Below are 461,373 nucleotides of genomic sequence, written 5' to 3' on the forward strand. Positions count from 1 at the left end.
GTTGCTGTTGGTGCAGCCGGAGCGGCCAACGCCTTCAGCGCTGATGATGGCGGCGATCAGTGCAATCCAGCAGGTGACCCAGGAGCACATTCAGTTGCTCAGCCGTTTCCGTTTTGGTAACCAGCCTGCCGTTCGCAGGTTGCAATAATCACGGCAGTTTTGTGGGGGAGGGTGCAGAGGGGCATTGCCCCTCTGGTGTTCGTCGATCAAACGTCTGCGAGTGATTTTTGCCCAATCGGGGTGCCCGAATAACCGGCTACCTTGCGCAATACCCGATCGGTACCGTCACGCGGACTGCCGGAAGCGTCTGGATGATCGTCGAACCAGTTCCCCTTCGGATAGCGGTACATCAAATCGACCATGAGACGCCGCTCGGCAATCAGCCAAACACCATCGCGGCGTTCAAATCGATCAAAATAGCGGGCCCATAATTTAACCGTATCGCCATTCCAGTGATGGCGTTCTGAAGCGGCGTGGTCAGCCTGCAGATAGGTTTCAACGAACGCAATCTCGGGGCCATCGAATTCGACCAGGCTATTTCCGAGGAAATGCTGAGTGCGGTTAAACCGTGGCATTTCGTCTGTCAGGAACTGAAAGAATCCCTCGGCACCGCCGACATGAAGGCTTTCTGGAAAGTGGATGTAGGCGTCTTTATGGAAGGCACCACGCACCAGTGACATGTCAATCCGATCGAGGCCACGGCAATAGCGCAGCAGGACATCGTGAATTTCGGTGCGCGCGGCAAGTTCTTCGAGCGTCATAGCTATCTCCTGTACTCATTGTTGTTAGAGGTGCAACGGTGCTTTCGCTGGAACAATCGGAAGCTGAATAAAACCCTGGCGATCCGGCCCGGTGTAGACCGTGTTTCGTGCGCCGTCGTGGTAGGCGCTGTCATATCCGTGCCGGGGACCGTGATCGACACCGTCGAAAGGCTGGATATCCACGCGCAGGCGGTAGCCCTTGCGGATCAACGCTGTGTTGGGAATTATCTCGATTTCCACCATCACCACTTCATCGTTTACGAGCGGTGCATGGTCGGCTTTGAGGTGCGTGTGCTTGACCGTGTACTCGGTGGTACGCGATTCATCCACTTGGCGATGCGACGCCTTCAACCAGCCCTTGGCCAAGGGATAGTTGGGCACGTTCATGCCCATTGTGGTCGGGCCAGCGTAGTCGACTTCCAGGCCGTTTTCATCGAGTACACGCAGGCTCACGAAAATGTCCATGTCCTCGCTGGTGGAAGACACCCACAGCCGCGCTTTGCCATACCCCGCGAACACCATGTCTTCCGTCACGGGGTCACTGATGAACGAAATGCCGGTTTTCCATATTTCTAGCACTGAAGGGGGTTTGACGGGAAGAAAGCACGGCGGGATGCCCGTGCGCAGCGTCAAGGGGATTTGCGCGGAGTAATCGGCCTGCCTGCTGACGACCGGAGGGGCCAACGACAGACGTAGAAAGTCATCGCGGTGCTCGTCGCCTTGCCAGTCTGATGGAGCGGCGTCGAAGAACCATTGCGGATAGTTCGTTCTTGCGATCGGCCATTCGTATTCTTCCTGAATGTAGGAAGCGCCATTGCCACTTCGAATCTCAAGACGTACCGGCGGGGTGTCCATGATGCCGTTGTCGATGCCTTTCAACCAATGGTCAAAAAACGCCCGATGATCGGCGATCGCGGTTCGCGAATAGGCTTTGGTGAACCAATCTTCCCAGAAGTCGATCTTCTTCGACGCCGTATTCGTAGCCAGATAAGCCTCGCTGCTGCCGAGCTGATGGAAGTGCGCCATGTGCGTCGTGCAGGCGATGGCCCATAGCGGCACGCTCACTTTGCTCATGTCCGGGTTCACCAGAATCGTCGAGCGTGGGCCGAATGCCTTGGCGGTATCCGAGTCCTTGAACGGGGCGTCCTTGAGCATGCCGATAAAGTCGACTGCATTGGGCTCGCCACACACTGCGGCCAACACGCCGGCCTTGTACCAGTGGCTGAAGAACTCCTCGTTAAGAATGCCGCCGGTATAGGCGACCTCATCGTACAGATCAACATCGGTGCCGATGGCGATCATTGCTTTCAGATGCTGCGGCTCAAGGCTTGCCGCTGCGTGCTGGCTCATCGCGTAGTACGACATGCCCCACAGCCCGACATTGCCGTTTGACCAGTTCTGCACTCCAGCCCAATCAATCGCATCGCGAAAGGCTTCGGCGGTCTCTATACCAAATGGCGCGAGTGTTCCCGGATTTTGTCCGGAGCCAGGGCCGTCAACTCGCACTAGCACATAGTCATGCGGAACCCAATCCACTGTATTGGCCGTTTCGTGATTCTCAAAAACTTGCCCTTCGGGGTTGCCGTGAAAATAGCGCTCCTCCATCTCCTCGTGGGCCACAAAATCGACATCGTCCGCAATCGAGTGATGATAGAACGCCCGACCATAAGGGCCGCAGTTCATGATGACCGGGAACTGCCCCGGCTTGGCTGGACGGAACACGTCCGCGTACACGTGCAGGCCGTTTTGCAATGGGATCCTGACGTCTTTGAAACGCAGAATACCCAGAATATTTCGCCGCACTTCATTGCGTGCCGTCGCCGCATGACTGAGCTGGCGCGGTGTGCGATCGGTAAACAGGCCGGCTGCCGACAGCTCGGCAAGCAAAGATGCGATCACGGGATCTTGTTCAAACTCAAGAACCGGGTTCAGCGCGAGGCCGGCAAAGGAAATATCGTGGCGGAAATTGAGGCGATACTTGCCGATGATTTCGTGTGCTGCAGGGTCAATGCAGATGCCGCCGTCCAGGTTTCCTTCGCGGTCAAGCGAGCAGAGCAAGCGTGCAATGTTTGTCAACCCGGCATCGAGCAACTTGTTAATGTTGCCGTCCACGCGGCTGACGATATCTGCCATATTGATGCGGGGTGCGCCGAGTGCAGAACCGATCGACGTGTTACCAACCAGGAAGGCAATCCGCTCGCCCTTGCGGTAGTGGAACTCACCGTTTTCGTTCGTCAGCCCACTGAGGGTAGAAGTCTGATATTTGAGACCCGTAACCGGACCGGAAAACAGGCCTGTTTGCACCATGCGATCATCCTGCCCGCTATTGTCAGCGGGCAGCGGTAGAGCGGGAGTAAACGTCTGCAGGGTATCGCTCATGAAGAGGTCCTCTTGTAGTGCAGATCTTGGTTTTGCGCAGTACAGCGGCGCGAGTGTAGGTCTTCTTACCGATTAACTCAACACTTGTTGAGTTAATCGGTATAGCCTGTATCCCGCCACACGAAACAAAGAAAAATGACCAGGCACAGGGAAATATCGACGCCATGAAAACCGCAATAGAACGCACCTCAGCGGATACCCGAGAAATCAAGACGGGGCGGCGTCCGGGCTCGGGTAACAGCCGCCAAACGGTGCTTGAGGCCGCACGCACGCGTTTCGCCAGCGACGGTTTCGGTGCAACCACGATGCGGCGTGTGGCCGCCGATGCCGGCGTTGACGTGTCCATGGTCATGCAGTTTTTTCGCTCAAAAGACGAGCTTTTTGCAGCGGTCATGAACATCCCGGAATCGGCGTTGGAGAAGCTGAGCGCCGTTTTCGAAGGCACTGACGAGCATCTCGGAGAGCGTGTCGTTCGCGCGTTTCTCCAGGCGTGGGAGGGCGCGCCAGAGGAGTCGGAACCGCTCATGGCGATGCTCAGGAATGGGATGGTGAACGAACAGGCGCGTCATCAACTACGCGACTACATTGAGTCGAGGTTGATCGCCGGCGGAAACGAATCGCTTGGGCAGGATGCTCGTCTGCGAGCAGGCCTAGCGTTGTCCATGCTCGTGGGGATTGTTACCGGGCGACAAATCATCGGCGTGCCGATTCTTGCCGCAACAAATCGGGAGACGTTAGTGGCGGTGGTCGCCCCGGCTATTCAGCACATGCTACTGCCAACCAATAAGTGCGCAACAGCCGACTGATCGGCGGCAACAAGCCTTTGGTCGTTGTGCCCACCTCATCCGTTAGGTGGACACCACCGATGCCACACTCAAGGCGGCAATAGCGAGTTGCTTACCGCCTGATCAGCTACGGAACGACCGGCAGTTGCAGGTAGCTCGGGTACTCCGGCCCGGTGTAGATGCGGTTCACGGCGTCGACGTGATAGCTCTTGTCATAGGCACGAACCGGTACGCCTGCCGGCGCATAGGGCTGGATATCCACCAGCAGGCGGTATCCTTTGCGGATCATCGCGGTGCTCGGGTTGAGGCCGATTTCGACCGGTACAATTTCCCCGCGCAGCAGCGGCGCGCAGTCCGGCTCCAGATGGGTGTGCACCGGCCAGTATTCGGTAGTGCGTTCGATATCTAGCGTGCGGCGAGAGACTTTCAACAAGCCATGCCCGACCGGATGGATGTGCACCGGATCCACCGGAAGCACCACAGATTCGTAACGAATTTCACGGTCTTGCTCATCGAGAACGCGCAGCGAGACAAACACATCCATGTCTTCGCTGGTTGATTCCACCCACAGACCGACCTTCATGTAGCCGGCGAGGGTCATGTCTTCGCCCATCGGCTCGCTGACAAACGAGATGCCTGTCGACCAGCGTGGCGTGCCGTCACTCGAGCCTGCCGGCGCCAGGGTTGGCGTGCCCAGATCCAGATGCGCGTCGTACTCGGCGCGGCATTGCTCGGTTGGCAGCGATTCGGTAATGCGCAGCACGTTGGGACGACGACCATCGTTTTGCCAGTCTGAAGGGCGGGCATCGAGGTACCAGCGGCGGTATTCGGTTCGCGCAATTGGCCACTCGTTTTCATGCAGGACGAAATGCGCACCGTTGCCGGTTCGAACCTGCACCCGCACCGGTGCTTCTTCCATCACGCCGTTGTCGATGCCCTTGAGCCAATAATCGAAGTAGCGCATGTGTTCGGCTATCGATTTGTTGCTGTAGGAGTCAGGGAACCATGCATCGGCAAAATCGAATTTCCGCGCTTGGGCGGCGGTGGAGCGAATGTATGTTTCGCTGCTGCCGAGTTGGTGAATGATCGCGCCGACCTGCGGGCCGACGATCCAGACCGGTGCGGTGGCTTTGCTCATGTCCGGACGCATGAAGATGCTGCCGCGCGGACCATAGGCGTTGATGTCGTTGAACGGCGTCGCCAGCACACGGGCCATCCAGTCTGTTTCCGGGCGCTCACTACAGTGGTTGTTGCCGGACCAGATCTTCCACCACCAGTTCCAGAACCCGGAGCCGAAGATGCCGCCGCCGTACAAGGCTTCGTTGTAAATGTCGGCATCGGTTCCTTGCGCGATCATCGCCTTGAGGTGCGAAGGCTGCAGGCTGGCCACGCTGTGTTGGGCCATGGCCAGGTACGACATACCCCACAAACCGACGTTGCCGTTGGACCAAGGTTGGGTGCCTGCCCATTCGATCGCGTCGTAATAGTCTTCGGCTTCCTGAACGCTAAAGGGAGCTTGCAGGCCCGGGCTTTTGCACACGCCGCGCGCATCGACGCGGATGCACACGTAGCCTTCCGGCACCCAGACCGACGTGTCGACGGTCTCGTGGTTTTCATACTGGGCACCCTCCGGATTGCCGGAAAAATAGCGATCCTCCATCTGCTCCTTGTGCAGGACGTCCGCCTCGTTGCAAATGCAGTCGTGATAAAAGCTCTTGCCGTAAAAACCCTTGCTCATCACGATCGGGTATTCGCCCGGATCCGCCGGACGGAAGACGTCGGCGCATACGTAAGAGCCGTCGCGCAACGGAATACGCACGTCAGTCATCTTGATGATGCCGCGAATATTGCGGCGTAATTCGTTACGGCTGGTGGCGGCATCGCACAGAGTGCGCGGTGTCTTGTCGGTGAAGACACCGGGCGTGGCGTTCAGCGTTTCGAGGATCTGCAGTAGGATCGGATCGTTGGCAAAATCGACGACGCCCCCTTGGCCCATTGGCATCACGGGCGGGCTAAAATTGATCGGCATCGTGCCAACCAGCTCATGCACCACAGGTGCAATTTTTACGCCCGACTCGATGTTGCCTTGGTGATCCAGGGTATGGACGAAACGGGCGAGGTTGGTGACAGACGGATCGAGCAGCTTGTCGATCTTGCCGTCGACACGATTGGCCAGTTGCGCCAGGTTAAGGCGCGCCGCGGCCTGTATGGCGCCCAAAACGAAACCGCCGACCCTAAAGCTGATGGCTTCGCCAGCACGGTAGTGAAATTCGCCATTGTCGGAGGTCATGCCGGAGAGCGTGGGGGTCTGGTATATCAGTCCGGCGATCGGGCCGGCGAAAATACCTGTCAAAACGGGGCTCAGAGCAGCTGCAGGAGACAGACTCATGCTTGATTCCTTATTGTTCTTGATTATGGGATCGATTCCAGTAAGGTACGGCGATCGAAAAATTAATTCAACACTCGTTGATATTGGCGATGTTTCGTAATAATTTGGATATGACTATGAAGAAAGAAACCACTCCTGCGACGCGTCGTGGGCGTCGGCCAGGTCCCAATAGCACGCGGCATCTAGTGCTCGAAGCAGCGCGTGCGCGTTTTGCCAGCGACGGTTTTGCCGGCACGACTATCCGTCTGATCGCCGCTGACTCGGGGGTCGATGTGGCTCAAGTGATGCAGTTTTTCCGCTCCAAGGACGAACTCTTCGCTGCCGTGATGGCAATCCCGGCGTCTGCTCTGGAGCGTTTCGACGCGCTCTATGAAGGGCCGGACGAACACCTGGGCGAGCGGGTCGTGCGCGCTTTTCTTACGGCGTGGGAGGGCATCCCCGAAGAATCGGAACCATTGATGGCCACGCTGCGTGGCGCGTTCGTTAATGACCATGCACGGGATCAGTTACGCGCCTTCATTCAATCGCGATTGCTGGGTGGTTCTCACGAGCATCTCGAACCTGAAGCCAAGCTGCGATCCGGCCTCGCGGCTTCCTTGCTTGTAGGGATGGTGGTCAGCCGACGCATCATTGGGGTACCGATGATGGTTGCCGCAGAATCTGAAGAACTGGTGAGGATCATCGGCCCTGCCATACAAAAGATTCTGGTGCCCGACAGCTGATTGACTCAGCGCGGCGCGGAAGCGCCACAACGATCTACCCATGCATTGGAGGAGGGGAACACATGGCCAACTTTTCCGCCGCCAGTTTCAAGACAGTTCACCTCGGAATATTGCTTGGGCAGACTGCCGCGCTGAAAGATCGGCTGCTTGATCGGCATCTGATGCCTCTAGGCATCACCGCTGCACAACTCAAAGTGCTGAGGATTGTTGGTCGCGGCGATGACACGGCGGTAGCTCTGTGCCGGCATCTGTCCATTCACAGTGCCTCGACGACGCGAATGCTTGATCGTCTTGAACGAAAAGGATTGATCGTTCGCATTCAGGACGGTCAGGATCGACGCCAGGTGCGTCTGATGCTGACCGATAAAGGCGAAACATTGAGATCGATGTTCCCGCCGATGGAGGCCGCCGCCATGAATGAATTCACTGAGTGCCTCACAGTGGAGGAACTGGAGTGTTTGGAGAGTCTTTTGGAAAAAGTGGTGGGAGTTAAATCGGCACATACTTCTTAAGGGGGGAGTATCGAATTTTACTTGAAGGGCCTGGATTGAGCAGGGGCAAAGTCCTAACGCACATGAACAGCACGTTCTCCGGAAGGATCACTTTTGCGGATGACTTCTAATTCGACAAAATAGATGCTTAGTTACGTTTTTGTCATTATCGCAATTAAATTCTACAAACAGACGGCAAGTGCATGTCCCGCAACGACATCATGAGCGGTGAGTGCTCAAGCATCTGTGCTGGAGAACAGCTTTAGGCTACCAATCGAAGGGCCGAGTCGTGGGCGCGATGTTTCATGAGGATCACGCCCTTGGACGGGCCTATCGTACTCGAGGTGTAACAGATAAACGCAGTGTCGGTGGGATTCGACGGAATAGTCGCCGTGGCACCGTCTTCGATCATGAGAGCGTCCCATTCGATCGACTTCATACCAGCGACATTCTCATGGGCCCCACAAATCACGATCGTTTCGAGCAAACCTCGTTGACCCAGAGCGAGGTCAGCAAAGTGGGCGGCTTGGGCTGCAGTGGTAATGACTAGGCGCGATTCAACATCGCAAGTGACATAAGGCAGCATGTCGCCGCTGTAGGCGCTATTGATCGGCACGCAGACCGCATTGATCAGGCTGAGGGCAAACCAAGAAAAACGAACTCGGCCGAGTTGTCCAGCATCAACATCACCGGTGCCTGTGGCGTCACGCCCAGTGCAAGCAGTCAACGAGCGACTGACGGGTTTCTGCTTTAAGTTTCCTGGATGGAGTAGGTTCTTCCGTCAACGTGCAGAAAAGGCTTGTGATTATGCTGTCGGCGACATGGGTCAGCAGTTTTGAAAGGATGCGTTCTTCGGGGGAATATGGAAACTCATGGTTTCTGACTCGGTTCATGGCTCGAGGCCTCGTGATAGCGACAGTGATTCTGCGTTTGGAGTCACTGGGAGCGAGCCACCGTAGAACGCCGGTAGGCGCGAGCTCGCATCGCAGCCATAATCAGAATGCATGACAAGGTCGGACATGCAGCAGGAATGCCTGGTTTGTCGAGGGGGATTTAGCGTCGGGCTCTGCCAGACCATACAGTCCAGCGCCGAGTCATCCTGGCGTTGCGTTCGGTATACTAGCCCCCGGGGCGAAACAAGCCGAGATCCAAAGCTGGCTCGAACAATCGCTGCAGCAGCGTGGCAGGGTCTAACTGCCGAGCATCTGCACCATCAGGTCAACAAAACTACGCAGTTTGGGCGTCAGGCGACGTTCGCCGGGAAACAATAGATGGACTGGCAACGCCGGCCCTTCGTATTCCGGGAACAGCTGCACCAGGCGGCCGCTGCTCAGGTCTTCGGCCAACATCATCCTGGCGCCCAGGATGATGCCGATACCTTCCTGTGCAGCAGCCAACTGTGCGCGACTGTCATTGACCTGAAAGCGGTTATGTACTTGAGCGATGTGCTGGTTATCGCCGGCCATGAAAGGCCACTCTTTGACCGACGGACGTGCCGCATAAGTAAACCCCAGACAGTTATGGTCGGCCAGTGCCTCGGGTGTGGCGGGCGTGCCGCAACGCGCCAGATAAGCGGGCGCGGCGCAGGCAATCAGATGATAGGGTTGCAGGCGTCGCGACATCATGCTGGAGTCCGCCAGGGTTCCTATGCGGATCACCGCTTCGTAACCTTCCTCGATCACGTCCACCAAACGATCATTGAGCGTCAGATCCACCTGAACGTCTGGGTAGGCTTCCAAATATCGGCTGATCACCGGCATCAGGCTGTAGGTCCCGAACGTGACGGGTGCGTTGATGCGCAGTCGGCCGCGAGGTGCGGCGGCTTGCACATGGGCAATGGCATCGGCTGCGTCCACTTCCGCCAGCACGATCTTGCACCGCTCATAATATTGCTTGCCCAGTTCGGTCAGGCTTTGGCGACGGGTCGTACGATTGAGCAGACGCGTGCCCAGACGTTCCTCAATCGAGTTGACGTATTTGCCAACCATCTGAGCGGAGATATTCAGCGCCGCCCCTGCAGCAGCGAACGAACCCAAGTCTGCGGCTTTCACGAACACCGTCATTGCCTGCAAGCGATCCATAACTTGCCTTTATGATTAGAAACCACAGGTTTCGATACCTCATGCTGAGGGGTAATTTATCCTTTGGCAAGCGTGCAATAGCATGATGGCTCATTTCATTCGGAAGTTTTGCGTGAACTCTTTCGTAGTCGCATTAATGGGCATCGGCCCGCTCGGTTTGTGGACAGCGGCTGCGTTGGCCACCGATCCTGCATTCACTGATGTACACATTCGCCTGGGTAATACACGGGGGCAGCCGCCGCACTGGGTGCCACCGGTGGTGCAATGGGCGTCTGACCAGGGACGGTTGAGCTGGTACGCCTTTAGTGCGCACACGTTCGCCCGGGGGGGCGGACGCTATCGTGCACAGCGCTATTCCGAAATACCCCGAGTGGCTGAGCCAATTGCCGATCATCCAGAGCAATGCCGTTTCTGCGGCATTAGCCTGCGGCGCCCGATTGATTTGCGCCGACAACCTCTACGCCTACGAGGCGCCGATATCCGGACCCTTGACCGAACAGACTAGTGAAATACCTCCGAGCAAAAAAGTCAGTTGCGTAAGGACGTCCTCGACATGATGCGTATCGCCCAACGTGAGCAAGCTCTGCAATGGGCTACGGTGCAGGGATCGCAGTATCTCGGACCGGGGGCGAGCCGGCAGAGCGTATTTGGTGAGCGGTTTATCGGGCCTACATTGCATAACAAGTCAGTGCGCTTTATGGGCAACCCGCATTTGCCTCACGCGTGGGCCTATGCCCCGGACTTTGGTCGAGCCTTGGCATTGCTGGCTTTGACCGACCGCACTGACCTGCTGGATCGATCCTGGATTTTGCCCCATGTTTCCGATTTGCCGGCATTGGAATTGGCTGCGGCGCTGTTCGATGAGATGGAACGCCAGGATGTTCTACCGGCCAATTGCCCCCGCAAAGCGTCGGCCGTGCCGACTTGGCTGTTGAAAGTGATGGGCTGGCTTAACCCGGTGGTGAAGGCTCGTGAAGAAATACTCTAACAATTCAACATGCCGTTTCGTGCCAGTGGAGCGCAGCTCACTGCTACCATCGGTTTGAACGCGACGCCTATCGAGACCGCCGTCCCGGAGACGGTGGCGTTCTGGAAGGCTAACCGTACACTCTGTCACGAGCGCTAATTACTGCGCCCTTGTGTTCAACGACACATTCGCACCTGCAGTTGGGTGAACTGTAAGCTGGATTCACCGCTAGAACGGAAAAAGGCGGCCATCAGGCCGCCCAAAAAATTCACGCGCAACCCAGGCCGCGACTGCCAGCGGGATGCAGTACGACGGTCGCGAAAATGGAAGCAGAGGGCCTTAGACCTTTGTATTGAATGACTGAGCGAATCAGGTCGGCCGAATTTCGAGGATTTGTTCTATCAGCCACGCCAGCGCCGGTTCCTATCGACGTTGTGCGAGATAGACGAACTCAAGAAGAAACGAGCTGACGTTGAACGGCAGCTCAAACAACCGCAGAGGTAACAGTGCCGCAAAGTTTAGGGCCAATGCGGTCGGCAGAACAATACTCGAGTAGGTGTTGGCGACAAGGTGCGCGGCCTGCAAACAATTAGGTGTTGTGTAGACAATCTGCCGTGCAGGGCCCTGTTTGCCCAGCCATTGATCGATCACCCCGCGTGTTTGTCCACCGCTCATCCATAGGTGACGAAGCGCTAGAAAATGCTCCAGCGCCAACACGTTGGTGACCTGAGGATGCCCTTTGCGCACGGCGACTCGCAGTGTTTCGTTGTGCCAGGCGAGCCGGTTGTAGCGCTATACGAAGGCACTAACGGTATTCAGGCGCTCGATTTCGTTCGGCGCTAAGTGGTGGGTGATGGTGTTGCGGAGCTTGAAGCCTTGATCGATGAGCTTGCGGTGCATGTCGAAGCGGCGGCCTCACGGGCATCGCTCAAAGAAATGTCTGACGTCGTGCAACAACGAGTTGTCGAATGGCGTGCGCTGGGGGAAGGAGTTGTCGCAAGGTAACAGCGGGATGTGCAGAAAATCGGCGTGATATCTGTGGATTTGCAGGCTACTCAGGCTACGTGCTGCTCGGCGGTCTGTGGCTGCATGCCGTAGTGCGCGCTAACACAGCGTTGACCGAGGGCGCCGCCGAGTCTGCGTTCTATCGTGCCAAGCCGCAATCGTCCGATTTTTATTTGCGTAGCGTACTGCCGAGAGCCGGCGGTCACCGTGAGAGCTTATTGGGCGGTGCTGATTGCCTGATGGCAGTGGATGAGGGAGATTTCGCGTTCTGATGGCCGAGCAAATTGCACCTGCGTTATTTCATCGGCGGTGTCGGCCACTGCCAGCACGATTTCCATAGAATTGAGTACGGGTCATCCAATTAGAAATCAAGGGTTTCGACAGTCAGCGCAAAAGCGCGATTTATCCACTGGAAACGGTGTAATAGCATGGTTGTTTCTCTACTTGGGCGCTACTTATGAAACCTTCTGTTTTTGCGTTGATGGGCTCTGGCCCTCTCGGTTTGTGGACCGCTGCAGCATTGGCCACGGATTGCGCTGCGGTTCACGTGCAAATCCGCATGGGCAATACGCGCGGTAAACCACCCGCCTGGGTACCGCCGGCGGTAAAAGCGGCCTTCGACCAAGGACGTTTGAGCTGGCACGCTTTCGACGCGCTGAATGCCGACAGCGTGCTTGAGTTCACTGCGGGAGCGCACGCTATTGTGCACAGCGCAATTCCCGATTATCACGAGTGGCTGGCCAAGTTGCCGGTCATTCAGCGCAATGCCATCGCTGCGGCGTTGGCTAGCAAGGCGAGATTGATCTGTGCAGACAATCTTTATGCATACGCAGCGCCAGTGTCTGGCCCACTGACAGAGCAGAGCGAGGAGATACCGCCGAGTAAAAAAGGTCAGTTGCGTAAAGACATGCTCAACCTTATGCGCTCTGCGCAGCAGGAGCATGGTTTGCAGTGGGCAACGGTGCAAGGCTCCCAATATTTTGGTCCGGGTGCGGGGAGGCAAAGCGTATTCGGTTCGTGGTTCATCGATCCGGTATTACAGAACAAACCCGTACGTTTCGTTGGCAATCCGACGTTATGCCATGCGTGGGCCTTCGCTCCGGACTTCGGTCGAGCGTTGGCACTGCTGGCGTTGACCGACCGTCATGAGTTACTTGATCGCTCCTGGATTTTGCCCCATGTCACTGATTTGGCGGCAATGGATTTGGCATCGGCACTGTTCAATGAGTTGGACAAACAGAATTTCCTGCCCCCTGACGCGACGCGCAAGACAATTGCGGTGCCCGCATGGCTTCTGGAGGTACTAGGGTGGTTCAACCCGGTGGTCAAGGCGCGTGAAGAAATGCTCTATCAATTCAACATGCCGTTCCAGGCAAGCGGGGCGCAGTTTACAAAGGCGACCGGCATTGTGGCGACGCCTCTGAATATAGCGCTTGAACAGACGGTGGCGTTTTGGAAGTCAACCAAAGTGTAGAGGAATGTTTCTCTGTCACTCACCAGATACCAATGCCGATATTTCGTCACTGGAGATGCCTGGCCTCTGCCTCGCAAGTTCTTTAGTATGGCGATATGCCAAAACATTCCGAAAACAATCCAGCGCTTGAAGCACCGGTGTCGATGAAGGCGTTGGTATCTTTTGTTCCTTTGCAGAGCTGGATCAAAGCCTCCGCCCGCTGTGGTTTTTCGATCAACTCAGTGTTGGCGCAAGTCGGTATCGAGTTGAACAGCGGCAGTTCCAATCAAGTGACTATCACGCTTGAGCAATCCAGGCAGTTGATTGATGCCTGCGTTCAAAGGGCGAAGGATGAGCACTTTCCATTTATCTTTGGCGAAGTTTTTTCCTTCGACGCGGTCCCGGAAATCGAGACCTTCGTTGCCACCGGTTCCAGCTTGCGCGACGCGGTGAGAGTGTTCGACTGGGTGCGTGAACTGATGAGCCAGGCATTGCGGGTCACGCTGCATGAGTCAGGCGATCATGCGCAGTTGCGCATTCACATGGGTCGCAGTTCCGGCCTGCCAGGTCCAACGATGTACTTCACTGAGGCCTGGCTGGCCTCGGTGTTCAAATTGACTAACTCCTTACTCGGATCGGGGCAGGTAGCGCGCGTCATGGTACGTCATTCTTCACCCGCCCACGTTGCAGCCTACACGCGTTTCTTTGGCTGCGAGGTACTGTTCGACCAGCCGGTGGACGCTATTGTCTTTCGCCGCGAGCTGCTTGATCGTCCCCTGCATGGCGGTTTTCCTGAGCTACATCGACAGGCTGAAGCACGCATCGCGCAGCGTATGTCCCAACTAGCCCTGCGCAGTGGGCTGGCTGGGCAGCTGGAGCGTCTGTTTCTGGACCGCCCCGTGTTGCTCACTCAGGGTGTTGACGAAAGTGCGGCACTGCTGGGGTTACATGTACGAACGCTACAACGGCGTCTGCAGGAAGAGCATCAGAACTTCGCGGAGTTGCAGGCACGCCTGCGCTATCGGATGGCGTGTTTACTGCTACGTGAAACCCATCTTGATTTGGAAGTTATCAGCGAACGGCTCGGTTTCTCTGAGCGTCGTGCGTTTACACGAGCCTTTACACGTTGGGCCGGGCAATCGCCCAGCGCCTATCGCCTTGATCGGCAAGCGCCTATTCCAGGTTGAATCGTAAGTATATTGCCCCTCTCCGCGGGTTTCCTGCGCTGTCGTCTAAAGTCCCCTGCGCGTCGCCAAATGTCCTAGTGAGTCCCTTTTTCGGACTCTATCTTCGAGACACGTTCTTGCGCGCCTTGTCGGCGACGGAAAGAACGTGCCTTGCAAGCGTTTCCAGCGAATCAGGAGAGCCGAATGACAACAACAATACGGCCCGGAATTTTTCCACCGAGCATATTAGCAATAGCCATAGCACTGGGCCTTAGCGCGCCCACTTATGCAGTCAACTTTGACATCGGAGAAATCGAAGGTCAGATCGACTCTTCTCTTTCTGTGGGTACCAGTTGGGGCACTGCAAAAATCGATCAGGATTTGGTGGGCATCAATAACGGTGGGCGGGGTTTTTCGGCCACGGGCGATGACGGCCGCTTGAATTTCAAACGTGGGAAAACCTTCTCGAAAATCTTCAAGGGCATCCACGACCTTGAGCTGAAATACGGCGACACCGGTGTCTTCGTGCGAGGCAAATACTGGTACGACTTTCAACTCAAGGATGAGGACACAGAGTTCAAAAATATCGACGACCACAATCGCAAGGAAGCGGCGAAGTCGTCTGGCGCACAGATTCTCGACGCCTTTGTCTACCACAACTATTCGATCGGTGATGAGCCCGGCAGTGTGCGGGTAGGTAAGCAGGTCGTCAGTTGGGGAGAAAGTACCTTTATCGGTAACTCGATCAACAGCATCAATCCTATTGACGTATCAGCGTTTCGCCGTCCTGGTGCGGAAATCAAGGAAGGTCTGATTCCGGTCAACATGATCTACCTGTCACAGGCAGTCAGCGAAGACTTTAGCGTGGAAGGGTTCTACCAACTTGAGTGGGATCAAACCGTTACTGATAACTGTGGGACCTTCTTCGCGACCACCGATGTGGCAGCCGATGGCTGTACGGGCAATAACCGCGTCGGCAGCCCCAGCGTTGCACCCCTTCAGCCAATAGCCGCAGCAAACGGGATCGGTTTCGACGTCAACAGTGAGGGGGTTTCGATACCCCGTGGCGGCGATCGTGATGCACGTGATTCTGGCCAGTATGGGCTTGCATTGCGCTGGCAGACGGATGCAGTGGATTACGGCTTTTACATGATGAATTACCACAGCCGTACACCGTTTGTTTCCACCCAGACGGCTACAGGAATCGTCGATCGTGCTGGCGCTGTTGCCGGCGGTGTATGTACCAGTCAGGGCTTGCCTGCGAACTGTTTGGGGAATCCGGCAGTGCCTGCGGCTACGCGCGCGGCCTTGGCCAGTGCCACTTCCGGGCTATTGCAAAGCGCTGCGTTGGGCAATGGTCAATATTTTCTGGAGTACCCGGAAGACATCAAGCTCTACGGCGTCAGTTTCTCCACAACGTTGCCCACCGGCACTGCCTGGTCGGGTGAATTCAGTTATAGGCCCAACGCACCGCTGCAGTTGAACAGTGTGGATGGCGCGCGGGCGTTGCTCAACCCGCTATCGGGCGGAACGGCATCGCCTATAGCGTCCACTGAAGGTGCCTACAACAAAGGCTATAACCGCAAAGAAATATCTCAGCTGCAAACCACCTTCACCCATTTCTTTGATCAAGTGATGGGTGCCGAACGCCTGACGGTAGTGGGAGAGGTGGGCTACGCCCATGTCGGCGGGCTGGAAAGTACGCACAACCTTCGCTACGGCCGTGATGTTGTATTCGGCATACCCGATGATCCTGTGCAGAACGCCGAGTATGGCAACAAGGGATTTGTGACCCGCGATTCATGGGGTTACCGCGTGCGTGGGGTGTGGGATTACAACAACGTCTTTGCCGGCGTAAACCTGCGCCCGAACGTATCCTGGTCGCACGACGTCGATGGCTATGGGCCTAACGGCTTGTTCAATGAGGGCGCCAAGGCCATCAGTGTGGGCGTCGATGCCGAATACAAAAACACGTATACCGCGAGCCTCGGGTACACCGATTTTTTTGGCGGTGATTACAACTCACTGACCGATCGCGACTTTCTCGCGCTCAGCGTGGGCGTGAATTTCTAAGAGATACATCTCTCGTCATGTCAGCCATGGACGGCTCGCAACGACGCGACTCTGCCAATAAGGAACATGAACATGCATACAACAATAAAATGGTTCGGCGCCTTGAGTTTTTCCCTGCTTGCCAGCGGTGTGTTCGCGGCGGTTTCGCCATCTGAAGCGGCAAAACTCGGCACAAGCCTGACGCCGCTCGGAGCAGAAAAAGCCGGCAATGCCGATGGCAGTATTCCCGGCTGGACAGGTGGTTTGCCGATCAATGCGGCGCCACTGTCACAGGGTGGTTTTGTCGGCAATCCATACGCAAGTGACAAACCGCTGTTTACCATCACCGGTCAAAATTTTTCACAGTACAAAGATAAGCTGACGCCGGGCCAGTTAGCCATGTTTCAGCGCTATCCGCAAAGCTATCAGTTACCGGTTTACACGACCCGCCGTAGCGCCGCGCTACCCGAAAAAATCTACGCGGCAGCCAAGATCAGCGCGCTCAAAACCACGCTGGTGGAGGGCGGGGCAGGCCTGAACAACTTCGCCGAAAGCCGTTACTACGCCTTCCCGATCCCACAAAACGGCCTGGAAGTGATCTGGAACCATATCACTCGCTATCGTGGCGGCACCTTGAAGCGCAGCATAGTTCAGGCCACGCCACAAACCGATGGAAGCTATGCGCTCGTCAACTTCGAAGATCAGGTGGCAATGCCCGACGCCATGCCGGACCTGGATCCGGCCGCAGCGGCCAACATTCTGTATTTCTACAAGCAGCAAGTGACGGCGCCTGCGCGTCTGGCTGGGAACGTATCGTTGGTGCACGAAACGATCAACCAGGTTACCGAGCCACGCATGGCCTGGATCTACAACGCAGGGCAGCGCCGTGTACGCCGTGCACCGCAAATTTCCTACGACGGTCCGGGAACGGCGGCGGACGGTCTGCGCACCTCTGACAACCTCGACATGTTCAACGGCGCGCCTGACCGTTATGACTGGAAGTTGATCGGCAAACGCGAAATATATATTCCCTACAACAACTTTCATCTGGCATCGCCCCAGGTCAAATACGCAGACATTCTCAAAGCCGGTCATATTAATCAGAGCCTGACCCGCTATGAGCTGCACCGGGTATGGGAAGTGGAGGCGACGCTGAAACCGACCGAACGCAACATCTACGCTAAACGTCGCTTTTACCTCGATGAAGACACTTGGCAGATTTCCGAATCGGAACTGTATGACGGTCGCGGTCAACTTTGGCGAGTAGGCGAGGCGCAATCGTTTAGTCAATACGATAAGCAGTTGCCGAGCTACGCGCTGGAAGCCTTGTACGACGTGATTGCCGGGCGTTACATCGCCATTGGCATGGCGAATGAAGAGAAGACCACCACTCAAGTGGGTCTCAAGCTCTCGGCCAGTGACTTCACACCTACCGCCTTGCGTAATGCCGGCGTTCGCTGATCCCATCTTACCGTCGCGCCACCATGAAAGTGGCACGACACCTCTATGTACGGAGAGTCACCATGAAGTTATCCGTTCCTGGAGCCCGCGCACTTGTGCAAGCGGCCATGGAAGCTGTGGGGCATACGGCCAACGAAGCAGCAGTAATCGGCGAACACTTGATCGACTGCGAACTGCGTGGTTTGTCCTATGGCGGGTTGCCGAGAGCGCTTTCGATCATCGAGCGCATCCGTTCTAGCACCCAATCGAGTCGACCGATGCAAGTCCGACGAGAGTCTCCCGTATCGGCTTCAATTGACGGCGGCGATCAGGTCGGCTATCTGGTCGCACAGCGGGCCACCGATCTGGCCATTGCCAAAGCCAAGGCCACCGGCATTGCAGTCGTAGGGGCAAACGAGACCTGGTACACCGGGATGTTTTCCTACTATCTGGAGCAGGTCACCAAGGCCGGTTTTGCCGGGATGATTGCCGGGAGTGGAGGGCACATCGTTGCGCCCGCAGGAGGCACTGAAAAGCGCTTCGGTACCAATCCTATTGCTTTCGGTTTTCCCTCGAACGGCGCCCCCATTATCTGGGATATCGGCACGTCAAGCATCATGCTGGCCGAGGTGTTGTTGAGCATGCGTCTAGGCCAGCCGTTGGCCGAGGGGCGCGCCTACGATGAGCAAGGAACACCGACAAACGACCCTGCAGCGGCATTGGGCGGCGCCTTTACCGTGTGGGGCGGGCATAAAGGCTCGGGATTGGCGTTGGTCGTGCAGTTATTGGGAATGATGTGTGGAGCAGCCGCGGCGCCTCAAGGTTTGCGCGACTGTGGGTTCTTCATGGTGGTGATCGACCCCGAGCTGCTGACCTCACTGGAAGACTACAAGCAACGCATATCGGACTACGCCGACAGCCTGCGCGCCACACGTCCGCTTGATCCGAATCTGCCTGTGCGGGTGCCTTTCGAACGTTCCGACGCGGAACGGGCAAAGCGCCTTGCTGCGAACGTGATTGAAGTCGCAGATCCCGTGTACGCCCAACTGCTGGAAATCACCGCTCGCTGAGCCGGTATTCGTGAGTAAAGACCGATGCTTTGCCATCGGTTTTTTTGACATGACCGTCCGCAAAACCAGCCGTAAAAATCGCTCGAGAGCTGTCGTCAGAAGTCCCCTGCACGTCGTTTTGAGTCCTATTTACGAGGGCCGCCGCTGCCTATAGTCCTTCATACGTGCTGTTCATTTGGCAGCGATTTTCGGGGCGATACAAAGTCCCTCTCTTGATAAAACCTAGTGCAGGTTAAGAGGCAATTATGGTCAAGATCTTTACAGTGGATAGCCCTTTTGCGCCCGGCATGCCTGGTGTTCCGACATTGGCGCAACAAGCGCAAAAATGGGAAAGCTCCCAGGCCATCGATTATGTGCTGTGCGGTTATTCATCGCTGTGGCCGCATAATTTCATCACGTCTTCATACCTGTTTTCTCTGACCAAAAAGGTAAAACTAATCGTCGCCCATCGCCCCGGTGTTATGCACCCAGCGGCCGCCGCCCGGGTTTTCGGAACCATGGATTTTCTGGCTGGTGGTGGTCGTCTCGCGATCAATTTCGTCACCGGTTCCTCACCTAAGGATGTACACCGGGAAGGTGATTACGCCGACAAAGAAACCCGTTACGAACGCGCCAGCGACTATGTGTCGATGATGAAGCGCGCCTGGAGTGAAGCGCAGTCTTTCGATTACGAGGGGCCGTTTTATAAAGCCGAAGGTGTGCGCCAGCTGATGAAGCCCATCAGCGGACACGTACCGGTATTCATGGGCGGCGATAGCGATGAAGCGGTGGCTTTTGGTGCTCAGCATGCGGACACCTACATGCTGTGGGGTGAGCCCTTGGCGGGCACTCAGGAACGAATCGACCGGATTAAAAAAGCTGCCGAGCAGTATGACCGTAGCCCGGAGTTCTCCCTGAGCCTGCGTTTGTTCATTGCCGATACCGATGAGCAAGCCTGGGAACTGGCGCGCGCTGCCGAGGACACCATCCTGAAAGCGCAAGGCACCAATCGTTTCGCACGATCAGCCAGTACTGATCAATCGGCTGGCAAATTGCGGCAAATGGCGATTGCTGATGAAGAGTTGCACGATGACTGCTTCTGGACCGGTCTGGTCAAGCTATTGGGCGGCTTTGCCAATTCCGCAGCACTGGTCGGCACACCTGATCGCGTCATAGCTGCGCTGAAAAAATACCGGGCCTTGGGCGTGGACGCATTTCTGATCACCGGAGGGGTAGATGGCTTCTGGGAACCCTCGCTTGAAGAATTTCTAGTTCGTGTGAAGCAGGAACTTTAATATGGGACGCGTGCATATTCGAGATGTTTCGCCCCGACTGACCTTTCAATTTCAGGCTGCGAGTACTCAGGAGAAGGTTGACCTGGTTGACCGTTTGATTGATTGCGGTGTTCCGGCGATCGAGGTGTCATCTTTTGTGCATCCGAAGATGGTTCCAGGCCTGGCGGATGCCGAGCAGGTTTTTTCCCGAGTAAAACGTCCGGCAGGGGTGTCGCTTGAGTGCTGCGTTGGTAACGTTACCGGGCTTAAGCGAGCGATAGATTCAGGTGCCCACGCAGCCTGGTTTTTGCTGGCGGCCGACGAGGCTTTTGCGAAGGCGAATATCGGTCGCAACATTGAAGACTCTCTACTTGAACTGGAGAGGATGCGAGAAGTAGCGGCGCGGGCAGATATTCGTCTGGGCACCTACCTGATCGCAGTGTTCGGTGGGCCCGTCGGGTTGCCGCGTGGGCCGGAACAAGTCAGCTCATTGGCTGCACGACTGACGGCAATGGGTATCGATGAGTGGATTCTTGCTGACTCTTGTGGTTATGCCGCACCGCCGCAAGTTCGCAATATGGTGCAGTTCGCCTCGAGTCACACTGCTGTGGAAAAACTGCGGGTCCAAGTGCACGATAGCCGCGGCATGGGCCTGGCTAACATTGCCGAGCTGATTGCATTGGGCGTGAAAAATATTGATACGTCACTGGCCGGCTCTGGAGGGCATCCGGCAGCACCCGGCGCGTCAGTGGGAGGAGTCTGTACGGAAGACGCGGTGCAGATGCTTGATTTGATGGGCGTCGACTCCGGCATTGACTTGAGCGCATTGATTGCGACCGCCAACTGGCTAAACGATCTGCTGGGTGGCCGGGAAAAGGGCTTCACCCGAAAAGTTGGCAAGGTGCCTGCCAGCGCCTTGGAACTGAAGGCTTTCAAAGAAGCGCAAAGCTCGTTCAGTTGGAACCGCGACTAAAGCGGGCTATTCGCCGGTATAAAAAACGTGTGCACGCAGCTGGTCAATTCGTTGATCCGCTGTAAACAGATCAATAATAAAAGACGGTAATCAACATGAATCGACACGACTTACAGGATCTTGGTGGCGGCACTATGGGTGGTCTCATAGCTGCCCGCGCAGCCTATGCCCCGGACAATGTCGCATTGGTGTTCAATGGTGAAGAAACCACCTACAGCGAGCTCGACCAACGCGCGACGGAGGCCGGAGCGGGGTTGATGGGGCTCGGAGTAGCGAAAGGCGATGTGTTGGCTATTTTCATGACCAATCGTCCGGAATACCTCTTCGCCTGTTATGGCGCCTCTCGCGCAGGTAGCGTTCAGGTTCCAGTCAACACTGCCTACAAGGGCCCGTTTCTGAAGTACACCCTTGAGCACTCTGCCGCGACCATTCTGATTACTGAAGCGCGTCTGGGCGACTTGCTGTTGACCATGGGCGAGTTGCCTGCCGGGCTGCGCACCATCATTTATGTCGATGGTGTCCCTGCCAATATTCCGTCTGGCGATGTGCAAGTGTTTTCTTGGGAAGAGATGTTGGCCAAGGGCAGCAACGCCCCGCAATTTCCGACTCTGTTACCCAGCGATGCGTGCGCCATTGGTTTTACTTCCGGCACCACAGGTAAGAGCAAAGGCGTAGTAGCGCCGCACTTGCAAGGGGTGGTCATGGCCCGTGAAAGTGCTCAAGCCTTTGAGCTGACGCCGCGTGATCGCCTCTATACCTGCATGCCGTTGTTCCATGGGATGGCTCAGATCACCACCTGCGCCGCCGCCATTTACGCTGGTGCGGCGATCATTCTGTCGCCACGTTTCAGCGTGAGCAACCTGTGGGATGAGGTGCGTGCCTCCGGCGCTACTCAATTCAATGCGTTGGGTTCGATGTTGCACATGTTGCTCTCGGCCGCACCTTCGTCGCTGGATCGCGAGCATAAGGTCACTCGGGTTTTTGCCGCGCCGGCGCCGGCAGATGTACTGTATCGTTTCGAGTCGCGTTTCAACTTGCACGTCCTCGAAGGCTATGGACAGACCGAAATCAAGAACGTCATCTACAACCCTCTCCGGGGACGCAGAATCGGTTCGATGGGCAAGCCGACAGCTTCTTCGATCATTGAAATCCATGATGACTCCGGCCGCACGCTTCCTGCTGGCGAGATTGGCGAAATCGTCTACCGGCCGCGCATGCCCAACATCATGCTCAAGGAATATCTAGGTAATCCGCAGGCAACACTGGAAAGCATGCGTGACCTGTGGTGGCACACAGGCGACATGGGATCGATGGATGACGATGGATTTATCTATTTCCACGATCGCAAGTCGGACGCACTGCGTCGGAGGGGTGAAAACATCTCTTCCCAGGAACTCGAGGTAGCAGTCACAACCTTTGCCAGCATTCACGAAGCAGCTGCTGTTGCCGTGCGTTCCGAAGTGGGGGAGAGCGAAGTGATGGTGGTGTTCGAAAGTGCCGGTAGCGAAGACTTCGACTTTGCTGCGCTGTTTAAACACTGTGTCGAGCACTTGCCGCGCTTCATGGTGCCGCGTTATTACCGCCGTATGCCGGTGATGCCGCGTACGCCTACCGGCAAAGTGCGCAAAGTTGCTCTCCGCGATGAAGGGCTGACCGGTGATACCTGGGACCACGTTGCACACGGTTTCGAAGTGCCGCGCTAACGCCTGACCTTGTGATATCGCGAACACGCCTGGCGGCGAATTTTTCGACCGCCACGGCGTACTTCGCCCCCGGAAAAATCTCTGCAAGCGAGGCAGACTTATGAAAATCTCCAGTGCGCCTTTCGAAGGCCGCGAATTGCGCGATGTCTTCGGTACCTTTGTCACCGGCGTAACAGTTGTCACCACCCGTGACGCGGACGGCATCGCGCATGGTGTTACCGCCAACTCGTTCAATACCGTATCGCTGGAGCCGCCTCTGGTTTTGTGGAGTCAAGTGTTGACGGCGAAGAGCTTTGGCGCTTTTCGCGACAGTCCCAGGTTTACCGTAAATATCCTTGCAGACGACCAGATCGGCATTTCCAATAATTTTGCCAAATCGCGCGAAGACAAGTTCGAAGGGATCGTGCACCAGAGCGGACTGGGGGATGTGCCCATTCTCGATGGCGTATCCGCTTATCTGGAATGTGTTCAAGTGGCGGCTTACCCGAGCGGCGACCACATGCTCTACATCGGTCGTGTCGAGCGCATGGGCCACGGCAATCGTCGGCCCTTGGCGTTCAGTGCCGGACGTTACATGGTGGCCCACTCCTGCGATCTTGAGGCCAGTTACTTTCAGCCCAATGAATTGCAGCCTGTGGCCATGGAGGCGATCAACGTTGTTCGGGCGGCGATGCCCGAGCTGACGGAGCTATTGGGCGGACATACCCTATGCCTGTCGGTATGGGGCAATCATGGTCCTACCGCGTTGCACTGGGAACCTTCCAGCCATGCGGTGAGTGATCAACTCATCAGCGGTCTGGTGATGCCGATCACGCGATCAGCGACCGGCCTTGCCTTTGCTGCGTTTTTACCTGAGTCGGTCACAAAGGCCTTTATCGAGGAAGACCTGCGGCAATTTTCGATTCCAGGCGAAGACCTCGCGAGCCGCCGCCAGCGGTTTGCAGATGACGCCGCGCAAGTGATCGAGCACGGTTTGGCCCGTATGGTCGGAAACGCGCCTTCGTTGTTGCACAAAATCCCCGTGCACACTTTCAGTGTTCCCCTGCGCGATACCTCTGGCCGAATGATCATGGCATTGACGTTAGCCGCCAGCGCAACACGGCTGAGTTCTGACTGGCTAGGTGAAGTGCCGAAAGCGTTGATCGCTGCCGCCAATAACCTGTCTCAACAACTGGGTTTTCAAAACAATTAAATGCCATCGGGTGTTAGAACAATAAAAAGGACATTCCCATGCACGAGACAACTCAAGCCAAAAACGCCTGGCGCATTCTGTTTCTACTGTTTGTAGTCAACTTGTTCAATTATTTCGATCGCACGATTCCGGCAATCATCGTCGAGCCTTTGCGATTGGCTTGGGACTTGAGCGACTTTCAACTGGGGCTGGTCGGTACTGCTTTTACAGTGGTGTATGCGCTGGCGGGCCTGCCGCTGGGACGCATGGCCGACAACGGATCCCGGCGCACAATCATGGGTTGGGGTCTGGCCGTGTGGAGTGCGCTCACCGCTGCGACGGGACTGGCCAGCGGTTTCTGGAGCTTTCTGTTGATACGCATGGGTGTCGGCGTGGGGGAGGCCAGTTATCTACCGGCAGCCAGTTCGCTGATCGGTGATCTGTTTCCCAGCCAGCGACGCGGTCGCGCGATGGGTTTTTTTATGCTTGGATTGCCTATGGGGCTACTACTGGCCTTCTTCACAGTTGGGGCGATGGTGCAGGCATTCGACAGCTGGCGCGCGCCCTTTTTTATCGCAGCAATTCCTGGGCTGGTTCTGGCGATCTGCTTGTTCTTTATCCGTGAACCAGCACGCGGCGCGGCGGATAACGCAGCAGTGGATCTGCCGCCGGTATCTCGTCCGTTACGCAAAATTCTAGCAATTGTAAGTTTCCGTTGGCTGGTATTGGCGGGCCTGACGTTCAACTTTGCCACCTATGCCTGCTCCTCCTTCATGGTGCCGATGCTGCAGCGTTACTTTGAGCTACCGCTGGAAAGCGCGGCGGTGGCGACCGGAATTATCGTTGGCGTAACTGGCATGGTGGGTTTGACCTTCGGCGGCGTGCTGGCTGACTACATCCATCATCGGTGGCAGAAGGGCCGCTTGCTGTTTGCGGCCTTTAGCATGCTTGTGGCGGCGATTTTCTGCAGTGCGGCACTGTTTTTGGGGCGCATCGAGGTGGGATTGTTTGTGGTGCTGTTCAGCGTGGGATGGTTGTTTTCCTATAGCTTTTTTACCTGCGCGCTCACTGCTGTTCAAGATGTCATCGAACCGCGTCTGCGCGCGACAGCCATGGCGCTGTTCTTCGCTGCGCTTTATCTGTTGGGTGGCGGCCTCGGCCCGATCGCAGTGGGCCTGCTATCTGATCACTTCGCGCAGCTAGCAATGCTTGCCGCCGGCGTGAGCGTCATGAACGAGACATTCAAAGCGCAGGGCCTACACGACGCGATGCTGCTTATTCCCGCAGCTTTATTGGTGACCCTGTTGGCGCTGCTGATGGCTTCGCGTTTTTACGTCGCGGATACAAACGTCATGCGCATAAATTTACGCAATCTTGGCGAGCGCCCAACCGATTCCATCGAGGCTGATTCGACATCTACTTCAGCTGCTTGCTGTAGAGAAGCTCGATGACGGACTTGCTGCTTAACGAACTGGAAATGCACTTCCAGCTTTACGAGCTGCTCGAAACCCAGGCGTTGCTGCACCGGCCTCGTCCTTCGTCAGGCACCTAGAAATTATCATGGCTGATCACTATGTGATGTGATGGGCTTCCAGGTCGTGGATGCTCGGCGAGCCAACACCAGCAACGCTCAAGATGTTGCCCGCATGATTCGTGAGCGAGTCGGGGATCACCCGGTGTATCTGACGTTTGATATCGATTGCCTGGACCCGGCATTTGCACCCGGTACCGGCACTCCGGTATGTGGAGGATTGTCTACGTTCCATGCCTTCGAGATCTTGCGCGGCCTACGCGGGATCAATGTGATAGGCATGGACGTGGTCGAGGTGGCCCCAGCTTATGATCATGCTGAAATCACGGCGCTGGCGGCGGCGCTCGCCATGGAAATGATCTGCCTCTATGCGGCTCGACATAAATTATGAGCTGACAGGAGACACCTCAACAGCGATGAAGAGCCTTTCACTTTTCCGCCTAGCGAACGTCGAGAGATGACATCGCCTAGATACTAAGCCGCAATACCACTTGTAAATAGTTGAGACGGGTAGCTTGCATTGAGCCCGCTCAACCAGCTTATGGGAATGGCTGCAAGGCAAGTGAGGTTTGCAATTACAGCCGCTGGTTGATGCACTGCGCGATGCCGTACTGATGTACGGCGTCGTTCACGCGGACGAAACCGGTACAAATGCTGACGCCTGGCACAAAGAAAACGCATCGTGCTTACGTCTGGGCCTATTCCACCAGCCAGTTCTCCGTAACCGTCCGGCCAAGTCATCTACCCAGCCCCGAAATGCCAAGACATGGTGTGCACCAAAATTTGAGTGGGCACCAGTTCTAGCTTTTTAAGCAGGTATTTCATGCAGCCAACACGCTGTTCTATTCCAAACTCTTCAAGGCCCGGGTCATTCAAGAGTGCGCGCAACCTGGCGCTTCGATTGCCAGCGTCGTCCTCAGCCATAGTCTCAACGCAAACCTCGTCCACAAATGGATTCGGGTACAAGCGCAGAAAAGCACGGCGCGGCAACCTGCATTTATTCCGTTAACGGCCCGGGCACGCTGACCGAGCTCGGTAACATCGCCTTCGCACAGGCCCGCGACCAGATGCATGTGACCCACCTGAGGGTTGACCTGTAGACACTTCGTGAAAGGCTATAAAGATCGGCTTAGAATTACTGGACACCGAATGGAAAACTGCCAGTCAAACCGAGACTTACAATTTTAGATGCGTTCTCATGCAGGAAAAAGCCAAACCAAGAAATTACAATAGTATTCTCCCTGGCTACAGTGCTTGTGAATGCGAAAAGCATCGACGAGCGAAGTCCTGACCCAGGTGTCACGAGTCGAGGCTATCGGCAAATGCATCTCGCATTCGTTGTTAGCGCGTCCGGCCAACAACGCACCCTCTACGGTTTGAAGCCTTGAGCCGATCGGCGGGATGCCTCCCGCAGTCTTGGCTCAGTTGATACTTCGTGGCGCAAGCTTTGGTCAGCGCAGGGCCAGCGCTGATAAAAAGCCCTATCAACTCACGTTGATGGAATCGGTTGCGAGTGATCTCTCGGATTGGTATTTTTTAGCGCCTCCAAGCGCTCACCTAGCAGATTCCAGGCAGTGGCCATTTCGTCGGCGTAGCTGTGGCGCTGGTAAATTCGCTTCATTTTGTTGTCTTCAGTGTGGTTCAAGCAGCGCTCAGCTACCTCGGGCAGTATGCCTAGGGCGGTCATCAGTGTTGCACCTGTACGGCGAAGATCGTGGGGCGTCCATTTACCGCCTGGCAGTAGAAGGGCCTGAGCTTTAGCGCTACGCCGGCTCATGGTTCCTTGTTCGGGCTGACGTTGGCGGTCGCCGAGTTGTTTGGTCACAGTCTTAGAGCTAACCGGACCGCTGTTATCTGTGTTGGGGTAGCACCAGGTCGATTTGCCGTTGACCTGTTGGACGCGCTTAAATTGCTCTATCAGGAACCCGGAAAGGCTAATCACGTGTGGCTTACCATTTTTGCTATTTTCTCCAGGGATTAGCCAGGTTTTCTGCTCGAGGTCGATGTCCTCCCACTTGCTGCTCAGCAACTCACCGATACGACAGCAGCTTGAGAGGGCAATCCAGATAGCGGCTTCGGTGGTGACCAATAAGCCCGCCTGTGGCGCTTTTTGGTAGAGAAGACGTATTTCGTCATCATTCAAGACCCGATCACGCTCCACATCTTTACCACCAATTTTGGCCTTGCGAATGCCTGCACTGGGATCGTGCTCGATGAGGTCCCTATCCACAGCAAACCGAAACATTTGACGCACGAGAGAGAACGCGATTTTTGCCGCACGGTTAACACCCCGAGACAGCATTGCATCGGTTACTTCAGTGATGTGACCCTTTTTCACGTCTGCTACTGCGATGCTGCCAAGCAGAGGCAGTACGTCTTTTTCGAACATTCGGCGCACCTCGGCGCCGCCATCCTTACGATTGATGAGGTCGATTTTCGCCCAGTGCTCAAATAGTTCAGTCACACTCTTGCGCGCGGCATGGCGTGCCAGCTCCGTTGCGGCAGTCGCTTTCTCAGCGTCCAGTTTTGCCAGTCTGGCGTCACGCTCAGCGATGCGTGCTGCCTCTATGGACTCAAGGTGTTCACGAATATTTTTGATGCCTGTCTTGTGTAGGCTTGCCAGCTCCATTGCTCTCTGTCGTGCGTCCGACAGCGTCATGGTCGCGTCATCGTCCCCTGGCCCGTAGGTGCCAATTGGCAAGGCGTATCGCTTGCCTGCTTCGCTTGAATATTGGAAATAGAAAAGGCGATCCCCTGCGGGGGTGATTCGAGCCAGCAGTGAGCCATGACCCCAAATGGCTACCTCACTCATCCATTTATGAGTTTGGCCAGGCTTTGCCTTCATCGCCTTATCTGTGAGATTGGCCACGGCTAGTATCCTTGGTAGTGAATTGGTAGTGAATTGAGATGAGCTTTGAGCGGATGCTAACGGATACCGATATAGAAAATACCCAGTCTTTACAGGGGTTGGTGATGGCCTTCGGATTTTGCAGGACACTGCTGGACTGCAATTCACCTTTATGGGGTGCTAGGGGTCGAGTGTTCGAATCACTCCGTCCCGACCATACAATTCAAAGGGTCGCGAGATTTTATCTCGCGGCCCTTTTTTGTTGCCCGAGTTTATTCAGTGTCGGTCTTTACATGGTCAATAATAAGCTGAGCCAGTATCCGCACAGGTTCGGTAAAGCTTTGGCGAGACCGGTGTACCAGCCCGATATCACGATGAAAGGTGTGTTGTCCGAGGTCGAGTACTCTTACAGCCTCTGGCCATTCCTGATGTATTGCTGTCTGCGGTACCAGCGCTACACCAACGCCATTTTCCACCAGCTTGATGATCGCCTCGAGTTCATCCAGTTCGCAGACTTCACGCAAAGTGAAATGCATCTGGCGCAGGAAGCGATCCACCTGCCGTCCCCCAAATGATGATCGGTCATACCGAATAAACGGTTGGCTGGAAAGTAGTTCTGACCAGTCTTCTCCGGGTACTTCACGCGGAACGATCAGTCGGTAAGGTTCAAGTGCCAGCGTTGTCCAGCGCAGATCGCTCTGGAGCGAGAAGGGTGGGCGGATGATTGCGGCCATGTCGATCTCGCCGGCATCCACGAGGTTCACCAACTCCATCGATAGCCCCGGAATTACGCGTGTTCTACATTGCGGGCATTGCTGGTGAAACTTGGCAAGCGCATCTGGAAGATAGGATCGCTGTACGGAAGCGATTGCACCGATGTTTACCAAAACGTTCGCAGGTAGTCCGACCGTGGTGGTGCCCAGATTGTCGTAAAGCCGAAGCAGCTCTTGCGCTTGCAGGAGTATTTGATGGCCCATCCTGTTCAGGTGGGCTGAGCGTCCCTTCCTGTCGAATATTTCAAAGCCGAGCTCGGCCTCCAGACGCTGGATCTGGGCGCTCACGGCTGCTTGGGTGAGGCCGATTTTATTCCCGGCAGCGGCAAACGTACCTTCCCGTGCAACGGCGATGAGTGTTTTGAGTTCTTTGATCATTCATAAATATTAATTGTGTTTCTAAGAAATTTATATTGATTTTTTTGTTTTGTAACGCGCCCTACGATGAGCCTGTCCCACGACACACCGTCCGTTACCAACAAAAAACTGTATTGGAGTTCTGATGAGCCTCTCGCCTTTCCACCTCGCAATCCCCGTTTATAACCTCGCTGGTGCACGCACATTTTATGGCGAAGTGTTCGGCCTGGAAGAAGGTCGGTCCAGCAATCAGTGGGTGGATTTCAACTTTTATGGCCACCAACTGGTTATTCACGAACACCCCAAAACCGCTTCCCAGGAAAGCGTCCATAGCAACCCGGTGGACGGCCACGACGTACCTGTTCCGCACTTCGGCATCATCTTGGGCTGGGAAGAATGGGAGGCGCTGGCCGAGCGCTTGAAGTCTTTTGGCACAGAGTTTGTGATCGAACCCTACATTCGCTTCAAAGGGCAGGTCGGCGAGCAAGCCACCATGTTCTTGTTTGACCCTTGTGGCAATGCCCTTGAATTCAAGGCGTTCAAGGATATGAGCCAGCTCTTCGCAAAATAAGAAAGTTGGCACAACAGTGTTGTGCCATTTGAACTCAAGTGAGCTGGAAGCTCATGAATCTAGCAACTGCCAATTAATGCAGTCCTTTCATTCCAACAAGAAGGCTAGACATGAAACGTATTCCCTTGGTGTGGCAAATCATTGCCGGGCTGTTGCTTGGCGTGCTCGTCGGTTGGTATTTCAATACGCATCCGCAGTATCAATCGTGGGTCAGTGCAGAAATCCTGAAACCACTTGGCGATATCTTCATCAAGATGATGAAAATGGTGGTTGTGCCGATCGTGTTCTGTTGCATGATCCTGGGCATTGCAGGAGGCGGAGATAACAAGTCATTTGGGCGTATGGGCATCAAGTCGCTGGGGTATTTCTTTGCGATCACCGGCCTGGCGATTGTGCTGGGTCTGTGTTTCGCAAACATCTTCGAGCCTGGTACGGGGACCGATATTTCGGGCATCACGCACAGCTCCGCATCCATCACGATGGAACCTTCGAAGGGCGCCCTCATCATTGTGCAGAACATTGTCCCCGACAATATTTTCGTTGCGATGTCGGAGGCGAAGCTGCTGTCGGTACTGTTCTTCGCTGTCCTGTTCGGCATGGCCCTGAACGCGTTACCTAGAGATAAAAGCGCGCCAGTGGTTGCGGTGGTTCAAGGTATTTCCGATGCGATGTTTAAAGTCGTCTCAATCGTCATGGCGTACGCCCCCATAGGTGTATTCGGCATGATCGGCGCTACTGTTGCGACCTTTGGTTTTGCCTCGCTATTGCCCTTGCTCAAGCTGATTGGAGTGGTTTACCTGGCCCTGATTGTCTTTGCCTTGGTGGTGCTCGGCGGGATCTGCTATCTGATCGGCGAGAACATTTTCAAGTTGATCAAGTATTTCCGAAATGAGCTGATTCTCGCGTTCTCGAGTGCCGCATCGGCAGCCGTCATGCCTCAGCTGATGAGCAAACTGGAAAGCTATGGTGTACCGCGTCGGATCGTCAGTTTTGTGGTGCCGGTGGGGTATGCGTTCAATCTGGACGGTGCATCGATTTTCCTGGGCGTTGCGACGATTTTTGTCGCTCAACTTTATGGAATTGATCTATCACTGTCTCAGCAAATCTTGCTGGTGGTGACGATGGTGCTGACCTCCAAAGGTGCAGCCGGGGTGCCTGGATTCGCCATCATTATCTTGTCAGCGACCTTGGCCTCCGCCGGTCTTCCATTGGAAGGGGTCGCACTTATCGCGGGGATCTTCAGGATTATCGATAGCGGAACCACCACGCTGAACGTGCTGGGTAATGCCATTGCACCTTTGGTTATCGCCAAGTGGGAGAGGGCGGTGCTTGAGCCTTCACGAGGCAATCAGGTCGCGCAAAAAGCGTAGCAATCCACGAGAAGGAAGCGCAAAGGTCAACCGTGCTCATCGGGCGCGGGCGAGAGTTACTAGACGACCGGTCTAGTTTTGTGTAGGCTGCCTTCCCTATGAAGAAACCTATGCAAGATATGCGACAGCACATCATCGATGTGGCCAAGTCGCTGATGACCAACAAGGGTTATACCGCCGTGGGGTTGTCGGAAGTGCTGACAACCGCTGGCGTACCCAAAGGGTCGTTCTATCACTACTTCCGCTCGAAAGAAGAATTCGGCCAGGCGCTGCTCGAAGAGTATTTTCAGGAGTACATCGGGCGCGTCGATATCGTGATGGCCGCAGAGGGAACCGGCGCCGAGCGGCTGCTGGGCTATCTGCACTACTGGGCAAAGACACAAGCGTTCGATCATCCCGAGGAGAAATGCCTGGTGGTGAAGCTGGGCGCTGAAGTCTGCGACTTGTCGGAAGACATGCGTACGGTGCTGGAAGAAGGCACCGCGCTGATCATTCAGCGGATCATGCGTTGCGTCGAGCAGGGCATGGCCGATGGTTCCATTTCGCAGACGCAGGACGCGGTTACCTTAGCCGAATCGCTGTATCAGCTATGGCTTGGCGCCTCGCTGTTGGTCAAGGTCAAGAAAACCACGGCCCCCTTTGAAACCGCGCTGATCACAAGTAAACGCCTGCTCAGCTAGGGGCGTTTTTTTTGATCAGGTTACTAGACGACCGGTCTAATATTTGAGGTATTTAGCATGATTGATAACAGTCATAACACCGACCTTTTTTCGCCCACGCAAATGGGCGCCTTGCAACTGGCCAACCGTATAGTCATGGCTCCACTGACACGCAGCCGGATGGCAGACGATGGAGTGCCGAATGAACTGCACGCCACCTATTACGCCCAGCGAGCAGGCGCAGGCTTGATCATCGCCGAGGCCACGAACATTTCTGCCCAGGGCCGCGGTTATGCGATGACGCCGGGAATCTGGTCGGAAGAACAGGTCGCCGGCTGGAAAAAGGTCACAGACGCAGTGCACGCGGCAGGCGGCAAAATCGTCAGTCAGCTGTGGCACGTCGGCCGATTTTCCAGCGTCGAGTTACAGCCAAACGGCGAGGCACCTGTGGCTCCCTCGGCAATCAAGGCCGAAGGCACTACCTACACCAACAATGGCATGGTCGAAGTGTCCATGCCTCGGGCACTTGAGACTTCGGAGATCCCGGGGATCATCCAGCAATACAGGCACGCGGCCCACAATGCCAAGCGCGCCGGTTTTGATGGAGTAGAAGTCCATTCTGCCAACAGCTATTTGCTCGACCAGTTCTTGCGCGATTCCACCAACCAGCGCGCTGACCAGTACGGCGGCTCCATCGAGAACCGGTCGCGGCTGACGCTTGAAGTCACCGAAGCCGTGGTAGCCATCTGGGGAAGTGACCGAGTCGGGATCCGCCTTTCGCCGGTGACACCTGACGCAGGCAATACTCCCCCTGACAGCAACGTCATGGCGACCTACGGCTACCTGATTCAGCAGTTGAACAGGTTCAATCTCGCCTATCTGCACTTCGTCGAAGGCGCCACCGCCACTTCTCGCACCGTTCCAGAAGGGGTGGATCTGGACGCGCTGAGTGCGCAGTTCGAAGGGTCGTTCATTGGTAACAACAATTATGACCTGGAGATGGCGCTGGAACGCCGGGCGCAAGGCCGGATCGACGCGGTAGCGTTTGGGCGTTTGTTCATCGCCAATCCAGACCTGGTAGAGCGCCTGCGCCGTGGTGCCGAACTGACCATCGCGCCCCGTGAGAGTTACTACGGCGGAGGTGCCAAGGGCTACACCGACTGGCCAACAGCCAACTCTAACTAACAAAAGGTCCCCTCGCGTCAGCTCGGCGCGGGGAGGCTTCGTCGCGGCAGTATCTCGCCGCACAGGAGGTACTCAAGTATGAATTATCTGCAAAACAAGGTTGCCATCGTCACGGGTGCATCTTCCGGTATTGGCGCCGCCACCACTCGTGCACTCGCCGCACACGGCGTGCGCGTGGTAGCGGCAGCACTCGATCGGGGAGGGCTGGAAGCGTTTGTTGCCGAACTGCGTGAGTCAGGCAGCGACGTGGTTGCTTTCACCACAGACGTTACCCACCTGGATCAAACCAAAGCTCTCGCGAAGTTTGCGCAAGACACCTACGGCGCCGTGGACATTTTGGTCAACAACGCCGGCCTGATGCTCTTTTCCAACTGGGTCGATCTGGCCGTGCAGGATTGGGGAAAGATGATCGATGTGAACATCAAGGGTTACCTCAACGCCACTGCCGCGGTACTGCCGTTCATGCTGGAACAGAAGTCCGGGCAGATTCTCAACATGGACTCTGTTGCAGGTCATCAGGTCGGGCCGGCGGCGGGTGTCTATAGCGCTACCAAGTTTTTCGTCCAGGCCATGACCGAATCCATGCGCAAGGAGTTGGGCGTCCAGCATGGCATCCGCGTCAACACCGTCAGTCCCGGCGTGATCAACACCGGCTGGGCCGACAAGGTCAGCGATCCTCAAGGGCGCAAGGCTGCTCAGGAGCTGAACCGGATTGCCATTGCGCCTGACGATATCGCCCGTGCTGTGATTTACGCCCTCAACCAGCCGGAAAACGTCACCGTCAACGATCTGATCATCTCGCCGACACGCCAGGATTGGTGATCGTTGGTTGGCCATGCTGCGCCCATCCAGACCTGATGGGTAATCGGAAAATCGTTCAATCAGGAGTCCATCATGAGCAATCCAACTTACGTCCAGGAATACAACGCGATCGTCGAAGTGCTTAGCCAATACAACGAAGGCGGTGCCAAGGCTGACAGTGCCTTGATGAAGCCCGCGTTCAACGAGCAGGCCACGATGTTTGGGGTCGATGGCGACAAGCTTGTCGGCGGCGCGATCCAGAATCTGTACGACGTCATCGACAACGTGTTCCGCCCCTCTCCCGAAGCCAAAGCCGCGATCGTTCGCATCGACATCGTGGACACTGCCGCCAGTGCTCGCGTCGATACCGACAACGTTTCGGGATTTCGTTTCACCGACTTCTTCAATCTGCTGAAGGTAGAAGGCAAGTGGACGATCGTCAGCAAGATTTACCACACCCACCCCAGCGCGTGATCCCTCGATCGCCTCTGGCGAGGTGTGTTGTACCTCGCCCTTAATGGAAGGACAGAACCATGTCGAAGAACATCAAGGCTGTACCGACTTCCGAGTACAACGCTGTCATCGCTACCGCCAATCAATACGTTGAAGGTCTGCGTGTGGGCAGTGCAGAAGGCGTTGCGCAAGCGTTCCATAAAGACGCTGTGATGTACGGTTTTACAAACGGTGAGCTGCTCGGTGGCCCGATCAAAAATCTGTTTGATTTCGTTCAGAAGAACGGCAGCGCCCCAGGAATTGCCACTCGGCTCGACGTACTGGCGATCACCCCCACGACCGCCGTTGTGCGTGTCGATATGGAAAAAGATGCGATCGGTGCCGACTACAATGACTACCTGACCCTGATCAAAATCGACGGCACCTGGAAGGTCATCGCCAAGGTTTATCACCAGTTCGAAGGTTAAGCATTCCCCGATCCCGGTTGAATCAACGCCGGGATCGGAGCTTGTTCATTGGCACAGCCCCATAACTCATTCCCCAAACCCAATAATAGCCTTGGTTTCCAGATACTCCTCAAACCCCTGCACGCCATACTCCCGACCATTACCTGAGCGCTTGTAGCCACCAAACGGCGCCATCGGATTCCACGCCGGGTAGTTCAGGTGCACTTGCCCCGCACGAATACGCGACGCCACGGCACGTGCCTGCGTCAAGTCGTGGCCCTGAACGTGGGCGCCCAGGCCGTATACCGTGTCGTTGGCGATGGCGACGGCTTCATCTACCGTCTCATACGCAATGATGCACAGCACCGGGCCGAAGATTTCTTCCTGGGCAATGCGCATGGCGCTATTCACTTCGGAGAAAACCGTGGGGCGGGTATAGAACCCATTGTCAAAACCCAGCACACGCCCAGGCCCACCGCACACCAGTTTCGCACCCTCGTCGAGGCCTGCCTGGATCATCGCCTGGACGCGATTGAACTGGGCTTCGTTGGCGATGGGGCCCAATTGCGTTTCTTCCGATTGCGGGTCGCCAACGATGAGCGCATTCGCGGTCGCCGCCGCCAGGGCTTCGACCTCGGCCAAGCGGTTTTTTGGCACGATCATGCGGGTCGGCGCGCTGCACGATTGCCCGACGTTGCGAAACGCGGACATCACCCCCAGTGGTACGGCCTTGGCGAAGTCGGCATCGGGCAGCAGCACATTCGGAGACTTGCCCCCCAGTTCCTGGGTGACGCGTTTCACCGTTGGGGCTGCCGCTTGGGCAACCAGCGCGCCTGCGCGGTTGGAGCCGGTGATTGAGATCATGTCGATATCCGGATGTGCCGCCATGGCTGCGCCGACCTGGGCACCGCTTCCATTGACCAGGTTGAACACCCCAGGCGGCAGCCCTGCGTCATGCACCAGTTGTGCGAACAGCAGGGCACTCAGCGGCGACAGTTCGCTGGGTTTCAAGACCACGGTGCAACCGGCAGCGATGGCCGGGGCGACTTTGGCGGTGATCTGATACAACGGCCAGTTCCACGGCGTGATAAGACCGCAGACGCCTATGGGTTCGCGCTGGATGGCGGTACCGCCTTCCACCGTCTGGAAGCGATAGCGGGTGAGCAAGTCACGGGCGACCCGGACGTGCTCTGCCGCCAACGGCACCTGCATCGCCCGAGCGAAGCCGATGGCGGCGCCCATTTCCAGGGAGAGCGCCTGTGCAAGTTGCTCTTTGCGCTCAAGGATAAGTTCGTGGATTTTCCCAAGCACCAGCGCCCTGGACGCCGCGGGCGTTGCAGACCAACCGGCAAACGCCGCACGTGCTGCCGCGACGGCCCGATCCACATCCTCGGCAGACCCGCTTGCGACCTGTGCAACCACCTCCTCAGTGGCCGGATTCACCACCGGCAAACTGGCCGCAATGACCGGGGAAACCCAGCACCCGTCGATATAAAACTGCTCAGACGGTTGCGTAACAATGCTGTGGCTGTTCGACGCGTATTTGGTCATTCAACTGGCTCCCTGGAGCGGTAATGGGCGGTGCGAACAGCAAGGTCCGGTGTCTCGCTAAGCTAGCAAAAGGTCTCAGCCCAAAGATGCCGTTATTCAACGCTGCAAGGGATAATCTGCTGAATCTGGCAGGCTGGCTTTGCGACCTAGCCGATTGCTTGCGTCACCAGCGCAAACTGGGTGATGCCGCCGCTTGATTGCGGGGGCTGCCCGAGTACCATTCGCGGCGCTTTGTCGACGCATGGCAGCCCCAGGCTCTCCAGCCAGTCGGCCAAACCACAGGCGGTGGGAATGTCGAAGCGCACGAACTGACCCGGGATCAACCGCAGCAGGTGAGTGATCAACTGTCGGGCCTGTTCCTGATTGTGTGCAACGACAGGACCAATGATATGGCCACGACCAAATCGGCGGAGCAGGGCACAACCGTTGAGTTGCCCTTCGACCTCAATGCCAACCACGTGCTCGGCAGTGGGCAGCAGGTCGTTGAGTACCTCGGTGCGGTCCAGGCCGCTGCCGGCATTGGCCAGTTTGATCACCGTCGGGTAATCAGCCAGGCTCAATACGCGACAGTGGGCATGCCGGGTCAAGGGCATTGGTGCCGGAGCTTGCGGTACGCCCTGATGTTGCTGAATGTGCGCAAAGTCGACGAAGCCCAGGCTGGTGTACAGCGGTGCTCCTGACTCGGTTGCATTGAGGATTGGCGTACGCGGGGCCGTAGCGTCCAGGCACAGGTTCATCAGCTGGCGCCCGATGCCTTTGCCCTGGTGTTGCTCGCTCACAATCACCAGGCCGATGGAGGAATAAGCCCCCTGATGGCAGGCGAACGCCACGCCCACTAATTTACCGTCATGTTCAGCGACAAAGCCTTCGGACGTGCGTTGCACCATCGCCCAATCTTCCTCGCGGTGAGGCCATTTCAGGTGCACGGACAGCGCGTGGGCGGCGGGCATGTCGGCGGCGGTGGCTGTGCGATAAACGTAAGCGTGGCTCATATCAGTTTTCCTGTAGTGGGGGCGTTTGCAGGCACCGTAGAGGGTTGGGTAAACCGCCGGATATCGAAGGGGCTGATCAAGGTGCTGGTACTGCCGGTGCTGATCAGCTCGGCCATTACATCCCCCACGCCGGGGCCAAGCTGGAAGCCGTGGCCACAGAAACCGAAAGCATAAAACAAGCCGTCTACGCTACCGCTCGGGCCCATCACCGGTAGGGAGTCCGGTGTGTAGCTCTCGATACCGCTCCACACGCGGATGATGTTCAGCTTTTCGGCCCCCGGTAACAGTCGCCGCATTTGGCGCATCTGGTTGAGCAGGCTCTCGGGTTTGAAAAACGCCCGTCGGTTGATCATGTCCGGCTTACAGCGGTTGCCGCCGCCGATGATGATGTTGCCGCGCGGGATCTGGCGGAAGTAGATCACCTCTTCCTTGATTTTGGTGAACACACCGATCACGGTCGGCAATGTGTAGGGCACCGGTTCGGTGACTGACATCTGCGGGCCGTTGGGCTCCAGCGGCACCGGCTCACCAAAGCGCTCGGACAAGCGGGCAGCCCAGGCACCGGCGGTAATCAACAGTTGCTCGGCGACGAACAACTGCCCATCGGTGGTGGTGACATGGAATAAACCATTGACCTTTTCCACGTCGGCGACTTCGGTCTTTTCCTCGATCTGTGCCCCGAGACGCCGGGCTGCACGGGCAAACGCCGGCGCGGCGAGGCGCGGGTTGGCGTGACCATCGTGAGGGGCATAGGAGCCGCCCTTCACGTCCGGGCCGAGGAAACCAAAGCGCCGGTGCAGCTCGGCGCCACGATAGATTTTCAAGTCCAGTTGCGCGGCTTCCGGCGCGGCGGCGTAGGCCTCAAGTTCAGCGATTTCATCTTCGCGATAGCACACGCGCATGTGGCCACTGGGGATGAACTCCAGGTCGTCATCGATCAGCTCGGGCAGGCGTTTCCACAACGCCCAGGAACGATTGGCCAGCTCCAGTTGCCCCAGGTAGCGGCCCTGGCGGCGCACGTTGCCGAAGTTCACACCGCTGGCGTACTGACCGATCTGGTCGCGTTCCAGCAGCGTGACCGAGCAGCCGCGCCGCCGCAGGAAAAACGCCGACGAGGCGCCCATGATGCCGCCACCGATAATCAGCACCTGGCTTTTCGAACCGGATTGATTACCAGCCATGGAGGCGGCTCCAGGTGTGTACGTCGCCTTTGGCGTCCACGGCGTGATAGTCCGGGAACTGCGCGCCAGTGGCGCAGGCATGGTTGGGAAGGATGCGCAGCCGGCTACCGATGGGGAAGCGTGTAGCAACGTCGTCACTGGCGGTGGTGCCCAGGGTGACGATGCCATGTTCCTGGTTGGCGCCCGTGAGCAGCGCACCGTCGATCCAGTCTCCGGCTTCGGTACACACTTGGCCATAACCGAAGTCCTGGCGCTGGCGCTGTGTGCCACGGTCACGGCTCATGGCCATCCAGCCGGCGTCGGTGATGATCCAGCCTTTGTCCGGCTGATGGCCGATCACCGTGGTCAGTACGCTGAGTGCCAACTCGTCGGCCTGGCACACGCCAATGTTGCGCATCACCAGGTCAAAAAACACATACACGCCCGCCCGTACTTCGGTGACCCCGTCCAGGTTCAGGGCCGAGAGGGCCGTGGGGGTTGAGCCGATGCTGACCTCGGAGCACGCCAGCCCGGTTTCGCGAATGTTGTGGGCGGCGCGTACACAGAGGGCACGTTCCTGTTCGGCCAGCGCTTGCAGGGCTTCAAGGGTGTCCAGCTCGTAACTGGAACCCGCGTGGGTCATCACCCCCCGCAGGCGCATACCGCCGTCGTTGAGGATGTGCGCCACGTCAATCAGCACAGGGTCTTGCGCGGCCAGGCCTGAGCGATGGCCGTCGCAATCGATTTCGATCCATACGTCGAAGTGTTCGTCATGTTGCTGCGCGAACGCGACGAGGGCGCTGGCGCCTGAGACGCTGTCGGTGAGCAGGCTCAAGTTGCAGCCTTTGCGCCGCAGCGCCAGGGCCTGAGGCAGCTTGCCCGGTGCGATGGCGACGGCGTAGAACACATCGCTGATGCCTGCGGCGAAACAATGCTCGGCTTCTTTGAGGGTGGAAACCGTGACGCCGCTGGCGCCTGCGTCAATCTGTGCCTGGATCACCGGCAAGCACTTGCTGGTTTTGATGTGCGGGCGCAAACGTACGCCAAGGGTGCCCATGCGCTGTTGCATACGCTGGATGTTGTGCTGCATTCGCGTAAGGTCGATGAGCGCGGCAGGCGTGTCTAGGGTGGCAATCTGCATGGACATGGCGGGACTCAAGTGGCTGGGTACACCCTGAACTCTACTCAGCTGTCCTTAAGTTGTGGTTCAATCATGGCTAATCAATCATTAAGTAAAATTGAATGATTTCCATCGAAGACTTGCGGTTGGCCGTCACCCTTGCGCGCTCTGAATCACTGAGCGCTGCGGCCAGAGCCCTGAACGTCACCCCGCCGGCGCTCTCCATGCGCCTGCGAAAGCTGGAGACGTTCCTGGGGCTGACCCTGGCCAATCGCGATGCCCGACGCCTCAGCCTTACGGCAGATGGCGAGCGGTTCTCGCGGGAAAGTGCGCTGCTGCTGGAGCAGCTTGAAGCACTGCCGGAGTCTTTCAGGCAACAGGATGAAACGCTGGTGGGCACCTTGAGGTTGGCGGCGCCATTTGGCTATGGTCGGCAGCGAGTCGCACCGCTGTTGGCACGTTTTGCCCGAATTCACCCACAGCTGTGCCTGCACCTGGATTTACGCGAGACCCCCTGGCCTGATCGTCATGACAGCGATGCGGTGATTCACATCGGCCATCTCAATGACAGCCTGTGGACAGCGCGGCCGCTCACGCCAAACGAGCGCTGGTTATGCGCGAGCCCAGCCTATCTGCAAGCGCACGGTGTGCCTTCATCACCGGATGAACTGGTGTCCCATCGCTGCATTTGCATTCGTGAAAATGATGAAGACGTCACGCTCTGGCACCTGCGTAAAGGGCAGGGTCGCAAGACGCTGCGCGTGGAGCCGGCGTTGCTGAGCAACGATGGCAGCGTTGCCCGGCGATGGGCCGAGCAAGGCTTGGGGTTGGTGCTGCGTTCGCAGTGGGATGTCAGCGACGCCGTTGCCAGCGGCAGCCTGGTGCGCGTGTTGGCAGACTGGAGTTTTGACAGTGCGCCGATCATCCTCCTGGTGCCGTCGCGCAAGCTTCGCAGCCCGCGCGTCCAAGCATTGGTGGCGTTTATGGAGGAGGCGCTTAAAGCCTGATTTGCGCCTTATTTCACGGCGTAGACCTTGCGTACATACACCGTGCTGTTCCAGGCACACGGCGCTCCTTTGGCCACGAATACCGTGTCGCCACGGTTGACCGTCACCGCAATTCCCTCGTCGTCTTGCAGCGTGACGCTGCCTTCGAGCAGGTGCATCAATTCATGCAGTTTGTGCGGGCGGCCGTGGCGGGCGTAGGGCGTCGAGTCCCAGATGCCGATGCGCAGCTCAGTGACCTCATCATCGAACAGGTTGAACGCGCGGCACTGCGGGGTAGGGCCGATCAGGATCTGTGGCTCGGGCGCGGCGGAGGGATTGAGCAGGGTATGCGGGGCAAGCAAGGTCAGGCCCGGGCGCGCCGGAGCATCGGCTTGGTCGACGGCGCAGAACGCCCATTGGCTGCCTGCGCTCGTCTGCACCGTAAGGCGTGTGCCACGACCGATCACGGCGCTGCTGCCGACCCCCAGCTCCAGTGTCTGGTCTGCGCTGCCGAGCACCACATGGCCTGCGTTCACCACCAGTGTTTCGCTGTGGGGGAAGTCTTCGATCACGGCTTCGCCGCTAAAGGTCACCAGCCCTGCGGACACGCCATCATCGCCCAGCCAGGCGAGTTGGCGGGTGTCGCCGAAGGGGTCCAGCGCGCTCAAGGCGCCGGTATTGAAAGACGTGGCAACGCGGCTGCCGTCGGCGCGAGCCAACAGCAGGATACGGGGAGATGACATGGGGAATGCTCCGGGAGGAAAGTCAGCCGATCGCCTGGGTGATCAGGGCAAAGGGGTGTACGCCGTGGCTGGCCCGGGGCGGCGTGCCCAGAGCCATCTGCGCGACGGTGTCGATGTTCTTCAGCCCGGCGTGTTCGAGCCAGTCGCTGAGGCCGCAGGCGACGGGAATGTCGATGCGGACAAAGGCATCCGGCACCTGGGCCAGCAGTACCGCGATCAAGTGCTTGGCCTGATCGATGTTTTCGGCAACCACCGGGCCAATGCAGCGCCCACGACCAAACAGCCGCAGCAGGGCGAAGCCGCGTAGTTGGCCGTCGCGCTCGATGCCCACCGCGTGTTCCACCTGCAGGTCGCGCAGTACTTCGCGGCGGTCCAGGCCACTGGCGGCTTTGGCCAGCGCGAGCAGGCTGGGGTGGTCGTCGGCGTGCAGGGCGCGGCAGGTTTCGCCATCGGCCAGTCCCGGCAGGGCGGGTACTAATGCCTGGCCCTGATGCTGCTGCACCCGCCCAAATTCGACGAACCCCTGGCTGGTATACAGCGGGGCGCCGGCGAGGGTGGCGTTGAGGACCGGCGTGCGCGCATCGCACGCGGCGAGGGCTTTTTCCATCAAGCGACGGCCGATGCCCTGGCCCTGGTAGTCATTGCTGACGATCACCAGGCCGATGGTGGCGTAGTCGCCCTGGGGGCAGGTGAAGGCGCTGCCGATCAGGCGCTCGCCATCCATCACCACGAAACCGTCGCTGACACGTTGCAACATGGCCCAGTCTTCCAGGCGGTGAGGCCATTTGAGTTGCACCGACAAGGCATGGGCGGCCGGCAAATCGGCCGCGGTCATCGGGCGGTATACATAAGCAGGGTGTGGCAGGGCGGACATGGCGAGCCTCCATAGAGCGTTTTGTGCAGCACGAGGCTGCTTGTATCCCACCTGTTTTAGAGGCTGGCAAGTGGGTCGGGAATATTCGGTAGATTCCTTGGGCAGTGTGTTGCGCGGCCACAGTTACTACTTAATTGGGGTGGGGGTGCAGCAGCAAATGCCAAGGAGCTTTTCCGGGTACATCTTCCTTGCGCGGTCACGGCAATGTACGCAATCCCGGCCAGCCACACTTTCTGCCGCCTCCACCCCCGTCCTTAAGCCTTTCTGCCCCTGAAAGCCCCCATAAAGCGCACAAACACAGGCCCTGCCCAAGCCTGGCGCGCACCGCAAAGTCTGCTGAGCCCGGCCACCAAAACGGTGGTTTGTATTGAGTGAAGGTCTTTTTAGACGGCATATGCTGATTTCACAGTGGTGTAATGAACCTGTGCTGCAACGAGGCGTACGCGCCGCCAGGGCAGTGAACGCTTGTCACACTCAACGAACTTCAGGACCGCACTCCATGAGCTTTCTTCGTCCCAAATTCATTACGTTCGACTGCTACGGTACGCTGACCAACTTTCATATGGGCACCATGACCCGCGAGCTCTTCGCCGATCGCATCAGCCCTGGGCAGATGGACCAGTTCGTCAAGGACTTCTCCGCCTACCGCCTCGACCAGGTCATGGGCGACTGGCGCCCCTACGACGAAATTCTCAAGACCGCCCTGGCCCGTACCTGCAAGCGCTGGGGCATCGAGTATCGCGAGGAAGGCCAGCTGTATTACGACGCCGTGCCGACCTGGGGCCCCCACGCGGACGTGCCGGCCGGTCTGTCGAAGATTGCCGACAAGATTCCCTTGGTGATCTTCTCCAACGCCAGCGACAGTCAGATCATGTCCAACGTCGACAAGCTCGGCGCGCCGTTCCACAAAGTATTCACTGCCGAACAGGCCCAGGCCTACAAGCCGCGCCTGGCCGCCTTCGAATTCATGCTCGATAACCTGGGTTGCGGCCCGGACGACATCTTGCATGTGTCTTCCAGCTTCCGTTATGACCTGATGCCGGCCCATGACATGAAGATCAAAAACAAGGCGTTTGTTGCCCGTGGCCACGAAGTGCCAGGCAATGCGTTTTACGGTTACCAGCAGATCACCGATATCGGTGGGCTGCCAGCGTTGGTCGGTCTGTAACAGCACACCAAGGGGTAAAGCATGGGCAGTGAATCCTATTGGCTAGACACCGCACCGGCATTTACCGGTGCCCATCCGGGCGGCTTGCCCAAGCAGGTCGATGTTGCAGTGGTCGGCGGTGGGTTCACTGGCCTTGCGGCGGCGCGGGCGTTGGCGCTCAAGGGCGCCAGCGTAGTGGTATTGGACGCCGGGCGAGTGATCGGGGAAGCCTCGGGCCGCAACGGTGGGCAGTGCAACACCGGGGTGGCTCAGGACTATGCCGGTTTGCACGCCAGCCTCGGCGCCGATAAGGCCCGCGCTTATTACCAGGCCTATGAAAGTGCGGTGCACTCCGTGGTTTCGCTGGTCGAGCAGGAAAAGATCGCCTGCGACCTGGTGCGCAACGGCAAGCTCAAGCTGGCGGCCAAGCCCCTGCATTACGAAGGCCTGGCCCGCACTTGTGAGCTGATCCGCCGGGAGGTGGACGCCGACGTCGAATTGCTCACCGCCGAGCAGACCCACGCCGAAGTCAACTCGGCGCAGTTCCACGGCGGCTTGCTGCAACGCAACGGCGTGCAGATGCATGTGGGGCGCTTTGGTGTGGGGTTGGCCGAAGCGGCCGCGCGGCACGGCGCGATGATTTACGAGCACACCGAGGTCAAGGACTGGAAGGCCCAGGCCGGCGGTTATCAGGTCAACACCGCCAAGGGGTCGCTGCACGCCGGGCAAGTGTTGCTGGCCACCGGCGCCTGCCAGCATGGTGACCTCGGCTGGTACCGCCGGCGCATTGTGCCGGTGGGCAGTTTTGTCATCGCCACCGAGGTCTTGCCCCAAGCGCTGATCGATCAGTTGCTGCCGCTGCGCCGCGCCTATGTGACCAGTCGCATGATCGGCAACTACTTTCGCCTGACGCCGGACAACCGCCTGCTGTTTGGCGGGCGTGCACGGTTTGCCATGTCTGACAGCGTCTCCGACGCCAAGAGCGGCAAGGTGCTGCAAGCGGCGATGCTGAATATGTTCCCGCAGTTGGCGCACGTGAAGATCGACTACTGCTGGGGCGGCCTGGTGGACATGACGTCCGACCGCCTGCCCCGCGCCGGCCAGCATGGCGGCGTGTTCCATTCCATGGGCTACAGCGGCCATGGCGTGCAGATGTCGGTGCACATGGGCCAGGTCATGGCCGACGTCATGGCGGGCAACACGGCGGCCAACCCGTGGCGTGAACTGGAGTGGCCGGCGATTCCCGGGCATTTCGGCAAACCCTGGTTCCTGCCGTTCGTGGGCGCCTATTACCGTTTCCAGGACTACTTGCACTGAGTTGCCGTTGTTGCGTCACCGTCGTTTGCGTTTCCAGGACGCTCCGGACATCCGTGAGCACTCGATTCTCCCGATTATCGACAGGTAGCCTTGCTATGACTGACAACAAAAACACACCCGAGCTCATTTCCGGCCAGGAAAGCCTGCGGGTGTTCGAAAGTCTCAACCGCGGCATGTCACGCCGTAACGCTTTGCAAATGCTGGGCGTTGCCGGTGTGGCCGCAGCCGGTGCGGGCAGCCTGTTCGGCAGTGCCGGCAAGTTGTTCGCCGATGAAGCTGCCGTTGAGGGCAAAGGCAAACCCGGTGGCAAGATCCGTGTCGCCGGCATGTCCAGCTCCACCGCCGACACGCTCGACCCGGCCAAGGGCGCGCTGTCCACCGACTATGCACGCCACTACATGTTCTACAACGGCCTGACCCGTTTCGATAAGCACCTGGTGCCGCAACTGGAACTGGCTGAACGCATCGACAATACCGACGCCACGGTGTGGACCATCACCCTGCGCAAAGACGTGACCTTTCACAATGGCAAGTCCCTGACGGCCGCCGACGTGGTGTTCTCCCTGAATCGCCACAAAGACCCGCTGACCGGCTCCAAAGTCATGCCGCTGATGGAGCAGTTCGCCGAGATCAAGGCCAGCGGGCCGAACGAGGTGCAAATTCGCCTTAGCGCGCCCAACGCCGAGTTGCCGTCGATCCTCGCCGTGTCGCACTTGCTGATCGTTCCCGAGGGCACCACCGACTTCAACAAAGGCATCGGCACCGGCCCGTTCACTGTCGGTGAGTTCAAACCGGGTGTGCGCTCGATTGCCGTGCGCAACAAGAACTACTGGAAACCGGGCTTGCCGTACCTCGACGAGATCGAGTTCATTGCCATCGCCGACGAGCCATCGCGGGTCAACGCGCTGCTGTCGGGCGACGTGCACATGATCAACGAGGTCAACCCGCGCTCCACCACGCGCATTGCCGCGAGTGCCAAACACCGGGTCGTGGATGCGCCGTCGGGCAACTACACTGACTTGATCATTCGCCAGGACCAGTTACCCGGCAAAAGCCCGGAATTCACCCAGGCCATGAAGCTGCTGCTCGACCGTGAGCAGGTCAAGTCTGCGGTGTTCCGGGGATTTGCCGTGGTCGGTAACGACCACCCGATCGCGCCGGGTTCACGTTACTTCAACGCCGATCTGCCGCAGACGGTCTACGACCCGGAAAAAGCCAGGTTCCTGCTGAAGAAAGCCGGCATGGAAAGCATCACCATGCCCGTCATGGCGTCGCCTGCCGCCACCGGTTCGGTGGACATCGCCGTGCTGTTGCAGCAATCGGCGAAACAGGCCGGGCTCAAGCTGGATGTGAACCGCCTGCCGAGCGACGGCTACTGGTCCAACCACTGGATGAAGCACCCGTTGAGCTTCGGCAACATCAACCCGCGGCCGAATGCCGACGTGATGTTCTCGCAGTTCTTCCAGTCCAAGGCGCCGTGGAACGAGTCCGGCTGGCAGAACGATCAGTTCGACCAGCTGTTGATGCTGGCCCGTGGCGAAACCGATGACGCCAAGCGCGCCAAAATGTATGGCGACATGCAGACCCTGGTGCACGACCACTGCGGTATCGGTGTACCGGTATTTATCAGCAACATCGACGGTGTCGACCAGCGCATCAAAGGCTACGGCACCAACCCGCTGGGCGGTTTCATGGGCTACATGTTTGCCGAGCAGGTGTGGTTGGACGCGTGAGGAGGGCAGTGCGATGAATAGCAATACACTGTGGTTGATCGCCCGGCGTTTCGGCGCCGGGGCCGTGACCTTGTTGATCGTGTCCATGGTCGTGTTCGCGATCACGGCCGTGCTGCCGGGAGACGCGGCGCAGCAATCCCTCGGCCAGTTCGCGACCCCCGAGCAGGTGGCGGCACTGCGCCTCAAGCTGGGGCTGGACCAGCCCGGTGTGTTGCGTTACCTGCACTGGTTGATGAGCCTGCTCACCGGCGACCTGGGCGTGTCGGTGTCCAACGCCATGCCGGTGGGGGAACTGATGGCGGGCCGGGTGCCCAACACCCTGATGCTGGCGGGCGCTACGGCGCTGGTCTCGGTGCCGGTGGCACTGGTACTGGGGATTGGCTCGGCGATGGGCCGGGGCGGGCGCATCGACAGCTGCCTGAGCTTTATTACCCTGGCGATGGTCGCGGTGCCGGAGTTTCTGGTGGCAACCCTGGCGGTGCTGATTTTCGCGGTGAATCTCGGCTGGTTGTCGGCGCTGTCTTACGCCAGCGACATCACCTCGCCGCTGCAATTCATGCGCACCTATGCCTTACCGGTGATGACGCTGTGCTGCGTGATCGTCGCGCAGATGGCGCGCATGACCCGCGCCGCCGTGATCGATCAACTCGACAGCCCCTACGTGGAAATGGCCCGACTCAAGGGCGTCAGCCCGATTCGCATTGTGCTGCGCCATGCCTTGCCCAATGCCATCGGGCCGATTGCCAATGCCATCGCCCTGAGCCTGTCCTACCTGTTGGGTGGGGTGGTGATCGTCGAAACCATCTTCAATTATCCCGGCATTGCCAGCTTGATGGTCGATGCCGTGACCAACCGTGACATGGCGCTGGTGCAGGCGTGCACCATGTTGTTCTGCGCGGCCTACCTGGCGTTGGTGCTGATCGCCGACTTGTGCGCAATCCTGTCCAATCCGAGGCTGAGAAACCAATGAACCCGATCATTGCGAAATCCAAGCCTGTGTCCTCCGCGCTGGCCCTCGCCAAGGTTTCCAGCGGCCCGTCCTGGCTGGGGCTGGTGGGCGCCGTGGTGTGCGTCGCCTGGTTGCTGGTGGCGCTGTTTGGCCCCTGGCTGGCGCCACACCCGGTGGGTGAAGTGGTGTCCGACAACATCTTCGAAGGCTTCAGCCTCACCCATCCGTTCGGCACCGATTACCTGGGCCGCGACATGCTCAGCCGGGTATTGGTGGGCGCGCGATTCACCGTTGGGCTGGCGCTGGTGGCGGCGTTGTTGGCCAGCACCTTCGGCACCGGGTGTGCGCTGCTCTCCGTGGTCTCGCCCAAGTGGCTGGACGAGATCATCAGCCGCATCATGGATGCCTTTATCTCGATCCCAAGCAAAATGCTTGCGCTGATCATGGTCTCGGCGTTTGGCTCGTCAGTGACGCTGCTGATCTGCACGGCGGTTATCAGTTACATCCCGGGCTCGTTCCGCGTTGCCCGCAGCATGGCGGTCAATATCGAGGCCCTGGAGTACGTGCAGGTTGCGCGCACTCGCGGCGAAGGCCGGTTGTACGTGGCGTGCATGGAAATCCTGCCGAATATGCTCAACCCGGTATTGACCGACCTGGGCCTGCGGTTCGGCTACATCGTGCTGTTGCTCAGCGGCATGAGTTTTCTCGGCCTCGGCGTGCAACCGCCAGACGCCGACCTCGGCTCGCTGGTGCGCGAAAACATCGGCGGCCTCAATCAGGGCGCGCTGGCCATCATCATTCCGGCGCTGGCCATTGGCACACTGACCATCGGTGTGAATCTGCTGATCGACTACCTGTCATCACGCCGTAGTCGACGCACGGGAGGCCATTGAAATGACCCAATTGATTCGCGTCGAAGACCTGCGCGTAGTGGCCTGCGGTGAGCACGGCGAGGTAGAAATCGTCAAAGGCGTGAGCTTTGCCCTGGAAAAAGGCGAAGTGCTGGCGTTGATCGGTGAGTCCGGCTCGGGCAAGACCACCATCGCCCTGGCCTTGCTCGGGTATGCACGGCGCGGCTGTCGTTTGTCGGGCGGGGTGGTGCAGGTCGGTGAACACGACATGCTCGCCTTGAGCGAAAAACAGCTGCAGGGCCTGCGCGGCAATCGCGTGTCCTATATCGCCCAAAGCGCCGCAGCGGCTTTCAACCCGGCCAAGAAACTCATCGACCAAGTGGTGGAAGGCGCATTGATCCATGGCCTGGGCACCCGGGTCGAGCTGGAAGCCAAGGCCATCGGCTTGTTCCGCGACCTGGCCCTGCCCAATCCCGAACGCATTGGCCGGCGCTACCCGCACCAAGTCTCCGGCGGGCAACTGCAGCGGGTGATGGCAGCGATGGCGCTGATCAGCGACCCGGTGCTGGTGGTGCTCGACGAGCCGACCACGGCGCTGGACGTGACCACCCAGATCGACGTGCTGCGCGCCTTCAAACGGGTGGTGCGTGAGCGCGGCGCCACGGCCGTTTACGTGTCCCATGACTTGGCGGTGGTCGCGCAAATGGCCGACCAGATCGTAGTGCTCAATGGCGGGCAGATTCTCGAGCAAAGCGCCACGGCGCCGCTGCTCAAGGCGCCGACCCACGAGTACACCCGCAGCCTGCTGGCTGCTGCGCGGCCAGACACCACCATTCGCCCGCCCAGCGGGATTGCCGAAGACCTGCCACTGCTGACCATCAGCGGCCTCACCGCCGGTTACGGCAATAAAAACATGCACGGCATGCCGTCGATTCGGGTGCTCGAAGACATCGATCTCACGGTGCGCCGTGGCCAGGCTATCGGCGTGATCGGCGAGTCGGGCTCCGGAAAGTCCACGTTGGCGCGGGTGGTGGCCGGGCTGTTGACCCCGGCCCTCGGCGGCCTGACCTTCGACGGGCAACCCTTGGGCGGCAGCCTCGCCGAGCGAAGCCCGGAGCAGTTTCGCCGTATCCAGATGGTGTTCCAGAACGCCGACACTGCGCTCAACCCGATGCACAGCGTGGCGGCCATCCTCAGCCGTCCGCTGAAGATGTATTTCGGCCTCAAGGGCGCTGCCTTGACGGCGCGCGTCGGTGAGTTGCTGGACCTGGTGCGCCTGCCGCGCTCCCTCGCCGAACGTCGTCCCAACGAGCTGTCCGGCGGGCAAAAGCAGCGGGTCAACCTGGCCCGCGCGCTGGCGGCCAAGCCCGACCTGATCCTGTGCGATGAAGTCACCTCGGCCCTCGACACGGTGGTGGGCGCGGCGATCCTCGAACTGCTGCGCGACCTGCGCCAGCAACTGGGGGTGTCGTACCTGTTTATCAGCCATGACATCTCCACCGTGCGTGCGTTGTGCGATGACATTGTGGTGATGTACAGCGGCCACAAGGTGCAGGCCGGCAGCCGTCAGTCGTTTGCCGAGCCACCGTTTCACCCTTACACCGACCTGCTGATTCACTCGGTGCCCGAGTTGCGTCAGGGCTGGCTGGAAACCTGCGACACCGCGTGCGAAACGCTGCCAGTGATCGGCGAACGGGCCAATGTGCCGGAACTGTGCACCTTCCTCAATCGCTGCCCGGTACGCGTCGACGGCCTGTGCAACCGTACTGCGCCGAGTCGCCGAGCCCTCGACAACGGCGGTGAAATCCTTTGCCACCACGACAGCGCCCAGTTGCTGAATACCCAGCGGGGCGTCACCACCACCAGCTTGGGAGCCTATGCATGAAGGGGCGTTTTGTGAGGTTGGCCGAACAGGGCCGGCCGACGGTCAGCCTGACCGTGGATGGTGCAGTCATCGAGGCCTTGCAGGGCGACACCCTGATGGTCGCGCTGTTGACCCAGGGCAACGCGCTGCGCCAGTCGGAATTCGACAGCGGGCGCCGCGCCGGTTTCTGCCTGATGGGCGCGTGCCAGGACTGCTGGGTATGGACCCGCAGCGGCGAACGCCTGCGTGCCTGCTCCAATGAAGTCCGTGACGGGCTGGACATCGTTACCACACAACCGGAGGCGACATGGCCACTGCACGGGTAGTTATTGTGGGCGCGGGGCCGGCGGGCGTGCGCTGCGCCGAAACCTTGCTGGCGGCCGGGATCAAGCCGATCCTGATTGATGAAAACCGCCGCGACGGGGGGCAGATCTACCGCCGTCAGCCCGACGGGTTCACCCGGGACTACACCACCCTGTACGGCAGCGAAGCCGCAAAGGCCCAGCACCTGCACCAGAGTTTTGATCGCCTGCGCGGCGCCATTGACTACCGCCCCGACACCCTGGTGTGGAACCTGACGCCCGGGCAACTGTGTTGTGTGAGCCAGGGGCGCCACAGCACCGTGGATTACGATGCGCTGATCCTCTGCACCGGCGCCACTGACCGCTTGATGCCCATCGAGGGCTGGCAACTGGCGGGCACCTACAGCCTGGGCGGGGCGCAGATCGCTTTGAAAAACCAGGCCGTGTCCATCGGCCATCGCGTGGTGTTCATGGGCAGCGGGCCGTTGCTGTATCTGGTCGCCAGCCAATACGTCAAGGTCGGCGCCGAAGTGGCTGCGGTGCTCGATACGTCTCCCTTTAGCCTGCGCCTGAAGGCCCTGCCCAAACTGCTGGCGCGGCCGGGCTTGCTGTTTACCGGGATCAAGCTGCTGGCCCAACTGTACCGCGCCAAGGTGGCGGTGCACTTGGGGATCAAGCCGCTGCAAGTCATGGGCGACGCGGCCAATGGTGTGATGGGCGTGCGGTTCACCACGGGCAGTGGGCGGGTGGCTACGGTGCAGGCCGATGCCGTTGCGCTGGGCTATCACCTGCGACCGGAAACCCAGTTGGGCGACCTGGCTGGCTGCACCATGGCGTTCGACCACGCCTCCAGCCAATGGTGGTTGGCCACCGACGACGCCGGACGCACCTCGGTGAAAGGCGTGTATGCGGCCGGTGACGGTTCGAAGATTCGCGGCGCGGATGCCGCCGAACACGCCGGGCGCCTGGTGGCGTTGGCGCTGCTCGAAGATCTGCAGCAACCGGTGAACGCCGCGCTGCGTGATGAGCAACAGCAGGCCTTGGCGGTGATGGATCAGTTTCGCCTTGGCCTGGCCCAGGCGTTCCCCTGGCCCAGCGAACAGGCCAAGGCCCTGCCGGACAGCGCCATCGTGTGCCGCTGCGAGATGATCAGCGCCGGCGAGTTGCGCCGCACGGTGAAAGAGAAGGGCGCCTGCGAGGTCAATCGCGCCAAGGCGTTCAGCCGCGTGGGCATGGGCCGTTGCCAGGGGCGTTATTGCTCCCAGGCCGGGGCTGAAGTGATCGCCGCCGCTGCGGGCGTGCAGGTCCAGGAGGTCGGTCGCCAGCGCGGCCAGGCGCCGGTCAAACCCTTGTCGATGCTGATTACCGAGGAGGTATCGCCATGAGCGTTCAAAAAGCCGATGTGGTGATTGTCGGCGGTGGTGTGATGGGCTCGGCGACCGCGTTTTTTCTGCGTCGTCGCGGGCATTCAGTGATCCTGCTGGAGCGCGACCAGATCGGCCAGTACGCCAGTGGCGTGAACTTTGGCAATGTGCGGCGGCAAGGGCGCTTCCTTGGTCAACTGGCCCTGGCCAACCGCTCCTGGGCGCTGTGGAAGCGCCTGCCGGAACTGATCGATGACGACCTGGAGTTCATCCCCAGCGGCCACATGCGCGTGTGTTACCGCGAAGATGAAATCGCCGAGCTGGAAGCCTATGCGGCCGCGCCGGAAGCTGAACAGCTGGACCTGAAGATTTATCGCGGTGCCGAGCTGCATCGACGTTTCGGCTTCCTCGGCCCCGACGTCAAGGGCGGCTCCTATGCGCCTCACGATGGCCACGCCAACCCGCGTCTGGCCGCGCCGGCGTTTGCTCGCGCCGCGCGGCGCCTGGGGGCGCAGATCGAAGAGCGCACTGAAGTCGCCGAGGTGCAGAAGGTCGGCGCCGACTTTCAGATCACCACCACCGATGGGCGCCAGTTCCACGCCGCGCAACTCTTGATCACCGCCGGCGCCTGGGGCCAGAAACTCTCGGCGCAGTTCGGCGAACCGGTACCGCTGGAGACCCACGGCCCGCAAATGGCGGTGACTGAGCCGGTGCCCTATGCGCTGCCGACGGTTATCGGCGTGTACACCAAAATTCCTGAAGAAGTGATCTACTTCCGCCAGATTCCCCGGGGCAATATCGTCATCGGCGGCGGTTACCGCAGCAAGCCAGACATGCTCAACCGCCGCGCCTATGTGGAACCGCGCAGCATCCTCAACCAGGTCAGCCAGATGCGCCGCCTGCTGCCGGGCGTGGGTAACCTGAATATCATCCGCGTGTGGAGTGGCATCGAAGGCTACCTGCCAGACTCGCTGCCGGTGATGGGCGCCAGTGGCACCGTCGACGGCCTGTTTTATGCGTTCGGTTTTTGCGGCCACGGCTTCCAGCTCGGCCCGGGCGTCGGTGATGTGATGGCCGAACTGCTGAGCACCGGGAGCACCAGTACCCCGATCGAACCGTTTTCCATCACCCGCTTCGCCCCACCTGCCAAGCAACGGAGCCAGGCCTCATGAAACCCCGCGTTCTCGAGATTCTCAAACACCTGATGGCCTTCGACACCGTGTCGTCGGAGTCCAACCTGGCCCTGATCGACTACGTACGCGACCTGCTGCTGACCAAAGGCATCGAGTCGCTGATCGTCAAAGACCAGAGCGGCAAGAAGGCCAACCTGTTCGCCAGCACCGGGCCCAAGGAGCAGCCCGGTGTCTTGTTGTCCGGGCACACCGACGTGGTGCCGGCGGCGGGGCAGGCCTGGACCTTTCCCGCCTTCGCCGCCACCGTGCAGGATGGGCGTATCTATGGGCGCGGCAGTTGCGACATGAAGGGCTTTATCGCCCTGGCCATCGACGCGATGCTGGATGCCGCCGACCACAGCCTGAACCGCCCGCTGCAACTGGCGCTGTCCCATGACGAAGAGATCGGTTGCGTCGGTGTGCGCCGCTTGCTCGACGTGCTGCACCTGGCGCCGGTGCGGCCGTTTCTGTGCGTGATCGGAGAGCCGACCAATATGCAGTTTGTGCTGGGCCACAAGGGCAAGGGCTCTTACCGCACGTATTGCCGGGGCCAGGAGGCCCATTCGTCCCTGGCGCCACGCTCGGTCAATGCGATTCATGTGGCGTGCGACTTTATCGCTGCCCTGCGCGAGAGCCAGCAGCAACTGCAACACCACGGCGCACAGGACAGCGACTACGACGTGCCCTACAGCACCGTGCATGTGGGGCAGATCGTCGGCGGCAAGGCGCTGAATATCGTGCCTAACCTGTGCACCCTGGATTTTGAAGTACGCAACCTGCCGGCCGACGATCTGGACCAGTTCCTGGAGCAGATGCGCGAGCGCGCTGAAGTGATCGTGCGCGAGGCACAGAAGTTGTCCAGCGTGGCGGCCATCGAGATCGAAACGATCAACGTCTATCCCGGCCTCGATACCCATCCCAGCGTCGAGGCGGTGCGCTTTCTCAAGCAATTCGCCGCGCCAGGCACCGGCACCTCCAAGGTCTCGTTCGGCACCGAGGGCGGCCTGTTCAAGCAGCGCCTGGACGTACCGGTGGTGGTGTGCGGCCCAGGCTCCATCGAGCAGGCGCACAAGCCCGACGAGTTTATCGAGATCAGCCAAATGGACGCCGGCGAGCGCTTCTTGCAAGGACTGCTGGGTTCACTCAGGGCCTAGCAGAGCCTGCCGTCCTGGGGTGAATTTCAGCACGGCACGCTGCTTTAATCGCGCTTTCGGCATCCTCGTTTGCGGCACCTCCCTAGACTGGAGCGTGTCTCGGATCAGGACTCGACCATGCTCAAGAATCGCTTGCAAGACCCCAGCCTGCTGGCTGAACTCGCCTATGTGGATGGCCAGTGGATCGCTGCTGACAGTGGCGCCACCCTGGACATCCGCGACCCCGCTACCGGCCACTTGCTCGCTCAAGTTCCGGCGATGGACGGGGTGGATACCCGCCGCGCCATTGAAGCCGCCGAACGTGCCTGGCCCGCCTGGCGTGCACGCCCGGCCGCCGAGCGTGCGGCGCTGCTGGAGCGCTGGTACCAGGCGATGATCGACAACCTTGATGACCTGGCGCTGATCATGACCCGCGAACAGGGCAAGCCGCTGAACGAAGCCCGCGGCGAAGTGCGCTACGGTGCCGGTTTCGTCAAATGGTTCGCCGAGGAAGCCCGCCGGGTCTACGGCGAAACCATGCCCGCGCCCAGTGGCGACCGCCGCCTGCTGACCCTCAAGCAACCCGTGGGCGTGTGCGCCGCCATTACCCCGTGGAATTTCCCCAACGCGATGATCACCCGCAAATGTGCGCCTGCGCTGGCCGCCGGGTGCCCGATCATCGTCAAACCGTCGGACCTCACGCCACTGTCGGCCTTGGCCCTGGCGGTGCTGGCCGAGCGCGTCGGCATTCCGGCCGGGGTGTTCAATGTGATCACCGGCTTGCCCGCCGGTATTGGTGAGGAGCTGACCGGCAACCCGGCGGTGCGCAAGATTTCCTTCACCGGCTCCACCGCTGTCGGACGCCTGTTGATGCGCCAGAGCGCCGAGCACATCAAGCGCCTGAGCCTGGAACTGGGGGGCAATGCGCCCTTTATCGTGTTCGACGACGCCGACCTGGAACAGGCGGTGGCCGGGGTGATGCTCAGCAAGTTTCGCAACGCCGGGCAAACCTGCGTGTGCGCCAACCGCATCCTGGTACAGGCCGGTATCTACGCGCGTTTCGCCGCACGGCTGGTGGAAGAGGTGGGCAAGCTCAAGGTCGGCAACGGCCTGGAAGACGGCGTGACCATCGGCCCATTGATCAACCCCGCGGCGGTGAACAAGGTCGCACGGCATATTGTCGATGCCCTGAGCCAGGGCGCGAAGTTGCTGTGTGGCGCGACCCCCACGGGTGACAGCCAGTTCGTGCAGCCCACGGTGCTGGGTGACACCCACGCCGGCATGTTGCTGGCCAATGAAGAAACCTTCGGCCCGGTGGCACCGCTGATGCGCTTTACGGATGAAGCCGAGGCGCTGGCCCTGGCCAATGCCACGCCGTATGGCCTGGGCGCCTACTATTTCACCCAGGACCTGCAGCGCTCGTGGCGTTTTGGCGAAGCTTTGGAGTTCGGCATGGTTGGGCTCAACACCGGGATTATCTCGATGGAAGTCGCGCCGTTTGGCGGCATCAAGCAATCGGGCCTGGGGCGCGAGGGCAGCAAGTACGGCCTGGACGAATACCTTGAAGTCAAAGCCTTCCATATCGGCGGCTTGAACTGAATTTTTGCGAGGCACGCACCATGAGCAAGGCATTCAGAATCGCTGCGATTGCCGGCGATGGCATTGGCAAGGAAGTGTTGCCCGAAGGGCTGCGGGTACTGGAACAGGCCGCCAGGATCTGGGACCTGAACCTGAGCATCGAAGTGCTCGACTGGGCCCACTGCGATTACTACCTGGAACACGGGCAGATGATGCCCGAGGACTGGTTCGAGCGGCTTAAGGGGTTTGATGCGATCTACTTTGGCGCCGTGGGGTGGCCGGACAAAGTCCCGGACCATGTTTCCCTGTGGGGTTCGTTGCTCAAGTTTCGCCGCGACTTCGACCAGTACGTGAACATCCGCCCGGTGCGGCTGTTTCCCGGGGTGCCGTGCCCACTGGCCGGGCGCGAGCCTGGGGACATCGACTTTGTGGTGATTCGCGAGAACACCGAGGGCGAATACTCCTCGGTGGGCGGCAAGATGTTCGAGGGCACCGAACATGAGTTCGTGCTGCAGGAGTCGGTATTCACCCGGCGCGGCGTCGACCGCATCCTCAAGTTTGCCTTCGACCTGGCCCAGTCCCGCCCGCGCAAGAAGCTCACGGCGGCGACCAAGTCCAACGGCATTTCCATCAGCATGCCCTACTGGGATGAGCGCACCGCATTGATGGCGGCCAACTACCCCGAAGTGAGTTGGGACAAGCAGCACATCGACATCCTGTGCGCGCGGTTTGTGCTGCAACCGGACCGGTTTGATGTGGTGGTGGCGTCGAACCTGTTCGGCGACATCCTCTCCGACCTCGGGCCGGCGTGCGCCGGGACGATAGGCATTGCGCCGTCGGCCAACCTCGACCCCGAGCGGCGCTTTCCGTCATTGTTCGAGCCGGTGCACGGCTCGGCGCCGGATATTTACGGGCAGAACATTGCGAATCCCATAGCGATGATCTGGTCGGGGGCGTTGATGCTGGATTTCCTTGGCAACGGCGATGAGCGGTATCGAGCGGCCCATGACGGAATCTTGCAGGCGATTGAGTCGGTGATTGCCGAGGGCGTGGTGACGCCGGATCTGGGCGGGAAGGGCTCAACTCAGGATGTCGGGTTGGCGATTGCCCAAAGGCTCCCGATCTAAAGCGCGCACGGTCAAAAAAAGTGGGAGCCAGTGGTTCAGTTGAAATATCTTTGGCTGACACCCCGCACTCGGCTGATCTGGCGCCGGTGCACGGTGTCGCAGAGTTTGAACAGTTTTGTGCGGTAGCTGGAGGAGCGCGGCCTGGCACTCACACTGTAGCAGCTGCCGAGCCCCGGCGAGGCTGCGATGAGGTCGGCACAGGCGACATTGATGTTGCCTGACCCACCGCTATCGCGGCCTCTCTAAGGCTCGACGGCTCCCACATTTTGGTCTTTGTCAGCCGCCAAATTGCAGGGTGCCAGCTTGGCCATCTGCGCGCCGGCGCCTAGTTGCATCAGTTACACAGGTTTTCTGTGGGAGCTGTCGAGCTTAAGCGAGGCTGCGATGACGTCGGCACAATCGACATTGAAGTTGCCTGACCCACCGCCATCGCGGCCTCGCTAAGGCTCGACGGCTCCCACATTTGATCTTTGTCAGCCGCCAAATTGCAGGGTGCCAGCTTGGCCATCAGTGCGTCGGTGCCTAATTGCATCAGTTACACAGGTTTTCTGTGGGAGCTGTCGAGCTTTAGCGAGGCTGCGATGACGTCGGCACAATCGACATTGATGTTGCCTGACCCACCGCTATCGCGGCCTCGCTAAAGCTCGACGGCTCCCACATTTGATCTTTGTCAGCCGCCAAATTGCAGGGTGCCAGCTAGGCCATCTGCACGCTGGCGCCTAATTGCATCAGTTACACAGGTTTTCTGTGGGAGCTGTCGAGCTTTAGCGAGGCTGCGATGACGTCGGCACAATCGACATTGATGTTGCCTGACCCACCGCTATCGCGGCCTCGCTAAAGCTCGACGGCTCCCACATTTGATCTTTGTCAGCCGCCAAATTGCAGGGTGCCAGCTAGGCCATCTGCACGCTGGCGCCTAATTGCATCAGTTACACAGGTTTTCTGTGGGAGCTGTCGAGCTTTAGCGAGGCTGCGATGAGGTCGGCACAGGCGACATTGAAGTTGCCTGACCCACCGCTATCGCGGCCTCGCTAAAGCTCGACGGCTCCCACATTTGATCTTTGTCAGCCGCCAAATTGCAGGGTGCCAGCTTGGCCATCAGCGCGCCGGCGCCTGATTGCATCGGTTACACAGGTTTTCTGTGGGAGCTGTCGAGCTTAAGCGAGGCTGCGATGACGTCGGCACAGTCGACATTGATGGTGGCTGACCCACCGCCATCGCGGCTTCGAAGGCTCGACGGCTCCCACATCAAGTCAGGTGCTCCCACATTTGGATCTCCATGCATCAATAACCCTTGCACCGATCCACCTCACCCAGCATCGGCTCGCCGCGCTCATACCGCCGGATATTCTCCAGCAACACCCCAAACGCACTCGCCGGTTGGGTCATCGCCGCGATATGTGGCGTCAGCATAATCTGCGGGTGATCCCAGAATGGATGGTCCGCCGGCGCGGGTTCCTCCTGCAGTACATCCAGCACTGCACCGCTCAGTTGCCCACTGCCCAATGCCTCCAGCAAGTCTTCCTCCACCAGGTGCCTGCCACGCCCCATGTTGATCAGCGCCGCCCCACGCGGTAACTGCGCAAACAGCTGGCGGTCGAGAATGCCTTGGGTCTGCTCGGTCAACGGCAGCACACACAACAGAATGTCGCACTGGCTGAGGAACGTCGGCAGTTGGTGTTCACCGGCGTAGCAGTCCACGCCTGCCAACTGATAAGCACTGCGGGCCCAGCCCGACAGCGCAAACCCCAACGGCGCCAACGTCGCCAGAATCTGCTGGGCCTGGGTGCCCAGGCCCATCACGCCGACCCTGCGATTCACGGCCGGTTGTAACAGGTGCGCCTGCCAGCAGCGCGCCACTTGCTGCTGGCGATAGCGCAACATATCGCGGTGCAGGCTCAGCACCGCCCAACTGGCGTATTCGCACATGCCGCGGGTGATGCCGGGGTCTAGCAGGCGCACCACGGGCAGGTCGGGCGGCAGGCGGGAGAGGTCCAGTTGGTCGACCCCGGCCGACAAGGCAAACAGCACTTTCAGGTTGGGCAGTACTTGCTTGAGGTTGTCGGGCGCCTGCCAGGCGGCCAGGTAGTCCACCTCTTCGGCATTACCGATGTCGGGCCAGGCGCGCCATTCGATCTGCGGCGCGTGTTCGGCGAACAGTGCCTGCCAATGTTGGCCGCGCACCGGGTCAGCTTTGTAGAGCAAGGCCATGGGCATTTCCTGCAGGGTTCGGGTAGCCCTCATCATCCCCCAAGCCCGGCGCAGGATCTGTTGAAAGGTGGGGGCAAAACAGTCGATCCGAATTTCTCACGGGCCAAGTTCGGCGTAGTTGGTTGCCCGCAAGCCTTACTCTGAACCGCATCGCAACCACTTTCCGGTTGCTGCATTCACGATGGGAACTGCCATGAATAGCAAAGTCGACGAAACCCCTCATTTGCTGCGTCAGCGCGATCAATTCGTGCCCCGTGGCCTGGTGACCGCGCACCCCCTGGTGATCGACCGTGCCCAGGGCGCCGAGTTGTGGGACGTGGATGGCAAGCGTTACCTGGATTTCGTCGGCGGGATCGGCGTGCTGAACATCGGGCATAACCATCCCAAAGTGGTGGCTGCGGTGCAGGCCCAGTTGCAGAAGGTCTCCCACGCCTGCTTCCAGGTGGTTGCCTACCAGCCTTACCTCGACCTGGCACAGCGGCTGTGTGAAATGGTCGGCGGACAGGAAGCCTATAAGGCTGCGTTTTTCACCTCCGGCGCCGAGGCCGTGGAAAATGCGGTGAAGATTGCCCGTGCCCACACCAATCGTTCGGCGGTGATCGCTTTTCGGGGCGGCTTCCATGGTCGAACCTTGCTTGGCACCACACTCACCGGCATGAGCCAACCCTACAAACAGAACTTCGGGCCGTTTGCACCGGAGGTGTTCCACACGCCGTATCCGAATGCTTATCGCGGGGTGACCAGCGAGATGGCACTCAAAGCCCTGGATGAACTGCTGGCGACCCAAGTGGCGCCGGAGAGGATCGCGGCAATCATCATTGAGCCGGTGCAGGGCGACGGCGGCTTCCTCACGGCGCCTGCGGAGTTTCTCCAGGCGCTGCGTGCGTTGGCTGACAAGCACGGCATTGTGTTGATCCTGGATGAGATCCAGACCGGTTTCGGCCGTACCGGTACCTGGTTCGGCTTCCAACACGCCGGCATCCAGCCTGACCTGGTCACCGTGGCCAAGAGCCTGGCCGGCGGCTTGCCTTTGTCCGGTGTGGTCGGCAAGGCGCACATCATGGATGCGCCGTTGCCCGGCGGCCTGGGCGGCACCTACGGCGGCAATGCGTTGGCGTGCGCGGCGGCACTGGCGGTGATCAGCGCGTTCGAGCAGGAGCAATTGCTCGAACGCGGCCAACGGCTGGGCGAACGCCTGCGCCAGGGCCTGCTCGGTTTGCAGGCGCGCTACCCGCGTATCGGCGATGTGCGCGGCACCGGCTTCATGTTGGCAATCGAACTGATCCAGGATGACCCGGCGCGCACCCCGGACGCCGACCTCAACCAACGGCTGATCGATGAAGCCCGCGCCGGCGGGTTGCTGGTGATCAAATGCGGCGTGCATCGCAACGTATTGCGCTTTCTCGCGCCGTTGGTGACGACCGAGGCCCAGGTCGACGAAGCCTTGCAGATACTCGACGGCGCCTTGGCACGGGTCTTGAACTGAGCCTGTGCTTGTTCAGGGTGAACCGCATCATTGGAGACTTGACCCCACATGGGACTGACAGATTATCGAGCGTTGCTGATCGATTGCGATGAAGTGCTGGTGGACCGCGACTCGGGTGTGTTGGCCGCCTTGCAGCCGCTGCTCGACAGCCGTGGCGGGCACCCGTCCAGGGAGCAAGTGCTGGCCGAGTACAACACGGTGGTCGCCAATCTCTACCCGCGCTTCGCCGAGTTGGGCTTCAGTGGCGTGCTGTGTTTCGCCCATCGCCAACTCGCCGAGCGCTGGGGGCTCCACGCCAGTTGGGAGGAGGGCATGAGCTTTGCCCGCAGCGCCGGCAGTTGGGCGCTGTTCGAGGATGCGCCGGGGGCTATGCTGTACCTGCGCAAGTTCTATCGGCTACTGGTGCGTGGCGACCGTGACGCGGAGGACCGTGGCGTGTTGTGTGAGCGGCTGGGTATTGCACCGGAAGATTTCATTTCCCTGGCCGATGACCTGCAATGGCTCAGCGAACAAGCGGAGGATGTGCAGCCCGTGCTGCATGTGACACGACCGTCGGTCGCGGCGCACGGGGTGTTCGACCGCTGCCTGATCGGCCGCCAACGGCCCCGGCAGCCTTCGCCGTGCGCGGCGGAGTACTGCATCAGCAGCATGGCGGATCTGGTGGCTCAGCATCAGCTGTCTTTACGGCGCTGATTTTGCTAGAAGATTGTCTTACAAACGGCAGTCAAGAGGTACGTAATGGAAGGGCAAGTGAAGCTGGACCGGATCGATATCAGTATTCTGGTTGAACTGCAAAAGGACGGCCGGATGACCAATGTCAGCCTCGCCGACGCCGTGGGCCTGTCTGCCAGCCCGTGTTTGCAACGGGTCAAGCGGTTGGAGTCGGCGGGGTATATTTCCAGCTACAAGGCGCACTTGAACCTGGCCAAGATTACCGATTCGGTCACGGTGTTCACCGAGATCACCCTCAGCGACCATAAGCGTGAAGACTTCGCCAAGTTCGAATCCAATATCCGCCTGGTAGACGAAGTGCTCGAATGCCACCTGATCAGCGGTGGTTACGACTACCTGGTGCGCTTCATGACCCGCAGCATCCAGCATTACCAGGAAGTGGTGGAGAGCCTGCTGGACAAGAACATTGGTATCTCCAAGTACTTCAGCTATATCGTCATCAAGTCGCCGGTGCTCAAGGACGGCGTGCCCCTGCGTAAATTGCTGCGCCACTGAAGTCGCCTGCCGCGTGCAGGTCGACTACAGAGACCTGTCGGTATTAGCTCGGCAACTGAGTTCCGAACAGCCATACGGATCCTGCACATAGCAGCGTCATGAGGCAGAAACCTGCGATCAACCAGCGTCGCTCAATAATAAAGGCACGCTGGTCCGATAGAAGCTCGTCGCGCGCCTTCGTCATTGTCTTTAGCTCATTGGCAGCATTGTTAAGCGCGACGGTGTGCGCATCGCGTTGCCTGGTCACTTCGAGCAATTTCGTTGCTGTATCTGCAGTGCTTTGCTGGGCTTGCCCCAGGGCAGCTTCAGCGGTGCTCACCTTCTGATCGAGGTGGATATTTTGCTGTTTGAGTGCTTCCATTCTTTTGAACTGTTCCTGGATCATCGACTCCAGAAATGCCTTCGAACTCGGGTTGCTCAGCACGACGCCCTGCAAGTAGCCGTTCGGACTTTCCAGTATCTTCTTGATGCGTTGACGGTGTGCATCTTCGCGTTCATCAGTCGTGTCCTCTTCCGGGGTCATGTACTCGAAAAGCTTGGGAATACTGACCTCCACTAGCGGAATATCGAGCGCTCTCAGCTCGCTCTGCTTGATGGCGTCCACCGCGTGAGTGTTATGGATTTCCAAGTACAGTTTGCCGTCCCACTTGGTGCCCAGCCAATGCTCTGCCTGGAACTCCAGATAGATATCCACATAGCGATTTCCATTGGCGGTAACCACTAACTTTTCCGGTTCGATATGGCTGATGGTGATCGGGATTTGATGGACTTTCTTTGCCTTGCCGCTTGTGGGGAAAGCGAGGTTCAAGGTCATTGTGGTGACGGTGAGTAGCGCCTCTTTGAACAAGAGGTGATTCAGCGACTCCCCCTCGCCATGGCCGCCGGCACCGTCGCCGATATAGGAGAAGTAGCAGCTGTTTCCCTTCATGACATGTTTGACCGGAACGCGCTTTCCGGGCCGATGGGTGCTGAAGAAACGGTCGGGTGTAGGTTGTCCATTGAACAGTGTCAGGCGCTGATGGGCGACTTGTCTTGCGGTGACCATGTGCTCCGGGCCGGCTTCATAGGGTGAGGTGAACGCGCGTGTTTTTGCCATAAATTGTCAGTCCTTCCATGGGTGATCGTACTGCCGCATGATTCACAATATTTTACTGTTGAGCACTTCGAGAGGTTCATCAATAAAATAAGGTCTTTGGATGTACGGATTTTGCATCACGCTCTAGTCTGCCGCCATCGGTAACTGGATTAAATCAGTCCATTCTCTAGTCCAGTGTCACGACGGTTACGCCGGCTGTCTCGAAGCGATCCATGTTCATCAACGCATCGATGGACTGCTCCAGGCTGATGGTTTTACCCACGAGTTTTTCCGGGGCCAGTTTTCCGCTGGTGATCATCTGGATCATCGCGTCATAACGATGGGCTTGCATGCCGTGGCTACCGTAGATCTCAAGCTCGTGCGCGATGACCTTGCTCATGGGGATTGCCGGCGTGGCGTGGTCGGCGAGCATCAGCCCCACCTGGACGTGTTTGCCTCGACGGCGCAGGTTGTTGATGGAGTTGAAGCACGTGGTGGGATGGCCCAATGCATCCAGCGATACGTGGGCGCCACCCTGGGTGATTTCCAGCACGGCTTCGGTGACGTCCGCAACGCCTTGTGCGTTCACGGTTGCAACGGCGCCGAGCGCGCGTGCCAACTCGAGTTTTTCCTGCGAGATATCGATGGCGATGACGTTCGCGCCGAGAGCCTGGGCGATCATCACGGCGGACAGGCCCACGCCTCCGCAGCCATGCACCGCGACCCACTGTCCAGCGCTGACTTTGCCTTGGTCAACAACCGCGCGGAATGACGTGGCGAAGCGGCAGCCCAGGCTCGCAGCAGTCGCGAAGTCCATGCTCTGCGGGAGTTCGACGAGGTTCAGGTCGGCCTGGTGGATACCGACGTACTCGGCAAAAGAACCCCAATGAGTGAAGCCCGGTTGAAACTGGGTAGTGCAGACTTGCTGGTTACCGCTGTTGCACTCGGGACACGCGCCACAACCACCTACGAAGGGCACCGTCACACGGTCGCCGACCTTCCACCGAGTGACGTCCCTGCCAACCTCCGCCACGATGCCGGCAAGCTCATGCCCGGGAACATGCGGCAGTTGAATGTCCGGATCATGCCCCTTCCAACCGTGCCAGTCGCTGCGGCAAACGCCCGTGCCGCGCACCTGTATGACCACGCCGTGACGCTCTGGCGTCGGGTCTTCGACGTTCATCAGGCGCGGCGGTTGGGAAAAGGCTTCGTAGACAACTGCTTTCATGAAAGTCACCTCTACTTGGATAGACACTGCGCTGTATTCGATTGACCTCGTGTGCGGGGCGGCTCGAATCAGTGCTGATCCATTATGTGCAAGTGCGTTGAAATTGCCTTTCAGATTGCGGTTGATAGTGTGCGGCGAATGAAATTAATCTCCATGAGCCGACCCCTAATTGAAAGGATCAACCATGCTCGAGCGTTTGGATAAGGTGGACATTGCAATATCAGAGCGACTGCAGCGAGATGGGCGACTGTCGAATGTCAAATTGGCGGAGCAACTTTCCCTCAGCGAAGCGTCCTGTTGGCGCAAACAAAAGCGCCTCGAGGAGTGCGGGGTGATTGAGGGGTACCAAGCCATCCTGAATCGTAGAAAACTGGGGCTGGGGGTGATGGCTTTTGTTCAGATTTCCTGCAGTGACCACAGTGAAGAAGCCACGGAAAAGTTTGAAAAAATCATCGCGTCAGCGCCTCAGGTACTCAGTTGTCACAATACAACGGGCGAGGCGGATTTTTTGCTTCAGGTCGTCGCCAGAGACTTGGACAGCTACAGCAAGTTCGTTGAAAAGGTGCTGAGAAAGCTCCCGGGCGTATTGAGCATCCGCTCGAACCTGTCGCTGCGGGAAATGAAGACCACGCATCGTTTTCCGGTGGCCGAGCTTCTGAGTATCTGAGGGCCTGCAACGCGCTCTTCGGTGATGGGCTCGGCGGCCAAGGTTACGACTAACCCCAGCCGCCGATGCTTGATCAGTGCAGGCTTAGTAGCGCATTTCCACCGCCACATAAGCCCCGATCCCATCCCCCGGATACAACGACGCCGTATCCTGCCCCTTCGCGTCATACAGCGGCTGCACCGCCGTCACGTACTTCTGATTGGTCAGGTTCTTCACATCCAGCGACACCTTCCAGTCCTTGCTCGGCGTTTCATACCCCACGTTCGCCCCGAAGATGGTGTAGGAGGGCGCATAGAAGCTGTTGGCATAGTCCACCGCCGTACGCGAAGCCGATTGCACATTCACCCCGGTATAGAAGCCCGCCGGGTGCTGATACTGCACCTCGCCCTGATAGATATGCTTCGGAATCCCCGGCAACTGGTTGTCGCCGAAGGTCGGGTCGTGCCGGTAGTAGAAGTCGTTGTAGGTATACACCTGGCGCAGGGTGACTTTTTCACCCGAGGTGTTTTCCCACAGGCGCGTATTCAGGCCGGCCTCGATGCCTTGGTGGATCGTCGGTGTGGCGTTGAATGCACCGGTGATTGCAGCTGCGGTGGATGTCGCCGGAATGATCTGCACGTTGAGCAATTCATTTTTCACCCACGAACGGTAGAGCGCCAGGCTGCCGTCGAAGATGCCCGATGAACCCTTGATCCCGACTTCCACGGTATTGGCTTTCTGCTCAACCAGCGGCCGTACGTACGGCGAGGTCGGCCCGGAGCCGGAGTATTCCCACGACGCCGGTGGGTCGACGGAGCGGCTGACGTTGGCGAACACTTGCAGTTGCGGGGTGAACTCGTAACGCACGCCGATTCGCGGTGCCAGGCTCCAGTTGTCGTAGGTCACATCGCTCGGGTACGTGGTGGTGTTGGCCACCAGGGCTTCTTTGACGTCGGCATGGCGGCGTACGTTGATCGCCGAGACGCCACTGGTCAGCCACAGGCCGTCCACCAGTTCCAGGTCGTTGCCCACGGAGAACACGTGATCGAACGATGAGCTGTAGTCGACGAACTTGCGGGTCTGTTTGTTGGCGAAGGTGGAGTCGACCTGGCCCTTGAGGTGTTCGGTGGAGGTGAAGGCCAGGCTGGAGCGGCTCTCGTGGCCGAACAGGGTGTCGCGGCGGTCGTAGTTGATCACCGCGCTCAGGTCATGCCAGTCCCAGTAGCTGGGGTTGCTCGGGCTGTTCGGGCTGTTGTTGTGGGCGTACTGGTAGTAGACGAAACCCACCGACAGGGTGGCGTCGTCCTCAAAGGTGTAGGTGGTCTTGCTGCCCAGCCATACGCTGCCGGGGCGACCGCTGCCGGCGCCGCTGCTTTCGGCGGTGGCACTGGCGCGGTCGGAGTGGTGCTTCACCGCATCCAGGGTGGTGGCGCTCGGGTCGTTGTGGAACTCGTCGCGGTAACGCAGCATCACCCGGGTTTCGAGTTGCGGGCTGAAGCGGTAGCCAAAGTTGGCCACTACGCCCTGGCTTTTCGACAGGCTGTAATCGCGGTAGCCGTCGCTGCGGTAGTTGTCGGCATTCAGGTAGTAATCGAACGCGCCCTCGACGCCGCCGACGCTCAGGCTTTGTTTGTTGTAGCCGTAGCTCCCGGTTTCCGCGCGCACCCGCAGCCCGGGCGCGGTGTAGCCAGTCTGGTTGACGAAGTTGATGGCGCCGCCAAGGCTCAGCGCGCCGTACTGGAAGGCATTGGCACCGCGCAGGATTTCGGTGTAGTTCACCCCCGAGCCGTTGAGGAACTCATAGGGTGTGCCGCCCGGGCCGGTGATCGGCAGGCCGTCGAACAGGAACTTGATGCCCTCACGGAAATAGCCCGGCGAGGTGTTGGCCCCCGAGCCACGAATCGAGATCTTGGCCGCGTCATTGCCACCGGTGGACTGCACGAATACGCCCGGCTGATAGGCGAGGGTGTCCTGCAAGGTGGCGGTGCGCCCCTTGGCCACCTGTTCGCTGTCGACCACGCTGGTGCCGCCGGGCACCTCGGACAACTGACTCTTTGCCGCCTCAACGGGCGTGATTTTTTGTGCCTCTACCGTCACGGTCTTTAGCCGTGTACCGGTTGTCGGTGTGACCTCATCCTCTGCCTGTGCGCTGGCGGAAAAGACCAGGGCCGAGCCCAGTCCCAACATCGCCAGCCAAGTTGCTTGCCGCACGGCAAGTGTCAACTTTTGCAACTCTCCCCGAAAGATTGGATCCATTAAGCGTGTTCCTTGTGAATAGATAAAGATAGCCCCAGCTTTCTATTCGAATAGTCATGCCTGTTTTGCTCTGAGCAGTTTTTATGCCAACGCTATTTGCCAAGGATTACGAGCGCTTAGTGGGAGGTAAGTGTTCTGCGGGGTACTTTGTTTTGAATCAGTGTTTGATTTTCAACAGTCAACTTTATTGGCCGGATTTACGGCAACTGTCGCGAACGCAACAGTTGATAAGCAGTGTGTAAGGCAGCCAACAACTCAAGGTCGTATAACGGGTATAACCATATAAGTGTTTGGCAGGGTTGCGCCCGTTTTGTAAGGGTTTCGCGCTTGTTTTGTTGTCAGGATGGCGTTTCTTAAAGACTGGCATGCTCACTGCATTACACCCTGCAGTTGCAAGCTTTCGGTGTTCATCGAGTTCCTCTAAGGACGCGTCATTGACAACTATATTTAAACTGTCGGCGGTTATTTCTCTGTCCCTGGCGATCAATGCCTGTTCACCGGCTGCGGCACCACAACATAAAACTTCGGCGGCCGATGGCGCCGTCACTAATGGTGTGGTGACTTATTCGGCGACGGACTTCTATGAGCCGTCACCTGGTCGCAGCGGTGGAACTTTGCGAGTATCCGCCGCCTCCGACGCCGGTAGTTTCGATGTTCACGCCTTATCCAACGGCAACATCCAATGGATGGGCCGAATTCTCTACGATTGCCTGGTGTATCAGGACGAGCAGGGCAATATCAGCCCATGGCTGGCCCGCTCCTGGGACATCTCCGAGGACGGCAAGACCTACACCTTTCACCTGCGCGATGACGTGACCTTCAGCGACGGCGAGAAATTCAACGCCCAGGCGCTGCAAACCAACCTGGAACACATGCGCGATCCGGCCACCAAGTCCCCGCTCGCTGCGGCCTACATCGCGCCATACCTGGGTGGCAAGGTCATCGATGACTACACCTTCGAAGCCCACTTGCGCGAACCCTACACGCCATTCCTGGATGTGCTGGCGCAGTCCTGGCTGAGCATGATCTCGCCAAAACAGATCCGCGAAGCGCCCAAGACCATCGCTGAACATCCCATCGGCAGCGGCCCGTTCCTGTTGCAGAGCTACACCCGTGACCAGGGCGCGGTGTTCATCAAGCGCTCCGGCTACAACTGGGCGCCACCGGTGACGCGGCACAAGGGTGAGGCCTACCTGGACCGTATCGAGTTGAGCTACGTCCCCGAAGCCATGATCCGCTTGACGGCGCTGGAGTCCGGCCAGTCGGATTTCGCCCTCGACGCTCCGGCCCAGAACGCCGCCGCCATCCGCGCCAACCCGGACCTGGTGATGCGCAGCCGGATTCGCAAAGGCAACCCGAGCCGCAGCATGACCTTCAACGTTGAACAGCCACCGTTTGACGATGTACGCGTGCGCCGCGCAGTCGCCAAGGCCATCGACCGCGAAGGGTTGGCATGGATTTCAGGTTTCGGCGAATACATCGCCAAGGCGGATTTTCTGGCGGCCAACACCCGGTTTTATCAACCCAACAACGACGCCCTGGCCTACGACGTCAAAGCCGCCAATGCGCTGCTGGACGAAGCCGGCTGGACCGGGCGCGACGCCCAGGGTTATCGAACCAAGGACGGGCAGCGCCTCAAGGCAACGATGCTGTCCTATGACAACCCGGCGTTTCCCGCCAGCGTCTCGGTGGCGATCCAGGCCGACCTGAAAAAAGTCGGCTTCGAGATGCCCATCGAAATGCTGCCGCTGACCCGGGTGACCGAGAAACGCTACGCCGGGAAGTTCCAGGCGCTGGCCGGCGGTTACTGGCACACCAACACGCCCGACGGCCTGTTCGTGCTCTATCACAGCCAAGCCATCAGCACCGACAAGATCATCGGCCAGAACGTCGGGCGCTTCCGCGATGCCGAGCTGGATCGGGTACTCAGCGCCGCTCGCCAATCCCGCGATCCGGTGGAGTTGCAGGCGCTCTACGGCGAAGCGCAAAAGCGCCTGACCGAAACCGTTCCCGCGGTGCCTTCGGTGGAAAGCCAGGTGCTCACCGCGTATGGCCGGCAAGTCCAGGGCGTGATCTTCGATACCTCCCACAACGTACCGTTCTTCACCAGCATCTGGCTGGACCGGGGGCAACCATGAGCCTGTTCAAATCCATCGCCTGGCGGCTGCTGGCGGGCATCGGTGTGCTGTGGGGCGCGGCGACGCTGACCTTTCTCGCCGTCAACTTCAGCGGCGGTGACACGGCACTGGCGATCCTTGGCGGTCCGGATTCGATGCCCACACCGGAACTGTTGGCCCGGGTGCGTGCCGAATACGGCCTGGACCAGCCCCTGATCGTGCAATACGGCCATTACCTGGTCCGCCTGGCCCATGGTGACCTCGGCGAGTCCTACCGCCTGCGCATCCCGGTGCAGCAGGCGATTGCCGAGCAGATCGGCGCCACCATTCAACTGTCCCTGAGCGCGGCGCTGCTGGCGGTGGTGTTGGCCCTGGTGTGCGCGATCCTCACCGCCAACCGTTCGCGTTGGGTGCGCTCAGTCGTTTCCGGCAGCGAGCTGGTGCTGTCGTCGGCGCCTTCGTTTGTGATCGGCATGCTGCTGTTACTGGTGTTTTCGTTTCATTGGCATTGGTTGCCGCCGTCCGGTTCCGTGGGCTGGCGTTCGTTGATCCTGCCCTCTGTTGCGCTGGCCTTGCCGGTGGCTGCGGTGCTGACCCAACTGCTGCGCCAGTCCCTGGAAGACACCCTCGAACAACCCTTTATCGCCATGGCCCGCGCACGCGGCCTGTCCGAAACCGCCGTGCGCCTGCGCCATGCCTTGCGTCACGCGCTGGTGCCGTTGGTGACCCTGGCCGGGTTCATATTCGCCAGCCTGCTGGGCGGCGCGGTGGTGGTGGAATTGCTGTTTGCACGCCAGGGCATCGGGCGCTTGATGCTCGATGCCACCAGCAACAAAGACGTGCCGATGGTGCTGGGGGTGACCCTGCTCGCGGCCACGGTGTACGTGCTGGTGAACCTGGCCGTCGACTTGATCAACCGCTGGATTGACCCCCGGGCCAATCAAGCGTGAGTGTCTTTGAAGAAGGAAAAACCATGAGTGCTTCGATCCCCGCTGCAGTGAGTTATGCCGACTTGCACCAGCGTTTCGCCGACGTATTTGCACGGATAGCCGACACCGCCGTCGCCCGCGAGCAGCAACGCGAGCTGGCCCATGACGCGGTAGCGTGGCTGCGGGAGGCCGGCTTCGGTGCCCTGCGCGTGCCCCTGGCCCAGGGCGGCCTGGGTGCGAGTTTGCCGCAGTTGTTTCGCCTGTTGATCGAACTGGGGGGGGCTGATTCAAACCTGCCGCAGATCGTGCGCGCGCATTTCGGTTTCGTCGAAGGCCGGCTTTCCAGCCGCGACAGCGAGTCCCAGGATTACTGGTTCGCCAAAGTCGTCGACGGCGAACTGTGGGGCGCCGCCATGGCCGAGCGCACCGACACCACCCGCAACTCGGTGACGCTCAGCGCAGTCGACTCCGGCTGGCAACTGGACGGTGAGAAGTACTACTGCACCGGCACGCTGTACGCCAACTGGATCGCCGCCGTCGCCCTGGATGGCGAGGATTTTGTCAGCCTGGCGGTACGTACCGACGCGCCGGGTGTCACCGTCGAGGATGACTGGGATGGCTTTGGCCAGCGCCTCACCGGCAGCGGCACCACGCGCTTCAAGGCGGTCGACGTACCGGCGCAGCACATCGTGCGGCGCTTCAAGAAAGACGAGCTGCGCGCCGAGTCCTACCTGAGCGCGTTCTACCAGCTGTTCCACCTGGCGACCCTGGCCGGCATCGCCAATGCGGTACTGCGCGATGCCACCGAATTCGTCAAAGGCCGCACCCGCGCGTTTGGCGTGCCGGGGCAATCGAGCCCCAAGGATGATCCGCTGGTGCAGCGGGTGATCGGCCGCCTGTCGAGCCTGGCCTATGCCGCCCGCACCCAGGTGCTGGCTGTCGCCGAGGTGCTGCAAGAGGTGCACGAAGCGGAGCAGGGCGGCTACGCCAACGAACAGCATTACACCGAGGCTGAGATCCGCGCCTTTCAGGCCCAACAGATCGTGCTGGAACAAGTGCTGGAAGCCACCACGCTGCTGTTCGAAGTCGGCGGCGCCTCCGCCACCAGTGAGTCGCGACGTTTCGACCGGCATTGGCGCAATGCGCGAACCCTGGCCTCCCACAACCCGGCGATTTTTCGCGAACGCGCCCTGGGCAATTACTACCTCAACGACGTCACCCCGAATGCCGCCTGGCGCAGCCTGCAAGCCGCCGACGCCGAGCAGCAGGCTGCCCGCGACGAAGCGAGTGCGGTATGAGCCCTCAACCCTTGAATAAAAAAGGATCACCCATGCGTTACCGCCAATTGGGCAACAGCGACATCCAAGTCAGCGTGCTGGGTCTAGGCACCATGACCTGGGGCCATCAGAACACCGAAACCGATGCCCATCAGCAGATTGATTTGGCGCTGGCCGAAGGCATCAACTTCATCGACACCGCCGAGATGTACCCCACGCCCACCAAGGCTGAAACCTGGCGCACCACCGAGCGTTACATCGGCAGTTGGTTGGCGGCCAGTGGTCGCCGGGACGAGGTGATCCTGGCGAGCAAAATCGCCGGCCCGGCCCGTGACCCCAGCAGCCAGCAACACATCCGCGACGGCCTCAGCCACCACGACCGGCGCAACATCGTCGAAGCCCTGGACGGCAGCCTCAAACGCCTGAACACCGACTACCTCGACCTCTACCAACTGCACTGGCCGGACCGCACCACCAACATCTTCGGCCAGCGCGAATACCCGTATCGGGAAGACACCCAAAGCGTCGCCATCGAGGAAACCCTGGCGGTGCTGGCCGATCAGGTGAAGGCCGGCAAGGTGCGTCACATCGGGGTTTCCAACGAAACCCCGTGGGGCGTGGCCGAGTTTCTCAAGCAAAGCGAACGCCTCGGCCTGCCGCGGATTGCCAGCGTGCAAAACCCCTACAGCCTGCTTAATCGCCTGTACGAGGGCGGCCTCTCGGAGTTCACCCACCGCGAAGGTGTTGGCCTGCTGGCGTACTCGCCGCTGGCCTTCGGTGCGCTCACCGGCAAATACCTGGGCGGCGCACGTCCCGAGGGTTCGCGACTGTCAGCGGTGTACCGCACCTTCAACCGCTACGACAGCGCCTCGGCCCAGGAAGCCATTACCGGCTACGTGGAAGTTGCCCGGCAACACGGCCTCACCCCGGCCCAGTTGGCCCTGGCCTTCATCATCGACAAACCCTTCGTCACCAGCGCGCTCACCGGGCAAACCAGCCTGGCGCAATTGCGCGACAACCTAGGCGCGCTGGACGTGAGCCTCAGTGACGAGATCAAGGCGCAGGTCCAGGCCATCCACCAGCGCATTCCCAACCCTGCGCCCTAGAACGAGGAGCCTGGCATGACGCAAACCATTGAAACGTTGAGCGGCATTCGCCCGTTGCGTCTTGCCGGGCTGACCCGGCTGCGGCCGGGCCTATTGCTCGCCGGGGTTTTTGTTGCCCTGCTGCTGTTGGCCGCCGTTGTTCCGCAATGGCTGGCGCCCTATGACCCGCTGGAAGCGTCGGCGCGCCTGGCGTTCCAGGCGCCGAGCAACGTGTATTGGCTGGGCACCGATGAGAACGGGCGCGACGTGCTCAGCCGGTTGATTTATGGCGTGCGCTCGTCGCTGTTCATGGGCATCGCCGCTACGGCGCTGGGACTGGCCTGGGGCACCTTGCTCGGGTTGATCGCCGGCCTTGGCCCGCGCTGGCTGGATGGTGCCCTGATGCGCGGTATCGACGTGTTGCTGTCGTTTCCCGACCTGTTGCTGGCGCTGGTGATCATCACGTTTTTCGGCCAGGGCACGGCCAACCTGATACTCGCGATTGGCATCGCTGGCGTGCCGCGTTATGCGCGGCTGGTGCGGGCGCAAACCCTGAATGTGCGTAATGCCGGCTACGTCGAATCCGCCGTCACCCTCGGCCAATCCCATCTGGCGGTCGTGCTGCGGCACATTCTGCCGAATGCCTTCAAGCCGGTGCTGATCCTCGCCACCATCGGCGTCGGCGGCGCGATCACCGCCGGCGCCGCCTTGAGTTTTCTCGGCTTCGGCGCACCGCCGCCCGCGCCGGAGTGGGGCGGCATGATGTCCATCGGGCGCAGCTTCCTGGCCAACGCGCCGTGGCTGGTGGCCTGGCCCGCCCTGATCATCACCCTGACCGTTGTCTCCATCAGTGCCATCGGCCGCGAACTGTTGCGCCGCAGCGAAGGAAAGCCCCTATGACGATGAACATCCATACCCTCGGCCCGCTGGTCGACATCCGCGACCTGACAGTACGTTTCGGCCAGGCCGAGCCGGTGTTGCACGGCGTCAGTCTGCAGTTGCATCGCGGTGAATGCCTGGCGCTGGTGGGGGAATCGGGCTCCGGCAAAAGCGTCACCGCCCGCACCCTGGCCGGCCTTACGGGCAAGGACGCTCATGTCCAGGCCGCCAAGCTGGCCTTCCAGGGCGTCGACCTGCGCCAGCTCAACGAACGGGCCTGGCAGCAACTGCGCGGTGCGAGCATCGGCTTTGTGATGCAGGATGCCCTCGGCGCGCTGGACCCACTGCGCCGCGTCGGTGCCGAGATCGAAGAACCGTTGCACCTGCACACCACGTTGGGTCTGGAAGCCCGCCGCCTGCGGGTGCTGGAGCTGCTGCGGGATGTCGGCGTGCCGGAACCGGAACTGCGCGCCAGCCAATACCCGTGGCAGCTCTCCGGCGGTTTGCGCCAGCGTGCGCTGATCGCCTCGGCCATTGCCTGCAACCCACGGCTGATCATTGCCGATGAACCCACCACTGCACTGGATGCAACGGTGCAGGCCCAGGTCATCGCGCTGCTGGAAAGCCTGCGCGGCGAAGACAATGCGCTGCTGATGGTCAGCCATGACCTGTCGGTGGTCTCGCGCCTGGCCGACCGGGTGGCCGTAATGCGCCACGGCGTGATCGTGGAGGAGGGCAGCACCGAGCAGGTCCTGCAAGACCCGCGTCATCCGTATACACAACTGCTGCTACAGGCGGCCAAGGCCGTGCACTTCCAGCCCACACGGCGGTTGCTCACGGCGGTCGAACCCGAGCCTGCGCCCCAGGGCGAAGTACTGCTGGAAGCGCGTGATCTGTCCAAAACCTTTGTCGGCCCCGACGGCAAAACCCGCACGGTGCTGAACCAGGTGTCGTTGCAACTGCGTCGCGGCGAAACCCTGGGAGTGGTGGGCGAATCGGGCTGCGGCAAGACCACCTTGACCCGCCTGATACTCGGCCTGGAAACCGCCGACGCAGGCGAAGTGTGGATCAAGGGCCAGCGCTGGTCCGACCTCGACACCCGGCAAAAACGCGAAGCCCGGCGTGCGGTGCAAGTGGTGTTCCAGGACCCCCTCAGCTCCTTCGACCCGCGCTACACCGTGCAGCGTGTGTTGTTCGAAGCGCTGGTGGTGGCCGGCGTACCGCGTCACGCACGGCGCGACCGCGCGCTGGCACTGCTGGAACTGGTGCGCCTCGATGCCAGCGCCTTGTCCCGCCGGCCCATCGAACTCTCCGGCGGCCAACGCCAACGCATTGCGATTGCCCGGGCGTTGGCTTCCGAGCCCCAAATCCTTATCTGCGATGAACCGGTCTCGGCGCTGGACGTGTCGGTACAGGCACAGATTCTGGAGCTGCTCGACGACCTCAAGCGCCGCCTCGGCCTGGCCTGCCTGTTCATCTCCCACGACCTGGGGGTGATCAACCACGTCAGCGAACGCGTGCTGGTGATGAAGGCCGGCGAAGTGGTGGAGTCCGGCTCGGTACGCGCCGTGTTCGACCGCCCGGCCCACGCCTATACCCGCGCGCTGATCGACGCGATCCCGACCCTTGAAACCGACTACACGCCAGTCCCGTTCTACCTGAACGTAGCGATCTGACGTATTGGAAAACGTATCTACGAAAGGAGTGCTCCAGGTGCCCAAGCAACTGCACGTGAATTTGTTTGAGATGAACTGCGTCAGTCACATCGTCCATGGTTTGTGGGTGCACCCGGACAACAACCGGCACCGCTTCAACGACCTCGACTACTGGACCGAGCTGGCGCAGTTGCTGGAATACGGCACCTTTGACGGTGTGTTCCTGGCCGATGTGATCGGCACCTACGACCGTTTTCGCGATGGCCCTGAAACCTCGTTGCGTGAAGGCATGCAGATCCCCAGCAACGACCCGCTGCTGGTGATTCCGGCGATGGCCGGGGTGACCAGGAACCTCGGTTTTGGCGCGACCTTTTCCACCACCTACGAACCGCCGTTCGCCTTCGCCCGCCGTATGAGTACCCTCGATCACCTGACCAAGGGGCGCGTGGGCTGGAACATCGTCACCTCGTACCTGCCGAACGCGGCGCGCAACTTCGGGCACGACACTGAGGTGGTCCATGATCACCGCTACGAGATCGCCGATGAATACCTCGCCGTGCTGTACAAGCTTTGGGAAGGCTCGTGGGACGACGACGCGGTGATTGTCGACCGCGAGCGCCGGATCTACACCGATCCGGACAAGGTGCGCTATATCAATCACGTGGGGGAGCATTTCAAGGTTGCCGGTCCGCACTTGTGCCAGCCTTCGCGGCAACGTACGCCGGTGTTATTTCAGGCCACCGGGTCACCGGCGGGCATCGAGTTTGCCGGGCGGCATGCTGAAGTGGTGTTTACCGGCGGCAATGATGCGCCGGCGGTGCGGGCGAATATCCAGGCGATGCGGCAGAAGGCGGTTGAGCATGATCGCGATCCGGCGGGGTTGAAGTTTATTGTGATGGCTGGGGTGATCGTTGGGCGTACCGATGAGGAGGTCAGTGCCAAGCTCGACAGTTATCGCAAGCTGGTGAGTGTTGAGGCGTCGCTGGCTCATGGGCAGTCGGCGATCGATTTGACGGCGTATCCGCGGGATACCTTGATCAGTGATCTGGTGAGTCGGCAGGTCAAGGGGTGGGAGAGTTTGAGCCGGTATAGGTTGGATTCCACGGTGGGCGCGGTGTTGGCCCAGCTTGGCGGCTTCAACCGTGAGAGGTTTTTCGTTGCCGGTACACCTACGGTGGTGGCGGATGCGATTGAGAAATGGCTGGATGAGGATGGGATCGACGGGATTAACCTGAGGCAGTATTTGTCGTTTGAAACGGCGCGGGATTTTATTGAATTGGTGGTGCCGGAGTTGCGTCGTCGGGGGCGGTTTCGTGAGCGGTACAACGAGGGGGAGACGCTGCGGGAGCGGTTGTTTGGGGCTGGGCGGGCTCGGTTGCCGGGGGACCATTTTGGCGCGCGTTATCGGGATCCGGCGGCGTTGCTGAAGCCGGCGTTGCCGTTGCGGTTTCCGGCGTGAGTGGTGTGCCTGAGGGGGGTCTGTATTTCAGGGCTGCCAGGGTGGAAGATGCGCCGCGGTTGGCGCACATCCATTTGCAGACTTGGCAGGCTGCGTACCGGGAGATTTTGTCCGAGCGTTTTCTTGCTGAACTGAACAGCGGCGTGTCACAGCGCACGGCGTTTCTGGCCCAGGCCATCGGTGTTGGCACCTTGTCGGTGTGGGTGGTGGAGTTGGACGGGGAGCTCGTGGCGTGGGCGTCGTTTGGTAGCAGTCGGGATGTGGATGCATCGTCGATTACCGGGGAATTGCGGGCGCTCAATCTGTTGCCCGGCATTTGGGGGCAGGGGATTGGCACGCAGCTTTGGGGGCGGGTTCGGGAGCAGTTGATCGAGGCCGGTTTTATCAGTGCGACCGTTTGGGTGGTGCAGGGGAATCGGCGCGCTCTGGGTTTCTATCGGGCGCTTGGGTTTGTGGCTGAACCGCAGACTGAAAAGACCGTGGTGGAACATGATGAGCCGTTGCCGTTGGTGCGATATCGGGTGCCTTTGGTGGGTTCTGTGGAATGAGGGTTGAGTACATATCCGTTGCTGCGGTAACGGCTGCTTATGGTTCCGCTCTTACAGCGGCTCACTTTGGAAAAGCCCCAAAGTAAGCAAAGGGCTCTGCCCCGCCTGTCGGCACCTCGCCTAGGCTCGGCGTTCCCTCACTCCGGCATTGCTCCGCGGGCCGCCGCGACGGGCCATCCATGGCCCGGCGCGGCTAAACCGGCGTCCTGCCGGTTTACCCGCTCCGCAATACCTGCGTTCGGCCTCGGGCTTATTGGGGCAGTCAGATCAAAATCAAAAGCAAAAGCACAGCGGCCTCCCGGCCGGCTTGAGTGTTGAAGAGCAAAAGCAAAAACCAGAGCGAAAACAGAGCTGCTTTTCTGTGGGAGCGGGCTTGCTCGCGAAAAACCTGAGGGCGCCGCGTTCATTCAGAATGCCCGCGTCATCGTTAACGACCTTCGCGAGCAAGCCCGCTCCCACATTTTTGACCGTGCCCGCTTTAGCTTTTGATTTTGCTCTTCAACACTCAAGCCGGCCGGGAGGCCGCTGTGCTTTTGATCTGCTTTTGATCTTGATCTTAGGCGCCCCGTTAAACCACGCTGGCCGAACGCAGGCTTTGGAGCGTGGGTAACCTGGCAGGACGCCAGGTTAGCCGTCCTGGGCCAGGGATGGCCCATGACGGCGGCCCACGGTCCAAAGCCGGAGTGAGGGCACTCCGAGCCTAGGCGAGGAGCCGAGTGGTGGGGCAAGAGCGTTTTGCTTACTTTTGCGCTCTTCAAAAGTGAGCCGCTGTAAGAGCGGAACCATAAGTGGCCGTTACCGCAGCAACGGATATGTACTCAAACCTCACGCCCCCAAGGCCAGCTGTTGCCTGACCAACACCTCCCACACACATTGTCGTTTTCACCCATCCCCCCAACCACCAACACCCCCTGTTTACAGGCCCAAAAACCCGGCATGCCTTGTGCAATGACCCAGTTCCCGGACTTCAGGCCTCTCCAATCATGCAAGAACCCGCCCCTTACCCGCGACGATCAACCCCGTTGCTCCTCATCGGCACCGCCACACTCTGCAGCCTGCTGCTCGGCTGCGGCCAAAGCAGCTCAACCGTCACGCGCAGTGACCAACCGGTAAAGGGCGGCACCCTGGTCTACGCCACCGACCGCGAACCCACCTGCCTCGACCCCCACGTGGCCGGCGACATGCCCCAGGTGTTCGTCGCCCAGCAATACCTCGACTCCCTGGTCTCAATGGACACCGACGGCCGCATCGGCCCCTGGCTCGCCAAGACCTGGGAAGTCTCCCCCGATGGCCTGACCTACACCTTCCACCTGCGCAACGATGTGCACTTCACCGACGGCACTCCGTTCAACGCCGCCGCCGTCAAGGCCAACCTCGACCACATGGCCAACCCCAAGACCCAATCCAGCACCGCAGGCGGCTACATTCGCCAATACCGCAGCACCGACGTGCTCGACGAATACACCGCAGTGGTGCACCTGGCCACGCCTTACGCCGCGTTCCTGGAAGTGTTGGCCCAAGGCTTCCTCGGCATCGAGTCCCCCACCGCACTGCTGCGCTCCCGCGACGTGAACTGCGAAAGCCCGGTCGGCAGCGGCCCGTTCAAGGTCGTGCGCTGGGACCGCCAAAGCCAGGTCGAACTGGTGCGCAACCCCGACTACAACTGGGCCCCACCCACCGCCAAACACCAAGGCCCGGCCTGGCTCGACCGGATCGTCTGGAAGTTCATCCAGGAACCGTCCGTACGCTTCGCCTCGTTGCAGGCCGGCGAGGTCGACGTGATCGAAGCCTTGCCTCCCGAATCCCATGAGGCCGCTCGACGCAATCCGGACCTGACCCTGGTGATCGCCCAACGCCCCGGCAACCCCACCAACGGCACGCTGAACATCACCCGTGCGCCGTTCGATGACGTGCGGGTGCGCGAAGCCTTTGTGCGCAGCTCCGACATCGAGGGTGCGTTGAAGAGTGTGTACTTCAACGAATTCCCCCGCGCCGGCGGCCCCTTGAGCCCGGCCACGCGCTTCTACAGCCCGGAGTTCCAGCACGCCCAGGATTACGACCCGGCCCGTGCCGCGCAGTTGCTCGACCAGGCCGGCTGGACCCAGCGCGACAGCGAGGGCTACCGCACCAAGGACGGCAAGCGCCTGCAAGTCCACGTGGTGATGGGCAACCGCACGCCACCGTCGGAATACACCTTGTGGGAGCAGGTGCAGGCTACCACCCGGCAGGTCGGCTTCGAGCTGATCGTCGACCAGATGAGTGACGTGCAGGCCACCAAACGCCAGGCCGACTGGGACTACGACATTCGCCTCGGCTACTGGAACACCAACACCGCGGACGTACTGCGGATCATCTTTGGCAGCGAGTTCATCCGTCCGGCAGGCGTCGGGGGTTACCACCAGAACACCGCAGGCTTCAGTGATCCAGCCTTCGACACGTTGATCCAGCAGGCCCTCACCACCCAGGACAGCGAGCAGCGCCGGGCCCTGTATTACCAGGCGCAGAAAATCGCTTCCAGCCAGTACCTGCAACTGACCACCTACCCGCAAAGCACGCGGCTGGGTATCTACAAGACCACCCAGGGCGTGCGGCTGGAGCCGTCGCTGGCGGTGACTTATCTCTATGACGCATGGGTGAACAAATGAGCAGTCCATCACTTGCCAACCCACGCCACGAGCGCCTGGCCCGGCTCGGCAAACGTGCGCTGTGGCGCCTTGCCGGCGGTGTGCTGGTGCTGTGGGCGGTGGCCACGCTGACTTTCTTTGCCTTGCGCCTGATGCCGGGTGATCCGGTGCTGGCGATCCTCGGCGGCCCGAGTGGCAATCCCACTGCTGAAACCATCGCTGAAGCCACCCGCGAATACGGCCTCGACAAGCCTCTGGCGGTGCAATATGCGCTGTACCTCGGGCGGCTGGTGCAAGGTGACTTGGGGGTTTCCTATTCCCAGCATCTGCCGGTAACCCGGGTCCTCGCGGAGCAATCCTGGCCGACTCTTGAGCTGACCCTGACCTCTCTCGCGCTGGCCTGGGTTCTGGTGCTGGCGCTGACGGTATTGACGGCCGGGCGCCGACGCTGGGTTGCCAGCCTGGCCTCGCTAGCCGAAACCCTGGCCGCCGCGTTACCGCATTTCTGGCTGGGGATTCTGTTGCTGGCGGTGTTTGCGTTCGGCCTGCGGCTGTTCCCGCCGGCGGGCAGTGATGGCTGGCGCACCCTGGTGTTGCCGTCGTTCGCCCTGGCGATTCCGCTGGCCGGGTTTATCGCCCAGGTCACCCGCGAATCCCTGGACCTGACCCTCGACCAACCCTTCATCCTGACCGCCCGAACCCGGGGCTTGAGTGACTTCAACGTGCGCTTCAAGCATGCGTTGCGCCATGCCGTATTGCCGGGCATCTCGCTGTCGGGCTGGGCCATCGGCGCGCTGATCAGCGGCGCGGTGGTGATCGAAGTGATCTTTTCCCGCAAGGGCCTCGGCCGCCAGTTGTACCAGGCGGTGCAGGCACAGGACCTGCCGCTGACCATCGGCATCAGCCTGGTGGTCGCCGCCGGTTACGTGCTCGCCAATATTCTGGTCGACCTGCTGTACCTGTGGGTCGATCCTCGCCAACAGGAGCTTCCAGCATGAGCGGCCTGACCCTGGAAACACCGCTGCCCGCGCTGCGGATTCAGCGCACCACCCGCACCCTGCGCCTCGGCCCGCTGTTGGCGATTACCTTTTTGCTGCTGGTGATTGTCGCGGCGCTGGTGCCGCAGTTGTTTGCCTACAGCGACCCGCTGGCCATCGTGCCCCGCGATGCGTTTCATTCGCCGAGCCTGGCCCACTGGTTCGGCACCGATCAGTCGGGACGGGATATTTTTTCGCGGGTGATCTACGGCACTCGCCAGTCGTTGTTTATCGGCCTGGCAGCCACGGCGATTGCCATGAGCATCGCCATCGTTCTCGGTCTGCTGGGCGGCCTTGGCGGCGCGCGAATGGACCGTGGCGTGGGTTGGTTGCTGGAAGTGCTGTTTGCGTTTCCGAGCCTGATCCTGGCGCTGCTGTTCGTGGCGATCTTCGGCAGCGGCATCGGCCCGCTGATCGTCGCCACCGGGCTTGGCAGTGCGCCGGGTTACGCACGCATGGTTCGTGGCCAGGTGCTGGCGGTGCGTAACGCGGGCTACATTGAAGCTGCACGGGCCCTCGGGTATCCGCCGCTGCGCATCATCCTGCGCCAGTTGCTGCCGAACGCCATGCGTCCGCTGATCGTGACCCTGACCATGGGCGTGGGCCAGGCGATTGTCTGGGCCTCGGCCCTGAGCTTTCTCGGCCTGGGCGCCCGCCCGCCGGCGCCGGAGTGGGGGACCATGTTGTCCATGGGCCGCGACTTTATCGCCAACGCCTGGTGGCTGACGTTCTTCCCCGGCCTGTTCATCGTCCTCACCACCCTGTCGACCACGGTCACTGGCCGTTACCTGCAACAACGCCTGGAGGGCCGTCTTTCATGAGCGACCAGAAACGCTTGATCGTTGAAGGCCTGTCCATCGAGTTTGCCGGGCAGTCTGTCGTACGCAATTTGTCTTTCACCCTGGAGCCGGGCAAGACCCTGGCGCTGGTGGGCGAATCCGGTTCCGGCAAAAGCGTCACCGCCCGTAGCCTGATCGGCCTGGCCGGCGCGGGCGCCAAGGTCACGGCGCGCACCTTGAGTTATGACAGCGTGGATTTGCTCAGTCTGTCGGAGCGTGGCTGGCGCCGTTTGCGTGGCAATGGCATCGGTTTTGTATTGCAGGACGCACTGGTGTCCCTCGACCCGTTGCGGCCGGTGGGCAAGGAGATTCTCGAGGTGCTCGAGACCCATCGCTGGGGCGACCGTCGCAGCCGTGGCGAACGGGTCATCGAGCTGCTGGACCTGGTGGGCGTACCCGAACCGCAACTGCGTGCCCGCCAGCGTCCCGATCAACTCTCCGGCGGCCTGCGCCAGCGTGCGCTGATTGCCAGTGCACTCGCGTTGAACCCCGGTCTGGTGATCGCCGATGAACCGACCACCGCGCTGGATGCCACGGTGCAGGCGCAGATCCTGCAGGTATTGCAGCAGATCAAGGCCCGTGGCGATTCGCTGCTGATCATCAGCCATGACCTGGCGGTGGTTGCGCAATTGGCCGATGAGGTGCTGGTGCTGCGCCACGGTGAAGTGGTGGAGCAGGGCCCGATGGATCAGGTGCTGCTCAATCCCCGCCACGCCTACACACGCTCGCTGCTGGATGCGGTGCCCGCCGAACATGCCCGTGGCACACGCTTGTCGCCGGAGCGCAGCAACGCTGTGGCGCAACCACGGCCGGGCGCGGATTCGCCGGTGCTGCTCAAGGCTTCCGGCCTGGGCAAACGGTATGTCGGCCCCGATCAACAGTCACGCCAGGTAGTGGACGGCGTCAGCTTCGAGCTGCGCGCCGGCCGTACGTTGGGCATCGTTGGTGAATCCGGCTCGGGCAAAACCACGGTGGCGCGTATCGCCCTCGGGCTGCTGCAACCGGATGCCGGCGAGGTGCGTTTTCTCGACCAGCCATGGGCCGCGGCAGGCACCGAACGGGTCGAGGAGAAGACCCGACGCCTGCATCGCCGCGACATCAGCGTGATCTACCAAGACCCGCTGAGTTCGTTCGACCCGCGCTGGACGGTCGGGCAGATTCTCGGTGATGCACTGGACGTCGCCGGTATCGCTCTCGAGCAACAGGCGGCGCGAGTGGCGCAGTTGCTCGACCAGGTACGCCTGGCACCGCAGTTGGCCGAGCGCCGGCCGCTGCAACTGTCGGGCGGGCAGCGCCAGCGCGTGGCGATTGCCCGGGCAATTGCCAGCAACCCCAAGGTGATTATCTGTGACGAGCCGGTGTCCGCGCTGGATGTGTCGGTGCAGGCCCAGGTCCTGGATTTACTGGCCGACCTGCAAGCCTCGCTGGGCCTGGCCTACCTGTTTATCTCCCACGACCTCGGAGTGATTCGCCACGTCAGCGACGAGGTGCTGGTGATGCGCCACGGCCAGGTGGTGGAAAGCGCCAGCGTCGAGACGTTGTTCGAATCCCCTCAACACGAATACACCCAACGCCTGTTGGGCGCAGTGCCGCGCCTGCCCGGCAGCGGTACGCAGCTGGTGGTGCCGGCCCTGGAGCCGGAAAACCCCGGCTGGCTGTTTGATGAATCGCGCCTGTGGAAAATCGCCATCTAGACCTGAATCAAGGAAGTGCCATGAGCAAGTTGTCTGCTGTACCCACGCCGCCGGTTGTGACGGTGGCCGAATTGAACGCGCGTGCCGACCGCATCCTGCCGCAGATTGCCGCCGGCGCTGCGCAACGTGAGCGTGATCGCCAGCTGCCGTATGAAGCCGTGGCGCAGATCGCCAAGGCCGGGTTGTTTACCGTGCGGATTCCCAAGCGGTTTGGCGGCGCCGGTGGTTCGGTCAAGGACGTGATTGCCTTGCTGATTCGCATCGCTTCGGCCGACTCCAACGTGGCCCAGGCCCTGCGCCCCGGTTTCGGGTTTGTCGAAGGCCTGCTGGCCTCCCGCGCCGAAGGGGCGGAGGAGGAGCGCGAGCGTTGGTTCGAGCGTTACCTGCAAGGCGCCGTGATCGGCAATGCCGGCTGGGAAGTCGGCGGCGCCAACGGTTCCATCAGCGCGCGCATCGTGCGTGACGGCGAGCACTTTCGCGCTTCCGGCAGCAAGTACTACAGCACCGGTTCGTTGTATGCCGATTGGGTCAGCGCCGTGGCCCTGGACGAGAATGACCAGCCCGTCTCCTTCATCTTGCCCCGCGACCGCCAGGGCCTGGAGTTGCTGGATGATTTCGACGCCATGGGCCAGCGCCTGACGGCCAGCGGCACCACCCATCTGCATGATGTGCAGGTGTTGGCCAGCGAGATCCGCACCCGCACCGTCGAGGAGGGCAAGCGCACGATTGTCACGCCGTTCCTGCAAGTATTCCTCGCGGCGGTGCAGGCCGGTATTGCGCGCAATGCGCTGAATGATGCGGTGAGCTTTGCCAAGGAACATGCACGGCCGATCAAGCACAGCAGCGCCACGCGCTCGGTGGATGATCCGTATGTGGAACTGAGTGTGGGCGACGTCTCGGCCCGGGCCTTTACCGCCGAAGCGGTGGTGCTGCACGCGGCGCAATCCATCGACCGCGCCTGGGCTGCGGATCTTGATGCGGTCGCCGTCGACCAGGCGGCCGTGGATGTGGCCCAGGCGCAATACATCGCGGCGGAATCGGCACTCAAGGCCGCCGAGTTGGTGTTCGACGTCGGTGGCGCGTCCACCACCGGCCGTGCCCATAACCTGGACCGGCACTGGCGCAACGCGCGCACCGTGGCCAACCACAACCCCCGGCACTGGAAAGCTGCGGCCGTGGGCGCCTGGCAACTCAAGGGCACGCCGCCTCCGACCTCGGGGCTGTTTTGAACAAAGCACTCAACCGTAACGTTTCACACGTCGTGGGCGAGGTGGCTGGCGGTCATTCTCGCCGGGTGCCGATGATCATCGGCTGTGCGCTGTTCATGGAACTGATCGACGCCACGGCAGTGCTCACGGCGCTGCCGCAGATGGCCCAGGATTTCGGCGAACCGAGCGTGCGCATGAACCTGGTGGTGTCGCTGTACCTGCTGGCGGTGGCGCTGTTCGTGCCGGTCAGCGGTTGGGCGGCCGACCGGTTCGGGCCGCGTCGGGTATTTATCAGTGCGATCGTGCTGTTCACTTTGGCGTCGGTGGCCTGTGCCTGCTCGGGCTCGTTGCTGCAGTTGTCCCTGGCGCGTTTGGCCCAGGGCGCGGCGGGCGCCATGATGGTGCCGGTGGGGCAGGTGATCCTGCTGCGCTGGTCGGCGCGGGAAAACCTGCTGCGTGCCATGTCGTACCTGACGGTGGCGGCGCTGGTGGGGCCGCTGCTGGGGCCACCGTTGGGCGGGCTGCTGGTGACGGTGTTGTCGTGGCACTGGATCTTCCTGATCAACCTGCCGATCGGCGTGCTCGGGGTGATGCTGGTGCTGCGCTACATCCCGGATTATTCCGGGGCACCCGGCCAGCCACTGGACGTTCCCGGCCTGTTGCTCAGCGGTGTGGCGCTGGGCGGGCTGGTGTTCGGTTTCGAGGTGCTCGGCCACGGCCTGTTGCCGCGCCAGTGGGCGTTGCTGCTGATCGGCGGCGGGTTGTTGAGTGCCTGGCTGTACGTCCGGCATGCGCGGCGGACGGCGCACCCGTTGATCGATTTTTCATTGTTGAAAATACCGACCTTCGCCGTGAGCTTCTGGGGCGGCAACCTGATGCGCATCGGCAGCGCGTCACAGCCGTTTTTGCTGGTGCTGCTGTTTCAGCTGTGTTTTGGGCTTAACCCGTTGCAGGCCGGGCTGCTGAGCGTGGCCGGTGGTGTGGGCGCGTTCCTGATGAAGATGCTGGCGGTACGGATTGTCAGCCGCTTCGGCTTCCGGCGCACCTTGATCAGCAATGCCGTGCTCACCGGTGCAACCCTCCTGGCGTGCAGCCTGTTCGAGGTGTCAACGCCTTACTGGATTGTGGTACTGGTGTTGTTTGGCAGCGGGATCATTCGCTCGCTGCAATTCAGCACTTTGGGGGCATTGACCTATGCCGACGTGCCGCCGGAGCAATCCAGCCGTGCCAGCAGCCTGTCGGCGATGACCATTCAACTGACCTTGAGTTTGTCGGTGGGTATCGCAGCGGGACTGCTCGGTTTGATCATGGCCGTGCGTGGGCATGCCACGGTCGAGCAGAGTGATATCGCCTGGATCATGGCGTGTGCCGGATTGCTGTGTGGATTATCGGGGCTGGTTTATCGCAAGCTGTCGCCGCAGGCGGGCTCGGCGATTTATGCAAAACGCGCAGAGGGTATTGGATGATTCGTGCAGCACGTATCGAGGACGCGGGTGACATTGCCTGGGTGCATATTCGCAGTTGGCAACAGGCTTATCGTGAGCTGATGCCTGCGGATTACCTGGCTTCGCTGGAGGCAACGCAGCCTAGGCGCGAAGCTTTTTGGCGCCAGTCGATCGAGCAGGGAAACGAAGCCGTATTTGTCGCGCAGGTCGATGGGCGTGTGGTGGGCTGGATTGTCGTTAGCCCGAGCCGTGATGAGGATGCCAATCCAGGTGAAACCGGTGAAGTGCAGGCGCTGTATGTGCTGGCCGAGCACTGGGGAACCGGAGTGGGCAGGGCGCTGTGGCTCAGAGGCTTGGAGCATCTCGCCAGCCTGGGCCTGGAGACGGCGACGTTGTGGGTGCTCGCCGGAAACCACCGGGCAATACGCTTTTACCGAAACGCTGGATGGATAGCGCAGCCCGAATCAAGCCGCACCCTTACTCGGGGCGGTCGTGAGCTGGAGGAAGTTCGCTACCAATCGCAAAAGTGACGCTGAACCTGTGGCGAGGGAGCTTGCTCCCGCTGGGCTGCGCAGCGGCCCCAAAATCCTGGGAGCGCTTCGCACTCCAGCGGGAGCAAGCTCCCTCGCCACAGGGGAATGTTTGTCTGTTTCATGGGGCACAGTTGCTGCCCACTTTTTGCCTGAAAGCTGCGCGGCCACAGGCGTCATTCAGGAATGTCATTGGCCATGAGCTCGTCTTTTTCATTGTTTCGCACCTGGAATGTCCAACACTTGCCGTCGACGCCGGCGGCTTTTGTGCGGCATTTCATCGGGCATTTCAAAGGCTGGTACCTGGCGATCCTGCTGCTGCAGATTGCCGCCGTGGTGTGCTCGATCCTGATTCCCTGGGGCCTTGGGCAAATCACCCGCACCGTCAGCAATGGGCTGGAGGCGGAGCGTGCGTTCGAGGTGCTGCGCTGGCCGTTGACGCTGTTCGCCATACTGCTTGTGTGCGAGGTGTTATTTACCCGCGCGGCGGCGGGCTGCCATATCCACGTGTTGCCGTTGCAGCGGCGTACGGTAACCCACGTGGTATTCGCCTACCTGCAACAGCATTCCCACCGTTTTATCAGCAACGAATTCGCCGGCGCCCTGGCGCACCGGGTGTCCGAGGTGACCCTTGGGGTGAACCAGACCCTGAGCATCCTGCTGTTCGACCTGATCCCGCTGCTGGTGACGCTGAGCCTGGCCACGGCCCTGCTATGGACCGCTTCGCCGCTGCTGGCGCTGTTCATGGCCGGCTGGTCGGTGGTGTTCATCGCCATCTGTTACCTGCTTGCACGACGCAGTCATCCGCTGGCCCAGCAGTATTCGGCAGCGCGCAGCACCAGCACCGGCAAAGTGGTGGACGCCGTGTCCAACCTGGCCAATATCCGCCTGTTTGCGCGGCATGCGTTCGAACACAGTTACCTAGGCACCTTCCTCGACAAGGAAGTGACGGCGGCTTATCGCTCCCTCGGCTACATGGAGCGCATCCGCTGGTTCCAGACCAGCTGTGGCGTGGTGCTCAAGCTGGGCCTGTTGCTGCTCGCCCTGTACTTGTGGCGCAGTCACCGCATCGATATTGCGGCGTTTGTGATGTCCACCAGCCTGTCGTTGTTGATCATCAGTGACGTGGGCAATCTGTCGCGACGCTTTCTCGAATTCTTCGAAGCCACCGGCAATATCGCCAACGGTGTGCTCACCTTGATTCGCCCCCATGAAGTCATCGACCAGCCCGGTGCCAAGGCGCTACAGGTCAAGCGCGGCGATATCGAGTTTCGCGACGTGGGCTTCAGCTACAGCGCCGGCCGGCCGATTTTCGAGCACCTGAATATCGTGATTCCCGCCGGCCAGAAAGTCGGCCTGGTGGGCGCCTCGGGTTCCGGCAAGTCAACGTTGCTGAGCCTGCTGCTACGCCTTTACGACGTGCAGCAAGGCCAGGTGTTGGTGGACGGCAAGGACGTGCGCGACGTCACCCAGCATTCGCTGCACCAGCAGATCGGCCTGATTCCCCAGGAGCCCGGCCTGTTCCACCGCAGCATTCGCGAAAATATTCATTACGGCCGCCTGGATGCCTCGATGGATGAAGTCGCCGAGGCGATCCACCGCGCCGGCGCCAGTGAGTTTATCGACAGCATGGAGCACGGCTACGAGTCGCTGGTGGGCGAGCGTGGGGTCAAGTTGTCCGGCGGCCAGCGCCAGCGCATTGCGATCGCCCGGGTGTTGCTGAAAAACGCGCCGATCCTGGTGATGGACGAAGCCACTTCCAGCCTGGACTCAATCACCGAGCGCTTTATCCAGGACAAGCTCGACGAAATAATGGAAGACAAGACCGTGCTGGTGGTGGCGCATCGGCTGTCCACCGTGGCCCATCTGGACCGGATCCTGGTGTTCGACAATGGGCGGGTGATCGAGGACGGCAGCCACGAACAGCTGCTGCGTCAGGGCGGGCAATATGCGCGGCTGTGGAGTCGCCAGTTCAGCGATGCGCTGGATGAAGTCGCGCTGTGATCAGGCGGCGTACCGGGTACGCCGCGCAGTGCAGGTCAGATCGACAGGTGCAGCACCCGCTCGTCCTCGGCACCGGCCAGCGGGCGGCGCTTGTTGACCTTCAGCTCACCCAGGTTGATCAGCAAGGTACGGGTCACGTTGCGGCTCAGCCCCAGCAACTCGGCGGTGTGCACTTGGTTGTGGTGGCACAGCCGGTAGGCGGCAGTGAGCAGGCTGCGCTCGACCTGTTCGTGGAGGTTGTCGATCTGTTCTTCGAACAGGCGCTGGAAGGCCAGGTCGAGCAGGTCATGGGCCGTTGTGCTGTCTTCCTGGCGTTCGATACGCAGGTTGGACATGCGCAGGTCATCGGCCTGGATCACGCCGTCGCGGCAGATCAGCAGGGTGTGGTGGATGACATTCTCCAGCTCGCGAATATTCCCCGGCCAACTGTAGGTGGCCAGCCGTTGCTCGGCGTCCTTGCTCAGGATGACCTCGCCATACCCCAGGCGGCGGGTGTAGGTGTCGATGAAATACTGCACCAGCGGCAGGATATCGCCGGGGCGATCCCGCAGCGGGCTGAGTTCCAGGTTGACCACGTTCAGGCGGTAGAACAGGTCCTCGCGAAAATGCCCGGCATTGATGGCTTTTTCCAGTTGCACGTTGGTGGCCGCCAACACCCGCACATTGATCGGAATGCTTTTGCGCGAACCCAGGCGGACCACTTCACGTTCCTGTAATACCCGCAGCAGCTTGACCTGGATCGACATCGGCAGGTCGCCGATTTCATCGAGGAACAGCGTGCCGCCATTGGCTTCTTCAAACCAGCCGGCCTTGGCGCTGAGGGCGCCGGTGAACGCGCCTTTCTCGTGGCCGAACAGCTCGGCTTCCACCAATGACTCGGAGAACGCACCGCAATTCACCGCCACGAACGGCTGTGCCTTGCGGCCACTGAGGTTGTGGATATGCCGTGCTACCAGCTCTTTGCCGGTGCCGGTTTCGCCGATGATCAGCACGCTGGCTTCGCTCGGGGCGACTTGTTGCACATGCTTGAGCAAGGCTTTGGACCGGGGGTCTTCAAACACCTGCGCGGTGGCGCGGATGGAGGTGGCAAGGGCGGGCGAGGGCGGTAGGGTCAGCAGTTGCATGGCAGTCTCTACGAATAAAACGTCGGGATGGGCGGGGTACCGTTCAGTGCCCACTCGCCCAGTTCATGAAGCTTGTAGTCCAGCGGGTCATGCAGGCTCTGGGTGCGCAAGTTACGCCAGTGCCTGTCGAGGGCCACCGAGGCGTTGGTCGCCCGTGCGCCGGTGACCTCGAAGACCTTGCTACACAGCTCCAGGCCGTTGCGGCTGGCGGCGACTTTGGCGGTGGCGATGGCAATCGCCGCTGTGCCGCGTTCCTCGCGGGTCAGCGCGGAACCCTTGGCCCATGCCGCGTCCAATACCTCACCTGCGCGCTCCACCAACAGGCGCGTACTTTGCAGGGCCACCCAGAAATCGCCGTAGTGGCCGAGGATGTAGGGATCCTGGGTGGTGTGGCTGGCGCTGGAGCGGAACCACGGGCGGGCTTCTTCGAGGGTGTATTGGCGTGCCTCTTCGAATGCACCCTCGGCGATGCCGAGGAAGATATTCGCGAAATGCAGTTGCGCAATCAGCGGGCGCAGGCAGGCGAACGGCGTGCTCAACGGCCCCGGGTCCAGCAGCAGGTCGGATTCCTCCACACGCACGCGCTTGAAGGTCACGCTGCCGCTGTCAGTCTGGCGCTGGCCCATGTTGTTCCAGTCGTTGTGCAGGATGATCCCGCTGCGGGCGCTGGGAATCGCCGCGATCAGCAACTTGCCGCCGGCGGTTTCATCGATGGCCGAGGCGATCAGCATCTCCGAGTCGTTGGCGCCGGAGCAGAAGTTCTTCTGCCCCGAAAATTCCCGCCAGCCACTGTGGCGCTTGACCACCGTGCGGGTGTCCAGGGGGTTCAGGGTGTTGCCCCAGAACCAGTTGTTGCTGGCCGTCAGGCTGAACCAGGTTTGCCATTGTGCGGGCGTGGCGAACAACCGGACGGTGGCGAGCATCAGGTGATGAAAGCCGAATACGTGGGCGATGGAGCTGTCGACCCGGGCGAATTCGCGCACCACTTCGAAGGTTTTCGACCAGTTGGCGTCCAGCCCGCCGAATTGCCCGGGAATGCTCAGGGACAACAGGCCGCTGCTGCGCAGCTTGTCGCGTTCGGCTTTGGGTGTGCCGCCGCTGGCATCGCGGTCGACGGCGGTGCGGGCGAATTCGCTCGCCAGGTCACGGGCAATCTCCAGCGGCGTCCTGCGGGTGCAGAGTAAGTTGACCGTCACGCGTGAATACCTCGTTGCTTAATAGTCGAGCGTGTTTGAGTGGGTTTATTCAACTGTTGATAGAGCAAGAGCCATACCAAGTAAAAACACGCGGGAAACTTGCGGTTCCGTGTTTACGGGCTGGGCCGACTATTATCAAAAGCACAACTTTTGTTGCGCAGGTGTTGGGATTCGGACAGTTGTGCCAAGGCCCGCGTGGCCTGGTGCCGGTTATGCTTTTATCGGTTAAGCATATAAGTAATTTGTCTTTTTAACGGTTGTTGGGAATCGAACATTTCGCCAGCAAAGTGTTGCGCCTGTGCCGATTAAATACGGTTGTGGTCCCGGGTTTGTTGATGTTTTGACGTGGCACGAACCCTGCAAAGTTGGATTCAGAGCGCGACTATACAAATAGATGCTCCAACTAATTAGAGACCCCAGGAGTATTTAATCCATGCGGCAACTGTTTGAACCACGCGCTCGTCGTTTTGAGTCACTGGCCACCGCGTCCAGCCTTGGTGTGCTGTTGATGCTGATACACGGCGCGGCCTTTGCGGCCCAGGCCGACCCGACCCTGGCCACGGTGGTGGTCACCGGCGCCGAGGCTACCGAAGCGCAAAAAGCCGAAAAGCAGCTGGCCAAGGTGCCCGGCAAAACCGCGGTGATCGACAACCGCAAGATCGAGCAGGGCCGGGCGGCGAATGCCGAGGACGTGCTGGCGTTGCAACCGGGAGTATTCGCCCAAGCCACCAGCGGCTCGGGCGCCAACAAGATTTCGATCCGTGGCTCGGGCCTCAACACCTTCTATCAAGGCTATGTGCTGGGGATCAAATTCCTCTACGACGGCCTGCCGTTGACCGGCCCGGGCGGTACCCAGGAAGACATGCTGGACATGGCCTCCGTGGACCACACCGAAGTGCTCTACGGCGCCAACGCCTTCCGTTATTCGGCCTTGTCATTGGGCGGCGCGATCAACTTCGTGAGCAAGACCGGCCGCACCGATCCGGGCAATTACGCCCGCTTCGAAGCCGGCAGCTTCGGCTACCGCAAGCAGCAACTGAGCACCGGTGGTGTAGAGGGGGACAACGACTACTACGTCAGCATCCAGCACAACGAGCGGGATGGTTATCAGGACAACACGCCGAACAAAGGGCAGGGGATCGTCGCCAACTTCGGCCACGTGTTCAGCCCGCAACTGGAGACGCGCTTCTACATTCGCTACAAGGAAGAAACCCTGAGCCAGGGCAACACCCTGACCAAATACCAGCTCAAGCACGACCCTACGAGCAACCTCGTGCCCATCGGGCGCAAGAAGGACGGCTCGACCCTGCTGGGCAGCACCACCACCTACACCTTCGACGACAATGCCAAGCTCGAAGTCGGCCTGGGCTACAACGACTACCCGCTGGACAACGGCTGGCGTTACTCGCCAACCCCCCAGGAATGGCGCTCCCAGGACGTCAACCTGACCCTGCGCTACCTGCGCACCGCCGACACCTTCTTCGGCCTGCGCAGCGACAGCAGCGTGACCTTCAGCAATACGCTGGCGTACCTGGCCGATGTGAAATCCCACAGCAAGGCCACCGGCATCACCCAGCAGAAAACCAACTACACCGGCTCCCGGGACACGGTGTTTTCTCTTGGCAACGAACTGCAACTGAACGACCGTACGTGGCTGTCCACCGGGCTGTCGCTGATTGATATCAAGCGCAAGGCGCAGATCGAATACACCACCGGCACCAATACCAGCGCGTTCCCCAGTGGCGTCGAATACGACGAGACCGACGTCGCCCCGCGCATCGGCCTGCGCTACCAGCTGACTCCGGAATTCGAAGTGTTCGGCAACGTCAGCCGCTCCGTAGATCCGCCGGTCACTTGGCAGCTGGGCAGCACCGGCACACCCTACATCCGCGATGTGCGCCCGCAAAAAGCCAACACCGTGGAGTTTGGTATTCGCGGCGGCCACGGCATTTTCGACGGCAGCCTGACGGTCTACCGGTCGTGGGTGCAGAAAGAACTGTTGTCGGTGGTGGTGCGCCAGGCAACCGCCACCCAGGACCAGTTGGTGGCCACCTCCAACGGCAGCGCAACCATTCACCAGGGCATCGAAGCCGGCTTGAATGCGCAACTGTGGGACGGCGGCAATGGCGACACCGTGACCTTGCGCCAGGCCTACACCTTCAACGACTTCCACTACCGCAATGATGGGGTGTTCGGCGACAACCAGTTGCCGGGCTTGCCGCGTCAGGTCTACCAGGCGGAGCTGGAGTATCGCCAGGGCAGCGGTTTCTACGCGCAGCTCAACGCCAGGGCGGCGTCCAGCTATTACGTCGATTTTGCCAACTCCCTGAGTGCGCCGTCCTATACGTTGTGGGGCGCCAAGGTGGGCTACGAGGCCCCGAGCAAGAAGTGGGAGGTGTTCGTCGACGCGCGCAACCTGACCAACAAACGCTACGCCACGGCCACCAACACCGCGTACGACGCCAAGGGCCAGGACTCGGCCAACTTCTATGTGGGGGATGCGTTCAACGTGACCACGGGGGTTGCGTTTCACTTCTGACCGCAGCACAACGACCTGAAAAGCAAAGCAAATCCAGTGTGGGAGCTGTCGAGCTTTAGCGAGGCTGCGATGGCATCACCTCGGTGTACCTGACGTACCGAGGTGCCTGCATCGCAGGCAAGCCAGCTCCCACACTGGATTTTGTAGTGGCTGGAGATTTAGTTCTGCGGCCGCTGCTTGGTCGAATCCAGCTCGGCCTTTTTGCCGGTGCTGATCTCGGTGATCAGCGCCGACTTGGCGATTGCAAAGTCAAAGGTGTCTTGCATCTTGGCGATCGCATCGGTTGCCGTGCCGTTCAGCCCACCATTGGCTGCCCAGTCGAAGTTCCACACCCCGGACAGGTTATCGGCACCCGCCACGTCATGGGTTTCGATCGCGGTGAACACGTCGGGATGGCGTTCCATGTACTGGGCCGCAGCGCTCACATCGGCGGGGACCTTGCCCGAAGCATTGCTGGCCAACTGTGAAAGCTCTTGCTTGGTAATTGCCGACTTGCCCGACTGGCGCATGTAATCGGCGATCACCTTGCTCGACTTGGAAATATTCAACTTGTCGTCAAATACCGACGTCGAGGCTTTTTGAGTGGTCGGTCCGCCACCGGCGGGTGTTACGGTAGTAGACATCGGCGCTGCTCCCTCAATGAATTGGATGACATCGAAGCCGACGTTAGCATGGGCAATTGGCCATTTATCGCCGGTTTCACAACAATTCGCAGCGGCCGGAAAATTTCACAGCGTTTCGCACAGGGAAGGGATGGTGTTCAGGACGAATCAAGGGCAAAGCCGGTTTGCCGGTTTTTTCATCAGCCGCAATTTTTCACTTTTATGGCTGGGCCAGGCGCTCTCGTCCTTCGGCGAGTTCGTGCTGGAGAGCACGATCATCGTCTGGCTGGTGACCGATCTGTTCCGCGACAGCGCCTTTCTACCCAGCGCCGTGGGCCTGGCGGTGGCGGCCTCGGCGATCCCGCGGGTGCTGGTGGCGCCATTGGCGGGTGCCTGGGTCGACCGCCTGACCCCGCTCTACGTGATGATCAGCGCAGACGCTATCCGGGTGATCAACTTCCTGATCTTTATCCTGATCTATTCGCTGTCCGGCCTCGATCAGATGCAAGTGTTCGCCGGCGTGCTGCTGTTGCTGGTGATGAACAGCAGCGCCGCGCAGTTCTTCAACCCGGCCCGGCAGGCGGTCATGCACGTGATCATTCCCGCTGAGCGGCGGGTGGAAGCGTCGGCCAAGACGATGTTTTCCCTCACGGGCATTTCGGTACTTTCCGCTTCCGTGGGCCCGGCGCTGTTTGTATGGGTGGGGCCGATCTGGGCGTTGCTGATCAATGTGCTGGCGTTCAGCTGTTCAGCGCTATGTATCCTGGCCACCCGAGGGCTGGGTACAGCGTTGCCGGTAGAGCGCAGTTCATTTTGGCGCGGATTGTTCGACGGGCTGCGGTTTTCCTGGGGGCATCCGGCAATTCGCACCCTGCTGACCGGCGTGGCGTTGTACGGGGTTTCCCTGGGCATCAATAGCGTCGTTTTGTCGTTGTATGCCTTCAAGACCCTGGGCCTGAGCCCGCGTGAATATGGCCTGGTGCTCGCCGCGTTCCCGGTCGGCGGGCTGGTGGCGGCCTTTCTCGTTCGGCCGCTGTTGAAGGCCTTGAGCATTCGACGCGCGTTCACCGTGGCGCTGTTGTGCCTGGGGTTGAGCTACCTGGGCTATGCGTTGCATCCGCCGTTTTACCTGGCCTGGGTGCTGATGTTCTGCTGCGGGCTGTGCTTTTCGGTGTTTGCCATGGTGCAGGGGCCGATGCTGCAAGAGGCCGTGCCGGCAGGCTATATGGGCCGAGTCTCCGCGACCGTGACGCCGGTGCTGGCCATTGCTTCGCTGACCGGCACCCTGGTGTGTTCCCAGACGCTCAACCTCGTGCAAGGCGTGGATGTGTACGGCCGCTACATCGTTATCGCGGCGGGCTTGCTGCTGATCGGAGGTGGATTGATGCTGCTCGGTCAGCGTGCCGGCAAACATCAAGTCGCCCGCTCAAAGTGACTCGCCCGCATCCAGCTTCGCCAGCAGCCTCTGGCCCCGGTTCCACAGCGCGTCCTGCTTGGATTCAGGCATCCGGTCGAGATTCTTGTAGAGCATGGCCATGCGCTGATTGCCCCGCAGCAGGTCGCCGTGGCGCATCAGAAAGTGCCAGTAAAGCGCATTGAACGGGCAGGCATTGTCAGCGGTACTTTCGGTGACTTTGTAGGCACAGTCGCGGCAGTAGTCCGACATGCGCTTTATATATTGGCCGCTGGCGCAATAAGGTTTGGAACCCAGGTAGCCACCGTCGGCATGCATGACCATGCCCAGGGTGTTGGGCAGCTCGACCCAGTCGAAAGCGTCCATGTAGATCGCCAGGTACCACTCGCATATCTGGCTGGGCACGATGCCGGCCAGCAGGGCGAAGTTGCCGGTGACCATCAGCCGCTGGATGTGATGGGCGTAGGCATGTTTCAGGCTTTGGCCGATCGCCTGGCGCATGCAGTTCATTTGCGTCTCGCCCGTCCAGTAGAACTCCGGCAGCGGGCGGGTGTTGCCGAATGAATTGCCAGCGGCGTAGTCCGGCATCTTCAGCCAGTACACGCCGCGTACGTATTCACGCCAGCCAATCAGTTGGCGGATAAACCCTTCGGCGGCATTCAGCCCGATGCTGCCCGACCAATAGGCTGCCTCCACGTCGCTGCACAGTTGGCGCAGGTCCAGCAGGCCGATGTTCAGCGCCGCGCTGATGCGGGCATGAAACAGGAAGGGCTCGTCGCTGGCCATGGCGTCCTGGTAGTCGCCGAACCCGGCCAGGCCGTAATCCAGAAAGTAACCCCACAACGCCTGAGCGTCGGCGTGGGTTACCGGGTAATCGAAGGTGTCCAGTTCGCCGTAGTGGCTGCTGAAGTGTTGACCCACCAGCGCCAGCACGTCCTGGGTGATGGAGTCTGAACTGAAGCGCGCCGGGTAGGGCGCTTTGGTGCCCTTGGGCAGCGCCTTGCGGTTGTCTGCATCAAAGTTCCAGGCGCCGCCGACCGGCGTGCCGTCACCGTTGAGCAATAGTCCGCTCTTGCGGCGCATCTCCCGGTAGAAGAACTCCATGCGCAGTTGTTTTTTGCCGCTGGCCCAAGCGGCGAACCCGTCACGGCTGCACAGAAATCGGTTGTCGGCATGCCACTGGATCGGCAAACCGCAGTCTTTCAGGGATTGCTCCAGGCGCCAGTCGCCGCATTCGGTCAGATGCAGTTCCCTTGGCTGCATCAGCGACTGCCAGCGCTTCAACTCACCCGGTACCGAGCCGGTGTTTTGCGGGTCATCAAGGGCGACGTACTGCACCCGAATACCGCGTTGCTGCAACGCTTCGGCAAAGTGGCGCATGGCGCTGAAGATCAGGACGATTTTTTGCGGATGGTGGGGTACATGGCTGGCTTCCTCCATGACCTCGACCATCAAGACGGCGTCGTGCTGGCTGTCCAGCCCGGCCAGTGAGGCCAGGTCAAACGACAACTGATCGCCCAGCACCAGGCGCAGGTTTCTAACGGCCTTGGTCACCAGGGCGCTTCCAGGGAAAATGGCGTTCGCAGTGCCTCAATGGGCCCTTCACGCCGGCCGCACATTTCATCATGTACGCACTGATGCACCAGGGTGCAGGGGAATGCAGGGACTGATTGCAATACGTCACGCAGGTGGTTGACGGAGCGAAAGTGCAGGGGCTTTGCCGCGGCGTCCAGCAACGTGAACTGGCCGTGGTCCAGCCGGACGCGCGCCAGATAGAAACCGCCCTCCAGGGAGAGCAGTTCCATTTCACGTACATCGCCTTGGATGGCCAGTTGGGTCAGGGTTTGCAGGTTCATGATTCGCTCCTTGCCGGTCAGGGTTGCGAAGACTGGCGACGGAAGAACAGCGTCACCTGGCCCACTTCGACGCCCAGCTTGGACATGCTGGAGCGATTGATCAGCGTGTCTTCGTCCATCAGGTACATCCAGTCGTCGAGGCTCACTTCGTAGACGGAGCCGTCCACCGGCAGGCTCAGGATGTAGCGCCAGCGCAGTGCGTTGCCGGCCACTTCGCCCTTGGCTTCACCGACCACGTCGTCGGCGCGGCCGCGCCAGTGGTTCGGGCCGTCGGGGGTCAGGGTCCAGACGCGCCGTTGGCGAGTGCCGTCGCTGTAGAGAAAGCGTTCGTCGAGAATCAGGTTCTCGCCTTCGCGGTGGCTGGCGATATTCACTTCGAAACGCTTGGCGACTTCACCTGAGCGCTTTTCGAATATTCCCCAGGCCTTGACTGGTTTGCTGAAGAAACGCACCAGGTCCAGTTGGGGTTGCTGGTCGGCATAGTGTTTTACATCGACGCTGCCACAACTGCTCAGGCTGAGCACAAGGGCCAGCGAAACCAATAGACGGGTCATTGCGGTTCTCCCTGAGAGGGCTTGATACAGATGAAGCCTCGATAGCTGATACTTGTACAAAATAATAAATTTGTACAGGTATTTAGAGGGGGATCTGAACGTTGTTGCCCACGTTCCTGATCGACGGCTGGGTAAGACCGTCGGGCCGAAGCGGCACTGTGTACCTGGCCATTGCCGATGTGGAAGGCAGCCTTCGGGCGTGGGCTGAGTACATATCCGTTATTTAGGTAACGGCCACTTAGGGTTCCGCTCTTACAGCGGGTCACTTTTGGCAAACGTCCGGAATGCCGGCCCAGCCAAAAGTAACCAAAAGGTCTTTGCCCCACCACTCGGTGCCTCGCCTAGGCTCGGCATGCCCGCACTCCGGCCCGGTTCCGCGGGCCGCCGCGACGGGCCATCCATGGCCCGGCGCGGCTAAATCGGCTTCCCTGCCGATTTACCCGCTCCACCGTGCCTACTTGCGGCCATCGTGGTTGACGGGGCCTGCAGATCAAGATCACAAGCAGATCAAAAGCAAGAGCACAGCGGCCTACCGGCCGGCTTGAGTGTTAGAAGCAGAGGCAAGATCCAGAGCGAAAGCAGAGCTGCTTTTCTGTGGGAGCGGGCTTGCTCGCGAAAAACCTGAGACCGCCGCGTTCATCCAGAATGCCAGCGTCATCGTTAACGACCTTCGCGAGCAAGCCCGCTCCCACATTTGGACCGTGCCCGCTTTAGCTTCTGATTTCGCTGTTGCTGTTGCTGTTGCTTCACCACACTCAAGCCGGCCTGTAGGCCGCTGTGCCCTTGATCTGCTTTTGATCTTGATCTTAGGCGCCCCGTTAAACCACGCTGGCCGAACGTAGGCAGTACGGAGCGGGTAAACCGGCAGGACGCCGGTTTAGCCGCGACGGGGCAGGGACGCCCCGTCGCGGCGGCCCGCTTCGTGCTGCCGGAGTGCGGGCACACCGAGCCCAAGCGAGGTGCCGAGTGGTGGGGCAAGAGCGTTTTGCTTACTTTTGCGCTTTTCAAAAGTGAGCCGCTGTAAGAGCGGAACCCATACAAGCCATCACCCAAATAACGGATATGTCCCCACCTAGCATCCTCCCCCAGCGGCAAAGCCCCGACAGGCACCCCGCATGCCGGTCAGTAGCGAATCATCACCGACTTGAGCTCGGTGTAGTCCTCGATAAAAGCCCCGCCAAACTCCCGCCCCACCCCCGAAGACTTGTTGCCGCCGAACGGCACCGCCGGGTCGAGCATCGTGTGCATGTTCACCCACACCGTCCCCGCGTTGATCGCCGGCAGCATGCGCAGGGCCTTGCTCAAATCGTTGGTCCAGAGGCTGGCGCTCAGGCCGTAAGGCGTGTTGTTCATCAACTCCAGCAGTTCTTCCTCAGTGTCGTAGGGAAAAAACGTGGCGATCGGGCCGAAAGTTTCTTCGTTGAGCAGGGTGTCGTTGATCGTGTTGGCGAGAATCACCGTCGGCTCCACGTAGCAACCGGGCCCGTCGATCAGCTTGCCGCCATGGACAATCGTATTGTTCTCGGCCCGCGCCGTGGCGAAAAACCCTTCGAGTTTCTGTTGGTGCTGACGGTTAGTCACCGGGCCGAACTCTGTGCGCTCATCCAGCGGCGAACCGATGTTCAACTGGCCCAGGCGCTGCGCCAGCTTGTCCATGATCGGCTCGATCTGCGAGCGATGGGCGAAGAAGCGTTCGGCGGCAGCGCAGATTTGCCCGGAGTGCAGGAACCCGGCTTCGATGATGCCGTTGACCGCCTTGTCGAGGTCCACATCCCGCAAAAACCCGGCCGAGTTTTTACCGCCCAGTTCCAGGGTCGCCCGGGTCAACCCCGCGCCCATGGCACTGCGGCCCACCGCAATGCCGGTGGGCACCGAGCCGGTGAACGAAACCTTGTCGGTGTCCGGATGCTCCACCAGGCCTTTGCCCACAAGGCCGCCACCGGTCAATACGTTCAGTACGCCCGCCGGCAGGCCGACGTCGATGGCGAGTTCGGCGATGCGCAGGATGGTCAGCGGGGTGAACTCGCTGGGCTTGATGATGATGCTGCAACCGGTCACCAGCGCCGAGGCGAGTTTCCAGATGGCGATCATGGTCGAGAAATTCCACGGCACGATGCCCACCACCACGCCCACCGGTTCCCGCAGGGTGAAGGCGGTGTAGCGTTCGCCGGCGAAGGAGGGCAGTGACGGGGTGATGGTCTGGCCGCTGATCTTGGTGGCCCAACCGGCGTAGTAACGCAGGAAATGCGCGGCCTGGTCGACCTCAAAGGCCCGGGAAATCTGGATGATCTTGCCCGACTGGCAGGTTTCGATCTGTGCCAGTTCTTCGCGGTGTTGCTCCAGCAGGTCGGCGAGTTTCAGCAGCACATTGCCGCGAATGGCTGGCGCGACCTGGGACCACTGCCGGAAGCCACGTCGGGCTGATTCCACGGCCGCGTCAATATCGGCAAGGTCGGCATCGGCGACGCGGGCGATCACTTCGCCGGTGGCCGGGTTGATCACCTCCAGGGTCTGGCTGGAGTGGCTTTGGATGTAGCCGCCGTCGATAAACAAGGCATGGTTTCGACGGAGGAAGGCTTGGACTTCAGGCAGCAGCGCAATATCGCTCATGGGAATTTCCTGCTCGCAAAAGCCCGAGGTTAACCAGCGCCGCTAGGCCAGGCTTGTCTGTGCCTGCCGGGCGATATGTCTGTGGCTGCCAGGCCTGTGGAAAGTGCAATCTTGGCTGTGGAAGGTGCATTTTCCGGTGTGATCGCCGGCTCCATACTGGCCCCACATCCAGCGTCGTTCGTTGATTTGGAACGCCAGCCGGACATCCAATAATAAGCAGGGCCGTCCATGAAAAAGCCAAACCCGCTCCTCGAAGACCTCAAGGCGATTCTGCCGATCATCGCTGCCAATGCCTTCCAGGCCGAGCAGGAGCGCAAGGTTCCCGACGAGAACATTGCGCTGCTCAAGAGCATCGGCATGCACCGTGCCTTTCAACCCAAACCCTTTGGCGGCATGGAAATCTCCCTGCCGCAGTTTGCCGACTGCATCGCCTTGCTCGCCGGCGCCTGTGCCAGCACCGCCTGGGCCATGAGCCTGTTGTGCACCCACAGCCATCAACTGGCGCTGTTTTCCGCCAAGCTGCAGCAGGAAGTCTGGGGCGATAACCCGAACGCCACGGCCAGTAGCAGCATCGCGCCGTTTGGCCGCACTGAAGAAGTTGAAGGTGGCGTGCTGTTCAGCGGTGAAATGGGCTGGAGCAGCGGTTGCGATCACGCCCAGTGGGCGATTGTCGGTTTCCGCCGCAAAAACGCCGAAGGCACCCAGGATTACTGCTTTGCGGTGCTGCCGCGCAGCGACTATCAGATTCGTGATGACTGGTTCGCCGCCGGCATGAAGGGCAGCGGCACCAAGACCCTGATCATCGACAACGTGCGGGTGCCCGAACACCGCATCCAGAAAGCCAAGGACATGATGGAAGGCAAGTCCGCCGGCTTCGGTTTGTACCCCGACAGCAAGATTTTCTACTCGCCGTACCGGCCGTATTTCGCCAGCGGTTTCTCCACCGTCAGCCTGGGCGTGGCCGAGCGCATGCTTGAGGTGTTCCGCGAGAAAACCAAGACCCGCGTACGTGCCTACACCGGCGCGGCGGTGGGTGCCGCGACTCCGGCGTTGATGCGCCTGGCCGAGTCGACGCACCAGGTGGCCGCCGCCCGGGCGTTCCTGGAAAAGACCTGGCAGGAACACGCCGAACACAGCGAACAGCACCGTTACCCGAGCCGCGAGACCCTGGCGTTCTGGCGTACCAACCAAGCGTACGCCACCAAGATGTGCATCCAGGCGGTGGACCGTTTGTTCGAGGCCGCCGGTGGCAACGCGTGGTTCGAGCACAACGAAATGCAGCGGTTGTTCCGCGATTCCCATATGACCGGCGCCCATGCGTACACCGATTACGACGTGTGCGCGCAGATTCTGGGGCGTGAGCTGATGGGGCTTGAGCCTGATCCGAGCATGATTTGAAGCCTCGTGGCGGCCCCTCCGCAGGAGCGAGCTTGCTCGCGAAAAAACCGAGAGCGCCGCGCCCCTCCAGGCAACCCACGTCATCGTTAACGACCTTCGCGAGCAAGCTCGCTCCTACAGGGAGCAGCTCGATAATAAGTAATCCGGGAGTCTTGTATGTCTGAGCACAGCGCTACGATCTTCGATCCACGGGCCTTTCGCCGGGCCCTGGGCAACTTTGCCACCGGTGTCACGGTGGTCACCGCCGCTGATGCCAGCGGGCGCAAAGTGGGTGTCACCGCCAACAGCTTCAACTCGGTCTCCCTGGACCCGCCGCTGGTGCTGTGGAGCATCGACAAGCGTTCCAACAGCCATGAGGTGTTCGAGCAGGCCAGCCATTTTGCGGTCAACGTGCTGGCGGCCGACCAGATCCACCTGTCGAACAATTTTGCCCGGCCCAAGGACGATCGCTTCGCCGAAATCGAATTCGAATCGGGCGAAGGCGGCTCGCCGGTCTTCGCCGATTGCTCGGCGCGGTTTCACTGCGAGAAATACCAGCAGGTGGACGGTGGCGATCACTGGATCATGATCGGCAAGGTGGTGGCGTTTGATGATTTTGGGCGTTCGCCGCTGCTCTATCACCAAGGGGCGTATGCGCGGATCGAGGAGCGGCAGCCGTAGGGCGAACGCCTCTATCGAGGGCTGATGCAAATTTAATGTGGGAGCGGGCTTGCTCGCGAATGCTGAGTGTCAGCCAATACATCTGGTGACCGACCCACCGCTTTCGCGAGCAAGCCCGCTCCCACATGTGATCTCGGTAGCTCATTGCATCTGTGTTAGAACGGCACGGCCACCGTGACTTGGCTATAGACATTGGTGCCGTTGCCACCCACCTGGTTGCCGCCGTTGCTCTCATCCTTGTTGGGCTTGTACAGCCCCAGCAGCGGCGTGACGATCAGGTGTTCGTTCACCGCCCACTCCGCGTACAGGTCCAGTTCGCGCCCATCGAGGTTGAGCATGCCGCCCTTGCTCAACGTCTTGTAATCGAAGAACAGCGCGCCGACGGTCACGCTGTCCAGCGGCTTGACCTTCAACGCCACGTGCTGCACCTCAGTATTGGTATTGAACGGCCCCGAATAATTGCCGGCCACTTCGCCCTGCACCCAAGTGCCGTAGCCACGGTTGAAACCCGCGAACATCGCATCCCAGTTTTTTGAATAGCGGCTGTAGCGGTAGGTCAGGTCCGGCGACCATGGCAGCGCGGCGAAGGTATAGCCGCCCTCGGTGTACCAGGCCTTTTCCGGGCCGGCGTCCTTGTCCTGCCAGGCGTACTCAAAGGAAAAGTGTGCGTTCTCGATCCCTGCATTGCCGGCACCCCGCAGGCTGTAGAGGTTCATCCCGGCGCGCTGTTTTTGCAGGTCATTGGCGTAACGGTCGTCGACGCTGATGCCATGGATATAGGTCAACCCCACGGTGCCGGGTGCGGCGGTGTAGTCCAGGGTGCCGGCGGCCATTTCGGTGTTGGCCTGGGCGCGGTTGTCGGACTTGATCCACATCACGCTGCCATGCACGCCGTCCTTGCCCCCCAGGCGTAACACGGCGGTTTGATCGAAGGCATGGCGCGCGGCGATGTAGTAGGCGCCGCCCCGGTTGAACTTGCCGTCGTCCACGCCCTTGCCCAGGTTCGGGCCGTCGTCATTGATGATGAAACCGTCGCCGAGCATGATGATCTGGCGGCCGAACGACAGGTCCACACCATCCTTGCCCAGCGCCGGAAACAGCTCCCCCGAGCGCCAACCAGCGAAGGCTTCGTCGAACTTGGTGGTGCGCTCGCTGCCGGTGGTCACGCCGGACGCATCGCCATCACCCCAGGTGCCGGAGCTGACCAGGTTAGCCGTGCCATACACGCTGCCCAGGGCGCCGAAGCGCTGGTCAACGCTCAAGCCATACTTGATGAAGCCCTCACGCCAGGTGGAACCGCCGGTGGTGCCGTCATAGTTTTTGCGGCTGTTGAACATCCCGTACACCGCGAGGAAGTTGCCGGTGACCTTGGTGTCGTCATCGGCGTACAGCTCGAACGCCCGGGCCGATGACTCGATGATCATCAGCGCAATGCCCAGGCTCACGGCCCTGTACAGCCGACGGGTTTTTTGTGTGTGCTCCATTGTTATAGTCCCCAGCAGGTTGAGTTGAGGGCGCATTAGTGCGAGCGGGGGTGGGCCAAGTCTTTCCTCTGCGTGCCAGGTAATTGACCCTGGCCGCCAGCGGCGGGACAGTGGCAGGCAGCAACAAAACCGGCGGCAGCCAGGAGCAAGACGATCAGCCAGGGCGGGGCGCAGAGTGCCAATACTTCTAAAAATCCGCTTCTTGAGGATCTGCACCATGTCGATCAACGACCGGCTCACCGAACACTTGAAACGCGGCACGGTGGGCTTTCCCACGGCGCTGGCGAGCACCATTGGCCTGATCATGGCCAGCCCGGTGATCCTCACCGCAACCATGGGGTTTGGCATCGGCGGCAGCGCCTTTGCGGTGGCGATGTTGATCGCGGTGGTGATGATGCTGGCCCAGGCGACCACCTTCGCCGAGGCCGCCTCGATCCTGCCCACCACCGGCTCGGTCTACGACTACATCAACTGCGGCATGGGCCGGTTCTTTGCGATCACCGGCACCTTGTCGGCGTACTTGATCGTGCATGTGTTTGCCGGCACCGCTGAGACGATCCTGTCCGGGGTGATGGCGCTGGTGAACTTTGAGCACCTCAACACCCTGGCGGAATCTGCCGGCGGCTCATGGTTGCTGGGGGTGGGTTTCGTGATTGTGTTCGGGGTGCTGAATGCGTTTGGTGTCAGCGCGTTCGGCCGCGCCGAGATCATCCTCACCTTTGGCATGTGGACCACCCTGATGGTGTTTGGCGTGCTGGGCCTGATCGCGGCTCCGGCGGTGCAGTTGGACGGCTGGTTCGGTGAATCCCTGGTGGGCACCGACCTGATCACCATCCTGTCGCTGGTGGGCATGGCGATGTTCATGTTTGTCGGCTGCGAGTTCGTCACGCCGCTGGCGCCGGACCTGCGCAACTCGGCCAAGGTGATGCCCAAGGCCATGGTGCTGGGGTTGCTGGGGGTGGCCACCTGCATGTTCATCTACGGCGCGGCAATGAAGCGCCAGGTGGAGAACGTATTGATCGACGCGGCGGGCGGGGTGCACCTGCTGGATACGCCGATGGCGATCCCGAAATTCGCCGAGCAGGTGATGGGCAGCATCGGCCCGATGTGGTTGGGCATCGGCTTTCTGTTTGCCGGTGCTGCGACCATCAACACCCTGATGGCCGGTGTACCGCGGATCCTGTACGGCATGGCGGTCGACGGCGCGTTGCCCAAGGTCTTCACCTACCTGCACCCGCGCTTCAAGACACCGCTGCTGTGCATCCTGGTGGCGATGCTGATTCCGTGCCTGCACGCGCTGTACCTGGGGGGCAACACCGACAACATCATGCACCTGGTATTGGCCGCCGTGTGTGCCTGGAGTTTTGCTTATCTGCTGGTGACGTTGTCGGTGGTGATTCTGCGGGTTCGCCGGCCTGATCTGCCTCGTGCCTACCGTTCGCCGTTCTTTCCGCTGCCGCAGATTCTGTCGAGCATCGGCATCCTGCTGGGCATGTGGTTTATCACGCCGCCCGGGATGAACCCTGCTGACATCTACATTCCCTTCGGCGTGATGCTCGGTTGCACGGCGGCGTACGCGCTGTTCTGGACCCTGGTCGTGCAGAAGGTCAATCCATTCAAGCCCGCCTCGGTGGAAGAGGTGTTGGCCAAGGAGTTCGCCCATGAATCGGGTCAGCCGCACAACGGGTATATCAGCCATGCTGCAAAAACTGTCTGAGCTGTTCAGCGCCCGGCGCGCTCCGTCGGGTTATCGGCCGGGGGTGACCCTGGAACATCTGCGGCGCAACCTTGGCCTCGCCGGTTATGAGGTGTGCGGCCCGACGAAGGCCCGGGTTGCCCTGGACGAACTCGGGTTGCAACTGGAGATCGTCGAGCGCACCGAATCGCAACTATTGATGCACCTGGTCATGACCGAATTCGTATTGCGCATTCCTGCTTCGCAGCAGGGCACGGCGAGCTTCGAACTGCACCACACCGGGGCCGTTCGACGCACTGGAATCCGCTGTCGGCAGCGCTCGGGAAACAAGGAAGTTTTAGGCGTTCTGCAAACCGAGTTGCAGGAGGGCAGTGCGTTGTATCGCGCCTTGATGCCGCTGGACTTCAAGCGCCTGCGCATCGACCTGGTGGATCACCAGTGGTGCGTGCGGCTTGAGCATATGGGCGGCAGCGAGGTGGTCAACCGCATGCCGGCGTTCCGGCGCTATATCGCCCTGAGCAGCATTCAACGTGCCTGGCTGCTGGACGCCTTCAGCGGTTTCCAGCACGCATTACAGGCCCACTGACCGCAGGATTTGGCATCAATAGTGCAAACACCTTGGCAGACACGTACTTGTTGCGCGCATATAGATAACATGTTAACTATTGCCCGACAAAAACAAAAAGCCAAGGTGGAAACAACCATGAGCATGCAACAGATTGGGCAAGACGGGCTGGACCTCTGGACCCGGGATCTGCGCGCGGTTTGCGGTCACTTCGACACAGAACTGGCCTTCAACCGCTCGCTGTTCATCGGCAGCATCAGCACCTTTTCCCGCGGCGGCTTGCCCCTGGCCAACCTGCGCACCAACGCCGGCCTGATCAAACGCCCCAAAGCCCGCGCCGACCACGATGACGACCAGAACTGTTTCCTGGTCAGCCAGCGCAGCGGCTACTGCCAGATCACCCAAAATGGCCAGAGCGTGCAACTCGCCCCCGGCGAATTATTATTGATGGACTCGGTGGGCTCCATCGACATCACCCCGTTCGGGCTGATCGAACATGCGTCCCTGTCCTTGTCCCGTGCAGAGGTGTGCAAACAGTTCGGCAACCAGCCCAAGACCTTCGGCAAAATCTCCTCAAGCAAAGCCTGCGGGCGCATGTTGCATGTGCTGATGGACCAACTGTGCAAAGACGCGTTGAACGGCGAAGGCGCGGTCGGCGAGGGGCAGGCGTTGCAGTCGGCGTTTGTCTCGCTGCTGGGGTCGGCGTTTGAGCAAGAAGATGATGAGCGGGACGATTGTGGCGGGTTGCAGGGCAGCAATTTGCGCAGCTATGTGCAGAAGGTGATTGATGAATCGTTGACCCAGCCAGGATTGAGCCCGGTGGGGTTGGCGAGTCGGTTGAACATCTCGGTGCGGCATTTGTATCGGTTGTTTGAAGAGCAGGATGACAGTGTGTGCCGGTATATCCAGCGGGCGCGGTTGAAGCGTAGTGCGGATGATCTGACCAACCCGTTCTTGCGCAGTGAGTCGATTACGTCGATTGCGTATAAGTGGGGATTTACGGATTCGGCGCACTTTAGTCGGTCGTTCAAGAAGCAGTTTGAAGTGTCGCCGAAGGATTTTCGGGCTGGGCGGTTGCAGCAGGTGGGGTGAGTGGGCTGGGAGGAGTCTTGATTTAATCGGTCGTGCTGGCGACGAGAACACTCAACGTTTGCTTACGTGGGTTCCAGATGCTGAGGCACCAAATGCCCCACCACTCAAGCCCATTGTCGAAAAAGTCGGACCAAGGCTGCCAGCCAGGGGTTGCATCTTGATTACTAAACCATTGCAATTCGTAGCCGTCGACCCAGTTAATTACAATAACATCGTCTTGAGGCTCTAGGCCTAAAACTTCCAGCCATTCAGAAAAAAGGCCTTGAGCTTCAGAATTACCACCTTTGAAATTCGTTCCATAGGGCGGGTTGCAGAACGCACCGTAGAGGTTTAGGCGGCCATATTTATTCTCCTCTGTCATTACCAAATTTTCTACTTGGTCGATAGTCAGAGGTGTCGCTAAAGCTCTTTCCACATCCCAATCTCTTACACCCTGAGGGTTGTACTCTTTTGGTAGGTACTCTCCTTTTTGGCCGTAGTCCCAATTCTCAAGATAAGCAGTGAGGTAGTACCCCATTCCTAGTATGGCCTGACGATGTACGCCCTCGTCGATTGGAATATTTGTGGTGGTTTTAAATACAAGGAAATCAAACTGAACATCCGCGTCATCCATTCGTTCGCGTAGTGAGGTTGAGGTCTTGTGTTTAGTTACTTCTAATTGGAAAGCTATTTTCATTGTGAATGCTTTTGGCTTTTTTTGCGGAGGTCAGTATGTTTGGTGTTGGTCTACGGATTGCGTTTGATACCTGATCAAGCACTCAAGTAAGACTTTCATAAAGTGGCGTTGGTCAGAGATTTCATCATCAAAGTAGGTATCGAATAGATAAAAAACTGAGTCGAAAGTGTCGTTTATGTCTAAGTAATGTCTTAGTGTGCTAATAAACCAATCTTGGTCTTCTTTTGTATAGGAAATAAATTCTGGCTTCGTCAGAGCATCGAAAAGTTTTGACAGCTCCTTTGCGTCATTTATGTTTTTTGAAACGATAAGTTCCTCTCGCTCTGAGTCTCTTGTGTTTTCAATGTTGTATGTGAAAAGTAAACCTCTAATTATATGAAGGTTTGGTGGGTTTTTCATTTTTAGAACTCCGTGAATGCAGTGATTGGGTTGCCGTTTTTGTCGATGACTACTATCGCCTTGGTTTGTTTTCCATATTCTAAACTGTCTTTTTTATACCCTTCGCCGATTACTTTTCCCATGTCAATAGGAGGCATTGCACCAGCTTTACTTTTCAATTTGAAGATTGCCATAGCTCTGTTGATTGCGTTTAATTGATCTCTGTGACTACTAAATCGTGTGGCGGCACTTGGTATGTGAGGAGTTCCGATTTTTTTACCTTTGGCATAGGTTTCAATTACGCCCGTAGTCGGATTTTTAGCAGTCATTACCCGCTCCAGCTGAGAAGCTAGAGTCGTCTGCGCCCCGTGTTTTTCTAGAAAATGCGCTCCCGGCGTTGCTTGTTCAAGTTCATAAAGGCGGCGGTAAGCGTTCGCTTCCCCAAGCTCATCAATTCGTGCGCGTCGTTCGGCCTGTGTCAGACGAGGTGCAGCAGGCTGACCTTCATTGACCGTGGCGTTTTCGGTCGGATCTCCAACCTCGATATCCGGTTTACAACCGTTCGCACCCGGGCAGGTACTTAAGCCTAACGGATCCACCCATCCCGTCGGGTTGGGCACGTACTGGTATCCGTTCAGCCCACCCGCCAGCTTCACCGGGTCGGGCGTCAGATAGCGGCCAATGTCCGGATTGTAGTAGCGATGGCGGTTGTAGTGCAGCCCGCTTTCCGGGTCGAAGTATTGGCCCTGGAAGCGCAGCGGGTTGGTGATGGTGTTGACGTCCAGCTTGGCGATTTGGCCGTAGGCGCGGTAGTGCGCGGACCAGACGATTTCGCCGTCGGATGCGGCGAGTTCCTGTGGGGTGCCGAGGTGGTCGAGTTGGTAGTGGAAGGGTTTTACGTCTTCCGGGCCGTAGCCTTTGAGCAGCGCTAACGGGCGGAAGCTGTTGGGTTCGTAGAGGTAGCTCTGGTGGTGATCGGCGCTGTGTTCGGCGATCAGCTTGTCGCCTTGCCAGAAAAATTCGGTGGTCTGGCCTTTTAAGGTTTTGGCGATACGCCGTCCAAACGGGTCGTAGCGATATGCGGCCTCGGTACCGTCCGGCTGGGTAACGCTGATCAGTCGGTGCTGGCTGTCGTAGCGGTATTCAGTGACCAGTTGCTGAGCCCGACCCCGGCGTTCGCGCAGGAGGTTGCCGAAGGCGTCGTAGTCGTAATGACGGTCGCCTTGCATTAACAGGCGATTGCCTTTGACGATGCTAGGGCCGACGCGGTCTTGCATCAGCAGGTTGCCCGCCGGGTCGTGGACGAAGCGTTCCTGCAGGTCTTGCTCGTGGTTGGCGCGGGTCAGGCGGTCGAGTGGGTCGTAGTGGTAGTCGTGCTGGCCTTTGCGGGTGTCGAGGATGCGGGTCAGGTTGCCGCGTTTGTCGTAGTCGTATTGGCGGCGCTGGTGGCGTTGTTCCTGCTGGGTGATGGCGTGGGCGTGCAGGCGGCCCTGGTCGTCGTAGTGGTAGTGGCTGAGGAGTTGGCCTTGCTGGCGTTGGTGCTCGCGGCCGGATTTGAACAGGTGTGAGGTGAGCGGATTGCCATTTAGCTCGATGGTGGCGAGGTCGCCGCCTTTGTCGTGGTGGAAGGCGAGGCGGTTGTTGTCGGGCAGTCGCAGGTAGTTGAGTTGCCCGCATTCGTCGTAGCCATAGCGCAACGTGCCCCAGCCTTGGTGTTCGGCGGTGAGGCGGTTTTGCAGGTCGTATTCGTAGTGCAGCGGCCAGTGGCCGTCGTCGACGCTGAGAAGGTTGCCGAGGCGGTCGTAGGTGTAATCGACAATGTTGCGGTCGGGCAGGGTTTTTCTTACGAGGCGACCGGCGCTGTCTCGCTGATAACCGGTAATTAACTGACTGCCATCGTCACCGTATTCGGTCTTTTCCAGCAGGTGCCCGGCGAGATCATAAACGTAGGCAGTGCGGCGACCATCAAACCCGGTTTCCTGCTGGATCAGGCCATTGGCGTGATAGTCGAGCCGATAGGTTTCCCCAACCTCGTTTTCAATCTCGGTGAGTAACAGCCGGACATTGTCATAACGGTATTTGAGCTGCGTGCCGTCCGGATTAATCCGACGGCTGATCAGGTGCAGACCATCGGCATACTCATAGCGCGTAACCCGACCCAGCTCGTCGCGCTCGGCAGTGATTTTTCCGTACGGGTTGTAGCTGAATTCGCGAGTGCCACCGCCCGGCTGAATCACCTTCAGCAAGCGACCCACGGCGTCCCACTGATACTGGGTCAGCGCGCCATGCTCATCCTCGCAGGCAACCTGCCGCCCCAGGTCGTCATAGCGATAACGACGCACACCGCCATTCGCCAGCTTCTCCTCGGTGAGCTGGCTACGCTCGTCCCAGATCAACCGATGGCTGCTGTTATCCGGATACCAGACGCCGGCGAGCTTTCCGTGTTTGGTGTAGGTGTATTCGGTGTAATTGCCATCCGGATCAGTCTTGCGGGTGATATCGCCCTGATCGTTGCGCTGGTATTTCCACACCGCCTCACCACGGCGTACAACCCGTACGAACCCGTTGTCATGCTCGTAGGACGTGGGTGCATCGTCACCGGGAAACAGCGCAATCAACCGACCGGCTTCGTCGTACTGATACGCCGTCACCGCTCCCAGCGGGTCCTGCTCGACCGTCAGCCGGCCTTTTTCATCGTAGGATTTGAAGTGCTGCGCGCCGTCCGGATCGATCCGCTGCACCAGCCGTGCGCTCTGGTCGTGGACGTAGACTTCCTGGCTGCCATCGGCGTTGTGCACGGTGACAGTGCCGTTGTCGTCCCACACATACCGCGTGTCCATCTGCGAAAAGCTGGCCCAGTGCCGGACACACCTTGCAGCCTTGCCAGTCCGTTCCCACTCCCAGAAGAAACTCGCCCCACCGGCCAGTTCCCGCTCCAGGATCACCTGTTGATCGTCGTACCGATAACGCTCGCTTTCGCCGACAGCGTTGGTCGCTTCGATCAACCGCCAGGCATCGTCGTACTTGTAGGCAACAACGTTCTGCTCGGTTATCCAGCCAAGTTCCCGCTGCACCTGATAGTCGACCGCGACGATATGCCCGCGGTCATACCGCAGCAGCAATCCCTGGCCAACGTGGTTATCGATCCGCTGAATCCGCCCGGAATAGTCGCGGGCAATGCGTAGCCGGTTGTCGTACGCATCGCTGATCGACGTCAGCACACCGTTGCGGAAGTGGTAGAAAAGCGACGCCTGAGCCAGCACCAGTTCATCGGGTAAGGAGCCCAGATAAATCGCCGCTTCCGCCAGGCTATTGGTGATGGCTGGCCGCGCAGCAGAGGGCAGGGGAAAGGTGGTGCTGCGGTTCTCGTGATCGGTCCAAATCACCGACTCGCCAACCACGCAAAGCCGCTGAGCCAGCGAATGACTCCAGCCAAACCCCAACCCGCAATCCACTTCCACGGCACTACTGCGATACAACCGCGTCCAGGCAAACGGCAGCACACCCTCCAACGAGCCGTCAGTGAGAGTCAGCAGCTCCTCACCGGTAACCATCGAAACCGGGCAGCCATCGGTACAGGTATTCGCCGAACAAACCGAAGCATCCCCATTGGGGTTTTTCGCAGAAGCAGGCACATCATCCACAGGCTCCTGCTTCACTAGCGCTGTTCGCGCCGTCTTGGGCTCCCGCACCATCGGTGCCGGATTCGAAATCTCCTCCACGCCAACCTTCAACGGCACCGCCGCAGCCTTCACCGGCACGGCATGACTCTGAAGCGATAACGGCTTAAGCACCTCCGCATGCCCATCCAGCGGGGCCGTACCCCCCAGCTTGGCAATCTGCTCCAACCACTCCCGTGCCTGCTCGGACTTGACCTTGCCCAGCACCTGCGCCCCCAGGCGTACCGCCACACCCATACCACCGGTAGCCCATAGCAACAGCAGGTTGAGCAGCACCTCGGTGGTGATTTCCCCGAGTAACTCAAGCATGTAATGCGGCGGCAGCATGCGCATCCAACTGACCATTGCGGACAGGTAGATGAACAGCAGTGGCTCATCGCTGAGGATCAACAACCCTTTGGCAATCGCCTCATTACTGAGCTTCAGCAGCGCTTCAAGCTCGGCCTGGGAGAGGTACTGCAGCAGCTTTTCGCTGTTGGGCCTGATATCTGCCAGCCACTGGTACAGTTGCGCAATACCGTCCCACAGACCGTAAAGCACGTTGCCAAACCCTTGCGCGTACGCCTGTTGCAGCGAGGTGTAGCGATCGACAAAGTCGGCCTTGGAATAGCTCTCCCATATCGGCTTGAACGTGCTCGTCCACTCGCCACGCAAGCGGCCTTCCAGCGAGCTGATCTCGGACTGATAGGAGGCATACAGCGCCTTGACGTGGTCCTTGGAAACGTTGGGGTAAAAGCTGACCCGGTACTGCCGGTCTACGGTGCACTCGGTGATTTCGAGAATGCCGCTGGGGCCGATGGTTTTATGGATGGGGTCGCCGAGGGGGCCACCGTCTTGCGCGACTTCCTGCAGCATCACCGGCGTATTGCCGATGGGCACGAACCGCGTGCTCTGGAACATATGCACCAGCTTCAACGACGCGTTGGCTTTGCAGGTCGCGACGGTGCTGCTGGGATAAAGAGAACGGGTGATGGGCGCAACCAGCGCAACTTCATCCCCCACCTTGAACACCTGCTCGACATCCAGCGCCGAAAAGCTCCAGAAGCTCTCGGCCCATGCGTCGTAGGTGTTCAGGCAGTGCGTGAAGTCGTTGAGAACCGCATCGACGTCGCGCGTCTTCGGGTCCATCGCCGCCACGACCAGAAAGCCTATGGCGGGAATCAAGAGACAGCCCCATCGGGCAGGGCATTAATCGGAAAAAACATCGGCGTTCCCTCGCACTGTGTGATCAGGCGAGGGACTTTGCAGCGGTTATCAAGGCGGGGGAGTAGAGGTTGTCTGGCCGTTCGGTAGGACGTTTCGTTAAACCTCCGGCAAGGTCGAGCCGCCGTCCACCACCAGCGTTTGCCCGGTGATGTAACCCGCCAGGTCCGATGCCAGGAACAGCATCGCCCCGGCAATATCCGCTGGCGCACCCAACCGTCCCAGCGGCACCCTGCTGGCGATCTGTGCGTTCACCTGGTCATCCCCCAGATTGCCCATGGCAGGCGTGGCGATCATGCCGGGTTCCACCCCGTTGACTCGCACATTCAGAGCGGCCAGCTCCAGCGCGGCATTGCGAATGAACCCGTTGACCCCGGCCTTCGACGCCGCATAGTGGCTCAAACCCGGAAATGCCACCCTCGGCCCAGTGACTGACGATGTGACCAGCACGCAGCCCCGACCCTGGCGACGGAACATCGGCAACGCCGCCTGGGTCAGCCAGAACAACGCCGAGAGATTGACCGCCAAGGTGCGGTCGAGCATCGCCGGAGTGATTTCGGCAAAGGGCGTCAGCGGAAAATACCCGGCGTTATGCACCAGAATATCCAGCCGCCCCCAACCTTGTTCCACCCCGGTAATCAGCGCGAAAACCGCAGCCGCATCCGCCAGATCCACAGTCACCGCTTCCACCTGGCAGCCGCGCCCGCACAGCTCCCGCGCGAGTGCCTGGGCCAGTTGCAGATCGGCGATCATCACCCGCGCACCTCGCAGCGCAAAGGCTTCGACGATGGCCCGACCGATGCCCTGGGCGCCACCCGTCACCAATACGCTGCGCCCGCTGAAATCCAGGTCTTCATCCATGATTCAGCTCCATATGCGCATAGGCCAATGTCGGCACATCAACGATGCTCGAACCACCGTCCGCCACCAGCGCCGCACCCGTAATGATCGACGCTTCACTGGACGCCAGGAAGCGGCACACCCTGGCGATTTCTTCAGCGCTGGCGGGGCGTCGCAACGGCACGTCGGCGCACACCCGGTCGTAGGCGTGTTGCAGTGTCTCGCCATGAAAATCCATCAACGGCTGCATTTCTTCATCCGCCATCGGCGTGCGCACCCAGCCCGGGCATACCGCATTTACCCGCACCCCGCGCGGGCCGTAATCCCGGGCCAGCGAACGGTTGAGCCCAAGCAATGCATGTTTGGCTGTGGTGTAGCCGCACACTTCGGGCCCGGCGGCCAGTGAGGCAATCGAACCCATCAGCACGATGTTCCCGCCACTCTCCAGCAGCAGCGGCAAACACGCCCGAGCACTGTAGAAAGCGCTGTCGAGGTTGCTGCGCAGCGCCGCTTCCCAGGTCTGCGGGCTGGTGTTGGTGGCGCTGCCCACGCCATGGCCGCCCGCGCAGGCCAGCAGCACGTCGATCCGCCCGAAGCGCTGGCGAATCTGCTCCACAAAGCCCGCCCACGTGTCAGGGCAGGCCGCATCACCCACCAGGACCAAACCTCCGGTTTCCCCCACGACCTGCTCCAGCGGCTCGCGACGACGGCCGATCAGCACCACATGTGCACCCTCGGCGGCGTACAGCCGGGCGCACGCTGCACCGATGCCCGTGCCGGCCCCGGTGATCACAATCGTGCGCGGCTCAGTCATCGGGATGCTCCGTGCGGTTGAGTACCTGGCAGTAGGAGCTGATGGGAAAGTTCGACAGCTCATCGAAAGCCGCCCCGGCATAGCCGAAGATCTTGCCGTCGCTGCGATGCTGTTGCAGGTCGATCAGCACCAGGCCGAGGGTGGGGATGATTTTTTCGCGCCAGACGAACAGGTACAGCTGGTCGGCGATCTTGTAGTAATGGCAGCGGTCTGTGTCGCACAGGCCTTGCTCGACGCCCTTGAGGCATTGCCAAGCGTAGAACTGGTCATTGAGGTAGATGTGCTCGTAGACCTCGCTGGGGCTGTAGCGGTACTGGTTGCGCAGGCCGGTCAGTTCGGTGGTGGGCGCGTGGGGGCACTGGCCGGCTTGCCAGGGGCGGTCGAGGCTGCCGTGGAGGAATTCCACTTCCACTGAAGTCAGCGGTTTGCCGGCCAGGGCGCGGCTGTAAAGGCCTTCGCGGGTTTGTTCCTGGGTGGGCATGCGCCCGAGCACGGCGGTGAACGAGGCGCTGGCGGTGTCGAGCACCAGGCTGACCGACCAGGCTTGGGCGCCTTCGCGCTTGATGAAATCCACCAGGTACAAGCCGGGGCGCACTGAGGTCGCGCGGTAGGTTGCGCTGCCGCTGGAGTGATCGTCGGCCGCGACCCAGGACAGATTGTCGCGCTCGAAGCGATGCTCGATCTGCCAGCCATTGGCGAAGTACAGCGTAAAGGTCTTGCCGCTCAGGTCCGCCAGGTTCGGCAGGATGAACGCCTCGGTGGCGAAGCCGTCGGCCAGGGCGCCCACGGTGATCCAGTCAGAAGGTGTGGTCATTTGCGATGCTCCGGTTGGGTGGATGAACACCACGGATCATCGCGCCCGGGAGCAGGCCCGGGTATCAACCGGATGGTTGAGGCGGGCTACAGAAACAGGCTGCCCACCAGCTCGGTGCGGCTGCTGACGCCGGTCTTGCGAAACAGGTTGATCAGGTGGGTCTTGATGGTGGGCAGGCCGACTTCCAGCTCCCGGGCCAGCTGTTTGTTGCTGGCACCCTGGCGCAACAACAGGGCGATCTGGCGCTCCTTGGGCGTGAGGTTGGCCAGTGCATCTTCAGCGGGTTGCATATTGGCCACGGCCAGTTGCAGCAAGGTTTGCAGTGCATTCAGCTGGGCCAGTTGCTCGCCGGTGAAGGCGCCCTGGTCGGCGGTGCGCAGCAACGAAATCGCCGCCTGGGGTTGCCCGGCACGCTGGGCGAGGATTTCCACCACATCCACCACGCCATACCGCCGCAGAAAATCCCCATAGCGCCGAGTATCCCGCACCGGCTGGCGGGCCATGGCAAAACCCAGCGGCACCACCGCCAAGCCACTGGACAGGCAGTTGCGCGGTTGCAACGGGTCGAATTGGCGATAGTTGTCCAGGTAGTCGCGGTGCATCTCGCTGCTCATGCCGTGCAACTGGAAATCCCGGGCTTGCAGGTGGCGGTCGACGCAATAGAAGGCGGCCTGGCTGACCGGAATCAAGCGGGTGAAAGCCTGCAGGCACTGGCCGGCGACTTCGTGGGCGGGGAGGGCGTGCATGGTAGGTCACCTGCGCCAAAAGGCTGCCGACGGGTGCCGGCAGCCGGGACCAATCACACCACGGCGAAGTAGTGTTTGACGAAACTTTCGCTGACCACTTCCCACAGCACGGGAGTGCCCTTGGTCACGAACCAGCTGTCGCCGGCCTGGTAGCGGGTGCTCTGGCCGGTGGATTCATCGGTGAGTACCACCTCGCCGGTGACCACGGTGGCCTGTTCGGCGAAGGGATAGACCATGCGGAACTTGCCCTGGGTGGTGCCGAAATAGGCGCTGCTGACCGGGTCGGTGGGGGCGCCGAAGGTCATTTTGCCGAAGGCCCGGACTTCGCCTTCGAGGATGGTCGAGCCGAGGTCGGCGACGGTGCCCCAGGCGTCGAGTTCGGATAGCTGGATGTCTTTCTTGAGGGTAACGAGGGTCATGGCAGTTGCTCCTGATGAGAAAAAATTAGCGACCAACTGTAGGAGCGAGCTTGCTCGCGAAGGTCGTCAACGATGACGTTGGCGTCCTGGATGAACGCGGCGCCCTTGGGTTTTTCGCGAGCAAGCTCGCTCCTACAGGTGTCAGGTGTCAGGTGACAGGTGACAGGTGACAGGTGTCAGGTGTCAGGTGTTGGGTGTTGGGTGTGGGGCTTTAGCGGCGGCCGTTCCAGTAACCGGAGAGCTGGTGCCAGGACTTGCCGGCGGTGAGCAGCAGCGGGCGGATCGCGTCTTTGCCGATGATGGTCGGGCGGTGGATCGAGCTGACCAGGTCATACCGCGCCGAGCCCTCGCTCATGCCCTCGGCCAGCACCTTGCAGATGATGTGGCTCGGCGTCACGCCGAAGCCTGAATAGCCCTGCACATAGAACGCGTTGCTGCGCCCGGGCAGGGTGCCGATCTGCGGGAACAGGTTCGGGCTGCAGGCCATCGGGCCGCCCCAGGCCAGGTCGATCTTCACGTCCTTGAGGTACGGGAAGATCTTCAGCATCAGGTTGCGGTTCCAGGCTTTCAAATCACCGGGAATGTGCTCCACCAACGGTGTGGCGGCGCCGAACAGCAGGCGGTTTTCGTTGGTGACGCGGTAGTAATCGATCACCGGGCGAATGTCGCTGTAGGCCCCGCGAATCGGGCTGATACGGTTGATCAGTTCTTCGGACAACGGCTCGGTCATCATCTGGAACGCGTAGGTGTTGATGGTCGAGCGGTGCAGTTCCGGCTCCAGTTTGTTGAGGAAACTGTCGCAGGCCCACAGCAGCTTGCTGGCCTTGACCGAACCGCGACCGGTGCGCACGGTGATGCGTTCGCCGTAGCTGACTTCCAATGCCGGGCTGTTCTCGAAAATCTGCACGCCGTGACCGGCCAGGGCCTTGGCCTCGCCCAGCAGCAGGTTCAACGAGTGCACATGCCCGCCGCCCATGTGCAGCAGGGCGCTGCTGTAGGCGTCGGAGCCGATGATCTGCTTCACGTCGGAACCGCCAAGGAAGCGGATCTCGTGTTGGGTGTTGATGGACTTGAAGTCCTTCTCCCAGGCGCGCAGGGTCTTTTCCTGGCGGGCGTTGAAGCCCATGTAGCCGTAGCCATGGCAGAAGTCGGCATCGATGTCGTACTTGGCGATGCGGTTCTTGATGATGTCGGCGCCCAGGTCGCTGATCTCGAAGATCTGGCGCAGGCCGTCTTCACCCACGTCCTTCTTGATTTTCTCCAGGTCGTGGCCGATGCCGGCCATGATCTGCCCGCCGTTGCGTCCGGTGCCGCCGAAACCCAGGTAACGCGCTTCCAGCACGACGATGTTGGTGATGCCTTTTTCGGCGAGTTCCAGGGCGGTGTTGATCCCGGAAAAGCCACCGCCGATGATCACCACGTCGGCGTCCACATCCTGTTCCAGGGTGGCGAAGCTGAGGTTGTATTTCTTGGTCGCCGTGTAATAGGTCGGCGTTTCGATATTGATCATTGCGCTGCCTGACAGTGAAGAGCTAATGAGTGTATTAAGGGCGTTGGCGCTCTGGATGTCTTGATTCTGTGTGCCGGGCTTTTTGATCCTGCGCGCCAGAGCCTTCGCCGGCTTCACAAGTTATAGCGTGAGGCGGGAAGGAGAGTGTTAGAGTTTCGTTAAAACATTAACTAAATCTATCGTGACCCTGAGCCTATGTTGAAACCCAGACAATCCCTGACCTTGACCCTGTTGCAGGCCCGCGAAGCGGCCATGAGTTTTTTCCGGCCTTCGCTGAATGAGCATGGGCTGACCGAGCAGCAGTGGCGAGTTATTCGAATTCTCAGCCAGCATGACGAGCTGGAGATTTACCAACTGGCGGAACTGGCGTGCATTCTCAAACCGAGCATGACCGGCGTGCTGGTGCGCATGGAGGCGGCGGGGATGGTGCATCGGCGCAAGGCCGAGCAGGATCAGCGGCGGGTGCTGGTGACGCTGGCGGAGAAGGGCAAGGCCAGTTTCGAGTCGATGAGCCAGTGTATGGAAGAGAACTACCGACGCTTGCAAGAGCAGTTTGGGGAGGAGAAGTTGCAGGTGTTGTTGGGGTTGCTGGATGAGTTGAAAACTATCAAACGCTGACACACCGCCGATCCAAATGTGGCCCTCAGGTACACCGCGTAGCAGCTGTCGAGCCCCAGCGAGGCTGCGTTCGCGGTGTACCTGACACACCGCAGACGCAGCCTCGCTGGGGCTCGACAGCTGCTACGGAGGAAGTCAGTACACGCCGCCGGTAATGGCCGGTGCTGCGGTGTCTTTGAACTTGGCAGCCAACCCCTGCAACCCGCGCATCAGCACCGTCGTATCCACCCCGACGGCCACAAACGCCGCCCCCAACTCGATGTACCGCCGAGCCAATTTCTCATCCGCACTCAGGATCCCCGCCGCCTTGCCAGCCTTTTGAATCCGCCCAATCGCGTCCTCAATCGCCGCCTGCACCTCGGGATGCCCGGGATTCCCCCGATGCCCCATGGCCGCACTCAAATCCGCCGGCCCGATAAACACCCCGTCCACCCCTTCAACCGCAGCGATCAGGTCGAGGTTGTCCAGGCCTTCACGGTTCTCGATCTGCACCAGCAGGCACATCTGCGCATCCGCTTCATCCAGATAACCCGGAATGCTGTTCCAGCGCGACGCCCGTGCCAGCGCGCTGCCAACACCCCGCACGCCAAACGGCGGGTAGCGTACGGCCCGCACTAACTGCTGAGCCTGTTCAGCCGTCTCCACCATCGGCACCAACAGCGTCTGCACGCCAATATCCAGCACCTGCTTGATCAGCGCGGTATCGCCGATTACCGGGCGAATCACCGGCTGGCCGTCGTAAGGCGCAACGGCCTGCAACTGGCCAAGCATGCCGCGCAGGTCATTGGGTGCGTGCTCGCCGTCGATCAGCAGCCAGTCGAACCCGGCATTCGCCGCCAGTTCGGCGCAATAGGCGTCAGCCAAACCGAGCCACAGGCCGATCTGGGTTTCGCCACGTTGCAGGCGCTGCTTGAAGCGGTTGATGGGCATGTCCATGAAACAGTCCTCCAGTAGTCAGACAAAGCGGCAGGAGATGGAGCCGAGCATGTCGTAGTCGACATGGAAGGTATCGCCCGGATTCGCCGCCACCGGGCGGGTGAAGGAGCCACCAAGGATGATCTGGCCGGGTTGCAAGGTCACGTCGTACGGCGCCAGTTTGTTCGCCAGCCACGCCACGCCCTTGGCCGGGTGGTTGAGCACGGCAGCCGACACCCCGGACTCTTCGATCACCCCGTTGCGGTACAACACCGCCGGCACCTTGCGCAGGTCGATCTCGGTGGGGCGCACGGCGCGGCCGCCCATCACCACGCCGGCGTTGGCGGCGTTGTCGGAAATAGTGTCGAACACCTTGCGCGTGGCGTTGGTGTGCGGGTCGATCTGCTGGATGCGGGCGTCGATGATTTCCAGGGCCGGGATCACCCATTCAGTGGCGTCCAGCACATCGAAGATCGTGCAGTTCGGCCCCTTGAGCGGTTTGCCGAGGATGAACGCCAGCTCCACTTCCACCCTTGGCACGATGAAGCGCTCGAACGGAATATCGGTGCCTTCGTCGAAGAACATGTCATCGAGCAGGGCGCCGTAATCCGGCTCGGTGATGTTCGACGACACCTGCATCGCCCGGGAGGTGAGGCCGATCTTGTGCCCGACCAGCTTGCGCCCGTCCTTGATTTTCTGGGCCACCCAGGCGCGCTGGATGGCATAGGCATCGTCAATAGTGATGTTCGGGTGTTCCAGGGAAAACTGGCGCACCTGTTCACGGGAACGCTCAGCCTGGTCGAGGCGGGCGGCGGCTTGCTGGATGTGGGCTTGATCAAGCATGACGAAATCTCTACTGGGGATTGACGATGGCAGCGTGGGTGCGCAGCACCAGCAGGCCGCCGAGGGCGATAAGCAGCGCCAGCACATACAGGGCCAGGCTCGCGCTTTGGGTGGTGTCGCGCATCCAGCCGATCAGGTACGGCGCGAGGAACGAAGCAATGCTGCCGAACGAGCTGATCAACGCGATGCCGGCCGCCTGGGTGCTGTTGGACAGGAACGCCGGCGGCAGTTGCCAGAACATCGGCAACGCGGCGCTGGCGCCCATGCCGGCGAGGATCAGGCCGCCAAGGACGAGGGTTGGGTTGGTGGGCGAGAGCCCGGCCACTGCGATACCGATGGCCGACATCAGCAACGGCACGCACAGGTGCCAGCGGCGCTCGCGGTTGCGGTCGGATGAGCGTCCGCAGCCGATCATGAAGAAACACCCGGCCAGGTACGGCACGGCGCTCAGCAGGCCCACCTGGCTGTCGCGGCCGATACCGGCACCGTGAATCAGGGTGGGCATCCAGAACGCCAGGGTATTCACCGCCAGCATCACCGCAAAGTACACCGCCACCAGCAGCCACACCTGCGGGTCACGCACGATGCCGCCGAAGGAGGTGATGGATTTGCGCTGTTCTTCACTGCTCAGTTGTTCGCGCAGCTGCTGCTTTTGCGCCGGTTCCAGCCACTTCACGGTTTCGAAGCTGTCGGGCAGGTACTTCAGAACCACCAGACCGAGCAGTACCACCGGCGCGCCTTCAATCAGAAACATCCACTGCCAGCCCCGCAGCCCGCCGAAATCATGGAAATGCTCCAGGATTGCACCGGACAACGGCCCGCCGACCACACCGGCCATGGGCACGGCAATCGCAAACAGCGCGGTGACTTGCGCCCGGCGCCGTGCCGGGTACCAGCGGTTGAGAAACACCAGGATCCCCGGGAAGAAGCCGGCCTCGGCCACCCCCAGCAAAAAGCGCAGCACGTAGAAGCCGGTGGAGCTTTCGATCCACAGCATGCTGGTGGACAGCACGCCCCACACCACCATCAGGCAGGCGATCCAGCGCCGCGGCCCGACCCGGTCCAGGGCCATGTTGCTCGGTACCCCGAACAGCGCGTAGGCGATGAAAAACAGGCCGGCACCGAGGCCGTACACCGTGTCGCTGAAATGCAGGTCGGTACTCATCTGCATCTTGGCGAAGCCGATGTTGATCCGGTCCAGATGGGCAAACAGGTAGCAGATCAGCAGCAACGGCATCAGTCGCCAGGTGACGATGCTGTGGGTGCGCTGATGTTCGATCAGGGTGGTGCTGTCGGCGGTATTGGCTGTGCTCATGATGTTGTTCTTTTTTGTTTGAGTGCCATGGGCGGAAAGGTGGGCTGTGGTCAGCCCGCCTGGTTCTTCAGGAATGCGTGCACGTTGTTCTGCTTGAAATTCAGCTCGGGGTGCAACTCGATCATCTCGAACGACAACGCCAGCAGCCGTTGGGATTGCAGCTCGGCGAAGTGTTCGGTGATGACGTTGAACAGGGCTTCGGCCACCGTCTTGCGGGTTTCCAGGTCGCGTCCGTGGCCGACCTTGAGGGTCATGTGGACGAAGGCGTAGTCATGCTTGCCGTCAGCCATGCGCCAGGTGTCCAGGCGCACCCCGCGACTGCGAATGCCCCCCAGGGGAAACACACCGCTGTCCCCCAGCACGGCGTGAACCTGCTCGAACAGGGCCGGCAGGTTGGCGTGCTGCTCGAGGTTGTCGGTGTATTCGGCGATGAAGTGCGGCATGTGCGGCTCCCGGATCAGAGGGGAAAAATGGCATTGATCTGGCCGGTGCCCGAGCTGCCGAATGGCTGGGTGATGATCTCGGCCGGCTGGTTGTAGTCCGGCCCGCCCAGCAGTCCCAGGAGCATCGCGGTGTCGTGCATCTTGCCTTCGCCGAAGCAGTGCTCGGCGTAGTCCGGGAGCATTGCGCAGAACTCCTTGAAGCGGCCTTGCTTCCACATATCCACCACGTGCAGGTCCATCTGCTTGTCGAATTCACGGGTCCAGTTGTGGATATTGGCTTCGGCTTCGCGGTCGTCCGAGAAACGGTGGGAGAGGGAACCCGAGGCCAGCACCAGGACTTTGCGGTCGCTCTTCTCGATGGCGCGGCGCACGGCGGCGCCAAACGCGAAGCTGTCTTCCAGGCGGTGCCAGGCGCACCAGGCGGCTATGGAGATCACGTCGAACTTCTGCTCGTCCGGCACGCCCATGTGCATGTAGCGCATCGGCACCAGGGTGCCGTATTCCAGCTCCAGGCTCGGGATGTTGTGGGCCATGGTGCGCACGCCGGCCAGGTTGGCCTCGGCGGCGATCAGTTCGCCCAGCTCCGGGCAGCCCGGGTACTCGTACTCCATGTTCTTGATGAAGTGCGGCAGCTCGTTGCTGGTGTAGGTGCCCTTGAAATGCTCGCCACAGTTGACGTGATAGCCGCTGTTGACCAGCCAGTGCACGTCGAACACCACGGCGGTGTCGGCCCCCAGCTCACGGGCGCGCCGCCCGATTTCCTTGTGCCCGGCAATCGCCGCTTCGCGGCAACCGTGGTGCTTGCCGGGCAGTTCCGACAGGTACATCGAGGGGACGTGGCAGATCTTCGCTGCCAGAACCACTTCGCCCATGATCATTCTCCTGAGTATTTATTCTTTTGTAGGAGCGAGCTTGCTCGCGAAAAACATCAACGATAACGCAGCACTTCTGTGAGCCCGCGGCGCCTGCGGGTTCTTCGCGAGCAAGCTCGCTCCTACAGGGAGCGTTGTTATATCCGGGTTACACACCCCAGCGCGGGATGTGGTGACTGCCCATGGAAATGCACACGTTCTTGATTTCGGCGAACACTTCGAAGCTGTATTGGCCGCCTTCACGGCCGGTGCCGGAACCTTTTACCCCGCCGAATGGCTGGCGCAAGTCCCGCACGTTCTGGCTGTTGATGAACACCATGCCGGCTTCGATGCCGTAGGCCAGACGATGCGCCTTGCCTATGTCCTGGGTCCAGATGTACGACGCCAGGCCGTACTCGGTATCGTTGGCCAGTTGCAGCGCTTCGGCTTCGTCCTTGAACGGAATCAGGCACACCACCGGGCCGAAGATCTCTTCCTGGGCGATGCGCATCTGGTTGTTCACATCGGCAAACACCGTGGGCTGGATAAACTGCCCGCGGCTCAAGTGCGCCGGCAGGTTGGCCGGGCGCTCCAGGCCGCCGGCCAGCAGGGTGGCGCCTTCCTCGAGGCCAATCTTGATGTAGCCGGTGACCTTGTCATAGTGGGCCTGGGTGATCATCGAGCCGACCTGGGTTTTCGGGTCCTGCGGGTCGCCAACGATCAGGCGCTTGGCGCGGGCGGCAAACTCGGCGACGAACTGCGGGTACACGCTCTCCTGAATGAAGATCCGGCTGCCGGCGGTGCAGCGTTCACCGTTGAGCGAGAAGATGGTGAACAACGCCGCGTCGAGGGCGCGTTCCAGGTCGGCGTCTTCAAAGATCAGCACCGGCGACTTGCCGCCCAGTTCCATGGAGTACTTTTTCAACCCGGCGGTCTGCATGATTTTCTTGCCGGTGGCGGTACCGCCGGTGAAGGAAATCGCCCGTACGTCCGGGTGGCGCACCAACGCATCACCGGCGGTGGCGCCATAGCCCTGGATCACGTTCAGCACGCCTTTGGGAATCCCGGCTTCGACCGCCAGGCGTCCCAGTTCATTGGCCGTCAGCGGCGACAGCTCGGACATTTTCAGCACCGCGGTATTGCCCAGCGCCAGGCACGGCGCAGTCTTCCAGGTGGCGGTCATGAACGGCACGTTCCACGGCGACACCAATGCGCACACACCCACCGGCTGGTATAGCGTGTAGTTGAGCATCTGGTCGTCCACTGGGTAACTGTGGCCGTCCATGCGGGTACAGACTTCGGCGAAGAAATCGAAGTTGTGGGAGGCGCGTGGAATCAGCACGTTCCTGGTCTGGTGGATCGGCAGGCCAGTGTCGAGGGTTTCCAGCTCGGCCAGGTGCGGCACGTTCTGTTCTATCAGCTCACCGAGCTTGCGCATCAAGCGGGCACGTTCCTTGGCCGGTGTTCCCGCCCACTTCGGAAAGGCTTCCTTGGCGGCCGCTACCGCCTGCGCCACTTCCTCGGCGCCGCCGCTGGCAACTTCACCGATGGCTTCGCCGGTGGCCGGGTTGTAGTTGATGAAGGTGTCTTTGCTTTCGACCTCACGGCCGTTGATCCAGTGTTTGATCATGTTGCTCAAGCCTCTTTCCGGACGGAGAAGAATTCCGCCTCGCTGACAATTCGATTAACCAGGCGACCAACGCCTTCCACTTCTACGACCACTTCATCTCCCGGCACCACATCGGCCAGGCCTTCCGGGGTGCCGGTGGCGATCATGTCGCCGGGCTGCAGGGTCATGAAGCTGGACAGGTATTCGATCAAATACGGGATGTCGAAAATCATGTCTTTCGTGCTGCCTTCCTGGCGCAGCTCACCGTTGATCCAGGTGCGCAGCTTCAGGTTGCTCGGGTCTGGCACGTCGGCGACGTCGACTATCCATGGGCCCACCGGCGTGGTGGCGTCGCGGTTTTTCACCCGCAGGTTGGGGCGGTAGTAGTTTTCCAGGTAGTCGCGGATCGCGTAGTCGTTGCACACCGTGTAGCCGGCCAGATACTCCAGGGCGTTCTCGCGCTTGACGTTGCGCGCCGGTTTGCCGATGACCGCCACCAGTTCGCACTCGTAGTGCATGTAGGCGACGTTGTCCGGGCGCCAGGTCACCTGGTTGTGGCCGGTGTAGGTGCCGGGGGACTTGATGAACGCCAGCGGTTCGGTCGGTGGCTTGAAGGCCAGTTCGGCGGCGTGGTCGGCGTAGTTCAGGCCCAGGGCAAACATGCTCCCGTTGGCCGGTGGCAGCCATTCGACCTGGTCTTCAGCCAGCAGGCGACCGTCGGCCAGGCGCACGGCGTTCTCAGCGTCGACCTGTACCGAATGGACTTCACCTTCAAAGCGAATACGCGCGTGTTTCATGACAGCTCCTCTGCCTTGATGTGGTTGACCAGGCGGCCCAGGCCGCTGATCTCGACTTCAACCGTGTCGCCGGGTTGCACATCCACACGGCCTTCGGGCGTGCCAGTGATCAGCACATCGCCCTCGTGCAGGGTCATGAACTCGCTGATCTCGGCGATCAACTGCGGGAGGCTGCGCACGAAGTTGGCGGTGGAGTTTTGCTGGCGCAGTTCACCGTTGACGAACAGCTTCACGCTCAGTTGGTGCGGGTTGGCAACTTGGTCGCGGGCCACCAGTTCCGGGCCCAATGCGCAGAAACCGTCCCGGCATTTGGCTTTCACCGCAGGGCGGTAGTAGCTGTCTTCCGGCAGGCTGAACTCATTGATGATGGTGTAGCCGGCCACATGCTCCAGGGCGTTTTCGACGCTGACACGGCTGGCGTTCTTGCCAATCACTACCCCGAGAGCCGGGCCCGGTTGCAGGCGTTCACCTTGAGGGTGCAGCACTACGCCGTCGTGGCCGTTGCGGGTGTTGGGCGTCTTGATGAACAGCACAGGCTTCACCGGTGGTTTCTGGTAAGGCGCTTGTTCGAATTCGGCGAGACGTTGGTTCAGCAACCCCTGGTAGTTCAGCGCAACGCCGAACAGGGTGCCGTTCGCAACATCATGCAGGGCACGGCTCATGCTTTTCTCCTGGCAGTGGCGGGGCAGATTCGGGCCTGCTCCGTGGGATGTTCGTTAACCTGTTAACGTTATAATTAAGATGTTAACTATCGTCAAGCGTGGCAATATTTCAGGGCACTCAAAACAACAAAGAGAATGCAGTGATGAGCGATCGTCAGCCGATCCCCAACATCAACATCGGGCAGGTCTACGACCAGCGTTACAGCGATGCCGAGGTGCACTACGACCGGCTCGGCAACCTGGCGGGATTTTTTGGTCGCAACATGCCGGTGCATCGTCATGACCGGTTTTTCCAGGTGCATTACGTCAAGACCGGCGCGGTGCGGGTCTATCTGGACGACCAGCAGTACCTCGAATCCGGGCCGATGTTTTTCCTCACGCCGCCGACGGTGGCGCATTCCTTCGTCACCGAAGCGGACGCCGACGGCCATGTGCTGACCGTGCGCCAGCAACTGGTGTGGGCCTTGATTGACGCCGACCCAAGCCTGGCCCCCGGCGCACAATTGCCGGCGGCCTGTGTAGCGTTGGCGCGGCTGGCGCCGGAGTTTCATCCTGAGGTACGCCGCCTGGAATTCCTGTTCGACGAGCTGTGCAGCGAGATCAACGCCCAGGCCAGCGGGCGCGGTTCGGCGCTGGACAGCCTGACGCGGCTGATCATGATCAGCCTGCTGCGGCTCTGCGCCAATTCCCTGGAGGCTCGGCCGGCACGTCACGAAGACCTGCGAATCTTCCACCGCTTCAACGAACTGATCGAAGACCACTACCTGCAACACTGGCCGCTGTCGCGTTATGCCGACGGTATCGGCGTCACTGAAGCGCGACTCAACGAGGTGTGCCGGCGGATCGCCGACCTGCCGTCGAAACGCCTGATCCTCGAACGGCTGATGCAGGAAGCCCGGCGCCTGCTGCTGTTCACCGGCAGCTCGGCGAATGAAATCTGCTACCAGTTGGGGTTCAAGGACCCGGCGTATTTCAGCCGGTTCTTCCAGCGCTACGCGCAAATGACGCCGGGGGAGTACCGCCAGCGTCAATCGGGGTTGCGTTGAGGCGCCCGGCGTTACCACAGGGCCACGGTGTAGCCGATGATCACCCGGCTTTCGTCGATATCGCTGGTCAGGCCGTTGCTTGAACGCAGGGTGGCGTTGCGCAGCCGCACGTTGACGTTCTTCAGCGGGCCGCTTTGCACGGTGTAGACCAGGTCGGTGTCGCGCTCCCATTCCCGGCCGTTGCGCACCGTGGCGGTTTGCGCGTGGCTGCCGTCGACGTAGCGGGTCATGAAGGTCAGGCCGGGCAGGCCGAGGGCGGCGAAGTTGTAGTCGTAGCGCGCCTGCCATGCATCGGTGTTGGCCTTGGTGAAGATATTGATGGTCACCAGGTTGACCGAGTACGGGTCTTGCCCCGGGAAGGCAAAGTCGCCGTCGCCGGAAAGGTTTTGATAGCCCAGGCCGAATTTGTGCGCGCCTACCGACAGGCTGAACATGCCGTTGAAAAAGCGGTTGTCGATCCGCCCGCCGTCGACCCGGGTAGGGCTGCGCAGCAGTGCGCTGCCTTGCTCGCGGGTGTCGAAGTAGCGCAGGTCGGTGCGCAGGTTCACGCCCTGGGCCAGCGGAAGGTCATGCACCAGGCCGATAAAGTTCTGGCGGTAGATGTCCTGCATCTGCGCGTAGTAATAGGTCGCCGCCAGGTGCGGATTGATTGCGTAGGTGCCGCCTGCCATGTCCAGGTGGCTGCTGGTGACGCCGCCGTAGCTCATGGATTCGTTGTTGGAGGAGTCCCGCAGGTTCTGCTTTTCCAGGCGGCCGACGTTCAACGTCAGGCCGTCGATGTCCTGGGAGGTCAACAGTTCACCGTTGTAGGTCGACGGCAGCAGCCGGGTGTCGTTGTAGGCGGCCACCGGTAAAACCGGTTGCAGGGTGCCGAGCTTGAGCACGGTTTTCGACAGGCGCAGCTTGGCGGTCAGGCCGAGTTCGCTGTAGCTGTCGGCCGGCTCGCCGCTGGCGCCAGACGGCAGCAACCCGGTGCCACGGCGGTCGCGGCTGGAATCGAGTTTCAAGCCCATTTCACCCAAGGCATCCACGCCAAAACCGACGACACCTTCGGTGTAGCCCGACTCCAGGCGCAACACAAAACCTTGGGCCCATTCGTCCGCTTTGTTCTGCGGCGCGTTGGCCTGGCGAAAGTCGCGGTTCATGTAGAAATTGCGCAGGTCCAGGCTGGCTTTGCTGTCCTGGATGAAGTCGGCGTGGGCGACCAGAGGGGTAAACGCGGCGCACAGGCCAGCGCTTGCCGCCGTGCGAAAGAGGCACGAATGCATGGGGGCGTTCCTTTTGTTGTTTTTGTTGGTATGCGCCCTCTGCTAGGTCAGGGGTGGCATATTGTTAACATGTTATCTATAGGCTGAATAGCGGGATTAGCAGGTTTTTTAAAAATCGTTTCTAAATTAATGATTTGTTCCATGCCTCGGGTTGCATGCACACGGTACCGACTCTAAGCTTCGACGCTTCGACCTCTGATACGCGTGAACCATGCCCACCCCTAGACCGTCCCTTACGCTCACCTTGCTCCAGGCCCGCGAAGCGACCATGGCGTTCTTCCGGCCATTGCTCAATGAACATGACCTGACCGAACAGCAATGGCGGGTGATCCGCATCCTGCGTCAGCAGGGCGAACTCGAAAGCCATCAACTGGCGCACCTCGCGTGCATCCTCAAGCCGAGCATGACCGGCGTGCTGGGCCGGCTGGAGCGTGACGGCATCGTGCGCCGGCGCAAATCCGCCGAAGACCAGCGCCGGGTGTTCGTCGCCCTGACCGAACAGGGCCAGCAGTGTTTTGTCGACATGAGCGCCGGGATGGAAAGCAACTACCAGAAGATTCAGGAGCAGTTCGGCGAGGAATCCCTGGAGCAGTTGATGGAGCTGCTCCAAAAGCTGAAAGGCATCAAACCGTAATCCTCAAAAAATAGTGGCTGAAGCCTGTCCCTTTTTTTCACGTGGCTGGTCATTCCAGGTAAGTGAACAAAATCGAGAGCTTCTTCCAATGCCCGCAATCCGCCCGCTGCTGAATTTCAGCCTGATGCTGAGCCTGAGTGCCAGCCCGTTGTTCGTCCCCATCAGTTATGCCGAAGACAGCGCGTCCCGGCGCAGCTACCAGGTGCCGGCCGGCAGCCTGAGCGCCGCGCTGACCCGTTTCGCCGGCCTGGCCGGGGTCAACCTCTCGGTAGGCCCGGCGCTGGTCAGCGGCCGTAACAGCAGCGGGTTGTCCGGCGAATACGGCGTCGAAGAAGGGTTTGCCCGCTTGCTGCAAGGCTCGGGCCTGCAACTGCAACCCATGGGCGAGCAGGCCTACATGCTGACCCCGATTCCGGAAGGCGGCAGCCTGCAACTGGCACCCACCTCGATTCTTGGCACCGTCGGCGATGCCGGCAGCGAGTCATTCGCCGGGGGCCAGGTGGCACGCCGTGGCTCCCAAGGCCTGCTGGGCTCACGGGAGTTCATGGAAACCCCGTTCAGCATGACCACCTACACCAGCGAGGCGGTCAAGAACCAGCAGGCGCGCACCCTCGGCGACCTGATCGCCAGCGACCCCTCGGTGCGCGCCACCAACCCGGCGGGCGGGCGCTATGAGCAATTCACCATTCGCGGCTTCAGCCTGTTCAACAGCGATGTCGCCTACAACGGTCTCTACGGTGTGCTGCCGACCTACACCATCGACATGGAGATGGCCGAGCGCGTCGACATCGTCAAAGGCCCCAGCCAATTGATCAACGGCATCTCGCCGCGGGGCAGCGTCGGCGGCGGGATCAACGTGGTGCCCAAGCGCGCTACCGACAAGCCCATCACCTCGTTTACCGGCAGTTGGGCCTCCGACAGCCAGGCGGGCGGAGCCGTGGATATAGGCCGGCGTTTTGGTGAAGACAATAAATTCGGCCTGCGTTTCAACGGCGTGAAGCAGTCCGGCGACACCGCCTGGGACGACCAGAGTGTCGATCGCGAAATGGCCGTACTGGGCCTGGATTTTCGCGGTGAACGCCTGCGACTCTCCACCGACATCGGCCGCACCGAGCGCGACACCGACGCCCCCCAGGAGCGTGTGCAAGTTGGCCCCAACGCCAAGGTGCCGAGTGCCAACGACGTTCGCCACAACTACGCGCAACCCTGGAGCAAGGCGAGCACCAACGACACCTTCGGCACGGTCAACGGTGAGTTCGACCTCAGTGACAACGTGATGCTCTATGGCGGCGTCGGCGCGCGCAAAAGCAACCACGACTTCCTGCGCCATGCGGTATCGGTGAGCAACAACGCCGGTGACTTCAGCGTGCAGCCCCGCGACTTCACCCGCGACGAAAACGTGCGTACCGCCACGGCGGGCGTGCGCAACTGGTTTCATACCGGCCCGGTCAGCCATGAGGTCAACCTGGCGGCCAGCTACTTCTACATGGACTTTGAAAACGGCGGCGCGCGCTATGCGCCAGGTTCGAGCAATCTCTACAATCCGGTAGAAACACCTGCGCCAAGCCGGCCAACGCGATTTGACTCGAAGGTCTACACCGAAAACCGCTTCAGCGGCGTGGCGTTGTCCGACACCCTGGGCTTCTTCGATGACCGGTTGCTGCTGACCCTCGGTGCGCGCTGGCAGCGGGTCAAGGTGGACGACTGGACCGATAACGTCAAAGGCGACACCGCCTACGACGAGGAAAAAATCTCACCGTCGGGCGGCATCCTGTTCAAGGCCACCGACAAGCTCTCGCTGTACGCCAACTACATGGAAGGCCTGAGCCAAGGCAAGATCGCGCCGTCGACCTCGATCAACGAGGATGAAATCTTCCCGCCCTTTATCAGCCGCCAGGTTGAAGTCGGTGCCAAGTACGACGCGGGGGCGTTCGCGGTCACCGCTGCGGTGTTCCGGATCAAGCAGCCAGCCTACGAGACCAACGCCACCACGCGGGTCTTCGGCCCCAACGGCAAGCGCCAGAACGACGGTGTCGAACTCAGCGTGTTCGGCGAACCGCTCAAGGGCTTCCGCCTGCTGGGCGGAGTGATGTACATCGACAGCGAATTGACCAACACCACCAACGGCACCTTCGACGGCAACCGCGCGCCGGCCACGCCGAAGTACAACGTCAACCTCGGCGCCGAGTGGGATGTGCCGACCCTTGAAGGCCTGACCCTGACCAGCCGCGGGATCTATTCCAGCTCGCAGTACCTGGACCAGTCCAACGTCAAGGAAATCGACGCCTGGACCCGTCTTGATGTTGGCGCACGCTACGCCTTCAAGGTCGACGACAAGCACATCACCCTGCGGGCCAATGTCGAGAACGTGGCCAATCGGCGCTACTGGAGTTCGGCCGGTGCCTCGGATGACAGCGAGCCGGGTTTGACCTTGTCGACGCCGCGTACGTATCTGCTGTCGGCGACCGTCGATTTCTAGCCGCTATCGCGCCACAGGGAAGTGGCACTCTTGCGTAGTTCAAAATTAAACGACGGAAAGTTCAATGATTAGTGCTATTGCAAAGGGCTGGCTATTTGCGATCGTGAACTAAGTGTAAATATGTTAGTCGATGTGTTTAACAAGATTTTATGAATTATGGCGAACTAATGGCCTTGGTCGGTAGTTCTAAAAGGCCATGATTTGCTACGGCTGTCCTGCACATCGCTTGTGTGCAGGGTCTTGATCTTGTTCAAGGCGCCGCTGGGACTAGTTGTTGTTTCTGCACCCTTGAAACAGCCTCTTCAACTAGTTGTTCAGAATGGTGCAGATGTCTCAACCGATACCGTCCACGCCCATCGATGCTTGCCGAATGCAGATTCCGGATACCGAACAGGTGTGCGCATGGCTGATGCAGCAGGCCGGTTTGAAAACCGTCGACCTGGAACGCGCCCGACGGTTATCCCAGGAATCCGACGACCCTGAACTGCTCGGCTTGCTGACGCGTCTGGGGCTGGTTTCCGAAGTGGAGCTGGCGCGGGCCTGGGCGGATTTGCTTGGCGCTCCGTTGCTGCTGGCGGACGCCGCACCGCCCGTGCTCGATCCGCTGCCGGCGCTGACCGAACGCTTCATGCGTCATTACCAGGTGGTGCCGGTGGGCTGGAGCCACGGCGGCGTGCGTGTGCTGGCGGCCTACCCGGCGCTGTTGTACCCGTTCCAGGCCATGGCGTATGCGTGCGGCGTGCCGGTGTGGCTGGCGGTCGGGCCGCGCAATGAAGTCGAAACCCTGATCGAGCGTTACTACGGCCAGGGCCGTTCGGCCATGGGCACCCTGATCGAAAACCTTGACGAGCAGGGCGGCGCCCTGGAAGACATCGAACACCTCAAGGACATGGCGTCCGAGGCGCCGGTGATTCGTCTGGTCAACCTGATCCTGCAGCGGGCCGTTGAGCACCGCGCCTCGGACATCCATATCGAGCCCTTCGAAAACCAGCTCAAGGTGCGCTACCGCATCGACGGTGTGCTGCATGAAGCCGAAGCGCCACCATCGAGCTCCTCGGCGGCCGTGATTTCCCGGGTCAAGATCATGGCGCGCCTGGACATCGCCGAGCGCCGCCTGCCGCAGGACGGCCGGATCATGTTGCGCATCCAGGGCAAGGAGCTGGATCTGCGGGTGTCCACGGTGCCCACCAGTTTTGGCGAGTCGGTGGTGATGCGCCTGCTGGACCGCCAGACCGTGCAGTTCGATTTCCAGAGCCTGGGTTTCGACGGCCAACGCCTGGAAACTTTCCTTGAAGTGCTCGAGCGGCCCCACGGCATCCTGCTGGTCACCGGGCCCACCGGCTCGGGTAAAACCACCACGCTCTATACCGCGCTGTCGCGGCTTAATACCGCCGAGCGCAAGATCATCACCGTCGAAGACCCGGTGGAATACCAACTGGAAGGCATCAACCAGATCCAGGTCAAGCCGGCCATCGGGCTGGACTTCGCCGGGGCGCTGCGCTCCATCGTGCGCCAGGACCCGGACGTGATCATGATCGGTGAAATCCGCGACCTCGAAACCTGCCGCATCGCCATCCAGTCGTCCTTGACCGGCCACCTGGTGCTCTCGACCCTGCACACCAACAGCGCGGCGGCGAGTATCACGCGCCTGCTGGACATGGGCGTAGAGAGCTACCTGATCGCCTCGACCGTCAATGGCATCCTCGCGCAACGCCTGGTGCGCCGCCTCGACCCGGCGACCCGCGAGGCGTTCGAAGCCCCGCCGGAACTGATCGAGGAACACGGCCTCGACCGCTTCACCCACCAGCGCCCGATCCTGCTGTACCGGCCCCGCGCCGACGCTCCGGGCGGCGGTTACCACGGCCGCAGTGCAATCACCGAATTGCTGGTGATGAATGACGAACTGCGCAGCTTGTTGATGCGCCAGGCCGACGCCGCGACCCTCGAACAAGCCGCCCGCCGTGGTGGCTTGCGCACCCTGCATGAAGAAGGTCTGCGCCAGGCGGTGGCCGGTGTCACGTCCCTTGAAGAAGTGCTGCGCGTCACCCGTGGAGAGGGCGCGTGAGCCTGTTCAAATACCGCGCCCTCGACAGTCAGGGCGTCGCGCAGAACGGCACCCTCGAAGCCAAGGACCAGGCCGCCGCCGTCGCTGCGCTGCACAAGCGTGGGCTGCTGTTGTTGCAGATTGATCCCGCCAGCGCCCAAGGGCTGCGCAACGCCTTCGGGCGCGGCCATTTGAATGGCGCGGCGCTGGTCAGTTTTACCCAGCAACTGGCCACGCTGCTCGGCGCGGGGCAACCGCTGGAACGCTCGCTGGGCATCCTGCTCAAGCAACCCGGCCAGCCGCAAACCCGCGCGTTGATCGAGCGCATCCGCGAGCACGTCAAGGCCGGTAAACCCTTGTCGGCGGCACTGGAGGAGGAGGGCAGCCAGTTTTCGCCGCTGTACCTGAGCATGGTCCGTGCCGGTGAGGCGGGCGGCGCGCTGGAGAACACCCTGCGCCAACTCAGTGACTACCTGGAGCGCAGCCAGTTATTGAGGGGCGAAGTGATCAATGCCTTGATCTATCCCGCCTTCCTGGTGGTGGGCGTGCTCGGCTCCCTGGCGCTGTTGCTGGCCTACGTGGTGCCGCAGTTCGTGCCGATCTTCCAGGATCTGGGCGTGCCGATCCCGCTGATCACCGAAGTAATTCTGGGCCTTGGCCAATTTCTCGGCGCCTATGGCCTGGCGGTGCTCGCCGGGTTGATCGTGACGGTCTGGGCCCTGGCGGCACGCCTGCGCAACCCTCGACACCGTGAAGCATACGACCGGCGCGTCCTCGGCATCCGCCTTATCGGCCCGCTGTTGCAGCGGGTCGAAGCCGCACGCCTGGCACGCACCCTTGGCACCTTGCTGAGCAACGGCGTGGCGCTGCTGCAAGCGCTGGTGATCGCCCGCCAGGTCTGCACCAACCGTGCCTTGCAGGCACAAGTCGCGCAGGCCGCCGAGTCGGTGAAAGGCGGCGGCACCCTGGCCAGTGCGTTTGGCAGCCAGCCGCTGCTGCCGGACCTGGCCCTGCAAATGATTGAAGTTGGCGAACAGGCCGGTGAACTGGACAGCATGCTGCTCAAGGTCGCCGACGTGTTCGACGTCGAAGCCAAGCGCGGCATCGACCGCCTGCTCGCCGCCCTGGTGCCGTCCCTGACCGTGGTCATGGCAGTGCTGGTGGCGGTGATCATGCTGGCGATCATGCTGCCGCTGATGAGCCTGACCAGCAACATATGAAAACCCGAGGAAGCAAACCGATGCGCCATACCCGTTTCAAATCCGCCCGCCGCCAAGGCGGTTTCACCTTGCTGGAAATGCTCGCGGTGATCGTGTTGCTGGGCATCGTCGCCACCATCGTGGTGCGCCAGGTAGGTGGCAACGTCGACAAGGGCAAATACGGTGCAGGCAAGGCGCAACTGGCCAGCCTGAGCATGAAGATCGAAAGCTACGGCCTGGATGTGGGGTCGCCGCCCAAGAGTTTGCAGCAACTGGTCGAGAAGTCCGGCAACGCCGCCGGCTGGGCCGGGCCGTACGCCAAACCCTCAGACCTCAAGGATCCGTTCGGCCATGCCTTCGGCTATCGCTTCCCCGGCGAACATGGCGCCTTCGACCTGATTTTCTACGGTCAGGATGGCCAGCCCGGCGGCGAAGGCTACAGCGCTGACTTGGGCAACTGGGAATAATGCAGGCCCTCCAACGCGGCTTTACCCTGCTGGAGATGCTGGTGGTCATTGTGTTGATCAGCATCGCGGCCGGGTTGGTGGGATTTGGCCTGCAACAAGGCCTGCGGGTTGCCAAAGAGCGTCAGGCCGTCGGGCAGATGGTCGATGCCCTGCGCAGCACGCGGGCGCGGGCGATTGTCAGCGGCACCTCGGCCAGGACCGTATTCGACCTGGCCCAACTGAGTTTCCAGGCGCCGGGGCGACCGCTCAGGCACTGGCCGGCCGACCTGCAAGTGACCCTGCACACCGCCGAGCAAGCAGGCGCTGCGGTGGAGTTTTACCCTGACGGCAGTTCCACCGGCGGCAACCTGTTGTTGGCCAATGGCTCGCGGCGTTGGCGCATCGATATTGGCTGGCTGACTGGCAGCGTGCAGTCCAAGGCGTTGCCATGAATCGCCAGTCGGGTTTCACCTTGCTGGAAATGCTTGCTGCACTGACCCTCATGGCGATCTGCAGCACGGTGTTGCTGGTCGCGTTCGGCCAGAGCGCGCGCTCGTTGTTGCAGGTGGCTCACAGCGACCGCCTGACCCATGCGGCGGTCAGCGTGCTGGACCAGGAAGCGTCGGGACCTCTGGCCAATGGTGTGCGCCAGGGCGAGCTCGACGGTATTGCCTGGCAACTGCGCGTCGCCCAGCAGCCCACCCGCATCGGTCAGCCATACTTGTTTCGCCTTGATCTCACCGTCAGCGAAGGTCCGCGCCACGCCCATTTCAGTACCTTGAAACTGCGCGCCGGCCGCGACGGGAGCCTCCAGTGAAGCAGCAGCGGGGCTTCACTTTGCTCGAAATCATGATCGTGATCAGCCTGCTGGGTGTGTTGTTGGCCCTGGTGGGTGGCGCGCTTCTGGGAGCCAATCGTGCGGTGCTCAAGGCGCAGCGCTACACGGTCAGCCTGGATGAAATGCGCGCCGCGCAGCAGTTTCTGCGGACAGCCATCAGCGAGGCGCTGCCCCTGGACGTCACCGAGGACGACAGCCAGACCGACGGTTTTTTCGCCGGCAGCCCACAGCGCATGCAGTTTGTCGCGACCCTGCCGGGTGTACTCGGTGGCGGGATTCAGCGCTTCACCTTGCAATTGACCGGCCCCGAAGCACAGCGCGACTTGCAGGTGGCGTTCGCACGGTTTGAGTCCGAGGCGCAGGTCAGTGTCCCGGCGTCGCGCAGTGAGCCACAGGTGTTGTTGAACAATATCGAAGACTTGCAATTCAGCTATCGCGGTGTGTCGCCCAAAGGCCAGGCCACCGGCTGGATCGCCGAGTGGCCGTGGACCAAGCGCTTGCCCGCTGCGGTGCGGATTGCTGCCCGCGTCAACGGGCCGGTGCCCTGGGTCACTCAGGTGGTTGCGTTGCGCCTGAACCTGTCGGGCGGGGGCCCGGAATGATCCGGCATCAGCGCGGCGTCGCGCTGTTGCTGGTGCTGTGGGTACTGGCATTGCTCAGCCTGCTGCTGGGCGGCCTGGCCGGTTGGGTGCAACTGGAAACGCGCCAGGCCCTGTGGCATCGCCAGCACACCCAGGCGTTGCTGGCGGCGGAGGCGGGCGTGGCGTTGGCCATGCAGGCTCTGGCCGACCCGTTGCAGCGCAAACAATGGATTGCCGACGGCCGCGAAATGCCCTTGGTGTTTGATGACGCGCAGCTGCTCGTGAGCCTGCACAGCGAGCGCGGCAAGCTGTATTTGAACAGCGCCGAGGCGGCCGACTTTGTCCGCCTGGCCCTGGCTTGCGGCGCCACCCAGGCCCAGGCCAGCCGGCTCGCCAGTGACCTGGAAGTACGGCGCAACGAAGGCCTGCCGCCGTTCCGTGTGGTGGAAGAACTGCGGCAATTGCCCGGCATGACCCAGGTGCTGTACAGCCGGCTGGTCCCGGAAATCAGCTTGTGGAGTGGCCTGGACCGGCCCGATCCTGCTTTCGCCAGCCCATTGATGCGCCAGGCGTTGAACCTGCCCCGGCAGAGCGCGACGGGCGCCGACCCCGGTGATGTGCTGGTGATCGACAGTCACGCACAACGGCCCGGCGGCTATCACGCCCGGTTGCAAGCCACGGTGTTATTGAGCCCCGCGCAAGGCAGCGCCCAACCTTATCGAGTCCTACGTTGGCAAGAATGAATGAACACTTATCCGCGCGACTGCATCTGCTGATGGAGCCTGTCTCCCAACGCTGGCGCGGCAGCCTGCTGCAACTGGGCTGGCGGCTGTGGCTCAAGGAGCTGCATGGCTGCCTGCCGGACTGGTTGTCGCTGCATGACATCCCCGAGCATGTCTACCGCTGGCCGTTGACGGCGCCCGTGGAACAGCTCACCGGCGAGGCGCGTCGGGTGCTGGTACTGCCACCCTCGGCAGTGCTGGTGCAAACCGTGCAATTGCCCCCGGCCGCCGCGCGTAACCTGGCGACGGTGGTGGGTTATGAGCTGGACCGTTTTACCCCGTTCGATGCCGCCCAGCTGTACTTCGTCGTGCGCCAGGAGCGCCGTACACCCACGCACTTGCAGGTCACACTGGTGGCGATCCTGCGCGAGCGCCTTGACCGGATGCTTGATGAATGCGCGGCCCTCGGCTTGCAGCCCCATGCCGTGGATGTGGCCGACGGGGTCGGGCTGATGGGTATCGACCTGCTGCCGGCGCCATTGCGTCCGCGCCAGCGCCCGGCCGGGAAGGGTTTGCAACGCAGCTTGCCGTGGCTGTGCGGCGCCTTGCTGATTGCCGCGATGCTGCTGTGGCTCAACGACCGCCAGCGGGTGCTCGACGTGATGCATGCGCAGGTGCAGCAGCAAAAAGCCCAGGTTGCCGAGATCCAGAGCCTGCGCCAGCAACTGCTCAACACCCGTGGCGCCGCGCAATACCTGATTCGCCGCAAATCGGCACAACCGCCGTTGGCCGCGCTGCTGAATGAGCTGACCGCGTGCCTGCCCGCCGACACCTGGATCGACCAGTTGGAAGTCAACAACGGCGCCGACGTTTCCTTCTCAGGACAGAGCGCCAAGGCCAGCGCCTTGATCACCCGGATCAAGGCCTGTCACAGCCTGGAAAACGCCCAGTTCGAAGGGGTGATCCAGCCCGATGCGCAAACCGGCAAGGATCAGTTTTCCCTGCGTGCCCACTTGCACCAGGAGGCCGCCGATGCGCCGACCACTGACACCCCGTGAACGTCGCGGCGCGGCCTTGCTGGTCCTGGCGCTGGTGCTCGGCAGCGGTTACTGGCTGCTGATCGACAGCTGGTTTGCCGGGCCGTTGCGCGCCATGGGCGAGCAAGCCGAACAGCTGCGCGAACAACAGCAACGCTATGCCGGCCTGTTGCACCAGGGCGCCGCCTTGCGCGAGCAACTGGAGCAAGCCCGCCAGGACCCGGCCAGCAGCACCAGCCTGTTGCCGGGAGATGACCCCAGCGCCGTGGCGGCGGACCTGATGCAACGCATCGCCGACCTGATCAGCAGCCGCGCCAGCCTCGGCGGCGGTTGCAGCCTGACCCAGCGCATGCCCATCACCCCGGAGCAGGACGACACCGAGCCCTATCGCCAGGTGCAAGTCAGCCTGACCCTCAACTGCGCCATCGAACCCCTGACCGCGATCCTGCATGAACTGGAGTACCAGCGACCGTTCCTGTTCGTGGATGAAATGAGCATCCGCCGGGCCCCGAATGCTCCCACCAGCGGCGGTGCCGGAAAGCTGGTGGTGCACCTGTTGGTGCGCGGTTATCTGCAACCGGCAGCCGCTACGCAGGCCCGGCGATGATCAATTCATTGCGCCCGCTGGAGTGGGGATTGCTCGGTGTAGCCGGGCTGCTGGGCCTGCTGATGGTGGGCATCTTGAGCAGCATCGGCGATGCGCCGCAGTGGCTGGATGAGCCTGCCTCCGCCGCGCGCGCCAATGCTTCGGCCAAGGTTCACGTGGCCCCGAGTGCGACCCTGGAAAGCCTCGCCGGCACCTGGCAGGCGCCGCTGTTCAGCCCCGACCGCAGCCCCGATGCCGCCGTGGGCCAGGCCGAGATTTCCAGCCTGTCGAGCCTGAAGCTGACCGGCGTGCTGCTCGAAGGCGACCTGCGCGTAGCGTTGCTCAAGCCCGCGGAAGGCCTGCCACTCAAAGTCCATCAAGGCCAGACCCTGCCCAACGGTTGGCGCCTGGAACACCTGACACCGCTGCACGCCCGTTTTGTGCTGGACAGCCGCACGCAAACCCTGAGCCTCAGCGTTCCGCGTTTGCCGCCGCCGTCCACCACGCCGCCGATTTCCCTTCCTCACGAGCCCGCCCCTTGATCGATACTTGCCCTGGCGCCTTGCGCACCACCGTGTTTTGCCTGGCCACCGCCGTCTCCCTGGGCGGCTGTGGGTCATTCCCCGATCACCTCGACCCGGACGATGCCTTGCTCCACGAGGCGATGCAGGGCACCGGTTCGCAACGGCCGCCCGTGGACCCGGCCAGCGAGTCGCCTGCGGTCGACAGTCGCCAACCCCAGGCGCCCACGCCGCCCCAGCGCCAGTTGATTCGCGGCAACCAGCAGTTCGTGCGTCAGCCCGCCCCGGCGCCGGTGGTCAAGGATGAAGCCAGTGGCGACATCGTGTTCAACTTCGCCGACCAGCCGATTGAAGCGGTGATCAACAGCGTCATGGGCGACCTGTTGCACGAGAACTACAGCATCGCCCAGGGCGTGAAAGGCAACGTGAGCTTTTCCACCTCAAAACCGGTGAACAAGCAGCAGGCGTTGTCGATCCTCGAAACCCTGCTGTCCTGGACCGATAACGCGATGATCCGCCAGGGCCAGCGCTACGTGATCCTGCCGGCCAACCAGGCGGTAGCGGGCAAGCTGGTGCCGGAGATGAGCGTGTCGCAACCCTCCAGCGGGCTCTCGGCGCGGCTGTTTCCGTTGCGCTATATCTCGGCCACGGAAATGCAGAAACTGCTCAAACCGTTCGCCCGGGAAAACGCGTTCCTGCTGGTGGACCCGGCGCGCAATGTGCTGAGCCTGGCCGGTACGCCGGATGAGTTGGCCAACTACCAGGACACCATCGACACCTTCGACGTCGATTGGCTCAAAGGCATGTCGGTCGGGGTGTTCGGTTTGCAGCGGGCCTCGGTCGCGGAGTTGATGCCCGAGCTGCAAAAGATGTTCGGCCCCGAAAGCGGCATGCCCCTGGCGGGCATGGTGCGCTTCTTGCCGATCGAGCGGACCAATTCGGTGGTGGCGATCTCGTCCCAGCCGCAGTACCTCAGCGAAGTCGGTGACTGGATTCATACGATCGACGAAGGCGGCGGCAACGAGCCGCAAATGTACGTCTATGACGTGCGCAACATGAAGGCCACAGACCTCGCCAAGTACCTGCGGCAGATCTACGGCACCGGCGCGATCAAGGACGATACGCCGGCCAAGGTGGCGCCGGGTTTGCGCACGGCGACCTTGTCCTCACTCAACACCAGCGGCGGCACCTCGGGTGGCCTGAACAACAGCGGCAATAGCGCGGGCATCAGCAACAACCAGCAGGCCGGCGACGACGAGGATCAGGCCCCGAGCGCCAACGAAGACAGTGAAAGCGCAGAGCAGGGCACCGCCGACGGTACTGCCGCCAAAAGCCTCGACGCCGGTACCCGGATCACCGCGCAAAAAAGCAGTAACCAGTTGCTGGTACGCACCCGACCGGTGCAGTGGAAGGAGATCGAATCGGCGATCAAGCGCCTCGACAACCCGCCGCTGCAAGTGCAGATCGAGACGCGCATCCTCGAAGTCAAACTCACCGGCGAACTGGACCTCGGGGTGCAATGGTACCTGGGCCGCCTGGCGGGCAATTCCACCAGCACCACGGTGGCCAATACTCCTGGCAGCCAGGGCGCGCTGGGCGGTGGCGGGGTGGGATTGGGCGCGGATTCGCTGTTCTATTCCTTCGTCAGCTCCAACCTGCAAGTGGCCTTGCATGCCCTGGAAACCAATGGCCGCACCCAGGTGCTGTCGGCGCCGTCGCTGGTGGTGATGAACAACCAGCCGGCGCAGATCCAGGTGGGCGACAACATCCCCATCAGCCAGACCACGGTCAACACCGGCAATTCCGACAGCACCTTGAGCAGCGTCGAATACGTGCAGACCGGGGTGATCCTCGACGTGGTGCCGCGCATCAACCCGGGCGGCCTGGTGTACATGGACATCCAGCAACAGGTCAGCGACGCCGAGAACCAGACCACCAACAGCAGCGACACGCCCAACAACCCGCGTATCTCCACACGCTCGGTGTCCACCCAGGTGGCGGTGCAAAGCGGCCAGACCGTGTTGCTCGGCGGGCTGATCAAGCAGGACAACGCCGAGAGTGTCAGCGCCGTGCCGTACCTGGGGAAAATCCCCGGGCTGCGCTGGTTGTTTGGTAACACCAGCAAGTCCAAGGATCGCACCGAACTGATCGTGCTGATCACACCGAGGGTGATTACAAGCAGCGGCCAGGCGCGGCAGGTGACGGATGACTATCGCCAGCAGATGCAGCTGTTGCGGCCGGCGAACTGAAGGACGTGTCAGCCCTTGCGTTGCAGGGTGTGATAGCCCAGCGCTGCCCGGGCTTCGCGCAGCGATTTGCCTTCATTGAGCAACGCCCGAATGCGCGCTTCCACCGCCTCGATCGAGCGCGCGCGCGCCGCTACTTCATAGGCCCGCTCACGCGGCACGATCACCACGCCATTGGCATCGGCGACCACGATATCCCGGGCGCACACCCGGGCCTGGCCGATGGACACCGGCTGGTTTACCGCTTCCACTTCAACCCGGTCCTTGCCGGTGCGCATGAACCGGCCCTTGGTGAACAGCGGGTAGCCGTCGCCCAGCGCCTTGCTCACGTCGCGGCAAACACCATCGATCACGGTCGCGGCGATCCGCTGGCTGCCGGCGTATTGGGTCATGATGTCGCCCCATACGGTGCAGTCGGTACGCCCGTCGTTGTCGATCACCACCACATCGCCTTCGGCCACGTCATCGATAAAGTCGCCTACGGTGCCCGGCGGAGTGCTGGCGCTGACGTAGCGCACGGTGAAGGCCGGGCCGACCACCACCTGGCGATAGTTGTCCAGGGGCATGATCCCCAGGCACTGGCCGGGCCGGCCGAGTTTGTCCAGGGCGTCGGACACGCCCGGGGTGTCCAGGCCTGCAAACAGGGCAACCAGTTCTTGGTCTTGGGGCGACATGGGTAACTCCTCGTGGTGGTGACAAATCAGGTCGGTTGGCTGGAGGCCGGGCGCGGCTCGGCAATGGTCAGCAAGACGATGAAGCTGATGAACGAGCCGATCGCCAGCCAGGCGAACACGTAGTTCCAGCCGTAGTTGTCCAGCAGCAGGCCGGTGATGAAGGGCGTGGCGGCGGCGCCCAACTGGCCGATCATGTTCACGATGGCGTTGGAGATCGGGAAGGTCTTCTTGGTGGTCAGGCCCATCGGGTAGACCATGTAGGAAGAGAAACCGAGGCTCAGCACCACGCCGGTCAGCATCAGCAGCAAGCCGTAGGGCAGGGGCTCGGCCGGTGAATTGATCAGCAGGTACATCATCAGCGAGGTGCCGACGGCCGACAGCAACATGCCCGGCTTACGGCGCCCGCCCATCAGGCGGTCGGAGCACCAGCCGCCCAGCAGGTTGCCCAGCACTGCGCCGACCCAAGGGGCCGCCGAGACCAGGCCCATGTTCATGATCGAGAACTGCTTGACGGTCATCAGGTAGGTGGGAATCCACGCCAGCAACACGCTGGAGACGCCGAGCTGGAAGCAGTAGCTGGTGGCGCAACCCCAGATGTTCCAGGACTTGAACACCTGGCGGTTGGTTTCCAGGGGCTTTTCATCGCGGGTGCGGATCACCCGGTCGAGCTTCTCAACCCAGGCCGGCGTCTTGTGTAAGCGGGCGGTCTGGCTGACTGCCGTGTCTTCGACGATGTACTGCAGTTCGGCCGGGTTGACGAAGCGGCTGCGGGACGGATGGTCAGTGACCAGGAAGTACCAGACCACCGCCAGCACGATGCCCGGGATCGCAAAGAAGTAGAAAATCTCGCGCCAGCCCCATACCGAAATGATCACGGCGCACAGTGGCGGCACGATCACCGGTCCGAACTTCACGGCCGACAGAAAGATCCCCGACGCGGTGCCTTTTTCCCGTGCCGGAAACCAGTTGTTGATGGTGGTGGTCATGCTGATGGGCAGCGGGCCTTCGGCGATGCCCAGGCCCAGGCGATAGAGTTTCAGCGCCAGCAGTGAGCTGGCGGTGCCCACCAGCCCGGTCAACAGCGAGGTCAGCACCATGGCACCCGGCAGGATCCGGCTGACGCCAAAGCGTCCGAAGGCAAAGCCCGAAGGCAGTTGGGCCAACGCATAAGCCAGCAGGAACAGGCTGACCAGGCCGCCGGCCTGGGCGTTGCTCATTTCAAATTCCTGGCGAATAAACGGCAGCGCCACACCGAGGTTGGCCCGGTCGGCGGCGGCCACGGTGTAGATCAGGAAAATCAGCGCCGCAACCACCCAGCGGTATTGGCTGCGCACAGCGGGTTTTATGACTTCAGGCATAGACATAGGGGCGGACCTTGTTGTTGTGAGTGTTGTCCTGTTCGGCCTTAATCTTAAGAAGGGCCGAACGCCACCATTAGCGATATTTATCTATGTGAATTCATCACTTTTTTTCTTCGGTCAGCAGGTGGCTGCAGAAGTTGCGGATTGCCTCGCATGCCTGGCGCTGCTGGCGGATCATCCGCTGGCGAGCCGCACGTGGATCAGTTTGTCGAGTCTGGCTAGCGGGCCGGTTTTGAGTACATATCCGTTTCTGCGGTCACGGCTACTTAGGGTTCCGCTCTTACAGCGGGTCACTTTTGGCAAACGCCCGGAATGCCGGCCCAGCCAAAAGTAACCAAAAGGTCTTTGCCCCACCACTCGGTGCCTCGTTTAGGCTCGGCATGCCCGCACTCCGGCCCGGTTCCGCGGGCCGCCGCGACGGGCCATCCATGGCCCGGCGCGGCTAAATCGGCTTCCCTGCCGATTTACCCGCTCCACCGTGCCTACTTGCGGCCATCGTGGTTGACGGGGCCCGCAGATCAAAATCACAAGCAGATCAAAAGCCAGAGCACAGCGGCCTACCGGCCGGCTTGAGTGTGAGAAGCAGAGGCAAGATCCAGAGCGAAAGCAGGGCTGCTTTTCTGTGGGAGCGGGCTTGCTCGCGAAAAACCTGAGAACGCCGCGTTCATCCAGAATACCCACGTCATCGTTAACGACCTTCGCGAGCAAGCCCGCTCCCACATTTGGACCGTGCCCGCTTTAGCTTCTGATTTCGCTGTTGCTGTTGCTTCACCACACTCAAGCCGGCCGGTAGGCCGCTGTGCCCTTGATCTGCTTGTGATCTTGATCTTAGGCGCCCCGTTAAACCACGCTGGCCGAACGCAGGCAGTACGGAGCGGGTAAACCGGCAGGACGCCGGTTTAGCCGCGACGGGGCAGGGACGCCCCGTCGCGGCGGCCCGCTTCGTGCTGCCGGAGTGCGGGCACACCGAGCCCAAGCGAGGTGCCGAGTGGTGGGGCAAGAGCGTTTTGCTTACTTTTGCGCTTTTCAAAAGTGAGCCGCTGTAAGAGCGGAACCAATAGCGGCCGTTACCGAAGAAACGGATATGTACCCGACCCGATCAGAAATCCTGCCCCATAACATTACCCGCACCCCAGAACACTCAAGTGCATACCGAATAACGGTCGCCTACCGATGCTGAAACCGGGGCAACGAAGCAATCCGCATCTTCGGCTCCTGCAACCTGGCAAGGTCACTGGCAATCTGCGCCCGCCAAAAGTGCGCCCCGGCCAACTGCGCATCCACCCATGCCTGGCGCAGCAACACCTTGGCCTTGTCCACCGACCCATACTGAGCCTGACGCAAGATCAACTGCGCCTTGATCCGCAACATCTGCGGCACGAACCAGTGCTCATGCCGCCCCAGCGCCAATTGCAAGGTGTCTTCCAACACCTCCAGCGCCAGCTTCTCCAGCCCCAGCCGCGCCAGGCCCAAGGCGTATTCGCAGCGCAGCAAACTATACAGCTGGCTGTCTCCCTGCCCACTCAAGTGATGCAACGCCTCACCCAACAGCGGCACACCTTCCTCAGGCGAGCCCTGGCGAATCAGCAAAATACTCTCGAAACACAACCGAAACTGGCGCCAGATATGCAGGTCTTGTTGGGTGGTGCTGCTCTGCAGCAAGCCCAGGTAATAACGCACCTTGGGCAGGTTGGACGCCAACAGCGCCAGGGGAATCGCCCCCAGGCACAGGGTGTACCAGAGGGTCGCGGGGTGATCGAGGGTGATGGCTTCATCGACGCAACTGCCGATCAGGCGCAGCGCCGGATCAACATCGCCTTCCAGCAACTGCACCTTCGCCTTGAGGCAGCGAGCGGCGATGCGCTGGTCGAAATGCACGTCGATAATGTGCGAGCGCGGCGCCGACGGTGAACCCAGCGCCTCGTCGATATTCTGCCGGGCACCGGCCAGGTCGCCCATGTGAAACAACGCCACCGCGCGCATGCGTTTACCCAGCAGCTGTTGGTTGCCGCTGTTGCTCAGGCTGATGTAGCGCTCGGCCAGTTCCAGCGCTTCGGCGTACTGGTTGCAGCCGCAGCGGTCACTCCACAGGCCCCACAGCGCCCGCAGTTTGTGCTCGGCATCGCCCAGGTCGCGGGCGTCTTCGCGCACTTGGCGCCAGGCTTCGCGCATCGGCCCGCCGGTGCCGTAGGTGAGCATCAGCACGCTGGCCAAGGCCGTTTGCAATAGCATGCGCTGGCGCAGCGGCAGCGGGGTGGTGTCGGCGCTGGCCAGGCCTTTGTCGACCCAGGTACGGCACTCGCTGACCAGCGACAGGCGCAGCCACAACGGCACGCCGCCCAGGGTCAGTTCGATGCCGGTGGGCAGGTCGCCCGAGGCTGAAAAAGCCCACTCCAGTGCGGCGCGGATGGTGTTGATTTCCGGGCCGTAGAGGCCAACCCAGGTCTCGGGAGAAAGGCTGTCGAGGGTCTGCCCGGCTTCCTGCAAAACCCCGAGGGCATACCGTGCATGACGCCGGCGGGTGGCGTCGGCTTCGCCGTGTTCGTTGAGTTTCTCCAAAGCGTAGGCGCGGGTGGTTTCCAGCAGGCGGTAGCGCTTGAGCAACTGCGATTCACCGGCGATCAGCAGCGACTTGTCCATCAGGCTTTCCAGCAAGGGCAGGGCATTGCGGGCGTCGAGGGTGCTGCTGGCGGTCATGGCCTTGACCGCGTCCAGGGTGAAGGAACCGGTGAACACCGCCAGTTGACGCAACATGGCCTGCTCGTCGCCGGTGAGCATCGAGTAGGTCCAGTCCAGGGTTGCGCTCAGTGAACGATGGCGGGCGAGGGCGGTGCGCCGGCCGGTCATTTGCAGGCGGAAACTGCCGTCGAGCAAACCCACCAGGTCCTGGATGCCGAAGGTGCGCACCCGCGCCGCCGCGATTTCGATGGCCAGGGCGTTACTGTCGAGCTTGCGGCAGATGGCGCTGGCAGCGGCGACATCGGAGTCCTTGAACACGAAGCTCGGGTCGAGGGCCTTGACCCGTTCGATGAACAACGCGATGCCGGACCACGTCATGGCTTGCTCGGCACTCAAGCTTAAGTCTTCGTCCGGCACCAGCAGCGGTGCGAGGTCGTGCACCCGTTCGCCTTCGGCCCGCAGCGGTTCGCGGCTGGTGGTCAGCACGCAACACTGGGGCGCGCAGCGCAGCAGCACTTCGACGGCGTCGGCGGTGGCTTGCAGCACGTGCTCGCAGTTGTCGAGCACCAGCAGCAACGGGCTGTTGGCGAGCATCGAGGCCACGCTTTGCAAGGGGTCGTCACTCACGCTTTGAATGCCCAGCGCGTTGGCGAGCATGCCGGCCACCCATTGGCCGCTGGTGGCGGGGGCCAGGTCGACGAAGCACATGCCCTGGTGAAAGCGGCCCTGCAGCAGTTGCGCCACGGCCAGGGCGACGGTGGTCTTGCCGATGCCGCCGGGGCCGGTGATGGTCACGAAGCGCTGGCTTAGAAGCTGGTCAGCGAGGCTCAGGATCAGTTGTTCGCGGCCAATCACCGTGGTGGGCGCCGGTTGCAGGTTCGGTGCCTCTACGGTCGGGGCGGGCAGCAGGGCCTGGGTCATAGCGCCTTCACTCACCGCCTGCATCGTCACCGGCGCGACAAACCGGTAACCACGGCCCGGCACGGTGACGATATAGCTGAAGTTGCCGTCATCCCCCAGCGCCCGGCGCAGCGCAACGATCTGTGCGCGCAGGTTGCATTCCTCCACCACCACCTTGGGCCAGGCGAAGGAGATCAGTTCGGACTTTTCCAGCAACTCGCCAGCCCGGCTGGCGAGAGCGATCAGCAAGTACAAGGCGCGGCTGCCGAGGGTCACCGGCTCGCCGTTGCGCAGCAATACATGCTGGCGCGCCAACAAGAGAAAGGGGCCAAAACCGATTGCGTTCTCGGTGTGGTCCGGGGCCTGGGGGACGAGGTCCGTGAAGGACACTGCGGGGTATTTGCTCGAACTCATCAATTTGTCCTTTTTTGTAGTCGGGCTTGTTATTGGCGATCAGGCCATTCGCCCTTTTGGGTGCTTACGTGCGGCAGCAGGCTTGGAGAGTTGAAGTCGATCAAAAAGGTGAGAATTGCCGCCCTCCTTTGGGGCATGGACATTGTTATAGGGCGCGGCGCCGTTGGGTTTCAGGCGATGAGACTGTTTCAATTCAGAAACATTTTATTACTAGAAAACCTGATGTAGCAGAATGTATGCCAGTTGGCATGTAACGAAGATGACAACAACCGTATGAAATTTATGGGGATTTCTGAGGTCGTCGGAGGCGGTCGGAGAGGACTGTTCGGAAAGGCGAATATTTCTAATTGTGTCGTTCGGGATGCCGAATAAAACGGCGGTGGCTGTGGCGAGCGGGCTTGCCCCGCGTTGGGGCGCGAAGCGGCCCTGAAATCGACTGTCTTGGTTTGTCTGTAGATGCGCGGTGATCCCTTATTGGGGCTGCTTCGCAGCCCAACGCGGGGCAAGCCCGCTCGCCACAATTTTGGCTGTGTATCAGACTGTGTATCAGCACCCATCTGATACAGCGGCATGATTAGCAGGAGGGAACGCGACACAGACGGGATACACGCCTGGCTTTAAATCTGTCTGCCAGATGGCGCAAGTGGTCACGCACCGCACAAGCGCCCTGGCCACATTCAGTCAAGCCAGGAGATTCAACCATGAAGCGCCACTACGCGGCCCTTGCTGCCACCCTCGCACTGTCCCTCGGTGCCTTCGCCGCCACCGCCCATGCCGAGGATGCCAAGCCTCAGGAAAAATGCTTCGGCGTGTCCCTTGCCGGTGCCAACGATTGCGCCGCCGGTGCCGGGACTTCCTGCGCCGGTACCGCCAAGGCGGATTACCAGGGCAACGCCTGGGTGCTGGTGGACAAAGGCACCTGCACCCAGATCAAAACCCCCAAAGGCTTCGGCAGCCTGACGGAACAACCATGATTGCCCTGGCCCCTGCGGTGCTCAAGCGTGTGCTGCCTGAGGCGCTGCTGTTGCTGGTGGCTCGCGTGGGTATCGCTTCGGTGTTTTTCCTCTCGGGCCGCACCAAGGTGACCGGTTTTCTGCAACTCAAGCCGTCGACCTACACCTTGTTTCGCTCGGAATACGCCTTGCCGCTGGTGCCGCCGGATTGGGCGGCACACTTGGCGACCTACGCCGAGCATCTGTTCCCGCTGTTGCTGGTGCTGGGCCTGCTGACCCGCCCGGCGGCCGCCGCGCTGTTGGGCATGACCCTGGTGATCGAGGTGTTCGTGTACCCCGATGCCTGGCCGACCCACCTGACCTGGGCCGGGCTGTTGTTGCCGCTGCTGGCGTATGGCGGCGGGGCCTGGTCACTGGACCGCGTGTTGTCCGGCCAACGCCGTTAACCCTTTCACAACAATGATCAGGCCCCAAGGCCTGTGGAGAGTCGCATGCGTATTCTTTCTTCCCTGGCGATCGCCATGGCACTCGCTACACCGTTAGTGGCCTCGGCCGCCGATGCAGCCAAGCCCCAGCCGGGCACCGGTAAAAGCGTGGTGATCGTGCCCGGTTCCTTCGTCGACGGCTCCGGCTGGCGAGTGGTGCACGACATCCTGATTCACAAGGGCTACAAGGTCACCGTGGTGCATCAGGGCCATGAAAGCCTCGCCGCCGACGTGGCCGAGGCCCGCGAAGTGCTGGAACAGCAAGTCGGCCCGGTGGTGCTGGTGGGTCACAGTTCCGGCGGCGGGGTGATCTCGATTGCCGGTGACCGCGACAAGGTCAAGTCGATGGTCTATGTCTCCGCCCTGCAACCGGAAGTCGGCGAAAACATGAGCCAACTGCTGTCTTCGATGCCGGCGCCGAGCAATGACGTCAAGCAGACCCGCGACGGGCACCTGTTCTTTGATCGCACCAAATTCAATGCCGACTTTGCTGCCGACCTGACCACCAACCGCACCGACTTCATGGCCGCCTCCCAGGTGCCGGCCACCACTGCGCTGTTCGGCGGCACCGTGTGGGCTGCGGCCTGGCACAAGAAACCGACCTACGCCGTGGTGTCCACCGAAGACCGTGCCCTGAACCCCGATCTGCAGCGCTGGATGTACAAGCGCGCCGGCTCGAAAGTCACTGAAATCAAGGCCAGCCACTCGGTGTACATCTCCCAGCCCGAGGCTGTGGCGAAGGTCATCGAAGACGCTGCATCCGTCATCAAATAAACCCCACCCTGAGGAGTAATACCCATGAGCACGTCCATTAAATCCCGTTTGAGCCTTGCCACTGCTGCCGCCCTGATCGCCATGGCGTCCGCCTCTTTCGCCGCTGCCGCCAGCGCCGCCGACCAACCGGAACAGCCGGGTCGCTGCTACGGCGTGAACAACTGCAAAGGCGAAAGCCTGTGCGCCACGGCCAAGAACGATTGCAAGGGCCTCAACAGCTGCAAGGGCGAGGGCGTTGTCGTCAAGACCCCGTCCGAGTGCTTGAAGCTGGGCGGCACCACTACTGAACCGAAGTAAGACCGTTAACGATGACGCGGGGTGCCTGGCACTCCGCGTTGTTCTCGGTTTTTTCGCGAGCAAGCTCGCTCCTACAGTTTTTTAACGGAGACCACGTGATGCCGACACCCAACCCGCGTTTCCCGGGCTACGGCCTGGGGCTGCGCAAGGAGCACTACAGCGAGTTCCTGGCGAGCCCGGTGGCGGTGGATTTCGTTGAAGTGATCTCCGAGAATTTCATGGTCGCGGGCGGCCAGCCCCGGCATATCCTGCGCCAGATTCGTGAGCGGTACCCGGTGGCGCTGCATGGGGTGTCGATGTCGATCGGCACGGCCGAGGGCCTTGATCGCGATTACTTGAAGCGCCTCAAGTCGCTGGTGAACGAGATCGAACCGCTGTTTGTGTCCGACCACCTGAGCTGGTCCCGCAGTGGAGGCTTCAACTCCCATGACTTGCTGCCGGTGCCTTATACCGATGAGGCACTGGACCGGGTATGCGCCAATATCGACATGGCCCAGGACGTGTTGGGCCGCGCGATGCTGTTTGAAAACCCGTCCAGCTACCTGGCCTTTGATGGCGCAACCATGAGCGAGTGGGAATTCATTGCCGCCATGTCCCGGCGCACCGGCTGCGAGCTGCTGCTGGACGTCAATAATGTGTTTGTCAGTGCCAGCAACCATGGCTTCGATGCCCTGGCATTTCTCGACGGGATTCCGGCCGAGCGGGTGCGGCAGATTCACCTGGCCGGCCACAGTCAGGGCCACGATTTGCTGATCGACAGCCATGACAGCCCGGTGTGTGACGGCGTCTGGGATTTGTATGCCAAGGCTGTTGCGTTGCTCGGCCCGGTCGCGACGATGATCGAGCGCGATGACGAGATTCCGCCCTTGGCAGAGCTGCTGGAGGAACTGTCCATAGCCCGCATGCTGGGTGCTTTCGAGGCCTACAAGCGTGCGCAGGTGCGCTCATGAATCTCGCGCAATGGCAGCAGGCGTTTCACACCTGGCTGGTGAGTGCCTCGCAGGAGTCGGCCCAGTTGCTGGGTAACAAGGCCGCAGGCCTGGCGGTTTACCAGAACAACTACCGCGCGCAGTTGGTGGGTTGCCTGGAGCAGGCATTTCCCAACCTGCGACGCTGGCTGGGGGATGAGGCGTTTCTGGCCGCGTGCATCAGCCATATCGACCGGTATCCGCCCCATGCCTGGACCCTGGACGTCTATCCCGAGGGCTTTCACCTGACCCTGGGTGAACGGTTCCCCAACAATCCCGACGTGCATGAACTGGCCTGGATCGAGTCGTCGCTCAACGAGGCATTTGTCGCCGCCGATGCCAGCCCGTTGCCCATGGATGTGCTGGCGGCGGTGGATTGGGACACGGCACGCCTGCAACTCACGCCGTCGCTGCGTTGCCACGGGCTGAGCACCAACGCCGAGGCGATCTGGTCGGCGTTATGGCAGCAAACCCCGGCGCCCGAGGCGGTGATGCTGGCCGAGGCCGGTGGGTTGCTGGTGTGGCGTCGGCAGTTCACCTCGCGCTTGCGGCAAGTCGAGGCTTTGGAGTTCCAGGCGTTGGTTCACCTGCAAGGCGACGGCAGTTTTGCCGGGCTGTGCGAGTTTCTGGTGGAGCGCCTGGGGGAAGAGGAGGGCGTGGCGCAAGCCGGTGAGTGGCTGGCCGGCTGGATCGGCAGCGAGTTGATTGTGGGGGTCGTTGACGACCTTCCTGTGGCGTATTTTTCGGAGCTATAAACCCATGTCTTTTTTCAATCGCCGTCGCTTTCTGATTTCCAGCGCCATTGCCTCGGTCGCGCTGTCACTGCCGGTATTGGCGGCGCCTGCGCTCTGGACGATCCGCCAGGTCAGCACCGACCTGTTAGACATCGAGAAGCGTCTTTCCTGGAAAGAGGAACCTTCTGACATTATTCACCGATAGCAAATCTTTACTCTCTGGCCTTTCGCAAAGTCCAGGGATGAAAAGGCATGACCTCCAGCGCATCATCGTTACCCTTTTTCGACCACAGCCGCCACAAGCTCACCGTCCGCGACGTTGATGCAGTGCTCGACGTTCTTGCCTTCGAGGGCACCGAGGGCCTGAGCGAACTGTTCAACTACCGTGTGGAGTTCACCTGCATCGACGGTGACATCGCCGCTGAAACAATGCTCGGTCAAAACGCCACGTTCAGCTTGTACGGCGCACCGCAAAAACCACCGATGCGCCGCTACATCCCGCCTGTTACCAGCCCATTACGCACGCTGCATGGCGTGGTCACCGGCTTCAAACGCCTGTCTGGCTCTGCTGATGAAGCCCGCTATGAAATCACCCTGGAACCGCACTTTGCCCTGCTGGGTCGAGGCCAACAATTTCGTATCTACCAACACCAGTCAGTCCCTCAAATCGTCGAAAGCATTTTGCGCAGCCGCCACGACTTTGAAGGCCAGGACTTCTTCTTCAACCTGGTACGCGAATACCCCAAACGCGAACAGGTCATGCAATACGGCGAAAGCGACTTGGCCTTCATCTGCCGCCTGCTGGCCGATGTAGGGATCTGGTACCGCTTCACCCGCGACGAACGCCTGAACATCGACGTGGTGGAATTCCACGACGACCAACGCCACTACCAATTTAATGTCGAGCTTGCCTACCGGCCACAATCCGGCCTCAGCAGCACCGGCCAAGACGGCGCGTGGAACCTGCAATCCAGCCATCAAGTGGTGGAGCAGCGCGTCAATATCCGCACCTACCATCACCGCGTGGCCAACGCCCACTTGAACGGCGAGATCGACCAAACCCATGGCGCCCGCGGCACCTATGGCGAGGCGTATCACTACGCTGAGCCCTACACAGAAATGGGCGACCGCTACGCCCATGACGAAGACCTGCTAAGTGAAAGCGGCTATTTTTACGCCCGCTTGCGCCACGAGCGTTACCTCAACGGCCAGACCCAACTCAGCGGCGTCAGCAGCAGTGCCACCTTGGCTCCCGGCCAGGTACTCAAAATCTCCGGCGGCGCCCCGCAGGCCTTTGCCCCCGGCGCGGTGATCACGCAACTGACCACCCGCGCCGCCCGCGACCGCAGTTTCGACGTCACCTTCAAGGCCATTCCCTACTCGGAAACCGTGTGCTTTCGCCCACAGCTGAAAGACAAACCGCAAATCGCCGGCACCGTCCCGGCCCGGGTCACCAGCCCGCAGGCCAACGACCCTTACGCCGAAATCGACCTGGAAGGGCGCTACTGCGTGAACTTCCTGTTCGACCGCGACACCTGGAAACCCGGCCAGGAAAGTATGTGGCTGCGCCTGGCCCGCCCGTACGCTGGCGACACCCATGGCCTGCACCTGCCGCTGATTGCCGGTACCGAAGTGGCCATCGCGTTTGAACAAGGCGACCCGGACCGTCCCTACATCGCTCACGCCTTGCACGACAGCCAACACGTGGATCACGTGACCTTGCGCAACTACAAACGCAACGTGCTGCGCACACCGTCGAACAACAAGTTGCGCATGGACGACACGCGGGGGCAGGAGCACGTAAAGCTCAGTACTGAGCACAGTGGTAAGAGCCAGTTAAATCTTGGGCATTTGGTGGATGCCCAGCGCCAGCCACGAGGTCAGGGCGCGGAGTTGCGCACCGATGGTCATGCCGCCATCCGCGCTGGCAGCGGCATCTTCATCAGTGCTGACGTACAGCCTAAAGCTCAGGGACAAATGCTTGAAATGAGCGCGGCGCTGGCTCGGTTGCAGCAGGCTGGTGATCAATTGGACTGGTTGTCGGTGGATGCTCAGGCCGCCAACGCCGACCCAGCGGATGTGCAGGCGCAAATCAATCTGCTCAAGCAAGGTCTTGAGCAACTCCAGTCATCAGTATTACTGCTCAGCGCTCCCGACGGCATCTGCGCCACCAGCGGTAAACACCTGCAATTGGCCGCGCAAAATAACCTGATGATCAACGCCGGAGCCGAGGCGGATATCAGCGTGATCAAGCGCTTGTTCATTGGCGTGGGGCAGGGGGTAAGTCTGTTTGTGCGCAAGCTGGGCATCAAGCTGATCGCCAATCAGGGGCCGGTAAAGGTCCAGGCACAAAACGACACGCTGGAACTGATGGCCCGTCATGGCTTATCGATCATCAGCACCGAAGACGAAATTCGCATCGTCGCGAAGAAGAAAATCACCCTCAATGCCGGTGGCAGCTACATCACGCTCGATCAGAGCAGCATCGAGTCAGGGACTGTGGGGGATCACTACATCAAGGCAGCGCACTTCGACTTCCTGGGGCCGGCCAGCCTGATGGCCGCTCATCCGGAGTATCCACAGAGCCTGTCCAAACAACCGCTGCGGATCAGTGTGCCGCAAGCCCCCAATACGCCCGGTAAAGGCTGGGCAGGCATGCCCTACACGTTGTACGCCGACGGTGCAGTGTTAAAGCAGGACGTGCTGGATACATCCGGGCAGGTGCTGATCGACCACGAGGTTGTGACCCAGCAGTACCGAATCGTGATGGCCAATGGCGTTAGCTTCCAAATACCTGTGCCCACCGATTACCGAAATGCCGAGCAAGCGCACCTGGCCAATGGCGGCATGCATAACCACCTCTCGCAAACCGACACTGAGGTGAGTCAACCCACATCCCACACGGACCATCGCGCCCTGTACGCCTCCGTGCTGAGCTCAATCAGTGACCAGGCAGAGAAAACTTCATGAAAGAACCCGACATCGTTACCCCCGTCGCCCTGCAATGCACCAATCAGGTGACCTGCACCTCTCCCTGGTACGTGCAGAACACTGAATACCCTCCAGCGATGGCTACCTATCAACCGCTGATCAACGGCGAAGAAGCCTTTAAGGCCGTGCATTTGGCTATCGCAAAAGCCACTAAAACCATCGATATCATTTGTTGGGGTTTTCAACCGTCGATGTTCTTCATCCGCGACGGCAGTGCGCCGTGCATCGGTGAATTGCTAATGACCAAAGCCCAGGAAGGGGTCGAGGTTCGGGTGCTGGGCTGGGAGTCGCCGTTTAATATTGCCGGTAAGGCAGGGGAAGCCAACCTTCCAGGTAAAGGCCCGTACCGGATCGCCAATCGGGCTCTTCAACCCTCTACTGATGATCAATATGCTTATGACCGGCAATGGTTCTCCCGATGTGCTTTTGACGATCACCTGGCGCCTGCAATCCGAGTAGCGCGCAACATTCCGGTCTTTGTCGGCCGTGGCTTCAGCGTGTATGAGCGGGCCGAAATTACCCATCAAGCCAAATACAAAAGCCTTGATCCGCAACTCAGCATCGGCACGTTGGGCGCACTGGCTATTGGTGCGACGCATCATCAGAAAACCGTACTGGTCGACTATGAACAGACGGATCGCGCCGTCGGTTTTGTCATGGGCCACAACATGCTCGATGAATACTGGGATACGGACGACCACACGGCGCTTAACCGTTCCGGGGGCAACAAGCCCGCACCCAATTGTGGGCCGCGTGGCGAGACTCCACGGCAAGACATTTCAAGTCAGGTCAGCGGACCGATTCTGGAGCACCTGCACCATAACTTCGCTACCGCCTGGCGCAAGGAAACCGGTGAGGATCTCCTCGCATCGCGCAAGGCGATGGTGGTGGGACCACAACTGCAATGCACCCCTGGCGTCACCCGCCAACTGGCCCAAATCCTGCGCACCCAGCCACAAGACCGCAAGCGCGATATCGAAAAGGTTTACCTGAAGGCGGTCAACAACGCGACCCAATTTATCTACATCGAGAACCAGTACTTTCGTTGGCCACCCTTGGCAGAGGCCATCAATAAAGCGGCGGCGGATCAGACCCGCGAAGGGCGTGATCCTGGCTTACATGGCAACTTGCACCTGTTTGTGATCACCAATGCCCGCCCAGATGGAGTAGGCCCGGGAAGCTTGAACACCCAGCGCATGCTCGGAAGCCTTGGGCGCGGCGACACTATTCCTGAAATCACCAAGTTACAGCGCATTGAACAGGCTAAAGCCCAAGCAGGCGCCCAAACACCGACCTTGGCTGAACTCCTCGAACAAAGGGCCTTGGTTACGTTCACCCTCCTGACCGACGCGCTGGGCGGCGGCGAGATGAGCGATAAAGCCCGAGAAGCCAAGCGCGAAACCACTTGGAATAATGAATATCGGCAGGCCGTGCTCAACGACCAAATAAAGGAGATTGAGACAAGCACGTTAATCCCTGAGCCGCGCCCGGGGCTGAAAATCCACGTGTGCTCGTTGGTAGCACCTGATTCGCCTGCGGGAAAGCCGTGGATGCCGGTGTATATCCATTCCAAGTTGATGATCGTCAACGACGTATTCACCACCCACGGCTCGGCGAACATCAACACCCGCAGCATGCAGGTGGACAGCGAGCTGAATATTGCACATGAGTGGGCGAGTGTGACCCAGGCGTTGCGGCGGAGGTTGTGGGATCTACATACGGCGGGGAAGGGGATGCAGGATGATCCGGAGGAGGCGTTTGATGCTTGGGCGGGCATCATCAAAAAAAACAAAGTTCGCCAGGCAGATAAGAAAGCAGGAGTGCCATGGGCTCCTCTTATCGAATTTTATTACGACGCAAGGACCGTGAAGGACCTTGATTGATGCGGCGACTCCTATTGCTGACAACCCTGCTGCTGGCCGCCTGTGATAACCACAGCGCCCCTACTCACCCGACTCAGGACATTCCTATGAATCCAATCACAGAGGCCAAGAAAAACCTGACCTTTACCTGCGTACACGAAGCCATCCCCGAGCCCTCAGCCGAAGCCGATGTGCTATTTCAGTACGCCCGCTGGTTGCAGAAGAACAATCTGCTCAAGCAGGAAAAAAGCGCCGACGTCGAGACAGAACGCCTGTACCGGGTTGCGTCCGAGAATGGCCATTACAAGGCCAATATCAACCTGCAAAACGGCGCCATGCGCGGCCGCTTCATGCTTCGTGGCGAGGAATACCTGCGCCTGAGCCAGCAACTGATCGACGCGAACGTGGCGACGGGGTACTTCTTTATCGGCCTTTTGCTGAAAAGCGGTTCGGCCGGACTGAAGCAAGATACGGCTATGTCGCTGCGCTATTTTCGCAAGGCGGCTGATCAGGGCAGCGCTCAAGCTCAGTACAATGTGGCGGACATACTGGCGCCGAGCGACATTGCGCCAGGAGTTGCCAGGCAAATGCGCCGCTGCGCAGCAGAGCAGGGACAGGGGGATGCGGCTTCCGATCTGGGTGTCAGTCTTCAAGAACTGGGCCAGTATCAGAGCGCACTTGAGGCGTTCCAGTTGGGAGTGGCTGCCGGAGATGAGACGTCGGCATCTTTTTTGAATAAAGGCTTCCTTGGCCCTCCTGCCACCGATGAACTCTACTACCTCGCCCAACAGGAAGACCTTGAACGCGCTGAGCGCTATGAAACCATTTGGCGTGTACTTGCAAGATACTCCTACGCCGACCCGAAGGTCCCCGAGATCAACGAAATCCTCCCCTTGCCCCCCGCCAAACTGCCCGCCTGGGATGGAAAACTCCAATGGCTGGAAGCCCGCCTCGCCAACGTCCCGCCAGAAAAGCCCAGCGAGGCGTTGATCCACCAACTGGCCAAGGCTAAAACCCTTGACCCGGCCACCGGACGTCCAGTGCCAGGCTCACCTGGATTTATTCAAGCGACCTCTCCAATGCCAACCTGCTATAGCGGCCAGGCTTGCCCGCAAACCGGATACTGGGAGGTCGCTCATCACTCGGCACGGTACTACTCAGTTGTCGGCGGTGAAACCATCCGCCGGTTTGAGCGAGGTGAAATCATGCCCACACCAGTGATGCAAACACGCAACGAGCGTTTGCTGCTTCCCGACAAAATTACGGTTCGTGAGGAGCGGGTGAAATGGCGGTTGTTCGGTGAAGCTTAAATACGTTTTCCCTAGAAATTGCTGTGGCTGCTGACTTTGGAGGGGCGCTCGACTCCCGCTATGTGAAGTGCTGTTCATTCCCAGCATGAAAATTCAGTCAGCCGCGCATTTTTCCGCTGAAAAAAAAGGCCGCTGCCCGTAATCTACAGGCCTTTGCCACGTGTGCGGATTGTCCATGTCTTCAGTAGCTGATGGGTTGCCCAGTGATAAACGTCTCGCGGCGGTTGTCGCCATTTCCCTGGGGATCGGCATGGCGACCCTCGACACGGCCATCGTCAACACCGCGTTGCCGACCCTGGCCGAAGGCATTGGCACCGACTCCGCCTCGGTAATCTGGGTGGTCAACGCCTACCAGTTGGCGACCATCGCTGCGGTGCTGCCCTTTGCTTCCCTGAGTGATGTGGTCGGCCACCGCCGGGTGTTCCTCGGCGGCTTGCTGGTGTTTGTGGTGGCGTCCCTGTTCTGCGGGCTGGCCTGGTCGCTGCCGACGCTGACCGCCGCCCGGGTGGTGCAGGGCCTGGGCGCGGCGGCAATCATGAGCGTGAACATTGCGCTGTTGCGGCATATCTACCCGGCAAAAATACTCGGCCGGGGGCTGGGGTATAACTCGCTGGTGGTGGGGCTGGCCTTTACCCTGGGGCCCACGGCGGCGTCGGCGATTCTGTCGGTGGCCACCTGGCACTGGTTGTACCTGATCAACCTGCCCCTGGGCGCATTGGCCTTGTGGCTGGGGGGGCGTGCGATTCCGGTGATCCCGATCACCGGGCATGCCTTCGACCGGCTCGCGGCGATTCTCTGTGCCGGGCTGTTCGCCCTGCTGGTGCTGGGCCTGGGCTCGGCGGTGCACGGTGCGCAGGCGGTGTTGACCCTGGGGCTGATCGCCGTGGCGCTGCTGTGCGGGCTGTTGCTGATCCGCCGTCAGGCCGGGCACCCGGCGCCGATGCTGGCGGTGGACCTGTTCAAACGCCCGCTGTTCACCTTGTCGGCCCTCACCGCGATTTGCGCGTTCAGCGCCCAGGGTCTGGCGTTCGTGTCGCTGCCATTCCTGTTGCAAACAGTGCTGGGTCACAGCCAGGTGGCCACCGGCTTCCTGATGACCCCGTGGCCGGCGGTGGTGGCAGTGATGGCGCTGATTGCCGGGCGCCTGGCGGACCGTATCTCCCTGGCGTTGCTGTGCGGCATCGGCCTGGTGATGTTGAGTGCGGGCATGGCCTCGTTGGCAACCCTGGGCAACGACGCTTCGACCTTCGACATCGGCTGGCGCATGGCCCTGTGCGGCGCCGGGTTCGGTTTCTTCCAGTCCCCCAATCTCAAGGCGATCATGACCAGCGCGCCCATCGCCCGCAGTGGCGGTGCCAGCGGGATTGTCGCCACGTCGCGGCTGATGGGGCAGACACTCGGCGCTTCATTGGTGGCGTTGTGCTTCCACTTGTCCCTGAGCAGCGGCCCGCAGTACGCGTTGTGGCTGGGGTGCGGGTTTGCATTGGTGGGCGCGGTGGCCAGCGGGTTGCGCCTGATGCAGGACGGCGCCAAGGTTTAAGTATTTGGGCCTTGTAAACCATTGAGGTAGGCGGCTACCGTGGCCGTCTAAATAATTCTGAATGTTTCAGCCTTTATGTCTGATCTGGCCCAACGCAGTGCTGATTCCCACTCCCGCCGTGCCGCGCTGACCCTTGGCCTGTGCCTGCCCAGTGACGTGTTGCTGTACCTGGTACTGCCGATGGAGTCCCAGGCGTTTGGTATCACCCTGGCCCAGGCCGGGGTGCTGCTGGCGGCCAACCGTCTGGTGCGGATCTTCGGCTACAAGCATGTTCTGAATTTCTATGCCCGCAACGGTGATCGGCTGACGTGCTCCATCGCCGCCGGCGCTGCGGCGGTGTGTGCCCTTGGCAACTCGATGCTGTCCGGCTTTGCGGCCTTGCTCGGGCTGCGGCTGGTCTGGGGGCTGTGTTTTGCGGCGTTGAACCTTTCCACTCAGGTATTGGCCACCTCTGAACCGTTGGGTGCGGCGCGGCGGGCGGGGCGGTCGCGGGCGTTGATTGCCCTGGGGCCGATGCTGGCTTTGCCGTTGGGTGGGTGGCTGACGTTACAGGTGGGGCCACGGCCGATCTTCTGGATTCTGGCGGTATGTTGCCTGGTCGGGTTGTGGATGGCGCGGGGGTTGCCGACTGCGGGTCACAATTTGCATGGCACGCCGGGGCGGCGGTTCAAGTTGCCTGACAGTGTGGCGACCTGGTCGTTTATCGAAGGGGTGGCGCTGGATGGGCTGTTTATCTTTGGTCTGTCGATTCAGGCGCAGAAGATGTTGGGTGGGAATGCGGTATTGATTGCCGGTGGGTTGATGGCGCTGCGATATGTTTCGGAGTTGCTTCTGAGTCCGCTAGGGGGGCGCTTCGCTCAGCAGTTTGGTGCTACTTCGATGTTGTTGCTGTTTTCCTTTCTTAGTGCGTTGGCGTTGGGGGCGTTTGGTAGTCACTGGGTGATTGTGGGGGCGGCGGCGGTGTTGGTGTTGCGGGCGTTGCAGTTGCCGCTGGTGACGACGTTGGTGGCGGAGCGTAATCCGGGGGCGATGCGGGTTTCTGCGTTGGCGTCGAATGCGGTTTGGCGGGATGTGGGGGCGGGGCTTGGGCCTTTGCTGGCGGGTTTGTTGTTGCCGGTGGCGTCGGCGCCTTGGGTGTTTGGCGTGGCGGGGGCGGCGATTGCGGTCAGTGCGGTGTTTTGTTGGCGGGCGAGGGGTTTAGCTTGATGGGCTGGTTGAGGGGGAGCGTGGTACATATCCGTTTCTTCGGTAACGGCTGCTTAGGGTTCCGCGGGGGTGTCAGAAATTTTGTGTTCGGGCATACCATGAGCAAGAGGTGCATGTATGCCAACCAAAAAGAAACCACCGCTGCGTGAACTACCAAAAATCCCGAAAGAGCTGCTCGAGCAGTTCGCTGACGGCATGATGACCGCCGAGGCCATCGAAGACGCCTCAGCGGCTTTCAAGAAGGCTCTGATCGAGCGAGCCTTGAATGCCGAGCTCGGCCATCACCTGGGCTATCCGCCGGGCGCGCAGCGCCCAGAGGATGAAACCAACCAGCGTAATGGCAAAAGCGGCAAGACGGTTCTCACGGGCGATGGGCCGCTCCGGCTGGATATTCCGCGTGACCGGGACGGCAGTTTTTCGCCCATTCTGATCCCCAAGCACGAACGCCGTTACACCGGTTTCGATGACAAGATCATCGCTATGTACGCCCGCGGCATGACGGTCAGAGAGATCCGCGCGTTTCTCTCCGAGCAGTACGGTACGGACGTTTCGCCTGATTTCATCAGCTCGGTGACCGACGAGGTCATGGCTGAGATCGGCGCATGGCAACAGAGGCCCTTGGAGCCGATGTATCCGGTTATTTTCTTCGATGCCCTGCGGGTCAAAATCCGCGAAGAAGGACTGGTGCGTAATAAGGCGATCTACTTGGCACTGGGTGTTCTGCCTGACGGCACACGGGATATTCTCGGCATTTGGATCGAAAATACCGAGGGCGCCAAGTTCTGGATGAAGGTGTTCAACGACCTCAAAACACGCGGTATTGAAGATGTACTGATCGCCGTGACAGATGGACTCAAAGGCATGCCAGAAGCCCTTGGCGCTGTCTTTCCAGCGACGACACTGCAAACCTGCATTGTTCATCTGATCCGTAACAGCCTTGATTACGCAGCGTGGGATAAGCGTCGCGAACTGGCCAAGGCGCTCAAGCCGATCTACCAGGCGGTCACCGCCGAAGCGGCTGAACAGGCGCTGGACGCGTTTGAAACCGGGCCCTGGGGCAAGCAATACCCGACGGTAGTGGCTGCTTGGCGAAGGGCCTGGGATCGAGTCATTCCATTTTTCGTCTTCCCGCCAGCAATCCGAAAAGTGATCTACACCACCAACGCCATCGAGAGCATCAACGCTCAGCTACGAAAGATCATCAAGACTCGCGGCCACTTCCCGACCGACGATGCGGCAACCAAACTGATCTGGCTCGGGCTGCGAAATATCACTGCAAACTGGGGCTCGGCGGCCCATGACTGGAAAAGTGCGATGAATCAATTTGCGATTCTGTACGGAGATCGATTTATCAGGCCAACCTGGTAAAAGCACGGCCTGCCTGACGGCAGGCCGTTACCGGCCCGCACACAAAAAAACTGACAGTCCCGGTTCCGCTCTTACAGCGGGTCACTTTTGGCAAACGCCCGGAATGCCGGCCCAGCCAAAAGTAACCAAAAGGTCTTTGCCCCACCACTCGGTGCCTCGCCTGGGCTCGGCATGCCCGCACTCCGGCCCGGTTCCGCGGGCCGCCGCGACGGGCCATCCATGGCCCGGCGCGGCTAAATCGGCTTCCCTGCCGATTTACCCGCTCCACCGTGCCTGCTTGCGGCCATCGTGGTTGACGGGGCCCGCAGATCAAGATCACAAGCAGATCAAAAGCAAGAGCACAGCGGCCTACAGGCCGGCTTGAGTGGTAAAAGCAAAGGCAAAAACCAGAGCGAAAACAGATCTGCTTTTCTGTAGGAGCGAGCTTGCTCGCGAAAAACCTGAGGTCGCCGCGATCATCCAGGATGCCCGCGTCATCGTTAACGACCTTCGCGAGCAAGCCCGCTCCCACATTTGGACCGTGCCCGCTTTAGCTTTTGATTTGGCTGTTGCTGTTGCTTCACCACACTCAAGCCGGCCTGTAGGCCGCTGTGCCCTTGATCTGCTTTTGATCTTGATCTTAGGCGCCCCGTTAAACCACGCTGGCCGAACGTAGGCAGTACGGAGCGGGTAAACCGGCAGGACGCCGGTTTAGCCGCGACGGGGCAGGGACGCCCCGTCGCGGCGGCCCGCTTCGTGCTGCCGGAGCTGAGGGCACACCGAGCCTAGGCGAGGTGCCGAGTGGTGGGGCAAGAGCGTTTTGCTTACTTTTGCGCTGTTCAAAAGTGAGCCGCTGTAAGAGCGGAACCATAGGCGGCCGTTACCGCAGCAACGGATATGCACCCACAATCAGCGAGCCTTAACAGCCTCAACCCACCCCGGATCCAACCGCGTCTGGTCAGGCTCAATCCCCAACCCCCGCATCCTCTCCAGGTGCTCATCAACCTCCCGCACCAACTGCGCCTGAGAGCTCGAATTGGCGTCCAACTCGTGCATCTGCATCAACCCAAGGTGATAAAACCGCAGCAACTTGATCGCCACCGGATCATTCACTTTCACCCCGTCAGTCACCTTGTGCATCACGTTCGTCACACTCATCAAACTGCGCTTGAGCTGCCACCCATACACCGCCGGCGCCAGCCACGCCTGGCTCCAGAACGGCCCCCGCACCAGCCCCACGGTGATCAACACCCCGGCAAACACCCCACCCACGTTAAAGCGAAAGTTATCCCCGCCAGGCTCACCAAACACCATCACCGCCAGGCTGGAAAGCACCATCGCCAACACCACAAACAGCCCCGCTACAATCAGCGTGCTGCGGCGGGTCTGCTGGCGAAAGGTAATCGGGTCGCAGGGTTTGAGCTCAAACATCCGGGTGCAGTCTCCATGGGCAGAGTAGGGGTATCGCATCGGCTGGCATCTTCTCATGCTTCGCCCGTCGGAGTGACGGTAATCAGGTTGAACGATGGCACACAGCAATTTCTCTAAACCTCGTAGGCAACCGACCCCCAAGCGAGGTGAACCATGACCCGGTACCAGCAACAGCCGCCCGGCACACCCAACCCCGACCGCACCCCCGGCGAAGAGGAGCGTGACAACGACGCCCTGCGCCCCAACGACCCCGTCGAGCGGCAAGACGACGAAGAGCGGGTCGAAGAAGACCTGGAAAACCTGCACGACAAGGCCCGCCCGCTGTAAACCCGGCGCGCCAAGGAGATAGTCATGACTAATAGTACAAGCGGCCCGCATTCATCAGAGCATTCCAGCGGCAAGGATGACTTGGGTTTCGATCCCGATTCCCCGGACGTCGCCGACCCGCAGGTCGACCCGGTAGGCCCTGCGATTGCACCGTTGGACAAGCCTGAAAAAACCGGCAAGAAGCCGGCCTATGATCCATTGGGTGATCTGAAACCGTGAAATGAGCCCCGCCATCGAGCGGGGCTTTTTTCATCAGCCAAGCCGTTTCGGGGCTACCCAGGTCACCTCGGTGATGCCGAACTTCTCCGCCCAGGGCCGAGTGGTTTTTTTCACCCGCTCGTGGCCCGGTCGGCCTATCCGCCCCACGTGGGCAATGTCGGCGTCAACGGCCGCCCAATGCCACGCTTCGGCGTTGTTCATGACCTCGGCACGCACCACAAAGGTTTTCGGTTCGCCGTGTAGCAAGTAGTGGATGGTGTAGATCATTGCGGTACTCATGATGCCTCCCTGTCTTGTAGTGAATGGATATAAAACAGTTCAGAAAGGTTCAGAAAGTTTCTGCATCTGAGGGCTTGCATTTGATTCAAATCACAATTGGCAAACAACCACCTTCAAGGTATTAGTGATGCTTTCGCCACCGACTCAAGGATTGCGTCATGCCTGAGCTGACCAACAGCCGTCTGTACCTGCAACGCCTGGGCTACGACACACCGCCGCCGCCGACCCTGCAAACCCTGCAGGATTTGCAACTGCGCCATGTCAGTACCTTCGCCTTTGAGAGTCTGTCGACCTTGCTCCATTCACCTGTGCCCATCGATTTACCCAGTGTCGAGCACAAAGTCCTGTTCGATGGGCGCGGTGGTTATTGCTACGAGCTGAACCAGATGTTCCTGGCCTTGTTGCAGGAACTGGGCTTCGACGCGCGGGGCATCACGGGTCGCGTGGTGATGGGCGGGCCGCCCGACGCGCTGACGGGGCGCACCCATCGCCTGAGCCTGGTGACCCTGGACGGCATGCGTTACATCAGCGATGTCGGCTTTGGTGGCATGGTGCCCACCAGCCCGTTGCAACTGGACACCGATGCCACCCAGGCCACGGCCCATGAACCCTATCGCCTGAGCCTGAACGAGGGCAGCTACACCTTGTGGGCGCAGGTCGCCGGTGAGTGGCGCGGCTTGTATGTGTTCGACCTGCAGTTGCAGTCGCGCATCGACTACGAAATCGGCAACTGGTACGTCTCCACCCACCCGGACTCGCCGTTCTTCGGCCAGCTGAAAGTCGCACTGATCGGCCCGGGATTTCGCCGCACCCTGAACAATGGCCAGTACGCGGTTCACTACCTGGACCGGCCCAGCGAGAAGCGCGCCATCGAGGATGTGGACGAGCTGCTGACGCTGCTGCAAGCCAGCTTTGGCATTCGCCTGCCGGAGCATCCACAGTTGCGGCCAATTCTCGGTCGTTTGCTGGTCCCCGTCCAAGAAGCTTGAGATAGAGCCATCGCTGAACCGTTTTACCTCGAAAAAAGGTGGAAAATAATTCGAACCTTTCGTCAAAGCGAGGGTTCGAAGCGTTTCCTGAATAATTTGCCACCTACAATGGAGACGTAAAACGATGTCCAAACTATTCGGAAAATTCCTCAAGAATTCCTCGGTCCTGGCCCTGATTGCAGCACCTGGTGTGGTGTTCGCCGCAGCGCCGACTGACCCGATTTCCACTTTCGGTATCCTCGGCAGCTACAACGACTTCAAACTCGAAGGCGGTAGCCAGAGCGACAAGGACCACATGCCTGAAGCCGGCCTGTTCTACAACTTCGGCAACAAGCTGACGGCTGAATCGGGCTTTATCTACCAAGCCGGTATCGAGGCCAAGTACGGCGAGAAGAGCGACAACAAGCTCAAGGAAGGCCAGGCCGACCTCGACCTCGGCTGGCGTGCCGCGCTGGACGCACGCAACTTCGTCGACGTGCTGGTGGGTGGCGGCTACAGCTGGACCCGCTACGAGCCGGACTCGGGCGACTACGACATGAAACTCACCAACAAATCGCCATTCGCCAAGGCGGCCCTGGGCTACAACCACCAGTTCGACGACATGACCATGCGTGTTGAACTGGGTGCCCGTCATACCATCGACGGCCGCGCCAAGCTCAAGGTCGACGGCATCGGCAGCGACACCGTGGACCTCAAGGACCGCACCAACCCGTACGCCGAAGTCAGCCTGCTGATGAACCAGAAAGGCGACCTGCCGGTGATGGCGGGCCTGTACTACACCCGCACCGAGTACAAGCTCGATGGCGACTCGTACGTAGCCGACAACACCAAGCTCAAGCGTGACGAGTATGGGTTCAAGGTCGGTATCGCGTTCTAAGACCTGTTGCAGGGGTGGGGGGCCAACCCCCACCTTTCACTGTCCGCCCAAGCCCCCCTTTCTGTCCCCCAATACCCTCAACGCCGCGCCCTGGCTGCCTTAGTGTGGATCACGCTTTCACACAATAAGAGAGAAGGTGGCTATGCGGGCAATCAACCCCCGTCGCATCAGTCTGCTGCTGGCCGTGACCTGCCTGCTGACAGCCTGTGACGACAAACCGAAACATCCCCCCGAACGTGCCACGGCGGCCAATGCCATGCCCGGCGATTCAGCCCTGGCCCAGGTCTACGACACCAGTTGCAAGCTGTGCCACGCCAACCCGGCCTCCGGTGCGCCGCTGACCGGTGACGGCCCGGCCTGGAGCCCGCGCATCGCCCAGGGCCCGGACACCCTGCTGGACCACACCATCAATGGCTACAACGGCATGCCCCCGATGGGCCTGTGCGTGCAGTGCTCCGAAGAGCAATTCCTGGGGCTGATCAGTTTTATGTCGGGCCAACACATCCAATAAGAATAACGGGGTAGGCGATGGCGCTTTCACGGCGAGAATTATTGCAACGCGGCGCGGTAGCCGGTGCGTTCATGGCATTGACCAGTAACCCGGTGCTGGCCCAGTTGGCCCGGGCGCCGCGGCTGATCCCCTGGCGCAATTGGTCGGGGGCGCAAACCTGTTTGCCCCTGGCCCGGCTGGCGCCGAAGAACCTCGATGAACTGGTGCAGGTCATCCGCCAGGCACCGGGCAAGGTGCGGCCGGTGGGCTCGGGCCATTCGTTCAGTGCGTTGGTGCCCACCGACGGCACGTTGCTGTCCCTGAGTTATTTCAACGGCCTGCTGGAGCACGATCCGCACACCTTGCAGGCCACCTTCGCCGCCGGCACGCCGATGTCGCGCATGGGCCAGGCATTGAAGGACGTTGGCCAGGCGTTGCCGAACATGGCGGATATCGACTACCAGACCCTGGCCGGTGCCATCTCCACCTCGACTCATGGTACCGGCGTGGGCTTCACCTCGTATTCCGGCTGCGTCACCGGCCTGCAACTGGTGACCGCCCAGGGCGAGGTACTGGACTGCGACGCCAACCGCCACCCCGAAGTGTTCAGTGCCGCCCGCGTGTCCCTCGGCGCCCTTGGCGTGGCCACCCGGGTGCGTTTGCAAAACCGTACGCCGTACCGCCTGCGGGAGCGCCAGTGGATCGCCAAGACTGAAGAACTGCTGGAAGACGTGGCAAAAAACATCCGGGAAAACCAGCATTGGGAAATGCTCGTGGTGACCCATTCCGACTACGCCTTGTCCATCGCCCTGAATGAAACCACCGACCCTGAAACCCCACCCATCGACCCGGCCGAGGCGGGCGGCAACGAGTTTGTGTCGATCATCGAAAAACTCGACAAGTACGGCAGCGATTTCCCCGACGCCCGGCGGACCTTGCTCAACAGTCTGCGGTTTTTTGCCAGCTTCGATGACCGCGTCGCCGAGTCGTTCCAGGTGTACGCCAACGTGCGCAACGTGCGCTTTAACGAGATGGAATACTCGGTGCCCGCCGAACACGGCCCGGCCTGCCTGCGGGAAATCCTCAAGCTGATCAACGACAAGGACCTGCGCACCTGGTTTCCCATCGAGTACCGCTACGTCAAGGCCGATGACATTCCGCTGAGCATGTTCGAGGGCCGCGACAGCTGTTCGATCTCTGTGCACCAGCACTACACCATGGACCACCACAATTTCTTCGCCGCCGTAGAGCCAATCTTCTGGAAATACGCCGGCCGCCCGCACTGGGGCAAGTTGCACACCCTCAACGCGCGCACCTTGCAGCCGCTGTATCCGCGCTGGGAGGAATTCACCCGGGTGCGCCGCGAGCTGGACCCCAGCGGCAAATTCCTCAATGCGCACCTGTCGTCTATTTTGGGAGTGGCCTGATGAACCGCAGACATTTCATGCTCGGCACCGGCGTGTTGCTGGTGGGTGGTGCGATTTTGCTCAGGCCGGGCGACCGGGGCAGCCCGTACACCGAGTATTTCCGCAGCCTCAACCAGGAACTCAAGGCCCATGGGCCGATGCGCCCGGTGATGCTGATCGACCTCGATCGCCTGGACCACAACATCGAGGTGGTCATGCAGTCGGTGCAGCGCGGCGGCAAACACCTGCGGCTGGTGGAGAAATCCCTGCCGTCGCCGGGGCTGCTGGCTTACATCGCCAAGCGTGCCGGCACCCAGCGCTTGATGTCGTTTCATCAGCCATTTCTGAATCACGACGCCCAGGTCTTTCCCGATGCGGACATCCTGCTGGGCAAGCCGTTGCCGGTGCGTTCGGCCGAGCTGTTTTACCAGACCCATAAAGGCCCGTTCGATCCGTCCCGCCAGTTGCAATGGCTGCTGGACACCCCCGAGCGCTTGCAACAATACCTGGCGCTGGCCCAGGGGTTGGGCACGAAACTGCGGGTCAATATCGAGCTGGATGTGGGCCTGCATCGCGGCGGCATCAGCGACAACGCGGTGCTGGGGCAGATGCTGACGATGATCAGCGCGCATCCGCAGCAGCTGGAGTTCGCCGGGTTCATGGGCTACGACCCGTTCGTGGGCATGGGCGTGCCGGGAATCCTCGGCTCGCCCCAGGCGCTGTTCGACAAGGTCATGCAGCGCTACAACGGCTACGTGGATTACACCCGCCAGCACTTTGCGCCGCTGTGGCGTGACGGGCTGACATTGAACACCGCGGGCAGCCCGAGCTATCGCATTCACGAGCAGGAAAAGCTCAGCAGCGAGGTGTCGGTGGGCACCGCGTTGCTCAAGCCGACGCACTATGACTTGCCGTCGCTGAGTGAGCATGTGCCGGCGGCCTATATCGCCACGCCCGTGTTGAAAAGCACCGGGCCGGTGGATATCCCGGAGCTGGACGGCAAGTCGCGGTTGTTCTCGTGGTGGGATGCGAATCAGCGCGCCACGTTCTTTATTTATGGGGGGAACTGGATGGCCGAGTTTGAATCGCCCCAGGGCTTGCAGAGTAATGACCTGTACGGGCGCAGCTCCAATCAGGAGATGGTCAACGGCTCGCCCAAGGTGGGGCTGAACGTGGAAGACCAGGTGTTTCTGCGCCCGACCCAGAGCGAGTTTGTGCTGTTGCAGTTCGGGGATTTGCTGGCAGTGCGGGGCGGGAAAATTGTCGATGCTTGGCCGGTCTACACCTGACAACGCCGTTCCACTGTAGGAGCGAGCTTGCTCGCGAAAAACCCAAGGACGACGCGTTCATCCAGACAGCCCGCGTTATCGTTGACGTTTTTCGCGAGCAAGCTCGCTCCTACAGTTCTTGCCGGGTTTACAGCGCAAACGGAATCGTCAACTTCGCCCACAACATGTCGCCTTCCGGCCGGTTCTGCACATCAAACTCCTTGGCCCAGCGCACCTCGGCACTCGCATACTTGAGGAAAGTGAAATACACCGCCGGACCGATCGCAAACACCTGGCCCTTGACCCCGTCATCCACATCCTCGCCGTAGATGTTCACCACGGTACGCCCGTATTGCTTATCGTCGGTGGTCTGCTTGAGGTAATAACCGTTGAGCCCAAGGCTGAGGTTATCCGTCACCTTGTAGCTGGCCGAGTAATCGAAGTGAAAAATCTGCCCCGAACGGTAATGGGTATCGGGGTTTTCCTTGTTGAAACTGTAGGTGGTCTTGATCGACACCTCGGTACGGTCGTTGGGCAACCAGGTCGCCGATACCAGCGGTTTGTAGGTGTAGAAATTGTTGCTGGTATTGGCCAGGCGCGTGGCGTCGTACTCACCGGTGGGCAGGGTGATTTCCAGCGCGGTGCCCACGGTCAGGTTCTTGCCCAGGTCCCAGAGGATGATCGGCGCCACCGTAGTGTCGCCCATGCTTTCCCGAGTGTCGGACATGCCGAACAGCGACACCTGTTGCTTCAGGTACGGCTGGGCGATGTAGCCGCCCAGGCGCCCGCCGAACACCCGCAGCGGGCTGAGGTAATCCAGGCGCGGGATGATCGCATCGGACTTGATCTTCACGTCCGGCACCTTGCCACCCAACGAGCTGATATCGAGCTTCTTGGCTTCGTAATGGTTGTAGTAAATGTTGAAGGCGAACATGTGGTCCGGCAGGTTGTTGACGTCCAGCGGCAGGATGTAGAAGCCATCGGTGCCGGGGCCGATGTTGTCGACGCCGCCTTCGGTGGCCAGGGCTGGCAGGCTGAAGAGAGTCAACAGGGCGAGTTGCACGGGGTAAAACGCACGGGTCGGGTTCATGGCTGGGCTCATTATTATTGTTAGGGCGACGCTATCTATAGAAATAAGCCCTGAACGGCCAGCGGGGCAGGGTATTGGCGGCCACATAGGGGGACTTTGGCGGACAGCTTTCATCCAGAGTGCAGCAGTTCTTGCAAGCGCCTATGATTGTCAGGATGTTTCAAAAACAAGAACTGAAGCACTCAGTCGGGAATCGAACACCCATGCAAAGGAAAGCCGTTGATCCGCACTATGACTTGGCCCTGGTCTCGCCATTTCTGCTGCAAACCCTCGGACAAGTAGTCGCGCAAAGGGGCGCGAGTGCCGAGCACCTGTGCCGTGGCCTGGGATTTACCCTGGCCGACCTGGACGACCCGGCCCAGCGGATTTCCTATCGCCAGGCGGTAGCGATGATCCAGCGTGCACTCAAGGTGTTGCCCGACCAGGGGCTGGGCCTGTGGGTGGGCCATCAGAATGTGCTCGGTACCCTGGGCCTGCTTGGCCATGTGATTTCGCTGTGCAAGACGTTGCGCGATGCCTTCGCCATCGGTGAACGCCACCAGCACACCTCCGGCGGTATCGCCACCTCGCGCACCCATGAAGGCCACCAGGAAGTGTTCGTCGATATCGAATGCCTGCTGCCCTACGCCGAGGTGCAGGTGTTTGCCGCCGAGGAGTTCTTCGCCAGCCTGATGGTGTACGGCCGGGCCCTGGTGGGCGAGGGCTTCATGCCGCTGCGGGTCGAATTTATCCACGCTGCGCCCGTCTACGTCGCCGACTATCACCAGTTGTTTGGCGCGGATGTGCGTTTTGGTTGCCTGCATAACCGGATGGTCCTGGCCAGCCACTGGCTGGACTTGCGCCTGCCTAATCACCACGCCCTGGCCCTGCGCCAGGCCCTGGAATTGCTGGAGCTGGAAAGCGCCCAGTTGCATCAGAAAATGGATTTGATCCAGGCGGTGGAGCGCGCGATTTCCCGGGATTTGCAGGGCAGCCAGTTGGAAAAGGTCGCCAGTGACTTGAACATGAGCGGACGTACCTTGCGTCGACGCCTGACCGAGCACGGGCTGACGTTTGAAGGCTTGCTGGAACAGGTGCGCAGGGCGCGGACCATGGGGTTGTTGAGCAACCCTGGGTTGTCCATCGAACGGATCACCGAGGAAGTCGGCTACAGCGATGTGCGCAGTTTTCGGCGGGCGTTCAAGCGCTGGACCGGGCTGAGCCCCAGTGCATTCCGCGGCGAAGGCGCAGGGCCGGGGTGATCGTCAGGATTGGCCCCATTGGCTACCTGATCTTTCCCCGGATTGGCTATTTGTCCAACGCACCCGCGTCACTACTCTAGACACCAATCCCCACTGTTCTGGAGTATCACCATGCAAGCTCGTACCGACTTCTACACCGCCTCCCCGGACGCCATGAAAGCCATGCTCGCCCTGGAGGCCGCTGTCGGCAAACTGTCCATCGAACTGCCGCTGCTGGAACTGGTGCGCCTGCGCGTATCGCAGATCAACGGCTGCGCCTTCTGCCTCGACATGCACACCGCTGACGCCCGCAAGGGTGGCGAGACCGAGCGCCGCCTGTACACCGTGTCGGCCTGGCGTGAAACGCCGTTCTTCACCCCCCGTGAACGTGCCGCGCTGGCCTGGGCTGAAAGCCTGACCCTGCTCAGCCAGACCCACGCTCCGGATGCAGACTTCACCGAACTGGCCGCCCACTTCAGCGCGCAAGAGCAAGTCGACCTGAGCGTGGCGATCGCCACCATCAACAGCTGGAACCGCCTGGCGGTGGGCTTTCGCAAGATGCCTAAATAACCCCGCGTCACCTGTGGCGAGGGAGCTTGCTCCCGCTGGGCTGCGTAGCAGGCCCACAGAATTTTCCCACGAGATGCCGGGATTGCTTCGATTTGGACCGCAGATTAACCTCCCCCGGTTGCTGACACTCAGCAACCGGGCTTCGCGGCCCGCTAACTTGATGCATAATTGCCACCGCTTTGCGCCGGACACTTTGGTGTTCGGCGTTTCGTGTTATGGCAGCTGTGCGTGGGATACCTTCGGGTATGCCGAGTTCCAAGTTCTCGGTCCGCGAACCTGCGTACAGCTGCCACCTTCCATCGCGTCGCGGCGATCAGGTGCAGCTCCAGCCAAACTTGGAGATATGTCATGCACAAAATCACGCCGAATCCCCCGCCTAAAGATTCAGCAGCGCTGTTGGACGCTGCGAGTCGCGCTGCCCATCACGCTCTTCCACCCCCGCCACACACCAACGGCTACCTTCCACTGTTTTCCATCAATGCTGCCGCCAATACGGAGGCGCTGCTGGCCAACGCCTATGAGACCCTTAATGGCGCCTGCGGCCTTGTTCAGGATCTGGCGGAGACAATGGACGACAAGCAACGTTGTCAGTTACTGGCCATCGGGCAGTTGCTGGAGTTGACGGTGTTGTTGGTTGATCGGGCGATGGAGCAGAAATGTCCGGTCCAGGCGGTTAAGGAACCGTATTCAACCTACGAAGCAGATCCAGTGTGGGAGCTGTCGAGCCCCGGCGAGGCTGCGATGGCGGCGGCACAGTCAATATTGATATCGGCTGATCCACCGCCATCGCGGCCTCGCTAAAGCTCGACGGCTCCCACCTTTGTTCTTCTAGAAGTTAACTGTTGCACTCAAGCGCGCCGTCAACGGCGCACCCTGGAACAGGTAGTCATCGCCCATGTATTCGCCGGCATCACGCCAGTAACGCTTGTCGAACAGGTTGTCGACGCTCAGGCGAAACACCGTTTCATAGCCATCGAGTTTGGTGGTGTAGCGGCTGCCCACGTTGACGATGGCGTAGTCGCCCACTTCCACATCACCGGTGCGATTGGCGTACTTGTTGGCGCTGTATTGCACGCCGCCGAGCAACGCCAGGCCGTCGACCCAGGGCAGGGCGTAGTCGGTATATAGGCTGGCGCGCAGTTTCGGCACGTTGATCGCCTGATGGCCTTCGTATTCCGGCGTGCCGCTGCCCGTCACCCGTGCACGGATGGCCGCGACGCTGGCGGCGATCTGCAAGCGCTCGGTAGCCCAGCCGTTGGCGGATAACTCCAGGCCGGTGTTTTTCTGTTCGCCTTGTTGCACGTAGGTGTAGTCGCCGGCGTCATCCGGCTTGGCGTATTGATAGGCCTGGCGAGTCTGGAAGATCGCGGCGGCAAAGCTGATGCGGCGCCAGTCGTATTTCACACCGGCTTCGATCTGGCGGGAGACGGTTGGGGCGAGGGTGTCGTCTTTGTTCAGTGCAAACCACGGCGCGGTACCACCCAGGGACAGGCCTTTGCTGTAGCTGGTGTAGAGCGACAGGTTTTCAATCGGTTTGTAGATCAGCGCCGCCTGGGGCAGGAACACATACTGCTGAGTGTGGCGCGACTCGTTACCTTGATCATCGAAAGCCTTTTCATCCAGACGCACTTCGCGCCCGCCTACGATGGTCTGCCATTGCTCGTTGAAGCTGATGCGGTCGGTGACGAACAGTCCGTACTGGCGGCTGTCGAGGTTGCGGTGGCTATCGTTCAAGGGCTTATCGGTGGGCGCAAAGTTCTCCGGGTCCTGATTGATATTGCCGGAGCCAATCATCTCGTTGACCGATTCGCGCTTGTCCACTACGCGCCGAAATGCACTGGTGCCGAATGTCAGTTCATGGCCAAGCCCACCGGTATTGAACAACCCGGTCATCGCGGCCTGGATTTCATCATCGCGCCGGGTGTCATCAGGGCTGCGGAAGTCATAGATATCGTAGTTGCCTTCCGGGCTGAAGTAGTTCGGTACCTTGGCCCCGGCACAGCTCGCGGACCCGTAGCAGCCCCATGCAAACGAACTGTAATCATCAATCACCACCTTGCTGCGCGCCGCGCTCACGCTGCCTTTCCACTGGTCACTGAAGCGATACTCAAACTTGCCATTGAGGTTCAGCGAATCAATCCCTACCTGATTCGCACCGCTCTGATGCCCCAGCAGTTTTTTCGGTGACGCGTTGTGCGGCACCTCGGTCCCGCCCAGCAATTGATAACCCGGCACCGAGCGCTGCTGCTTGTTCTGATACTCGGCATCCAGCTGTAATACCGCGTCGGGGCTGATGTTCCAGTCGAACGCCAGGGACAGGAAATCCCGGTGGCCATTGGCATGTTCGACATAAGCGTTGAGGTCTTCATGGGCCACGTTCGCGCGCAGGCCGAACTGCTGCTCGCTGCCAAACCAGCCGCCGACATCGGTGGCCAGGTAGCCGCTGCCGCGATCATCGGTGGACACCGTCACCGAGCGCACATCCTCCGGGCGCTTGGTCACGTAATTAATCACGCCGCTGGGCTCGGAGATCCCGCTTTGCAGGCCCGACAATCCCTTGAGCAACTCCACGCGCTGCTTGTTCTCCAGGGCAACGTTCTGCTCGCCGGTGATGGTGCGGCCATTGATCTTGTAACTGCTGGCAGCATTCAGCGAGAAGCCGCGCACCACGAAGTTTTCGTAGTAGCCGATGGGTGCATAGCTGTCGCCCACCGATGCGTCATTGCGCAGCACTTCGCTGAGCAAGCGCGCCTGTTGATCCTTGATCAGCGACTCGTTGAACACCGCGATCGAGGCCGGCGTGTCGAGCAACGGCGCCTCATTGAAACCGCCCACCGACGCGGTATCGCTGTTATAGCCGGACTCATCCTGGCCCTGGACCTTCACCTCCGACAGCTCGATATCAGCCGCCTGGCTGCTACCAATGCCTGCGCTGAGCAACAGGCCGAGGGCAAAACGTGAAGGAACAGCGGGGCGAAGACGCAAAACCATGGGGGAAGGCCTGAGAGCGCAGAGCGGAGGGCGCATAAGCTAGGCATATCGGCGGGGTTTTACAAGTTTTCGAGAATGGTTCGCTTTGAGACGTCCCGTCTCAGCCCGCAGATCAATCCTGCTGCTCCTCGACAGCGGCCCCCGGCAACTGCGATAGACAAGGCTTCTCTCACCGTTGAAGGGGATCGTCATGAGTATCGCTGGAAAAGTTGCACTGGTGACCGGCGCCGGGCAAGGCATCGGCCGGGCCATCGCCCTGCGCCTGGCGCGGGACGGCGCCGACATTGCGTTGGTGGACATCAACAGCGCGAAGATTGAAGCGGTGGCGGCCGAGGTCGTTGCACTCGGGCGCAAGGCCTCGGTGTTTGTCGCCGATGTCTCCAAGCTGGAGCAAGTGGTCGCGGCGGTGGACCATGCCCACCAGACCCTGGGCGGTTTCGACATCATCATCAACAACGCCGGTGTCGCACAGATTGACGCACTGCTGGACGTGACCCCGGAACAGGTCGACCGCACGCTGCGTATCAACGTGCAGGGCACCCTTTGGGGCATCCAGGCCGCAGGCAAGAAATTCAAGGCGCTGAAGCAGAAGGGCAAGATCATCAATGCCTGCTCGATTGCCGGCCATGAAGGCTTTGCATTGCTCGGGGTGTACTCGGCCACCAAGTTTGCCGTGCGTGCGCTGACCCAGGCCGCGGCGAGGGAGTTGGCCAGTGACGGGATAACCGTGAACGCCTACTGCCCGGGTGTGGTGGGCACGGATATGTGGGTCGAGATCGACAAACGCATGGCCGAGATTACCGGCGCCGAGGTAGGGGCGACGTACAAGAAGTATGTGGACGGGATTGCGTTGGGCCGGGCGGAGACGCCAGAGGATGTGGCAGGGCTGGTCTCGTACCTGGCGGGGCCGGATTCGGATTACATGACCGGGCAATCGCCGTTGATTGATGGGGGGATTCTCTACCGCTGACCCGGCAGAATCACTCGGTCAAAATGTGGGAGCGGGCTTGCTCGCGAATGCAGAGTGTCAGGCACCTACTATGTGACTGATACACCGCATTCGCGAGCAAGCCCGCTCCCACATTTTTTACCGCGTTGGGTCATTGTTTTCCGGGCATGTCGATACCCAGTTGGTTAACCCGTCGATACAAGGTCGCCCTGGAAATCCCCAGCGCCTGCGCCGCCGCCAGCGGCTTCCACCGATGCCGAATCAGTGCGTCCAGCACCAACTGCCGCTCCGGGCTGACGCTTTCCGATGCTTCAGCCGCAACCGCGTCACCGCGAACCTCCACCGGCAAATCCACCAGCTGAATCGTCCCGCCGTCGCACACCGCGCAGGCATACGCCAGGACATGCCGCAGTTGCCGCACATTTCCCGGCCAGGCATATCCCAGCAGCAACTCCAGCGCCGCCGCTGCGATTCCCACGGCTACACCGCTGTGCCGCGCCTCCTGCTCCAGCAGACGATTGATCAACGCCAGTTTGTCCGTCCGTTCCCGCAACGGCGGCACGCAGAACCGCGCGCAGCCCAGGCGAAAGTACAAATCCTCGCGAAAGCTTCCAGCACTCACCAGCGCCGCCAAATCCCGATGGCTGGCGCAGATCACCTGGATATCCACCGCCCGGGTTTTCGCTCCGCCCAGCGGCGCCACTTCACCTTCGGCCATGACCCGCAGCAGTCGCGTCTGCAACGCCAGCGGCATGTCGCCGATCTCGTCGAGAAACAACGTGCCGCCATCGGCCTGCAACAGCAGCCCGGTCATGCCCTTGCTGGAGGCACCGGTAAAGGCGCCGGCCACGTAGCCGAACAGTTCGCTCTCAATCAGGTTTTCCGGGATCGCCGCGCAGTTCACCGCCACAAAGGGGCCGTCGCGACGAGCGCTGCGTTCATGCAACTGGCGGGCAAACACTTCCTTGCCGGCACCGGTTTCGCCCTGGATCAGCACCGGCAGGTTGCGGTCCTTGACCCGCACGGCCAGGCGCAAATGCTCTTCCACACGAAGGTCTGTCTGACTGGCCAAGGACGTTACCGCCCGCGCCGCTTTGCGCCGTGGCGCGCTGACCCGCACCTGCAACGCCCCCGGTTCGCCGAGCCAGTGCAATTGCTGCGTCGATTGATCGGTCACGGCGCGCAGCGCGTCCAGGTCAAACACTTCGCCGATATGCTCCGGCAACTGTCCGAAGCGCACCCTCAGGGCCTGCCGCGCCTTGCTGTTCAAGGCTTGCAGTCGCCCGTCCTGATCCCACGCCAGCAGCATGTCCGGCTGGCTGTCGACGTAACCCGGCGTGCTGTGGGCCTGCAACACCCAGTGCTGCCGGGCGCTGTGCATGAAAAACGCGTTCTCGATGGCCCGTGCACTTTGCGCCACCATCTGCCGCACCAGGTGCTGGCTGCGCCGATCATCCGGGGACTTGAGGGCAGAGGCATCCATCACGCCCAGCAGGTTGCCCTGGGGATCGAAGATCGGTGCGGCAGAGCAGGTCAGGCCAATAAATGCCGCCCGAAAGTGGTCGCGCTTGTGCACGGTTACCGCGGCCTTGCTGGTCAGCACCGTGGCCACGCCGCAAGTGCCTTCCTCGGCTTCCGACCAGCAGGTGCCAAGGTACAGGCCGGCCTTGCGGCAGTCGTTGCGAATGCCGGCGTCCACACGATGGTCGATGGTCTGGCCCTGGGCGTCGGTGAGCATCACGCAGTAATCGGCGTGGCGCACCCGGTTGTGAATCTGCCCGACTTCCTCGCTGGCGATGCGCATGAACAGTTCGGCGCGTTCGCGGCATTCCTTGAGCAGGGTGCTGGTGAGGATGCGCGGCCCTTGCAGGGAACCGGGGTCGAGGTGGTGCTGCTCCATGGAGCGGCGCCAGGAGTCAAAAATCAGCGACGGCACCGGCACCGGCACCGGCGCCTGGGGCAGGCGGTCGGCGTTGCGAACCACGCGGCTGACGCAGTCGACATGGTCCTTGGAGTTCACGGCGAGCATTGAAGCCTCCGGTTCTCGATCCTTGTTGTTATGCCCGCCATTAAGCGCCCATGGGCCGGGCGGGACAAGGGCGGCCTGACCAACTGCCCGAGGTGAGACGCAGCGTCTCATCCCGCCTGAGACGCTGCGGGCAGGTTGCAACAGCGCGTCTCATTGAACGGGCCACAGTGGCATGCCTGGGGCTCTCGGCAGCTGCTCTGGATCAAGGCTTTCCCAGGTTTTCCAGCGGATTGGCACAGGCCGTGCTGAGTGCTTTGCAGCTGGCCTGATCCAGCCTTTTGTGTGTCGAGACAACCTGGAGAACAACAAGATGTCCACTCACCTGTCCACCGATCAATTGCTCCATGCCTACACCGTGATGCGCACCATCCGTGATTTCGAAGAACGCCTGCACGTGGAATTCGCCACCGGCGAGATCCCCGGTTTCGTGCATTTGTATGCCGGCCAGGAAGCCAGTGCGGCCGGGGTCATGGCCCACCTCAACGATGAAGATTGCATCGCCTCCAACCATCGTGGCCACGGCCATTGCATCGCCAAGGGTGTGGACGTGTTTGGCATGATGGCCGAGATCTACGGCAAGAAAACCGGGGTGTGCGGCGGCAAGGGCGGCTCCATGCACATCGCCGACCAGGAGAAGGGCATGCTCGGCGCCAACGGCATTGTGGGGGCCGGTGCGCCGCTGGCAGCCGGTGCGGCCCTGGCGGCCAAGCTCAAGGGCAGCCAAGGCGTGGCCGTGGCGTTTTTTGGTGACGGCGGCTCCAACGAGGGCGCGGTGTTTGAAGCCATGAACCTGGCCTCGATCATGAACCTGCCGTGCCTGTTCGTGGCCGAGAACAACGGTTACGCCGAAGCCACGGGGTCCGGCTGGTCGGTGGCCTGCAAGGACATCGCCGAGCGCGCCGTGGGCTTTGGCATGCCGGGCGTGATCGTCGATGGCAATGACTTTTTTGCCGTACACGCCGCCCTCGGCGTTGCGGTAGAGCGTGCCCGCAGCGGCAAAGGGCCGACGCTGGTGGAGGTCAAACTGAGCCGTTTCTACGGGCACTTCGAAGGCGATGCGCAAACCTATCGCGGCCCGGATGAAGTGAAGCACCTGAGGGCAACCGGCGACTGCCTGAGCCTGTTTCGCCAGCGTTGCACCGCCGAAGGCTGGCTCGACGCAGCGCAGTTCGAACGCATCGACACCGAAGTCGCGCAACTGATCGAAGACGCCGTGCGCCTGGCCAAGTCCGATCCCAAACCCCAGGCCGCCGACCTGCTCAGTGATGTCTACGTCGCCTACCGCTAACCGCCACCCACTACAAAAACAATCCGTGGAGAAGTCATCATGGCTAGAAAAATCAGCTATCAGCAGGCAATCAATGAAGCCCTGGCCCAGGAAATGCGCCGCGACCAGAGCGTGTTCATCATCGGCCAGGACGTGTCCGGCGGCACCGGTTCACCGGGTGAAGAGGACGCCTGGGGCGGCGTGCTCGGCGTTACCAAGGGCCTGTATCCGGAATTCCCCGACCGCGTGCTCGACGCACCGCTCTCCGAGGTCGGCTACGTGGGCATGGCCGTCGGCGCGGCCACCCGCGGCATGCGCCCGGTGTGCGAATTGATGTTCGTCGACTTTATCGGCTGCTGCCTTGACCAGTTGCTCAACCAGGCGGCGAAGTTTCGCTACATGTTCGGCGGCAAGACCACCACACCGCTTGTAGTGCGCGCCATGTACGGCGCCGGCCTGCGTGCCGCCGCCCAGCATTCGCAGATGCTCACCTCGATGTGGACACATATTCCCGGGCTCAAGGTGGTGTGCCCGGCCACGCCCTATGACGCCAAGGGCATGCTGATCCAGGCGATACGCGACAACGACCCGGTAATTTTCCTCGAACACAAAATGCTCTACAGCCTCCAGGGCGAAGTGCCGGAAGAGCTGTACACCGTGCCGTTTGGCGAAGCCAATTTCGTGCGTGAAGGCAATGACGTAACCCTGGTGACATACGGGCGCATGGTGCATATCGCCCTGGAAGCCGCGGCCAACCTGGCGCGCCAAGGCATCGATTGCGAAGTGCTGGACCTGCGCACCACCAGCCCGCTTGACGAAGACAGCATCCTTGAAAGCGTGGAGAAAACCGGGCGCCTGGTGGTGATCGACGAATCCAATCCACGCTGCTCGATTGCCACGGATATCAGCGCTCTGGTGGCGCAACGCGCGTTCAGCTTCCTGCGCGCGCCGATCGAAATGGTCACCGCGCCCCACACGCCGGTGCCGTTCTCCGATGCCCTGGAAGACCTGTACATCCCCAACGCGGCGAAGATCGAAGCTGCGGTGCTGAAGATTGCCGACAAGAGGAACGCCGCATGATCCATACACTGACCATGCCCAAGTGGGGGCTGTCGATGACCGAGGGCCGGGTTGATGTCTGGCTCAAGCAGACGGGCGACCGGGTGGAAAAGGGCGAAGAAGTGCTGGATGTCGAGACCGACAAGATCTCCAGCAGCGTCGAGGCGCCATTCAGCGGAGTGCTGCGGCGTGTGTTGGCCCAGAGCGATGAGACCTTGCCGGTGGGGGCATTGCTGGCAATCGTGGTGGAAGGCGAGGCCAGCGAGGCCGAGATTGATGGGGTGATCGAGGCGTTCCAGGCGGGGTTCGTTTCCAATGCTGCCGAGGCTGAAGCCAGCGGGCCATCGGCATATAAGGTCGAAGTGGGCGGGCGCTTGTTGCGCTATCTGGACCTCGGGGAGGGCGGCACACCGCTGGTGCTGATCCATGGTTTTGGTGGCGACCTGAATAACTGGCTGTTCAATCACCCGGTGCTCGCGGCTGAGCGGCGGGTGATTGCCCTGGATTTGCCGGGGCATGGCGAGTCGGGCAAGTACCTGAAAGCCGGCGACCTCGAGGAGTTGAGTCAGGCGGTGTTGGCGCTGCTGGATCATCTGAAGGTTGACCGCGTGCACCTGGCGGGGCACTCGATGGGTGGGCTGGTTTGCCTGAACATCGCGCGATTGGCACCGCAGCGTGTGGTGTCGTTGACCCTGATTGCCAGCGCTGGCTTGGGTACGGAAATCAACGGTGATTACCTGCAAGGTTTTATCGAGGCCAATAATCGCAATGCACTCAAGCCGCAACTGGTGCAACTGTTCAGCGACCCGGCGCTGGTGACCCGGCAGATGCTGGAAGACATGCTCAAGTTCAAGCGGCTGGAGGGGGTGGATCAGGCGTTGCGCCAGATCACCGGGGCGTTGTTCAGTGGTGGTCGGCAGTTGGCGGACCTGCGCAATGTTGTCGGGCAGCAGCCGAGCCTGGTGATCTGGGGCAGTGAGGACGCAATTATTCCGGCGAGCCATGCCCAGGAATTGGAGGCTCAGGTGGAGATACTGCCGGGGCAGGGGCATATGGTGCAGCTGGAGGCGGCGGAGCGGGTGAATCAGTTGATGCTGGCGTTTCTCAAAAAATATTCCTGAAAAATAAGGGCGCTTTTGTGGCGAGGGGGCTTGTCCCCCGTTGGAGTGCGAAGCGCTCCCGCTTTTTTTTGGGGCCGCTTCGCAGCCCAACGGGGGACAAGCCCCCTCGCCACAGAAATCCCATCATCAGAAAGGTCAGCGGTGTTTTTGGTGGCGCTTCAGGGTCTCGCTGGGCAACTCCTGAAACAACGCCCGATAACTGTTTGAAAACCGCCCCAAATGCCAGAACGACCAATTCATCGCGACTTCCGCCACGGTGGTGTCCACTGACGGCGGGTTCAACAACTCCCTCCGTGCACTGTTCAACCGGCGCAACCTCAACCATTGCGCCGGGCTCATTCCGGTGTACGTCTTGAACCCATGCTGCAACTGGCGCAACGGCACGCCGGCGATGCGCGCGAGCTCCAGCAGGTTGACGGTTTCATCCGGCACATCCGCCGCCCATTCGCCGATGCGCGCCATGATGATTCGCTCCTCGGTGCGCCGCTGCAATGAACCCTTGTCCAGGCACACGCAGGCGTTGTCGAGGATGAACAGGCAGTCGTCCAGCAACTGTTGTGTGAGGGCATCGCGACTCGGCGGGTCAAACGTGGCCGACAGCCGCGTCAGCGTGCCGCTGAGCCAGCGGCTGAACAAGGCGTTTTGCAGGGAGTTGAGCGGGGCCATGAACAACCCCTCCAGCTTCGCCACCTCCAAACCGTGGCGCTGGACAAACTGCGGCCCGAACACCACCGCGACTTCGCGGTAGTTTTCCGGGGTGATCCAGGTGTTGCGGCTTTCGCCATTGAGCACATACAGCGCGTTGTCGCTGCCATCGAAACAGAACGCCAGGGAGCCCGGTGGTGCGTTGAAGTTCTGCTCCACCCGGGTGTTCATCCGCTCTTCATACACCTCGACACCTTGCAGGTCGAGGTAGCGGATCTGCCCGGCAAAATGCCCCGGGGACATCTGCTGGTACTGCTGCACCCAACCGGGTGTCGCACTGCATTGAGCGGCCACGTCACCGGTGGTGAAGGCCTGTACGCGCAAAGCTGTTGCCTGTGTCATGGGTAACCTGGGCGCACTCTATTGGTGCGTTGTGGTTGGTGCAAAGTGGATAGATGCCGTCGGACGGCTGGCCCAAGATAGACCTCAATGCGCGGCGAGGGAAGCCCGCGGCGCATCATCCAACCCATGACGAGGTCCTTATGAACGCCCCCTTCGATCAGCTGTCCGCCTGGCTGAAAGAACACAAGATTACCGAAGTCGAATGCGTGATCAGTGATTTGACTGGCATCGCACGCGGCAAGATTTCGCCCACCAACAAGTTCCTGCATGAGCGAGGCATGCGCCTGCCGGAAAGTGTGTTGCTGCAAACGGTAACCGGGGACTTTGTCGACGACGACATCTACTACGACCTGCTGGACCCGGCCGACATCGACATGATCTGCCGCCCGGTGTCCAACGCCACCTACGTGGTGCCATGGGCCATCGAGCCCACCGCCATCGTGATCCACGACACCTTCGACAAGCAGGGCAACCCCATCGAATTGTCGCCGCGCAACGTGCTGAAGAAAGTCCTGCAGCTGTATACCGACCAAGGCTGGCAGCCGATTGTTGCGCCGGAAATGGAGTTCTACCTGACCCAGCGCTGCGAAGACCCGGACCTGCCGCTGAAGACCCCGCTGGGCCGCTCCGGCCGCGCCGAAAGTGGCCGCCAATCGTTCTCCATCGATGCCGCCAACGAATTCGATCCGCTGTTCGAAGACGTCTACGACTGGTGCGAAGCCCAGGGCCTGGACCTCGACACGCTGATCCACGAAGACGGCCCGGCGCAGATGGAAATCAACTTCCGCCATGGCGATGCCCTCGACCTGGCCGACCAGATCACCGTGTTCAAACGCACCCTGCGGGAAGCGGCGCTCAAGCACAACGTTGCCGCCACCTTCATGGCCAAACCCGTGGCCGACGAGCCCGGCAGCGCCATGCACCTGCACCAGAGCGTGGTGGAGATCGCCACCGGCAAGCAGGTGTTTGTCGATGAGCACGGCAACAAGAGCCAACTGTTCCTGAACCACATTGGCGGCTTGCAGAAGTACATCCCCAAGCTGCTGCCGATGTTTGCGCCCAACGTGAACTCGTTCCGGCGCTTCCTGCCGGACACCTCGGCACCGGTCAACGTGGAGTGGGGCGAAGAAAACCGCACCGTCGGCCTGCGCGTACCGAGCTCCAGCCCCGACGCCATGCGCGTGGAAAACCGCCTGCCGGGCGCCGACGCCAACCCGTACCTGGCCATCGCCGCCAGCCTGCTGTGCGGATACCTCGGCATGATCGAAAAGGTCGAGCCCAGCGCCCCGGTGGAAGGCCGCGCCTACGAGCGGCGCAACCTGAGGCTGCCGATCACCATCGAAGACGCCCTGGCGCGCATGGAAGAGTGCGACACCGTCAAACAGTACCTGGGGGACAAGTTTGTGCGCGGCTACGTCGCGGTCAAGCGCGCCGAACACGAGAACTTCAAGCGGGTGATCAGCTCCTGGGAACGTGAGTTCCTGCTGCTGAGCGTCTGACGATCCGTCCGTAGCAGCTGTCGAGCCTTAGCGAGGCTGCGTCGGGCCCACCGCAATTGTGTCTGATACAACGCTACGCAGCCTCGCTGGGGCTCGACAGCTGCTACGCAATGGCTGGGTGAATACATAAAAATCAATCAAGCAAAGGGGTGTCGATATGCGTCTGGTGAAAAAGCTACTCCCGCTGGCCTTGGCGGCGTTGTTCAGCAGCGCGGGCCACGCCGCGCAGACGGTCAGTGTGTACAACTGGACCGACTACATCGGTGAGACCACCTTGGCCGACTTCCAGGCCAAGACCGGGATCAAGGTGATCTACGACGTGTTCGACTCCAACGAAACCCTGGAGGGCAAGCTGCTCGCCGGGCGCACCGGCTACGACGTGGTGGTGCCGTCCAACCACTTCCTGGCGCGGCAGGTCAAAGCCGGTGCGTTCCTCAAGCTGGACCGCTCGCAGCTGCCCAACTTCAAGAACCTCGACCCCAAGCTGCTCAAGCTGCTGGAGAAAAACGACCCGGGCAACGAGCACTCGGTGCCGTACCTGTGGGGCACCAACGGCATCGGCTACAACGTGGACAAGGTCAAGCAGGTGCTGGGCATCGACCATATCGATTCCTGGGCCGTGCTGTTCGAACCAGAGAACATCAAGAAGCTGCACGAGTGCGGCGTAGCGTTCCTCGACTCGGCGGATGAACTGTTCCCGGCGATCCTCAACTACATGGGCAAGGACCCGCGCAGCGAGAATCCCGAGGACTACAAACAAGCCGAAGCCAAGTTGCTGACCCTGCGGCCGTACATCACCTATTTCCATTCCTCCAAGTACATCTCGGACCTGGCCAACGGCGACATCTGTGTAGCGTTCGGTTATTCCGGCGACGTGTTCCAGGCTGCCAACCGCGCCAAGGAAGCCAAGAACGGCGTGAACATCGCTTACTCGATCCCCAAGGAAGGCAGCAACCTGTGGTTCGACCTGCAGGCCATCCCGGCAGACGCGGCCAACCCGAAAGCGGCCCATGCTTTTATCAACTACTTGCTGGACCCTGAAGTGATCGCCAAGGTCAGCGCCAGCGTCGGCTACGCCAACCCGAACCCGGCGGCCAAGGCCTTCATGGCGCCGGAGCTGGTGAACAACCCTGAGATCTACCCGTCCCAGGAAGTGCTCGACAAACTCTACATTTCCACCACCCCGACGCCTGCCGTCATGCGCCTGATGACGCGGTCCTGGAGCAAAGTGAAGACCAACAAATGAACCGTTCCTCGTCCGACCACGCTCGTTCCTATTACCTGGCTTCGGCCAACGCCATGCCCCAGCGCCCAGCGCTGGGGGCAGACCTGACGGCCGATGTGTGTGTGATCGGTGGTGGATTCACCGGGGTCAATACCGCCATCGAATTGGCCCAGCGTGGGCTATCGGTGATTTTGCTGGAGGCCCGGCGGATTGGCTGGGGTGCCAGTGGGCGCAATGGCGGGCAGTTGATTCGCGGGATTGGGCATGACGTATCGGGCTTTGCCAAGTACGTGGGTGAGGAGGGCGTGCGTTACCTGCAGCAGGCCGGGATCGATTCGGTGGCGCTGGTGGGGGAGCGGATTCGCGAGCACGGGATTGACTGTGACCTGCGCTGGGGGTTTTGTGAGTTGGCGAATACGCCGGCGCAGTTCGCGGCGTTTCAGGGGGAGCTGGAAAGCCTGGCTACCTTGGGGTATGCGCCTGAAACCCGGCTGGTGGCGCCACAGGATATGGCGCAAGTCGTGGGCTCAGGTGCGTATGCCGGTGGTTTTGTGGACATGGGGTCCGGGCATTTGCATCCGCTGAACCTGGTGTTGGGGGAGGCGGCTTTGGCCGAATCACTTGGGGTGCGGGTCTTTGAAAACAGCCCGGTGCTGGAGTTGGTTCATGGCGATACGGTGCAGGTGCGTTGCGAGTTTGGCACGGTGCGCGCTGGCAGTCTGGTGTTGGCGTGTAATGCGCATCTGGAAGAGCTGGAGCCGAAGTTGAGTGGCAAGGTGCTGCCGGCGGGGAGCTATATCATTGCGACCGAGCCGCTGTCGGTTGGGGTGGCTGATCAGTTGATTCCGCAGAATCTGGCGTTGTGTGATCAGAAAGTGGGGTTGGATTATTACCGGCTTTCGGCGGATCGGCGGTTGTTGTTTGGGGGGGCTTGTCATTATTCGGGGCGTGATCCGGTGGATATCGCGGGGTATATGCGGCCGAAGATGCTTAAGGTTTTTCCGCAACTGGTGGATACGGCGATTGAGTTTCAGTGGGGGGGGAAGATCGGCATCACCGCCAATCGCTTTCCGCAGGTGGGGCGGTTGAAGCAGCACCCGAATGTGTTTTATGCCCAGGGGTATTCGGGGCATGGGTTGAACGTGACTCACTGGTGTGCGCGGTTGTTGGCCGAGGGGATTCAGGCTGGGCAGAGTCGGGGGTTGGATATTTTCAGTCAGGTGCCGCATATGACGTTTCCTGGGGGGAAGGTGTTGCGTTCGCCGCTGCTGGCGTTGGGGATGTTGTGGTATCGGGTTCGGGAGATGGTAGGGTGATTGATTGAGTACATATCCGTTTCTTCGGTAACGGCCACCTATGGTTCCGCTCTTACAGCGGGTCACTTTTGAAAAGCGCAAAAGTAACCAAAACGCTCTGCCCCGCCTGTCGGCGCCTCGCTGTGGCTCGGCGTTCCCTCACTCCGGTATTGCTCCGCGGGCCGCCGCGACGGGCCATCCATGGCCCGGCGCGGCTAAACCGGCGTCCTGCCGGTTTACCCGCTCCTCAATACCTGCGTTCGGCCTCGGGCTGAATGGGGCAGTCAGATCAAGATCAACAGCAGATCAAAAGCAAGAGCACAGCGGCCTACAGGCCGGCTTGAGTGGTAGAAGCAGAGGCAAGATCCAGAGCGAAAGCAGGGCTGCTTTTCTGTGGGAGCGGGCTTGCTCGCGAAAAACCTGAGAACGCCGCGTTGAATCAGGATGCCCGCGTCATCGTTAACGACCTTCGCGAGCAAGCCCGCTCCCACATTTGGACCGTGCCCGCTTTAGCTTTTGATTTGGCTGTTGCTGTTGCTTCACCACACTCAAGCCGGCCTTTAGGCCGCTGTGCTGTTGATCTGCTTTTGATCTTGATCTTAGGCGCCCCGTTAAACCACGCTGCCGGAGTGCGGGCACACCGAGCCCAAGCGAGGTGCCGAGTGGTGGGGCAAGAGCCTTTTGGTTACTTTTGGCTGGGCCGGCATTCCGGCTCCTTTCAAAAGTGACCCGCTGTAAGAGCGGAACCCATTTAAGCCATCACCCAAATAACGGATATTCACCCCCAAAGCCTACCGCTCAATCGACCGACTCCACCGCGCATTCCACTCCGGCCGCGCCTGGTTCACCTGATCCCAGTCAATCGAAATCGCCGTCTGCAAATAACTGTTCATCGCCTCCACCCGAGCGCGGGTTTTGTCGGTAGTCGGCGTAGTAGGGTTCGAAGGAATCTGATCCCCCAATTCCAAAGCCGGCGCCTGAGCCTCTGCGGTCAACAAAAACTGCGCCAGTTTCTGCGCCAACTCCGGCTGGTCATTACGCGCAATCACACACTCCGCTACGTTCAACACCACCGCCCCTTCCTTGGGCTGCGCATACTCCATCGGCACACCCAACAACTGCTGCGTGGTCACCTGCGTCGGCGTCAGCGGAAAGATCGCCGCCTCGTCCGTCTGCACCATCTCGGAAATCTTCGCCGAGCTGGCGATGTACTCCAGCACATTCGGCCCAACCGTCTTCGGCCACGCCTTGAACCCCGGCTCCACGTTGGTCTCGCTCCCCCCCTGAATCCGGTTGAACATCAAGAACCCATGCAACCCAAACGTGGACGAGGCCAGCGACTGAAACACCACCTTGTCCTTGAACCGTGGATCCGCCAGGTCCATCCACGACGTCGGCGCCGCCCAGCCCTTTTCCTTGAACATCTTGGCGTTGTAACCCAACCCGGTCACCCCGAGCGTCACCGCAACCGCCTCTTCCTTGATCTTCGCCTTGGCCGGAATCTGATCCAGGGTCGGGTTAGGCGTGAGCTTCTCGCACAACCCCATGGAGATGGCGCGGTACATGATGCCGTCGTCGAGGAACATCACGTGCATCTGTGGGTTGTCTTTGTTGGCCTGCACCTTGGCCAGGATGTCCGACGAGGTGCCCGGCACGATCACCACCTTGACGTTGTTAGCCTTCTCGAACGCGGGCAGCACTTTGTCGGCGTAAACCCGTTCCATGGTCCCGCCGTTCATGCCCAGGTACAGCGTCGGTGCGGCATGGGCCGCCGTGCTCAACAGGGCGAGGGACAGGCAAGACAGCGCAGTACGTTTGATCATGTGCATAAATCTTCCTCTCAGGCTTGGAAACGACGGATGGAAAATGCTTCGATGGGCTGCCGGCTGGCCCCCGTGCAGACGATTTCTGCCAGGGCTTCACCGACCGCAGGGCCGAGCTGGAACCCGGCGCCGGCGAAGCCGAAACCGTGAAGCAGGCCGGGTTGGGTGCTGCTGTCGCCGATCACCGGTTCGTGGTCGGGTAGATAACCTTCGGTGCCGCTCCAGGTGCGAATTGCCTGGGCACCTTTGAGGAACGGGTACAACTCGCCGGCGTTGCGCAGAATCTCCAGCACCGCCGCTTGCCCCGGCCGGGCTTGTTGCGGGCCCAGCGCAAAGCCGCGACCGCCACCGAGGATGCAATTGCCCCGGGCAACTTGCCGCGCATAGATTCCGCCGCCTTCGACGCCGGTACTCACGTCCATCACCACCGGCAACGGCTCGGTCACCAGCATCGCCGGGTGCGCCGAGGTCATCGGCACCGGTTCGCCAAATTGCGCGGCCACGGTACTGGCCCAGGCGCCAGCGCAGTTCAACAGCCAGCGGGCTTGCAGTTGCACACCATTGGCACAGCGCACCTGGAACAGCTGGCCGTCATGTTCTACCTGGGTGACTTCGGTTTGCTCCATCACCCTTGCACCGTGGCGTTGTGCGGCGCGGGCAAAGGCGGGGGAGACCAGGCGCGGATTGGCGTGGCCGTCTTCGGGGCAGAGTGAGGCGCCGACCGCCACATCGCCCACCCACGGGAAACGCGCACGCAATTGAGCGTGATCCAGCATTTGCAGGCCCAGGCCAAAGCCTCGAGTGGCGTCGGCGTAAGCCTGCAGAGCGGACAGATCTTCGTGACTGCGGGCCAGTTTCAAATGCCCGGAGCGCACGTATTCCCCATCGATCCCAATCAGCCCCGGCAAGTCGGACCACAGCGCATGGGAGCGTTGGGACAACGGCAACTGATGCAATGGCCGACCCTGGCGCCGCACGCCGCCATAATTCACACCGCTTGAATGCGAACCACAAAAGTCCCGCTCCACCAGCACCACGCGCCGACCTTTCTGCGCCAGCATCAAAGCTGCTGACGCGCCGACAATCCCGCCGCCCAACACGATCACTTCGCTGTCGATCATGGCTGCACCTCCACGCCAAACGGCAAGGGTTTGATCGGTGCCTGGCCCCGTAGGCGGCCAACGTTTTGAATCTCGCGCCCACTGCGTTCGGCAATGATTTCTGCCGCTGCGAGCCCACACATCCGGCCCTGGCAACGGCCCATGCCAACCCGGCAATGAGCCTTGACCCGGTTCACTTCCCAGTGGCCTTCATCCACCACCGCGCGTACTTCGCCGACACTGACTTCTTCGCAGCGGCACAGGATCAATTCATCCGGGGCTCCAGCGGCCCATTTTTCAGGGAAGGGGAAGGCGGTTTCCAGGCCATGGCGAAAGCGCTGGATGCTCGCCAATTGCTGTTCCAGCACCGCGGACCGACGAGGGTCGATGGCAACGCCGGTGTCTTCCAGCAAGGCCAACGCCGCTCGCTCGCCCGCCATTTGCGCCGCATCGGCGCCCATGATTCCTGCACCGTCGCCAGCCAGATACACGCCCGCGACACTGCTACGCCCGGCCGCGTCTCGCTGTGGCAACCAGGCGCGGTTCAATGCATTCCAGGCAAATTCACAGCCGAGTAAATCCGCCAGTTGGGTCTCGCTGCGCAGGGCATGGGCGAAGGCCACGGCATCACAGGCGATTTCCTGTTGATCCCAGTGGATGCCCGTCACTCGTTGCTCGCCGTTGATATGCGACAGCGTTGCCCCTTGATGCACAGGGATGCCATGGGCCGTGAGCCAGGCGCGGTAGTACAAACCCTTGGCCAGGGTCGCCGGCTGGCCGAGCAATGCCGGCAGGGCGCGGCATTGGGCGCTGAATGGCGCACTGTCGAGCACCGCCACCACCTTGGCCCCGGCCTTGGCGTACTGATACGCCACCAGGTACAGCAACGGCCCGCTGCCGCAAAACGCCACGCGCTCGCCGATGGCGCAGCCTTGATACTTCAGTGCGATTTGCGCCGCGCCAAGGCTGTACACGCCGGGCAGCGTCCAGCCTGGCACTGGCAGTATGCGGTCGGTGGCGCCCGTGGCGACGATGATTTGCGCGTATTCGATGCTCTCGGCGTGGCCGTTGTTGAGCATGTCCAGACGGCCATTTTCCGCGCTCCACACCAGGGTTTCAGGCCGGTAGTCAACAAGCGTGGCCAGCTCATCCATGGTGCGATGCAGCGCCGTCGCCTTGCCCGCTTCAAAGCCATACAACTGCTTGGCCGAGCGCTGGAAGTTCGCCGGCTGGAGCCGATAAATCTGGCCGCCGCCGCGCAGGCTTTCGTCCACCAACACCGGGGTTACGCCATGGTCCAGCAAGGTTCGGGCTGCGGTAATGCCCGCCGGGCCTGCGCCGACTATCACCACTGTCTTCATGCCTGGCGCCCCGGATCACGGCGAATCGCCTGGCCGTCTTCGAGCAAGGTCGAACACGCGCGCACCCGACGACCGTCTTCAAGCCGCACCCAGCAATCCTGGCAGGCGCCCATCAGGCAGAAACCGGCTCGGCGTTCGGCGCTGAAATCACTGCCCCGCAGGTGTTCGGCGCAGGTCAGTACGGCGGTCAGCAAGGTGTCCCCAAGCAAGCCCGTGGCAGGCTGCCCGTCGAGGGTAAACGCCAGGGTGGGCCGCTCGGTCTCGGCCAGTCGTTTGAACAGCGCCATCAATGCTTCCCTACCAATACGCGATCCAGGCCGTAGACCCGGTCCAGCAGAATCATTGCCGCCGCCGTCAACCCGATCACCAGCGCCGACACGGCCGCCATCATCGGGTCGATGGATTCGGTGGCGTACACGTACATGCGCACCGGCAAGGTTTGGGTGGCCGGCGAGCTGACAAAGATCGACAGGGTCACTTCATCGAAACTGTTGATGAACGCCAGCAACCAGCCGCCGGCCACACCGGGCAAGATCATCGGCATGGTGATCTGGCGAAACAGGGTGAAGCGGCTGGCACCCAGGGATTCGGCGGCCTGCTCGGCGCTGCGATCGATGCCGATGGCGGCGGCCAATACCAGGCGCAATACGTAAGGGGTGATGATCACCACATGGGCCAGCATCAACCAGGTGAAGCTGCCGTTGACGCCCATCATTGCGAACAGCCGCAGCATCGCCACCCCCAGCACCAGGTGCGGGATGATGATCGGCGAGAGGAACAGCGCACTGAAGAAGTTGCGGCCGGGGAACTGGTAGCGACTGATTGCCAGGGCCGCCGGTACCGCAATCAAGGTCGCCAAGGTGGCGGCCACGAACGCCAGCACCAAGCTGTTATAGAACGCCTGGATAAAGTCGGCGCGTTCGAACACCGCATGAAACCAGCGCAGGGAGAAGCCCGACGTCGGCAGGCTCAAGGTATTTTCCGGGGTGAAGGCCACTAGGCACACCACCACCAGCGGCGCCATCATGAACAGCACCACCAGGCCGTGAAAGCCCAGGGCCAAAGGACCGTTTCTGGACATCGTCTTATACTCCCAGGGACTTTTTGTAGCGGCCTTCGACCATGCGGTTCCAGCTCAGCATGATCAGCAAGTTGACCAACAGCAGCACCACCGCGATGGTCGCGCCCATGGGCCAGTTGAGTTCCGAGAGGTATTGGTCGTAGACCACCGTGGCGACCATCTTCAGCCGGCGTCCGCCCAACAGGCCGGGGATCGCGAAGGAGCTGGCGGCCAGGCCGAACACGATCAGGGTGCCGGAGAGCACGCCGGGCATCACCTGCGGCAACACGATCTTGCGCATCACTGTGGCCTGGCTGGCACCCAGGGACAGCGCCGCCTGTTCCGCCGACGGGTCGAGTTTTTGCAGGGAGGTCCACACCGGGATGATCATGAACGGCAGCATCACGTGCACCAGTGCGATGATCACCGCGAATGAGGTGTAGAGCAGCTTCACCGGTTTGCCACCGAGGGCCTGGATCACCTGGTTCACCAGACCATCGGCACCCAGCAGCAGGCTCCAGCCAAACGCCCGTACCACCACTGAAATCAGCAGCGGGGTGAGGATCAGGATCAGGAAGATCGAGCGCCACGGTGTGCCCATGCGGCTGAGGATGTAGGCCTCGGGCACCCCGATCACCACGCACAGCAAGGTCACCAGGGCACTGATCCAGAAGGTGCGCCAGAAGATCTCGTAGAAGTAAGAGTCGCTGAACAGCGACAGGTAGTGGGCGAAGGTCCACTCATCGGCCTTCACCCCCACCTGATAGTCGAACACGTTGAATGACAGCATCAGCGTCAGGCCCAGGGGCAGGATCAGCAGCCCGAAAAACAACACCAGCGCCGGCAACGACAACAAGTAGCCACGGCTCATGCGCGCACCTCATCGACGGCCAGTACCCGCAGCAGGCTCGACTCCCAGTCCAGGCCTACCGCCGCGCCGCAACCCAACGGCGCACTGCCGTCGTTGCGGCGGACCACGGTCAGCTCGCCGATCTGGGTCTTTATGCGGTACAGCCATTGGCTGCCGAAGAAGTAGCTGTCGAGGATCTTGCCTTGCAGGCGCCCTGAGCCGGCGGCCACCAGGTCGATCTTTTCCGGGCGCAGGCTCAGGGTCAGTTCGCCGCTGCCTGGTTCGAAGCGCACTTGCGGCGCGCCGAGTTGATCGAAGTCCCCCGTCAGCAGATTGGCCTTGCCGACAAAGTCCGAGATAAAGCGCGTGCGCGGGTGTTCATAGAGTTTGTACGGTGCGTCGATCTGGGTGACGCGTCCGGCCTGCATCACCACCACCCGGTCGCTGATGGACAACGCTTCGGCCTGGTCGTGGGTGACCATCAGGGTAGTGATCCCGACTTCGCACTGGATGCGGCGGATTTCGAACTGCATCTCTTCCCGCAGGTTGGCGTCGAGGTTCGACAGCGGCTCGTCCAGCAGCAACACCGGCGGTTCGATCACCAGGGCGCGGGCCAGGGCCACGCGCTGGCGCTGGCCGCCGGAGAGTTCCCGCGGGTAGCGCTCGGCATGGGGCGCCAGGCGCACCAGTTCCAGCACGGTCTTGACTCTGCTTGCGATCTCGCCGGCGGGCACTTTGCGCATCTTCAGGCCGAAGGCAACGTTGTCGCGCACGCTCATATGGGGGAACAGCGCGTAGCTCTGGAACACCACGCCGAGGCCACGGCTGGCGGGTTTTGCGTGAGTGATGTCGCGGCCATCGAGGAGGATCTGCCCACCGGTGACGTCGACGAAGCCGGCGATCATTTGCAAGGTGGTGGTCTTGCCGCAGCCCGAGGGGCCGAGCAGGGACACGAATTCGCCTTTTTCCACCGCAAGATCAGTGGCGACCACCGCGTCGACGGCGCCGTAGCGTTTGCTCAAGGCGTTGAGTTGGAGAAAAGCCATGTCTGCGTTCCACCTTTTTTGAGTCGCGTCGAAACGCGCTTTTTTGTTTTGGGCAGATGCGAAAAGGGTGTTGCGGGTGCGTTGGCGCTCGATCTTGAGTCGGCTGCCGTTAGTTGTTCATTTCGCCCCTGTGGACGCAGATTAGGGCGAAAGACTAGGATGGCGGAAGATGGAATTTCACTGAATAGAGTACTTTTTTCAGTTTCATTCACTGATCAGAATTTGGTGTGAGATATCGGCTTATGGATTCCACTGAGCGGAATGAAAGTGTCAAGGAAGTCGGCGCCGGTGGCGTCTCCCGATTGTTTGCATTGTTGCGCATCCTCGGCGCGGCACCGGACGGTGGTGAACGAGTGACGCAACTGGCGCAGCAGGTGGGGTTGTCGCAACCTACCACCCACCGACTGCTGCGCAGCCTGATGGACGAGGGCATGGTGGAGCAGGATGCGCGCAGCAAGCGCTACCGGCTGAGCCTGGAGTTCTTTGCGCTGGCGGCGAACGCGGGCAACACCGGCAACCTGCGGGACCTGGTGCGGCCGAGCATGTTGCGCCTCAGTGCTTCGCTGGGGGATTCATTGTTCCTGCTGGCGCGCAGCGGCTTTGATGCGATCTGCCTGGACCGCAGTGAAGGGCCGTACCCGATCCGAACCTTTACCGGTGACATCGGCGGGCGCGTGGCGCTGGGGGTGGGGCAGGGCAGCCTGGCGATCCTGGCGTTCCTGCCGGAGGAAGAGCGTGAGACGGTGATCCGCTACAACTTGCCACGGCTCAAGGATTTTCATCTGTACGACGAGGTGTTTTTGCGCTCGGAGGTAGAGAGCGTGCGGCGGTTGGGGTATGCGGCGCGCAATACCGGAGTGCTGGAAGGCATGGCCGGGTTGGCGGTGCCGATCCTGGATCGCAATGGGCATGCGGTGGCGGCGTTGAGTGTGGCGACCATCAGTGACCGGCTGGGGCCGGGGCGACTGCCGACGGTGGTTGAATTGCTCAAACGGGAAGCGGCGGCGATCGGGCCGAAGATCAATCCGTTTGATCCGACGTTGAGGCGGCCTTCACAGATCTTCGGTGGGTAGGTAATACCAGTAACGACACAGATCAACTGTGGGAGCGGGCTTGCTCGCGAATGCGGTGTATCAGTAAAAAATTTGGTGACTGACACACCGCATTCGCGAGCAAGCCCGCTCCCACATTTTAGACCGTGGCCATCTGTGGGATCCGGGTTGGACTCATCGCCGCCATCGCCACCGAAGTCGCCGCCGTCCTGGTCTCCACCCCCAACTTCACATACACATGCTCCAGATGCTTGTTCACCGTCCTCGGGCTCAACCCGAGAATGTCGCCAATATCCCGATTGGTCTTGCCACACGCCACCCAGCGCAACACCTCGACTTCCCGCTCCGTCAGCTGAAACCGCGCCGATAACAACTTGTGCGCCGGCTCATCCTCCAGGGTGATCACGCTCGGCTGCGTCGCCGCCCGCGCCGACAACAGAATCCGCGAGGTACGCAAATGCGCCGCCACCCGTGCCAGCACCTCATCCGTCTGGATCGGTTTGGTCACGTAGTCACTCCCGCCCACCTCAAAGCCCTGCACCACATGCTTGCTGTCGGTCAGCCCGGTCATGAACACCACGGGAATGTCCGCGCTGGCCGGTTGTGCCTTGAGCCGGCGGCAGGTTTCAAAGCCGTCCAGGCCGGGCATCACCGCGTCCAGCAGGATCAAGTCCGGGCGCCGGCGTTGCACGCGGTTCAGCGCGCTGAGGCCGTCCAGCGCCACCAGTACCATGTAGCCGGCGTCGTCCAGGGCGTCGGAGAGCATGGCCAGGTTGTCCGGGGTGTCGTCGACAATCAGCACCACGCCGGGCTCAGCGCTGTGGGTCAAGGCATTCATCTTCGGCCTCCTTCAGGATTCGGTTGAGTTCTTCCAGGCGAAAGCTTTTCAGCAGCGCCCGGAGCTTGTTGATGAACGGTGCGGTGCCAGGGCTTTGCAGCACGATTGCGTCGAGCTTTTCATGCAAACCACGCACATAGCCAATGGCGCTCAATTCGGCGAGCACGGCGAGTTCTTCAGCGCTGGGTAGCGCACCCTCTGTAGCGACCGGCGCGGCGATCGGTGTCCGGCGGCGCAGCCATTGCAAATCCAGGTGCAGTTGCACGCGCCCGAGCAGTTCCGGAGTGCGCACCGGCTTGGCCAGGTAGTCGTTGCAGGCACCGGCGATACTGCGTTCGCGGTCGTCGGTGAAGGCGTTGGCGGAGATGATGATAATGGGCGCGGTGGACAGCGCGTTACGCCGGATCAGCCTGCTGGTTTCCCAACCGTCCATGGTCGGCATCGACAGGTCCATCAGGATCAGGTCCGGCGACAGCAGCGCTACCTGGCGGATCGCCTCCTGGCCGTTACTCGCCTGGGCGACTTCGAAGCCCAGGGGCGTGAGCATGCCGCTGAGCACCTTGCGATGGTCCACGTGGTCGTCCACCACCAGGATGCGCCGCCGTTCGCCGTGGTAGCCGATGATGTCGTGTTCAACATGCACCACGGCCTGCGGCACCCGGACCTGGGACAGGAACAGCCGCACCTGGAAGCAGGTGCCCTTGTCCAGTTCGCTGACCACCCGTAATTCGCCGCCCATCAACGAGGTCAGCATGCGCGTGATGGTCAAGCCGAGACCTACGCCTTTGTCCTGGCGCATCAGGTCGCCACGTTCAAACGGCTGGAAAATCCGCTCGATCTGCTCCGGGTCAATGCCGATGCCGGTGTCGATGATCTCGAAGTTGGCGGTCTCGCGCATATAGCTGACCCGCAGGCGCACTTCGCCGCTGTCGGTGAAGTTGATCGCATTGCCCAGCAGGTTGATCAGGATCTGCCGCACACGTTTTTCATCGCCACGCACCACGGCGGGAATCTTGCCCACGCAGTCCAGGCGAAAGCGCAGGCCCTTGTCTTCGGCCTGGGGGGTGAACATTTGTTCCAGGTCGTGGATCAGTTCCGGGAAGGGGATTTCGGTGAGTTCCAGGCGCAACTTGCCGGCCTCGATCTTCGCCACGTCCAGCAGGCCGTCGATCAGCGACAGCAGGTGCGAGCCGCTGCGCAGGATGGTCGCCAGGGCATCCTGGTGCTGCTCGGGCATGGCGCTGTCACGCTGCAGAATCTGGGTGAAACCGAGGATGCTGTTGAGGGGCGTGCGCAGTTCGTGGGACAGCCCGGTAACGTAGCGACTCTTGGCTGCGTTCGCCGCTTCCGAGGCTTCCTTGGCTTGTTGCAGGGCCTGGTCGGTGAGGCTGTGGGCCGCGATCTCCTGCATCAGCAGCGAGGTTTGCCGGTCGGATTCTTCCTGGGCGACACGCCGGCTTTCGCGGGTGAGTACCACCCACCAGGCGAGCACGGCGGCCAATACCGAGAGCGTCAGGAAGGCCTTGAAAAACGCCTGGTACAAGGTCTGCGAATGGGGCAAACCCTGGGCGGCCTGCATATAGATCAGCGCCAATGCTCCGGCGAGCATCAGTACCAGCGCCATCAACAATCCGAGGTAATGCGCCAGTCGCGTATGCAGGCGCGGCACCAACGTCGTCGGGAGCAACCAGCGCAACACGCCTTCGAACTGACTGGCCAGCCGCGCATGGGGTTTGCAGCGGTCGCCACAACGCGCATCCAGTGAGCAGCAGAGCGAGCAGATCGGTGTGCTGTAGGCCGGACAGAACGCCATGTCGGCAGTTTCAAACGGGTTGCTGCACAGCCCGCAGATCACCAGCCCGCTGCCGGGTTGCGGATGAATCAACTGCGCTTCGCTGCTGCGGGCAATGTAGTAGCGGCCTTTGGTCAGCCATGCCAGCAGCGGCGCCATGACCAGCGCCGTGCCCAGTGCGACAAACGGTGGCGCGGCCTGGGCCAGGGCGCCGAACAGGCCGAAGTGGGCGAGGATCGACAGCAGCGAGGCAATCAGCATCGAGCCGACGCCCACCGGGTTGATGTCGTAGAGGTGCGCGCGCTTGAATTCGATGTGCTTGGGCGACAGGCCCAGGGGTTTGTTGATCACCAGGTCGGCCACCAGGGTGCCGATCCACGCGATGGCGATGTTGGCGTAGAGCCCCAGCACCTGCTCGATCACGTCGAACACCCCCAGCTCCATCAGCATCAAGGCGATTGCCACGTTGAACACCAGCCACACCACGCGGCCGGGGTGGCTGTGGGTCACGCGGGCGAAGAAGTTCGACCAGGCCAGGGAGCCGGCGTAGGCGTTGGTCAGGTTGATCTTCATCTGCGAGATGAACACGAACAGCACCATCGCCCCCAGCGCCCATTCGGGGGAGGAGAACACATAGCCGAACGCGACGAGGTACATCTGGGTCGGCTCGGCGGCGCGCTCCATGGGGATTTCATGTTGCAGGGCAAGGAAGGCCAGGAACGCCCCGGCGAACATCTTCAACGCGCCCGGCACGATCCAGCCGGGCCCGGCGCACAACAGCGCGGCCCACCAGCGCTTGCGATTGGCGGCGGTTTTTTCCGGGAGGAATCGCAGGTAGTCCACCTGTTCGCCGATTTGCGTAACCAGGGACAGCGCCACGGTGCAGGCGGCGCAGAACGACAGCAGGTTGAAGTCACCGCCGTCGCTGCTGCGGCCGACGACGCTGGTCCAGTCGCTGAAGGCTTCGGGGTTTTTCCACAATACAAAGCCGTAAGGCAGCACCAACAGCACCAGCCACAGCGGTTGGGTCCAGAGTTGCAGGCGGCTGATCAGGGTTACGCCGTAGGCCACCAGCGGGATCACCAGCACCGAGCAGATGACATAGGCGATGGCCAGCGGAATATGGAAATACAACTCCAGGGCCAGGGCCATGATCGCCGCTTCGAGGGCGAAGAACAGGAAGGTGAAGCTGGCGTAGATCAGCGAGGTGATGGTGGAGCCGATGTAACCGAAGCCTGCGCCACGGGTCAGCAGGTCCATGTCCACGCCATAGCGGGCGGCGTAATAGCTGATGGGCAGGCCGGTGAGGAAGATCACCAGGCTGATGGCGAGGATCGCCCAGAAGGTGTTGGTGAACCCGTAGCTCAAGGCCAACACGCCGCCGATGGCCTCCAGCGCGAGGAACGACACGGCGCCGAGGGCGGTGTTGGCGATGCGCAGTTCCGACCATTTGCGGAAGGATTTCGGGGTGTAGCGCAGGGCGTAGTCTTCCATGGTCTCGTCGGCGACCCAGGAGTTGTAGTCGCGGCGAATCTTGACGATGCGCTGGGTGCCGGGGAGGGGATGCACGGTGGGTGGCTCCGGGAAGTGGGCAAGGTTGGATGAGCAAGTTCCATGCCCTGGCAGGCGCCGCGGGTCCAAATGTGGGAGCGGGCTTGTGTGGGAGCGGGCTTGCTCGCGAATGCGGTGGATCAGTGAATACATTCGTTGCTGACCCACCGCATTCGCGAGCAAGCCCGCTCCCACATGGGATCTCCACAGTTTGTGAAGGGCGCGATCCTGCTCGAAAATGGTGCGCAACGGCATACGTCAAATGACGTACTCCGTTACGTCAGGCTGCGTATACCCGCCGTGGCCACCTGCCGCCATGCTGAATCCCTCATTGCAGAGGAGTCGCCCCATGGAATCACGATTGATCCGCTCCAAACCGTTGTTGGCGTTATCACTGCTGGCGGCCAGTCTGTTCAGCCATGGCGTCATGGCCGACAACGAAGGCCTGGCGGTCACGCCGACGGAAGTCACCGTCGGCCAGCTGCACTCGGCCACCGGCACCATGGCGATTTCCGAAACCGGTTCGATCCAGGCCGAACGCCTGGCCATCGAGCAGATCAACGCCTCGGGCGGGATCCTCGGGCGGCAGATCAAGGTGATCCAGGAAGACGGCGCGTCCGACTGGCCGACCTTCGCCGAAAAGGCCAAGAAACTGTTGGTCAACGACAAGGTGGCGGCGGTGTTCGGCTGCTGGACCTCAGCCTCACGTAAAGCCGTACTGCCGATCTTTGAAAAAGAAAACGGCCTGCTTTACTACCCGACCTTCTATGAAGGCCTGGAACAGTCGAAAAACGTGATCTACACCGGGCAGGAAGCCACCCAGCAAATCCTCGCCAGCCTCGACTGGATCGCCAAGACCAAGGGCGCCAAAACCTTCTACCTGGTGGGCTCGGACTACATCTGGCCGCGCACCTCGATGAAGATCGCGCGCAAGCACATTGAAAACGTCCTGCACGGCACCGTGGTCGGCGAAGACTACTACCCGCTGGGCAACACCCAGTTCGGTTCGCTGATCAACAAGGTCAAGCTGAAAAAGCCTGACGTGGTGTTCGCGGCGGTGGTGGGCGGCTCCAACGTGGCCTTCTACAAACAACTCAACGCGGCGGGCGTGAATTCATCCAAGCAAACCCTGCTGACCCTGTCGGTGACCGAAGACGAACTGCTGGGCATCGGCGGCGAAAACATGGCCGGCTTCTATGCCTCGATGAAGTACTTCCAGAGCCTCGACAACCCGAACAACAAAGCCTTTGTGGAAGCGTTCAAGGCCAAGTACGGCAAGGATGCGGTGATCGGCGACGTGACCCAGGCGGCCTACCTCGGCCCATGGTTGTGGAAAGCGGCGGTGGAGAAGGCGGGCAGTTTCGACGTGGATAAGGTCGTCGCCGCATCGCCAGGCATCGAGCTGAAAAGCGCGCCGGAAGGCTACGTGAAGATCCACGAAAACCATCACCTGTGGAGCAAGTCGCGTATTGGTGAAGTGCAGCCAAACGGGCAGTTCAAGGTGATCTACGAGTCGGATCTGATCGAGCCGAATCCGTTCCCGAAAGGCTACCAATAAGCCTGGATCTGGCGCTGATCTAAAGGTGGGAGCGGGCTTGCTCGCGAAAGCGGAGTGTCATTCACAGATGTATTGACTGATGCACTGCATTCGCGAGCAAGCCCGCTCCCACATAAATCAAAAGCAGACCTTGGTTTTCATCATTACCTCCCGCTCAGGAGACCATCATCATGGAATGGCTATCGGAATTTGGAGCCATCGCGGCGATGCAGGGGTTCAACGGCTTGTCCGTGTTCTGCGTGCTGTTGCTGATGGCATTGGGACTGGCAATCATCTTCGGCCAGATGGGCGTGATCAACATGGCCCACGGTGAGTTCCTGACCATTGGCGCCTACACCACTTATGTCTGTTCCAGCCTCACCGCGCACTTCGCGCCGAGCTTTCAGCCGTATTACTTTTTCATTGCCATTGCCCTGTCTTTCCTCGTCGCCGGTGCCGTCGGCTGGCTGGTGGAATGGGCGATGATCAGCCGTTTGTACAAGCGCCCACTGGACACCTTGCTCGCCACCTGGGGTTTGTCCCTGGTCATGCAGCAAACCTTCCGCTCGGTGTTCGGCGCCCGTGAAGTCAGCGCCGAACCGCCGGCCTGGCTGATGGGTTCGGTGAACCTCACCGACGCCATCGAAATCCCGCGTAACGGCCTGTTCATGATGGGCCTGACCCTGCTGCTGACCGGGGCGATTTTCGTCATGCTCTACCGCTCGCGCTGGGGCCTGCAAGTGCGTGCCACCGTGCAAAACCGCTTGATGAGCCGCGCCGTGGGCATCAATACACGCAAGGTCGACCGCATGACCTTCGCCCTCGGTTGCGGCGTGGCGGGCGTGGCCGGTGCGGCCTTCACCACTATCGGCTCCACCGGGCCGACCGCCGGTTCGCAGTACATCGTCGACACCTTCCTGGTGGTCGTATTCGGCGGCGCGCAAAGCCTGTTCGGCACCATTGCCTCGGCATTCGTGATTGCCCAGACCCAATCGCTGTCGGAGTTTTTCCTCAGTGGCTCGATGGCCAAGGTGCTGACGTTGTCGTCGGTGATCCTGATCCTGATGCTGCGCCCGCAAGGGTTGTTCTCCATCAAAGTGCGCAAGTAGAGGCGAACCGATGAAGGCTCTAGACAAACTGCTGGGCGGCCAGCAAAACCTGATCGGCATCGTGCTGCTGGCGGTGTTGATCCTCGTGGTGTTTCCGCTGACCCTGGATGCGTTTCGCCTGAACATGGTCGGCAAGTACCTGACCTACGCGTTCGTCGCCGTGGGCCTGGTGCTGTGCTGGGGCTATGGCGGGATTCTCAGCCTCGGGCAGGGTGTGTTTTTCGGCGTCGGCGGCTACTGCATGGCGATGTTCCTGAAGCTGGAAGCGTCCGATCCCGAGAGCACCAAGATCCAGTCGACGCCGGGCATCCCGGACTTTATGGACTGGAACCAGATCACCGAACTGCCGTGGCTGTGGCAGCCATTCCACAGCTTCACCTTCACCCTGTTCGCGGTGATTGCGGTGCCGGTGGTGCTGGCATTCATCATCGGCATGGCGCTGTTCAAGCGGCGGGTGGGCGATGTGTATTTCTCCATCGTCACCCAGGCGATTGCGCTGATTCTCACGGTGCTGATCGTCGGCCAGCAAGGCCTCACCGGTGGCGTCAACGGCATCACCGACCTCAAGACCCTGCTGGGCTGGGACCTGCGCGGTGACGGCGCGAAGATGATCCTGTATTTCATCAACGCGGGGCTGCTGTTTGGCTGCATCTTCATTGGCCGCTTCATCCTCGCTTCGAAGCTGGGCCGGCTGTTGATGGCGATGCGTGACAAGGAAGAGCGAGTACGGTTTTCCGGGTATGACGTGGCCAGTTTCAAGATCTTCGTGTTCTGCGTGGCGGCCGCGTTCTCGGCGATTGGCGGGGCAATGTTTGCATTGCAGGTAGGCTTTATGTCGCCGTCGTTCGTGGGGATCGTGCCTTCCATAGAAATGGTGATCTTCGCGGCGGTGGGCGGGCGCATGTCGCTGCTGGGCGCGGTGTATGGCGCGTTGCTGGTGAACTACGGCAAGACCTACTTTTCCGAGTCCTTCCCTGAGCTGTGGCTGTACCTGATGGGCGGATTGTTTATTGCCGTGGTCATGTACTTCCCCAACGGCCTGGCCGGGTTGTGGGACAGCCATGGTCGCCAGGCCTTGGCCCGACTGTTGCGGCGCAAGCCGGTGGTCAAGGCCGAGCCCATGAAGATCAAGCCCAAGGCTGAAGCCAAGATCCTGGAGACACAACCATGACCGCCGTCGGTTTTGAAATGAAAAAGCCCGTGTTGGCCATTGAAGGGCTGACCGTGTCATTCGACGGCTTCAAGGCGGTCGATAACCTCAACCTGTACATCGACCGCAATGAAGTGCGGGTGGTGATCGGCCCCAACGGTGCCGGCAAAACCACGGTGCTGGACCTGATCTGCGGCAAGACCCGCGCCACCAGCGGCAGCATCCAGTTCGACGGCCAGGAACTGACCAAAATGCGTGAATACAACATCGTGCGGGCCGGGGTAGGGCGCAAGTTCCAGAACCCGTCGATCTACGAAAATCTTACGGTGTTTGAAAACCTTGAAATGTCGTATCCGGCTGGGCGCAAGGTGTGGGGCGCGCTGTTTTTCAAGCGTAATGCCCAGGTGGTCGCGCGGGTCGAGGAAGTGGCGCGGGAGATCTTCCTCGGTGATTTGTTGCAGCAGCAGGCGGACCTGCTGTCCCACGGGCAAAAGCAGTGGCTGGAGATTGGCATGCTGCTGATGCAAGACCCTGAATTGTTGATGCTCGATGAGCCGGTGGCCGGGATGAGCGTCAACGAGCGGGCGCAAACTGCCGAGTTGCTCAAGCGCATCAGCCAGGGGCGCTCGGTGTTGGTGATCGAGCATGACATGGAGTTCGTCAAGAGCATCGCTCACAAGGTCACGGTTTTGCATCAGGGCAAGGTGCTGGCCGAGGGCAGCATGGAGTCGGTGCAGAGCAATCCGAAAGTCATTGAAGTGTATTTGGGCCACTGAGGAGTCGGGCATGTTCAAGATCGACAAACTGTCGTGTGGGTACGGGCAGAGCCAGATTCTTCACGACCTGGAACTGGATGTGGCGAAGCGTGAGATCGTCGCGGTGATGGGGCGTAACGGGATGGGCAAGACCACGCTGTTCAAGAGCCTGATGGGGATTCTGCCGCAGTGGCAGGGGCAGGTGAGTGTGGATGGGCATGATGTGTCTGGGCTTGAAACCCATGAGCGGGTGGAGCGGGGGATTGCCTATGTGCCGCAGGGGCGGATGATTTTTCCCAGCATGAGTGTGTTGGAGAATATTCAGACCGGGTTGCCGGCGGCGGCACGGGGCAGGGTGCCTGAAGATTTGTATGCGCTGTTTCCGGTGCTGTATGACATGCGTTCGCGCAAGGGTGGGAATTTGTCTGGGGGGCAGCAACAGCAATTGGCGATTGCTCGGGCGTTGGCGACGAATCCTAAGGTGTTGTTGTTGGATGAACCGACTGAGGGGATTCAGCCTTCGATCATTAAGGACATTGCTCGTACGCTTAAGGAGATTCGCAATTTGCGGGATTTGACTATTGTTGTTTCTGAGCAGGTGTTGTCGTTTACGCTGGAGATTGCTGATCGGTTTTTGGTGATTGAGAAGGGGAGGTTTGTGATTGAGGAAACCCGGGATCGGGTGGATGAGGCGACTATTAGTCGGTATTTGTCGGTGTGACTTGGTTGAGTACATATCCGTTATTTAGGTAACGGCTGCTTAGGGTTCCGCTCTTACAGCGGGTCACTTTTGAAAAGCCGGAATGCCGGCCCAGTCAAAAGTAACCAAAACGCTCTGCCCCGCCTGTCGGCGCCTCGCTGTGGCTCGGCGTTCCCTCACTCCGGCACCGCGAAGCGGGCCGCCGCGCCGGGCCATCCATGGCCCGGCGCGGCTAAACCGGCGTCCTGCCGGTTTACCCGCTCCGCAATACCTGCGTTCGGCCTCGGGCTGAATGGGGCAGTCAGATCAAGATCAACAGCAGATCAAAAGCAAGAGCACAGCGGCCTACCGGCCGGCTTGAGTGTGGTGAAGCAAAGGCAACAGCAAAATCAGAAGCTAAAGCGGGCACGGTCAAATGTGGGAGCGGGCTTGCTCGCGAAGGTCGTTAACGATGACGCTGGCATTCTGGATGAACGCGGCGGTCTCAGGTTTTTCGCGAGCAAGCTCGCTCCTACAGAAAACAGAAAAGCAGCTTTGCTTTTGCTTTTCACACTCAAGCCGGCCGGTAGGCCGCTGTGCCCTTGATCTGCTTTTGATCTTGATCTTAGGCGCCCCGTTAAACCACGCTGGCCGAACGCAGGCTTTGGAGCGTGGGTAACCCGGCAGGACGCCGGGTTAGCCGCGCTGGGCCAAGGATGGCCCATCGCGGCGGCCCACGCTCCAAAGCCGGAGTGAGGGCACACCGAGCCTAGGCGAGGTGCCGAGTGGTGGGGCAAGAGCGTTTTGCTTACTTTTGCGCTGTTCAAAAGTGAGCCGCTGTAAGAGCGGAACCAATAGTCGCCGTTACCTAAATAACGGATATGTACGCAACCCAACTCAGCCCATACCCAGTCACAGCGCCAGCCGAACCTCGGCACACAATCCACCCCCATCCCGATTGCTCAAGGTCAACTCCCCACCAATCGCCACCGCCAGTTGCTGGGCAATCGCCAGCCCCAGCCCTGTACCACCGGTGCCGCGATTACGCGAACTCTCCACCCGATAAAACGGCTGCATCACCTGCACCAGCTCATCCGCCGCAATCCCCGGTCCCCGATCCAGCACCTTGATCGAAAGCTCACCCGCCGCCGTCGACCCCACCTCCAACTGCGCCGCCCCGGCAAATTTCAGCGCATTGTCCACCAGGTTCACCAGCACCCGACGCAACGCATGGGGCCGCGTATCCAAAACCACCGCGCTTTTACCGGTCAGGCTCACCTGCTTGTTCATGTCCTGATAATCAAACACCAGGCTGTCGAGAAACGCATCCAGGTCGATCCGGCAACTGGCCTCGGTGGACCCATGCACACTGCGGGCATAAGCCACACCCTCGCGCACCAGATGCTCCATTTCCCCCAGGTCACTCCAGAGCTTTTCCCGGTCCACCGAGTCCTCCATGAACTCGGCGCGCAATTTCATGCGGGTGATCGGCGTCTGCAAATCATGGGAAATCGCCGCCAGAATCTGCATGCGCTCCTTGAGGTACTCGGCAATCCGCTTCTGCATCTCGTTGAACGCCGCCGCCGCATGCGCCACCTCGGTGGGGCCGGTTTCGTCCAGCGGTGTCGGGCGCGCGTTCGGGTCGAGGGTTTCCACCGCCCGTGCCAGGCGTGTCAGCGGGCGGATGGCGATGCGTACGGCGACCCAGGTGCATATCAGCAACACCACCAGTTGCAGCACCAGCACCACCGGCAGCCAGAAGGCAAACGGGATGGGCTTGGGGTGTACATCAATGGTGATCGGGCTGCCATCGGCCAGGGTCAGGTGCGCCTGGAAATGTTTTTGCAGGCCCGGGATGTCGCGAAAGGTCAGCGGGTAATGCTCGCCCAACGCATCGGCAATCGAGGTGGCGGCCATGGGCACGTCGTCGCTGGCCATCGGCTCGCCGGGTTCACCGGCATTCAGCTGGTAGCGGTAGGCGTTGCGGTCGAGGCGCGGCAGCCAGCTGGCGCGCTCGGCGGCGGGCAGGCGGTCGAGGATCGCGATCGACGTCGACACGTCGTTCTCCAGGTTACCCAGCATCACGCTCCGGGCACTCACGTAGCGCTCATAGAACTGCGCGCTGAACGACAGGGCGTTGGCGCACAGCAGGCTGACGATGAAAATCACCGACAGTTGCGCCGCCAGGGTGCGCGGCCAGCGGAACGTTAGGGTCATGCCGAGTCCCCAAGGATTTCCACCGCCAGGGAGAACACATAGCCTTCGCTGCGCACGGTCTTGATGTAGGCCGGCTCGCGGGCGTCGTCCAGCAGGCGCTGGCGCAGGCGGCTGACCAGCAGGTCGATGGAGCGGTCGAACAAATCTGCGTCCCGGCCCTGGGTCAGGTTCAGCAACTGGTCGCGGTTGAGCACGCGCTGCGGATGGTCGAGGAAGACGCGTAACAGGCGGTATTCAGCGCCGCTCAGGGCCACCAGGGTGTTGTCTTCGTCCAGCAGATGGCGGGCGGTGGTGTCCAGGCGCCAGCGGCCAAAGCGGATCAGCCGGCCGCTTTCGGTCACCACCAGGTTCGGCGGCAGCATCCGGGTGCGGCGCAGCACGGCGTTGATGCGGGCCAGCAGCTCGCGGGCGGCGAAGGGCTTGACCAGGTAATCGTCGGCGCCCATTTCCAGGCCGATGATGCGGTCGGTTTCATCGTTGCGCGCGGTGAGCATCAGGATCGGCGTGGCCTTGTGTTTGCCCACCCGCAGTTCGCGGCACAGCTGCAAGCCGTCGTCGCCCGGCATCATGATGTCCAGCACGATCAGGTCCACGGGGGTGGTGTCGAGAAAGCTGCGCATCTGCCGGCCGTCCGCCACCACGGTGGTGCGCAGGCCATTCTTTTTCAGGTAGTTGCCCACCAGTTCGCGGATCTCCCGATCGTCATCGACAATCAGAATGTGATCGACGTGATCCATGCTGCCTTCCTCGTTGAATAGTCATTGATGCGCAGTCTAGCCACTGCCGGTGGGCTTGCCTTGTGCCCTTTGTATTGCAGTGTATCTGGCAGTGACCAGATACACATCGACGCAAAAATCCGGGCTTGGCCGACACAATCGAGATACCTCGCAAGGTTCAAATGAGCTCATCGAGGTAATCCGCCTCGGCCCACTTGAAACCCCGGAGAACCGCACATGAATCTCAAAGCTACCTCTGCCGCCTGCCTGTTTGCCGCACTCACGGGTTTGAGCATTACCGGCCATGCCGAAACCACCGCCAGCCAGCCGGATATCCACCGGGTGGTGTCCATCACCGAAGAAACCGGCAGCAGCGCCCTGTGCGGCATGGTCAATTCGCACCTGACCTACCTCGATTCCCAAGGCCAGCGCCACGTCCTCGACTACCGCAAATTTTCCAGCAACTGCCTTGAAGGCAGCTGAGGAGACTGCCATGACCCGACTCAACAGCTTTCTCAGCGCCCTGGCATTTTCCATGGCGGGCGTGGCGGCGGATGTGAATGCCGCTACCGCGAAAAAACTCACCGGCAGTGAAACCTGCTTCCAGAACACGCCGGTGGCGCAAAACGGCGCGGGTCGCAAACGCGCCGAAACACCCCCGGCCACGAGGTGACACCCATGAACTTCATCCGATACCTGCGCCGCTCAAAAGGCCTGCTGTTGTTGGCACTGGCCGTAGCCTTGGTCGGCGTACCCAAGGCGGTCAACTACCTGATCAACAACGTCGACGCCGAAAGCTTCAGCCAGTCCGAGGAGCGCATGCCGTCCCTGGACGGCGCCGTGGCGTGGCTCAACTCGCCTCCACTGACGGCCGAAGGCCTGAAAGGCAAGGTGGTGCTGGTGGATTTCTGGACCTACGACTGCGTCAACTGCCAGCGCAGCCTGCCGTACGTCAATCAGTGGGCGAAGAAGTACGCCAAGGACGGGTTGGTGGTGATCGGAGTGCACACGCCGGAAAACGGCTACGAGAAAGTCCTGGATAACGTACGCAGCCAGGTCAAGAAGCTGGACATCCATTACCCGGTGGCCATCGACAATGACTATCGAATCTGGCGCGCCTTCGATAACCAGTACTGGCCGGCCCATTACTTCTTCGATGCCACCGGTAAAGTCCGCTACAGCCATTTCGGTGAAGGCCGTTATGACAATCAGGAGAAGGTCATCCAGGCCTTGCTGGAAGAAGCCCGGGCCGCCGGCTCAGCGCAAGGGTAGTTTCCAGCGCTCACGGTAGAGGTCGTACTGCGCCGCCGGCAGTTGCACCAGCACCGGGTTTTCTCGCGGGTCCAGCCAGGCAAACAACGCTTGGATATTCACCGGCTCCATCGCCGTACAGCCCAATGTTCCCGCACTGACGCTGCGCCAGATATGCAGGAAAATACACGAACCACCGTTGGCCGAAGCCGGTGTGTTGTGCTCGATAAAAATCCCCTGGCGGTACAGCTGATCCTTGCGCAGCATCCGCTCGGAGCTGGTCCAGTCCTTGTTCACCGCCGAGCGGTCGACCAGGGTGTTGTAATGGCTGGACTGACTGTCATCCACGCATTCGCGGGTGGCGGTACTGACGGTGTAGGGCAAGCGGGTATTGGCGGTGGGGGCGTAGCCGAAGGCGCTGCCGAGTTTGAAGAGGCCGGCCGGGGCCTTGCCATCGCCTTCATGCTTGAGGGGCTGCTGGTCGGGGGTTGGCGTCGTAAGGCCGGTGCCCCAGGCCATGCCGTTTTTGCCCACCACGATGGCAAACGGTTCGCCGACTTTCTGAAAGCCTTGCCCATGCCGCTCATAACGTTGTGCGGTGCCCTGGAGGGCGTTCCAGTCCGGGGTGGTGACCACGATCAGTTGCCGGCTGGTCTCGGGGATTTGTGCCAGTGCCACGTTTGAAAGTAGCGCCAACAAGACTGTGCAGCGTTTGAGAAAGGTGTTCACCGTTGTTTATTCCTTATTTCCGCAGCGGCTCGATAGGGAAATCCATCGGCGCGGCCCGCACCGGGTTGCGGCTGTAGGTGAAATGCCACCATTCGCCGGAATAACCCGAAAAGCCTTCCTTGCTCATCGCTGCGGTGAGCCGTTGTCGATTTTGCCGGGCCGTTTGGCTGATCCCCGGGTTGTCGGTATGTGCCAGGTCGTCGAAACAGTCAAAGCCGGTACCCATGTCCACGCCGCCATCGGGCAGGCGTTTCCCATAACCGGCGGCGCAATCCACTGCCTGGGTGCCTGGGCTCCAGGTGTGTGCCGGCAGCGCCTGGGGCCCGATGAGGGTCACGTCGACCGCCGCGCCTCTGGAATGGTTGGAGACTTTGGCCACATAGCCCAGGCGCCAGAAATCCTGCTTGTTCACCCGGGGATAGAACTCGGCCTTGGCCGGATCGCCCGGCAGGCTGGCGAAGCGGCCCATGTTCGCGACGGCACGGCTGGGGCGATAGCAGTCGAATACCTTCAAGCCGTAACCCTGGCTGGCCAACTCGGCCTGGACCCGCACCAGTGCCTTTGCCGCGTCGGCAGACAGCACGCATTCGGCGGCGTTGTAGCCGTCCAGCGGTGCTCCGGTGAAGTTGTGGGGGCTGGCGTAGCGAATGTCCTGGGCGATGCTCGGGTCTAGGCTTCGCAGGTAAACCATGTTGGCTGGCATTGGCGTGTCTGCCGCTGCCGGCGCGACGAGCACCAGGAGGGTCAGGACGGCAAGTGCGGGGAAAGAGTAGGGCATGGGCGGCCGGGCTCGGGCGGTGGCTTAAGCGCGCCACACTAGCAATGCCCGGCCCTTGCCGCCAGTGCTAGGGCGCGGCGCCGGGCACAAACGCCACACTGCCGCCGTCACGGTTGTGGAACAACCGTTCGCCATTGTCCGGCTGGGTCGTGATGACCTGATGATCGTTGCCCAGATAGGCCAGCGGCGTCGCGTCATCCTGGGTGTACTGCGTGACAATAATCGTGCGCTTGGGATCAAAGGGGCGGCCGCTGGTTTTTTCCAGCCAGGCCATGAACGCCGCACTGTCGCCCTGACGCGGAAAATCCTGGGTTTTGGCCACGTAGTAGAACGGCGCCCCGTGATTTTGCAGGTACATCGGCACCTTGTTATCGACTTCCACCATTACCATCTGCCACTGATTCCACGGTGCGCTTTTCTCCGCCTGTACTTGCACGTCGGCAGCGAAACGGGTCACGCCGCCGTTGCCATTGGTCCACGGATACACCACCCCGAGCACCAGCAGCATCACCCCGGCGGCGATGCCGAACCCACGGTACCAACCGCGCCCGACCGTGCCGTTGCGGGCGATACGCTCACTGACCCACCACGCCGCCAGCAGCTGCGCGAACGGCACCAGTGGCAGCACGTAGTAACTGCGCCGGCTGCCACTGGCAGTGAAGAACACAAACAGCAGGCCCAGGCCCCAGACCAGCCAGCGGGTGTTGGGCGGGGTGTCGCGCCAGTGCCGCATGGCGAGCCACAGGCCGAGGATCCAGCACGGGGCCCAGGGCAAGGTGTAGGCCGGGAGGTAGATCAGGTAGGTGTAGATCGGTCCCATATGGTCAAACGGGTCGAAGAAGCGCACCACGTTTTCCCGGAATACCAGTTCCAGGCCGCTTTCACCGTAGGTCGGTGCGCCGTAGAGATGGGACAGGACAAACGGAATCGCATAGAACGCCCCGGCGATGGCTACGGCCAGCACCAGCCGCAGGTTGAGATGACGCTTGTAGCGCTGTTCGCTGAGCAGGTGCGGCAACAGCACCAGGCCCGGCAGCACAAAGCCGATCAGCCCCTTGAACAGCGAGGTCGCCGCCAGTAACAGGAAGAACACCGTGTAGCGCCCCAGCCGCGTGTCGTCCGGCCCGCGCCAATACCACCAGACGGCCGCCAGCACACCGCACACGGTCAGCACGTCCGCCGTGGCCACCCGGGCCCAGAAGATGAAGTAGAAGGTGGTCGCGAGCATCCAGCCGGCAATCAGGCCGGTGCCTTTGCGGAACAGCTGCTCGCCGATCAGGTAGACCAGCCAGATGCTCAGCCACGCCGAGATGACCGAAGACAGGCGCAACGACCACGGCCCCAGGCCGCCCATCAGGTTGGCAAAACCGGTGATCAGCCAGTACGACGGCAGGGGTTTGTCGTAGTAGGGGGTGCCCTTGAGGTACGGGTCAAAGTAGTCGCCGCTTTGCAGCATCTGCAAGGTGATGTTCGCCCAGCGGGTTTCCGGGCCCCACAGGTCGCGGGCGCCCAGGCCCAGCAGCAGGATCACGGCGGACACGCCCAGGAGCAACAGCAGGGCGCCGCGTTCGGTTTTCCAGAAGGTCATGGAGCGGTTCCGATGTGGGATGAGTGTTGAATGGGTCACCCCACATTAGTGCGGCTGTGTTACGGCAATGCCGGGTAGATGATGATCTCCAGGTCGCCCTTGTAATAACGCTTGCCCCCCAGCGGCAACTGGCCGGCTTCGCGCATTTCACTGGTGCTCCGAACCCGCAGCAACACGCCCACCGAACCTTGCTGGCGCGCCTGCTTGAGCCAGGCTTGAACGTCGTCCAGGCCGACCTTGCGGTGCATCGAGTCGGCGTATTGCAGGCCGTAGCGCAGTTCGCCTTCAGTGTTGTAGAGCGTCACTTCGGGCCGGCGCAGGCGCCATGCCAAGGCAGACGCCGACTCCAGTTCGTTGCTCAGCAGCGCATGGGTCTGTTGCAGATCGTCCAGGTGCTGGAGCACGAACTGGTCAGGCATCTGGTTATCTTCGATCACCGCCGGCATGCCGGCGGGCAACAGCGCCACCAACAGGCCAATGCCCAAGGCGGGCATCGCCCACAGCGCCAGCGGGCGGAACGCTTGCAGCAGGTTGGTGAGCATCCAGCCCATCAGCACGATGAACGTCAGGGACAGGTTGAACATCTCGCTGTGGCTGTTGCCGTACAACGGCCGGTCGATTTGCAGGTAGATCAGCGTCACCATCGCCGTGAAGCCAATGCCCAGGTTGAGCAGGCCATTGACGCGCAGCGTGCGGGTGCGGGCGTTGGCCAGCAGGTCGATCAACGCATGGCCCATCAGCAGCGCCAGCGGCAGCAGGCACGGCATGATGTAGGTCGGCAATTTGCCGTTGCTCAGGCTGAAAAAGCCCAGGGGCAGCAGCATCCACAGCGCGAGGAAGACGATGGCGGGTTGGCCTTTGTCCTTCCAGGCCTTGCACAGCGTTGCTGGCAGCAGCGCCGCCCACGGCAGGCAAGACACCACCATCAGCGGCAGGTAGAACCACCACGGCCGCGCATGTTGGGCGTTGTCGGAGGCAAACCGGCGAATGTGTTCGTGCCAGAAAAAGAAGCGCCAGAAGTCCGGCTCCTGCAGGTGGACCGTCAGTACCCAAGGCAGGCACACCACGACCGCCGTCAGAATCGCCAGCGGGCCGTATCGCAGCAGCTCGCCCAGGCGGCGCTGCCAGAGCATGTAAGGCAGGGCGATCAGTACCGGCAGCAGCCACGCAAGGAAGCCCTTGGTCATGAAGCCCATGCCGCAGGCCACACCCAATAAGGTCCAACTGGCGAGGCGGGCACGTGGGTTGGCACTGTCGAGGGCAAACCACAGGGCCACGAGGCTCAGGTTGACCCAGAAGGTGAATTGCGGATCCAGGTTGGAGTAACCCGCTTGCCCGGCCACCAGGCCGAAGCTCATATACAGCAGCGCGCAGGCAAAACTCTTGCGCGGGTCGTTCCACAGCCGGCGGGCGATCAGGTAGGCGAGCATCACGCTCAGGCCGGTGGTCAGCGCGGAGGCGATGCGTACGCCGAACAGGTTGTCACCCAATATCGCCTGGCCCAACGCGATCAACCAGTAACCGGCGGCGGGTTTTTCGAAGTAGCACACGCCCATGAAGTGCGGTGATACCCAGTTGCCGCTCATGATCATTTCCTGGCTGATCTGGGCGTAGCGGGTTTCGTCGGGAATCCACAGGCCGTGCAGGCCCAGCGGCAACAAATAGAACATCACGAATGCCAGTAGCAATACGGGCAATGGTTTAAGGCGGGTCATGAATATTGCACTCTCAAGCGGTATTGACGGCGGATCAGCGCGAGCACTGGAACAGCCATGCGCGAGGGGTGAAGCGTGGTCGTGGTCGGGTAAACATCCGGCACAGAACGTTATTCCTTAAACAGTCTGTTAGTGGGCGCGAAACTGAGTGTCCATGTGCCCTGGTTAAGTTCGTTAAACGTGTGGCGTCCAATGAGGCATCGAAAATCTCCGTCATGTTGTTAACTTGTGAAAAGTTAGCGAGCTAAGAGTTTTCTGGAAAAAACGCCTATTAAAAATAGGTAGAAGATGCCATGGCATGGCTGTCTTTTTGCTGAACGAACTTGAATGATTAAATGTAAAGAAGTGTTCTAAAGTTGTTTAAGTGCGGCCGCCCAGTCCTTGCTGTTCATAATGCCCAGCGTCTTGAACTTGCCATTGGGCAGAAGCTTTACAAACAACGCACTGCCGTATTCGGCATGTGCAGCATGTTCGAAGCCCAGCGCCTCCTCGAAGTCGCTGATGCAGGCGCTATGAGTGACAAGCAGCAAGTTGCGATCAGGCTGTTTATGGGGGCGCAGTTCTTCGCCGATGGCAGGGCCGCAGATGGCCAGCGGGCCAGGTGACAATTCGGCCTTGCCAAACATGAACAGCGAGGTCTGCGCGGTGCGGGTCGTGGGGCTGCTCAGGACGTCAGTGTTTTCCATGCCCAGGGTCTGAAACGCCTTGCCCACAGCGCTGGCGGACAACGTGCCGAGGGTGGTCAGGCCGTCCGCCGGGCCGAGGCAGGGGTTGTTGGAGCGGTCACAGCGCTCTTCATGGCGCACCAGTATTACCAGGTCTCCGTTGCGCCAGGCTTCCAGCACGCCGGAAGTGAGCAGGCGATGGCCCACGCCCAGGTCAAGCGGCGATCTTGGCCACCAGATAAACGCTGTTACCGCGAGGCTGACCATTACGATACCCGCCACACCAAGCCATAGCTTGTTCAACTGTTTTAAAAACGCCCAGCGCGAGCGAGACTTGCTTAGAGTCAGGTCAACCACACTATTCACCATTGGTAACTTCCAGGCGTAATCCGGTAACTGCCAGCAGCAAGTTAGGCAGGGCGCCAAGTGAAGAGCGCTTAGGCAGGAATGTGCAAAAGCGTGTCACAGGGGTGCTGTCTTTTTGCTGAACATACCGATATAAAAATTTGTTCACTTGCACTGCAAGGCTTGAAAATAATCAGCCTGTTATCTGTTCGTGGGCGGCAATTTAAAGTGCGGCAGGTGGCCGCCGGGTGAAATCGATGTGAAAAATTTGCAGGGGGTCATGGGTCGCTCCTTTTGCCCATGGTTGTGACATAAAAATGTGACAACCGTTATTCTCCGGCTTAAGTCCAGAAGCGTATGGGGAAGGGTGATGCTGCAGGTACAAGGGGTATTCAAGCGTTACGGTACGCCGCAGGGGCCGCTGGCTGTACTGGCGGGTGTCGACCTTTACCTGGGGGAGCGCAGCAGCCTGGCGTTGATGGGGGAATCCGGCAGTGGCAAAAGCACGCTGCTGCATCTGGTGGCCGGGCTCGACCAGGTCGACCGTGGCAGCATCCAGGTCGGCGATCAGCGCCTGGACCAAATGAGCGAAGCGCAGTTGGCCCACTGGCGCCGCACCGAGATCGGCCTGGTGTTCCAGCAGTTCAACCTGATCGGCAGCCTGCGAGTCGAAGACAACCTGGCATTCCAGGCGCGCCTGGCCGGGCGCCTCGATCCGGCATGGCAAGCACAGCTTGTGGAACGCCTGGGCCTGGGAGACTTGCTCAAGCGTTACCCCGAACAACTGTCCGGCGGCCAGCAGCAACGGGTGGCGGTGGGGCGAGCCCTGGCGTCGCGGCCCGGCTTGTTGCTGGCGGACGAACCCACCGGCAACCTCGACGAAGCCACCAGCGATGAAGTGCTGCAACTGCTGCTGGACCTGCTGCGGGACAGCCCTACCAGCTTGTTGATGGTGACTCACAGCCCGCGCATCGCCGCGCGCCTGGACCAGCAGGTGGTGTTGCACCGCGGCCAGGTACTCGCCGCGGACGCCCGCTGAAATGCGTGTCTTCTATTGGACGCTGCGCGCGTTGCTCAGCCATTGGCGCCGCCACCCGGTGCAGTTTTTCAGCGTGCTCACCGGCCTGTGGCTGGCCACCGCGCTGTTAACCGGCGTGCAAGCCCTCAACAGCCAGGCGCGGGACAGCTATGCCCGCGCCAGCCAACTGATCGGCGGCGAACCCCAGGCCAGCCTCGGTGCGCCGGACGGTGCCAGTTTCCCCCAGGCGCTGTTCGCCGAGCTGCGCCGCGCCGGGTGGCCGGTGTCGCCGGTGGTGCAGGGCCGCGTGACGCTCAAGGGGCATGAAGACCAGCGCTTGCAAGTGATGGGCATCGACCCGGTGTCGTTGCCTGGCGGTGGCGGGGTGGCCGGGCAGACCCTGGACCGGGCGCAGATGGTCGCGTTCTTCCACCCGCCGGGACGTACCTGGATTGCACCGCAGACCTTGCAGGCGCTGGGCCTGAAAGAAGGTGATCAGCCGCTGACGGCCGCCGGGCTGGCGCTGCCGCCCCTGCATGTACAACCGGACATGGCTCCCGGACTGTTACTGACTGACATTGGCTTCGCCCAACCCCTGCTGGACATGCCTCAACGTTTGTCGCGGCTGTTGCTGGACAAGGCCTTTGCTGCGGCTCATCCCGCCTTGCCGCCCGAATTGGGCGCGCAACTGCAACTCAAGCAGGCCGAAGAAAACAACCTCGCACGCCTCACTGAAAGCTTCCACCTGAACCTCGATGCACTGGGCTTTTTGTCCTTCGTCGTGGGGCTGTTTATCGTGCATGCCGCCATCGGCCTGGCCCTGGAACAACGGCGCGGCCTGCTGCGAACCTTGCGTGCGTGCGGGGTCAGCGCGCGGATGCTGATCCTCAGCCTGGCGGTCGAACTCGGTGGCATGGCCATGCTCGGCGGCCTGGTGGGCGTGGCCAGCGGGTATTTGCTGGCCAGCCTGTTGCTGCCGGACGTGGCCGCCAGCTTGCGCGGCTTGTACGGCGCCGAAGTGCCCGGCCAACTGAGCCTTAGCCCGCTGTGGTGGCTCAGTGGCCTGGGCCTGGGTTTGCTCGGCGCATTGCTCGCCGGGGCCAGCAGTTTATGGCGCGCGGCGCGTTTGCCGTTGCTGGCGTTGGCCAATGCCCAGGCCTGGCATCAAGCTCATGGGCGCTGGCTGCGACGTCAGGGCTGGGTGGCAGGCGCTGCCTTATTGATCGCGCTGCTGGCGCTGGTGTTGGGTGACAGCCTGGCCAGTGGGTTTGTCTTGATGGCGGCCTTGTTGCTGGGCGCGGCGCTGGGCTTGCCGGTGGTGCTCAATGGCGTACTCAAGACGGTGCTGGGGCGCAGCCGTTCGGTATTGGGGCAATGGTTTCTCGCCGATTGTCGCCAGCAGTTGCCGGCCCTGAGCCTGGCGCTGATGGCCTTGCTGCTGGCGTTGGCCGCCAACATCGGTGCGGGTTCGATGACCTCGGGCTTTCGCCACACCTTCAACAACTGGCTGGAACAACGCCTGACCGCCGAGCTGTACCTCAACCCGCAAAACCCGGCCCAGGCCGAGTCATTGCAAGCCTGGCTGGTACAGCAACCGCTGGCGCAAACGGTGCTGCCGACCTGGCAGGTCGCGGTGCAGTTGCAAGGTTGGCCGGCGGACCTGTTCGGCGTGGTCGACGACCCTACTTATCGCGAGCATTGGCCGTTGCTGGAAGCGGCGGCTGACCCATGGGCCCGGTTGCTGCAAGACGACACCCTGATGCTCAGCGAACAAATGGCGCGCAGGCTCAAGGTGCGGCTGGGCGATGTCATCAACATTCCCACGCCTGAAGGTCCATGGTCGCCCAAGGTGGTGGGGATTTACGCCGATTACGGCAACCCCAAAGGCCATCTGCTGGTGAACTCGCGGCACCTGTTGCAGCACTGGCCGGGATTATCACCGGCACGTTTCAACCTGCGGGTACTGCCCGGCAATGTACCGCCACTGGTGCGTGAAGTGCAGAACCGGTTCGCCCTGGAAGACAGCCGCATCGTCGACCAGCAGCAGCTCAAGGGGTGGTCGAGCCAGGTCTTCGAACGTACTTTTGCCGCCACCGCCGCCCTCAACAGCCTGACCCTGGGAGTAGCCGGCGTGGCGTTGTTCATCAGCCTGCTGACCCAAAGTCAAAGCCGCCTCGGCCAGTTGGCGCCGTTGTGGGCGCTGGGCGTGACGCGCCGCCAATTGATGCTGCTCAACCTCGGCCAAACCTGGCTGCTGGCGGTGCTGACTCTAATACTGGCATTGCCGTTGGGCTTGCTGCTGGCGTGGTGCCTGGATGTGGTGATCAACGTCCAGGCCTTCGGCTGGCGGCTGCCGTTGCAGGTGTTTCCGTGGCAACTGGCGCAACTGCTGGGCCTGGCGATGTTGGCCACCTTGCTGGCGTCGGCCTGGCCGCTGTGGCAGTTGTACCGCAGTCGCCCGGCGGATTTGCTGAGGACCTTTGCCAATGAAGATTAAGTGCCTGCTATGGGCGACGTTCCTGCTGCTCGGCGCCTGCGACAAACCGCCAGCGCCTGAAGAAAGCTTCGCCGGGCTGGGCAGCCAGGCGGCGGACTTTGCCCAAGTGGTACCCGGCAAAGTCTTCAGCTTTCCCGAGGACCACGGCCCCCATGATGGCTATCGCATCGAATGGTGGTACCTCACCGCCAACCTCAAGGATGCCGAGGGCAATGCTTACGGCGTGCAATGGACGCTGTTTCGCAACGCGCTCAAGGCCGGGCCGACGCAACCGGGCTGGCACGACTCGACGATCTGGCTCGGCCACGCCGCCGTGACCTCGGCCACCCGCCATTACGCCGCCGAACGCTATGCCCGTGGCGGCGTGGGTCAGGCGGGCGCCCAGGCAGTGCCATTCACTGCCTGGATCGATGACTGGAATTTCGCCAGCCGCCCCGGTGCTGCCAGCCCCCTGGCGGACATGCAGTTGAAGGCCGCCGGCGAGCATTTCAACTACGACCTGCACCTGACCTCCAGCCGGCCATTGGTGCTCCAGGGCGATAACGGCTACAGCCGAAAGTCCGACCAGGGCCAGGCGTCGTATTACTACAGCCAGCCGTTTTTCCAGGCGGATGGCCGCGTGACCATCGACGGCAAACCTTACCAAGTCACCGGCACCGCCTGGCTCGACCGCGAATGGAGCAGCCAGCCATTGACCGCCAGCCAGACCGGCTGGGACTGGTTCTCCCTGCACCTGGACAGCGGCGAGCAGCTGATGCTGTTTCGGGTGCGGCAGACAAACGGACCGTCGTACCTGACTGGCACCTGGATCGACAAGGATGGCCACACACAGACCCTGCACAACCAGGATATTCAACTGACGCCACTGGGCACGACCGCGATCGATGGGCGCAGCATTCCCACCCAGTGGTCATTGAAAATCCCGGGCAAACATCTGGATATCACCACGGAAGCGGTCAACCCAAAGGCCTGGATGAACCTGAGCATTCCCTACTGGGAAGGGCCGGTGAAATTTCAGGGTGGGGTGGGGTACCTGGAGATGACGGGGTATTGAGTCCGATGCTTTTTGTAGGCCTTGATTACCTGCCAGGTAGGTGATTTCCCAAATGTAATTTCAGCCGTCCCAGGCTTGTGTCCGGGCTGTGTCAGCCTGCTTATATTCCTGCGCCATATTCATTACATCAGGGATGTAAGTGATGGCGCAGGGATACATCAATGACCGCACCACGGACTACCTCAGTTTGAAGTCCCGCTTGCTGACCGGGTCCAGTTGGCAACTCTCCGATCAATTCGACGCATTGAACCTGCACTTGCGCCAGGCCCGGCTGGTGACTCCAGGGCAGATGGTGATCATTCCCGATGCCTACGCCGTGGCTTGCACTACTGATGATGCATGGTTGATGCGCCATGCCCAGGAGATTCAGCGCAGTCTGGAGTTGGATGCCTCGGCTGGGGCGGCGGTGATCAATAACTATGATCTATTCCAGAGTTTATTGGCTTACAGCTCGGTGGGAATCGGCAGTTCGACGGCGGCCTGGGGGCGACACTTGGACGAGGTCCAGCGCACTCTGGAAGAGATTGAGCGTTTGCATCAACAACTCAAGGGTGGAGCCTTGAACAAGGAAGCATTTATCCAGAAGCGGCAGATGTTATTCCGGCGCTTGGATACTCAACTGCAAGGCGCGGCGCGATTTGGCACGAGCCTGAAAACCAATAAGTCACTGAAAAAAGTACTGGGTATTTCCACCAAGAGTTATCTGCACAAGAGTGAAATCGTGGGCTATACGCAGCGGGTTCGCAGCATTGCCGAGACTTCGAAGTTTTTGGGCAAGGGGACGTATGTGGGGTTGGCGTTGGATGTGGGTGTGGCGGGGTTGGAGATCAAGGAAGCATGCATGGCGGGGCGGGGGGCGATGTGTAGGCGGGCGAAGTATGTGGAGGGTGGGAAGTTGGTGGGCGGGGTGGGTGGGGCCGCCGGTGGAGGGGTATTGGGCGCAAAGGTGGCGCGTGGTTTGTGTAAATTAGTTTTGGGTATCGCTACCAAAGGAAAAGGTGAACTCGCTTGCGGGATTATTGGCGGTGCTGCGGGAGGGTATACCGGTGGAACCGTGGGAGGAGCGTTAGGAGAAATGGCCGGCGACTTATTCTATGAGGGCGAGGGTGCATGACTATTTCGTTGTACGGATTTAGCGTGATTTTATTGGGGGGATGGCCATTTATTTTTTTGGGTTTGAAGCTATTCGTCGAGTACAGAAAACTGGATGAACTGGAAAGCTACTTCAGCGATAACGTTTTGATCCGTGACAACAAACGGTTTTGGGGCAGAAACAAACTGATCGACAGATACAAGCGTTTGAGTCTGATTGTCGACTTTCTTTCACTGCCCAAGCTGCACATCAGAAGAGGAGACGTGACGGCGGCAGAGCTGGCGTCTGTTCCTCTGTCTCTCAAGCGCTGGGTGCTGTGGCCGTATCGTTTTGGAATGGTTGGATTTGTAGGTTCAGCGCTTTGGTACGTCTGGATGAAATGGTAGTTTTTTAAGAAAATACTGTACATACATACAGTATTATCCTACAGTCCATCCCAGGTGACCGGATGTCACCGGTTACCTGAGCTTCAATTTTTTAACTATGGATGGATAAAAAATGAAATCTAAAAAAGCCTTTGTATTGGGCGCGGCCATGATGGCTGCCAGCTTCGTTTCGGCCTTTGCCCTGGCCGAGCAATACCCTTCGACCGTCAGCCCACAGGCGGTCACGCCTGCATCGGGCTTCGATCTCAAGCCCGGCGGTACCCTTCAAGCCCAGCCGCTTTCCGAAGAACTCGCGAAGAAATTCAAGGACGCCCTAGCTGCGGGTACAACCCCGGTGCTCAAACCGGCCACCAGCAAAGCCGGCATCACTGAAACCGTGGTCAGCGAACCGAAGAAGCCCAGCCAGGGCAAGCTGAAAGCGGCCGCCGCCGATTTCGTTCCGCTGTTCCCGACCCTGGACATCAACACCCTCTACACCATCAGTGAAGTGCAGACCGGCCAGGAATTTCCCTACCACTTCAACCTGCCCCACAGCGCTCGCGTACTGGTGCAGTTGATCGGCCAGAGTGCGGGTGCCGATATGTCGTTGAGCCTGTTCCGGGATGACGGCCAAGGTGGCGATCCGGTGCTGCTGGCGACTTCCGATAACCCGGGCAATGCCGACGAATACATCAGCGGCATCCTGCCGGCGGGTGATTACTACTGGTACATGGTGGCGAACACGGCGAATAACGCGCAGTTCAGTTTTGGCGTAGCGGCAGACACCAACGTGGACGCCTATGAACCCAACGACACCGCGCAGACTGCCTTTGTGCTGCCGGATGCGCTGAACCAGGTGGTCGGTAACCTCGACAACGCCAATGATGTTGACTACTTCGACTTCAAGTCGGTGCGTGGCCAGAATGTCGCCCTGGCCCTGAAAGAGGACCGCGAAGGCACGCGTAACCAGTGGATCCTCGATCGTTTCGACGGCAGCAACTGGGTTGCCGTCCCGGCCGGTACCAGCGTGAGCCTGTCGGGCGCAGCGGGCTTTACCGCCAAGGTGCGGGTGCGAGCCAACACCGCAGTGGCGCAGGACCCAACTGCGCATTACAAGTTGACGCTGGGTTCCTTCCCACGTCTGAACAGCAACAGTGTGACCGGTGACAACATCGTCAGGATTCCGTTCTCGATGTCTTCGACCGCCACTCAGACCGCACGCCTGTTGAACTGGAGCACCCAGTGGTCGGATACCACTGGCGTACCATTGCCGGGCATCACCCCGGTGCTGCGGGTCGACAAGCGTTTCTATGACATCAACTATCACTGGGTTGATTACAAGGCCACGACCAACAGCGCCGGCGCATCTTCCGCGACAGCCACGCTGGGTACTTGCAACGGTGACTACCGCGCCATCTTCAACGACAGCAGCACCGGCGTGTCCTACAAGTGGGACACCACCTTCAACGAAGGCGGCTGGCGCATCGAGCTGGATGAGTTCCCCGGTGTTGGCGTAGGCGGCAGCAACGTGCAGTACGTCAGCCTGGGCCACATCTGCACCCAGACCATCGTTCACTGATGAGGTTGTTCAAGTAAGGCAAGGGGCAGTCCGCAAGGGCTGCCCCTTTTTGCGTTATTGCGCCAATGCCTGCTTGAGTGGCAAGCGTGCCATGCCTGTGTTGGTCAGCGAGCCCAGGTAGAGCCAGTCGCCATACTCGCGGGCGGTGGTGATGGGCGAGTAATTACCGCTGCTGCCGTCCTGCAGGTTGGCGATCACCTTGCCGTTCACATCCAGCCCCAGCACAAAGGCCTTACGCTCGATGGGCTTGGGCACCACGATCAAAGCCCGCACCATGATCTTGCGCATCAGCGGGTAGCCGGCAAAACCGTCGAGCAACGGGTTGCGTGGTGAATACAAGGCCACCCAGAAACGGTCCTGGCCGTTGAAGCTGAGGTTGTCTGGCAGGCCCGGCAAGTTGTCGATAAACAGGTCGTGGACGCCAGCCTTGTCACCCTTGAGCCAGTAGCGACTGATGCGGTAGGCGCCGGTTTCGTTGACCAGCACATACTCTTCGTTGGGCCCCAGGGCCACGCCATTGGCGAACTGCAACTGGTCCAGCAGCACATCGGTGTGGCCGTTGCTGAAGTCATAACGCAGCAACCGGCCATCGCCGCCGTGCTCGATCACCGCCTCGCCGTCTTCCCCGTAACCCCAGCGGCTGGACGCATCGCTGAAGTAGGCATAACGCCCGGCAGCGTCAATGGTGACGTCATCGGTAAAGCCAAACGGCAGGCCGGCAGCGCTGGTGGCGAGGGTCGTGAGGTTGTGCTGGCTGTCGAGGGCAAGCAGGCCCTTGATTGCGTCGGCAATGATCAGGCGCCCGTCAGGGTGCAGGGCCAGGCCCAGCGGGCGGCCATGGGTGTTGGTGAGTTCTTCGAGGATATGGCTTTCGGGCGCGGTGCGGATGATGCGCCCGTCATGCAGTCCGGTGATGAGAAAACCTTTGGCATCCAGCAACAGAGCTTCTGGCCCGGCAATGTCCTGGGCGCCGGTTCTTTTTACAGCCTTGAGGCGTTGGTTTTTGGCGTAGGGCCCGTCCTTCATGGACGGCGCCTTGGGCGGCGACCAGTTGACCGGTTGAACCCTGGTGGGCATCAGCAGCAGGAAGGCGACGATGGCGATCAGGATCAGCAGGGCGACGTGATGAACTTTCCTTGGGCGGGCGCTCATGACGACTCCTGGTTGTCGGTGTGGATGGGTTCCCAATGCAGGGTGCCGAACAGGTAGTCCATCAGCGGAAGAACGATATTGAAATTGCGTCCTTGCATGAGTTCGCGGCGGTGATGCAGGGCGTGCAGGTGATGCATCTGGCGGATCCACGGCAGGCGGGCCACGGGGTGGTCGGGGGGCAGGTGTTCGCAGGCGTGGAAGAATTCATAGAGCAGGTAGCCGAGGATCATGCAGCCGGCGAACAGGCCGGCGATGTTGGGGTTGAGGTGTTTGAGCAGCCACCAGGCGGGCAGGGTGATGACCAGGCTGTGGAGCAGGATGAGCCAGGCGGGGAACAGGATGACGCGCCAGTCTCGCGGACTGTCGTAGGTCATGTGGCCTGGGGTGAAGAAACTGTGGTGGTCGCCGGTGTGGCGGGCGTAGAACAGGCGGGCGAAGGGGTGTTTGTGGTGGCCCAGATGGCGGTGGACGAGGTAGATGCACAGGTTGAAGAAGATCAGGGTGAGGGGGATGGTCAGCCATTCCAGGGGTTGGATTTTTTGGGTGGTTGACCAGAAGAGGGTGATGCAGAGCAGGCCGTAGCCGAGGACGAAACCGGCGTGGAGCCATGGGTTGTAGTGGGGGGTGATGCTTGCGCGGTAGGCGGCGCGGAAGGCCTCGGTGGGGTGGGTCATTGGGGGGCGCTCGGGGTTGTTTTTGTTGGGGGGTGAGCTTAGTTGGGATTGGGGGGATTGCTTGGCTTCGCGGGGGGGATTCCTGTGTACATATCCGTTTCTTCGGTAACGGCCGCTTAGGGGGTGTCAGAAATTTTGTGTTCGGGCATACCATGAGCAAGAGGTGCATGTATGCCAACCAAAAAGAAACCACCGCTGCGTGAACTACCAAAAATCCCGAAAGAGCTGCTCGAGCAGTTCGCTGACGGCATGATGACCGCCGAGGCCATCGAAGACGCCTCAGCGGCTTTCAAGAAGGCTCTGATCGAGCGAGCCTTGAATGCCGAGCTCGGCCATCACCTGGGCTATCCGCCGGGCGCGCAGCGCCCAGAGGATGAAACCAACCAGCGTAATGGCAAAAGCGGCAAGACGGTTCTCACGGGCGATGGGCCGCTCCGGCTGGATATTCCGCGTGACCGGGACGGCAGTTTTTCGCCCATTCTGATCCCCAAGCACGAACGCCGTTACACCGGTTTCGATGACAAGATCATCGCTATGTACGCCCGCGGCATGACGGTCAGAGAGATCCGCGCGTTTCTCTCCGAGCAGTACGGTACGGACGTTTCGCCTGATTTCATCAGCTCGGTGACCGACGAGGTCATGGCTGAGATCGGCGCATGGCAACAGAGGCCCTTGGAGCCGATGTATCCGGTTATTTTCTTCGATGCCCTGCGGGTCAAAATCCGCGAAGAAGGACTGGTGCGTAATAAGGCGATCTACTTGGCACTGGGTGTTCTGCCTGACGGCACACGGGATATTCTCGGCATTTGGATCGAAAATACCGAGGGCGCCAAGTTCTGGATGAAGGTGTTCAACGACCTCAAAACACGCGGTATTGAAGATGTACTGATCGCCGTGACAGATGGACTCAAAGGCATGCCAGAAGCCCTTGGCGCTGTCTTTCCAGCGACGACACTGCAAACCTGCATTGTTCATCTGATCCGTAACAGCCTTGATTACGCAGCGTGGGATAAGCGTCGCGAACTGGCCAAGGCGCTCAAGCCGATCTACCAGGCGGTCACCGCCGAAGCGGCTGAACAGGCGCTGGACGCGTTTGAAACCGGGCCCTGGGGCAAGCAATACCCGACGGTAGTGGCTGCTTGGCGAAGGGCCTGGGATCGAGTCATTCCATTTTTCGTCTTCCCGCCAGCAATCCGAAAAGTGATCTACACCACCAACGCCATCGAGAGCATCAACGCTCAGCTACGAAAGATCATCAAGACTCGCGGCCACTTCCCGACCGACGATGCGGCAACCAAACTGATCTGGCTCGGGCTGCGAAATATCACTGCAAACTGGGGCTCGGCGGCCCATGACTGGAAAAGTGCGATGAATCAATTTGCGATTCTGTACGGAGATCGATTTATCAGGCCAACCTGGTAAAAGCACGGCCTGCCTGACGGCAGGCCGTTACCGGCCCGCACACAAAAAAACTGACAGTCCCGCGGAACCATAAGCCGCCGTTACCCAAATAACGGATATACACCCCAAACCCAGCCTACACCTGCGACAGCAACAACCCCTCAAACTCAACCTGAACCCGCGCCTGATCACAATGCGCCACATTAAACCGCATAAAATCCCGCAACCCCGGCTCATACCCAAACAACGCCCCCGGCGCCAACACCATCCCGCGTTTCAACCCGGCCTCTGCCAACCGCTCACCATTAACCCCCGCCGGCAACCGCGCCCAGATAAACATCCCCCCCTCAAACCCCATCGGCAACTCACACCCACAACGCCGCAGCCACTGCTCAACCCGCCCCCCAGCCTCCAGCAGCCGCTGAACCATGCGCTTGCGATGCCTGGCATACCCACCCTCACTCAACAGCCGATACACAATCTGCTCAAACAACTCCGACGTAATCCCACCGCTCATCAACTTCATATTGGTCAGATTCGCCGCCAACTGCGGCGCCGCCACCACATAACTGACCCGCGCATTCGCCGTCAGCACCTTCGAAAACCCCGACAGATACGTCACCTGCTCCAACCCCGCCAACGTCGCCAAACGCGGCGGCGGGTTAGGGTGCAAGTCCCCGTAAAGATCATCTTCAACGATATGGCAGCGATACTCCCGGGCCAGCTGCAACAACCGAAACGCCTGGCTCGGACTAAACGAATGCCCGGTCGGGTTATGCAACACACTGGTGGTCAGGTACAAGCTGGGACGATGCTCCGCGAGCAACTGCTCAAGCGCGACAAAATCAAACCCGTCGGGCCGGCGCGTTATCGTCACCACCTTGACCCCATGTAATGCCAGGTTCGCGTGGAAGTTGAAATAACACGGCGCATCCAGCAACACCGTATCCCCGGGCCGCGCCAGCAGGCGCATGAGCATGTCCAGGCCTTGCACGGTGTTGGGCGTGGTGATGATCTGCTCCACCGGCACCGACAACCCTTCACCGTGCAGTTTCTGCTGCAACGCCTGGCGCAACGGCAGCAGGCCCGCCGGGGTGCCCAGCCCGGCGATGCGCAACGTGGGAGCACGCACAGCACTGCGCATGGCTTGGCGCAACACGTCGGAATCCAGCCAGTCTTCCGGCAGGTGGCCGCCGCCGGGGCGCAGGTCGCCTTGCGCCATGGCCAGGGGGCGGCGCAGTACGCTGAGCAGGTCCTGGGGCAGCAAGTCGACCCAGGTGCTGGACGACGGTTGCGCCAGGCTGCTGGCGACAAAGTGCCCGCGACCCTGGCTGGAGGTCAGCAGGTGGCGCCCGCGCAGGCGATCCAGCGCTTCATTTACGGTGAATTTTCCGACGCCCAGCAAGGCCCCCAACTCACGCACCGACGGCAGTTTGCTGCCGGCCGCCAGCTCGCCTTGCTCAATCGCATGGGCCAGGGCATCGACGATCTGCTGCACCTTCGGCGCTCGGTCATGAAAGTGAATCGCAGGAATGGGCATCGCACTGTCCTTAAGTTTGCCGCCAACTTTACCGGTAAAGTCTGCGCTTATTTCCGCAGAGTTTACCTGCCTGTGGCACGCCGTGCGCCCTAGACTGCAACCTTCTTTCCTGCTGTGAACCCCACGCCATGGCCACCGCGCTGACGCTGTCTTCGTTTTTGTATTTCCTGCTGTTGTGCACCACCCTGGCGTTCAGCCCCGGACCCATGACCTTGTTGTTGCTCAGCCTCGGCTTGAAAGACGGCCTGCGCCGCTCTTTGCCGGCACAGTTCGGGGCGAGTGTTTCCTATCTGGTCTCGATCCTGATCTTTGCCGTGGGCTTTTCCGAACTGATCAAGGACTACCCGCTGATCACCCGGATCATCCAGGTGGTGGGCGTCGCCTACATCCTTTACCTGGCCTACAAGCAATGGACCAGCAGCGGGGTGACGATCACTGCCCACGACGCAACCCCGGAAAATGCCCGCAGCCTGTTCGGTAAAGGCTTGCTCACCGGCGTGTCGAACCCCAAGGCGATCATCCTGTTCAGCGCCGTATTCCCGCAGTTCGCCGCCATCGGCCAGGGCAGTGCGGCCGCCGACATCGCCATCCTCGGCCTGACTTTCCTGTTGCTGCAATTTGCCAGCGGCTGCCTGTATTGCTACTTCGGCCAGCGCATCAAGCACGTGCTGGAAAATCCCAAGCGCCGGGTGCTGTTGCAACGGGCCACGGCGGTGCTGTTGCTGGGAGTCGCGTTGATGCTAGCCCGGGGCTTTTCCAACTGAAGGCCAGCTTATGAGTGGTAGTGGCGATCTGCCGTTGCCCTGATAGACTTCGGGCATTCATCCAGGATCAAGCCAGATCATGCCAGCCGCAGGAGGAAAGGGACTTTCGCTCGCTTCACGCCTGTACAAGTCGCGCGCCCTGGGATTGACCCTCGGGTTTGTCTGCGTGGCCGCCGCCATCTACCCGCTGGATAAACCCACTTGGGTCTGGGGGGTGATGATCGCCAATGCCTTTATCTGGCCACATGTGGCGTACCAATGGTCACGGCATTCGAAAAACTCCCTGCGCGCGGAACACCGCAACTTGTTGCTCGACTCGTTCTGTGGCGGGTTCTGGGTCGGCGCCATGCAGTTCAACCCGCTGCCCAGCGTGACCACCTTGTCGATGATGACCATGAACAACGTCGCCATCGGCGGCCCGCGCTTCATGCTCGCCGGCTGGGTGGCCCAGGCGCTGGGTATCGGCGCCTCGCTGCTGGTGTTCACCCCGGCAGTGACGGCCCTGACCAGCGAAGTGCAGCTCTACGCCTGCCTGCCGATCCTGATGCTCTATCCCCTGGCCCTGGGTTGGATCTGCTACCGGCAAGCGATCACCCTGGCCCGGCACAAACGCGAGTTGTTGGCCCTGAGCCGCACCGACAGCCTGTCGGGCCTGCTCAACCACGGCGCCTGGAAAGATCACCTGGAAATCGAGTTCCAGCGCTGTCGCCGCGACCAGCAGGGCGCCGCCATCGCGCTGATCGACATCGATCACTTCAAGACCATCAACGACACCTACGGCCATGTCACCGGCGATATCGTGCTGCGCCAATTGAGCAAAGTGCTGCGCCAGAACCTGCGGGCCACCGACCTGGCCGGGCGTTATGGCGGCGATGAGTTCTGCGTGATCCTGCCGGACATGCCCCTGAACCGCGCCACCGAAGTGATGGATGCCCTGCGCGACCGCTTCAACTCCCTGGCCTACGCACAGGACCCGACCTTGCGCGCCAGCCTGAGCATCGGCCTGGCGCCGTATCGACCGGCTCACGGCGACGCCACCAGTTGGCTGAACGACGCCGACCAGGCGCTGTACGAGGCCAAAAGCAGCGGGCGCAACCGGGTCAGTTCGGTGCAGGGAAGTTGGCTGAGGTCGATCTGAGGATCAACAAATTGTTTTTTGTCAGGTAGGGTGGAGCGCTACCTCCCAACAAAAAACAAGGATCGGTTCATGCTCTTCAACTTCCCGCGTACCTTGCTGGCAGCCACCCTGGCGCTGTCGTTCGCCATGCCGGCCTTCAGCGCCGAGCCCCACAAACAGATTCAGGCCGATTCCGAGCAGTACAAGGCCGATGCCTTGAAACTGTTGGAGCGCCTGGTGAATATTGATTCAGGCTCCGGCTACGAGCCGGGCCTGACCCAAGTGCGTGACATCGCTGTCGACGAGCTCAAGCAATTGGGTTTCAGCATCCAGTTGGTGCCGGATGCTGCGGCCCATAACAGCCATGTCATCGCCACCCTTAAAGGCACCGGCAAGGCCAAGATCCTGCTGATGGCCCACATGGACACGGTGTTCAAGGAAGGTTCGGCGGCCGCCCGGCCTTTCCACATCAAGGACGGTCGTGCCTATGGCCCCGGCGTGATGGATGACAAGGGCGGCATCGTCGCCGGCATCTACGCCTTGAAAGTCCTGAAAAACCAGGGCTTCAAGGACTACGCGCAAATCACTTTCCTGCTGGACGCCAGCGAAGAAACCGGCACCGATGGCGCTTCCGAGCTGATCCGCAACACCGCCAAGGGCCACGATGTGACCCTCAACCTGGAACCGGGTCGCCCGGCGGATGGCCTGGTGGTGTGGCGCAAAGGCAGCGCCACTGCGGTGGTCGAGGTCAAGGGCAAGGCCGCCCACGCCGGCGTCGCTCCGGAACTGGGCCGCAATGCCGCGATGGAAGCGGCGCACCAGATCTTGCAACTGGGCAAGCTGGGGGATGCCGAGAAGAAAACCACCATCAACTTCACCGTGATCAACGCCGGCGACCGGGTCAACGTGATCCCGGACCAGGCCACCGCCAAGGCGGACGTCCGGGCGGCGTTGCCGGAAGAGTTTGACCGGATCGAGAAAGACCTGGCGCGAGTCTCGGCCAACAAGCTGATCCCCGAGACTGAAGTGACCACCAGCCTGCACCGTGGCCTGCCGCCGATGCCGCAGACGCCGGAGTCGGACAAGCTGGTGGCTATCGCCCAAGGGATTTATGGCGAACTGGGGCGCAAGCTGACCATTGAGGGCAGCGGCGGGGCGGCGGATGCCAGCTTGTCGGCTGGTGTGGGTACGCCGACCCTGGACGGGTTCGGGATTGTCGGGGGCAATATTCATACGCCAGAGGAATATGCCGAGGTGGAGAGTGTGGCGCCGCGGATTTACCTGCTGAGCCGGATGATTATGGAGCTTTCCAAGCGCTAACTTAAAAACGCCACACCTCTAAATGTGGGAGCGGGCTTGCTCGCGAAAGCGGGGGACTGTCAGTTTTTTTGTGTGCGGGCCGGTAACGGCCTGCCGTCAGGCAGGCCGTGCTTTTACCAGGTTGGCCTGATAAATCGATCTCCGTACAGAATCGCAAATTGATTCATCGCACTTTTCCAGTCATGGGCCGCCGAGCCCCAGTTTGCAGTGATATTTCGCAGCCCGAGCCAGATCAGTTTGGTTGCCGCATCGTCGGTCGGGAAGTGGCCGCGAGTCTTGATGATCTTTCGTAGCTGAGCGTTGATGCTCTCGATGGCGTTGGTGGTGTAGATCACTTTTCGGATTGCTGGCGGGAAGACGAAAAATGGAATGACTCGATCCCAGGCCCTTCGCCAAGCAGCCACTACCGTCGGGTATTGCTTGCCCCAGGGCCCGGTTTCAAACGCGTCCAGCGCCTGTTCAGCCGCTTCGGCGGTGACCGCCTGGTAGATCGGCTTGAGCGCCTTGGCCAGTTCGCGACGCTTATCCCACGCTGCGTAATCAAGGCTGTTACGGATCAGATGAACAATGCAGGTTTGCAGTGTCGTCGCTGGAAAGACAGCGCCAAGGGCTTCTGGCATGCCTTTGAGTCCATCTGTCACGGCGATCAGTACATCTTCAATACCGCGTGTTTTGAGGTCGTTGAACACCTTCATCCAGAACTTGGCGCCCTCGGTATTTTCGATCCAAATGCCGAGAATATCCCGTGTGCCGTCAGGCAGAACACCCAGTGCCAAGTAGATCGCCTTATTACGCACCAGTCCTTCTTCGCGGATTTTGACCCGCAGGGCATCGAAGAAAATAACCGGATACATCGGCTCCAAGGGCCTCTGTTGCCATGCGCCGATCTCAGCCATGACCTCGTCGGTCACCGAGCTGATGAAATCAGGCGAAACGTCCGTACCGTACTGCTCGGAGAGAAACGCGCGGATCTCTCTGACCGTCATGCCGCGGGCGTACATAGCGATGATCTTGTCATCGAAACCGGTGTAACGGCGTTCGTGCTTGGGGATCAGAATGGGCGAAAAACTGCCGTCCCGGTCACGCGGAATATCCAGCCGGAGCGGCCCATCGCCCGTGAGAACCGTCTTGCCGCTTTTGCCATTACGCTGGTTGGTTTCATCCTCTGGGCGCTGCGCGCCCGGCGGATAGCCCAGGTGATGGCCGAGCTCGGCATTCAAGGCTCGCTCGATCAGAGCCTTCTTGAAAGCCGCTGAGGCGTCTTCGATGGCCTCGGCGGTCATCATGCCGTCAGCGAACTGCTCGAGCAGCTCTTTCGGGATTTTTGGTAGTTCACGCAGCGGTGGTTTCTTTTTGGTTGGCATACATGCACCTCTTGCTCATGGTATGCCCGAACACAAAATTTCTGACACCCCCGAAAGCGGTGGATCAGTCAACATCTCGTTAACTGATACACCGTCTTTCGCGAGCAAGCCCGCTCCCACATGGGTTCTGTGGCGTTTGTTGGATCAGTTTAGTGCAACCACTTCCCGCGTCTTCTCCCGCCCCAACACCAAACTGCACAACGCCGGCAAGAACAGCAACGTCAACACCGTCCCCACCAGCACCCCGCCAATCAACACATACGCCAGCGACGACCAGAACACCGACAACGTCAGCGGAATAAACGCCAACGCCGCCGCCAGCGCGGTCAGGATCACCGGTCGTGCCCGGCGCACCGTGGCCTCGATGATCGCTTCACGAATCACCATGCCCTGGTCCTGGTTCTGCCGAATCTGGTCGGTGAAGATCAGCGTGTTGCGCATCAAGATCCCGCCAATCCCGATCAGCCCCAATATCGCGTTGAACCCGAACGGCTGGTTGAACAGCAGCAACGTCGGCACCGCCCCGATCAGCCCCAACGGCGCGGTGGCGAACACCATGAACATCACCCCGAACGAACGCACCTGGAACATGATCACGGTCAACGTCAGCAGGATCATGATCGGGAACAGCGCCGCCAGCGCGACGTTGGCCTTGGCGCTTTCTTCCACCGGGCCGCCGATGACGATTTGATAGCCGGCCGGCAGCTTGGCGATCAAGGGCTGCAAATCCTTGTACACCGCCATTTCCACATCCGGCGGCTGGGTGCCGTCGACGATGTCGGCGCGCACTTCCACGGTCAGCGCACGGTTGCGGCGCTTGAGGATCGGTTCTTCCATCACCGCCTGGAAATGCCCGACCTGGGCCAATGGCACCGACACGCCGGCGCTGTTGGTCAGGGTCATGTTGTCCAGGTTGCCGAGGTCTTCGCGCTGGCTGCCCTGGGAGCGGGCGACCACTGAAACGGTGCGATTGCCTTCGCGTACTTCGGTGATCGGGTTGCCGCTGAGCAACGCATTGAGTTGGGATTTCACCCCGTCGGGGGTAAAGCCCAGCAGGCGCAGGCGGTCCTGGTCCAGCACCAGGCGATAGCTGCTGGCGCGCTCGCCCCAGTCGAGGAAGCTGTCGCGGGTGAGGGTGTTGGCGGCGACTACTTGGCGCACGTCTTCAGCCAGGCTGCGCAGCACATTCAGGTCGGGACCGGACACGCGAAACACCACCGGGAACGGCACCGGCGGGCCGAACACCAACTGGGTGACCCGCACCCGCGCCGATGGAAATTCGCCTGCCGCGATGCGTTCATCCATGCGTTTTTTCAGGGCGTCCCGGGCGTGGGCGTCGGCGGTCTGCACGATCAGCTTGGCGAAGGCCGGGTCTGGCAACTCGGGGTTCAGCGACAGGAAAAACCGCGGCGCACCACCGCCGACGTAGGTGTCGACCATCACGGTTTGCGGCTCCTCCATCAGCGCTCTTTCCACCTGCGCCGCTACCGCTTCGGTGCTTTTGAAGGCGCTGCCCGGCGGCATGTACACCTCAAGAATCATCTCGGAACGGTCGGAGTTGGGGAAGAACTGCTTCTTCACCACGCCCATGCCCAGGCCACACAACACGAATGCCGCCACCACCAGCCCGGTCACCCGCCAGCATCTGCGCACGCAAGCGTCCACCAGGCGGCGCAGTTTCTGGTAATAACGCCCGGCATAAATCGCATCGTGGCCGCCGGCAACCGGCTGGATGTGCGGCAGCAGCTTGACCCCCAGGTACGGCGTGAACACCACCGCCACCAGCCACGAGGCAATCAGCGCAAAGCCGACGATCCAGAAAATATTCCCGGCATATTCCCCGGCGCCCGAGCGGGCGAAACCCACCGGCAGGAAGCCGATAATCGTCACCAGCGTGCCCGTGAGCATCGGCGCGGCGGTGGAGCTCCAGGCAAACGTGGCCGCATGAATCCGGTCAAAACCCTCTTCGAGTTTGACCACCATCATCTCGATCGCAATGATCGCGTCGTCCACCAGCAGGCCGAGGGAAATGATCAGCGCGCCCAGGGTCACCCGGTCGAATTCGCGGCCGGTCATCAGCATGATCACAAACACGATCGACAGGGTCAGCGGCACGGCGGCCGCCACCACCAGCCCGACCCGGAACCCCAGGGCCAGCAGGCTGATGATCATCACCACTGCCAGGGCAACGAAGAACTTCAGCATGAACTCGTTGACCGCCAGGCTGATGTTTTTCGCCTGGTCGGAGACCTTGGCAAAGTTCACCCCCAGGGGCAGGTCGGCCTGGATTTTCGCTTCCTGGGCCTTGAGGGCCTTGTCCAGTTCCAGGCCGTTCCAGTGCTTCTCCATGATCACGCCAAGCATCAGCGACGGGTCGCCCTGATGGCGGATGCGGTAGCTGGGCGGGTCTTCATAGCCCCGGCTGACGGTGGCCACATCGGCGATGCGCAGCAGCTTGCCGTTGGCTTCCAGCGGGACGTTTTCGATCAGCGCCAGGCTGTCGAAAGCGCCATCGATGCGGGTATAGGCGCGTGCCCCGGCCGTCTCGACAAAGCCTGAAGGCGCTACGGCGTTCTGGGCGGCGAGGGCGGCGAAGATCTGTTCGGGCTTGATGCCCAACGTGGCCAGGCGCTCATAGGAAAACTCGACAAAGATCCGCTGCGCCTGCTCGCCAAGAATATTGACCTTCTTCACCCCCGGCAGATTGAGCAGGCCTTGGCGCATGTCCTCGGCCATCTGTACCAATTGCCGGTGTGGCAGGTGTTCGGCCTCCAGCGCGTACAGGGAAAAGTACACGTCGGAGTATTCATCGTTGAAGAACGGCCCGATCACGCCCTTGGGCAACTTCGCGGCTTCGTCGCTGAGTTTCTTGCGGGTCTGGTAGAACAGGTCCTGGATCTCGCTGGGGCGTGTGGACTCCAGGTACGTCATGCGCATCGAGACAAAACCCGGCTGGGCGATGGTTTCGACGCGGTCGTAGTAGTCCAGCTCCTGCAGGCGTTTTTCCAGGCGGTCGGCCACTTGTTCCTGCATTTCCTGGGCGGTGGCGCCGGGCCAGGCGGCGTTGATGGTCATGACCTTGACGGTGAACGAAGGGTCTTCGGCGCGCCCCAGTTTGCCAAAGGCAAAGACCCCGGCGGCGAGGATCGCGATGATCAGGAACAGCGTGACCGCGCGATGTTTGACCGCCAGCTCGGAGAGGTTGATCCCGCGCATTATCAGTGTTCCTGCTGACGGTTGAGGGCCAATACCTGGGCCGGCAACAGGCGTACCGCGTCACCGCTGTGCAGCAGATGAGCGCCAAGGGCGACGACCACTTGGCCAGGGCTCACGCCGCTGTCCAGCAAGGCGTCTTCCTGGCCGAGACTGGCGACGTTGACCGGGGCGAAGCTGACTTTGTCGTCGGCGCCAATCACCCACACACCGGTGCCCTTGCCGGCATCCTGCAATGCGCCGATAGGCACGCGGGTCTGTTGGGCCTGGCCGTTACCTTGCAGGCGCACGGTGATGGTCGAGCCGAGGGCGAAGCGGTCGACGGGGCCATGCAATACATAGCGGGCACGGTAGGTGCGGGTGGTCGGGTCGGCGCTGGCGGACAGCTCGCGCAAGGTGGCGGTCACGGCCTGTTCGGGGGCGCCGAAGGGGAAGGCCAGGGCTTTTTGCGAAGCCTGGTCGCGCTGGTTTTCCGGCAGGTTGACGATGGCTTCCCGGGCGCCGTCGTGGGCCAGGCGCGCAACCACTTGCCCCTCGGCCACCACTTGGCCGCGATCTACACGCACGTCAGTGATGATGCCGTCGCTATCGGCCTTCAGCACTGAGTAGGTGCGGCGGTTTTCGATCTGGCTGGCGTCGGATTGTGCGGAGGCCAGTTCGGCTTCGGCCACCCGCAGGTTGGTGGCGGACTGGTCGAAAATCTGCCGCGACACGGCGCCGGTATTCGCCAGGCGCTGGTAGCGGGATTCATCATCCCGGCGCTGACGCAGTTGCGCCTGGGCCGCATTGACGCGGTTTTTGGCCGAGCGCAGGGCCAGTTCGAAGTCGCCGATATCCAGCACCAGCAAGGTGTCGCCACGGCTGACGTGCTGGCCGGGATCCACCTTGCGCTCGATCACTTTGCCGCTGACGCGGAATCCCAGGTCACTTTCCGTGCGTGCAGCCACTACGCCGGTGTAGGCGCTTTGCTGGCTGCCGGCGGCTTCGACCTTGGCGGCGAGCACCGGGCGGGGCAGGGGCGCTTCGGCGACGGGGTCGGCCTTGTTGTTACAGCCGCTGAGTACCGCTAACAGGGCCAGGGGCGTGAGAAGACGCAGGGGAAGAGGGTTCATGTCGGGCTCCGTGGGGCGGGTGAGCGTGTTGGGTGATAAAAAATTACGTGCGTAATATTTAACGCCATATTATGGCCGAAATATAAAATAATCCAGCCCTCGTACTTCCGTTCTATAGGTAGGACGATCCAGGCCGATTTTGCCGTCTAGCGCTGAATTGGTATCGGATTTAAGGTGTATCCATTACTGGAGACACACATGAAAAAGATCATCGGCCTCTACACCAGCCCGCGCGCCCATTGGGTCGGCGACGGCTTTCCGGTTCGCACCCTGTTTTCCTACGACACCATGGGCAAGCAGATCAGCCCGTTCCTGTTGCTGGATCACGCCGGTCCTGCGGCGTTCACCCCGACCGAGCAACGTCGTGGCGTGGGCCAGCATCCCCATCGCGGTTTTGAAACCGTGACCATCGTCTACAAGGGCGAAGTCGAGCACCGCGATTCCACCGGCGCCGGCGGCACCATTGGCCCGGGCGATGTGCAATGGATGACTGCAGCCAAGGGCATCATTCACGAGGAGTTTCACTCCGAAGCGTTCGCCCGCAGTGGTGGCGCCCTGGAAATGGTCCAGTTGTGGGTCAACCTGCCGGCCAAGGACAAAATGACCGATGCCGGTTACCAGACCATCCTCGATGGTGATATCCCGACGCTGCCCCTGGCCGACAACGCCGGCAGCCTGCGCTTGATCGCGGGCGAGTTCGACGGGGTCAAGGGCCCGGCCCGTACCTTCACGCCGATCGACGTGTGGGACATGCGCCTCAACGCCGGCCGTTCGGTGACGCTGGACCTGCACGCCGGGCGCAACACCGCGCTGGTGGTATTGCGCGGCACGGTGCGGATCAACGCGACAGACGTGGCGCGGGAAGGGCAGTTGGCGCTGTTTGAGCGCGACGGCACGCAACTGCGCCTCGAGTCCAGCGACGATGCCATGGTGTTGTTGCTCAGCGGCGAACCGATCGACGAGCCCATCGTCGGCCACGGCCCGTTTGTGATGAACACCGAGCAGGAAATCCACCAGGCGTTTGCTGACTATCAGTCCGGGCAATTCGGGCAGATGCAGCGCTAGGGCGCTATACCCTCCAAAGGCATTTCATGCGATCTTCATGGCATTCGCCCTGGAGTCGCCTGGATGCCCTCATTTATTTCCGATCACCCGATGTTCTGTGCGTTGGCGCTGGTGCTGATCGACATTGCCGTATGGCGCTTGATCTCTGCCGATTTCGCCAATTGGAAGCTGGCGGCGCGGCTGGTGATCTTTGCGGTGTTCAGCGCCGTGCTGTTCAACGAAGGCATGAACCCGATGCAGGTCGCGCCGTTTGGCGACAACGTGGCGCTGCACCTGGCGGCGACGGCGTTTCAGATCGGCTGGTGGTTGTTCGCGGCACGCACCCTCACGGTATTGCTCGGCGCGGTGATGATGCAGCGGGTCGGCCACACCGGGCGGCTGTTGCAGGACCTGGTGGGCGCGGTGATCTTCCTGATCGCGATCATCGCAGCCATGGCCTACGTGCTCGACCTGCCGGTCAAGGGCGTGCTGGCCACTTCCGGCGCGGTGGCGATCATCGTCGGCCTGGCGTTGCAAAGCACCTTGAGCGACGTGTTTTCCGGCATTGTCCTCAACACCACCAAGCCCTACCAACTGGATGACTGGATCTCCATCGACGGCATCGAAGGTCGGGTGATCGACATCGACTGGCGCGCCACTCAACTGCAAACCTCCCAGGGCAGCCTGGCGGTGGTGCCCAATTCGTTGGCGGCCAAGGCCAAGATCATCAACTTCTCGCGCCCGGCGGATATGTTTGGTTTGTCGGTCAGCCTGCAGGTCAGCCCCCATGCGCGGCCGCAAACCGTGCTGGATGCTTTGGAGCGGGCGATGCAGGGGTGTCGGCCGTTGTTGGCCAAGCCGGCGCCGAGTGTGGCGTTCAAGACGTCGGCCAGTGGTGGGGTGGAGTATGAGATCAGTGGGTTTGTGCCGGCGATGGCGCTCAAGCGTGAGGTGCGTAACCAGCTTTATGATTTGGCGTTTCGGCATTTGCAGGCGGCAGGGGTGAGTTTGTTGTCGTCGGCCGAGAGTAATGCGCCGGCGGCGGTTTCTGGGGCTCGGGCGTTGTTGGAGAGCTCGTCTATTTTCTCGACGTTGAGGCAGGAGGAGAAGGAGACGTTCAGCCAGAACATGACGCTGCAGACCTTCCGCGCAGGGGAGATGATTTTGCCGGCGGGGGAGGTGAGTGATCACCTGTTTATCATTGAGTCCGGGGTGATCTCGGTGATGTTGACCAAGGCGGGGCACAAGTTTGAAGCCGGGCGGATGGGGCCTGGGGAGGTGATTGGTGAGGCCGGGATTTTGTCGGAGCAGGGTGTGCCTGCGGACTTTTCGGCGAAGACGTTTTGTACGTTGTATCGGATTGAGAAGGAGTATCTGAAGCCTTGTCTGGATGCTCGGCATGACATTAGTGAGGCGATGAAGAGTTTGTTGGATTTCAGGTTGCATGCGGCTCAGAGTTTGACGCAGGAGGCGCCTGTGGTACCGGTTAAGAAGGGGTTTATGCAGTGGCTGCGGAGTCGGGGCTGACGGGGTACATATCCGTTATTTAGGTAACGGCGGCTTATGGTTCCGCTCTTACAGCGGGTCACTTTTGACAAACGCCCGGAATGCCGGCCCAGCCAAAAGTAACCAAAAGGTCTTTGCCCCACCACTCGGTGCCTCGCCTAGGCTCGGCATGCCCGCACTCCGGCCCGTCTCCGCGGGCCGCCGCGACGGGCCATCCATGGCCCGGCGCGGCTAAATCGGCTTCCCTGCCGATTTACCCGCTCCACCGTGCCTACTTGCGGCCATCGTGGTTGACGGGGCCCGCAGATCAAGATCAAAAGCAGATCAAAAGCAGAGCACAGCGGCCTACCGGCCGGCTTGAGTGTTAAAAGCAAAAGCAAAGCCGCTTTTCTGTAGGAGCGAGCTTGCTCGCGAAAAACCTGAGACCGCCGCGTTGAATCAGGATGCCCGCGTCATCGTTAACGACCTTCGCGAGCAAGCCCGCTCCCACATTTGGACCGTGCCCACTTTAGCTTCTGATCTTGCTGTTGCTGTTGCTGTTGCTGTTGCTGTTGCTGTTGCTCCACCACACTCAAGCCGGCCTGTAGGCCGCTGTGCCCTTGATCTGCTTGTGATCTTGATCTTAGGCGCCCCGTTAAACCACGCTGGCCGAACGTAGGCAGTACGGAGCGGGTAAACCGGCAGGACGCCGGTTTAGCCGCGACGGGGCAGGGACGCCCCGTCGCGGCGGCCCGCTTCGTGCTGCCGGAGCTGAGGGCACTCCGAGCCTAGGCGAGGAGCCGAGTGGTGGGGCAAGAGCGTTTTGCTTACTTTTGCGCTGTTCAAAAGTGAGCCGCTGTAAGAGCGGAACCAATAGCCGCCCTGACCGCAGCAACGGATATGTCCCCCCCACCCGCCACCACCGATCAAACACCCCTTGCGACCCCCCAATTTCTTTGCTAGCTTCTTACAAAATGTTAACGATAACATTTGCTCTAAAAATAAAAACAAAACAGAGATCCCCACCATGAAAATGCTTCCGAAAACCCTGTGTTTGTTGGCTCTGAGCATCAATCTTGGCACCGCCGGCCTGGCACTGGCCGACACCAAACCCGCCCCCATCCGCATCGGCGCGTCCTTCCAGGAAATCAACAACCCTTACTTCGTCACCATGAAAGACGCCCTGCAGGAAGCCGGGGCGACCATCGGTGCGCAGTTGATCATCACCGACGCCCGCCACGACGTGTCCAAACAGGTCAGCGACGTCGAAGACATGCTGCAAAAGGGCATCGACATCCTGCTGATCAACCCCACCGACTCGGTCGGCGTGCAATCAGCCGTCAAATCCGCCCACGCCGCCGGCGTAGTCGTGGTCGCCGTCGACGCCCAAGCCGAAGGCCCACTGGACTCCTTCGTCGGCTCGAAAAACTTCGACGCCGGCTTCCAGGCCTGCGAATACCTGGCCAAGAACATCGGTGACAAGGGCAATATCGCCATCCTCGACGGCATCGCCGTAGTACCGATCCTGGAACGCGTACGCGGTTGCAAAGAGGCCGTGGCCAAGCACCCGGATATCAAGATCGTGAGCATCCAGAACGGCAAGCAGGAACGTGACCAGGCGCTGACCGTCACCGAAAACATGCTGCAGGCCCAACCCACCCTCAAGGGCATTTTCAGCGTCAACGACAACGGCTCCCTCGGCGCACTCTCGGCCATCGAAGCCAGTGGCCTGGACGTCAAACTGGTGAGCGTCGACGGCGCACCGGAAGCGATCAAGGCCATCCAGAAACCCGGCAGCAAATTCATCGCCACCTCCGCGCAATACCCCCGTGACCAGATCCGCCTGGCCCTGGGCATCGCCCTGGCCAAGAAGTGGGGCTCGCAAGTACCGGCCACGATCCCGGTGGACATCACCCTGATCGACCAGGCCAAGGCCAAGGATTTCAGTTGGTAAAACACCCAGGCCCCACGCCAGGCGTGGGGCACAGGTCATCCATCTGAATGCGAGGTCGGCGGTATGAGCAGTCTTCTGAAGCTGGAAAATATCTGTAAGCGCTACCCGGGGGTGCAAGCCCTCAAGGCGATCAACCTGGAAGTGCAGCGCGGCGAGATTCATGCCTTGCTTGGGGAAAATGGCGCGGGCAAATCGACCCTGATGAAGATCCTTGGCGGGGTCGAGCACCAGGACGAAGGGCAGATCCTGATCGACGGTGAGGCCCGGCAGTTCGCGACCTACCGTGATGCGATTGCCGCCGGTATCGGCATCGTGTTCCAGGAATTCAGCCTGATTCCCTACCTCACGGCAGTGGAAAATATCTTCCTCGGCCATGAGCTGAGCAACCGCTTCGGCCTGTTGCGCAAGCGCGAAATGGTCGTGGCGAGCGAGGCGTTGTTCAAGCGCCTCGGCGTCAGCATCGACCTGCAATGCGCGGTCAAGCACCTGAGTGTGGCCGAGCAGCAGTTCGTCGAGATCGCCAAGGCCCTCGCCCTGGATGCGCGGCTGCTGGTGCTCGACGAACCCACCGCCACGCTGACGCCGAGCGAAGCCGAGCTGCTGTTCGAGATCATGCGTGAGCTCAAGCGCCAGGGTGTGGCGGTGATTTTTATCTCTCACCATCTGGAGGAGATTTTCCAGGTGTGCGACCGCATCAGCGTGCTGCGCGACGGCGGCAATGTGGGCGTCACCGATGTGGCCGACAGCGATATCGACCGCCTGGTGGAAATGATGGTGGGCCGCCGCCTGGAATGCAGCTTTCCGCCCAAGCCCAGCAGCGAACGCGGGCCGCTGTTGCTGGAGGTCAAGGACATCCAGTTGGTGCGCAACGGCCCCCATAACCATTTTGAATTGCACAAGGGCGAGATTCTCGGCTTTGCCGGCCTGGTGGGTTCCGGCCGCACCGAATTGGCGCTGGGCATGATGGGCGCGCTGCCGTCGGTGAGCAAAGACGTATGGCTGCGCGGCGAAAAAATCACCCTCGACGACCCGGCCCAGGCCTTGGCCCATGGCATCGGCCTGCTGCCGGAAAGCCGCAAGACCGAAGGCCTGATCACCGACTTCAGCATTCGCGAAAACATCTCCCTCAACAACCTGCCCAAATACCAGAACGCCAGCGGCCTGATCGACAAGGACATGGAATGCGCCAGCGTCGAAGCGCTGATGCGCCAGCTGTCGATCAAGGCTCCCAGCGGCGAGAGCCGGGTGTTCAACCTCAGCGGCGGCAGCCAGCAGAAAGTCGTGATTGCCCGCTGGATCAACCATCACTGCGACGTGCTGGTGTTCGACGAACCCACCCGTGGCATCGACGTCGGTGCCAAGGCGCAGATCTACGCACTGATGCGCAGCCTCACCGAACAAGGCTACGCAATCATCATGATTTCCTCGGAACTGCCGGAAGTCATCGGCATGTGCGACCGCGTCGCCGTGTTCCACAAGGGCGCCATCGTCAAGGTACTGGAAGCGTCTGCCGTCAATCCTCAAGAGGTCATGCGCCATGCAACAGGGGGCTCAAGTGAATACGTCCATTAATGCCGTGGGGCCTGGCCGGCTGCGCCTGAACCTGGCGCGGTTGATTCGCTCACCGGCGTTTTATCCCTTTGTCGGGCTGCTGGTGGTGACGTTGGTGATGATCTTCGCCAGCGACAATTTCCTCACCGCCAACAACCTGTCAAACATTGCGCGCCAGGTGTCGATCAACGCGATTATCGCGGTGGGCATGACCTGCGTGATTCTCACCGGCGGCATCGATTTGTCGGTGGGGCCGGTGATGGCGCTGTCCGGCACCTTGACCGCAGGCTTGATGGTCGCGGGCTTGCCGCCGGGCCTGGCGATTGGCGCCGGAATGCTGGTCGGCGTGGCCTTCGGCATCGGCAACGGCTTGTTTGTGGCCTACCTGCACATGCCGCCGATCATCGTCACCCTGGCGACCATGGGCATCGCCCGCGGGTTCGGCCTGATGTACACCGATGGCTACCCGATTTCCGGTCTGCCGGAGTGGTTTGGCTTCTTTGGTCGCGAAAGCCTGTTCGGTATTTCGGTGCCGATCCTGATCATGCTGGTGACGTACCTGGCGGCCTATGTGCTGCTGCAACACACCCGCATCGGTCGCTATATCTACGCGATTGGCGGTAATGAGGAAGCGGTGCGCCTGTCCGGTGTGCGGGCGGCGCGCTTCAAGTTGCTGGTGTATGGCATCAGCGGTTTTACCGCCGCGATTGCCGGGCTGGTGCTGACCTCGCGCTTGATGAGTGGCCAGCCGAATGCCGGGGTGTCGTTTGAACTCGACGCGATTGCCGCCGTGGTCTTGGGCGGCGCCTCGATTGCCGGCGGGCGCGGGGTGATCGTCGGCACCTTGCTCGGCGCCATGCTGCTGGGGGTGTTGAACAACGGCTTGAACATGCTTGGGGTCTCGCCCTACGTCCAGAGCGTGATCAAGGGCGGGATCATTTTGCTGGCGATCTTTATCAGCCGTCAGCGCCACAAGTAAACCGGTTATCACCACGCGGCCATGGTGGCCGCGATGGGTTCTCTCATGCTCAAGAAAGGTCCGCACATCATGGAAAAGCACAACCAAATGCAAGCCGTCGTCTGCCACGGCCCGAAAGACTACCGCCTGGAACGCATCAGCAAACCCCAGGCGCGGGTCAATGAACTGGTGATCCGCATCGCCGCCTGCGGCATCTGCGCCAGTGACTGCAAATGCCACTCGGGCGCCGCGATGTTCTGGGGCGGCGACAACCCGTGGGTCAAGGCGCCGGTGGTGCCGGGGCACGAGTTTTTTGGCTACGTGGTGGAAGCGGGTGAGGGTGCCGAGGAACACTTTGAAGTGAAGGTCGGCGACAAGGTGATCGCCGAGCAGATCGTGCCGTGTGGCAAGTGCCGCTTCTGCAAGTCTGGCAAGTACTGGATGTGTGAAGTGCACAACATCTTCGGCTTCCAGCGTGAAGTGGCCGAAGGTGGCATGGCCCAGTACATGCGTATTCCCAAGACCGCTATTGTGCACAAGATTCCGGAGTCCGTGTCCCTGGAGGATTCGGCGCTGATCGAGCCGATGTCCTGCGCGATTCACACCGTCAACCGAGGTGAGATCCAGTTGGATGACGTGTTGGTGATTGCTGGTGCCGGCACCCTGGGCCTGTGCATGGTGCAGGTGGCGGCGCTAAAAACGCCGAAGAAACTGGTGGTGATCGACATGGTCGACGAGCGCCTGGAACTGGCGAAGCAGTACGGGGCCGACGTGGTGATCAACCCGTCGCGAGACAATGCTCGCGAAATCATCAATGGCCTGACCGACAACTACGGCTGCGACGTGTACATCGAAACCACCGGTGTGCCGGCGGGCGTTACCCAAGGCCTGGATTTGATCCGCAAGCTCGGGCGGTTTGTCGAGTTCAGTGTGTTTGGTGCCGAGACCAGCGCCGACTGGTCGATCATCGGCGACCGCAAGGAACTGGACGTCCGTGGCGCGCACCTGGGGCCGTATTGCTACCCGGTGGCCATCGACCTGTTCGAGCGCGGGCTGGTGACCTCCAAGGGCATCGTGACCCATGACTTCGGGCTGGATAACTGGGCCGAGGCGTTTGAACTGGCCAACTCGACCAAGTCGATCAAGGTGCTGCTGAAGCCGGTGGTCTGACATGAACTACGTAATGGGTGTGGACATCGGCACGCAGAGCACCAAGGCGCTGCTGGTGGATGCGGACGGCTTGATCATCGCCCAGCACAGCCAAGGGTATCGCGTGGATACCCCGAAAGTGCGCTGGGCCGAGCAGTGGCCGCAGGTCTGGCTGGATGCGGTCGAGGTCTGCGTCGCCCAGTGCATGGCGAAGGCCGGCGTCGCGAAAGAACAGGTCAAGGCGCTGTGCATCAGCAGCCTGTACGGCGGCTCCGGAATTGCCGTGGACGCGCAGATCACGCCGCTGCACCCGTGCCTGATCTGGATGGACCGGCGCGCGGGCGAGCAAGTGGTGTGGGTGCGCGAGCATGTGGACCTGGAGCGGCTGTTCGCGATTACCGGCAACTCGGTGGACAGCTACTACGGCTTCACCAAGATGCTCTGGCTCAAGCAGCATCAGCCGCAGGTGTGGGCCAACACCCGCTACCTGCTGCCGCCCAACAGCTATATCAACTATTGCCTGACCGGCGAGGTGGCGGTGGACCACAGCAGCGCCGGCAATATCGGCGGCGTCTACGATGTGGTGCAGCGTGGCTGGTCGGCCGAGATGCTGGCGGCGCTTGAGATTCCGTTGGCGATGATGCCGGAGCGCTTGCTGTATTCCGGTGAAGTGGTGGGCGGGTTACTCGAGGAATGGGCCCGGCGATTGGGCTTGTCGGCGGGCACGCCGCTCCTTGCCGGAGGCGTGGATGCAGCCATGGCTACATTGGCCGCCGGAGTGACGCGACCGGGCAATCACGTGGCGATGATCGGCACCAGCATGTGTTGGGGTTATCTCAATCAGCAGGTGGACGCGCGCCATGGCCTGGTGAGCATGCCGCACGTCTATAACGGCCATCAGGACCTGTACATCTTCGGCGGTGCGATTACCGCCGGGGCGTCGGTCAGTTGGTTTCGCGAGCAGTTCTGCCAGGCGGAAGAGCAGCAGGCCAGGGACACCGGCCAGGACAGTTTGTGGCTGCTGGAGCAGAGCGCCGCGAAGATCCCGGCGGGCAGTGAAGGGCTGTTGTTCCTGCCGTACCTCATGGGCGAACGCAGCCCGGTGTGGGATGACCGCGCCAGTGGCAGCTTTGTCGGGCTGAACCTGTATCACAGCCGTATCCACCTGTACCGCGCGGTGCTCGAAGGGGTGAGTTTTGCCCTGCGGCACAATATCGAAGCGGGCACCCGTGGGGCGCATTCCCTAGATCCACGGTTGATTGTGGTGGGTGGGGCGAGCCATTCGGATTTGTGGATGCAGATCATTGCGGACATCACCCACTACCCGGTTTACACCATTGTGCAAGAGGTGGAGGCAGCACTGGGCGCGGCGTTGTTGGCGGCCCATGCAGTGGGGTTGGTGGATGATCGGCAGATGGAGAAGGGCTGGGTGCAGTTGGAGCTGCGGGCGGAGCCGAAGGCTGAGAATACCCAGGCCTACGACCACTCATTCGCCAATTATCTTGAACTGTACCCGGCGCTGAAGTCACTGATGCACAGCCTGTAGGAGCGAGCTTGCTCGCGAGAAACGTTAACGATAACGAGTGCTTCCTGAAGGTACGCGGTGCCCTTGCGTTTTTCGCGAGCAAGCTCGCTCCTACAGGGGCTTCACACCCAAGGTTCCTGTGATGAACGCCACTTTTGATTTCACCCACCAGCGCATCCTCGTCACCGGCGCCAGCAGCGGCATCGGCCGGGAAATCGCCCTGCAACTGATCGCCAGCGGTGCCGAGGTTTTTGCGCTGGGCCGCGATGCCCAATCCCTGGCCCAACTCGGCTGCGCAACCCTGTGCCTGGACATCGCCAACAGCGCCGCCCTGGACCTGGCCCTGCAAGGTTTGCCGCCGATGCACGGCCTGGTCAACTGCGCCGGCATCTCTCGCCTGGAGCCGGCGGCTGCCATCAGCGCCGAAGCCTTCGACCAAGTGATGAACGTCAACGCCCGCGCCGCCGCCCAGGTCGCCAGCCGTATCGCCGCGGCAATGATTGAAGCCAAGATCGCGGGCAGCATCGTCAACGTTTCCAGCCAGGCCTCACTCGTAGCGTTGGACGACCACCTCGGCTACTGCGCCTCCAAGGCCGCACTGGACGCCATCACCCGCGTGCAATGCGCGGAATGGGGACGTTTCGGGATTCGCGTCAACAGCGTCAACCCCACCGTCACCCTCACGCCCATGGCGCAGATGGCCTGGTCGGCGCCCGCCAAGCGCGACCCGGCATTAGCGGCGATTCCCCTCGGGAGGTTTGCCGAAACGGCGGAGGTGGCCCTGCCGGTGCTGTTCCTGCTGAGCGATGCCGCCAGCATGATCAGCGGCGTCAGCCTGCCGATCGATGGCGGCTATACCAGCCGCTAACCGTTCTCCAGTTTGCCGGCGATCACGACTTTGTCCCGCGGTTTGTGCGGGTCTTCAAGGCGGTCCAGCAGCAGCCGCACCGCGCTGCTGCCGGCCAGTGATGCGTCGTGGGCCACGCAGGCAATCGGCACGCCGAAGATATCGGCGAAGGGCAGGCGGTCGATGCCGCAGATGGTCAGGCTTTCGTGGGGGATGTTGTGCATGCGCAACGCGCGCAAGGCGCCGAGGGTGATCAACTGGTTGAAGCCCATGATCGCGTCCGGCGCCGAGTGCTCGGCCAGGTAGTCGAGGGTGTGCAGGTAGGAGGGCATCAGCGTGTAGTCGCCGGCACATACTTCGACGTGCACCTGCGGGTGCTCGGCCAGTACTTCTTTCAAGCCCTTGAGGCGTTCCATGGTGATGCGCGAATGCTCCGGCCCGGTCAGCACCAGCAGGCGCTTGAGATTCGGGGTTTGCCGCACCAGGTACTGCGCCGCCTCGATGCCGCTGTGGTAGTTATCCAGCACCACGCGGCTGAACGGGCTCTCGTGGATGGTGCGGTCGAGCAACACCACCGGGGTCTTGCCGTTGCCCAGGCGCTCCAGGTAGTCCGGCTGGTAGCTGGGCTCGTCGGAGACCGGCGACAGGATGATCCCCGCCACGCGGTAGCCCAACAGGGTGTCGACTGCCTTGCTTTCCAGTTCTTCCAGCTCGTCGGTGTCCACCAGCATGATGGTGTAGCCGTGCTTTTTCGCCTCGCGGGAAATCGCCTTGATCATCTCGCTGTAGAAGGGGTTGTCCACCGAGGCGGTAATCACGCCGATGATCAGGCTTTCACTGCGCTTGAGCCCGCGGGCGAAGGCGTTGGGCACGTAGTCCAGCTCCCGCGCCACTTCGAGAATCCGCGCCAGGGTGGCGGGCTTGACCAGGTCGGGTTTGCTCAGCGCCCGGGACACCGTGATGGTGGTCATGTTGACCCGTTTGGCGATGTCGCTGATGGTGACGGATTTTTTCTTGTTCATCGGCAGGGGGAAACCAGGAGAAAACAACCTGAGGCTACCATGTGCACGGCTTCAAATCACCGGATCCCAGCGCTGCGACCAATCCTTTTCCGCCTCCACCACCGACCGCAGCAAGCTCAGTGCCTGCTGCAAAACCGCCGAGTCGCGCTCGCGGGAATACACCAGGTACGTCGGAAAGCTGAACTCCGGCGCCTTGGGTACTCGCTCCATCACGCCGCTGTCCAGGTAGCTCTGCACCACCCGCGTGCGAAAATACCCGGCGCCGCCGTTCTCCAGGATGTACTGCAACGCCAACGGCCCCAGATTGAAACTCAGGGCTGCGCGGGCCTTTTCCGGCAGCGCCGCGTCGTGTTGTTGGCGAAAGCCCTGGCCCCAGTCGATATACACGTAGGGCTCGGGCCGCGCCGCCAGTTGCACCAGGATCAGCTTTTCTTCCAGCACCTGCTCCACCTGCAACCCCGGCCAGTATTGCGGCTGGAACACCAAGGCGGCGTCCAGCACGCCCAGCTCCAGCTGACGCAACAGGTATTCGCCTTCGCGAATCTCGGTGCGCAAGGCATGACCGGGGATGTGTTCACGCAAGGCCTGGGCCCAGCCGAGCATCAACGGGTTGCACAGGCTGACTTCGCCACCGATGTGCAGCACGTTGCGGTAACCATCGGGCAACGGCAGGTCGCGGCGGGCGGCTTCCCAGGTTTGTACCAGCTGGTTGGCGTAGACCACGAAAGCCTCGCCGTCCGGGGTCAGGCGGGCACCGGCGCGGTTGCGCACAAACAGGGTGCTGTTGAGCTGGCTTTCGAGGTTTTTGACGCGGGCGGTGATCGCGGTCTGGGTGACGTGCAGCTTCTCGGCCGCCGCGGCGAGGCTGCCGCAGCGGGTGATTTCGAGGAAGGTGCGTGCCAGTTCGATGTCCATAAAAGCCCCTTGGATGATAGGAGGCATTGTAGGGGGTGATGATTGGAATACGGACAAAACTGTGGGAGCGGGCTTGCTCGCGAAGGCGGTGTGTCAGTCACCGGATGCCTTGACTGATACACCGCCTTCGCGAGCAAGCCCGCTCCCACAGTTTGATTGCATTTCAGGTTGGGGTTTTTGGGGCTTGCAGGTGCTCGGTCGGGAATGCCCTGGCATACGCCTGGCAAACCCTCAGCACCTGCTCATCCGCAAACCGCGCCCCCACCACATGCAACCCCACCGGTAAGCCATTCGCTGCCAACCCGCACGGCACCGACGCCGCCGGTTGCTGGGTCAGGTTGAAGGGATAGGTAAACGGCGTCCACTCCATCCATTCCCCAAGGCCTGAGCCCGGCGGCACGTTATGCCCGGCCTCGAACGCGGTGATCGGCATCATCGGCGACACCAGCACATCGTAATGTTCATGGAACGCCGCCATGCGCGCGACCAGCGCAGCCCGTGCTTCCAGCGCCGCACTGTAGTCACTGAGGCTGATCTGTTCGCCCAGTTGCGCAATGCGCAGCAACCCCGGGTCCATCAGTTGCCGCTGAGCATCGCTCAACGGTCCGGCCAGGCGTGCTGCACCGGCAAACCATAGGGTATTGAACACCTCCAGCGGATCACTGAACCCCGGATCAATCTGCTCTACATGGGCACCCAACTGCACCAGGCCTTCGACCGCTTTAGCAACGACCCTGGCCACTTGCGGGTCCACGTCCACATAACCGAAGTTCGGGCTGTAGGCGATACGCAGGCCCTTCAAGTCAGCCCCGGCCTGCAACCATGGCGTGGTCCGTGGCGCGCCGATCAACCCGTCCCGCGGGTCCGGCTGGGCGATGGTTTGCAGCATCAGCACCGAGTCTTCCACGGTGCGGGTCATCGGCCCCAGGTGGGACAGAATGGTCATCGAACTGGCCGGCCATTGCGGCACGTAACCGAAGGTCGGCTTGATGCCAAAGGTGCCGGTGAAGGCGCAGGGTATCCGGATCGAGCCACCGGCATCGCTGCCTTGGTGCAGCACGCCCAGGTTCAAGGCCGCCGCCGCACCGGCACCGCCGGACGAACCGCCCGCCGTCATGCGCGTGTCCCAGGGGTTGCGGGTAATCCCATACAACGGATTATCCGTGACGCCTTTCCAGCCGAACTCCGGCGTGGTGGTCTTGCCCAGCAGCACCGCGCCGGCCTTGCGCATGAAGGCCGAGAAGGGCGCATCCACATCCCACCGGCCCTCGGCGGACGTGGTGCGCGAACCCTTGCGCGTCGGCATGCCGATGGTCTGCGTCAGGTCCTTGATGGACGCCGGCACACCGTCCAGCGCGCCGCACGGCTGGCCCTTGAGCCAGCGCTGTTCCGAGGCTCGGGCCGCGTTCAAGGCGCCTTCCGGGTCGACGTGGCAGTAGGCGTTGACCGCCGGGTTGTAGCGTTCGATTCGCAGCAATGCATCTTCGGTGACTTCCACCGGCGACAGACTTTTATCCCGATAGAGAGCCAGCAGCTCAACAGCGGTCAGGTTGGCGATATCCGTCATGCCGCTTTAACTCCTTGCGCCGCGTTGACCATGGCCCGCAGCAACACGGCGCAGCCCGCTGCCAGGTCGTCCGGTGCGGCGTTTTCGATTTCGTTGTGGCTGATGCCGCCTTCGCATGGCACAAAAATCATCCCGGCCGGGCCCAGTTCGGCGACGAAGATCGCGTCATGCCCGGCGCCGCTGACGATGTCCATATGGCTCAGGCCCAGGGCGCTTGCACCCTCGCGCACGGCGTTGACGCAGGCGGGGTTGAAGTCCAGCGGCGGGAAGTCGGCAGTAGGCGTCAGTTCAAAGCTCAGGCCGTGTTGCTCGGCAGTCGCTTCGATCACCTGGCGCACTTCGTCGACCATCGCTTGCAGCTTGTCGGTGTGCAGGTGGCGCAGGTCGATGGTCATGTGCACTTGGCCGGGAATCACGTTGCGTGAGCCCGGGTGCAGGCTCAGGCAACCGACAGTGCCGCAGGCATGGGGTTGTTGTTCGTGGGCGATGCGATTCACCGCGCTGACCACTTGCGCCGCGCCTACCAAGGCGTCCTTGCGCAGGTGCATCGGCGTGGGGCCGGCGTGGGCTTCGACGCCGGTGAGGGTCAGGTCGAACCACTTCTGGCCCAGGCAGCCCATGACCACACCGATGGTGGTGGCCTGGTCTTCCAGCACCGGGCCCTGCTCGATATGCGCCTCGAAATAGGCGCCCACCGGATGGCCCAGCACCGCGCGGGAGCCGGCATAGCCGATGCGCTGCAATTCGGCGCCCACCGACAGACCTTGCTCGTCCTGCTTGTCGAGGGTTTCCTGCAAGTCGAATTTACCGGCGAACACCCCGGAACCCATCATGCATGGCGGGAAACGCGAGCCTTCTTCGTTGGTCCACACCACCACTTCGATCGGTGCTTCAGTCTCTATATTCAAATCGTTAAGGGTGCGGATCACTTCCAGGCCGGCCATCACGCCGTAGCAGCCGTCGAACTTGCCGCCGGTAGGCTGGGTGTCGATATGGCTGCCGGTCATCACCGGCGCCAGTGCCGGATTACGCCCGGCGCGGCGGGCAAAGATATTGCCGATGGCGTCGATGCTGACGCTACAGCCGGCCGCCTCGCACCATTGCACAAACAGGTCGCGGGCCTGGCGGTCAAGGTCGGTGAGGGCCAGGCGACATACGCCACCTTTTGGCGTGGCGCCCAGGCGGGCGAGGTCCATCAACGATTGCCACAAGCGGTCGCGGTTGATCAGCGGGGCGTTGCTCTGGAGCGGTTGCGCAAAACTATTCATCAGCAGTCTCCGGTCAGGCACTCAGGGCCAGGTAGCGGTTCTTGATCGTCGGGTCGGCGCGGAAGGCTTCGGCACTGCCTTCGTAGACCACGCGGCCTTGTTCGAGGACGTAATGGCGCTCGGCGAGCTTGTCGCAGACCATCAGGTTCTGTTCCACCAGCAGCACCGGCAGGCCGTCTTCCTTGACCTTGCGCAGGATCTTCACCAGTTCGTCGACGATCACCGGCGCGAGGCCTTCGGTGGGTTCGTCGAGGATCAACAGCTTCGGATCGTTGAGCAGGGCGCGGGCGATGGCGAGCATCTGCTGCTCGCCGCCAGACAGTGCGTGGCCGGCGTTTTTGCGGCGCTCCTTGAGGCGCGGGAACATGCCGTACACGTCTTCCATCTGCCAGCGGCTGGTCTTGCGCACCGCAACGCGCAGGTTTTCCTCGACGGTCAGCAGGCGGAAGATCCCGCGGTTCTCCGGTACCAGTGCCAGGCCCTGACGGGCGATTTCGAAGATTTTCTGCCCTACCAGTGGCTGACCGTTGAAGTGAATCTGGCCCTGGCGCGGGCAGATAATCCCGAGGATGCTGCGCAGGGTGGTGGTCTTGCCGGCACCGTTGCGCCCCAGCAGGGTCACCAGTTCGCCGGGATTGACGGTCAGGGACACGCCTTCAAGGACATGGCTCTTGTCGTAGTAGGAATGGATATTGTCGACGGTCAGCATCAGGCGGCTTCTCCCAAATAGGCGGTGCGCACGCGCTCGTCGGCGCGCACGAATTCCGGTGTGCCTTCCACCAGGATCTGGCCGTGGCTCATCACGGTGATGCGTTGGCTGATGGACATGACGATGCTCATGTTGTGCTCAATCAACAGCACGGTATGGTCGCGGCCGAGGTCGCTGATCAGTTGGGTCATGATCGGGATGTCGTCGATGCCCATGCCCGAGGTGGGTTCGTCGAGCATCAGCAGCTTGGGTTTGGAGCAGATCGACATGCCGACTTCCAGCACCCGCTGCTGGCCGTGGGACAACTCGCCGGCCAGGGTGTCGGCGCGGGCGGTGAGTTGCAGGCGTTCCAGCACCTGGTCGGCCATCTCCAGGTGTTCGCGCTTGCTGTCGACCCGGCGCCAGAAGTTCAGGGCGCGGGCACCGTCGCGGCCCTGGGCGGCCAGGCGCAGGTTCTCGCGCACGCTGAGGTTCTGGAACAGGCTGGTGAGCTGGAACGAGCGGGCCATGCCCAGGCCGACGCGGCCGTGGGCCGGTTTGCGCATCAGGTTCTTGCCGTCGAAATGAATCGCCCCGGCAGTGGCCTGGCGCTCGCCGGTCAGGCAGTGGAACAGGCTGGTCTTGCCTGCACCGTTGGGGCCGATGATGGTGTGGATGGTGCCGGCCTCGACCTTGAGGTTGACGCCGTTCACCGCGTGGAATGCGCCGTAGGCCAGTTCCAGGTTTTTGGTTTCCAACAGGATGCTCATGACAGCTTCTCCTTGCTCACAACGTCGGCCTTGCGGCTGCCGCGCACACGTTCGAACAGGGTCGACAAGCCGCCCCACAAACCGCCGCGCATGAAGATCACCACCAGGATCAGAATCACCCCCAGCAGCATCAGCCAGCGCGGCCACAGGTCAGACAGGAAGTCCCCCAGCAGCACGATGGAGCCGGCGCCCAGCAAGGAGCCGAACAGCGACCCGGTGCCGCCGACGATGGTCATGATCAGGATGTTCTCGGACATCGCCAGGTCGATGTTCGACAGCGGCACAAAGTGCAGCAGCATCGCGTACAGCGCCCCGGCAATCCCGGTCACGGCGCCAGACAGTATGAACACCAGGATCTTGAAGTGGCGGGTGTCGTAGCCGATGGCTGAAGCGCGGGTTTCGTTTTCGCGGATCGCCATCAGCGTGCTGCCGAACGGCGAGGCGATCACCCGGCGCGCGCCGATGAAGATCAGCAGGAACAGCACCGCGACAAACCCGTAGAACGCGCGGGCATCGGTGAGGGACAACAGTACCGTCTCACCGATGCGGATTTCCGGGCGCGGCACGCTGAGCAGGCCGTTGTCGCCGCCGGTCCAGTCGCTCAGGGTGTAGGCGACGAAGTAGGCCATTTGGCTGAAGGCCAGGGTCAGCATCACGAAGTAAATGCCGGTGCGGCGGATCGCCAGGGCACCCACCAGAAACGCCAGGAAACCACCGGCGACAGCGGCGCCCAGCAATGCGCTGAACAGGCCGAGTTGCAGGTGGATCATCAGCAACGCCGCGCAGTAGGCGCCGGCCCCGAAGAAGATGCCTTGGCCGAACGACAGCAGCCCCGTGTAACCCAGCAGCAGGTTGCAGGCGAGGGCGGCCATGGCAAAGATCAGGATCTCGGTGGCCAGGGTCGCCGAGGGCAAAATCAACGGTAAGCCGATCAATACCGCCAGCACCAACAGCAGCATGTAGCGCGACTGGGTTTTGGCGAACGGCAGGGGATTTTTCTCGCTCATGTCAGGCTCTCCCGAACAGGCCGTAAGGACGCACCAGAATCACCACGGCCATTGCGCCGTAGATCATCAGGCTCGCGCCCTGGGGCCAGAGTGTGGTCATCAGGCTTTGCACCACGCCGACCAACAGGCCGCCGACCAGTGCGCCGCTGAACGAACCCATGCCGCCAATCACCACCACCACGAACGCCACGCCTAGGATTTCCGGGCCGACAAAGGGCTGGGCGCCGCGCAACGGCGCGAACAGCACACCGGCAACGCCGGCCAGGGCCACGCCGAGAGCGAAGGTCATGGAGAACAGGCGGAAAATGTTGGTGCCCAGCAGGGACACGGTTTCCGTGCTTTCACTGCCGGCGCGCACCAGGGCGCCGAAGCGCGTGCGTTCCAGCAGCAGCCACAGGCCAAGGCCAACGAGGCCGGAGAACACGATCAGGAACAGCCGGTAGTAGGGGTAGACGAAATCGCCGACCACCAGCACCCCGCGCAGCAATTCCGGCACGGCGACGCTTTTGCCCACCGGGCCCCAGATCATCACGCTGGCTTCCTGGATGATCAGGGCAATCCCCAAGGTCACCAGAATCTGGAACATGTGCGGCAAGTGATAAATCCGCTGGATCAATAATCGCTCGATCACCCAGGCCAGCGCGGCCACCACCAGCGGCGCAATCAGCAGTGCCAGCCAGAAGCTGCCGGTGAGGCTGACGGCGGTGTAGCAGATGTAGGCGCCCAGCAAAAAGAACGCACCGTGGGCGAAGTTGACGAAGTTCAGCAAGCCGAAAATGATCGTCAAGCCGACCGCGATCAGGAAGTAAATCATCCCAAGACCCAGGCCGTTGAGAATCTGGAACAGGTAAAGATTAAGCATGCAGGAACCCTCGGCAGGCAGCCGCGTGAGCGGCCCTGCGCTGTGTCACCAGTAGATTTTCAGCGGATCAGCCGAGCACGCAGCCCGTGGCTTCCACCGGTGGGAACGACTGGCCGGAGCTGAGCACCTTGGCCAGGTCGTCCTTGTCGGCCATATCGGCGGCGGCCTTGCCTACCAGCAGGTAGTAATCCTTGATCACCTGATGGTCGCCGGCGCGAATCGATTCCTTGCCAGTGGGGCCTTCGTAGCTCAGGCCCTGCATGGCCTTAGCCACGGTCGGCCCGTCGAAACTGCCAGTGGAGATGATGGTTTCGAGCATGACCTTGGTGCTGATGTAGTCAGCGGCCAGCGGGTAGGTGGGGTTGATGCCGTATTTGGCCTTGGTCAGTTTCACCAGATCGCGGTTGAGCGGGGTGTCGACCTGATGCCAGTACTGCGCGCCGAGGTACACGCCTTCCAGTACGTCACTGCCCAGCTCCTGGAACTGATCGAGGCCGGCGGACCACACCAGCAGCACTTTCATGCGCTCCTTGATGCCGAAGTTCACCGCCTGGCGCAGGGTGTTGGACGACTGGCTGCCGAAGTTCAGCAGCACCAGCACATCGGGTTTGGCGGCGATCGCGTTGGTCAGGTAACCGGAGAATTCCTGTTCCTGCAGCGAGTGGTAGCTGTTGCCGGCGTGTTCCAGGCCATGCTCGGCCAGCACCGATTTGGCGCCTTCGAGCAGGGCTTCACCGAACACGTATTGCGGGGTGATGGTGTACCAGCGCTTGGCGTCGGGCAGCAGCTTGATCAGCGGCACGAGGGTCTCGCGGATCGCACCGTAAGTCGGCACCGACCAACGGAAGGTGGCGCTGTTGCAGTCCTTGCCGGTGACTTCATCGGCGCCCACCGGGGTCATGAACACGCCACCGGCCTTGCTCACTTCCTTGGCCACCGCGAGTGCCGAAGACGACAGGGTGCAGCCCTGGAAGAAGCGTGCGCCGTCCTGCTGGATTGCTTCCTGGACCTTGCGCACGGCCTTGCCGGCGTTGCCTTCGGTGTCGATCACTTTGTAGTTCAGCGGGCGACCGAGCAGCTCGGGGTGTTGTTCCACCGCGAGGCGTGAACCCATGTCGGCAAATTTGCCATAGCTGGCAAAGGCGCCAGACATGGACTTGAGGCCGTAAAAGGTAAAAGGCTCGGCGGCGAATGCAGAACGCACGCTCAGCGGAAGGCTGAGGGCGGCTGCGGCGGTGAGACTGGCTTTCAACAACGTACGACGCTGCATGGGGTGACTCCCTGGATTAGTTATTGGCAGGAGTGGCAATGGCGATACGGTGGAGCACGGCCTGTGGGCAGGCCTTTTATTGGGGGTTGGGGGGTGTCAGTGGTTGTGATCGAACTCCAGTAGAAAGTGCGGGCTGACCTCACCTTCAAGGGCGGTCATGTGGTGTTCGGCGTCGCACATGTGTTCGTGCATCAGGCTGCGTACGGTGGCTTCGTCTTCGGCTCGGAAGGCGATCAGCAGTTGCTTGTGGTAGTCGAGGTTGGCGGCGTCGAATTGCTTGCGCTTGGGTTTGTAGGCTTTTTTCAGGACGACCAGGTCGCGCAGCAGGTCGTTGAGGAATTGCGCCATGAAGCCCAGCAGCGGGTTGGGGCATGCCTTGGCCAGCAGGTTGTGGAATTCGAGTTCGGCGATGCGTTGTTCGCGTTGGCCGGCTTCGCTGTCTTCGGGGGCGCTGCAAAAGTCGACGTTGTCCTGGAGGGCGCGGTAGTCGTCTTCGCTCAGGCGGCCCAGTACAGAGACGGCGAGTTCGACTTCGATGACTTTGCGCAGTTGGTAGACCTGTTCGCCGTCCAGGTGCTGGAAGTGCAGGTAGTTGCGCAAGGCGCGGCTGGCGGGTTCGGTGCCGGCCCGGTTGAGGTAGGCGCCGCCGCTGGGGCCGGTGCGGGTGTTGACCAGGCCTTCGACTTCCAGCGCCTTGAGGGCTTCGCGGGCGGAGCCTTTGGAGCACTGGAAACTTTCCATCAGTTCGCGTTCGGTGGGCAAACGGTCGCCGGGTTTCAGGGCATCGGTGACGATTGAGCGTTTGACCGACTCGACGATCACGTCGGAGAGCTTCTGGCGTTTGCGGCGCAACGGGCGGCTTAGCATGGTGGGTGATTGATCCTATTAATGCGCATTAATAGTACTTAATAGGGGTTTGGGGTGGGGCGTCAACGGAGGGGGTCGTTTTTGGTTTGGATGGGTCGTAAATGAGGGGGGGGGCATATCCGTTGCTGCGGTAACGGCCGCCTATGGTTCCGCTCTTACAGCGGCTCACTTTTGAACAGCGCAAAAGTAAGCAAAACGCTCTTGCCCCACCACTCGGCACCTCGCCTAGGCTCGGTGTGCCCGCACTCCGGCTTTGGAGCGTGGGCCGCCGCGATGGGCCATCCTTGGCCCAGCGCGGCTAACCCGGCGTCCTGCCGGGTTACCCACGCTCCAAAGCCTGCGTTCGGCCAGCGTGGTTTAACGGGGCGCCTAAGATCAAGATCACAAGCAGATCAAGGGCACAGCGGCCTACAGGCCGGCTTGAGTGTGGTGAAGCAACAGCAACAGCAACAGCAACAGCAAAACCAGAAGCGGGCACGGTCCAAATGTGGGAGCGGGCTTGCTCGCGAAGGTCGTTAACGATGACGTTTGCATCCTGAATTAACGCGGCGGTCTCAGGTTTTTCGCGAGCAAGCCCGCTCCCACAGAAAAGCAGCTCTGCTTTCGCTCTGGATCTTGCCTCTGCTTCTAACACTCAAGCCGGCCTGTAGGCCGCTGTGCTCTGCTTTTGATCTGCTTTTGATCTTGATCTGCGGGCCCCGTTAACCACGATGGCCGCAAGCAGGCACGGTGGAGCGGGTAAATCGGCAGGGAAGCCGATTTAGCCGCGTCGGGCCATGGATGGCCCGTCGCGGCGGCCCGCGGAGCCGAGCCGGAGTGCGGGCATGCCGAGCCTAGGCGAGGCACCGAGTGGTGGGGCAAAGCGTTTTTTGGTTACTTTTTTAGGCGTTTGTAAAAAAGTGACCCGCTGTAAGAGCGGAACCATAAGCCGCCGTGACCGAAGAAACGGATATGTACACATGAATGGCGCAGTAATTGCCTCCCCCCCAACCCCAACCCCCCAAAAAAAGGAGCCCCCCATGCAACTACGCGCCTTGCGATATTTCCATGAGGTCGCCCGCTGCGCCTCCCTGCGTAAGGCCGCCGAACGTCTTTACGTCACCCCAACCGCCGTCAGCCGCCAGATCGAACACCTTGAACACTTCTTCGGCGCCGCCCTGATTGAACGCGGCCCCCGCGGCATTCGCCTCACCGCCGAGGGCGAATGCCTAGCCGAACAAGTCACCTCAACCCTGCGCGGCCTCGACCAGGTGCGCGAAGTCATCGCCAGCCGCCAAAGCCAGGTAGCCGGTAACATCAGCATCCATGTGTCAGAAAGTATCGTTTCCACCGTACTCTCTCCGGTACTCGCCACCTTCTACCGCGCCCATCCCAAGGTCACCTTCAACATTGTGATCGCCAGCGCCTCAGCCACCCTCGATGCCCTGTGCAGCGGCGAGGCAGACCTGGGCCTGGCCTTCTACCTGCAAGAGCGCGCCGACGTCGAAGTCACCGCCCACTGCCAGTTATGGCACCGGGTGCTGGTCAGCGCCGAACACCCCTTCGCCCAACGCGAAAGCATCGAACTGAGCGAACTGGAAGGCCAGCCCCTGGCGATTCCCGACTCGGCCTACGGCGTGCGCCAGGCCCTGGAAGTGGCCGCAAAAAAACGCGGAGTCACCCTCGAACCGGTGTTCACCACCAGCTCCCTGGAAGTGCAGAAAAGCCTGGCCCGGCAACGGGCAGCAGTGCTGATTTTGCCCCAGGTCGAGGCAGACGTGCGGGACTTGGGCGACGGCCTGGTCGCCGTGCCGATCGCCGATGAAGACCTCGGCCGCATCCGCATCGACTTGTGCGTCTACCGCAACCGCCCCCGGTCGGTGGCGGTGCTCAAGTGCCAGGAGATGCTGGCGGGGGCGATGCAACGCTGTTCGCTGAACTGAGGCTTAGAAGATATTGATCGGCACGTTGGCGACGAGGCGGAACTCGTCGTAGCTGCCGTCGATCTGCCCGCCGCTGGCGCGGTGGTTGTAGACGATGGTGCGCAGTACGGTGTTTTTGAGGGTGCCGGACTGGATCACGTAGGCCACCATCAAGCCGTTTTCGTTGTGCTTGGCACCATCCAGGCTGCGCACGTTGTAGCCGGTGTTGTGGCCGTTGCGGTCGCCGTCGTAATGGGTGCCGTCAATGTCCCAACCCTTGGCGTGCCACAGGCTGGCGGTGAGACCAGGCACGCCGTAGGCCGCGAAGTCCAGGTCGTAGCGCAGTTGCCAGGATTTTTCGTTGGGGCCGTTGTAGTCCGAGTACAGCGAATTGGCCATGTAGTTGCCAGTGGATTCCCACACGTAGTCGAAGTATTCATTGCCGAACACCTGCTGCCAGGCCAGGGTCAGGCTGTGGGCCAGGTGCGTGGCGGTGAAGGCCAGGCTGGCGGCGTTGTTGTCGATGTAGCCGAGGTTTTTGTCGCCGGAATCGCGGGTGTGGTAGTAGTTGAAGGCGGTCTTCAAGGCGATGTCGCTTTTGTCGCCGATGCGGTGGGTAAGGCTGACGTAGGTCTGGTCCCACATGTCTTCGAAACGCGAGGCGTAGACGCTTGCTTCCAGCCCGTAACCCGGCTTGACCGTGGCCCCGAGGTAGCTGATGCGCGCGCCGCTGTAGGCACGGTTACCGAAGGTGGTGGTGAGCTTTTCGGCACCGGTGCCGGTGCGCGGGATCGCCCGCTCGAAGCTGCCGCCCTGCACCGACAGCCAGTCGAACTCATTGCTGAACAGGCCCACGCCCTGGAAGCTGGAGGGCAGGGCGCGGTTGTCTTTGTAGCGCAGGATCGGGTTGTCGGTCATCAGCCGGCCGGCCTTGATCTCGGTGCTGGACAGGCGCAAACGCACGTCGCCCACGCCCAGGCGGCTCCAGGTGGGAATCGCATCGCCGTTGCCATCTACCAGCACTCGGTCGCCACCATTGGCCACCTTGCCGTGGCCACGCTCCAGGTTCACCGCACTGAAGATCCCCGCGTCCACACCCACGCCGATCAGGCCCTGGGTGTAGCCGGAGCTGTACTTGAGCATGCTGGTCTGCACCCAGGTTTCACGCACGCGGGTGGGCTCGATGCCGCCGGGTTTCTTGATGCTCAGGTGGGTGGTGCGCTTGGTGTGCTGGTTGGAATAGTAGTGCCGCAGGTTCAGGTCCAGGGTGCTGCCTTCAAGGAAGCCCGGTGCGTTGGCTTGAGCGTTCTCTTGGGCGAAAGCCTGGGTGCTGGAAGCCAAGGTGACGGCCAGCAAAAGACGTGGATACATGGTAAATCCCCATACAAATCAGACGCAAGGCGACCGTCCCGGCAGGCCCTGGGGCGCTGCCGGTCGGTGGCGAAAAGACGCGGGACAGTGGGAAAAGGTGTTCAGCGAACCGGGGCTTCTGTGAGCCGGGTTTCGCGGGCCGGGCTGCCGGGCAGCGACGGGCGGGTTTCCTTGGCGAACCAGGCGGCGGTGAGGCAAACCAGGTTAGCGATCAGCAGGTACCAGACCGGCGACATCGGATCGCCGGTGGTGCCGATCAGCCAGGTAATGATGATCTGCGCGGTGCCGCCAAACGCCGCCACACCGAAGGCGTAGACGATGGAGAAACCGGTGGAGCGCACGGATTTCGGGAAGCTTTCCACCAGCAGCACGATCAACGCTGCGCCGCTCATGCCGTGCAGGCCCGAAAGTACCGCGAGGGTCAGCAGAAAGGTCGCCGGGCTCGGGTGCTCGGTCATCAGTTGCAGGGCCGGGAACAGGATCAACAGCAACACCACTCGCGGTGTCATCAGGATCACCCGGCGCCCGAAGCGGTCGCAGAGCATGCCGCCGGCCACCGCACAGACGGCCATGGCGGCGCCGGCCACCAGGGTCGAGAGCATGGAGATGCTGGTGGGCAGCTTCAGCTCGGTGAGGGCGAAGGTGGTCATGTAGTTGAGGAAGTACTGGGTGATGGTGCTGCCGGAAAGGATCAGCAGCCCCAGCACCAGCGCCCGTCGGTGCTTGCCGCAGACTTCCCGCACCAGGTCGCCGGTGCTGGTCTGCTCGCCGTGGCCGTGGAAGGTTTCGGCGAGGTTGCGGCGGATGTAGATACCGATCGGCAATACCAGCAGGCCGAACACAAACGGCACGCGCCAGCCCCAGCTGTTGAGGTCTTCGGGGGACATGACTTTGGTCAGGGTAAAACCCACCAGCCCGGCCACCATGGCCGCCACGCCCTGGGCAACCACTTGCCAGCAGGCGTAAGTCCCGCGTTTGTGGGGCGGCGCCGCTTCGAGGATGTAGGTGGTGGCGGGGCCGGCTTCACCGCCCCAGGCCAGGCCCTGGATCATGCGGGTGACTACCAGGAGGATCGGCGCCGCGATGCCGATGGTCTCGTAGCCGGGCAATATCGCGATGCTGCCGGTGCCCACGGCCATCATCACCAGGGTCAACAGCATCGCCGGTTTGCGCCCGACGCGGTCGGCATAGGCGCCGATCAGCACCGCGCCCAGCGGCCGGACGATAAAGCCGATACCGAACGCGGTAACCGACAGCATCAAACTGACGAAGGCGCTGTCGGACGGGAAAAACGTGTGGCCGATCATCACCGCAAAGGTTGCGTACACACCAAAGTCGAAAAACTCCACGGCGTTACCCAGGACCACGGCGAAGATGCTCTTTTTGCCGGCGTCCGGGGACGGTGTTTCGGGTGCGTGATCAGGATCGGATCGTGTCAATTGCTCAGTGTGCATACCAGCCCCTCGATTTTAGTTATAGGTCGTCCGAGCTCCTGGCCGAGTAGGCCCGGAGCTGGCGTGTGGGTGGGCAGTTCTTACAGCGTCAAAGTCAGGAAGGATTCGGCCAGTGGTGGATTGCGCCACGCCAGCTCTCGTAGGTTTTAGCGATTTGCAGCAGCCATTGATCGGCGAAACGCGGGGCGATCATCTGCAAGCCGATAGGCATGCCATCGGCGGCGAAACCGCAGTTGATCGACAGCGCCGGTTGTTCGCCCATGTTCCAGGGCACCGTGAACACGATATGTTCGAACGGCAGTTGCGGGTCGTTGCTGGGTGACGGCCACTCGGCCGGGAAGGCGTTGACCTGGTTGGTGGGGGACAGTACCAGGTCGAGTTCGGTGAACACCTGCGCGGCGCGGCGGCGCATTTCGAAGGTCTGGTTGAAGCCCTTCACCGCTTGTACGCCGCTGATCTCGGCGCCCGGCGCGGCCCAGTCGCGGATATACGGCAAGACCTTGTCGAACTGCTCGCTGCTCAACGCGGACAAGTCACCCCACTGGCGGGCGCGCCAGAAATGGTCGAGGCCGTCGAGTTGTGCGCGGTCCATGATCGGCGGGATCAGCGTGACCTTGGCGCCGTGGGCTTCGAACAGCCGCGCGGCTTGCTCCACTGCTTCACACACGAAGCCTTCAGGCTGCATGCCCACGCCGGGCTCGAGCATCAGGCCGACGCGCAGGCCCTTGACCGACAACGGCTGGTTGCTCCATTGGGTGGTGAGTGGCGGCAGGCTGGTGGCGTCGCGGGCATCGGGCCGGGCCAGGTGTTGCATCAACAGCACGCAGTCATCGACGGTGCGGGTCATGGGCCCGGCGGCGCGGCCGGTGAAATACGGGTCGATGGGGATGCGTCCCAGGGTCGGCTTGAATCCCACCAGGCCGCACCAGGCGGCAGGCAGGCGCACCGAGCCGCCGATGTCGGTGCCCACGTGCAGCGGGCCGTAACCGGCGGCAGCTGCAGCGGCGGCACCTGAGCTGGAACCGCCAGTGTTGTTGGCGGTATTCCACGGGTTGCGGGTGATGCCGTGGAAGCTCGACAGTCCGGAAGACAGCATGCCGAAATCCGGGTTGGTGGTCTTGGCCAGGATAATCGCCCCCGCTTCACGCATACGGGCTGCGGGCGGTGCGTCCTTGAGGGCCGGGGTCAGGCGGGTGGCGGCGCTGCCGAGGGGAATGGGCACGCCCTCGGTGGCGATCAATTCCTTGAGGGTCACCGGTACACCGTCGAGCGCACCGTTGGGTTGGCCCTTGTTCCAGCGCTCGGTGGAGGCCTGGGCCTGCTGGCGCACCTGTTGCGGGTCGAAGGCATAGAGCGCGTTGATCTGCGGCTCCCAACGGTCGATATGGGCCAGGAGCTGGTCGTAGTAGTCGATGGGCGCGAGTTGCCGGCTGGCAAATTGCGCCAGCAGTTCGGCAGCCGTAAGGGTGTGCAGGTCAGTCATCGAACGCTTCCTTGTGATGGGCCGGCTGGCTCATGGCGGGTTGCAGTAGGGGCGACTATATAAACCCCAGTGTGACGCGGCCATCACAATCGGTGCAGTTCAGTGTTGCGTTTTTGTGTGCACTGAAACCCGAGGCGAAGCCCCTAGTGTTAAAGCCTCAGGCGCATGCGCCTTGGGCTTTGACGGGGTGCGTGCGGGAGTTGCGCAACTGGGCCTTTTGGTTTTTTCGCGACCGGAGGGTGTTCCAGGTGGTGAAGTCGAAGCGGGTGGCAGAGACTACGTTTTCCTGGATCAGCAGAATAGAAGGGTCGTGAGTCATATTCCCGTAAGGAGTGCTCAAGGTGATTTCCAGGGTGTCCTTGTCCTGGTAGCCACTGAGTACGGGGAGAAGGGTAAATGCATGGTCTACTCCCTCTGACTCTGTGGGCACCCCAGCGAATATGACGATACCAACGTATACCTTCCGGTCGTTCAAACTGAACATGCATAGGGTGTAGTGTTGAATGGATTCCCTGAGCAGGATCTTGAAAGGTGTGCCTTCAAGGATGTTCAGGGCGAGCCGGCAGTTGAGTTGTTCATCGGATTTCAGCTTCAGCTCTTTTTTCTTCGCGTTGATGTAAAGCCTGGCCCACAGAGAAGGAATGACCATCGCGGTCAAACCGGTCTGCAGCAGGAACACCCACAGCGCGCCGTTCTTCTCGTTAGCAATGTCTAGCTGTACCAACAAGGCACCAAGATAACCGCTGTAGTCTGTTGCAACCATATGACCTGGGACGTAAACCGTCTGTTTTGACAATGCCAGAATCAGGGCACTTATAACGGTGGCGACAAGGACGCAAACCATCCCTAGCCTTGCAACCTGCAGGTAAAGCAATTGCCCTTCAAAGCGATACAAACGGCAGTAGTAGTAAGGGTGTTTGATGCAGACCAGATAACCGCTGACCAGTAACGGTAAAATGATCAGCAGGCCCATGAATCATTGGCCTCCATTTTGCGAACTTGGCGGATTGCTTCTTTGTAGGCTTCGGACTCCATGACTTCTTCGGCGGAGACTGAAATACCCCATTCACCCTCAATCCTCATGGTTTTTTTTGACTTGATGGCCTCCACGGTATCCAACTCATCCTGAGTCGGCTTACCAGCTAACAGTGAATACAATCCAAACATGGCGACGACCTCGAAAAGATGTAGCCGTTTTTATAGCAAGCGCCTGTGCCCCCCGCCATTGATGGCCTGTGTGCCAGCGTCGCCAGTTCCCGTAGGAAACGTCTCCATTCACTCCAGCGGTCTAAAACGTCGGCGGCGTAATCACCCAAATCACCACCGCATCCACCTTCCCGGGGTTGCCGTACCGATGAGGCTCACTGCTGGGGAAGCTGAAACTGTCTCCTTCAGCCAGCTGAAAATGCCGCTCGCCCACCCACAACTCAAACGTTCCACTCAACACATAACCCGCTTCTTCACCCTCATGGCTATAGCTCTGCTGGCTGTAGGTGCCCGGCGGAAAACGCGAGTGCAGCATTTCCAGCTGATGATTGGGCAGGGGCGTCAGCAACTGGTCGACGATCCCGTCTTCATAATGAATGCTCTGGCGATTGTTCTTGCGCACCACAAACCCTTCATCCTCCGCTGCCGGCGTGGTCTCGCTGGCAAAAAACCACTGGATCGTCACCCCCAGGCTGCGGGCGATATTGAACAGGGCCGGGATCGACGGGTAGGCGAGGTTGCGTTCCAGTTGGCTGATATAGCCGGCCGTCAATTCGCTCATTTGCGCCAATTCGGTAAGCGTCATGCCCCGGGCCTTGCGCAAGCCGCGGATGCGGGTGCCGAGAAACAGCTGTGGCGGTTGGTTGTTCAAATGTCCCACGCTACCTTCAATCCTTCATAAATCGCCTCTTCGGCGGTACGCGGCGCCAGGCAATCGCCGATGCGCCTGAACGCCACCAGGCCTTCCAGTTCCGTGCCCAGAGTGTCCACCGGCTGGTGGCCCTGGCACAACAACAGGGTGTCGATATTTTCCAGCAACATCGGCTCGCCGCTGGCGGTGTGTTGCAGGTAGACGGTAGTGTCGTCGCAGCCGTACAAACGGGCGTAAGGGATGATCGGAATGCCCAGCCGGTGCAGTTCGCCAGCCAGTTGATCACGCACGTATAGCGGCAGGTTTTCCCCGCAATGGGTGCCGTTCACCGCCAGTTGCACCTGATGGCCGGCGCGGGTCAGGCGCTCGGCAATGCCCGGGCCGATCCAGTCGCAGCGCCAATCCACCACGACCACCGAACGGCCCAGCGGCACCTCGTCGCGCAGTACTTGCCAGGCGTCCACCACCTGTAACTCGCCGCCGCGTTCGAAGGCCGGCCAATAGGGCTCGGCGCCGGTGGCGATGATCACCAGGTCAGGTCGTTCGCGTTCCACCAATGCGCGGTCGACGCGGGTGTTGCGCACTACGCGAACCCCGGCCAGTTCCATCTCGCGCTGCAGGTTGGTACTGGCGCCGCCGAACTCGCTGCGTCGTGGCAGCAACTGTGCGAGCAGCACCTGGCCGCCCAGCTGGGCGCTGGCTTCATACAAGGTCACCTCATGCCCGCGTTGCGCCGCCACGGCCGCGGCTTTCATCCCTGCCGGGCCACCGCCGGCGACCATAATCCGCTTGCGTCGCAGTGCCGGTTGCAGCTGGCCAAACTGCAATTCGCGGCCGGTCTCGGGGTGCTGGATGCAGGAGATCGGCAAGCCTTTGTGGAAGTGGCCGATGCAGGCCTGATTGCAGGCGATGCACGCCCGTACATCCTCGGCATGGCCGCTTGAGGTTTTGGCCGGCATTCGCGGGTCGCAGATCAGCGCGCGGGTCATGCCGCACACGTCGGCCTGGCCGCGCTGCAGCATCAACTCGGCTTCCTGAGGCTGGTTGATGCGCCCGGTGACGAACAACGGAATCGACAGGCTGGCCTTGAACGTCGCCGCTTCTGCCGCCAGGTACGCGGGGGCAATGGCCATGGGCGGCACGATATGAATTGCGCCGCCGAGGGAGGCCGAGGTGCCAGCGACGATGTGCACATAATCCAGCTGTGATTGCAGCTGTTGCACGGCGGCCAGGGAGTCATCTTCCGTCAGGCCTTCGGGGTCGCGCTCATCCGCAGAGATTCGCAAACCGATGATGAAATGCTCGTCGGTTTCGGCACGTACGGCGGCGATGATTTCCCGCAGAAAACGCAGGCGTTGTTCCAACTCACCGTTGTAGCCGTCGGTACGGCGATTCACCCGCGGGTTGAGAAATTGCGCTGGCAGATAACCATGGCTGGCGACCACCTCCACACCGTCAATCCCGGCCTGGTACAGACGCCTCGCCGCAGTGCCGTAGCCCGCGATGATCTCGTCGATCATTGCCTGGTCAAGGGCGCGCGGCATCACCCTGAACCGCTCGTTGGGCACCCCGGAAGCCGAGTAAGCCACCGCCAGCAAGCCGTCGGCCGACTCCATGATTTCCCGCCCCGGATGGAAAATCTGCGACAGCACCAGGGTGCCGTGGGTATGGCAGGTCTCGGCCAGTTGGCGGTAGCCGTCGATGCAGCTGTCATCGGTGGCCATCAGCACATGGGAGGTGTAGCGGGCGCTGTCATGCACCCCGGCGACCTGCAACACAATCAGCCCCACACCGCCCTCGGCGCGTGCCCGGTGGTAGGCGATCAACTGCTCGTTGACCCGGTTGTCGGTGGGCATGGAGGTGTCGTGCCCGCTGGACATGATGCGGTTTTTCAGGCGTTTGCCGCGCAGCGTCAACGGTTCAAAAAGATGCGGAAAGGCATGGGGCGACATGGTGCGGATACTCCAGGCGCTGTTGTTATTATTTTTCTATAGGAGGTCAGCCCCAGTAAAAAATCAACTTGTTTTTTTACTGGGGACTGGATTAGCGTCAGCCACATCACCCACCCGCCTGGAGAATAAAAAATGACTGGGGCCACCGAACGACAGCTGCGTGAAGAGCTTGCCGCCTGCTACCGGCTGATCGCGCACTTTCGCATGAGCGACCTGATCTTCACCCATATCTCGGTGCGCATTCCCGGGCCTGAACACCACTTTTTGATCAACCCCTATGGGCTGATGTTCGAGGAGATCACCGCGTCCAGCCTGGTGAAAATCGGCCTGGACGGACGTGCGGTCGAGGCGTCGGCCCATGGCGTCAACCCGGCGGGGTTCGTGATTCACAGCGCGATTCACGGCGCCCGCGAAGACGCCCAGTGCGTGCTGCACACGCACACCCGCGCCGGGTGTGCGGTGGCGGCGCTGGAATGCGGGCTGTTGCCGGTGAACCAGATTTCCATGGAGTTCTACGGCAAGGTTGCCTACCACGACTACGAAGGCGTGGCGCTGGACATGGACGAGCAACAACGACTGGTGCGCGACCTAGGCGACAAACCGGTGTTGATGTTGCGCAACCATGGTTTGTTGACGGTGGGGGAGACGGTCAGCCAGGCCTTCCTGCGCATGTACTACCTGGAGAAGGCCTGTGATATCCAGCTTGCCGCCCAGGCGTGCGGCAAGCTGATCCTGCCGCCTGCAGATGTGTGTGAATACACCGAGCGGCAGTTCAATGAGCCTGGCCGGTCATTGGAAGAGGGCGAACTGGCAGACCTGGACGCCATGCAACTGGCGTGGGCGGCTTTGCTGCGGTTGCTGGATCGGGTGTCGCCGGGTTTCCGGGAGTGAGGTAGAGTCGTCCAGCCGACTCTACCCAAGGACACCGCCTCATGACCCAGGAATCCCGTTTCTCCCGTATGGAGCCGGAGTTGCGCAAGGCCAATCTGGTCCAGGCGACGCTGGTGTGCCTCAAGCGCCACGGTTTCCAGGGGGCCTCGATTCGCAAGATCAGCGCCGAGGCCGGGGTGTCGGTGGGGCTGATCAGTCATCACTACTCGGGCAAGGATGAACTGGTGGCCGAGGCTTATCGGTCGATCACCGGGCAGGTCATGGATCTGCTGCGCGATGCCATGGCCAAGGCGCCGCCCAGCCCGCGGGAGCGCCTGTCGGCGTTCTTTCGCGGCTCGTTCTCGCCCGAGTTGCTGGACCCGAAACTGCTGGATGCCTGGCTGGTGTTCTGGGGTGCGGTCAAGACGGCCCCGGCGATCAACCAGGCCCACGAACATTCCTATGGCGAGTACCGCACCATCATGCGTTCGGCCTTGGTGGACATGGCCGAGGAGGAGGGTTGGAAGCAGTTCGACGCCGACCTGGCAGCCATCGCCTTGAGCGCCTTGCTCGACGGTTTGTGGCTGGAATCGGGGCTCAATCCCGGTACCTTCACCCCGGAGCAGGGCATCCAGATCTGCGAAGCCTGGGTCGATGGCTTGCAGTCCGGCGGCCGCAAGCGCTTCCAGCTCAAACCCTGAACTGACGATTCCGCGCCGCCTGGACGCCATGTCCGGGCCGGCATTTTCCCCTCGAAAAATATTTGCAGTTACCCGATTGCCTCCTTACTGAACACTCGTTTAGTATCGCCCCATGTCGCACCCCTCAAGCCAATTAAAATAATTCGAGGATTCCATGACTACAGATCCGTCCGTGCTCACTCAAGTGCAAGCAGGCGTTGCCTGGATCACCCTCAATCGCGTCGCCCAGCGCAACGCCCTGGACATCCCGACCCTCAAGCACCTGCATGCATTGCTGGACGGTTTCAACAGCGACCCGGCTGTGCGCATGGTGGTGTTGACCGGCACTGGTCGCAGCTTCTGTGCCGGCGCCGACCTCGTCGAATGGGCCGACGCCGAAGCCCGTGGCGCCCTCGAAACCTACGGCTGGACCGAAACCGCCCACGCCCTGATGACCCGCCTGCACACCCTCGACAAACCTACCCTCGCTGCCATCAACGGCACGGCGGTCGGCGCCGGCATGGACCTGACCCTGTGCTGCGACCTGCGTGTAGCCGCGCAATCGGCACGTTTCAAGGCCGGCTACACCAGCATGGCCTACTCGCCGGACGCCGGTGCCAGCTGGCATCTGCCGCGCCTGATCGGCAGCGAACAGGCCAAGCGCCTGCTATTCCTCGACGAATTGTGGAGTGCCGACCGCGCCCTGGCCGCCGGCCTGGTGGGCGAAGTGGTCGCCGATGAACAACTGCACGCCCACGTCACCGACCTGGCCACACGCCTGGCCAACGGTCCGACCTTCGCCTTCGCCCAGACCAAAACCCTGATCCGTGAAGGCGCCGGGCGCAGCCTGCCCGAGCAGCTCCAGGCCGAACTCGCCGCGGGTTTGCTGTGCGGCCGCAGCGCCGACGGTGCTGAAGCCCTGCGCGCCTCGATGGAAAAGCGTCCCCCGAATTTCTCCGGCAACTGATTCCTCCTCAAAACACCCCTCGAACGATCGACAGGTAGCGCCATGAATTTCCAGCCCAGCCAAGAACAAGACATGTTGGTGGACGCGGTACGCAGTTTTGTTGCCAAGGAATTGTTGCCTCACGAGGAGGCGGTGGACCGCGCCGATGAAGTCTCGCCAGAGCTCGCCGCGCAGATCCGGGACAAGGCGATTGCCGCCGGGTTCTATGCCTTCAACATGCCGGAAGAGGTCGGCGGTGGCGGCCTGGATTACCTGTCCCAGGCGTTGATCGAGCGTGAGTTGTCGAAAGTCTCCTGGGCGCTGCATGTGTTTGTCGCCCGGCCCTCGAAAATCCTCATGGCCTGTACTGGCGCGCAGATTGGCGAGTACCTGTTGCCGTGCGTGCAGGGCAAGAAGATCGACTGTTTTGCCTTGACCGAACCAGGCGCCGGTTCCGACGCCAATGCCATCAAGACCCGCGCCGTGCGCAGCGGCGATGACTTTGTGCTCAACGGCAGCAAGCACTTCATCAGCCACGCTGGCCACGCGGATTTTGCGATCGTGTTTGCCGTCACCGACACCTACGAACACAACGGCCGCCAGCGCAACGCCGTAACTTCGTTCCTGGTGGACCGTGGCACGCCGGGCATGACCATTCGCCGAGGCCCCAAGTGCGTCAGCAACCGCGGCTACCACACCTATGAAATGTTCTTCGACGACTGCCGCGTGCCGGCCTCAAAAGTCCTCGGCGAAGTCGGCAAAGGCTGGGAGGTCGCCAACGCCTGGCTGACCGCAGGCCGCGTGATGGTGGCCGCCAACTGCGTCGGCCAGGCCCAGCGAGCGCTGGATGTGTCGCTGCAATGGGCGGCCGACCGCAAACAGTTCGGCCAGCCCATCGGCACCTATCAAGGCATCTCGTTCAAGCTCGCCGACATGGCCACGCAAATTCGCGCGGCCGAACTGCTGACGCTGAACACCGCCTGGAAAATGGACCAGGGCACCATGACTGACGGCGAGGCCGGCATGGCCAAGCTGTTTGCCAGCGAGGTGCTGGGCAAGGTCGCTGACGAGGCCGTGCAGATTTACGGCGGCATGGGCTTGATGGACGAAGGGCCGGTGGAGCGCATCTGGCGCAACGCGCGGATCGAACGGATCTGGGAAGGCACTTCGGAAATCCAGCGCCATATTATTGCCCGCGAGCTGTTGCGGCCGCTGTTGCGCTGATCGGGTCGGAGAACGCTTATGTCCCAGGCTATTCGCGACAATCTCAAGCGCCTGCTGGCGCCCCGTCACCTGGCATTCGTCGGTGGGCGCAGCATGGCCCGCGCCCTCAAGCGCTGTGCCGAGGGTGGTTTTGCCGGCCAGATGTGGCTGGTCAACCCGCAGCATGACAGCCTCGACGGTATTCCCTGCGTACGCCGCGTAGCGGATCTGCCATGCGGCCCGGACGCAGTGTTTATCGCCACCAACCGCGAGCTGACCCTGACCTGCGTTGCCGAACTGGCGGCCATCGGCACAGGTGGCGCCATCTGCTACGCCTCCGGGTTTGCCGAAACCGGCGCCGAGGGCCTGGCCTTGCAGCAACAACTGCTCAAGGCGGCCGGCGAGATGGCGCTGCTGGGCCCCAATTGCTATGGCCTGCTGGATTACCTGCACAGCTCGGCGTTATGGCCGGTGGCCCATGGCGGCAAGCCGGTAGAGAAGGGCGTTGCGGTGCTGACCCAGAGCGGCAACTTCGCCTACAACCTGTCCATGAGCGACCGTTCGCTGCCGGTGGCCTATATGGCGTCGGTGGGCAACCAGGCGCAATTGGGGGTTGCCGAGTTGATGGATGTGCTGCTCGACGAGCCTCGTGTCACGGCCATCGGCTTGCACCTGGAAGGCTTGAAGAATGTGCCGGGGTTTGCCCGTGCGGCCCATAAGGCGCTGGAAAAAGGCATTCCGATCATCGCCCTGAAAACCGGCGTGTCGCAGATCGGTGCCGAGTTGGCCTTGAGTCATACCAGTTCGTTGTCGGGTTCTGATGCGCTGTACGACAGCCTGTTTGCGCGCCTGGGCGTGATCCGGGTCAGCGGCCCGGTGAGTTTTGTCGAGACCCTGAAAGCCGCGGCCTGCGGTAACTTGCCGGCGGGCAACAGCCTGATCGCCCTGGCCTGTTCCGGTGGCGATGCCGGGTTGATTGCCGACTACGCCGAGCGCAACGATTTAAGCCTGCCCAAACTCGATGAAGGCCAGCGTTCGGAACTCGCGCAGGTACTGCCGAGCTACGCCAACCTGGTCAACCCGCTGGATTTCACCACGGCCATCTGGGGCGACAGCGAAGCCCTCAATACCATGCTCGATACGGCACTGCGCACCGAAGCGGATGCGGCGATGCTGGTGCTCGACTACCCGGCGGAATTTACCGGTGAGCGCAAGGAATGCGACCTGCTGCTGGAGCTGTTTTGCAGTGCGCTGACTCGCCATGGCAAGACCGGGTTTGTGACCTCGGCATTCCCCGAATTGTTGCCGGCTCACGCTCGCGAGCGTCTGCATGCTCAAGGTGTTGCCGCGTTGCAAGGCGTGGAAGATGCGCTGGCTGCCTGGGGCCGGATTGCCGACTACCAAAACAATCGCCGGGCGCTGCTGGCCCGTGGTGAATCGTTACTGGTGCCGCTGTGCCCGCAAGCGCTGGAAGCACTCGGACAGTCGCTTAACGAGTGGGATTCCAAGCAGGCTTTGCGTGCTTTCGGCCTGACCACGCCGGCCGGCGTCTTGAGTACGCCAGCGCGGGCCATTGCCGATGCCAAAGTGCTGGGCTACCCGCTGGTACTCAAGGCCGTCAGTGCCGACCTCCCGCATAAAACCGAAGCCGGCGCCGTGGCGCTCAACCTGCGGGACGGCTTCGCCTTGACTGCGGCCCTGGCCCATATGCGTGAGCAGATTGCTGCCTATGCGCCGGATGTACCGTTCGATCACCTGCTGTTGGAATCCATGGCCACGCCGCCGTTGGCCGAGTTGATTGTGGGCATCAAGCGCGAAAACGATTTCGGCCTGGCGCTGGTGATTGGCGCCGGTGGAATCCTCGTGGAGTTGCTCAAGGACAGTCGCAGCCTGCTGCTGCCGACCACCGACGACGCGATCCGCAATGCCTTGCTCAGCCTGCGCAGCGCGGCATTGCTGCAAGGCTTTCGCGGGCGGGAAGTGGCTGACATGGAGGCGCTGGTCGCAGCGATTCGTGCGGTGGCCGACTACGCCTGCGCCAACGCCGGACAGTTGCTGGAACTCGATGTAAACCCATTGCTGGTCAATGCCCGGGGCGCCACGGCGGTCGATGCATTGATCCGTCTCGCCCAGGTGTGAAGGAGATGACGATGCAAAGCAAAACCTTGACGGGCGGCCAGGCTCTGGTGCGATTGCTGGCCAACTATGGCGTCGACACGGTGTTCGGGATTCCCGGCGTGCACACGCTGGAGCTGTATCGCGGCTTGCCCGGCAGTGGCATTCGCCACGTACTGACGCGCCACGAGCAGGGCGCCGGCTTTATGGCCGACGGTTATGCGCGGGTCAGCGGCAAGCCAGGCGTGTGTTTCATCATCACCGGGCCGGGGGTGACCAACGCCGCCACGGCGATCGGCCAGGCGTATGCCGACTCGATTCCGCTGCTGGTGATTTCCAGCGTCAACCACACCGCCAGCCTCGGTAAGGGCTGGGGCTGCCTGCATGAAACTCAGGACCAGCGCGCGATGACCGCGCCTATCACCGCGTTTTCGGCAGTGGCGTTGAGTGCCGAGGATTTGCCGGAGTTGATCGCGCGGGCCTACGCGGTGTTCGACAGTGAGCGACCACGGCCGGTGCATATTTCGGTGCCGCTGGATGTGCTATCGGCGCCGATCAAGCGCGACTGGAGCAATGACGTGGTGCTCCGTCCCGGGCGAGGTCTGCCATCGGCTGAAAGCCTCGATCAGGCCGTGGCGAAACTGGCTGCGGCCAAGCGGCCGATGATCATTGCCGGTGGCGGCGCACTGTTGGCGGCCGATGCGTTGCAGCGCTTGAGCACACAACTGGCGGCGCCGTTTTTCAGCAGTGTTGCCGGCAAGGGCTTGTTGCCAGTGGCGCATCCGCTGAATGCCGGTTCGACCTTGTGCGTCGAACCCGGCTGGCAGCTGATCGATGAGGCGGACGTGGTGTTGGCCATCGGCACCGAAATGGCCGATACGGATTTTTGGCGTGAGCGCCTGCCGATTAACGGCGAGCTGCTGCGAGTGGATATTGACCCGCGTAAGTTCAACGATTTCTATCCTTGCGCCGTCGCGTTGCACGGTGACGCCCGGCAAACGACGCTGGCTTTGCTGGGGCGCTTGCCAGCCACGCCGCGCAACGCGGATGCCGCCACTGTTGCGGTCGCGACGTTACGCCAGGCAGTCAGCAGCGGCCATGGTCCGTTGCAACGGATTCATCAGGCGATTCTCGACCGCGTCGCCGCCGAGCTGCCCGCCAATGCTTTCATCAGCAGTGACATGACCCAACTGGCCTACACCGGTAACTACGCCTTCCCCAGCAATACCACCCGCAGTTGGCTGCATCCCACCGGCTACGGCACTTTGGGCTATGGCCTGCCGGCCGGTATCGGCGCCAAGTTCGGCGCGCCTGAACGGCCTGGCCTGGTGCTGGTGGGCGACGGTGGCTTTCTCTACACCGCCCAGGAACTGGCCACGGCGGTGGAAGAGCTGGACAGCCCGCTGGTGGTGTTGCTGTGGAACAACGACGCCCTCGGGCAAATTCGCGACGACATGCTGAACCTGGACATCGAACCCATCGGCGTACTGCCGCGCAACCCGGACTTCGCCGCGCTGGCGCGGGCGTTCGGCTGCACGGTCAGCGAGCCACAGAACCTGGATGAGCTGCAGACGGATTTGCGTAACGGTTTCAAGCGCAACGGCGTGACCTTGATCGAGTTGAAGCATGCCTGTGTGAACCTTTAGAGGAGCAACACCATGAGCGAAAACAACAACAAAATGACTCAAGCGATGCACCGACGGGATTTCCTCAAATACAGCGCTGTAGCCGGTGCCGTGGCCGGTGCGTTTTCCATGGGCCTGCCGCTGCAGGCCTTTGCCGAAGAGGCCACGCCCAAGCCCGGCGGTGTGCTGCGCATGGGGCTGGCCGGCGGCAGCACCACCGACTCCCGCAACCCGGGTTCCTGGGTCGACACCTTCACCTTCGTCGGCTTTTCGGCGGTGTACAACACCCTCACCGAAATCGCGGTGGACGGCTCCGCCATCCCCGAACTGGCCGAAAGTTTCGAGTCGACGCCCGACGCACGCATCTGGACTTTCAAACTGCGCCAAGGCGTGACCTTCCATAACGGCAAAGGCCTTACCGCTGAAGACGTGGTGGCCTCGATCAACCACCACCTGGACGCTAAATCCACCTCGGCGGCCAAGACGGTGCTCGGTGATGTGGCCAGCGTCAGCGCCAAGGGCCATGACGCGGTAGTGTTCGAACTGCACTCGGGCAATGCCGATTTCGCCTATGTGGTCGCCGATTACCACCTGGTGATCATGCCCGCCAAGGACGGTGCCGCCGACTGGCAGGCCGGGATCGGCACCAGCGGTTATCGCCTGAAAAGCTTCGAGCCCGGCGTGCGCATGGACCTGGAGCGCAACCCTGATTACTGGAAACCGGGCCGGGCCCACTTCGCCAGCGCCGAGCTGTTGGCGATTGCCGACGGCGCGGCGCGAGTCAACGCGTTGGTCACCGGGCAAGTGGATGTGATCAACAAGGTCGACCTGAAAACCGTGGCCTTGCTCAAGCGCAATCCCACGCTGGTCATCGAAGAAACCAAGGGCGCCCAGCACTACACCTTCCCGATGTTATGCGACAGCAACGAGTTCAAGAACAACGACATTCGCATGGCGATGAAGCATGCAATCAACCGCGAAACCCTGCTGGCCTCGGTGCTGCATGGCTATGGCCTGGTGGGCAACGACCATCCGATCCAGCCCGGCAGCCGCTTTATCAACGCGGCGCTGGAGCAGCGTACCTACGACCCGGACAAGTCGCGCTTCTACCTGCGCAAGGCCGGTGTCGAGTCGCTCAAGGTGCGCCTGCAAGCTTCCGATGCCGCCTACACCGGCGCAGTGGACGCCTCGGTGCTGTTCAAGGAACAGGCGCGCCAGGCCGGGATTGATATCGACGTGGTGCGCGAGCCGGCGGATGGGTACTTCTCCAACATCTGGATGAAACAGCCATTCACCACCTCGTTCTGGTACAGCAGCCTGACCGCCGACCGCATGTTCAGCATCGGCTACGCCAAGGGCGCGGCGTGGAACGAAACCCATTGGGATAACCCGCGCTTCAATCAACTGCTCAACGCGGCGCGGGGCGAGATGAACGCGCCCGTGCGCCAGGAGATGTACAACGAAATGCAGAGCCTGTGCCGGGACGATGGCGGGGCGATTGTGCCGTTGTTCGCCAGCTCTGTGGCAGCACGCTCGAACCGTGTCAGCCATGGACCGCTGACGGCGCCGTATGGGGAACTGGATGGGTTGCGGCTGATCGAGCGGTGGTGGCAGGCGTGAAGATTTCAGAAACGCCACAAATCAAATGTGGGAGCGGGCTTGCTCGCGAATACGGTGTGTCAGTCAACACAGATGCAGACTGATCCACCGCTTTCGCGAGCAAGCCCGCTCCCACATTGGTCCTGTGTCGCCTTCGAGCGCATGCCAACTCATGAGAACCGAACATGAATAGCCTATTCAAACTGGTGCTCCAACGCCTGGCTCTCGGCCTGCTGTCTTTGTTCGCCGTCTCGGTGATCATCTTCCTGGCCGTGGGCATGCTTCCCGGCGATATCGCCCAGGCCATGCTTGGCCAGTCCGCCACGCCGGAAACCATCGCCGCGTTTCGCGCCCAACTGGGCCTCGACCTGCCGCCCCTGAGCCGGTTCGTGCAATGGCTGCTGCGCCTGCTGCACGGCGACCTCGGCGCCTCCCTGGCCAACCAGCGGCCCATCGCCGAACTGATCGGCGCACGCCTGGGCAACACCTTGCGCCTGGCGGCACTCGCCGCGCTGGTTTCGGTGCCCCTGGCGTTGGTGCTGGGCATGCTCGCCGCGCTGTACCGCAACAGCTGGTTCGACCGCCTGCTCAACACCTCGGCCCTGAGCGCGGTGTCGTTCCCCGAGTTTTTCGTCGCCTATCTGTTGATCCTGGTGTTTTCGGTCAAGCTCGGCTGGTTTCCCAGCCTGTCCAACCTGGCGCCGGACGCGTCATTCGGCACCATCCTCGAACGCTCGGTGCTGCCGGTGGTCACCCTGAGCCTGGTGGTGATCGCGCAGATGATGCGCATGACCCGCGCCTCGCTGATCAACCTGCTGGCCAGCCCGTATATCGAAATGGCCCGGCTCAAGGGCATCAGCCAGTCGCGGATTATCTGGCGCCACGCCTTGCCCAATGCCTTGGCGCCGATCGTCAATGTGATCGCACTCAACCTCGCTTACCTGGTGGTGGGCGTGGTGGTGGTCGAAGTGGTGTTTGTCTACCCGGGTTTGGGCCAGTTGCTGGTGGACTCGGTGTCCAAGCGCGATATCCCGGTGGTGCAGGCGTGCAGCCTGATCTTCGCCGCCACCTACATCCTGCTCAACACCGGCGCCGATGTGCTGTCCATCGCCAGCAACCCACGCCTGATGCATCCCAAGGGGTAGACCATGAGCCTTCTCACACAACTGGCCAGGGCGCCATTGAGCGCGAAGTTCGGCCTGCTGATTATCGTGCTGTACGTGCTGGTGGCGTTGTTTGCACCGGTGCTCGCGCCCTATGGCGAAACCCAGGTGGTGGGCGACGGGTTTGCGCCCTGGAGCGGTCAGTTCCTGCTGGGCACCGATAACCTCGGGCGGGATATGTTCAGCCGCCTGGTATATGGCGCGCGCAATACCCTGGGCATCGCGTTCCTGACGACGGTGCTGGCGTTTTTGCTGGGTGGCTTGAGCGGCCTGATTGCGGCGATCAAGGGCGGCTGGGTGGATCAGGGTTTGTCGCGACTGGTGGACATCCTGATGGCGATCCCGCAGCTGATCTTCGCCTTGCTGATTCTTAGCGTCGTCGGCACCAATGCCACCTCGCTGGTATTGGTGATTGCACTGCTGGACTCGACCCGGGTGTTTCGCCTGTCCCGGGCCGTGGCGATGACCGTGGTGGTGCAGGATTTTGTCGAAGCCGCGCGACTGCGCGGGGAAGGGCTCTGGTGGCTGGTCACCCGCGAAGTGCTACCCAACGCTGCTGCTCCGTTGATTGCCGAATTCGGCCTGCGCTTTTGCTTCGTGTTTTTGTTTATCAGCGCGCTGTCGTTCCTTGGCCTGGGCATTCAACCGCCCACCGCCGATTGGGGCAGCATGGTCCGCGACAACGCGGTGCTGATTACCTTCGGCGACATCAGCCCGTTGCTGCCGGCCCTGGCAGTTGCGTTGATCACCGTCAGCGTGAATTTTGTCGTCGACTGGATGCTGCATAAATCCAGCGGCCTGAAGGAGTGTTGAGGATGGACAAGCCATTGCTGGAAATCCGCAACCTGCAGATTGAAGGGCATTACGAAGACGCCTGGCATCCACTGATCAAGGGCATCGACCTGACGTTGCAACGGGGCGAGGTGCTGGGGTTGATTGGTGAGTCTGGCGCGGGTAAATCAACGTTGGGCCTGGCGGCGATGGGATTTGCCCGCGACGGTTGCCGTATCACCGGTGGCTCGGTGTGCTTTGACGGCATTCAGCTGTTGCAGGCCAAGCCCGAGGCGCTGCGCAAGCTGCGAGGCCTGCGCATTGCCTACGTTGCGCAAAGCGCTGCCGCGTCGTTCAACCCGGCTCATCGGCTGATTGACCAGCATGTGGAAGCCGCCGTGATCAACGGCGGCATCAGCCGCGCCCAGGCTGAACGCGAGGCGGTGGAGTTGTACCGCGTGCTGCGCCTGCCCAATCCGGAAACCATTGGCCAGCGTTACCCCCATCAGGTCTCCGGTGGGCAACTGCAACGGGTGATGACCGCCATGGCGATGGCCAGCCACCCGGACCTGATCATCTTCGACGAACCTACCACTGCCCTCGACGTCACCACCCAGATCGAAGTGCTGGCGGCGATTCGCGATGCGATCAAAACCTTCGGCAGCGCCGCGCTGTATATCAGCCACGACCTGGCGGTGGTCGCACAGATGGCCGACCGCATCATGGTGCTGCGCCACGGCAAGCTGGTGGAGGAGGCCGAGACCCGCACCATGCTCAGCGCACCGCAGCAGGACTACACCAAATCCCTGTGGGCGGTGCGCAGCTTTCGCACCGAACCCAAGGCCTGTCCGCAGCAGCAGGTGCCGTTGCTGGAAGTGCGCCAGGTGTGCGCCAGCTACGGGCATCAACCGGTGCTGCACGACGTGTCGATGAGCCTGTATCGCGGCCAGACGCTGGCGGTGATCGGCGAGTCCGGCAGCGGCAAAAGCTCCACCGCACGCGTGATTACCGGGTTGCTGCCGGCTACGGCGGGGCAGGTGCTGTATGACGGTGAAGCGTTGCCGGCGGACTTTCGTCGTCGCAGCAAGGAACAGTTGCGGCGGATCCAGATGATCTACCAGATTCCCGATACTGCGCTGAACCCACGCCAGCGCATCGTCGACATCATCGGCCGGCCGCTGACCTTCTACCTCGGCCTTAAGGGCAAGGCCATGCGCGCCCGGGTCGCCGAGTTGCTGGAGATGATCGAGCTGGACCCGGCCATATTCATGGAACGTCAGCCCCGTGAACTATCCGGCGGCCAGAAGCAGCGAATCTGCATCGCCCGCGCCCTGGCGGCTGACCCACAACTGATCATCTGCGACGAAGTGACCTCCGCCCTGGATCAGTTGGTGGCGGAGGGCGTGCTGAAGCTGCTCAATCGTATCCAGCAGCAGGTGGGCGTGGCCTACCTGTTCATCACCCACGACGTGGCCACGGTACGCGCCATCGCCGACGAAGTGGTGGTGATGCAGCGGGGCAGGGTGGTGGACCAAGGCAGCCGCAGCACGATCTTCACCCCGCCCTATCAGGACTACACCGGCCTGCTGTTTTCATCGGAGCCGGAAATGGACCCCGACTGGCTCGACCATTTGCTGGCCGAACGGGCCGCGCTTACTTCTTGAGGATTTTTTATGAAGGTGTTGATTGTCCATGCCCATCCCGAGCCGCAGTCGTTTACCGCGGCTTTGCGTGACCAGGCGATCGCTACCCTGCAAGCGCAGGGGCATGAGGTGCAGGTCAGCGATCTTTACGCGATGAACTGGAACCCGGTGGCGAGTGCTTCGGACTTCACCTCGCGGGAAAACCCCGAGTATCTGGTGTATGCCCTGGAGCAGCGACTGGGGGTGAAAAGCCAGTCCATCGCGGCGGATATCCAGCAGGAGTTGGACAAGCTGCTGTGGGCCGATCTGCTGATCCTCAACTTCCCGATCTTCTGGTTCTCGGCGCCCGCGATGCTCAAGGGCTGGATTGACCGGGTGCTGGTGTCGGGCGTGTGTTACGGCGGCAAGCGGTTTTACGATCAGGGCGGGCTCGCGGGCAAGAAAGCGCTGGTCACGGTGACCCTTGGCGGGCGTGAGCATATGTTTGGCGAAGGGGCGATTCATGGGCCGTTGGAGGACATGCTGCGGCCGATTCTGCGTGGCACGCTGGCGTATGTCGGGTTTGAAGTGCTCGAGCCGTTTGTGGCGTGGCATGTGCCGTATATCAGCGCCGAGGCTCGGCAGGCTTTCCTGCACAGTTACCGGCAGCGGCTGGAAGGGCTGGCGGATGACCAGCCGTTGGTGTTTCCCAAGCTCGAGCAGTTTGATGAGGCGCTGTACCCACTTTAGTCAAGTAAGTGAAGATCCAGTGTGGGAGCGGGCTTGCTCGCGAAAGCGGTGTGCCAGTTGATGCATATGCTGGCTGAACCACCGCATTCGCGAGCAAGCCCGCTCCCACATTTGATCTTCATTGTCAGGCGCGATTGTGTGCCCGCAGCCGCTCGGCAGCGCTGCGCAGCAACTGCTCCGTGCCGTCCCAGCCCAGGCAGCCGTCGGTGATCGAAACGCCGTACTTCATCGACGGGCTCAACGGCTGGCAGCCTTCGAACAGGTGGCTTTCGATCATCATGCCGATCAGCGACGTGTCGCCCTGCAAGCGTTGCTCCAGCACGTCGTTGAACACCGCCGGTTGGCGCAGCGGGTCTTTGCCGCTGTTGGCGTGGCTGCAGTCGACCATGATCCGCGGTGCGACTTTGCTCTTGGCCAAGTCGGCATGCACCTGGGCCACGCTTTGGCGATCGTAGTTCGGCCCACGGTGGCCGCCGCGCAATACCAGATGGGTATCGGGGTTGCCCGGGGTCTGGATGATCGCCGGATGGCCTTGGCTGTCGACCCCGAAGTGGCGGTGCGGGTGAGCGGCGGAACGCATGGCGTCACAGGCGATGGCGACGCCGCCGTCGGTGCCGTTCTTGAAGCCCACGGGCATGCCGAGGCCGCTGGCCATTTCGCGGTGGATCTGCGATTCGGTGGTGCGCGCGCCAATGGCAACCCAGCTCAGCAGGTCATCGAAGTAGCCGGCAGCCATCGGTTGCAGCAGCTCGGTGGCCACCGGCAGGCCCAGGCGCAGCATTTCACGCATCAGTTCCCGGGACAGGGTCAGGCCCGCGGCCATGTCGTCGCTGCCATCCAGGCGTGGGTCGTAGGCCAGGCCTTTCCAACCGATGGTGGTGCGGGGTTTTTCGACGTAGGCACGGATCACCAGCAGCATCTGGTCACTGACTTCATGGGCCAGTTTTTTCAGGTTGCGCGCATATTCCATGGCCGATTCCGGGTCGTGGATCGAGCACGGGCCGACGATCACCAGCAGGCGTGAGTCTTCGCCCTTGAGAATGGCGCGCACGGCTTGGCGATGGGCGTGGATCTGTTCGTTGAGGAACGGGCTCAGGGGCAGTTGGTGCTTGAGCTCCAGGGAACTGGGCAAACGCTGGGTCAGCGCTTCATTGGCGCAGGACAGGGTAGAAACAGGCAGAGCGGCGATCGAGGCGTTCATATTCGGGCTTCCTGGGCAAGCGGCGGGCTGTTCCCGCGCGCTCTGCCCTACTGGGGTGTTCGACAATTGGCCGTATTGGCTACGTGTGTTGGCTTGCCACCAATAGGTGACCGATCGGAGGCGGCAGGCTGTCCCGAACGGAGCTTGCTAAATCGCCAGGCGGTGGAGGTGTCGTAGCGGTAATAGGTGGCGTAGTTCATGTCGTGAGTCCTTTAAGTGTTCGGTGTGTGGCAAAAATAATGAAGGGCTGAAAAAACAAAACCCCCGGTCGGGGAGCCGACCGGGGGTTAGATTTCTCTGGTAGGCGACCCCTTGAGTAGTGGGCGCCGATTTCAGGTATCAGGCGCGCCAGTGGCTAAACCAATACCCAAAATAAAAGCTGACCAGTGCGCTCAAACCGCTCACACGGGCAGCCACGACCGAGCGCTGGGCGCTGGCAGCAGGGCAAACCTGAATGTGGGTGAGTTGCAACATGGTGTGTCTCCAAATGATGGGGGGAGCTTAACTGAGGCGAGCGGGTGGATTCAATCAGTAATTTCTATTGAGTGTGGGTACTTACGGCTATGACCCCAGTGTCGATATGCTGCACGGACTTCACGATGATTGCCTGGATGCGACCATGACTGCCTTGACGATTGCTGCTGCCCAATCCATCTCCATTGCCGGCGACGTGCCCGGAAATATCGCGCGTCACTTGGCATTTATGCGCACGGCGGCAGAGCATGGTGTGCAATTGCTGGTGTTTCCGGAACTGTCCCTGACGGGGTATGAACCAGCGTTGGCCACCGGATTGGCGATTGCGCCTGACGATGAAGTATTGACGCCGCTGCGGGAGATGGCCCGTGAGTTGCGCATCACCGCCGTGGTGGGCGTGCCGATTCGCCTGGGGGCCGCCAGTGAGGTGTTGATCGGCGCGCTGGTACTGGGGCCGGATGGCTCGGTTGCGGTCTATACCAAGCAGCATTTGCATCCCGGTGAAGAAGCGGCCTTTGCTGCGGGGCAGGGCGGGGCCGCCCTTGAATGGGGTGACGACCGGGTTGCCCTGGCGGTATGCGCAGACTTCTCCCACGCCAGCCATCCACGGCAGGCAGCCGAGTCCGGGGCGAATATCTACGCTGCGGGTGTGCTGATCAGCGAGGGCGGCTACGCTCCCGATACTATGTTGCTTCAGGGCTACGCCGCCGAGCACCACATGCTGGTACTGATGGCCAACCACGGCGGCCCAACCGGTGGCTGGACCTGCGCCGGACGTAGCGCCATTTGGGGCGCTGACGGCGGCTTGATCGCAGCCGCCCCGGGTGTGGGCGATTCGCTGGTGATTGCACGTCGCAGCACCGCTGGCCAGTGGTCCGGGGAACAGGTGGCGATTTAGGGAGCGCAGGCACATGGCGTTTCAACTACAGGCCGCAACCAGCCAACACTTGGCATTCGCCCGAACCCTGACCCATCAGGCCATGGGCAACTATTATCGCCAATACGACTTGTCGTGGTCCGATGCCGGGTTCGATACCGCCTGGGCGGGTCGGGAAAACTGGCTGATCTGTCGCGATAACGAGGTGCTGGGTTTCATCAGCCTTAGTCGTGACCCGAAGGCACTGTATATCCGCGAACTGCACATCCTTGAGGCGTTTCGTCATCAAGGAGCGGGCGGCTGGGTTATCGAGCAGATGGTGCACAAGGCGCGCGCGGAAGGGCTGGGTCTTTTACGGTTGACCGTTTTCAAGACCAACCCGGCGCGAAGGCTCTATCAACGCAAGGGCCTGGAAATCGTTGGCGCGGAGGATAGCTTCTGGCGCATGGAGCGCAATTGCCGGACGTGATCAGGGGTGAGTACTGTCAATTTGAGGAAAACAGGCACTTGGTTTTAATAAGCGCATACTGACTTCAAGAGGTGACTTCCTGATCTTGCCTCACGGTTTCGTCCTCAGCCAGAATGATCCCGTCCTTCATGCCCAACAGGACTGCCACCTTGTGGGCTTCTCCCCGTCGTCCCTTTTTGCGCCCAGCGAGCACTTGATAAGTGGTTGCCGGGTCCACGCCATTTTCCCGGGCGAACGCTTGAACAGACTTACCTTGATGTTCCAGCCAAGCCTTGGCTTGTGCAGCAGTGCGAATACCGGGCATAGTTCAAAACCGTTCAAGTTTGTGTAAAACGAGATGAGTGTGTCACCTCTAGGGGTGTGTCAAATAGGATCATACATCCAAATGAGTGGAATCGGATTCCGGTTAAGGCAAGAAAGAGAGCGACTTGGCCTGTCGCAGAAAACTTTTGGTGAAATAGGAGGTGTAGAGGCTAACGCACAGGGTAAATACGAAAATGGCGGACGCGCGCCCAAGGCTGATTACTTGTCCCGCGTGGCAGAAAGAGGTGTCGATATCCTGTACGTGTTGACCGGTACTCCGACGCCGACCCAACTCGAAAATCTGAGCCAAGTCGAAGAGAAAGTGCTGGGCAACTACCGTGCGATGTTCAAGGAAGACCAGGATGCAATCCATCGCCTGACTTCAACCCTGGCCGAGCATTCACTCTCAACTAATGGAAAAAACCGCTCATCCGCCCCGGATTCCTGACCTTTTTACCCAGGAAATTGAGCCGCCCGCCATTCGGCGGCGGCCCGTTGTGCATTGAAACTCTATATATATGACGCTTGCAGCTAGGTCTGCGCCGTGGTTTTTTGCTAAGGTGTTCAGCAACCTATAAGACCATATCGCGAGGTGTCTGCTTGATTAGGGTGCTAGTAGTCGATGACCATGATCTCGTTCGTACAGGCATTACACGAATGCTGGCTGACATCGATGGCCTGCAAGTAGTCGGCCAGGCCGAGTCAGGGGAGGAGTCCCTGATCAAGGCCCGGGAGTTGAAGCCCGACGTGGTTTTGATGGACGTCAAGATGCCCGGGATCGGCGGACTTGGCGCCACTACAAAGTTGTTGCGCAGCCATCCGGATATCAAAGTCGTGGTAGTTACCGTGTGTGAGGAAGATCCTTTTCCTACACGGCTGCTACAAGCGGGCGCTGCCGGCTATCTGACAAAAGGCGCGGGCTTGGCGGAAATGGTCCAGGCCATTCGCCTGGTGTTTGCCGGCCAACGCTACATCAGCCCGCAGATTGCCCAGCAGTTGGCGATCAAGTCGTTCCAGCCTACCAGCGACTCGCCGTTCGATGCGTTGTCGGAGCGGGAAATCCAGATCGCCTTGATGATTGTCGGCTGTCAAAAAGTCCAGTCGATCTCCGACAAGCTGTGCCTGTCGCCGAAAACCGTGAACACCTACCGTTATCGGATTTTCGAGAAGCTCTCCATCAGCAGCGATGTTGAATTGACCTTGCTGGCGGTCCGCCACGGCATGGTAGATGCCAGCGCCTGAAATGACAGCTCCTGAAATAAAGGTCCAATTCGATCCGAGTGCGTTCCTTGCAACCTGCAGTGGCCGTCCCGGCGTGTATCGCATGTTCGACAGCGAAGCGCGCCTGCTCTACGTCGGTAAAGCCAAGAACCTGAAGAGCCGCCTGGCGAGTTACTTCCGCAAGACCGGCCTGGCAACCAAGACGGCGGCACTGGTGGCGCGTATCGCCCAGGTGGAAACCACCATCACCGCCAATGAAACCGAGGCGCTGCTGCTTGAGCAGACGCTGATCAAGGAATGGCGGCCGCCTTACAACATCCTGCTGCGTGACGATAAGTCCTACCCGTACGTGTTTCTCTCGGACGGCGACTTTCCGCGCCTGAGCATCCATCGCGGTGCCAAGAAGCAGAAGGGCAAGTATTTCGGGCCTTATCCCAGCGCCGGCGCCATTCGCGAAAGCCTGAGCCTGCTGCAAAAGGCGTTTTTCGTGCGCCAGTGCGAAGACAGTTTCTACAAGAACCGTAACCGCCCGTGCCTGCAGTACCAGATCAAGCGCTGCAAGGCGCCGTGCGTGGGTCTTGTCGAGCCTGCGGAATACGCCGAGGACGTACGTCACTCGGTGATGTTCCTCGAAGGCCGCAGCAACGCCCTGGCCGATGAACTGTCCGGCGCCATGGAGCAAGCGGCGAGCACCCTGGATTTCGAGCGTGCCGCCGAACTGCGCGACCAGATCTCCCTGCTGCGCCGCGTGCAGGACCAGCAGAGCATGGAAGGCGGCACCGGCGACGTTGACGTCATTGCGGCCTTCGTCAACCCGGGCGGCGCCTGCGTGCACTTGATCAGCGTGCGTGGCGGCCGGGTACTGGGCAGCAAAAACTTCTTCCCCCAGACCGGTATAGAAGAGGAGGTCGCCGAAGTCATGGCGGCGTTCCTTGGCCAGTACTACGTCAGCAGCCCTGAGCGCGACCTGCCGAGTGAGCTGATCGTCAACGTGGTGCACGAGGACTTCCCGGCACTGATCGAGGCGATTCACGGACTGCGCGGCCGCGAGCTGGATATCAGCCACCGCGTGCGCGGCACCCGTGCCCGCTGGCAGCAACTGGCCGTGACCAACGCCGAACAGGCCCTGGGTGCACGCTTGGCCAACCGCCAGCACGTCGCCGCACGGTTTGACGCTTTGGCCGAAGTCCTCAACCTTGACGAGCCGCCCCAGCGCCTCGAGTGCTACGACATCAGCCATTCCAGCGGCGAAGCCACCGTGGCTTCCTGCGTGGTGTTCGGGCCGGAAGGGCCGATCAAGTCCGACTACCGGCGCTACAACATCGAAGGCGTCACCCCGGGCGATGACTATGCCGCCATGCACCAGGCCCTGACTCGCCGCTTCAGCAAACTGAAGGACGGCGAGGGCAAGCTGCCGGACATCCTGCTGGTGGACGGTGGCAAGGGCCAGCTGTCCATGGCCCGCGACGTGCTCAACGAACTGGCGGTGCCCGACCTGATCCTGCTCGGCGTGGCCAAGGGGGCCACCCGCAAGGCCGGTTTTGAAACCTTGTACTTGAATGATGCCGCCCATGAGTTCACTTTGAAGGGTGATTCCCCGGCGCTGCATCTTATCCAGCAGATCCGCGACGAAGCCCACCGTTTCGCCATCACCGGCCACCGCGCCCGACGTGGCAAAACCCGGCGTACCTCAACCCTGGAAGGGGTGGCGGGGGTCGGGCCAACGCGGCGGCGGGACTTGTTAAAACATTTTGGTGGCTTGCAGGAGCTGTCCCGTGCCAGCATCGAAGAAATAGCCAAAGCTCCCGGTATCAGTAAAAAGCTCGCAGAGTTGATTTATGCAAATCTGCACAGCGAGTAGAATGCCTTCTCACCTCGTAGCCAGTTGTGCCGATGAATATCCCTAATCTGATCACCGTACTACGCGTCCTGCTCATTCCGATTTTCATTTTGCTGTTTTACCTGCCGTACGAATGGAGCTACATGGCATCCAGTTCGGTCTTCGCCTTTGCGGCTGCCACCGACTGGCTTGACGGCTACCTGGCCCGCCGCCTGGAGCAGAGCACGCCGTTTGGCGCGTTCCTGGACCCGGTGGCCGACAAGCTGATGGTAGCGGTCGCCCTGGTGCTGCTGGTGCAGGAACACGGCAACCTCTGGCTGACCTTGCCGGCGGCAGTGATCATCGGTCGCGAGATCGTAGTCTCCGCCCTGCGGGAGTGGATGGCCGAAATCGGCGCCCGTGCCCATGTGGCCGTGTCCAACATGGGCAAATGGAAAACCGCGGCGCAGATGCTTGCCCTGGTGATCCTGCTGGCCAACCCGTCGGACTTCTCCTTCTGGGTATTGCTCGGCTACGCCTTGCTGCTGATCGCAGCAGGCCTGACCTTGTGGTCCATGCTGCAATATTTGCGTGCCGCGTGGCCGCATCTGCGCACCGAGGTTGAAAAGAAATAAAACTTTTTTGAATCAAGGGGTTGACGGGTGATGAGGATTCTATAGAATGCGCATCACCAAGACGCGGGAATAGCTCAGTTGGTAGAGCACGACCTTGCCAAGGTCGGGGTCGCGAGTTCGAGTCTCGTTTCCCGCTCCAAACACAAAGAAAAAGCCACTCTAACGAGTGGCTTTTTTTTGCCTGCGATTTATGGAATAGACGCTTCGGCGTCTTTTTTCGTTTCTGCGCAAAACTACTGAAATCCAGAGCGATCCATTACGTTTAAGTAGGGTTTTGGGTACCGTCTAATGAAGGGGCGCCAGAGCACACTCCTATCCAGGCTTCCAGATCCGCTGCGCTCATAGGCTTTGCTATAAGGTAGCCCTGCGCTTCGGAACACCCCCACTGTATTAAAAGATCCAGGATTTCCTCATTTTCTACGCCTTCGGCAACGACGCGGTAGCCGAGCCCCTTCGCCAGGCCTATCAGGGTTTTAACCAGTTGCTTGTCATTTTGATTGGTGCCCAGTCCGCTGATCAGTGATTGATCAAGCTTGACGCTAGTGGCCGGTAGTTCCTTCAAATACGCCCAGTTACTGTAGCCCGTGCCGAAATCATCCACGGCAACCTCTACGCCAAACTTACGAACCCGTTCCAGCTGCCGAATGACTTCTTCAGGGTTGGTCATCAGCATGCTTTCGGTAAACTCAAGTTCAAAGCTGGTCGGATCCAGGCCGTATGTTTGAATTTCATGAATCATCGCGTCTACGAACTCGGAACTCTCCAGATCGCTGACAGTGATATTCATCGCTATCCGCAGACGCAGACCTTGCGCTTTCCAAACAACCGTTTGCCGGATGATTGCGTTGAGCACCCATAATCCAACGGAGGGTATCAGGGCGGTTTTTTCAGCCAAGGGTATGAATTCAGCAGGGCTGATGGGGCCAAGCAACGGATGGGTCCACCGTAACAATGCCTCCACCGAATGACAGCTTCCGGAAGGCAGTTTGATTTTGGGCTGATACACCAGGCTGAACTGTTGGTCGGAGCTGACCGCCTCCGGCAACGAACTCAACAACATGAAAGCGCGTTGTTGAGCGGCATCAAAATGGGGTTTGTAGAGAGACCATCCCAGCTAGCGGTCACGCGCCTCATCCGCCGCGCTGACCAGCAGGCGCAGCCAGTCTTGCTGCCCTGCGCCATGAATAGGCAGGACGCCAATCCCCACTTGCATGAGTACGGGGATGCCGTGGCATTCAACCGGTTTTTTGAAGTCCGTCAGAATACTTGCGCAGATGTGCTCGGTGGCTTGTTCCCCCTCAAGGAGGAAGCCAAATCGGGTCGGGCTTATTTTGTAAAGCAGGCACCGTGCGGGTAAGAGTTTTTGCAGGCGAGATTTGATCGCCAGGACCAGGTCTCCCGCAAAGCTATATCCCAGGGCCTTTACAATATCGTTGAGGAACTTTGGCGAGATAATGTCAACTGCATACACACGGCACGGTTTCTTTAGCTTCAGCGCTTGACGTATATCCTCTTCAAGCCTGAGTCGATTAAACAGCCCCGTGGGTTGGTCTATAAAGTTGCGAGACCGCATGCCCTGTATGCGCATCATCACCAACTCGGCGAAGCCGTTGAGCATCGCGCTGTCACGCTCGTTCATGGGGGGGCGGGAGACGGTGTCAATGATGCAGAGACTTCCCAGTGTAAAACCATCCTCCGTGGTCAACGGCGCGCCCGCGTAATAACGAATATGCGGCGGCCCTGTTACCAGGGGGTTGTGTTTGAAACGGGCATCCAGCGTTGCGTCCAACACCTCCAGCAGGGAATTGTCCAGCGTAGAGTAGGCGCAAAAAGAAACTTCTCGCGGTGTCTGCGTTTCTGTCAGTCCCACACGTGCTTTGAACCATTGCCGGTGTTTATCGACAATTGAAATCAGTGCGATGGGGGCGTTGAAGTAGGCAGACGCCATCTCGACGATTTTTTCAAAGACATCATCGTAGTCGCTGTCGGGTGGACAAAATTTCGCGACCTCTTTTAGCCGTTCAACTTCATTCGGCGGAATAGGAGCGCCTTCGCCCATGACAATCCTCGGAGTGGCTAAGTTCGTACAACAAAGTATCAGACAGTGCCATCATTATGATGTTGTTTTTTCTATTCACCAGATAGCGCAAACGTATGCATCCGGGCGGCCTCTCCCGGCAAACCTGCTCCCAGGGCATCGTGGCGTCAGGCATTTCCCTGCGTCTAGCTCACCCGCGGGGCTGCCTTGATGGCCATGTACTCATCCTTGACCGCCTCAAACCCATATTTATCTTCAAGTCGTTTGACGATGAAGTGCCCCCGCGCCATGTCCTGATAGAAGTGGGTGAACAGCGTATTGATGGTCGCCCCGGTAAAGGCGCCCATCACGGGAACGGCCTGCGCCGCGAACTTGCTGGAAATGGTAAAGCCAAACTGGGTCGCGACCTTATCGATCAGGATCGCCAGCCATTTGCCGGCTTGCCCCGGGGACAAGGTGCTGATGGCCTTGGAACCCTGCTTGGCGGCGATTCCCGCCAGTTCCTTCGACAGTTGTTGCATGGCTTGGGTGGTGAAGCTGCGGGTCATGTAGTAACCCGTCTCCGTCGCATCGTCGGCCTGGCTGTTGCCGCCCATGGCAAACACCTCAATACACGCCTGCTTGGTCGCAAAGTCCCCCAGGTCAAAACCTTCGCTGCGCGCCACATCGGCGACCGCGCGCATCATGATGGTGGTGGAGATCGGCAGTTCGACGAACAGCGCCGCAAAACCGAAGGCTCCGCCGATAGCGCCCGAAGTCGCCGCGAAGGCTTTGTGCAGCCGGGTGGAGGCCGGCTTTTTCGGGCTGTTCTCCAGGCTCTTCAGCGCCGCGCCGGCGGAGGAGTGCAGCGCCGCCGCCACGGCGCCATTGATCCTTTTTGAAACCACTGCCGGCAATGCCTTCACCGCACTTTCGATGGGTGAGCCGATCATGCCGGACAGCCTGGCGGTCAAGGAGGGTGCCTCGAGCAAGCCGACGGCCCGCTTGAGTTCCTGGTAGTCCTCGGGGTGGTCTTTGATGTTCACAGGTGTCTCCATGGATTTTTCCGGCTCTCATAAACCAAAGACCGTTGGGGCGGGCCATGGTGCCGTCAGGCTTTGCCCATTCTTTGCCTGCGTACGTGCTTCGTTCGCCAGCAGGTCGTTTAGCGGTCAGTCATCTTGAACTCGGCTTTTTTTGTCGGGCTCGCACGGGCGGCGATGGATTCGCTACTATGGGGTTCACCCGAACCCCGTCCGCCGTACCCGTTGGAGCCTCGAATGCCAAGCCAGAAGGACATCACCGCCGAGAGCGGCGCACCGATGATTCCTGATCAGCGCCGTGAGCTGATACTGCGTCAATTGCGCAAGCATCAAGTGCTGAGTGTTCATCAGTTGATGGAGATGTTCGACTGCTCCCACATGACCGTGCGGCGCGACATTGCGTTGCTGGAGCAGGAAGGCCGGGCGTATTCGGTCACCGGTGGGGTGCGCATTGCCAGCCAGCTTCACAGCGAGCCGAGCCATCAGCTCAAGGCCGTGGTGGAGTTGCCGCAGAAACAGGCCATGGCCAGGCTTGCCGCGCGCTTGCTGCGTGCGGACATGACGGTTTACCTGGACGCAGGCACCAGTACGCTGGAGATCGTGCCTTACATCAAGGCACTCGCCGGCATGACGGTGGTGACCAACGATTTCGGCGTGGTACAGGCGCTGATGGATGCCCCGCAAGTGACGGTGATTCATACGGGCGGGCAGCTGGATCACTCCAACCATTCGTGTGTCGGCGGGCTTGCAGTTGCCACCCTGCGCCAGGTGGTCACCGACATCGCCTTTATCTCCACCAGTTCCTGGGACCTGCGACGCGGGATAACCACTCCTTCGGCGTTGAAGGTGGAGGTCAAGCAGGTGGCCATGCAGTCGGCGTCGCAAGTGGTGCTGGTGGCCAGCAGTTCCAAGTACGGCACCTTCAGCATGTACAAGATCGCCGGGCTGGAGCAGTTCGATATCGTCATCAGCGATGCCGCGCTGGCGCCCGCCGCGGCGGACGGCATACGCAAGCAAGGGGTCGAACTGATGTTGCCGTCCGACCTCACGCCTGCCTGACGGGTCTTTTCGGTCTGCTGCGAGCGCTGCGCAGGGCAGGGTAGCGTTGTTTAGCGTGCCTTCCAGTTCCGCAACCATTGCAGGCCGGCCGAGGTGTCGCCCCGTGGTCGGTATTCGCAGCCTATCCAGCCGTCATACCCCAGTTCATCGATCAGCTCGAACAGGTAAGGGTAATTCAGCTCTCCGAGGTCCGGCTCATGGCGGTCAGGCACGCCGGCAATCTGGATATGGCCAATGCCGCCCATGTCGCGGCGCAGCTTCACGGCCAGGTCGCCCTCGACGATCTGGCAGTGATAGCAGTCGAACTGGACCTTCAGGTTGCGGGCGCCGACCTCCTTGCAGATGGCCTGTGCCTGATCCTGGCGGTTGAGGAAAAAACCCGGCATGTCTCGGGTGTTGATCGGTTCCAGCAGCACTGTAACGCCGGCCTGCGCCGCTTGGGCGGCAGCGTAGGCAAGGTTTTCCAGGTACACGCCATGGTGCCGCGCTCGGTCGCTTTGCGACGGCAGCAAGCCGGCCATCACATGGATGCGGGTATTGCCCAGCACGGCGGCGTACTCCAGCGCCCGGTCGAAACCGTCGCGAAATTCGTCCTCGCGACCCGGTAAGGTCGCGATGCCGCGCTCGCCCGCCGCCCAGTCACCTGGCGGCGCGTTGAACAGGGCTTGCACCAGGCCGTTGTCGGTCAGGCGTTGCTGGAGTTCCTGCGGGCCGTACTCATAGGGAAACAGATACTCCACCGCTTCGAATCCGTCGGCGGCAGCAGCGGCGAAGCGCTCCAGGAACGGACGTTCGGGGTAGAGCATGCTCAGGTTGGCAGCAAAGCGAGGCATGTGAACTCCTTCAGACAAAAGGCCAGATCAACAGGGTGACAAGGAAACCCAGGGTACCCAGGAGGGTGGTGATCACCGTCCAGGTGCGCAGGCCGTCGGCCACATTAAGGCCGGCCAGTTTAGTGAAAATCCAGTAGCCGGCATCGTTGATGTGCGACATCGCCAGCCCGCCACCGCCCATGGCCAGGCACAGCAGGGCCATATGGTTGGGCGTCAGGTTGAGCGTGGCAATCAACGGGCTGATGATACCCGCTGTCGTCACCAGCGCCACGGTGGTCGAACCCTGCACCGCGCGCAGCAGCATGGTCAGCAAGAAGCCCAGCGCCAGCACCGGCAGCCCGGTGGTGCGCAGCAAGTCGGAGACCACCGCACCGATCCCGGTGTCCACCAGCACCTTGCCGAACACGCCGCCGGCACCGGCGATCAGGATCACCATGGCCACGCCGGGCAATGCCGAGCCGATCACATCGGACACCTGGGTACGGCTCCAGCCGCGACGGGAACCCAACAGCCAGGCACACAGCAAGGTGTCGAGCAGCAATGCCACCAACGGAGCGCCGAGGACCGTCATGATCGCCCGCAACGTCGACTCGATGGGCAGCAGCGACGTCGCCAGGGTGCCCAGCAGAATCAAGATGATGGGCAACAGGATCAGGCTGACGATCAGCCCGAAACCCGGTGCCGGAGCGGGCGGCAGCTTGGCAACGAGACTGCTGGTGGATTCTTCGAGACCCCTATGCGCGATGGCGCCCGCACCCTGTTCGACGTTCTGGGCGTTGCCGTTATGCCAGGCGCGCAGGTCATCGTTGGTCACGTGGGGGCCGTAGACTTCGGCACGGATATCATCGGACATCGGATAGAAGCGGCGGGTCATGCCTCCGGCCACGCGGTAGCCGACGTAGCACAGGAACGCCGTGAGCGGCAGCCCGAACATCAGCACCCGCCCCAGGTCGGCGCCCAGTTGGCTGGCGGCCGCCACGGCACCTGGATGCGGAGGCAGGAAGGCGTGCACCGTGAGCAGCGCCGCGCACATCGGCAAGGCAAACATCAGCAGCGGTTTGCGCGCACGGCGGGCAACGCCATAGGCCAGCGGCATCAGGATGATCACCCCGACTTCGAAGAACACCGGCACACCGATGATGAAGCCGGCCACCGTCAACGCCAGTGGCGTGCGTCGGTTACCGAAGCGTTCGATCAGGGTTTTCGCGAGCGCCTCGGCGCCACCGGACAACTCGATGATGCGACCGATCATGGCGCCCAGGGCGATGATAATTGCGATATGGCCGAGGGTCTTGCCCATCCCGCCTTCGATGGTGGCGACCAGGTCGGCCGGTTTCACCCCGGCGACCAACGCCACCAGGATGCTCACCAGCATCAGCGCCACAAACGGCTGGAACTTGTACTTGAGCACCAGAAACAGCAGCAGCGCGATCCCAAGGCCGGCGGTTGCCATCAGAATAAGCGGGCTCATAGCATCCACCCTGCGCATTGAGCGTGCAAAAGGTGAGTGCCGCTGTAAGGGTCAACACTGCAGTAGGGCTTGATCATGCTGGAATGTCCTGTTGTTTTTATTGTTCAGGCACGTGCTCGCGACAGCGTGGCTGCCTCGTCGCGAAGACGTGCATCAGAGGCGTTGCGGATAAAACCGGAGACCTACCACTGGGCGCCGAACGTCTCCCGCAGTTCGTCCAGTGCGGCCTGGTCCAGTGGCGCCGGGCGCGGGTTGCTCATCAGCCAAAGCCGTGCGGTTTCTTCGAGTTCTTCCAGGGCATAACTGGCCTTGGACACGGAGCTTTCCCAGACCACCGGCCCCAGGCGTTCGAGCATCACACCCCGTACGCGGTTGGCCAGTTGCGCCACTTGTTCGGCGACATTGGGTGCGCCAGGGCGTTGATAGTTGATCAATGGGATATGGCCAACTTTCATCACCTGATACGGCGTCAGCGGCGGCAGGATGTCGTCCTGGCTCCACACCCCGGCCAGGGTCAGGGCCACCAGGTGGGTGGAATGGGTATGCACCACGCCACCCACGCCAGGGTTGCGATCGTAGACCTGGCGATGCAGGGCCAGGGTCTTCGACGGCTTGTCGCCCGACACCCATTTGCCCGCCAGATCGACTTTGGCAATGGCTGTCGGGTCCAGGCGCCCAAGGCAGGCGTCGGTGGGGGTGATCAGCCAGCCATCATCGAGCCGGGCGCTGATGTTGCCGGCGCTGCCCACGGTAAACCCGCGCTGATAAAGGCTGTGCCCAACCGTGCAAATCTCCTCGCGCAGTGCGTTCTCGCGGCTCATTGCGCACCTCCGGCCAATTGCTTCAGGGCCTTGTCGAAAAAGTCCCGGCCGCCGAAGTTGCCGGACTTGAGGGCCAGCGCCAGCGGCTCGGCGGTGTTGCTCACGGTGGCCGGCACCCCGGGGTCGATCTGCGCGCCAATCTGCAACAGCTGTACGCCGAGAGCCTTGACTACCGCACCGGAGGTTTCACCGCCTGCGACAACGAAGCGCCGTACGCCGCTGTCGCGAAGGGCCTGGGCGATGGCGCCCAAGGCGTTCTCCACCAGCTCGCCCGCATGCTCGACCCCCAGTTGCTGCTGGGCCGCCTTGACTTCGTCCGGAGTACTGGTGGCGTAGATCAAGACGGTGTGTGGCTGGTTGCGTGCAAAAGCCACGGCGTTTGCCACCACCGGTTCACCGGCCGCCAGGGCCAGCGGGTCGATGCGCAGCGCTGGCCGCCCGGCCTCGATCCAGGCGGCAACCTGGCCGTTGGTGGCGATCGACGCGCTGCCGGCTAACACCACTTCGCCGCCTTCCACCGTCGGCAGCGACGCCGGATCGAAGTCGCGCAGCTTGCCGGCACGGCGGAAGTTTTCCGGAAGCCCCAGGGCCAGGCCCGAACCACCCGTCAACAGTGGCAAGTCGGCGCAGGCGGAGCCAAGGGTATAAAGGTCCTGGTCGGACAGCGCATCGGCAACCGCCATGCCAACACCTTGGGCGCGCAGTTCGGCGATTGTCTCGCGAACCTGCGCAACGCCCTGGGCGATGCTGTCGTAGCGCAGCAGCCCAACCTTGTATGAGGTTTGCGATTGCAGCACACGGACCAGGTTGGCATCGGTCATGGGGGTCAGCGGATGGTGCTGCATGCCCGACTCATTGAGTAACTGGTCTTGCACGAACAAATGGCCACGGAAGATCGTCCGGCCGTTCTCCGGAAACGCCGGGCAGGCGAGGGTGAAGTCACTGCCCAGCGCCTTGAGCAGCGCTTCGCTGACCTGGCCGATATTGCCGGCGGACGTCGAGTCGAACGTGGAGCAGTACTTGAAGAAAATCTGCTCGCAACCCTGTGCGCGCAGCCATTCCAGGGCGGCCAGGGAGTCGGCGATGGCTTCGGCAACGGGCAGGGTGCGAGACTTCAGGGCAATGACGATGGCGTCTGCGTCCAGCCCGGCCGCGACTTCGTCGCTCGGAATGCCAATGCTCTGCACCGTACGCATTCCGCCGCGCACCAGCATATTGGCGAGGTCAGTGGCTCCGGTGAAATCGTCGGCAATGCAGCCCAGCAAAGGGCGTGCGGCAGGTAGGTTCATGGAGCGGTCCTTATACGGAGTCAGGCTTGGCGGTCGGCAGTTCGATGCCAGGGAAAATCTTGATCACCGCCGAATCGTCCTCACGCCCGAAACCGGCGCTGGAGGCCTGCATGAACATCTGGTGCGCGGTGGCCGACAGCGGCAGCGGAAACTTGCTGGCCCGTGCGGTATCCAGCACCAGGCCCAGGTCCTTGACGAAAATATCCACGGCGGACAATGGCGTGTAATCGGCCTTGAGAATGTGCGGTACGCGGTTCTCGAACATCCAGGAATTGCCGGCGCTGTGGGTGATCACCTCGTACAAGGCATCGGCGTCGACCCCTTCGCGCAGCCCCAGCGCCATCGCTTCGGCGGAGGCGGCAATGTGCACGCCCGCCAGCAACTGATTGATGATCTTGACCTTGGAGCCCAGGCCATGCACGTCCCCCAGTCGATAGACCTTGCCGGCCATGCCCGCGAGCACCGCATCCGCCTTGGCATAGGCTTCGGACGGGCCGGAAGTCATCATGGTCATTTCGCCGGCCGCGGCCTTGGCGGCGCCGCCGGAGATCGGCGCGTCCAGGTACAACAACCCGGCTTCTGCCAGGCGCTGGCCCAGCTCCACCGCATAGGTCGGCGCCACCGTGGCACAGCCAATCACCAGGCTTCCCGGGCGCAATGCGGCGGCCGCCGAGTGCTCACCAAACAGGACGGTCTCGGTCTGTTCGGCATTCACCACCACGGTGATGATCACATCGCATTCACCCGCCATCTGTGCCGGTGAGCTGCAGGCTACGCCGCCTTCGCTGGCGAACTGTTGTGTGACGGCTTCACGCACGTCACAGGCATGCACATTGAAACCGTTGCGCAGCAACGAGCGGGCAATGCCCAGGCCCATCGCGCCAAGTCCAATAACGCCTACGTTCTTATTATTCATGGGGGTTCCTGTTTTGTGGTCAGGGGGTGATACGTGTTGGGCTGATAATCCACCAGTGATCAGATTATGTGAAGTAATTTTTTCAAATAACATATTTTAACATTGGCGGTGTGAGCGTCGCGCAGGCTCGGGTGGCACCCGGCAAAGCGCACTAAATTGACGTCAAATAAAAAGGCTGCCGGGCTGTGTTTAGTTCCGTACCGGACAGCCGATAGCGCCTTTAGAGTCCATTGCTCTGAAGGGGTACGTCATGTTCAATAAAACGTTGAAAACAGAACTGGCGGCCAGGACGGCCGATGTTGCAGGGTACAAAGGATTGGTGGCTGCGCTTGAGCGCTCGATGGCCGTGGTCGAGTTCGACTTGAACGGCAAGGTGCTTCGCGCCAACGATAACTTCTTGCAGGCGTTGGGATACCGCCCGGATGAATTGAGTGCAAAGTCACATCGGGACTTTTGCTTGCCTGCATTGACGAACAGCGCGGCGTACGGTGAATTCTGGGCCGCACTTCGGGCCGGAAAATTCGTTTCCGGCACCTTTCAGAGGGTCAATAAAGACGGGCAGACTGTCTGGCTGGAGGCCAGTTACAACCCGGTACTGGACGAACGTGGCCAGGTGCTGAAGATCGTCAAGTACGCGCTTGTCGTCACCGACAAAGTGGCACAGGAGGCCGCCACCCGCAGCAAGCTCGTAGCGCTGGACCGGGCCATGGCGGTGATCGAGTTCGATCTGAGCGGCAATGTACTGGTCGCCAACGAAAACTTTCTGAATGTCATGGGTTATGGGCTGGCGGAACTCAAGGGTAAGCATCACCGCCTGTTTTGCGAACCCGGGCTGGTTAACAGCAATGAGTACACCGACTTCTGGCGTCGCCTGAATGCGGGCGAGTTTTTCAGCGGGCAATTTAAACGCCTGGGCAAGCACGGCCGCGTCGTGTGGCTGGAGGCAAGCTATAACCCGGTGTATGACGCCGACGGCAAGTTGACCAAGATCGTCAAGTTCGCCAGTGACATCACCGAGCGGGTCGAGAAATTCGAGGCCGACTCCCGCGGCGCTTCCCGGGCTTACCATATTTCTGCCGAGACCGAGAAGTTTGCCGAGCAGGGCACCCAGGTCATTCAAGAGACCGCCAGTGAGATGCGCCGCATTGCCGAAAACATCGGGGCGTCTGCGCGACTGGTGGGGCAACTGGGCGATCGCTCCGAGCAGATCACCGCGATCGTCAATACCATTCGCGGGATTGCCGACCAGACCAACCTGCTGGCGCTCAATGCCGCCATCGAGGCCGCCCGGGCAGGGGATCAAGGGCGAGGGTTTGCCGTGGTCGCCGACGAGGTGAGGCAACTGGCGGGGCGCACCAGCCGCTCCACGGCGGAAATCGCCGAGATGATCAGCAAGATTCTCGCCGAGACACGGGACGCGGTCGTCAGCATGAATGCCACCCAGGAAGGTGCGCAGCGCGGCGTTACGCTGGCCGATCAAGCCGGTTCGGTGATTTTGCAGATTCGCAACGGCACCAGCGACGCGGTCGAGGCTGTGAGCATGTTCGCTTCCAAGCTCGATGAATCCGAAGTAATTCCAAAGACCGCGATCAGTTGGGTGGGGTAGAGGTTCAAGCTACGCCTGGGTCTTGACGTCGAACAGGGAATAGAAAAAGCGCCACACTCATTGAGTGGCGCTTTTTTTTGCCGGTGTTGTGTGCGGTTCAGGCATTACCCTCAGCGAAATGCCTAGAACTTGAAGCGCCCCACCAGGCCCTTGAGCTGACCGGAAATATCCGTCAACCGTCCGGACCCGGTTTGTGCCGAATGCGCGAAGCCTTCCACCAACTGGGCATCGGCATGAATCTGCGCGATGTGCCGGTTGATCTCTTCGGCCACCTGGTGCTGCTCCTCGGCGGCGGTGGCGATCTGGGTGTTCTGGTCGCGAATCGAGTCGACCGAGCCGCGGATCTTGTCGAAGCTGTCGCGAGCCTGCTGGATGCGTTCCACGCTGGTGTGGGACACCAGCAGGCTGCCCTGCATCTGTTGGGTGACTTCCTGAGTGCGGCGGGCGAGGTTGCCCAGCAGGCTGTCGATTTCGCCGGTGGAGTCGGCGGTGCGTCGGGCCAGCGCACGCACCTCGTCGGCGACCACAGCGAACCCGCGGCCCTGGTCACCGGCACGTGCGGCTTCGATGGCGGCGTTAAGCGCCAGCAGGTTGGTCTGTTCGGCAATCGAGCGGATAGTGTCGAGGATGGTGTTGATGTTTTTGCTGTCCTGCTCCAGTTGCTGCATCGTCTGGGTGGAGCGCTGCAGGTCTTCGCTAAGCTTGAGCACGCTGCCAGTGGCTTCGCCGATATGCTGCTGGCCGTCGTGCACATCGCGGTAGCCTTCGTCGGCACTCGATGCGGCGGCGCTGCAGGAGCGGGCGACTTCGTTGGCGGTAGCCACCATTTCGTTGAAGGCGGTGCTGACCAGCTCCACGGCTTCACGTTGGCGGCCTGCCGCCTGGTTCATGTTGTGGGCGACGTCGCGGGTGTCGGCGGCGGCGGCTTGCAGGTCGGAAGAGGCATTGCCGATGCGCTGCACCAACTGGGCGATCATGCTCAGGAATTGGTTGAACCAGCCCGCCAGGCTGGCGGTTTCGTCCTTGCCCTGCACCTTGAGCTGGCGGGTGAGGTCACCTTCACCTTCGGCAATCTCTTGCAGGCCGTCGGCCACCCCGCGAATCGGGCGCACGATCACGCTGGCAAAGCTGGCGCCGACGATCGCGAACACCACGGCCAGTGCGGCGGCGATGGCGGCGATCAGCCAAGTCAGGCGAGTGGCACCGGCCATCACTTCGTCGCGCTTGATCAGGCCGATAAAACGCCAGCCCAGGTCTTTGGAACTGACCACGTTGGCCATGTAGGTCACACCCTCGATGTCGACCTGGGTCACGCCGTCGCCGCGCTTGGCCAGCTCGGCATAATTAGCGCCCAGGTCGGCCATCGGTTTGAAGTTGTGCTTGGCGTCGCTGGGGTCTACCAGCACGTTGCCGTTGGCTTCCACCAGCATCAGGTAGCCGCTGTCGCCGAGCTTGATGTTGCGCACCAGTTCGGTGAGCTGCTTGAGCGACACGTCCAGGCCAACGACGCCGAGGATCTTGCCCGTGTCGTCGGCGACGGTGTGCACGGTGCCGATCAGCGACACATCGTCTGGCGCCCAATAGTACGCGCCGGTACGCACGGTTTTGCCTGGCGCAGCGATGGCCGCCTGGTACCAGGGGCGCACGCGCGGGTCGTAGTTGTTCAGTTTGGTGTCGTCAGGCCAACTGGCGTAACCGCCGTCGCTCAGTCCCAGGGACAGGTAGGCGGTGCTGGGATGGCTTTTGGCGAACTGGTCGAAAATCCCCAGAAGGTCCTTGTTGGTCGCCGTCAGCGGGATTTGCGCAGCGTCGGCGCCGGCATAACTCTTGAGGTCCTTGGCCGCGACAACGCGCGGGTCCTTGGCCACGTATTCGACGTTTTGGCTGATGCCGTCGAAAAACTGCTTCATGCCGTTGTCGATCTGACGGATCTCGCGGCCGCTGCTGTCGAGGAAATTGGCCATGGCCCCCTCGCGCACATTCAGCACCACCAGAATGGCCACCAGGATGACCGGCAGGCACGCGATGGCCGCAAAGGCCCAGGTCAGCTTCTGCTTGATATTCATGACTTCACCTGCGGGTATTTATAGTTTTGGCAAGGAGAAAACAGTTGCGTCGAACGTCGCATGTGTTGTTTTGAAGGCGGGTGTGGCCATGCGTACCCTCTGTGTATCGACTGCGGGGGCGCTCACTTGAGGGCGAAGGCACGGTTTACCGGTGGGGGCTGGTGGTCTCATTCCTCGAACACAGCGCCATCAAACGCCGCTGCTAAACGTGATGTATAAGTTTCTCAAACGTCATCAACCATCTTTTTCCGGCGTGATACGCTAGCCTCACTTTTGAATTGGCACTGGTCGTTCCCGCGTATACGGCGACAGTGAGGAGTGAACATGTCGAAAATTTCCCACCATGATCTGCGGCGCTCGTTTCGCGAGCTGCTGGCCTCCCAGCACTGCTTTCACACCGCCTCGGTGTTCGACCCGATGTCTGCCAGGATCGCTGCAGACCTGGGCTTCGAAGTCGGCATCCTGGGTGGCTCGGTGGCGTCGCTGCAGGTTCTGGCAGCGCCCGACTTCGCGCTGATTACCCTGAGTGAGTTCGTCGAGCAGGCCACCCGCATCGGCCGGGTGGCGCAGCTTCCGGTGATCGCCGACGCCGACCACGGCTACGGCAATGCCCTCAACGTGATGCGCACCGTCCAGGAACTGGAGCGTGCGGGCGTTTCAGCGCTGACCATTGAAGATACCTTGCTGCCCGCGCAGTTCGGGCGCAAATCCACCGACCTCATCAGCACGGAAGAGGGCGTGGGCAAGGTCAAGGCAGCCCTGGAAGCGCGGGTCGATCCGCAGCTTTCGATCATCGCGCGGACCAACGCCGCCGTGCTGCCAGTGGAAGACGTCATCCATCGCACCAAGGCGTATCAAGAAGCCGGCGCAGACGGCATCTGCATGGTGGGCATCCGTGACTTCGACCACCTTGAGCAGATCGCCGAAGGCCTGACGGTTCCGCTGATGCTGGTGACCTACGCCAACCCGAACCTCAATGACAACGAACGCCTGGCCAAGCTGGGTGTGCGGATTGTGGTGGCCGGCCACGGCGCGTACTTCGCCTCCATCAAGGCCACCTACGACAGCCTCCGCGAGCAGCGCAACCTCACCCGCAGCACCTCAAACCTGACCGCCAGCGAACTGACCCATACCTACACCTTCCCCGACACCTACGTGAGCTGGGCCAAAGAGTTCATGGATGTTCAAGAGTAGAGCCTTCTAGGCGTCAGGCGTTACGCGACAGAAACTGAAAAAGGACCTCTGAAAAGAGGTCCTTTTTTTTCGTCTGCACAAACGTGTTTCTTCGTGGGTTGCCACCGCCGACAACGTCCGAACCGCAGCGCTTAAGCTAATGCAAAAAAGGTATTTATTCCTGCTTTTTAAGATCGTTTAGCTTTATGCCCACGGAAGGTGTTGCGCTTCAAGCGCAGCGCTTTTTTTTGCGTTTGGCTACCTGGAGCTACTGTGACAATCATTCAATCCCCGTTGGCGACTGCCTGGGTCGAGCCTTCCCGATACCCTGAAGGGACCGGAGACGATCACGCGAACGACGGTGATGTGGTGCTTGAGCTGCGAAACATCACCAAGGCTTATGCGCGAAAAGACGCGTCTGCGCTGCCAGCCGTCAGCAATATCAACTTGAAGGTACGCCGCGGAGAAGTCCTCTGCCTGATGGGCACCTCCGGCAGCGGCAAGTCGACGTTGCTGCGGCACATCAACCGCTTGATCGAGCCCACCAGTGGCGAGGTCTTGATTGAAGGCGAGGCCATCAGCGAGCTGAGCAGCAAGGCTTTGCGTGCATTGCGCTCGCGCCGTATCGGCATGGTGTTTCAACATTTCGGCCTGTTACCCCACCGCACGGTTCTGGACAACGTCGCGTTGCCATTGGAGTTGCGCGGGGAACCCGAGCCGGCTCGTCATACGGCCGCCATTACGCAGTTAAAGGCCGTCGGGCTGGACGGTTGGGGAGAACATTATCCCCATGAGCTTTCCGGAGGCATGCAGCAACGCGTCGGGTTGGCCAGGGCGCTGGTGACGCAGCCCGATATCCTGCTGATGGACGAGCCATTCAGCGCACTCGACCCCACCATCCGCCGCGATTTGCAGCGTCATTTCCTGGCCTTGGCACGTGAGCGCGGGATCAGCACCTTGCTGGTCACCCACGACCCGGCGGAAGCCATCCTGCTGGCCGATCGTATTGCCGTGCTACGCAAAGGCCAATTGGTGCAATTGGGCACTCCGGCACAGTTGCTTGAACGTCCTGCCGATGCAGAAGTCGCCGATTTTTTTCGCGACTGCACGCCCACACCTTCCCCGGTACAACGCGTTGCCAGCGTCCGCCTCCAGGCTCCCGATGCCGAGCCTCGTGAGCAACACGTCAACCCCGGTCTGCGCGGCTGGCAAGCGCTTCTGCTGGGGCCGGCAGCGCTGGCTGCCCGTGGCAAGGGCGGCTTGTTCTGGCTGGCATTCGCCACCGAACTTGCCGCATTGACCTTCCTGGTCAAAGGCATTATCAGCGGCGCGTGGCTCGCGGTCCTGGCCGGCATGGCGGTGCTCGGCGCCAGTCGTTTCCTGGCTGTTTCCCTCAGCCGGCAGCCGGTGCGCCGCAACGTATCGAGTTGGGGGCTGCCGTTGTTGGTACTGCTTGCGAGTGAGGCGCTGGTGGTCTGGCGAGTCATCACGCCGGACACCCGTAGCGCGTTGCTCCAGTTTCCGGCAAACCGGCAAGCCTTGCTGTTTGCAGCAGACAGTATCGACCAGTTCATCGGTTGGTCTCAGGTGACCTTCGAAGGCGCATTTGTCGGGGTGATTGTCGCCGTCCGTACCGTCATCGAGGGCATCGAAAACCTGCTGGGATGGCTGCCATGGTCAGTTTCGGCATTGGCGCTGGTGTTGTTGGCCTGGCGTTCAGCCGGCCTGGCGCTGGCGCTGACCAGTAGCGCCGCGTTGCTGTACATCGGCCTGTTCGGTTTCTGGGAGAGAACCATCGCCACGCTGGCACTGGTGGGCTCGTCGGTACTGATCGCGCTGATCATCGGCGTGCCCACCGGCATTCTCCTGGCGAAGCGACCGCTGTTTCGCCGCGTAGTAACGCCGTTGCTCGATGTGATGCAGACGCTACCCACCTTTGTGTACCTGATTCCCGCCGTGGCGTTCTTCTCCGTGGGCAAGACACCGGCGGTGATCGCGACGGTGATTTTTGCCTTGGCGCCGATGATTCGCCTGACATCGCTGGGCATCCAGGAAGTCCCCAAGGATGCCGTCGAGGCCGCTGTCGCCCATGGTGCCAGCCCTTGGCAAACCCTGATCAAGGTCCAGTTGCCGCTCGCTCGCCGTTCCTTATTGCTGGGCATTAACCAAACCATCGTCATGAGCCTGTCGATGGTCGTGGTCGCTGCGCTGATCGGCGCCGGAGGCCTGGGTTATGACGTGATGACGGCACTGCGCAACATCAAGGGTGGCGAAGGCATGCTGGCCGGTGTTGCGATTGTGCTGTGCGCGCTTATCCCGGATCGAATCATTCAATCGAGCTTGCGCAAGCAAGATCACCTGCACAACCCATAGTGAGATTTATCGTGAACACACCCTTATCGCGCCGCTTGGGAGCCGCCGCATTGTTGGCTTCCCTGATTCTCTCCCCGACGGTTTTCGCCAAGGACAAGATTGTCATTGGCGAGCAAAACTGGACGGGCGCAATCGCCATTCAGCACATTCTTGGAGAAGTCATCGAAAGCCGCCTGAACGGTGATGTGTCGTACCTGGCCGGGGACGTGGCGGTGCTGTTCAGTGCCGCTGCCAAAGGCGACGGCGCGGTGGATGTGCTGACCGACATCTGGTTGCCCAACCAGTCGGCAGCATGGGCCCGATACGTGACAGGCGGCACCCGTCCACTGGTGCCGAACGACCATCCTTATGCCGGCGAGCAGGGGTTTTACATCCCGGGGTATATCCAGGACAAGTACGGTGTGAAATCGGTCTACGACCTGAAAAAACCGGAAGTGGCCAAGCTCTTCGAGCCGCTGGGCGGTGGCGAGGCACAGCTACTGGTCGGCCCGGCGGGCTGGGAGTCGACGTATATCGGCCAGATCAAGGCCAAGGATTATGGGTTCGCCGATAAATTCGAGGCGGTGTCCACCGAGGCTTCTGTGACTTACGCCAAGCTGGCGGCAGCGTACAAGGCCCAACGCGGCGTGGTGTTTTACGCCTACACCCCGGACTGGATCTTCTCGGCCTTTGACCTGCGTCGCCTGGAAGAACCGGCGTTCGACGGTTATGCCCAGGACAACAAAAAGGATGACCCGCTGTACAAGGCCGATGGTTGCTGGAAATTTATCAGCCCGACGGTCGACCCGGATTGGCTGAACAAGAGCCAGATCACCTGCGCCTTCCCGGACGCCAAGGTCTACGTACTGGCGTCGACGGCCTTGCAGAAGCGTGCGCCAAAAATCGCTGAATTCCTGCGTAATTTCTCGATTGAACCGGCGCAGTTGAATACCCTGATCCTGAAGATCGAAAAAGAGAAACTGCCGGCAGATGCAGCGGCCAAGGCGTGGGTCCAGGCGAACACGGCCACGGTTGATCAATGGTTGGCCCCGTCGGCGCAAAAAGTGAGTACAAACCCATGAGCCAGATTGCTTTGCGCCTGCTCGATGGCGGGATGGGCCGGGAGTTGAAACGCATCGGGGCGCCGTTTCGCCAGCCTGAATGGTCGGCACTGGCGTTGATCGAGGCGCCGGACTTTGTGCTCCAGGCTCACGGAGCATTCATTGCTGCCGGTGCCCGGATCATCACCACCAACAGCTATGCAGTGGTGCCGTTTCATATCGGCGATGTACGTTTTGCCGAGCAGGGTCGTCTGCTGGCAGAGCGGGCAGGGCGCCTGGCGTGTCAGGCTGCCGCCGGGAGTGCCGAGCCAGTCGCCGTGGCCGGCTCCTTGCCTCCGGCCCTGGGTTCCTATCGGCCGGATCTGTTTGATCACCAGCGCTCGGTCGCGATCCATCGCGAGCTGATCGCCGGGCTGCAAGCTCATGTGGATGTATGGCTGGCGGAGACGCAAAGCTCGACTGCTGAAGTTCGAGCAGTCGTTGAGGCGTTGGGCACGCAATCCAAGCCACTTTGGGTGTCGTTCACGCTACTTGATGAAGTGGATGGCCCGGCGCGGCTGCGCTCCACCGAGCCGGTGGGCGACGCTGTACGTGTGGCGGCACAATTGGGCGCGCAGGCGGTGCTCTTCAATTGCAGCCAGCCGGAAGTCATGGCAGCGGCACTCACCGAGGCCCGGGTTGTGATTCAAAGCCTTGGCCAAAGCATTGAGCTGGGGGTTTACGCCAACGCGTTTCCTCCCGTCAACACAGAGGCCAAGGCGAACAGCACGTTGCTGGAAATTCGTAGTGACCTGGGCCCCGAGTCTTACCTGGATTGGTCCAGAACCTGGGTCGAGGCGGGTGCGACCATTGTAGGCGGCTGCTGCGGCATTGGACCTGAGCACATCGCGCAGTTGCACCTGCACCTGATACCGTAAAGGGAGGTGGCCGGAAAATGAGTGGCCTTGATATCGAGGTGGTGCAAGTTGACTTCCATGACGGATAACGCCAAACACCCCAAGCGGGCATTCAGACTGATGAATCTGGATGCGCAAAAAACCGGAACGCAGGAGGCGGCGCTGCCGTTGGTGATCAACCCGGACGATTATCTGGAAACCGAGTTCGGTAGGGAGTTCACGCCCGAACGAAATCGGCAGGCATGGCAGCTTGCGTATGCACGCTTCAGGCACGAGCTGTCACAAGCGACAGCGGGCGCTCATGTGTACGTGGTCATGGGCGTGCAGGGCGCTGGCAAGTCTCGCTGGGTGACGGAAAACCTTGATCGATTGGGTCGCGGGGCGATCGTCTTCGATGCTGCCCTGCCGGCGCGGCGTCATCGGGAGGAACTGCTGTCCATCGCGAGGGAATATGCTGTCCCGGTGGCCGGCATTCTGGTGAGCGCTCCGCTGGAGCTGGCATTGGCGCGAAATTCGAGTCGTAGCGCTGACAAAAGGGTGCCTGAAGACGCGCTGAAAAGCGTGTTCAGCATGCTTGAGCCGCCCAGTGAAGACGAAGGATTTGTGTGGGTACAGACCGTTGAACAACAGGCGTTCGACACTCGTTAAAGGTACGTGCATTGCGCCCGTAGCAGCGATAGCTGAACCAGGTCCTGATGAGTCCCGTTCCAGTAACCCGCCTGCCTCAGCGTTCCTTCACGCACGAAGCCGGCTTTTTCAAGCAGGTTCAGTGAGCGGGCATTGTCGGGATGAACCAGCGCCTCGATCCTGTTGAGTTCCATGTGCTGGAACGCCCATCGAACGGCGGCGTAAACCGCCTCCTTCATCAGCCCTCGTCCTTGTGCCGATTGCGCCATCTCAAAGCTGATCGCACAGCTTCGCCACCCACGATTCCATTTAAAGAATCCACAGGTGCCAATCAGCTCTGCCGTGGCTGTGTCCTCAATCCCCCAGCGAATCCCTGGGTTGGGCGACGTACGCCAACTGGCAAATACCTCAATCAATTGCTCCGCTTGGTGAGGCTCGGTCAGCGGATCGGTGCCGAACCACTTCATTGCCTCTGCGTCGCCATGAATCGCAAACAACGCCGCCGCGTCCTGCTGTGTCAGCTCCCTGAGGGTCAGGCGTTCGGTTTTGACGATGGGAAAGTCGGACACAGAGGGCGTCACCTTTTAGAAAAACGATTCTCTAAGGTGTGTCTTGCACGGCAAAAAATCAATCAAGTGGGCCCATAATCGCTCCCACGCACCGTGTGGGGAGTGAAAGCAGAGCTGCTTTTATGTGGGAGCGGGCTTGCTCGCGAAAAACCTGAGAGCGCCGCGTTCATCCAGAATGCCAACGTCATCGTTAACGACCTTCGCGAGCAAGCCCGCTCCCACATTTGGACCGTGCCCGCTTTAGCTTTTGATTTACAACACTCAAGCCGGCCGGTAGGCCGCTGTGCTCTTGATCTGCTTTTGATCTTAGGCGCCCCAATAGCCGCCGTTACCGAAAAACGGATAGGCACACATCACCCCACCCAGCCCCTCCACATTGCACCCACGCCCCAGAGCCGATAGTCTTGCCAACCATTACCAAAACCCCAATGCCCCCGGGCCCATTGGGTAAAAGGAGAGGTTTGTGAACATCGGACAGTTCGCCTTTCAACGCCAGGTTGAAACCCTATACGTCGACCACAACAGCTGGCTGCGCACCGTACTGCGGCGCAAGCTGGGCAACGCATTCGACGCCGCCGACCTGGCCCACGACGTATACCTGCAACTCATGCGCAAAGGCCAACTCCCGCCCACCGGCGAGTCTCGCCGCCACCTGACCCAAATCGCCAACGGCCTGGTCATCGACCTCTACCGCCGTCGCCAGATCGAATCCGCCTACTTACAAGCCCTGAGCCTCTTGCCCGAACCCTGCGCGCCCGATGAAGAAACCCGCGCCCTGGCCATCGAGGCCTTGATCGAAATCGACGCCGCCCTGCACAGCCTGCCACCCAAGGCACGCCAGGCCTTGTTGCTGTGCAAACTCGACGGCCTGAGCTACCGCGAGATCGCCGCCGAGCTGCAAGTCTCCGTCTCATCGGTGGAAAAATACATCGCCGCCGGCCTGCTGGCTTGCTATCAAACCCTGCACGGCTGACCCATCGGCGATGTCGACCGAACAGCCAATCGCCCCCGATATCATCGAGCGCGCCACCGCCTGGATGGCCCGCCTGTGGGCCGATGACGCCAGCGCCGAAGACCACGCCAACTGCCAGCGTTGGCGCGCCGAACACCCCCATCACGAGCTGGCCTGGACACGCTTGCTGGGCTTCGAGCAAAAACTCAACAGCGTCCCCGCCGCAGTAGCCAAGCACAGCCTGGCCGAACCCGAAGCCCCCGATTCCCTCAATCGCCGCAGCACCCTGCGCCTGCTCGGCCTGTTGGTCGCAGCCGGCGGCCTCACCTACGGCGTGCGCCGCACCGACGCCTGGCAACTGGCGAGTGCCGGCCGTAGCACCCGCACTGGCGAAATTCGCGAAGTCGTATTGCCCGAGGGCACCCGCCTGGTGTTGGGCTCCGCCTCGGCGATTGACGTGCAATTCGACGACCACCAACGCCTGGTGCTGCTGCGGGCCGGTGAGGTCTTCATCACCACTGCGCCTTCGTCCCGGCCGTTTCGGGTGCAGAGTCACCAGGGCCTGTTTCAGGCGCTGGGCACGCGCTTCAGCCTGCGACAGTACGACGACAGTTGCCAGTTGGCAGTACTTGAGGGCGCCGTGCAGGTGCAGCCTGCGCAGGGCGCAGTCGCGCGAGTGGATGCGGGGCAGGGTGCCACGGTTTCCAGGGACAAGGTGCAACCGACTGCTGCAGTGACAGACCGCAGCATCGCCTGGGTCAAGGGGCTGTTGATGGCCGATGGCACCCGGCTGGACGAGCTGATCACCGAACTGGCGCGCTACCGCCCCGGTGTACTGCGCTGTGCGCCGGAGGTGGCGATGCTGCGGGTCAGCGGCGTGTTGCACCTGGAAAACACCGACCTGGCCCTGGACAATCTGGCCGCCGCGTTGCCGATACAAGTGGTGAAGCGCACCCGCTATTGGGTGACGGTGAGTGCCCCTGCCTGATAAAACCTTGAGATTTGATTGAGGGTTTTGGCTGCTCGTTCGGAAGATAAGGTAAGGGCGAGCAAAGGCTCATTCAGTCAGGGAGACTTCATGAGTAACAAGGATGTGGCTGCGGCCAAACCCAGGGGGCGGGGCGCGGTCTCGCAAGTGTTGCGGCCGGTGCGCGGGCGACTGATCGCTGCGGCACTGCTGGCCGGTGCGGGCAGTATGCTGACGTTGGTGCCGCTGGGGGGCATCGTGCATATCGCCAGGATCGCCCTCGGCGGGCCGTCGATGGCCCAGGCATCGGGCGAGCTGTGGTTGACCATCAGTGTCAGCCTGGCGAGCCTGTTCGTGGGCCTGCTGTTGATGACGGTTGCAGAGACGGTCGCGCACCTGGCCGACAACCACCTCACTCGTCACCTGCGCCTGGCAATCGCTCAGCGACTGAGCCAGGTGCCGCTGGGCTGGTTCACCGAGCGGGCATCGGGCGAGGTCAAGCAGGCGATGCAAGACGATATTGGCACCCTGCACAGCCTGACTGCGCACTTCTATACCAGCGTAGGGCGTTGCGCCGGGGCCGTGCTGCTGTCGGCGGTCTACCTGTTCACGGTCGACTGGCGCATGGCGCTGGTATCGCTGTTGCCGTTTCCGGGGTTTTTCCTGTTCTTCAATCATGCGATGAACGCCAGCGGCAGCGAGATGCAGTCCTTTGTCGAGCGCATGACCCGGGTCAATAACGCGGTGGTCGAGTTCGTCAACGGCATTCCGGTGGTCAAGGCTTTCGGTGCCATCGGCAAGGCCCACGCCGGTTACCGCAAGGCGGTGGATGATTTCAGCGAGGCCTTCGTTGAATTCACCCGGCCACTGGTGGGGACGATGGCCAACGCAAACGCAATGATCGCCCCGGTGACGGTGCTCGCGGTGGTACTGACGTTCGGCTTGGCGTTTGTCAGCCTGGGCTGGATCAGCGCCGTGGAGGTACTGCCGTTCGCCATTGTTGCGCCGGGTATTTGCGCGCCGCTGATGCTGCTGAGTTACATCACTCACGACCTGAACAACGCCGTTGGCGCCGCCGAGCGTGTACAGGCACTGCTGGCGACACCGGTACTGGCGCAGGCGGAGCCGGGTTCCGAACGCTTGCCCAAGGACGCCGAGGTGCGCGTGGAAAACCTCGGGTACGCCTACGACCCACAGAACCCGGTACTGTCGAACATCAGCTTCACCCTCAAGCCTGGTACCGTCACCGCCATTGTGGGCGCCTCGGGTTCGGGGAAATCGACCCTGGCGCGCCTGCTGCTGCGCTTTTTCGACCCGACCGAGGGGCGTATCACCCTGGGCGGCGTCGACCTGCGGCAGGTCGAGACTTCGCAGCTATACAGCCTGATCGGGTTTGTGCTGCAAGAGGTACGCCTGGTCCACGCCAGCGTTGCCGAAAACATCGCCCTCGGCCGGCCCAGCGCCAGCCGCAAGGAAATCGAGGCGGCCGCACGGGCCGCGAATATCCATGAGTGCATCATCGGCTTGCCACGGGGCTACGCCTCGGTGATCGGCGAGGATGCGCAGTTGTCCGGTGGCGAGCAGCAGCGCATCAGCATCGCCCGCGCGGTATTGCTGGCGCCGCCGGTGCTGGTGCTGGACGAGCCCACGGCCGCCGCCGATGCCGGGAACGAGGTGGCGATCCAGGACGCGCTGTCGCGCTTTGCCCAGGGGCGCACGCTGTTGGTGATCGCCCATCGCCTCGACACCGTGATGCACGCCGACCACATCATCGTGCTGGAAAACGGCCGCATCGTTGAACAGGGCAACCATCCTCGACTGATCGCACAGGAAGGCCGCTACGCGCGCCTGTGGGCGTCGGGCGGCTACAAACAGACCCGCGAACAGGCGCTGCCGACATGCTGAAAACCTTTATCGAACTGTTGGGCGACGACGCGCCGGTGTTGCATCGCTATGTGAGAAAGGTGGTGTTCTACGGCGCGCTGTGCGGGCTGACCATTGCTGCGCTGGTGCCGGTGCTGATCGATATGCTCAACGGTGATCTTGCCGAAGCGGCGCTGTGGCTGGCGGTGTTCCTGGCAGCGGTGGCGACGTGTTGGGCTACGCGACGGGAAGTTGAAAAGGCCGGCGTCGCGGTGGGCGTGGCGGTGCTGCAAGGCGGTCGTCAGCGGATCGGCGACCACGTGGCCGGGCTGCCTGTCGGCTGGTTTACCCCGGATAACACCGCGCGGCTCAACCAGGTGGTGACCCAAGGCATGATGGCCGTGGCCCAGCTCCCGGCCCATGTGTTTACCCCGGTGCTCAGCGGCGTGGTGACGCCGTTGGTGCTGGTGCTGGCGCTGTTCGTGCTGCACTGGAAAATGGGCCTGATCGCCTTGTTGGCGTTGCCGATTCTCGGGGCCGCATTCTGGCTCAGCGCACGGATTGGCCGGCGTGCTGACCGGGCGTTCCAACGCAGCTCGGCTGACACCAGCCAGCGCATGCTGGAGTTCGCCCAGTCGCAGTCGGTGTTGCGTGCGTTCAGTGGCGGCGGTAGCTCGGTGTTCCTGCAACGGGCGATTGAGCAGCAACACGCGACAGGGGCGCGCCTGATCCTGTTGTCCGCAACCTCGGTGCTGCTGAATACGTGGCTGGTGCAGGTGGCGTTCGCCGCCTTGTTGATCGCCGCCGCATTGTGGCTCGACGCGTACCTGGGTAATCCCTTACACGTAGGCTCGGTGATCGCGGTGATGGTGTCGCTGTTGCTGGTCAGCCGCTTCATTGACCCGCTGCTGGAGGTGGCCGGTTATGGCGAGACGTTGCGCGGCGCCGGGATGCAACTTGAGGCGGTGCGCGAGATCCTGGCCGCATCGCCGCTGAAGGCGCCGAGCGCGCCGCAACCCCCACGGGATGCTTCAGTGGAATTGTTCGATGTGAGTTTTCGTCACCCAGGTGGTCCTCGAGACGTGCTGCGTGGCGTGAACCTGCGAATTGAACCCGGCAGTATGACCGCGCTGGTGGGCGCTTCCGGCTCGGGCAAGACCACGCTGCTGAGACTGGTTGCGCGGTTTTTCGAGGTCAGCCAAGGCCAGGTGTGTATCGGTGGCGTGGATGTGCGACAGATGTCTGGCGAGCAGCTTAACGCGCAGATCAGCCAGATTTTCCAGGACACGTACCTGTTCCAGGGCAGCGTCGCTGACAACATTCGCTTGGGCAAGCCTGACGCCAGCGATGCGCAAGTGCTGGAGGCCGCGCGGCAGGCCGGTGTGCAGTCGATTATCGAGCGTCTGCCCATGGGGCTGTCGACCAGCGTCGGCGAGGGCGGTGCACGCCTGTCCGGCGGCGAGCGCCAGCGTATCGCGATCGCCCGTGCGTTGATCAAGGGCGCGCCGATCCTGCTGGTGGATGAAGCCACTGCTGCACTGGATGCCGAGAACCAGGCGGTCATCGCCGAAACCCTGGCACGCTTGCGCGGCAAGTGCACGTTGATCGTGATCGCACATCAGTTGTCGACGGTGGTGATGGCCGACCAGATCGTGGTGCTTGATGGGGGCCGGATCGTAGAGCACGGCACGCCTGAACAACTGACGGCTCGGCAGGGGCGTTATGCCCGGTTCCTGGCGCAACGGCGGGCGTCGAAGGGGTGGCGTATCGCCTAGTGGACCCGCCAGGAAGGCGGGTCCGAAGGGAGGGTCAGAGCTTCGGCAGTTGCCCGATGCGGCCCATCATTTCAGTGACGATCTGCAGGTCCAGCAGGAACTGGTCGACGGTCTTGAACTCGTTGTCGGTATGGCCGGTGTACTTGACCTCTGGCCGCGCCAGGCCGAACTGCACGCCATTCGGTAACTCATGCACCGAGGTGGCGCCGGCCGAAGTCCCGTACTTGTGCTCCATGCCCAGGTTCTCGCTGGCCACGGCCAACAGCGCCTTGACCCACTCGCCTTCAGGGTTGCGGTACATCGGCTCGGCGATCGAGTAGTCGAAGCTCACGGCCACGTGGTTCTGTTTGGTCCAGGCTGCCAGCTTGTCGGCGATTTCAGCCTTGAGCGCTTCCGGCGACTTGCCCTTCGGCACCCGGAGGTTGACCGCCAGCTTGAAGGTACCGTCATCCTCACCGACATAGGTCAGCGACGTGGTCAGCGGCCCCATGAACGCATCGGAGAAGCCCACACCCAGTTTGCCGCCCAGGTAATCCAGGCCCCAGTTGGTGGCGGCATAACGCGCGGCATCGGTGAACTGGTTGTGCTTGAGCGCCACCTTGCCGTCGAGGCCGTTGAGGAAGTCGAGCATGCGGGCCACCGGGTTCACACCGGATTCTGGCTCGGAGGAGTGAGCGGACACGCCAGTGACGGTCAGCTTGACGTCCTTGCCGTCGACCTTGGCTGCCACTTCGAAGTCGCCGCCATTGCGTTTGGCGTATTCGCTACCGGCCTTTTGCAGGCTGGCGGCCAGTTCGGCGGGCTTGTCGCTCAACAGTGTCACCACCGACGCCGACGGAATTTGGTTGGTGGCCTTGCCGCCGGTCATCGAGATGATTTCTGCGCCTTTGCCTTCAGCCTTGCGCTTAGGGAACTTGGCCATGACCGTGCCGTAGCCTTTCTCGGCGATCACCACCGGGTAGCCGCCATCCAGCGCCAGGTTGTAGTTGGGCGTTGGGTTGTGTTCGAAGTAGTACGGGATCGCGTCGCCGGAGGTTTCCTCGGTGGTGTCCACCAGCAGCTTGAAATTGCGTGCCAGCGGCAGCTTCTCTTCCTTGATCACCTTCATTGCGTACATCGCCACCACGATGCCGTTCTTGTCATCCTCGGTGCCGCGGCCATACATGCGGTCGCCGATCAGTGTGACCTTGAACGGATCGAGTTTGGTACCGTCCTTGAGCACCCAGTTTTCCGGGGTTACCGGTACCACGTCGGCGTGAGCATGAATGCCGACGACTTCATCGCCGCTACCTTCCAGGGAGATCTCATAGACGCGATTGTCGATGTTGCGGAAGTTCAGGTTGAACGACTCGGCCAGGCTCTTGATCTTGGCGGCGATCTTGATGAACTCGGGGTTGTCGTGCTGGGCCACGCCGGTCACCTGGAACGTCGGGATCTCCACCAGTTCGCGCAGGGTTTCAGTGGCGGCAGCGCCGTACTTCACCCGCGCATACAGGCCGAGCAGGCGATGGATTTCGTTCTGCTGGTCGGCGGTCAGGTCCTTGTTGTCGAGGAACGCGCTGATAGCCGGGCCGAGGTTGTCGCTCTTGGCCACGTCGCTCTTGGCCAGGCTACCGAGAAACTGCCTGAAATCCTTGACCGAAGCGTCGCTGAAGGTCTTCAGAATGATCACATTCTGTTGCGGGGTGAGGTTGGCTTGAGCTTGGGTGGCGAACACCGAAAGGCTGGCGGCCATCAGGGTGGCTACGGCCAGTTGCTTGAGGGAAAAATCCATTGCTGAGGGCATTCCTTTGCAGGGAGTGAGTGAGAAATGTCTGATCAGAAGGTCAGAAACAATTTCACACACTACCACCGGGAGGCTGGGGGAGGGGAGTGCTTGGGTAGGAAATTTCCCATAGAAATGCGCGATGACCCACAGAACAGAAAGCTCCGGTATGGTTCTGCGGTTAGGGTGTTATGTGTGCAAAGGAGTGGTGTTGATGATGCTTTCAGACCGTTACCGCGGCAGCCTGCTTGGGCTGGCCTGTGGTGATGCAATAGGGACCACGGTTGAGTTCATGCGCCGTGGGTCGTTTGCCCCGGTCACCGATATGGTGGGTGGTGGGCCGTTCCAGCTTTTGCCTGGCCAGTGGACGGATGACACATCCATGGCGCTGTGTCTGGCCGAAAGCCTGCTGCGCAAGAATGGTTTTGACGCTAGCGATCAGATGGGGCGTTATTTGAACTGGTGGAAGTGGGGCTACCTTAGTTCTACGGGGGAGTGTTTCGATATCGGGAGCACCGTTCGTGATGCATTGGCGGCGTATCAGCACACTGGTAATCCATTCTCAGGCTCCACCGACCCGTACTCGGCGGGTAACGGGTCAATGATGCGCCTGGCCCCGGTGGTGCTGTTCTGTTTCCCTGATGCCGAGCGTTTGCGGGAGTTTACCGTCGACAGTTCCCGCACCACTCATGGCGCGTTGGAGGCGATTGAATGTTGCCTGGTGCTGGCGGAGTGTATTTCCAATGCGCTGCGTGGGGATTCGAAAGCGCAGGTACTAAAGGTGGACTATCTGGACTTGAGCGGACCCAAAGTTGTGGACATTGCTGGTGGGCACTACCTCGATAAGGCGTGCAGCGACATCGTTGGTTCTGGTTACGCGGTGGCTTCGCTTGAGGCGGCGCTATGGTGTTTTCATCACACCGACAGCTTTGCCGAGGCCGTGCTGGCCGCCGCAAACCTGGGGGATGACGCCGACACTACTGCGGCGATCGTGGGCCAGTTGGCTGGTGCGTATTACGGCGTGCAGGGCATTCCGATCGAGTGGTTGGGCAAGGTGTGGCAGCGTGAAGAGATTCAGGAGACTGCCGACGCGTTGTTTCAGGCGGCACAAGGCCAGGCTGCGGCACTCTAGGTATCCGTCAGCCCTTCAACTCCGCCAACTGTTTCCACTCAATCGAAAATCGCGCCAGGTATTTGCGTAGTCGATCGGCATCGTTCGGCTGCGCCTTGGCTTGTCGGGAGACGCCGAACAAGCGTCGTCCGGCATCGGAAATGCTGTCGCACTGGAGGCACGTCTCGATCACGGCGTTAAGTTGCAGTTGGTCGAACAGGTCCAGTTCGGTATCGACGCCCAGGCGTGACAGCCAATCGTTCTGCGGCGACTCCAGGCCCCAGGCGTAACGCAGTCGGTCGATTTCTTCCTGGGTCTGGCTTTCGTCGATGCGCCCGCTGTCCGCCAGGGTAGCCATGCGTGTGATGGAGGCGGACAGTTCGCGAAAGTTACCCAGCCAGGCCGCTTCGCTGGAGCAGGCAAAGGCGAGGTAGCGCCGCCGGGCTTCGAGGTTGAAGCGCACCACTTGGCCTTGTTCGCGGGCGTGGCGTTCCAGTTCGAAGTCGATGTTCGGTTCGATGTCTTCACGGCGCCCTGCCAGGCCCGGCAGGTCGAATGTCCAAAGGTTGATCCGGGCGTACAAGTCTTCGCGGAACAGCCCTTCCGCGACGCGGCCGCGCAGGTCGCGGTGGGTGCCGGCGATGATCAGGAAGTCGCTGGTGACTTCCTGGTCGCCACCGAGAGGGAAGAAGCGCTTCTCTTCGACCGCCTTGAGCAGCATCGCCTGTTCGTCGAGTCCCAGTTCGCCGATCTCATCCAGGAACAACATGCCGCCGTCTGCTGCGCGCAGTAAGCCGTCGCGGGCGTTCTGGGCGCCGGTGAAGGCGCCTTTGATATGGCCAAACAGCGCCGACATCGCTCCATCGCCGCGTAAGGTGGCGCAGTTCACTTCAACAAAACGTCCCTGCACCTGATGCCGGCTGCGCTTGAGTTCGTAGATGCGCCGCGCGAGGAATGACTTGCCGGCACCGGTGGGGCCGATCAGCAGCATCGGTGCCTTGGAGCGCACGGCCACGCGTTCGATCTGTTCGATGGAGCGGTTGAAGGCCGGGTTGCGTGTGGCGATTCCGGATTTGAGGAAGGCCAGGCTTTCCAGGCGTTTGTGGGCGAAGCGTGATGCGATGCGGTCGTAGCGCGACAGGTCGAGGTCGATCAGTGCATGAGTGCCGGTGGCGCGTTCCTCTTCGTTGCGGCGGCGAGCCGGAGACGTCTGGATCAAGCGGGCTGGCAGATAGCGCGCTTCTGTCAGCAGGAACCAGCAGATTTGCGCAACGTGGGTGCCGGTCGTGATATGGACCAGGTAATCCTCGTGGTCGGTATCGAAGCGGTAGCCGGTGGTGAAGTCGTGCAGAGCGCCGTATACCTCCTCGAAATCCCAAGGGTTCTTCAGGTGCATGGGGTGCAGCCGCACCTCGGTTTCCGGCGATACCTGCTGGATGTCGTCGCGTACCCGCTGAGCCAGGCTGATGTCTCGTGCGTCGACACCGTGAATCAGCTCCAGGCGATCAATCAATACTTCCTGCTGCTGGCAAAGGCCGACGCTGGGCCGCCAATGGTTCCAGCGATTGCCGCCTTTGCCGACCCGGTCCAGGGTTGAACCGATAAAACCAATGGCGACCGTGCGCTTTTGAATCATGGCGATACCAAAATATAGATGGCGATATGTAAGGATAAGTAATTTCTGAAGGGAATGTCATCGCAGTCGAGTCGATTAGTTATTTAAATTAAAAATATTCATATAAAACAAATAGATAAAAATATTTAACGACGGAAATTAAAACCTGGCATGGCAGCTGCAATAACTCTCGCAACGGAACACACAACAGAGCGAGACGCCACGATGGCCAACTCCCAGATCTTCAACACCCAGCAGGCGAAACTGCCTGCATGCGACACCTTGAACGCTACACAGGTACCGGCTTATGCCTACAGCGCCAAGCACAAGCTGGCCCAGTTGGCAGTCACCGGTTGCCTGAACCAGACCTTCCACGCCTCGGCCGAAAGCCAGCTGGAGAGCGTGTTGCGGTTGGCCGGCGAGCTGGACAGCCGCTATGTCGCCAAGGTTGCGTGCTATGCCCGCCGCCAAGGCCACATGAAAGACATGCCGGCATTGCTGTTGGCCGCATTGGTAGCGCAGCGTTCGGTGATGGTGCCGCAGGTGTTCGAGCAGGTGGTGGACAGCGGCAAGATGTTGCGCAACTTCGTGCAAATCCTGCGCAGCGGTGTGACTGGGCGCAAGTCCCTGGGCTCGCAGCCCAAGCGCCTGGTGCAGAACTGGTTGAACACTGCGACGGAGCGTCAGCTTTTGCAGGCGTCAGTCGGTAATCAGCCATCGTTGGCGGATGTGGTGAAAATGGTTCACCCCAAGCCCACTGAACCATGGCGTGAAGCGTTCTTCGCCTGGTTGATCGGGCGGCCGGTGGAGGTGCAAGCCTTGCCGGAGCTGACTCGGGCCTTGCTCGCCTTTCGTAGTGGTTCGACCACTGAGGTGCCGGCGGTACCGTTCCAGTTGCTTGGAAACGAGAAGCTCAGCAAAGAACAATGGGCTGCCCAGGCCGATAACATGGGTTGGCAGGCCCTGCGCATGAACCTTAATACCTTTGCACGCCAAGGCGCGTTCGAGGTGCCAGGGTTCGCATGGCAAGTTGCGGCGCGGTTGGCTGATGCAGAGGCGATCGCCAAGGCGCGGGTTTACCCGTACCAGTTGCTGGCGGCGTATCGAATGGCGGGGGATGACGTACCGGCCTGCGTGCGTGAAGCCCTGCAGGACGCCCTTGAGTTGTCCCTGGCCAACGTGCCGGTGTTGCAAGGTTCGGTGGTGGTTTGCCCTGATGTGTCGGGCTCGATGCACAGCCCGGTCACCGGGTATCGCGAGGGCGCAACGAGCGCTGTACGTTGCATCGATGTGGCGGCCTTGATCGGCGCGGCGATCTTGCGCAAGCAGCCAGACGCACGCTTGATGCCGTTTGAAAACCATGTGGTGGATATCCGGCTCAACCCGCGTGACAGTGTGATGAGCAATGCGCAGAAGCTGGCAGCCATCGGCGGAGGCGGGACTAACTGCTCGGCGCCGCTGGCGAAAATTGCCGGGGCCAAAATGAAAGTGGATACGGTGATCCTGGTGTCTGACAACGAGTCGTGGATTGACGCCCGGCGTCAGCGCGGTACCGAAACCATGCGTCAGTGGGAGTTGATCAAGCAGGTCAACCCGCAAGCGCGGCTGGTGTGTATCGATATGCAGCCGGGCGCAACCACGCAGGCGGCAGACCGCCAGGATATTTTGAATGTGGGAGGCTTCAGTGATGCGGTATTTGATGTGGTCGCGCAGTTCGCCGAAGGGCGCTACGGTGCGCAACATTGGGTGCAGGCGATTGAAGCAATAGAAGTTTGATTTCACCGGCGCTGAATGCCGACGGGACTACATCCAAGACGTCTCGTCAGACCCTTGTCAGCGCCAGTGACGGCACGAATGCCTGTGGCTGTACATCTATGGTAAGCCGGTATGTTCCGGCGCTCAGTCACACTTTTTGTCGTGCCACCTTATTACGATTGCCTCGGCGAATGCCGGTGAAACTACAGTACGGAATGATCGCGGGTTCGAGTCCCGCCAGTCGCAAGACTGTAGCTCAGCGGGAGAGCGTGCCGCATGTTTCACCCTCCTTTTGTCGCCGTCTGTTTACTTGAAACGCCGCGCCTGCGGCACATACAAAAAGAATCGAGATCATGCAAGAGAAGACCTACCAACTGCTGGAAGTTGCCAACGGCAAGCCCATCAAGCTCTGGACCCAAGGGGTACCGGTTGAGCCAGAGGCTCGCCAGCAACTGATGAACACGGCGAAGATGCCGTTCATTTTCAAACACCTCGCGGTGATGCCGGATGTGCATCTGGGCAAGGGCTCGACCATTGGCAGCGTGATTCCCACCGTGGGCGCGATTATCCCGGCCGCCGTTGGCGTGGATATCGGCTGCGGCATGATTGCCGCACGTACCTCGCTGACTGCCGCCGACCTGCCGGATAACCTTCACGGCCTGCGCTGCGCGATCGAGGCGGCCGTGCCCCATGGTCGCACCAACGGCCGTAACGGGCGTGACAAGGGTGCCTGGGACACTGTTCCGCAGCAGGCCGACCAGGTATGGGCGGCGTTGCACCCACGCTTCAAAACGATCACCGACAAGTACCCGAAACTGAAGAACACCAACAACCGCCAACACTTGGGGACGCTGGGTTCGGGTAACCACTTTGTCGAAGTCTGCCTGGATGAAGCCAACCGGGTCTGGTTCATGTTGCACAGCGGTTCCCGTGGCGTCGGCAATGCCATCGGTAACCTGTTTATCCAGTTGGCTCAACAGGACATGCGTCAGCACATCGCCAACCTGCCGGATCGCGACCTGGCTTACTTCGAGGAAGGCAGTCAGCACTTCGATGACTATGTGGAAGCGGTCGGCTGGGCCCAGGATTTTGCCCGACAGAACCGCGAGATGATGATGCGGGCGGTGGTTGAGGCGACGCGCAAGGTGATCCACAAACCCTTTGAAGTGGCGCTGGAAGCGGTGAACTGCCACCACAACTATGTGCAAAAAGAGCGGCATTTCGGTGAGGAAATTCTGGTCACTCGTAAAGGTGCGGTGTCGGCAAAGAAGGGTGAGCTGGGGATTATTCCCGGTTCCATGGGCGCGAAAAGTTTCATCGTGCGCGGGCTGGGTAACGAAGAGTCGTTCTGCTCCTGCAGCCATGGCGCCGGCCGGATCATGAGCCGCACCAAGGCCAAAAACACCTTCACGGTGGCCGACCAGGTGCGCGCAACGGCCCACGTGGAATGCCGTAAAGATGCTGCGGTAATCGACGAGATTCCGATGGCCTACAAGGATATCGACCAAGTCATGCACGCCCAGCGCGAGCTGGTGGAAGTGCTGCACACCTTGCGTCAGGTGGTGTGCGTGAAGGGATAAAGTCTGGAATTTGATGGTTGTACAGGAGCATTAAACATGAATAGGGAACAGGACGACCGTCATCCCCTCAGTCTCGCCATGCGCGAACGGGTCTTGCTTGAGCTGGAGCGCATAGAGCGCGAGCGAAGCGTCACGGTGCTGTATGCCTGTGAATCCGGCAGTCGCGCCTGGGGCTTTGCTTCCACCGACAGTGATTACGACGTGCGTTTCGTCTATGTGGAAAAGCCGGACTGGTTTGTCCAGGTGGATACGCCACGGGACGTGATCGAACGTCCGCTGGACGACGAGCTGGATATCAGCGGCTGGGAGTTGCGCAAGACCCTCGGGCTGCTGCGTAAATCCAACCCGACGCTGCTGGAGTGGCTCGATTCGCCGCTGGTGTATCGCAGCGAAACGCCTGCGACCTCGCGCCTGCAGGCCCTGGCGGAAGCGTTCTACAGCCCGCCTGCAGCCCGCAGTCACTATTTTTCGATGGCCAGGAAGAACTTTCGTGGGTACCTGCAAGGCGACACGGTGCGCTTCAAAAAGTACTTCTATGTGCTGCGGCCGTTGCTGGCGGTGCGCTGGATCGACCTTGGGCTCGGACGGCCACCGATGACATTTGCCGACCTGTTGTCGACGGTCACGGACCCACTCTTGCTGGATGAAGTGGCGACGCTGCTGGCCCTGAAACGTAATGCCGGAGAAGCCGCGTATGGACCCAGGCGCCCGGCGTTGCACCGGTTTATCTCGGCAGAGCTGGAGCGCGAAGTCCCCAAATTGCCACGTACGCAGGAACACACGCACTTGCTGGACCACTACCTGAGGGAAACGGTAAAGCACTACGCATAAGGAATGGATATGAACCAGGATGTGATCGAGCTGGACGGTGCCATCGGCGGCGGCCAGGTGTTGCGCAGTGGCTTGAGCCTGTCGATGGTGACGGGGCGCACGCTGCGGATTAAAAATATTCGTGCCAGGCGCAGTCGGCCAGGGTTGCTGCGTCAGCACCTGACGGCGGTTCTGGCCGCTGCCCAGATATGTGGCGCTCGGACCGAAGGCGCCGAACTGGGTTCCCAGGCGTTGCTGTTTGAGCCTGGCCTTATCCAGGGCGGGGACTATAAATTTTCTATCGGCACAGCCGGCAGTTGCACCCTGGTATTGCAGACAGTGTTGCCGGCGTTGTTGCTGGCCCCGCAAGCCAGCCGCGTCAGCATTTGCGGAGGCACCCACAATCCGATGGCGCCTCCGGTGGATTTTCTTGAGCGCGCCTGGTTGCCGCAATTGCGGCGGATGGGCGCCAGAGTCGAGTTGACGCTGGTGCGTCACGGTTTTGTACCGGCTGGTGGTGGCGAGATTGTGGCGTTTATACATCCGAGCACATTGATGCCGTTGCACCTCACTGAGCGGGGTGAATTGCAGGGCTCGCGAGCAACCACACTGAGTGCCGGGTTGCCTGTTCATGTCGCCGAGCGTGAGCTGGAACGTGTGCGTCAGCGGCTGGCGATCAAGCAGGAGCAGTTGCACGCGGTGAACCTTGACGCGGAGCACGGGCCAGGCAATGTCCTGTTGCTGGAATATGCACATGCGCACGTCACCGAAGTGTTCAGCGCATTTGGCCAGGCCAGGTTGCGAGCAGAGGCGGTGGCCGATCAGGCCATCGAACAGGCGCTCGAGTGGGTTGCCAGCGAAGCAGTCGTCGCCGAGCATCTGGCCGACCAGCTATTGCTGCCGATAGCACTTGCCGGCGGCGGCAGTTTCACCACGCTGCGGATGACCGAGCACCTGCAGAGCAACATGGCGGTGATCCAGCGGTTTTTGCCGGTGGTGATTGAGAGCTACGAGCAAGGCCATCAATTGCTGAGGATTGAATGCCGGGCGCTGTAGCCTGGCCGACCGCGTACTGTAGGAGCGAGCTTGCTCGCGAAAAACGCCCAGGCACCGTGTTTATCCAGGCTGGGCGCGTCCTCGTTAACGACCATCGCGAGCAAGCTCGCTCCTACAGGAACCCGGTGCTCACCGCCACAATCAGGAATACCCCCAGCACCGCACGGTAGATCACGAACGGCCAGGTGGAGAACCGCTCCAGGAACTTCATCAGGCCCCAGATCGCGAAGAACGCCGAGACACTGGCAACCACCAGGCCAAAGATCAAATGCGGCCACGCGTGGGCGGGCAGGTCGGCGTGGAACAATACCCACAGCTCCTTAAGCCCCGCCAGCGCGATCGCCGGCAAGCCCAGCAGGAACGAAAACCGCGCCGCTTCTTCACGCTTGAAATTGAGGAACAGTGCGGCGGTTAGGGTCGAGCCCGAGCGGGAAACCCCGGGAATCAGCGCGCCGATCTGCGCAATGCCAACAATCAGCGCATCCCGCAGGCGCATTTCGCCCACCGTGCGCTTATGCCTTGCGCTGAGTTCGGCCGCGGCCAGCAGCACGGCCATCACCAGGCAGGAAATCCCGATCACCATCAGCCCGCGCAACGGCGAGTTGCAGGCGTTGAGCGTCGACGACAAGGCAATCCCGGCGATACCAATCGGAATCGTCGCCAGCACAATCGCCACCGCCAGCTTGAACCACTGGTTGTTGTAGTCGCCCTGGCGCACCGCGCTGATGCTGCCTACGGTGACCTGGCGCACATCCTTCCAGAAGTAACTGACCACTGCAGCCAAGGCAGCCAACTGCATGGCTGCGGAAAACGCCGAGCCCGGATCCGGCCAGCCGAGCAGGGCGGGCACGATGCGCATGTGGGCGGTGGAAGACACGGGCAGCAATTCGGTGATGCCCTGAATGATGCCCAGAATGCCGATTTGCAGGTAATCCAGGGACGCAAAGCCGACATCGAGGCCGCTGGTGCAGACGTTTGTCAAAGTACTTATCCTGAAAACGAGGGGAGGGAAGTGGCGCGGAGTTTAGTCTAACTTTGTAATGATTTTGTCGTTGACAAGAGAAAAGTGCGATCGGTTCAGCAAGTAGAAAGCTTGGCCGATGTATTGGCATTGCCAGTGGCTTTTGTTGACAATGGCGCCCTGTTTTTTTGCCGAGATGCCCATGCCTGCAATCCCCGATACCACCGTCGAACTGATCGAAACCGGCCCGGAACATGCCGCGCTGATCGCTAATCTTTACCAGTTCTACGCCTACGAGTCCTCGGACTGGGAACAGGAAGACGTCGAGGTGGACGGCCGCTTCTACATCCATGAGGAGCATCTGGCCCGCTACTGGCAAGACCCGCAATGGAGCGCCAACCTGCTATTGGTCGATGGCTTTATTGCAGGTTTCCTGCTGATCGAAGGCAGCGAATTGCCGGGGATCGACGCGCTGGAACTGGCAGACCTGTTCATCTTGAAACGCTATCGCCGCAAAGGCATTGGCCGCGCCATCGCCACCCAGGTCTTGAGCAGTGGCGAGGCGAACTGGCTGGTGCGTTTCTATGATCAGGATGAAGTGAGCCAGGCGTTCTGGCGCACGGTGTTGGATAACCTGCCCCGTCCGGTCCAGGCCATTGAGCTGGATGATGAGCCGAACCTGCTGAGCTTCCTCGTGACCCGAGCGGCGCTGCACTGAGGCATCAGCTGAACGCTGCGCCAGCCCCTGCACTGAACAGCGCCGCCTGCATCGCCTGAGGCGGTTGCCCGAATGCGCGCAGGAACGCCTGGCGCATACGCTCGCGATCGCCGAACCCGGTTTCGCGGGCGACCACTTCCACCGGATGCCGACTGGTCTCCATCATCGCTCGCGCGGCTTCTACTCGCAGGGACTCGATGGCCTTGGCCGGGGTTTGCCCGGTCTCCTCGCGAAACACCCGGCTGAACTGGCGCGGGCTGAGCCGCGCCACGGCCGCCAATGCCTCGACTGAAAGGTCGTGAGTCAGATTCTCCCGAGCGTAGGCCAGGGCCAGCTGCACGCGGTCGGATTTGGGGTCCAGTTCCAGCAGCGCCGACAGTTGCGACTGTTCGCTGCCACGCCGCTGGGCAATCACCAGCTTGCGCGCGATGCGGCGGGCGAGGTCACTGCCCAGGTCGTTCTCCACCATCGCCAGCGCCAGGTCCACCCCGGCGCTCATGCCGGCGCCGGTCCAGATCTGGCCGTCGACGACGAACAGTTTGTCTTCCTCCAGGCGAATCTGCGGGTAGCGCTTGGCAAACGCCGGTGCATGCAGCCAGTGGGTGGTCGCGCGCTTGCCCTCGAGCAACCCGGCTTCGGCCAGCACGAAGATGCCCATGCACAGCGAAGCAATCCGTCGGGACTGCTTAGAGGCCGCCTGGACCAGCTTCAGCAGGTTGGCATCAGGCAGTTGGAACTCCAGGTAGCCGCTGACGATCAATGTGTCATAACCCTCGGGCCGGATCGGTGTGCTGTTCACCGAGAACCCTTGGGACGTCATGATCGGGCCGCCACTCTCCGACACCAGGTGAAACTCATACGCCTGCTCTCCCCGCAGCAGATTCGCGCACTCGAACACCGAGCCCAGGCTAAGGCTGAGGGATTGAAAGTTCGGGTAAACCATCAGCGCAATGCTGTGCATCTCATCTCTCCAAGGGGCGCGGAGCGGTGATTGTCGGCGTGTAACCGGTAAACGGCAACCGGCTTGGCACAATGTCCGGAATCCTTGCGGACATGACATTGTGCGGTTTTGGCCCGGCTCCTAAGCTTCATTCCATTCCAACCCATATCACCCCGAGGCACTGGCACATGAAAGTATTGATGGTTTTGACTTCTCACGACCAGCTTGGCGACACCGGCCGCAAGACCGGCTTCTGGCTCGAAGAATTTGCTGCTCCCTACTACGCGTTCAAGGACGCCGGGGCCGATGTGACCCTGGCCTCGCCAGCCGGTGGGCAACCGCCGCTGGATCCGGTCAGCGACCTGCCGGATTCGCAAACCGACCAGACCCGCCGCTTCGCCACCGACCCGGCGGCACAGCAGGCCTTGGCCACCACGCTGAAGCTGGAGTCGGTGAACGCCGGCGACTTCGACACCGTTTTCTACCCAGGCGGCCACGGCCCGCTGTGGGACCTGGCAGAGTCGAAAACCTCCATTTCCCTGATCGAAGCCTTCGAGCGTGCCGGTAAGCCGATTGGCTTTGTGTGCCACGCCCCGGGCGCCTTGCGTCACGTCAAGGCCGTCAACGGCGAGCCGCTGGTCAAGGGCCGACGCGTCACCGGCTTCTCCAACTCCGAAGAAGCCGCGGTTGGCCTGACCGACGTGGTGCCGTTCCTGATCGAGGATGATTTCAAGGCACTGGGCGGCAAGTACGAGAAGGGTGCCGACTGGCAGTCCTTTGTGATTGAAGATGGCCTGCTGGTCACGGGGCAGAATCCTGCCAGTTCCAGTGACGTCGCCAAAGCGCTGTTGAAGCTGACCGCGTAACCCGCTAAATCCCCCAAAAGTAAGTGATTGGCGGCTCCCCTGATCGGGAGCCGGCCACTTTTGCACGCCCGAAATTCGCCTCTGGACCCCCCATCATGAGTAACAGCGCTTTAGGTACACCGATCAAACTGGGGCACCACACCCTGAAAAACCGCATTGTCCTGCCGCCACTTACCCGCCAGAGAAGTGCCCAGCCCGGTGATATCGCCACGGACCTGATGGCGCTCTATTACCGCCAGCGCGCCACCGCCGGCTTCATGGTCAGCGAGGGCACGCAGATCGAGCCCCGCGGCCAGGGTTATGCCTGGACCCCGGGCATCTACACACCGGAGCAGATTGACGGCTGGCGTACCGTGACCGAGGCCGTGCATGCAGAAGGCGGTGTGATCTTCGCCCAGCTTTGGCATGTGGGCCGCGTGTCCCATCACGATCTGCAACCCGACGGCGCAGCACCCGTCGCGCCGTCGGCGATTCAGCCGCAGCAAGCCAAGGCATTCGTTGCAACCGGGCCCGGCACCGGTGAGTTGGTGCAGCCGCCAGAGCCCCGCGCCTTGGCTACTGCCGAGGTCAAGGAACTGGTCGGGCTGTATGCCCAGGCTGCAAAAAACGCACTGGCCGCCGGCTTTGATGGCGTGGAGATTCATTCGGCCAACGGCTACCTGGTCAACCAGTTCATCTCGGCGCATTCCAACCAGCGCGAAGATGAATACGGTGGCTCGCTGCACAATCGTCTGCGTTTTTTGCGGGAAGTTGTCGAAGCGGTGGCCGAAGTGGTCGGCCCGGAATGCCTGGGTGTGCGCTTTGCGCCGTTGTTCAGTGGCACTGACCAGGATCGTGTTTACATTGGCCTGGTCGAGGAGGATCCACATCACACCTACATTGAGGCGATCAAGATACTTGAGGCCACCGGCATCGCCTACGTGTCCATCGCCGAGGCTGACTGGGACAACGCGCCGGAATTGCCCGAGTCGTTCCGCCGGGCTGTGCGCGACACCTTCACCGGTCGGATCATCTACGCCGGCCGCTACACCGCAGAGCGCGGCGTGCGACTGGTAGAGGCGGGGCTGGCGGACCTGATTGCATTTGGCCGGCCATACATTGCCAACCCCGACTTGCCCCAGCGCCTGCTCAACGGTTGGCCGCTGAACCCGTTGAACGCTGCCGGCCTGTATGGCGGTACGGAAGTGGGCTTCACCGATTACCCGGTGTACGCCGGGTAAACGCTGCTACTCGGTCGGGTACTTGTGAAACGCCGAATGCTGTTCCGCACGTGCCGCATGGCGCTGCAAGTGCGGGAACGCATCGGCCTTCACGACGTCGGCTATCTTGAGCTGGGTGAAGGACCAGGCGACCGCCACCGTCAGGCTCGCCTGGGTCAGCGGCGCGTTGCTGTCGCGCTCCGCCACCAACGCCTCCAATAACGAATAAGCCTCCAGCAGTTGCCCGGTCACGCGGTCGATCCAGGGTTGGTGCAGCTTTTCGGCGGGCCGCAGGTGGTGTTCGTAAACGATTTGCACGGTTTTTTCGCACGCGGCCAGCGCCAGGCCGATCACTTGCAGATCCCGGGCAAGTGCCACTGTTTGCTGGGGCAACAGCTTTTTGTCAGCCGGCGCCAGGGCTTCCAGGTATTCGAGGATCAGGCCGGAATCCATCAGCACCGTCCCGTCGTCGAGCACCAGTGTCGGCGCCTTGACCACCGGGTTGATCCTGGAAAACTCATCGAAGGTGCTGAACACCGACAGTGCCTGGTGTTCAAACGCGACACCGTACAGCTCCAGGGAAATTGCCACGCGGCGCACGTAGGGCGAGTCCAGCATTCCGACCAGTTTCATGAAGCCTCCATTGACCACAGTGTCTTGTTCAGATGACGTTATAAACCTTTTCCCCCCCCTGTTTATCAATCCACCCGCAACACGATCTTGCCTATGTGATCACCACCTTCCATCCGCGCATGGGCCTTCGCGGCGTCGGTGTAGGCATACACCTCATCGATCATCGGCAGGCAACGCCCGGCCGACAGCACCGGCCACACGTGTTCACGCAGTTGTGCGGCAATCGCAGCTTTTTCTTCCCGGGTGCGTGAGCGCAACAACGATCCGGTAACGATCGCGCGTTTGCCGAGAATTGCCAGCAGGTCGATGTCCTTGGCGCGTGCGCCGCCCAGGAAGCCCAGCATCACCAGTCGACCTTCCATGGCCAGGGCGCTGATGTTGTCGTTCAGGTAGGAGCCACCCATGATGTCGAGGATCACATTGACGCCCTTGCCAGCGGTTTTGTCAGCGATGACCTCGGCGAAATTCTGTTCCCGGTAGTTGATCGGCTCGGCCCCCAGCTCGCGGATGGCGGCGCATTTTTCTGCGCTGCCGGCGGTGGCGAACGCTTCGATACCGAACTCGCGGCAGAGCATCAGCGCGGTGGTGCCGATGCCGCTGGTGCCGCCGTGGATCAGCACGCGCTGGCCTTTGTGCGCGCCGCCGATGCCGAACAGGTTGGCCCACACGGTGAAGAAGGTTTCCGGGATCGCTGCCGCCTGAATCCACTCCAGGCCATCGGGAACCGGCAAGGTCTGGCTGGCGGGCACCGCGCAGTACTGCGCATACCCGCCGCCATTGGTCAGGGCGCAGACGTTGTCGCCCAATGCGAACTCACTGACGCCTTCGCCCAGTGCGACCACCACACCGGCCACTTCAAGCCCGGGAATCGGGCTCATTCCGGGTTTCATCGGATACGTGCCGGCGCGCTGCAGGGCGTCCGGGCGATTGACGCCGGCGGCGTGTACGCGGATCAGCACTTCGCCGGGGCCGGCGACAGGTACCGGCTCCTGGCGTGGTTGCAGGACTTCGGGGCCGCCGGGGCTAGTGATTTCGATCAGGGTCATTTCGTGGGGCAGATTCATTTGAGCGCACCTGTAGCAATGAACGTATGGGTTGAGACCGCGCCCGGTACCGGGCGGTTCAGCCTGCTGGCGATCCTGGGTATTTTCTCTGGTGCCCAGCATAGCCGTGATGAGTGATGCAATAATGCTGCGATTACACGTCACGATGATGCAAAACTGCATCGCAGGGAGAAGCCATGAACTGGGACGATGCCCGGGTATTTCTCGCGGTGTGCCGCGAGTCCACATTACGTGGTGCCGCGCGGGTGCTGGGGGTGGATCAAGCCACCGTGGGGCGGCGGGTCAATGCCCTGGAAAAGTCCTTGAACGCGACGTTGTTTTTGCGCACCTCCGAAGGCTATGCGCTGACAGCCGTGGGTGAGGCCGCCTTGCAATCAGTGGAGAAAATGGAGCGTTCGGCCATTGACCTGGAACGTCAGGTCCAGGGCCTGGACGACCGCCTGACCGGCACCGTGCGGGTGACCACCACCGACTCCCTGGCCATCGACTTCTTGATCCCGGCCATCGCCCGGTTGCACGACGCGCACCCTGACGTGCGGGTGCAGATGGACGCTTCGACCCAGATCCTGAGCCTGGCCAAGCGTGAAGCCGACATCGCCGTGCGCAACACTCGCCCGGACAACCCCGACCTGATCGCCCGGCGCATCGCCCGCTGGCCGGTGGGGCTATTTGCCTCGCAGGCGTATATCGACCGTCACGGCGTACCGGAGCCGGGTAGCGTGTTCGAAGGGCACGACCTGGTGGTGTACGAGCCGCACCTGCAAAGCCAGAAAGACATGACCCTGGTCTCCGAGCCGCTGGGCCGTGGGCGCATCGTCGCTGCCTTGAGCTCCAGCCTGCTGGTGCGCCGGTCCATCGCTGCGGGCCTGGGCATCGGTGAGATCCCGGTGGTTTCCGGCGAACGGGACGGTCTGGTGCGGCTATGGCCGGACCGTACGCGACCATTGCCCTACGATGTGTGGCTGGTAACCCACGCCGACTTGCGGCACACCGCGCGGGTGCGGGTGGTGATCAATGAGATCGTCGCCGGGTTTGCCGACACGAGTGAGTAAGGTCGCAGGTCAGCACATCGCTGCAATTTCCGAGGCGTCCGTGGCCGCACAATCGGCTCCGGTTCCGGCGTAAATACGTCGGGGAACGTCACGGGAACAGGTCACTTATGAACGCATTACTACGGGATGACGGGGCACGGGATTTAGGGCTGCTGTTTTTGCGGGTCAGCGGGGGCTTGTTCCTGCTGTGGGTCCATGGCCTGCCCAAGCTGCTGGACTATGGCGATCAGTTGAAGGTGATCGAGGATCCTTTTCACCTGGGGGCGAGCGTGACACTGCTGCTGGCGATTTTCGCCGAAGTACTGTGCCCACTGTTGATCATTGCCGGGGTGCTGGTGCGCCTGGCCTGCTTGCCGATCCTGAGTGTGCTGTGGATTGCCATGCTGGTGGTGCATCCGCAATGGACACTGCTCGAAGGGCAGTTTGGCTGGCTGCTGTTGATCATATTCACCAGCATCCTGATTGCCGGGCCCGGGCGAATAGCGTTCAACCAGCGGTGGATCGGCGTGCTGCGTTACGCCTGAATAAAAAAGGCCGGGGGCAACCCCGGCCAAAAGGAGTGGAGCAGGGTGATGCAATCGCTTCAGCGCTTCAGGAACGCCAGCAGGTCGGCGTTCAAGGCTTCGGCATGGGTGACCGCGAAGCCGTGTGGCGCATCCTTGTACACCTTCAATTCGGCGCCCTTGATCATCTCGGCGGCCACCTTGCCGGTGGTTTCGAACGGTACGATCTGATCGCCATCACCGTGGATCACCAGCGTTGGCACGTCGATCGTGGCCATGTCTGGGCGGAAGTCGGTTTCCGAGAATGCAGTGACGCAGTCCACGGTGGACTTGAGCGAGGCGAGCAGGGCGATCTGCAAGGTCTGGGTCAGTACGCCCTCGGAGACTTTCTGGCCCTTGTTGATGCCGAAGAACGGTGTGTTGAAGTCGGAAATGAACTGCACGCGGTCCTTCAGCAGGCCGGCCTTGATGCCGTCGAACACATCCTTGGGAACACCTTGCGGGTAGTCGGGTTTCTGGCCGAACAGCGGCGTCACCGCCCCCAGCAACACCAGGCCGGCCACGCGCGCGCTGCCATGGCGCGCGATATAGCGGGCGACGTCGCCACCGCCCATGGAAAAGCCCACCAGCGTCACGTCCTGCAGGTCCAGGTGGTTGATCAGTTCGGCGATATCGTCGGCGAAGGTGTCGTAGTCGTTACCGGTCCAGGGTTGGTCCGAGCGGCCAAAACCACGGCGGTCAAACGCAATGGTGCGGTAGCCGCGGCTGCTCAGGTACTCCATCTGGTATTCCCACATGTCCGCGTCCAGTGGCCAGCCGTGGCTGAACAGCACCGGTTTGCCGCTGCCCCAGTCCTTGAAGTAGATTTCGGTGCCGTCTTTGGTGAGTAAAGTGCTCATGGAAACTCCTTGGGTGAGTACGAAGGCAAAGGCTGACTATTGTCGAACAGGCGCTGGCAGCGCTTGTACGGGTGTGCTTGGTTGGGTTTACCAACTGAACTTGAGTTCGACCCCCAGGTAATTGCTGTCATGCCCGCCGGCATCCCGCAGCGTCTGGCCGACCGCGTAGTGCACGGCCTCGACGGCGCCGGTGAGGTTGGGGGTAAACACGTAGTCGGTGCGAACTTGAGCATAGGCGCCGGTCCAGCGTTCACCCTGGCCTGCGGTTCCGGCCACCGGCAGGTTGGGCTGAGTGTAGACCGCGTCTGCGGTGGTTTGCCGCCAGAGCAGGCCCACGGCGGTCTGTACGCTGAGCTTGGCGATGGGCTTGACGGTGATCGACGGCTTGACGTGAATCAGGTTGCTGTAGCCCGTATAACCCGCCAGGGAAAAGTAGTAGCCATTGGGGAACAGCGGGTTGAACGTCCCCACCGTGCCGTCACCGGCGTGGCGGTCGCCCGAGGCGATATCCATCTGCAGCCCCAGGCGCGGCGTCCAGGCCAGGCTGTCGAAGGTGTAGCCCACGCGGCTGCCGCCACCCCAGGCACGGATATCCTTGTGCCCCACCGAGCCACCTTGCAGCATGGCTTCAATGTCCCAGTCAAAGCCCAGGGCCGCGCCGCCCAATCGCGCGTCGAACAGTTGGCGTTTTTCATCGCCGTCGCCGTCCAGGTAGTGGGCATCGCTGCGTTCATACACCCCGTAATAGGCCGACAGCTCATTTTTGCCACCCACCAACCGCTCGACCCGCAGCATGTGAAACTGCGCGTCAGCGTTGGATTTATCGTCGAAGTGCCGCTCGTCCTGGTACTGCACCGGGTGGCTGGCGATCCCGATAAAACGCCAGTTCGAGGTTTCCCAGTCTGCCCATAGCGCATCAAAGGACTGGCGCACATTCGGTCCATCCCGTGATGAGATGAAGCGCTGCAAGTCGAAGGCAAAGTCCTGCCTGCCGACGCGGCCCTTGAACGTGCCGGCACTGAAGGTGTTGATGTATTCGGCAAAGGCCAGGCGCAGGTCGACACGGTTTTGGTCGGCGCCGCCGATTGAGGTCTTGTCATAGGCCCGGGCGTCTTCCAGCTGGGTGAACACCCGCCAGTTTTCATTCAGGTGCAGGTCGGCATGCACCTGGAATCGCTGGATCAGGTAACGGTCACGGGCCACGTTATTTACGCCGAAACCGCCCGCGTCATTCATCTCGAAGCGCTCGCGCAAGGTCGCGCCCAGGGACAGGTAAGTGAGCGGGTTGGCACTGGACAGCGGGATGTACTTCAGGCTGTCCAGGGGTTGGGTGCGCAGCGTTGGGTCCTTGAGCACGGACCAGTCTTCCTGCCAGCGGTTGGCTTTGATCGCTGGCCGTGCCGGTTGATCGTCAGCGTGGGCGCTGCCTGCCAGCAGCGGCCACAACACCGCCAGGCCCCAGCCTGTGCTGCGGATCATTTTGCCCCGCTGAGCTGGTGAATCTCCGCGACGTAACCGCCCGGGAATTGCACCAGCGCGCTGCGCCGGCCCTTACTGTCAAACGCCGGAACCAGCACCTTGGCACCGGAGCCAGTGGCTTTGCCCAGCGTGTCGGTCAGGTCGGCCACCTGGTAGCCGGTGGTTTCATGGCCGAAGGGGTAGGGCAGTTGGCCGTTGGTGACCAGTACCGCCATGCGCCCGAACGGCGACTCGATATCGACGCGGCGATAGCTGCCGCTGGCCTGGCCAATCTCGACCGCCGGTGCATGCTTGTCATCGGTCAGGACCTTGCCGTGGGAAAACCCGACGAAGGACTTGATGAACGTGTCGGCGCGGTCGCTGGAGACATACACGCGGTTCTCCGGAACGGTCTGGAACGCCGCGTAATCCGGGGCCTTGGTGTGCCAGTAGAGCTGCATATTCACACCGCCCGGCCACTGGATCACCGCATCACGGCCAATGGGGTCGGGGAAATCACTGACAATCACCGCCGCGCCGTTTTCCCGGGCAGCCTTGAGTGCAACTTCCATGTCCTTGACCAGGTAGCCGTTGCGCTCCTGGCCGAACGGATGCGGGACGGGCGTGGTGAAGCCAAACAACGACACCGTGCCTGCCGGCGTCTGCAAGAGTTGCGAGGTGGTGCTGCTGGGCACGGGCAGTACATTCACCACCACCTGGGCCGTGCTTTTGCCGCCGAACGTGGCGAGAAAACTCTGGGCAAAGCGGTCCACGTCAGCCGGGGCGACATAAACGTGGCTGGTGTCGTATTGCGGCGCCACGGCTACGTTCGGGGTTGCGGCAAACGCGCTCCCCATCATCTGTGCGGCCAACAACGTCAATGCCAGCGGTATCGTCATTACTTTCTTGCGCATGCCCACTCTCCAGCACTCTTTAGCGTGATCGAAAGCCGTCAGCTTAGGGACCGGGCCGCCCGGCGGATTGTATGGACGTGCTCGGTTGAACGGTTCAGCGTCTATGCTGGTCAACTGACTTCAACGTCTGATTACGCAGGTGAACGAAATGGCCAAGACTTACAGCTATGCCGCTCGTGACTCCAAGGACTCACTCAAACCCTTCACATTCGAGCGTCGCGCCCCCGGGGCCGACGACGTGCAAATCGACATCCTCTACTGCGGCGTCTGCCACTCGGACCTGCACACCGTGCGCAACGAATGGCAAAACACCCTGTACCCGTCTGTACCAGGCCATGAAATCGTTGGCCGGGTGACGGCGGTGGGCGCCAATGTCAGCAAGTTCAAGGTGGGCGACCTGGCCGGTGTCGGCTGCATGGTCGACAGCTGCCAGCAGTGCGAATCCTGCGCCGAAGGCGAAGAGCAGTACTGCGAAAACGGCTTCACCGGCACCTACAACGGCCCGGTGTTTGGTGGCGAAAATACGTTCGGCGGCTACTCGGACACTATCGTGGTGAAGGAGAAGTTCGTCCTGCGCATCTCCCATGACGAGAGCAACCTGGCGGCGGTCGCGCCGCTGCTGTGTGCAGGCATCACCACCTACTCACCACTGCACCACTGGAACGTCGGGCCGGGCAAGCGCGTTGGCGTCGTCGGCCTGGGTGGCCTGGGGCATATGGCGGTGAAAATCGCCCACGCCATGGGCGCCTACGTCGTGCTGTTCACCACCTCGCCGAACAAGCGCGAAGACGGCCTGCGCCTGGGCGCCGACGAAGTAGTGGTGTCGAAGAACCAGGATGAAATGGCCAAGGTTGCCAACTCCCTGGACTTCATCCTCAACACCGTGGCTGCGTCTCACAACCTCGATGCCTTCCTCAACCTGCTCAAGCGCGACGGCACCATGACCCTGGTGGGTGCCCCGGACAGCCCGCACCCGTCGCCGACCGTGTTCAACCTGATCTTCAAGCGCCGCAGCCTGGCCGGATCGTTGATCGGCGGCATCCAGGAAACCCAGGACATGCTGGATTTCTGCGCCAAGCACGGGATTGTCTCGGACATCGAGATGATCGACATCCAGAGCATCAATGAAGCCTACGAGCGGATGCTCAAGGGCGATGTGAAGTATCGGTTTGTGATCGATATCGAGAGCTTGAAGAAAGAAACGCACGCGGCCTGATTAATCGCCGCAGAACCCCTGTGGGAGCGGGCTTGTGTGGGAGCGGGCTTGCTCGCGAAGGCGGTGTGTCAGTCGCTCAATATGCTGGCTGAACCACCGCCTTCGCGAGCAAGCCCGCTCCCACATTTTGATCTTCGCTATTGTCTAGACCGACAGGTGCTCATACAAAATCGTCGCACCCACCAGCATCAGCACCACGCCGCCGACCATCTCGGCGCGCTTGCCCACCACGGTCCCCAACACCCGGCCGAGCATCATGCCGATGGTCACCATGGTCATCGTCGCAAAACCAATAGCCGCTGCCGCCACCAGGATATTCACGTCAACAAACGCCAGGCCCACACCGACCGCCAGTGCATCAATGCTGGTGGCAAATGCGGTCACGGCAAGAATCATGAACGAGTGCTGGCTCGGTTTCTCTTCCTCTGGATCATCGGCTTTCATGCCGTTGTAGATCATGTGCAGGCCGAGGCCGACCAGCAAGGTAAAGGCGATCCAATGGTCCCAGTCCTCCACCCAGCGAGTGGCAGCCTGGCCAATAGCCCAGCCAATAATCGGCGTGATGGCTTCGATCACACCAAAGATCAGGCCGGCCCGCAGGGCTTCGGTCAAACGCGGTTTGTGCAGGCTGGAACCTTTGCCGATAGCCGCCGCAAAGGCGTCCGTGGACATGGCAAGGGCGAGAAGGATGAGGGAAATGGGGTTCACGGTAAGACTTCCAGTCGGGCTATATGAGTCAACGACACAACCACACGCCCGACTTCAGGCATGGATGTGTCGCTGGTCTCACCAACCAAAATGGTGTTCGCACCACGGCATGTTGCCGAGAATGTTGATACGAACGCTTCGAGAATCCGAAGCAGGCTACTCCCCAACGAGGTGGCGGATCATAGCCTTGGCTACATGAAAATTTTGTTAACCGTGCCTCACGGATGTTCCAGATGACACCGCACCTGCTGACTCATCCCACCGGTCAACCGCTGCGGCCGCTCGCACCCTTGGGTGCGGCGCGGGCAGCGATCAAGGAAAAAGCACCCGCCCGGCAACACCCGGTTCCCCGGCAACTCGGTGGGCGCACTGACATACGCATCATCCAGCGCCACCCCCAGCTTGGGCACCGCCTCCAGCAGCAGTTGGGTATACGGATGCTTCGGTTGCTCCAGCACTTGCTCGGCACACCCCAGTTCCACAATCTGCCCCAGGTACATCACCGCCACCCGGTCGGCCATGTGCCGCACCACGGACACGTTGTGGGAGATCAGGATGTAGGTCAGCCCCAGTCGGCGTTGCAGCTCTGCCAGCAGGTTGAGGATTTGCGCCTGGACCGAGATGTCCAGGGCCGAGGTCGGCTCGTCCAGTACCAGGATGCTCGGATTGGAGGCGAGCGCGCGGGCGATGGCGATGCGTTGGCGCTGGCCACCGGAAAACTGGTGCGGGTAGCGGTCCAGGTATTCGGCGCGGATGCCCACTTGGGCGGCGACCTTGGCAGCGATGGTGCGCATTTCACCCTTGGGCGTATCGCCGAGGGCAAACAGCGGCTCGGTGATGATTTTCCAGATGGGCAGGCGCGGGTCGAGGGACGATTGCGGATCCTGGAACACGATCTGCACATGGCGGTGACGTTCCCGGGCGCTTTCGTAGACCCAGTCGACTTCGCCGTCGCTGGGCTTGACCAGGCCCATCAACAGTTGGGCGAGGGTGCTTTTACCACAGCCGGATTCGCCGACAATCCCCAGGGTTTCCCCGCGGCGAACCTGCAAGTCGATGCCGTTCAGGGCGTGGGCATAACCGCGCGGGCGGCCCAGCCAGTCGGTTTTCACCGGGAACTTGACCCGTACATCCCGCAGGGCCAGCAGTGAATCTTGAGGCACTGTCATTGCACCGACTCCCCGGCAGTCAGCCAGCACGCGCTTTTGCGGGTGCCGGCAGGGTTGATCAGATCCAGACGCGGGCGCTCGATGCACTGGCTCATGGCCTGGGGGCAGCGTTCGCGAAAGGTGCAGCCTGAGGGCAGGGCGGCGAGGTTGGGCACCTGGCCGGGGATGGTCAGCAGGTCGTCGCCAGGTTTCACCTGTTCCGGCAAACCGCTGAGCAAGCCTTGGGTGTAGGGATGGCGCGGGTCGCTCATCACTTGGGCGGTCGGGCCTTCTTCCACCACCGCGCCGGTGTACATCACGTAGACCCGGTCGCAGAACTGCGAGACCACCGCCATGTCGTGGGTAATCAGCAAAATCGCGGTGCCGCGTGCCCGGGCTTTTTCCCGCAGGAGCAACAGCACCTGGCGTTGCACGGTGACGTCGAGGGCGGTGGTGGGTTCATCGGCGATCAGCAACTGTGGGTCGCAGGAAAACGCCAGGGCGATCATCACCCGCTGGCGCATGCCGCCGGAGAGTTCGAAAGGGTAACTGTCGAGCACTTGCTTGGGGTCGGCGATGTGCATGTCCCGCAGCAGGGCGATGGCCTTGGCGCGGGCGGCGGCTTTGCTCAGGCGCTGGTGGTGGATGATCACGTCGAGCATCTGTCGGCCAATGCGCCGGGTCGGGTTCAGCGCGGTCATCGGCTCCTGGAAGATCATCGCCGCGTCCCGTCCGCGGATCTGCAACAGCTCTTTTTCGCTGGCGCCGAGCATGTCGCGGCCAAGCATCTGCAAGCTGCCGGCGGTGATCCGGTAACTGCGTTCCGGCAGCAGGCGCAGGCTGAGCATGGCGGTCACGGATTTACCGGAGCCGGACTCACCCACCACGCCGACCACTTCGCCGGGGTTGACGTGTAACGACACGCCGTTGAGTGCTTGGACGTTGTTGCGGTAAGCCGGGAACTCCAGGCTCAGGTTATCGATGGCAAGGACTGCCGGACTGGACATGGTCATTTCCCCTGTTGCCGTGGGTCGAGCAGGTCACGAACACCGTCACCCAGCAGGTTGAAACCGGTCGCGGTGACCAGGATCGCCAGCCCCGGAAAGGTCGAGTACCACCAGTTGTCGAGAATGAAATTGCGCCCGGTGGCAACCATCGCGCCCCATTCGGCGGTGGGCTGTTGTGCACCCAGGCCGATGAAACCCAGGGCCGAGGCCATCAGGATCGCGCTGCCGATGTCCAGGCTCAGCTGCACCAGCAACGGCGGCATGGCGTTGCGGCCCACGTGCCACGACACGATGTGCCAGCGCCCGGCGCCGAAGGTCTGGGACGCCTTGACGTAGCCCATCTGGCGAATGCTCAGGGCTTGGCCGCGGGCCAGGCGCACGTAGAACGGAATACGCACCACGGTGATCGCCAGCATCGCGTTGAACAGGCTCGGGCCCAGGGCTGCGGCCAGGGCCATGATCAGCACCAGGGACGGCACCGACAGCATGATGTCCATCAGGCGCATGATCAGGCTGTCGAAACGCCCGCCGATAATCCCCGACAGGCAACCCAGCAAGCCGCCCACCAGGCAGGATGAAAACGCCACGAACAGGCCGACGCCCACCGACTGGCGGCTGCCGTACAGCACCCGGCTGAACAGGTCGCGGCCGACTTCATCAGTGCCGAACCAATGCTCGGCGGAAGGTTCGGCCAGGCGTTGGGCCAGGTTCAAAGCGTTGGGATCATGGCTGGCCAACCACGGGGCGAAGGCCATGCAGATCAGCACGATCAAGGTGATGGTCAGGCCGGCGATGGTCAGCGGGCTGCGGCGTATTTGATAGCCCAGGTACTCCATTCGCGCGCGCCAGGTGGGGCGCTGCTCCAAGGGTACCGGTACGGGCATGGTCACGGGTGCGGTCATCTCAATTCACCTCGCCGATGCGTGGGTCGACCACCCGGTAGAGCAGGTCGATCAGCATGTTCAGCAGCACATAAATAAACGACACCATGATCGCGAAGCCCATCACCGCCGGGAAATCCAGGGACTGGATCGACTTCACCACATAGGCGCCCATGCCCGGCCAGGCGAACACGGTTTCGGTGAGCACGGCGCCGTACAGCAGGTCACCGAGGGTCAGGCCGAGCACGGTGATCGACGGGATCAGCGCATTGGGCAGGGCGTGGCGCAGGATCACCGCCCAGCGCGACAGGCCGTATGCACGGGCGGTACGGATGTAGTCCTCGCCCAACTGGTCGAGCATCGCCGAACGGATCTGCCGGGCGACCACGCCGAGGTTGACGAAACCCAAGGTGACGGCGGGCAGGATCAAGTGCTCCAGGGCATTCAGGAACAGCGGGATATCGCCGGCCAGCAGCGAGTCGATCAGGTAGAAGCCGGTAATGGTGCGTGGCGGTTCGAGGCCTTCATCCAGCCGACCGCTGCCGGGCAGCCAGCCGAGTTGGCCGTAGAACAACACGATCAGGCCCAGGCCAAGCCAGAAGGCCGGGGTAGAAATACCGGTGACCGCCAGCGTTCGGGCGATCTGGTCGATGGCGCGGTTGTGATACACCGCTGACAACACGCCAAGCGGTACGCCTACCAATACGGAGAGCAACAGGGCGGCAACCGCCAGTTCCAGGGTCGCGGGGAAGAAGGCTTTCAGGTCTTCCAGCACCGGGCGGCTGGTGCGGATCGACGTGCCGAGGTCGCCGTGCAGCAGGTCGCTCATGTAGCGGCCATATTGTTGGTACAGCGGCAGGTCGAGGCCCAGTTGATGACGGATGTTCTCGACGATAGCGTCGCTGGCCCGGTCGCCGGCAATCAGGCGCGCCGGGTCACCCGGGATCAGGTGGGAGATGCAAAAGGTAATCAGCGAAACGCCGACGACGACCAAAATCAGGCCGAACAGGCGTTTGCGCAACATATTCAGGAAGGCCATGAGTACCTCATTGTGGCGAGGGGGCTTGTCCCCCGTTGGGCTGCGAAGCAGCCCCCAGCAAGATCAGAGCATTTTCCCGGCCAATAACCCGGTGGCGAACTTAGGGCTGCTGCGCAGCCCAACGGGGGACAAGCCCCCTCGCCACAACAGCGTTCTCCCCACAGGGTGTATTGGCGCCGGAGCGGCAGTTACTTGCTGATCTCAGCCACGTTGAACACCTGCTCCAGCATCGGATGGAACACATAACCCTTCACCGAATCACGCATCGGCAGGGTGTAGTTCTTCTGATAGAGGTAGGCGTACACGCTGTCCTTGAGCACGATTTTTTGGGCTTCCTGGTACAGCTCGGTGCGCTTGGCCGTGTCGTTGTTGGCCGCCGCATCGCGAATCAGCTTGTCCACCACCGGGTTGCTGTAGAACGAGCGGTTGCCCGGCAGCCCTTGCAAGGAGGAGTCGAACCAGAAGTTCATGTACATGTAGGGATCGGAGAAGTCCGGCGCCCACGAGCCGATGGACACGTCGAAGTCACCCTTGCCCAGGCGCTCGCGCATGGTGGCGTTGGCCAGTTTTTCCATCTTCAGGTTGATCCCCAGCGGCGCCAGGCTGGCTTGCAGGGTCAGGCCGATGGATTCCCAGTCCGGGTCCTTGTCGGAGTACATGTAGTTCAGGTTGGTGATTTTTGTCGGGAGCTTCTTCAGGTTGGCGCCGGCGCTGTCCAGGTCCTGTTTCATCAATGGCAGGCTCGGGTCATTGGCCCACATGCCGGCGGGAATCGGCCCGTTCATCAACTTGGCCTGGCCCTTGAGGATGCCCTCGACAATGCCTTTGTAGTCCACCGCATCAACGATTGCCTGGCGGGCGTTCTGGTTGTTCAGCGGGGCTTTCTGGTTGTTCAGGTACAGGTAGGTCACCCGCAGCGACGGGAACTCCTTGATCACCACGTCTTTCTTTTTGGCCAGGTTGGTGAGCTGGTCCTGGGGCATGTCTTCGGCGATGTCCAGGTCACCGCGTTCCAGTTGCAGGCGGCGTACCGAGGCTTCGCTGATGATCTTGATCACCACCTTGTTCAGCGCGGGCTTGGCGCCGGCGTAGTAGGTGTTGGGTTCCAGGGTCAGGCTCTGGCCCTTTTGCCAGTTGGTCAGGCGGAATGCGCCGGAGCCGGCAGTGTGGGTGGAGAGGTAAGCGTTGACGTCGCCCTGTTTCACCACGTCCGGGTTGATGATGCCGGCGCCGTTGTGGGCGAGGGTGTAGAGGAAGGGCGCGTAGGGTTTGGTCAGGGTGAAGCGCACGGTGAGCGGGTCGACCACGGTGACTTTCATGTCATCCGGGAACGCGCCCGAGGGGCCTTGCTTGAGCTGCATCACGCGGTCGAACGAGAACTTCACCGCATTGGCGTCGACCTCGGCGCCGTCATCGAACTTGTTGCCGGGCTTGAGTTTGAAGTCCCACACCAGGCCGTCGGCCGAGGTGGTCCAGCTGTCGGCGAGGTCGCCCTTGACGTCGGTGCTGCCCTTGCCGTTTTCGACTTTGTAGGCCACCAGTTTCTGGTACGCCGGGTACGTCACCGCCCAATCGTTATTGTCGATGGTCACGGCCGGGTCGAGGGTTTGCGGGTCGGCGGCCTTGCCGATCATCAGCGTGTCTTTGGGCGCGGCGGCACTTGCCGATTGCCACGCGCCCAGGCTCAGGGCGGCGCACAGCAGGGAGAGTGCGAGGGTCTTGCGGTTACTTGGGGTCATGCCGGTTTCCTTGATTATTTAGAGGAAAAAGCGGGTTGGTTTATTTTTATGAAATCTATAACCGGGCAGTTGGAGCTAAAGGGTGCTGCTCATTATTGTGATGGTACGTTCCGTGTGATCAGTGTGACTCCTCAATTAATGGGAAAAGTTCGGCGTCCGGCAATTCGTAATGCCACCACTCGGTGGCAATCGCCTTGAAGCCGGCGCCGAGCATGATGCCCAACAACAGCAGGCGGTTGCGCTGCACCTGCGGCGGCAGGTCGGGGTAGAACTGGTGGGACTTGGGCTCCATGGCATCAAACGCCGTGCCCATGTCCAGGGGTATGCCGTGTTCATCTATCAGTGTCAGGTCGACGGCCACGCCGCGGGTGTGGTGCGAGCCCAGGCGCGGGTCGCGCACGTAGTCCGGGTTGGGCAGGGCTTGCCACAACAGTTGCTGGGCATAGGCCGGCCGATAGGCGTCGTAGATCAGCAGGGTCATGCCGGCCTGGCGTGCCAACAGGCTCGCCTTGCGCAGGCAGGCCGCCGCTTCAGTGTGCAGCAGGCAGCGGGCGTTGCGGTAGATCACGGTGCCTGCCAGGTTGTCGGCACTGGCGTAGATCAGGTCGACCTGTACCGGGTACTCCGGTGGGGCGATTTCTACCAATGGGCTGGTATTCACTCAAATATTTCCTTTCCAGGGTCAGGATTCGAACTGGCCGAAGGCCTGTTGCAGGGCGCGGTTTTTCGCCAGGCGTGCGTCCAGGCGCTCGCCGTAGCGGTCAGCGACCGCGGACACCATCAGGTTGAACAAGCACGTCAGGGGCGCCATGGAGTCCCAGAACTGGCCAACATCGGTTTTCAGTTGCAGCAGGTCCAGGTCGTAGTCCCGGGCCCAGGGGCATTGCAAATCGGTGATCAGCGCCAAGGGTAGACCCTGGGCATTCGCGGTCTCGCAGAACGTGGGGGTGATGCTGGAATAAGCGCGGAAGTCCGCCGTGATGGCGTAGGGTTTTTCAAAGCCGGAGTTCAGGGTCTCGGCGTAGATCCCCGACAGGCCATCGACGTAATAGACCTTGGGGCGAATGTATTCCAGGTGACTGTGGAACGCGTTGAGGATGCCCCGGGTGGACTGGATACCGAGGATAAACACGGCGTCGGCGTCCACGATGTGCTGCACGATATCGGCAAAACCCTGGCTGCGGGCCAGGCCGTAGACGTGCTGGATGGCTTCGATCTCGCGGTTGAGGGAGCGGTCGAGGGCGTCTTCCTGATCGTTCTCCTGGCGAAAGGCACCCAGGCGGTCGGTGATCAGCCAGGATGCTTGCGGGTCGCCACGCAGGCCTTGCTTGACGTCATCGAGGTTGCGATAACCCAGGGTTCGCAAAAAACGTCCCACCGAAATCCCGGTGGTGCCAGCCTGTTGCGCGATGCTGTCGGCGGTTTCGAATGGCAACTGCTGCAGGTTGCCCAGCAGGTAAGTAGCGATGCGCTTGCCGGTGGGCGTGAGCGTCGGGAACTGCTGTTCCAGCGTGCGCTGGAAGCTGTTTTTATCCATGACGTTTTCGCGGAGACCGGTCATTGATGTTACTCGAATATCGTATTTTGATTGACTGTTAGAAACATAACATCGGCAATCGCGATAACACAATGGCTTTTTTTCGAGCAGGTATGCAGGGAGGGACAAGCGGCGATCAAGGTCGCTGAGGTTTCACCGAGGTACCGAACGTATTGCCCATGCGCACGCTGGTCGCCGCCGGCGTAGAGAGCCCGATCTGGTTCGGCTTGCGCTTTTCGATGGGCACCTGCTGCGCTTCCTGGTTCTTTTGCGTTGCTTTTGCGGCGTCCGGGTTGTTGCCCATTTGCTGGCTCAGGCAGCCATAGTCCGGCGCCTTGTAGCCATCCACATTGACCTCGGCGCAGCCACTGGGAGCGCCTTCGGCGTGGGCCATCAGCGGCAGGGTTGCACACAGCAACAGGCGGGCGAGGGTCGGGAACAGGTTCATCAGTGCCTCCTGGCGCGCCCTGGGAAATGGGCGGGTATGGGGCAAAAGTGTAGTGCAGCGGGCTGGCCGTCACCGTGATGTTTTTTTTGCTGGCACCGTAACATCAGGTTCATAAACGGGCCTCAGGATGACGGTTTTGTAGGCTATGTCGGACGTGTTGCGATGCTGAGCAGGGGGGCTTGGAGGCGCGCGGGCTGCTGCCTGGCTCTGCTGTTGGGGCTGGCGCAAAGCGTGCGCGCCGAAGTGATCCTGGACCTGCCTGCCCAGAACCTGGACAACGCCCTCCAAGCGTTCAGCCGTGCCACTGGCATGGCGGTGCTGGTGGACCGTGAATTGACCCGGGGCCGGCGTTCCATCGGTGTACATGGCCGCTACAGCGCGCAGCAAGCCCTGGGCCTGCTGCTGACAGGGAGTGGCTTGATGGCGCGTTATGCCCGCAGCGATGCGTTCACCTTGCAAGTCCCCGAGGTCAGCCAGCCGGCAACCAACCGAGGGCTGAAGGCCGGCCATGCAGCACGGATCAACAACAGCTACGCCACGGCCTTGCAGCAGGCGATCGAGCGCAGTTTGTGCCGTTCGCCTCTGACCCGTCCCGGCAGTTTTAGGGCGCTGGTGCAGGTGTGGGTCAACGGTGACGGGGTGATCGAACACAGCCGCCTGGTCAGTTCCACTGGCGACCTGCAGCGTGACGAAGCGCTGGTACGCGGCCTGGGCTCCACCCGTGTCGAACGCCCGGCGCCCAGTTCATTGCGCTTGCCAGTGACCTTACTTTTGATGCCCGATTCAACAGGAACACGCATGGAATGCACAGCAGGGGAAGGAGTTTCCGGGGCATGAAAGACACCGGCCACAGCACGATGGTCAGCCTGTTCCTGGCGTCCTACGAGGACTTCAAGGTACGCCTGCGCAAGCGCCTCGGGTCAGAAGACCTGGCCAACGACGTGCTGCACGAAACCTACCTGCGGGTCGACCGCATGGACGTGCCGCCGAACCTGGCGCAACCCAATGCCTACCTGTACCGCATGGCCCTGAATATCGCCGCCGACCGACGCCAGGCGGATGCGCGGCTGCTGACCGGCAGCGAAGTCGAAGAGCTGCTGCAGACCGTCGATGAAGCCCAGGACCCGTCGCGGGTGGTGGGTGGCCAGCGGGAAATCCAGTCCTTGCTCAAGGCCCTCTACGAACTGCCTGCGCGGCGGCGCCAGATCCTTATCGCTGCGCGTCTGGAAGAGGCGCCGCACCTGGAAATCTCCAAGCGTTTCGGGATTTCCACGCGCATGGTCGAAAAGGAAATCAAGGCCGGGCTGGGCCACTGCGCGCAGCGCCTTGAAAGAAAAGTGATCCAGCGGTTCGGTCCCGGGGCCGGAAAACCGTCTTAGTGATTGAGTCCCTGATAATCCGTTGAGTACCTGCGCGCTTGAACATTTTTAACTTCCCCGCTGCCCGGAATGTGCCAGACAGCCCCCTGCACGATGAAGCGCGTGACTGGCTGGTGCTGCTGACTTCGGGCCGGGCCACCGTTGCGGATGCCAAAGCGTTGCGCCAGTGGTGCGCCCAGAGTCCGGAGCATGCCCGGGCGTTCGAGCAGGCCAAGGTGTTGTGGCAGCAATTGGCACCGGCCGCCGAGCAGTTTTCCCGCCCGCGGCATTTTGGGCGGCGGGCGTTTTTGGGTGGGGCGATTGCGGCGTCGGCGGCGGTGTTTATGGTGCGGTTTACCGTGCCGGGTGGGTTTGCCGGGTTGACGGCGGATTACCGCACCGAGGTCGGGGAGCAGCGGCGGGTGGAGTTGAGTGAGGGGGTTCGGCTGGAGCTCAATACCCAGACGCGGATCAGCCGGCGTGAGGGTGGGATTGAGTTGGTAGAGGGGGAGGTTGAGGTGGTTGCCAATGCTGCGATGCCGCTTCAGGTTCAGGCCGGTGGAGGATGGTTGAGTGCGGCTCGGGCGCGGTTCAATGTGCGCAATACGGATCACAGTGTGTGTGTGACGTGCATTGATGGGGCGGTGTCGGTGGCTGTGGGCGGGCGTACGGTTCGGCTTGAGGGTGGGCGGCAACTGACTTATGACGCTGGCGGTGTGGGTGAGCCGGTGGCGGTGGATGTGCAGGCGGTGGTGGCTTGGCGGGAGCAGGTATTGGTGTTTGATAACGCGACGTTGGCGACGGTGGTGGATGAGATTAATCGCTATCGGCCGGGGATGTTGCTGCTGATGAATGCGGAGTTGGGCAAGCGGCGGGTGCAGGCGCGGTTTAGTTTGCATCAGTTGGCGGGGGTGGCACTTTTGATTCGCGATGCGTATGGGGCTAAGTGTACGGAGTTGCCTGGGGGGGTGGTTTTGTTGAGCTAGCGCTTTTTGTCGGTGTACATATCCGTTGCTGCGGTAACGGCTGCTTAGGGTTCCGCTCTTACAGCGGGTCACTTTTGAAAAGCCGGAATGCCGGCCCAGTCAAAAGTAACCAAAACGCTCTGCCCCGCCTGTCGGCACCCCGCCTGTCGGCACCTCGCCTAGGCTCGGTGTTCCCTCACTCCGGTATTGCTCCGCGGGCCGCCGCGACGGGCCATCCATGGCCCGGAGCGGCTAAACCGGCGTCCTGCCGGTTTACCCGCTCCGCAATACCTGCGTTCGGCCTCGGGCTGAATGGGGCAGTCAGATCAAAAGCAGATCAAAAGCAAGAGCACAGCGGCCTACAGGCCGGCTTGAGTGTTAAAAGCAAAAGCAGAGCTGCTTTTCTGTAGGAGCGAGCTTGCTCGCGAAAAACCTGAGAACGCCGCGTTGAATCAGGATGCCCGCGTCATCGTTAACGACCTTCGCGAGCAAGCCCGCTCCCACATTTGGACCGTGCCCGCTTTAGCTTTCGATTTGGCTGTTGCTGTTGCTTCACCACACTCAAGCCGGCCTGTAGGCCGCTGTGCTCTTGATCTGCTTGTGATCTTGATCTTAGGCGCCCCGTTAAACCACGCTGGCCGAACGCAGGCTTTGGAGCGTGGGTAACCCGGCAGGACGCCGGGTTAGCCGCGCTGGGCCAAGGATGGCCCATCGCGGCGGCCCACGCTCCAAAGCCGGAGTGAGGGCACTCCGAGCCTAGGCGAGGAGCCGAGTGGTGGGGCAAGAGCCCTTTTGGTTACTTTTGGGGCTCTTTTCCAAAAGTGACCCGCTGTAAGAGCGGAACCAATATCAAAAATCACCCAAATAACGGATATGCACACCCCCCCAAAAAAAGCCCTACCGCAGGGGCCCCAAAACCTGCCGATACCGCTCCACCCCCTGACCCGTCTCCCGCACCAGAACCACCTCGATCCCCAGCGGTTCATCCCGCCGATTCCCACTCAACTGCCGCCACCCCTTATCCCAAACCCGCACCTGCAAATCCCTGACCTGCCCAAGCACCGCCACCGCATCCCTGGGCGCCGGCAGCGGATACCGATCCCGCGCCGGTGCCGCCGCCCGATACAGCGTGTCCCCCTTGAGCCACCACCGCACCCGCTGCAACCCATCCCCAGGAACCGGAGCACTCCGGATCACCTCCAACCGAAACCCCTTGCTATCCGAACTCCTCACCGACACCGCCGCCAACCCCCCAGGCTTCGGCGCCTCATCCCCAATCGGCGGCCCCAACTCAACCCCCGCGCGCAAACTCAGATCCAGCTGCATCTGGTTCAGCGCCCGCAACAAGGTCTCAGTCTGCTCACTGCTGGCCTGCAAATGCTGGTCAGCCCGAGTCACACTGTCCAGCCCGCGCCAGGCAATCACACTGACCACCGCCATCAACATGATCGCCACCATCACCTCAATCAGCGTAAAACCCTTCTGATCACTCATGACTCACCACCCGCAACAACCCCGTCGCATCCCGTTGCAGACTCAGGCTGTGCTGCCCATCCGACAACACCACCCGCATCGGCGGATTCACCCATTCAGCATCCAGCACCAGGTTCTTCCCAGGCTCGATGCGCACCTGCATCGGCGTGCTGTCCCAGGCCCGCGGACGCAGTTGCTGATCACCATTGAAGTTCTCCAACCCCAACCCATCATCCGTAACGCGGCTGAAGCGAAACCCCTTGGCATCCGCCTTCCAGGTAATCGCCCGGCCATCCGCGCGAGCCTCGGCCTGGGCCACCTGCAGCAACTGGCTCAGGCGTTCCGCGTCCTTGCGCAGCAGGTGCAGCGGATCAGGCTTGATGCTCAGGCTGATGGCCGCACTGGCGATGCCGATGATCACCAACACCACCATCAACTCGATCAACGTGAAGCCCTGCTGTTTCATTTTTTGCTCCCGGATCAACCACTGAAATAAAAAGGTGTGAATTGCTCTGTAGCCTGAGGCAACGGACAAACAGGAGGTCCCGCCCATGGCATTCGCCCATCGTTTTTCACCCGCCCACGGTGTCCAGGCCGTGGCGTTGCTGGCAGCGCTGGCGGGGGTAGCGACCTGGACGCCATTGCTGCTCACGTCGGCCGAGTCCCACACCCCGCAGGCCGCGCCCCAGGCATTGGCCGCCCGCAGTGACAACCCTGCTGTGCAGTGGTTTTCCAATACTCCGGCGGTAATGCAGATCAAGGTCTCCGGGGTGCTCGCCGGGGCCCGTGGCGCGGTGGCGATCCTCAGCCTCAACGACGGGCCGCCCCGCAGCTTTTTGTTGGGTGAGCGGCTAAGTCCCGGCGTGCGCCTGACGGCCATTGAAGGCGATAGTGTGGAGATCGAACGTGGTACTGAAAAAATCCGAGTGCCCCTCGACAAGTTGCCCGACGGCCCGGCCTTGCCAAGCCTCACTCGGCAGTAACCGGGCGCTTCACCGGCGGGCGCCCCATCAAGGTTTCCAGGCGCGCCAGGGGCGGCGCTTCACGGGTCGCGTCCAGCACTTGTACGCTGACCTGGAACAAGCGCCCATCCGGTCCGTTGCTGATGGTCTGTTCGCAACGCAGTTTCAGCCGGCCCTGGTCGCAGTCGAAGGTCTTGCGCCCGGGGTTCACCCGACCTTCCAGGCGCAGTTCCGCCAGGCGACTCTGGGCCGCCAGCAGCGCCATCGACTTGTCCCGCAGCAGGCCGTTGCTGGTGGTCATCAACCCGGCCACGCGCACGGCTGCGGCCATGGCCACGGCGATGATCGCCAGTGCCACCAACACTTCAATCAGGGTGAAACCTTGCTCGTTGCGGGGGCCGCCCATGGCGTACTCAAAACCGGGAATCAGGCCCGCAGACTAGCCCCCGCAGTTGACCGATTGGCGACCAAAGCTCCCGAGGATTTTCAACATGACTGACATGTGTTCTTGCAACACTGCGCCACGAAATGCACTCAAGCCAAGGAATGTCGAGATGGATATCGCACACTTCACCTCCCCACGCAGGCAGCGTGGTTTCACCCTGATCGAGATCATGGTGGTCGTGGTGATCCTGGGGATTCTGGCGGCGCTGGTGGTGCCCAAGGTGCTCGACCGCCCGGACCAGGCGCGGGCCACGGCCGCCAAACAGGACATTGGCGGGCTGATGCAGGCCCTGAAACTCTACCGCCTCGACCACGGCTCGTATCCCAGCATGAACCAGGGCTTGAAGGTGCTGGTGGAGCGCCCGGCAGACGCGAAAAGCAGCAACTGGCGTGCCTACCTCGAACGCCTGCCCAACGACCCGTGGGGCAACCCTTATCACTACCTCAACCCAGGGGCCAACGGCGAAGTGGATGTGTTCTCCCTCGGCGCCGACGGGAAACCCGATGGTGACGGCGTGAATGCCGATATCGGCTCCTGGCAGTTATAAGGCCGGCGATGAACAGCCATTCGCCCCCAGCGGCGAAGCAACGCGGCATGGCGATTATCAGCGCCTTGCTGATCGCGGCCGTGGTTGCGGTGATTGCAGGTGCCATGCTCACCCGGCAGACCGTGTTCACCCGCAGCCTGGAAGCCGAACAACTGCGCATCCAGGGGCAATGGTTGTTGAATGGCGGCCTGGAAACCAGTCGCCAGATCCTGTGGGACGCACGCCGCCAGGACGTCTTGACCCGGCTCGATCAACCGTGGGCACGTCCCCTCGGCGGTACTTTCGAGGGGCGGATTGAAGACGAGCAGGGCAAGTTCAACCTGCGCAACCTGGTTACCCAGCAACACCCGGACGCCGTGCAATTGCAGAGCTTCGAACGTCTGTGCCAATTGATCGGCATCGACCCGGCCGTGAGCCGCCGCATCAGCCGGCGGGTGATCGACTCATACGACCAACGCGAGGTCAGCACCTCACTCACCGGCGGTTTCAACAGCAGCCGGGATACCTCGCCCGGTGCAGCGGCGCCATTGATTCCAGCCAAGTACCCGATGCTGCGAAGCCTCACCGACCTCAGCGCTATCGAAGGCCTCGACCCGCGCCAGCTGCGACGCATGGCGAGCTACGTCAGCGTGCTGCCCGGCAATACCTGGGTCAACGGCAACACCGCCAGCGCCGAGGTGCTCAGTAGCGTGGTGCCGGGGCTCAGCCTGTCGCGGGCCCAGGCACTGGTGGCCGAGCGTGACGGCGGGCGCTGGTTTATCAATCGCGGGGATTTCGTCAACCGGTTGCGCATGCCACAGGTGGCGGTGGACACGGTGCAGGTGGGCATCACCAGTGAGTGGTTTCGCGTGCTGGGCCAGGCCCGTCGCGAGCAGCGTCGGGTGACGCTGGAGGCGTTGCTGTATCGCCCCGAAGACCGCCAACCCCAGGTGATCTGGTCGCGGGTGGGCGTATGAAGCGTTTGCGCATTGTCTTGCCGCCGCTGGATCAACTCACCACCGACAGCCCGGTGCAGTTCGCCTGGCTGGATCGCGCCGGGCAGGTCAGTCAGCAAGGCGAGAGCAGCCTGGCGCAACTGGCGAATAACCCGGCGGCGTTTTTCCTGCACCCGCGGGACAGCCTGCTGACCAGCCTGGAGCTGCCGCAATTGCCCTCCGCCAAGGTCGACGACGCGGTGACCTGTGCGGCCCAGGCATTGATCCTTGGCCCGGTGGATTTGATGCATGTGGCCCACGGTCCCCGGGAAAGCAGCGGCCTGGTGCAGGTGGGCTGGCTGCCCAAAAGCAGCCTTGAACACTTGGGCCGGATAACCACCCAGCTGAAAATCAAAGTGCGCGGGCTGTACCCGGCGCCGTATGCGTTGCCGGTCGGCGAGCAACCAAGCGCGGCATTAAGCGACGGGCATTTACTGCTGCGCCTCAGTGTCCAGCAGGGTGCGGTGCATCCGTTGGGACAGCCCGCGCTGGATGATCTGCTCGCCACCGGCGTCGATGTACATCAAGTGACAGGCGATGCCCGTTGGCGTGGACCATTGCCGGGCTGGGGTTTGCACGGTCGGCTTCAGCAGGCGGCAACCGGAGGCTGGGGCAGGGCGGCGGCGTGCACAGCGCTGGCGGTCGCCATCTGGACCCTGGGCCTGAACCTCTACGCCGCCCGCCAGGTCGACGAAGGCCAACGCCTCAAGGCGCAGATGAACCAGCAAGTGCGTCAGGCCTTCCCCGAGCTGCCGGTGATTCTCAACCCGCTGCAACAAGCCCGTCAGCAATTGGCTGCCCGCCAGAGTGGTGCCGCGAGCGACCCTGGCCAACGTTTCCCCGGCTTGCTCGCGCTGGCGGGCAGCAGCCTGCCGTCCATGGCGGGCGCTGTCGAGCGCCTGACCTACGAACAAGGCCGCCTGCAGGTCAGCCTGCTGCCCGATACCCGCAGCCCGACGCTGGCGGCTGACGGGCAGGCGCTGCTGGCCCAGGCCGGGTTCGGCGCCACCCGCGACGACCAGGGCTGGACCATCGGCCCGCTCGGCGAGCGCGTTGAAGCCGATACAGACGATGCGGACGACGAGGCCGAAGATGAATAAGCGCTGGCAGCTTCTGCGCAGCCAGGCCCAGGTGTTCTGGAATGGCCTGGCCGTACGTGAAAAACGTCTGCTGGTGGGTGCCGGCCTGGTGCTGGCGGGTCTGTTGACCTGGTTGCTGTTGATCCAGCCACCGCTGAAGAAGATCGAATACTGGCAAGCCGAAACCCCGAAACTGCGCAGCCAGGCCGAGGCCTTGCAGGTGCTGCTGCAGGGTGTCGCCGCAGCCCCGCGCAGCAGTGACCTGGAAACCGCCTTGCACCAGTCCCTCGACAACGCCGGACTACAGGGCCGCTATCAATTGCAGGCGCAGGACACCGGCAGTTGGAGCCTGACCCTCGAGGAGGCCCCGGCGGATGCCGTGATCGACTGGCTGCTGGCCAACCCCCGACCGTTCTCCCTGGAAGTCTCCGAGGCCCGCCTGCAACGCGCAGGCGCTGCCACCCCTTCAAACTCGGCCGGCACTTTGTCCGGGACCGTTCGCATGGATCAGGCGCCTGGCGCTAAGGAAGCTTCATGAAGTGGTCATTGCCCAACGCTGCGCCTTATCGCAAGGTCGCTCCTTTGCTATTGCTGGCGCTGGGAGCGTGCAGCAATCCCCAATCGCCCACGCCGCTGCTGGTGGACAGCGAACTCGGCCAACCCCTGGCCGACACCCGGCGCAGCGGCGACACACCGTTGGATCGCCAGCGCGAACCGGTGCCGCCACCCCGAGTGCAACACCCGGTGACCAACAGCGCCCGCAGCCACGCCGCCGCCCCGGCCAAGGCGCGCAACCCGCTGGGTGATCAACCGGTGCAACTGAACTTCGTCGACGCCGACATCCAGGCCGTGGTGCGCGCCTTATCCCGCGCCACCGGCCAGCAATTCCTGGTTGACCCACGGGTGAAAGGCAACCTGACCCTGGTCAGCGAGGGCCAGGTACCGGCGCATCAGGCCTACGACATGTTGCTGGCGGTGCTGCGCATGCAGGGCTTCAGCGTGGTCGATGTGGGCGGCGTGGCCCAGGTGGTGCCGGAGGCAGACGCGAAGCTGTTGGGCGGGCCGATCTACAGCGGCGCCAACCCGGGCGGGCAGGGCATGCAGACCCGCACCTTCCGCCTGCAATACGAAAACGCGGTAAACCTGATCCCGGTGCTGCGCCCCATCGTGTCGCCGAACAACCCGATCAACGCCTACCCCGGCAACAACAGCATCGTCATCACCGACTACGCGGAAAACCTCGCGCGAGTGGCCCAGATCATCGACGGCATCGACACCCCGAGCGCCATCGACACCGACGTGGTGAAAGTGCAGAACGGCATCGCCGTGGACATCGCCGCCATGGTCTCGGAACTCCTCGAAACCCAGGGCGCCGACCAGACCCAGAAAATCAGCGTGATCGGTGACCCGCGTTCCAACTCCATCATCATCCGCGCCGGCAGCCCGGAGCGCACCGAGCTGGCGCGCAACCTGATCTACAAGCTGGACAACGCCCAGAGCAACCCGAGCAATATGCACGTGGTGTACCTGCGCAACGCCCAGGCTGGCAAGTTGGCGCAGTCGCTGCGGGGCTTGCTCACGGGCGAAAGCGACACCGGTACCAGTGACAATGCACGGGGCAAACTGAGCAGCATGGGCGGCAACACCCAGACCGGCCAGGGCAGCCCCCAGAACAGCAGCGGCACCCCCACCGGCAGCGGCACTGCCCAGCCCAGCGGTTATGGGCAAGACACCAGTGCCGCCGGTGCTTCGTCCTCCAGCGACCAGAACACCGCGTTCAGCGCCGGTGGTGTGACCATCCAGGCGGACGCCACCACCAACACCTTGCTGATTTCGGCACCGGATCCGTTGTATCGCAACCTGCGGGAGGTGATCGACATGTTGGACCAGCGTCGCGCCCAGGTGGTGATCGAGAGCCTGATCGTCGAAGTGGGCGAGGACGATGCCAGCGAGTTCGGGGTGCAGTGGCAGGCGGGGAACCTGGGCGGGAAGGGTGGCTTTGGCGGCGTGAATTTGGGGGGCAGCGGCTTGAACGGAACGCCCACCAGCAAGACCAGCATTGATGTGCTGCCCAAGGGTTTGAACATCGGGCTGGTGGACGGCACGGTGGATATTCCGGGGATTGGCAAGGTGCTGGACCTCAAGGTGTTGGCTCGGGCGTTGAAGAGCAAGGGCGGAACCAATGTGTTGTCGACGCCGAACCTGCTGACTCTGGATAACGAGGCGGCGAGTATTTTTGTGGGGCAGACGATTCCTTTCGTCACTGGCAGTTATGTGACCGGTGGCGGCGGGACCAGCAATAACCCGTTCCAGACGGTGCAGCGGGAAGAGGTGGGGCTGAAGTTGAACGTGCGGCCGCAGATTTCCGAGGGTGGGACGGTGAAGCTGGATATTTATCAGGAGGTCAGCAGTGTTGACCCGCGGGCTTCGGTGGATGCCGGGACGGTGACGAACAAGCGGGCGATTGATACGAGTATTTTGCTGGATGACGGGCAGATCATGGTGCTCGGCGGGTTGTTGCAGGATGGGTATAGCCAGAGTAATGACGCGGTGCCGTGGTTGTCGGATATTCCCGGGTTGGGGGCGTTGTTCAGGAATGAAAAGCGCAGTGTGACGAAGACGAATTTGATGGTGTTTTTGCGGCCTTACATTATTCGCGACAGTGGGGCGGGGCGCAGTATTACGCTGAATCGTTATGAGTTTATGCGCAGGGCTCAGGGTGGGTTGCAGCCGGAGCGCAGTTGGGCGCTGCCGGATGTGCAGGCGCCGCAGTTGCCTTCGGTGGATAAGGCGATTCCCGATTTGGGGCCTCGGGCGGTGATTCGGGCGGTGCCGGTTTCCGGGAGTGCACGGCAGTGAGGGCTATGGCGTACTCCTGTGGGAGCTGTCGAGCTTTAGCGAGGCTGCGATGGGGGCCTGGTAGACGATTTTTATTTTTGAGCGGAGTACATATCCGTTGCTGCGGTAACGGCCACTTAGGGTTCCGCTCTTACAGCGGGTCACTTTTGGCAAACGCCCCAAAAGTAACCAAAAGGTCTTTGCCCCACCACTCGGTGCCTCGCCTAGGCTCGGCATGCCCGCACTCCGGCCCGATTCCGCGGGCCGCCGCGACGGGCCATCCATGGCCCGGCGCGGCTAAATCGGCTTCCCTGCCGATTTACCCGCTCCACCGTGCCTGCTTGCGGCCATCGTGGTTGACGGGGCCCGCAGATCAAGATCACAAGCAGATCAAAAGCCAGAGCACAGCGGCCTACAGGCCGGCTTGAGTGTTAGAAGCAAAAGCAGAGCTGCTTTTCTGTAGGAGCGAGCTTGCTCGCGAAAAACCTGAGAACGCCGCGTTGAATCAGGATGCCCGCGTCATCGTTAACGACCTTCGCGAGCAAGCCCGCTCCCACATTTGGACCGTGCCCGCTTTAGATTTTGATTTAGCCTTTGCTTCACCACACTCAAGCCGGCCGGTAGGCCGCTGTGCTGTTGATCTGCTTTTGATCTTGATCTTAGGCGCCCCGTTAAACCACGCTGGCCGAACGCAGGCTTTGGAGCGTGGGTAACCCGGCAGGACGCCGGGTTAGCCGCGCTGGGCCAAGGATGGCCCATCGCGGCGGCCCACGCTCCAAAGCCGGAGTGAGGGCACACCGAGCCCAGGCGAGGTGCCGAGTGGTGGGGCAAGAGCGTTTTGCTTACTTTTGCGCTGTTCAAAAGTGAGCCGCTGTAAGAGCGGAACCAATCGAAGCCGTAACCGAAGGAATGGATATGTACTCAACCAAACGAAGCCAAAAAGCATGAGCCTCCTGCCTTACGCCTGGGCCAAATCCCAACGCATCCTCCTTCACCCGGGAACCCAGGGCCCGACGCTGACCATCTGCCCCTCAACCCCCGGCTGGTCCATCAGCGAAGTCCACCGCCAGTTCGGCCAAACCCACCTCATCCAGGTGCGCGACGACGAACTCGACGGCCTCCTGGCCAGCGCCTACGCCGACACCGGCAGCGCCGCCGCCGTGGTGGGCGCCGCCGAAAACGAAGTCGACCTCGACCGCCTCATGCAAGACATCCCCGAAATCACCGACCTGCTCGACACCCAGGACGGCGCCCCAGTGATCCGCATGATCAACGCCTTGCTCACCCAGGCCGCCCGCGACGAAGCCAGTGACATCCACATCGAACCCTACGAAACCCACTCCGTGGTGCGCTACCGCGTCGACGGCACCCTGCGCGATGTCGTGTCCCCGCGCAAAGCCCTGCACGGCGCTCTGGTCTCACGCATCAAGATCATGGCCCAACTCGACATCGCCGAAAAACGCCTGCCCCAGGACGGCCGCATCGCCCTGCGCGTCGCCGGTCGCCCCATCGACATTCGCGTCTCCACCGTGCCCACCGGCCATGGCGAACGCGTGGTGATGCGCCTGCTGGACAAACAAGCCGGCCGCCTGCAACTGGAAACCCTCGGCATGGACCCCGCCGTGCTCGGCAAACTCGACAGCCTGATCCGCCAACCCCACGGCATTGTGCTGGTCACCGGCCCCACCGGCAGTGGCAAGACCACCAGCCTCTACGCCGCCCTGGCAAGGCTGGACGCCAGCACCAGCAACATCCTCACCGTCGAAGACCCGGTGGAATACGACCTGCCGGGCATCAGCCAGATCCAGGTCAACGCCAAGATCGACATGACCTTCGCCCTGGCCCTGCGCGCAATCCTGCGCCAGGACCCGGACATCATCATGATCGGCGAAATCCGCGACCTGGAGACCGCACAAATCGCCGTCCAGGCCTCGCTCACCGGTCACCTGGTACTCGCCACCCTGCACACCAACGATGCCGTCTCGGCGGTCAACCGCCTGATCGACATGGGCGTCGAACCGTTCCTGCTGGCGTCCTCTTTGCTCGGCGTATTGGCCCAGCGCCTGGTGCGCCGCCTGTGCCCGCACTGCAAGCAGGAAGACCCGGCGGCGCCCGGCACCTGGCGACCGCTCGGGTGTGCGCAGTGCAACCAGATCGGCTACAGCGGCCGTACCGGCATCCATGAATTGTTCTGCATCGATGACGAGCTGCGCGGGCTGATTCACCAGGGCGCCGGCGAACAAGACCTGAGAGCCGCTGCACGCCGCGCCGGTATGTTCAGCATGCGCGAAGACGGCGAACGTTGGGTGCGCAGCGGCGCCACCGCTCCCGAAGAAATCCTGCGCGTAACACGGGACGCCTGATGAACCGATACCGCTACGAAGCCGCTGACGCTACCGGCAAACTGGAGTCCGGGCACCTTGAGGCCGACAGCCAGAGCGGCGCCTTTGCCCACCTGCGCAGCCGTGGCCTGACGGCCTTGCGGGTGCAGATCGAGAGCAACAACCCGCAAACCGGCGGCGGCAGCCGGTTCGGTGCCAAGCTCTCGGACAACGACCTGGCCTGGGCCACGCGGCAACTGGCGAGCCTGCTCGGTGCGAGCTTGCCACTGGAGGCGGCGTTGAGCGCCACGGTGGAGCAAGCCGAGAAAAAACACATCGCCCAGACCTTGAGCGCGGTGCGCGCCGATGTGCGCAGTGGCATGCGCCTGGCCGATGCATTGGCCGCACGGCCCCGGGATTTCCCCTCGATCTACCGAGCGCTGATCGCGGCGGGGGAGGAGTCCGGCGACTTGGCGCAAGTCATGGAGCGCCTGGCCGATTACATCGAGGAGCGCAACAACCTGCGGGGCAAGATCCTCACGGCGTTTATCTACCCGGGCGTGGTGGGGCTGGTGTCCATCGGCATCGTGATTTTCCTGCTCAGCTATGTGGTGCCGCAGGTGGTCAGCGCGTTTTCCCAAGCCCGCCAGGACCTGCCAGGGCTGACCCTGGCGATGCTCAACGCCAGTGACTTTATCCGCGCCTGGGGCTGGCTGTGTTTTGCCGGGATCGTGGGTGGTTTCTGGAGCTGGCGCCTGTACCTGCGCAACCCCGTGGCGCGGTTGAACTGGCACAGCCGGGTGCTGCGCTTGCCGCTGATCGGGCGCTTTGTGCTGGGGCTCAATACCGCACGGTTTGCCTCGACCCTGGCCATTCTCGGCGGGGCGGGTGTGCCGTTGTTGCGGGCGCTGGAAGCCGCGCGACAGACGCTGTCCAACGACCGCCTGAGTCAGTGCGTTACGGACGCCACCGCCAAGGTTCGCGAGGGCGTCAACCTGGCGCCGGCGCTGGCGGTGGAAAAAGTCTTTCCGCCGGTGCTGATCCACCTGATCGCCAGCGGCGAAAAAACCGGGTCGCTGCCGCCGATGCTTGAGCGTGCGGCGCAAACATTGTCCCGGGATATCGAGCGCCGGGCGATGGGCATGACGGCGTTGCTTGAGCCATTGATGATCGTGGTGATGGGCGCCGTTGTGTTGGTCATCGTCATGGCCGTACTGCTGCCCATTATCGAAATCAACCAACTGGTGACCTAGTCGCTGGCGAAACGCGGTCAAAAATGTGGGAGCGGGCTTGCTCGCGAAAGCGGTGTGTCAGTCAACACATGTGCCGACTGATCCACCGCTTTCGCGAGCAAGCCCGCTCCCACCTTTGAACTGCGTTTCTTCAACACTCTTTTCGTGCGCCTGACACGCGGGTCACAACCTCGGGTTCCTCATTCTGTCATCTGCCCAACCTCGCCACACGGCCCGTAACGCCTCCAGCCCGGCACTCGAAATCCGGGCTGAAACCTCGCTGTCACCTCACCTCAAAACCGTTCAAAAGCATGACCAAAACACCCGAGAATCTTTTTAAAAATCAAGCCGTTCCTCCCGAGGTTTTTTCCTTTTGCTGTCATCGGATGCTGCGAAATTTCATACCCATGGCCTCACCCCTCGCTACCCCCGAACCACGGCACGGGACCGAAGCCATAGCGTCATCTACCCCAACGTACAAACACGACGAAAGGAGCTTCTTCATGTTTAAGCGCAACGTTCTCGCGGTATCCATGACCCTCGCTGCACTGTGCTCGGCCCAGGCTGCTATGGCTGACGTCAACGGCGGCGGCGCCACCTTGCCGCAACCGCTGTACCAGACCTCCGGCGTATTGACTGCCGGTTTCGCCCCGTACATCGGTGTGGGCAGCGGCAACGGCAAGGCTGCCTTTCTGAACAACGACTACAGCAAGCTGGACGCCACCGTCACCGGCAAGAACGTGCACTGGGCAGGTAGCGATTCCAAGCTGTCCTCAACCGAGCTGAGCAACTATGTGTCTGCCCATGGCGCTGCCTGGGGCCCGCTGATCCAGGTGCCTTCGGTGGCCACTTCGGTGGCCATTCCGTTCAACAAGACCGGTACAGCCGGTACGAAAGTCAACCTCAGTGTCAATGACCTGTGCGGTGTGTTCTCGGGTCGCTTGACCACCTGGGACCTGATTCCCAATTCCGGCCGTACCGGCCCGATCACCGTTATTTACCGCAAAGAGAACAGCGGCACCACCGAACTGTTCACGCGCTTCCTGAACGCCAAGTGCAGCCCGGCCCTGGAAGGCGGCACCTTCGCCGTGACCCAGGCCTTCGGCAGCAGCTTCTCCGGCGGCTTGCCGGCGGGCGCCCTCAACCCGTTGCAACAAGCCAACCCGGCCGGTGGTTTCTTCACCGACACCAGCGCAGGCGTAATGAGCACGCTGAATGCTGCTGAAGGCCGCGTCACTTACATGAGCCCGGATTACGCAGCAGCTACCTTGGCCGGCCTGGATGACGCCACCAAGGTTGCCACCGTTGCCGGTGTTTCGCCTGCTCCAGCCAACGTGTCGGCGGCCATCGGTGCTGTGGCTGTACCTGCCATCGCCAACCGTTCCCTGCCAAACAACTGGGTCCCTGTGTTTGCGGCTACCACCAGCGCTACCGACCCAAGCGTAGTCGCCTACCCAAGCACCGGTTACCCAATCCTGGGCTTCACCAACGTGGTGTTCAGCCAGTGCTACGCCGACGCTAACCAGACCTCCCAGGTCCGTACATTCTTCACCCGTCACTACAACACCAGCGCGTTCAGCAGCAACGATGCGGCCATCCGCAACAACCGCTTCGTGCCACTGCCAACCACCTGGAAAACCGCGATCAACGACACGTTCCTCACCGCCAGCAGCAACCTGAGCATCGGCAACTCCAACATCTGCAACGCCATTGGTCGTCCGCTGTAACCCAAGCGTTCAACCACCCAGCAACACCGATCAGCAACGGCCTGTGCCGTTGCTGATTTTTTTGCGTTAACAGCCTCATGTGAACTTTCGATGACAGAAGTTCAGTCGCGCCCCGCGCCAACCGCCTAACCCTCATACATGAGCGTGTCTTGCCCCCGGGCGATTACAAATAAGGAAGATTGCTGATGGTCCGCTGCACACCTCCGGTTCACCTGAATGCCCGGGCGCCACGTGCCCAGACAGTTCTGCGCCTCAAGCCGCTGGCCCAGGCCATTGCCTTGTTGATGGTGGCGGGCAACGCCCATGCCGCTTCGGCGGCGTTCAGTTCCGGCTGGTTTGCCGACAAGGGCGCCTCCCAGGCCGCCACGGCGGCACGTCTTGGCGCCGGGCAGGTGCCGGGGATTCCGGCGTTGAATCAACAAGCGAAGGTCAACCAGCAGCTGGCACGGTCCATCAGCACCTTGAACAACAGCGTGGCGGCGATTGCAGCCCAGCAGGCCGCCCAGGCGGCAGGTCGGCAGGCCGCGCTTGGCCAGGTCTCGACGATTCCCGACGGCCTCGGTAAAGGTGGCCTGCAGGTCGACAACAGCCTGACCCAAGGCTGGGTCAATGCCAAAGGACCGACCCAGAGCCAGTCCGGCGGCAAGACCACGGTGAGCATCGAGCAGACCGCCGACAAGGCGATCCTCAACTGGGAGACGTTCAACGTCGGGCGCAACACCACTGTGGATTTCCAGCAGCAGTCCAACTGGGCCTTGCTCAACCGGGTCAACGATCCCAACGCACGCCCCAGCGAGATCCAGGGCCAGATCACCGGCGCCGGTACGGTGATGATCATGAACCGTAACGGCGTAGTCTTCAGCGGCACCAGCCAGGTCAACGTGCGTAACCTGGTGGCCGCCGCCGCCAACATCACCGATGAGCAGTTCACCCAGCGCGGGATCTACGTCGACATCAACGGCTCGCAGCCGACCTTTACCGATGCCGCCGGCAAGGTTGAAGTGCAGCGTGGCGCGCTGATCCAGACCCATAATCCGACGCTGTCCACCGACTCCGGCGGCTACGCCTTGCTGTTGGGTTCCGAGGTCGAGAACGCCGGCACCATCATCACCGCCAAGGGCCAGACCACCCTGGCCGCCGGGGACAGCTTTTACATCCGCCGTGGCGTAGGGACCTCGGGTAACCAGGGTTCCACCACCCGCGGCAACGAAGTGGCCACCAGCCTCAAACCGGGCAGCAGTGCGGGCAAGGTGAGCAACAATGGGCTGATATTGGCCTCTACAGGCGATATCACCTTGACGGGGCACCGGGTGCAGCAAAACGGTGTGGCCCTGGCCAGCACTTCGGTGGACACCCGAGGCACCGTCCACCTGCTGAACTCGGTCACCGATACCACGGGCAGCGTGACCCTGGGGCAGGGCAGCACCACGGCCATCCTTCTCGACAGTACGGGCAACACTGCGCTTAACGGCCAGCGCGACAACGGCCTGATCAACCTCGACGGTCGCCCTGACTCGGTCAATATGGCCACCGGGCGATTCAATAACTTGAGTACGGTCAGTGACCGTATCGACCAGTCCCGGGTCGAGATCGTCAGCGGCGGCAGCGTGGAGTTCAAGGACGGCTCGATCACCCTGGCCACCGGCGGCCAGGTCGCGGTCACGGCCGGCCAGCGCAGCCTGGTGCGTGACGGGGCGATGATCGATGTGTCCGGCGCGGTGGGCGTCAAGGTGTCGATGGAATCCAACAATATCAAGATCAACGTCCAGGGTAACGAGCAGCGCGATGCGCCGGTCAACCGTGAAGGCGGGCAGTTGATCAACAACGATGTGTGGGTTGACCTGCGTGAACTGGTGTTTGTGCCAGCGGGTACCAACGGTTACGCCACCGATCGTTGGTACACCGCTGGTGGCCTGCTGGAAGTCGGCGGTTACCTCGGCACCCAAGGGCATAGCGTCAGCGAATGGATGGCCCAGGGCGGTACGCTGACGTTTACCGGCAAGGAGGTGGTGACCGAGCAGGGCGCCCGGTTCAACCTTTCTGGCGGCACGATTGACGTGCAGGATGGCTACATCCGGCAAAGCTGGCTCAATGGCGCTGATGGCCGCCTGTATGAACTGTCCAAGGCCCCGGGGGACATTCTCTACTCGGGTTTCTACAAAGGCTTTGAAGACACCAGCGCCCGCTGGGGCCGTACCGACCATTACTACAACCCGCTGATTGCCGCGCAACAACGCTACGAGGCGGGTTACACCGTAGGCCGCGATGCGGGCAAGCTGGTGATCGGCACCACCAGTGCGGTGCTTGAAGGCCGCTTGATCAGCGACGTGTTCCAGGGCGATCGCCAGATCAACACACCGATTATCAACATCGACGGCTATCAGCAGTCGCAGAAGGCAGCCGCCCAGCGCGCGCAACTGATCATCGGCAGCTACACGCCAGTGTTCAATAAAAGTACCGGCACCTTGCGCTACAACCTGAACCCGGTGACCGGCGAAATTCTGTTCGAATCCGGCGCGCAAAAAATCGCCGATGGCCTGGACCTGGGCACGGCCTTGCCCGCTGACCGCCAGGGCAAGGTGATTCTTGACAGTGACCAGCTCAACGGCTTCGAACTGGGCGCGATCAAAGTCGCCGCCACACAACAGGTCAACGTCAACGGCGCGCTCAAAGTGGCCGATGGCGGCGACATCACCCTGTTTGCACCGCGGGTGACGGTCAGCGCCAATCTGACGGCGAACGGTGGCAGCATCAATGCGGGCAACCTGCTTAACCAGCCCGACAGGGATCGCGGCATGGCCGTGGGCGATGTGTACCTGCTGCCAACGGCGGGCAATCAGGCCTGGGTCAATGTGGCCGAAGGGGTCAAGCTGGACGCTTCCGGGCGCTGGAGCAACCTGGCGCAGGACGGCGTCAACAACGCCAGCGCGGCGTATCTGAATGGCGGCAAGGTCTCGCTGCGCAGCACCGGCGACCTGCAGCTGGCGGCAGGCAGTGGGGTGGACGTGTCCTCCGGGGCCACCATCGGCCTGGACGGCAAGGTGATCGGTGGCAAGGGCGGCAGCGCGACCCTGGCGGCCTTGAGCACCCTTGAGCTGGGCAGTGAGATTCGCGGTTACGGCGTCAACGGCGGTGGCGCGCTGGCCATACAGGCGCGCAAGGTGCAGATCGGCGACAACGCGAGTTCGCCGGGCGACGACACCCTGCACCTGGCAGGGGACTTCTTCAATAAAGGCTTCTCGGCTTACGACATTACCGGCAACGAAGGGCTGCTGGTCACTGACGGCACCCGGGTCGATGTGTCCATGCCGGTTTACCGTTTGAGCGAACAGGCGCTGTCCACCCCAAGCGGCAGTGACCCGACCACGGCGCTGGAACGCTGGACACCCGAGCTGTATCAGGAGGACGCCGTCAAAGGTGTGTTGACTCAACGTCGTGGCGCGAGCCTGAACCTCAGCGCCGGTACGACGAATGCTTCAGGCGCGCTGGCCGCGACCACCGCCCTGGACGTCGGCAAAGGCGCGGTGATTAATGTGGACCCCGGCCAGGCGATCAACCTGCGCAGCATCGGCCAATTGACCGTCGACGGCACGCTCAATGCCTGGGGCGGCACTGTGAGCCTCGCGGGCTTGAGCAACACTGAGTCCTCACAAGTCGAGGGCAACGGCCATGGTCGTTCGATCTGGATCGGCGAACAGGCGGTGATTGACGTGGCCTCGCGGGCTGTAACCGCTGTCGACAATCGTGGCGGCGTGTATGGCCAGGTACGCGATGGCGGCAAGATTACCGTCGGTGGCGATATCGATCCGGCCACCGGCATCGCCAAGGCCAGCGACCTGTTTGTGGTGGTGCGCGAAGGTGCACGCCTGGACGCCTCCGGCAGCCAGGCGCTGCTCGATGTTCCGGGGCAGGGCCGCACGCGGGTGGCCAGCAACGGCGGCACTCTTGCGTTCGCGTCCAACAACGGCCTGTACCTGGACGGCAACTTCGTGGCCAATGCCGGTGGCGCCGGCGCGGCGGGCGGGCGTCTGGCGCTGGCACTCGAGTCGCCGTATTACTTGAAGCAGCACGTCAAAGACCGTGTGCTGCTGTTACGTGAACTGGTGATCAACCAGCAGCATCAAGCCACCGCCTTGCCCGACACGGCAGACGCGGCGGCAGACTCGTTGATCTACGGTCACGGCGCACTCGGCATCGACCAGATCCAGGCCGGTGGTTTTGACAACCTGACACTGCTGGTGCGAGGGGCGTTGAATCTCGACGGCGATGCCTCGCTGCACATGGGGCAAAGTCTGCAGTTGTATTCCGGCGGTATTGGCCTGACCCGCGACGCAAACCCGACCTCGCAGATTAATCTCAGTGCGCCGCACGTGCTCCTCAGCGGCTTGCTTGAGCCGGACAGGTCCGGGATGGAAGCGTGGACCCGGGCGAACATCGGCAATACCTCGCCGACGTTTCGCAGCCAGGGCTCTTTGACCGTCGACAGCGACTTGCTGGACATCCGCGACCGCTTCACCTTTGGTGCCGATCAGGGCTTTGCTCAGGTTCGGCTCAACAGCAGCGGCGACCTGCGCTTTCTCGCCGGGCGCGATGGCGGCAATACACTCAGTGGTTTCAGCACCGTCCTGAGTTCAGCAGGCGACATGACCCTGCGCGCCGCGCGTATCTACCCGGGCTCCGAGATCAAGGCCCAAGTGCTGGTAGGCAGCCTCGGCAACAACGGCAATCAACTGATCTTCGACCCGACTCGCACCCTGACGATTGAGAAGGTCGGCGATGACAACGGCGCTGCCCCGGACTCGGTATTCGGGCGCCTGCAACTGGGCGCTGCCACCCTCAGGCAGGGCGGTGTATTGCGTGCGCCGCTGGGGTTGATCGAACTCGGCAACCTGGGCAGCACCAAGGTCGAACTGCTGCCCGGCAGCCTGACGTCGGTCAGCGCCAAGGGCCTGGTCCTGCCGTATGGCGGCACCGTGGATGGACAGGTTTATCGCTACAACGGCAAGTCCGTGGTCTTCACCGGGCAGGGCGGGATCGGCGCTACCAACGGTGGAGAGCTGTCGGTCGGGGTGATTCTGGGGGGCAAGTCGGTGGACGTATTGCCCGACGCCACGCTGGACCTGTCCGGTGGCGGCGAATTGCTGGGGGCCGGCTTTATTTCCGGGCGCGGCGGTTCTACCGATGCGCGTTTCAACCCGCTGGTGCAGTTCGGGGCAAAGGGTGGTTTCACCTTGCCGGGGCTGGGTACAAACCCGGTCTATGCCATCGTGCCGGGGGTTCAATCAGGCTATGCACCCGCCACTGGCGAAGCCGGCGCCAGTACGCCGCTGGTGGGCCAGCAGATCACCATCGGTGCTGGCGTTCCGGGCTTGCCGGCAGGCACTTACACCTTGATGCCGTCCACCTACGCCTTAAAGCCGGGGGCGTTCCGGGTGGAGATCAACGGGCTCGCCGCCCAGGGCAGTGACGGCAGCACCACGCTGATGCGCAACGGTTCGTGGTCGACGGCCGGGCAACTGTCGATTATCAACACCGGCATTCACAACAGCGTCAACAGCCAGGTGATCCTGACCTCGGCCGACACCTTGCGCCGCTACTCGCAGTACAACGAAACCAGCTACGCCCAGTTCGCGATTGCCGACGCCGCGAGGCTCGGTGTGCCACGTCCGATGCTGGAAGTGGACGCCAAAACCCTCAAGCTGGGGTTTAACGGCGGCGGGGGCAAAGAGACGTTCTCGTTCCAGGGCATTGGCAACTTTGAAGCCGCCAAAGGCGGCTACGGCGGCACCGTGGGGGTGATCAATCTGGGCGGTGATACGGTCGAGAGCCGAAGCACCCAGATCGTTGATGCCAATAATCCCTTGGCAGCCTACGAGGGCCTCACGCTCACCGCCCAAAGCCTTAATAGTCTGGGCGCCAAACGCCTGGTTATCGGTGGCCTGCCCCAAGTCGAATATGGGCGTAACGGCAATATCATCAAGTTTCCCTTTGGTGCCAACGCCGCGGGTAATGGGGTCACCCTGCGCAGCGGTGCAACCCTCTCGGCACCGGAAGTGATCATGGTATCGGGCCGCGGCGATATCGTGGTTGAGCAGGGCGCGTCGATCAGTACGCTGGGGCGAGGTGCGGCGATCTATGACGCCCGTGACGGTTTTGTTTACCAGGGTGTGCCGAGCATGTTGGCCGTGTCCAATGGCCTGCTCAATGTGCTGCCTTACGTAAACACCGGTGCTAATCCTTCGGGCGGTATCAAGATCGGTGTGTGCCCGAGCGGCAATTGCTCGGGCCAGACCACGCTCTATTCCGAGGGCAGTATCGTCGCTGCAACCGATACAGCGCTGCAGTTGGACGACCAGGTGCGCTACGGCACGCGTCACCTGGCGCTGGCCCTGAGCAATATCAACGTCGGCAGCGCGGCGGGGCTGGCCGATGCCGCCGCGCGCAATGTGCTGCCATCGGGCCTGACCCTCAACCAGCAAGTGCTCGAACGCTTGCTGCGCGGTGACACCCAATCGGGTGCCCCGGCCCTGGAAACCCTGCAACTGTCGGCCGGGCAGGCGTTCAACTTCTACGGCACCACCACCCTTGATACCTACGACTCGGTGACCGGCAAGTCGTTGCTGAGCAACCTGGTGCTGTCGACGCCGGCGATCTATGGGGCGGGCAATGCCGATGATGTAGCGACCATTCACACCGCCAACCTGATCTGGCAAGGCGCCACAGGCGCACCGGGCGCAGTGATTGCTGACGGCGCCGGTCATGGCAGTGGGCGCCTGGATATCAAGGCCGAGCGTATCGAATTCGGTTATGGGGCGTTTGCCCAGCGCGATACCAACACGGTCTTTGATCGCTTGGTACTGGGCTTTACCAACGTCAACCTGAATGCCAGCGAGCGGATCACGGCCAACCACAAAGGCAGCCTGTCGGTGTATCAACGCCAGGGCGCGTATGACCCGGTCAGCGGTTTTGCCTACAGCGGCGGTAACCTCAACATCGTGGCGCCGCTGATGACCGGTGAAGGCGGCTCGCTGAACCGCATCACCGCTGGCGGCACGCTTGATGTCGCAGGGGCTGCCGACACCCGTGGTGCGGTCACCGGCTACGGCGGCGAACTGTCGTTCAAAGGGCAAACCGTTCGCTTGGCTACCGCCGTGGTATTGCCCAGCGGCAAGGTCACGCTGCAAGCCACTGACGATGTGGTGTTGACCGATGCAGCGTTGATCGACGTGGCCGGTCGTGCGGTGGTGTTCAACGACATCACGAAATATGGCGCAGGCGGCGATGTGCTGCTCGACAGCCGCAACGGCAATATCCGCCAGGCGGCGGGCTCGACCATCGACCTCTCCGCCAGGTACAACCAGGGCGGCAAATTGCGCGCCGTGGCGGTGAATGCGGCGGGCGGGTTGGTCGACCTGCAAGGCAAGATCCTGGGAGGCAGCAGCGGTTACTACAACGCCGGTGGCACCTATGTGCCGTATCAAGGCGGGGTTGTGGAAATCCAGGCCCAGCGCCTGGGCGCCAGTGGCTCGCTGGATCAGCAATTTTCCGCACTCAACCAGCGCCTGAACGAGGGCGCCGTGTTCGGCGGGCGCAGTTTCCAGCTCAAGCAAGGCGACCTGACCATCGGCAACGGCCTCAAGGCCAACGCCATCAACGTCTCGGTAGACAACGGCAGCCTGCGCGTCAGCGGGCGGGTGGATGCCAGCGGTGAGCGGGTCGGCAGCATCAACCTGGCCGGCAAAAACGGCCTGACCCTGGACGGCAGCGCGGTGCTGGATGCCCACGGCAGCCAAGTGCGGGTCGACAGCTACGGCAAGATCATCGACTCACCGAACCGGGCGATGGTGGTACTGGGTTCCGGCAGCGGACAACTGACCCTGGCCGATGGCGCGGCCATCGACCTGCGTCACGGCACGGCGGGCGCGGCAGGCAATGACGGACGCAATCGCGGCACCCTGGAATTGAACGCGCCGCGCATCGACAACAATGACATCGCCATTGATGCACGAGGCAACCTGACGATCAAAGGCGCGCGTGCGGTCACCCTCAACGGCATGGCGACTTACGACGACGCGCCGCTGATGACCGACCCGACCGCCAGCGGCAGGCCGTATCAGGTCATCGACCAAGCGTATCTGGATGCCAAGCACGTATTGAGCACGGCCTTTATCAACGCCGCGTTGCAAAACACCAACCTGCTGAGCAACAAGCTGGCCGGTTTGAACAACTCCACTTACGCCGACGCCTTCCACCTGCGCCCGGGCGTGGAGATCATCAGCAAGACCCCGGACGGCGACCTGGTGGTGCAGGGTGATGTCGACCTCTCCGGTTATCGCTACGCCAGCCTCAACCCCAACACACAGAAAACCTCGGTGTATGGCTCGGGCGAGGCCGGCAGCCTGACCTTGCGGGCCGGCGGCGACCTGAACATCTATGGCAGCATCAACGACGGCTTCTCGCCGCCACCGGAAACGATGAATGACAAGGGCTGGCTGTTGTTGGCGGGCCGGGACTTTGCCGGCGGCGAGATCATCGTGCCAGGCAATGGTGTGGTCTTGGCCGATGGCACCACCTACATGGGCGGCTCGGTGCTGAACTACGACTTGCCGATCAAAGGCATGACCGTCGTCGCCGGCACTCGCCTGCCCACACGGGCAACGCTGGCCCAGGACCTGACCTTGCCCGCAGGCACCGTGCTCGCGGGCGCGGTCCTCGATGCTTCAGGCAATGTGCTGTTGGCGGCCGGTACGCTGTTGAACCAACCCTATGCCCTGCAAGCGGGTGTGCAACTGGAAGCCGGTAGCTTGCTGACCCAGGCCACCCAACTGCGCGCCATGACCTGGCCCAAGGGCGTGCCGTTGCCGGGTTTGAGCGGGGCGCTGGACGGCGGCCAGAATGTCGTCACCCTTGATGGCAACATTGCCCTGGCGCGTGGCGCGCTGATTCCGGTCGGCACCGACGTCAAGCTGGTGGACGGGGCAGGTTCGATCGAGTTGCGCCCTGAAGTGGCCGGGCGCCAGGGGAAACTCTGGGCCATTGCGCCGATGCTGGCCGAAGGTTCGCAATCCTGGTCATTGCGTCTGGTGGCGGGGGCTGACACCGAGGCTGCGGACAGTCGCCTGCTCCAGCCTGACCCGAGTAGCGGCACGCTGCGCTTGGCCGACAGCCACTACGGCATGTTCGCCAAGGAAGTGCCGCCCAAAGGCGTGCTGGTGTGGACCGCCTTTGCGGTCGAAGACCTTGCCAATAACGGTGTAGAAGTCAAGGAAGGCGACCCGGTGGATCAAGCGATCCTCGATCAGTTTGGCCTGGGTTCGGTTGCCGATTTCTGTAGCAGTAGCCCGGCATATTGCTCGGCCAAAGCGGGGTTTGCGTGGAGCCAGGAGGCTGAAACAGCGCTGGCTGAGCAAAACATTATTGTTAAGGCCGGCACGGCGATGGATGACGCCTGGATGCTGGAGATGACAGGCCAGACAGTGGCGCAGTTTTGCCAGGATACACCGTCGTTCTGTGTGGCCCTGAGCGCCAAGGAATACGCGCCGACCCCATCGAACTCGCTGTTCAGCGTGGTGCGTACCGGCACCGGTGACCTGCAACTGCTGAGCGCAGGCAACCTGAGTGTGAACTCGACGTACGGTGTGTACACGGCGGGCACCTCGTCCACCACCACTGAGGCGGGTGACCCTTTCAACCAGCCGCGAGCCCTGGCGGGCGGCACCACGGTACTCAAGGACCCCAACAGCTACTTCGAACAGTTCGTCAACGGTGGCAGCCAGAGCCTGTACCGCGCCTGGTACCCGGAGGCGGGCGGTAACCTGACGCTGAACGTCGGTGGCAACCTGACCGGCCAGCTGGATGCCGGTGGTCTCTCGGTCCCTTCGCGCCCAGACCCTTATGACGGCGGCAGCAATACGGCCGATGTCGGCAACTGGCTGTGGCGCCAGGGCAGCGGCAATCTGGCAACCGGCGGGCAGGCCCAGCCTACGGCGTGGTGGATCAACTTTGGCACCTACACCAACATCGCCGCTGACAACCTGATTGGCTTCACCGGTTTCGGTACCTTGGGTGGGGGCGACCTGGATGTAAACGTGGGCGGCGATGCGGGCTCGTTGAAAATCCCGAATTTTGTGGGGGACGTCACCAACAAACGTACCCAGGGCCTGGTGCTGGCAGTCGGCAGCACCGGCCGGGTAAGCAGCGACGGCACCCTGCAACTGACCGGTGGCGGTGACATGCGGGTACGCGTCCGAGGTGCGCTCAACCCTGTCGCCACCCTGGAGGTTCCCGACAGCCGTAACGGCGTGCTGGTGAATACTCGCGGCAATGTGCAAGTGCAGGCCGCCAGCATCGGGCGTATCGACTTGCAGTACAGCACCACTAACCAGGTTCCCGGCGAGGTAAGGGCGGTTGAGCCGCTGCGCTCTAATCGCAGTACGCCGCAAGGTGGGCTGACCCTGGTGGCAGGCGATTCCACCTTCAGCTTGCATACCCTGGGCGACCTGGTGCTGCAGACGGTTGAAGATGCCGGGCGTGTGCGCCAGTACAACCGCTCGGCCTTCAGCCGTGACGGGGTGAATGGCGGCTCCAGCAGTTGGTTCACGTTGTGGACCCCCAACACCGCTATCGATCTGTATGCCGAAGGCGGCAACCTGACGCCGTTTGTTGGCGCTGTGACCAACACGGATTTGGCGGTGGTCTATCCATCGATCGTCAGGGCGACTGCGGCCAGTGGCAGCCTTTACTATGGCAAGGCCGCCACGCTCAATGATGTCGCCGGTTATCGCTATCCGCTGCTCCTGGCCCCCGGCCAAAACGGGCAATTGCAGTTCCTGGCGCAGGACTCGATTTATGCCGGTGGGTTTACCGTCACCCAATCCGGTGCGGCACCGAGCAGCATGGCCACCCCCTGGAATCCGGCCATCGTTGCCACCCTCGGCACGCAGAACTACGGCAATACGTCCAGCACGGGCAACTACAACACCTACGGCAATCAGGGGCTGTCGTTGTTCGCTTTCGGCCCGGGCACAGCGTCTGAGCCGTTGAGCAATACGGCTGATCCGTCACGTTTCTACGCCCTGACCGGGGATCTGGTTGGCGTCAGCAGCGGCCGGATCATTGGTTTCAATAACGCGAATCTGCCCCATGCCGGGGAGACCTGGTATGAAGGCAGCCGGCCGGTGTGGATGATGGCCGGGCGCGATATCGTCAGCAGCGGTGCCAACCCCAACGACAACGGCGAGATCAATCCGGGCGTGCTCGCCACGGGCAACCTGTTCGTCCACAACAACAAAACCGACCTCTCCATTGTTTCCGCCGGGCGCGACATTATCTACAGCAGCTTCAACATCGCAGGGCCTGGCGCACTGGAGATCACGGCCGGGCGCAACATCGTGATGGACGACAAGGTCAGCGTGACCAGTCTCGGCCCGATCATTGCCGGCGACGTGCGTCCGGGCGCTAGCATCGTGATGCAGGCCGGTGCGGGTGCCAGCGGTGCGGATTACCGGCGCTTTGTGGCGGCTTACCTCAACCCGGCGAACCTGATTGCCGTGGGTGAACCGCTGTCGGCATCGGGCGGCAAGGTGGCCAAGACCTACGAAAACGAACTGGTGGCGTGGCTGGTCGAGCGCTTCGGTTTTGCCGGTGACAGCGAGCAGGCACTGGCGTACTTCATGCAATTGCCCGCCGAGCAGCAACGCGTGTTTGCCCGTGAGGTTTACTTCGCCGAACTGCAGGCGGGCGGGCGCGAGTACAACGAGAGTGGCGGTGTACGGCAAGGCAGTTACGCCCGGGGGCGGGCAGCGATTGCGGCACTGTTCCCGGAGAAGGACGTGGCCGGCAACACCATCACCTACCAGGGCGATATCCGCCTGTTTGGCGGGGCGGGTGTACACACCGACTTCGGCGGCTCGATCCAGATGCTCACCCCTGGCGGTAGCCAGACCTTCGGTATCGAAGGCGTGGCACCACCGGCTTCGGCGGGCGTCATTACCCAGGGCACGGGCAACATTCAGCTGTATTCCCTGGGCAGCATCCTGCTGGGCCAAAGCCGCATCATGACCACCTTCGGCGGCTCGATCATGGGCTGGTCCGGCGAGGGCGATATCAACGCCGGTCGCGGTTCCAAGACCACCGTGGTGTACACGCCGCCCAAGCGTGTCTATGACAACTGGGGCAACGTGACCCTGTCGCCGGCGGTGCCGAGTACCGGGGCGGGGATTGCCACGTTGAACCCGATCCCGGAAGTGCCGGCGGGGGACATCGACCTGATTGCGCCGCTGGGCACCATCGATGCGGGCGAGGCGGGGATTCGGGTCTCGGGCAACATCAACATCGCCGCGTTGCGGGTGGTGAACGCGGCGAACATTCAGACTCAGGGCAAGTCGTCCGGGGTGCCGGTGTCGGCGGCGGTAAATACCGGGGCGATGAGTTCCGCCAGTGCGGCCGGCGCAGCGGCGTCCCAGGCGGCGGAAGATGCCGCACGTAGCCAGCAGGCGGCGGCCAAGAAGGGCCGGGCGTCGATTGTCACGGTGGAGGTGTTGAGTTTTGGCACTGAGCCAGTGCAGCGCGGGCCCCAGGAACAGCAGAAGACCTCGGGCTACAACCCCAACAGCCCGGTGCAGGTGCTCGGTGCCGGGCCATTGAGTGACCAGGCGCGGGCGCGGTTGACCGATGAGGAGCGTCAGCAGATCAGTTTGTAGTGTTAGAAAAGGACCTCTCGTTGTATTTGGGGCGATCATCGATCGCCCCTTTTTTATTGGCTCTTTGTAGGCGCGAGCTTGCTCGCGAAAAACCTGAGAGCGCCGCGTTTATCCAGGGACCCCGAGTTATCGTTCACATCCTTCGCGAGCAAGCTCGCTCCTACAGCAGGCCTTCAGGGTTGGTCCTTGAGGGTCTGGAAGGCTTTCACGCGCTTGACCAGGCTTTTCTTGCTGGCCGAGTCGGCGCTGTTGAACAGGAACGAAAAGTCCGAGGCCAGCGTGGAGCTGCCGGCGATAGTTGCGTACTGATGACAGGCGTTGCAGTTATCGCCCTGGACGTAGGTCTCCAGGGTGGTGTTGGCCACCGGTACGTTGCCCTCGCTGATATACGGCCCGTAGGACAGTGGCACCGGCGCACTGACACCCGGTTCCGGTTGGGTGGGCGGGTTGGGGGTTAGGGTCCAGAGCACGTTGATCAGCTTGTAGTACTGGAACACCGACTTACCCTGGCTCTGCTGGGCGAAGTTGGCCTGCACCGCACCGTTCAGGGCTTGCAGTTCAGTGGGCAGCGGATGCTCCCGGGTGGTCTGCACGGGCTGGTCCCGTGGAAACGGCTCGGTGCAGTCGCGGTCGGGATGTTGCTGTTTGCACTGGATACGCGCCACGTTTGGCGTGCATTCGGGGCCGGTGCCGCAGTTGGGGTTGTTGAAGGCAAAGCCGTCGGGAGGCGTCTGTTGTGGCGGCACCTGCTTGGGTTCCGGCACGTTGTCCACCTGCTCGAAGGTGGTCCAGATGAAGTTGGGCGAGGCTTGGGTCTTGTTGATGATGTGCAGGCCCACCAGGCCCACCACTTGTTGGGTGCACTGCAAGGTGGCCGGGTTTTTGAGCCAGGCGACGGTGGTCAGGTAGCGTCCGTAAAGCTCGGGTTTGCCAGTGAGGATCCGCCACGCCGCCTTGACCTCCAATGCCCCCAGTTGCTCCTGTGGCACCGGGTTGGTCGGCAGCGAGCGCATGGGTTCACCGATGGGCAGGGAAAGCCCGCCCGGGTTCTGGTTGTTGAGGTTCTGCGCGACTGTCAGCTGGTTGGCCGCGTCGTACAGCCCTTTGCTGACGATGTAGTCGAACTCGGCCTTGCCCACCTTGCGTTCAAAAAACACCAGGTTCTGCGACTGGTCCGTCAGCCAGCCGCCGGAGGCTTCCATGATCGGGTCCGGAATCGAGGCCAGGGTGCCGCTGGACAAGTGAAAACCATGCCGGGCGTTGATCGCACTTTCGGAGGTGGCGGTCATGAACTTGCGCGCACCCACCGACATCGCCTTGAGGCTGCCCTGGGTGCTGCAATTGGACGGCACCAGGGTTTGCACGCCCCAGCCGGTGGGCGCGGGCGCGCCGGGCAGGAAGATATCGTTGGCGTCCTTGTAGCTGGCCCATACCGGCGCCACGCTCATTGGCTGGCCGGAGGCGGGCGGTACACCGAATTGCGCCGGGGTACTGTTCATGTCCGGCTCACCCGCGAGGGCGGGCGTGGCGGGCCAACCGGGATTCACCGGCCAGTTCAGGGCAATGAACAACTGCCAGCCAAAGCAATTCATAAAGCTCTGGCCGGTGGCGTTGAAGTTGTTGATCGGCAGGAACCCGCCGCTTTTCGGGTTGAACACCAGTTGTTGCTGCACGCAGGCGTCGGCGTCGGAAGTGGGGGATGCGTAGGCGGCCTGCATGGCGAACAGGCTCAGCACCACACTGGTCAGCAGCGATAAAACACTCAAGCGTAACCTGGACATCATCGCGCTCCTTGCAAGCAGGTAAAGCCGCACCCTGGGTGGGTGCGGCTGATGGGGCGTATCGGTCAGGCGCCAGGCACCAGCGCCAATCCGGATTCCCATGGGTGTTCCGTCGCGCTCGGGTTATCGGCTTCGCCCGGGTTGAGCGCGCGCACCGTCACCAGCCCCGGTGCGGCAGTAGGGCTTACGGTGATGGTCAGCAGGTAGCCCTGGGTGCCACCGGAGTTGGTTTGCCCGGGGATGGCCGAGGCATCCGGCAGGAACTGGGTGACCTGCGCCGTCACCCCAGGATTGGAAAACTGCACCCGCGCCGTCTCGGCGGTGGTCTTGAGGTCGGCGCCTTGCACCACCAGGGCAAACTGCCCGCTGGTGCCGGGAGCGAGCCACGCCGGCAGGTCGGTAGGCGACTGCCCGTAGAACAGATCCACCGGCAGCAGTTGCACCGGCCAGGGTTGCACGCCGTTGACCCGATCCGTCACGCAAGGGCACGAATCCGGCGTCGGGCTGATCGGCGTGGTTGTCACACTCAGGCCCACCAGTAACTGCTGGGCAATCACCCACACATAGTCGATCGGCTGGCCGCTGATGGTGATGTCGTTGATCGAGAACCCGGCGCTGACCGGCACTTCAAACACCGCTTGCAGGATCTGGTCGGAGCCGTTGGCGGCGGATTTGGCGGCGCCACGGGTAATCTTCCAATACTGGCTGACGTCCTGGCCTTGGGGGCCTTTCCATGCCGAGAAGTCGGTGGGTTGTTGCAGGTACAGGCCGATGGGGTTGGTCAGGGACAGCCGGTTATTCACCGCCACGCTGTTGGCCGAGAAACCGATATGCGGGTCGGAGTTGCGGTAGTTCTGCCCGTATTGCGCGCAGCAGATCAACGCCTGGGAATTCTGGCTGCTGCTTACCGGCCGCAGGATGGTCGCGGCGGCGGCCAGGTACACCTCGGCACTCAGGGTGTTGGGACCGGAGGTCAGGTGCATCGCACCGCCGTATTGGCCAGGTACGCAGGCGGTGCCGGCGTTCCATTTGTTGACGGTGTCGTAAGCCGGTTGGCCGGTGGTGGGGTCGATGACCGGATCGCCGGTTTTGCCGGTCGGGCAGTCGGCGGTGTAGCGCAGGTAGAGGTCTTCGAGTTGCACCTGCGGGTCGATGTAGTCGCGATACAGCCCCAGCACCGCATTCGGATCGATGCGCCACATGGCCAGGAAGTACGCCGGGTTTTCGCAGGTGAAGGTGATCTTGCGCATGTTGCCGTCGGCATCACGCACGATGGACCACTCGCAGTATTCGTCAAGCCAGCCACGCGGGCCCGAGGGCGAGAAATCCTTGTACTTGCCTTGCCAGTCGATGCTCGGGCAGCGGGTCACCGGCAATTGCAGCAGGGTGCCTTGCTTGTTCGGATCGTAGAGCATGTACAGGGTGTTATTGAGGGTGATCTGGCCGTTGTCGGTCAGCTCCATCAACTGTTGCAGGGTCATGGCCTTGCCGCCCAGTTGTGGGATTACCGCCGTGCCATTGTTGTAGAAAAACGTCCATAGCCGGTTGGGGAAGGGCGCCCAAGTGATCGCCGCCGGCGTGGTAGGGCCATAGCCTTCCACCAGCGGGTTGTAATAGCCCGAGCGTGGCGCGTCATAGAGGCCCGACCACGGGTTGCCGATGATAGCGGACTGGGTCCAGCCGGTGAGGTCGTTGTTCCAGTCGGTTTCAAACTGCGGCAACTGGTTTTCCAGGCCCAGCTTGTTGTAGTCCTTGGGTGCCTGCCCGGCGGGGGAGGTGAATTGTTTGAAGGGTGTGCTCATGGCGATTCTCCAGGTGTTGTGTGGGTGGAAGCAGCGCAGCAACCGGCACTGGGGGCAGGGCCGGTCATGGCCTGGCGCGGGTCGTCCCACACCAGTTGGGCGATAAAGCCTGGCAGCGGCGCGTACTCTTGCGGCGTCAACACCCGGGCACTATCGAGATGGGTTACAACCACGGACAACTGGGCAGTGTCGGTGGGAAGAAGGTTCAGCACCCTGGCATTGCGCGCGGCATTCAGCGCGCGGGACACGCCGTGGGTGATGCAACGGCCCTTGTCATCCACCAGGCCCATGCCGATGCGACTGAAGCGCCCGACATAGTGCGGATTGTCGGCATTCACCTGCTGCGGCGTGGCGTCGGGCTGGTTGAGGAATACGTCGATCAGGTAGGTGTCGTGGGTGCAGCGCACATGGTCGAACACCACCCACGGCCCGAGCCCGGCCGCGTTGCGGGTGGCCGGGGCGGGTACCGAACTGTGTGGGCAGCACGCCTTCGCAGCGGCCTTGGTCGCACCAAACTGTGGGGCGACGGGCGTGCCGTAGTCGTAGCCGATATGGCGGCTGTCCTGGGCCATATCGCCCAAGGTGGTATAGCGCCAGGCATCCGCGCTGGTGAACGTGACGGTGCTGGCCCCACTCCCGGCAAACGGCTGCAGCAGGCATTGGGTGGTGTACTGCGCCGCCGGGTTGGCACGGATCCACACTTCCAGCATCCGGTCGATATTGGCGTGGTAGGCGCTGAACACCGGGTCGAATGCGGTGTAGGCGTTGTCGGCCATGTCACCGCCGATCCAGCCGTGATAGTTGTCGTGGGGCTGCTCGTAGAGCCCGTCGAAATTCAGGGCGCGGTTGGGGTACAGGTCGTCTTTTTGCGGCGGGTCAAACACCGGAATATTCGCCCATGGATAACCCGGTACACCTTGAGGCTGGCTGAACGAGGTGAACTTCAGCGCATCGACCACTTGCTGCTGGAAAATCCGGCTCATGGCATACAGCTCAGTACGCTCACGGTGGAACGGCTCGCCTTGGGTATAGAACAGCGGGTTGCGCTGCACGAAGCGGCAGTCCACGCCGTTGACATCGCCCCTGGCACACACCTTCGAGCTGCCGTCCTTGGCCGCCGCATAGCGCAGCGGGTTCGGCCGCACTTCACCGGTGTGCGGGTGTACGTAGGTTTCATCGAGAAACGCCTGGGGCAAACCGGCCTGGGGGCTGCCGTCGACACTGGCGTCTTCGGCCATCCAGTCCCAATAGGGAATCGCGCAGTCGATCAGCGCTTCGAGGTACAGCAGATAGGCCCGATGCCACAGGGCAAACGCTTCCTGGTAATGCAGGCACCAGTTGGTATGGATGTAGGCGTAGCGCTGCCAGGGCGAGCCGCTGTCGGGGTCGGAGACTTGCATCACATCATCCAGGCGCGAGCGGTACAGGTTCAGTTGTTCCTGTGTCAGGGCGCGAATGTCCTGACGCACCCGTTTGACCGGGTGGGGCAGGTCGGGCGGGGGAATGCGCTCGGCGACATCGAACGGCGAACTGGGGGTCAGGCGCCAGCCCTGGTTGACCCACAGCCTGAAGGTTTCCAGGGCGTCGATGGGCCAGAACTGCTGCTGGTCGAGAGTCAGCGGCATGCTGCGGGAGGCCAGGTGCTGGTAGATGGTTTCGGACCAGGTCTTGACCGAGGCGGGGTCTTCGAGGAATACGAAGTAGGCGTTCATGCAGCCCACCCATGAGGCGGCGACGGCGGCGCGTTGGGCGGGCGGTATCCAGTAGGGGGCGCTGAAGAGGCCGTGGATGTCGGTGGCCCATGTCGGTTTCGCGACTATCATAAGATCCCTCTCATGCCGCCCCAGTGCCTGATTTGGCTGGGCTGCTAAGCTGGATTGATGTTAGTGCGCCGCTGCGCAGGATTTGTGCAAATTGGCGGGTGTTTACGGTGGATTCATTGCAGTTTTTTCAAGGAAGATATGGAAAAAATGACAGACGCCATGGATTTGAAGATTCTGGGGAAGTTGCAAAGGGATTGCTGCCAGAGTCTGGAGTTGTTGAGTGACAGTGTGGGGCTGTCGTCGACCAGTTGTTACCGGCGTATCAGGCGGCTGGAGAGTGTCGGGATCATAAAGGCGAAAGTGGCCGTGCTGGATGAGCGCAAGCTTGGGATTCAGGTCACGGCGTTCTTTTTGATTAAGCTTGATAGGGACAGTAATGATATTGACCGCAAGATGCAGCATATCCTGGCGAGTCATCCGGAGATTCAGGATTGTTATTTGCTGACCGGGGAGTTTGATTTTGTGATGGTGGCGAAGTTTCGGGATGCCACTGAGTACACTGATTATATCTATCGGTTTTTAGACATTTACCGGGATATTCCGATTCGTACTTATTCGTCTACTTTGGTGGTCAGGACGGTTAAGAAGTCTTATGAGTTGCCGTTGCCTTTGTCGCTGCTGTGATCGGGTGTATATCCGTTATTTAGGTAACGGCCACCTAGGGTTCCGCTCTTACAGCGGGTCACTTTTGAAAAGCGCAAAAGTAACCAAAACGCTCTGCCCCGCCTGTCGGCACCTCGCCTAGGCTCGGTGTTCCCTCACTCCGGCATCACGAATCGGGCCGCCGCGACGGGCCATCCATGGCCCGGCGCGGCTAAACCGGCGTCCTGCCGGTTTACCCGCTCCGCAATACCTGCGTTCGGCCTCGGGCTGAATGGGGCAGTCAGATCAAGATCAACAGCAGATCAAAAGCAGAGCACAGCGGCCTACCGGCCGGCTTGAGTGTTAAAAGCCAGATCAAAAGCCAGAGCGAATGCAGAGCTGCTTTTCTGTGGGAGCGGGCTTGCTCGCGAAAAACCAGAGGGCGCCGCGTTGAATCAGGATACCCACGTCATCGTTAACGACCTTCGCGAGCAAGCCCGCTCCCACATTTGGACCGCGTTCGCTTTTGCTGTTGCTCTACGACACTCAAGCCTCCCGGCCGGCTTGCTTCTCTGTAGGAGCGTGTCCGCCTTTGATTTTGCTGTTGCTTCACCACACTCAAGCCGGCCGGTAGGCCGCTGTGCCCTTGATCTGCTGTTGATCTTGATCTTAGGCGCCCCGTTAAACCACGCTGGCCGAACGCAGGCTTTGGAGCGTGGGTAACCCGGCAGGACGCCGGGTTAGCCGCGCTGGGCCAAGGATGGCCCATCGCGGCGGCCCACGGTCCAAAGCCGGAGTGAGGGCACTCCGAGCCTAGGCGAGGAGCCGAGTGGTGGGGCAAGAGCGTTTTGCTTACTTTTGCGCTTTTCAAAAGTGAGCCGCTGTAAGAGCGGAACCAATATCAGCCGTTACCTAAATAATGGATATACACACACCAACCCCGCCCAAAAAAGAAGCTTTTATGACAAAAGTTCGGTAGCCCCCGGTGCCCCCAGTCTTGGCTATGTAACGCGCTCAACACCGCCAAAAAGGCGATTTCAGAGCCGCAAGCAGGATGCCAGGAGTGGGGCGAATGGGAACTATGGAACGTTACTCGAAAGTCGGCATGCAGGAGCTCGACCAGCGCCTGTCAAAGATCGTCGAAGCCGCGCGCAAAAAGCCGGTCTCGGTCTACCGCTATGGCGCACCGTGGGTATGGATCGTCTCCCAGGACGACTGGCAAGGTGCGCTCAAGGAAGTCTCCAGCTACATTCCCGCAGGCCATTCACTGGTCCTGCTGCGCCCGCAGATCGACGAAATCCTCGACCACCACCGCGACCTGCTTCAGGCCGAACCCGGCACCCAGATCGCCCCCCAGACCCTCTTGCAGATCCTGCTGCTGCAACTCCTGTACTCGGTCCCCAACGAACAGCAACTGCACGAACAACTCAACTACAACCTGCTGTTCCGCTGGTTCGTCGGCCTCGACCTGAACCAGAAAGTCTGGGGCATCAACCTCCTGCAACGCGACATCGCCACGTTCCTGAATAACCCGCAGGCGGTGCAGTTGATCCAGAAAATCATCGGTGAAGTGTTCTGTGGCGCCTTGCTGCACATGCCGGAGTTCTCCCTGAACTTCGCCCTGCTGCACACCTGGCTCGCCCGGCACGGCAACACCTCGATATCCAGCAATTGAACAGGCCAAACGCCGGGCAAACGGCGACGGCATTCATCTTGAGTAAACCAGGGGGCGGTGTGGAGCATCTGTTCAAATCAACGCTGGCGCTGTGCTGGCTGACGCTGGGCGCACTGGCGCAACCCGTGCAGGCCGAAGAGCAGGGCGCACAGCCCGAAACTCCGGCGCGGCTGGTGGACGTCAACGAGTATTTCGTGCGCGGCAATACCGTGCTCGATGCCCGCGCCATCGAAGAGGCGGTGTACCCGTTTCTCGGCCCGCAAAAGACCCTCGCCGATATCGAAGGCGCCCGGGATGCCTTGCAGAAGATCTATCAGGAACGCGGCTACCAGTCGGTGTTCGTCGAGCTGCCGGAGCAGAAGGTCGATGACGGTATCGTCTACCTGCAAGTCAGCGAAACCAAGGTCGGCCGCGTCCGCGTGGTAGGCGCCAAGCACTATTCACCGGTGGAAATCCGCGAGGAAGTCCCGGGCCTGAAGGAGGGCGCAGTCCCGGATTTCGCCAGCGTGCAAACCCAACTCGCCGGCCTCAATCGTGGTGTCGGGCGCCAGGTCACGCCGTTGGTACGCGAAGGCCAGCGCCCGGGCACCATGGACGTCGACCTGCAGGTGGAAGACCAGAACCCCTGGCACGCCAGCCTCGGCCTGAATAACGACTACAGCGCCGACACCAAGGAACTGCGCAGCGTTGCCACCCTGGGTTACGACAACCTTTGGCAACTGGGCCACAGCATTTCCCTGACCTACTTCACCGCGCCCCAAGACAGCGACAACGCCAAGGTCTGGTCGGGCTCCTACACCGCGCCGTTGAGTGATCGCTGGAGCCTGCAATTCTCCGGTTATCAGTCCGACAGCAACATCGCCACCATCGGCGGCAGCAACGTGTTGGGCAGGGGCCATTCCTACGGCGTGGCGGCGATCTACAGCCTGCCGGCCAGCGGCAACTGGGCCAACTCGTTCTCGGCCGGTGTGGACTTCAAGGACTTCAAGGAACAGATGAAGTTTGGCGGGAGCACGGACGATATCCCGCTGAAGTACGCACCGCTGACCTTCGGCTACAACGGCTATCGCTACACCGAGCAATCGCAGTTGGGGCTGGGCTTGAGCCTGGTGGTGGGCACCCGCGCGTTTTTCGGCTACGGCAGCGACGCCGAAGAGTTCCAGTACAAGCGCGACCAGGCCAGCCCGAGTTTTGCGGTGCTCAAGGGCGACCTGAATTACACCTACACCTTCGGCAACGACTGGCAGTCGGCGTCCAAGGCCGGTTTCCAGTTGGCCTCGGGGCCGCTGGTGTCCAACGAGCAATATTCCGCCGGTGGCGCCACGTCGGTACGCGGTTATCTCGCCGCCGAGCGCACCGGTGACGAAGGTTACCTGCTGTCCCAGGAGCTGCGTACGCCTTCGCTGGCCAAGTTCCTCGGCAGTTATGTGCAGGAGTGGCGCTTCTACGCGTTTGCCGAAGGTGCGCGCCTGCGCCTGCATGACCCGCTGCCCGAGCAGGAAGACGAATACAGCCTGGCCAGTGTCGGCCTGGGCACCCGCGCCAGTTTGAGCAAGTGGTTGTCCGGCAGCCTGGATTGGGGCTACCCGCTGCTCGACGGCCCAAACACACAGAAACAGGACTCGCGACTGCACTTCAGTGTGCAGGCGACTTTCTGACCCTTTTTTTCGGAGACTCCTGACATGCAACGCCTATTTCTGAGCCTGTTGATCTGCCTGGGCTTCGCACTCCCGGCCACCGCCCATGCCTGGTGGCAGGACGATTGGCACTACCGTAAACAGATCACGGTGGACACCACCTCCCAAGGCGCGGCCATCAGCCAGGCCCTGGGCCGCACCGCGTTGCTGGTGCGCCTGCACACCGGCAATTTCACCTTTGACGGGGTCAAGGACGACGGCGCCGACCTGCGCTTTGTCAGCGCCGACGACAAGACCGTGTTCAACCACCAGATCGAAAGTTTCGACCCGCTGATGGGCATGGCGCTGATCTGGGTTGATGTACCCAAGGCCGAAGGCGGCCAGCGCCAGGACCTGTGGATGTACTACGGCAACCAGAAGGCTCCGGCCACTGCCAACGGCCAACTGACCTTCGACCCGAATTACACCGCGCTCTATCACTTCGACGGCGCCAACGGCACGCCGCCCCGGGACACCACGGCCTATGGCAACACCGCCGTGAACGCCACCGGTGCGAGCATCGACGGGGTGATCGGCCGCGCGCTGCAGTTCAGTGGCCAGCCGTTGCTGCTGCCGGCCAGCCCGTCGCTGCAACACGCAGCGGGCGGTGCGTTTACCTTCAGTGCCTGGCTGCGCCTGGACCAGGCCAGCGGCGAGCAACTGGTCATGGTCCGTCGCGAGGGCATCCATAGCCTGTTGCTGGGCTTGAACCAGGGCATGCCGTTTATTGAAATCGACGGCCAGCGCGCCGTCTCGACCCAGCCGCTGAACCCGGGCCAATGGCAGCACCTGGCATTCACCGCCGAGGGCGACAAGGTCTCGCTGTACGTCAATGGCCGCGAGACCGCGACCCTTGCAGTGGCAATGCCGGCGTTCAATTCGCAACTGGCGATCGGTGCCGATTTGCCGGAAGCCGCCAGCGGTCACCTGCCGTTTACCGGCGCCATGGACGAGCTGCGCCTGTCCAAGGTGGCGCGCCCGGCAGCCCTGTTACTGGCCGATGCCTCGGCCCAGGGCGCCGAGTCGAAACTCGTGGCGTATGGCGTGGATGAAGAACAATCGGGCTTCGGTTTCGGCAGCCTGGGTTTCCTGCTCAAGGCGGTGCCGGTGGACGCCTGGGTGATCATCCTGGTGCTGGTGGGGATGATGTTCCAGTCGTGGTTCATCATGATTCGCAAGAACCGCCAGGTCAGCCGCGTCAGTGCCGCCAACGATATCTTCCGCGAGCAATTCGCGCAGATCGGTACGCGCCTGGAGATGTACTACGACGACGCGTTGCTGGCTGAGCGCCTGACCCATTCCTCGCTGTGGCGCCTGTACCGGGTGGCTATCAAGGAAATCCGTACCCGCCGCGCCCAGGGCGCCGACACCTCGTCGGTCTCGGCAGCCACCATCGAAGCCATCCGCTGCTCCATGGACGGCGTGCGCACCCGGGAAAACCAGCAACTCGGCGCCAAGCTGTCGACCCTGTCCAACGCCATCGCCGGTGGCCCGTATATCGGCCTGCTCGGCACGGTGCTGGGGATCATGGTGGTGTTCCTCGGCACGGCAATGGCCGGTGACGTGAACATCAACGCCATCGCCCCGGGCATGGCGGCGGCCTTGCTGGCCACGGCCATGGGCCTGTTTGTCGCGATCCCGGCGCTGTTTGGCTACAACCGCCTGATTACCCGCAACAAGGAAGTCAGCGCCGACATGCGCGTGTTCGTCGACGAGTTCATCACCCGCCTGGCGGAGATGCACGGCGAGAGCCAGCACAGCGAAGCGGCGCACCGTCGCGACCACCACGCCCACGTCCCGGCCTGAGGAGAATCAGCATGGCTTCCGTGAATGCCTCCCACGACGATGACGATGACGCCCCCGTCGACAGCATCAACATCACGCCCCTGGTGGACGTGCTGATGGTGGTGTTGGTGATGTTTATCCTCACCGCCACCGCCCAGGTCTCGGGGATCCAGATCCACCTGCCCAAGGCCAGCGCTTCGGTGTCGTTGTCCGAGGCCAAGACCAAGGCCATCTCGGTGAACGATGGCGGCCAGGTGTTTCTCGACGCTTACCCGGTGACCTTGCCTGAGCTTGAGGAACGTCTGCGCATCGAGAAAGCGCTGAACCCGGACTTCCCGGTGATCGTGCGCGGCGACGCCATGGTGCAGTACCAGAAGGTCATCGAAGTGCTCGACTTGCTGCGTCGCCTGGAGCTGTCCCAGGTCGGGCTGGTCACCGGCAAACCGAGCCAGGGCTGAGCCATGACCGCACAGATGCCGATCACGCCGACGCCGCTCAAGAACAAGCCGCCGTTGCGCCCGCTGAAGTGGGGCGTTGGCCTGCTGCTGGGGGCCGTGGCTGCCTGGTTTCTCTGGCAGTGGGCCAATGACATGAGTGGCGTGCGCCGTGAAGCGCCCAAGGTGCCGACGATTATTCCGTTGCCGCCACCGCCACCACCGCCGCCGGAAAAACCCAAGGAACCGGAGCCCGAGGTGCAGGAGAAAGTCCCCGAGCCGGAGCCCACCCCAACCCCCGACGAAGTCAAGCCCGAGGAGGAAGCGCCGCCTTCACCGGTGGACGACCTGGCCAACCCGATGCAGATCGACGGCGATGCGCAGTCCGGCAATGACGGTTTCAACATCGGTGCCGGCAAGGGCGGCGGCATGGCCGGTTCTGGCGGTGGCGGCCTGGGTACCGGGACGTTCAAGCAGTACCTGGCCGGGGTGTTCCAGCGCCTGCTGCGGGAAGACCCGGAGCTGCGCAAGAAGGCCTACACGGTGCAGGCCGACCTGTGGCTGAGCGCAGACGGCGAGGTGACCCGGGTGGAGCTGGCCAAGTCCAGCGGCGACCCCGAGACCGACGCTCAGGTGCTGACCGCATTGCGCGCCACACCGCGCCTGAAGGAACGCACACCCGCGTCATTGACCCTGCCGGTACGCCTGTCCCTCAAGGGCCGGCGCCCGGATTGATCGAACCCTTTTTTGCAGTTTTCTACAGGAGTTGTGTGCAGATGATTTCCCACGTGAATCGATTGACCCTGGCGGTCAGCATGGTCATCGCGACCCTGGTCGGCCAGGCGACGGCAGCCACGGCCGCGCCTTCGGAAAACGCCACGATCAACCTGATCCGCCTGCTGGTGCAGCAAGGTGTGCTCAAGCAGGAACAGGCCGAAGGGTTGATCGCCCAGGCTGAAAAAGAAGCTCAGCAGGCACGCCAGGCCAGCACCGCCACGGCGGTAGCGGCAGGCCCTGCGGCGGCCCCCGGCGATGTGCGGGTGCAGTACGTGCCGGCAGCGGTGCGCGACCAGATTCGTGACCAGGTCAAGGCCGAGGTCATGGCCACCGCCAAGCAGGAAAACTGGGCCCAGCCCAATACCTTTCCGGACTGGGTCTCGCGTATCAGCTTCGACGGCGACATCCGCCTGCGGGATGAGTCGCGCTATTTCTCGGGCAACAACAGCAACGAAATCGTTGATTACGCCAAGCTCAATCAGAACGGGCCCTACGACGTCAACAAGAACACCAACACCCAACTGCCGCCGTTGCTCAACACCCGCGAAGACCGCGAGAACCTGTTCCGCCTGCGCGCCCGCCTGGGCATGAAGGCCGTGATCTCGCCCGAATGGACCGCCGGGATTCGCCTCGGCACCGGCAACGACAACAACCCGGTGTCCACCACCCAAACCCTGGGCGGCGGCTTTGGCAAGAAAGACATCTGGCTCGACCAGGGTTACCTCACCTGGAAAACCACCGACTACATGACCCTGACCGCCGGGCGCTTTGCCAACCCGTTCTACTCCACCGACATGATGTATTCCGGCGACCTCAATTTCGACGGCGTGGCGGCGATCTTCAACCACAAACTCAACAGCGACTGGGGCCTGTTCGGCACCCTCGGCGCGTTCCCGGTGGAGTACAGCCCCGACACCGCCACCACCAACGGTTTCGACAAGGACGAGAGTGAAAACAAATGGATGTTCGGCGGGCAGATCGGCGCCGACTGGAAGATCAACCGCAGCAACAGCCTGAAAGGCTCGATGGCCTACTACCACTTCGGTGACATCCAGGGCGAACGCTCCAGCCCTTGCTCGCCGTGGGCCGGCCAGCCGGCGTGCGACACCGACGGCACGCGCCTGGCCTTCATGCAGAAGGGCAACAGCCTGTTCCTGCTGCGAGACATCGCCCCCAATCCGGCAACGCCTGGCCTGACTCCGCAACCGCAATTCGTCGGCCTGGCCTCCAAGTTCAACGTGCTCGACCTCAACCTGGCGTGGGACAGCGAGCTGCCGGAAGACCTCAAGCTGCGCAGCCAGACCAACTTCATCCACAACCTGGCCTACGACAAGGGCGAGATGCTCAAACGCAGCGAAGGCCAGATCGTCAACAACATCAACAGCGACGGCCAGTTTGAAAGCGGCGGCAATGCGTTGCTGGTGCAGTTCACCCTCGGCAGTGCGCTGGAGATGCGCCGCAAGGGCGACTGGAACGTGTTGGCTGGCTACAAATACATCCAGCCGGATGCCTTGCCGGACGGCTTTAACGACTCCTCGTTCCACCTCGGCGGTACCAACGCCAAGGGCTATTTCATCGGCGCCAACTACGGCCTCGACAAGAACATCTACGCCAGTGCCCGTTGGCTCAGTGCCTCCGAAGTGTATGGCGCGCCGTTTGAAGTGGATGTCATGCAACTGGAACTCAACACGCGCTTCTGATGCGCCGGAGAAAGCTCATGAACACGCGAATTTGCGGCCTGCTTTTGCTGCTCGTCACCACCGGCGCTTCGGCTGAAGGCATGGAGGAGCGCCTGCGCACCCAACTGCGCAGCACCACCCAGCAGTTGCAGGCGCTGCAAAGCGAGCAGGCCCAGGCCAGTGCCGCGCGTATCGCCGCCGAAACCCAGGCCAAGCAGGCTCAGGCGCAGGTCAAGCAACTGACCGCCGAGCTGGAAAAGACCCGGGGCGTGGCTGAGCAATTGGTTGGCCAGCAACAGAACCTGCACAGCCAGGCCCAGGCCCAGGTGGCCGCCAGCAACGAGCAGGTGGGCAAGTTCAAGAAAGCCTATGAAGACTTGCTGGTGATCGCCCGGGGCAAAGAAACCGAGCGGGCGCGTTTGCAGGCGCAACTCACGGAACGTGACACACAAGTGCAGCAATGTTCAGTCAAGAATCAACAGATGTACGGCGTGGCCCAGCAATTGCTGACGGCCTACGAAAAAATCGACGTGGCCGACGTGATGAGCATCCGCCAACCGTTCGCCAGCAGCACCCGGGTCAAGTTCGAGGAACTCGCCCAGGGTTTTGGTGATGGTCTATACCTTAATCGGTTCGATGCTCCACAGACCGTCACTAATCATTGATCAACAAGGAAGAGACCACTATGAGCGACGTACAACTGATCACCAGCGTGACCCCGCAATCCCTGACCGAGCTGCTGCAGGAAGCCGGCTACCGGGTCAACCAGACCGAGCAGAACGGCATCGTGCAATTGCTCAGCGCCAGCCAGGGCATCGGCTTTGCGGTGCGTTTCGGCAACCCGGCGGCAGAGCAGGGCAGTTATGTGGACTTCACCTACAGCTGCGCGCTGCGGGTGCAGGGCGAGTTGCCCGAGGGTTTGGCCCAGGTGTGGAATGCTTCCCGGCGTTTTGCCCGCTTGTCGTTGCAGGGTGAGTTCCTGCTGATGGAAATGGACGTGGTGGCCGCCGGCGTGGGCGCCCCGTACCTGCGCAACCAGCTGGAATTGTGGGATCGCCTGCTGCAGGAATTCATCGTCTACCTGCGTGAATACAGCCAGCAGGCCGCCCAGCTTCAGGCCCAGGCCGATGCCGCGCCTGCCGTTGATGCCCGTGAAGAGGCGCCAGCCCTGTGAAGAAACCAACCCTGGTGGTCGGCGCCGGCGTCCTGGTGGTGCTGGCGGTCGCGGTGGGGTTGAGCCTGCGACCGGGCAGTGACCCGGTCGCAGCCCAGCAGCCAGCGCCGGTGGCCGCGAAGGACGGGCCGGCGGTGGCGCGCCTGGGCAACCAGCAGATCGACCTGCTTGAACTCAAGTCGGTGCTGGCCGCCTTGCCGGTGGAAACCCGCGAGCAACTGCGTGGCAACCGGGGCGCGCTGGAAACCTGGCTGCGTTCACGCCTGGCGCAAAAGGCCGTGGTTGAACAGGCCGATGCCCAGGGCTGGCGCCAGCGCCCGGAAGTGGAACAGCAAACCCGCGCCGCCACCGAGCAGATCGTGTTTCGCGACTACATGTTATCGGTCAGCCAAGTGCCGGCCGATTACCCCAGTGCCGCCGAATTGCAGCAAGCCTATGACAGCGGCAAGGCGCAATGGGTGATGCCGCCGTTGTACCAGGTCAGCCAGATTTTCCTGGCCGTGACCGACCCGCAAACCGTCGACACGGTGCGGCGCCAAGCCCAGGAGTTGAGCCGCAAGGCGCAGGCTGCTCCGGGTGAGTTTGCTGCCCTGGCCAGCCAATATTCCCAGGACCCCGACAGCGCTCGGCGCGGTGGCGATTCCGGGATGCAGCCATTGCAGCAACTGGTGCCTGAAATGCGCGGCGTGGTGGCGCGGCTCAAGACGGGCGCGGTGTCGGAGCCGGTGCAAAGTGCGGCGGGTTTTCACGTGCTCAAGCTCACCGGGCAACAACCGGCGCGCACCGCCACACTGGATGAACTGCGGGGCCGCCTGACCGAAGCGCTGCGTGCGCAACGCCAGGAGCAAATCGCCAAGGCCTACCTGGAAGGCATGCTGAATACCGCCACCTTGAGCATCGACGGTGCCGAGCTGAACAAGGTGCTCGAGTAAAAAACGTCTCACCGCATTGGATGCACAGTACCCACAAGACAGGGAGTCTCCCATGGTATTTCTTGACCCGGCTGTACCCCACGGCACCACGCCCTATCGCGGGCTGACTGAGTCCCGCGAGGCCTGGCTGGCCCTGGCTGCCACTATCGAACCCGAGGTGGCGCAGTATTTCCTGATCAGCGCCCGCTGTGGGTGTTTCATGCAGGCGGCCCGCAGCCTGAATATCAAGGCCACGCAATTGCGCAAGCGCCTGGCGCAGTTGGAAGAGCAACTGCGGCGTTCGTTGTTCAGCTATCAGGGTAATGTCCTGGCCCTGAGTCGTGATGGGCAGCAGTTGCAGGCCCAACTGATTGCCCTGGCCCATGAACGACGGGTGCCGGTGCTGGAGCAACCGTTGATTCGGCTGGCGGTTGCGGAGTCGATCCTGCATGACATTTTGGGGCGCGACTTGATTGCGTTGCTGCGGCGCAATGCGAGTGTGCGGTTGGAGATTATTTCCATCGACAGCGAGTTGGGGTTACAGGCGCTGGATGCGGATGTGGTGGTGTGGTTGTCGGGGATGGAGTCGCCGGGGGCTGGGCCGAGCTTTGCCATTGGTGCGCCTGAGGTGTTGGCGCGGCTGGATTATTCGCCGCATATTGCCAAGCGGTATTCGCGGTTGGCGGTGCGGCCCGACAGTATTGAAGACCTGGCGGATTATATGTTGGTGCAGTGGCAGCCGGACCGGCAGGTGGAGGCGTTGCGGCCGTGGAACAGTCTGGTGGAGCAGCGGTTGGCGGGGGTGGTGCGGGTGCAGGCGTATCCGTTGATGCTGGAGATGATTCGCTGCAGTGCGTGTATTGGGTTGTTGCCGCGGTATATGAGTTGTTTTGATCGTGGGTTGACGGGGTTGGATGGGGTGTTTTTGGAGGGGATGCAGCGGCAGGTTTGGATGGGGGTGAGTGCTGAGGTGCGGCATCCGCAGGAAGTGGGGTGGGTGGTGGAGATGATTCGGAATACGTTTCTTGAGCGGGGGGAGTGGTTTGATTGATGGGGTACATATCCGTTGCTGCGGTAACGGCTGCCTATGGTTCCGCTCTTACAGCGGCTCACTTTGGAAAAGCCCCAAAGTAAGCAAAGGGCTCTGCCCCGCCTGTCGGCGCCTCGCTGTGGCTCGGCGTTCCCTCACTCCGGCATTGCTCCGCGGGCCGCCGCGACGGGCCATCCATGGCCCGGCGCGGCTAAACCGGCGTCCTGCCGGTTTACCCGCTCCGCACTGCCTGCGTTCGGCCTCGGGCTGATTGGGGCAGTCAGATCAAGATCAAAAGCAAGAGCACAGCGGCCTCCCGGCCGGCTTGAGTGTTAAAAGCAAAAGCAAAGACCAGAGCGAAAACAGATCTGCTTTTCTGTGGGAGCGGGCTTGCTCGCGAAAAACCTGAGAGCGCCGCGTTCATTCAGAATGCCAGCGTCATCGTTAACGACCTTCGCGAGCAAGCCCGCTCCCACATTTGGACCGTGCCCGCTTCTGGTTTTGCTGTTGCTGTTGCTTCACCACACTCAAGCCGGCCTGTAGGCCGCTGTGCTCTTGATCTGCTGTTGATCTTGATCTTAGGCGCCCCGTTAAACCACGCTGGCCGAACGTAGGCAGTACGGAGCGGGTAAACCGGCAGGACGCCGGTTTAGCCGCGACGGGGCAGGGACGCCCCGTCGCGGCGGCCCGCTTCGTGCTGCCGGAGTGCGGGCACACCGAGCCCAAGCGAGGTGCCGAGTGGTGGGGCAAGAGCGTTTTGCTTACTTTTGCGCTGTTCAAAAGTGAGCCGCTGTAAGAGCGGAACCAATCTAAGCCATCACCTAAATAACGGATATTCACCCACCACCGGCCGTGATAAACCGCCGCGCCAAAAACCCATACAGCAGATACCCAAACGCCAACACCAGCGTCGCACCAAACACCGCCTCTTCACCACACGCATAAATCGCATACAGCGAATACCCCACGGCAATCAGCAACACCGTGGTATTGCGTGCATACACCACCGCCGCCACCCGTGCCTTGTGCATCATCACCAGCAGCCCGGTCAGCGCAGTGACGTAAGGAATCAAATTAGTCACCACCGCCAGGTTCACCAGCTTGCCGAACTGGGCGCTGGCCGTGGGCGAGATGGTCGACAAGGCAATCAAGCTCTGCAACGCCGCGCAGGCAATCAGCCCCCACACGGGTGCCTGGGCGCGGCTCACCCGGCTGAAGAACCGCGGAAACAGACGCTGGTCCGCCGACATCTTGGCCGTTTGCGCCAGGGTGAACTGCCAGCCCAACAGCGAACCAATGCACGCCACCACCGCCAGCGCCATGATGATGTCGCCCACCACCGGCGTGAAAATCTGCGCATACACCAGGGCAAACGGCGCTGAAGACTCAGCCAGTTCAGCATTGGGCACGATGCCCTGAATCACCGTGGTCGACAGCACATACACCAGCGCCGCGCCGAGGGTGCCGAGCAGGCAGGCCAGCGGCACGGTGCGCTTGGGATCTTCCACCGCGTCATAGCCCTGGGCAGCGGACTCCATGCCGAGGAACGCCCAGAGGGTCAGCGGGATACTCGCGCCAATCGCGTCCCATAGTTGCAACTGGTTGGGGTTCCAGGCGTCGCTGAACACCTCGGCCTTGAAATAGAACCAGCCGAACACGCTCAAGCCCGCCACGGGAATGATCACGCCCCACACGGTGACCACGCCGATCCGGCCAGTCAGGCGCGGGCCTCCGAAGTTGGCCACGGTGGTCAGCCAGATCAGCGCGAGGGTGCCGATAAACAACGGGATCGGCCCGCTGCCCAGCCACGGGATGAAGGACGACAGATAGCCCACCGCCGAAATCGCAATCGCCACATTGGCGATGATCAGCGACAGGAAATACAGGAACGAACAGAGGAAGAACCCCGACTTGCCGTGGGCCTCTTCGGTGTAGGCCGACATGCCGCCGGTGCGGGTGCAGAAGAGGCCGCACTGGGCAAAGCAGTACGCGATCGCCATCGAGCCCACGGCGGTGATCAGCCACGACAGCAGCGAGATCGCGCCCAACTGCGCCATGCTGGCGGGCAGCATGATGATGCCCGAGCCCATCATGTTGATCGCCACGAGGGTGGTCAGGCCCATCAGACTCATCTTCTTGCTTGGCTCGGCCATCGGCAACTCCTTGTCGTGGGGCGTGCGAAGGCAGGCTAGCACGTTGTGGTCACTGCGCCTTCGGGCCCCGGTTTTCCCCCAGGATTCGCGCCGTATCCCGCGCCGGTGGCAGGCCGAACACTCGGGCGTAATCGCGGTTGAACTGGGTGGCGCTTTCATAGCCGACTTCGAAGGCGGCACTGGTGACGTTTTTGGCGCTGGCCACCATCAACGTGCGGGCCTGCAGCAAGCGCACGCGTTTTTGATACTGCAACGGGCTCAGGTTGGTGACGGCCTTGAAGTGCCGGTGAAAGGCCGACACGCTCATCGCGGCTTTCTGCGCCAGGGCTTCTACCCGGATCGGTTCGGCGAAGTCCCGGCGAATCCACTGGATCGCCTGACTCACCCGGGCCATGGCGGTGTCCGGCGCGGCTATTTCACGCAGCATCCAGCCGTGGGGGCCTTGCAGTACACGGTAGAGAATCTCGCGCTCGTAAACCGGCGCGAGGGCGGCGATTGCCTCGGGGTTGCCCATCAGCCGCAGCATGCGCAGCCAGGCGTCCATCAGTTCCGGGGTGACGGCGGCCACGGAAAAGCCGGCGTCGTGGTCGTAGCGCCCGGCAGGTTCGGGCAAGTCGCTCAGTAGCGTTGCGAGCACCGTCGGGTCCAGTGTCAGGCTGACCGCGAGGTAGGGTTCACCGGTCGCCGCCGGGTGCACGGTGCCCACCGCGGGCAGCTCGATGGACATCACGAAATACGTCGCCGGGTCGTACCGCAGGGTGCGGTCGCCCACGGTCATGGATTTGCTGCCCCGCAGGATCAGGTTGATCATCGGGTCATACACGGCGGCCAGCATATGCTCGGGAATCGCGCCCTGGACCATGGCCACCCGCGGGATACCCGTTTCAGTGCGGCGGTTTTCGGCCTTGGCGGCCAAGGCACGCAGTTCGATCAGTTGTGTGTTCATGCCGGGCATGCTGAGCGCCCAGGTGTGTACTGCGCAAGAAAAAAGCAGAAACAGGCAGGTTTCGAGCAGGAACCGCTGCGCCGGCGCAGGCGCGCAGGCCTACTGTGGTGACTCATTTGAGCAAGCAGTGGAGCCACACATGGGCGTTATCCTTATCACCGGCGGCAGCCGTGGCATTGGTGCCAGCACTGCAGAGCTGTGTGCCCGGCAAGGCATGGGCGTGATCCTGACCTACAACAGCCATCCAGAGGCCGCACACGCAGTAGTGCAGAAGATTGAGGCTGCGGGCGGCAAGGCGCTGGCGCTGCCGTTGGATGTGGCTGACGTCAGCTCCTTCGAGGGTTTTGCCGAGGCGGTAAAACGCGCGTTATCGGCCACCTGGGGCGTAAGTGGCTTGAGTGGGCTGGTGAATAACGCCGGTTATGGCCTGTTCAATCCCCTGGAGTCGGTCACCGAGGCCCAGTTCGACGGCCTGCTGAATGTGCACCTCAAAGGGCCGTTTTTCCTGACTCAAACCCTGTTGCCGCAGCTGCAAGCCCACGCCTGCATCGTCAACCTCACCAGCGCCACGACCCGTGTGGCCACCGCCGGCGTAGCACCTTATGCAGCCTTCAAGGGCGCGCTGGATGTACTGACCCGTTACATGGCCAAGGAGTTTGGCGAGCGGCAGATCCGTGCGAATGCCGTCTCTCCGGGAGCCATCCGAACCGAACTGGGCGGCGGGCTCAATGACGAGTTCGAAGCGCTGCTGGCTTCCCAAACGGCCCTTGGCCGAGTGGGCGAGCCCGAGGATGTGGCGCGCGTGATCGCCATGTTGCTGTCTGAAGAAGGCCGCTGGATCAATGCCCAGACGATCGAGGTCGCGGGCGGTTACATCATCTGAAAAGCGAGGCTACAGCATGCTGGATCATGTCTTTTTGTCGGTCAGCGACGTTCAACGTTCCATCGATTTCTACCAGGCCGCACTCACCCCGCTGGGTATCACCACGCGCCACGACTATGACGGCAAGGACGGCCCACCCGGCCATCCGGACCTCAAAGGGTTTGGCGACAATGGGCGGATCTTCTTCTGGTTGCGCGAGGGCGTGGTTGAGGGCAGGGCGGTGCATGTGGGTTTTGTCGCCGGCAGCCGGGCCGAGGTCGATGCGGCCTACTTGGCGGCAATCAATGCCGGCGCTGTCGACAACGGCGCACCGGGTGCACGTTTGCACTATGACCCGAACTACTACGCCGCCAACGTGCTGGACCCTGACGGCTACAGCCTGGAATTTGTCTACAAGAGCTGGCAGCACACCCAGCGATAGTCTCCGAAGCGGGTGACGATCAGCTCGCTGCCTGCGGCTGCATCCGCCATTCACCTTCCACATCCTTGACCAACCCACTGGCCAGGAACAGCGGTGCCACGCGCTTGTGCAGCTGCGGCTCGACAAACTCTTTCACCGTGTCCAGTGCCAGCGCGCCACTCAGCGGCAGCTCGGCCTTGGTGTAGGACAGCCAGGCCTTTTTCAGCATCAGCAGCACGTCGCTGCCGGCGGTGGAGGCGAAGCGGCGGTGGGTTTTTTTGCCGTCGAAATCGAAGGTGTGCTGGAACTCGTAACCGGCCTCGTTACCTTCGCTGGCAACGCAGCGGATGCAGGTGCAGGGGCCATCGCCGAAGGCGCTGCGCAGGTAGTTGTTGAAGTCCACCACGGGCTTGAGTGACAGGCGCTTGTCCACTTCGAACAGGTCACCGGTCATTTTTTCGTCAGAGTTCAAGGTCGATTTCCTCGCAGCGGTTTTTTCAAGGGCGGCACCATACCAGCCGAAAGCGTCGGCGGGCAGTGTTTTTCGTATATCCATAGATCCCGATATTCTTTTTCGCACCGCAGGTTGGTCGCTACGCTCGCAGCCCTTCTCAATGTCGCGGCAGCGTTCTCATGATAATAAAACGACCCACCCTGACGCTCCTGGCAGCAGCCAGTGCGCTCCTCAGCCTTGGTGCACACGCCGAAGGCAAAATCAGCATCGCCCAGCAATTCGGCATTGGCTACTTGATCCTCGACGTGGTGCGCGACCAGAACCTGATCGAGAAACACGGCAAGGAGCAGGGCCTGGACATCAAGGTGGAGTGGAACAGCATTTCCGGTGCCACCGCGATGAACGAGTCGTTGCTGGCCGGCGCGCTGGACGTGGTCTCGGCGGGTGTACCGCCGATGCTGACGCTGTGGGACCGTACCAAGGGCAAGCAGAACGTCAAGGCTATCGCCTCGCTGGGGTCGATGCCCAATTACCTGCTGACCAATAACCCGGACGTGAAGAACCTCAAGGACTTCAGCGAGAAAGACCGCATCGCCGTGCCGGCGGCGGGCGTGGGCTTCCAGTCGCGCACCTTGCAGATTGAAACCGCCAAGCTATTCGGCGATGCCAACTACAAGAAGTTTGACGACATCTCCATCAGCCTGGCGCACCCGGATGCTACTGCCGCGTTGATTGCCGGCGGTTCAGAGATCAACGCGCACTTTTCCAGCCCGCCGTTCCAGTACCAGGAATTGTTGAATCCTAAGGTGCATAAGGTGCTGAGTTCCTACGACATCCTCGGCGGCCCGGCCACGTTCAACGTGCTGTACACCACCGAGAAATTCCACGACGAAAACCCCAAGACCTACAAGGCGTTCTACGACGCGCTGGCCGAGGCGGAGAAGATTATCAAGGCTGACAAACCGGCAGCGGCCCAGGCATATATCCGTGTCGAGCAGTCGAAGCTGCCGCTGGCGCTGGTGGAGAAGATCGTCCAGGACCCGGAAATCGACTTCACCATCGTGCCGCAGCGTACCTATATTTATGCGGAGAAATTGCAGGCGTTGGGGGTACTGAAGAATAAGGCGGGGAGTTGGAAGGATTACTTCTTTGAAGAGGCCCACGGCGGTGACGGGAGCTGACTCTATCCTGAATTGAAACGCACACAAAAATGTGGGAGCGGGCTTGCTCGCGAATGCGGTGGGTCAGCCAGCACATGTCTCGACTGACCCACCGCATTCGCGAGCAAGCCCGCTCCCACAGGGGATCCCGTTCTCATTTTGGGGCTTTGTTGTCTGATGATCAGCGGAAGAACTCCCCCGGTGTGGCATCGAACTGCTGGCGGAAGGCGTTGATAAAAGCCGAGGTGGACTCATAGCCGCAGGCCAATGCCACATCGGTCACCCGTTCGCCTTGCTCCAGCGCTGGCAGGGCGCTCAGCAAACGCAGGCGCTGGCGCCACGCGCGGAAGGTCAGGCCGGTGTCGCGCAGGAATAGCCGGCTGAGGGTTTTTTCGCTCACCGCCAGTTTCTGGCTCCATTGCCCCAGGGTGGTTTGCTGCTCGGGGTGCAGGTTCAGGCTGCGGTAAATCTGCCGTAACCGGCTGTCGGCCGGCAGCGGCAACATCAGGTCGACCTGGGGCGCGGCGGCCAGTTGGTCCAGTACCACTTGGGCCAGTCGGCCATCCGGGCCGTCCTCGGCATATTCCACCGGCAACTCGCTGAAGCTGCGAATCAACTCCCGCAACAGGCTGCTCACCGCCAGCACCTGGCAGCGCTCGGCCGCCCAGCCGGTCACACTGCAATCGAGGTACAAGCTGCGCATCTCGGTATGAGGCGAACTGAACACCCGGTGCGGCATGCCGGCCGGGATCCACACGGCCCGCTGGGGTGGCGCGACGAAGCGCCCTGCACTGGTCTGGATCTCCAGCACCCCGGAAATCGCGTAGGACAACTGCACCCACGGGTGGCTGTGGCGGCGGGTCAGCGCGCGGTTGGGCAGGGATTCGGTGCGGCCATACACGGGCCTCGGCAGGCTGGAAAGCCCGGGCACGCTGCGGCGCACGGTTTTGTCATGTCCTTTAGGCGGCATTTACTGGCTCATTGGCGTTAGTCGGTAACAAGCCGTTACGTTAGAGTCGCGACGATGCTCTTGGCAACCCCCGGAAGATTGGCTTATGACCCGCCCACGCTTTTTACCTGACAACTTCACCCTGACCCTGGTGGCCACGGTGATCCTCGCGTCGCTGCTGCCCGCCAGCGGCCAGACCGCCGTGGCCTTTGGCTGGGTGACCAACCTGGCCATCGCGCTGCTGTTTTTCCTGCATGGCGCCAAGCTGTCGCGCCAGGCCATCGTCACCGGTGCCGGGCACTGGCGCCTGCACCTGCTGGTGTTCAGCCTGACCTTCGTGCTGTTTCCGCTGCTGGGCCTGGCGCTCAAGCCGGTGTTGTCGCCGCTGATCGGCAAAGACCTGTACATGGGCATGCTCTATCTGTGTGCATTGCCCGCCACCGTGCAGTCGGCGATTGCCTTTACTTCCCTGGCCCGGGGCAATATCCCGGCGGCGATTTGCAGCGCGGCGGCGTCGAGCCTGTTCGGGATCTTCCTGACGCCGTTACTGGTGACCTTGCTGCTCAACGTGCATGGCGACGGCGGCTCCACGGTCGATGCGATCCTGAAAATCAGCGTGCAGTTGTTACTACCGTTCATCGCCGGGCAAATCGCCCGGCGCTGGATCGGCGAGTGGGTAGGGCGTAACAAATCCTGGCTGAAGTTCGTCGACCAGGGCTCGATCCTGCTGGTGGTCTACGGCGCGTTCAGCGAAGCGGTCAACGAAGGTATCTGGCACCAGATTCCACTGTGGGAACTGGGTGGCCTGGTGGTGGCCTGCTGTGTGTTGCTGGCCCTGGTACTGGTGGCGTCCACGGTGTTGGGCAAGGCTTTCGGGTTTAGCCAGGAAGACCGGATCACCATCCTGTTCTGCGGCTCGAAGAAAAGCCTGGCCACCGGCGTGCCGATGGCCCAGGTGCTGTTTGCCGGGGCGAGCATGGGCGTGCTGATCCTGCCATTGATGCTGTTTCACCAGATCCAGCTGATGGTCTGCGCGGCATTGGCCCAGCGCTATGCCAAGCGTCCGGAATCGATTCCCGAGCTGATGGGGCAAGTCGATCCCTGAATCGTCGTGTTACTATTTTTTGCGCGCGGCTCAAGGCCCGGCATCGGGCCGGCTTGATCTGCGCGCAAACGAGTACGACGACCTGTAAATGAGCATTTCCGCCGCAACACCTCAAGCCAACTGGCAACCGGTCTTCGCCCTCGCGTTGGCCGCTTTTGTGTTCAATACCACCGAATTTGTGCCGGTCGGCCTGCTGAGTGCCATCGGCGCGAGCTTCGACATGCCCATCGCCAGCGTCGGCCTGATGCTGACCATCTACGCCTGGATCGTGTCCCTGACCTCGCTGCCGGTGATGCTGCTGACCCGCAACGTCGAGCGGCGCAAGTTGTTGATCGTGCTGTTCGGCATGTTTATCGCCAGCCATATCCTGTCCAGCGTGGCCACCAGCTTTGGCATCCTGATGCTCAGCCGGGTCGGCATTGCGCTGTCCCATGCGTTGTTCTGGTCGATTACCGCCTCCCTCGCGGTGCGCCTGGCGCCGGAAGGCAAGCAAGTGCAGGCCCTCGGCTTGCTGGCTACCGGTACGTCGCTGGCGATGGTGCTGGGCATTCCGCTGGGCCGCCTGCTGGGCGAAGCCATGGGTTGGCGCACCACCTTCCTGGTGATCGGTGCTTTTGCTGCCGGGCTGGTGTTCTGGCTGGCGCGCACCTTACCGCTGCTGCCGAGCCAGAACTCTGGTTCGTTGCGCAGCCTGCCACTGCTGTTCAAGCGCCCGGCGCTGGTGGCGCTGTATGTGCTGACGGCGATGGTGGTGACGGCGCAGTTCACGGCCTATAGCTATGTTGAACCGTTCGTTGAAGGCGTTGCGGGCATGAGTGGCAACACCGTGACCCTGATCCTGCTGGTGTTCGGCGGCGCGGGCATCATCGGTTCGCTGCTGTTCAGCCTGGTGCATCGCTTTAACCCGCATCGATTCCTGATCACCGCCGTGACTGTCCTTGCGCTGTGCCTGGCGTTGCTGCTGCCGTTGAGTGGCGAGGTGTCGTACCTGGTGACCCTGAGTGTGTTCTGGGGTATGGCGATCATGGGCTTTGGTCTTGCGCTGCAATCGAAGGTACTGGTGCTGGCGCCGGATGCGACGGATGTGGCCATGGCGATGTTTTCCGGGATCTACAACATCGGCATCGGCGGCGGGGCGTTGATGGGCAGTTGGGTGGGCAGCCACTTTGGTTTCGCCTGGATCGGCGCGGCGGGCGGGTTGCTGGCGGCGGTGGCGCTGATTGGGTATTGCCTGGCGATTCATCGGTTTGGGCAAGGCGTGGCGCGCGCCCCTCTGTAGGAGCGAGCTTGCTCGCGAAAAATGTGAAGGCCCCGCTGGGTATCAGATTACCCAGGTGTATTTAACGCCTGGGCAGTGTCCAGATCCGTGATCAAAACATCCAGATAACCGCCCTTGAGCGCGCCGCGAATCGCCTGGACCTTGCTTGGCCCCCCCGCCAGGCCCAGCACCCGCTGGATCGAACGCAGTTTCGGCAGGGCCACGGACACCACGAATTCCTCGTCCTCTTCGAGCACCGGGCGCCCTTCGGCGTCGAAGTAGCGCAGGCAAATATCCCCCACCGCGCCGCGCTCGGCCAGCAGGCGCAGCATGTCTTCGGTGTAGTAGTTGCCGCTGTTGCGCAGCAGTTGCGAGGGCTCCAGGTCGCCAATCCCGACAATCGCCAACGTGATGCTGTCAAAGCGGTTCAGCACTTCCTTGACCTCTTCCATCTCGATGATGCGCTGCTTGCTCTCCACCGATTGCTCGATGCTTTGGGACGGCAGCAGGAATGCCGGGCAGTTGAGCAGGGTGGCCAGGCGTTGGGTCAGCAGGGTGGCTTCAAACGCACCCTTGTTGCCGACACCGCCGAGCAGTTGCACGACTTCCTGGGCGCCCTGTTTGCCGGGCTGTGCGTGCAGGTGCCCAACCATGGCGCGAATGGTGCTGCTCCACGACGAGATGCCGATGTGGTCCTGGGGCGACAGGCTGGTCTCCAGGTAGTGCGCGGCGGCCGAGCCTATGGCTTGCTTGATGCTCTCATCAACGCCCGGCTCGGTGGCCTCGACCACGATCACCCGGCGCACGCCATAGCGGCGCTGCAACTGGGTTTCCAGCTCCAGGTGCAGGCCCTGCAGGCGCATGACGGTGATCTTCACCACGCCTTCCTGCAGGGCCCGGCGCAGGGCGCGGCTGATAAAGGATTGGGACAAATCCAGCTGTTCGGAAATCTCGGACTGCTTGAGACCTTCTTCGTAATAGAGGCTGGCGATCTTGGTGATCAGCCGTTGTTCTTCGATCTGGCTCATGACGGTCTCAGTCAATGACATCAATAGCCGGTGAGGATACCAAACCGGCGCCGCTCGTTACGACATGATCAGGCCGCCGTCGATATTGATCGCCTGCCCGGTGAGGTAAGCCGCGTCGTCCGAGGCAAGAAACGTCACCAGCCCCGCCACGTCCGAGGGCTTGCCGGCGCGGCGCAGGGGGATGTTCTTGACCCATTCGGCCATCAGCTCGCCCTTGCCGTAGCGTTTTTCGTCGGTGCTGAGGATTTCGCCCCACACCCGGTCGTTGTAGTCCCACATTTCGCTTTCGATGATGCCGGGGCAGAACGCGTTGACCGTGATGTTGTGCCGCGCCAGTTCCAGCGCCAGGCTTTGGGTAATGCCGATCACGCCCATTTTGCTGGCGGCGTAGTGTGGGGTATAGATGAAGCCCTGGCGGCCCTGCCCGGAAGAGGTGTTGATCAGGCGCCCGCTGCCTTGTTTAACCATGTATTTTGCGGCTTCCCGGCAACCGAGCCACACGCCGGTGGTGTTGACTTGCAGCACCTTGTCGAAGTCGGCGCGGGGCATTTTGTCGAAGTGGTCGATGGTGATGATGCCAGCGTTTTGCACCGATACGTCGATGCTGCCAAATCGCGCGTGCGCCTCACTGTAGAGCTTCTCGATATCGCTTTCACTGGTCACGTCGATGGCCAGGGCCAGGGCGTTGACCGCGTATTCCGTCGCCAACTGCTCGGCGGTGAAAGTCACGCGTTCCAGATCATTGGAGGCCATCACCAGGTTGGCGCCTTCCTGGGCGAAGCGTTCGGCAATGCCGGCACCGATGCCACGGCAGGCGCCAGTGATCACTACGGTTTTACCGCTGAATCGTTGAGACATTTGAAGGGCTCCAGTGAGTTACCAGCACACAAAACCGCCATCGACCAACAGGTCGACGCCGGTGCAGAAAGACGACGCCTGGCTGACCAGGAAAATCGCCGGGCCGACCATTTCTTCAACGCTTGCCATGCGCCCCATGGGCGTGGTCTGTTCGAAAATCTTCACCTGGTCGGCCACTTCCGGGCGCGAGTTCATCGGTGTGGCGGTGTAGCCAGGGCTGATGCAATTGACCCGCAGGCCTTTGTCGGCCCATTCCATCGCCAGGCTTTTGCTCAGGTGAATCACCCCGGCCTTGGAGGTGTTGTAATGAGCTTGCAGCAGGCCACGGTTGACGATGCTGCCGGACATCGAGGCGATGTTGACGATGGCCCCTTTGCCTCGGGGCAGCATCACGGCCGCCTGGGCCTGGCAGCTCAGGAAAATCCCGGTGAGGTTGATGTCGAGGGTGGCTTGCCAGCGTTGCAGTTCGAGGTCTTCGGCGGCCTGGGCATTGGCGATACCGGCGCAGTTGACGGCCACGCTGAGGTAGCCCAGGACTTTTTCAGTGCGGGCGATGGCGGCGTCGAGGGCATTGCGGTCGGTAACGGTACCGGCCAGGGCCAGGCCGCGACGGCCAAGGGCTTCGATGCGTTCTACAGTGCTGCGGATACCGGGGCTGCCGGGCAGGTCGAAGCAGGCCACATCGGCCCCGGCTTCGGCCAGGCCCACGGCGATGGCCTGGCCGATACCGCTGCCGGCGCCGGTGACGAAGGCGACCTGATCTTTAAGACTGAAAAGTTGCATGGGTTGCTCCACGTCGAATTGTTTAAGCCGTAGCCATTTCCATGACTGAAACCGGGGTTGCCGCGCCGCGCTCCAGAATCCCCATCTGCCGCCCTCGGCTCATCACCATCACCCGGTGCGACAGGCCGAGCACTTCATCCAGGTCGGAGCTGACCACAATCACCGCCATGCCATTGGCCGCCAGGTCTGCGATCACTTCATAAATCGCCGCGCGGGCGCCGACGTCGATGCCTCGGGTCGGTTCATCCAGAATAAATACTTTCGGGTTACGGGCGAGCCATTTGGCAATGATCACTTTTTGTTGATTGCCGCCGGACAAGCTGGAGATGCGTTGCTGCGGCGCACCTTTCACACCCAGGCGTGTCGCGGCTGCCTGGGCAAACTCCCGCAGGCGGCCGGGCAGCACCCAGCCACGCTTGTCCAGCAGGTCGGTATTGCCATACATCATGTTGTCTTCGATGCGATGCTCCACCACCACGCCTTGTTGCTTGCGGTCTTCGGGCACCAGCACCACGCCGGCCTGGATCGCTTCGGAAGGGGAGCGCAGGCGGCGGATTTCACCGTCCAGCAGCATATGGCCCTTGATGTCCTGCGCCGCACCGGCGATGGTGCGCACCAGCTCGGTACGGCCTGCGCCCACCACGCCAGCGATGCCGAACACCTCACCGGCGCGCACGCTGAAGTCGATCCCGTGCAAGGCGAATTCCCGGCAAGTGAGGTCTTTGATCTGCAACATCACCCGCGCTTGTGGCGGCTGCAGGGCGGGGAAAATCCGCTCCAGGCTGCGCCCGACCATTTGCTCCACGAGCTCGCGCACCGGCACCTGGGCGCTGGCGTGCAGCGCGATCTGGCGACCGTCGCGCAGCACCAGAATCCGGTCGGCGATGCGTGCGATTTCTTCCAGGCGATGGCTGATGTAGATGAACGACACGCCTTCGGCCTTGAGCCGCTCGACCTGCTGGAACAGCAACTCGGTTTCCTCGCCACCCAATGCAGCGGTGGGTTCGTCGAGGATCAGCAGTTGTGCATTCAGGGTCAGCGCCTTGGCAATTTCGACCAGTTGCTGGGCCGCGACGCTCAAACCTTCAACCTTGCGCGACGCCGGGACCTTCAACCCCAGGCGCTCAAGTTGCTTCTGCGCCTGGGCCTCGATGTACTCGCGGTCGACCCGCCCGTGACGCATGGGCAGGCGTCCGACGAAGATGTTTTCGGCAATCGACAGTTGCGGCAGCAGGCGGATTTCCTGGTGGATCAGGCCAATACCTGCGCCCAATGCAGCACCCGGAGAGGCCGGCGCGTAAGGTTCGCCGAGCCAGGTCATGCTGCCTCCGGCCTCGGGTTGCACCAGGCCGGCAATGATCGACGACAGCGTCGACTTGCCCGCGCCGTTCTCCCCGAGCAACGCCAACACTTCGCCGGGGCGAATGTCGACGTTGATCTGCGACAGCACCTGCACCGGGCCATAAGCCTTGCCGATATTGCGCAGGCACAGCACCGCTTCCGGTTGTGCCTGGCGATTATCCAGAGCTGCTTGCATGAAGACCTCCGGGGCTTACGGGTGCTGTTGCAGGAAAGGCGCGACGTTGTCCTTGGTGGTCAGCACGGTAGGCAGCAGTTGCTCCTTGGGTACGTCTTTGCCGGCCTTCAAGTCAATTGCCGATGCCACGGCCAGGCGGCCCATCTTCTGGGTCTGCTGGGTCATGGTTGCATTCAGCACGCCGCTTTCCACCGCCTTGAGACCGGCGACGTCACCGTCGAAGCCCACCACGACCACCTTGTGATCCAGGTTACCGACCTTGACCGCTTGGGCTGCACCCAGCGCCATGGCATCGGCACGCCCGAAGAACACGGTAATGTTCGGGTCACGCTGGAGCAGGTCCTGGGCCACGGCGAAGCCTTTATCCTGGGCCCATTCAGCCGGTTGTTCGGCAACGATCTTCAGGCCGGGGAAGGCTTTCAGGCCTTCCTGAAAACCTTTGGCCCGGTCGTTTTCCGGGGTGGTGCCCAACTGGCCTTGCAGCACCGCGATGCGGCCCTTGCCGTCGGTGACCTTGCCTACGTATTCGGCCAGGGCCTTGGCGCCGGCCACGCTGTCGCTGGCGATAAAGGTATCGCCGGGGGCGTCAGGGGCGTTGCGGTCTACGGCGATCACTGGAATGCCGGCAGCTTTGGCGGCTTTTACCGGCACACCGGCGGCAGTGGCGCCAGCCGGGATGTAGATCAGCACGTCGATCTGGCGGGTGATCAGGTCTTCAATCTGGCTGACCTGGGTCGAGGAGTTGCCCTGGGCATCCACGGTGATCACCTTGATCCCCTTGGCCTTGCCTTCGGCTTCCACCGATTGCTTGATCTGGTTAAAGAAGTCGGCCTGCAGGTTGGCCACGGCAAGGCCGATGGTCAGGTCCTTGGCCCAGGTGGTGCCGGCGGTGGCTAAAGTGGCGGCGGCGAGGGCGGTAGCCAGTAGCAGTTTCTTGGTGCTGAACATGTCGGTGACTCCTGGTTTTATTGTTGGAGGGTGTCAACTGTCGAACAGGTTTAACGGGCAGTGCTGGAGCGGCGTCGCAGGGTATCGATGGTTACGGCGAGGGCGATGACCACGCCGATCACCACTTGTTGAATAAAGGGCGAGACGCCCAGCAGGTTCAGGCCATTGCGCAACACGCCAATGATCAGCACACCCACCAGGGTGCCGCCGATACTGCCCACGCCGCCGCTCAGGCTGGCACCGCCGATCACCACCGCGGCGATGGCGTCCAGCTCCAGGCTCAGGCCGGCACTCGGTTGCGAGGAGTCGAGGCGGGCAGCCAGGGTCACGGCGGCGATGCCGGCGAGAGCACCGCTGATGGCGTACACCCACAGCGTAATCGCGCGCACCTTGATACCTGACAGCCTTGCCACTTCCGGGCTGCCGCCAATCGCATAAAGGTTGCGACCGCCGGCGCGAAAGCGCAGGAACACCCACGCCACCACCAGCATCACCAAAAACAACCCGACAGTGGCCGACAGAAAACCGAAGTGGCGTACGGTGGCCAGGCTGGTGAACCAGTCGGGGAAGCCGACAATCTGCCGGCCTTCCGTCAGGATGTTCGCCAGGCCGCGAGCTACCGACATCATGGTCAGCGTGGCAATAAACGGTGGCAGCTTGGCGAAGGTAATCAGCCCGCCCGACACCAGGCCTGCGAGCATGCCGGTGCCGATCGAGATCGGAATCGCCAGGCCCAAAGGCACGGCCTGGTCCTGATACAACCAGCCGAGCATCATCATGGAGAAGGCCAGCACCGAGCCTACTGACAGGTCGATCCCGCCGATCACAATCACGGCGGTCATGCCGATGGCGAGAATGCCCAGCACGGTGACCTGATCCAGAATGTTCAGGCCGTTACGCAGGGAAAAGAAGAATTCGGAACTGAAGGAGAAAACCAGCACCAGCAGCAAGAGGCCGATCAGCGGGCCGCCGATATTGCTGGGAAGCAGTTTCACCAGGCGTGGGCGACGGGTCGGCTTGAGGTCGGCCGGGTGATGGACAGAGGCTTTGGCGTCCACGTTGTTCTCCTGACTTATTTTTTTTGGAGTTCGTCAGGTGGCTTTGAATATTTATGCATGCCTGACTGTTAATTCAGATTCTAGTGACACGGTGTCAAAGTCAAGCGCTTTAATTTTCTTGAGTCCTCCCTAACCTGCGTTTTTGCCGCTCTGAAACCAGCGCGATAGACGAGTGCGCGAAGGTTTTTCGCCGTCTGTCCGAGGGGCATTTGCGACTTTTATTTCATTTTTCAGCCGTTCGCTCCCTTGACCTGCTGGCGGATCGGCGTCTAAATAGAAATATATTGTCATGGCTGAATAAATATTCAAAAGGCAGCCTTGGACACTTTCACCTCGCGTGGTCAGCCTCAAAGGAGCCGCTGCATGAATGCTTTCCAGTACGACGCCCGCCAGATAAAAGAACAGGCCCGCCTGATCCGGCGCCATGTTATCCGCCTGAACGCCGACTCACCGGCGGGCGGCCACACCGGTGCTGACCTCTCGGAAACCGACATCCTCGCCACCCTGTACTTCCGCATCCTCAACACGGGCCCGGAACGTACCGAAGACCCCGAGCGCGATATCTACATCCAGAGCAAAGGCCATGGCGTGGGCGGGTTGTACTGCTGCCTGGCACAAGCCGGCTACATTCCAGAGGAATGGCTGGCCACCTACCAACACTTCAACTCCCACTTGCCGGGCCACCCCGTGCGGCAGAAAACCCCCGGTATAGAACTCAACACAGGTGCTTTGGGCCATGGCTTGCCCGTGGCGGTGGGGTTGGCGCTGGCAGCAAAAATGTCCGGCAGTAAAAAACGCATTTATGTGCTCACCGGCGACGGCGAGCTGGCGGAAGGCTCCAACTGGGAGGCGGCCATGGCTGCCGCCAAATACGGCCTGGATAACCTGTTTGTGATCGTCGACAAGAACAAGCTGCAACTGGCGGGGTTGACCGCGGAAATCATGCCGCTGGACCCGCTGGACGTGAAATGGGCGGCGTTCGGTTTCGGCGTCAGCGAGTGCGACGGCAATGACGTCAGCCAACTGATCGAAGCCCTGGAAACCATGCAGACCAAGACAGGCGCCCCCCAGGTGCTGATTGCCCACACTATCAAAGGCAAAGGCGTGTCCTTTATCGAAGCCCGCCCCGAATGGCACCACCGCGTGCCCAAGGGTGATGAAATCAACGCAGCACTGGAGGAGTTAAGTCATGGCGAGTGAACATTTGGCGAGCGTCATGGTGGAAGCCTTCATCGCGGCGGTCGACGCCGGGCTCGACGTGGTGCCGGTGGTCAGCGACTCCACGTCCACGGCCAAGATCGGGCCGTTTGTGCAGCGTTTTCCCGAGCGCTTGATCAACGTGGGCATTGCCGAGCAGTCACTGGTCAGTGTCGCGGCCGGGCTGGCGCTGGGCGGCAAGATCGCGGCGACGTGCAATGCCGCGCCGTTTTTGATCTCCCGGGCGAATGAGCAGATCAAGGTGGACGTTTGCTACAACCAGGCCAACGTCAAGATGTTCGGCCTGAATGCCGGCACCAGCTACGGTCCGCTGGCCAGCACTCACCACAGCCTGGATGACATTTCGGTGATGCGCGGTTTTGGCAACGTGCAGATTTTTGCCCCGGCCGACGCTATTGAATGCCGCCAGATTGTCGATTATGCCCTGCGTTACCACGGCCCGGTGTATATCCGCCTGGATGGCAAAGCCCTGCCGGACGTGCATGGCGATGATTATCGTTTTGTGCCGGGGCAGGTCGATGTACTGCGCCACGGGGCGCACGTCAGTATCGTCGCGTTGGGATCGGTGGTGCATGAAGCGGTGGACGCTGCCCGCGTTTTGGCGGAGCAGGGGATTGAAGCGCAAGTGATCAACCTGTCGTCGATCCGGCCGTTGCAGCGTGATGCATTGCTCAGTGCCCTCAGTGTGACGGGCGGTGTGATCACCGTCGAAGAGCACAACATCAATGGCGGCCTCGGCAGCCTGGTGGCCGAAGTGCTGGCCGAGGCCGGACTGGGCGTCCCGCTGATCCGCCTGGGCATCGGCGATGGCGAATACGCCGCTGCCGGCGCCCGTGAACCGACCCGTGCCTTGCATAACATCGACGCGGCTGGGATTGTGGCGGCAGCCACTCGGTTGCGGTGAATCACATGACTGAAAATACTCCGCTGATCCTGGCGATAGACGAAGGCACCAGCAACGCCAAGGCGGTGCTGGTCAACGAACGTGGGCAGGTTATTGCCCGAGGCTCGCGGGCCTTGAGCATCAGCCATCCCCAGGCCGGATTCTCCGAACAGGACCCGTTGCAGATCTGGGCGAATACCCTGGCGGCGATTGACGAGTGCCTGGCCCAGGTTGATCGGCCGATTACGGCCTTGGCCATCAGTAACCAGCGTGAATCGGTGGTGGCCTGGGACCGTCACACCGGTGAGCCGCTGTCGCCGTGCATCAGTTGGCAGTGCCGGCGCTCCACGGCGCTGTGTACGCAACTGCACGAGCAGGGGCATGAAGCAACCATCCTCGCCAAGACCGGCCTCGCCCTGGACCCGATGTTTTCGGCGGGTAAGTTTCGCTGGATTCTGGACAACCTTGAAAACGGCCATGCGCGGGCGGCTGCCGGTGAAATCTGCCTGGGCACGGTCGATAGCTGGTTGCTGTGGAAACTCAGCGGCGTGTTCGCCACCGATTACTCCAACGCGTCACGTACGCAACTGTTCAACCTGCACACCTGCGCCTGGGACCCGGAGCTGCTGGCCCTGTTTGCCATTCCGGCGGCGGCGCTGGCACCAATCCAACCCAGTGCGGGGTTCTTTGCACAGACCAAAGGTTTCGGGCGTTTGCCTGCCGGGATTCCGGTGATGTCGATGATGGGTGATTCCCATGCTGCGTTGTACGGGCAGGGTGGGTTTGCGCCGGGGTTGGTCAAGGCCACCCTCGGTACGGGTTCTTCACTAATGACGCCCATGAGCGGGCCGATTGCGTCCACCCATGGTTTGTCGACTACATTGGCATGGCATGACGGTTCGGCACCGACCTACGGCATGGAAGGCAACATCGTGCACACCGGTGCGGCGGTGCAATGGGCTTCGCGGTTGGTAGCGGGTGAGTCACTGGATGCGTTGACCGAACAGGCGGCGCAACTGCCCGACAATGGTGGCGTGTACTTTGTCCCGGCGCTTTCCGGGTTGGGTGCTCCGCACTGGAAGGCCGACGCGCGTGGGTTGATCTGTGGCCTGACTGAAGCCACGGCGGGCGCACATATTTTGCGGGCCTCGCTGGAGTCCATCGGCTATCAGATTCGGGATGTGTTCGAGGCGATGCAGCAGGATATTGGCAGCCCGTTGAAAGAGCTGTGGGTGGATGGTGGCGCCACGCGCAATCGCTGGCTGATGCAGTTTTTGGCGGACCTGTTGCAGCGGCCGGTGGTGCGAAGCCTGTCGCCGGAGGTGTCGGCGCTGGGGGCTGCGCACTTGGCAGGCCGGGCGTTGGGCATCTGGGCCAGTGATGCGGCGTTGGTGGGGTTGGAGCGACAGCGGGAGTGGTTTGAGCCGGCTGTGGACGCCGCCATGGATGCGCGATATGGCGAATGGAAAAAAGCACTGCAGCGGACACTGTGCTGATCGCTCGCGAAGAAACTGAGAACGCCGCTGAGTGTCAGACAGACGATCAACAGGAGGATATTTCCATGGCAGTTCGTTTGATTAAACCGGCGGTATTCGCAGTGCTCGCCGGGTTTTCCGTGTTGTGGCTCAGCCCTGCAAGCCTGGCGGCCAGTTTTGACTGTGACCGGGCGAAGGCGGCTGACGAGAAAACAATCTGTGCCACGCGCTCCCTGAATGATCAGGACGTGACAATGGCGCTGCTTTATGACCTCAACCGGCACTTCATGGCTATGGGCGGGCGCGGTTCGTTGATGGATGATCAGGCTGTGTGGCTCAAGCAGCGGCATACCTGCGGGGCGCAAGTCGGTTGCCTGAGCAAAGCCTATACGCAGCGTATTGCGATGTTGCGCAGCTTTATTGATGAGCGGGTGATTACGAAGGGGCCGTTCTGAATAACGGGCATAAACGTACAACGCCGGCTAAAGTCAGTTTTCTCAACAGAGTCTGAAAGCACATCAACACACCGCAGCAGGTTTGCCATGGACGAAAAACCAAACGCGTTACACATAGCGGAAATTCCCTACGAGACCGGTGAGGTTCGATTCAGGTATTCGCGTTACCTGTCCGAGGACGGCACGCAATGGATTCGGCATGGGCTTTTTCGCGCCTACCACCCAAACGGCAACCTGGCTTCCGAGGGGAATTACGTGGATGGCGCCGAACACGGTGACTGGCGGGACTACCACGACAATGGACGGGTAGCGGCGCAGGGCGTTTATGAGCGTGGCCAGGAAGTTGGGCTGTGGTCGTTCTGGGATGCAGATGGATCTCTGGAGGAGTCCTCATGAGCACTGAGCTTGCGTCGTTGCTGCACGAAGAGATCCAGTCGCTATGCAGTGCAGGTGATCAATTGGCCGATGAAGGCCGCTATGAAGAGGCCATCGAGCAATACAACAAGGCCTGGATTTTGATCCCCGAACCGAAAAATAACTGGGAAGCCTCCACCTGGGTATTGGCTGCCATCGCTGATGCATGCTTTTTATCCGGATTCAACGGCTCAGCCCGGGATGCCTTGGACTATGCGATGACCTGTCCGGGCGGTCTCGGAAATCCGTTTTTACATCTGCGCCTGGGGCAGGTTTTGCTGGATCAAGGCCACGATGACTTGGCCGCCGATGAATTGATGCGGGCATACATGGGCGCAGGGGCCGAGATCTTTGAGAGCGAGGACGGGCGCTATCTGCGCTTTCTTGGCACGCGGGCAAATCTCTAGACGCGAGGGCGGGTGTTGATGTCCACGTTGGCAATGATCCGGCAGCAATGTTTGCTTTTGAATGGCGCGCGCGCCGTTGAGCCTGGGTTTCTTGATGAGGTGCAGAGCCAGCTTGGCCTGGAGCTTGCGGATGATTTTCGTGAGGCTGCCGAGTTCTTCGATGGCTCTGGAATCTACGTGTTGCCCTTGCACGCAATAGGGTGGGCGCCTGCGCCGAATGTCCTGGATGAAACCAGAAGTCTTCGAGAGCGTGCCGGGCTTGCGCGGCAGTTTTTGGTATTAGCCCAGCCGCCGGCCAGTTTGATCGTGATGGATTGCTCGGGCGGAGGCGGTCGGGTGATTTGGTGTGACGACGTCGATGTATGTCGCTTGGGTAGGGAGGCCTTGTTGACTGCGCCGGATTCATGGCCGACGTATACCGCGTTTCTTGAATACCTGATCAGTGAAGAGCAGCAAGATCGTGTGGATCTGCCCGACGATAAAGCTTGATGCTACGAGCCTGGCTGAAGTCCAGCGAGAGGGTGACGCGGAGCGTCACGGTATGCATTCCCACGCAGAGCGTGGGAACGATCAAATGCTCAAAATTTGTTATGGGCTGTCCCAACCATAGTGAAAAATTGTTGGCTCACGACATTCTCCCTAATATCAGAATGCTTGATCCTACAGATCTTGTAATAATTTTAGATTGTAAGAAATTCCTATTTCGCCTGTACGATTCAAGTCCTTTTTCCACAACAGGACCTACATGAACACCCTCTCGGAGCCTCCCAGTCGTCTTTCCCCAAGACATGCACTGTCGCTGTTCCCGCTGATCGCCTGCCTTCAGGCCAAGCATCCCGTCTTCCGATTGCCTACCCTTACCCGGTCCCTCGACCGTGCGTTGCCGTGCCCGGCATTCTGAAAAACTTGAAGAGATACTGAAAAATGGAATGGTTAGCGGATCCAACGGCCTGGCTTGGCCTGTTGACTTTGATTGTGCTGGAGCTGGTGCTGGGCATCGACAACCTGGTGTTTATCGCGATCCTGGCGGACAAGCTGCCGCCGGAGCAGCGTGACCGTGCGCGTCTGATCGGTTTGTCCCTGGCATTGCTGATGCGCCTGGGCTTGCTGGCAAGTATTTCCTGGTTGGTGACCCTGACGCAGCCGCTGTTCGAGGTGTTCGACAAGAGTTTCTCGGGCCGTGACTTGATCATGCTGTTTGGTGGTGTGTTCCTGTTGTTCAAGGCCACCATGGAATTGCATGAGCGGCTTGAGGGGCATGTGGCCCAGCGCACTGGCAACGTGGCTTATGCGATGTTCTGGCCGATCGTTGCGCAGATTGTGGTGCTGGATGCGGTGTTCTCCCTCGATGCGGTGATTACCGCCGTGGGCATGGTGGATGAGCTGGCGGTGATGATGATCGCGGTGATCATTTCCATCGGCCTGATGATCGTTGCCAGCAAGCCGCTGACCCGTTTCGTCAACGCCCACCCGACGGTGATCATGCTGTGTCTGGGCTTCCTGATGATGATCGGTTTTGCCCTGACCGCCGAAGGCCTGGGCTTTCACATTCCTAAAGGCTATCTGTATGCGGCCATTGGTTTCTCGATCCTGATTGAGGTGTTCAACCAGATCGCCCGGGCACGCCGCAAGAAGTCGGCACAGGGCACGCTGCCGGTGCGTGAGCGTACGGCCCATGCGGTGATGCGTTTACTCGGCGGGCGTAACCTGGCGGTGGAGGAGGTCGGTGACGAGGTCGCCGACCTGCTGGATAACCCTGATGCCAACGGCGGGCCGCTGTTCGATCGGCGTGAACGGGTGATGATCAGTGGCGTGCTGCAACTGGCTGAACGTCCGATCCGCACGCTGATGACGCCTCGGGCGAAGGTAGACTATATAGATCTGTCGGACGATCCCGACACTATCCGCCTTAAACTGATGCATTCGTCTTACTCGCGACTGCCCTTGATCCGCAACGGTGCTGTCGACGAGCCATTGGGTTTCGTGCACAAGAAGGAGTTGCTCAAGGAGTATCTGGGCGGAAACGAGCCAAATCTGGAGCACTTGGCGCGCCGGGCGATCAACCTGCTGGAGAGTTTTTCGATCCTCAATGCCTTGGAGCAGATGCGCCAGGAATCCACCCACATTGCCTTCGTGATCAACGAATTCGGCGACTTTATCGGCGTGTTGAGCATGACCGACATTCTTGAGTCCATCGCCGGTGAGTTGCCGGACGCGAGTGAAGTCGAAGGGCCGGATATCGTTGAGGAGGAGGGTGGTTTCCGGGTCAATGGTGCCTTGAACCTTAACCTGATCAGCCAGCGCACCGGCTTCAAGGCGGTGGCGACGGAGGATTACCAGACCCTGGCCGGTATGGTGATGAGCCTGCTGGATCGCCTGCCGGTGGTGGGCGACAGCCTGGAGCATGAAGGCTGGCGCCTGGCCGTGGCGGCGGTGGAAGAGCGGCGGGTCACGCAGGTATTGCTGGCGCCGCTTTAGCTGGATAGCATCGCCGCTCACTGAACCGTTAAGTAAGGGTTGCCCGAATGACTTTGGACGTGCTTAAGATTTCTGCATTTTGTGACGGTAACCAGGGCGGTAACCCGGCAGGCGTATGGATCGGTGACAACCTGCCGGAAGCCGCAGAAATGCAGCGTATCGCCCACGAAGTCGGGTTTTCGGAAACCGTATTCGCCTGCCCGCAGGATGACGGCTGGCGTGTGCGGTACTTCGCGCCGGAGTCCGAAGTCGCGTTTTGCGGGCACGCCACCATCGCCCTCGGCGCGGCCTTGAGCCTGGCGCTGGGCGATGGCGAGTTCCACCTGACCTTGAACAACGGCGATATTTCCGTCAGCGGTCGCAGCGAAGGCGACCTGATCGAAGCCGCGCTGCAATCCCCGCCAACCCGTAGCGCGCCGGCCAACGATGCGCTGGTGGACGCGGGCCTGACGTTGTTCGGCTACACCCGCAATGACCTGGACCCCAGCATTCCGCCGGCGATCGTCCATGCCGGTCTCTCCCACCTGGTGCTGGCGCTCGACAGCCGCGCCAAGCTCAGCCAGATGCACTATGAACTGGAGGCCGGTCGCCGCTACATGACGGACGCCGGTTTGGGCACCGTGGTGCTGGTGTTCGCCGAAAGCCCGACGCTGTTCCACACCCGCAACCCGTTTGCGGTGGGCGGTGTGTACGAAGACCCGGCTACAGGCTCCGCGACGGCCGCACTTGCCGGCTATCTGCGGGACCTGGGCTGGCCGCACAACGGGTGCATCAACATCATTCAAGGCGAGGACATGGGCAGCCGCTCGCGTTTGCAGGCGCAGATCACCGATGAGAAGGGTGCCTCGATTCGGGTTTCGGGGACGGCGCGGTTGATGTTGGAGGACTGATTCTGGTCTCGGCGAACGTCTCCCTCAGAGTTTTTTCGTCGAACCCCTTCAGCCTATTGATCATCTTGCCATTCTGAAAAACCAGGAGGGTGGGAGTGCCGGTTACCTCGGGGTGTCTCGGGGTTTGGGCTGTGTCGAGCACCAGGCTTTTCACGGTGCTGCCGTATTTCCCGGCAATCCGCTCAAACAGTGGCCTGGCTTCCCCGCAGGCCGGGCAATGCTGCGAAACAAACAGCATGAACACCGTTTCATGCGACTTCAGTACCTGCTGATACGCCTCGGCATCGGCAATCACCGCCGTTGCAATTCCCATAATGATCTCCATGGCAAAAGGGCATGCCCCACGCTAAGCCCGGCGATCAAAACGGTCTACTGTCAAAACTAACAGGTACCCACCTCCAAGGAGTCGAACCGGCCATTGTGGCGAGGGAGCTTGCTCCCGCTGGGCTGCGCAGCAGCCCCAAGGCTTTCAGCGCTCCGCCCGTTCCCGAGCCTTCTTCGCCAGCCCCACGCACTGCTTGTAATCCCCTTTCTCCTTGGCGTCCTTGGCCCGGCGATAACCGTGATGGTTTTGACTCATATAGTCGGTCGCAAACGCCGCCTTCAGCTTGGCCAACTCGGCCTTGCATTCACGACGGTCATCCTTGGCGAACACATTGCTGGCAAACACCAGCGACAACAACATAAGGACAAGGCTGATCTTCATCTGAACGCATTCCTTGGGGAGGGCCGATCATCTGCCAAGCCTAGCCCAGCCACAGAATTCTTCCATCCAGCACCGCACCGCTTTCATGCCCGGTAACGAACCACACCCGCACCCAAATGTGGCCTGTCACCTCGCTGTGTAGCCAACGGTAGCAACCTGATTTCAACAGATGGCCCAGCGCCTCATCGGCGATACAAATTTATCCCGTTGATTTAAAAAGAAATTAATCCCGCAATACTTTTCTGTTACCGCGTATGGCACACTTTCTGCTGTCTATTCCGTTGTTACATACTTAGTTCCGGTATAGCGGAATACACAACTCCTGGAGTGCTTGTTATGCATCACCGACCTTCCGTGTTCAAAGCGTGTGTTTTTCTCTTCGCCGCATCGGCTTCCCTCGCAGCAGCAGTGCAAGCGGCGGACAGCAAGCTCGATACAGTGCTCAAGCGTGGGCACCTGATCGTGGGTACAGGCAGTACCAATGCGCCGTGGCACTTCCAGGGAGCGGATGGCAAGTTGCAGGGTTTTGATATCGATATCGGTCACATCGTGGCCAAGGGGTTGTTTAACGACCCGAGCAAAGTCGAATACGTGGTGCAGTCCTCCGACGCCCGGATTCCCAACCTGCTGACCGACAAGGTCGACATGAGCTGCCAGTTCATCACCGTCACCGCCAGCCGCGCGCAGCAAGTGGCCTTCACCCTGCCGTACTACCGCGAAGGCGTGGGCCTGCTGCTGCCGGCCAACAGCAAGTACAAGGAAATCGAAGACCTGCAAGCCGCCGGCGACAGCGTCACCGTGGCCGTGCTGCAAAACGTCTACGCCGAAGAACTGGTGCACCAGGCATTGCCTAAAGCCAAGGTCGACCAGTACGACAGCGTCGACCTGATGTACCAGGCCGTGAACTCCGGCCGTGCCGACGCCGCCGCCACCGACCAGTCCTCGGTCAAGTACCTGATGGTGCAAAACCCGGGTCGCTACCGCAGCCCGAGCTACGCCTGGAGCCCGCAGACCTACGCGTGCGCCGTCAAACGTGGCGACCAGGACTGGCTGAACTTCGTCAACACCGCCCTGCACGAAGCCATGACCGGCGTGGAGTTCCCGATGTACAAGGCCTCGTTCAAGCAATGGTTCGGTGTGGATCTGCCAGAGCCTGCGATCGGTTTCCCGGTTGAGTTCAAGTAACCCGTAAACACTGGGGCGTCGCTGACGGCGCCCCAATCAGGTACTGCTGACCATGAACTATCAGTTGAACTTTGCCGCTGTGTGGCGCGACTTCCCCAGCTTGCTGGCGGGGCTCGGCCTCGGCCTTGAATTGGCACTGCTGTCCATCGCCATCGGTTGCGTGATCGGCCTGTTGATGGCGTTTGCCATGCTGTCCAAACACCGTGCGCTGCGCATTGGGGCCTCGGTGTATGTGACGGTGATCCGCAACACCCCGATCCTGGTGCTGATCCTGTTGATCTACTTCGCCTTGCCCAGCCTGGGGATCCGGCTGGACAAGATCCCCTCGTTCATCATCACCCTGTCGCTGTACGCCGGTGCCTACCTGACCGAAGTATTCCGCGCCGGCCTCTTGAACATTCCCAAGGGGTTGCGTGAAGCGGGCCTGGCCATCGGCCTGGGCGAATGGCGTATTCGCGCGTACATCACCGTGCCGGTGATGCTGCGCAACGTGCTGCCGGCGCTGTCGAACAACTTCATCTCGCTGTTCAAGGACACCTCCCTGGCGGCCGCGATCGCGGTGCCGGAGCTGACCTATTACGCCCGCAAGATCAACGTCGAAAGCTACCGGGTGATTGAAACCTGGATGGTCACGACCGCGCTCTACGTGGCTGCCTGTTACCTCATCGCCATGCTGCTCCGTTACCTGGAACAGCGTTTGGCGATTCGCCGCTAAGGAGCGCCCATGTACGAATCCCCCAGCTGGCTGCATGAGTTGTGGATCGCCCGGGAAACCCTCTGGGCGGGGTTCCAGACCAGCGTCTACTGCTCGGCCCTGGCGATTATCTTTGGCACTCTGATCGGCATCGTCGCCGGCTTGGTGCTGACCTACGGCAAATTCTGGATGCGTGCGCCGTTTCGCCTGTACGTCGACCTGATCCGCGGTACACCGGTGTTTGTGCTGGTATTGGCATGCTTCTACATGCTGCCGGCACTGGGTTGGCAGATCACTGCGTTCCAGGCCGGCGCCGTGGGCTTGACGCTGTTCTGCGGCTCTCACGTTTCGGAAATCGTGCGCGGTGCGTTGCAAGCGATTCCCAAAGGGCAACTGGAAGCCGGCAAGGCCATCGGCCTGACGTTCTACCAATCCCTCGGCTACGTGCTGTTGCCCCAGGCCCTGCGGCAGATCCTGCCGACCTGGGTCAACTCGTCCACGGAAATCGTCAAGGCGTCCACCTTGCTGTCGGTGATCGGCGTGGCCGAATTGCTGCTCAGTACCCAACAGGTCATCGCCCGGACCTTCATGACCCTGGAGTTCTACCTGTTCGCAGGCTTTATGTTTTTTGTCATCAACTACGCCATCGAATTGTTGGGGCGTTACATTGAAAAGCGGGTGGCGTTGCCATGAACCAACTCTCAAAAGAAAGCCAGCCACTCCTGAACATTCGCGGCCTGCGTAAACAGTACGGCCCGGTGGAAGTACTCAAGGGCGTCGACCTGAGCATGCAGCGCGGCAATGTCGTGACGTTGATCGGCTCCAGCGGCTCGGGCAAGACCACGCTGCTGCGCTGCGTCAACCTGCTGGAAGAATTCCAGGGCGGCCAGATCACCCTCGACGGTGAATCCATCGGCTACAGCGACGTCGGCGGCAAGCGTGTGCGCCACCCGGAGCGCGTGATTTCCCAGCACCGCGCGATGACCGGCATGGCGTTCCAGCAGTTCAACCTGTTCCCGCACCTGACCGCTTTGCAAAACGTCACCCTGGGCCTGCTCAAGGTCAAGAAGATGGGCAAGGACGAAGCGGTGGCGCTGGCGGAAAAATGGCTGGACCGCGTCGGCCTGCTGGAGCGCCGCAATCACTTCCCAGGCCAGCTGTCGGGCGGCCAGCAACAGCGCGTGGCGATTGCCCGCGCGATTGCGATGAACCCGAGCCTGATGCTGTTCGACGAAGTCACCTCGGCCCTGGACCCGGAACTGGTGGGCGAAGTGCTCAGCGTGATCAAAGGTTTGGCGGAAGAGGGCATGACCATGTTGCTGGTCACCCACGAAATGCGGTTTGCCTATGAAGTCTCGGACAAGATCGTCTTCATGAACCAGGGCCGCATTGAAGAACAAGGGCCGCCGAAAGACATTTTCGAACGCCCGCAATCGCCGCGACTGGCGGAATTTCTCAAGAACATTCGTTTTTAAATCATCACTTCAGGAGATCCATTATGAGCATTACTCGTTACGGCACCGGCGCCACGGCCGGCGGCGGCCAGCCTCGTCCTTTCGCCCGCGCGGTGGAAGCGGATGGCTGGTTGTACGTGTCGGGCCAGGTGCCGGCGGTGGACGGTGAAATCATCACCGGCGGCATCGTCGAGCAGACGCACCAGACCATGCGCAACGTAGTAGCGATTCTCGAAGAAGCCGGCTACGCCCTTGAAGACGTGGTACGCGTGGGTGTATGGCTGGAAGACCCACGGGACTTCTGGAGCTTCAACAAAGTGTTCGGCGAATACTTCAACCCGGAACATGCCCCGGCGCGGGCGTGTGTGCAGGCGAACATGATGGTCGATTGCAAGGTTGAGATTGATTGCGTGGCCTACAAGAAAAAAGGCTAAATGCCAGGGGCCTGAGCCAGTCCAGTGTGGGAGCTGTCGAGCCCTGGCGAGGCTGCGATGGGATCACCTCGGTGGCCTGTCAGACCGCAGCGCCTGCATCGCAGCCTCGCTAAGGCTCGACAGCTCCCACATTAAATCCAGCTAGCCCAAATGATGCAATTAGCCAAGTAACACGACTTTGACGGGACCCGAAACTGCCATGACCGAAGACACCATCAAACGCCGCGCCAAAGGCCTCGACCGGGCGTTCGATATCCTCGACTTCCTCAAGGAAATCGGCCAACCCCTGCGCCCGAATGATATCGCCAGCGGCATCGGCAGCCCCAAATCCACGGTCTACGAACTGGTGGCCTCGCTGCTGGAACGGCGCATCCTCGAAACCGTCGGCAAGGACGGTCACGTCTACCTCGGCCGTCAGCTGTACTTCCTCGGCCAGGCCCACCTGCGCCATTTCGACCTGACCCGCGAAGCCGACCACGCCCTGCAGGAAATCGTCAGCCAGACCCACGAAACCGCCCAGATGTGCCTGCTCAATGGGCGCAAATACACCGTGGCCCTGATGCGTGAAGGCGAGCGGCATTTCCGTATTTCCTCAGACATCGGCGAGAACGCGCCAATTCCCTGGACCGCCTCCGGCCGCCTGCTGCTGGGCCACCTGAGCGACCAGCAAATCATCGACCTGATCGACAACGACGACTTCATCCTCCCGGACGGTCAGCGCCTGCCTCTGGAAACCTTCCTCGGGCAAATCCGCCAGGCCACCCTCGACGGATTCTTCTCCTTCGACAGCGTCGCCGACACCTTTACCCATTGCTTTGCCGCCCCGGTTCGGGACGCCCAAGGCATCAGCATTGCGACTCTGTGCATCGTCGCCCCACGGGCCGATGCCATCAAAAACTACAACGACTATCGCCGGGTGCTGATCGACAGCGCGAACAACCTGGCCCGTCGCATCAACGAATAGGAAACGCTTATGTCTGCCTTCAATGCCGTTGAAAAAGGCGCCGCCCCGGTCGGTGCGCATTTGGTGCGTGACGTCAGCCTGCCGGCCCTGGTGCTGCACCGCGATGCCCTGGAACACAACATCCGCTGGATGCAGGATTTCGTCAGCAACAGCGGCGCGCAACTGGCGCCCCACGGCAAGACCAGCATGATGCCGGCGTTGTTCCAGCGGCAGATCGAGCAGGGCGCCTGGGGCATCACCCTGGCCAGCGCCGTGCAGACCCGCGCCGCGTATGCCGGTGGTGTTCGCCGGGTGTTGATGGCCAACCAACTGGTGGGCGCGCCGAACATGGCGCTGATCGCCGACCTGCTGGCCGACCCTGAATTCGACTTCCACTGCATGGTCGACCACCCGGACAACGTGGCCGACCTGGGCTTGTTCTTTGCCGCCCGTGGACTGCGCCTGAACGTGATGATCGAATACGGCGTGGTCGGCGGCCGTTGCGGTTGCCGCACCGAACAACAGGTGCTCGACCTGGCCAAGGCTATCAAGGCCCAGCCTGCGCTGGCCCTCACCGGCATCGAAGGCTACGAAGGGGTGATCCACGGCGAGCACGCCATCAGTGGCATTCGCGAATTCGCCGCCTCCCTGGTACGCCTCGCCGTCGACCTGCAAAACAGCGGCGCCTTCGACCTCGGCAAGCCGATCATCACCGCCTCGGGTTCCGCCTGGTACGACCTGATCGCCGAATCCTTCGAAGCCCAGAACGCCGCCGGACGTTTCCTCAGCGTATTGCGCCCGGGCAGCTACGTGGCTCACGACCATGGCATCTACAAAGAAGCGCAGTGCTGCGTACTCGACCGTCGCAGCGACCTCAACGAAGGCCTGCGCCCGGCGCTGGAAGTCTGGGCCCACGTGCAGTCGCTGCCGGAGCCTGGCTTCGCGGTGATCGCCCTGGGCAAGCGCGACGTTGCCTACGACGCCGGCCTGCCGGTGCCGCTCAAGCGCTACAAGGCAGGCGTGTTGCCGGCCGAGGGTGATGACGTGGCCGCGTGCAAGGTTACCGCCGTGATGGACCAGCATGCATTCATGGTCGTCGTGCCGGGGGTTGAGTTGCGCATTGGCGACATCATCTCCTTCGGCACTTCTCACCCGTGCCTGACGTTTGACAAGTGGCAAGTGGGTAATTTGGTGGATGAGCAGTTGCAGGTAATCGAAAGCCTGCATACCTGCTTCTAGACCTAATCGTGCCCTTCGCGAGCAAGCCCGCTCCCACATTCGACCGAGTTCCTTCAGTTGAAATGCAATCAAATGTGGGAGCGGGCTTGCTCGCGAAGAGGCCCTCCAGTACATCGAGAGACCCCCTGTCATGAACACACAACCCCGCATCGCCCTCATCGGCGAATGCATGATCGAACTGCAACACCGCGCCGACGGCAGCCTGCAACAAAGCTTCGGCGGCGATACCCTGAACGCCGCCGTCTACCTGCGCCGCGAACTGGGTGAACCCAGCACCGTCGACTACGTCACCGCCTTGGGCGATGACAGCTTCAGCGACGCCATGTGCAAACACTGGGCTGAAGAGGGCCTGGGCCTGAGCATGGTCCAACGCCTGCCTGAGCGCCTGCCGGGTTTGTACTGCATCCAGACCGATGCCAACGGCGAGCGCAAATTCCTCTACTGGCGCAACGAAGCCGCCGTACGCGACTGCTTCACCACGCCGGCGGCCGAGCCGATCCTGGCGGCGCTGCCGGCATACGACGTGGTGTATTTCAGCGGCATCACCCTGGCGGTATTGGGCGAAGTCGGCCGTGCACGCCTGCTGGAAACCCTGGTCGAAACCCGCCAGCGCGGCGGCAAGGTGGTGTTCGACAACAACTACCGGCCGCGCTTGTGGGCCAGCGTGGACGCGGCGCGTGCGGCGTATCACAGGGTATTGGCCGAGGTGGATATTGCCTTGCTGACCGAGGATGACGAGCGCGCATTGTTTGGTTATGAGGACAGCGACCAGGTGTTTGCGGCGTATCCGGGCATTGCCGAGGTGGTGCTCAAACGTGGCGCGGATGCGTGTTTGATTCGCTGTGAAGGTGAGCGGTTCGAGGTGCCGGCGTTGGTGGTAGAGAAGGTGATCGATACGACTGCGGCGGGGGATTCGTTCAGTGCGGCGTATCTGGCTGGTCGGCTCAAGGGCGGCTCGCCGCAGGAAGCAGCCTTGGCCGGGCATCGGCTGGCGAGCCGGGTGATTCAGGTGCCAGGTGCACTCATTCCCCGAGACTAACGCTATCTATTGTGGCGAGGGAGCTTGCTCCCGCTGGGCCGCGCAGCGGCCCCAAAAAAGCTGGGAGCGCTTCGCACTCCAGCGGGAGCAAGCTCCCTCGCCACAAAAAAGCCATCAATCCCGGTAAAACACCTGCACCAAGTGATACCCAAACTTGCTCTTGATCGGCCCATGAACCACCTTCACAGGCTTCTTGAAGATCACCGCATCAATCACCCCCACCATCTGCCCCGGCCTTACTTCACCCAAATCACCGCCGCGCTTGGCAGACGGGCAGGTGGAGTACTTCTTGGCCAACACGTCAAACGCTTCGCCCTTGGCAATACGCTGCTTGAGCTGTTCGGCTTCTTCACTGGTTTTCACCAGAATGTGACGGGCTTGGGCTTTCATTGATCGGTCCTGATGTGAAACGGCGCGCGATTATGCCTGAAGTCAGGCCTCTGAGCTGATCATGCTACGGATTTTGTTAGCCAGCAGGTCAATCGAAAACGGCTTGGCTACCATGTCCATGCCAGCCTCCAGGAACCCCTGGCGCTCGGCGGCTTTCTCGGCATATCCGGTCATGAACAGCACCTTGAGTTCGGGTCGATGTTGCCGGGCAATTTCTGCCAGTTGCCTGCCGTTCATCCCCGGCAAGCCCACATCGGTCACCAGCAAATCCACCCGCAGGTCGGACTCCAGCAGCGGCAACGCCGCCCGTGCATCCGCCGCCTGATGCGCGGTGTAACCCAGCTCATCCAGCACATTCACCACCAGCATCCGCACCGCCGGGTCGTCCTCGACCACCACCACGGCTTCGCCTTCCAGCGCTACCGGGGCTTCGCCCTGACTGGCGGGCACCGTCCTTTCCAGCGCGGTGCCATGCAGGCGCGGCAAGTACAGGCGCACGCAAGTGCCCTGGCCCGGCTCGCTCTGAATGGTCACGTGGCCGCCGGATTGCTGGGCAAACCCATAGATCATCGACAACCCAAGGCCGGTGCCCTGGCCGATGGGCTTGGTGGTGAAGAACGGGTCGAAAGCCTTGGCGAGGATCTTCGCGGTCATGCCGGCGCCGTTATCGCTCACGCCGAGCATCACATAGTCGCCGGCCTTGACCGGCTCCAGGGTGGTGATGTCGGTGCCGTCGAGGTAACTGTTGGCGGTCTCGATGCACAATTGACCGCCGTCAGGCATCGCATCCCGGGCATTGATCACCAGGTTGAGCAGGGCGTTTTCCAGCTGGCTGGCGTCGGTGTTCACCGGCCAGATGTCGGTGCCCAGTTGCACCTTGAGTTCGATATGCGCGCCCTTGGTGCGGCGGAACAGGTCTTCCAGGGACGCTACCAATTGATTCGGATCTACCGGCTTGGGGTCCAGGGATTGGCGGCGAGAGAACGCCAGCAGTCGGTGGGTCAGCGCAGCGGCACGATGGGCCGAGGACACGGCGGCGTCGGTGAAGCGGCCGATCTCGTCGCTGCGTCCGGCAGCGATGTAGCGTTGCATCAGGTCCAGGCTGCCGATGATCCCGGTGAGCATGTTGTTGAAGTCATGGGCGATGCCGCCGGTGAGTTGGCCGACCGCTTCCATCTTCTGGGCATGGCGCAGGGCGTCTTCGGCACGCTCGCGCTCAAACATCTCGTTTTGCAGGCGCTGGTTGGCTTCGGCCAGGGCCTGGGTGCGTTGGTTGACGCGCTCTTCGAGGTTTTCGTTAAGGTGGCGCAGGGCTTCTTCGGTAAGTTTGCGCTCGGTCTCGTCGATCACAAAAATGTAGAAACCGTTGACTGAACCGTCAGCGCTGAAACGCGGCAGGTACTTCATCAGCGCGTGGCGGGGGCGGCCGTCATGGTGCGGCGTGACGGTGACAAAACTGCAGGCCTTGCCCTTGAGCGCCGCCTCGATCTTGTCGACGCGCCCGGCATAGATTTCGTCGCCCACGACTTCGCGGATGGTCTTGCCGTAGAGCTCCTGCGGGGTCATGCCGTACCAGTCCAGGTAGGCGCTGTTGTTCAGGCGAAAGCGCTGCTCGTGGTCGACATAGCCGATCAGCACCGGCATGGCGTTGATGATCAACTGCAGCTCGGTCTGGCTTTGGCGCAGGGCCTGTTCGGTGTGCTTGCGTTCAGTCAGGTCGAGGGCCGCGCCGAGAAAACGTGCCGGTCGGCCATGATGGTCCTTGTAGCAACGGCCCCGGGCAAACACCCAGCGCACTTCGCCGTCGGCTTGCAGCAGGCGATATTCCTCGGCGTATTCGGTGCCGTGGGTGATGCAATGCTTGATGCTGCGGGCCACCATGCCACGGTCTTCAGGGTGCACGCCTTGCAGGTAGTCGCTGATGGGCAGCAGGCCGGCATCGCAGGGATCAACCCCGTGCAGTTGGGCGAAATGTGCGTCGGCGATAAACCGGTCTTCGCCAATGTCCCAGTCCCAGGTGCCCACGGCGTCGGTGGCGGCCAGGGCCAGTTGCAGGCGCTGCTCGGTGTTGCGCTGGGCCTTGAGGCTGTTTTCGGTGCGCTGCTGGAGTTCCAGGGCGATGCGCCGGCGCTCGTTGGTTTCGATGGCGGTGATCAGGATCCCGGCGACCTCACCGCGCTCATCGCGAATCGGGCTGTAGGTCAGGTCCAGCCAGATCTCTGTGTCGCGGTGGTTGCGTTGCAGCACGAAACGCTGCTCGGTGAACGTGCGTACCTGGCCCGCGAAGACGGCGCTGTAGATCGGGTCGGTAAACGGCTTCAACTCCGGCCAGATCAAGTCGGCAGGCTGGCCGAAGGCGCCAGGGTGCTTGTTGCCGGCCAGCAGGGCGAAGCCGTCGTTGTAGATCTGAGTGAGTTCGGCGCCCCACAGCAACAACATCGGCATGGGTGAATGGATCACGATGTCGACGGCTGTACGGAGGCTTTGCGGCCAATCAATGGCGTCACCGAGAGGGCTTCGTGCCCAGTCCAGCCGCGCAATCAGTGCCGCGGCCTCGCTGCCGGTGGGTGATACGTTCATGTAAATGCCCTGCGCGTAACGCTTGAAGAATGACAAAAGCCGATTATCCCGCGAGGAGAGATCGGCTTTCCACCCTCGAAAAATAGCATGCTTGAGGGTTTTGTCTTCAAATGAGTGCTTAAGCGCTAAAACGTTTCATCTTTCTGCCAGCTCCGGGCGATCACGGAACTGCTCCAGGGCTTCGGGGTTGGCCAGGGCGTCGGTGTTCTTCACCACTTCGCCATGCACCACGTTGCGCACCGCCAGTTCGACGATCTTGCCGCTGATGGTGCGCGGGATGTCCGTCACCGCCAGAATCTTCGCCGGCACATGGCGCGGCGTGGTGTTGGCACGGATCACCTCGCGGATCTGTTGCTCCAGGGCGTCATCCAGTTCGACGCCGTCGTTGAGCCGCACAAACAGCACCACCCGCACGTCATCCTGCCAGCGTTGGCCGATGGCCAGGCTTTCCAGCACCTGCGGCACTTTTTCCACCTGACGATAAATCTCTGCGGTGCCGATGCGCACGCCGCCGGGGTTGAGCACGGCGTCTGAACGGCCATGGATCAGCAGGCTGCCATTGGGGCGTTGTTCGGCGTAGTCACCCTGGGCCCACACGCCGGGGAACTGGCTGAAATACGAGGCCCGCAGTTTTTCCTGGTGCGGGTCATTCCACAGGCCGATAGGCATCGCCGGGAAGTGCCGGGTGCACACCAGTTCGCCTTTTTCGCCTACCAGCGGGCGGCCCTGGTCGTCCCAGACTTCGATGGCCATTGCCAGGCTCTTGCACTGCATCTCGCCACGGCGCACCGGCAGCACCGGGTTGCCGATCACGAAGCAGGAGACGATATCGGTACCGCCAGACATCGACGACAGGCACAGCTCCGGCTTGATCTCGCGGTACACGTAGTCGTAGCTCTGTGGCGACAGCGGCGAGCCGGTGGAGATCAAGCCCTTGAGGCTGCTCAGGTCATGGCTCAGCCGCGGTTGCAGCCCGGCCTTTTCCAGGGTGGCGAGGAACTTCGGACTGGTGCCGAACACGCTGATTTTTTCCTGGTCGATCAGGTCCATCAGGCGCTCAGGCCCCGGGTGAAACGGTGAGCCGTCATACAGCACCGCCGTGGCGCCGATGGCCAGCACCGACACCAGCCAGTTCCACATCATCCAGCCGCAGGTGGTGTAGTAGAACAGGCAGTCATCCCGGGACAGGTCGGCGTGCAGGCCATGTTCCTTGAGGTGGGTGAGCAACACGCCGCCGGTGCCGTGGATGATGCACTTGGGCACGCCGGTGGTGCCGCTGGAATAGAGGATGTACAGCGGATGATCGAAGGGCACGGCGACGAAATCGGGTTCGCCGCCGGGGGTGTAGAAGTCGTCCCAGCGTGCAACGTTGGCTCGGGTCTGATAATCCTCGGGCCGCGCTTGGGGGCGGGCGTACGGCACGATGATCAACTGTTGCAGGGACGGCAGCCGTTCGAGGATTTCATTGAGCTTGCTGCTTTGGTCGATGACCTTGCCGGCGTAGCGGTAGCCGGCGCAGGTGATCAGCACCTTGGGTTCGATCTGGCCGAAGCGATCGATCACGCCCTGGGTGCCGAAGTCGGGCGAGGAGCACGACCAGATCGCGCCGAGGCTGGTGGTAGCAAGCATGCCCACCAGGGTTTGCCAGGTATTGGGCATGCACGCGGCCACCCGGTCGCCCACGCCCACACCGGCGGCCCGCAAGCTGCGTTGCAGGCCGGCGACGTGGTGGGCCAGTTCGGCGTAGGTCAGTTGTTCGCGCTGGCCGTCTTCGCTGATAGCGACCACCGCGGGATGATCGTCGCGACGGCGCAGCAGGTGCTCGGCAAAATTCAGGGTGGCTCCGGGAAACCACTGGGCGCTGGGCATCTCGGCGTCTTCGATCAGCACCGCGCTGGGTGGCGTGCGGAACTGCACCTCGAAAAACTCGACAATGGACTGCCAGAAATCCGGGCGCTGGTCGATGCTCCACTGGTGCAGGGCCGGGTAGTCGCTGATCTGCAAGGCATGGCGATCATTGATGAAGCGCCGGAACTGATCCATCCGGGTGTTGTGGATGCGTTCGGGGGAGGGTTGCCAGAGTATTTCGGACATAAGGAAATCTCTTTTTTATTATCTGATCTATCTAACGACACCGATCAAAATGTGGGAGCGGGCTTGCTCGCGAATGCGGTGGGTCAGTTCCAGATGTGTTAACTGATACAACGCATTCGCGAGCAAGCCCGCTCCCACATTTGAGCTGCGGTGTCTTGGGGATCGTCGTTTATTGCGCCAGCCAGCCGCCGTCGATATTCCACGCCGCGCCACGCACCTGGCTGCCGGCTTCACTGCACAGGAACAGCACCAGCTCACCCAGTTGCGGCGGCGTCACGAACTCCAGGGACGGCTGCTTCTCCGCCAGCAAATCCTGCTGCGCCTGCTGTGGGTCAACCCCGGTGGCGATGCGATCATCAATCTGTTTCTGTACCAGCGGCGTCAACACCCAGCCCGGGCAGATGGCGTTGCAGGTGATATTGCTCTGGGCGGTTTCCAGGCCCACCACCTTGGTCAGGCCGATTACCCCGTGCTTGGCGGCGACGTAAGCCGCCTTGCCCACCGAACCCACCAGCCCATGCACCGAGGCAATGTTGACGATCCGCCCCCAGCCCTTGTTCTTCATGCCCGGCAGGCTCAACCGCGTGCTGTGGAACACTGACGACAGGTTGATCGCAATGATCGAGTCCCAGCGCTCCACCGGAAACTCGTCCACCGGCGCCACATGCTGAATCCCGGCGTTGTTCACCAGGATGTCGATGCCGCCAAACTCGCGCTCGGCGTAGGCGATCATTTCGGCGATCTGCGCCGGGTCGCTGACGTCCGCCGGGTGATGCCCGACCTTGCCGCCGAAGGCCTGCACCTGGGCAATCACCGCGCTGGCGTCGCCGAAGCCGTTGAGGATCAGGTTGGCGCCGGCCTTGGCCAGGCTCAAGGCGATGCCCAGGCCGATGCCGCTGGTGGAACCGGTGACCAGGGCGGTCTTGCCGTTCAATGTCGTCATATCAACCTCACACAATGCCGGTGGCGTAGAAAGTACCAATCACCACGAACACCGCGAGGGTCTTGATGATCGTGATGCCGAAAATATCTTTATAGGCTTCACGGTGGGTCAGCCCGGTGACCGCCAGCAGCGTGATCACGGCGCCGTTGTGGGGCAGGGTGTCCATGCCGCCACTGGCCATGGCCGCGACCCGGTGCAGTACTTCAAGGGGGATATTGGCCGCATGGGCCGCTGAAATAAAGCTCTCCGACATGGCCGCCAGCGCAATGCTCATGCCGCCCGAGGCGGAACCGGTGATACCGGCCAGCAGGGTCACGGTAATTGCTTCGTTGACCAGCGGGTTGGGAATGCCCTTGAGCCAGTCCGCCAGCACCAGGAAGCCCGGCAGCGAGGCGATCACCGCACCAAAACCATATTCCGAAGCGGTGTTCATCGCCGCCAGCAATGCCCCGCTGACCGCGCTCTTGCTGCCCTCGGCGAGCTTGCTGCGAATCGCCGAGAAGCCGAACACCAACACCACGATGATCCCCACCAGCAACGCCGCCTGCACCGCCCAGATCGCGGTGAGCTTGGCGACTTCGGTCTGCACCGGCACGCTCATGCCCGGCAGGCTGAGGGTGTGGGTCTTGCCGTACCACAGCGGAATCCAGTGGGTGAACAGCAGGTTCATGATGCCCACCAACAGCAGTGGCGACAGCGCGACCCACGGGTTGGGCAGCTTGATGTCTTCGGCGGTTTCTGGCTCGTTGCGCAGGTTGGTGCCATAGCCTTCACCGGCACGCTGGGCCTTGTTGCGCTGGCGGGCCAGGTACAGCATGCCGACGCAGAACACGAAGATGGTGCCGATCAGGCCCAGCCACGGTGCGGCCCAGGCCGTGGTGTTGAAGAAGGTGCTGGGGATGATGTTCTGGATCTGCGGCGTGCCGGGCAGGGCGTCCATGGTGAACGAGAACGCGCCGAGGGCGATGGTCGCCGGCAGCAAGCGTTTGGGAATATTGCTCTGGCGGAACATCTCGGCGGCAAACGGGTACACCGCGAACACCACCACAAACAGCGACACGCCGCCGTAAGTCAGCAGGGCGCACACCAGCACGATCACCAGCATCGCCTGGCGGGTGCCGAGCAACTGGATCGCAGCGGCGACGATGGAGCGCGAGAAGCCGGAGATTTCAATCAGCTTGCCGAACACCGCGCCGAGCAGGAATACCGGGAAATACAGCTTGAGGAAGCCGACCATCTTCTCCATAAACACCCCGGTGAAGGCGGGGGCGACGGCGGAAGGGTCAGTGAGCAGCACAGCGCCGAGGGCGGCGATGGGGGCGAACAGGATGACGCTGTAGCCACGGTAGGCGGCCAGCATCAGCAGCGCCAGGGCTGCGAGGGCAATGATCACACTCATGGTGTGTCTCCATCTGATTGTTATTTTTGTGGGGGTGAGGCGGTGGGGAGGGGCTATAGCGAGATGTGTGCCAAGTGGTTAACTTGTTGAAATATATAGAAAATATATTGACTTATGAGTGTGCTTTCAAATTTTGTCCCGAATTTGAGACTGTTGGAGATCAAATGTGGGAGCGGGCTTGCTCGCGAATGCGGTATGTCAGTTCCGGATTTACTGGCTGATACACCGCATTCGCGAGCAAGCCCGCTCCCACATTGGATTTTCTCTGTATTTGGAATTATGTCTCTGTTTTGAGACTATGCGATACCCAGCGCGACCATTTTCTTGTACAAGGTCGACCGGCCAAGCCCCAGCCGCTTCGCCGCCTCCACCACATTCCCCTCACATTGCTTCAACGCCGCCCCAATCACCTGCCGGTCAAAGCGCTCCCTGGCCGCACTGAAACTCTCGCCCTCAGCGGTCTCTACCGAACTGTGCTCCACCGGACTGAACGTACCAATTGCCGCGCGAATTTCACTGGCATTCAGCACCAGGTCATCACTCAACAACGCCGCCCGCTCCAGCACATTGCGCAGCTCGCGGATATTCCCCGGCCACGCATGCTGCGCCAATAACGCCAAGGCCTCGCGGTCCAGTTCATGCTGGCTGCGCAACTCCTCCAGAATCGCCTCACTCAACGCCGGCAAATCATCCAGCCGCGCGCGCAACGGCGGCACCTGGATCGGCAGCACATTCAGGCGGTAATACAGGTCCGCGCGGAACTCCCCGCGCTTGATCGCCGCTTCCAGGTCCATCGACGTGGCGGCAATCACCCGCACATCACTGTGGATCATCTCGTTGGAGCCCACCGGCTCGAACTCTTTCTCCTGCAACACCCGCAGCAATTTGCTTTGCAGCGGCAGGGGCATGTCGCCGATCTCGTCGAGAAACAGCGTGCCGCCCTGGGCAATCTGTAACTTGCCGGGGCGGCCCTTGCGGTCGGCGCCGGTAAATGCGCCTGGCGCAGTGCCGAAGAATTCGGCTTCCAGCAAATCATGAGGAATCGCCGCGCTGTTGATGCTCACAAAGGCTTTATGCGCCCGAGGCGATGCACCGTGAATCGCCTGGGCCAGCAACTCCTTGCCGGTCCCGGTTTCCCCCAGCAACAACACCGGCGACTCCGCACTCGCACTGCGCCGGGCGCGGCGTTTGACTTCCAGGCTGGCCGCGCTGGTGCCGATAAAGTGCGCAAAGTTGTACTTACTCTGCCGCGACCTTAGCAGCGACCGGGTGGAAGCCAATTCCTGCTGCATGCTCAGGTAGCGCTCGATCAGCGGCGACAGGTTGCGCAATTCATCAAACAGCGCAAACCCGATCGCACCGATCACCTTGCCCGCGTCGTCATGGATCGGCAGGCGCATCACCACCAGCGGGCCTTTGGGCGTGTCCTGGATATCCAGCAGAATCGGCTGGTCGTTGCGCACCACCTGGCGCAGCAGGCTGTTGGAAATCACCTGCTCGCACGGTTGGCCGATGGCTTCGTCGGCACTTTTCAGGCCGAAGCGCTTGGCGTAACGCTCGTTCATCCAGACGATGTTGGCGTCACCGTCGACAATCACCGTGCCTTCGCTGGACTGCTCGATGATCTCGAACAACGACTGGATCGCCAGGCCACGAACGTATTGGTAATCCTTGAGGCTGCCGGTGGTGTTCATGGATGCGCCGCCGCGAGGAGTTCCTGAGTGTAGGGATGTTGAGGCGCGGCAAACACTTCGTCGCTCGGCCCGCGCTCCACCACCTTGCCGTCCTTGATCACGATCATGTCGTGGGCCAGGGCCCGCACCACTGCCAGGTCGTGGCTGATAAACAGGTAGGTCAGGCCGTACTTTTCCTGCAACTCAAGCAGCAGGGCGACCACCTGTTTCTGCACGGTACGGTCCAGCGCCGAGGTGGGTTCATCCAGCAGGATCAGCGCCGGCTTGAGCACCAGCGCGCGGGCGATGGCGATGCGTTGGCGCTGGCCGCCGGAGAATTCGTGGGGGTAGCGATGGCGGCTGGCCGGGTCCAGGCCGACGTCTTCCAGCACGCGGATCACTTGCGCTTCGCGGTCTTTGAGGCTGCACGGGGCGTGCACTTCGAGGCCTTCGCTGATGATCTGCGCCACCGACATCCGCGGGCTGAGGCTGCCGAACGGATCCTGGAACACCACCTGCATCTGCTTGCGCCACGGCTGCATCTGCTTTTGCGTCAGGCCGTCGAGGGCTTCGCCCTGGAAGCGAATCGCGCCGCTGGAATCCAGCAGCCGCAGAATCGCCTGGCCCAGGGTGGATTTGCCCGAGCCGGACTCGCCGACAATCCCTAGCGTCTTGCCGCGCTGCACCGTCAGGCTGATGCCGTCCACCGCTTGCAGGTACTGCTTGCACCGGAACAGTCCGCCGCCCAGCGGGAACTGCACGCTCAGGTCATCCACCTGCAACACGGTCTCCCGCGCCTCGTGATTCAAGACGATGCCTGCCGGTTCAGCATCCAGCAGCAGGCGGCTGTAAGGGTGCTTGGGGGCGCAGAACAGGCTTTCACAATCCGCCTGCTCGACAATTTCCCCGGCCTTCATCACGCACACCCGCTGGGCGATGCTGCGCACCAGGTTGAGGTCGTGGCTGATCAGCAACAGCGACATGCCCAGGCGTTGTTGCAAAGACTTGAGCAGCAGCAGGATCTTGCGCTGCACCGTCACATCCAGCGCGGTGGTCGGTTCGTCGGCGATCAACAGTTCCGGCTCACAGGCCAATGCCATGGCGATCATCACCCGCTGGCGCTGGCCGCCGGAGAGTTGATGGGGGTAGGCCTTGAGGCGTTCCTGGGGTTTCTGGATGCCCACCAGTTCCAGCAATTCAAGGATCCGCGCCTGGGCTTGCTTACCGCCCAGGCCCTTGTGCAACAGCAGGGTTTCGCCGATCTGCTTCTCGATGCTGTGCAGCGGATTCAGGGAGGTCATCGGCTCCTGGAAGATCATCGCGATCCGGTTGCCCCGCAGCTTTTGCAGGGTGGCGGGCGAGGCGCCGAGCAGTTCCTGGCCGCGATAACGCACCGAACCGGTGGTTTCGGTGCCGGCCTCGGGCAGCAGTTGCAGGATCGAATGGGCGGTCACCGACTTGCCCGAACCCGACTCGCCCACCAGCGCCAGGCACTCGCCGGGGCGCACGTCCAGGCACAGCTTGCGCACCACGGTCTGGCCGTTGAAGGCGACACTCAGGTCGCGAATCTCGATCAGGTTTTCAGTCATCTCAACGGCCTTCATGAGCGTGGGTCGAAGGCGTCACGCAACGCCTCGCCGATAAACACCAGCAACGACAGAATCAGCGCCAGGGTGAAAAACGCGGTCAGCCCCAGCCATGGCGCTTGCAAGTTTTGCTTGCCCTGGGCGATCAGCTCGCCCAGTGACGCGCTGCCGGCGGGCATGCCGAAGCCGAGGAAATCCAGGGCGCTCAAGGTAGAAATCGCTCCGGTCAAAATGAACGGCAAATAGCTCAAGGTGGCCGTCATTGCGTTTGGCAGGATATGCCGGCGGATGATCTTGCCGTCACCCAAACCCAGCGCTCGCGCGGCCTTGACGTACTCCAGGTTGCGCCCCCGCAGGAACTCGGCGCGCACCACGTCCACCAGGGCCAGCCACGAAAACAGCGCCATGATCCCCAGCAACCACCAGAAATTCGGCTCGACAAACCCCGACAGAATGATCAGCAAGTACAGCACCGGCAGCCCGGACCACACTTCCAATATTCGTTGCCCAAGCAAGTCCACCCAACCACCGTAGTAACCCTGCAAGGCCCCGGCGGCGATGCCGATGGCGGCGCTGATGGCGGTGAGGGCCAGGGCAAACAGGATCGATACCCGTGCGCCGAAGATCACCCGCGCCAGTACGTCGCGGGATTGGTCGTCGGTGCCCAGCCAGTTCACGCCCGATGGCGGGCTGGGGGCAGGGCGGGTCAGTTCATAGTTGGGCGTGTCGTCGCTGAACGGGATCGGCGGGAACAGCATCCAGCCGCCGTCCTTCTTGATCAGGTTCTGCACGTACTCACTGCGGTAATCCGCCTGGAATGGCAGTTGCCCGCCGAACTCCTGCTCGGTGTAACGCTTGAACACCGGGAAATACAGCTCGTCCTGGTAGCTGAGCACCGAAGGTTTGTCATTGGCGATCAACTCGCCGCCGAGGGTCAGGATAAACAGGCCGATAAACAGCCACAGCGACCACCAGCCACGGCGGTTTTTCTTGAAGCGTTCAAAGCGCCGGCGGGCCACGGGAGAGAGCTTGAGCATCAGGCGTTCCTCGCGGCGAAGTCGATACGCGGGTCCACCAGGGTGTAGCAGAGGTCACCGATGAGTTTTATCAAGAGGCCAAACAGCGTGAAGATAAACAGCGAGCCGAACACCACCGGATAATCCCGTGAAACCGCCGCCTCGTAGCTCATGCGGCCCAAGCCGTCGAGGGAGAAAATTACCTCGATCAGCAGCGATCCTGCAAAGAACACCGCGATAAACGCCTGGGGAATCCCCGAGATCACCAGCAGCATCGCGTTGCGAAACACATGCCCGTACAGCACCCGGCGCTCGCTCAAGCCTTTGGCCCGGGCGGTGACCACGTACTGGCGGGTGATTTCATTGAGGAACGAGTTTTTGGTGAGGATGGTCAAGGTGGCAAAACCGCCGATCACCAGGGCGCTGACCGGCAACACCAGGTGCCAGAAGTAATCGGCGATCTTGCCGACGGTGCTCAATTGGTCGAAGTTTTCCGAGACCAGCCCGCGCACCGGGAACCAGTTCAGCGAGGTGCCACCGGCGAATACCACGATCAGGAACATCGCAAACAGGAACGCCGGCATTGCGTAGCCAATTACGATCGCGGTGCTGCTCCACACATCAAAACTGCTGCCATGGCGCACCGCCTTGCGAATTCCCAGCGGGATCGACACCAGGTAGGTGATCAAGGTGGCCCACAGGCCGAGAGAAATGGTCACCGGCATCTTTTCCAGGATCAGGTCGGTCACGCTTTTGCCACGGAAGAAACTGTTGCCGAAGTCCAGCTGGGCGTAGCTCTTGAGCATCAGCCACAGGCGTTCCGGCGCGGGTTTGTCGAAGCCGTATTGTTTTTCGATGTCCTTGATCAGCTTCGGGTCCAGGCCACGGCTGGCCCGTGAGCCGCTGCTGAGGCTCTCGGCAGACGAACCGCCGACGCCACCGCCGCCGATGCCTTGCAGGTGGGCGATGGCCTGTTCCACTGGCCCGCCGGGCGCGGCCTGGACGATGACGAAGTTCACCAGCAGGATAATTACCAGGGTGGGAATGATCAGCAGCAAGCGCCGCACGATATAGGCAAACATCAGCGGGCTCCCGGGCGTTTGGTCAGTTCGGCTTTCATCTGTTCATTGGTCAATGGCGTGGGGCTGATTTCCCACCAGGTTTCCAGGGCCTCATCGGTTTTGGCCTCCACGGCCGGGCGGCCGAAGCGGTTCCACCACGCGGCGGAGGTGCCCGGCGGGTAGTAGTTGGGAATCCACAGGTAATTCCATTGCAGTACGCGGTCCAGGGCGTGGGCATAACTGAGCATCTGCGCCTGGGTGTTGGCCTTGACCAAGCCGTTGATCAGGCTGTCCACGGCCGGGTCTTTCAGCACCATGTAGTTGTTGGCGCCGGTATCAAACGCGGCGGCGGAACCGAAGTAGTTGTACAGCTCCATCCCCGGCGAGGTGGTGACCGGGAAGCCGGTGACGATCATGTCGTAGTCCCGGGCCATCAGGCGGTTGACGTATTGCGAGGAGTCGATACGGCGGATATTGAGGGTGATGCCGATCTGCGCGAGGTTGCGTTTGTACGGCAACAGCAAGCGCTCGAGGCCGTTCTGGGCATTGAGGAAGGTGAATTCCAGCGGCTCACCCTCGGCATTCACCAGCTTGTCGCCGTCGGGTTTCCAGCCAGCCTGCTCCAGCAGCGCCAGGGCTTGTAGTTGCTTGTCGCGGATCATCCCGCTGCCGTCGGTGGTCGGCGCCTTGAATACTTGGGTGAACACTTCGTCGGGAATCTGCCCGCGCAGGGGTTCCAGAATCGCCAGCTCCTGGGCGTCCGGCAGTTGGGTCGCCGCCAGCGGGCTGTTGGAGAAGAAGCTCTGCTGGCGGATGTACATGTTGCGCATCATCTGCCGGTTAGCCCATTCGAAGTCCCACAACATGGCCAGGGCCTGGCGCACGCGGCGGTCCTTGAACATCGGCTTTTGCACGTTGAACACATAGCCCTGGGCCGGTTGCGGCGCCTCTTTGGCCAGGTGCGCGCGCTGCAGGCGACCATCGTCGAGGGCCGGGCCGTTGTAGCCGATGGAGTAGCCGGTGGCGGAGAATTCGCGGTTGAAGTCGTAGGCACCGCCCCGCAGGACCTGGCGCGCCACTTCGGTGTCGCCGAAGTATTCCAGGCTCAAGTGATCGAAGTTATACAGGCCGCGGCTGATGGGCAGGTCCTTGCCCCACCAGTTCGGGTCGCGCTTGAAGGTGATGGTGTTGCCGGCATCGACCTTGCTGATGGTGTAGGGGCCGCTGCCCAAGGGAATCTCGTATCCGCCACCGTCGGCGAAGTTGCGGGTTTTCCACCAATGTTCGGGGAATACCGGCAGGGTGGCGACATCCAGGGGCAGGGTGCGGTTTTCGTTGCTGGAGAAATCAAAGCGCACCTGGCGCGGGCCTTCGACTTCGACGTGTTTGACGTCGGCGAACAGCGTGCGGTAGCGCAGGCTGCCCTGGGTCATCAGCAGGTCGAAGGTGTAGCGCACGTCTTCGGCGGTGATCGGCTGGCCATCGGCGAAGCGCGCCTTGGGGTTCAGGTAAAAACGCAGGGACAGACCGTCGTCTGACCGCTCCATTTTTTCCGCCACCAGGCCGTAGACCGTGTAGGGCTCATCCAGGGAGCGCTGGGCCAGGGGCGAATACAGCCAGCCGTCGACCTGGCTGACGCCGATGCCTTTGTCGCCATAGGGCAGTACATGGTCGTAGCGTCCGATTTCGATCGCCGAACGCCGCAAGCTGCCGCCCTTGGGGGCATTGGGGTTGGCGTAGTCGAAATGGGTGAAGCCGGGTTGGTATTTGGCCGGTTCGCCGTATACGGTCAGCGCCGACTGCGGCGCGGCGATCACGGCGGTGCTGGCCAGCAATAGGGCCAGGGTGGAGCAAAACAGGGTAGAAAAAGCGACTCGCATTATCAGCCTTGGGCGCCGGGTGAAGAGGTAAAGGGATTTGTACGCTATGCGCGTGCGCCTCGCCAGTTATCACACTGTCACAGATGCACAACGGCCCACCAAAAGGCGGGCCGTTGTTTTAAACATTAGCGCGGACCGAATCAGTCCTGACGGCTGGTCACTTCCAGCAGGTGATAACCGAACTGGGTTTTCACTGGGCCTTGCACGGTGTTGACCGGGGCGCTGAAGACGACGGTGTCGAATTCTTTAACCATCTGGCCCGGGCCGAACGAACCCAGGTCGCCGCCTTGACGGCTGGACGGGCAGGACGAGTTGGCTTTGGCAACTTCGGCGAAATCGGCGCCGCCTTCGATCTGTGCTTTCAATTCGTTGCACTTGTCTTCGGTGGCAACCAGGATGTGACGGGCGGTGGCTTTGGCCATGAGGGATAACTCCTTGGGTAAAAACGGTGAGCGTACCGGATTCAGGTGGTTATTTCCTGGCAAAGTTCCCCCGGGTTGCATGGACGGTTCAGGAGCTCCGCCCCCCGTAGCAGCTGTCGAGCTCCAGCGAGGCTGCGTCGGCCGCACCACCGCGGTTGCGCCAGGCACATGACCAGGTCGCTCCCAACGCAGCCTCGCCGGGGCTCGACAGCTGCTACGGGGGGGGTGGTGGGTCAGGTGTGGCGGGCCATTACGCCGCTGTGGGTCAGCCAATCGATAAACAGCGCAAACAGCTCCGCCTGGGAGTTGATCTCAAGCTTGGTATACAAATGCTTGCGGTGCATGCGCACGGTTTCCGGGGAAATGCCCAGCACCTGGGCGGTGGATTTCACCGAGTGCCCGCGCAATATCAGGTGGGCGATCTCCCGTTCGCGCACGGTCAATACACCGCTGCCAAAATGCATGAACGCCGCTTCTATCTGCTGATGCACCTGGGTCTGGGTGAAAGCCTCGTCACTGATCACCTTGCACAGCCCGCCCGTGGTGCCGAAGCGCCGCAGCAGTTCACGCACGATGGGTTGGGCGGTTCGTTGCAGCGCCAGTTGTTCATCGCTGAACTGGCCGGCACTCAGCCCCTGGAACATGCACAGGGAAATCTTGCTGTTGGGGCACAGGTCGACGATGTAATAGCTCTCTTGGGCGCCGCCGCTGCGCAGGTAGTAGGTCTTGTAGTACTCGCTGTTGAAGAAATCGTCCGGGGCGATTTGCGCCAAGTGGTAGAAACCTTCGGCCAGGCCCTTGTCTACTGCCAGGCAGAAGGGGTCCAGCAGGTAGCCCCGGGAAAAGTAGCGGTTGATGATTTCTTCATAGTGCGGCCGGGGGATGCCTTGCTGGTAGAGCAAGTGCGGCGCCTGGCCCTGGCGCTCCAGGCTGATCATCATCGATTCGATGGGTGTCAGGGCGCTGAGGGCGCGGGCCAGGTGTTCAAGGAAGATCGCTTCGTCAACGCTGACGAAAGCGTGGGCCAACGCGCCATTCCAGGCTTCAAGCACCTGGAAGGACGGGGCAGGGCAGTGATCGGCATTCTGGTTCATGCCGGCCAGTCTACCCGCCGACCAGGGCCCCGGCAAAAGCACCGGGGCACCCAGGCTCATCGGCCTTGATACTCGCCGCTCTGGCGCAGCTCTTCGGCGGTGTCGAGGATGCACTGGCGCAGGATTTCCACCACTTGATCCACCTGGGCATGGGTAATGATCAGCGGCGGCGACATCACATTCAGGTGACCGATGGGCCGCACCAGCAAACCTTTGGCCTGGGCCCGCAGGTGGATCTTCTCGCCGATATTCACCGCGTCCGGCAGCAGCGCCTTGGTGTGTTTGTCGGCGACAAACTCAATGCAGGCCATCAAGCGCTGGCAGCGCACGTCGCCCACCAACGGCAGGCTGGCCAGGGTTTGCAGGCGCTGTTCGAGGTACACACCGACATCCTCGACATGCGCCAAAAGGTTTTCCCGCTCGATGATCTCGATGTTCTTCAGCGCCGCCACGCAACTCACCGGGTGGCCGCTGTAGGTGAACCCATGGGTAAAGCAACGGCCCTTGCCTGGCTCGCCGATCACTTGCCAGATGCGGTCCGAGAAAATACACGCGCCCAACGGCAGGTAGCCAGAAGTCAGGCCCTTGGCGGTGGTGATGATGTCCGGCTGCATGTCGAACACCTCCTCGGAGGCGAAGAATTTTCCCAGCCGGCCGAAGGACGTCACCACTTCATCCGCCACGTAGAGCAGGTCGTAGCGTTGGCAGATTTCCCACATGCGCCGGTGATAACCCTTCGGCGGAATGATCACGCCGCCCGAGCCCATGATGGGTTCAGCAAAGAACGCGGCGACTTTATCGGCGCCGATGGTCAGGATCTTGTCTTCGAACTCATCCACCAGGAAATCGAGGAACTGCGCTTCGCTCATGCCCTCCGGTGCTCGGTAGTAGTTGGGGCACGAGATGTGGTGGAACAGGTCGCTCATGAAGTCGAATTCGGGGGCGCGGTCGGCGGCCTTGTTGCCGATGGACATCGTGAGGAATGTCGAGCCGTGGTACGCACTGAAGCGCGAGATGATGTGTTTCTTCTCATGCTTGCCGCGGCTGTTCTGATAGAACTGCACCAGCCGGTAGGCGGTATCGACGGCCGTTGAACCGCCGGTGGTCAGGAACACATGGTCGAGGTCGCCGGGGGCCAGGCTGGCGAGTTTGGCGCACAGTTCGATGGCGGTGACGTTGGCCATGTCGCAGAACGGGTTGGAGTAGGCCAACTGGCGCACCTGGTTGGCGATGGCGTCGGCCATTTCTTCGCGGCCCAGGCCGATGTTCGTACACCACATGCCGCCGACGGCATCCAGGTAACGGTTGCCGGCGGTGTCGTAGATGTAGGCGCCGTCACCGGCCGCGATGTTCAGCGAGCCTTGCTCACGGTGCTCATCGAACATATGGAAGCCGTGCATGTAATGCGCCCTGTCGGCGGCGTCCAGTTGCTCGTGGTCGAACTGGGCGAAAAAAGCAGGATTTGGCAGAGTCATGGCATTTACCTTCAATGGCTGGGTTTCACTTGCCGGTCTTCACGGCGTTCCAGGTACGGGTGATCAGGCGCACGGCGGCTTGGGACTGGCTTTTCTGGGTGAACAAGCGCTGCATCGTCGCCGCGTCCGGGTAGATGGCCGGGTTGTCGCGTATATCCGCATTTACAAAGGGCTTGGACGCCAGGTTGCTGTTGGCGTAGTGAATGGTGTTGCTGACGCCGGCGATGACCTGCGGTTGCAGGAGGAACTCGATGAACGTGTGGGCATTCGCCACGTGCGGGGCGTCGGCCGGGATGTAGAAGTTATCGAACCAGATCAGCGAGCCTTCCTTGGGAATGAAGTAACCCAGGTTGACCTTGGCCCCGGCTTCCGCCGCCCGGGCCTGGGAAGTGGCGTAGTCGCCCGACCAAGTAGTGGCCATGCACAGCTCGCCGTTGGCCAGGCCGTTGATAAAGCCGCTGGAATCGAATTTGCGGATGTACGGCCGTACCGCCATCAGTACATCCTGGGCGGCCTTGAGGTCTTTGGGCGCCACGCTGTTGGGGTCGAGGCCGAGGTAGGTCAGGGCCAGCGGGATCATGTCAGTAGGGGAGTCCATGAAGGTGATGCCACAGTCGGCAAAGCGCGAAATGATCTTGGGGTCGAAGATCATCGCCAGGGAACCGATGGGCGCATCCGGCATGCGTTCCTTGATCTTGTCGATGTTGTAGGTCACACCGTTGCTGCCCCAGGTGTAGGGCGCCGAATAGGTCACGCCCGGATCATGGGTTTCAAGGCTTTTCAGCACTAGCGGGTCTAGGTTGTTCCAGTCGGGCAGCAGCGTTTTGTTGAGGGGCTGGAATGCCTTGGCCTTGATCAGCAGCGGTACCAGTGACGCATTGAGCACCACCAGGTCATAACCCGAGCGCCCGGAGAGCAGCTTGCCCTGCACGGTCTCGTAGGAGTCGTAGGTGTCGTAGATCACCTTGATACCAGTGGCTTTCTCGAAGTCGCCGAGGGTGTGTTCCCCGATGTAATCGGCCCAGTTGTAGATGCGCAAGGTGTTGCCCGGGTCGTCAGCGGCCTGGCTGACGGACATTGATGCAAGCAAGACAGCGCTGAACAGGGCGATAACGGCTTTATGCATGGCGAACCCACCTTGATGTTGTGCTTGTTGTCAGGCCGAGGGGCTGATTGCACTTTCAGGCAGGTGGCGGGTGGGGCGCCATACCCCGTTCGGGTAGGAGGCGGTCAGGGCAATACGATGTAGTCGTTCTGCGTGATGATCGGGCGGTGAATGCCTTGTTGCAGGTGGATGTAGCGTCCGTCTACCAGGTCGATGGGCAGGCAGTCGTCGATATCCAGCACACCGTCGGTATGAGATTGCGTCCAGTGCGAGAGCATCTGCCGTTTGCCCTGGGCCGCAGCTTCCCTGGCCGTGCGCGCAACCACCAGCAGGTAGTGGTGGGCTTCGCCAAAGATGTTCGATTCATAACCGCCCAGATTGATGAAGTACAGGCGCGGCGCACCGGCGTTAGGCGCCAGGTGGCTGAGCTGGATTTTCCAGCCGTCGACGCCGTCGACCGTCATCCAGGAATCGATATGCACACCTTTCGGGCTACCAAACCAGCCCTCGCGCAGTTGCGGGTAGGCGCCTTCCAGGGTGTCGGCCACGGCAAACACTACGTCATGCACTTCGATTTTCGCCCGGGGGTGCTTGCCCCCAAGCATGACCACAAACAGCATTGCGCGTCCTTTGTCTGGCTGGGATGGAAAGGGCCACGATCCTTCGATTGAACCCTTTTGTCCAGTCGGTGCCACACTGTTAATTCGCGAATTTATCAGGAGGTTGTCATGCGCACCATTGATCTGGCCGGCGTCCCCGTCCCTGTCATCGGCCAAGGGACCTGGCGCATGGGCGAAAATCCCGGCCAACGCAGCGCCGAGGTCGCCGCGTTGCAACTGGGTATTGATGAGGGCATGACCCTGATCGATACCGCTGAAATGTATGGCGAAGGCGGCGCCGAAGAAGTCGTCGGCGAAGCGATTCGCGGCAAGCGCGACAAGGTGTTCCTGGTCAGCAAAGTGTACCCGCACAATGCCAGCCGCAAGGGTGTTCCACAGGCGTGTGAGGCCAGTCTCCAGCGACTGGGCACCGACTACATCGACCTGTATCTGTTGCATTGGCGTGGGCAATATCCCCTTGAAGAAACGGTAGAAGCCTTCGAGCGCTTGCGTGAGGCGGGCAAGATCGGTCGTTGGGGCGTGTCCAACTTTGATGTGGCCGACCTGCAGGAACTGGCGTCCCCGGTCTGTGCCACCAATCAGGTGCTCTACAACATCGAAGAACGCGGCATTGAGTTCGATCTGCTGCCGTGGTGGCAGCAGCATAATTTGCCATTGATGGCCTACTGCCCAATCGCCCAGGGTGGCGAGCTGTTGGCCAGCCCGACCCTCAAGCAAATTGCCCGTCGCCACGAGGTCACACCCGCCCAGGTTTCCCTGGCCTGGGTATTGCGCCAGGACGGTGTGATCGCCATTCCCAAGGCCGTGACGCCCGAGCATGTTCGGCTCAATGCCGCGGCGGCAAAGCTGGTGCTGGATGAGCACGACCTGGATGCGATTGACCGGGTTTTTGGTGCGCCGAAGCGCAAGCACCCATTGGCGATGGTTTAGTAGACGACAGAAACGGCGCCGTCCATGGCGTTGCCGTTTCTGTCTTCGGTGGGTGTTTAGCCGGCTACCGGGCGGCGCCAGTCATCTTCGCCCGAGGTACCGCATGCCTTATGGGTCCAGATGATTCTCCGGTAAGTGAAATACACATCCTCCAGGTGCGTGAAGTGCGCATTGCTCGGGTCCTGGCAGTTCGGCATCCGTGACTGGATGTCCACCAGAATCGCGTCGTACAGTTCGATGGTGAAGTAGTGTTCCTGGGTGCCGACTGAAGAGGTGCGGTACCACTCAAGGCTGCACTTGAGCATTTCCCCAGAGGTCAATGCGTTGAACAGTAGCGGCGAAGACTTATCGAATATCTTGCTGATCATCAGGGGTTTGTGCACGCGCTGGCCGGTGGGCTGGCCGGATTGCGGATCGCGAGGAATGATGACCTGGTGCTGGAACCCCTGCACCAGAATCTGGTCTTCGTGGCCTTCCTGATAAATGTTGCCGACCGAGTCCTGAGTGAACGTGCCTGCCGTAATCAAGCCTTGCTTGGCGCCGGTGATGGATAGATACGCGGGTGTTGGCATAAGTGGTTTCCTTGCCTGATAAATGAGGTCGTCCCAGTCGGCTGATTGGCCGGCCGGGTAATGCTCGATATCAAGAAGCGTGCCGGAAAGTTCAAAAGCTAATGAAAACGGGGAGTTAAGATTTTATAGGTTTGTTTTTTCAGGTGTGATGCTGGTTTGTAGCTGAAGTTAGTTGTATTTTTTTTGCGCAGAGGTGTGCAGTTAGTTGCAGTGTGTCCATACGTGGTTTGTTCGCGGGGGACACATAAAACATAATCGTACGTGTTGTTTTGGGTGCGCAACTTGTTGCGCGCCGGCGAATTTTTATTTTTGTAGGAAATTCCTTAACCGTTGTTTCGTGGCTTGAACAATGCTTTTTGCATGGATAAGGTTCGTGCTCTTCTCGCCGGGAAGACGAACTTAAAGCAGTGTTCTGACGTTTGCTTAAATTGCCGTTAGTTCACTCATGTGTCCAGGGAAGTAGAGTGCGGCCCATAATGGTTTATTCAGACAGGCTTTCCGATTTCTACCTGAAACTTGCGCAGACGCCCAACTCGACAGAGAGTTTTGCGGGCGCCGATATGCGTTTTTCTACTGAGTACGAGGCACTTGAAACCGAACTGGGCAAGGCGCATTCAATGCACGGTAACAGTCAGCCTGACTGGCAATGGGTCGTGGAAAAAAGTGAGGCCTTGTTACGCCAACAGTCCAAGGACTTGCGAGCCGCCGTCTGGTTGACCTGGGCATTGCATCAGCGCGAATCCTTCCCCGGATTGCTCGCAGGCCTCGGATTGTTGCGCTACCTCTGTGAGCATCATTGGGCGGTCGTATACCCAGGAAAACCGCGTACCCGCAGTGCAGCATTTGGCTGGCTGGTCCCTCGCCTCGATCAGGTGCTTGCGCAAAATCTTTCGTTCAAGGACCAACGGCCCTTATTCCACTGCATGCTCGAACACCTGACCCGGCTGGATGAGTTATGGACCCGGCATCTCTGCGAAGATGCGCCATTGTTGCTACCAATTCGCAGGCGGCTCTCGGACGGGTTGCAGCAGGCAACCGAGAGCGATCCTCCACCCAGTGGTATCGCAGCAGGGATCGCCCAGATCACACAGGTGGCGACTCAACTGCTGGCGCCCGAGCCGGTCGTGGACAACGAAAGGGATGCCCATAAGCTGCTGCGTACGCTGCAGGAGAATGCCCGGCCTTTGTCTGCCTGGTGGCAACGTCAGAATGCCACTGACCTGAGGGCGCTTCGCCTGAACCGAACGTTGACCTGGCTGACGATCACCAGCCTCCCGGACTGTGACAGCGAGCAGGTCACGCCGTTGCGAGGCCCGGCGCCAGACAAGCTCAAGCGTTACCAGGAGCGCTACGCCCTGGGGCAGCACGCTGATCTGTTGTTGGAACTTGAGGCCAGCCTGGCCTGTGCACCTTTCTGGTTTGACGGCTTGTACAGGGTGTGGGAATGCCTGCAGGCGCTTCAGGCCGATTTGGCCATGACCGAGTTGGAAGTGCACTTCGCCTTGTTGCTCCAACGATTGCCTGGGCTCGTGCAGTTACGCTTTCACGATGGAACACCGTTCGCCGACTCCGTTACCCGGGGCTGGATCAACACGCAGGTTACCCGCCATCTGCAAGGTCCGGTGTCACCCAAGACGGCACTTGATGCCCAGGCTGCCCCTTGGGACAAAGCATTACACGACGTCATGCCCGTGCTGCGCACGGACGGCTTCAAGGCGGCCGTTCGGTCGCTCAAGCAAGGCATGCAAAGCGCCACAGGCGACCGTGCCCGATTTCATTGGCGGCTTGGCCAGGCCAGGTTGTGTGTGCTGGCGGGCAAGCATGACCTTGCCAAAGTCCAGCTTGAGCACCTGGACCACGAACTGCAGCAATCAGGCCTGCAGCGCTGGGAGCCCGAACTCGCGGTTGAAGTGCTGCAACTCCTGCATGGCTGTTGTGACGTGTTGCCGCAAAGCCATTCTGTGCGTGAGCGCAAGGAAGATGTCCATCGCAGGCTATGCCACTTCGATCTTGAAGCGGTACTTGAATAGGCTTTCGAGCCACCCGAAAAAAAGGAGAAATACCATGGCGAAAGAAGGTTCGGTAGCCCCCAAGGAACGCGTCAATATCACGTTCAAACCCGCCGTCGGCAACGCGCAGGAAGAGGTGGAGCTGCCGTTGAAACTGCTGGTGCTTGGCGACTTCACCCAGCGCGAAGACCCGCGACAGCTCGAAGACCGCAAGCCCGTCGGCATCGACAAGAACAGCCTTGACGAGGTGTTGGCCAAGCAAGCCTTGAGCTTGACCTTAAGCGTCCCCAATCGGCTCCAGGATTCTACCGAACCCGATGAGCTGGCGATCCAGGTCAGGATCAATTCCATGAAGGACTTCAACCCTGCGCACCTGGTTGAGCAAATACCCGAGCTGAAAAAGCTCATGGAGCTGCGTGATGCACTCGTGGCGCTGAAGGGGCCGCTGGGCAACACACCGAGCTTTCGAAAAGCCATTGAAAACGCACTCGCCGATGACGAGTCCCGCACCCGGGTATTGGCGGAATTGGGGCTGCGCAGCCCAGCCGTATGACTCACTCAGTAAAAGGACACTGATACTATGACTACCAGCCAAAGCCCGTTGTACGCTCCCGCAACTGATGAATACAGCATTCTCGACGACATCATTGCCCAGACCCGTCTCAGCGCCGACGATTAGGCCTATGGCATCGCAAAGCGCGGGGTCTCGGCATTTATCGAGGAACTGATCAAGCCGCAGAACCGGGGTGAACCGGTCAAGAAGCGCCTGGTTGACCGGATGATTGCCGAGATTGACGCACGGCTGAGCCAGCAAATGGATGAAATTCTCCACCATCCCGATTTCCAGGCGCTGGAGTCGTCCTGGCGCGGCCTGCAATTGCTGGTTGAGCGCACCAATTTCCGTGAAAACATCAAGATCGAACTGCTGAACGTCTCTCGCCAGGACCTGCTGGATGACTTCGAAGACTCACCGGAAGTTACCCAGTCTGGCCTCTACAAGCATATTTACAGTGCCGAATACGGTCAGTTCGGCGGTCAGCCCGTAGGGGCGATCATCGCCAATTATTTCCTCTCGCCCAGTGCGCCCGACGTCAGGTTGATGCAGTACGTTTCCAGCGTGGCCTGCATGGCCCATGCACCATTCATCGCGGCCGCCGGCCCAGGGTTCTTTGGCCTGGAGAGCTTCACCGGCCTGCCCAACCTCAAGGACCTGAAGGACCATTTCGAAGGGCCGCAGTTTGCTAAATGGCAGAGCTTTCGCCAGAGCGAAGATGCCCGTTACATCGGCCTCACCGTTCCGCGCTTCCTGCTGAGGACGCCATACGATCCCATTGATTGCCCGGTCAAGACCTTCGCCTACCAGGAAAATGTGGCCAGCAGCCACGAGCACTATCTGTGGGGTAACACGGCGTATGCCTTCGCCACCCGCTTGACGGACAGCTTCGCCAGGTTTCGCTGGTGCCCGAACGTTATCGGCCCGCAAAGTGGTGGTGCGGTGGAGGACTTGCCGCTGCATCACTTTCACAGCATGGGGGAGATCGAAACCAAGATTCCTACCGAGGTGCTGGTATCCGTTCAATGCCCACGCCAGCAGCGACGTCTCCCTCGATGATTTTCAGGAGTTCTTCAAGCCAGGGGGGATAATGGCGCGATTTTTTGACAGCTATCTAAAGCCTTTTGTCAGCGCCGATGCCGGTCGCTACAGGCTGCGCAGCCTGGATGGGCGCAGCTTGCCGATGTCCAGGGCGTTCCTCGACCAGCAAGCGAAGGCGCAGGTGATCAGGCGCGGTTTTTTTGCGGATGAACCGGGTGGCTTGCAGGTTCGTTTCACCGTCGCGCCCTACAGTTTGGACCCTTCGGTAAGTCGCGCGGTCTTGCGTTTGGGCGGCCAGCAGATGGAGTACCGGCACGGGCCGATTGTCCCGATGGCGATGCAGTGGCCAGCCGAGGCTGAAAATGGTCGCAGCAGCCTGGTGCTGGAGCGGGGTAGCGAGCGGGCGTTGGGGCTCGAAAAAAATACTGGGGCCTGGTCCCTGTTCCGCTTGTTTGACCTGATGCAGAGCGAGCCCTCCAGCGGGCAGGATGTCCTGATTCTCAAGGCGGACCTGGCAGGCTTGCGCGCCAACTACCTGCTGACCAGCCGGCGCGCGCCCAATCCGTTTCAGATGGCGCAGTGGCGTACCTTTCGCCTTCCGGAGCAACTGTGAACCGAGGTCAGGATCGCTGGCGCAGTGCTGGCCGTACGGACCGTGGCAAGCTCAGGTCGCGCAACGAGGATGCCTTTCTCGATTGCCCTCGGCAGGGCTGCTGGGCCGTGGCAGACGGGATGGGCGGGCATCAGGCAGGGGATGTCGCCAGCCAACTGGTGGTCGATAGCCTGGCGTTATTGCCCGGCCAGGGGAGCCTCGACGAACGGGTCGAGGCGACCCGTCGTTGCCTGCAATGGCTCAATCGGCGGCTGGGTGAAGAGTTGACGGTCACTGCCCATGGTGGTGATCGCACCATGGGGAGCACGGTCGTGGCTTTGCTGCTTCAGGGCGATCGCGCTGCCTGTGTCTGGGCGGGTGACAGTCGTTGTTATCTGTGGCGAGCGCAGACGTTGTACCAGCTGTCGCGGGACCATTCGCTGTTGGAGCAGTTGATTGACCAGCGGGTGAGCCTGGAGCGGGCCAAGGCGCACCCCGATGCACGGGCGCTGACCCGCGCCATCGGCTCGCGGGAACCATTGAGTCCCCAGGTATTGGAGCTCGGGACTCTGTCAGGGGATGTTTTTCTGCTGTGCAGTGATGGCCTGTATCAGGCGCTTAGCCATGGCGAGTTGGGTCAGGCGTTGAGCCTGGGAAACCCACAGCGGATTCTGGATCAACTGTTCGCCGGCGTATTGCGCGGTGCCGCCCGCGACAACCTGACCGCTGTGGTGGTGCAGTCATGAACGATAAGCCTGGGCTTGAGGTTATGCCCAGCCGCCCGTTGACCCACTTTGCTTTCGCCCGGGCACAGGGCAGCCCGCAGCGCGACGGGATACCTGCGTTGCTGGCCGGGCGATACCTTATCGAACGAGTGCTCGGCGCTGGCGGCATGGGCGTGGTCTATCGCGCCCGGGATCTGCTGCACGAACAGTTTGGTGAGTCGCGTTCCAGTGTGGCGATCAAGGTGCTGGGTGAAGCCATTCGTGAATGTGCAGACGCCCACGTGCTGCTCTACAGCGAGTTTGCCCTGACGCGCAGCCTTCGGCATGAGCAGGTGGTACGGGTGTTTTCGTTTGAAGTAGACGCTCCCTGTCAGATTGTTTTTTTCACCATGGAGCTGCTTCAGGGCATGACCCTGGATCGGCTGCTGCTGGAGCGCCCCGGTGGCTTGCCGTGGCAAGAGTGGCAAGGCATCGCCGTGCAATTGCTCGATGCGTTGCGTCATAGCCATCAGCAGGGCGTGCTGCACGGGGATGTGAAACCCGGCAATGTGATGGTAGGAGAGGGCGGGCTGCGCTTGTTTGATTTCGGTCTGGGTCAGGCTTGCGGACAGGCCTCGGCGGGGCCGCCAGGCTTGAGTCGCAGTCGTTTCAACGCTTGGACGCCAGCGTACGCCGCGCCGGAGTTGCTGGCCGGCGCAGCACTGTCGGCCAGTGCCGATCTGTATGCAGTGGCTTGTGTACTTTACGAATTGGCCCAAGGACGGCGCCACTCCAGTGACAGACCGGTCCGTCCCAGGCAACTACCTCGCCATTGCTGGCGAGTGTTACGCACGGCTTTGGCGATCGACCCTGAGCGCAGGGTGATCACCCCTGAAGAATTGCATGCAGCGCTCAGCGATCCCCGTCAGTGTTTTAGCCGCTGGTTCTATTCGGGCAAGTCATGCAACTGACAATATTCGGCCCAACTCAGGCCCGCCATCTGCGCCACTTCCTGGTGCACCTCAAGGCGCTGGGCCTCGAACTCCGCAGGGGAATGCGCCGTCAATTTCAGCGTCAGCTCCCAGGCAAACAAGCCCTGTTGCTCGGCTTCTGCCTCGAAGGCTTCATGCAGGCGTTCGGCGCGGTACTGCTCCATGGTTTCCCCTTTAGCCTGGGCCGCCAGGGGGTTCAACGTATTCAGTTCTTCGGCCAGGGCCGGGTGTTCGCTCAGGAATCTGTCCAGGGCTAGCTGGTGGTTTTCGCCGGGTTGGGACAAAGGTTTACTCCACGGTAAGAGAGACGGCTGGTCAGACCCAGCAGTGCGCAGGCCATGAGGGAACGTCGCTTTTTACGACAACAAGTGCGCCGAAGGATGGGCCAACCCGGGTCAATCGACAAGCATCAGTGCCACGGCACGAATCTGAATAATTGCGCCGATGGCAGCAAAAGCCTTTCGTTCGCGGTATCAGGGCGTGTAGCGTTACCTCGTCGATAAAGGCAACGGCACATGTGCCTTTGCGACTTGGCATCAGGGATCGAGTGCTATGTGCAGAGGGACAGGTGATGGCGCAAACGCTGTTCAAGCTTTTCTTCACCCAACGGCTGGCGGCCTTGGCCAGCACCGAGTCGTTGCGGGCCATCCGTGAGGGATTGTTGTGGATCCTGCCATGCCTGCTGGTGTCGGCCGGGTTCCTGATCCTGTCTGAATGCGCTCGTGTGCTGGGTTTCGACCCTCAGGTGGTGGCCTTGCTCGCGGGGCTGCACAGCCAGATCAGCTCGGTGATCCCGCTGCTGGTGGCCGCCTCCATCGGTTACATGCTTGCGATTCAGCACCGCCTGCCGCAGCTACCGGTGGCGTTCCTGTGCCTGGCCCATGTGGTGATCGCCACGTTTGTGCTGCGGGATTTTCCCCGTGCCTCGGCGACCTTCGTGTTGTTCATCGCCATCGCCTCGCCGTTGATCAACGTGCCCGCCATCGCCTGGCTGCATCGGCGTCGCTGGACCCGTTTGATCAACGAAGACCTGGTGGGGCACAACCTCAAGGGCACCATCAATATGGTGGTGCCAGGGGCGATCACCGCGCTCGGGCTGGTGCTCCTGCTGTCGTTGCTGTTGCAGATTCCGCAGGTGGCGCAGCTTCAGGGGCCGCAGGTGCTCGATGCGCTGGAAACGCCCTATGGCAGCGGCTTGTTTGTGACCCTGATGAATTCGCTGCTGTGGTTTTTTGGGATCCATGGTGTCTACGCCATGCAGCCGTTGTTTGACGTACTGGATCAGGCGGTCGCGCTCAATAACGCGGCGCTGGCGGCAGGCGAACCGGTCAAATATCTACTGAACGGCGGCTTGCTGGGCAGCTTCGCGTTTATCGGCGGCTCGGGTGGCGCGTTGTGCCTGCTGCTGGCGATCCTGCTGTTTTCCAAGAGCCGGTCGATGCGATTGGTGGCGATGGCCAGCCTGCCGCTGTCGCTGTTCAATGTCAGTGAAGTGTTGTTGTTTGGCCTGCCGATCATTCTCAATCCGCGTCTGTTCATTCCTTTTCTGGTGGTGCCGGCGTTCAACGCGATGCTGGCGCTGATGGTGGTGCAGATTGGCTGGGTGTCGCCTGCGGTGGTGAGCGTGCCGTTTACCGCGCCGGTGTTGCTCAACGCCTATTTGAGCACCCATGGCGACCTCGCGGCGGTGTTGCTGCAGGTGGTGTTGCTGGGGGTTGGCATGCTGATTTATGCACCCTATGTGCGGGCGATCAATCGCCAGGCCACGGAAGGCGGCACGGTGTATTTGAAGTCGCTGGACATGACCTTTCGCGGCCTGGAAGAAAAGGGCCGCTTGCTGGAGCTGGATCCGGTAATGGCCTCCCACAAGGCCCAGGCGCGCCAGGTCAGCGAGTTGAGCCATATCCAGCAGATCAGCGACTATGAGTTTTACCTTGAATTCCAACCGCAGATTTCTACCCGGACCGGGCTATGCACCGGTTGTGAAGCGTTGATGCGCGCACGGGATGCCGAGGGCACGGTGCATTCGCCCTGGGAGTTCCTGCAATGGCTGGCCAATGCCAGGTTGATGCCCGATGTGGATGTGTGGGTGGCGTCCCAGGCTGTGCGCCAGTACCAGAAGTGGCGGAAGGTCGGTTTCAGGTTACCGATGACAATCAATATCTCCAGCGCCACGCTCACCACCCCGGCCTATGGTGACCGGCTGGTGGAGATACTGGCCCAGGCCCATGGGCAGGTGTCGGTGGAGATCACCGAGGATGCGTTGGTGGGTGATATCCAGGGTGCCCGGCAGATGATCGAGAAGCTGCAGGCGATCGGCGCCAAGGTGTACCTCGACGATTTCGGTACCGGGTTTTCGGCGCTGAGTTATTTGCATCAGTTTCCGGTGGATTTCATCAAGATCGATCGCAGTTTCGTGGTGGCCCAACATGATCCAAAGGGCGCTCAGGTGCTGACCGGGATGCTGAGGTTTTGTGAGGCGTTGAACCTCGGGGTGGTGGTCGAGGGCGTGGAAACCGCCGAGCAGCTGGCGTTTTTGCAGTCGGGCTCGGAGTTGATTATCCAGGGCTGGTATTTCAGCAAGGCGCTGCCGGGAGACGAGCTGGAGCGGTTTGTGCGCGGGCGCTATGCGCAGATGCAACCTAACGCTCCAGAACCCCTCTGAAGGTTGCACTCAAGGCCCGCAATGTCTCACGGGAGCGACCATCGCTGATCCGGCTATGCAGCACGATTTCACTGACGGGCAACGCCGGTAATCCGTACTGTTCACTCACGTCCACAGCGCCCGCCGGAGCAACCCGCCGAGCCAGCGCTGCTACGCCCAGGCCGGCGCTGACGGCCGCACCGACGGCCATCACGCCGCCGCCGACAAATACTTCGGTCCAGTCAATCCGCGCTTCATCCAACGCCCGCACCGCCAGGTGTCGCACGCCGCAGGGCGAGGCCATGGTTGCCATGCGCAACGGCGTGCCGGGGGTGTGCTGCCAGGTCGGTGCGGCGAACCAGCCAAAGCGTTCAACCACCAATACTTCGCCGTCCTGGCGGTCGCCTTCGTTGCGCACGATCACCGCGTCCAGTTCGTTGCGGTCGAACGCAGCCACCAAGTCCCGGGACGAGGCAATCCGCACCTCCAGAATCACCAATGGGTCGTACGCTGCCAGGCGGCTGAGCCACAGCGGCAGGTCGGGCCCGGCGACATGGTCACTGATGCCGATCACCAGCCTTCGAGGTGCGCCGTTGCCCATGTCACCCAATGCCCGTTCGTGGGCATTGAGCAACGCGCGGGCGGCAACGATGAACTGTTCGCCCTGGGGCGACAGCCGCACATGCCGTGGCGTGCGCACCAGCAGGCGGTAACCAAGGCGCTCTTCCAGGCGCTTGAGCTTTAGGCTGATGGCCGCCTGTGAGGTGTCCAGGGCCTGGGCTGCACGGGTGAAACTGGCGAAGTCGGCCACCAGTACAAAGGCGTGCACGGTGTCGATATCCAGCGGCTTGAGGGCGTCGGTCATTTCAGTTCCTTATCACACCTATATCCGGTGATATCTTGCTGAAATCATGGCCCCGGCACAAGCTGGCCACTCATCTGAACAGGAGCGCCATGATGTTTGCCAAACAGTATTCACACCGCTTGCCAGCTGATTACGACATGGGTGTCATCCGCGAGCGCGCCGCCCGGTTGGGGCCGCAGTGGGATCACACCGAGGGTTTGCTGTTCAAGGCGTTTATCGCTCAGGAACGGGGGCAGGGGCCGGGCGTGGGCAACCTGTATTCGTCGGTTTACCTGTGGTCGGATCCTTTGCAGGCCGCAGACTTTTTACTCGGCGAGCGTTTTCAGAAGGTCCTCGACAGTTTTGGCCGGCCGCACATTGAGTCCTGGTTACCGCTGGATGTGCAGCGAGGTCCAGCGCAAAACGCTTTGAGCCTGTACCGGGAAGAGTGGGCGCTGGAGCCAAATGCGGACCGTGGCCAAATCCTCGCCACCGAAAAAGCCCGCAATCAGCAGATTGCAGACACCAGCGATAACTTTGCGGTGTTTCTGGCGCTGGATGTGCAGGCGTGGAAGCTGGTGCGGATTACCTTGTCGGGCAAGGCGCTGGATGTGAACCGCCCGGGCAACGGCTATGAGGTGTTCTACCTGGCGCCGCCAGGGGTATGAATGCCGGTCGCCGCCGATCCGTCGGCGGCGACCGGCTTCATGTGTGCGGATCGTTGTAAGATATTGAACTATCTTCGCCAGAGCGATTTGTCATGCAGGCCACCCGGTTGACCCTGATTTCCCACGCCAGCACCCGTGCCCAGAAATGCGCACGCTTTGCGCTGGATGAGTCGGTGGAGATGGACTGGCAGCAGGCGGCGTTGTCCCAGGCGCAGCGTTTCAAGCGTGCGCCCTTGGTGCTGTGTGGCCCGGAGGCGCGAACCCGGCAGACGGCGGTGCTGTTTGCCGCCGAGGCTTCGGTTGAAACAGCCCTGCGTGATTGTGATTTCGGCCGCTGGCAAGGGCTGGCGATCGATGAGGTCCAACAGGCCGAGCCCGAAGCACTGCAGGCCTGGTTGACCGACAGCACCTCGGCGCCCCACGGCGGTGAGTCGGTGGTGCAGTTGTGTGAGCGGGTGGGGCAGTGGTTGCAGTCTCTCGAGCAAACGCCGGGGCATGTGCTGGCGGTCACCCATCCCTTCGTTATCCGCGCGGCGCTGCTGCACGTCATGCAATCCCCGCCCTCAATGTTCAACCTGATCGACGTGGAGCCGCTCTCATCCACCGAGCTGCGGTTCAACGGCCGTTGGCGCCTGCGCCTGGAAACTCACGCCTGACGCCCCGAACATGGCAAAATCCGCTCCCCGCACCGAGAACACCCATGAAGACTTTCCCATGAAACGCATCCTGATCATCGGCATTGGCGCCGGCAACCCCGACTACATCACGATGCAGGCGGTCAAGGCGCTCAACCGCACCGACGTGTTTTTCCTGATGGACAAGGGTCAGAGCAAGGACAAACTGATCGACCTGCGCCGGGAAATCTGCGAGACCTACATCACCGATCACGCTTACCGCTTTGTCGAGGCCGATTGCCCCGAGCGGGTGCGTGGCGATATCGACTACACCACCGCCGTAAAGGATTTGAACCGCGACAAGCAGCAGACCTTCGAGCGGATGATCAATGAAGAAATGGCCGACGGCGAAGTCGGTGCGTTCCTGGCTTGGGGCGACCCGGCGCTGTACGACAGCACTATCCGTATCCTGCAGGCGATTCTGGCCAGCGGCAGTTGCGAGTTTGAGTTTGAGGTGATCCCCGGGATCACCAGCGTCCAGGCCTTGGCGGCCCAGCATAAAGTGCCGTTGAACCGCATTGGCCGCTCCATCGAAATCACCACCGGGCGTCGGTTGGCAGCGGGGCAGGCGAGTGATGCCGACACCCTGGTTGTCATGCTCGACGCCGAAGATTCCTACCGCACCGTGGCCGATCAGGACCTGGATATTTACTGGGGCGCCTACCTGGGCACACCGGACGAAATCCTGATCAGCGGCAAGGTGGCCGAGGTGGCCGAAGAAATTGAACGTGTGCGCAAGGCGGCGCGCCAGGCCAATGGCTGGATCATGGATACCTATTTGTTGCGCAAACCCTGAAGGTTGATGCCCATGCTCAAACTGATCGCCCTGACAGTGGCGCTGTTCGCCAGCGCTGCCCATGCCGAAGACGAATTGCACACGGACTTGCCCCTGCCTTACCTGGAACAGACCCAAAGCGATGCCCGCAACGAGCCGCTGGTGATCTTCCTGCATGGTTATGGCAGTGACGAGGCCGACTTGTTCGGGCTCAAGGACCGCTTGCCGTCGACCTGGACCTACCTTTCTGCACGGGCACCGATGCCGGTGGATGGCGGTGGTTATCGCTGGTTTCGCAAGAAGCCGGGCGATGGCGATTTTGATGGTGAGACCGCCGATTTGCAGAGCAGCGCCAAGCTGATCGAAGACTTCGTCGCAAAGGCCACCACCAAGTACCACACCCAAAGTGAGCGGGTGTTTCTGGTGGGGTTCAGCCAGGGCGCGATCATGTCGTACGAGGTCGGGTTAAGGCATCCCGAAACCCTGCGCGGGATTGCGGCGTTGAGTGGCAGCCTGCTGCCGGTACTCAAGGCCGAACTCAAGCCGGACGCGCGACTGGGCAAGCTGGCGATTTTCATCGGGCACGGGACGCTGGACCAGGCGCTGCCTTACTACTCGGCAACGCGGGCCAACGAGGTGTTGCAGGGGATTGGCCTCACCCCGGAATTCCACGGGTACCCGGGGATGATTCATACCGTGGGTGAGGCGGAGTTGCTGGACTTGAAACAGTGGCTGGAGAAGAGCCTGCACTGAGTCCAGCGATATGAACGCGATAAAAATGTGGGAGCGGACTTGCTCGCGAAAGCGGTGTTTCAGTCAGCACATGTATTAACTGACCCACCGCATTCGCGAGCAAGCCCGCTCCCACATTGGATTTTCATTGCCAGATAAAACCGGTTATTTACCGCCAATAATCTGCTTCACCAACAGTGCATGACCTTTCTCGTCATCCGCCCGGGAAATGGCCTGCACCACCAACTGGTGGCTGCCGGAGCCCGTCAGGAAGGTGGAGCTCAGCGTCTTGCCACCGCCCATGGTTGCGGTGCTGTCGACCTGGCGCAGGGCCAGGCCCTTGACGGTGAGTTTCTTCTCGGCGCCTTTCTTGAAGTCCGGCAGGGCCGCGCTTTGTTCCTTGACGAAGTCCGCCACGGCACCGTCGAGGAACTGCGGGTCGTTGTCCTTGATCAGGCCGGCGACACTCGGTTTCTCAACCACAAAAATCACGCTTTTGGTGGCCTGGTCGCTGTACATCGTGCCGCTGGCGCCCGCCGTGCCGTGTTCGGCATCACCGGCCGGCAGTGGGTCGGCCAGGTAGGACTTGGGCAGGTTGAAGCTGAACTTGCCGTCCAGGGTGGAAATGGTCTGGGTGGCGGTTTTCTGCGCCGCAGGCTTGCTGGCGGCGAGGACTTGGCTGGCGCCGAAGCCGGCGGCCAGCGCGAGGGCCAAGAGGGCTGCGGTCTTGCTGAGGGTGGCCATGAAGCTCTCCAGGGATGAACGAAATTGCGCCGTATTCTGTCAGAATTTTCGCAAGATCGTTCATCTCCATCCTTACACCTTGTCGGACTCCTCCTCGAGTCGGTCCATCTCAAACAGCCGCGCCAATTCCGTCCGGGCTTCCTGGGCCGACTGCATCACCTTGGCCGCGTCGTCATACACCGCGTGCTGGGCGGCCAGCAGTTGCAGGTCGTGGTTTTTGAAACGGCTGATGCGCGCATCGGCCTGGGCTTGGGTCAAGCCAAGGCCCACCAGAGTGCGGCGGCTCATTTCCAGGCTGGAGTAAAACGTTTCGCGCACCGGTGATGCGTCGAGGTCCACCAGGCGATGCACGTGTTGGCGGTTACGGGCGCGGGCGATGATCTTCATGTGCGGGTAGAGGCTGCGCACCAGCTCGGCGGTCTTGATGTTGATTTCGGGATCGTCCATGGCGATCACGAAAAATTCAGCCTGGTCGACTTTCGCCGCGTGGAGGATTTCCGGGCGCTGCGGGTCGCCGTAGAACACCGGCATGCCGCCGAAGCTGCGGGTCAGCTCGATGGTTTCCACCGAGGTGTCGAGGGCGATAAACGAGATGTTTTGCGCCCGCAGGATCCGCGCCACGATCTGCCCCATACGGCCCATCCCGGCGATCACCACCCGGGGTGCATCGCTTTCGATAGCGCGGTATTCCTCGGGCACTTCCACCGGCTTGACCTTGGGCTTGAACAGTTTCGGGCAGAGCAACAGCAGCAACGGCGTCACGGCCATGGACAGGGTGATGGTCAGCACCAGGATGTCGTAGAGGTGCGGCTCGAACAGGCCCTGGTCGCGGCCGATCTTGAACACCACGAAGGCAAATTCACCGCCGGCCGCCAGCACCACGCCCAGGCGTAGCGCGCTTTCACGGTTCAGGTCACCGGCCAGGCGACCTACGCAAAACAGCAGCGGCAACTTGATGGCGATCAGCAGCAAGGTCAGGCCCAGCACGATCAACGGCGCACTGAACAACAGGCTGATATTGGCGCCCATGCCCACGCTGATAAAGAACAGGCCCAGCAGCAGGCCCTTGAACGGTTCGATCTGCGATTCGAGTTCGTGTCGGTATTCGGAGTCTGCCAGCAGCAGCCCGGCGAGGAAGGCGCCGAGGGCCATGGACACGCCCACCAGTTCCATCAGCCATGCCGTGCCAATTACCACCAGCAACGCGGTAGCGGTGGACACTTCCCGCAGGCCGGTCTTGGCGACGATGCGAAACACCGGCCGCAGCAGATAGCGTCCGCCGATAATCACCACGGCGATGCTGCCCAGTACTTCCAGGCCGTGCTGCAAGCCTTGGGAGGTGGTGGCGGGGTGATCGCTGCCGGCGAGCAGCGGCACCATGGCGATCAGCGGGATCGCCGCGATGTCCTGGAACAACAGGATCGCAAAGGCCAGGCGCCCGTGGGGCTGGTTAAGCTCCTTGCGCTCGGCCAGGCTTTGCAGGCCGAAGGCGGTGGAGGAGAGCGCCAGGCCAAGGCCCAGCACAATCGCACTGTTCCATGACTGGCCAAACGCAAACAGCGCTACCACGCCGATCACCGTACCCGTCAGCAATACCTGCGCCAGGCCGACGCCAAACACCGCCTTGCGCATCACCCACAAACGCTTCGGTGACAACTCCAGGCCGATGATGAACAGCAGCAACACCACCCCAAGTTCGGAAAACTGGCTGACGCTTTGCGGGTTGCCCACCAGGCCCAGCACCGAAGGGCCGATGATCACGCCGGCCAGCAAGTAACCCAACACGGCTCCCAGCTGCAGGCGCTTGGCCAAGGGCACGGTCAGTACGGCGGCGAACAGGAATACAACCGCCGCTTGTAACAGGTTGCCTTCATGGGGCATTGGGGACTCCAGAATCGTTTTGCTGAATCAACAGGTTTTACTGTAGGAGCGAGCTTGCTCGCGAAAGTCGTTAACGATGACGCTGACTGGCGTGAATACACGCGGTGCCTTAGCGCTTTTCGCGAGCAAGCTCGCTCCTACAGGGGTAACACCGCGCGTTATTAGAGCGCTTTTTTACATTGTGAAATCTGAATTTTTGCGCGGCTCAGAGCGTTCAGCTCTGCGTTCATTGGATGTCGTCCAGGTCCTGCGCGGCACTCGCTAAAGTATTAATACCATTTATTTCAATGAGTTTTACGCACGCGGCTAACGTTGTGACAAACAGGATCAGTTGTCACCACGGTCAGGTATTTCGACGTCGATGCGTGTTTGGATCTGTATCAGGGGCTTCTACGCATTCATGGATGAAAGGCTTGAACCACGAAGGAGTTTCACGTGGAAAGAAGACTTGCTACTGCCGCTATACCTCGTATTTCTCCTCTTAATCTTGCTATTCGCCTCGGTATTGCCGGCCTGGTTCTAGGCTTGGCGAGCCCGCAGGCGATGGCGGCTTGTACGCCGGCAAGTCCGGCGGCGGGTGGCACGGTCACGTGCAGTGGCGTGCCTTCGCTGCCGTTGTTCTTGAACACGTTCTCCAGTGCAGTGAATGACCTGACCGTCAACGTGGGCTCCGCTGCCCAACTGAACGCGACGCTGGCTGGCCAGGTGCTGAACCTGACGGGCAATAACATCACCTTGAACAACGCGGGCCTTATCGACCCGGCATTGCTCGGGCTGGTCACTGCCTTGAGTGGCGGCGTGGTGCTGGGTAACGCGGGGGCGAGTGTGGTGAACGTCACGAACGCCGCCACCGGGATCATCCGAGGTACTGCGGACCTGCTGGGTGTCAATCTTGCCAGTCTCAATGGTATGGCGCTGAACCTGCAAAACGGCGCCGGCGGCAGCACCAATATTGTGAACAATGGCACCATCGGTTCCACCGCATTGCTCAACCTGTCGCTGTTTGCCGCGGATGCGCCAGTGGTCGCGATTCGCGGGGGCTCGCAAGTCAACGTGATCAACGCCGGCACAATCAACGGGCGGATGGCCTTTGAAAGTTCCTCCACGGGTAATACCTTCATCAACTCCGGTACGATTTCCGGCGGCGTCTCCATGGGGGCGGGCAGCACCAACACCTTTACCGCCATCACCGGTTCGACTATCTCCAGCGGTGGCGGTATCGGGCTTTCGTTGGGTGGCCTGATTGGCGTCAACCTGACCTTTGCTCCTACCGGCCAGGTTGACGGCGGCGCAGGTGGCGTCAACTCGCTGATCCTGCAAAACCCCATTGGCATCGGCGGCGGTACCAGCGGTGTTGGTGTGGCGTCGAGTGCCAGCTACGTCAACTTCAACAACCTGACGGTCAACAGTGGTACCTGGACCCTGCAAGGGCCGCTGGTGAGTGGCAGCACCACCCTCAACGGCGGTATCGCGCAATTCAACAACAACCAGGCATTCGGTAGCGGCGTACTGACCTCCAATGGTGGCGCCCTGGAGGCGAGCACCGGCGGTTTGAGTCTGAGCAACCTGATCAACCTCGGGGCGAGCGGCTTGACCCTGCAAGGTACCAACGCCATCACCCTGGGTAACGTGGTCTCGGGCTCGGGCGGCCTGACCAAGAACGGCACCGGGCAGTTGGTCATCAATGGCGCCAACAGTTACCTGGGCAATACCACCCTCAATGGCGGTTCCGTACAACTGGGCAATAACCTGGCCTTCAGTGCCGGCACGGTGACCATCGGTGGTTCGACAGTGCTCCAGGCGCCCGGCACCATCACACTGAACAACGCACTTGTGCTTAACAGTGCCGTCGGCACCAGCGGCGTCGGCAGCCTCACGCTGGCCGGTAACGTCAGCGGCGCCGGCGGGATCTCCAAGAATGGCAGTGGCAGCCTGACACTTAGCGCGGCCAACTCCGGCTACACCGGTAGCACCGACTTGAATGCCGGCACCTTGATCGTCGGCAACGACAGCTCCCTGGGTTCCGGATCCTTGAACGTAAATGCCGCCGCCAGCCTGGGCAGTACCGGGGCGGCGACGCTGGCCAATAACGTTGCGGTCAACGGCAATTTGACCTTGCTTGGCACTAATGCGCTGACCCTCGGCGGCGTGATATCGGGTTCCGCCGGGCTGATCAAGAATGGCGCGGCCACCCTGACGCTGACCGGCAACAACACTCAAGCCGGGAACACCCAGCTCAACGCCGGCACGCTGCTGGTGGGCAACAATAATGCACTGGGCACCGGCATCCTGAGCACGGCGGCAGGCACCACCCTCGATGCCACTACTGCGGTGACCCTGGCCAACGCGGTGAGCATGGCGGCTGATTTGACCATCGGCGGCACGCAGGCGCTGGGGCTGAGTGGTGTGGTCAGTGGCGCGGGCGGGCTGATCAAGAATGGTGTGGCAGCGTTGACCCTAGGTGGCGCCAATACCTACAGTGGCAACACCACACTTAACGCCGGTTCGCTGATCGTCGGCTCCAATACGGCGCTGGGGGCGGGCGGCATTTTGAACACGGCGGACGGCACCACGCTGGACGCGAGCACCACCGTTGCCCTGACCAACGACATCGGCATAACCGGCAACCTGAACCTTGGCGGGAGCGCTGGCCTGACCCTTGGTGGCGTCGTCTCCGGCAGCGGCGGCCTGACCAAAAATGGCGCGGCCAACCTGGTCCTCAACGGTGCCAACACCTTCCTCAACGGCGTAACACTCAACGCGGGCACGCTCACCGCCGGTAATAACGCAGCCTTGGGCGCCGGTAACCTGACCGTCGCGGGCGCGGCCTCGCTGGACAGCAGTGCCAACGTGACGCTGGCCAACAACATCGCAGTGAACGCCGACCTCAGCGTGGCGGGCAGCAACGCCCTGACCCTGGGTGGCGTGCTCAGCGGCAGCAACCAACTGATCAAGAATGGCGCGGCCAATCTGACCCTCAACGGCGTCAACACCTATCTGGGTGGCACGACGCTCAACGCCGGCAGCCTGACCCTTGGTAATGGCGCGGCACTGGGCACCGGCGCATTGACCGTGGGCGGTGCCAGCACCCTCAACAGCGCCGGCGCGCTGACCTTGGGTAATGCGATCAACCTCAATGCCAACCTGACCGCCGGCGGGGCCAATCCTTTAACCCTCGGAGGCGTTATCGCCGGCGCGGGCGGCCTGATCAAGACCGGTGCCTCAATCCTGACCCTCAACGGCAGCAACACCTACACCGGCACCACCGCGCTGAATGCCGGGACCTTGATTGTCGGCTCCAATACCGCGTTGGGCTCTGGCACGCTGAACGCGTCCAACGGCACCACGCTGGACGCCAGCACCGCCGCCTCTCTGGGCAATTCCATCAACCTCGGTGGCAGTCTGACCCTCGCTGGCAGCAACGCGCTGACCCTCGGCGGCAACGTCAACGGCATCGGAGGCTTGATCAAGAACGGCGCGGCCGACCTGACCCTCAACGGCAGCAATAACTACCTGGGCAACACGACGCTCAGCACCGGCAAGATTATCCTCGGTGCCAACAACGCCTTGGGCAGCGGCGTATTGACCACGGCCGCCAACACCAGCCTGGACGCCAGCACTGCCGTCAGCCTGAACAACCAGATCGGCATGACCGGCCCGCTGACGATTGGCGGTAACGCAGACCTGACATTGGGCGGCGTGATCAGCGGCAATGGCAACCTGGTGAAAAACGGTGCGGCCAACCTGATTCTCAACGGCACCAACACGTTTATCGATGGCACCTCGCTGAATGCCGGTACCTTGACCGTCGGCAGTAATGCGGCCCTCGGCACCGGCGATTTGACGGTGGGCGGCGCAGCGACCCTGGACAGTAATGCCGCAGTGGCGCTGACCAACGCAATTGCCCTCAATGCCGACCTCACCGTCGGCGGCACTCAAGGCCTGACACTGGGCGGCCTTATCGGGGGCACCGGTCAGTTGATCAAGAACGGCGCGGCCAACCTTACCCTCAACGGCATCAACACCTACAGCGGCGGCAGCACCCTCAACGCCGGTACCCTGACGCTGGGCAATGGCGCGGCGCTGGGCGGCGGTAACCTGACCGTGGGTGGTACGTCGACACTGGACAACAGTGCGGCGCTGAGCCTGGGCAATGGGATCACCCTCAACGCTGATTTGAACGTGGCCGGCAATAACAACCTGGCGCTCGGCGGCGTGATCAGCGGCGCTGGCGCCCTGAACAAAAATGGCCTGGCAGACCTGACGCTCAGCGGCACCAACACCTTTACCGGCGCCTTGAATGTCCTGTCCGGCAGTGTCACCACCGCCAGCGCAGGTGCGCTGGGCAATACTTCCGGTGCGAATGTCAGTGCCGGTGCGTCGCTGATCATGGGCAGCGATGCCAGCCTGGCGACCCTCGCCGGCAGCGGTGACGTGCAAGTCAGCGGGAGCAACACGTTGTCGGTGGGCGGTCTCAACGCCAGCAGCACCTTCGACGGTGGCCTGAGCGGCACCGGCGTCCTGGCCAAGGTCGGCACCGGCACCCTCAACCTCACCGGCATCAATGGCCTCACTGGCGACACCAACGTCAACGGCGGCACCCTGAACCTCAGCGGCTCGTTGGGCAGTGCCAATGTCAACGTCAATACCGGCGCGACCTTCACCGGCACCGGCTCGGTACTGGGTGCGCTGAACGTCAACAACGGCGGCCACCTGGCCCTGAGCAGCGGCAATACGCTGTCAGCCGGTTCGCTGGTGATGGCCGGCAGCGGCAACCTGGACGTAGCGCTTGGCGCACCGTCCACCACCTCGTTGCTCAACGTCGGCGGCAACGTGACCCTCGATGGCAACCTGAACGTCACCGATGCCGGCGGGTTTGGCGTCGGGGTGTATCGCTTGATCAACTACACCGGCGCGCTGACCGACCTGGGCCTGAATGTCACCGGCGTGCCGGTGGGCTTCGGCCTCGGCGACCTGGTGGTGCAAACCTCGGTGGGCAATCAGGTGAACGTGCTGGTGGCGGCGCCGAATGCCAATATCCGTTTCTGGGACGGCAGCCAGACCATCGCCAACGGCGTGGTGGACGGCGGCACCGGCAACTGGACGGCTGGCGGCACCAACTGGACCTCGGTCAACGGCCTGGTCAACCAGCCATGGGCCGCTGACTTCGGCGTGTTCCAGGGCGCGGCGGGCACCGTGACGGTGGTGGGCGGGCAATCGTTCACCGGGCTGCAATTCGTCACCGATGGCTACAACCTGGCGACCGGCGCGGCGGGGCAATTGACGGCGGTGAATGGCACCGGCGGCAACACCGCGATTCGTGTCGATCCGGGTTCCACCGCGACCATCGGCGTGGGCATCGACGGCAGCGGCACCCTGGCCAAACTCGACAGCGGCACCCTCGTGCTTAATGGCGCCAACAGCTACACCGGTGGCACCGAGCTTC

At 61.4% G+C, this 461,373-nt stretch carries 384 protein-coding genes, 1 tRNA gene, 13 pseudogenes and 1 riboswitch (2 of these 399 cut by a window edge); of the genes and pseudogenes, 239 read left to right on the forward strand and 159 right to left on the reverse strand.

Annotation, left to right across the window (positions count from 1 at the left end; genetic code table 11):
* Positions 1-148, forward strand: partial view of a LysR family transcriptional regulator gene (locus ACA046_RS11330; RefSeq protein ID WP_497676517.1) — the 3' portion only. It extends 827 nt beyond the left edge of the window; the window shows 148 of its 975 coding nt (coding positions 828-975); the start codon falls outside the window, past its left edge; the stop codon is at positions 146-148.
* A gap of 58 nt (positions 149-206) precedes the next feature.
* Here the strand turns inward: ACA046_RS11330 and ACA046_RS11335 are convergent, their stop codons facing one another.
* Both ACA046_RS11335 and ACA046_RS11340 read right to left on the reverse strand, forming a co-directional pair.
* The gene (locus ACA046_RS11335; RefSeq protein WP_497676518.1) at positions 207-761 is read right to left on the reverse strand and encodes a nuclear transport factor 2 family protein; all 555 of its coding nucleotides are present in this window, start codon (positions 759-761) and stop codon (positions 207-209) included.
* Between the two features lie 24 nt (positions 762-785).
* On the reverse strand, positions 786-3,140 hold the full coding sequence (locus ACA046_RS11340; protein ID WP_497676519.1) for a CocE/NonD family hydrolase: 2,355 nt from the start codon (positions 3,138-3,140) through the stop codon (positions 786-788).
* 164 nt (positions 3,141-3,304) lie between these two features.
* Between ACA046_RS11340 and ACA046_RS11345 the strand changes: the two genes are divergently transcribed.
* Positions 3,305-3,946, forward strand: a complete 642-nt coding sequence (locus ACA046_RS11345; protein ID WP_497676520.1) for a TetR/AcrR family transcriptional regulator — start codon at positions 3,305-3,307, stop codon at positions 3,944-3,946.
* Positions 3,947-4,052: 106 nt separating this feature from the next.
* Here ACA046_RS11345 and ACA046_RS11350 read toward each other — a convergent pair whose 3' ends face one another.
* Positions 4,053-6,314 (reverse strand): CocE/NonD family hydrolase, encoded by a 2,262-nt coding sequence (locus tag ACA046_RS11350; RefSeq protein WP_497676521.1) that lies wholly within the window; start codon positions 6,312-6,314, stop codon positions 4,053-4,055.
* 116 nt (positions 6,315-6,430) lie between these two features.
* Here ACA046_RS11350 and ACA046_RS11355 point away from each other — a divergent pair, with 116 nt between their 5' ends.
* Both ACA046_RS11355 and ACA046_RS11360 read left to right on the forward strand, forming a co-directional pair.
* On the forward strand, positions 6,431-7,036 hold the full coding sequence (locus tag ACA046_RS11355; protein WP_497676522.1) for a TetR/AcrR family transcriptional regulator: 606 nt from the start codon (positions 6,431-6,433) through the stop codon (positions 7,034-7,036).
* Between the two features lie 62 nt (positions 7,037-7,098).
* A complete protein-coding gene (locus ACA046_RS11360; RefSeq protein ID WP_497676523.1) occupies positions 7,099-7,548 on the forward strand; it encodes a MarR family winged helix-turn-helix transcriptional regulator in 450 nt (149 codons plus the stop codon).
* Between the two features lie 241 nt (positions 7,549-7,789).
* Here the strand turns inward: ACA046_RS11360 and ACA046_RS11365 are convergent, their stop codons facing one another.
* Together ACA046_RS11365 and ACA046_RS11370 are read right to left on the reverse strand one after the other, a co-directional pair.
* Positions 7,790-8,254 carry an AMP-binding protein gene (locus ACA046_RS11365; protein WP_497676524.1) on the reverse strand — a complete coding sequence of 155 codons (465 nt, stop codon included), beginning with the start codon at positions 8,252-8,254 and terminating at the stop codon, positions 7,790-7,792.
* A gap of 463 nt (positions 8,255-8,717) precedes the next feature.
* Positions 8,718-9,608: a LysR family transcriptional regulator gene (locus tag ACA046_RS11370; RefSeq protein ID WP_497676525.1), complete on the reverse strand. Its 891-nt coding sequence runs from the start codon at positions 9,606-9,608 to the stop codon at positions 8,718-8,720.
* Between the two features lie 553 nt (positions 9,609-10,161).
* Here ACA046_RS11370 and ACA046_RS11375 point away from each other — a divergent pair.
* Positions 10,162-10,596, forward strand: a complete 435-nt coding sequence (locus ACA046_RS11375; protein WP_497676526.1) for a Rossmann-fold NAD(P)-binding domain-containing protein — start codon at positions 10,162-10,164, stop codon at positions 10,594-10,596.
* Between the two features lie 402 nt (positions 10,597-10,998).
* Here ACA046_RS11375 and ACA046_RS11380 read toward each other — a convergent pair.
* A pseudogene (locus ACA046_RS11380) lies at positions 10,999-11,337 on the reverse strand (type 2 periplasmic-binding domain-containing protein); the annotation flags it as partial.
* A 206-nt stretch (positions 11,338-11,543) separates the two neighbouring features.
* On the opposite strand from ACA046_RS11380, the gene ACA046_RS11385 reads away from it, so the two are divergent.
* From ACA046_RS11385 to ACA046_RS11450, 14 genes and pseudogenes are all read left to right on the forward strand, one after another.
* Complete coding sequence (locus ACA046_RS11385) at positions 11,544-11,852, forward strand: acyl-CoA dehydrogenase C-terminal domain-containing protein (protein ID WP_497676527.1); 309 nt, start codon at positions 11,544-11,546, stop codon at positions 11,850-11,852.
* Positions 11,853-12,037: 185 nt separating this feature from the next.
* Positions 12,038-13,054 (forward strand): Rossmann-fold NAD(P)-binding domain-containing protein, encoded by a 1,017-nt coding sequence (locus ACA046_RS11390; protein ID WP_497676528.1) that lies wholly within the window; start codon positions 12,038-12,040, stop codon positions 13,052-13,054.
* A gap of 95 nt (positions 13,055-13,149) precedes the next feature.
* On the forward strand, positions 13,150-14,220 hold the full coding sequence (locus tag ACA046_RS11395) for a helix-turn-helix domain-containing protein (RefSeq protein ID WP_497676529.1): 1,071 nt from the start codon (positions 13,150-13,152) through the stop codon (positions 14,218-14,220).
* Positions 14,221-14,403: 183 nt separating this feature from the next.
* On the forward strand, positions 14,404-16,272 hold the full coding sequence (locus ACA046_RS11400; protein WP_497676530.1) for a DUF1302 domain-containing protein: 1,869 nt from the start codon (positions 14,404-14,406) through the stop codon (positions 16,270-16,272).
* 72 nt (positions 16,273-16,344) lie between these two features.
* Positions 16,345-17,712 carry a DUF1329 domain-containing protein gene (locus ACA046_RS11405; protein ID WP_497676531.1) on the forward strand — a complete coding sequence of 456 codons (1,368 nt, stop codon included), beginning with the start codon at positions 16,345-16,347 and terminating at the stop codon, positions 17,710-17,712.
* Between the two features lie 62 nt (positions 17,713-17,774).
* Positions 17,775-18,761, forward strand: coding sequence for an Ldh family oxidoreductase (locus ACA046_RS11410; RefSeq protein WP_497676532.1), 987 nt, complete (start codon positions 17,775-17,777; stop codon positions 18,759-18,761).
* 245 nt (positions 18,762-19,006) lie between these two features.
* Entirely contained in the window at positions 19,007-20,035 is a 1,029-nt protein-coding gene (locus tag ACA046_RS11415; RefSeq protein WP_497676533.1) for an LLM class flavin-dependent oxidoreductase, read from the forward strand.
* A 1-nt stretch (position 20,036) separates the two neighbouring features.
* A complete protein-coding gene (locus ACA046_RS11420; RefSeq protein WP_497676534.1) occupies positions 20,037-20,987 on the forward strand; it encodes a hydroxymethylglutaryl-CoA lyase-like TIM-barrel protein in 951 nt (316 codons plus the stop codon).
* 95 nt (positions 20,988-21,082) lie between these two features.
* The gene (locus tag ACA046_RS11425; protein WP_497676535.1) at positions 21,083-22,690 is read left to right on the forward strand and encodes an AMP-binding protein; all 1,608 of its coding nucleotides are present in this window, start codon (positions 21,083-21,085) and stop codon (positions 22,688-22,690) included.
* 100 nt (positions 22,691-22,790) lie between these two features.
* Entirely contained in the window at positions 22,791-23,882 is a 1,092-nt protein-coding gene (locus ACA046_RS11430; protein ID WP_497676536.1) for a flavin reductase, read from the forward strand.
* Positions 23,883-23,920: 38 nt separating this feature from the next.
* The gene (locus tag ACA046_RS11435) at positions 23,921-25,312 is read left to right on the forward strand and encodes a spinster family MFS transporter (RefSeq protein ID WP_497676537.1); all 1,392 of its coding nucleotides are present in this window, start codon (positions 23,921-23,923) and stop codon (positions 25,310-25,312) included.
* Positions 25,313-25,438: 126 nt separating this feature from the next.
* Positions 25,439-25,783 (forward strand): annotated as a pseudogene (locus ACA046_RS11440) (arginase family protein); the annotation flags it as partial.
* Between the two features lie 175 nt (positions 25,784-25,958).
* A pseudogene (locus ACA046_RS11445) lies at positions 25,959-26,112 on the forward strand (IS66 family transposase); the annotation flags it as partial.
* Between the two features lie 180 nt (positions 26,113-26,292).
* Positions 26,293-26,418, forward strand: coding sequence for a hypothetical protein (locus ACA046_RS11450; RefSeq protein ID WP_497677069.1), 126 nt, complete (start codon positions 26,293-26,295; stop codon positions 26,416-26,418).
* A 463-nt stretch (positions 26,419-26,881) separates the two neighbouring features.
* Here ACA046_RS11450 and ACA046_RS11455 read toward each other — a convergent pair whose 3' ends face one another.
* Together ACA046_RS11455 and ACA046_RS11460 are read right to left on the reverse strand one after the other, a co-directional pair.
* Entirely contained in the window at positions 26,882-28,261 is a 1,380-nt protein-coding gene (locus ACA046_RS11455; protein ID WP_497676538.1) for a tyrosine-type recombinase/integrase, read from the reverse strand.
* A gap of 251 nt (positions 28,262-28,512) precedes the next feature.
* Positions 28,513-29,391, reverse strand: coding sequence for a LysR family transcriptional regulator (locus ACA046_RS11460; protein WP_459027746.1), 879 nt, complete (start codon positions 29,389-29,391; stop codon positions 28,513-28,515).
* Positions 29,392-29,515: 124 nt separating this feature from the next.
* Between ACA046_RS11460 and ACA046_RS11465 the strand changes: the two genes are divergently transcribed.
* From ACA046_RS11465 to ACA046_RS11495, 7 genes are all read left to right on the forward strand, one after another.
* Positions 29,516-29,941 carry a VOC family protein gene (locus tag ACA046_RS11465; RefSeq protein ID WP_046054868.1) on the forward strand — a complete coding sequence of 142 codons (426 nt, stop codon included), beginning with the start codon at positions 29,516-29,518 and terminating at the stop codon, positions 29,939-29,941.
* Positions 29,942-30,051: 110 nt separating this feature from the next.
* Positions 30,052-31,311 carry a cation:dicarboxylate symporter family transporter gene (locus tag ACA046_RS11470; protein ID WP_459027749.1) on the forward strand — a complete coding sequence of 420 codons (1,260 nt, stop codon included), beginning with the start codon at positions 30,052-30,054 and terminating at the stop codon, positions 31,309-31,311.
* A gap of 98 nt (positions 31,312-31,409) precedes the next feature.
* Entirely contained in the window at positions 31,410-31,991 is a 582-nt protein-coding gene (locus ACA046_RS11475) for a TetR/AcrR family transcriptional regulator (protein ID WP_459027751.1), read from the forward strand.
* 57 nt (positions 31,992-32,048) lie between these two features.
* Entirely contained in the window at positions 32,049-33,155 is a 1,107-nt protein-coding gene (locus tag ACA046_RS11480) for an alkene reductase (RefSeq protein ID WP_497676539.1), read from the forward strand.
* A gap of 78 nt (positions 33,156-33,233) precedes the next feature.
* Positions 33,234-33,977, forward strand: a complete 744-nt coding sequence (locus ACA046_RS11485) for an SDR family oxidoreductase (protein WP_497676540.1) — start codon at positions 33,234-33,236, stop codon at positions 33,975-33,977.
* A gap of 72 nt (positions 33,978-34,049) precedes the next feature.
* Positions 34,050-34,430 carry a nuclear transport factor 2 family protein gene (locus tag ACA046_RS11490; RefSeq protein ID WP_459027757.1) on the forward strand — a complete coding sequence of 127 codons (381 nt, stop codon included), beginning with the start codon at positions 34,050-34,052 and terminating at the stop codon, positions 34,428-34,430.
* 59 nt (positions 34,431-34,489) lie between these two features.
* Positions 34,490-34,876: a nuclear transport factor 2 family protein gene (locus ACA046_RS11495; protein ID WP_459027759.1), complete on the forward strand. Its 387-nt coding sequence runs from the start codon at positions 34,490-34,492 to the stop codon at positions 34,874-34,876.
* A 66-nt stretch (positions 34,877-34,942) separates the two neighbouring features.
* Here ACA046_RS11495 and ACA046_RS11500 read toward each other — a convergent pair whose 3' ends face one another.
* From ACA046_RS11500 to ACA046_RS11515, 4 genes are all read right to left on the reverse strand, one after another.
* Positions 34,943-36,406, reverse strand: a complete 1,464-nt coding sequence (locus tag ACA046_RS11500; protein ID WP_497676541.1) for an aldehyde dehydrogenase family protein — start codon at positions 36,404-36,406, stop codon at positions 34,943-34,945.
* Positions 36,407-36,552: 146 nt separating this feature from the next.
* Complete coding sequence (locus tag ACA046_RS11505) at positions 36,553-37,398, reverse strand: GNAT family N-acetyltransferase (RefSeq protein WP_497676542.1); 846 nt, start codon at positions 37,396-37,398, stop codon at positions 36,553-36,555.
* Complete coding sequence (locus ACA046_RS11510) at positions 37,395-38,579, reverse strand: NAD(P)/FAD-dependent oxidoreductase (protein WP_497676543.1); 1,185 nt, start codon at positions 38,577-38,579, stop codon at positions 37,395-37,397. The genes ACA046_RS11505 and ACA046_RS11510 overlap by 4 nt, the downstream gene beginning before the upstream one ends.
* Positions 38,569-39,705, reverse strand: a complete 1,137-nt coding sequence (locus ACA046_RS11515; RefSeq protein ID WP_497676544.1) for a DSD1 family PLP-dependent enzyme — start codon at positions 39,703-39,705, stop codon at positions 38,569-38,571. Before ACA046_RS11515 ends, ACA046_RS11510 begins: the two co-directional genes overlap by 11 nt.
* A 95-nt stretch (positions 39,706-39,800) precedes the next feature.
* Here ACA046_RS11515 and ACA046_RS11520 point away from each other — a divergent pair, with 95 nt between their 5' ends.
* Positions 39,801-40,685 carry a LysR family transcriptional regulator gene (locus tag ACA046_RS11520; protein WP_459027769.1) on the forward strand — a complete coding sequence of 295 codons (885 nt, stop codon included), beginning with the start codon at positions 39,801-39,803 and terminating at the stop codon, positions 40,683-40,685.
* A gap of 8 nt (positions 40,686-40,693) precedes the next feature.
* Here the strand turns inward: ACA046_RS11520 and ACA046_RS11525 are convergent, their stop codons facing one another.
* Positions 40,694-41,407, reverse strand: coding sequence for a cupin domain-containing protein (locus ACA046_RS11525; protein WP_497676545.1), 714 nt, complete (start codon positions 41,405-41,407; stop codon positions 40,694-40,696).
* A gap of 22 nt (positions 41,408-41,429) precedes the next feature.
* Entirely contained in the window at positions 41,430-42,281 is an 852-nt protein-coding gene (locus tag ACA046_RS11530; protein ID WP_459027773.1) for a GNAT family N-acetyltransferase, read from the reverse strand.
* A gap of 499 nt (positions 42,282-42,780) precedes the next feature.
* On the opposite strand from ACA046_RS11530, the gene ACA046_RS11535 reads away from it, so the two are divergent.
* The 12 genes from ACA046_RS11535 to ACA046_RS11590 all read left to right on the forward strand — a co-directional run bounded on the left by ACA046_RS11535 (position 42,781) and on the right by ACA046_RS11590 (position 56,818).
* The gene (locus ACA046_RS11535) at positions 42,781-43,449 is read left to right on the forward strand and encodes a haloacid dehalogenase type II (protein ID WP_459027775.1); all 669 of its coding nucleotides are present in this window, start codon (positions 42,781-42,783) and stop codon (positions 43,447-43,449) included.
* Positions 43,450-43,470: 21 nt separating this feature from the next.
* Positions 43,471-44,745: an NAD(P)/FAD-dependent oxidoreductase gene (locus ACA046_RS11540; RefSeq protein WP_497676546.1), complete on the forward strand. Its 1,275-nt coding sequence runs from the start codon at positions 43,471-43,473 to the stop codon at positions 44,743-44,745.
* Between the two features lie 95 nt (positions 44,746-44,840).
* Complete coding sequence (locus ACA046_RS11545) at positions 44,841-46,478, forward strand: ABC transporter substrate-binding protein (RefSeq protein WP_497676547.1); 1,638 nt, start codon at positions 44,841-44,843, stop codon at positions 46,476-46,478.
* Positions 46,479-46,491: 13 nt separating this feature from the next.
* The gene (locus ACA046_RS11550) at positions 46,492-47,448 is read left to right on the forward strand and encodes an ABC transporter permease (RefSeq protein WP_318301573.1); all 957 of its coding nucleotides are present in this window, start codon (positions 46,492-46,494) and stop codon (positions 47,446-47,448) included.
* On the forward strand, positions 47,445-48,320 hold the full coding sequence (locus ACA046_RS11555; RefSeq protein WP_076014592.1) for an ABC transporter permease: 876 nt from the start codon (positions 47,445-47,447) through the stop codon (positions 48,318-48,320). Before ACA046_RS11550 ends, ACA046_RS11555 begins: the two co-directional genes overlap by 4 nt.
* 1 nt (position 48,321) lies before the next feature.
* Positions 48,322-50,163, forward strand: coding sequence for an ABC transporter ATP-binding protein (locus ACA046_RS11560; protein WP_497676548.1), 1,842 nt, complete (start codon positions 48,322-48,324; stop codon positions 50,161-50,163).
* Positions 50,160-50,468 (forward strand): (2Fe-2S)-binding protein, encoded by a 309-nt coding sequence (locus tag ACA046_RS11565; protein ID WP_167665066.1) that lies wholly within the window; start codon positions 50,160-50,162, stop codon positions 50,466-50,468. The genes ACA046_RS11560 and ACA046_RS11565 overlap by 4 nt, the downstream gene beginning before the upstream one ends.
* Positions 50,450-51,829 carry an FAD/NAD(P)-dependent oxidoreductase gene (locus ACA046_RS11570; protein ID WP_497676549.1) on the forward strand — a complete coding sequence of 460 codons (1,380 nt, stop codon included), beginning with the start codon at positions 50,450-50,452 and terminating at the stop codon, positions 51,827-51,829. Before ACA046_RS11565 ends, ACA046_RS11570 begins: the two co-directional genes overlap by 19 nt.
* Positions 51,826-52,980: an NAD(P)/FAD-dependent oxidoreductase gene (locus ACA046_RS11575; RefSeq protein WP_497676550.1), complete on the forward strand. Its 1,155-nt coding sequence runs from the start codon at positions 51,826-51,828 to the stop codon at positions 52,978-52,980. The genes ACA046_RS11570 and ACA046_RS11575 overlap by 4 nt, the downstream gene beginning before the upstream one ends.
* Positions 52,977-54,134, forward strand: coding sequence for an acetylornithine deacetylase (gene argE, locus ACA046_RS11580; protein WP_459027788.1), 1,158 nt, complete (start codon positions 52,977-52,979; stop codon positions 54,132-54,134). Before ACA046_RS11575 ends, argE begins: the two co-directional genes overlap by 4 nt.
* Positions 54,135-54,251: 117 nt before the next feature.
* Complete coding sequence (locus ACA046_RS11585; RefSeq protein WP_497676551.1) at positions 54,252-55,712, forward strand: NAD-dependent succinate-semialdehyde dehydrogenase; 1,461 nt, start codon at positions 54,252-54,254, stop codon at positions 55,710-55,712.
* A 20-nt stretch (positions 55,713-55,732) separates the two neighbouring features.
* The gene (locus tag ACA046_RS11590; protein WP_497676552.1) at positions 55,733-56,818 is read left to right on the forward strand and encodes a tartrate dehydrogenase; all 1,086 of its coding nucleotides are present in this window, start codon (positions 55,733-55,735) and stop codon (positions 56,816-56,818) included.
* A 1,284-nt stretch (positions 56,819-58,102) separates the two neighbouring features.
* Here the strand turns inward: ACA046_RS11590 and ACA046_RS11595 are convergent.
* Positions 58,103-59,029: a 2-hydroxyacid dehydrogenase gene (locus ACA046_RS11595; RefSeq protein WP_497676553.1), complete on the reverse strand. Its 927-nt coding sequence runs from the start codon at positions 59,027-59,029 to the stop codon at positions 58,103-58,105.
* 193 nt (positions 59,030-59,222) lie between these two features.
* Between ACA046_RS11595 and gabT the strand changes: the two genes are divergently transcribed.
* The 3 genes from gabT to ACA046_RS11610 are packed head-to-tail and all read left to right on the forward strand — an operon-like array spanning position 59,223 to position 61,742.
* Positions 59,223-60,515 (forward strand): 4-aminobutyrate--2-oxoglutarate transaminase, encoded by a 1,293-nt coding sequence (gabT, locus tag ACA046_RS11600; protein WP_167665060.1) that lies wholly within the window; start codon positions 59,223-59,225, stop codon positions 60,513-60,515.
* Positions 60,516-60,563: 48 nt separating this feature from the next.
* The gene (locus tag ACA046_RS11605) at positions 60,564-61,208 is read left to right on the forward strand and encodes an HAD family hydrolase (RefSeq protein ID WP_318301565.1); all 645 of its coding nucleotides are present in this window, start codon (positions 60,564-60,566) and stop codon (positions 61,206-61,208) included.
* Between the two features lie 45 nt (positions 61,209-61,253).
* Positions 61,254-61,742, forward strand: coding sequence for an Lrp/AsnC family transcriptional regulator (locus ACA046_RS11610; RefSeq protein ID WP_010449292.1), 489 nt, complete (start codon positions 61,254-61,256; stop codon positions 61,740-61,742).
* Between the two features lie 43 nt (positions 61,743-61,785).
* Here ACA046_RS11610 and ACA046_RS11615 read toward each other — a convergent pair whose 3' ends face one another.
* Positions 61,786-62,838 carry a hypothetical protein gene (locus ACA046_RS11615; RefSeq protein WP_497676554.1) on the reverse strand — a complete coding sequence of 351 codons (1,053 nt, stop codon included), beginning with the start codon at positions 62,836-62,838 and terminating at the stop codon, positions 61,786-61,788.
* Between the two features lie 166 nt (positions 62,839-63,004).
* Entirely contained in the window at positions 63,005-64,045 is a 1,041-nt protein-coding gene (locus ACA046_RS11620; protein ID WP_497676555.1) for a zinc-dependent alcohol dehydrogenase family protein, read from the reverse strand.
* A gap of 184 nt (positions 64,046-64,229) precedes the next feature.
* Between ACA046_RS11620 and ACA046_RS11625 the strand changes: the two genes are divergently transcribed.
* On the forward strand, positions 64,230-64,712 hold the full coding sequence (locus ACA046_RS11625; RefSeq protein WP_459027804.1) for an Lrp/AsnC family transcriptional regulator: 483 nt from the start codon (positions 64,230-64,232) through the stop codon (positions 64,710-64,712).
* 84 nt (positions 64,713-64,796) lie between these two features.
* Here ACA046_RS11625 and ACA046_RS11630 read toward each other — a convergent pair whose 3' ends face one another.
* A complete protein-coding gene (locus ACA046_RS11630) occupies positions 64,797-66,947 on the reverse strand; it encodes a TonB-dependent receptor family protein (RefSeq protein ID WP_497676556.1) in 2,151 nt (716 codons plus the stop codon).
* Between the two features lie 434 nt (positions 66,948-67,381).
* Here ACA046_RS11630 and ACA046_RS11635 point away from each other — a divergent pair, with 434 nt between their 5' ends.
* The 16 genes from ACA046_RS11635 to ACA046_RS11710 all read left to right on the forward strand — a co-directional run bounded on the left by ACA046_RS11635 (position 67,382) and on the right by ACA046_RS11710 (position 88,277).
* The gene (locus ACA046_RS11635; RefSeq protein ID WP_497676557.1) at positions 67,382-69,085 is read left to right on the forward strand and encodes an ABC transporter substrate-binding protein; all 1,704 of its coding nucleotides are present in this window, start codon (positions 67,382-67,384) and stop codon (positions 69,083-69,085) included.
* Positions 69,082-70,014, forward strand: coding sequence for an ABC transporter permease (locus tag ACA046_RS11640; protein ID WP_497676558.1), 933 nt, complete (start codon positions 69,082-69,084; stop codon positions 70,012-70,014). The genes ACA046_RS11635 and ACA046_RS11640 overlap by 4 nt, the downstream gene beginning before the upstream one ends.
* 23 nt (positions 70,015-70,037) lie before the next feature.
* The gene (locus tag ACA046_RS11645; protein ID WP_497676559.1) at positions 70,038-71,291 is read left to right on the forward strand and encodes an acyl-CoA dehydrogenase family protein; all 1,254 of its coding nucleotides are present in this window, start codon (positions 70,038-70,040) and stop codon (positions 71,289-71,291) included.
* A 32-nt stretch (positions 71,292-71,323) separates the two neighbouring features.
* Positions 71,324-72,376, forward strand: coding sequence for an NADP(H)-dependent aldo-keto reductase (locus ACA046_RS11650; protein ID WP_459027812.1), 1,053 nt, complete (start codon positions 71,324-71,326; stop codon positions 72,374-72,376).
* A 15-nt stretch (positions 72,377-72,391) separates the two neighbouring features.
* Positions 72,392-73,255 (forward strand): ABC transporter permease, encoded by an 864-nt coding sequence (locus tag ACA046_RS11655; protein WP_063031624.1) that lies wholly within the window; start codon positions 72,392-72,394, stop codon positions 73,253-73,255.
* The gene (locus tag ACA046_RS11660; RefSeq protein WP_497676560.1) at positions 73,252-74,910 is read left to right on the forward strand and encodes a dipeptide ABC transporter ATP-binding protein; all 1,659 of its coding nucleotides are present in this window, start codon (positions 73,252-73,254) and stop codon (positions 74,908-74,910) included. Before ACA046_RS11655 ends, ACA046_RS11660 begins: the two co-directional genes overlap by 4 nt.
* Before the next feature lie 37 nt (positions 74,911-74,947).
* On the forward strand, positions 74,948-76,348 hold the full coding sequence (locus ACA046_RS11665) for an LLM class flavin-dependent oxidoreductase (RefSeq protein WP_497676561.1): 1,401 nt from the start codon (positions 74,948-74,950) through the stop codon (positions 76,346-76,348).
* Between the two features lie 41 nt (positions 76,349-76,389).
* On the forward strand, positions 76,390-76,896 hold the full coding sequence (locus ACA046_RS11670; protein WP_497676562.1) for a GNAT family N-acetyltransferase: 507 nt from the start codon (positions 76,390-76,392) through the stop codon (positions 76,894-76,896).
* Positions 76,897-77,879: 983 nt separating this feature from the next.
* Complete coding sequence (locus ACA046_RS11675; RefSeq protein ID WP_497676563.1) at positions 77,880-79,541, forward strand: ABC transporter substrate-binding protein; 1,662 nt, start codon at positions 77,880-77,882, stop codon at positions 79,539-79,541.
* Positions 79,538-80,518 (forward strand): ABC transporter permease, encoded by a 981-nt coding sequence (locus tag ACA046_RS11680; protein ID WP_093199022.1) that lies wholly within the window; start codon positions 79,538-79,540, stop codon positions 80,516-80,518. The genes ACA046_RS11675 and ACA046_RS11680 overlap by 4 nt, the downstream gene beginning before the upstream one ends.
* Positions 80,515-81,378 (forward strand): ABC transporter permease, encoded by an 864-nt coding sequence (locus ACA046_RS11685; RefSeq protein WP_497676564.1) that lies wholly within the window; start codon positions 80,515-80,517, stop codon positions 81,376-81,378. Before ACA046_RS11680 ends, ACA046_RS11685 begins: the two co-directional genes overlap by 4 nt.
* Entirely contained in the window at positions 81,375-83,090 is a 1,716-nt protein-coding gene (locus tag ACA046_RS11690) for a dipeptide ABC transporter ATP-binding protein (protein WP_497676565.1), read from the forward strand. The genes ACA046_RS11685 and ACA046_RS11690 overlap by 4 nt, the downstream gene beginning before the upstream one ends.
* Positions 83,091-83,110: 20 nt before the next feature.
* A complete protein-coding gene (locus tag ACA046_RS11695; protein ID WP_497676566.1) occupies positions 83,111-84,319 on the forward strand; it encodes an acyl-CoA dehydrogenase family protein in 1,209 nt (402 codons plus the stop codon).
* Positions 84,316-85,764 (forward strand): MFS transporter, encoded by a 1,449-nt coding sequence (locus ACA046_RS11700; protein ID WP_497676567.1) that lies wholly within the window; start codon positions 84,316-84,318, stop codon positions 85,762-85,764. The genes ACA046_RS11695 and ACA046_RS11700 overlap by 4 nt, the downstream gene beginning before the upstream one ends.
* The gene (locus ACA046_RS11705; protein WP_497676568.1) at positions 85,761-86,273 is read left to right on the forward strand and encodes a GNAT family N-acetyltransferase; all 513 of its coding nucleotides are present in this window, start codon (positions 85,761-85,763) and stop codon (positions 86,271-86,273) included. Before ACA046_RS11700 ends, ACA046_RS11705 begins: the two co-directional genes overlap by 4 nt.
* 198 nt (positions 86,274-86,471) lie before the next feature.
* A complete protein-coding gene (locus tag ACA046_RS11710) occupies positions 86,472-88,277 on the forward strand; it encodes an ABC transporter ATP-binding protein (protein ID WP_497676569.1) in 1,806 nt (601 codons plus the stop codon).
* A 35-nt stretch (positions 88,278-88,312) separates the two neighbouring features.
* Here the strand turns inward: ACA046_RS11710 and ACA046_RS11715 are convergent, their stop codons facing one another.
* Together ACA046_RS11715 and ACA046_RS11720 are read right to left on the reverse strand one after the other, a co-directional pair.
* Complete coding sequence (locus ACA046_RS11715) at positions 88,313-89,401, reverse strand: sigma-54 interaction domain-containing protein (RefSeq protein WP_497676570.1); 1,089 nt, start codon at positions 89,399-89,401, stop codon at positions 88,313-88,315.
* Between the two features lie 8 nt (positions 89,402-89,409).
* Positions 89,410-90,597 (reverse strand): acyl-CoA dehydrogenase family protein, encoded by a 1,188-nt coding sequence (locus ACA046_RS11720; protein ID WP_497676571.1) that lies wholly within the window; start codon positions 90,595-90,597, stop codon positions 89,410-89,412.
* Between the two features lie 433 nt (positions 90,598-91,030).
* Here ACA046_RS11720 and ACA046_RS11725 point away from each other — a divergent pair, with 433 nt between their 5' ends.
* On the forward strand, positions 91,031-93,136 hold the full coding sequence (locus ACA046_RS11725) for a TonB-dependent receptor family protein (RefSeq protein ID WP_497676572.1): 2,106 nt from the start codon (positions 91,031-91,033) through the stop codon (positions 93,134-93,136).
* 158 nt (positions 93,137-93,294) lie between these two features.
* On the opposite strand, the gene ACA046_RS11730 is transcribed toward ACA046_RS11725, so the two are convergent.
* Positions 93,295-93,759 carry a hypothetical protein gene (locus tag ACA046_RS11730; RefSeq protein WP_063031603.1) on the reverse strand — a complete coding sequence of 155 codons (465 nt, stop codon included), beginning with the start codon at positions 93,757-93,759 and terminating at the stop codon, positions 93,295-93,297.
* Between the two features lie 133 nt (positions 93,760-93,892).
* On the opposite strand from ACA046_RS11730, the gene ACA046_RS11735 reads away from it, so the two are divergent.
* On the forward strand, positions 93,893-95,173 hold the full coding sequence (locus ACA046_RS11735; RefSeq protein WP_497676573.1) for an MFS transporter: 1,281 nt from the start codon (positions 93,893-93,895) through the stop codon (positions 95,171-95,173).
* Here ACA046_RS11735 and ACA046_RS11740 read toward each other — a convergent pair.
* The 4 genes from ACA046_RS11740 to ACA046_RS11755 form a co-directional block, all read right to left on the reverse strand.
* Positions 95,165-96,706: a cryptochrome/photolyase family protein gene (locus ACA046_RS11740; RefSeq protein ID WP_497676574.1), complete on the reverse strand. Its 1,542-nt coding sequence runs from the start codon at positions 96,704-96,706 to the stop codon at positions 95,165-95,167. The two genes, ACA046_RS11735 and ACA046_RS11740, sit on opposite strands and share 9 nt — an antisense overlap.
* Complete coding sequence (locus ACA046_RS11745; RefSeq protein ID WP_497676575.1) at positions 96,703-97,008, reverse strand: DUF6482 family protein; 306 nt, start codon at positions 97,006-97,008, stop codon at positions 96,703-96,705. Before ACA046_RS11745 ends, ACA046_RS11740 begins: the two co-directional genes overlap by 4 nt.
* 17 nt (positions 97,009-97,025) lie before the next feature.
* Positions 97,026-97,562, reverse strand: coding sequence for a DUF3833 domain-containing protein (locus tag ACA046_RS11750; RefSeq protein WP_459027843.1), 537 nt, complete (start codon positions 97,560-97,562; stop codon positions 97,026-97,028).
* Positions 97,563-98,684: 1,122 nt separating this feature from the next.
* Complete coding sequence (locus ACA046_RS11755; protein ID WP_497676576.1) at positions 98,685-100,172, reverse strand: aldehyde dehydrogenase family protein; 1,488 nt, start codon at positions 100,170-100,172, stop codon at positions 98,685-98,687.
* A 228-nt stretch (positions 100,173-100,400) separates the two neighbouring features.
* On the opposite strand from ACA046_RS11755, the gene ACA046_RS11760 reads away from it, so the two are divergent.
* Entirely contained in the window at positions 100,401-101,570 is a 1,170-nt protein-coding gene (locus ACA046_RS11760) for a p-hydroxyphenylacetate 3-hydroxylase oxygenase component (protein ID WP_497676577.1), read from the forward strand.
* Between the two features lie 156 nt (positions 101,571-101,726).
* Positions 101,727-102,212, forward strand: a pseudogene (locus ACA046_RS11765) (flavin reductase family protein); the annotation flags it as partial.
* A 173-nt stretch (positions 102,213-102,385) separates the two neighbouring features.
* Here ACA046_RS11765 and ACA046_RS11770 read toward each other — a convergent pair.
* Entirely contained in the window at positions 102,386-103,714 is a 1,329-nt protein-coding gene (locus ACA046_RS11770) for an alginate export family protein (RefSeq protein ID WP_497676578.1), read from the reverse strand.
* 217 nt (positions 103,715-103,931) lie between these two features.
* On the opposite strand from ACA046_RS11770, the gene ACA046_RS11775 reads away from it, so the two are divergent.
* The 3 genes from ACA046_RS11775 (at position 103,932) to feaR (ending at position 107,067) form a co-directional block, all read left to right on the forward strand.
* The gene (locus tag ACA046_RS11775; protein WP_459027850.1) at positions 103,932-105,431 is read left to right on the forward strand and encodes an APC family permease; all 1,500 of its coding nucleotides are present in this window, start codon (positions 103,932-103,934) and stop codon (positions 105,429-105,431) included.
* Entirely contained in the window at positions 105,412-105,996 is a 585-nt protein-coding gene (locus ACA046_RS11780) for a DUF3156 family protein (RefSeq protein WP_497676579.1), read from the forward strand. Before ACA046_RS11775 ends, ACA046_RS11780 begins: the two co-directional genes overlap by 20 nt.
* Before the next feature lie 117 nt (positions 105,997-106,113).
* On the forward strand, positions 106,114-107,067 hold the full coding sequence (gene feaR / locus ACA046_RS11785) for a transcriptional regulator FeaR (RefSeq protein WP_497676580.1): 954 nt from the start codon (positions 106,114-106,116) through the stop codon (positions 107,065-107,067).
* A 22-nt stretch (positions 107,068-107,089) separates the two neighbouring features.
* Here feaR and ACA046_RS11790 read toward each other — a convergent pair whose 3' ends face one another.
* From ACA046_RS11790 to ACA046_RS11825, 8 genes are all read right to left on the reverse strand, one after another.
* Complete coding sequence (locus tag ACA046_RS11790) at positions 107,090-107,743, reverse strand: hypothetical protein (protein WP_497676581.1); 654 nt, start codon at positions 107,741-107,743, stop codon at positions 107,090-107,092.
* A gap of 401 nt (positions 107,744-108,144) precedes the next feature.
* On the reverse strand, positions 108,145-112,929 hold the full coding sequence (locus ACA046_RS11795; RefSeq protein WP_497677070.1) for an RHS repeat-associated core domain-containing protein: 4,785 nt from the start codon (positions 112,927-112,929) through the stop codon (positions 108,145-108,147).
* 174 nt (positions 112,930-113,103) lie between these two features.
* Positions 113,104-113,865 carry an SDR family oxidoreductase gene (locus tag ACA046_RS11800; protein ID WP_497676582.1) on the reverse strand — a complete coding sequence of 254 codons (762 nt, stop codon included), beginning with the start codon at positions 113,863-113,865 and terminating at the stop codon, positions 113,104-113,106.
* Positions 113,858-114,658, reverse strand: coding sequence for an SDR family NAD(P)-dependent oxidoreductase (locus ACA046_RS11805; RefSeq protein WP_497676583.1), 801 nt, complete (start codon positions 114,656-114,658; stop codon positions 113,858-113,860). Before ACA046_RS11805 ends, ACA046_RS11800 begins: the two co-directional genes overlap by 8 nt.
* Complete coding sequence (locus ACA046_RS11810) at positions 114,651-115,472, reverse strand: molybdenum cofactor biosynthesis F family protein (protein ID WP_497676584.1); 822 nt, start codon at positions 115,470-115,472, stop codon at positions 114,651-114,653. The genes ACA046_RS11805 and ACA046_RS11810 overlap by 8 nt, the downstream gene beginning before the upstream one ends.
* An 86-nt stretch (positions 115,473-115,558) precedes the next feature.
* Entirely contained in the window at positions 115,559-116,218 is a 660-nt protein-coding gene (locus tag ACA046_RS11815) for a helix-turn-helix transcriptional regulator (RefSeq protein ID WP_497676585.1), read from the reverse strand.
* A 53-nt stretch (positions 116,219-116,271) separates the two neighbouring features.
* The gene (locus ACA046_RS11820) at positions 116,272-116,637 is read right to left on the reverse strand and encodes a cupin domain-containing protein (protein WP_076016036.1); all 366 of its coding nucleotides are present in this window, start codon (positions 116,635-116,637) and stop codon (positions 116,272-116,274) included.
* A gap of 211 nt (positions 116,638-116,848) precedes the next feature.
* Positions 116,849-118,147, reverse strand: a complete 1,299-nt coding sequence (locus tag ACA046_RS11825) for an NAD(P)/FAD-dependent oxidoreductase (protein WP_459027868.1) — start codon at positions 118,145-118,147, stop codon at positions 116,849-116,851.
* Positions 118,148-118,342: 195 nt separating this feature from the next.
* Here ACA046_RS11825 and hpaR (ACA046_RS11830) point away from each other — a divergent pair, with 195 nt between their 5' ends.
* Positions 118,343-118,765: a homoprotocatechuate degradation operon regulator HpaR gene (gene hpaR / locus ACA046_RS11830; protein WP_093198943.1), complete on the forward strand. Its 423-nt coding sequence runs from the start codon at positions 118,343-118,345 to the stop codon at positions 118,763-118,765.
* A gap of 135 nt (positions 118,766-118,900) precedes the next feature.
* Here the strand turns inward: hpaR (ACA046_RS11830) and hpaI are convergent, their stop codons facing one another.
* From hpaI to ACA046_RS11870, 8 genes are all read right to left on the reverse strand, one after another.
* A complete protein-coding gene (gene hpaI, locus ACA046_RS11835; protein ID WP_459027871.1) occupies positions 118,901-119,701 on the reverse strand; it encodes a 4-hydroxy-2-oxoheptanedioate aldolase in 801 nt (266 codons plus the stop codon).
* A gap of 18 nt (positions 119,702-119,719) precedes the next feature.
* Positions 119,720-120,523, reverse strand: a complete 804-nt coding sequence (gene hpaH / locus ACA046_RS11840) for a 2-oxo-hept-4-ene-1,7-dioate hydratase (protein WP_167663834.1) — start codon at positions 120,521-120,523, stop codon at positions 119,720-119,722.
* Positions 120,524-120,533: 10 nt separating this feature from the next.
* A complete protein-coding gene (locus ACA046_RS11845) occupies positions 120,534-121,838 on the reverse strand; it encodes an MFS transporter (RefSeq protein ID WP_076016041.1) in 1,305 nt (434 codons plus the stop codon).
* A gap of 50 nt (positions 121,839-121,888) precedes the next feature.
* Positions 121,889-122,281 (reverse strand): 5-carboxymethyl-2-hydroxymuconate Delta-isomerase, encoded by a 393-nt coding sequence (locus ACA046_RS11850; RefSeq protein ID WP_497676586.1) that lies wholly within the window; start codon positions 122,279-122,281, stop codon positions 121,889-121,891.
* Positions 122,282-122,295: 14 nt separating this feature from the next.
* The gene (hpaD, locus tag ACA046_RS11855) at positions 122,296-123,153 is read right to left on the reverse strand and encodes a 3,4-dihydroxyphenylacetate 2,3-dioxygenase (RefSeq protein ID WP_497676587.1); all 858 of its coding nucleotides are present in this window, start codon (positions 123,151-123,153) and stop codon (positions 122,296-122,298) included.
* 148 nt (positions 123,154-123,301) lie between these two features.
* Positions 123,302-124,762, reverse strand: coding sequence for a 5-carboxymethyl-2-hydroxymuconate semialdehyde dehydrogenase (gene hpaE / locus ACA046_RS11860; RefSeq protein ID WP_497676588.1), 1,461 nt, complete (start codon positions 124,760-124,762; stop codon positions 123,302-123,304).
* Between the two features lie 5 nt (positions 124,763-124,767).
* Positions 124,768-125,538, reverse strand: a complete 771-nt coding sequence (locus ACA046_RS11865; RefSeq protein ID WP_497676589.1) for a fumarylacetoacetate hydrolase family protein — start codon at positions 125,536-125,538, stop codon at positions 124,768-124,770.
* Positions 125,535-126,200, reverse strand: coding sequence for a fumarylacetoacetate hydrolase family protein (locus ACA046_RS11870; protein WP_497676590.1), 666 nt, complete (start codon positions 126,198-126,200; stop codon positions 125,535-125,537). The genes ACA046_RS11865 and ACA046_RS11870 overlap by 4 nt, the downstream gene beginning before the upstream one ends.
* Before the next feature lie 143 nt (positions 126,201-126,343).
* Here ACA046_RS11870 and hpaA point away from each other — a divergent pair, with 143 nt between their 5' ends.
* The gene (hpaA, locus tag ACA046_RS11875; protein WP_076016046.1) at positions 126,344-127,246 is read left to right on the forward strand and encodes a 4-hydroxyphenylacetate catabolism regulatory protein HpaA; all 903 of its coding nucleotides are present in this window, start codon (positions 126,344-126,346) and stop codon (positions 127,244-127,246) included.
* Between the two features lie 11 nt (positions 127,247-127,257).
* On the opposite strand, the gene ACA046_RS11880 is transcribed toward hpaA, so the two are convergent.
* On the reverse strand, positions 127,258-128,514 hold the full coding sequence (locus tag ACA046_RS11880; RefSeq protein ID WP_497676591.1) for an OprD family porin: 1,257 nt from the start codon (positions 128,512-128,514) through the stop codon (positions 127,258-127,260).
* Positions 128,515-128,725: 211 nt separating this feature from the next.
* On the opposite strand from ACA046_RS11880, the gene hpaR (ACA046_RS11885) reads away from it, so the two are divergent.
* The 13 genes from hpaR (ACA046_RS11885) (at position 128,726) to gspD (ACA046_RS11945) (ending at position 141,850) form a co-directional block, all read left to right on the forward strand.
* Complete coding sequence (gene hpaR / locus ACA046_RS11885; RefSeq protein WP_010175430.1) at positions 128,726-129,148, forward strand: homoprotocatechuate degradation operon regulator HpaR; 423 nt, start codon at positions 128,726-128,728, stop codon at positions 129,146-129,148.
* Between the two features lie 88 nt (positions 129,149-129,236).
* Positions 129,237-131,627 carry a TonB-dependent siderophore receptor gene (locus tag ACA046_RS11890; protein ID WP_497676592.1) on the forward strand — a complete coding sequence of 797 codons (2,391 nt, stop codon included), beginning with the start codon at positions 129,237-129,239 and terminating at the stop codon, positions 131,625-131,627.
* A 340-nt stretch (positions 131,628-131,967) separates the two neighbouring features.
* Entirely contained in the window at positions 131,968-133,692 is a 1,725-nt protein-coding gene (gspE, locus tag ACA046_RS11895) for a type II secretion system ATPase GspE (RefSeq protein ID WP_497677071.1), read from the forward strand.
* Positions 133,689-134,891 (forward strand): type II secretion system inner membrane protein GspF, encoded by a 1,203-nt coding sequence (gspF, locus tag ACA046_RS11900; RefSeq protein WP_497676593.1) that lies wholly within the window; start codon positions 133,689-133,691, stop codon positions 134,889-134,891. The genes gspE (ACA046_RS11895) and gspF (ACA046_RS11900) overlap by 4 nt, the downstream gene beginning before the upstream one ends.
* Positions 134,892-134,911: 20 nt before the next feature.
* Complete coding sequence (gene gspG, locus ACA046_RS11905; RefSeq protein WP_497676594.1) at positions 134,912-135,337, forward strand: type II secretion system major pseudopilin GspG; 426 nt, start codon at positions 134,912-134,914, stop codon at positions 135,335-135,337.
* A complete protein-coding gene (locus ACA046_RS11910) occupies positions 135,337-135,768 on the forward strand; it encodes a GspH/FimT family pseudopilin (RefSeq protein WP_459027890.1) in 432 nt (143 codons plus the stop codon). The genes gspG (ACA046_RS11905) and ACA046_RS11910 overlap by 1 nt, the downstream gene beginning before the upstream one ends.
* Positions 135,765-136,133: a prepilin-type N-terminal cleavage/methylation domain-containing protein gene (locus ACA046_RS11915; protein WP_459027892.1), complete on the forward strand. Its 369-nt coding sequence runs from the start codon at positions 135,765-135,767 to the stop codon at positions 136,131-136,133. Before ACA046_RS11910 ends, ACA046_RS11915 begins: the two co-directional genes overlap by 4 nt.
* The gene (locus tag ACA046_RS11920; protein WP_459027894.1) at positions 136,130-136,756 is read left to right on the forward strand and encodes a prepilin-type N-terminal cleavage/methylation domain-containing protein; all 627 of its coding nucleotides are present in this window, start codon (positions 136,130-136,132) and stop codon (positions 136,754-136,756) included. The genes ACA046_RS11915 and ACA046_RS11920 overlap by 4 nt, the downstream gene beginning before the upstream one ends.
* Complete coding sequence (locus tag ACA046_RS11925) at positions 136,753-137,478, forward strand: type II secretion system minor pseudopilin GspK (RefSeq protein WP_497676595.1); 726 nt, start codon at positions 136,753-136,755, stop codon at positions 137,476-137,478. Before ACA046_RS11920 ends, ACA046_RS11925 begins: the two co-directional genes overlap by 4 nt.
* Positions 137,475-138,515, forward strand: a complete 1,041-nt coding sequence (locus tag ACA046_RS11930; RefSeq protein WP_497676596.1) for a PilN domain-containing protein — start codon at positions 137,475-137,477, stop codon at positions 138,513-138,515. Before ACA046_RS11925 ends, ACA046_RS11930 begins: the two co-directional genes overlap by 4 nt.
* Positions 138,490-139,101: a type II secretion system protein GspM gene (gene gspM, locus ACA046_RS11935; RefSeq protein ID WP_497676597.1), complete on the forward strand. Its 612-nt coding sequence runs from the start codon at positions 138,490-138,492 to the stop codon at positions 139,099-139,101. Before ACA046_RS11930 ends, gspM begins: the two co-directional genes overlap by 26 nt.
* The gene (locus ACA046_RS11940; RefSeq protein ID WP_497676598.1) at positions 139,098-139,622 is read left to right on the forward strand and encodes a type II secretion system protein, XpsN-like; all 525 of its coding nucleotides are present in this window, start codon (positions 139,098-139,100) and stop codon (positions 139,620-139,622) included. The genes gspM and ACA046_RS11940 overlap by 4 nt, the downstream gene beginning before the upstream one ends.
* Positions 139,619-141,850, forward strand: coding sequence for a type II secretion system secretin GspD (gene gspD / locus ACA046_RS11945; protein WP_497676599.1), 2,232 nt, complete (start codon positions 139,619-139,621; stop codon positions 141,848-141,850). Before ACA046_RS11940 ends, gspD (ACA046_RS11945) begins: the two co-directional genes overlap by 4 nt.
* Positions 141,851-141,858: 8 nt before the next feature.
* Here the strand turns inward: gspD (ACA046_RS11945) and ACA046_RS11950 are convergent, their stop codons facing one another.
* From ACA046_RS11950 to ACA046_RS11960, 3 genes are all read right to left on the reverse strand, one after another.
* Complete coding sequence (locus ACA046_RS11950) at positions 141,859-142,521, reverse strand: RraA family protein (RefSeq protein WP_497676600.1); 663 nt, start codon at positions 142,519-142,521, stop codon at positions 141,859-141,861.
* Between the two features lie 26 nt (positions 142,522-142,547).
* Positions 142,548-143,885, reverse strand: coding sequence for an MFS transporter (locus tag ACA046_RS11955; RefSeq protein ID WP_497676601.1), 1,338 nt, complete (start codon positions 143,883-143,885; stop codon positions 142,548-142,550).
* Between the two features lie 1,164 nt (positions 143,886-145,049).
* Positions 145,050-147,875, reverse strand: coding sequence for an ATP-binding protein (locus ACA046_RS11960; RefSeq protein ID WP_497676602.1), 2,826 nt, complete (start codon positions 147,873-147,875; stop codon positions 145,050-145,052).
* Positions 147,876-148,576: 701 nt separating this feature from the next.
* Here ACA046_RS11960 and ACA046_RS11965 point away from each other — a divergent pair.
* The 13 genes from ACA046_RS11965 to ACA046_RS12025 all read left to right on the forward strand — a co-directional run bounded on the left by ACA046_RS11965 (position 148,577) and on the right by ACA046_RS12025 (position 162,363).
* The gene (locus tag ACA046_RS11965; RefSeq protein WP_003211270.1) at positions 148,577-148,849 is read left to right on the forward strand and encodes a BufA1 family periplasmic bufferin-type metallophore; all 273 of its coding nucleotides are present in this window, start codon (positions 148,577-148,579) and stop codon (positions 148,847-148,849) included.
* Positions 148,846-149,274 (forward strand): DoxX family protein, encoded by a 429-nt coding sequence (locus ACA046_RS11970; protein WP_010175348.1) that lies wholly within the window; start codon positions 148,846-148,848, stop codon positions 149,272-149,274. Before ACA046_RS11965 ends, ACA046_RS11970 begins: the two co-directional genes overlap by 4 nt.
* 45 nt (positions 149,275-149,319) lie before the next feature.
* On the forward strand, positions 149,320-150,087 hold the full coding sequence (locus ACA046_RS11975) for an alpha/beta fold hydrolase (protein WP_459027913.1): 768 nt from the start codon (positions 149,320-149,322) through the stop codon (positions 150,085-150,087).
* Positions 150,088-150,111: 24 nt separating this feature from the next.
* A complete protein-coding gene (gene bufA2, locus ACA046_RS11980; protein ID WP_076016069.1) occupies positions 150,112-150,384 on the forward strand; it encodes a BufA2 family periplasmic bufferin-type metallophore in 273 nt (90 codons plus the stop codon).
* Positions 150,385-150,482: 98 nt separating this feature from the next.
* Positions 150,483-151,334 (forward strand): MNIO family bufferin maturase, encoded by an 852-nt coding sequence (gene bufB / locus ACA046_RS11985; RefSeq protein WP_497676603.1) that lies wholly within the window; start codon positions 150,483-150,485, stop codon positions 151,332-151,334.
* Positions 151,331-152,107, forward strand: a complete 777-nt coding sequence (locus ACA046_RS11990; RefSeq protein WP_497676604.1) for an HvfC/BufC family peptide modification chaperone — start codon at positions 151,331-151,333, stop codon at positions 152,105-152,107. The genes bufB and ACA046_RS11990 overlap by 4 nt, the downstream gene beginning before the upstream one ends.
* Before the next feature lie 4 nt (positions 152,108-152,111).
* Positions 152,112-152,291 (forward strand): hypothetical protein, encoded by a 180-nt coding sequence (locus ACA046_RS11995; protein ID WP_497676605.1) that lies wholly within the window; start codon positions 152,112-152,114, stop codon positions 152,289-152,291.
* 47 nt (positions 152,292-152,338) lie between these two features.
* Positions 152,339-155,056, forward strand: coding sequence for a type VI secretion system Vgr family protein (locus tag ACA046_RS12000; RefSeq protein ID WP_497676606.1), 2,718 nt, complete (start codon positions 152,339-152,341; stop codon positions 155,054-155,056).
* Complete coding sequence (locus tag ACA046_RS12005) at positions 155,053-156,960, forward strand: phospholipase D-like domain-containing protein (protein WP_497676607.1); 1,908 nt, start codon at positions 155,053-155,055, stop codon at positions 156,958-156,960. Before ACA046_RS12000 ends, ACA046_RS12005 begins: the two co-directional genes overlap by 4 nt.
* Positions 156,961-157,046: 86 nt before the next feature.
* Positions 157,047-158,249: an SEL1-like repeat protein gene (locus tag ACA046_RS12010; protein WP_497676608.1), complete on the forward strand. Its 1,203-nt coding sequence runs from the start codon at positions 157,047-157,049 to the stop codon at positions 158,247-158,249.
* A gap of 175 nt (positions 158,250-158,424) precedes the next feature.
* Complete coding sequence (locus ACA046_RS12015; RefSeq protein ID WP_076016073.1) at positions 158,425-159,789, forward strand: MFS transporter; 1,365 nt, start codon at positions 158,425-158,427, stop codon at positions 159,787-159,789.
* Positions 159,790-159,864: 75 nt separating this feature from the next.
* On the forward strand, positions 159,865-160,995 hold the full coding sequence (locus ACA046_RS12020) for an MFS transporter (RefSeq protein WP_076016074.1): 1,131 nt from the start codon (positions 159,865-159,867) through the stop codon (positions 160,993-160,995).
* A gap of 117 nt (positions 160,996-161,112) precedes the next feature.
* Entirely contained in the window at positions 161,113-162,363 is a 1,251-nt protein-coding gene (locus ACA046_RS12025; RefSeq protein WP_497674398.1) for an IS256 family transposase, read from the forward strand.
* An 888-nt stretch (positions 162,364-163,251) separates the two neighbouring features.
* Here the strand turns inward: ACA046_RS12025 and ACA046_RS12030 are convergent.
* The gene (locus ACA046_RS12030) at positions 163,252-163,773 is read right to left on the reverse strand and encodes a DUF3087 family protein (protein ID WP_167663802.1); all 522 of its coding nucleotides are present in this window, start codon (positions 163,771-163,773) and stop codon (positions 163,252-163,254) included.
* Positions 163,774-163,926: 153 nt separating this feature from the next.
* On the opposite strand from ACA046_RS12030, the gene ACA046_RS12035 reads away from it, so the two are divergent.
* The gene (locus ACA046_RS12035; protein ID WP_497676609.1) at positions 163,927-164,100 is read left to right on the forward strand and encodes a hypothetical protein; all 174 of its coding nucleotides are present in this window, start codon (positions 163,927-163,929) and stop codon (positions 164,098-164,100) included.
* A 24-nt stretch (positions 164,101-164,124) separates the two neighbouring features.
* The gene (locus ACA046_RS12040; RefSeq protein ID WP_076015767.1) at positions 164,125-164,319 is read left to right on the forward strand and encodes a DUF6021 family protein; all 195 of its coding nucleotides are present in this window, start codon (positions 164,125-164,127) and stop codon (positions 164,317-164,319) included.
* 33 nt (positions 164,320-164,352) lie between these two features.
* Here the strand turns inward: ACA046_RS12040 and ACA046_RS12045 are convergent, their stop codons facing one another.
* On the reverse strand, positions 164,353-164,598 hold the full coding sequence (locus ACA046_RS12045; RefSeq protein WP_063028819.1) for a DUF6555 family protein: 246 nt from the start codon (positions 164,596-164,598) through the stop codon (positions 164,353-164,355).
* Between the two features lie 158 nt (positions 164,599-164,756).
* Between ACA046_RS12045 and ACA046_RS12050 the strand changes: the two genes are divergently transcribed.
* From ACA046_RS12050 to ACA046_RS12070, 5 genes are all read left to right on the forward strand, one after another.
* Complete coding sequence (locus tag ACA046_RS12050; RefSeq protein ID WP_459027924.1) at positions 164,757-165,587, forward strand: arylamine N-acetyltransferase family protein; 831 nt, start codon at positions 164,757-164,759, stop codon at positions 165,585-165,587.
* Between the two features lie 124 nt (positions 165,588-165,711).
* A complete protein-coding gene (locus ACA046_RS12055; protein ID WP_459027926.1) occupies positions 165,712-166,464 on the forward strand; it encodes an outer membrane beta-barrel protein in 753 nt (250 codons plus the stop codon).
* 142 nt (positions 166,465-166,606) lie between these two features.
* The gene (locus ACA046_RS12060) at positions 166,607-166,975 is read left to right on the forward strand and encodes a c-type cytochrome (RefSeq protein ID WP_106119853.1); all 369 of its coding nucleotides are present in this window, start codon (positions 166,607-166,609) and stop codon (positions 166,973-166,975) included.
* 77 nt (positions 166,976-167,052) lie between these two features.
* The gene (locus tag ACA046_RS12065; protein WP_497677072.1) at positions 167,053-168,381 is read left to right on the forward strand and encodes a D-arabinono-1,4-lactone oxidase; all 1,329 of its coding nucleotides are present in this window, start codon (positions 167,053-167,055) and stop codon (positions 168,379-168,381) included.
* Positions 168,381-169,649: a DSD1 family PLP-dependent enzyme gene (locus ACA046_RS12070; protein ID WP_497676610.1), complete on the forward strand. Its 1,269-nt coding sequence runs from the start codon at positions 168,381-168,383 to the stop codon at positions 169,647-169,649. The genes ACA046_RS12065 and ACA046_RS12070 overlap by 1 nt, the downstream gene beginning before the upstream one ends.
* Before the next feature lie 127 nt (positions 169,650-169,776).
* Here ACA046_RS12070 and ACA046_RS12075 read toward each other — a convergent pair whose 3' ends face one another.
* Positions 169,777-170,718 carry a SphA family protein gene (locus ACA046_RS12075; RefSeq protein ID WP_497676611.1) on the reverse strand — a complete coding sequence of 314 codons (942 nt, stop codon included), beginning with the start codon at positions 170,716-170,718 and terminating at the stop codon, positions 169,777-169,779.
* A gap of 203 nt (positions 170,719-170,921) precedes the next feature.
* On the opposite strand from ACA046_RS12075, the gene ACA046_RS12080 reads away from it, so the two are divergent.
* The 3 genes from ACA046_RS12080 (at position 170,922) to ACA046_RS12090 (ending at position 173,309) form a co-directional block, all read left to right on the forward strand.
* Positions 170,922-171,959 carry an AraC family transcriptional regulator gene (locus tag ACA046_RS12080; RefSeq protein ID WP_497676612.1) on the forward strand — a complete coding sequence of 346 codons (1,038 nt, stop codon included), beginning with the start codon at positions 170,922-170,924 and terminating at the stop codon, positions 171,957-171,959.
* Positions 171,960-172,070: 111 nt separating this feature from the next.
* Complete coding sequence (locus ACA046_RS12085; RefSeq protein WP_459027935.1) at positions 172,071-172,508, forward strand: carboxymuconolactone decarboxylase family protein; 438 nt, start codon at positions 172,071-172,073, stop codon at positions 172,506-172,508.
* A 348-nt stretch (positions 172,509-172,856) separates the two neighbouring features.
* On the forward strand, positions 172,857-173,309 hold the full coding sequence (locus tag ACA046_RS12090; protein ID WP_497676613.1) for a DUF6124 family protein: 453 nt from the start codon (positions 172,857-172,859) through the stop codon (positions 173,307-173,309).
* A gap of 27 nt (positions 173,310-173,336) precedes the next feature.
* On the opposite strand, the gene ACA046_RS12095 is transcribed toward ACA046_RS12090, so the two are convergent.
* Positions 173,337-175,499, reverse strand: a complete 2,163-nt coding sequence (locus tag ACA046_RS12095; RefSeq protein WP_497676614.1) for a TonB-dependent siderophore receptor — start codon at positions 175,497-175,499, stop codon at positions 173,337-173,339.
* Between the two features lie 190 nt (positions 175,500-175,689).
* On the opposite strand from ACA046_RS12095, the gene ACA046_RS12100 reads away from it, so the two are divergent.
* Positions 175,690-176,469, forward strand: a complete 780-nt coding sequence (locus ACA046_RS12100; protein ID WP_459027941.1) for an acetoin reductase — start codon at positions 175,690-175,692, stop codon at positions 176,467-176,469.
* Positions 176,470-176,599: 130 nt separating this feature from the next.
* On the opposite strand, the gene ACA046_RS12105 is transcribed toward ACA046_RS12100, so the two are convergent.
* Positions 176,600-178,477 (reverse strand): sigma-54-dependent Fis family transcriptional regulator, encoded by a 1,878-nt coding sequence (locus ACA046_RS12105; RefSeq protein ID WP_497676615.1) that lies wholly within the window; start codon positions 178,475-178,477, stop codon positions 176,600-176,602.
* 310 nt (positions 178,478-178,787) lie between these two features.
* Between ACA046_RS12105 and ACA046_RS12110 the strand changes: the two genes are divergently transcribed.
* Genes ACA046_RS12110 through ACA046_RS12120 form a run of 3 tightly spaced genes read left to right on the forward strand, consistent with a single transcriptional unit; the run spans position 178,788 to position 181,924 of the window.
* Positions 178,788-179,765, forward strand: coding sequence for a thiamine pyrophosphate-dependent dehydrogenase E1 component subunit alpha (locus tag ACA046_RS12110; protein ID WP_497676616.1), 978 nt, complete (start codon positions 178,788-178,790; stop codon positions 179,763-179,765).
* A gap of 39 nt (positions 179,766-179,804) precedes the next feature.
* Positions 179,805-180,824 (forward strand): alpha-ketoacid dehydrogenase subunit beta, encoded by a 1,020-nt coding sequence (locus ACA046_RS12115; RefSeq protein WP_497676617.1) that lies wholly within the window; start codon positions 179,805-179,807, stop codon positions 180,822-180,824.
* Entirely contained in the window at positions 180,821-181,924 is a 1,104-nt protein-coding gene (locus tag ACA046_RS12120) for an acetoin dehydrogenase dihydrolipoyllysine-residue acetyltransferase subunit (RefSeq protein ID WP_497676618.1), read from the forward strand. Before ACA046_RS12115 ends, ACA046_RS12120 begins: the two co-directional genes overlap by 4 nt.
* Before the next feature lie 135 nt (positions 181,925-182,059).
* On the opposite strand, the gene ACA046_RS12125 is transcribed toward ACA046_RS12120, so the two are convergent.
* Positions 182,060-182,971, reverse strand: a complete 912-nt coding sequence (locus ACA046_RS12125) for a helix-turn-helix domain-containing protein (protein ID WP_459027951.1) — start codon at positions 182,969-182,971, stop codon at positions 182,060-182,062.
* Between the two features lie 140 nt (positions 182,972-183,111).
* On the opposite strand from ACA046_RS12125, the gene ACA046_RS12130 reads away from it, so the two are divergent.
* From ACA046_RS12130 to ACA046_RS12140, 3 genes are all read left to right on the forward strand, one after another.
* Positions 183,112-184,470, forward strand: coding sequence for a glutamine synthetase family protein (locus ACA046_RS12130; RefSeq protein ID WP_003219154.1), 1,359 nt, complete (start codon positions 183,112-183,114; stop codon positions 184,468-184,470).
* Positions 184,471-184,627: 157 nt separating this feature from the next.
* Positions 184,628-185,716, forward strand: a complete 1,089-nt coding sequence (locus ACA046_RS12135; protein ID WP_497676619.1) for a polyamine ABC transporter substrate-binding protein — start codon at positions 184,628-184,630, stop codon at positions 185,714-185,716.
* Positions 185,713-187,011 (forward strand): NAD(P)/FAD-dependent oxidoreductase, encoded by a 1,299-nt coding sequence (locus tag ACA046_RS12140; RefSeq protein WP_497676620.1) that lies wholly within the window; start codon positions 185,713-185,715, stop codon positions 187,009-187,011. The genes ACA046_RS12135 and ACA046_RS12140 overlap by 4 nt, the downstream gene beginning before the upstream one ends.
* A 770-nt stretch (positions 187,012-187,781) precedes the next feature.
* On the opposite strand, the gene ACA046_RS12145 is transcribed toward ACA046_RS12140, so the two are convergent.
* The 7 genes from ACA046_RS12145 to ACA046_RS12175 are packed head-to-tail and all read right to left on the reverse strand — an operon-like array spanning position 187,782 to position 194,230.
* Positions 187,782-188,813: an ABC transporter substrate-binding protein gene (locus ACA046_RS12145; RefSeq protein ID WP_167665442.1), complete on the reverse strand. Its 1,032-nt coding sequence runs from the start codon at positions 188,811-188,813 to the stop codon at positions 187,782-187,784.
* Positions 188,814-188,830: 17 nt separating this feature from the next.
* Complete coding sequence (locus tag ACA046_RS12150) at positions 188,831-189,934, reverse strand: NAD(P)/FAD-dependent oxidoreductase (protein WP_459027959.1); 1,104 nt, start codon at positions 189,932-189,934, stop codon at positions 188,831-188,833.
* A complete protein-coding gene (locus ACA046_RS12155) occupies positions 189,931-191,274 on the reverse strand; it encodes an FAD/NAD(P)-dependent oxidoreductase (RefSeq protein WP_497676621.1) in 1,344 nt (447 codons plus the stop codon). Before ACA046_RS12155 ends, ACA046_RS12150 begins: the two co-directional genes overlap by 4 nt.
* Complete coding sequence (locus tag ACA046_RS12160; protein WP_010175266.1) at positions 191,271-191,561, reverse strand: (2Fe-2S)-binding protein; 291 nt, start codon at positions 191,559-191,561, stop codon at positions 191,271-191,273. The genes ACA046_RS12155 and ACA046_RS12160 overlap by 4 nt, the downstream gene beginning before the upstream one ends.
* The gene (locus ACA046_RS12165) at positions 191,561-192,355 is read right to left on the reverse strand and encodes an ABC transporter permease (RefSeq protein ID WP_459027964.1); all 795 of its coding nucleotides are present in this window, start codon (positions 192,353-192,355) and stop codon (positions 191,561-191,563) included. The genes ACA046_RS12160 and ACA046_RS12165 overlap by 1 nt, the downstream gene beginning before the upstream one ends.
* Positions 192,356-192,359: 4 nt before the next feature.
* Positions 192,360-193,205 (reverse strand): ABC transporter permease, encoded by an 846-nt coding sequence (locus tag ACA046_RS12170; RefSeq protein WP_459027966.1) that lies wholly within the window; start codon positions 193,203-193,205, stop codon positions 192,360-192,362.
* The gene (locus ACA046_RS12175; RefSeq protein WP_497676622.1) at positions 193,202-194,230 is read right to left on the reverse strand and encodes an ABC transporter ATP-binding protein; all 1,029 of its coding nucleotides are present in this window, start codon (positions 194,228-194,230) and stop codon (positions 193,202-193,204) included. The genes ACA046_RS12170 and ACA046_RS12175 overlap by 4 nt, the downstream gene beginning before the upstream one ends.
* A 242-nt stretch (positions 194,231-194,472) precedes the next feature.
* On the opposite strand from ACA046_RS12175, the gene ACA046_RS12180 reads away from it, so the two are divergent.
* Positions 194,473-195,303, forward strand: a complete 831-nt coding sequence (locus tag ACA046_RS12180; RefSeq protein ID WP_003218269.1) for an IclR family transcriptional regulator — start codon at positions 194,473-194,475, stop codon at positions 195,301-195,303.
* A 118-nt stretch (positions 195,304-195,421) separates the two neighbouring features.
* Here the strand turns inward: ACA046_RS12180 and ACA046_RS12185 are convergent, their stop codons facing one another.
* Both ACA046_RS12185 and ACA046_RS12190 read right to left on the reverse strand, forming a co-directional pair.
* Positions 195,422-196,120, reverse strand: coding sequence for a response regulator (locus tag ACA046_RS12185; protein ID WP_008430557.1), 699 nt, complete (start codon positions 196,118-196,120; stop codon positions 195,422-195,424).
* Entirely contained in the window at positions 196,095-199,481 is a 3,387-nt protein-coding gene (locus tag ACA046_RS12190) for an ATP-binding protein (RefSeq protein ID WP_497676623.1), read from the reverse strand. The genes ACA046_RS12185 and ACA046_RS12190 overlap by 26 nt, the downstream gene beginning before the upstream one ends.
* A 331-nt stretch (positions 199,482-199,812) precedes the next feature.
* Between ACA046_RS12190 and urtA the strand changes: the two genes are divergently transcribed.
* From urtA to urtE, 5 genes are all read left to right on the forward strand, one after another.
* Positions 199,813-201,021: an urea ABC transporter substrate-binding protein gene (gene urtA / locus ACA046_RS12195; RefSeq protein ID WP_497676624.1), complete on the forward strand. Its 1,209-nt coding sequence runs from the start codon at positions 199,813-199,815 to the stop codon at positions 201,019-201,021.
* Between the two features lie 170 nt (positions 201,022-201,191).
* Positions 201,192-202,109 (forward strand): urea ABC transporter permease subunit UrtB, encoded by a 918-nt coding sequence (gene urtB, locus ACA046_RS12200; RefSeq protein ID WP_063028859.1) that lies wholly within the window; start codon positions 201,192-201,194, stop codon positions 202,107-202,109.
* A gap of 10 nt (positions 202,110-202,119) precedes the next feature.
* Positions 202,120-203,280, forward strand: coding sequence for an urea ABC transporter permease subunit UrtC (gene urtC, locus ACA046_RS12205; protein WP_497676625.1), 1,161 nt, complete (start codon positions 202,120-202,122; stop codon positions 203,278-203,280).
* Entirely contained in the window at positions 203,277-204,035 is a 759-nt protein-coding gene (gene urtD / locus ACA046_RS12210; protein ID WP_017475231.1) for an urea ABC transporter ATP-binding protein UrtD, read from the forward strand. The genes urtC and urtD overlap by 4 nt, the downstream gene beginning before the upstream one ends.
* A gap of 10 nt (positions 204,036-204,045) precedes the next feature.
* Positions 204,046-204,735, forward strand: a complete 690-nt coding sequence (gene urtE / locus ACA046_RS12215; protein WP_076015741.1) for an urea ABC transporter ATP-binding subunit UrtE — start codon at positions 204,046-204,048, stop codon at positions 204,733-204,735.
* A gap of 870 nt (positions 204,736-205,605) precedes the next feature.
* Here urtE and ACA046_RS12220 read toward each other — a convergent pair.
* Both ACA046_RS12220 and ACA046_RS12225 read right to left on the reverse strand, forming a co-directional pair.
* Entirely contained in the window at positions 205,606-206,910 is a 1,305-nt protein-coding gene (locus tag ACA046_RS12220; RefSeq protein WP_497676626.1) for an ATP-binding protein, read from the reverse strand.
* The gene (locus ACA046_RS12225) at positions 206,907-207,647 is read right to left on the reverse strand and encodes a response regulator (protein ID WP_063028866.1); all 741 of its coding nucleotides are present in this window, start codon (positions 207,645-207,647) and stop codon (positions 206,907-206,909) included. The genes ACA046_RS12220 and ACA046_RS12225 overlap by 4 nt, the downstream gene beginning before the upstream one ends.
* A 216-nt stretch (positions 207,648-207,863) precedes the next feature.
* Between ACA046_RS12225 and ACA046_RS12230 the strand changes: the two genes are divergently transcribed.
* From ACA046_RS12230 to ACA046_RS12240, 3 genes and pseudogenes are all read left to right on the forward strand, one after another.
* Positions 207,864-208,109 carry a DUF2790 domain-containing protein gene (locus tag ACA046_RS12230; protein WP_497676627.1) on the forward strand — a complete coding sequence of 82 codons (246 nt, stop codon included), beginning with the start codon at positions 207,864-207,866 and terminating at the stop codon, positions 208,107-208,109.
* A 10-nt stretch (positions 208,110-208,119) separates the two neighbouring features.
* Positions 208,120-208,299, forward strand: a complete 180-nt coding sequence (locus ACA046_RS12235) for a hypothetical protein (RefSeq protein ID WP_167665452.1) — start codon at positions 208,120-208,122, stop codon at positions 208,297-208,299.
* 143 nt (positions 208,300-208,442) lie between these two features.
* Positions 208,443-208,898 (forward strand): annotated as a pseudogene (locus tag ACA046_RS12240) (thioredoxin family protein); the annotation flags it as partial.
* Here the strand turns inward: ACA046_RS12240 and ACA046_RS12245 are convergent.
* From ACA046_RS12245 to pmrG, 5 genes are all read right to left on the reverse strand, one after another.
* On the reverse strand, positions 208,884-209,606 hold the full coding sequence (locus tag ACA046_RS12245) for a L,D-transpeptidase family protein (protein ID WP_497676628.1): 723 nt from the start codon (positions 209,604-209,606) through the stop codon (positions 208,884-208,886). The pseudogene ACA046_RS12240 and the gene ACA046_RS12245 sit on opposite strands and share 15 nt — an antisense overlap.
* A 13-nt stretch (positions 209,607-209,619) precedes the next feature.
* Positions 209,620-210,384: a M15 family metallopeptidase gene (locus ACA046_RS12250; protein ID WP_497676629.1), complete on the reverse strand. Its 765-nt coding sequence runs from the start codon at positions 210,382-210,384 to the stop codon at positions 209,620-209,622.
* Between the two features lie 67 nt (positions 210,385-210,451).
* A complete protein-coding gene (locus ACA046_RS12255; RefSeq protein WP_497676630.1) occupies positions 210,452-211,972 on the reverse strand; it encodes an ArnT family glycosyltransferase in 1,521 nt (506 codons plus the stop codon).
* 59 nt (positions 211,973-212,031) lie between these two features.
* On the reverse strand, positions 212,032-213,687 hold the full coding sequence (gene arnT / locus ACA046_RS12260; RefSeq protein WP_497676631.1) for a lipid IV(A) 4-amino-4-deoxy-L-arabinosyltransferase: 1,656 nt from the start codon (positions 213,685-213,687) through the stop codon (positions 212,032-212,034).
* A 350-nt stretch (positions 213,688-214,037) separates the two neighbouring features.
* The gene (gene pmrG / locus ACA046_RS12265) at positions 214,038-214,721 is read right to left on the reverse strand and encodes a lipopolysaccharide core heptose(II)-phosphate phosphatase PmrG (protein WP_497676632.1); all 684 of its coding nucleotides are present in this window, start codon (positions 214,719-214,721) and stop codon (positions 214,038-214,040) included.
* Between the two features lie 346 nt (positions 214,722-215,067).
* On the opposite strand from pmrG, the gene ACA046_RS12270 reads away from it, so the two are divergent.
* The 6 genes from ACA046_RS12270 to ACA046_RS12295 all read left to right on the forward strand — a co-directional run bounded on the left by ACA046_RS12270 (position 215,068) and on the right by ACA046_RS12295 (position 222,303).
* Positions 215,068-215,736 carry an ABC transporter ATP-binding protein gene (locus ACA046_RS12270; RefSeq protein WP_076015711.1) on the forward strand — a complete coding sequence of 223 codons (669 nt, stop codon included), beginning with the start codon at positions 215,068-215,070 and terminating at the stop codon, positions 215,734-215,736.
* A 1-nt stretch (position 215,737) separates the two neighbouring features.
* Positions 215,738-218,212, forward strand: coding sequence for an ABC transporter permease (locus ACA046_RS12275; protein ID WP_497676633.1), 2,475 nt, complete (start codon positions 215,738-215,740; stop codon positions 218,210-218,212).
* On the forward strand, positions 218,202-219,266 hold the full coding sequence (locus ACA046_RS12280) for a lipocalin-like domain-containing protein (protein ID WP_459027995.1): 1,065 nt from the start codon (positions 218,202-218,204) through the stop codon (positions 219,264-219,266). The genes ACA046_RS12275 and ACA046_RS12280 overlap by 11 nt, the downstream gene beginning before the upstream one ends.
* A 142-nt stretch (positions 219,267-219,408) precedes the next feature.
* Positions 219,409-220,380: a hypothetical protein gene (locus tag ACA046_RS12285; protein ID WP_497676634.1), complete on the forward strand. Its 972-nt coding sequence runs from the start codon at positions 219,409-219,411 to the stop codon at positions 220,378-220,380.
* On the forward strand, positions 220,377-220,745 hold the full coding sequence (locus ACA046_RS12290) for a hypothetical protein (RefSeq protein WP_497676635.1): 369 nt from the start codon (positions 220,377-220,379) through the stop codon (positions 220,743-220,745). The genes ACA046_RS12285 and ACA046_RS12290 overlap by 4 nt, the downstream gene beginning before the upstream one ends.
* 112 nt (positions 220,746-220,857) lie before the next feature.
* A complete protein-coding gene (locus ACA046_RS12295) occupies positions 220,858-222,303 on the forward strand; it encodes a hypothetical protein (protein WP_258344867.1) in 1,446 nt (481 codons plus the stop codon).
* Positions 222,304-222,357: 54 nt separating this feature from the next.
* Here the strand turns inward: ACA046_RS12295 and ACA046_RS12300 are convergent, their stop codons facing one another.
* Both ACA046_RS12300 and ACA046_RS12305 read right to left on the reverse strand, forming a co-directional pair.
* Positions 222,358-223,455 (reverse strand): SMP-30/gluconolactonase/LRE family protein, encoded by a 1,098-nt coding sequence (locus ACA046_RS12300; protein WP_497676636.1) that lies wholly within the window; start codon positions 223,453-223,455, stop codon positions 222,358-222,360.
* Positions 223,452-224,129, reverse strand: a complete 678-nt coding sequence (locus ACA046_RS12305) for a sterol desaturase family protein (RefSeq protein ID WP_497676637.1) — start codon at positions 224,127-224,129, stop codon at positions 223,452-223,454. Before ACA046_RS12305 ends, ACA046_RS12300 begins: the two co-directional genes overlap by 4 nt.
* Positions 224,130-224,300: 171 nt before the next feature.
* On the opposite strand from ACA046_RS12305, the gene ACA046_RS12310 reads away from it, so the two are divergent.
* On the forward strand, positions 224,301-225,551 hold the full coding sequence (locus ACA046_RS12310) for an IS256 family transposase (RefSeq protein WP_497674398.1): 1,251 nt from the start codon (positions 224,301-224,303) through the stop codon (positions 225,549-225,551).
* 115 nt (positions 225,552-225,666) lie between these two features.
* Here ACA046_RS12310 and ACA046_RS12315 read toward each other — a convergent pair whose 3' ends face one another.
* Entirely contained in the window at positions 225,667-227,070 is a 1,404-nt protein-coding gene (locus tag ACA046_RS12315) for an aminotransferase-like domain-containing protein (RefSeq protein ID WP_497676638.1), read from the reverse strand.
* A gap of 128 nt (positions 227,071-227,198) precedes the next feature.
* Between ACA046_RS12315 and ACA046_RS12320 the strand changes: the two genes are divergently transcribed.
* From ACA046_RS12320 to ACA046_RS12330, 3 genes are all read left to right on the forward strand, one after another.
* The gene (locus ACA046_RS12320) at positions 227,199-227,834 is read left to right on the forward strand and encodes a LysE family translocator (RefSeq protein ID WP_497676639.1); all 636 of its coding nucleotides are present in this window, start codon (positions 227,199-227,201) and stop codon (positions 227,832-227,834) included.
* Positions 227,835-227,913: 79 nt separating this feature from the next.
* A complete protein-coding gene (locus ACA046_RS12325) occupies positions 227,914-228,972 on the forward strand; it encodes a diguanylate cyclase (protein ID WP_459028009.1) in 1,059 nt (352 codons plus the stop codon).
* A 69-nt stretch (positions 228,973-229,041) separates the two neighbouring features.
* Positions 229,042-230,271, forward strand: coding sequence for a M20/M25/M40 family metallo-hydrolase (locus ACA046_RS12330; RefSeq protein WP_497676640.1), 1,230 nt, complete (start codon positions 229,042-229,044; stop codon positions 230,269-230,271).
* 113 nt (positions 230,272-230,384) lie between these two features.
* Here the strand turns inward: ACA046_RS12330 and ACA046_RS12335 are convergent, their stop codons facing one another.
* The 3 genes from ACA046_RS12335 to ACA046_RS12345 form a co-directional block, all read right to left on the reverse strand.
* Positions 230,385-231,635 carry an IS256 family transposase gene (locus ACA046_RS12335; RefSeq protein WP_497674398.1) on the reverse strand — a complete coding sequence of 417 codons (1,251 nt, stop codon included), beginning with the start codon at positions 231,633-231,635 and terminating at the stop codon, positions 230,385-230,387.
* Positions 231,636-231,779: 144 nt separating this feature from the next.
* Positions 231,780-234,851: an efflux RND transporter permease subunit gene (locus ACA046_RS12340; protein WP_497676641.1), complete on the reverse strand. Its 3,072-nt coding sequence runs from the start codon at positions 234,849-234,851 to the stop codon at positions 231,780-231,782.
* 2 nt (positions 234,852-234,853) lie between these two features.
* A complete protein-coding gene (locus tag ACA046_RS12345) occupies positions 234,854-235,960 on the reverse strand; it encodes an efflux RND transporter periplasmic adaptor subunit (RefSeq protein ID WP_497676642.1) in 1,107 nt (368 codons plus the stop codon).
* Positions 235,961-236,158: 198 nt separating this feature from the next.
* On the opposite strand from ACA046_RS12345, the gene ACA046_RS12350 reads away from it, so the two are divergent.
* The 8 genes from ACA046_RS12350 to ACA046_RS12385 all read left to right on the forward strand — a co-directional run bounded on the left by ACA046_RS12350 (position 236,159) and on the right by ACA046_RS12385 (position 246,494).
* On the forward strand, positions 236,159-237,025 hold the full coding sequence (locus ACA046_RS12350) for a pirin family protein (RefSeq protein WP_076015699.1): 867 nt from the start codon (positions 236,159-236,161) through the stop codon (positions 237,023-237,025).
* A 63-nt stretch (positions 237,026-237,088) separates the two neighbouring features.
* Positions 237,089-238,531, forward strand: coding sequence for a mechanosensitive ion channel domain-containing protein (locus tag ACA046_RS12355; RefSeq protein WP_459028017.1), 1,443 nt, complete (start codon positions 237,089-237,091; stop codon positions 238,529-238,531).
* Between the two features lie 985 nt (positions 238,532-239,516).
* Positions 239,517-240,443 (forward strand): substrate-binding domain-containing protein, encoded by a 927-nt coding sequence (locus ACA046_RS12360; protein ID WP_003215780.1) that lies wholly within the window; start codon positions 239,517-239,519, stop codon positions 240,441-240,443.
* Between the two features lie 63 nt (positions 240,444-240,506).
* The gene (locus ACA046_RS12365) at positions 240,507-242,015 is read left to right on the forward strand and encodes a sugar ABC transporter ATP-binding protein (RefSeq protein ID WP_497676643.1); all 1,509 of its coding nucleotides are present in this window, start codon (positions 240,507-240,509) and stop codon (positions 242,013-242,015) included.
* On the forward strand, positions 241,981-242,973 hold the full coding sequence (locus tag ACA046_RS12370; RefSeq protein WP_177021686.1) for an ABC transporter permease: 993 nt from the start codon (positions 241,981-241,983) through the stop codon (positions 242,971-242,973). The genes ACA046_RS12365 and ACA046_RS12370 overlap by 35 nt, the downstream gene beginning before the upstream one ends.
* A 69-nt stretch (positions 242,974-243,042) precedes the next feature.
* On the forward strand, positions 243,043-244,122 hold the full coding sequence (locus ACA046_RS12375) for an alcohol dehydrogenase catalytic domain-containing protein (RefSeq protein ID WP_421526031.1): 1,080 nt from the start codon (positions 243,043-243,045) through the stop codon (positions 244,120-244,122).
* A gap of 1 nt (position 244,123) precedes the next feature.
* Complete coding sequence (locus ACA046_RS12380) at positions 244,124-245,647, forward strand: FGGY-family carbohydrate kinase (RefSeq protein WP_497676644.1); 1,524 nt, start codon at positions 244,124-244,126, stop codon at positions 245,645-245,647.
* Positions 245,648-245,768: 121 nt separating this feature from the next.
* Positions 245,769-246,494 carry an SDR family oxidoreductase gene (locus tag ACA046_RS12385; protein WP_318303947.1) on the forward strand — a complete coding sequence of 242 codons (726 nt, stop codon included), beginning with the start codon at positions 245,769-245,771 and terminating at the stop codon, positions 246,492-246,494.
* Here ACA046_RS12385 and ACA046_RS12390 read toward each other — a convergent pair.
* The 10 genes from ACA046_RS12390 to ACA046_RS12435 form a co-directional block, all read right to left on the reverse strand.
* Complete coding sequence (locus ACA046_RS12390) at positions 246,491-247,495, reverse strand: LacI family DNA-binding transcriptional regulator (protein ID WP_459028025.1); 1,005 nt, start codon at positions 247,493-247,495, stop codon at positions 246,491-246,493. The two genes, ACA046_RS12385 and ACA046_RS12390, sit on opposite strands and share 4 nt — an antisense overlap.
* Positions 247,496-247,546: 51 nt before the next feature.
* Positions 247,547-248,410, reverse strand: coding sequence for a LysR family transcriptional regulator (locus tag ACA046_RS12395; RefSeq protein WP_497676645.1), 864 nt, complete (start codon positions 248,408-248,410; stop codon positions 247,547-247,549).
* Positions 248,411-248,573: 163 nt separating this feature from the next.
* Positions 248,574-249,977 carry an amidase gene (locus ACA046_RS12400; protein ID WP_497676646.1) on the reverse strand — a complete coding sequence of 468 codons (1,404 nt, stop codon included), beginning with the start codon at positions 249,975-249,977 and terminating at the stop codon, positions 248,574-248,576.
* On the reverse strand, positions 249,974-251,245 hold the full coding sequence (locus tag ACA046_RS12405; protein WP_497676647.1) for a Zn-dependent hydrolase: 1,272 nt from the start codon (positions 251,243-251,245) through the stop codon (positions 249,974-249,976). Before ACA046_RS12405 ends, ACA046_RS12400 begins: the two co-directional genes overlap by 4 nt.
* 13 nt (positions 251,246-251,258) lie before the next feature.
* On the reverse strand, positions 251,259-251,954 hold the full coding sequence (locus ACA046_RS12410) for an ABC transporter ATP-binding protein (RefSeq protein WP_497676648.1): 696 nt from the start codon (positions 251,952-251,954) through the stop codon (positions 251,259-251,261).
* Positions 251,954-252,703 carry an ABC transporter ATP-binding protein gene (locus tag ACA046_RS12415; RefSeq protein ID WP_167665587.1) on the reverse strand — a complete coding sequence of 250 codons (750 nt, stop codon included), beginning with the start codon at positions 252,701-252,703 and terminating at the stop codon, positions 251,954-251,956. The genes ACA046_RS12410 and ACA046_RS12415 overlap by 1 nt, the downstream gene beginning before the upstream one ends.
* Entirely contained in the window at positions 252,700-253,710 is a 1,011-nt protein-coding gene (locus tag ACA046_RS12420) for a branched-chain amino acid ABC transporter permease (protein WP_497676649.1), read from the reverse strand. The genes ACA046_RS12415 and ACA046_RS12420 overlap by 4 nt, the downstream gene beginning before the upstream one ends.
* 1 nt (position 253,711) lies before the next feature.
* Positions 253,712-254,572 carry a branched-chain amino acid ABC transporter permease gene (locus ACA046_RS12425; RefSeq protein ID WP_003215751.1) on the reverse strand — a complete coding sequence of 287 codons (861 nt, stop codon included), beginning with the start codon at positions 254,570-254,572 and terminating at the stop codon, positions 253,712-253,714.
* Between the two features lie 67 nt (positions 254,573-254,639).
* Positions 254,640-255,842: an ABC transporter substrate-binding protein gene (locus ACA046_RS12430; protein ID WP_497676650.1), complete on the reverse strand. Its 1,203-nt coding sequence runs from the start codon at positions 255,840-255,842 to the stop codon at positions 254,640-254,642.
* A 96-nt stretch (positions 255,843-255,938) separates the two neighbouring features.
* Positions 255,939-256,709, reverse strand: a complete 771-nt coding sequence (locus ACA046_RS12435; RefSeq protein ID WP_497676651.1) for a FadR/GntR family transcriptional regulator — start codon at positions 256,707-256,709, stop codon at positions 255,939-255,941.
* Between the two features lie 1,019 nt (positions 256,710-257,728).
* Between ACA046_RS12435 and ACA046_RS12440 the strand changes: the two genes are divergently transcribed.
* Positions 257,729-258,631 carry a LysR family transcriptional regulator gene (locus tag ACA046_RS12440; protein WP_459028041.1) on the forward strand — a complete coding sequence of 301 codons (903 nt, stop codon included), beginning with the start codon at positions 257,729-257,731 and terminating at the stop codon, positions 258,629-258,631.
* A 3-nt stretch (positions 258,632-258,634) separates the two neighbouring features.
* On the opposite strand, the gene ACA046_RS12445 is transcribed toward ACA046_RS12440, so the two are convergent.
* The 7 genes from ACA046_RS12445 to ACA046_RS12475 all read right to left on the reverse strand — a co-directional run bounded on the left by ACA046_RS12445 (position 258,635) and on the right by ACA046_RS12475 (position 266,728).
* Positions 258,635-259,981: an OprD family outer membrane porin gene (locus ACA046_RS12445; protein ID WP_497676652.1), complete on the reverse strand. Its 1,347-nt coding sequence runs from the start codon at positions 259,979-259,981 to the stop codon at positions 258,635-258,637.
* Positions 259,982-260,082: 101 nt separating this feature from the next.
* A complete protein-coding gene (locus tag ACA046_RS12450; protein ID WP_076016432.1) occupies positions 260,083-261,435 on the reverse strand; it encodes a citrate-proton symporter in 1,353 nt (450 codons plus the stop codon).
* A 94-nt stretch (positions 261,436-261,529) separates the two neighbouring features.
* Positions 261,530-262,918 carry an amidase gene (locus ACA046_RS12455; RefSeq protein WP_497676653.1) on the reverse strand — a complete coding sequence of 463 codons (1,389 nt, stop codon included), beginning with the start codon at positions 262,916-262,918 and terminating at the stop codon, positions 261,530-261,532.
* Between the two features lie 157 nt (positions 262,919-263,075).
* Positions 263,076-263,891 carry a hypothetical protein gene (locus tag ACA046_RS12460; RefSeq protein ID WP_497676654.1) on the reverse strand — a complete coding sequence of 272 codons (816 nt, stop codon included), beginning with the start codon at positions 263,889-263,891 and terminating at the stop codon, positions 263,076-263,078.
* Positions 263,879-264,085, reverse strand: a complete 207-nt coding sequence (locus ACA046_RS12465; RefSeq protein ID WP_459028049.1) for a hypothetical protein — start codon at positions 264,083-264,085, stop codon at positions 263,879-263,881. Before ACA046_RS12465 ends, ACA046_RS12460 begins: the two co-directional genes overlap by 13 nt.
* A gap of 121 nt (positions 264,086-264,206) precedes the next feature.
* Positions 264,207-264,776 (reverse strand): helix-turn-helix domain-containing protein, encoded by a 570-nt coding sequence (locus ACA046_RS12470; RefSeq protein WP_076016429.1) that lies wholly within the window; start codon positions 264,774-264,776, stop codon positions 264,207-264,209.
* A complete protein-coding gene (locus ACA046_RS12475; protein WP_497676655.1) occupies positions 264,773-266,728 on the reverse strand; it encodes an oxidoreductase in 1,956 nt (651 codons plus the stop codon). Before ACA046_RS12475 ends, ACA046_RS12470 begins: the two co-directional genes overlap by 4 nt.
* Before the next feature lie 132 nt (positions 266,729-266,860).
* Here ACA046_RS12475 and ACA046_RS12480 point away from each other — a divergent pair, with 132 nt between their 5' ends.
* From ACA046_RS12480 to ACA046_RS12530, 11 genes are all read left to right on the forward strand, one after another.
* Positions 266,861-267,619 carry a class II aldolase/adducin family protein gene (locus ACA046_RS12480; RefSeq protein ID WP_076016427.1) on the forward strand — a complete coding sequence of 253 codons (759 nt, stop codon included), beginning with the start codon at positions 266,861-266,863 and terminating at the stop codon, positions 267,617-267,619.
* 41 nt (positions 267,620-267,660) lie between these two features.
* Complete coding sequence (locus ACA046_RS12485) at positions 267,661-268,299, forward strand: TetR family transcriptional regulator C-terminal domain-containing protein (RefSeq protein ID WP_497676656.1); 639 nt, start codon at positions 267,661-267,663, stop codon at positions 268,297-268,299.
* A 154-nt stretch (positions 268,300-268,453) separates the two neighbouring features.
* Complete coding sequence (locus ACA046_RS12490) at positions 268,454-269,245, forward strand: enoyl-CoA hydratase/isomerase family protein (protein WP_497676657.1); 792 nt, start codon at positions 268,454-268,456, stop codon at positions 269,243-269,245.
* 42 nt (positions 269,246-269,287) lie between these two features.
* The gene (locus tag ACA046_RS12495; RefSeq protein WP_017475434.1) at positions 269,288-270,448 is read left to right on the forward strand and encodes an acyl-CoA dehydrogenase family protein; all 1,161 of its coding nucleotides are present in this window, start codon (positions 269,288-269,290) and stop codon (positions 270,446-270,448) included.
* A gap of 18 nt (positions 270,449-270,466) precedes the next feature.
* Positions 270,467-272,566, forward strand: a complete 2,100-nt coding sequence (locus tag ACA046_RS12500) for an acetate--CoA ligase family protein (protein WP_497676658.1) — start codon at positions 270,467-270,469, stop codon at positions 272,564-272,566.
* Between the two features lie 11 nt (positions 272,567-272,577).
* Positions 272,578-274,188 carry a 5-guanidino-2-oxopentanoate decarboxylase gene (locus ACA046_RS12505; protein WP_497676659.1) on the forward strand — a complete coding sequence of 537 codons (1,611 nt, stop codon included), beginning with the start codon at positions 272,578-272,580 and terminating at the stop codon, positions 274,186-274,188.
* A 12-nt stretch (positions 274,189-274,200) separates the two neighbouring features.
* On the forward strand, positions 274,201-275,787 hold the full coding sequence (locus ACA046_RS12510; protein WP_497676660.1) for an ABC transporter substrate-binding protein: 1,587 nt from the start codon (positions 274,201-274,203) through the stop codon (positions 275,785-275,787).
* Positions 275,788-275,951: 164 nt separating this feature from the next.
* Entirely contained in the window at positions 275,952-276,911 is a 960-nt protein-coding gene (locus ACA046_RS12515; RefSeq protein WP_143503627.1) for an ABC transporter permease, read from the forward strand.
* Between the two features lie 3 nt (positions 276,912-276,914).
* Positions 276,915-277,742 (forward strand): ABC transporter permease, encoded by an 828-nt coding sequence (locus ACA046_RS12520; RefSeq protein WP_459028065.1) that lies wholly within the window; start codon positions 276,915-276,917, stop codon positions 277,740-277,742.
* A 2-nt stretch (positions 277,743-277,744) separates the two neighbouring features.
* On the forward strand, positions 277,745-279,364 hold the full coding sequence (locus tag ACA046_RS12525; protein WP_497676661.1) for an ABC transporter ATP-binding protein: 1,620 nt from the start codon (positions 277,745-277,747) through the stop codon (positions 279,362-279,364).
* A 9-nt stretch (positions 279,365-279,373) separates the two neighbouring features.
* Complete coding sequence (locus ACA046_RS12530) at positions 279,374-280,072, forward strand: NAD(P)H-dependent oxidoreductase (RefSeq protein ID WP_497676662.1); 699 nt, start codon at positions 279,374-279,376, stop codon at positions 280,070-280,072.
* A gap of 124 nt (positions 280,073-280,196) precedes the next feature.
* Here ACA046_RS12530 and ACA046_RS12535 read toward each other — a convergent pair whose 3' ends face one another.
* The gene (locus ACA046_RS12535) at positions 280,197-281,273 is read right to left on the reverse strand and encodes a 3-deoxy-7-phosphoheptulonate synthase (protein WP_459028071.1); all 1,077 of its coding nucleotides are present in this window, start codon (positions 281,271-281,273) and stop codon (positions 280,197-280,199) included.
* A 619-nt stretch (positions 281,274-281,892) separates the two neighbouring features.
* Here ACA046_RS12535 and ACA046_RS12540 point away from each other — a divergent pair.
* Positions 281,893-282,645 (forward strand): carbon-nitrogen hydrolase family protein, encoded by a 753-nt coding sequence (locus ACA046_RS12540; protein WP_497676663.1) that lies wholly within the window; start codon positions 281,893-281,895, stop codon positions 282,643-282,645.
* Between the two features lie 13 nt (positions 282,646-282,658).
* On the forward strand, positions 282,659-283,093 hold the full coding sequence (locus tag ACA046_RS12545) for a GNAT family N-acetyltransferase (protein WP_459028075.1): 435 nt from the start codon (positions 282,659-282,661) through the stop codon (positions 283,091-283,093).
* Positions 283,094-283,157: 64 nt separating this feature from the next.
* Here ACA046_RS12545 and ACA046_RS12550 read toward each other — a convergent pair whose 3' ends face one another.
* On the reverse strand, positions 283,158-283,397 hold the full coding sequence (locus ACA046_RS12550; RefSeq protein ID WP_459028077.1) for a DNA-binding protein: 240 nt from the start codon (positions 283,395-283,397) through the stop codon (positions 283,158-283,160).
* A gap of 81 nt (positions 283,398-283,478) precedes the next feature.
* Here ACA046_RS12550 and ACA046_RS12555 point away from each other — a divergent pair, with 81 nt between their 5' ends.
* The 5 genes from ACA046_RS12555 (at position 283,479) to ACA046_RS12575 (ending at position 287,210) form a co-directional block, all read left to right on the forward strand.
* Positions 283,479-283,844 (forward strand): helix-turn-helix domain-containing protein, encoded by a 366-nt coding sequence (locus tag ACA046_RS12555; protein WP_459028079.1) that lies wholly within the window; start codon positions 283,479-283,481, stop codon positions 283,842-283,844.
* Between the two features lie 152 nt (positions 283,845-283,996).
* Positions 283,997-284,638: a response regulator transcription factor GacA gene (gene gacA / locus ACA046_RS12560; protein WP_008436066.1), complete on the forward strand. Its 642-nt coding sequence runs from the start codon at positions 283,997-283,999 to the stop codon at positions 284,636-284,638.
* A gap of 1 nt (position 284,639) precedes the next feature.
* Positions 284,640-286,478: an excinuclease ABC subunit UvrC gene (gene uvrC / locus ACA046_RS12565; RefSeq protein ID WP_076016414.1), complete on the forward strand. Its 1,839-nt coding sequence runs from the start codon at positions 284,640-284,642 to the stop codon at positions 286,476-286,478.
* Positions 286,479-286,510: 32 nt separating this feature from the next.
* Positions 286,511-287,071: a CDP-diacylglycerol--glycerol-3-phosphate 3-phosphatidyltransferase gene (gene pgsA, locus ACA046_RS12570; protein WP_003208929.1), complete on the forward strand. Its 561-nt coding sequence runs from the start codon at positions 286,511-286,513 to the stop codon at positions 287,069-287,071.
* 63 nt (positions 287,072-287,134) lie between these two features.
* Positions 287,135-287,210 (forward strand) — tRNA-Gly (locus ACA046_RS12575).
* A gap of 123 nt (positions 287,211-287,333) precedes the next feature.
* Here ACA046_RS12575 and ACA046_RS12580 read toward each other — a convergent pair.
* Together ACA046_RS12580 and ACA046_RS12585 are read right to left on the reverse strand one after the other, a co-directional pair.
* A pseudogene (locus tag ACA046_RS12580) lies at positions 287,334-289,130 on the reverse strand (sensor domain-containing phosphodiesterase).
* 164 nt (positions 289,131-289,294) lie between these two features.
* Positions 289,295-290,146 (reverse strand): EcsC family protein, encoded by an 852-nt coding sequence (locus ACA046_RS12585; RefSeq protein ID WP_497676664.1) that lies wholly within the window; start codon positions 290,144-290,146, stop codon positions 289,295-289,297.
* A gap of 222 nt (positions 290,147-290,368) precedes the next feature.
* Here ACA046_RS12585 and ACA046_RS12590 point away from each other — a divergent pair, with 222 nt between their 5' ends.
* Complete coding sequence (locus tag ACA046_RS12590) at positions 290,369-291,190, forward strand: DeoR/GlpR family DNA-binding transcription regulator (RefSeq protein ID WP_318304099.1); 822 nt, start codon at positions 290,369-290,371, stop codon at positions 291,188-291,190.
* 50 nt (positions 291,191-291,240) lie between these two features.
* Here the strand turns inward: ACA046_RS12590 and otnI are convergent, their stop codons facing one another.
* From otnI to ltnD, 5 genes are all read right to left on the reverse strand, one after another.
* Positions 291,241-292,023 (reverse strand): 2-oxo-tetronate isomerase, encoded by a 783-nt coding sequence (gene otnI / locus ACA046_RS12595; RefSeq protein ID WP_459028088.1) that lies wholly within the window; start codon positions 292,021-292,023, stop codon positions 291,241-291,243.
* A 10-nt stretch (positions 292,024-292,033) separates the two neighbouring features.
* A complete protein-coding gene (locus tag ACA046_RS12600; RefSeq protein ID WP_497676665.1) occupies positions 292,034-293,494 on the reverse strand; it encodes a GntT/GntP/DsdX family permease in 1,461 nt (486 codons plus the stop codon).
* Positions 293,495-293,676: 182 nt separating this feature from the next.
* Positions 293,677-294,315, reverse strand: a complete 639-nt coding sequence (gene otnC / locus ACA046_RS12605; RefSeq protein WP_258344937.1) for a 3-oxo-tetronate 4-phosphate decarboxylase — start codon at positions 294,313-294,315, stop codon at positions 293,677-293,679.
* On the reverse strand, positions 294,312-295,604 hold the full coding sequence (otnK, locus tag ACA046_RS12610; RefSeq protein WP_497676666.1) for a 3-oxo-tetronate kinase: 1,293 nt from the start codon (positions 295,602-295,604) through the stop codon (positions 294,312-294,314). Before otnK ends, otnC begins: the two co-directional genes overlap by 4 nt.
* A 10-nt stretch (positions 295,605-295,614) precedes the next feature.
* The gene (gene ltnD / locus ACA046_RS12615; RefSeq protein ID WP_083676702.1) at positions 295,615-296,613 is read right to left on the reverse strand and encodes an L-threonate dehydrogenase; all 999 of its coding nucleotides are present in this window, start codon (positions 296,611-296,613) and stop codon (positions 295,615-295,617) included.
* Positions 296,614-296,770: 157 nt separating this feature from the next.
* Here ltnD and ACA046_RS12620 point away from each other — a divergent pair.
* Positions 296,771-297,535, forward strand: a pseudogene (locus tag ACA046_RS12620) (PAS domain-containing protein); the annotation flags it as partial.
* A gap of 117 nt (positions 297,536-297,652) precedes the next feature.
* Positions 297,653-298,126 (forward strand): annotated as a pseudogene (locus ACA046_RS12625) (methyl-accepting chemotaxis protein); the annotation flags it as partial.
* 122 nt (positions 298,127-298,248) lie between these two features.
* Here ACA046_RS12625 and ACA046_RS12630 read toward each other — a convergent pair.
* A pseudogene (locus ACA046_RS12630) lies at positions 298,249-298,791 on the reverse strand (methyl-accepting chemotaxis protein); the annotation flags it as partial.
* A gap of 321 nt (positions 298,792-299,112) precedes the next feature.
* A pseudogene (locus ACA046_RS12635) lies at positions 299,113-300,192 on the reverse strand (HAMP domain-containing protein); the annotation flags it as partial.
* A 324-nt stretch (positions 300,193-300,516) separates the two neighbouring features.
* On the opposite strand from ACA046_RS12635, the gene ACA046_RS12640 reads away from it, so the two are divergent.
* The 5 genes from ACA046_RS12640 (at position 300,517) to ACA046_RS12660 (ending at position 306,322) form a co-directional block, all read left to right on the forward strand.
* Positions 300,517-301,386: an isocitrate lyase/PEP mutase family protein gene (locus tag ACA046_RS12640; protein ID WP_497676667.1), complete on the forward strand. Its 870-nt coding sequence runs from the start codon at positions 300,517-300,519 to the stop codon at positions 301,384-301,386.
* A gap of 345 nt (positions 301,387-301,731) precedes the next feature.
* Positions 301,732-303,738, forward strand: coding sequence for an ATP-binding cassette domain-containing protein (locus ACA046_RS12645; RefSeq protein ID WP_497677073.1), 2,007 nt, complete (start codon positions 301,732-301,734; stop codon positions 303,736-303,738).
* Positions 303,739-303,749: 11 nt separating this feature from the next.
* Positions 303,750-304,799 (forward strand): ABC transporter substrate-binding protein, encoded by a 1,050-nt coding sequence (locus ACA046_RS12650; RefSeq protein ID WP_497676668.1) that lies wholly within the window; start codon positions 303,750-303,752, stop codon positions 304,797-304,799.
* Positions 304,796-305,695 (forward strand): homocysteine S-methyltransferase family protein, encoded by a 900-nt coding sequence (locus tag ACA046_RS12655; RefSeq protein WP_497676669.1) that lies wholly within the window; start codon positions 304,796-304,798, stop codon positions 305,693-305,695. The genes ACA046_RS12650 and ACA046_RS12655 overlap by 4 nt, the downstream gene beginning before the upstream one ends.
* Positions 305,696-305,752: 57 nt before the next feature.
* A complete protein-coding gene (locus tag ACA046_RS12660; protein ID WP_497676670.1) occupies positions 305,753-306,322 on the forward strand; it encodes a P-loop nucleotide/nucleoside kinase family protein in 570 nt (189 codons plus the stop codon).
* On the opposite strand, the gene ACA046_RS12665 is transcribed toward ACA046_RS12660, so the two are convergent.
* Positions 306,319-306,870 (reverse strand): GNAT family N-acetyltransferase, encoded by a 552-nt coding sequence (locus tag ACA046_RS12665; protein ID WP_497676671.1) that lies wholly within the window; start codon positions 306,868-306,870, stop codon positions 306,319-306,321. The two genes, ACA046_RS12660 and ACA046_RS12665, sit on opposite strands and share 4 nt — an antisense overlap.
* A gap of 463 nt (positions 306,871-307,333) precedes the next feature.
* Here ACA046_RS12665 and ACA046_RS12670 point away from each other — a divergent pair, with 463 nt between their 5' ends.
* From ACA046_RS12670 to ACA046_RS12685, 4 genes are all read left to right on the forward strand, one after another.
* Complete coding sequence (locus ACA046_RS12670) at positions 307,334-307,843, forward strand: sigma-70 family RNA polymerase sigma factor (RefSeq protein WP_497676672.1); 510 nt, start codon at positions 307,334-307,336, stop codon at positions 307,841-307,843.
* Positions 307,844-307,853: 10 nt separating this feature from the next.
* Complete coding sequence (locus ACA046_RS12675; protein ID WP_497676673.1) at positions 307,854-308,810, forward strand: FecR domain-containing protein; 957 nt, start codon at positions 307,854-307,856, stop codon at positions 308,808-308,810.
* Positions 308,811-308,900: 90 nt separating this feature from the next.
* Positions 308,901-310,694: an ABC transporter ATP-binding protein gene (locus tag ACA046_RS12680; protein WP_497676674.1), complete on the forward strand. Its 1,794-nt coding sequence runs from the start codon at positions 308,901-308,903 to the stop codon at positions 310,692-310,694.
* Complete coding sequence (locus tag ACA046_RS12685) at positions 310,688-312,427, forward strand: ABC transporter ATP-binding protein (RefSeq protein ID WP_497676675.1); 1,740 nt, start codon at positions 310,688-310,690, stop codon at positions 312,425-312,427. The genes ACA046_RS12680 and ACA046_RS12685 overlap by 7 nt, the downstream gene beginning before the upstream one ends.
* Positions 312,428-312,461: 34 nt before the next feature.
* On the opposite strand, the gene ACA046_RS12690 is transcribed toward ACA046_RS12685, so the two are convergent.
* A complete protein-coding gene (locus ACA046_RS12690; protein WP_459028150.1) occupies positions 312,462-314,201 on the reverse strand; it encodes a dipeptidase in 1,740 nt (579 codons plus the stop codon).
* Positions 314,202-314,406: 205 nt separating this feature from the next.
* On the opposite strand from ACA046_RS12690, the gene ACA046_RS12695 reads away from it, so the two are divergent.
* A complete protein-coding gene (locus ACA046_RS12695) occupies positions 314,407-315,324 on the forward strand; it encodes an ADP-ribosylglycohydrolase family protein (protein ID WP_497676676.1) in 918 nt (305 codons plus the stop codon).
* Between the two features lie 7 nt (positions 315,325-315,331).
* On the opposite strand, the gene rtcR is transcribed toward ACA046_RS12695, so the two are convergent.
* Entirely contained in the window at positions 315,332-316,939 is a 1,608-nt protein-coding gene (gene rtcR, locus ACA046_RS12700) for an RNA repair transcriptional activator RtcR (RefSeq protein WP_497676677.1), read from the reverse strand.
* Between the two features lie 204 nt (positions 316,940-317,143).
* On the opposite strand from rtcR, the gene ACA046_RS12705 reads away from it, so the two are divergent.
* From ACA046_RS12705 to rtcA, 4 genes are all read left to right on the forward strand, one after another.
* Entirely contained in the window at positions 317,144-318,694 is a 1,551-nt protein-coding gene (locus tag ACA046_RS12705) for a vWA domain-containing protein (protein WP_459028156.1), read from the forward strand.
* 332 nt (positions 318,695-319,026) lie between these two features.
* Entirely contained in the window at positions 319,027-320,253 is a 1,227-nt protein-coding gene (locus ACA046_RS12710) for an RtcB family protein (RefSeq protein WP_497676678.1), read from the forward strand.
* A gap of 36 nt (positions 320,254-320,289) precedes the next feature.
* Positions 320,290-321,084, forward strand: a complete 795-nt coding sequence (locus tag ACA046_RS12715; protein ID WP_497676679.1) for a nucleotidyltransferase domain-containing protein — start codon at positions 320,290-320,292, stop codon at positions 321,082-321,084.
* A gap of 9 nt (positions 321,085-321,093) precedes the next feature.
* Positions 321,094-322,119, forward strand: a complete 1,026-nt coding sequence (rtcA, locus tag ACA046_RS12720; protein ID WP_497676680.1) for an RNA 3'-terminal phosphate cyclase — start codon at positions 321,094-321,096, stop codon at positions 322,117-322,119.
* Between the two features lie 112 nt (positions 322,120-322,231).
* On the opposite strand, the gene ACA046_RS12725 is transcribed toward rtcA, so the two are convergent.
* Complete coding sequence (locus ACA046_RS12725) at positions 322,232-323,101, reverse strand: undecaprenyl-diphosphate phosphatase (RefSeq protein ID WP_497676681.1); 870 nt, start codon at positions 323,099-323,101, stop codon at positions 322,232-322,234.
* 190 nt (positions 323,102-323,291) lie between these two features.
* Between ACA046_RS12725 and ACA046_RS12730 the strand changes: the two genes are divergently transcribed.
* The gene (locus ACA046_RS12730) at positions 323,292-323,798 is read left to right on the forward strand and encodes a GNAT family N-acetyltransferase (RefSeq protein ID WP_309149025.1); all 507 of its coding nucleotides are present in this window, start codon (positions 323,292-323,294) and stop codon (positions 323,796-323,798) included.
* 4 nt (positions 323,799-323,802) lie between these two features.
* Here the strand turns inward: ACA046_RS12730 and ACA046_RS12735 are convergent, their stop codons facing one another.
* Complete coding sequence (locus ACA046_RS12735) at positions 323,803-324,759, reverse strand: GlxA family transcriptional regulator (protein WP_076016387.1); 957 nt, start codon at positions 324,757-324,759, stop codon at positions 323,803-323,805.
* Positions 324,760-324,926: 167 nt separating this feature from the next.
* On the opposite strand from ACA046_RS12735, the gene ACA046_RS12740 reads away from it, so the two are divergent.
* Positions 324,927-325,604, forward strand: a complete 678-nt coding sequence (locus tag ACA046_RS12740) for a type 1 glutamine amidotransferase domain-containing protein (protein WP_076016386.1) — start codon at positions 324,927-324,929, stop codon at positions 325,602-325,604.
* Positions 325,605-325,699: 95 nt separating this feature from the next.
* On the forward strand, positions 325,700-326,824 hold the full coding sequence (locus ACA046_RS12745) for an alkene reductase (RefSeq protein ID WP_459028168.1): 1,125 nt from the start codon (positions 325,700-325,702) through the stop codon (positions 326,822-326,824).
* Positions 326,825-326,830: 6 nt separating this feature from the next.
* On the opposite strand, the gene ACA046_RS12750 is transcribed toward ACA046_RS12745, so the two are convergent.
* Positions 326,831-327,436, reverse strand: coding sequence for a glutathione S-transferase (locus tag ACA046_RS12750; RefSeq protein ID WP_497676682.1), 606 nt, complete (start codon positions 327,434-327,436; stop codon positions 326,831-326,833).
* A 65-nt stretch (positions 327,437-327,501) separates the two neighbouring features.
* Positions 327,502-328,500, reverse strand: coding sequence for an NAD(P)H-quinone oxidoreductase (locus ACA046_RS12755; protein ID WP_459028172.1), 999 nt, complete (start codon positions 328,498-328,500; stop codon positions 327,502-327,504).
* A gap of 176 nt (positions 328,501-328,676) precedes the next feature.
* Between ACA046_RS12755 and ACA046_RS12760 the strand changes: the two genes are divergently transcribed.
* Together ACA046_RS12760 and ACA046_RS12765 are read left to right on the forward strand one after the other, a co-directional pair.
* A complete protein-coding gene (locus ACA046_RS12760) occupies positions 328,677-329,552 on the forward strand; it encodes a LysR family transcriptional regulator (protein ID WP_459028174.1) in 876 nt (291 codons plus the stop codon).
* A gap of 107 nt (positions 329,553-329,659) precedes the next feature.
* Positions 329,660-330,076 (forward strand): DoxX family protein, encoded by a 417-nt coding sequence (locus tag ACA046_RS12765; RefSeq protein WP_459028176.1) that lies wholly within the window; start codon positions 329,660-329,662, stop codon positions 330,074-330,076.
* A gap of 59 nt (positions 330,077-330,135) precedes the next feature.
* Here ACA046_RS12765 and ACA046_RS12770 read toward each other — a convergent pair whose 3' ends face one another.
* From ACA046_RS12770 to ACA046_RS12780, 3 genes are all read right to left on the reverse strand, one after another.
* Entirely contained in the window at positions 330,136-330,954 is an 819-nt protein-coding gene (locus tag ACA046_RS12770) for an alpha/beta fold hydrolase (protein WP_497676683.1), read from the reverse strand.
* An 87-nt stretch (positions 330,955-331,041) separates the two neighbouring features.
* A complete protein-coding gene (locus ACA046_RS12775) occupies positions 331,042-332,433 on the reverse strand; it encodes an alginate export family protein (protein WP_497676684.1) in 1,392 nt (463 codons plus the stop codon).
* On the reverse strand, positions 332,430-333,326 hold the full coding sequence (locus ACA046_RS12780) for a glyoxalase (RefSeq protein ID WP_459028182.1): 897 nt from the start codon (positions 333,324-333,326) through the stop codon (positions 332,430-332,432). The genes ACA046_RS12775 and ACA046_RS12780 overlap by 4 nt, the downstream gene beginning before the upstream one ends.
* 148 nt (positions 333,327-333,474) lie before the next feature.
* Between ACA046_RS12780 and ACA046_RS12785 the strand changes: the two genes are divergently transcribed.
* Entirely contained in the window at positions 333,475-334,542 is a 1,068-nt protein-coding gene (locus ACA046_RS12785; protein WP_497676685.1) for an NAD(P)-dependent alcohol dehydrogenase, read from the forward strand.
* 144 nt (positions 334,543-334,686) lie between these two features.
* On the opposite strand, the gene mntP is transcribed toward ACA046_RS12785, so the two are convergent.
* From mntP to ACA046_RS12830, 9 genes are all read right to left on the reverse strand, one after another.
* Positions 334,687-335,250 (reverse strand): manganese efflux pump MntP, encoded by a 564-nt coding sequence (gene mntP / locus ACA046_RS12790; protein ID WP_497676686.1) that lies wholly within the window; start codon positions 335,248-335,250, stop codon positions 334,687-334,689.
* A gap of 10 nt (positions 335,251-335,260) precedes the next feature.
* Positions 335,261-335,428, reverse strand: a riboswitch (yybP-ykoY riboswitch).
* Positions 335,429-335,468: 40 nt separating this feature from the next.
* Positions 335,469-336,419: an oligopeptide/dipeptide ABC transporter ATP-binding protein gene (locus ACA046_RS12795; protein ID WP_017475343.1), complete on the reverse strand. Its 951-nt coding sequence runs from the start codon at positions 336,417-336,419 to the stop codon at positions 335,469-335,471.
* Positions 336,416-337,411 carry an ABC transporter ATP-binding protein gene (locus ACA046_RS12800; protein ID WP_497676687.1) on the reverse strand — a complete coding sequence of 332 codons (996 nt, stop codon included), beginning with the start codon at positions 337,409-337,411 and terminating at the stop codon, positions 336,416-336,418. Before ACA046_RS12800 ends, ACA046_RS12795 begins: the two co-directional genes overlap by 4 nt.
* Positions 337,408-338,289, reverse strand: coding sequence for a D,D-dipeptide ABC transporter permease (gene ddpC / locus ACA046_RS12805; RefSeq protein ID WP_032868129.1), 882 nt, complete (start codon positions 338,287-338,289; stop codon positions 337,408-337,410). The genes ACA046_RS12800 and ddpC overlap by 4 nt, the downstream gene beginning before the upstream one ends.
* A gap of 19 nt (positions 338,290-338,308) precedes the next feature.
* Positions 338,309-339,325, reverse strand: a complete 1,017-nt coding sequence (locus ACA046_RS12810; protein WP_017475340.1) for an ABC transporter permease — start codon at positions 339,323-339,325, stop codon at positions 338,309-338,311.
* A 188-nt stretch (positions 339,326-339,513) separates the two neighbouring features.
* Positions 339,514-341,064, reverse strand: coding sequence for an ABC transporter substrate-binding protein (locus ACA046_RS12815; RefSeq protein WP_497676688.1), 1,551 nt, complete (start codon positions 341,062-341,064; stop codon positions 339,514-339,516).
* A 118-nt stretch (positions 341,065-341,182) separates the two neighbouring features.
* Positions 341,183-341,725 (reverse strand): D-alanyl-D-alanine dipeptidase, encoded by a 543-nt coding sequence (gene ddpX / locus ACA046_RS12820; protein ID WP_177027097.1) that lies wholly within the window; start codon positions 341,723-341,725, stop codon positions 341,183-341,185.
* Positions 341,726-341,746: 21 nt separating this feature from the next.
* Entirely contained in the window at positions 341,747-342,601 is an 855-nt protein-coding gene (locus ACA046_RS12825) for a MurR/RpiR family transcriptional regulator (RefSeq protein ID WP_032898755.1), read from the reverse strand.
* 136 nt (positions 342,602-342,737) lie between these two features.
* A complete protein-coding gene (locus tag ACA046_RS12830; protein ID WP_167665542.1) occupies positions 342,738-343,049 on the reverse strand; it encodes a hypothetical protein in 312 nt (103 codons plus the stop codon).
* A 162-nt stretch (positions 343,050-343,211) separates the two neighbouring features.
* Between ACA046_RS12830 and ACA046_RS12835 the strand changes: the two genes are divergently transcribed.
* Genes ACA046_RS12835 through ACA046_RS12845 form a run of 3 tightly spaced genes read left to right on the forward strand, consistent with a single transcriptional unit; the run spans position 343,212 to position 345,393 of the window.
* Entirely contained in the window at positions 343,212-343,886 is a 675-nt protein-coding gene (locus tag ACA046_RS12835; protein WP_459028195.1) for a secretin and TonB N-terminal domain-containing protein, read from the forward strand.
* Positions 343,883-344,428 carry an RNA polymerase sigma factor gene (locus ACA046_RS12840; protein WP_010173483.1) on the forward strand — a complete coding sequence of 182 codons (546 nt, stop codon included), beginning with the start codon at positions 343,883-343,885 and terminating at the stop codon, positions 344,426-344,428. The genes ACA046_RS12835 and ACA046_RS12840 overlap by 4 nt, the downstream gene beginning before the upstream one ends.
* A gap of 38 nt (positions 344,429-344,466) precedes the next feature.
* The gene (locus ACA046_RS12845) at positions 344,467-345,393 is read left to right on the forward strand and encodes a FecR family protein (protein ID WP_459028197.1); all 927 of its coding nucleotides are present in this window, start codon (positions 344,467-344,469) and stop codon (positions 345,391-345,393) included.
* Between the two features lie 876 nt (positions 345,394-346,269).
* Here ACA046_RS12845 and ACA046_RS12850 read toward each other — a convergent pair.
* Together ACA046_RS12850 and gspH are read right to left on the reverse strand one after the other, a co-directional pair.
* The gene (locus ACA046_RS12850; protein WP_497676689.1) at positions 346,270-346,866 is read right to left on the reverse strand and encodes a type II secretion system protein GspJ; all 597 of its coding nucleotides are present in this window, start codon (positions 346,864-346,866) and stop codon (positions 346,270-346,272) included.
* Positions 346,859-347,311, reverse strand: a complete 453-nt coding sequence (gspH, locus tag ACA046_RS12855) for a type II secretion system minor pseudopilin GspH (RefSeq protein WP_497676690.1) — start codon at positions 347,309-347,311, stop codon at positions 346,859-346,861. Before gspH ends, ACA046_RS12850 begins: the two co-directional genes overlap by 8 nt.
* A gap of 85 nt (positions 347,312-347,396) precedes the next feature.
* Between gspH and ACA046_RS12860 the strand changes: the two genes are divergently transcribed.
* Complete coding sequence (locus ACA046_RS12860) at positions 347,397-347,828, forward strand: type II secretion system protein N (protein WP_497676691.1); 432 nt, start codon at positions 347,397-347,399, stop codon at positions 347,826-347,828.
* Here the strand turns inward: ACA046_RS12860 and gspI are convergent.
* Entirely contained in the window at positions 347,815-348,213 is a 399-nt protein-coding gene (gspI, locus tag ACA046_RS12865; RefSeq protein WP_167663938.1) for a type II secretion system minor pseudopilin GspI, read from the reverse strand. The two genes, ACA046_RS12860 and gspI, sit on opposite strands and share 14 nt — an antisense overlap.
* Positions 348,214-348,361: 148 nt before the next feature.
* Between gspI and gspG (ACA046_RS12870) the strand changes: the two genes are divergently transcribed.
* The 9 genes from gspG (ACA046_RS12870) (at position 348,362) to ACA046_RS12910 (ending at position 371,671) form a co-directional block, all read left to right on the forward strand.
* The gene (gene gspG / locus ACA046_RS12870) at positions 348,362-348,799 is read left to right on the forward strand and encodes a type II secretion system major pseudopilin GspG (protein ID WP_459028205.1); all 438 of its coding nucleotides are present in this window, start codon (positions 348,362-348,364) and stop codon (positions 348,797-348,799) included.
* An 8-nt stretch (positions 348,800-348,807) separates the two neighbouring features.
* The gene (gene gspK / locus ACA046_RS12875; RefSeq protein WP_459028207.1) at positions 348,808-349,755 is read left to right on the forward strand and encodes a type II secretion system minor pseudopilin GspK; all 948 of its coding nucleotides are present in this window, start codon (positions 348,808-348,810) and stop codon (positions 349,753-349,755) included.
* Positions 349,752-350,873, forward strand: a complete 1,122-nt coding sequence (gene gspL, locus ACA046_RS12880) for a type II secretion system protein GspL (RefSeq protein WP_497676692.1) — start codon at positions 349,752-349,754, stop codon at positions 350,871-350,873. Before gspK ends, gspL begins: the two co-directional genes overlap by 4 nt.
* On the forward strand, positions 350,866-351,390 hold the full coding sequence (locus tag ACA046_RS12885) for a type II secretion system protein M (protein WP_497676693.1): 525 nt from the start codon (positions 350,866-350,868) through the stop codon (positions 351,388-351,390). Before gspL ends, ACA046_RS12885 begins: the two co-directional genes overlap by 8 nt.
* The gene (gene gspD, locus ACA046_RS12890) at positions 351,387-353,711 is read left to right on the forward strand and encodes a type II secretion system secretin GspD (RefSeq protein ID WP_497676694.1); all 2,325 of its coding nucleotides are present in this window, start codon (positions 351,387-351,389) and stop codon (positions 353,709-353,711) included. Before ACA046_RS12885 ends, gspD (ACA046_RS12890) begins: the two co-directional genes overlap by 4 nt.
* A 923-nt stretch (positions 353,712-354,634) precedes the next feature.
* Positions 354,635-356,053 carry a type II secretion system ATPase GspE gene (gspE, locus tag ACA046_RS12895; RefSeq protein WP_459028215.1) on the forward strand — a complete coding sequence of 473 codons (1,419 nt, stop codon included), beginning with the start codon at positions 354,635-354,637 and terminating at the stop codon, positions 356,051-356,053.
* Positions 356,053-357,264, forward strand: coding sequence for a type II secretion system inner membrane protein GspF (gene gspF, locus ACA046_RS12900; RefSeq protein WP_459028217.1), 1,212 nt, complete (start codon positions 356,053-356,055; stop codon positions 357,262-357,264). The genes gspE (ACA046_RS12895) and gspF (ACA046_RS12900) overlap by 1 nt, the downstream gene beginning before the upstream one ends.
* A gap of 482 nt (positions 357,265-357,746) precedes the next feature.
* A complete protein-coding gene (locus ACA046_RS12905; RefSeq protein ID WP_497676695.1) occupies positions 357,747-358,970 on the forward strand; it encodes a substrate-binding domain-containing protein in 1,224 nt (407 codons plus the stop codon).
* Positions 358,971-359,155: 185 nt separating this feature from the next.
* The gene (locus ACA046_RS12910) at positions 359,156-371,671 is read left to right on the forward strand and encodes a filamentous hemagglutinin family protein (protein ID WP_497676696.1); all 12,516 of its coding nucleotides are present in this window, start codon (positions 359,156-359,158) and stop codon (positions 371,669-371,671) included.
* 173 nt (positions 371,672-371,844) lie between these two features.
* On the opposite strand, the gene ACA046_RS12915 is transcribed toward ACA046_RS12910, so the two are convergent.
* The 3 genes from ACA046_RS12915 to ACA046_RS12925 form a co-directional block, all read right to left on the reverse strand.
* Positions 371,845-373,452, reverse strand: a complete 1,608-nt coding sequence (locus tag ACA046_RS12915; RefSeq protein WP_459028223.1) for a hypothetical protein — start codon at positions 373,450-373,452, stop codon at positions 371,845-371,847.
* A gap of 65 nt (positions 373,453-373,517) precedes the next feature.
* Positions 373,518-375,254: a DUF8225 domain-containing protein gene (locus ACA046_RS12920; protein ID WP_497676697.1), complete on the reverse strand. Its 1,737-nt coding sequence runs from the start codon at positions 375,252-375,254 to the stop codon at positions 373,518-373,520.
* Positions 375,251-377,077 carry a tyrosinase family protein gene (locus ACA046_RS12925; protein ID WP_497676698.1) on the reverse strand — a complete coding sequence of 609 codons (1,827 nt, stop codon included), beginning with the start codon at positions 377,075-377,077 and terminating at the stop codon, positions 375,251-375,253. The genes ACA046_RS12920 and ACA046_RS12925 overlap by 4 nt, the downstream gene beginning before the upstream one ends.
* 138 nt (positions 377,078-377,215) lie before the next feature.
* Here ACA046_RS12925 and ACA046_RS12930 point away from each other — a divergent pair, with 138 nt between their 5' ends.
* The 11 genes from ACA046_RS12930 to ACA046_RS12980 all read left to right on the forward strand — a co-directional run bounded on the left by ACA046_RS12930 (position 377,216) and on the right by ACA046_RS12980 (position 388,821).
* On the forward strand, positions 377,216-377,701 hold the full coding sequence (locus tag ACA046_RS12930; RefSeq protein ID WP_497676699.1) for an Lrp/AsnC family transcriptional regulator: 486 nt from the start codon (positions 377,216-377,218) through the stop codon (positions 377,699-377,701).
* A gap of 1,039 nt (positions 377,702-378,740) precedes the next feature.
* On the forward strand, positions 378,741-379,334 hold the full coding sequence (locus tag ACA046_RS12935) for a transposase (RefSeq protein ID WP_076016353.1): 594 nt from the start codon (positions 378,741-378,743) through the stop codon (positions 379,332-379,334).
* A gap of 113 nt (positions 379,335-379,447) precedes the next feature.
* The gene (locus ACA046_RS12940; protein ID WP_497677074.1) at positions 379,448-380,992 is read left to right on the forward strand and encodes a ShlB/FhaC/HecB family hemolysin secretion/activation protein; all 1,545 of its coding nucleotides are present in this window, start codon (positions 379,448-379,450) and stop codon (positions 380,990-380,992) included.
* 24 nt (positions 380,993-381,016) lie between these two features.
* A complete protein-coding gene (locus ACA046_RS12945; protein ID WP_497676700.1) occupies positions 381,017-382,816 on the forward strand; it encodes a DUF2341 domain-containing protein in 1,800 nt (599 codons plus the stop codon).
* A gap of 11 nt (positions 382,817-382,827) precedes the next feature.
* Complete coding sequence (locus tag ACA046_RS12950; RefSeq protein ID WP_003211540.1) at positions 382,828-383,253, forward strand: ExbD/TolR family protein; 426 nt, start codon at positions 382,828-382,830, stop codon at positions 383,251-383,253.
* 3 nt (positions 383,254-383,256) lie between these two features.
* Positions 383,257-383,964 (forward strand): energy transducer TonB family protein, encoded by a 708-nt coding sequence (locus tag ACA046_RS12955; protein WP_497676701.1) that lies wholly within the window; start codon positions 383,257-383,259, stop codon positions 383,962-383,964.
* 41 nt (positions 383,965-384,005) lie between these two features.
* Positions 384,006-385,706: a putative porin gene (locus ACA046_RS12960; RefSeq protein ID WP_497676702.1), complete on the forward strand. Its 1,701-nt coding sequence runs from the start codon at positions 384,006-384,008 to the stop codon at positions 385,704-385,706.
* A 17-nt stretch (positions 385,707-385,723) separates the two neighbouring features.
* Entirely contained in the window at positions 385,724-386,350 is a 627-nt protein-coding gene (locus ACA046_RS12965; RefSeq protein WP_459028234.1) for a coiled-coil domain-containing 22 family protein, read from the forward strand.
* 20 nt (positions 386,351-386,370) lie between these two features.
* Entirely contained in the window at positions 386,371-386,859 is a 489-nt protein-coding gene (locus ACA046_RS12970; protein WP_459028236.1) for a YbjN domain-containing protein, read from the forward strand.
* On the forward strand, positions 386,856-387,791 hold the full coding sequence (locus ACA046_RS12975) for a peptidylprolyl isomerase (RefSeq protein WP_497676703.1): 936 nt from the start codon (positions 386,856-386,858) through the stop codon (positions 387,789-387,791). The genes ACA046_RS12970 and ACA046_RS12975 overlap by 4 nt, the downstream gene beginning before the upstream one ends.
* 52 nt (positions 387,792-387,843) lie before the next feature.
* Positions 387,844-388,821, forward strand: coding sequence for a LysR family transcriptional regulator (locus tag ACA046_RS12980; RefSeq protein WP_459028240.1), 978 nt, complete (start codon positions 387,844-387,846; stop codon positions 388,819-388,821).
* Between the two features lie 815 nt (positions 388,822-389,636).
* On the opposite strand, the gene potE is transcribed toward ACA046_RS12980, so the two are convergent.
* Both potE and ACA046_RS12990 read right to left on the reverse strand, forming a co-directional pair.
* On the reverse strand, positions 389,637-390,953 hold the full coding sequence (potE, locus tag ACA046_RS12985) for a putrescine-ornithine antiporter (RefSeq protein WP_497676704.1): 1,317 nt from the start codon (positions 390,951-390,953) through the stop codon (positions 389,637-389,639).
* Between the two features lie 49 nt (positions 390,954-391,002).
* Positions 391,003-391,899 carry an AraC family transcriptional regulator gene (locus ACA046_RS12990; protein WP_497676705.1) on the reverse strand — a complete coding sequence of 299 codons (897 nt, stop codon included), beginning with the start codon at positions 391,897-391,899 and terminating at the stop codon, positions 391,003-391,005.
* Positions 391,900-392,038: 139 nt separating this feature from the next.
* On the opposite strand from ACA046_RS12990, the gene ACA046_RS12995 reads away from it, so the two are divergent.
* Together ACA046_RS12995 and ACA046_RS13000 are read left to right on the forward strand one after the other, a co-directional pair.
* Positions 392,039-392,782: an SDR family NAD(P)-dependent oxidoreductase gene (locus ACA046_RS12995; RefSeq protein WP_497676706.1), complete on the forward strand. Its 744-nt coding sequence runs from the start codon at positions 392,039-392,041 to the stop codon at positions 392,780-392,782.
* Positions 392,783-392,798: 16 nt separating this feature from the next.
* A complete protein-coding gene (locus ACA046_RS13000; RefSeq protein WP_497676707.1) occupies positions 392,799-393,203 on the forward strand; it encodes a VOC family protein in 405 nt (134 codons plus the stop codon).
* 19 nt (positions 393,204-393,222) lie between these two features.
* Here the strand turns inward: ACA046_RS13000 and ACA046_RS13005 are convergent, their stop codons facing one another.
* On the reverse strand, positions 393,223-393,654 hold the full coding sequence (locus ACA046_RS13005; protein WP_459028250.1) for a hypothetical protein: 432 nt from the start codon (positions 393,652-393,654) through the stop codon (positions 393,223-393,225).
* 161 nt (positions 393,655-393,815) lie between these two features.
* On the opposite strand from ACA046_RS13005, the gene ACA046_RS13010 reads away from it, so the two are divergent.
* Positions 393,816-394,817 carry an ABC transporter substrate-binding protein gene (locus tag ACA046_RS13010; protein ID WP_497676708.1) on the forward strand — a complete coding sequence of 334 codons (1,002 nt, stop codon included), beginning with the start codon at positions 393,816-393,818 and terminating at the stop codon, positions 394,815-394,817.
* Between the two features lie 160 nt (positions 394,818-394,977).
* Here ACA046_RS13010 and ACA046_RS13015 read toward each other — a convergent pair whose 3' ends face one another.
* Positions 394,978-395,766, reverse strand: a complete 789-nt coding sequence (locus ACA046_RS13015; RefSeq protein ID WP_497676709.1) for an AraC family transcriptional regulator — start codon at positions 395,764-395,766, stop codon at positions 394,978-394,980.
* Positions 395,767-395,851: 85 nt separating this feature from the next.
* On the opposite strand from ACA046_RS13015, the gene ACA046_RS13020 reads away from it, so the two are divergent.
* Both ACA046_RS13020 and ACA046_RS13025 read left to right on the forward strand, forming a co-directional pair.
* A complete protein-coding gene (locus tag ACA046_RS13020) occupies positions 395,852-396,850 on the forward strand; it encodes a bile acid:sodium symporter family protein (protein ID WP_459028256.1) in 999 nt (332 codons plus the stop codon).
* An 88-nt stretch (positions 396,851-396,938) separates the two neighbouring features.
* Positions 396,939-398,129: a sugar transporter gene (locus tag ACA046_RS13025; protein WP_497676710.1), complete on the forward strand. Its 1,191-nt coding sequence runs from the start codon at positions 396,939-396,941 to the stop codon at positions 398,127-398,129.
* A 47-nt stretch (positions 398,130-398,176) separates the two neighbouring features.
* Here ACA046_RS13025 and ACA046_RS13030 read toward each other — a convergent pair whose 3' ends face one another.
* Genes ACA046_RS13030 through ACA046_RS13055 form a run of 6 tightly spaced genes read right to left on the reverse strand, consistent with a single transcriptional unit; the run spans position 398,177 to position 404,320 of the window.
* Positions 398,177-399,136 (reverse strand): sugar-binding transcriptional regulator, encoded by a 960-nt coding sequence (locus ACA046_RS13030; RefSeq protein WP_076016335.1) that lies wholly within the window; start codon positions 399,134-399,136, stop codon positions 398,177-398,179.
* Between the two features lie 57 nt (positions 399,137-399,193).
* Positions 399,194-399,994, reverse strand: coding sequence for a glucose 1-dehydrogenase (locus ACA046_RS13035; RefSeq protein WP_497676711.1), 801 nt, complete (start codon positions 399,992-399,994; stop codon positions 399,194-399,196).
* A gap of 18 nt (positions 399,995-400,012) precedes the next feature.
* Positions 400,013-400,777 carry an SDR family oxidoreductase gene (locus ACA046_RS13040; protein ID WP_497676712.1) on the reverse strand — a complete coding sequence of 255 codons (765 nt, stop codon included), beginning with the start codon at positions 400,775-400,777 and terminating at the stop codon, positions 400,013-400,015.
* 22 nt (positions 400,778-400,799) lie between these two features.
* Entirely contained in the window at positions 400,800-402,314 is a 1,515-nt protein-coding gene (locus ACA046_RS13045; protein ID WP_318302484.1) for a sugar ABC transporter ATP-binding protein, read from the reverse strand.
* Between the two features lie 15 nt (positions 402,315-402,329).
* The gene (locus tag ACA046_RS13050) at positions 402,330-403,262 is read right to left on the reverse strand and encodes a sugar ABC transporter substrate-binding protein (RefSeq protein WP_076016331.1); all 933 of its coding nucleotides are present in this window, start codon (positions 403,260-403,262) and stop codon (positions 402,330-402,332) included.
* Positions 403,263-403,312: 50 nt separating this feature from the next.
* Positions 403,313-404,320: an ABC transporter permease gene (locus tag ACA046_RS13055; protein ID WP_497676713.1), complete on the reverse strand. Its 1,008-nt coding sequence runs from the start codon at positions 404,318-404,320 to the stop codon at positions 403,313-403,315.
* A 363-nt stretch (positions 404,321-404,683) separates the two neighbouring features.
* Between ACA046_RS13055 and ACA046_RS13060 the strand changes: the two genes are divergently transcribed.
* The 9 genes from ACA046_RS13060 to ACA046_RS13100 all read left to right on the forward strand — a co-directional run bounded on the left by ACA046_RS13060 (position 404,684) and on the right by ACA046_RS13100 (position 412,540).
* Positions 404,684-405,520, forward strand: a complete 837-nt coding sequence (locus ACA046_RS13060; protein WP_497676714.1) for a transketolase — start codon at positions 404,684-404,686, stop codon at positions 405,518-405,520.
* The gene (locus ACA046_RS13065) at positions 405,510-406,442 is read left to right on the forward strand and encodes a transketolase family protein (protein ID WP_497676715.1); all 933 of its coding nucleotides are present in this window, start codon (positions 405,510-405,512) and stop codon (positions 406,440-406,442) included. Before ACA046_RS13060 ends, ACA046_RS13065 begins: the two co-directional genes overlap by 11 nt.
* A 5-nt stretch (positions 406,443-406,447) precedes the next feature.
* Positions 406,448-407,917 (forward strand): FGGY family carbohydrate kinase, encoded by a 1,470-nt coding sequence (locus tag ACA046_RS13070; RefSeq protein ID WP_459028264.1) that lies wholly within the window; start codon positions 406,448-406,450, stop codon positions 407,915-407,917.
* On the forward strand, positions 407,884-408,351 hold the full coding sequence (locus tag ACA046_RS13075; RefSeq protein ID WP_497676716.1) for a lysozyme inhibitor LprI family protein: 468 nt from the start codon (positions 407,884-407,886) through the stop codon (positions 408,349-408,351). The genes ACA046_RS13070 and ACA046_RS13075 overlap by 34 nt, the downstream gene beginning before the upstream one ends.
* A gap of 192 nt (positions 408,352-408,543) precedes the next feature.
* A complete protein-coding gene (locus tag ACA046_RS13080) occupies positions 408,544-408,747 on the forward strand; it encodes a toxin-antitoxin system YwqK family antitoxin (protein ID WP_497677075.1) in 204 nt (67 codons plus the stop codon).
* Complete coding sequence (locus tag ACA046_RS13085) at positions 408,744-409,172, forward strand: tetratricopeptide repeat protein (RefSeq protein ID WP_497676717.1); 429 nt, start codon at positions 408,744-408,746, stop codon at positions 409,170-409,172. Before ACA046_RS13080 ends, ACA046_RS13085 begins: the two co-directional genes overlap by 4 nt.
* A gap of 18 nt (positions 409,173-409,190) precedes the next feature.
* The gene (locus ACA046_RS13090) at positions 409,191-409,661 is read left to right on the forward strand and encodes an SMI1/KNR4 family protein (RefSeq protein WP_497676718.1); all 471 of its coding nucleotides are present in this window, start codon (positions 409,191-409,193) and stop codon (positions 409,659-409,661) included.
* A gap of 435 nt (positions 409,662-410,096) precedes the next feature.
* On the forward strand, positions 410,097-411,650 hold the full coding sequence (locus ACA046_RS13095) for a TerC family protein (protein ID WP_459028266.1): 1,554 nt from the start codon (positions 410,097-410,099) through the stop codon (positions 411,648-411,650).
* Between the two features lie 47 nt (positions 411,651-411,697).
* Positions 411,698-412,540 (forward strand): PhzF family phenazine biosynthesis protein, encoded by an 843-nt coding sequence (locus ACA046_RS13100; RefSeq protein ID WP_459028268.1) that lies wholly within the window; start codon positions 411,698-411,700, stop codon positions 412,538-412,540.
* On the opposite strand, the gene ACA046_RS13105 is transcribed toward ACA046_RS13100, so the two are convergent.
* On the reverse strand, positions 412,476-412,853 hold the full coding sequence (locus ACA046_RS13105) for a thioredoxin family protein (protein ID WP_497676719.1): 378 nt from the start codon (positions 412,851-412,853) through the stop codon (positions 412,476-412,478). The genes ACA046_RS13100 and ACA046_RS13105 overlap by 65 nt on opposite strands.
* 156 nt (positions 412,854-413,009) lie before the next feature.
* Entirely contained in the window at positions 413,010-413,246 is a 237-nt protein-coding gene (locus ACA046_RS13110) for a hypothetical protein (RefSeq protein WP_497676720.1), read from the reverse strand.
* Between the two features lie 336 nt (positions 413,247-413,582).
* Between ACA046_RS13110 and ACA046_RS13115 the strand changes: the two genes are divergently transcribed.
* The 8 genes from ACA046_RS13115 to ACA046_RS13150 all read left to right on the forward strand — a co-directional run bounded on the left by ACA046_RS13115 (position 413,583) and on the right by ACA046_RS13150 (position 420,234).
* Positions 413,583-414,431, forward strand: a complete 849-nt coding sequence (locus ACA046_RS13115) for a transporter substrate-binding protein (RefSeq protein ID WP_318302480.1) — start codon at positions 413,583-413,585, stop codon at positions 414,429-414,431.
* Positions 414,432-414,483: 52 nt separating this feature from the next.
* Positions 414,484-415,146 carry an amino acid ABC transporter permease gene (locus tag ACA046_RS13120; protein ID WP_076016320.1) on the forward strand — a complete coding sequence of 221 codons (663 nt, stop codon included), beginning with the start codon at positions 414,484-414,486 and terminating at the stop codon, positions 415,144-415,146.
* Positions 415,147-415,155: 9 nt separating this feature from the next.
* Entirely contained in the window at positions 415,156-415,818 is a 663-nt protein-coding gene (locus ACA046_RS13125; RefSeq protein WP_003207996.1) for an amino acid ABC transporter permease, read from the forward strand.
* Positions 415,815-416,600: an amino acid ABC transporter ATP-binding protein gene (locus tag ACA046_RS13130; protein WP_169388036.1), complete on the forward strand. Its 786-nt coding sequence runs from the start codon at positions 415,815-415,817 to the stop codon at positions 416,598-416,600. Before ACA046_RS13125 ends, ACA046_RS13130 begins: the two co-directional genes overlap by 4 nt.
* A gap of 23 nt (positions 416,601-416,623) precedes the next feature.
* A complete protein-coding gene (locus tag ACA046_RS13135) occupies positions 416,624-417,013 on the forward strand; it encodes a RidA family protein (protein WP_003208000.1) in 390 nt (129 codons plus the stop codon).
* A gap of 199 nt (positions 417,014-417,212) precedes the next feature.
* Positions 417,213-417,977, forward strand: coding sequence for an IclR family transcriptional regulator (locus tag ACA046_RS13140; protein ID WP_076016318.1), 765 nt, complete (start codon positions 417,213-417,215; stop codon positions 417,975-417,977).
* A 9-nt stretch (positions 417,978-417,986) separates the two neighbouring features.
* Positions 417,987-419,195: an amino acid deaminase gene (locus ACA046_RS13145; protein WP_497676721.1), complete on the forward strand. Its 1,209-nt coding sequence runs from the start codon at positions 417,987-417,989 to the stop codon at positions 419,193-419,195.
* 130 nt (positions 419,196-419,325) lie between these two features.
* A complete protein-coding gene (locus ACA046_RS13150; protein WP_459028279.1) occupies positions 419,326-420,234 on the forward strand; it encodes a sugar kinase in 909 nt (302 codons plus the stop codon).
* 114 nt (positions 420,235-420,348) lie between these two features.
* Here the strand turns inward: ACA046_RS13150 and ACA046_RS13155 are convergent.
* The 15 genes and pseudogenes from ACA046_RS13155 to ACA046_RS13225 all read right to left on the reverse strand — a co-directional run.
* Positions 420,349-420,639: pseudogene (locus tag ACA046_RS13155) on the reverse strand (peptidylprolyl isomerase); the annotation flags it as partial.
* A 27-nt stretch (positions 420,640-420,666) separates the two neighbouring features.
* Complete coding sequence (locus ACA046_RS13160; RefSeq protein ID WP_076016439.1) at positions 420,667-423,204, reverse strand: PAS domain-containing hybrid sensor histidine kinase/response regulator; 2,538 nt, start codon at positions 423,202-423,204, stop codon at positions 420,667-420,669.
* 135 nt (positions 423,205-423,339) lie between these two features.
* Positions 423,340-425,298 (reverse strand): acetoacetate--CoA ligase, encoded by a 1,959-nt coding sequence (locus ACA046_RS13165; RefSeq protein ID WP_459028284.1) that lies wholly within the window; start codon positions 425,296-425,298, stop codon positions 423,340-423,342.
* Positions 425,299-425,467: 169 nt separating this feature from the next.
* Entirely contained in the window at positions 425,468-426,241 is a 774-nt protein-coding gene (locus tag ACA046_RS13170) for a 3-hydroxybutyrate dehydrogenase (protein WP_459028286.1), read from the reverse strand.
* Positions 426,242-426,248: 7 nt separating this feature from the next.
* A complete protein-coding gene (locus tag ACA046_RS13175) occupies positions 426,249-427,640 on the reverse strand; it encodes a GntP family permease (protein WP_497676722.1) in 1,392 nt (463 codons plus the stop codon).
* Between the two features lie 296 nt (positions 427,641-427,936).
* On the reverse strand, positions 427,937-429,334 hold the full coding sequence (locus ACA046_RS13180) for a sigma-54 interaction domain-containing protein (protein WP_497676723.1): 1,398 nt from the start codon (positions 429,332-429,334) through the stop codon (positions 427,937-427,939).
* Positions 429,331-430,902 (reverse strand): ABC transporter ATP-binding protein, encoded by a 1,572-nt coding sequence (locus ACA046_RS13185; protein ID WP_497676724.1) that lies wholly within the window; start codon positions 430,900-430,902, stop codon positions 429,331-429,333. Before ACA046_RS13185 ends, ACA046_RS13180 begins: the two co-directional genes overlap by 4 nt.
* A gap of 11 nt (positions 430,903-430,913) precedes the next feature.
* A complete protein-coding gene (locus tag ACA046_RS13190; protein WP_497676725.1) occupies positions 430,914-431,936 on the reverse strand; it encodes an ABC transporter permease in 1,023 nt (340 codons plus the stop codon).
* Complete coding sequence (locus ACA046_RS13195; RefSeq protein WP_003208021.1) at positions 431,936-432,997, reverse strand: microcin C ABC transporter permease YejB; 1,062 nt, start codon at positions 432,995-432,997, stop codon at positions 431,936-431,938. The genes ACA046_RS13190 and ACA046_RS13195 overlap by 1 nt, the downstream gene beginning before the upstream one ends.
* Positions 432,997-434,856 carry an extracellular solute-binding protein gene (locus ACA046_RS13200; protein WP_167663896.1) on the reverse strand — a complete coding sequence of 620 codons (1,860 nt, stop codon included), beginning with the start codon at positions 434,854-434,856 and terminating at the stop codon, positions 432,997-432,999. Before ACA046_RS13200 ends, ACA046_RS13195 begins: the two co-directional genes overlap by 1 nt.
* Before the next feature lie 140 nt (positions 434,857-434,996).
* Positions 434,997-435,278, reverse strand: coding sequence for a peptidylprolyl isomerase (locus tag ACA046_RS13205; RefSeq protein WP_003208024.1), 282 nt, complete (start codon positions 435,276-435,278; stop codon positions 434,997-434,999).
* Between the two features lie 233 nt (positions 435,279-435,511).
* Positions 435,512-436,372, reverse strand: a complete 861-nt coding sequence (locus ACA046_RS13210) for a response regulator transcription factor (protein ID WP_497676726.1) — start codon at positions 436,370-436,372, stop codon at positions 435,512-435,514.
* A gap of 56 nt (positions 436,373-436,428) precedes the next feature.
* A complete protein-coding gene (locus ACA046_RS13215) occupies positions 436,429-437,847 on the reverse strand; it encodes an aminotransferase (RefSeq protein WP_497676727.1) in 1,419 nt (472 codons plus the stop codon).
* A 25-nt stretch (positions 437,848-437,872) separates the two neighbouring features.
* A complete protein-coding gene (locus ACA046_RS13220) occupies positions 437,873-438,973 on the reverse strand; it encodes a polyamine ABC transporter substrate-binding protein (protein ID WP_497676728.1) in 1,101 nt (366 codons plus the stop codon).
* A gap of 104 nt (positions 438,974-439,077) precedes the next feature.
* Positions 439,078-439,572, reverse strand: a complete 495-nt coding sequence (locus tag ACA046_RS13225; protein ID WP_459028303.1) for a DUF1543 domain-containing protein — start codon at positions 439,570-439,572, stop codon at positions 439,078-439,080.
* A gap of 108 nt (positions 439,573-439,680) precedes the next feature.
* Here ACA046_RS13225 and ACA046_RS13230 point away from each other — a divergent pair, with 108 nt between their 5' ends.
* Positions 439,681-440,502, forward strand: a complete 822-nt coding sequence (locus ACA046_RS13230; protein ID WP_459028305.1) for an aldo/keto reductase — start codon at positions 439,681-439,683, stop codon at positions 440,500-440,502.
* Positions 440,503-440,558: 56 nt separating this feature from the next.
* Here the strand turns inward: ACA046_RS13230 and ACA046_RS13235 are convergent, their stop codons facing one another.
* Positions 440,559-441,074, reverse strand: coding sequence for an Hcp family type VI secretion system effector (locus ACA046_RS13235; protein WP_459028307.1), 516 nt, complete (start codon positions 441,072-441,074; stop codon positions 440,559-440,561).
* 476 nt (positions 441,075-441,550) lie between these two features.
* Here ACA046_RS13235 and tssA point away from each other — a divergent pair, with 476 nt between their 5' ends.
* The 6 genes and pseudogenes from tssA to ACA046_RS13265 all read left to right on the forward strand — a co-directional run bounded on the left by tssA (position 441,551) and on the right by ACA046_RS13265 (position 446,944).
* Positions 441,551-443,104, forward strand: a complete 1,554-nt coding sequence (gene tssA, locus ACA046_RS13240) for a type VI secretion system protein TssA (protein ID WP_497676729.1) — start codon at positions 441,551-441,553, stop codon at positions 443,102-443,104.
* Positions 443,105-443,138: 34 nt separating this feature from the next.
* Positions 443,139-443,636, forward strand: a complete 498-nt coding sequence (gene tssB, locus ACA046_RS13245) for a type VI secretion system contractile sheath small subunit (protein ID WP_459028311.1) — start codon at positions 443,139-443,141, stop codon at positions 443,634-443,636.
* Positions 443,637-443,663: 27 nt separating this feature from the next.
* A pseudogene (gene tssC, locus ACA046_RS13250) lies at positions 443,664-444,656 on the forward strand (type VI secretion system contractile sheath large subunit); the annotation flags it as partial.
* Positions 444,652-445,290: pseudogene (locus tag ACA046_RS13255) on the forward strand (type VI secretion IcmF C-terminal domain-containing protein); the annotation flags it as partial. The pseudogenes tssC and ACA046_RS13255, both read left to right, overlap by 5 nt.
* The gene (locus tag ACA046_RS13260) at positions 445,287-446,015 is read left to right on the forward strand and encodes a PP2C family protein-serine/threonine phosphatase (protein WP_459028349.1); all 729 of its coding nucleotides are present in this window, start codon (positions 445,287-445,289) and stop codon (positions 446,013-446,015) included. The pseudogene ACA046_RS13255 and the gene ACA046_RS13260, both read left to right, overlap by 4 nt.
* The gene (locus ACA046_RS13265) at positions 446,012-446,944 is read left to right on the forward strand and encodes a serine/threonine-protein kinase (RefSeq protein ID WP_497676730.1); all 933 of its coding nucleotides are present in this window, start codon (positions 446,012-446,014) and stop codon (positions 446,942-446,944) included. The genes ACA046_RS13260 and ACA046_RS13265 overlap by 4 nt, the downstream gene beginning before the upstream one ends.
* Here ACA046_RS13265 and ACA046_RS13270 read toward each other — a convergent pair.
* Positions 446,920-447,249 carry a DUF6388 family protein gene (locus ACA046_RS13270; RefSeq protein ID WP_497676731.1) on the reverse strand — a complete coding sequence of 110 codons (330 nt, stop codon included), beginning with the start codon at positions 447,247-447,249 and terminating at the stop codon, positions 446,920-446,922. The genes ACA046_RS13265 and ACA046_RS13270 overlap by 25 nt on opposite strands.
* Positions 447,250-447,536: 287 nt before the next feature.
* On the opposite strand from ACA046_RS13270, the gene ACA046_RS13275 reads away from it, so the two are divergent.
* On the forward strand, positions 447,537-449,630 hold the full coding sequence (locus ACA046_RS13275) for an EAL domain-containing protein (RefSeq protein ID WP_497676732.1): 2,094 nt from the start codon (positions 447,537-447,539) through the stop codon (positions 449,628-449,630).
* On the opposite strand, the gene ACA046_RS13280 is transcribed toward ACA046_RS13275, so the two are convergent.
* A complete protein-coding gene (locus tag ACA046_RS13280; RefSeq protein WP_087694167.1) occupies positions 449,608-450,474 on the reverse strand; it encodes a LysR family transcriptional regulator in 867 nt (288 codons plus the stop codon). The genes ACA046_RS13275 and ACA046_RS13280 overlap by 23 nt on opposite strands.
* 92 nt (positions 450,475-450,566) lie before the next feature.
* On the opposite strand from ACA046_RS13280, the gene ACA046_RS13285 reads away from it, so the two are divergent.
* From ACA046_RS13285 to ACA046_RS13300, 4 genes are all read left to right on the forward strand, one after another.
* Positions 450,567-451,121 (forward strand): DUF4865 family protein, encoded by a 555-nt coding sequence (locus ACA046_RS13285; RefSeq protein WP_497677076.1) that lies wholly within the window; start codon positions 450,567-450,569, stop codon positions 451,119-451,121.
* 92 nt (positions 451,122-451,213) lie between these two features.
* On the forward strand, positions 451,214-451,777 hold the full coding sequence (locus ACA046_RS13290; protein WP_497676733.1) for a histidine phosphatase family protein: 564 nt from the start codon (positions 451,214-451,216) through the stop codon (positions 451,775-451,777).
* Between the two features lie 58 nt (positions 451,778-451,835).
* Positions 451,836-452,591, forward strand: coding sequence for a precorrin-6A synthase (deacetylating) (gene cobF, locus ACA046_RS13295; protein ID WP_003208076.1), 756 nt, complete (start codon positions 451,836-451,838; stop codon positions 452,589-452,591).
* Positions 452,592-452,603: 12 nt separating this feature from the next.
* Complete coding sequence (locus tag ACA046_RS13300) at positions 452,604-453,323, forward strand: alpha/beta hydrolase (RefSeq protein ID WP_459028361.1); 720 nt, start codon at positions 452,604-452,606, stop codon at positions 453,321-453,323.
* Positions 453,324-453,467: 144 nt separating this feature from the next.
* Here the strand turns inward: ACA046_RS13300 and ACA046_RS13305 are convergent, their stop codons facing one another.
* Positions 453,468-454,046, reverse strand: coding sequence for a DcrB/PsbP domain-containing protein (locus tag ACA046_RS13305; protein ID WP_177069037.1), 579 nt, complete (start codon positions 454,044-454,046; stop codon positions 453,468-453,470).
* A gap of 72 nt (positions 454,047-454,118) precedes the next feature.
* On the reverse strand, positions 454,119-455,927 hold the full coding sequence (locus ACA046_RS13310; protein WP_459028363.1) for a monovalent cation:proton antiporter-2 (CPA2) family protein: 1,809 nt from the start codon (positions 455,925-455,927) through the stop codon (positions 454,119-454,121).
* A gap of 543 nt (positions 455,928-456,470) precedes the next feature.
* On the opposite strand from ACA046_RS13310, the gene ACA046_RS13315 reads away from it, so the two are divergent.
* Positions 456,471-461,373: the 5' end (the start) of an autotransporter-associated beta strand repeat-containing protein gene (locus ACA046_RS13315; RefSeq protein WP_497677077.1), read on the forward strand. It continues 5,522 nt past the right edge of the window; only the first 4,903 of its 10,425 coding nucleotides appear in the window; it begins with the start codon at positions 456,471-456,473; its stop codon lies beyond the right edge, outside the window.

This window comes from Pseudomonas sp. LBUM1641 (assembly GCF_059716235.1).

Coding starts and splice junctions, on each gene's coding strand:
- uvrC (WP_076016414.1), top strand. CDS start 284,640: ATGACAGCTCCTGAAATAAAGGTCCAATTCGATCCGAGTGCGTTCCTT.
- tssA (WP_497676729.1), top strand. CDS start 441,551: ATGGTTTATTCAGACAGGCTTTCCGATTTCTACCTGAAACTTGCGCAG.
- ACA046_RS11790 (WP_497676581.1), bottom strand. CDS start 107,743: ATGAAAATAGCTTTCCAATTAGAAGTAACTAAACACAAGACCTCAACC.
- ACA046_RS12530 (WP_497676662.1), top strand. CDS start 279,374: ATGAAGGTGTTGATTGTCCATGCCCATCCCGAGCCGCAGTCGTTTACC.
- ACA046_RS13130 (WP_169388036.1), top strand. CDS start 415,815: ATGAACCAACTCTCAAAAGAAAGCCAGCCACTCCTGAACATTCGCGGC.
- bufA2 (WP_076016069.1), top strand. CDS start 150,112: ATGAGCACGTCCATTAAATCCCGTTTGAGCCTTGCCACTGCTGCCGCC.
- ACA046_RS12555 (WP_459028079.1), top strand. CDS start 283,479: ATGAGTGGAATCGGATTCCGGTTAAGGCAAGAAAGAGAGCGACTTGGC.
- ACA046_RS12540 (WP_497676663.1), top strand. CDS start 281,893: ATGACTGCCTTGACGATTGCTGCTGCCCAATCCATCTCCATTGCCGGC.
- ACA046_RS12755 (WP_459028172.1), bottom strand. CDS start 328,500: ATGAATCTGCCCCACGAAATGACCCTGATCGAAATCACTAGCCCCGGC.
- ACA046_RS11395 (WP_497676529.1), top strand. CDS start 13,150: ATGCCAAAACATTCCGAAAACAATCCAGCGCTTGAAGCACCGGTGTCG.
- ACA046_RS12600 (WP_497676665.1), bottom strand. CDS start 293,494: ATGAGCCCGCTTATTCTGATGGCAACCGCCGGCCTTGGGATCGCGCTG.
- ACA046_RS11540 (WP_497676546.1), top strand. CDS start 43,471: ATGGGCAGTGAATCCTATTGGCTAGACACCGCACCGGCATTTACCGGT.
- ACA046_RS12640 (WP_497676667.1), top strand. CDS start 300,517: ATGTCGAAAATTTCCCACCATGATCTGCGGCGCTCGTTTCGCGAGCTG.
- ACA046_RS12030 (WP_167663802.1), bottom strand. CDS start 163,773: ATGTTTGAGCTCAAACCCTGCGACCCGATTACCTTTCGCCAGCAGACC.
- ACA046_RS12660 (WP_497676670.1), top strand. CDS start 305,753: ATGACGGATAACGCCAAACACCCCAAGCGGGCATTCAGACTGATGAAT.
- ACA046_RS12945 (WP_497676700.1), top strand. CDS start 381,017: ATGCAACGCCTATTTCTGAGCCTGTTGATCTGCCTGGGCTTCGCACTC.
- ACA046_RS11695 (WP_497676566.1), top strand. CDS start 83,111: ATGAGCAAGTTGTCTGCTGTACCCACGCCGCCGGTTGTGACGGTGGCC.
- gspK (WP_459028207.1), top strand. CDS start 348,808: ATGAACAGCCATTCGCCCCCAGCGGCGAAGCAACGCGGCATGGCGATT.
- ACA046_RS12455 (WP_497676653.1), bottom strand. CDS start 262,918: ATGACTGACCTGCACACCCTTACGGCTGCCGAACTGCTGGCGCAATTT.
- ACA046_RS13210 (WP_497676726.1), bottom strand. CDS start 436,372: ATGAACCAGAATGCCGATCACTGCCCTGCCCCGTCCTTCCAGGTGCTT.
- ACA046_RS12460 (WP_497676654.1), bottom strand. CDS start 263,891: ATGGGCCTGCTGATCATTTTACCGTTACTGGTCAGCGGTTATCTGGTC.
- gspI (WP_167663938.1), bottom strand. CDS start 348,213: ATGGGCGGCCCCCGCAACGAGCAAGGTTTCACCCTGATTGAAGTGTTG.
- argE (WP_459027788.1), top strand. CDS start 52,977: ATGAAACCCCGCGTTCTCGAGATTCTCAAACACCTGATGGCCTTCGAC.
- ACA046_RS13040 (WP_497676712.1), bottom strand. CDS start 400,777: ATGCAACTTTTCAGTCTTAAAGATCAGGTCGCCTTCGTCACCGGCGCC.
- gspD (WP_497676694.1), top strand. CDS start 351,387: ATGAAGTGGTCATTGCCCAACGCTGCGCCTTATCGCAAGGTCGCTCCT.
- ACA046_RS12425 (WP_003215751.1), bottom strand. CDS start 254,572: ATGCTTAATCTTTACCTGTTCCAGATTCTCAACGGCCTGGGTCTTGGG.
- ACA046_RS12325 (WP_459028009.1), top strand. CDS start 227,914: ATGCCAGCCGCAGGAGGAAAGGGACTTTCGCTCGCTTCACGCCTGTAC.
- ACA046_RS12920 (WP_497676697.1), bottom strand. CDS start 375,254: ATGAGCACACCCTTCAAACAATTCACCTCCCCCGCCGGGCAGGCACCC.
- ACA046_RS12860 (WP_497676691.1), top strand. CDS start 347,397: ATGGCATTCGCCCATCGTTTTTCACCCGCCCACGGTGTCCAGGCCGTG.
- ACA046_RS11345 (WP_497676520.1), top strand. CDS start 3,305: ATGAAAACCGCAATAGAACGCACCTCAGCGGATACCCGAGAAATCAAG.
- ACA046_RS12315 (WP_497676638.1), bottom strand. CDS start 227,070: ATGCCCATTCCTGCGATTCACTTTCATGACCGAGCGCCGAAGGTGCAG.
- ACA046_RS12735 (WP_076016387.1), bottom strand. CDS start 324,759: ATGCACAGCATTGCGCTGATGGTTTACCCGAACTTTCAATCCCTCAGC.
- ACA046_RS11640 (WP_497676558.1), top strand. CDS start 69,082: ATGAGCCTGTTCAAATCCATCGCCTGGCGGCTGCTGGCGGGCATCGGT.
- ACA046_RS11585 (WP_497676551.1), top strand. CDS start 54,252: ATGCTCAAGAATCGCTTGCAAGACCCCAGCCTGCTGGCTGAACTCGCC.
- ACA046_RS12705 (WP_459028156.1), top strand. CDS start 317,144: ATGGCCAACTCCCAGATCTTCAACACCCAGCAGGCGAAACTGCCTGCA.
- ACA046_RS13100 (WP_459028268.1), top strand. CDS start 411,698: ATGACTTTGGACGTGCTTAAGATTTCTGCATTTTGTGACGGTAACCAG.
- ACA046_RS13025 (WP_497676710.1), top strand. CDS start 396,939: ATGAGCATTTCCGCCGCAACACCTCAAGCCAACTGGCAACCGGTCTTC.
- ACA046_RS12765 (WP_459028176.1), top strand. CDS start 329,660: ATGAACGCATTACTACGGGATGACGGGGCACGGGATTTAGGGCTGCTG.
- ACA046_RS12715 (WP_497676679.1), top strand. CDS start 320,290: ATGAATAGGGAACAGGACGACCGTCATCCCCTCAGTCTCGCCATGCGC.
- ACA046_RS12585 (WP_497676664.1), bottom strand. CDS start 290,146: ATGGAGACACCTGTGAACATCAAAGACCACCCCGAGGACTACCAGGAA.
- ACA046_RS12480 (WP_076016427.1), top strand. CDS start 266,861: ATGACTGGGGCCACCGAACGACAGCTGCGTGAAGAGCTTGCCGCCTGC.
- ACA046_RS12225 (WP_063028866.1), bottom strand. CDS start 207,647: ATGGATCACGTCGATCACATTCTGATTGTCGATGACGATCGGGAGATC.
- ACA046_RS12410 (WP_497676648.1), bottom strand. CDS start 251,954: ATGCTGACCGTCGACAATATCCATTCCTACTACGACAAGAGCCATGTC.
- ACA046_RS12690 (WP_459028150.1), bottom strand. CDS start 314,201: ATGGATTTTTCCCTCAAGCAACTGGCCGTAGCCACCCTGATGGCCGCC.
- ACA046_RS11805 (WP_497676583.1), bottom strand. CDS start 114,658: ATGACTGAGCCGCGCACGATTGTGATCACCGGGGCCGGCACGGGCATC.
- ACA046_RS12360 (WP_003215780.1), top strand. CDS start 239,517: ATGAAAATGCTTCCGAAAACCCTGTGTTTGTTGGCTCTGAGCATCAAT.
- ACA046_RS12440 (WP_459028041.1), top strand. CDS start 257,729: ATGCAACTACGCGCCTTGCGATATTTCCATGAGGTCGCCCGCTGCGCC.
- ACA046_RS11405 (WP_497676531.1), top strand. CDS start 16,345: ATGCATACAACAATAAAATGGTTCGGCGCCTTGAGTTTTTCCCTGCTT.
- ACA046_RS13310 (WP_459028363.1), bottom strand. CDS start 455,927: ATGCCCCATGAAGGCAACCTGTTACAAGCGGCGGTTGTATTCCTGTTC.
- ACA046_RS12850 (WP_497676689.1), bottom strand. CDS start 346,866: ATGAGTGATCAGAAGGGTTTTACGCTGATTGAGGTGATGGTGGCGATC.
- ACA046_RS13120 (WP_076016320.1), top strand. CDS start 414,484: ATGAACTATCAGTTGAACTTTGCCGCTGTGTGGCGCGACTTCCCCAGC.
- ACA046_RS12095 (WP_497676614.1), bottom strand. CDS start 175,499: ATGGTTTTGCGTCTTCGCCCCGCTGTTCCTTCACGTTTTGCCCTCGGC.
- ACA046_RS11815 (WP_497676585.1), bottom strand. CDS start 116,218: ATGCACGCCCTCCCCGCCCACGAAGTCGCCGGCCAGTGCCTGCAGGCT.
- ACA046_RS11890 (WP_497676592.1), top strand. CDS start 129,237: ATGCCCGCAATCCGCCCGCTGCTGAATTTCAGCCTGATGCTGAGCCTG.
- ACA046_RS11775 (WP_459027850.1), top strand. CDS start 103,932: ATGTCGATCAACGACCGGCTCACCGAACACTTGAAACGCGGCACGGTG.
- ACA046_RS13160 (WP_076016439.1), bottom strand. CDS start 423,204: ATGAACGTATCACCCACCGGCAGCGAGGCCGCGGCACTGATTGCGCGG.
- gspL (WP_497676692.1), top strand. CDS start 349,752: ATGAAGCGTTTGCGCATTGTCTTGCCGCCGCTGGATCAACTCACCACC.
- ACA046_RS11990 (WP_497676604.1), top strand. CDS start 151,331: ATGAATCTCGCGCAATGGCAGCAGGCGTTTCACACCTGGCTGGTGAGT.
- arnT (WP_497676631.1), bottom strand. CDS start 213,687: ATGACCCGCCTTAAACCATTGCCCGTATTGCTACTGGCATTCGTGATG.
- otnI (WP_459028088.1), bottom strand. CDS start 292,023: ATGCCTCGCTTTGCTGCCAACCTGAGCATGCTCTACCCCGAACGTCCG.
- ACA046_RS11675 (WP_497676563.1), top strand. CDS start 77,880: ATGCAAGAACCCGCCCCTTACCCGCGACGATCAACCCCGTTGCTCCTC.
- gspF (WP_459028217.1), top strand. CDS start 356,053: ATGAACCGATACCGCTACGAAGCCGCTGACGCTACCGGCAAACTGGAG.
- ACA046_RS13125 (WP_003207996.1), top strand. CDS start 415,156: ATGTACGAATCCCCCAGCTGGCTGCATGAGTTGTGGATCGCCCGGGAA.
- ACA046_RS12135 (WP_497676619.1), top strand. CDS start 184,628: ATGCGTCTGGTGAAAAAGCTACTCCCGCTGGCCTTGGCGGCGTTGTTC.
- ACA046_RS12075 (WP_497676611.1), bottom strand. CDS start 170,718: ATGAACCCGACCCGTGCGTTTTACCCCGTGCAACTCGCCCTGTTGACT.
- ACA046_RS13035 (WP_497676711.1), bottom strand. CDS start 399,994: ATGTCTCAACGATTCAGCGGTAAAACCGTAGTGATCACTGGCGCCTGC.
- ACA046_RS11555 (WP_076014592.1), top strand. CDS start 47,445: ATGAACCCGATCATTGCGAAATCCAAGCCTGTGTCCTCCGCGCTGGCC.
- ACA046_RS12655 (WP_497676669.1), top strand. CDS start 304,796: ATGAGCCAGATTGCTTTGCGCCTGCTCGATGGCGGGATGGGCCGGGAG.
- ACA046_RS13050 (WP_076016331.1), bottom strand. CDS start 403,262: ATGTTCAGCACCAAGAAACTGCTACTGGCTACCGCCCTCGCCGCCGCC.
- ACA046_RS12040 (WP_076015767.1), top strand. CDS start 164,125: ATGACTAATAGTACAAGCGGCCCGCATTCATCAGAGCATTCCAGCGGC.
- ACA046_RS12680 (WP_497676674.1), top strand. CDS start 308,901: ATGAGTAACAAGGATGTGGCTGCGGCCAAACCCAGGGGGCGGGGCGCG.
- urtD (WP_017475231.1), top strand. CDS start 203,277: ATGACCGCCGTCGGTTTTGAAATGAAAAAGCCCGTGTTGGCCATTGAA.
- ACA046_RS12000 (WP_497676606.1), top strand. CDS start 152,339: ATGACCTCCAGCGCATCATCGTTACCCTTTTTCGACCACAGCCGCCAC.
- ACA046_RS12515 (WP_143503627.1), top strand. CDS start 275,952: ATGAATAGCCTATTCAAACTGGTGCTCCAACGCCTGGCTCTCGGCCTG.
- urtE (WP_076015741.1), top strand. CDS start 204,046: ATGTTCAAGATCGACAAACTGTCGTGTGGGTACGGGCAGAGCCAGATT.
- ACA046_RS12475 (WP_497676655.1), bottom strand. CDS start 266,728: ATGTCGCCCCATGCCTTTCCGCATCTTTTTGAACCGTTGACGCTGCGC.
- ACA046_RS12740 (WP_076016386.1), top strand. CDS start 324,927: ATGAAAGTATTGATGGTTTTGACTTCTCACGACCAGCTTGGCGACACC.
- ACA046_RS12340 (WP_497676641.1), bottom strand. CDS start 234,851: ATGCGCGGGATCAACCTCTCCGAGCTGGCGGTCAAACATCGCGCGGTC.
- ACA046_RS11705 (WP_497676568.1), top strand. CDS start 85,761: ATGATTCGTGCAGCACGTATCGAGGACGCGGGTGACATTGCCTGGGTG.
- gspH (WP_497676690.1), bottom strand. CDS start 347,311: ATGAAACAGCAGGGCTTCACGTTGATCGAGTTGATGGTGGTGTTGGTG.
- ACA046_RS12675 (WP_497676673.1), top strand. CDS start 307,854: ATGTCGACCGAACAGCCAATCGCCCCCGATATCATCGAGCGCGCCACC.
- ACA046_RS13045 (WP_318302484.1), bottom strand. CDS start 402,314: ATGCAAGCAGCTCTGGATAATCGCCAGGCACAACCGGAAGCGGTGCTG.
- ACA046_RS11770 (WP_497676578.1), bottom strand. CDS start 103,714: ATGGAGCACACACAAAAAACCCGTCGGCTGTACAGGGCCGTGAGCCTG.
- ACA046_RS12385 (WP_318303947.1), top strand. CDS start 245,769: ATGAACGCCACTTTTGATTTCACCCACCAGCGCATCCTCGTCACCGGC.
- ACA046_RS12925 (WP_497676698.1), bottom strand. CDS start 377,077: ATGATAGTCGCGAAACCGACATGGGCCACCGACATCCACGGCCTCTTC.
- ACA046_RS11800 (WP_497676582.1), bottom strand. CDS start 113,865: ATGGATGAAGACCTGGATTTCAGCGGGCGCAGCGTATTGGTGACGGGT.
- ACA046_RS12490 (WP_497676657.1), top strand. CDS start 268,454: ATGACTACAGATCCGTCCGTGCTCACTCAAGTGCAAGCAGGCGTTGCC.
- ACA046_RS11480 (WP_497676539.1), top strand. CDS start 32,049: ATGATTGATAACAGTCATAACACCGACCTTTTTTCGCCCACGCAAATG.
- ACA046_RS12170 (WP_459027966.1), bottom strand. CDS start 193,205: ATGAGCCGTGGCTACTTGTTGTCGTTGCCGGCGCTGGTGTTGTTTTTC.
- ACA046_RS12930 (WP_497676699.1), top strand. CDS start 377,216: ATGGAAAAAATGACAGACGCCATGGATTTGAAGATTCTGGGGAAGTTG.
- hpaR (WP_093198943.1), top strand. CDS start 118,343: ATGTTGAAACCCAGACAATCCCTGACCTTGACCCTGTTGCAGGCCCGC.
- ACA046_RS11605 (WP_318301565.1), top strand. CDS start 60,564: ATGGGACTGACAGATTATCGAGCGTTGCTGATCGATTGCGATGAAGTG.
- gspM (WP_497676597.1), top strand. CDS start 138,490: ATGCGCCGACCACTGACACCCCGTGAACGTCGCGGCGCGGCCTTGCTG.
- ACA046_RS12380 (WP_497676644.1), top strand. CDS start 244,124: ATGAACTACGTAATGGGTGTGGACATCGGCACGCAGAGCACCAAGGCG.
- ACA046_RS12035 (WP_497676609.1), top strand. CDS start 163,927: ATGACCCGGTACCAGCAACAGCCGCCCGGCACACCCAACCCCGACCGC.
- ACA046_RS12995 (WP_497676706.1), top strand. CDS start 392,039: ATGGGCGTTATCCTTATCACCGGCGGCAGCCGTGGCATTGGTGCCAGC.
- ACA046_RS12115 (WP_497676617.1), top strand. CDS start 179,805: ATGGCTAGAAAAATCAGCTATCAGCAGGCAATCAATGAAGCCCTGGCC.
- ACA046_RS12545 (WP_459028075.1), top strand. CDS start 282,659: ATGGCGTTTCAACTACAGGCCGCAACCAGCCAACACTTGGCATTCGCC.
- ACA046_RS12020 (WP_076016074.1), top strand. CDS start 159,865: ATGTCTGATCTGGCCCAACGCAGTGCTGATTCCCACTCCCGCCGTGCC.
- ACA046_RS13165 (WP_459028284.1), bottom strand. CDS start 425,298: ATGTCCGAAATACTCTGGCAACCCTCCCCCGAACGCATCCACAACACC.
- ACA046_RS13280 (WP_087694167.1), bottom strand. CDS start 450,474: ATGACCGACGCCCTCAAGCCGCTGGATATCGACACCGTGCACGCCTTT.
- ACA046_RS11970 (WP_010175348.1), top strand. CDS start 148,846: ATGATTGCCCTGGCCCCTGCGGTGCTCAAGCGTGTGCTGCCTGAGGCG.
- ACA046_RS12270 (WP_076015711.1), top strand. CDS start 215,068: ATGCTGCAGGTACAAGGGGTATTCAAGCGTTACGGTACGCCGCAGGGG.
- ACA046_RS11505 (WP_497676542.1), bottom strand. CDS start 37,398: ATGAGCCACGCTTACGTTTATCGCACAGCCACCGCCGCCGACATGCCC.
- ACA046_RS11575 (WP_497676550.1), top strand. CDS start 51,826: ATGAGCGTTCAAAAAGCCGATGTGGTGATTGTCGGCGGTGGTGTGATG.
- ACA046_RS13000 (WP_497676707.1), top strand. CDS start 392,799: ATGCTGGATCATGTCTTTTTGTCGGTCAGCGACGTTCAACGTTCCATC.
- ACA046_RS12125 (WP_459027951.1), bottom strand. CDS start 182,971: ATGACACAGGCAACAGCTTTGCGCGTACAGGCCTTCACCACCGGTGAC.
- ACA046_RS11545 (WP_497676547.1), top strand. CDS start 44,841: ATGACTGACAACAAAAACACACCCGAGCTCATTTCCGGCCAGGAAAGC.
- ACA046_RS11870 (WP_497676590.1), bottom strand. CDS start 126,200: ATGAGCCGTGCCCTGCATGATGTTGCGAACGGCACCCTGTTCGGCGTT.
- ACA046_RS13105 (WP_497676719.1), bottom strand. CDS start 412,853: ATGGGAATTGCAACGGCGGTGATTGCCGATGCCGAGGCGTATCAGCAG.
- ACA046_RS13060 (WP_497676714.1), top strand. CDS start 404,684: ATGAATGCTTTCCAGTACGACGCCCGCCAGATAAAAGAACAGGCCCGC.
- ACA046_RS11495 (WP_459027759.1), top strand. CDS start 34,490: ATGTCGAAGAACATCAAGGCTGTACCGACTTCCGAGTACAACGCTGTC.
- ACA046_RS12055 (WP_459027926.1), top strand. CDS start 165,712: ATGTCCAAACTATTCGGAAAATTCCTCAAGAATTCCTCGGTCCTGGCC.
- ACA046_RS11435 (WP_497676537.1), top strand. CDS start 23,921: ATGCACGAGACAACTCAAGCCAAAAACGCCTGGCGCATTCTGTTTCTA.
- ACA046_RS12970 (WP_459028236.1), top strand. CDS start 386,371: ATGAGCGACGTACAACTGATCACCAGCGTGACCCCGCAATCCCTGACC.
- ACA046_RS13115 (WP_318302480.1), top strand. CDS start 413,583: ATGCATCACCGACCTTCCGTGTTCAAAGCGTGTGTTTTTCTCTTCGCC.
- ACA046_RS12100 (WP_459027941.1), top strand. CDS start 175,690: ATGAGTATCGCTGGAAAAGTTGCACTGGTGACCGGCGCCGGGCAAGGC.
- ACA046_RS13300 (WP_459028361.1), top strand. CDS start 452,604: ATGCTCAAACTGATCGCCCTGACAGTGGCGCTGTTCGCCAGCGCTGCC.
- ACA046_RS12770 (WP_497676683.1), bottom strand. CDS start 330,954: ATGAGCACTTTACTCACCAAAGACGGCACCGAAATCTACTTCAAGGAC.
- ACA046_RS12375 (WP_421526031.1), top strand. CDS start 243,043: ATGGAAAAGCACAACCAAATGCAAGCCGTCGTCTGCCACGGCCCGAAA.
- hpaR (WP_010175430.1), top strand. CDS start 128,726: ATGCCCACCCCTAGACCGTCCCTTACGCTCACCTTGCTCCAGGCCCGC.
- ACA046_RS11940 (WP_497676598.1), top strand. CDS start 139,098: ATGATCAATTCATTGCGCCCGCTGGAGTGGGGATTGCTCGGTGTAGCC.
- ACA046_RS12825 (WP_032898755.1), bottom strand. CDS start 342,601: ATGGATAAAAACAGCTTCCAGCGCACGCTGGAACAGCAGTTCCCGACG.
- ddpC (WP_032868129.1), bottom strand. CDS start 338,289: ATGCCCGTACCGGTACCCTTGGAGCAGCGCCCCACCTGGCGCGCGCGA.
- ACA046_RS12180 (WP_003218269.1), top strand. CDS start 194,473: ATGGATTCCACTGAGCGGAATGAAAGTGTCAAGGAAGTCGGCGCCGGT.
- gspE (WP_459028215.1), top strand. CDS start 354,635: ATGAGCCTCCTGCCTTACGCCTGGGCCAAATCCCAACGCATCCTCCTT.
- ACA046_RS11500 (WP_497676541.1), bottom strand. CDS start 36,406: ATGACCAAATACGCGTCGAACAGCCACAGCATTGTTACGCAACCGTCT.
- ACA046_RS11645 (WP_497676559.1), top strand. CDS start 70,038: ATGAGTGCTTCGATCCCCGCTGCAGTGAGTTATGCCGACTTGCACCAG.
- ACA046_RS12295 (WP_258344867.1), top strand. CDS start 220,858: ATGAAATCTAAAAAAGCCTTTGTATTGGGCGCGGCCATGATGGCTGCC.
- ACA046_RS11375 (WP_497676526.1), top strand. CDS start 10,162: ATGATGCGTATCGCCCAACGTGAGCAAGCTCTGCAATGGGCTACGGTG.
- ACA046_RS12495 (WP_017475434.1), top strand. CDS start 269,288: ATGAATTTCCAGCCCAGCCAAGAACAAGACATGTTGGTGGACGCGGTA.
- ACA046_RS13140 (WP_076016318.1), top strand. CDS start 417,213: ATGACCGAAGACACCATCAAACGCCGCGCCAAAGGCCTCGACCGGGCG.
- ACA046_RS11825 (WP_459027868.1), bottom strand. CDS start 118,147: ATGATCAATATCGAAACGCCGACCTATTACACGGCGACCAAGAAATAC.
- ACA046_RS11340 (WP_497676519.1), bottom strand. CDS start 3,140: ATGAGCGATACCCTGCAGACGTTTACTCCCGCTCTACCGCTGCCCGCT.
- ACA046_RS11930 (WP_497676596.1), top strand. CDS start 137,475: ATGAATGAACACTTATCCGCGCGACTGCATCTGCTGATGGAGCCTGTC.
- ACA046_RS12110 (WP_497676616.1), top strand. CDS start 178,788: ATGTCCACTCACCTGTCCACCGATCAATTGCTCCATGCCTACACCGTG.
- ACA046_RS11465 (WP_046054868.1), top strand. CDS start 29,516: ATGAGCCTCTCGCCTTTCCACCTCGCAATCCCCGTTTATAACCTCGCT.
- ACA046_RS11535 (WP_459027775.1), top strand. CDS start 42,781: ATGAGCTTTCTTCGTCCCAAATTCATTACGTTCGACTGCTACGGTACG.
- ACA046_RS11630 (WP_497676556.1), bottom strand. CDS start 66,947: ATGGATCCAATCTTTCGGGGAGAGTTGCAAAAGTTGACACTTGCCGTG.
- ACA046_RS11745 (WP_497676575.1), bottom strand. CDS start 97,008: ATGAACCTGCAAACCCTGACCCAACTGGCCATCCAAGGCGATGTACGT.
- urtB (WP_063028859.1), top strand. CDS start 201,192: ATGGAATGGCTATCGGAATTTGGAGCCATCGCGGCGATGCAGGGGTTC.
- ACA046_RS12120 (WP_497676618.1), top strand. CDS start 180,821: ATGATCCATACACTGACCATGCCCAAGTGGGGGCTGTCGATGACCGAG.
- ACA046_RS11400 (WP_497676530.1), top strand. CDS start 14,404: ATGACAACAACAATACGGCCCGGAATTTTTCCACCGAGCATATTAGCA.
- ACA046_RS13070 (WP_459028264.1), top strand. CDS start 406,448: ATGACTGAAAATACTCCGCTGATCCTGGCGATAGACGAAGGCACCAGC.
- ACA046_RS11690 (WP_497676565.1), top strand. CDS start 81,375: ATGAGCGACCAGAAACGCTTGATCGTTGAAGGCCTGTCCATCGAGTTT.
- ACA046_RS12185 (WP_008430557.1), bottom strand. CDS start 196,120: ATGAATGCCTTGACCCACAGCGCTGAGCCCGGCGTGGTGCTGATTGTC.
- ACA046_RS11810 (WP_497676584.1), bottom strand. CDS start 115,472: ATGACCACACCTTCTGACTGGATCACCGTGGGCGCCCTGGCCGACGGC.
- hpaA (WP_076016046.1), top strand. CDS start 126,344: ATGAGCGATCGTCAGCCGATCCCCAACATCAACATCGGGCAGGTCTAC.
- ACA046_RS11470 (WP_459027749.1), top strand. CDS start 30,052: ATGAAACGTATTCCCTTGGTGTGGCAAATCATTGCCGGGCTGTTGCTT.
- ACA046_RS11565 (WP_167665066.1), top strand. CDS start 50,160: ATGAAGGGGCGTTTTGTGAGGTTGGCCGAACAGGGCCGGCCGACGGTC.
- hpaH (WP_167663834.1), bottom strand. CDS start 120,523: ATGCTTGATCAAGCCCACATCCAGCAAGCCGCCGCCCGCCTCGACCAG.
- ACA046_RS11795 (WP_497677070.1), bottom strand. CDS start 112,929: ATGGACCCGAAGACGCGCGACGTCGATGCGGTTCTCAACGACTTCACG.
- rtcR (WP_497676677.1), bottom strand. CDS start 316,939: ATGATTCAAAAGCGCACGGTCGCCATTGGTTTTATCGGTTCAACCCTG.
- ACA046_RS12435 (WP_497676651.1), bottom strand. CDS start 256,709: ATGCTAAGCCGCCCGTTGCGCCGCAAACGCCAGAAGCTCTCCGACGTG.
- ACA046_RS12960 (WP_497676702.1), top strand. CDS start 384,006: ATGATTTCCCACGTGAATCGATTGACCCTGGCGGTCAGCATGGTCATC.
- ACA046_RS12430 (WP_497676650.1), bottom strand. CDS start 255,842: ATGCAGCGTCGTACGTTGTTGAAAGCCAGTCTCACCGCCGCAGCCGCC.
- ACA046_RS13145 (WP_497676721.1), top strand. CDS start 417,987: ATGTCTGCCTTCAATGCCGTTGAAAAAGGCGCCGCCCCGGTCGGTGCG.
- ACA046_RS11370 (WP_497676525.1), bottom strand. CDS start 9,608: ATGGATCGCTTGCAGGCAATGACGGTGTTCGTGAAAGCCGCAGACTTG.
- ACA046_RS12145 (WP_167665442.1), bottom strand. CDS start 188,813: ATGATCAAACGTACTGCGCTGTCTTGCCTGTCCCTCGCCCTGTTGAGC.
- ACA046_RS12810 (WP_017475340.1), bottom strand. CDS start 339,325: ATGGCCTTCCTGAATATGTTGCGCAAACGCCTGTTCGGCCTGATTTTG.
- ACA046_RS12305 (WP_497676637.1), bottom strand. CDS start 224,129: ATGACCCACCCCACCGAGGCCTTCCGCGCCGCCTACCGCGCAAGCATC.
- ACA046_RS11430 (WP_497676536.1), top strand. CDS start 22,791: ATGAAAATCTCCAGTGCGCCTTTCGAAGGCCGCGAATTGCGCGATGTC.
- ACA046_RS13195 (WP_003208021.1), bottom strand. CDS start 432,997: ATGTTTGCCTATATCGTGCGGCGCTTGCTGCTGATCATTCCCACCCTG.
- ACA046_RS11525 (WP_497676545.1), bottom strand. CDS start 41,407: ATGTCATCTCCCCGTATCCTGCTGTTGGCTCGCGCCGACGGCAGCCGC.
- ACA046_RS12710 (WP_497676678.1), top strand. CDS start 319,027: ATGCAAGAGAAGACCTACCAACTGCTGGAAGTTGCCAACGGCAAGCCC.
- hpaE (WP_497676588.1), bottom strand. CDS start 124,762: ATGATCAAACACTGGATCAACGGCCGTGAGGTCGAAAGCAAAGACACC.
- ACA046_RS11950 (WP_497676600.1), bottom strand. CDS start 142,521: ATGTCGCCCCAAGACCAAGAACTGGTTGCCCTGTTTGCAGGCCTGGAC.
- ACA046_RS11590 (WP_497676552.1), top strand. CDS start 55,733: ATGAGCAAGGCATTCAGAATCGCTGCGATTGCCGGCGATGGCATTGGC.
- ACA046_RS12395 (WP_497676645.1), bottom strand. CDS start 248,410: ATGGACATCGAACTGGCACGCACCTTCCTCGAAATCACCCGCTGCGGC.
- ACA046_RS11520 (WP_459027769.1), top strand. CDS start 39,801: ATGATTTCCATCGAAGACTTGCGGTTGGCCGTCACCCTTGCGCGCTCT.
- ACA046_RS13190 (WP_497676725.1), bottom strand. CDS start 431,936: ATGCTCAAGCTCTCTCCCGTGGCCCGCCGGCGCTTTGAACGCTTCAAG.
- ACA046_RS11490 (WP_459027757.1), top strand. CDS start 34,050: ATGAGCAATCCAACTTACGTCCAGGAATACAACGCGATCGTCGAAGTG.
- ACA046_RS13235 (WP_459028307.1), bottom strand. CDS start 441,074: ATGCCAACACCCGCGTATCTATCCATCACCGGCGCCAAGCAAGGCTTG.
- ACA046_RS12290 (WP_497676635.1), top strand. CDS start 220,377: ATGACTATTTCGTTGTACGGATTTAGCGTGATTTTATTGGGGGGATGG.
- ACA046_RS13135 (WP_003208000.1), top strand. CDS start 416,624: ATGAGCATTACTCGTTACGGCACCGGCGCCACGGCCGGCGGCGGCCAG.
- ACA046_RS11685 (WP_497676564.1), top strand. CDS start 80,515: ATGAGCGGCCTGACCCTGGAAACACCGCTGCCCGCGCTGCGGATTCAG.
- ACA046_RS12330 (WP_497676640.1), top strand. CDS start 229,042: ATGCTCTTCAACTTCCCGCGTACCTTGCTGGCAGCCACCCTGGCGCTG.
- ACA046_RS12025 (WP_497674398.1), top strand. CDS start 161,113: ATGCCAACCAAAAAGAAACCACCGCTGCGTGAACTACCAAAAATCCCG.
- ACA046_RS12910 (WP_497676696.1), top strand. CDS start 359,156: ATGGTCCGCTGCACACCTCCGGTTCACCTGAATGCCCGGGCGCCACGT.
- ACA046_RS12085 (WP_459027935.1), top strand. CDS start 172,071: ATGCAAGCTCGTACCGACTTCTACACCGCCTCCCCGGACGCCATGAAA.
- ACA046_RS13075 (WP_497676716.1), top strand. CDS start 407,884: ATGGAAAAAAGCACTGCAGCGGACACTGTGCTGATCGCTCGCGAAGAA.
- ACA046_RS11350 (WP_497676521.1), bottom strand. CDS start 6,314: ATGAGTCTGTCTCCTGCAGCTGCTCTGAGCCCCGTTTTGACAGGTATT.
- ACA046_RS13015 (WP_497676709.1), bottom strand. CDS start 395,766: ATGCCGCCTAAAGGACATGACAAAACCGTGCGCCGCAGCGTGCCCGGG.
- ACA046_RS11560 (WP_497676548.1), top strand. CDS start 48,322: ATGACCCAATTGATTCGCGTCGAAGACCTGCGCGTAGTGGCCTGCGGT.
- ACA046_RS12175 (WP_497676622.1), bottom strand. CDS start 194,230: ATGGCTTTTCTCCAACTCAACGCCTTGAGCAAACGCTACGGCGCCGTC.
- urtC (WP_497676625.1), top strand. CDS start 202,120: ATGAAGGCTCTAGACAAACTGCTGGGCGGCCAGCAAAACCTGATCGGC.
- ACA046_RS11925 (WP_497676595.1), top strand. CDS start 136,753: ATGATCCGGCATCAGCGCGGCGTCGCGCTGTTGCTGGTGCTGTGGGTA.
- ACA046_RS13275 (WP_497676732.1), top strand. CDS start 447,537: ATGGCGCAAACGCTGTTCAAGCTTTTCTTCACCCAACGGCTGGCGGCC.
- ACA046_RS11760 (WP_497676577.1), top strand. CDS start 100,401: ATGAAAAAGCCAAACCCGCTCCTCGAAGACCTCAAGGCGATTCTGCCG.
- ACA046_RS12550 (WP_459028077.1), bottom strand. CDS start 283,397: ATGCCCGGTATTCGCACTGCTGCACAAGCCAAGGCTTGGCTGGAACAT.
- ACA046_RS12105 (WP_497676615.1), bottom strand. CDS start 178,477: ATGCTCGCCGTGAACTCCAAGGACCATGTCGACTGCGTCAGCCGCGTG.
- ACA046_RS11955 (WP_497676601.1), bottom strand. CDS start 143,885: ATGTCTATGCCTGAAGTCATAAAACCCGCTGTGCGCAGCCAATACCGC.
- ACA046_RS11710 (WP_497676569.1), top strand. CDS start 86,472: ATGAGCTCGTCTTTTTCATTGTTTCGCACCTGGAATGTCCAACACTTG.
- ACA046_RS12745 (WP_459028168.1), top strand. CDS start 325,700: ATGAGTAACAGCGCTTTAGGTACACCGATCAAACTGGGGCACCACACC.
- ACA046_RS12365 (WP_497676643.1), top strand. CDS start 240,507: ATGAGCAGTCTTCTGAAGCTGGAAAATATCTGTAAGCGCTACCCGGGG.
- ACA046_RS12760 (WP_459028174.1), top strand. CDS start 328,677: ATGAACTGGGACGATGCCCGGGTATTTCTCGCGGTGTGCCGCGAGTCC.
- ACA046_RS12915 (WP_459028223.1), bottom strand. CDS start 373,452: ATGTCCAGGTTACGCTTGAGTGTTTTATCGCTGCTGACCAGTGTGGTG.
- ACA046_RS12070 (WP_497676610.1), top strand. CDS start 168,381: ATGAACCGCAGACATTTCATGCTCGGCACCGGCGTGTTGCTGGTGGGT.
- ACA046_RS13010 (WP_497676708.1), top strand. CDS start 393,816: ATGATAATAAAACGACCCACCCTGACGCTCCTGGCAGCAGCCAGTGCG.
- ACA046_RS12780 (WP_459028182.1), bottom strand. CDS start 333,326: ATGCGCAAGAAAGTAATGACGATACCGCTGGCATTGACGTTGTTGGCC.
- ACA046_RS11420 (WP_497676534.1), top strand. CDS start 20,037: ATGGGACGCGTGCATATTCGAGATGTTTCGCCCCGACTGACCTTTCAA.
- ACA046_RS12450 (WP_076016432.1), bottom strand. CDS start 261,435: ATGCACACTGAGCAATTGACACGATCCGATCCTGATCACGCACCCGAA.
- ACA046_RS12420 (WP_497676649.1), bottom strand. CDS start 253,710: ATGAGCGAGAAAAATCCCCTGCCGTTCGCCAAAACCCAGTCGCGCTAC.
- ACA046_RS12045 (WP_063028819.1), bottom strand. CDS start 164,598: ATGAGTACCGCAATGATCTACACCATCCACTACTTGCTACACGGCGAA.
- ACA046_RS12390 (WP_459028025.1), bottom strand. CDS start 247,495: ATGAACAAGAAAAAATCCGTCACCATCAGCGACATCGCCAAACGGGTC.
- ACA046_RS13200 (WP_167663896.1), bottom strand. CDS start 434,856: ATGCGAGTCGCTTTTTCTACCCTGTTTTGCTCCACCCTGGCCCTATTG.
- ACA046_RS11965 (WP_003211270.1), top strand. CDS start 148,577: ATGAAGCGCCACTACGCGGCCCTTGCTGCCACCCTCGCACTGTCCCTC.
- ACA046_RS12935 (WP_076016353.1), top strand. CDS start 378,741: ATGGAACGTTACTCGAAAGTCGGCATGCAGGAGCTCGACCAGCGCCTG.
- ACA046_RS11460 (WP_459027746.1), bottom strand. CDS start 29,391: ATGATCAAAGAACTCAAAACACTCATCGCCGTTGCACGGGAAGGTACG.
- ACA046_RS11845 (WP_076016041.1), bottom strand. CDS start 121,838: ATGAGCACAGCCAATACCGCCGACAGCACCACCCTGATCGAACATCAG.
- ACA046_RS13110 (WP_497676720.1), bottom strand. CDS start 413,246: ATGAAGATCAGCCTTGTCCTTATGTTGTTGTCGCTGGTGTTTGCCAGC.
- ACA046_RS12280 (WP_459027995.1), top strand. CDS start 218,202: ATGAAGATTAAGTGCCTGCTATGGGCGACGTTCCTGCTGCTCGGCGCC.
- ACA046_RS11850 (WP_497676586.1), bottom strand. CDS start 122,281: ATGCCGCACTTCATCGCCGAATACACCGACAACCTCGAGCAGCACGCC.
- ACA046_RS11680 (WP_093199022.1), top strand. CDS start 79,538: ATGAGCAGTCCATCACTTGCCAACCCACGCCACGAGCGCCTGGCCCGG.
- ACA046_RS11620 (WP_497676555.1), bottom strand. CDS start 64,045: ATGAAAGCAGTTGTCTACGAAGCCTTTTCCCAACCGCCGCGCCTGATG.
- ACA046_RS13290 (WP_497676733.1), top strand. CDS start 451,214: ATGCAGGCCACCCGGTTGACCCTGATTTCCCACGCCAGCACCCGTGCC.
- ACA046_RS11510 (WP_497676543.1), bottom strand. CDS start 38,579: ATGGCTGGTAATCAATCCGGTTCGAAAAGCCAGGTGCTGATTATCGGT.
- ACA046_RS11570 (WP_497676549.1), top strand. CDS start 50,450: ATGGCCACTGCACGGGTAGTTATTGTGGGCGCGGGGCCGGCGGGCGTG.
- ACA046_RS12400 (WP_497676646.1), bottom strand. CDS start 249,977: ATGACGGATATCGCCAACCTGACCGCTGTTGAGCTGCTGGCTCTCTAT.
- ACA046_RS11725 (WP_497676572.1), top strand. CDS start 91,031: ATGCGGCAACTGTTTGAACCACGCGCTCGTCGTTTTGAGTCACTGGCC.
- ACA046_RS13175 (WP_497676722.1), bottom strand. CDS start 427,640: ATGAGTGTGATCATTGCCCTCGCAGCCCTGGCGCTGCTGATGCTGGCC.
- ACA046_RS13085 (WP_497676717.1), top strand. CDS start 408,744: ATGAGCACTGAGCTTGCGTCGTTGCTGCACGAAGAGATCCAGTCGCTA.
- ACA046_RS11755 (WP_497676576.1), bottom strand. CDS start 100,172: ATGAGCGATATTGCGCTGCTGCCTGAAGTCCAAGCCTTCCTCCGTCGA.
- ACA046_RS13285 (WP_497677076.1), top strand. CDS start 450,567: ATGTTTGCCAAACAGTATTCACACCGCTTGCCAGCTGATTACGACATG.
- ACA046_RS12785 (WP_497676685.1), top strand. CDS start 333,475: ATGGCCAAGACTTACAGCTATGCCGCTCGTGACTCCAAGGACTCACTC.
- ACA046_RS11625 (WP_459027804.1), top strand. CDS start 64,230: ATGCTCGAGCGTTTGGATAAGGTGGACATTGCAATATCAGAGCGACTG.
- ACA046_RS12255 (WP_497676630.1), bottom strand. CDS start 211,972: ATGACCTTCTGGAAAACCGAACGCGGCGCCCTGCTGTTGCTCCTGGGC.
- ACA046_RS13265 (WP_497676730.1), top strand. CDS start 446,012: ATGAACGATAAGCCTGGGCTTGAGGTTATGCCCAGCCGCCCGTTGACC.
- ACA046_RS12800 (WP_497676687.1), bottom strand. CDS start 337,411: ATGACCATGTCCAGTCCGGCAGTCCTTGCCATCGATAACCTGAGCCTG.
- ACA046_RS12485 (WP_497676656.1), top strand. CDS start 267,661: ATGACCCAGGAATCCCGTTTCTCCCGTATGGAGCCGGAGTTGCGCAAG.
- ACA046_RS12310 (WP_497674398.1), top strand. CDS start 224,301: ATGCCAACCAAAAAGAAACCACCGCTGCGTGAACTACCAAAAATCCCG.
- ACA046_RS13220 (WP_497676728.1), bottom strand. CDS start 438,973: ATGCATAAAGCCGTTATCGCCCTGTTCAGCGCTGTCTTGCTTGCATCA.
- ACA046_RS12320 (WP_497676639.1), top strand. CDS start 227,199: ATGGCCACCGCGCTGACGCTGTCTTCGTTTTTGTATTTCCTGCTGTTG.
- ACA046_RS12165 (WP_459027964.1), bottom strand. CDS start 192,355: ATGTCCAGAAACGGTCCTTTGGCCCTGGGCTTTCACGGCCTGGTGGTG.
- ACA046_RS12235 (WP_167665452.1), top strand. CDS start 208,120: ATGACCCGACTCAACAGCTTTCTCAGCGCCCTGGCATTTTCCATGGCG.
- ACA046_RS12525 (WP_497676661.1), top strand. CDS start 277,745: ATGGACAAGCCATTGCTGGAAATCCGCAACCTGCAGATTGAAGGGCAT.
- ACA046_RS12465 (WP_459028049.1), bottom strand. CDS start 264,085: ATGTTTGGATTGTATTCACTGTTAGCTGGTAAGCCGACTCAGGATGAG.
- ACA046_RS12300 (WP_497676636.1), bottom strand. CDS start 223,455: ATGAGCGCCCGCCCAAGGAAAGTTCATCACGTCGCCCTGCTGATCCTG.
- ACA046_RS12130 (WP_003219154.1), top strand. CDS start 183,112: ATGAACGCCCCCTTCGATCAGCTGTCCGCCTGGCTGAAAGAACACAAG.
- ACA046_RS13020 (WP_459028256.1), top strand. CDS start 395,852: ATGACCCGCCCACGCTTTTTACCTGACAACTTCACCCTGACCCTGGTG.
- ACA046_RS11515 (WP_497676544.1), bottom strand. CDS start 39,705: ATGTCCATGCAGATTGCCACCCTAGACACGCCTGCCGCGCTCATCGAC.
- ACA046_RS13230 (WP_459028305.1), top strand. CDS start 439,681: ATGCGCACCATTGATCTGGCCGGCGTCCCCGTCCCTGTCATCGGCCAA.
- ACA046_RS12885 (WP_497676693.1), top strand. CDS start 350,866: ATGAATAAGCGCTGGCAGCTTCTGCGCAGCCAGGCCCAGGTGTTCTGG.
- ACA046_RS11335 (WP_497676518.1), bottom strand. CDS start 761: ATGACGCTCGAAGAACTTGCCGCGCGCACCGAAATTCACGATGTCCTG.
- ACA046_RS11820 (WP_076016036.1), bottom strand. CDS start 116,637: ATGACCCTCGTTACCCTCAAGAAAGACATCCAGCTATCCGAACTCGAC.
- ACA046_RS12980 (WP_459028240.1), top strand. CDS start 387,844: ATGGTATTTCTTGACCCGGCTGTACCCCACGGCACCACGCCCTATCGC.
- ACA046_RS11730 (WP_063031603.1), bottom strand. CDS start 93,759: ATGTCTACTACCGTAACACCCGCCGGTGGCGGACCGACCACTCAAAAA.
- ACA046_RS11975 (WP_459027913.1), top strand. CDS start 149,320: ATGCGTATTCTTTCTTCCCTGGCGATCGCCATGGCACTCGCTACACCG.
- ACA046_RS11655 (WP_063031624.1), top strand. CDS start 72,392: ATGACGCAAACCATTGAAACGTTGAGCGGCATTCGCCCGTTGCGTCTT.
- ACA046_RS12965 (WP_459028234.1), top strand. CDS start 385,724: ATGAACACGCGAATTTGCGGCCTGCTTTTGCTGCTCGTCACCACCGGC.
- ACA046_RS13150 (WP_459028279.1), top strand. CDS start 419,326: ATGAACACACAACCCCGCATCGCCCTCATCGGCGAATGCATGATCGAA.
- ACA046_RS12220 (WP_497676626.1), bottom strand. CDS start 206,910: ATGACCCTAACGTTCCGCTGGCCGCGCACCCTGGCGGCGCAACTGTCG.
- ACA046_RS11355 (WP_497676522.1), top strand. CDS start 6,431: ATGAAGAAAGAAACCACTCCTGCGACGCGTCGTGGGCGTCGGCCAGGT.
- ACA046_RS12275 (WP_497676633.1), top strand. CDS start 215,738: ATGCGTGTCTTCTATTGGACGCTGCGCGCGTTGCTCAGCCATTGGCGC.
- ACA046_RS11750 (WP_459027843.1), bottom strand. CDS start 97,562: ATGACCCGTCTATTGGTTTCGCTGGCCCTTGTGCTCAGCCTGAGCAGT.
- ACA046_RS12140 (WP_497676620.1), top strand. CDS start 185,713: ATGAACCGTTCCTCGTCCGACCACGCTCGTTCCTATTACCTGGCTTCG.
- feaR (WP_497676580.1), top strand. CDS start 106,114: ATGAGCATGCAACAGATTGGGCAAGACGGGCTGGACCTCTGGACCCGG.
- ACA046_RS11660 (WP_497676560.1), top strand. CDS start 73,252: ATGACGATGAACATCCATACCCTCGGCCCGCTGGTCGACATCCGCGAC.
- ACA046_RS12005 (WP_497676607.1), top strand. CDS start 155,053: ATGAAAGAACCCGACATCGTTACCCCCGTCGCCCTGCAATGCACCAAT.
- pgsA (WP_003208929.1), top strand. CDS start 286,511: ATGAATATCCCTAATCTGATCACCGTACTACGCGTCCTGCTCATTCCG.
- ACA046_RS12520 (WP_459028065.1), top strand. CDS start 276,915: ATGAGCCTTCTCACACAACTGGCCAGGGCGCCATTGAGCGCGAAGTTC.
- ACA046_RS11865 (WP_497676589.1), bottom strand. CDS start 125,538: ATGAAACACGCGCGTATTCGCTTTGAAGGTGAAGTCCATTCGGTACAG.
- ACA046_RS12835 (WP_459028195.1), top strand. CDS start 343,212: ATGCTGAGCAGGGGGGCTTGGAGGCGCGCGGGCTGCTGCCTGGCTCTG.
- ACA046_RS13030 (WP_076016335.1), bottom strand. CDS start 399,136: ATGAGCCAGATCGAAGAACAACGGCTGATCACCAAGATCGCCAGCCTC.
- ltnD (WP_083676702.1), bottom strand. CDS start 296,613: ATGTTATTTGAAAAAATTACTTCACATAATCTGATCACTGGTGGATTA.
- ACA046_RS11650 (WP_459027812.1), top strand. CDS start 71,324: ATGCGTTACCGCCAATTGGGCAACAGCGACATCCAAGTCAGCGTGCTG.
- ACA046_RS11995 (WP_497676605.1), top strand. CDS start 152,112: ATGTCTTTTTTCAATCGCCGTCGCTTTCTGATTTCCAGCGCCATTGCC.
- ACA046_RS12535 (WP_459028071.1), bottom strand. CDS start 281,273: ATGAACGCCTCGATCGCCGCTCTGCCTGTTTCTACCCTGTCCTGCGCC.
- ACA046_RS13225 (WP_459028303.1), bottom strand. CDS start 439,572: ATGCTGTTTGTGGTCATGCTTGGGGGCAAGCACCCCCGGGCGAAAATC.
- ACA046_RS12285 (WP_497676634.1), top strand. CDS start 219,409: ATGGCGCAGGGATACATCAATGACCGCACCACGGACTACCTCAGTTTG.
- ACA046_RS11715 (WP_497676570.1), bottom strand. CDS start 89,401: ATGCAACTGCTGACCCTACCGCCCTCGCCCGCCCTTGCCACCTCCATC.
- ACA046_RS11385 (WP_497676527.1), top strand. CDS start 11,544: ATGGCGTGCGCTGGGGGAAGGAGTTGTCGCAAGGTAACAGCGGGATGT.
- ACA046_RS12370 (WP_177021686.1), top strand. CDS start 241,981: ATGCAACAGGGGGCTCAAGTGAATACGTCCATTAATGCCGTGGGGCCT.
- ACA046_RS12990 (WP_497676705.1), bottom strand. CDS start 391,899: ATGAACACACAACTGATCGAACTGCGTGCCTTGGCCGCCAAGGCCGAA.
- ACA046_RS12345 (WP_497676642.1), bottom strand. CDS start 235,960: ATGAACCCTCTTCCCCTGCGTCTTCTCACGCCCCTGGCCCTGTTAGCG.
- ACA046_RS12250 (WP_497676629.1), bottom strand. CDS start 210,384: ATGCCCTACTCTTTCCCCGCACTTGCCGTCCTGACCCTCCTGGTGCTC.
- ACA046_RS13180 (WP_497676723.1), bottom strand. CDS start 429,334: ATGAACACCACCGGCAGCCTCAAGGATTACCAATACGTTCGTGGCCTG.
- ACA046_RS12950 (WP_003211540.1), top strand. CDS start 382,828: ATGGCTTCCGTGAATGCCTCCCACGACGATGACGATGACGCCCCCGTC.
- ACA046_RS11425 (WP_497676535.1), top strand. CDS start 21,083: ATGAATCGACACGACTTACAGGATCTTGGTGGCGGCACTATGGGTGGT.
- ACA046_RS12590 (WP_318304099.1), top strand. CDS start 290,369: ATGCCAAGCCAGAAGGACATCACCGCCGAGAGCGGCGCACCGATGATT.
- ACA046_RS11390 (WP_497676528.1), top strand. CDS start 12,038: ATGAAACCTTCTGTTTTTGCGTTGATGGGCTCTGGCCCTCTCGGTTTG.
- ACA046_RS12905 (WP_497676695.1), top strand. CDS start 357,747: ATGTTTAAGCGCAACGTTCTCGCGGTATCCATGACCCTCGCTGCACTG.
- ACA046_RS11960 (WP_497676602.1), bottom strand. CDS start 147,875: ATGAGTTCGAGCAAATACCCCGCAGTGTCCTTCACGGACCTCGTCCCC.
- ACA046_RS11910 (WP_459027890.1), top strand. CDS start 135,337: ATGCAGGCCCTCCAACGCGGCTTTACCCTGCTGGAGATGCTGGTGGTC.
- ACA046_RS12080 (WP_497676612.1), top strand. CDS start 170,922: ATGCAAAGGAAAGCCGTTGATCCGCACTATGACTTGGCCCTGGTCTCG.
- ACA046_RS12155 (WP_497676621.1), bottom strand. CDS start 191,274: ATGAAGACAGTGGTGATAGTCGGCGCAGGCCCGGCGGGCATTACCGCA.
- ACA046_RS11475 (WP_459027751.1), top strand. CDS start 31,410: ATGAAGAAACCTATGCAAGATATGCGACAGCACATCATCGATGTGGCC.
- ACA046_RS12445 (WP_497676652.1), bottom strand. CDS start 259,981: ATGTATCCACGTCTTTTGCTGGCCGTCACCTTGGCTTCCAGCACCCAG.
- ACA046_RS12510 (WP_497676660.1), top strand. CDS start 274,201: ATGAGCGAAAACAACAACAAAATGACTCAAGCGATGCACCGACGGGAT.
- potE (WP_497676704.1), bottom strand. CDS start 390,953: ATGGCCGAGCCAAGCAAGAAGATGAGTCTGATGGGCCTGACCACCCTC.
- ACA046_RS12050 (WP_459027924.1), top strand. CDS start 164,757: ATGCCTGAGCTGACCAACAGCCGTCTGTACCTGCAACGCCTGGGCTAC.
- ACA046_RS12405 (WP_497676647.1), bottom strand. CDS start 251,245: ATGAATAGTTTTGCGCAACCGCTCCAGAGCAACGCCCCGCTGATCAAC.
- ACA046_RS13215 (WP_497676727.1), bottom strand. CDS start 437,847: ATGACTCTGCCAAATCCTGCTTTTTTCGCCCAGTTCGACCACGAGCAA.
- ACA046_RS13170 (WP_459028286.1), bottom strand. CDS start 426,241: ATGACGACATTGAACGGCAAGACCGCCCTGGTCACCGGTTCCACCAGC.
- ACA046_RS12500 (WP_497676658.1), top strand. CDS start 270,467: ATGTCCCAGGCTATTCGCGACAATCTCAAGCGCCTGCTGGCGCCCCGT.
- ACA046_RS12335 (WP_497674398.1), bottom strand. CDS start 231,635: ATGCCAACCAAAAAGAAACCACCGCTGCGTGAACTACCAAAAATCCCG.
- ACA046_RS12160 (WP_010175266.1), bottom strand. CDS start 191,561: ATGGCGCTGTTCAAACGACTGGCCGAGACCGAGCGGCCCACCCTGGCG.
- ACA046_RS11915 (WP_459027892.1), top strand. CDS start 135,765: ATGAATCGCCAGTCGGGTTTCACCTTGCTGGAAATGCTTGCTGCACTG.
- ACA046_RS11595 (WP_497676553.1), bottom strand. CDS start 59,029: ATGGCCTTGCTCTACAAAGCTGACCCGGTGCGCGGCCAACATTGGCAG.
- ACA046_RS12795 (WP_017475343.1), bottom strand. CDS start 336,419: ATGACAGTGCCTCAAGATTCACTGCTGGCCCTGCGGGATGTACGGGTC.
- ACA046_RS12010 (WP_497676608.1), top strand. CDS start 157,047: ATGAATCCAATCACAGAGGCCAAGAAAAACCTGACCTTTACCTGCGTA.
- ACA046_RS11880 (WP_497676591.1), bottom strand. CDS start 128,514: ATGCATTCGTGCCTCTTTCGCACGGCGGCAAGCGCTGGCCTGTGCGCC.
- gspG (WP_459028205.1), top strand. CDS start 348,362: ATGGATATCGCACACTTCACCTCCCCACGCAGGCAGCGTGGTTTCACC.
- ACA046_RS11780 (WP_497676579.1), top strand. CDS start 105,412: ATGCTGCAAAAACTGTCTGAGCTGTTCAGCGCCCGGCGCGCTCCGTCG.
- ACA046_RS13065 (WP_497676715.1), top strand. CDS start 405,510: ATGGCGAGTGAACATTTGGCGAGCGTCATGGTGGAAGCCTTCATCGCG.
- ACA046_RS11415 (WP_497676533.1), top strand. CDS start 19,007: ATGGTCAAGATCTTTACAGTGGATAGCCCTTTTGCGCCCGGCATGCCT.
- ACA046_RS12695 (WP_497676676.1), top strand. CDS start 314,407: ATGATGCTTTCAGACCGTTACCGCGGCAGCCTGCTTGGGCTGGCCTGT.
- ACA046_RS12750 (WP_497676682.1), bottom strand. CDS start 327,436: ATGAAACTGGTCGGAATGCTGGACTCGCCCTACGTGCGCCGCGTGGCA.
- ACA046_RS11410 (WP_497676532.1), top strand. CDS start 17,775: ATGAAGTTATCCGTTCCTGGAGCCCGCGCACTTGTGCAAGCGGCCATG.
- ACA046_RS11610 (WP_010449292.1), top strand. CDS start 61,254: ATGGAAGGGCAAGTGAAGCTGGACCGGATCGATATCAGTATTCTGGTT.
- ACA046_RS13095 (WP_459028266.1), top strand. CDS start 410,097: ATGGAATGGTTAGCGGATCCAACGGCCTGGCTTGGCCTGTTGACTTTG.
- ACA046_RS12355 (WP_459028017.1), top strand. CDS start 237,089: ATGCCCTCATTTATTTCCGATCACCCGATGTTCTGTGCGTTGGCGCTG.
- ACA046_RS12685 (WP_497676675.1), top strand. CDS start 310,688: ATGCTGAAAACCTTTATCGAACTGTTGGGCGACGACGCGCCGGTGTTG.
- ACA046_RS11360 (WP_497676523.1), top strand. CDS start 7,099: ATGGCCAACTTTTCCGCCGCCAGTTTCAAGACAGTTCACCTCGGAATA.
- rtcA (WP_497676680.1), top strand. CDS start 321,094: ATGAACCAGGATGTGATCGAGCTGGACGGTGCCATCGGCGGCGGCCAG.
- ACA046_RS13090 (WP_497676718.1), top strand. CDS start 409,191: ATGTCCACGTTGGCAATGATCCGGCAGCAATGTTTGCTTTTGAATGGC.
- hpaD (WP_497676587.1), bottom strand. CDS start 123,153: ATGGGCGAAGTGGTTCTGGCAGCGAAGATCTGCCACGTCCCCTCGATG.
- hpaI (WP_459027871.1), bottom strand. CDS start 119,701: ATGGACATGCCCATCAACCGCTTCAAGCAGCGCCTGCAACGTGGCGAA.
- ACA046_RS11485 (WP_497676540.1), top strand. CDS start 33,234: ATGAATTATCTGCAAAACAAGGTTGCCATCGTCACGGGTGCATCTTCC.
- tssB (WP_459028311.1), top strand. CDS start 443,139: ATGGCGAAAGAAGGTTCGGTAGCCCCCAAGGAACGCGTCAATATCACG.
- ACA046_RS13185 (WP_497676724.1), bottom strand. CDS start 430,902: ATGACTGAAAACCTGATCGAGATTCGCGACCTGAGTGTCGCCTTCAAC.
- ACA046_RS12350 (WP_076015699.1), top strand. CDS start 236,159: ATGAAAAAGATCATCGGCCTCTACACCAGCCCGCGCGCCCATTGGGTC.
- ACA046_RS12015 (WP_076016073.1), top strand. CDS start 158,425: ATGTCTTCAGTAGCTGATGGGTTGCCCAGTGATAAACGTCTCGCGGCG.
- gspG (WP_497676594.1), top strand. CDS start 134,912: ATGCGCCATACCCGTTTCAAATCCGCCCGCCGCCAAGGCGGTTTCACC.
- ACA046_RS12955 (WP_497676701.1), top strand. CDS start 383,257: ATGACCGCACAGATGCCGATCACGCCGACGCCGCTCAAGAACAAGCCG.
- ACA046_RS13205 (WP_003208024.1), bottom strand. CDS start 435,278: ATGGCCAAAGCCACCGCCCGTCACATCCTGGTTGCCACCGAAGACAAG.
- ACA046_RS12775 (WP_497676684.1), bottom strand. CDS start 332,433: ATGATCCGCAGCACAGGCTGGGGCCTGGCGGTGTTGTGGCCGCTGCTG.
- cobF (WP_003208076.1), top strand. CDS start 451,836: ATGAAACGCATCCTGATCATCGGCATTGGCGCCGGCAACCCCGACTAC.
- ACA046_RS12840 (WP_010173483.1), top strand. CDS start 343,883: ATGAAAGACACCGGCCACAGCACGATGGTCAGCCTGTTCCTGGCGTCC.
- ACA046_RS12830 (WP_167665542.1), bottom strand. CDS start 343,049: ATGAACCTGTTCCCGACCCTCGCCCGCCTGTTGCTGTGTGCAACCCTG.
- ACA046_RS12415 (WP_167665587.1), bottom strand. CDS start 252,703: ATGAGCATCCTGTTGGAAACCAAAAACCTGGAACTGGCCTACGGCGCA.
- ACA046_RS12230 (WP_497676627.1), top strand. CDS start 207,864: ATGAATCTCAAAGCTACCTCTGCCGCCTGCCTGTTTGCCGCACTCACG.
- otnK (WP_497676666.1), bottom strand. CDS start 295,604: ATGAACCTACCTGCCGCACGCCCTTTGCTGGGCTGCATTGCCGACGAT.
- ACA046_RS12090 (WP_497676613.1), top strand. CDS start 172,857: ATGCACAAAATCACGCCGAATCCCCCGCCTAAAGATTCAGCAGCGCTG.
- ACA046_RS12060 (WP_106119853.1), top strand. CDS start 166,607: ATGCGGGCAATCAACCCCCGTCGCATCAGTCTGCTGCTGGCCGTGACC.
- ACA046_RS11530 (WP_459027773.1), bottom strand. CDS start 42,281: ATGTCCGCCCTGCCACACCCTGCTTATGTATACCGCCCGATGACCGCG.
- pmrG (WP_497676632.1), bottom strand. CDS start 214,721: ATGGTGAATAGTGTGGTTGACCTGACTCTAAGCAAGTCTCGCTCGCGC.
- ACA046_RS12505 (WP_497676659.1), top strand. CDS start 272,578: ATGCAAAGCAAAACCTTGACGGGCGGCCAGGCTCTGGTGCGATTGCTG.
- bufB (WP_497676603.1), top strand. CDS start 150,483: ATGCCGACACCCAACCCGCGTTTCCCGGGCTACGGCCTGGGGCTGCGC.
- ACA046_RS12815 (WP_497676688.1), bottom strand. CDS start 341,064: ATGACCCCAAGTAACCGCAAGACCCTCGCACTCTCCCTGCTGTGCGCC.
- ACA046_RS11550 (WP_318301573.1), top strand. CDS start 46,492: ATGAATAGCAATACACTGTGGTTGATCGCCCGGCGTTTCGGCGCCGGG.
- otnC (WP_258344937.1), bottom strand. CDS start 294,315: ATGAGCCGCGAGAACGCACTGCGCGAGGAGATTTGCACGGTTGGGCAC.
- ACA046_RS13305 (WP_177069037.1), bottom strand. CDS start 454,046: ATGGCCACCCTCAGCAAGACCGCAGCCCTCTTGGCCCTCGCGCTGGCC.
- ACA046_RS11615 (WP_497676554.1), bottom strand. CDS start 62,838: ATGGCAAAAACACGCGCGTTCACCTCACCCTATGAAGCCGGCCCGGAG.
- urtA (WP_497676624.1), top strand. CDS start 199,813: ATGGAATCACGATTGATCCGCTCCAAACCGTTGTTGGCGTTATCACTG.
- gabT (WP_167665060.1), top strand. CDS start 59,223: ATGAATAGCAAAGTCGACGAAACCCCTCATTTGCTGCGTCAGCGCGAT.
- ACA046_RS12150 (WP_459027959.1), bottom strand. CDS start 189,934: ATGATCGACAGCGAAGTGATCGTGTTGGGCGGCGGGATTGTCGGCGCG.